This window comes from Novosphingobium sp. AAP1, assembly GCF_001295765.1.
Taxonomy (GTDB): Bacteria; Pseudomonadota; Alphaproteobacteria; order Sphingomonadales; family Sphingomonadaceae; genus Novosphingobium; species Novosphingobium capsulatum.
In genome coordinates this window covers 1-459,132 of record NZ_LJHO01000001.1, presented here as the reverse complement: position 1 = coordinate 459,132, position 459,132 = coordinate 1, and the positions used below count along the sequence as shown (strand labels likewise).

Below are 459,132 nucleotides of genomic sequence, written 5' to 3'. Positions count from 1 at the left end.
TGCGCGTGCGCCTCTGCTTCCGTGTTCTGCGACCCATAGGTCATCGTGCCCAGGCAGATCAGGCTGACATCAAGGCCGGTCGTGCCAAGTTTGCGGGTTTGCAAGGGATTGCTCCATTCGTTGCGGCTTGCGCCTTCTTGCCGATGAATTGCGCAAATGCACATGAGGATTTTTCATCGGCCGAATGGCCAATGGGCAAGGGCCAAAATGCCTTGCAAATGGAAGCAATGGAGCCAGATAAAACCGCCGCACGAGGAGCCATGCCGCACAAACGCCGGCGCCGGCCCGCGTCTGCAGCAGGCGCACCACGATGCGGCGCCACAGCCGATGGAGAGGCACAGGCCATGGCCGTTTTGCAACCCAGTCTCGATCCCGATCCCGATCACGCCGCACGGGTGTTGAATGCGGTGCAATCCTCGCGCGCGGCGGTTTCGGCGGTGGCGGCATCGTGGTGCCGATCGGCGCTGCACCATGGGCTTGATCCGGCTGCGCCGCGCAGCGTGGCAGAGCGGTTGGGCGGGGCCGAACTCAAGGCCCTGCGCGCCGGCAATGGCGAATTGCTGGCGGTAGCGGCGCCGGTGCTCGATCGGCTGTTTGGCAGCGTGGGCCTGGCGGGCGCCTGTGTGCTGATTGCCGATACCGGCGGCGTGGTGCTGGATTGGCGGGCGGGTGATGCTGACGCCAGCCGGTTCGAGGAACTGGGCCTGGCGCCCGGGGCATCGTGGGCCGAGGCCGCCCAGGGCACCAATGGCATCGGCACCTGCCTGGTGGAAGGCCGCGCCGTGACGATCCACCGTGACGAGCATTTTGCCAGCCGCAACGTGGGCGTAAGCTGCATGGATGCGCCGATTTTCGATGCCGAGGGGCGGCTTATCGCCGCGCTAGACATCTCATCGGCGCGCGGCGACCATGATCGCGCGATGGCCGCGCTGATCGCCGCGCTGGTGCAGGACGCCGCCCGGCATATCGAGCGTGACCTGTTCTGTCGCCGCTATGCCGCTGCCCGCATCGTGCTGGCCGGCACCGATCCGGCCGCCCGCGGGCATGCCCTGCTGGCGGTGGACCGCGACGATCTGGTGATCGGTGCCACGCGCGCGGCGCGGCAGCATTTCCGCCTGGGCTCGGGCACGGCGATCTGCCCGCGTCCCCTGGGTGAGTTCCTCGGCGATGGCCAGCCCGCCAGCTTTGACGATGGCGATCGCGCGGTGCTGCGCCAGGCGCTGGCACGGGCCGGCGGCAACGTGAGCAGCGCCGCGCGCCTGCTCGGCATCGGCCGCGCCACGTTCTATCGCCGAATGGAGCGAGTCGGCCTGTCGCTGCGCCACTGACGAATCACGTCTCGCGTCGCTGTCGAACGCAGTTCCGCCGCGTTGCGCTGGCCATTTTGTGTGCGGTGGACGCTGCCTTGTGCAATTTTTTTGCGGCGTCGCCGCGCGCAATGCAATTTGTGCAACTGCCCGACGCGGGACAAATTGCCATATCGTGCCGTGCACCTGGGCCGATTAGACGATCGCCATGATCCGCACCCGCCTTGTTGCCGTCGCGCTTGCTGCGCTTGCCGTTTCTGCCTGCGGCGGGGACAAGACCCACGATGCACGCCTGGCCAAGGCAGGCCCCAACCCATCGCTGGCCGCGCTGATGAACGTGGCCGATCCGCAGATCGGGGATCGCAAGGCCGCTGCGTGCAAGGCCTGCCATACATTTGATGCCGGCGCGCCGGACATGGCCGGGCCCAACCTGCATGGCGTCTATGGCCAGCAAATGGGCCGAAACCGCCCCAGCTTTGGCTATTCCGCCGCGTTGCGCGATGCCGGCGGCAAGTGGGACGATGCCACGCTCGATGCCTGGCTGAAGAACCCGCAGGCGGTGGTGCCGCACACCGCGATGATGTTCGGTGGCATTTCCGACCCGCTCAACCGGGCAGACGTGATTGCCTATCTGCGGTCTCAGGCGCGCTGACCCATTTTACTCGTCACCCTGAACTTCAGGGTGACGAGGATGGCATGCTGCTCATGATGGCGGGAAGGTAATCGCATACGAAGCCACGAACGCACGAAGGAGTTTTTGTCATACCTTCTTCGTGCCTTCGTGGCTTCGTGTGGAAAAATGCACAGCATCCTCGGCACCCAACCCTCTCCCCCGAAAGGGAGAGGGCTTTTTGTGCGGCGTTTACTTGCCGGGATGCAGGCGGATGGCGGCGCCGCCGCCCGGCGCCAGCCACAGGTCGAGGGTGTCGCCCTTTTTCACGGTCTTGGTGTCATAGGCGATCTTGTGGCGCGCGTCGGTTTCATAGGTCGCGCCTTCGCCGTCCTTGTAGATCGTGGCGGTGTAGGTCTTGCCCGGATCGAGCATGTCGAAATGCAGCGTCACGGTGCGCGCGGTGGCATCGTTGACGCCGCCGGCGTACCAGTCGTCGCTCTTGCGGTCCTTGCGCGCAAAGATCGCGTATTCGCCCACTTCGCCTGCGATCAGGTGGCTTTCCGACCAATCGGCCGGCACCTGGCGGATGAAGGCCAGTTCCTTGGGATGGGCGGCCAGCGTTTCGATGAAATCGGCCGCCATCTGGATCGGCGAATAGATCGCCAGGTACAGGCCAAGCTGCTTGGCCAGGGTGGACGCCAGCGGCGCATGCTTGGCGCCTTCCAGGCTCAGTACGCCCGGCGTGAAGTCCATCGGGCCTGAGAGCATGCGGGTATAGACCAGCGTCGGCTCATGGCTCGGCCCGTTGGCGAACTGGCCCCAGGCGTTGTATTCCATGCCGCGCGCGCCTTCGCGGTCGATCCAGTTGGGATAGGTGCGGCGCAGGCCGGTATCCTTGACCGGTTCGTGGGCATCGATCGCGATGTGATACTTGGCCGCGGTTTCCACCACTTTGAGATGGTGTTCCACCTGCCGCTGGCCATCGTGATAGGCCATGGCATAAGTATCGGGGGTGGCGCCCGGGGCGCGGATACCGCCGGCGTCGGCCACATAGCCGGTCTTGACCGAATGCACGCCGAGCGCGGCATACATCTTCATCGCATCGTCAAGCTGGGCTTCGTAATTGGCGATGTTGCCGCCGGTTTCGTGATGGCCGATCAGTTCCACGCCCTTCTTGCGGGCATAGTCGGTAACCGCCTTGATATCGAAATCGGGCGTCGCCTGGGTATAGCTGAAATCCTTGCCATTGCCGAACCAGTTGCCGTTCCAACCCTTGTCCCAGCCTTCGACCAGCACGCCGCCAAAGCCGTTCTTGGCGGCGAAATCGATGTATTGCTTGGTGCGGGCCGTGGTGGCGCCATGGTTGGGCCCTTCCGCCCAGGTCCAGTCGCCGCGGATCATGCCCCACCAGATGCCGATGTACTTCATCGGCTTGACCCAGCTGACATCGCCCAGCTTGTTGGGTTCGTTGAGGTTCAGCTCCAGATCGTTTTCGACCAGGCCAGCGGCGTTGTCGGCAATGCGGATCGTGCGCCAGGGGGTGTTGAACGGCAGGTCACGCGTCACCTTGGGGCCGCCCGGATTGGGCGAAAGGGTGGAGCGGAAGCTGGTGCCGTCGATCCGCTTGAACCACATCGCCGAATAATCGACCAGCGCGGCTTCGTGGAACGCCAGGTGCGTGCCATCGGCCAGCTTCATGGTGATCGGCGTGTGCGCAGTCGAAACGCCATCGATCGGGGTCTTTTGATAGACCTGCTCATAGCGATTCCACTCGCCACCGGGAATCCACCAGGCCGCGCCGTTCTGCGCCAGGTTGAACTCGGTCAGCTCGTCGGCGATCTTCATCGTCGTCATCGCGGCCTGGCTGGGCAGTTCATAGCGCAGGCCGAAGCCATCGTTGAACAGGCGGAAGCGCACGTTCATTTCGCGGCCGCCCCATTCGGGCACCTGCTTGAACTTGACCAGCAGCTCGGTGTGGTTGTCGGTCACGTAGCGGCGCTCGCCCCAGGGCTGTTCCCAGGTGCTGGGCGCGGGCTTGCTGGCTTCGCTGCCGATGATGTGGTTGCCGCGCACCATGGTGGGGCCGTCGGTCAGGATGAAGCCGAGCGAGGACGCGCCGATCAGGAGCTTGCCCTTGCGCGACAGGCTGTAGGTGGGGCGGCCATCGCCATCGATCGCCACGGTCAGCACCAGGCTGCCATCGGGCGAGGCGGCGGTGATCGGGCCATCGTTGACCGCGCCGGGGACAGTGGCGATCTGGGCCAGCGCCGGAAGCGGGGCGCACGCGAGGGTCAGCGCCAGCGGCGCTGCGAGACGGGTGAGAACGGACATTGGGGGGTCAGATCCTCTCTTCGATAATCAGGGCGGCAAAGCCGGGCAGATAGCCCAGGCTCGCATCGTTTTCGGCGACCAGCACCATGCCATCCTGGGCCACATCCTGCGGCCAGGCGACGGGCTGGTTGCCCATGTTGATCACCACCAGCAGCGACTGGCTGGCAAACTGGCGCCGCGCCACAAGCAGGCTGGCATCGGCGTGCAGCACGGCAAAGCTGCCGTGGCGCAGCGCCGGGGTATCGCGCCGCAGGTGCAGCAGGCGGGTGGTAAGCGCCAGCAGCGATGCCGGATCAGCTTCTTGCCGATCGACTGCGCGCGCGAGGTTCTCCTCGCCCAGAGGCAGCCAGGGGGCAGGGCCGGCGGTAAACCCGCCCATCGCGCTTTGCGCCTGCCAGGGCAGCGGGGTGCGGGCGCCATCGCGCGACAGCGTCAGCGGCCAGTTGGCGATCGCTTCGGGGTCTTGCAACTGCTCGAACGGGATATCCACTTGCGTGAGGCCCAGTTCCTCGCCCTGATAGACGATGATGTTGCCGCGCAGGGCGGCAAACAGCACGGCCTTCATCCGGGCATAGGCATCGCGCGCCTCGGGCGTGGCCCAGCGCGACAGCGCGCGCGGCGCATCGTGGTTTTCAAAGGCCCAGCTCGGCCAGCCGATGCCCGGTTCGTCCGGCCACTTGGCCAGCACATCGCGCACCATCACCGGCGTGATCTGCGGGGCATAGAGGAAATCAAAGCCATAGGCGCTGTTGAGACGCGCCGCGCCGGCGGTATATTCCTTCATCTCGGTTTCGGCGAGATCGCCGCCCACTTCTGCCACGGTGAACACCGCGCCATAGCTGTCGCACAGGCTGCGCAGCCGCTCGATGAACGTGATGATGCCGGGGTGCGACTGGTTGTAGATCTTGAGCTGGTAATCGAACGGGCGGGTGCGGCGGCGGCCATCCTCGGGCGCGGGCGGATTGTCGCGCAGCGTGGGGTCGTGCATCAGGAAGTTGAGCGCATCGATGCGGAAGCCATCAACCCCGCGATCGAGCCAGAACTTCATCACCCCCAGCAGCGCTTCCTGCACGGCAGGATTGTGCGCGTTGATCTGCGGCTGCTCGGCCAGGAAATTGTGCAGGTAATACTGGCAACGCCGTGCGTCCCAGCGCCAGGCCGGGCCGCCGAACACCGACTGCCAGTTCGACGGCGGCGAGCCATCGGGCTTGGGATCGGCCCAGACATACCAATCGGCGTGCGGATTGTCGCGGCTCTGGCGGCTTTCCACAAACCACGGGTGCAGGTCAGACGTGTGGGCATAGACCTGGTCGATCGTGACCTTGAGGCCCAGTTCGTGCGCGCGTGCCACCAGGGCATCGAAATCGTCGAGCGTGCCGAACACCGGATCGACATCGCAATAGTCCGACACGTCATAGCCGAAATCGCGCATCGGTGACTTGAAGAACGGCGAGATCCAGATGGCATCGGCGCCCAGCCGCGCGACGTGCTCGAGCCGGGCGGTGATGCCGGCCAGATCGCCCACCCCATCGCCATTGGAATCGGCAAAGCTGCGCGGATAGATCTGGTAGATCGCCGCGCCGTGCCACCAGGGCAGGTCTTGGGCGGAAGACGGGGGCGTATGCTGGGTCATTGGCCTTGCTTGGGAGAAGAAGAGGAAAGGACGCGGCAGACAGCGCTGCCGTATGCGGGCAAGTCAAGCACGATCGAGCCGGGCGCGGCCACCATGGCCGGGCATTGGCCAAGCAGGCTTTCCAGCCGCCGGGCACTGGTGCCGATCGTGCTGGCCGCCTTGATCGGCTGGCCAGAGGTGTTGAATGCGATGAGATATTCGGCGCCCGTTACAGGATCGAACCGTGATACGCTGAACAGGCCGGGCTTTTCGCCATAGCTGCGCGTCAGCTGCGCCCCCCGCGCCAGCGCCGGGTGCGCGGCGCGCAGCGCGTTGAGCCGGGCGATCAGCGTGTAGAGCGGATGTGCGGGGTTGAAATTGTCCTGCGCCGTGGTGCGCGTGGTGCCCAGCAATGGCTGGTCGTTGTAGCTGGCCACCTTGCTGGCGAACATATCCTGGCGGGCGGCCTGGTCGTTGCCGTGGCCGATCATGCCCTGTTCGTCGCCATAATAGACCACCGGGCTGCCGCGCAGGGTCAGAAGCATGGTATGGGCCAGCGCGGTGCGGGCCAGCAGTTCGTCCTGGCCGATGCCGGGGCGATCATGCTCGACCAGCCAGGCAAAGCGGCCGATATCGTGGTTGTCGATGAAGGTCGGCTGGGCCAGTGCCGCCTTGTCACCGCCTTGATAGAGCACGTCGCCGTCGAACAGGTCGGCCAGGACATCGGTGCCCTTGTCCTGCGCCAGCACCGCACGCACGGCAGCGTGGAAGGCAAAGTCGAGCACGTGGGGATAGCCGTCGCGCCGGGTGAAACGGGCGATATAGCCGTTGTCAGGGTTTTCCCGCGCCACTTCGCCAAAAATGGTAAAGTTGGGAATGCCTTCGCCCCGTGCGACCGCTTCCATTGCCGGAATGAACACCTGCCAGAAGCCGGGATCGACATGGCGCGCGGTATCGATGCGATAGCCGTCGACGTGGAACTTGCGGATCCAATCACCATAGATGGCGATCATCCCGGCGCGCACGCGCGGATTTTCGGTGAACACATCGTCAAGCCCCCCGAAATCGCCGAACCGGCTATTTTCGCCGCTGAACGTGCTGTCACCGCGATTGTGGTAATAGATCGGATCGTTGAGCCAGTCGGGCACCTTCACATGTTCTTCCCCCTTGGGAATGAACGGGGTGTAGGCATAGGATGGATCGGTCAACGCCTTGAAATTGGCGGGGCTGGAATCGCTGTCACCGGCAAAGCCGGGATTGATCGCCGGGCCAGCCAAACCGCCCTTGCGGCTGTAGGGATAGTTGGCCTTGTCGCGATAGGGGGCGGCCGCGCCAGCCGGCACTTCGCGATACTGGATCACGTCGGCGGTGTGGTTGACGACGATATCCATATAGACCTTGAGGCCGCGCGCGTGCGCCGCATTCACCAGCGCGGCAAATTCGGCATTGGTGCCGAAGTGCGGATCAACCTGGGTGAAATCGGTGATCCAATAGCCGTGATAGCCTGCGCTTTCCTGCCCCGGCGCGCCCTGGACGGCCTTGTTCTTGAAGATCGGGCCAACCCACAGCGCGGTAAAGCCCATGCCCTTGATATAGTCGAGCTTGGCGATCAGGCCCTTGATGTCGCCACCATGGTAGAAGCCCTTGTCCGCCGGATCGAAGCCCGACTGCAGGCGCCCGCCGGCAATGCCGCCGGCGTCGTTGGCGGTGTCGCCATTGGCAAAGCGATCGGGCAGCACGAAATAGATCGATTCCCCTGCTGCGGGCCGTGCCGCCACGGCCGACGCCGTCGGAACAGCGGCTGGAACGGGGGCTGGGGCGGCCATGGCCGGGGCGAGTGCGGTGGTGACCAGGGCCGCGGCAAGGGCACTGGCAAGGCGGGCTTTCATGCGACAAGTCCTTTGGGGGAAGGCGCCGCGCAATGGCGGGCGATATAGTCGGCGTGGGTGGGATAGGCCGCCACCTCGCGGGAAAACAGCGCGTGCAGCGTATCGAGCCAGCCGGCCAGGTCGGCTTCGGAAACCGCCTCGGCCAGGGCGTGGCTGGTGGCCGGGACGATCCCCTGGCCAACCAAGACCTGGAGCCAGCCCACTTCGCTGAACAGGTCAGACTGATCGCGGAACAGGTGGCCCGCGCTTTGGAACAGGGCGATCTTTTCTGCCAGGCTGGCGGGCAGGGGCAGGTTGCGACAGGCCTGCCAGAACAGCTCTTCGCGTTCGTTGGCCCAGTAATGCAGCACGATGAAGTCGCGGATGCGCGCCATCTCGTCGGCAAACTGGCGGTTGAACGTGTCGCGCACGGCGGCAGCGGGGCGGCAGGTCGGGCCGAACGTCATGATCCGGGCGATCATCGACTGGATCAGATGGATCGAGGTGGATTCCAGTGGTTCGAGAAAGCCGCTCGCCAGCCCCATGGCAATGACATTGTGCGACCAGGCTTGCTGGCGGCAGCCGGTGGTGAAGCGGATCACGCGCGGATCAGCGAGCGGCATACCATCGAGATTGGCGAGCAGGCCAGCCGTCGCTTCATCGTCTGACAGGAACGCATCGCAATAGACGCGGCCATTGCCCGTGCGGTGCTGCAGCGGAATACGCCATTGCCAGCCTACGGCGTGGGCGGTGGAACGGGTATAGGGGGTGAGCGGCGCCGCGCTGGCGCAGGGCACGGCCACGGCGCGGTTGGCCGGCAACAGGTGCGACCAATCATCGAACCCGACGCCCAGCGTGTCGCCAATCAGCAAGGCGCGCAGGCCCGAGCAATCGATGAACAATTCACCGTCGATCACGCGGCCATCATCGAGGCGGACGGCCGTGACATCGCCGCTGGCGCCGTCGCGATCGACCGCCACGATCAGGCCTTCCTCGCGGATCACGCCCTTGGCCTGGGCATAGCGGCGCAGATAGGCGGCATAGAGGCCGGCATCGAAATGGAAGGCGTGCGGCATCTGCGGCACGTTGCGGTTGGTCAGCGGCGCGCCATCGTGCATCTTGCCGGCGCGGGCGGCCAGATCGTTGACGCTGTAATCGCCCAGCGGCCGGGCAAGGCCAAGCCGGTGCGCGCGCGACCAGAAATGGCGGAAGGCGCCCAGGCCGATATCGCGGCCGACATCGCCAAAGGCGTGAAGATAGCTGTGCCCGGGGCGCAGCCAGCCGGCAAATTCGATGCCCAGCTTGAACGTGGCGCCGGTGGCGCGAATGAACTCGGTCTCGTCGATGCCCAACGCCTGGTTGAACATGCGGATCTGGGGAATGGTGGCCTCGCCCACGCCGATCGTACCGATCGCGTCGCTTTCCACCAGAGTAATGCGGGTGTTCTCGCCCAGGAAATGGCCCAATGCGGCCGCGCACATCCAGCCTGCCGTGCCACCGCCAACAATGGTGATCGAACGTGCTACTTGGCTGTCCATGGCCCTGTGCCCCCCGCAGGAAAGGATCGGGCGCGCAAACAACGCCCTGCAATCCAATGCAATCGTGTCATGGCGGCGGCGGACGGTCCAGCCTGGACCGCCCGCCGCCTGAGGGAACTTACAGCTTGTAGCTGACCGTCAGGTAGAAATCGCGACCATATCGCTGGTAGTCGATCACCTGGCGCGGATCGTTGTTCTGGTAGGTGATGAACGGACGATCGGTGAGGTTCTTGGCCTGGAACATGACCGCGAGACCTGCCAGCGACGAACCGGGCTGGAATTCATACCCGATCTGCGCGTCGAGAATGCCTTCCGACTTGGCCGTGCGATAGGTCGGGTTGGCCGACAGACCGGCCACTTCAGCCAGGAAGCTGGAGCGGAAGCGATAGTTGGCGCGCGCCTGGAAACCGGCCTTTTCATAATAGACCGAACCGTTGGCCACCCAATCCGACAGGCCGGGCAGGGTGATCGGGTCGTTGGGGTTGTTGGCAAAGACGATGCGGCTGTCGGTGTAGCTGACCGAGCCGAACACGCCGAACCCGTCGAGGGCCGGGGTGAACAAGGCGAAGGGCAGCGATACGGTGGCTTCGGCGCCCTTGACGTTGCCCTTGCCGGTGTTGCCGGGCGCGGTGACCGGACCCACCGTGGTGGCGATCTGGTCACGGATGCTGGCCGGCAGGCTCGCAACCACAGACTTGAAGTCATAGGCATACGAGTTGTTGGGATCGACGAAGTCGGTCAGGCGCTTGTAGTAGAGCGCTGCCGAGACATAGCCGCCCTTGGCAAAGTAATGCTCGGCCGAAAGATCGAGGTTGGCCGACTTGTAGGGACGCAGCAGGGCGTTGCCGCCGTTCGAACTGAAGAACGGACGGGTCGGATCGGTCGACCCGATGTTGGTCGGGTTGATCGAGAATTCCTGGTTCACGCGCTCCTGATCCAGGCGCGGACGCACCATGGTGAGCGAGCCGGCGAGCTTCAGGTAGGTGGCCGGAGCGAGTTCCAGCGCAAAGTTGGCGCTGGGCAGCACGTTCCAGTACTTGGCGCCGCCGTGGGCAGGCGTGACGATCACGTTGCCGGTGGTGGCATCGAAGTTCGACAGCGAACCGTTGCTGCTCTGGTCGGTGTAGATGCCCTGGACGCCGACGGTGCCCGACAGGCGCTTGCCGCCCACGTCACCATCCAGCTTGATCATGGCATAACCGGTCCAGACCTTTTCGGTCACCGAGTTGTCGCGCACCAGCGAGACCGGACGGTTGTCGTAAACCGAATTGTACGCATTGTTGTACAGGTACATCGGATCGAGCGCGAGCATGCGCGGCACGCCGAGGTAGGCGAGTGGAACCGTGCCGATGATCGCGGCCTGCGGGATCGGGGCAAAGGTGGTAGTGCCGCTGCCCGGGGTGCAGCCGGTGCCGCCGCCCTTGGGGCACAGGAAGTACGACGTGAACGCCGAGGTCTTCTTGCGGTAGCTGTAGTTGGCGCCAACTTCCCAGCCCTTGAGCAGGCCGCCCTGGGCGAATTCGCCATCCAGGCTGGCGCGCAGCGAAGCGAGATCGTCCTTGAAGCTGGGCTTGTTGAGGAAGCCGGCCTGGACCACGGCCGTGGTGCCGTTATAGCCCCAGCCGCGCGGATCGGTGATGCCGAAGTTGGCGGCGTTGCCATAGTCAAGCGTGGGCACGATATCGAACGTGCCGTTGCCGTTCTGCGAGATGTGCAGCGTGTCGCGCGCGCCGGCGTTGATGTAGCCGGTGCCCGAATAGTTTTCGAGCAGGAAGTCGGTGCGCTTGGCGTGGCTGTAGCTGGCATCCACCGTCAGGTGCATCGTGTCGCCCAGGCCGATCACGTTGTTCCAGCCGATCGACAGGTTGTCTGCCTTGCGCTGGTTGTAATCGTTGCGCATCACGGCCTTGACGTTGCCGATCGTCGCGTCGGTGACGAAGCCGTTGTTCACCTTGTAGCCCGGCTGGATCACCGTGGTGTCACCACCGCCCAGGCCAGACCAATCGGGGAAGATCGGGAATTCGATGCCGCGCAGGTGCTGCGTTTCCTTGAAGTGCGAATAGAGCACGTCGAGCGTCGAATGCCAGTTGTCGTTCGGCTGGTATTCCAGCGTGGCAACGGCGCCATAGCGGTCCAGCATGTTGGACTGCACATAGGGCTTGGCACCGCCCAGCATCAGGGTCTTGCCATCGGCCAGGGTGGGGAAGCCCCAGGCGTTGTAGCGTTCGTCCTGCGACGGGGCCGAGGTGGCCGAAACGCCGATGGCGATGCCAAAGGTGTCATCGGCAAACTTGTCGACATAGGTGGCCGAGGCGCGATAGCCGTAGCGCTTGCCGTCCGGGTTGAGCTTCTGCATGCCGTTCATCTGGCCGCGCAGCTGCACGGCGATGACGCGGTTGGCCTGGGCCAGCGGGCGCAGCATGCGCAGGTCGACCGTGCCGGAAATGCCCGCCGCGATCAGCGAGGGATCGGCGGCCTTGTGAACCACCACGTTCTTGAAGAATTCCGAGGGATACTGGTCGTATTCGACGCCGCGGTTGTCACCCACGGTGACCTGTTCGCGGCCGTTGAGCAGCGTGGTCGAAAAATCCGGGCCAAGGCCACGGATCGACAGGCGCTGGTCGCGCCCTTCTAGGCGTTGCGCGGTCACGCCGGGCAGGCGGGCCAGCGAGTCCGCGATCGACACGTCGGGCAGCTTGCCGATGTCTTCGGCCGAAACCGCTTCGACGATGGCGATGGAGTTGCGCTTGATCGAGGCCGAGGCATTGAGCGAGGCGCGAATGCCCGAAACCACGATGGCGCCCTGTTCGGGCGTGGCATCGGCAGCGGCCTGAGGAGCCTGCGGTGCCGGGGTTTCCTGGGCGAGGGCCGGGCTGCTGCCGGCCAGAACGGTCGCCAGCGCGACCAGCGAGCAGCGCAAGCCGCCCGCAGAAACTGCGTGATGTGCCATGATACCTTCCACTCCCCCAGCCGGCCTGCAGCCGGCTACGAACCTTGTTGGCGTGCCCATCGCCAAGGCGGCGATCGGCTGAATGCGCGACACCCGCCAGGTGCGTCATCCCGTCATGCGGGGATGTGACACCTGGTTCCACCGGATCTCGCTTGGTTTCAAATTACGCCGAAGCGGGCCGCGAGCGAATATGGCATACGTATACCATGCATTGTGTATGTCTTCGCGAATGCGAAAAAATCCATTGTATTACATGCGTATAGATCGATGCATCATGCATTTGGATAGGCATTTTATCCGGGATTGTTGCATAATTTTGTTCTTATGCATAAGAATGGTAGCGATAATGCAGTCGCGAATCTCGGCTGAAGGGAGAGTCGGCCATGGGGCGCAAGCCATCCAACAAGCCCACCAGCTTTGAAATTGCCTATCTTGCCGGGGTGTCGCAGCCCACGGTCAGCCGTGCCCTGCGTGGCAGCAAGTCCGTCAGCAAGGCCACGCGCGAAAAGATCGAGGCGATCGCCCGGCAGTTGAACTACACGGTCGACAAGAACGCATCCTCCCTGCGCACGCAGCGCTCCAACACGCTGGCGCTGCTGTTCTTCGAAGACCCGACGCCCGATGAATCCAACATCAACCCGTTCTTCCTGTCGATGCTGGGATCGATCACGCGGCATTGCGCGGCCAAGGGGCTGGATCTGCTGGTATCGTTCCAGAAGCTGGAGGATGACTGGCACCGCCGCTATCAGGAAAGCCACAGGGCCGATGGGCTGATCCTGCTCGGCTATGGCGACTATACCCTGTATGAAAGCCGCCTGCGCCAGCTGGTCAAGGCGGGCACGCATTTCGTGCGCTGGGGATCGGTCGATCAAGGCACGATCGGTGCCACGGTGGGATCGGACAATTTCGGCGCTGGGCGCCTGGCGGGCGAGCATCTGATTGCGCGCGGCCGGCGGCGCATTGCCTTCCTGGGCCAGGCAGACAGCCATTATCCCGAATTCGAGCAGCGCCACGCCGGCCTGCTGCGCGCGCTGGCCGCTGCCGGGCTGTCGCAAGATCCGGAATTGGTGGTCGATGCCATCAGTTCCGAGGAATCCGGCCATGGCGCGGCACGCGTGCTGCTCTCGCGCGGGGTGCCGTTCGATGCGATCTTTGCCGCAAGCGACCTGATCGCGATCGGCGCGCAGCGCGTGCTGGCCGATGCCGGGCTCGCCGTGCCTGGCGACGTGGCGCTGGTCGGCTTTGACGACATTCCCGCCGCCGGCTTTGCCAATCCGCCGCTCACCACCGTGGTCCAGGATATCCGCCTGGCGGGCGAGGCGCTGGTGGAATCGGTGCTGGCCCAGATCGAAGAGCGCATTCCCCCGCCCGCCATCCTGCCCACCCGGCTGGTGGTGCGGGCGAGCACGGGGGGATAGGGTGGGGCAAGGTCCAGCACCACCCCCGGCCCCCTCCTCTGAACAGGAGGGGAAGAACGCGTCGAAAAGCTCCATCCTCGTTAGAGGAGGGGGTTGGGGGTGGTGGAAGCCTTGAGCAAAGCCATCAACGCATAGCATTCGTATGCATCTCGCCCCGCCGCCAACTCTGGCGCATCGCGCCTGTCTAGAAAATAGAGAGAGGACGCCATGAACACGCCGCAAAAGCCCGCGCAGACGTTCCGGGGGCTGTGGAACACGAGCTTTGGCTTTTTCGGCATCCAGCTGGCCTTTGCGCTGCAGAATGCCAATGTCAGCCGCATTTTCCAGGCGCTGGGCAGCAAGGTGGACGACCTGGCGTTCCTGTGGATCGCCGGGCCGGTAACCGGCCTGGTGGTGCAGCCGCTGATCGGGCATTGGTCCGATCGCACCTGGGGCCGTTTTGGCCGGCGCCGGCCCTATTTCGTGGCCGGGGCGGTGCTGGCGGCGCTGGCGCTGCTGGGCCTGCCCAATACCCCGCTGCTGATCGCCGCGGCGCTGTTCCTCTGGCTGCTCGATGCCTCGCTCAACGTGGCGATGGAGCCATTCCGCGCCTTTGTGGGAGACATGACCCCGCCGCACCAGCGCGCGCAGGGGTTTGCCCTGCAAACCTGGTTCATCGGCGCTGGCGCGGTGCTGGGCAGCCTGGCCCCGGCGGCCTTCAACGCCCTGGGCATTGCCAATACCGCGCCCGAAGGGGTGATCCCCCCCTCGGTGCGCTACAGCTTCTACCTGGGCGCGTTCGCGATGGTGGCGGCCGTGGCCTGGACGGCGCTGCGCGTGCGTGAATACAGCCCTGCGGAAATGGCCGCCTTTGCCGACGAGCCGGAAGCGGCAGCCGGGCACGAGCCGCTGGTCTATCCGGCGCGCGGACCCTTGTGGATGCTGGGCGGCGCGGCGCTGCTGGGCGTGGTCCTGGCACTGGGGCTGGACAAGCAGTTGCTGGTGCTGGGCGGTGGCCTGGTGGCGTTCGGGCTGTTGCAAGTGGTCGTGCGGGCGCGGGCCAGCACCGGCACGCTCGCCCAAGTGATCAGCGATTTGGCGCAGATGCCGCGTGCCATGCGGCAACTGGCCCTGGCCCAGTTCTTTACCTGGGTGGCGCTGTTCATCCTGTGGATCTACACAACGCCGGTCGTCACGCGCGAGGTGTTCCACGCCACCGATACCAGCGGCGCCGCGTATAATGCCGGCGCAGACTGGGTGGGCGTGATGTTTGCGTTCTACAACGGCGTGGCCGCGCTGGCGGCGTTTGCCTTGCCAGTATTGGCGCGGCGGATCGGCAATGTGCGCACGCATATGGTCGGCCTGGGGGCAGGGGCGCTGGCATTCCTGCTGCTGCTGGTGATCCGCGATGCCCATCTGTTGCTGCTGCCGATGGCGCTGGTCGGCGTGGCCTGGGCATCGATCCTGGGCATGCCTTACGTGATCCTCACGCGGGTTTTGCCGCCGCGCAAATTTGGCATCTACATCGGCCTGTTCAATCTGTTCATCGTGATCCCGCAGCTGATTGTGGCCACGGCCATGGGCGGGGTGATGCGCAGCTTTTTCCCCGATCAGCCCAAGTGGACGATGCTGGTGGCGGCCGTGGTCATGGCCGGCGCGGTGATCGCCATGGCCCGCGTGGAAGAACAGGACTGATCAGGCGCGCAGCGCGGCTTCGAGCGGAGCCGCCAGACGCTGGTGATCGCCCCAGTTGGTCGCCAGCGCCCTGACGCCCTCGGGCCGCACCAGCACCTGGGCGGTCCACAGGTTGTTGCTGCCATCGTGCCACAGGCTGCCGTCTGCCCGCACGACCCAGCCCAGCGCATAGCTGCCACCGAACGGCGGGGTGTGCAGCCGCTGCCAGGTTTCGCTGCGCAGCAATGCCGTCCGGCTGCGGTGTGCATCGAGAAAAGCCAGCATGGCGGCGATCGGCGCATGCAGCCGCGCGGCGGGCCCGGCCACGGCGGGGTTGTCCGTCGGTGGCACGCCCGGCGGATGCGGCACGCCATGTTCTCCTGGCCACCAGGCATGGCCCACTGGCTGGTCGAGCAGGCCCGGCGTTCCCGGCGCGCCAAAGCCGGCGCCGGCCATGCCCAGTGGCCCGAGCAGGCGCTGCTGCAACAGCACTTCCCATGGCGCACCGCAGGCGGCCTCCAGCATGGCGGCGGCGGCCACATAGTTGCGGTTGGAATAGATGAACCGGGCGCCCGGCGCTGCCAGTGGTGCGCGTGCCATGGTAATGCGCGTCAGCGCGAGGCGGCTGGCGCGGGGATCGGCTTCTTCGGCCGGAAAGGCGTCCATCTCGGTATCAACGTCAAGCCGGGCAAAGCCGCTGGTGTGCGACAGCAGGTGCAGCAGAGTAACCCCGCGCCACGGCGCTGCGCCGGCATCGGCCAGGCCCAGCCGCTCCACGAGTTGCTCGTCCCAGGCCAGCTCCCCCGCTTCCACCGCCAGTGCGATCAGCGTGGCGGTGACGGATTTGGTGATCGAGCCCCAGTGCCAGCTGTCGCCTGGCGCTACCGGCACATCGCTGCCCAGCATGCGGCGCCCGGCACAGGCCTCTCCACTGTCAGCGAGCTTTTCCCGCCAGCCCGCCGCCAGGGCTGGCACATCCAGCCGGCGGCGCAGGCGCGCGGCGGCATTCATGCTGCGCGGAAACGAAGGCGCGGCGGCCAGCGCGCGGCCAGACCAGGCAAGCCCAGCCAAAAGCCCGATCACCCCGCGCCGCGCCACGATCATTGCGCCGGCAAGGCCGGGCCGAAACGCGCGCGGTTACCCCAGGGCATAGCCGTTCCAGGCCTTGATCGGGCGGATCACGAAGCTGGTGTGCATCGTGCTGACGCCGGGCAGGCGGGCCAGGCAATCGCGGTGCAGCCGGTCATAATCGGCCATGTCATGCGCGGCGATGCGCAGGCGGTAATCCGCCACGCCCGAGATCAGATAGCATTCGAGGATTTCGGTGGAATCGAGCGTGGCCCGTTCGAACCGCTCCATCGCTTCGCGGCTCTGGCTTTCCAGCGTGATATCGATCAGGGCGTGCAGGTTGAGGCCGATCTTGCCGGCATCGACCCGCGCGCCATAGCCGGTGATCGCACCGCTCTCTTCCAGCGCGCGCATGCGGCGGTGGCAGGCAGAGCTGGAAAGCCCCACCCGATCGGCCAGTTGTGCCAGCGAACTTTGCGAATCTGCCTGCAACGCGGCCAGCAGCTTGCGATCTATGCGGTCCATCAACGCCGTCTAGCGCAAAATCTTCGCGGATAAAGTCAGATTCGCGGGAAGCCTTGGCTCGTTTCGGATCAACGCGAATAATCCGCTGGCGGGGGGCCGTGCCGCTTGCTGCGCGATGCCATCAGGGTGATCGCTTGGTCGAGCGTTTCGCCATCGATCGCACCATCGACCATGATCGTCTCGCCGGTCAGGTTGTTGCGCACGGCCACGGCCGGCGTGCCCTGCACAGTGGCGCGTTCGGCCGCATCGCCTTCGGCCGTGACGCGGCCCAAGGTTTCATCGCTGCGCAGGCAGGCATCAAGTTTGGCGCCATCGGCCGCGCCATCCTGCTTGGCCAGGGCCACCACGGCCGGGCGCCCACCTTCCAGGCCGCGGCCATTGCCGCCGGTGCGGGCAAAGTAATCGTTGAGAAAGCGATAGAATGCGGCCGCGCCGCCCTGGTCGGCCACGCACAGCGCGGCCATGCTGCCCAGCACCGCCGGCGCGCCGTGGAAGGGCAGGGGCAGCATGCGGATCGCCAGGTTGGCCTTGCCCTTGGCACGTTCGATCGCGGCATCGGGCACGCCGGCAAACTGCTTGCAATAGGGGCATTCTGGATCGGACCAGACCACCACGCTGATCGGCGCCTGCGCCGGTCCGGCCAAGCGGTCCTGCGCCAGCAGCGCGCCCACATCGGGCACGGTGCGCCACGGCGCGGGGATGTCGGGCGTCTGCACGGCAGCCTGCGCCATGGCCGGCGCGGCCAGCAGGGGCGCAGAGGCCGTGATCGTTGCCGCCAGGGCGATCGCCCAGAACCGTGCGCGCATTGCTGTTCCTTGTCCTTTGCAAACCTTGGCCGTGCTGTTGCGCAATCCGGCGCGGGCGGCAAGCCTTGCCGTGCGGGCAGTGCACGCTTTGCATTTCGCCGCGCCTGGTTGTAGGGCAGCTGAATATATCCCGCCAAATACAGCCTGCGGGCTGCGGAGTTGCCATGGCCCGCCTTGTGCTTCGTCTTCTTGCCCTGTGTTGCCTGGTTGCGGCCGCCCTCCTGCCGGCTACGGCGCCGGCCGCGGAAAATCCCGCCGGCCGGAGGCCGCTGGTGCTGGCAGCGGCCAGCCTGCAGGAATCGATGAATGCGGCGGCCGACCGCTGGGCAGCGCTGGGCCATCCGCGCCCGGTGCTTTCGTTCGCGGCCTCTTCGGCCCTGGCCCGCCAGATCGAGGCGCATGCCCCGGCAGACCTGTTCGTGTCGGCTGATGAAGACTGGATGGATGATGTCGCCCGTGCCGGCCTTGTCGCGCCGCGCACGCGCGCCCGGCTGGTGACCAATGCCCTCGTCATCGTGGCGCCGACGGGCAGCACGCTGCGGCTTTATCCGGCGCCCGGCTTTGCGCTGATGCAGGCGCTGGCCGGTGGCAAACTGGCCATGGGCGATCCTGCTGCCGTGCCGGCTGGCCGCTATGGCAAGGCCGCGCTGGAGCGGTTGGGCGTGTGGAACCAGGTGCAGGGCCAGGTGGCGCGCGCGGAAAACGTGCGGGCGGCCTTGGCGCTGGTGGCCCATGGCGCCGCGCCGCTGGGCGTGGTCTATGCCACTGATGCGCGGGCGGAACCGGGGGTGAAAGTGGTCGGCGTGTTCCCGGCCGGCAGCCACGCGCCGATCACCTATCCGGTGGCGCGGCTGACAAGCTCCACCCATCCCGACGCCGAAGCGTTCCGCCGCTTCCTGCTCTCGGCCGAAGGCAAGGCGATCTTCCGCCGCTTCGGCTTTGTCGCGCACTGAGCCGCGCGTGCTGCTTTCCGCGCAAGAATGGGGCGTGGTCGCGCTATCGGCCAAGGTGAGCGGGGTGGCGATCCTGGGCGTGCTGCCGCTGGCGTTCGCGCTGGCCTGGGCGCTGGCACGGGGGCGGTTTCGCGGGCGGGTGCTGCTGGATGCGCTGGTGCATCTGCCGCTGGTGCTGCCACCTGTCGTCATTGGCTGGATGCTGTTGGTGGCCTTTGCCCCGGCTGGCCCGATCGGGGCCTGGCTGTGGCGCCTGTTTGGCGTGACGCTGCTGTTTCGCTGGACCGGCGCGGCGCTGGCTGCCGCGATCATGGCGTTGCCGCTGATGGTGCGAGCAATCCGCCTGTCGCTTGAGGCAGTCGATCCCCGCCTGGAACAGGCCGCGCGCACGCTCGGCGCCGGGCCATGGGCCACGTTCTGGCGCGTGACGCTGCCGCTGTGCGCGCCGGGCATCGTGGCCGGCGCGGTGCTGGGCTTTGCCCGCTCGCTGGGCGAATTCGGCGCGACCATCACCTTTGTGTCCAACATCCCCGGCGAAACCCAGACGCTGCCGCTGGCCATCTATGCCGCCCTGCAGGTGCCCGGCAGCGACGCCACGGTCTGGCGCTTGGCCGGGGTGGCGGTGCTGCTGTCGGTGCTGGCACTGGTTGCGTCGGAACTGCTGGCACGTCGGCAGGGTGGAAAGGGCGCGCATGTCCTTTGACCCGGCCCCATCCTTTGACATCGATGTGGTGCTGGCGCGGGGGCAGCGCGAATTTCCCGTGCGGGTGGCAGGTGGCGGTGGCATCACCGCGCTGGTCGGGCCATCGGGGCAGGGCAAGACCAGCACGCTCGATGCCGTGGCGGGCCTGCTGCGCCCGCTTTCGGGCCATATCGCGGTGGGCGGCACAGTGCTGTTCGACGCGGCGCGGGGGATAGACCTGCCGCCCGAACGACGCGCGGCTGGTTATGTGTTTCAGGATTTGCGCCTGTTTCCGCACCTGAGCGTGGCGGACAACCTGCTGTTCGGCTGGCGCCAGGCCGCGCCCGAACGGCGCACCCTGGCGCTGGACGAAGTGGCCGGTTTTCTCGACATCGCGCCTTTGCTCGCGCGCCGGCCGCACACGCTGTCGGGCGGAGAAGCGCAGCGCGTGGCGATCGGCCGCGCGCTGCTGTCGGGCCCGCGCTTTCTCTTGATGGACGAGCCGCTGACCGCGCTCGATCCGGCGCGGCGCGAGGGCGTGATCGCGCTGATCGCCCGCATCCGCGATGCCTTTGCCCTGCCGGTCCTGCTGGTATCGCACCAGCAGGACGAGGTGGCACGGCTGGCCGATGCGGTCGTGGAAATCTAGAGCATTTTCAAGGCAGGTGGAATCACCTGCCGACTCGGAAAATGCGGCAAATCAAAAGGCTAGATTTCCAGCTGGCTGCCCAGTTCGATCACGCGGTTGGTGGGCAGGCGGAAGAACTGCATCGGGCTTTCCGAATTGCGCACCATCCAGGCAAACAGCTTTTCCCGCCAGATCGCCATGCCCGGCCGCTTGGACGCGATCAGCGTCTGCCGCGCCAGGAAATAGCTGGTTTCCATCGGCTTGAATGGACCGGCCGCGCGCGTTTCGGCGGCGAGTTCGGCGGGAATGTCGGCCTCGTCCATAAAGCCGGTGCGGATGATCATGCGGTAGAAGCCATGGCCCATGTCTTCCACCTCGCGCCGCTTGTGATCGGGCACGTGTGGCACCCCGGCGGTCATCACGGTCAGAACCACGACGCGTTCGTGCAGGATGTGGTTGTGCTTGAGATTGTGCAGCAGCGCCGGCGGAATCCCTTCAACGGTAGAGGCCATGAACACCGCCGTGCCCTTGACCCGGCGCACGCGTTCGCACACCGAACCCAGGAACAGTTCGAACGGCATGGCATCTTCGGCGAGGCGTTCGCGCACGATGCGCCGGCCGGTGGCCCAGGTGGTGAGCGCGGTGAACGTGATTGCCGCGACCATCAGCGGGAACCAGCCACCATCGGGGATCTTGGTGGCGTTCGATGCGAAATAGGCGCCATCGATCACCAGGAACGTGCCGGTAACGATGCCGGCCACCAGCGGATGCCATTTCCACACGGCAAAGGTCAGCACGCCCAGCATGCAGGCGGTAATGAACATCGTCCCGGTCACCGCGATGCCATAGGCCGAAGCCAGGTTGCTCGACGTGCGGAACGCCAGCACCAGCAGGATGACCATGACCAGCAAGACCCAGTTGACGAACGGCACATAGACCTGGCCGGCCGCGCTGGCGCTCGTATGCAGAATGCGGATGCGCGGCAGGAAGCCCAGTTGCACCGCCTGCTGCGAGACCGAAAACGCGCCCGAGATCACCGCCTGGCTGGCGATCACCGTGGCCAGCGTCGCCAGGATGACCAGCGGCAGGCGCGCCCAATCCGGCGCCATCAGGAAGAACGGATTCTCCACCAGGGCCGGGTTGCGCAGCAACAGCGCCGATTGCCCGGCATAGTTGATGAGAAGGCACGGAAACGCCACCCACAGCCACGCCACCATGATCGCGCGGCGGCCGAAATGGCCCATATCGGCATAGAGCGCCTCTGCCCCGGTCACGGCCAGCACGACAGAGCCCAGCGCCAGGAATGCCAGCAGCGGATCGAGCGTGAAGAACTTGACGGCATACCAGGGATTGGCTGCCAGCAGGATTTCCGGCGCGCGAGCAATGCCGTTCAGGCCGAGCAGCGCGATGACCAGGAAATAGACCAGCATTACCGGGCCAAACAGCTTGCCCACCGCCGCCGTCCCGCGCGACTGGATGGCAAATAGGCCGATGAGGATCGCAATCGAGATCGGCAGCACCACCTCGGCAAAGGCCGGGTGCACCACGGTCAGCCCTTCGACTGCCGACAGCACCGACACCGCCGGCGTGATGATCGCGTCGCCATAGAACAGCGCCGTCGCCACGATGCCCAGCACCACGGTGAAGGCGGTCCATCGCCCCGGCTTGAGCTGGCGCCCGATCAGCGCGAGCAGCGCCAGGCTGCCGCCTTCGCCCTTGTTGTCGGCCCGCAGGATCACGAAGACGTACTTGACCGTGACGATCAGCGTCATTGTCCAGAACATCAGCGAGAGTACGCCGAAGATATGATCGGCATCCACCGCCAAACGGTGGTGGCCGATGAAGCTTTCCTTCAGCGAATAGAGCGGCGAGGTCCCGATATCGCCAAACACCACGCCGATCGCGCCCACGGCGAGGGGCACAAGGCCCTGCGCCTCGTGGCCCTCATGATGATCGACTCCGGCGGTGTCAGGGGCGGGGGAAGCGTCAGCAGCGGCAGCGGCAGGCGTGGATTCGGGCGCGCCCGGATAGGACATGGCGGTCATGCCGGCGCCGCTACGCCCGGCAATATCCCGATGCGACGAAATTTATGCATTCTTTACGCGACCGCCCGCCCATCTCGTCGCGCCGGCATGACACGGTGCGACAGCCTTGGCTCTCGACAGAGGGGGCCCTGCTGCGGCATCCCGGTGGCATGACACTGGCCCTTGCCCATCGTATCGCACCTGCGCCCGGCGCTGACGGGGACGGTGGGCTGGTTGCCGGCCTGCTGGCCACCGCGGCGCTGATCGGGCTGGCCAGCCTGGTTGGCATGACGCTGCTGGCGCGGGGGGATGTGGCTGATATCGGCCTGCTCTATCTGGTGCCGGTCATGTTTGCCGCGATCCGCCTCGGTCTGCGGCCGGGGCTCGCGGCGGGGCTGCTTTCGTCGCTGTGTTATAACTATTTCTTTATTCCGCCGCGTTTCACGCTGGCGGTGGCCGATCCCTCGCACCTCATCACGCTGGTCATCCTGCTGGGTGTAGCGCTGGTGGGCAGCCACATGGCCGCGCGCCTGCGCCACCAGGCTTCGCTGGCGCAGGCGCAGGCCGGGCGCGACGCGCTGTTGGCCGGGTTTGCCGGGCGCTTGATGGGGGTGACGCGGCGCGATGCGCTATGGGCCTTGCTGGCCGAGGAAGTGGCCCGCCAGTTTGGCCTGCGCGTGCTGGTGGCGGCAGCCGATGCCCAGGGCATCGCCACGCTGGTGGCGGCGCACCCCGCGCACGATCGCCTCGACCTGCTGGAGGCGGCCGCCGCGCAATGGTGCCTTGATAGCGGGCGCTCGGCCGGGCCGGGCGGACAAGTGCCCACCGCGTCGGAGTGGTTGTTCCTGCCGGTGCCGGGCGGCCAGGGCCCGCTGGCCGTCGTCGGGGTGGGCAATCCCGATGGCGAGTTGCCGCTGCACGGCGGGCAGACTCCGCTGCTGGAAAGCCTCTTGGCCCAGGCCGGCCTCGCCCTGGCGCGCATTGCCCTGGAAGAGGAAAAGCTGGCGCTGGGCCGGGTGCAAGAGCGCGAGCGGCTGCGCAGTGCCCTGCTGTCGTCGATCGGGCATGATCTGCGCACCCCGCTCACCACCGTGCTGGGCACGCTGCGCGCGCTGCGCCCACTGACCCCAGAGCAGGCGGCCGCCCTGGCCAGCGCCCGTGGCGAGGCCGAGCGGCTGGATCGCTTCGTCGCCAACCTGATCGAGATGGTGCGCCTGGAAATCGGCGCCTTGCAGCGCGATCCCGAGCCGGTTGACTTGGCCGAGGCCTGCGATGCCGCGCTCGATCATCTCGCGCCCGGCGGCCTGGTCGGCCCGCTGGAACTGGTCGTGCCCGAAGACCTGCCGCTGGTCTTGGCCGATCCACGCCTGCTGCACCATTGCCTGATCAATCTGATCGACAATGCCGTGCGCCATGGCGGCAACGGCGGCATTCGGATAGAGGCGCTGGCCGATCCGCAGGGCGGGGTGGAACTGGCGGTCTGCGATCGTGGGCCTGGCCTGCCGCCGGGCGAAGAGGAGCGCATTTTCGGCATGTTCACGCGGCTTGAAGGATCAGACCGGCAAGGCGGCACGGGGCTGGGCCTTGCCATCGTCAAGGGCTTTGCCGAGGCGATGGGCCTTGCCGTGACGGCCGCCAACCGCGCTGGCGGCGGTGCGCGTTTTGCCCTGCATGTACCGCCCGCGCTGGTCCGCCCCGTGGCCGTTCCGGCATGAGCGGCACGACAGAACCGGCTGGCCCCGGCGTGCTGGTGGTGGACGATGATCCGGCGATCCGCGCGCTCTTGCGCCACACCCTGGCCCAGGCCGGCTATGGCGTGAGCGAGGCCGGCACCGCGGCGCAGGCCTTGGCCCAGCGTGCCGCGCAGGCGCCCGATCTGGCCCTGCTCGATCTGGGGTTGCCCGATCGCGATGGCCTGGAAATCTTGCCGCAACTGGTGGCGGCGGGCCTTGCCGTGGTGGTGCTGTCCGCGCGCGATGCCACCGCGGAAAAGGTTGCTGCGCTCGATCTGGGCGCCAGCGATTATGTCACCAAGCCGTTCGATCCTGAAGAAATTCTGGCGCGCGTGCGCACTGCGCTGCGCCATCGCGCGCGGCTGGCTGGCGTACCGGGCGGGCAAGCGGTCTTGCGCTTTGCCGATGTGGAGATCGACCTCGCCGCGCGGCAGGTGCGCAAGGCCGGGGCAGAGGTGCACCTTGCCCCCAAGGAATATGCGTTCCTGGCCGAACTGGCGGGCAATGCCGGCCGCGTGGTGACCCATGCGCAATTGCTGCGCACGATCTGGGGGCCGGGGCACGAGACTGACGTGGAATATCTGCGCGTGGCGGCGCGCGGCATCCGGCGCAAATTGGAAAGCGATCGCCCGCCCGGCCACTCCGCGCTGCGCAACGAACCAGGCATCGGATATCGCCTCGATCTGGCGCGCGGCTAACCCGAACCTGCGCCACCCCCACGCAGGTTTACGTGGCCCCGGCTTAAACGCCATTTGAGCACGCCGATGATAGCGCCTGTCCCGGTCAATTCCGCTACCAGGACCGGGGAAAGATTGCATGTTCAAAAGGCGCGTTGTCGTTCCACTCGAAACCCGTTTCGCGCAGGCGGTGTTCGAGCAGGCGGCCGATGGCTTCCTGCTGATGCAGAATGGCCGGTTTACCCTGTGCAACGCTGCCGCGGAGCGCGTCTATCAGCGCCCCCGGCACGATATCATCGGCGCCTCGCCCGACATGCTGGCCGCGCCCTGCCAGATGGATGGCCGCCCCACGGCCGAGCACGTGGTGGAACGGATTGCCGAGGCGCAGCGCAACGGCTTTGCCCGCTTCGAATGGCTCAACCTCGACGGCAAGGGTCAGCCGTTGCGCATGCTGGTGACGCTGACGCCCATGGTGATCGACGGGGGCGATGCCCTGATGATCCAGGTGCAAAGCCAGGCCGAAACTTCTGCCGTGGTCGATGCCCTGCGTGAGGGGCTGGAGCGGCTGGCCGGTGGCGATCTCGATTGCCGGCTGACCCGCGCGTTCCGCCACGATTACGAATGCCTGCGCACCGCGTTCAATTCGGCGGTCGATGCGATGGCCGGGGCCATGCGCTCGGTCGGCGGGATTGCCGAACAGGTGGCCAATGGCTCGGCCGAGATACTCGCCGGCTCTGAAGACCTGTCCACCCGTACCGAACAGCAGGCCGCCGCCGTGGAAGAGGCTGCCGCCGCGCTGCGCCAGATCAACGAAAGCGTGCAGAAATCGGTGCACGAGGCGGGCAACGCCAGCACCATGGTGCAAACGACGCTGGATGAGGCCCGCCAATCGGGCGACGTGGTAGGCCGCGCGATCGAGGCGATGGCGACGATCGAGAAATCGTCCCAGGAAATTGCCGAGATCGTGGGCGTGATCGATGCGATTGCGTTCCAGACCAACCTGTTGGCGCTCAACGCCGGGGTCGAGGCGGCGCGTGCCGGCGACGCGGGCAAGGGCTTTGCCGTGGTGGCGAGCGAGGTGCGCGCCCTGGCGCAGCGGGCGGGCGATGCCGCGCGCGATATCCGCGCCCGCATCGGCAGTTCCACCGAACAGGTTTCCAACGGCGTCGCGCTCGTCACCGCCACGGGTGACGCGCTGGAGCGGATTGCGGCCAGCGTCGGCGAAATCAACGACGTGATGCAGCGGATCAACGGCACGTCGAGCAACCAGGCGACAACCCTGGGTCAGATCAATGCCACCGTGCGCGATGTCGATTCGATCACCCAGCAGAACGCCGCCATGGCCGAGGAGGCCACGGCCACAGCCCGCAATCTGGCCGACCAGGCCAACGTGATGGCACGCGAACTGGCCAAGTTCCGCTTTGCCGGTAACCAGGCCACGGCCCGCGCCACGCCCGCGCCGCGTCCGATCGCTCCATTGCGACCGGCGTCGGTGCAATCGGCGGCAGCGGAAGCAAAACCCCGGCTGGCGCCGGCTGTGGCGGCCGTCGCATCAACGCCATCCGCGCCGTCTGCGCCAGTCCCCGCGCCCCGGCCGCGGCCATCGGCTGCTCCGCGCAGTTCCGGCAATGCGGCTGTGGCCGAGGATGACTGGTCCGAATTTTGAGCCTGCCGCGTTGCGGATCGGTTCGGATGACCGCCCTAAAGCCAGCGGCATCCGTTAGTTTTCGCCACGTGACAGCTCTGCCGCGGGGATAAGCGTGCGCGCCGCCGGATCGCGCGCAGAGCGGGGAGGCGCGCTGCCTTCCACCAGGCCATCAAGCGCGCGCACGGCGTCGGTTACGAGCGGCACATCGGCCTTGCCGGCCACGCGCCAGGCATCGCCCTGCGCATCGCGACGGGGGCCATCGGGCAGGAGCCAGGCAGCATCGAGTGCGCCCAGCCCGGCCAGTACCTGCACCTTGGCAAGATAGGCGCCGGCCACCCCATCGTTGTAGGCGCTGCGCGCCTGGAGCAGTTCGCGCGCGAGTTGCAGCACGTCGAGCGTGGTGAACATGCCCGCCCGCTCTTGCAGCACGGCGCCATCATAGGCGTTTTGCGCAGAGGCCACCGCCTTGGCGAGGGTGTCGATCGCGGCGGTCTGGGCCTGCCAATCGTTCCATGCGCCGGCAAGGGCCGCACGATTTTCGCGCAAGGTGGCGTCCATCAGGCGCCAATCGGCATCATTGGCCGCTTGCGCGGCGTGTACGCGCGCGGCGCGCTCGCCACTGTCAAACAGGGGACCAGACAGCGTGACCACGCCCTTGATCTCGGTCTGGCGCAAGGTATCGGAATAGTTGGAAAAGCCGGCCGAGTAAGGCAGCAGGGCTGCCGACCCCTGGAAATCGACGCGCGGGCGGCGCTCTGCCCTGGCGGCTTCCACGCTGGCGCGCGAGGCGCGCTCACGCTCCTGCGCGGCGTGGATCAGCGGGTTATGCGTTTCGGCATAGGCATAGGCTTCTTCCAGATCGGCCACCGGCAATTGCAGCGGCGGTGGCGCGGCCAGGTCGCCCGGCCGCGTGCCGATCATGCGCAGGAATGCAGCCTCGGCCGTGCCGGCGTCGCGCTGCGCGGCAAGCAATTGCACGCGGCCCAGTTCCACCCTGGTTTCCACCTGCTGGATATCGGTGGCCGTCACCTCGTGCGCGGCGAGGCGCGCGCGGTTGTCGGTCAATTCGCGGGTGAGCGCGGCCAGGTTGTCTGCGGCGATGGCCACGGCCGTGCGGGTGCGGCGCAGGCCGACAAAGGCATCGGCCGCATCGAGCAGGGCCTGCTGTTCGGCCGATTGCAGCACGGCCTGCTGATAGGCGGCCTGGGCGCGTGCGCCGCGTTCGTTGGCAAACGACCGGCCAAAGCTGAACAAGGGTTGGGTCAACACGGCCGTGGCGGTAGATGTCCAACCGCTGCGGCCCAGAAACACGCCCTTGGCAATTTCGAACCGGTCGCGCGTCCAGCCATAGGTCAGGGCATAGTCCAGCTTGGGGCCATAGGCGGCGCGTGCCTGTGCCACGCCCCAGGCGCTGCTCTGCGTGGTGCTGCGCTGGGCCAGCAGGGCCGGCGATGTCCAATAGGCATAGCGCAGGGCATCGGTCAGCGTGGAAACCGGCCGGCCTGACAGCGCGCCTTCGGCGATGTCTGCCGGGGTTTCGGGCGGCAGGCCGGCGGTGCGATCGATATCGACCGCCTCCTGCGCCCGAGCGGTGGGCATAAGCAGGGCCAGCGCGGCCGTGGCGCAGGCCCAGTGCAGGTTTAGGTGCAGGTTTAGGCGCAGGCGTGACCGGCGCACGCAGACGGGGCGCATATGGCGCAGGGCAGGGCGCATGGCGGAAATCCCCCTCAATTGTCGCGGAAAGCGCGCATGAACTGGTCACGCAGCGGCTTGGTGACATAGGACAGCAGCGACCGGTTGCCGGTCTCGATATAGGTTTCGGCGGGCATCCCGCTGCGCAGCGCCAGCCCCTCGCGCGCCACGGCCGCCTGGTCGACCGCAATGCGCACGGTGTAATAGGCCTGGCGCGTTTCCTGGTTGTCTGTCCGATCGGTGGCGACATAGATCACCCGGCCGGGAATTTCCGGGGTCGCGGCGCGGTTGAACGCGGAAAACCGCACCCGCGCCGCCTGGCCCACGCGCACCTGGTCGATATCGGTGGGGCTGACCGAGGCTTCGACGACCATGACATCGTGATCGGGCACGATTTCCATGATCGGCTCGGCCGGCCGCACGACATCGCCGATCGCGGCAAAGGCAATCTTTTCGATCGTGCCGGAATAGGGCGCGCGGATTTCGCTGCGGTCCTTCTGGTCCGATGCGCTGACCTTGCGCAGCTGCTGCTGGTTGAGCGCGGTATTGACCTGGGCCAGATCGGTGCCGGCCTGGACGCGCCGGGTCTGCACGGTCTGGATCGACTGCTCCTGCGCTTCGGTAATGCGGGCGCGGGTCTGGGCGATCTGCGCCTGCAACTGCGCCACTTGCCCGTCGATATCCACGGCCGTGCGTTCCAGCTGGTTCAGGCGGTTGATCGTGACCAGCTGCTTGTCCCACAGGTCGCGCACGCCCTGGCGTTCGGGCTCGATCAGGTGGCGTTGCTGGCGCAGGGCATCGATCTGGGCTTGAAGCCCGGTGATCTGCTGGTTGTATTGTGCCACGCGCGCGGCGAGCTGGGCACGCAACTGGCCTTCCTCGGTCTGGCGCATGGCGAACAGGTGCTGTTCGTCGGCCATGGCCTTGGCCGCACTGGGGTTGCCCGCTCGCAAAAGGTCGGCCGGGAAGACCACCTGGCCCAGGCCCAGCCGCTCTGCCTCCAGCCTGGCTTTCTGCGCCAGCAGCTGTTCCACGGTGAGGTTGGAATAGGTGGCATCAGCGCCGGTCACGCGGTCATCCAGCCGCATCAGCAGCTCACCCTGGCGCACATGCTGGCCATTGATCACCGCGATCGTGGTGATGACGCCGCCGGTGGGATGGGCAATGCGCTTGACCCTGCTTTCCACACCCACCTGGCCACCGCCGATCACCGCGCCACCGATCGGCACGATCGCGGCCAAGGCAAACAGCAGGGCCATCAGCCCGGCCAAGGCGAAGACCAGCCGTACCAGCAGGCGCGGCGCGTGGGGGCGCGGCGTGGTGGGTTGGTCGATCCAAAGCGTTGGCAGCAGCTGCCTGACAGCGTCGGGAGAGATCGGGGCGCTCATCGCGCGTCCTCCTTCGCCAGGCGGCCGGCGGCGGGTGGCGCGGCGGTGGTTTCGTTGGCTGGCAAGGTGCGCTGCATCACAGCGTCGCGTTCGCCGAAATCGACAAGGCGGCCATTCTGCATCACGGCGACATGGCTGATCGGGCCGAGCGTGGCCGGGCGATGGGTGATCATGATCACGATGCCACCCCGCTGGCGCATGTCCATCACGGCGCGGTTGAGGGCGGCATCACCCACGGCATCAAGGTTGGAATTCGCCTCGTCCAGGATCAGCAGATGGGGATTGCCATAGAGCGCGCGGGCCAGGCCGACGCGTTGGCGCTGCCCGGCGGAAAGCTCGCTGCCCCCGGCGGAAACCTGGGTGTCATAGCCATCGGGAAGCGCCAGGATCGCCTCGTGCAGGCTGGCGGCGCGCGCCGCGGCCATCACCCCGTCGGACGTTGCGGCCGGATCGAACCGGGCGATGTTCTGGCCCACCGTGCCATCGATCAGATCGACCGTTTGCGGCACATAGCCAAAGGCACTGCCCAGCGCTTCGGCATCCCACTGGTCTGGCGTGGCGCCATCCAGCCGCACCTCACCACGCTGCGGTTTCCAGATGCCCAGGATGCCACGCACCAGCGTCGTCTTGCCCGCGGCGCTCGGGCCGATCACGGCCAGGGCCTGCCCCGGTTGCAGCGACAGCGACACGCCCTGGACGGTGAAGCGCTGCGTGCCCGGTGGCGCTATCCACAGATCGCGCAGGGCAAGTTCCCCGCGTGGGCGATCGAGTGTGACCTGGCGTTCGGGCGGGCGGCGGAAGGTGGTGATTGCCTGGACGATCCGGCTCCAACCGCTGCGTGCGGCCACCAGCCCTTTCCAGTTGGCAATCGCGGAGTCGACCGGCGCCAGGGCGCGGCCCGAGAGCACCGAGGATGCCAGGATTACGCCGCCGCTGGCCTTGTCATCGATCACCAGCAGTGCGCCCACGGTCAGGATGATCGATTGCAGCAGCATGCGGAACGTGCGGCTGGCCCCACCCAGGCGCGAGACGGTGCGCGCCAGCGCCGATTGCGCGGCGATGAACTGGCTTTCCCAGCCAGATGTGCGGGCGACCAGGCGATCCTGCATGCCCATGGCAAAGGCGGATTCGGCAAACCGGATTTCGGACAGCGTGGCGGCGCTGCGCTGCCCGGTGATCATCGCCAACTCGCGCGAGGCGGTTTGCGTGCGACGGTTGGACAGCAGCGCCAGCACCGCCATCACCATGACGCCGGCCAGCGCGGTCAGCCCCAGCCACCAGTGCAGTGCGGCCAGCACCACCAGGAACATCACCACCCAGGGCAGGTCGATCAGCGCAACCGGGCCGGCGCCAGCGAGAAACGTGTGCACCGCGTCTAGGTCGCGGGCAAACTGCAGGCCATCGCCCTTGTCCGGCCCCGCGCGCAGCGGGCGGGCGACCGTGGCATAGTGGACAGCACCGAACAGATCATCGTGCACGCCATTGGCAACGCCCAGCAGCGCCTCTGCCCGAATTGCCTCGAAAACCGCTTGAAATACGTAGATCAGCACCAGCATGACAAACAGCCCCACCAAGGTGGGAATGCTTCGGCTGGGCAGAACCGAATCGTAAACCAGCATCATGTAGCCCGACCCGGCAAAGACCAGGACGTTCAACAGCAGGCTGGCCACGGCGACCAATCCAAGATTTCCGCGATATCTGCGCAGGAACAGGCGCAGCATTTGCCGATCCACGTTGTAACACCCCCACAAGGCCCTTGTTGCCTTGCAGGTATAGCAGTGTGGCATCAGGCCATTCCGGCAGATGCTTCCGGCTCGGAACTATAACGCTGTGATCAGGCCCGTTACGTGGCGTTTCAGGCGGCTTCTGCCGCCGTGCAGGCGCGGGCGCCAACGATCAGCATCTCACACCAGACCCCGCGCGGATCGAACATGAGATCGACTGCTTCGAGCCCCGGCTGCGCGCGCAGCAGGTGCGATCCCGTGCCTTGGTGGGCCGGTGGGCTGACCAGCGGCCCACCCGATTCCTTCCACAGCAGGTAGAGCCGGTCACCATCGGGTGCCAGAAACCAGCGCAGATCGACCCAGCCGGCGGGATCGGACAGCGCGCCGTGCTTGATCGCATTGGTGCACAGCTCGTGCACCGCCATGATCAGCGGAATGCAGCTTGGCTCGGGCACTGTGCAGGGAGTGCCGCTCAGGCGGATGCGTGATCCCTGGCCGAAGGGGCCGATAGTGCGCTCGATCAGTTCGGGAAGATGCCCTTCGGCTTCGGTGCCGATGCGCAGCAGGTCGCTGGCCTTGGCCAGGCTGTCCAGACGGTGGGAAAACTCGCGGAAGAAATCGAGCGGGTTTTCGGCACGTGGCCCACGCGCCGACAGGGCCTGGATTATCGACAGCAGGTTGCGGCAACGGTGGCGCAATTCGCGGTTGAAGGTGTCCTGCTGGCGGTTGACGGCGTCAAGTTCGCGCACCGTGGTGCGCGCCACTATCGCCATGCCCATGACCAGGACCACGCAGGCGGCGCCCACCAGCAGCGACACGAGCGGCCGACCGTGCCAGGCGATGCCCATGATCGATCCGGCAAACAGCCACTGCGCCACGGCAAACGAGCCGAACACGGCCAGCATGGCAAAACCCTGTTCCAGCAGCAGCGCGGCGATCAGCACCGTGGGCCAGAACGCGAGGAACGGCATCACCGCAGGTTGCGGCTCTATCACCAGGCGCAGGAGCGACGGCACGAACACCAGAAGGGCGCACAGGATCGCCTGTTGCAGTGCGCTGCGCTGCCGGATCAGCGCGGCGCGCATCATGCCGGAAACCCCGGTCAGAACTTTCATCTGCGCCCCTTTGACCCTGGCCGCGCCGGGCGAATCCCTGCGGCGGATCTTTGTAAAACAGTGTTAACGCCATTGCCGGCGAACCGCAGCCCTTTTTCCGTTTGCGCCGGGCCAATTGGCCCAAATAACTAGGGCTGGCGGGGACGGGACAGCCTTAATGCGGCCTCGATCTCCAGCAGGCTGCAGAGCAAGGCGCGCTCTTCCAGGCCAAGCGCCTGGCTGCGTTGCAGCGTGGTGCGGCACAGTGCGAGCAGGCTGGCGGGATGCCGCGCTAGCGTGGCGCGGAATGCGTCCAGCGAGGGCGGGGTGGTGGGCAGATCTGCTGGCAGCCCGGCCGGAACGATCAAGGCGTCTTCGGGGGCGGCGGCGGCGCGCACGCGCCACAGGACGGCAACCGCCCGGTCCACCATCGCGCGCACCAGATCGCCTGCCGCCTCTCCCGATGCGCGGGCTTTGAGTTTCTGGCGATAGCGGCGTTGCCGTTCGGCATTGGTCAGGGCCATGACCCTGCCTAGACGGGGTTTGGCAAGGCTTGAAAAGCCCGGTCAGCCCCTTGCGTAACCATCCCTATCGATGGCTCCTGCACCCACTATCCCGCGCTTTTGCCGCTTTTGACATGCGTCAAGGAGGCGGCGCGCGGCTGGGCTATCTTGCACAGGTGGCCCGATCCGTCACCGGACCAGGGCGGATGGGCATGGAGGATGCAGCGATGACCAACCCTGAAAGTATGGCACTGCGGCGCGGGATCGCCGGCACGCTGCTGTTCGATGGTGAACTCGCCAGCCGCGGTTTCGAACTGAATGCCATGTGCTTTTCATTCAACGACACGGCCAATCGCGCCGCATTCCTGGCCGACGAAGACGCCTACTGCCGGCGCTATAACCTTACGCCCGAACAGCGCGATGCGGTGGCGCGGCGCGATGTGCTGGCGATGATCGAGGCAGGTGGCAATGTCTATTACCTGGCCAAGCTGGCGGGCATTTTTGGCCTCAACGTGCAAGATCTCGGCGCCTTGCAAACCGGCATGAGCGTGGCCGAATTCAAGCAATACCTGCTCGACCAGGGTGAGGCCGCGGGCTGCGCCCCGGCCAGCAATGACGTGGGAGTGGCGGCATGAGCGCGCAGATCATCGGTGGCTATTTCAGCAGCCACGTTCCCGGCATCGGCGGCGCGATTGCGCGCGGCGCCCAGGCAGAGCCCTATTGGAAGCCGTTCTTCGATGGCTATCCACCGGTGCGCACGTGGCTGGCGCAGGCGCGCCCGGACGTGGCCATTGTGTTCTACAACGATCATGGGCTCAACTTCTTCCTCGATGCCATGCCCACGTTCGCGGTGGGCGCAGCGGCGGCCTATCCCAACGAGGATGAAGGCTGGGGCCTGCCGGTTTACAAGACTTTCCAAGGCGATCCCGGGCTTTCCTGGCACATTATCGAGGAACTGGTCGGCAGCGGGTTCGACATCACGATGTGCCAGAAGATGAAGGTCGACCACGCCCTGTCGATCCCGTTCGAGCTCGCCTATCCCGACGTGGCGGCCTGGCCGGTGAAGATCGTGCCGATTGCGATAAACACCGTGCAATACCCGCTACCCTCGCCGCAGCGCTGCTATGATCTGGGCCGTGCCGTGCACCGCGCGTTGCAATCCTGGCAGGATGATACACGCGTGGTGGTGATCGGATCGGGCGGCCTGTCGCATCAGCTGGATGGCGCGCGCGCCGGGTTCATCAATGCCGACTATGACCGCTTCTGCCTCGATCACCTGGCCAACGATCCCGAGGCGCTGTTGCGCCATTCGACGGAAGAGGTTGCCGCGATCGCCGGCACGCAAGGGGTGGAGATCGTCAACTGGATCGCCGCGCGTGGCGCGCTGGGCCAGGGGCCGCATGCCGAAGTGACGCGGAATTATCACATCCCGATCAGCAATACGGCCGCAGCAACGCTGGTGTTGACCCCGACCTGACAGCTTGGCAGGTTTGGCCCGTGCCCGTGGCATACGGGCCGATAGGCCGGCGCGTCTTCCTGGGGGGGAGGGCGCGCCGGTTCTCTTTGGAAGCCCTCGCGGTGGTCTACGGCCTTAGTCTGCCATGTCGTTGACGGCCATCAGGGCCAGCTCGGTGCGGTTGTCGATGCCCAGCTTCTGGTACATGGCGTGAAGGTAAACCTTCACGGTGCCTTCGCCGATATTCAGTTCCGCGCCGATATCGCGATTGCGCATGCCGCGCGCCACCAGGCGGGCGATGCGCCGCTCGCGTGGGTTCAGGCGATCGAGCGGCCCGGTGGCCTCGGGATGAAGCGACAGGTCAAGCGCGCGCTGCAGAAGGTCTGCCGAAATGGCCCGTTCGCCTTCCTCCACCTTGGCCAGCACATCGATCAGTTCATCGCCGGCGCCATCCTTGGAGACGATGCCCTCGACGCCCGCGCGCATCACCGCCAGCAGATTGCGATCGGTCAGCTCGGCAGTCAGCAGCACGACCCGCCGCCGATCGCCCCGGGCCCGCAGCGTTTCGAGCACCTGGACCCCGTTCATGCCGGGCATGTTGATATCCAGCACGACGATTTCGGGATCGTGGGTGGCGATCGCGTCCAGCGTTTCCTCGCCGCTGGCCGTGGCGGCGACCACTTTGAAGCGGCTATCGCGCAGCACGGCGGCAACGCCAGCGCGGATAAAGCCGTGGTCGTCAGCAACAAGGATCGTGGTCATGCCTTCAGGCCTGTCATGCATTGATGCGGGTGGGCACTTCGATATCGAGGCGGGCGCCCGGGCGCAGATGGTTGTTGGAATGTTCGGCGATGCGCACACGGCCACCCAGTGCCGCCACGCGCTCGGTGATCGAGCGCGGCTGGCACAACTGGCCCGCCCCTGGAAAGCCAACCCCGTCGTCTGCAATCGTAACGGTCAGGGTGGACCCGTCGTGGTGGAGCGAAATCATCACTTCGCTGCACTGGCCATGTCGGGCGGCATTGGCAACAGCCTCGCGCACCATTTGTCGCAATTCATAGGCAAGATGGATCGGCACCGGCAGCGGGCCGGTCTGTCCGTCAAAGCGGATCTGGACGCGCCAGTGGGCCGACATTTCCTCGACCAGGCTGCGCAATTCCTCGGTCACGTCGGCAGCGCGATCACCGTCCTCGCCGCGGCGCAGTCGGTCGATCATTACGCGCAACTGCGCCTGCTCGCGGCGCAGCGCTTCCTTCATCGCCACGATTTCGCCCTCAGGGTCCTTGCCGTCGCGCAGGCGGCGACGCAGCGCCTCGAGCCGGAACATCGTGCCGGCCAGGAACTGTACGACGCTGTCGTGAAGGTCGCGCGCCAGGGCATTGCGCACTTCGGCCACGGCCGAGCTCTTGGCCAGGGTGGCCATTTCCTCGCGGTCGAGCGCCAGGCCGATCTCGCGCACCAGGGCGCTCATCCACGGCAGGTCGTCCACCGCCATGGCGGGAATGCCCCAGACCAGCAGTTGCCCCTGGCTGGAAACAGAACTGAACGTGGCAAGAATGCCTTCGTTGACGCCGCAGATCTCGGCCAGCGGAATGGCGGCAGTGCTGCGCTCGATCACCAACTGGTGCTCCGCCGGCAGGCCGATGCGGCGCGCGCGCTGGCGATCGAACAGAGTGGGCGGGGCAGGCATGGCCAGGGCCGTGGACAGGGCGCTCGGGCCCTGGCGCTCGCTCGTAACGCGGCCATCGTCTTCGATCAGCAGATCGATCCAGGGCTCGTCACCCCAAGCCACCGCAAGGGCCGCGCCGCGTGCCCCCATGGTGAGGCAGGCCTGGCGCAAGGCGCTGGCCAACACGCGGTTGCGGCGCGCGCCGGGAGGGCCGGCTGGTTCGGGCAGGGTCACCACGCGCCGCCCGCGCTGGCGGCTGGCCAGCCACAGCATCAGCATCGACACCACGACCATGCAGATCAGCCCACGCACGAAGCGCAGCGGATCGGGGGCGGCCCCGCCAAGCGTCAGCATCCCGGCCGGCACGATCGCGGCAAAGAACAGGCCCATGCCGGTCGTCGCCACGCCGATCGTGCCCCAGCGCACCAGGGCAACCAGCAGCAGAAACGTGCCGAACACCAGAAACGGCCCGGTCAGCACGCCTTGCGGGCGCTCGGTAAAATAGATCGCGCCGGCAAATGCCACGAAATCGATCACCTGCGCGGCCGGGGCCAGGCGGCAATCATACCACCAATCCGTCCAGGCCGCGCAGGCGAGGATGATGACCCAGAAGACATAGCCACCAGCCAGTATCCGGGTGATGCCGGGATTGCGCAGCGCCACATCGGGAGAGAACACGATGCCGGCCATGAACATCGCGGCCATCGTCAGCCGGCACAACGCCAATACCTTGCCGCTGCGCCGCGCGTACATGTGACGGATCTCCAAGCCTGCGGTCTCCCTATGGAAAAGGATATGTGGCGCCCATCGCGGATATGCAATCGGATTGCGCTCCCGGCGGGTGGGCTTTTACGTTAACCATTGTTACAGGGGGCTATGCCATCGACCATGCTTGCCGGTTCATGAATACCGATACGGGGCACCGACTTGACCCGGCGCTGATTCGCATCCTGTGGGTTGCGGGCTGGCATGCACCTGGCGCTGCGGATAGGATGGGAGGCAAGTCATGACCGGATCGCCTTCCTCTTCCTCGCCGCTTGATGCGTTGACGGCCAAGCAGCGCGAGGTGCTGAACCTTCTGATCCAGCACAAGACCTCGAAGGAGATATCCCGGATACTGGGTATCTCGCCCTATACGGTCGATCAGCGCATTCTGCTGGCACGGGGCAAGCTGGGCGTCACCTCGCGTAGCGAAGTGGCTCAGGCATATAGGCTTTTACTGGAAGAAACAGGGTCTGCCAGGGTATCCGTAAAACCCGTATATGGTTCGCAGGATGTCGCCAAGGTCATCATTCCGACGCACAAGGACAGCGAAGGACAAGACGAGCCCGAAGCCCCGGTAGACGAAGGTGGCGATGATGGGGATCATCCCACCACGCAAGCGTCCGCCACCATGGACCAAGGGTATCATCGTGTCCTTCCGGAGATGTTCGACGGACCTTACGGGACGCTGATGCGACTGGGGGCAACGGCCCTTATCGCGATGGTCCTGATCCTCACCGTCCTGGGTGGGCTGACGATGTTCTCGCAGTTGTCCAGGATCGTGGATCGTTAACCTGTCGGATCTCCTCCGCATCAACATGGGGACGGCACCGGTGGTGTCGTGTGGAGGCAGATGACGATGACCAATACCAAGCACAACAATACGGTTCGGGCCGCAGTGGCTGGCGCGATGACGCCGGCGGTGGCGCAACTGCGCGTAACCCGCGATCTGCACGAGGCGGAAGCGGCGCTGGACGAGGCGCTGATCCGCCAGGCCAACCTGCTTTCGTCGATGGTGTCTGCGCGGCGTGAGGCGGGGCTGCCGCCGTTCCTCGGGCAGGATGCGCTGATGCGCCTGCTCAAGAGCCAGCAGGCGATGGTCGATGCGGGTGGCGAATTGGCGCGCGTGCACGGCCGGCTCAGTGCCATTGCGGCCGAAACCATGGGCGGCAATGACGAATGCCCCAAGACCGCGACGCTGGTCGATCCGGCCGATGCGTCCGGTGGGGTGATGGCGCCCCTGGCGCACGCAGCCTGACCTTGTCTCCGGCATGGGTATGGAGGATGTGACGGCCGATGCTCTCGCTCTGGCTACCTCGCATTCTCCTGGCCTGCGCCGTTCTGTTCGCCGCCCGCAAGGGCGGCGAACCTGAACAGTCGGTGGCGGCGATCCTGCTCGCGACATTCGCGCTCGACGTTGCCAACCACGCAATCTTCGGAGATCCCGCATGGTTTGCGGTCAATCCCGGTCACCTGGTGATCGATCTTTGGGCGTTCATCGTCCTGCTGTGGGTGGCCTTGCGCGCCAACCGCGCCTGGCCATTGGCCGTCAGCGCGGCGCAGGCGCTGGTCGTGCTCGGCCACGCCGCCAAGTTGTGGGAGCTGGCCATGGTGCGCAAGGCGTACTGGGTGATGACGCAGGTTCCCTTCTCGTTGCAACTGCTGCTGCTGATCTTTGGCACGGCCGCGCACATGCACCGCGCGCGCCGGCTGGGCGACTATCATGGCTGGCGGCTGACCTGATCGCTGCAGCCATGCTGACTCCAGCGGGGAGGGCGGCATGACGGTGCGATCGATGCGAGCCGCCGCGCGCCGTAGTGATGGAGTGCAGAGCATGACCTTCCGAAACGAGCAGATCATGGCAGCAGCACCCACTGCCGGTGTGCCGCGCCCGGCCATCCCGGCGCCAGCGCTGGCGATGGCCCGCGAAGTCTATGCCGCGCGGCGGCGGCGCGAACGGTTCCTGGCGGCAGACCTTTTTGGCGAGCCAACCTGGGATATCCTGCTCGACCTGTTCATCGCCGCGGCAGAGGCGCGCCGCGTGCCCACGACCAGCGCCTGTATCGGCGCCAACGTTCCGCCCACCACGGCGCTGCGCTGGCTGCGCATCCTGGAAGCGCGCGGCCTGGTGGAGCGCGAGGACGATGGTCGCGATGGCCGGCGCACGTTCGTGTGCCTGACCACGCGCGGCCTGGCGGCGATGACCGATCTCATGCTCAACTGGCAGGCAGCGATGGGCGCGGTCGCGCAGTCCACGCTCGCAACCGACCAGCCACGCCCGGCGCCAGCCTTTTCCTTTGAAATGACCGCTGACTGAAGGCCAGGCTGATGTCTGGCAGGCGTGTAGCAAAGCCCGGCTGCTTGCAGCCGGGCTTTGCTGTCTCAGCGCTAGGCCCTATTCATCCAGCTCCCAGCGGATCGAGCCGAGGTAGATGCCCGTGGTGGCCGCACCACTAGCATCGGTAGCGACGGCGAACCGCGCACGGCTGGCGATGCGTGCGCAGGCCGTAGCGTCCAGCAGATCGTGCCCGCTGCTGGCGGTGATCGCGCAATCGGCGACGCGCCCGTCGCGGCCGATCGTTAGCCGAAACCGGGTTACGCCGGTCCAGCCCTCGCGCACCGCCTGGCCAGGATAATCGTTGCGCGTGACCCAGTCGCCGGGATTGCCCTTGGGTGTGGCGCGCTGTGGGGTGGCCTGGGGCTGCGGTTCGGGCGGCGGCGGGAAGAAGGGCTCGGTTGGCCGGATCACCACGGGTCCGTCGTCGATCTGCGGCAGCGTACTCGGGCCAGTTTGGGGCAGCGGATTGGCCGGGGCCAGCTTGTCGATGACCGGCGGCGTGGTGTCGATATGCGTGGGCGCGGTTGGCGGCGGCTTGCGCACGGGCGTCGTGGTTGGTTTGGGCGGCGGGGGTGGCACATAGGTCCAGTTGTTCCCCTGCAGGGTGTGGTGGATCACCGCCGTAATCGCGCCGCCCGCGAACGTGGTGAGGAGTGCGGCGCCCACCCCCAGATGGAGCAGGCCGACCGCAAGGCCGATGCGCAGCGAAGGACGACGGGCAGTCTGATCGACGTAAGCCATGCGTTTCTCCTCTCAGCCATGTACCGGCGGCCTGATTGTGCCTGCCGGGCAACGCCTGCGCGCTCCAAGCGCGTGGGGCGGGCGTTGCAAGGGTGATGGTATCACATGTCAGGACGTGACAAAGTGAAATCTCAACTGCGCTGGTAGTAATTGCACCGTGGCGCCTGCCTTGACCGGATCGGCCCTTTGGCGTAGGGGCGCACTCGTTCCGGTATGCATTTGCGTGCTGCCGGCCAGTTAAAGAGCTGAACATTGCCGGTGCGCATGGGGCTGCAAGTGGCGGTAATCCGCCATGGGTGGCCCTTTTCCCTTTGGGTTGGATCTTGCCGAATCGGCAAGGGCGCCTGCCGGGATGCCAGCCGTCAAAGTAACCCGGTGCCGTTGGCCTGGGTGGAGTGTTTTCGGCTCATTCGATGCGTCATGCGCTGCGGCCTCGTGCTGCGCAGTGCCGACCCATTGCATGAGGCGTCTTTCCTTCACCTGTTCCGGCGTTGCCATAACCAAGGTGAAGAGTACTTCATGCCTACGATCAACCAGCTGATCCGCAAGGGTCGCGTCCCGCAGAAGGCCAAGAGCAAGGTCCCTGCGATGGAGCAGAACCCGCAGAAGCGCGGCGTTTGCACCCGCGTCTACACGACCACCCCGAAGAAGCCGAACTCGGCTCTCCGCAAGGTCGCCAAGATCCGTCTGACCAACAGCCGCGAAGTCATTTCGTACATTCCCGGCGAAGGCCACAACCTGCAGGAACACTCCGTGGTGCTGATCCGCGGCGGCCGTGTGCGCGACCTTCCCGGCGTGCGCTACCACGTGCTGCGCGGCGTGCTTGACACGCAGGGCGTCAAGGACCGCAAGCAGAGCCGTTCGAAGTACGGCGCCAAGCGTCCGAAGTAATGGTGGCCGCAAGCGCGGCTGGTGGGGGCAGGTGATGCTCCGCCAGGCCGCCTTGCCGGAATGAGCGGCTGGCCTTGAAGCTGGCCCGATCAGAAGGAATTCAACATGTCACGTCGTCGTCGTCCGGAAAAGCGGGTCATCCTGCCCGATCCGAAGTTCGGTGATCAGGTTCTGTCGAAGTTCATGAACAACCTCATGCTCGATGGTAAGAAGTCGGTTGCCGAAAGCATCGTCTATGGCGCTCTCGACACCATGCAGACCCGTGCCAAGGCTGACCCGGTTCAGCTGTTCCACGATGCGCTGAACAACGTGAAGCCGCACATCGAAGTGCGTTCGCGCCGCGTTGGTGGTGCCACCTACCAGGTTCCCGTGGAAGTGCGCCCCGAGCGCGCCCAGGCCCTGGCGATTCGCTGGCTGATCACGGCCGCCCGCAACCGTTCGGAAACCACCATGTCGGCCCGCCTGTCGGCTGAACTGCTGGATGCCGCCAACAACCGTGGCAACGCCGTGAAGAAGCGCGAAGACACCCACCGCATGGCCGACGCCAACCGCGCGTTCAGCCACTACCGCTGGTAAGCTTCCGAAAAACTGGTCACGTGGCCGTCTTCAAACGGTCACAGCAGTAACCATATGGGGTGGGCTGGAGCAATCCGGCCCTTCCCGAACCCAAGGAACACACCATGGCCCGCAGCCATCCGCTCGAGCGTTACCGCAACATCGGTATCATGGCGCACATCGACGCCGGCAAGACGACGACGACCGAGCGCATCCTTTACTACACCGGCAAGTCCTACAAGATCGGCGAAGTGCACGACGGCGCTGCGACGATGGACTGGATGGAACAGGAACAGGAACGCGGCATCACGATCACGTCGGCCGCGACGACCTGCTTCTGGAACGACCACCGCATCAACATCATCGACACCCCCGGCCACGTCGACTTCACCATCGAAGTCGAACGTTCGCTGCGCGTGCTCGACGGTGCGGTTGCGTGCTTCGACGGCGTTGCCGGCGTTGAGCCGCAGTCGGAAACCGTGTGGCGCCAGGCCGACAAGTACGGCGTGCCGCGCATGTGCTTCATCAACAAGCTCGACCGCACCGGCGCCAACTTCAAGTACTGCGTGCAGTCGATCATCGACCGCCTCGGTGCCAAGCCTGCCGTGCTCTACATTCCGATCGGTCTCGAAGCCGATCTGAAGGGCCTGGTCGACCTGGTCAACAACCGCGCGATCATCTGGAAGGACGAATCGCTCGGCGCCGAATTCTTCTACGAAGAAATCCCGGCTGACCTGGCTGATGAAGCCGCGATCTACCGTTCGGAACTGATCGAACTCGCCGTCGAACAGGACGACGAGGCGATGGAAGCCTATCTCGAAGGCAACGAGCCCGACGCCGAAACGCTCAAGAAGCTGATCCGCAAGGGTACGCTGAACCACTCGTTCGTGCCGGTGTGCTGCGGCTCGGCGTTCAAGAACAAGGGCGTGCAGCCCCTGCTCGACGCCGTGGTCGACTACCTGCCTTCGCCGCTCGACATTGAAGACGTCCAGGGCGTCAAGGTCGACAGCGACGAGAAGGACAGCCGTCCGCCCAAGGACGACGCGCCGTTCTCGGCTCTGGCGTTCAAGGTCATGAACGACCCGTTCGTCGGCTCGCTCACCTTCATCCGCATCTATTCGGGTACGCTCACCAAGGGCACCTACCTGAACTCGGTGAAGCAGAAGAAGGAAAAGGTCGGCCGCATGCTCGAAATGCATGCCAACGACCGTAAGGACGTCGACGAAGCGTTCGCTGGCGACATCATCGCGCTGGCCGGCATGAAGGAAACCACCACGGGCGACACGCTCTGCGCCGAACGCGCGCCGATCGTGCTCGAACGCATGGAATTCCCCGAGCCGGTTATCGAACTGTCGGTGGAGCCCAAGACCAAGGCCGACCAGGAAAAGATGGGCATCGCGCTCAATCGCCTGTCTGCCGAAGATCCCTCGTTCCGCGTCTCGACCGATCACGAATCGGGTCAGACGATCATCAAGGGCATGGGCGAACTGCACCTCGACATCATCGTCGATCGCATGCGTCGCGAATTCAAGGTGGAAGCCAACGTGGGCGCGCCCCAGGTGGCCTACCGCGAATACCTCGCCAAGCCGGTGGACCTCGACTACACGCACAAGAAGCAGTCGGGTGGTACCGGTCAGTTCGGCCGCGTGAAGGTCAAGATCACGCCGGGCGAACGCGGCTCGGGCATCATCTTCAAGGATGAAATCAAGGGCGGTAATATTCCCAAGGAATATATCCCCGCGATTGAAAAGGGCATGCGCGAAACGGCAGCCACCGGTTCGCTGGTTGGCTTCCCGATCATCGACTTCGAAATCCTGCTCTACGACGGTGCTTACCACGACGTCGACTCGTCGGCCCTGGCCTTCGAAATCGCCGGTCGCGGTGCCATGCGTGAAGCGGCTCAGAAGTCGGGCATCAAGCTGCTCGAGCCGATCATGAGCGTCGAGGTCGTGACCCCTGAGGAATTCATGGGTGACGTGATCGGCGACTTGAACTCGCGTCGTGGCCAGATCCAGGGTACCGACAGCCGGGGCAATGCCCAGGTCGTCGACGCCATGGTGCCGCTCGCGAACATGTTCGGCTACGTGAACCAGCTGCGTTCTTTCACGCAGGGTCGCGCGCAGTACACCATGCAGTTCTCTCACTATGACGAAGTTCCGGCGAATGTCGCGGCTGAGGTCAAGGAGAAGCTTGCCTGATCACTCTGATCAGGCTAGGGGCGGCGCCTGATTCCGTCGGGTGCCGTACCCCGCAGAATTCACAGACAAGCGAATAGAAGGTTTGAACAATGGCCAAGGCTAAGTTTGAGCGGAACAAGCCGCACTGCAACATCGGCACCATCGGTCACGTTGACCATGGCAAGACCACGCTGACCGCAGCGATCACCAAGGTCCTCGCCGAAACCGGCGGCGCGACGTTCACGGACTACGCGAACATCGACAAGGCTCCTGAAGAGCGCGAACGCGGCATCACCATCTCGACCGCACACGTCGAGTATGAAACTGCCAACCGTCACTACGCGCACGTCGACTGCCCGGGTCACGCTGACTATGTGAAGAACATGATCACCGGTGCCGCCCAGATGGACGGCGCGATCCTGGTCGTGAACGCTGCTGACGGCCCGATGCCGCAGACCCGCGAGCACATCCTGCTCGCCCGCCAGGTCGGCGTGCCGGCTCTGGTCGTGTACATGAACAAGGTCGACCAGGTTGACGACGAGGAAATCCTCGAACTCGTCGAACTGGAAGTTCGTGAACTGCTCTCGTCGTACGACTTCCCGGGCGACGATATTCCGATCGTCAAGGGTTCGGCTCTGGCCGCTCTCGAAGGTCGCGACGACAACATCGGCAAGAACTCGATCACCGAGCTGATGGCCGCTGTCGACAGCTACATCCCGCAGCCGCCGCGTCCGACCGACAAGCCCTTCCTGATGCCCGTCGAAGACGTGTTCTCGATCTCGGGTCGCGGCACCGTGGTGACCGGCCGTATCGAAACCGGCATCGTCAAGGTGGGTGAAGAAGTCGAAATCATCGGCCTCAAGGACACCCAGAAGACCACCGTCACCGGCGTGGAAATGTTCCGCAAGCTGCTCGACCAGGGTGAAGCTGGCGACAACGTTGGCGCCCTGATCCGTGGCATCAAGCGTGAAGAAGTCGAGCGTGGCCAGGTTCTCGCCAAGCCCGGTTCGGTGACGCCGCACACCGAATTCGCCGCCGAAGTCTACGTGCTGTCGAAGGACGAAGGTGGCCGTCACACGCCGTTCTTCGCCAACTACCGCCCGCAGTTCTACTTCCGCACCACCGACGTCACCGGTGAAGTGGTTCTCCCCGAAGGCACCGAAATGGTGATGCCGGGCGACAACCTCACCCTGTCGGTCAAGCTGATCGCGCCGATCGCCATGGACGAAGGTCTTCGCTTCGCCATTCGCGAAGGCGGCCGGACCGTCGGTTCGGGGGTTGTCAGCAAGATCACGAAGTAATATAGGCGCCGGACCGGCGGGAGATTCGCTCTCCCGCCGGACGGTCTTTTTGATCAGTCGCCCCGCTTTCTCCCCATCCATCGGGAGGGGATCAGAGGGTAGGGCGGCTGGTTTTTGTTTTCGCTCTTTCGCATCGGTAAACGGACATGGAAGCCCAGAACATCCGCATTCGCCTTAAGGCCTTCGATCATCGCGTACTGGACCAGGCCACTGGTGAAATCGCGGACACCGCCCGCCGCACCGGCGCCCTGATTCGTGGTCCCATTCCGCTGCCGACCCGCATCGAGAAGTTCTGCGTCAACCGCGGTCCGCACATCGACAAGAAGTCGCGCGAACAGTTTGAAGTCCGCACCTACAAGCGCCTGCTTGACATCGTGCAGCCCAACGCTGCCACTGTCGACGCGCTGATGAAGCTGGACCTCGCTGCCGGCGTGAACGTCGAGATCAAGCTGGCCTGATGCCAGCGCCCTGGCCCCGCCCCCACATGTGTGGCGGGCAGGGCGGCTTGACCGAGCCTCATCGGTTTCCAGTTTTGGGTCACTTGTGATCCATCATCTCTTCCGGCCCTGAGGCTGGCTTGGCGGAAAATTCGTTCTGCCGCGACAAAAGGGATACCTCCGGCCTCCTGCCGCTGCCTTCGGGTGCGGCGCCAAGGGTCGGGAAAGCGTCCCCCGTTCGCTCCTGTTCAGGCAGGGGCACTCAGCCCGGACGGGGCATGCTTCTTATACGGGCTGAACACGCCTTTGGGGGATGGGCCCTCGAAGGCCTCTGTGAGGAGTATGAGATCATGCGCACCGGCGTGATCGCGAAGAAGGTGGGTATGACCCGCCTGTTCCAGGAAGATGGTCGGCACGTGCCGGTCACCGTCCTTTCGCTTGAAGATTGCCAGGTGGTTTCGGTCCGCACTGCCGAACGTGACGGTTACGTCGCGCTTCAGCTGGGTGCTGGCGAAGCCAAGCAGAAGAACGTTGCCAAGCCGCAGCGCGAGCACTTCGCCAAGGCAGAAGTGCCGCTGAAGATGCAGGTCGCCGAGTTCCGCGTCGCTGATGACGCGCTGCTCGATGTCGGTGCCAGCATCGCCGCTTCGCACTTCGTTGCTGGCCAGTACGTGGACATCACCGGCCACACCCAGGGCAAGGGCTTTGCCGGCGCCATGAAGCGTTGGGGCTTCGGCGGTATGCGCGCCACGCACGGCGTGTCGATCTCGCACCGTGCCCACGGTTCGACCGGTAACCGCCAGGATCCGGGTCGCGTCTTCAAGAACAAGAAGATGGCCGGCCACATGGGCGACCGTCAGCGCACCCAGCAGAACCTCGAAATCGTTCGCACCGACGATGCGCGCGGCCTGATCTTCGTCAAGGGCTCGGTCCCTGGCGCGAAGAACGGCTGGCTGCTCGTTCGTGACGCGGTCAAGGTCGATCGCCACGCGCAGGCGCCCTATCCCGCCGGTCTCAAGGCCGCCAACACCAACGAACAGGCCGCTCCCGAAGCCGCCGATGGCCAGGAGGGCTAAGTCGTGAAGGTTCAAGTCCTCAATCTGGACGGTTCGGCCGCCGGCGACGTGGAACTCGCAGATGACGTGTTCGGTCTCGAACCGCGCGCCGACATCCTGCACCGCGTTGTGACCTGGCAGCTGGAAAACCGTCGTGGCACGGCCCGTGGCGCTCGCGAGCGTTCGGACGTTGCCCGCACCGGCAAGAAGTTCGGCCGTCAGAAGGGTGGTGGTACCGCTCGTCACGGCGACCGCAAGGCCCCGATCTTCATCGGCGGTGGCAAGGCCCATGGTCCGCGCGTTCGTGACTTCAGCGTTTCGCTGAACAAGAAGGTGCGCGCTCTCGGTCTCAAGATGGCGCTCTCGTCCAAGGCCCAGAACGGCCTGGTCGTGATCGACAGCCTGGAACTGACCGACGCCAAGACCAAGGCGCTGGCCGGTACGCTGGCCAAGGCCGGCTTCGGCAAGAAGGTGCTCGTCGTGGATGGTGAGCAGGTCAACGAGGGCTTTGCCCGCGCGGCCCGCAACATCGTCGGCGTCAACGTGCTCCCCGCCATCGGCGCCAACGTCTACGACATCCTGAAGCATGATACGCTGGTGCTGACGCGCGCCGCGGTCGAGAAGCTGGAGGCGCGTTTCAATGGCTAAGGACGCAATCGACACGCGTCACTATGACGTGATCGTGGCTCCCCACATCACCGAAAAGGCGACGCTGCTGAGCGAAAACAATGCCGTGGTCTTCAAGGTTGCCGAAAAGGCGACCAAGCCGGAGATCAAGGCGGCGGTGGAAGCCCTCTTCAATGTCACGGTCACCAAGGTGAACACGCTGACCCAGAAGGGGAAGACCAAGCGCTGGAAGGGCAAGCCCTACAAGCGCACCGACGTCAAGAAGGCCGTCGTGACCCTGGCCGCGGGCCAGTCGATCGACGTCACCAGCGGTATCTGAGGCGAAGGCATAGACCATGGCACTCAAGAGCTATAACCCGACCAGCCCCGCACGCCGCGGCCTGGTCCTCGTCGACAAGTCGGCTCTGTGGAAGGGCAAGCCTGTCAAGACTTTGACCGAAGGCAAGAGCAAGACCGGCGGCCGCAACAACAAGGGCCACGTGACCAGCCGCGGTATCGCGGGCGGCCACAAGCAGAAGTACCGCTTCATCGACTTCAAGCGTCGTAAGTGGGACATGCCGGCCACTGTCGAGCGTCTCGAATACGATCCCAACCGCACCGCGTTCATCGCCCTCGTCACGTACGAAGACGGTGAGCAGGCCTACATCCTGGCGCCGCAGCGCCTGGCTGTTGGCGACGTGGTGGTTGCCGGTGAGAAGACCGACGTGAAGCCTGGCAATGCGATGCTCCTGTCGCAGATGCCGGTTGGTACCATCATCCACAACGTGGAAATGAAGCCGGGCAAGGGCGGTCAGATCGCCCGTTCGGCCGGTACCTACGTCCAGCTCGTCGGTCGTGACCGCGGCATGGTGATCGTTCGCCTGAATTCGGGCGAGCAGCGCTACCTGCGTGGCGACTGCATGGGCACCGTCGGCGCCGTGTCGAACCCCGACAACTCGAACCAGAATCTTGCCAAGGCCGGTCGTAACCGCTGGCTTGGCCGTCGTCCGTTGACGCGCGGTGTGGCAAAGAACCCGGTCGACCACCCGCACGGTGGTGGTGAAGGCCGCACCTCGGGTGGCCGTCATCCGGTCACTCCGTGGGGCAAGCCGACCAAGGGCGCCCGCACCCGTCACAACAAGAAGACGGACAAGTTCATCATTCGTTCGCGCCACGCGAAGAAGAAGAGGTAAGACCCCATGGCACGTTCCGTCTGGAAGGGCCCCTTCGTCGACCTGCACCTCCTGAAGAAGGCCGAAGTGGCCCAGGATGCTGGCAGCCGCGCTGGCCCCATCAAGACCTGGTCGCGTCGTTCGACCATCATCCCGCAGTTCGTTGGTCTGACGTTCAACGTCTACAACGGGCAGAAGTTCATCCCCGTCTCCGTGAGCGAAGAGATGGTCGGCCACAAGCTTGGTGAATTTGCGCCGACGCGCAACTTCCCCGGCCACGCCGCTGACAAGAAGGGTAAGCGCTGATGAGCAAGTCTGCTGCTCCCCGCCGGGTCGGTGACAAGGAAGCTCTGGCCGTCAACACGAACATTCGTGGTTCGGCCCAGAAGCTCAACCTGGTTGCTGCCCTGATCCGCGGCATGAAGGCTGAAGACGCCCTCAATGTCCTGTCCTTCTCGAAGAAGGCCATGGCGGTTGACGCCCGCAAGGTGCTCGCTTCGGCGATCGCCAACGCGGAAAACAACCACAACCTGGACGTCGACGCGCTCGTCGTGGCGGAAGCCTCGGTTGGCAAGTCGATCACGATGAAGCGCTTCCACACCCGTGGTCGTGGCAAGTCGACCCGCATCCTGAAGCCGTTCTCGCGCCTTCGGATCGTCGTCCGTGAAGTCGAGGAGGCCTGAGCCATGGGTCACAAGTCGAACCCCATCGGTCTGCGTCTGCAGATCAACCGCACCTGGGACAGCCGCTGGTACGCCGAAGGGCGCAACTACCAGCAGCTGCTGAAGGAAGACCTTCAGATCCGCAAGTTCATCGTCGAGAGCCTGCCGCAGGCAGCGATCTCGAAGGTGGTGATCGAGCGTCCGGCCAAGCTGTGCCGCATCTCGATCTACGCGGCCCGTCCGGGTGTGATCATCGGCAAGAAGGGTGCGGACATTGAAAAGCTCCGCGCCAAGCTTGCCAAGCTGACCAACAGCGACGTGAAGCTGAACATCGTTGAAATCCGCAAGCCGGAAATCGATGCCAAGCTCGTTGCCCAGGGCATTGCCGACCAGCTCGTCCGTCGCGTGGCGTTCCGCCGTGCGATGAAGCGCGCTGTTCAGTCCGCGCTGCGTCTTGGTGCCGAAGGCATCAAGATCACCTGCGGTGGCCGTCTCGGCGGGGCGGAAATCGCCCGCGTCGAATGGTACCGTGAAGGTCGCGTTCCGCTGCACACCCTGCGCGCGCACATCGACTACGCCGAAGCCGAAGCCCACACCGCCTACGGCGTGATCGGCATCAAGACCTGGATCTTCAAGGGCGAGATCCTGGGTCATGACCCGCTGGCGCAGGACCGCCTGATGCTTGAGGCACAGACCTCTGGCGTCCGTCCGGCGCGCTGAGGCTTGAGGATAGGCTAGCACCATGCTGCAACCCAAGAAGACCAAGTTCCGCAAGGCGTTCAAGGGCCGTCTCCACGGCAACGCCAAGGGCGGCACCGACCTCAACTTCGGCTCCTATGGCCTCAAGGCCATGGAACCGGAGCGGGTCACCGCTCGTCAGATCGAAGCGGCTCGCCGCGCGATCACCCGCCACATCAAGCGCCAGGGCCGTCTCTGGATCCGCATCTTCCCTGACCTTCCGGTGACCAAGAAGCCGGCAGAAGTCCGTCAGGGTAAGGGCAAGGGTTCGGTGGAATACTGGGCTGCCCGCGTGAAGCCCGGCAAGATCCTGTTCGAGCTCGACGGCGTCGCCGGCCCCCTGGCCGCCGAAGCTTTCAGCCGCGCTGCGATGAAGCTGCCGATCAAGACCAAGGTTGTGGCTCGCCTCGGCGATACCTCGCACCTTGGTGGCGAGTAAGGAGTAGGAATGATGGCTAAGTTCGAAGACCTCCGCGTCAAGAGCGACGACCAGCTTACTGCTGACCTCGCCGAGCTGAAGCGCGAACAGTTCAACCTGCGCTTCCAGGCGGCGACCAGCCAGCTGGAGCGTCCGGCGCGCATCAAGGAAGTGCGCCGCGACATCGCGCGGATCAAGACCTTGCAGGGCGAGCGTGCTCGCACTGCCAAGGCTTAAGGAGACACACGATGCCCAAGCGTATCCTGATCGGGACCGTGGTTTCCGACAAGACCGACAAGACCGTGGTCGTGAAGGTCGAGCGCAAGGTGAAGCACCCGCTGTACGGGAAGATCATCCGTCGCTCGAAGAAGTATCACGCCCACGATGAGGCGAATGCCTTCAAGACCGGCGAGACGGTGCGGATCGAAGAGACCTCGCCGTACTCCAAGCTCAAGACCTGGAAGGTTATCGACCGGGTTCTGGCTGGGAAGACCGCCGCGATCGAAGCGGACGTTTGACAAAACGTCCGTTCTCGGTCTTAGGGAGCGTCACGTTTTTGGAACTGCCGGACTGGTTCCGGCAAGCCAGTGAGAAGGAACCGGATCAATGATCCAGATGCAATCCAATCTCGACGTCGCGGACAACAGCGGCGCGAAGCGCGTCCAGTGCATCAAGGTGCTGGGCGGGTCTAAGCGTCGTACCGCAAGCGTCGGCGACATCATCGTGGTGTCGGTGAAGGAGGCGCAGCCCCGCGCCCGTGTCAAGAAGGGCGACGTCCATCGCGCGGTTATCGTGCGCACCAAGAAGGACGTTCGTCGTCCCGATGGCAGCGTGATTCGCTTCGACGGCAACGCTGCTGTGCTCGTCGGCAAGAACGAAGAGCCCATCGGCACCCGTATCTTCGGCCCCGTGGTGCGCGAACTGCGCGGCAAGGGCTTCATGAAGATCATCTCTCTTGCTCCGGAGGTGCTGTAATGGCTGCCGCCAAGATCAAGAAGGGCGATAACGTCGTCGTTCGCACGGGCAAGGACAAGGGCCGTACCGGCACCGTCCTCCAGGTTCTTCCCAAGGAAGACAAGGTCATCGTGGCCGGCGTGAACGTCGCTGCCCGTCACCGCAAGCCCAGCCAGCAGAACCCGCAGGGTGGCATCGATCGCTTTGAAGCGCCGATGCACATCTCGAAGGTTGCCGTGGCCGACAAGGATGGCAAGCCCACCCGCGTCCGCTTCGAAACCCGCGATGGCAAGAAGGTTCGCGTGGCCGTCAAGTCCGGGGAGGCCATCGATGGCTGACAAGTACACTCCGCGCCTCAAGGGCAAGTACGACGCTGAAATCGCAGCCGCGATGAAGGCGAAGTTCGGCTACAAGAACGACATGGAAATTCCGCGGATCGACAAGATCACGCTGAACATGGGCGTTGGCGAAGCGAGCCAGGACAAGAAGAAGGTCCAGACCGCTGCAGCCGAAATGGAACTGATCGCTGGCCAGAAGCCCGTGATCACCAAGGCCAAGAAGTCGATCGCGCAGTTCAAGCTGCGCGAAGGCATGCCGATCGGTTGCAAGGTTACCCTGCGCCGTGAACGCATGTACGAATTCCTTGACCGCCTGATCACCATCGCAATGCCCCGCATCCGCGACTTCCGGGGCCTGAACCCGAAGTCGTTCGACGGCCGTGGCAACTATGCGATGGGTCTCAAGGAACAGATCATTTTCCCTGAGATCAGCTACGATCAGATCGACAAGGTGCGCGGTCTCGACATCATCGTGACCACCACCGCCAAGACCGACGACGAGGCACGTGAACTGCTTCGCCTGTTCGGTTTCCCGTTCCCGCAGGAAGCCGCCGAACAGGCGCAGGCCGCCTGAAGCCAGTCATAGGAAAGAGCTTAAGTCCATGGCGAAACTGAGTTCGATCAACAAGAACGAGCGTCGTAAGAAGCTCGTTGAAAAGTTTGCGGCCAAGTACGCCGCGCTCAAGGCCCAGGCCGACGATGAATCGCTCGAAGAAACCGAGCGCCTCATTGCCCGTCTGAAGATGGCCGAGCTGCCGCGTAACGCGAATCCCACGCGTGTCCGCAACCGTTGCAACACCACCGGCCGCCCGCGTGGCTACTACCGCAAGTTCGGTCTCTGCCGCATCGAACTGCGCGATCTCGCCAACAAGGGGCTCATCCCCGGCGTGACGAAGTCGAGCTGGTAAGGAGCCTCTACGATGGCATTGACCGACCCCCTGGGTGACATGCTCACCCGCATCCGCAATGGCCAGCAGGCGAAGAAGGACTCGGTCCTCTCGCCCGCTTCCAAGCTGCGTGCACACGTTCTCGAAGTTCTTCAGCGCGAAGGCTATATCCGCGGCTTCAGCGAAGACGCCACTGGCGTTCACCCGCAGCTGCGCATCGAGCTGAAGTACTTCGAAGGCCAGCCTGCGATCAAGCATGTGGCCCGCGTCTCCAAGCCTGGCCGCCGCGTCTACTCGGGTTCCAAGGAACTCCCGGTTGTGCGCAATGGCCTGGGCATCACCATCGTCTCGACGCCGAAGGGCGTGCTTTCGGATGCCGAAGCACGTGCTGCCAACGTCGGTGGCGAAGTGCTGGCGGAGGTGTTCTGATGAGCCGCATCGGCAAAAGGCCGGTGGCGATCCCGAGTGGCGTCACCGCTGACATCGCGAACGGCGTGCTGACCGTGAAGGGCCCCAAGGGTACCCTCACGCTCTCGCTCGTCGACGAGATCAACTACGCCGTCGAAGACGGTGCGATCTCGGTGCAGCCTGCCAACGATACCAAGCGCGCTCGCGCGTTCTGGGGCATGCAGCGCACGCTCGTTTCCAACCTCGTTACCGGCGTGACCGAAGGCTATACCAAGGTCCTTCTGATCACCGGCGTCGGCTACCGTGCCAATTCTCAGGGCAAGAACCTGAAGTTGCAGCTCGGCTACAGCCACGACGTCGATTTCGCCGTGCCGGAAGGCATCGAGATCAAGACCCCGGATAACACCACGGTCGAAATCTCGGGTATCGACAAGCAGAAGGTCGGCCAGGTTGCGGCCGAAATTCGCCGCTGGCGCAAGCCCGAACCCTACAAGGGCAAGGGTATCAAGTACCGTGGCGAGTTCATCTTCCGCAAGGAAGGGAAGAAGAAGTAATGGCCAAGCTGTCTCTCTTCGATCGCCGCCGTCGCCGCGTCCGCACTGCCCTCAAGGCACGTGCTGGCGGTCGTCCGCGTCTCTCCGTGCATCGCACGGGCCGTCACATCTACGCGCAGATCATCGACGATGCTGCCGGCCGTACCCTGGCCGCCGCTTCCTCGCTGGTGAAGGGCGAGAAGTCGATCGGCGCCAATGTCGACGCTGCTGTCCTGGTGGGCAAGCAGATCGCCGAACGGGCCAAGGAAGCCGGTGTCACCACCGTCGTCTTCGACCGTGGCGGTTACCTGTTCCATGGCCGCGTCAAGGCGCTGGCTGATGCTGCCCGTGAAGGCGGCCTGGAGTTCTGATCATGGCTGACGAAACCAACCTGCAGGGCGATGCCGCTGCCCCCGTCGAACAGACCGGTGGCGAGCAGCGCGAAGGTCGCGGTCGCGGTCGTGGCCGTGGCGGTGAGCGTGGCGAACGCGGTGAACGTGGCGGCCGTGGCCGTCGCGACGACCGTCGTGGCCGCAACAACAATGACGAGGACCAGGGTGAAGAGCTGATCGAAAAGCTCGTTCACATCAACCGCGTCTCCAAGACCGTGAAGGGCGGCAAGCGCTTCGGCTTTGCGGCTCTGGTCGTGGTCGGCGATGGCAAGGGTCGCGTTGGCTTCGGTCACGGCAAGGCCCGCGAAGTGCCGGAAGCCATCACCAAGGCCACTGCTTCTGCCAAGAAGAAGATGGTTCGCGTTCCGCTCAAGGAAGGCCGCACCCTTCACCACGACGGCAAGGGCCGTTTCGGTGCGGGCAAGGTCAATGTTCGTTCGGCCCCGGCCGGTACGGGCATCATCGCGGGCGGCCCGATGCGCGCCGTCTTCGAAAGCTTGGGCGTGCACGACGTGGTGACCAAGTCGGTCGGCACTTCGAACCCGTACAACATGATCCGCGCCACCTTCGACGCGCTGCAGGACCAGACTTCGCCGAAGTCTGTTGCCCAGCGTCGCGGCAAGAAGGTCGCTGATCTGCTCGGTCGTGGTGGTGCTTCGCAGGTCGAAGCCGAAGCCGCTGCCGAAGCCATCGCGGAGTAATCGGTCATGGCTACGATCAAGATCAAGCAGATCGGTTCGCCGATTCGTCGCCCGGAACATCAGAAGAAGATTCTGATCGGCCTGGGCCTGGGCAAGATGAACCGCGTGGTTGAAGTGGAAGATACCGCTGAAACCCGTGGCGCCATTGCCAAGCTGCCGCACATGGTGGCCGTGGTCGACTGACCATAGCCCTCTGAGCAGAGCTTTCAGAAAAGCCCCGCGCATCGTCTGGTGCGCGGGGCTTTTCGTTTGGCGTTCCGGGGGAAGGGGCTTCGACAAGCTCAGCCCGAACGGCAATCGCACCAAATTCCCACCCCGTTCGCCCTGAGCCTGTCGAAGGGCGCTAGCGCTAGCGAGCTGCAATCCGATCAAGACTCGTCCTCAGGGGGTGACAAGCTGGCCCCGACCCACTAAGGGCGCCTCTTCCTATCAGCGCGACTCAAAGCGAAAGCGAGTGCATCTCATGAAGCTTAACCAGATTTCCGACAATGGCGGCGCCCGCAAGGGGCGCATGCGCGTGGGCCGTGGCATCGGCTCGGGCAAGGGCAAGACCGCTGGCCGTGGCCAGAAGGGTGCCAAGGCGCGCTCGGGCGTTTCGATCAACGGGTTCGAAGGCGGCCAGATGCCGCTGCACATGCGCATCCCGAAGCGCGGCTTCAACAACATCTTCGCCAAGGACTATGCCGAAGTGAACCTGGGCATGATCCAGAAGTTCATCGACGCTGGCAAGCTCGACGTGTCGGGCGTGGTCGATCACGCCGCGCTCAAGGCTGCTGGTCTTGCCCGTGGCGGCAAGCACGGCGTGCGCCTGCTCGCCAAGGGCGAACTGACCACCAAGGTCAGCTTCAAGGTTGCTGGCGCCTCCAAGGGTGCCGTGGCCGCGGTGGAAAAGCTGGGTGGCGCGGTTGAAGTGGCCGTGACCAAGGCTGCCGCCGAAGCCTGAGACCTTTTAATTATCGCGTAAAGCGGGCGCGGGGGTTATTGCATCCCTGCGCCCGTCCTATATGGCCCGTACAGTATTGAACGCACCATATTGACGCGCAGCCCGCCGGGCGAGGCCTGACATATCCGAAAGCGAATTTCGGGATCGGGCGTCGGCCAGAGCGGGCCACAGCAAGGCTTGATACCCGACCATGGCATCCCGCGCCGATAACATCGCCAGCAATCTCAACCTGTCGAACTTCTCGAAGGCGACCGAACTGAAGAACCGCATCTGGTTCACGGTCGGTGCGCTGATCGTGTTCCGCTTCTTGAGCTTCGTGCCGTTGCCCGGCGTGAACCCGCTGATCCTCGAAACGCTCTACAATCAGACGCGCGGCGGGATCCTGGATATCTTCAACGCCTTTTCGGGCGGTTCGCTCCAGCGCATGAGCCTCATCGCGCTGGGCGTGATGCCCTACATCACGGCCTCGATCGTGGTGCAGCTGGCCGCCTCGCTTCACCCCGCGCTCGCCGCCCTCAAGAAGGAAGGCGAAAGCGGCCGCAAGAAGCTCAATCAGTACACCCGCTATGGCGCCGTGTTCCTTACCGCGGTGCAGGGCTATGCGATCGCTACCGGGCTTGAAGCCTATGGCGCGTCGAGCGGTATCCAGGCGGTTGTGCTGCCCGGCTTCCTGTTCCGCGTTACCGCTGTGATCAGCCTGATCGGCGGCACCATGTTCCTGCTGTGGCTGGGTGAGCAAATCACCGCGCGCGGCATCGGCAACGGCACCTCGCTGATCATCATGGCCGGTATCGTCGCGCAGATGCCCAAGTTCGTGGGCAACCTGTTCGAACAGGGTCGCTCGGGTCAGCTCAATGGCTTCGTGATTGCGGGCGTGATCGCGCTGATCCTCGGCGTCGTCGTGCTGATCTGCTTCTTCGAACGCGCCACGCGCCGCTTGCTGATCCAGTATCCCAAGCGCGCCACGCAGCGCGGCATGATGGCCGCCGATCGCAGCCACCTGCCGCTCAAGCTCAACACCGCCGGCGTGATCCCACCGATCTTTGCCAGCTCGCTGCTGCTGCTGCCGCTGACCATTACCCAGTTCGCCGGCAAGTCGATCTCGCCTGATACGACCACGGGCAAGATCATCATCGGCCTCAACCAGTACCTGGGCCACGGCAAGCCGCTGTATATGCTCCTCTATGCCCTGGGCATCGTGTTCTTCAGCTTTTTCTACACCGCCGTGGTGTTCAACCCGGAAGAAACGGCCGAAAACCTCAAGCGCAATGGCGGCTTCATCCCCGGCATCCGCCCCGGCAAGAACACCGAGAAGTATCTCGATTATGTGCTGACGCGCATCACCGTGCTGGGCGCCGCCTATATCACGTTCGTGTGCGTCATCCCGGAATGGATCATGTCCGAGACAGGGATGGGCACGCTGTTCTTCGGTGGCACCAGCTTGCTGATTGTGGTCAACGTCACGGTTGATACGATCACCCAGATCCAGTCGCACCTGCTGGCGCACCAGTATGGCGACCTGATCAAAAAGGCCAAGCTGAAGGGCCGACTGCGCTGATCGCGCAGGTGTCGAAGAGGGGGACTGCCAAAGTGAATATCATTCTTCTCGGCCCGCCGGGCGCTGGCAAGGGCACCCAGGCCCAACGCCTGGTCGAACGTCATGGCCTCAAGCAGCTTTCCACCGGCGACATGCTGCGCGCCGCCGTCAAGGCCGGCACGCCAGTTGGCCTCAAGGCCAAGGCCGTGATGGAAGCGGGCCAGCTGGTCTCTGACGAGATCGTCTCGGCGCTGATCGGTGACGAACTCGATGCGATGGGCGCCGGTACCGGCGCGATCTTCGATGGCTACCCGCGCACCGCGGCGCAGGCCGAATCGCTCGATGCGATCCTGGCCAGCCGTGGCCGCAAGCTGGATCACGTGATAGAGCTGGACGTGAACGAAGACGCCCTGGTCGAGCGGATTACTGGCCGCTACACCTGCGCCACCTGTGGCAAGGGTTATCATGACACGTTCGAGCAGCCCAAGGTTGCCGGCACGTGCGACAAGTGCGGTGGCCACGAGTTCAAGCGCCGTCCTGACGATAACGAGGAAACCGTGCGCACGCGCATGGCCGAGTATCGCGCCAAGACTGCACCGATCCTGCCGATCTATGAAGCGCGCGGCATCGTGGCGCGCGTGGACGGCATGGCGGACATGGATGCCGTGACCGCCTCGATCGAGGCGATTCTGGCTTAAAGCACCCAGGCTTTCCGACTATCGTGGGAAGCCTGGAAACGTTGCGGCGAAAAGGAGTGTGCCTAGTGCGATCACGGCTTTCAAGCAGGGTCGCGGGGCTGCTTTTCGCCGCCGTGGCGGGCAACGCGGCTTTGGCCGTGCCCGCCCATGCCGAGATCGTTGCGCGCGACGACAACGGCTTTGTCATTCGCCAGACGGTTGACGTTGGCGCTTCTACACCCGAGGCCTGGCGCACACTGGTCAAGCCGGCGACTTGGTGGTCAAGCGAGCACACCTTTTCCGGGGAAGCGGCGAACCTGACGCTCGATCCGGTGCCGGGCGGCTGTTTCTGTGAAAAGCTGCCGGCGAGCAAGCAAGGCGGGGCAGGGGCCCTGGCCGGCGGCGTCCAGCACATGCGCGTGGTCTATGTCGAGCCAGGGCGCGCGCTGCGCATGACCGGCGCGCTCGGCCCGTTGCAAAGCGAGGCCGTGCTCGGCTCCATGACGATCACGTTGAAGGCGGGTGATCGCGGTACGCGCATTCTCATCGAATATGTCGTGGGCGGTTACATGCGCTATCGCATGGATCAGATCGCACCGGCAGTCGATCGCATGTTGGGGCAGCAGATCGCCGGCCTGGCCGACAAGCTGGGCGGCGCGCTGGCCGGCGATGGCGCCGTGCCGATCATTACCCCCAAAGCCCCGGCTGACCGTTCTGACAACGGCGACTCGGCGCCGGTCTCGCGCAACGCACCGCAGGGCCCTTCGCTTGATCCCGATGGCGCACCGCTCAGCGGCCGTCCGCTCGGCACCCTGCGTGGTCTGCCCAGCTTGCCGCCGGGCCCGGCGCGCAGCCGCACCACGGCGCCAGCCGTTGCCGACGATGACGGGCTGGTCGTTTCCGACGACACCCCTGCGCCAGCAGCGGCCAGGGCCCCTTCGGCCAAGCCGGCTGTGGCCAGAGCAGCACTAGGCAAGGCGGCAGCGGCCAAGTCCGCCAAAAAGCCGGCGCCGGCCAGGGCCACTCCGGCCAAGCCCGCACCCGCCAAGCCCAAGCCTGCGGCCCAGCCAACCGCGGCGGCGCCGCGTGATGAAGCGACCGCGCAAAAGGACGCGCAGGCCGCATTCGACGCTGCCATGGGGCCGGGCAGCGATCACTGACAAGACGTGCCGGCACGGTACGGGCGGATCACGCCCGCACGCGAATCGTGCTTTGCGACGCGGCGCTTGTGGCGTATAAGGATGGTGTCACCAAAGCTGGCCCCCGTGCTCATGGAGGGCCGCACGTTCACCCGTCTGCGTGGGGAACGTGCCCTTTGTGGTTGACCTTTCCCTGCAAAAAGCTTAAGCGCGCCTTTCACTCGAACGAGAAGGGTCATTTGAAGTCCGGGGCAAGTGCTTGCGCGGGCTGCAATTTGGCGTTTTTTGGCGGGTGTTGTCGCGATGAGATAGGGCGCCAATTTCGATTCGGCGCTCTGTGGAGCAAACGGAGAAACAAGTGGCTCGTATTGCCGGGGTCAATATCCCCACCAACAAGCGCGTGATCGTGGCGCTGACCTACATTCATGGCATTGGCTCGTTCAAGGCCCGCCAGATCGCCGACAAGCTCGGCATCGATCACGCCCGTCGCGTTCAGGATCTGTCGGACGCCGAAGTGCTCCAGATCCGTGAAGCGATCGACGCTGAACACACCGTGGAAGGCGATCTGCGTCGCGAAACCGCGATGAACATCAAGCGTCTGATGGACCTGGCCTGCTATCGTGGCCTGCGTCACCGCAAGGGCCTGCCGGTTCGTGGCCAGCGCACGCACACCAATGCGCGCACCCGCAAGGGCAAGGCCAAGCCGATCGCCGGCAAGAAGAAGTAAGATCAGGCCTTTCAGGCTTTAGATCTTCCCAACGGTTTCTCGACAGGAATTCAGCACATGGCACGCGAACCTCAGCGCATTAAGCGCCGCGAGCGCAAGAACATCACCAGCGGTGTTGCGCACGTTAACGCCAGCTTCAACAACACCATGATCACCATCACCGATGCCCAGGGCAACGCCATTTCGTGGTCGTCTGCCGGCATGATGGGCTTCAAGGGCAGCCGCAAGTCGACCCCGTACGCCGCTCAGGTGGCTGCGGATGACGCCGGCAAGAAGGCCGCCGAACACGGCGTGCGCACCCTTGAAGTGGAAGTGAAGGGTCCGGGTTCGGGCCGCGAAAGCGCCCTGCGCGCTCTGCAGGCGGTGGGTTTCACCATCACTGCGATCCGCGATGTGACCCCGATCCCGCACAACGGCGTGCGTCCTTCCAAGCGCCGTCGCGTCTGACCTGCCTTTTGGCGAGTGGCGCGCGAGGTACCACGCGCGCCACACCCGCCCAATATCTTGACCGGTTGCGGCTTCCTTCTGGCCGACTGCCGGCGCTCTCGAAAAACCCTAGGGGAATTCCATGACTGTCAACATCAAGAACTGGCAGGAACTGAAGAAGCCCAACAATCTCGACATCAAGCCCGGTCACGATCCGAAGCGTCGCGCGACTTTCGTTGCCGAACCGCTTGAGCGTGGCTTTGGTCTTACCCTCGGCAATGCGCTGCGCCGGGTGCTGCTCTCTTCGCTTCAGGGGGCTGCGGTTACGTCGATCAAGATCGAGAACGTGCTGCACGAATTCTCGTCGCTTGCCGGCGTGCGTGAAGACGTCACCGACATCGTGCTCAACGTCAAGCAGATCGCGCTCAAGATGCAGGGCGAAGGCCCCAAGCGTCTTCAGCTTTCCGCGATCGGGCCGGGCGAAGTCAAGGCCGGCGATATCGCCGTGACCGGCGACATTGAGGTGATGAACAAGGATCTGGTGATCTGCCATCTGGATGAAGGCGCGACCTTCAACATGGAACTCACCTGCGACACCGGCAAGGGCTATGTCCCGGCCGTGTCGAACCGCCCGGTGGATGCACCGATCGGCCTGATCCCGGTGGACTCGCTCTACTCGCCCGTGCGTCAGGTGTCCTACAAGGTGGACAACGCCCGCATCGGCCAGGAGCTTGACTACGACAAGCTCAGCCTTTCGGTCGAAACCGATGGCACCGTCACCCCGGAAGACGCCGTGGCTTATGCTGCGCGCATCCTTCAGGACCAGCTGGCGCTGTTCGTCCACTTCGACGACCAGGTGCCGACCGGCCACGTGCCGTCGCTGGCCGGCGTTGCCGCCCATGCGCCGGAAGAAAGCGACGCCAACCAGCTCAACCGCTACCTCCTCAAGAAGGTGGACGAGCTGGAACTGTCGGTGCGTTCGGCCAACTGCCTGAAGAACGACAACATCATCTACATCGGCGACCTGGTCCAGAAGACCGAGGCCGAGATGCTCCGCACGCCGAACTTCGGCCGCAAGTCGCTCAACGAGATCAAGGAAGTGCTCTCGTCGATGGGTCTGCGCCTCGGCATGGACATCCCTGGCTGGCCGCCGGAAAACATCGAGGAAATGGCCAAGAAGCTCGAGCAGGAACTGCTCGGCTGATTGGGTGGGCAGGGCCGGCGCGGAACGCTTTTCCGTACCGGCCTGGCCGCAGCATAGCGCTGCAACCTCGCACGAAAGGGAACGGGCTGCCCCTCAAGTCGGCCTGGATCGGGGTACCTCACACGGCCCCCCTACAAACGGAGAATGAGTTATGCGTCATAAGCTGGGCCAGCGTAAGCTGGGTCGTACCTCGTCGCACCGTATTGCGCTGCTGCGCAATCTGGCCGCCGCCCTGATCAAGCACGAGCAGATCACCACCACCACGCCCAAGGCGAAGGAACTGCGTCCCTACGTCGAAAAGCTGATCACGCTGGCCAAGCATGGTGGCCTGTCGAACCGCCGCCTTGCCCACGCCCGTCTGCTGGACGAAGCGCAGGAAAAGAAGCTGTTCGAAGTTCTGGCCGCGCGCTACGCCGACCGTGAAGGTGGCTACACCCGCATCATCAAGGCCGGCTACCGCGCCTCGGACGCCGCCCCGATCGCCGTGATCGAGCTGGTGGACCGTGACACGTCGGCCAAGGGCCTCGATTCGGGTCCGGTGCTGACTGCCGACGAAGACGAACTCGAAAACGCCTGATCGGGCGGGGCATCGCGCCCCACCATCGGACGAACCGGATCACGGGCGGGGCCGCAAGGCTCCGCCCGTTTTTCGTGCGTTGTGATAGGCTTGCCCGCCCGCTGGCTCCGGCATAGAACGGCCCCATGATCGTATGGCGTTTGGTCAAGGCCGGGGAACACGCGTTGGACGGGGCAGGGGCATTGCGCTTTGGCGGGCGCTATTGCTCGCCCGGCCATCGCATCGTGCATTTTGCCAGCGAGGCCGGCCTCGCCGTGCTGGTCCAGCAACGCTATCTGGCAGAGCCGGCAGAAACCTGCGAAACGCCGTTCGACCTGGGGTGGACGGAGATTGCCGCCATGGCCGAACGGGTGCCCGATGGGCTTGACCGCGCCGACACGATTGCGTCTGTCGATGCCTGCGCAGGCGCAGCGCGGTCGCTGCTGCTGGCTGTGCGGTCGGCCGTGCTGCCCGAGGCTGACGTCATCCTGATGAATGCCGATCATCCCGCAGCAGGCACAGTGCCACCTCTGACAGTGCGGCCGTTCCGCTTTGCTCAGTGCCTGCACCGCCCGCCGATGCTGGGCCGCTATTCCTGATCGTTGCAAAGTCTGTTGCACTGGGGCGATCCTGCGGTAGTTTCCTGCGAAACCACCCCCCGTCTTGTCAGGATATCGCGATGAAGAACCGCTTGTGGCTGGCCATGGCCGCCCCGCTTGCGCTTGCCACCCCGGTTGCGTTTGCCCAGACGCCGCCCACCCTTGCCAAGGACCAGGCCATGCCGTCACTGCCGCCCTATCCCGCCAGCCCGCAAGTGCCGCTGGTGGAAGACCATTTCGGTGAAAAGGTGTCTGATCCCTGGCGCTGGCTGGAAGCCGACGTGCGCACCGATGCCAAGGTGGCGGCCTGGGTCCAGGCGCAAAGCGCCTATACCGCAGCCTATCTCAAGCAGTTGCCCGAGCGTGCCGCGCTGGAAAAGCGGATGAAGGCGCTGATCGATTACGAACGGTTTGGCCTGCCGCAGCGCCGTGGCGCTTCGGTCTTCTACAGCTGGAACAGCGGCTTGATGAACCAGTCGCAGCTGCTGGTGCGCCCTGCCGATGCGCCGGTGGGCACCAAGGGACGGGTACTGCTCGATCCCAATACCTGGGCCAAGGATGGCGCCACTGCGCTCGATGCCTGGGCGGCATCGGATGACGGGCGCCTGCTGGCCTATTCGGTGCAGGATGGCGGTTCGGATTGGCGGACGGTGAAGTTTGTCGGCGTGGCCGACGGCAAGCCGCTGGCCGACGAACTCAAGTGGGTGAAGTTTTCCGGCCTGGCCTGGCTGGGCAACGATGCGCTGCTCTATTCCCGCTTTGCCGAGCCAAAGGAAGGCCAGGCCTTCCAGGCGCTGAACTATAACCAGACGGTGTGGCTCCACCGCCTGGGCACGCCGCAAAGCGCCGATCAGCCGGTGTTCGCGACGCCCGAGCTGCCCAAGCGCGGCCACGGCGCCAGCGTTTCGAGCGATGGGCGCTGGGTGGTGATCACCAGCAGCGAGGGCACCGATCCGGTCAACACCGTGCACGTTGCGCGCGTCACCAACGGCAAGATTGGGCCGGTTACCGCACTGATCCCCGATCTCAAGGCGCAATGGGATTTCGTCGATGGCGTGGGCGATCAGCTGTGGTTCGTGTCGGGCGATGGCGCCCCGCTCAAGAAGATCGTGCGGGTCGATCTGTCGGGCAGCACGCCGCGCTTCGATACCGTGGTGCCCGAAAGCAAGGACAACCTCGAATCCGTCGGCATTGCCGGCAACCGCCTGTTCGCCAGCTATATCCACGATGCCAAGAGCCAGGTCCTGGCGTTCGATCTTGATGGCAAGCCGGCCGGTGCGGTCAGCCTGCCCGGCATCGGCAGCGCCTCGGGCCTGAGCGGCCGGCCCGGCGATCGCCATGCCTATCTCTCGTTCAGCAGCTTTACCCAGCCTGCCACGGTGCTGGCGCTCGATCCCGCCACGGCGAAAACCACCCCGTGGGAGCCGGTGCACCTGACGTTCGATCCGGCCGATTTCCGGGTGGAGCAGGTGTTCTATCCCAGCAAGGACGGCACCAAGGTGCCGATGTTCATCGTCCGCCGCAAGGATGCCAAGGGCCCGCTGCCCACGCTGCTCTATGGCTATGGCGGCTTCAATGTGGCGCTTACCCCATGGTTTTCCGCCGGTTTCATGACCTGGATCGACAGCGGCGGCGCCTTTGCCCTGGCAAACCTACGCGGCGGCGGGGAATATGGCGATGCGTGGCACGATGCCGGCCGGCGCGACAAGAAGCAGAACGTGTTCGACGATTTCATTGCCGCGGGCGAATGGCTGATCGCCAATGGCGTGACGCCGCGCCACGGCCTGGCGATCGAGGGTGGCTCCAACGGTGGCCTGCTGATTGGCGCGGTGACCAACCAGCGGCCCGATCTGTTTGCGGCGGCCAGCCCTGCCGTGGGCGTGATGGACATGCTGCGCTTCGACCAGTTCACCGCCGGGCGCTATTGGGTGGATGACTATGGCTATCCCGAAAAGGAAGCCGATTGGCGCGTGCTGCGCCGCTATTCCCCCTATCACAACGTGCGCTCGGGCGTGGACTATCCCGCCATCCTCGTAACCACGGCCGACACCGACGATCGCGTCGTGCCGGGGCACAGCTTCAAATATACTGCGGCGCTGCAGACCGCCGCGATCGGGCCCAAGCCGCACCTGATCCGCATCGAGACGCGCGCCGGCCATGGTTCGGGCAAGCCGATCGACAAGCAGATCGAGGAAACTGCCGATGTGCAGGCGTTCCTGGCCCATTTCACCGGGCTGACGCCGCGCCCCTGAAGTCTATCTTTGACGGTGCAATCTCTGGCGCCCGCGCTGTGCCGGTGCTAGAGATTCTCGAACAATGACAAGGTTTGGGACAGGATGGCGGAAGGCGCTGCTGGCGGGAACGCTGGCCGGGCTGGTGGCGGGTGGTGGCCAAGCCACCGCCGCCGCTGCGCCTGCCCCTGCGCCCTTGGCCGATGGCGCCGTGGAAGGCGCGGTTGACGTTGTCCGTAGCGAGCATGCCGGCACCTCCAGCCAAACCCCGCTAACCCCCACCATGGCCCCGGGGGCCAGCCTGGTCCTGCCCCGTGAGCTCTATCCTCTGGCCCGGCGCGATGCGGTGGTCGACAAGCCGTTCGGCCAGGCCGTGGCCGATCCCTGGCGCTGGCTTGAAGCCGATCTGCGCACCAGCCCGGAGGTGGCCGATTGGGTGGCCCGCGAAAACCGCCTGAGCGGCGCATTCCTCAAGGCTCTGCCCGAGCGCGCCGATTTCGCCACGCGCATCCGCACGCTGCTGGATTACCCGCGCGTGTCCTTGCCGCGTAAGGCGGGGCACAGTTACTTCTATCTGCGCAACAGCGGCTTGCAGAATCAGCCCGTGCTCTATGTGCAAGAAGGCGATCGCAGCGCGCCGCGTCTGCTGATCGATCCCAATAGCTGGTCGGCCGATGGCGCGCAGGCGCTGGACCTGTGGGTTCCCTCGCGCAGCGGGCGCTTCCTGGCGTTCGGGCGCCAGCGCGATGGCAGTGATTGGCGCACGCTGGGCGTGGTCGACGCGCGCAATGGCCACATGCTCGATGATCGCCTGGAGTGGGCCAACGATACGCTGATCGGGTGGCTGGGCGACGAAGGCTTCCTCTATTCGCGCTATCCCGCGCCGGCCCAGGGGCAGGCCTATCGCGCGGTGCTGGCGGGCAAGGCCGTGTGGTTTCACCGCGTGGGCACGCCGCAATCGGCCGACGAACTGGTCTTTGCCACGCCCGATCATCCCGAATGGGGGCACAAGGCCTTTGTCACGTCGGATGGCCGCTGGGCGGTGATCACCACCGAGGCCAGCACCGACGCGCGCCGCATGGTCCACTTGGTCGATCTGCGCGGCGATGGCTGGCGCCGCGGCGATTGGCGCGTGCTTCCGCTCGTCACCGATTTCGCTCACGAATGGAAAGCGATCGAGGGGCTGGGCGATCGGCTGTGGTTCATCACCAATTCCGGTGCGCCCAATGGCATGGTCGCCGAACTTGATCTGGCCAATGCCGCGCCGCGCTGGCGGGTGATCGTGCCCGAACGTAGCCAGAGCCTGTCCGGCGGCAACGTGGTGGGGGATCGCCTCATTCTGTCGTATCAGCACGATGGCGCCACGACTGCCGTGGTCACCAATCTGCGCGGCAAGCCGGCGCGGGCGATCACGCTCAACGGCATCGGCGTGGCCTCAGGCTTTGCCGGGCGGCCGGGTGACAACGAAACGTTCTATCAGTTTTCCAGCTTCAACCTGCCGCCCACGATCTTTCGCCTGAATCTGAAAACCGGGCAGGCGACGCCCTTTGCCCAGCCGCGCCTGTCGTTCGATCCGGCAGACTATGTGGTGGAACAGCGCCGCTATCGCTCCAAGGATGGCACGATGGTGCCGCTCTATCTGGTGCGCAGCCGCCGTGCCGCGCTCGCCGGGCAGGCGCTGCCGACGCTGCTCTATGGCTACGGCGGGTTCGATGTGGCGCTCACGCCGGGGTGGTCGCCGGTGCGCATGGCGTGGATCGCCGCCGGTGGCGCTTTTGCCTTGGCCAACATTCGCGGTGGCGGCGAATTTGGCGAGGCGTGGCACGATGGCGGCCGGCTTGCCGCCAAGCAGAACAGCTTCGATGATTTCATCGCCGCGGGCGAATATCTCATCGCCCAGGGCATCACGCCTAAGGGTGGCCTGGCAATCCAGGGCAGTTCCAATGGCGGCTTGCTGGTGGGCGCGGTGGTCAATCAGCGGCCCGATCTGTTTGCCGCGGCCAACCCCGATGTCGGGGTGATGGACATGCTGCGCTTTGACCAGTTCACCGCCGGCCGGTTCTGGATGGATGACTATGGCAATCCTGCCCGTGCGGCCGATTGGCAAGTGCTGCGCGCCTATTCGCCTTATCACAACATCCGCGCTGGCGTGCGCTATCCCGCTATCCTGGTAACCACCGCCGATACCGACGATCGCGTTGTGCCCGCACACAGCTTCAAATATGCCGCCGCGCTGCAGGCGGCCGATATCGGCCCGCTGCCGCATCTCTTGCGGGTGGAGCAGGGCGCCGGCCATGGTGGCGGCAAGAGCGTCGACAAGGTGATTGCTGGCGGCGCGGATGTGCTGGCGTTCCTGGCGGCCTTTACCGGCCTGTCGCCCAATCTGGCGGCACCATCGCCATAGGTTCCCCTTGCAGGGCGGGCAGTGGCTGACTATCCGCAAAGGTGGGACCACAACGGGATCGACCACAATGACCATGTTCGATGATCGCGAGCGCGCGTTCGAAGCCAAGTTCGCCCACGACGAGGAAATGCTGTTCCGCGTGCATGCCCGTCGCAACCGTTTGCTGGGGCAGTGGGCGGCCGAGCGCATGAAGCTCACCCAGGCGGAGGCGGAAGCCTATGCCAAGTCGGTGGTTCACACCGATTTCGAGGAAGCCGGGGACGAAGACGTGGTGCGCAAGCTGCTGGGTGATCTGATCGCTGCTGGCGTCGATGTCAGCGAGGAAGAAATCCGCACCGCGCTCGATGCCAAGGCCGTTGACGCGCGCCGCCAGCTGATGGGCGAAGTCTGATGGCGATGGCCGCTGCCGAGATCGAGGCGATGATCCGCGCCGCTCTGCCCGATGCAGAGGTGACGATTACCGATCTCGCCGGGGATGGTGATCACTATGCCGCGCATGTCGTTTCGCCCGCCTTTGCCGGGATGAGCCGCGTGGCGCAGCACAAGGCGGTCTATGCCGCACTCGGTGGCCGCATGGGCGGCGTGCTTCATGCCTTGCAACTGACCACCGCTGCCCCCAAATAAGGGGCCGAAAGGAACTGATCCCACCATGTCTACCGAGCAGCGCATCGACGAAATCGTCAAGGGCAACGACGTTGTCCTGTTCATGAAGGGTACGCCGCTGTTCCCGCAATGCGGCTTTTCCAGCCGTGCCGTGGCGATCCTAGAACACCTCGGCGTGGAATATGCCAGCGTCGATGTCTTGCAGGACATGGAAATCCGTCAGGGCATCAAGTCCTATTCCGATTGGCCCACGATTCCCCAGCTCTATGTGAAGGGTGAGTTCGTTGGCGGTTCGGACATCATGATGGAAATGTACGAAGCGGGCGAACTGGCCCAGCTGATGGAAGAGGCCGAGGTAAAGCCGGCCTGACGGTGCCGCCCCCGGCACGCGATGGCCGGGGCGCAACCTGCTGAACAACGCGGTTTCCTGATCGGGACGCCGCGTTTTTTCGTTGTATCATACGGTGTTGGGAACCCCGGGGGAGGCGGAGCCGGGGAGACTTGGGGTGTCCGGCTCCGCCTCTCGAAGAAAGAAGTCTTCGGGGTATGCAAAACAAAGCACAGACCGTGCCAGTTTCCGGAAGGGCCATCTTTCAGGGGGATGCCCACAGCCCTCGCACGACGACGCGCCGGCCAATTGTAAAATATGCCGACGGTTCTTGCGGGCACTTGGCAAGGCTCGCCAGCAACCGCATGGTGGCGCGATGCCCGATCCGCACAATGCCTCTGAACCGACCGACACTGCCCTGGGAGAACCAGCCGCCACGCTGATCGTGTTTCGCAAGGGCGCGGCGGGCGCGCCGGCGCAGATCCTGCTGGTGGAGCGTTCGGCCCAGTTGCGTTTTGCCGGCGGTGCCACGGTGTTTCCGGGTGGCAAGGTGGATGCGGCCGATCATGCCTTGGTCGCGCAAGGGGCTGGCTGGGCATCCGGGCTGGACGCAGATGATGCCGCCGCGCGCGTGGCCGCCGTGCGCGAAACGCTGGAAGAAACCGGATTGCTCGTTGGCCTTGCGCCTGCCCGGCCGGATGCCACCGCGCTCGATGCGTCGGGCGCGCAGCAGGCCCGGGCGATCTTGGCGCAGGCTGGGAGCATGGCGCCGGTGCTGGCGCACTTTGGCTGGCAGCTGGATCCTGCCGCCCTGGTGCCATGGGCGCGCTGGTGGCCGCGGGGGAAGCCGGGGCGCGTGTTCGACACGCGGTTCTATCTGGCTGACCTTGGCAGTGGCATGGTCGACCTTGCAGTGGATCGTACCGAAAACTGCCATCTGTTCTGGGCCAGCGCGGCAGAGGCGCTGGCTGCCGCCGCGCGGGGTGACCTTCGCGTCATCTTTCCCACCCGGCGCAATCTTGAACGCCTGGCCCTGTTCGACGATTTCGCCACGGCCAGCCAGCATGCCGCAGCCCATCCCGTGGTGCCGATCGTGCCGCAAACCGTTATGCGCGATGGGGAGCCGTGGCTGGCCATTCCCGATGGCCATGGCTATCCCGTGCTGGGGGAACCCTTGGCCGAGGCGCACCGCGCCTGACTGGCGCCCGGCGCACTTGCATCCACATTCGAGAATATCCGGCGGCGTCAAATCGCCAAATCGGATAAGGGAATTTCCTGAGGGCAATACGTATACCCCCCGATGCCCGGGCGCAGGTGGCAGTAATCTGGTGGGCGTAAAACCCGGGTGGAGGTAATCCCCCATGCCCGTTTTACAGCCGCGTCACAGCATCCTGCCCGATCCGCCACCGGCCGATGATGCCCCGGTGCCACGGCTCGTGTCTGGCGAGGAAGATCCTGTTTTTTCACCCGTTCATGCGTTGCAGCAAGAACTGTTGCCGCTGGCGCAGGGCAGCGCGCAGACAGCGGACGCGCTTTATCCGCTGTGGCTGCGGGTGGCGATCATTGGTGGCTCTTCGGCGTTCGCCTGGGCACTGATTATCTGGGGCATGTTGCGCCTTCACTAGGTGATTCGCCGTCGCTGCGTCAGCTAACGAACCATCTCGGCTGTATCGCTCGCTGACGGCATCTGCGGGCTGTTCCTATCATCCCTGCCATGGACGCCGGATATGCGGCGTCGCCCGGTGTGGGGACCAGCTCAGGTGAATCATCAACACAATGTCGCTGCGCGACCCGAGGGTGTCCGCAATTCCGCCGGCACCTGGCATGGGCCGGCGCTTGCTTTCACCCCCGATCTTTCCGCGGCGCCGCGTGCAGCGCTGGCGCGCTGGCGCCACCCTGCGTCCGATCCGCGTATCGCGCGGGCAGAGGCGTGGACGCGCGCGATCGACGTGATCATGGCCTTTGGCGCACTTGTCGTGTTTCTTCCGCTCATGCTCGCCATCGCCGCGCTGGTGCGGTTTTCAGATGGTGGCCCGGTGCTGTTCCGCCATCGCCGGGTGGGAGCAGGGGGGCGTCACTTCGCCTGCCTCAAGTTTCGCTCGATGTGCGTGGATGCCGATGCGCGGCTGCGCCATGTCCTGGAAACCGATCCTGCCGCGCGTTCCGAATGGGAAGCGACGCACAAACTGCAAAACGATCCCCGGATCACGGCGGTTGGGCGGCTGCTGCGCAAGAGCAGCCTGGATGAACTGCCCCAGCTCATCAACGTTCTGCGTGGGGATATGAGCCTGGTGGGGCCGCGGCCGATCGTTGATGCCGAAGTCGTGCGCTATGGGCGCCATTTTGCCGCCTATTGCGCGGTGCGACCGGGGGTGACAGGCCTGTGGCAGGTGGCGCGCCGCCACGATACCACCTATCGCCGCCGCGTGGCCTGTGACCGGCTCTATCGCCGGGCCCGCTCGTTGCGGCTCTATTTCCGCATCCTGATCCTGACAGTGCCGAGCGTAATTCTGGCGCGCGGCGCGTATTGACGGATTGGGCAAGCTGATCGTTTAATCGAAAACGCAAACGGGAGAAGCGCCTGCTGGTGCTTCTCCCGTCACGCGTAAGTAAACGACAGCAACCAAGAACGCTTGGTGAATTATGTTCTGATCAAAAGATGATCAGCGCCAGCCCGATCCAGAAAACCTGGCTCAACGCCAAGCCGATCAGCAGTCCCTTGGCGGCGGCGGTGCCTTCGCCAGCAGGGGCATCATGGAACGAGACGAAACCATCTTCGCGGAAAGACTGAGTAGACATCCTGCAACCCTTTTAACCAGTGTTCTTGGCCTTGGCGGCAGCAACCGCTGTTACCAAATTCAAACGCGTTTCAGGGCCAGCTTGTTCCCGCTTCGCTCCTGTTGACACGGCCGTTGATAAGGGCGTTTTTCCCGTCCCGCCTGACCGTCCTGCATAGGCTTTTCATAGCAGCGATTGGTTGTAAACCCGTGAATACCACCGTTTTTACACACGATTGCAGCGCAACAGGTCCGCTGTTGCGTCGCACGGGGCGGCCGTAGGTATCATGGCTTTGGTTCTTGCTGCGCTGCACCCAGTCTGCGTTGCACTGCAACGTTGATGATGGTTTGACAGCGCAGCCAAGGCGGATGGCGTGCGCGCGTGCCGACACGTCGGCTTTGCTGTCGTTAAACTGAAACAAAAACAGCGGTCTGACGGGAGGCTCGGAGGGTTGTTGAGATCGCATCAGTTGCGCTGGGCCGAGGCACAGGTGCGACCGGCTGCAAAACTCCGCGCCGTAACGCCGGTGGTGTCGATTTTGCCGGTGCGAAGATGCCGAAATGGCACCATGGCGTTGCAAACCCGTAGCAGGCGGCAGGCCGATTTCTTGCACTGCAAAAATGCAATTTTTTCGATGAATTGCGCCGACGTGGCGATTTTGCCCGGCTCCCGCCCTACAATCCACGCGGCTTAGTCTCTCGGTAACGGAGCCAACGCGCGTGGACCGGCTGCATCGCGGTCTTACGACGTAGGGGAAATCCACCAGGGGGACCGCGTCAGAGCATGCTGCGAATCCATGTTGCCATCGCCACCGTTGGCCGCGCCAGCCTGGCGCGCCAGACGATCGATCTTCTTGCCGGGCAATCGCGGCGGCCCGACGGCGTAATCGTCGTCGGCGCGGCGCAAGCCGATCTTGCCGGTATCGCGGACAGCCCGCTGACGCCCGAACTGGCCTTGGCCGAACGTGGCCTGTGCCGCCAGCGCAACCGCGCGCTGGATTTGCTCGCTGGCCGGGCCGATGTCGTGATCTTCTTCGACGATGATTTCGTACCCGAGCCCGATTATCTCGCGGCGGTCGAGCGGCTGTTTCTTGCCCATGCCGATGTGGCCGGGATCACCGGCAATCTGGTGGGCGATGGTGTGCGTCATGGCGGCTATGGCATTGCCCAGGCCCAGGCGATGATCGCCGCGCAGACCCTGCTGCTCGATCCTGCGATCATTGCGCGCGAGGCACTATATGGCTGCAACATGGCGCTGCGGATGGCCCATGTTGGCCAGCTTCGCTTTGATGAAGCGCTGCCGCTCTATGGTTGGCAGGAGGATATCGACTTCACCATGCGCCTGTCGCGGCAGGGGCGGTTGATTTCCACCGGGTTGGTTTCGGGTGTGCACCTGGGGGTGAAGGGGGGGCGCACCTCAGGCCGGCGCCTGGGCTATTCGCAGGTGGCCAACATCGTCTACCTGCGCCGCAAGGGCACCATGCCCGGCCCGCTCGGGCGCAAGCTGCTGTGGCGCAATGTCCTGGCCAACCTGCTGCGTGCGCCGTTTCCCGAACCCCATGTCGATCGCTGGGGACGCCTGCGCGGCAATGCCCTGGCGCTGGCGGACCTGTGGCGCGGGCGGATCGATCCGCGCAAGATCGAAAGCATGTGATCCGGTGCGAACGATCGCATTCAATGGCAAGTTTCGCGCCGGCAAGCACAATGGGGTGTGGCGCGTTTCGGATCGCCTGATCCGCGAGGTGGACAGCCTGCTGGCCGCCATGTCCTCCGCTGCTCGCCCTGATGTGCGGCTGATCGTGCCCGCCGGGTGCCCGGCGGCCGATCCCTATGCGGCCATCCGGGTGGAGGAAGACGTGCATGGCCCCAGCCAAAGCTGGGAGCAGCGCCGCCTGCCCGCGCTGGCGCGGGGCAGCCTGCTGGTCAACCTCGCCAACCTGGCGCCGGTGCTGCATCGACCCAAAATTACCATGCTGCACGATGCGCAGTTCTGCCGGCCAGACTGTTCCTATCCCTGGCGCCAGCGCATGGGCTATCGCCTCCTGGCGCCGCTAATGGCCCGGTCCAGCAACCTGGTGCTCACCGTGTCTGACTATTCGCGCCGCGATCTGGCCGGATATGGCGTGATCGGCGCTGGGCGCGTGGAAATCGTCCACAACGGCGCTGATCATATCCTTGAAGTGGCGCCCGATCCTGCCGCCCTGCCGCGTCTGGGCCTGGCGCCGGGCGAATACCTGCTGATGTTTGGCAGCGTAAAGGCCTACAAGAACAATGCCGTGGTATTCGAAGCCCTCGAACTGGCCAATGCCGCACACTGTGCTGGGCAGGGTTGGCCACCGCGCCGGCTGGTCATCGTTGGGCCAGGGCGTGAGGCATTGCTGGCGGCGGGCCTGCGTCCCCCCGCTGATGCCGTATTCGCCGGGGGCTGCGACGATGCGGCGCTGCGCGCGCTGTATGAAGGCGCCCAGGCGCTGCTTTTTCCTTCGCGGACAGAGGGGTTTGGCCTGCCGCCGGTTGAGGCCATGCTGTGCCGCTGCCCGGTCATTGCCGCGCCCTGTGGCGCCGTGCCCGAAGTATGCGGCGCGGCGGCCTTGATGGCCGATCCCGATGATCCCACGGCCTGGCTGGATCAGATCGCCGCGCTGGAACAGGCCGATACGCGCGCCACGATGGTGGCGGCCGGGCTGGCCCGCGCTGGCCGCTACACCTGGGCAGGCGCAGGGCGCACGCTGCTCGATCTGTTGATCGCCTGCGCGGCATGAGGCCGGCGATGCACGAGGCTTTGCCACCGCCCATCCACCGCAGCCTGGCTGTGCGGATCGCGGCGTGGTGGCGCGGGGGCAGCTTCACGGCGGTGATTGCCATGGCCGCGCGGGCAAGCAGCCAACTGGCGCTGCTCGGCGTGACGCTGGTGGCCACGCGCACCCTGGCACCGGCCGATTTCGGCGTATTCGCGATTGCCGCCGCGTTCCTCACGCTCTCGCGTACCATGCTCTACACCGGGCCATTCGAATACGTGCTCAAGGCGCCCGAGGCGGACAGCGCCACCGTCGCCAGCGCGGGCCTTGTCGCCAACGTCATCGTCGCGCTGGGCTGGGTACTCCTGCTGTGCGGCTGCGGCTTGGGCGCGCCGTTCGTGTTTCGCGGTTCGCGCGTGGCCCTGCTGCTGTTCTGCCTTGCCCCGTCCAACCTGCTGGCGGCCCTGGCCGGCTGGGGGGAGGCTATGCTGCTGCGCGGCCAGCAGGTGCGCCGCTATTACGCGATTACCGTGATCACGGAAATTGCCGCTGGCCTGGGCGCTGCCGTCTTGCTGCTGATGGGTTGGGGCCTGTGGGCGCTGGTGGCGCAGGTCTATGCCCGGCTGGCGATCTTCATCGTCGCCTATCGTGCCGTTCTGGTGCTTCCCCGCCTGGCCAGGCCTTCCGTGCAGGAAACCTGGCGCGTGCTGGCGTGGTCGTGGAGCCGGTATGGTTCTGTCATGGTCGGTTTCCTGGCCAACTACAGCGGAGACCTGCTGCTGGGCGCGGTGTTTTCGCCGGCGGCCTCGGGCCTTTATCGCGCCGGAAATCGCGTGGTTTCCGCGCTCGCCGATATGTTCGTGCAGCCAGCCGGGCTGCTGGTCACCACTGGCCTTGCGGCAGAGCGGGCGCGGGGCGGGGCAGGCGATGGCAGCTGGTTGCGCCTGTCTGGCCTGTTTGGCGCGCTGTGCTGGCCGGCGCTGGCCGGGCTTGCCGTTGTCGCTGACGAGATTGCCCCGGTCATGCTGGGGCCGGCCTGGCGCGGGGCCGGGCCGATCATCGCGGTGTTTTGTGCAGCACGCATGGCTGCCTTGCCGATTGCGGTGGCCTCGGCCGTGCTGGTGATCGAGGATCGGCAGCATCGGGTGCTGTGGGTCCAGTCCGTGGCGGCGGTTGCCACGGCCATGCTCACGCTGGCGCTGGCCAGCCACGGTCCGATCGCGGCGGCCCTGGCCACCACGCTGGTCGCGCTGGGCTGGGCGCTAGCCCTGGGCGTGGCGGCCTGGCAGGCGCGAGCCGTGGCTGGTACGGCACTGGGCGATCTGGCGCGGCTGGTGCTGTGGCCCACGCTCGCCACGCTCGGCCTAGCCTGGGGCGCGCGCCTAGTGGCGCTGCACTGGCACCTCAACCCCGGGCAGACCCTGGCCGTGGTCATTCCCATTGGTCTTGCTGGCTGGGCGCTCTCGCTCCATGCGGTGCGGTGGCCCCTGCGCGCTGGCCTCGCCGCGCTTTCTGACCGCCAGGCCTAAGGCGAGGTGGGCAAAATTCAAATGCGTGGATCGCCCAGTTGCCGCCAATCTAGAATGGTGCGAACACTCCTAGCTAACTGCAACGGTTGCCAATTTCGGAGCGCAGGCTTGTGAATGCACCATTCCCAATTCTGAAGGACGACGAGCGGGAGCATCCTGTTCCGTTTTTATGGAGGAGTAAGCTTCGCGATATCGCGGAGGCGCTCAAAGATGGTAACTTCAACCTACTGGGCCTTGCGGATGTCGAACCGCAGGACGATGACGCTGCTGCTGCAGTTGCCCGAAATATCAAGGGCTATGGTTTCACGTTAACCTCGCTTCCTGACGAAAGTTGGGAAACTTCGGTCTGCCAGTGGCAAATAGAATACTGGGAGGTGATGGTTGACTTATTTACCGTCGAGGAGGGATATAGCGACTTGGTTTTGCACGTTCATGTTTTCGAGCGAGACGGCGGTTTCAATTTCAAAGTGCACTACGTTTATGTGCCATAGCGCGGGCTATAGTCGCTTGTGGCAATGACCGGTTTCCACCACTTGCAGCCTATTCCCTCGTCATTCCCGCGAAGGCGGGAATCCAGTGAATGCTGCGCGAGAACCACAGCCGCCATTTTTGCCGCCATCCCATAACTGGATTCCCGCCTGCGCGGGAATGATGGAGTTGGAGATGGTAAAGATAACTTCCCACCCGTTACGCTCGGCCCCAGACCGCCAATTTTGCCCACGCGCCTTCATTCACGCCGTGGCTATCCACGCGGCGGCGGCCTGCATCACGGGGTCAGTTCCGGCGGCGATCGTGGCGGCGGTTTGCGGTACCAGATGATCGGGCATGATGCCGGCGTCCGGCTGCGGCGTCGGCGGGAAATAGCCGATCAGCGGCAGGTCGAACTCGATGCCGCTGCCTGGCAGGCGCGTGAAGAAGAAGCCCCCGCCATTGATGCCACGGCGGTTGCCGCCGGTCGGCTCGCCAAACAGGGTGATCTTGCCGCTGGCGCGCGCCGCGCTGATAAATCCGAACGTGGCTGAACTGTTGGCCGGGCCGATCAGCGCGGCCACCGGCAAGGTCAACCGCTTGGCATCGGGCCGGACCGGTTGCGGCGCATGGGTTTGCGGCAAGCTGATCCAGCCGTGGCCCAGGTCGGCCCCGCCTTCGCCAATGTGGCGATAGCTGTCGTCCCACGTCGAAACATGATCGGCGAGGCTGGCGGGCACGGTGCGAAATCGCACGCGGCTGCTGAATGGCCAGTTCATGACATCGCGATCGACCAGGCGCGCCAGGATCTGATCGCCGCAATCATCCCCGCCTTCGTTGCGACGGATATCGATGATCAGGCCGCGGGCGTGCGCGGCATCGTCAAGCCGGTCTGCCAGCCAGCTGCGCCAATTCCATTTGCTGTTCCACATCCCCCAGTCGGGCATGGTCAGCACGGCAATGCCATCACTGCGCACCTGATAGCTCCAGCGCGGCTCGTCGCTGCTGGCGGGTAAGCGGATCATGGTGGCGCGCCGGGCAGCAAGGCCGATCGCGGGCACCTCGATCTGGGTGCGGCGCCCATCGGGCAGGATGGCGTCGAGCGCGTGGCGCCCGGTTGCGGGTGGCAGCAGCAGGCCCTGGAACACGTCGAAGGTTTCGATAGTGGCGTTGCCACGAACACCGAGCAAAGAGCGGCGCTTGGCGTCGTTGTGCCCATCGGCGCGGACATAGGGCATGAGCCGGGCCAGGATCTGCCCGCTCGGCACCCCGTTCACCGCGGTGATTTGCGTGCCACGCGGCAATACCCCGGTGCCGGTGTGATCGGCGGTGACGACCATGGCCGCGCCGATCCATTCGAAATGAAACGGCAGCCGCGTCGGCCGGTCGAACAGCGCCTTGGCCACGGCATCTGACTGGTTGAAGAAATTGGCATAGCTGTGCCCGCAGCGCAGCGTCGCCAGCAGTCGTGACAAGGCAAGATAGCACCGATCAAGATTGCCCGCGTCCAGCCCCGCGCCATAATCCTGCGCGAACCGGTCAAGGTTCCGGGCCAGTTCTGCGGGAGAAAGATAGCGGTCGCGGCCGGGATGGATCGCCAATGCCGCGCGCAACACGGCCATATCGGCTTCCAGGGGGGCTTGCGCCGCGTGTGCAGATGGTGCGGGGCACAGGGGCAGGGACGCCAAGCCCGCTAGCACGCTGCGGCGCTCCATCATATGCCTCCCCCTCAGCCAGTCATGCTCCTGCATCGGGTGTATCGGATTTTTACGGGGCTGTCTGTGGCGGTATTTGCCCTGGCGGCACGCCCATTTGGGCAGGCGCGATCAGGGCACCGCTGGTTTTGTGGGCGCAGGCGACTGCCCCACGATAAAGCGCGCGACAAGGCGGCGCGTGGTGGCGACCGGAACCCCTGCTTTATCGGTAACGACCGCCAATTTCCCGCTTCCGGCCAGGGTTTTGCAAGCGGCCCTGGCGAGCGGCGGAGAGAGGATTTCGGTTGCCAGCGGCTGTGTCCTGGGGGCGGCCACGCATGCGCCGGGCGTGCCGTCTGCCGCCACGAACTGGGCGACCGCCACACGCGCGCGATCCGCTATTCCGGCTGGCAAGCGGGCGACGTAAACGTCCAGATCGACCTGGTCTGGGCTCTTGGCGTTGGTCAAGTTGTCGATCGTATAGCTGATCCAGGTGCGATAGACCCCATAGACTGGCTGACCTTCGGCATCGCGCGCTGGTTCAAAGCGCGCGCGCCGCTTGATCAACGCGCATGTCAGGGCCGCGGGGGTCTTCTCGGCAAAGCCAGGCCCACGCACAAAGCCGATCATGCGGCAGGATTCGGTTAGCCCAGCGGGGTTGACCACCACCTCCATGTTGACCATCGCGCTTTGCAGGGCCTGTGTCATGCGGCTTGGATAATCGTCGGCCGTGACAACTCTTTCGCCGTGGATCAGATCTGGCGCGGCAAGGCCAAGCGCAAGTGTAGCAAGCAAAACGGGCATCCACGCTCTCCACTGGAACCAAGCCCAGTGTTATGCCGCTGCAGCGCCCTTGCCAACTGCGCCTATTCGCCCAGCAATTGCTTGCGCAGGCGGGTTTTCACCAGTTTCGCCTCAAGGATGCGGCCGATCACATAGAGCACGGCGAAGAAGCTGGCAAAGACATAGGCCGATGTCGGGGAGTAGCGATCGCCCTTGCGGTCGGGCTTCTTGCCGTCCTTGTCAGGCGCGGGGGCGCCCAGCGCCTTGTCGATGGGGTTCATCGGCAGGACGCGGTCCTTGCTGGCGTCTTTCTTCTTTTCGGCCTTGGCCTTTTCCGCCGCTTCGGCCGCCGGTTTCTGCCAATGACCAACCGCGATGGTCAGTTGGGCAAAGGCCAGAAACAGCAGGGGTGCCAGGAAGCACAGCAGGAGCGCGCGGCTGATCAGGTGATAGCGCAGCACCAGGCCGGCGCTGCCTTGTTCCACCTGCAGCACGCCGTTTTCGAACACGGCCAGTTTGTCTTGCGCGGCGGGATCAACCTTGTTGAAGCGCAGGGCATCGGCGGCGCGCTGCTGGCTGGTGCCGGGTTGGCGCAACAGCGGTTGCAGCTTGGCAAAGGCTTCGTCGCCGGTCTGGCCGGCGGGCAGGTCCAGGCTGCCGCGCACATGCCAGATCCAATCGATGAAGCGCAGGTTCACAGGCGTTTTCCGGTGGGCGTCATGGGGGGCGGTGCCGGCGAAGGCGGTGCTGCTGCTCATCCCCACGTTACTCGGCCGGAACGGCGCTGGTGGTGGCGGGGCGGGCGAACTTCGCCTTGATCGTGCGCCAGCCATCGGTGAACGGGTAGGTCATCTGCTCGCGAATGCTCATGCGGCGGCCGCCTTCCATGCCCAGCAGTTCGGCTTCGCCATCGACGCAGGTACCGAACATGCGATCGATGAAGATGTAAGTATTGGTGAAGTTGCTGCGGCTGGCCTCAAAGTCCTGAGAATGGTGCAGGCTGTGATGTTCGGTGGTGTGGAACAGGAAGCGCCACCAGCGCGGCGAATTGAACCGCACGTTGATGTGCTGATAGCTTCCCACCGCCATGCCGATGGCTCCGGCCAAAAGGAACGCGCGCGGCACGAAATCGAAGAAGCCACCCACGCCCAATCCGATCAGGAACAGCTCGACCGGATTGCCCACCGCGCCCTTGTTGATGTTGAGCTGGGTGATGTAGTGGTGCACCGAATGGGGCAGCCACAGCGGATACCAGTTGTGCATGCCACGGTGCATCCAGTATTGCCCGAAATCGAAAATGAACGAAATCAGGAAAGCCTGCACCAGTATCGGCAGCGTGATGAACCAGTTGAACTTGTCCCAGTGCAAGGAATCCTGGATCGCGCCGACCATCACGTCCGAACCAATGAAGCCATCGACCAGGCGCAATACAGTGTAACCCAGGCCAACATAGAACAAGTCGGTGGTGACTTCCTTCCACGTCAGCTGCCAGCTTTCGTGGCGGGGAAAGAAGAACTCCATCGCCATCAGCAAGACACGGAAGCCGATGCCGATGCCGATCGCGGTGGATGCCTTGGCGATCGAGTTCGGCGCATAGTACCAGAACAGGATCATCGCGAAGAGCACGGTAGGCTGAAACCAGGTGAAGAACAGGCGCTTGAACGGGCCGCCTTCCACCCGCGGGACGTTTTCCCAGCCCACCGTCACCGGTGCCTGGGTGCCTATCCGCCGCTTGCCGACCAGAACGCCTTCCATAAGCCTGACCTCGTAATACTTGGGTACCCGGTCTAGTAATACTAATTGAAGACATGGTAATACGGATCGAATGCTTCGTCTATACCATATTGCACCTGCTTATTGACTAAATCACCCGGTAAAACCGGCATTTCGGCCGATTTGCGGCCCAGGCGATGGTGCGATGCACCGCGAGGCGCGGGTGGCCGCAGCGGCGCTGGCGACAAGCCAGCCCGATTCGCGACAGGAAATGAACTTGCCTCCACGGCGTTTCCCGCCCAGACCGACGCCCCCCGGAGGGACAGAGAAAGGGCAAGGCGATCATGCCAAGGTTGCAGGACAAGACATGTGTGGTCACCGGCGCTGCCAGCGGCATTGGCCTGGCCATCGCCAGGCAGTTTCACGCCGAGGGGGCACAGGTGATCCTGACCGATTGCGACACCGCTGCCGGCAGTGCTGCGGTCGCTGCGATCGGCTGCCGGTTCGCCGCGCTCGATGTGCGAGACGAGGGCGATTGGGCCACGCTCGCCACGCAGGCGCCAGTGATCGATGTGTTGGTCAACAATGCCGGGGTCACCGGGTTCGAGCATGGCGCCGTGGCGCATGATCCCGAACACGCCAGCCTGGCCGACTGGCGGGACGTCCACGCCGTCAACCTTGATGGCACGTTCCTGGGCTGTCGCTATGCGATTGGCGCGATGAAGGGGCAGGGCAAGGGCTCGATCATCAATATCTCGTCGCGTTCGGGCCTGGTCGGCATCCCTTTTGCCGCCGCCTATGCCGCTTCAAAGGCGGCGGTGCGCAATCACACCAAGTCGGTGGCGCTCTATTGCGCGCAGGCCGGCTGGCAGATCCGCTGCAATTCGATCCACCCCGGCGCGATCCTGACCCCGCTGTGGGAGCCGATGCTGGGCACCGGCCCCGATCGCGACGCGCGCATGCGGGCGCTCGTCGCCGATACGCCGCTCAAGCGTTTTGGCACGCCCGAGGAAGTGGCAGCGCTCGCCGTGATGCTCGCCAGCGACGAGGCGACCTATGTCACCGGCGCGGAGTTCAACATCGATGGCGGCCTTCTCGCCGGATCGGCGGCGACGCCGGGGTGAGGCTGTAACTCGTATCAGCCCCGATCCGCGCGCATGGCTCACCCGTCGACCTGTTCGCTCCATGCCAGCCACTGCGCTTCCACGCGGGCGAGTTCGGCTTCCAGGTCTTCGCGCAGCTTGCCCATGGCGCCCAGGTTCATGCCCTTGAGCTGCCCGGTTGCCTTGGCCGGATCGGCGAGGGCGGCATCGATGTCGGCGATGCGGGCCTGCAGCTTGGCCATGTCCTTTTCGGCCTTGGCAATCTGCTTGCCCAGCTCGCGGCGCGCCTGCCATGCCGCCTGGGTGGCAGCCTTCTCCGCCTCGGTCTTGGGGCTCGCGGCTGGCTTGGCAGCGGCATCAGCCTTGGGCTGGTTCCGGCCCAGCACGAAGTCGATGTAATCCTCCATGCTGCCATCATAGGGCACGGCGGCCCCGTCATCGACCAGCACCAGGCGGTCTGCGGTCAATTCCACCATGTGGCGGTCGTGGCTGATCAGGATGACTGCACCCTGATAGGCGTTGAGCGCCTGGACCAGCGCCTCGCGCGCATCGACATCAAGGTGGTTGGTCGGTTCGTCGAGGATCAGCAGGTGCGGCGCATCGCGGGTGACGAGCGCCAGGGCGAGCCGCGCGCGTTCCCCGCCTGAAAGGCGCGAAACTTCGGTCGTCGCCTTGTTGCCGGAAAAGCCGAACCGACCCAGCTGGGCGCGCACGGCGGCCTGGGTCTTGCCCTCCATGGCGCGGGTCATGTGCAGCAGCGGGGTGTCGCTGCCGGCCAGTTCTTCCACCTGGTATTGCGTGAAATAGCCGATGGCGAGCTTGCCCGAGGTGGTCATGCCGCCTTCCATCGCCGGCAATTGCCCGGCGAGCAGGCGCGCCAGCGTGGTCTTGCCGTTGCCGTTGCGGCCCAACAGGGCAATGCGATCATCCGGATCGATGCGCAGATTCAGCCGCTTGAGGATCGGCTGGCAGGGGGCATAGCCCACCGCCGCCATGTCCAGCGTAATGAGCGGCGGGCGCAGTTCATCGGGGCTGGGGAAATCGAACGTCAGGCTGGGGTCTTCCAGCATGGCCACCACCGGCTGCATCTTGGCCAGCATCTTGGCGCGCGATTGCGCCTGCTTGGCGGTAGAGGCGCGGGCGCTGTTGCGGCGGACATAGTCTTCCAGCTTGGCGCGCTGGCTGGCCTGGGCGGCCTGGGCCGCGGCGGCCTGCGCCGCGCGTTCGGCGCGCTGCCGCTCGAAACTGTCATAGCCGCCGGGATAGAGCGTGACCTTGCCGCCCTGCAGATGCAGGATATTGTCCACCACGTTGTTGAGCAGGTCGCGCTCGTGGCTGATCACGATTAGCGTGCCAGGATAGCTGCGCAGGAAATTCTCCAGCCACAGCGTTGCTTCCAGGTCGAGGTGGTTGGACGGTTCGTCGAGCAGCAGCACGTCGGGCTGCGAAAACAGCAACGAGGCCAGCGCCACGCGCATTTTCCAGCCGCCCGAAAAGCTGTCGAGCGGGCTGGCCTGCATCGCTTCGTCAAAGCCAAGGCCGATGAGGATGCGCGCCGCCCGCGCCGGGGCGGTGTAGGCGTCGATGGCGATCAGCCGCTCGTGCACGTCGGCCAGGCGGTCGGGGTCGGTGCAGGTGTCTGCCTCGATCAGCAGCGCGGCGCGCTCGGTATCGGCGGCCAGGACGGATTCAAACGGTGTGGCCGTACCGGTGGGCGCTTCCTGCGCGATATAGCCCAGGCGTGCGCGGCGCGGCATGTCCACGCTGCCTTCGTCAGGCTCGATCTCGCCGATCAGCACTTTCATCAGCGTGGATTTGCCCGCGCCGTTGCGCCCGATCAGGCCGACGCGTGCGCCGGTGGGAACGGTGGCCGAGGCGCGATCGATGATGGTGCGGCCGCCCAGGCGCACGGTGATGCCGGAAATGGTGAGCATGCCCGTGCGCCTAGCCGGCTGCGCCCGTCAGAACAAGCCGCGATAGGCGCCGCCATCCAGCGTCAGGCACTGGCCCGAGATATAGCCGGCCTGCGCCGCGCACAGAAAGGCGCAGGCATCGCCGAATTCGTGCGGCTGGCCCACCCGGCCCGAGGGACCACGCGCACCGATGCGGGCATAGGCCTGTTCCAGCGTGATGCCCTCCTGCGCCACCTGCTGCTGCGCCAGCGAGGCCAGGCGATCGGTGTCGAACGGGCCGGGCAACAGGTTGTTGACCGTCACGTTGTCGGCCACGCAATCGAACTGCAAGACCTTGGCCATGGCCATCAACCCGGCGCGCGCCGAAACCGACAGGCCCATCTCGGGCGCCGGCATCAGCACCTGGGCCGAGGTGATGTTGACGATGCGGCCAAACTTGCGCGCCCGCATGCCGCCCACCACCGCCTTGATCAGCGCCAGCGGGCTCAGCATGTTGGCATGCAGCGCTGCCAGGAAGTCGGCCTCTTCCAGCATGTCGAGCTTGCCGGGGCGCGGGCCGTGGTTGTTGTTGACCAGGATATCGGGATCGGGGCAGGCCGCGAGCAGCGCGGCGCGCCCTTCTGCCGTGTCGAGATCGCCCACCACCGCCATAACGCTGGCGCCGATTTCGCGGGCGATCCGCGCTTGCGCCGCCTCAAGCCGGGCGGCGTCACGCCCGTTGATCCACACTTGCGCCCCTTCGCGGGCCAGGGCCGTGGCGCAGGCCAGGCCCAACCCCTTGGATGACGCGCAAACCATTGCCTTGCGCCCGTTGATGCCCAGATCCATCGCTGTTTCCTTGTGCCGGGCAGGGGTTTAGCCACGCCTGCCGATAGGAGGTTTGCTCTATCGCAATCGCGGTGGGGAACAAGCCGGGGCGATGATGCGTTCGCACAGCAGCCCAACCGCCCCATCCTTGCGCCGAAATGCGGGATACGGCTGTGGCCATCCGCCCTTTGCCCGTCATTCGATTGCCACACGGTGATATTTTGCTAATCGCCAGCCGGTGTTCTGCGTGAAACCATCCCATCCTGGCCGCGGGGTAGCAGCCCTGGCCCTTGCGCTGGCCTGTGCGGCCTGCGCCGTGCCCGCGCCGCGCGTGGTTGATCCCGGCCTGGCCCCGGCAGACGACGTGCGCGCCGATGCCACCCCATGGTGGACCCAGGCGGGTGACCCGGTGCTGGCCCAGGTCATTGCCCAGGGCCTGGCGCATGATGCGCGCCTCGCCTGCGATGCCTGGCAGTTGCAGGCGCAGGCCGATCGCCTCGCGGCCCGGCGCCGTCACCTTGGCGGACGGCTTACCGGCTTGATGGCCGCAGAGCGCGTGGCCGATGGCGTGGCACCCGGCGCCTATGCCCATGCCGCACTGGTCAATCGCCGCGCTGCCGCCATGGCCGAGGCCTATCTTGCCGTGCGCCTGGCCCAGGCGCGCTTGGCCGCACGGCGCAGCGCTGCCGCGCCTTGGCAGGACAACACCGAAATTGCCCGCTTTCGCCGCGAGGCCGGGCTGGTTTCGGCGATCGACGGTGCGCTGGGTGGCGTGATGGTCGATCTCGATACCGATGCCGTGACCCAGGCCGAAACCGATGTGTCGCAGGCCATGGCGCACCTGGCAGAGGAAACCGGCCTTGCGGGCGATGCGCTGGTTGCGCTGATGGGGCAGGGCGGCGCCGTGCCCACGCTGAACGATATGGCCGCGCCCGATACCCGCCGCGCTGGCGTGATGCTGGTGCGCCAGGAGCAGGGCCAGGCGGTGGTTGCCGGCACGACCTCGGTCGATCAGGCGCGCGCCGCCCTGGCCAGCGCTACGGCGGCCAATGCCGAAGACATGGATAGCGCGGCCAAGGCGTTGGAGGCGGCGCGCCAACTTGCCCAGGCGAGTGCACGCACCCTGGCGCAGGCCGATCGCACCGTGCGCGATGCCCGCGCCGGCTATCGCGCCGGCGCTGAACCCTTTGCCACGCTCTATGTGGCCGAAGCCTCTGCGCTGGCTGCTGGTGAGGCCGATGCCACGGCGCGGGCCGGGCTGGCGCGCGCGCAGGTGCGGCTGTGGACAGCCCATGGCCTGGGCTGGACCGCCGCCGATCTTGCCCCGGCGGCTCCGGCCCAGGCGCCGTCGCAATGCTCGGCAACGCCATGACCGACGGCGATCTCGATGCCTTTCTCGGCGCCCGCCCGCGCGCCGGGCTGGCGCGCTGGGGTATGGTCCTGGCGCTGCTGGTGGCCGGTGTGGCGGCGTTCTGGCTGCTGCTGCGCTTTGTCGATGGGCCGGACATGCCCTATTACAGTGTGCCACTGGAACGCGGCAGCCTGACTCCGGTGATGAGTGCGAGCGGAACCCTGCACGCGGAGGACGAAGTGATCCTGCGCGCCCCCGAAGGCGGCGTGGTGCACAGCCTGCTCGGGCCGGGCGATGGCGTGGTCCGCACCGGCCAGCCCATCGCCGTGCTCGATACCGCGCCGCTTCAGGCCGCGCTTGCCAGTGCCGAGGCCACCAGCGCGGCGGCCGAAGGCACGCTGCTGGCGGCCCAGTCTGATCTCGATGGCGCCCGTGCCCGGCTGGATCGTTATGAGGGCGTGTGGCGCAAGTCTGGCGGCCGGGTGCCTTCGGTCAACGAAATGGACGGCGCCCGCGCCGAACTTTCGCGCACGGCAGCGGCTCTTGCCAGCGCCACGGCGGCCCTGGCCAAGGCGCGCAACGATGAAGTCCTGGCGCGCCGGCAACTGGCCGATGGCACGATCCGCGCGCCGTTCGATGGCGTGGTGGTCTCGCGCGCAGTGGCGCCGGGGCAACTGGTGGCGCCGGGCACGCCACTTCTGTCGCTCGCCACCGGGCTCGATCGCCTGGTGGTGACGGTGCCGCTGCCGACGGCCGACGCCCAGCGGCTGGCCACCAATGCCCGCGCCCATGTTTTGCTGGCCGGCATGGCCGACAAGGTGCGCACCGCGCGGCTTGTGCGGATCGATCCCACCGACGATACGCGCGGCCTCGATCGCTTGGCGGTCTTCGCGCTCGATCCGCCGGCCGCTGGCGATGGTGCCATGGTGCAGTTGCGCCCGGGCATGGCGGCCACGGTGGAAATCGACCTGCCTGCGCGCGAAAAGGTGCTGCTCGTGCCCAATGCCGCGCTGGGCTTTACGCCCGATGGCGTGCCGCCGCGCCGTAGCACGGTCTACATCCTGTCAGACGACAACGAACCGCGCCAGGTGGCGGTGGCCACGGGCGCCAGTGACGGCAAGCGAACCGAAATCCTGGCGAGCGGGCTGGAGCCCGGCGTTCAGGTGATCATCGGGCGGCGCGCTGGCCCGTCCAAGCCGTGACAGGACGAAACCCAGGCGGGGCAGGCCGTGGAACGCGCTGGCTTTCCGCCGAAACCGAACGACGGGGGCTGCGTTAGGCAGGCATGATCGATCCTTCGAACCCTTCCGATGCCACCGCCGGCGCGGCTGTGTCGCGCCGCGGTTTTGCCACGATGGCGCTTACCCTGGCAGGCCTGGCGGCGCTGCCGGCGCGGCTTTTGGCCCAGGGCGCGGCGGGCAATTTCGGCCCGGCCAAGCCGTTTTCTTGGGATATCCTGGTGGCCGCCGCCCAGGCTTCCGCGCGCCGCCCCTATGCCGCCCGCACCGCCTCGCGCCGGGCCGCGCCGACATTTGATGATGCCGCGCGGCTGACCTATGGCGAGGCGCAGAGCCTGCCGGGCCACGTGCGGCTCTTTCCCACCCGGCTGGAAACCGCCCCATTCGCCGTGGGCATCAACGTGGTTTCCGCCGGCCAGGCGCGTCCATTGATCAACACGCAGGGGTTATTCGGCGCGGCGCAGAACGTCGATCCCGCCGGTTTTCGCGTGATGCACGCCGATGGCCATGGCGATTGGCTGGCGTTCCTTGGCGCATCCTATTTCCGCGCGGCGGGCGAGAAAGACCAGTATGGCCTGTCGGCGCGGGGCATTGCCGTCGATACCGGCACGATGCCTGGAGCGGAGGAATTTCCCGAATTTACCGCGTTCTGGATCGAGGATCTGGGCGGGCCGGAAGGGCGCCAGCGCCTGGTGATCCATGCCCTGCTTGAGGGGCCGTCGCTGACTGGGGCCTATGCCTTCGATACCCGCCAGACCGAGGCGGGCGTGGTGCAAGAGGTGAAATCGGCGCTGTTCCTGCGTAAGGACGTGGCGCGGCTGGGTATCGCGCCGATGACCAGCATGTTCTGCTTTGACGAGGCGACCAAGATGGACCGCCGCGACTGGCGGCCCGAAGTGCACGATTCCGACGGCTTGGCCATCTGGATGGCCGATGGCGAGCGCATCTGGCGCCCGCTGGAAAACCCGCCAGAGCCGCGCACCAACACCTTTCGCGCCAACTCCCTGCGTGGCTTTGCCCTGGTCCAGCGGGATCAGGCGTTCGATCACTATCAGGATGACCTGGCCTTCTACGATCGCCGGCCATCTTTGTGGGTAGAGCCGCAGGGTGATTGGGGCGCGGGTGCGGTTGTGCTCTATGCCTTTTCGACGATCTCGGAAAACGTCGACAATGTGGCGGCTTTCTGGCTCAGCGATCGGCCGGCCAAGGCCGGCCAGCGCCAGGATTTTGCCTATCGGCTGACCTGGACCAACCGCGATCTGGCCGCCAATGCCAATGCCCGCTGCATCAAGGTGTTTGCCGGGCCGGGCGGCGTGCCGGGCGGTGATCCGATCCCCGGTGCCACGCGCTATGTCCTCGATTTCCAGGGCGATTCTCTTGAAGGCCTTAACCGCAGCAGCGGTGTCACGGCCGAACTGGACTTGCCGCCAGAGGCCGTGCTGCACAAGGCGGTCGGCCCGGTCGCCGGGCGGGAAAAGCAATGGCGCGTGACGCTCGATATCAAGACGCAGGGGCTCGCCGCGCGTGAATTTCGCTTGTTCTTGAAGCGCGGCGGCGGCGCGCTCAGCGAAACCGTGATCAAGGCGATCCAGCCATGACGGACCGCGCTGCGCCAGGTGGCCAGCCGCCGCTGCTCCCGGCCGAAGCGCCGCTCGACATGCCGGTGCAGCGCCTGTTCGGCAATGCCCCGGCACGGCGCGAAGTGGAAACGCGCCCTCACGGCCTGCTGGTCAAGCGCTGGCTGCTCATCGCGCTGACGGCGGTGTTGGGCCTTGCTGCGTCGAGCGAGGTGCGCGTCGCCTTTTCGCGCGATGGCCTCAATGCCATCGAGGTGGCGCTGCTCGTGTTCTTCGTGCCGCTGTTCAGCTGGGTGGCGTTCGGCTTTGTCAGTTCGACGATCGGCTTCATCCAGCTGATCAGCGGCGCGCATCCCGGCTTTGTGCCGGTGCCATCGCCCGCTGCCAGCCTGGCCCATCGCACTGCCGTGCTGATGCCGGTCTATAACGAGGATGTCGACGCGGTGTTCGCCCGCGTAGAGGCGATGGCCTTCGCCATCGATCGGTCGGGCGGGGCGCCATGGATCGATTTCTTCGTGCTCAGCGATTCCAGCGCATTGCATGGCAAACGCGAAGAGGCGGCGTGGGCCGAACTGGCCGCGCGTGCGCCGATCGCGGTCTATTATCGCCGCCGCGAGGAAAACACCGCCCGCAAGCCCGGCAACATTGCCGAATGGGTCCGCCGCTTTGGCGGGGCCTATGAAAACATGCTGGTGCTTGACGCCGATAGCGTGATGACCGGCGACGCCATCATCGGCTTGGCCTCGCTCATGGAGGCACGGCCGTCGATCGGCCTGCTCCAGACCGTGCCGATGATCACCAATGCGCGCACCCTGTTCCAGCGCTGGATGCAGTTTGCCAGCGAGGCCTATGGCCCGATCGCATCGGCCGGGCTGCTGTGGTGGAGCGGGGCAGAGGCCAATTTCTGGGGCCACAACGCCATCGTGCGCACCCGCGCCTTTGCCGAAAGCTGTGGCCTACCCGATCTGCCGGGCAAGCCGCCGTTCGGCGGTCATATCCTTAGCCACGATATGGTCGAATCCGCGCTGCTGCGGCGGCGCGGCTGGGCCGTGCACATGGTGATGATCGGTGGCAGCTATGAAGAATATCCCCCCACCATCGTCGATCATGCGCTGCGCGACCGCCGCTGGATGCAGGGCAATCTGCAGCATTTGCGCCTGATCGGTGCCTCGGGCCTCGCGAGCACCAGCCGCTTGCACCTGCTGATCGGCGCCTCTGCTTATCTTACTTCGCCAGGCTGGCTGCTGCTGCTGCTCGCCACGATCGCCCAGGTCGCCATGGCGCGCATCGGCGGCGGGATTGAAGGCAGTGTCCTGATGACCGTGCCGCCGGGCGTGCTGGCGCTTACCGTGCTGCTGCTGTTCGGGCCAAAGGTGATGGGCCTGGTGTGGATCCTCGCCGACGCACGGCGCTGCGGAGCCTTTGGCGGGCCGTGGCGCGCGCTCCGCTCCGTCCTGGTCGAGCTGGTGCTCTCCACCCTGTTCGCGCCGGTGTCGATGCTCTTGCAGATCAAGGCATTGCTCGGCCTGCTGCTCGGCATTCCTTCGCAGTGGAACGCGCAGAACCGCGATGCCCAGGCCATTGCCGTGCGCGCGATCCTGCCGGCGATGCGCGACCACATCCTGCTCGGCCTGGCGTTTGCCGCCACGGTCTGGCTCGACCCGGTCACTGCGCTGTGGCTCTCGCCGATCACGCTGGGCCTGTTGACTGCCCCCTGGCTGGTCAGCCTGACCTCGCGCGAGGATCTGGGCGAAGCCGCCGCCCGTCGCGGCCTGTTCCGCGTCCCCGCCCGCACCATGCGCGTCGGTCGCGCCGAAGTGCCTGATCCCGCCGCGGAGGCCGCGCCCGGCGGCATGGGATCGGCGCAAGCGCAGCCGGTTTCCGCAAAGGCGCTGGGTGCGTGAGGTGCGGGTAGGCTGTGCGGCTTGGGAAATCGCAGCATATAGCTGAAGTTGATCGACCGATTATCCACACATCGCGCAAGAAAGGAAGCTGGACCCCGGATCAAGTCCGGGGTGACAATAAATTTTCACTTAATTTATGTTTCCTCGTCACCCCGGACTCGATACGGGGTCCATCTTGAAAATGCGCAATTACAAATCGGACATAGAATAAAGTAAAATTTTTCTGATTTTTCTCTGCGGCATTTTATATCTATTTCAATAGATCTTGCATAATATGCGTGAGGCCATCATGCTAACTTCATTATTACTGGTGGCCTGAGGATTTCGTTACTACCAACCGGCTTATCCCATCAACGCTGCTGATACTGAACGCAAGCGATGCACCGCTTGCTCAGCCGGCTTGTGGTTTTCTCGGCTTTGGAAATGATTTCACACGAAGCCACGAAGCCACGAAGCCACGAAGAACCCTCTTGTGATCTGCCTTTGTGGCTTCGTGGCTTCGTGTGAACGTCAGGGACGTTGAGCAGCCCCACCTATCATGTGCAAATCGCTCAACCGCAATCGTGCCCGGATCAGCCGAGATTGGCGGGGAACGGACAGGCAGCTTTGAGGAGGCTGGTGGCGATAACTACTGTTCCCGAAAAGGATCGAATATCGAGAAAAGCGGCTAGATCGCAAGCGACAGGATCGGGCGGCTCCACGTTGCCTTGGCAGTCGGTGGTTTCGTACCGACGACGACCGCGCCCATCGCCTCATAGAAGCCCACCGAGGGCGGATGGGAAACGATCTTGATCGAGGCGATGCCCTGCCGCCTCGCTTCCGTCATCATGTGCCGGAACAGCATAGACCCTAACCCGCTACCCTGAACGCCATCTGCTACGAACATCAGGTCCAGTTCGGGTTCACCATCAAGGGTTAGACTGTAAAATCCGCACAACGTGCGATCACGCTCGGCGATATAGAAAACATCTCGCTCGATCTGCGAGGGTTGGACCGCATACCCGTCGAGAATACTTGCATACTTACCGCTATAAGCGGCCGACCCATGCATCAGGTCGGTAAGTGCTTCCGCATCATCGGGCACGGCAGGGCGGATCGTAATCACTGCTGTTCCCTATCACCGGCTAGCTGTTCCCGCAATCGAGCGCGATGCGGGCACCGTCACCTTCCTGATTGGGAGGATTCAGCGGGAAAGCCGTGGCGCCGCAGGGGTGTCATCGCCCCGAATGAGCCGCTTTCCCAAAATCTGTTCCCTATTGAGCTTTCCCGAAATTGCCTGCTGGACATCGGAAAACAGGAATCTGATGACAGTTCGAACGGCGGTCAGGCTCTTATGCATACAGATCGAACGACCGGGGTTGGGCGTAAACTGTCGCGTGGATTTATCCGCCAACCCAGCGCGCGCTGGTGCGGCGCGACCTGTGTTGGCCAAGCGGTCATTCGATCGCGCCGCCTTCTTCTCCTTGCATGGCGATTGCCGGGCACAGCGCTCCTCCGGCTGCGCCGTTATTCCGCCCGCTAAGCCGATACCCTCACTCTGCCGGCTGCGTCGAAAACGCCGGCTCGGGCATCGCGCTGCCCAGTGCCATCGCCGGGGAAAGCTGCAAGGGCGGCAGGCGGCGCACGGGGCCGCGCCATGGGGTCAGGCGGGGCACGATCGGGCGCAGGGCCAAGGCGGCGCCGGTCAGGATGGCAAAGTCCGTTCCCGGGTCGCAGGTGGGAGAGGACAGCGAGGCGACCACGGCATCGACCACTGCCGCCCAGGCGCAGGCCGCGCCGGTCGACAGCGCCATGTCGGGCGAGGGGACATAGGTGGACAGCCGCGTGGGTTTGAACGCGCTGATCATGTGCACGATCATCGCCGTCGCGCCGATCAGGCCGGTGCAGCCCAGCACGGCGGTTGCCAGGCTAGACGAGCGGAAGCTGCCCGGCCCAATGCCGATGCCATGCGTGGCGACAAAGGCATGCCAGCCCTGCCAGGCCCAGAAGCCGCGCTGTTCGCCAGACAGCGATTGGCCCTTGTCCACCGTCATGTGGCGCAGTAGTTCCGTGGCATCGTTGACCAGAACCGGGTGGGCGATCATCAGTCCGGTGATCAACACGATCATGGCCAGGCCCGCGCCGGCAATGATCAGGGCCCGATCGGCCGGCATCGCGCCTGGCAATAGCAAGCTGCGCCCCAGCACCAGCGCGCCATAGATGCCCAGGCCGACATAGGCCGTGGTTGCCGTACTGCACAGCAGCGCCGCTGCCAGCACGAAGGCCGCTGGTCCGGTGTAGCGGCTGTCTACCCGACGCAGCCAGCATTCGAACAGGAACACGAACCAGTTGATCCCAAACCAGGCAAAGCCCGATGCCTCTGGCCACAGCCCGGCCATGCGCACGAACCCGCGATAGCTGTGATCGAGCTGGGCATAGGATCCGTTGCGGAACAGGGCGAGCACGGTTTCCACCGGCGTGCCCTTGGCCGCCACGCTGAGAAAGCCGATCAGGCCGTGCACCAGCCCGGCGATCGCCATGGTGCGTACGAACACGCGGCGCCCGCGCTCCTTGCTGCACACCACGTGCGCGGCAATCGCGGTCAGCAGGGTGCCGAACAGATAGACCGTGGTGGTGATGTTCTGCGCCGAAAAGCTCAATGGGCGGGTGGAATAGATATAGGCGCGCATGGAGATATAGCGCGCTTCCACCTTGCCGCGCATCGGGGTCACGTCAATCTGCCCGGCGAACAGGCGCGGGCCGATAAATGCCAGCACCGCGCCATAGAGGATGAACGTCGCCAGCCAGATATTGGCCCGCGCCGCCTGGCCCACCGCCATGCCATTGCCCACGCCGGGCACCAGTAGGCGCAGCGCCATGAACACCAGGGCAAACTGCACCGGCGGGATCGACGACCCGCCCAGCATCGGCAGCACGATCGCCGCCGAGCCGCCAAACAGCGTCGAGACCAAGAGGAATGCGAACATCGCCTCGATCGATCCGGCAAGGAACAGGCTGAGGCCCAACAGCACCTGGATCGCGCCGATGAAGGTCAATTGCATCGCAGGCTCCGCACAAGCAGGACGATAGAAACGGAAGGGAACGGCGCCATCATGGCCGGATGAAATCGGGCGCGCAGCGCACCGCCTTGGCAAAGCTGGCAGGGTTGCCGCGCCACACCTGCGCGGCGGGAATATCCTGGGTCACCACTGCGCCGGCGGCGACCACGGCATGATCGCCGATAGTCACGCCCGGCAGCACGATCACCCCGCGCCCCAGCCACACATTGCTGCCCAGCCGGATCGGCGCCACGCGCACGCCGTCGCCTTGGTGCACCGGGTGGTGGTTGGTATCGCACAGCACGCAATCGGGGCCGATGCGGCAATGCGGGCCGATCTCGATCGCGCTGTGGCAGATCAATTGCACCCCGGCGTTAAGAAAGACGCGATCCGCCAGCGTGACCAGCGCGCCGCGCGCCACCTCGATGCGCACCGGCGCAACGTCACCACGCAGGTTGACCCGCGCGCCGATGCGGATATCGCCCGTTCCGCTGATGCGCGGGCGATGGCCGTGCACGAAAAGCCGGCGCCCAGGCACCGTCCCGCGCCGCCGCAATGCCAGTCGCGTGGCCAGCGTGACCAGCCGGTTGCGCGGCTGGAGCGCGGCGAGCCAGCGGGCCAGTCGGCCGCTGGGGCCAGCCACGGGCGGCGCATCGACCGCAACGCGCGGCGTAGTTTGCCAGTCTTGCGGGCCTGCCGCAGGGGGGAGTGGCAAGGCCGGGGCGTGACGATCGGTCGAAGCGGGGGCGAGATGCGTGGCCATGGGTATCCCCTGGTCAGAAAGTGGCAGACGATTTCACAAGCACGATGACAGTGGGGCGCCGCGCCCTATTCCAGCGCATGCAACAGCCCCTGGTCGAACCGGTCGGGCGCAAAGCGGCGGGCATCGGCCATGGCGGCGGCTGGATCGAAATGCGGCAACCAGGCTTCCATCGCCTTCACCCCGGCGATCAGCGAGTCCACGCTTTGGCTGGCAAAGAACTGGCCAGTCAGGTCTTGCGTCACGCTGTCGAGCGCGCCGCCTCCGGCATAGGCGAGCACGGGCCGGCCCGAGGCGATCACCTCCACCGGGACGATACCGAAATCCTCTTCGGCTGGAAACACCAGGGCGCGGCACTGCGCATAGGCGCGGCGCAGCGCGGGGAAGGGCAGCCGTGGCAGGATCGTGATGTTGGGCCCGGCACGGCGGCGCATGGCGGCGGCCAGCGGCCCATCGCCCACCATCACCAGCGGCAGGCCCAGCGCGTTGAACGCATCGATCGCCAGGTCGGGCCGCTTGTAGGGCACCATCTGCCCTACCCAGAGATAGGCCGGCCCCACCGCATCGGCGCGATCGAACAGGTCGATCTCTACCGGCGGATGCACCACATCGGCCTCGCGCCGCCAAGCCTTGGCAATGCGCCGCTGGATAAAGCGCGAATTGGCCACGATGCGATCCACCCGCGCGGCCGAGCTGGCATCCCAGGCGCGCAGGCGATGGCACAGCAGCGGCATCATCGTGCGGCTGACCATCCCGGCGGCATCGCGATAATCGTGATAGTGGTCCCACAGATAGCGCATGGGCGAATGCACGTAGCTGAGATGCAGGGCATCAGGCGCGGTGATCACGCCCTTGGCCGGGCCGCTTTCGCTGCTGATCACCAGATCATAGCCGCGCAGGTCAAGCTGCTCGAGCGCCATGGGCATGAGCGGCAGATAGCTTTGATAATGGCGCCGTGCACCGGGCAGGTGCTGGATAAAGCTGGTCGTTACCTTGTGGCGGCGGATCGTGTCGGAAACAGCTGTCGGGTCGTACACGTGGGTGAAGATATCGGCTTGCGGAAACAGGTGCAGCAAGCGCTCCAGCACCCGCTCCCCGCCGCGCATCGTCACCAGCCAGTAATGCACGATGGCCACGCGGGCAAAGCGGCGGCGTGGGTCTGCGCTTGGATGGACCGCTGGGATCGCCGTGCGCTCTGGCTTGGCGGGCAGTACCAGCTGCGCACTATGGTCTTCGGGCCGCCGCGCCGTTTCCGGCACATGCAGTGGCAAAGCCGGCACGTCGGCCGTGCCTGCTGCGCCCGGCGCGGTAACAGCCACCGCCGTGTCCGCAGGCGCAGTGGATCGGCCCGCCGAGCGCCGCCGCTCAGGCATAATAGCTCTCGTAACTGCGGTAGAATGCGGTCTCGCCATAGTCGAAGCGGGGCTGCTTGCGCATGTCCACGCGGGTGAGGGCGACGCCGGCCAATTGCACGCGGTCGATCGGCAACAGGCGCAGCGCGGCGCGCAGGGCCTGCTCCGGTGTCTTGCGCCAGCGCACCACAAAGACCGAGGCATCGGCCTTGCCCAGCAAGAGGCGGGCGTCAGCGATGGGCAGCACCGGCGCGGTATCGATGATCACCGCATCGAACCGTTCGCGCGCCGTGGCGAGCAGGCGATCCATTTCGACCCCGGTCATCAGTTCCGCGCGATCACCCGCCTCGGCGCAGAGCGGCAGGATCGAGAGACCCGTGCCAGGATCGACAACCAGCGCATCGTCGAGGCTGGCCGTGCCGTGCAGCACTTCCATCAGGCCAGGGCGCCCTTCGCCCCCGCGCAGGAACCGGCTGACGCCCTGGTGGCGCAGATCCCCGTCGATCAGCAGGATGCGGTCACCTGCCGCCGCCATGGAGCGCGCCAGGCAGATCGACGTGGTGGTCTTGCCTTCCTCGGGCAGGGCAGAGGTGATCGCAATGATCCGCGCCTCGGTGGTGTTCATCGCGATCGAGGCGCGCAGCGAGCGGAAGCTTTCGGCAAAGACCGAACGCGGATCTTCCAGCAGGGCGCTGGCCGGCACCCGCTCCCCGCGCCGTGCCACCGATTGCAGTGTGGGAATGGCGCAAAGATAGCGCACGCCCATGCGCTCTTCGATATCCTCGCCCGTGGTCAGGCCGGTGAAGGTCATTTCCGCCAGAAAGGCTGCGGCGATGCCAAGCCCGGTGCCCAGCGCCAGGGCCAGCACGGCGTTGATCATGATATGCGGGCTATTGGGGTTGCGCGGAACATCGGCGCGGTGCAGCAAGTCGGCATCGGCCTGTTCGGTGCCCTCGCGCGCGGTCAACTCCTTGAAGCGGTTGAGGTAGCTTTCATAGAGCGCGTTAGACGTTTCGGCACGCTTCTGCAGATCGTCGAGCCCCACTTGCGCCGCGTTGTTCTGCGCCAGTGCGCCGCGCGAGGCATCGAGCGAACCGGCCAGCGAAGCCAGGCGTTGCTGCGATACCCGTGCCTTGGCCTCAAGGCTGGCCATCACGCGTTGGGTTTCGGCGGCGATTTGCCGGTTCACGGCATCAAGCTGCGCCTTGGAGCGCAGCACTTCGGGATGCTGTGGGCCATAGCGTGATGACATGGCGGCAAATTCGGCGGCAAGGCTGGCTTGCTGTGCGCGCATCTGGCCGATCACCGGTGAGAGCGAGGCTTCGCCCACGCCGCCGCTGCCACCGGCCTGCAACTGGCGCTGCGCCGCTTCCAGGCGGGCGGCATCCTCGCTCGCCTGTGCCCGGGCAGCGGTCACTTCCTGGTTATACGACGAGATTTCCTGCTCGGTCAGCGTGCCCTGCGTGGTGCTGAGCAGGTTATGCGCGATGCGATAGCGTTGCACCGTCGCACTATCAGCCAGGGCCTGTTGGCGCAGTTGTTCCAGGCGGTTGGCGATCACCCCGGTGGTTTCGCGCGCGCCGCTGCGCTTGTTCTCCAGCGCGCCCAGCGTGTATTGCTCGGCAAAAGCGTTAGCGATGCGCGCGGCTTCCTGCGGGTCGCTGCTTTCAAACGTGATGGCAATGCCATACGTCGTGCCGATGCGCTGGGCCGCCACGTTCTTGGCCAGGTAGGCAATGGCTGCCTCGCGCGCGCTTTGGTGGGCGCCGGCAGATTTGGTGTTGGCGGCTTTCCCTTCGTCTGGCGATGGGGCAAAACGCGGATCGCGCGCCAGGCCCAAGGCATCGGCGACCGCGGCCGTGTTGGTTTCCGAGGTGATTACCGAAACCTGCGTATCGACAAAGCTTTCGCTGGGAATGGCGGGCTGGTCGGTGCGGTCGTTCGTGCTGGTCGGCGCGACCGGCTGCAACTTGCTGTTGAGCGTGACTTCGGCGCGGGCCTGATAGGTGCGCGGTTGCAACGCCGTGATGACCATGCCGATCGCCAGCACGCCCAGCAACACGCCCAGGAATACGCCGATGCGCCTGCGGAACATGGCCATCAGCCGCCGCAGATCGATGCGGTCGGTTGCCGCTGCGCTGTTGGCCCGCGGCTCGGCCGGCGTGGCCGGCACGATGCCGGCTGGCGCGCGATAAAAGTCGATTGCGGTGTTCACCATTGCCCCCTTCGGCCAAGTCAAGCTCTGCACCCGGCGCGCATGGCGGCGGCGCGATTGGCGCCCCAGGCCTTGCCCGCTCCCGGTATGACCTCAGCCTGTGGCGGTTCGCCCGCGCAAGGAAGGCCAAGCATATCCGCAGCGGAGCAATAGCGAGGCACCGCTTGGCACCCCTTGCAGCCGGCTGATCCGGGCCCAGGAGAGGGGTGCGGCGGGTGGCGCAGGCCGGGTGGCAATCGCGCCGTCGGCTATCGGTAAATCCGCGTATGGCACCGGAAAAATGCGTAGGATTTGCCCGCATATACGGCGCGCTGGCCGGTTCCGCCCGACGGCCATCGATTAGGCATGGCCAAGCCCGCCGCCCGGCCTAACCGGCGATTCCGATCGTTCCGGAAAGCCTCCAAGTCGGAGTTTTCATCCCGGGCCGCTGCATTGTCTTCGCAAGGGCGCGGCATAGAACAACCGGGAAACGAACGCACACGGAGGGTGTAACGTGATTCCCCATATCGATCATGGTCTCTCGCGCCATGCTGCCATGGCCCGGGCGGCCCGGCCCGCCATGCTGGCGGCCGTGCTGGGCTTCGCCCTGTTGTTGCCGGGGTGCGCGGGCACCACGGCGCAGCCATTATCGGCAGTGGACCGCGCCACCGGCCTGGCGGGCTATCGGGTGGGCGCAGGTGACAAGCTGCGCATCACCGTGTTCAACGAGCCGACGCTGACCGGCGAATACAACGTCACCTCCACCGGCGCCGTGGCCTTTCCCCTCATCGGCGTGGTCCAGGCGGGAAACCACACCATCGACGACGTAACGCACGAGATCACCGGTCGGCTGTCGGGCGCTTATGTCAACGATCCGCGCGTTAGTGTGGAAGTGCTCAACTACCGCCCGTTCTATATTCTGGGAGAGGTGAACAAGCCGGGAGAATATCCCTATGCCTCGGGCATGACGGTGGAGCAGGCGATCGCCAAGGCTGGCGGATTTACCTATCGCGCCAACGAAAAGACGGCATTCCTGCGGCGGCAGACGACTTCGGCCGAACACAGCGTATCGCTGCGCAGCGGCGCGCCAGTGGCGGTTTTGCCCGGCGACACGATCCGCGTCGGTGAGCGCTATTTCTGAAGCGGACCATCTGACCACAACGCCGTGCCACCCCGGCCGGCCGGATCGTCGCGCCGGCGCTTGGGCCAGAGCAGACGATCCGGGGCGGCCTCGCGCTGGAGGACGGCTGTGGAGTGCAGCGTGGGGGAGGGGCTACTTCTTCGCGCCGACCACTGCCCCGACGATGGAAATGTCGCCGGGTGATACGCTGGCGCCGGCATAAGGATCAGGATTGTGGCCCTTGATCGCGAACGTATAACCCATCTCTGCCGCTGATGGCCCGAAGAAGGCACCGTTGAATGCGCCGCTGGCAAAGTAGTTGGTGCCGCTGGTGAACGTACCGGCAAACTGGTCTTTCGCGATCGTGCCGCTGCCGCTGTAGACGCCTGCGCTGCCTTCGGTGGGATTCCCGACCGCGCGGAGGGACAGGCCGGTGCTGACCGTGCCCTGGGCGAAATCGGCCGTGAACGTTGCCGTCCCGGTGAGGTCGCTCAGTGTGGCCGGGGCATAGTTGTATGCCAGCATCGTGCCCGAAACGGTGGTGGCATAGGTGGCCGAACCGCTGGTGGGCATACCCTTGCTGCCCGACATTTCGCCAAATACGTAATAGCGGATGTCGGTCTGGTCGGCGCTCGCGTCGACGTGGGTCCATTTGCCAAAGCTGGTGTAGCTCAGGCTGACAGGGGCGGTTGCCGTATTGCCCGGCTGCGCATTGCCATACAGCGTCAGGGTGTCGCCACCTTTGTTGAAACTGGTAGTATAGTCGCTCGACGGCATCTTGTCGGCGGCGGTGAAGCTGGCCGAGGTGCTGCCCGCCTGCACGGTATAGGTTCCCGTCGCGGCGTCATAGGCGATTGTCGTGGCCGCGTTGACGCTTGCCGTGGTGGCGGGCGTCACTGCCAGTGGCTTGCTGAACTGGCTGCCGAATTGGCCGCTGCTCAGGCTGCCGGTGTAGGTTTGCGTGGCCGTCGCGGCGGAAAAGGTGCCCGAGGTGCTCTGCGGAAAAGGCTTGCTGGCCGATACGGAATTGACCGGGCCATCACCGCCGCAGGCTGCGAGCAATCCGCATGCCAGTGGAACAGCCATGCGAATGGTGCGAATTGTATATGCCATCGTTTCGATCGGTCCCGCAAAAGTTGTCTTGCGTGCCGCTGTTACAATAGATTTCCTGACGCGTATCCAAATATTTAGGATCATATCGGGGGAATAGTCTGCCCCCGCCGGATCGGCCGTCACGCGGTCAGCGCGCCGGTTCCGGCGGGGATCGACCAGCGGCTGGATCAGCCCAGAATGCCGGGCAGGTCCAACCCCTTTTCGCGGGCGCAATCCTGGGCGATGGCATAGCCGGCATCGGCATGGCGCATCACGCCGGTGGCCGGGTCGTTCCACAGCACGCGTTCCAGGCGGCGCGCCGCTTCGGGCGTGCCATCGGCCACGATCACCATGCCGGAATGCTGGGAATAGCCCATGCCCACGCCGCCGCCGTGGTGCAGCGACACCCAGGTGGCGCCGCTGGCGGTGTTGAGCAGGGCATTGAGCAGCGGCCAATCCGACACGGCATCCGATCCATCCTGCATGGCCTCGGTCTCGCGGTTGGGGCTGGCGACCGATCCGCTGTCGAGGTGATCGCGCCCGATCACCACCGGCGCCTTGAGTTCGCCGTTGGCGACCATCTCGTTGAACGCCAGGCCCAGGCGGTGGCGGTCACCCAGGCCCACCCAGCAAATCCGCGCCGGCAGGCCCTGGAAGTGAATACGCTCGCGCGCCATGTCCAGCCAGTTGTGCAGATGGGCGTTGTCGGGCAGCAGTTCCTTCACCTTCTGGTCGGTCTTGTAGATGTCTTCCGGGTCGCCCGACAGCGCCGCCCAGCGGAACGGGCCGATCCCCCGGCAGAACAGCGGGCGGATGTAGGCCGGCACAAACCCGGGGAAATCGAAGGCGTTTTCAACGCCTTCATCAAAGGCGACCTGGCGGATGTTGTTGCCGTAGTCGGTGGTGGGCACGCCGCGCGCCTGAAAATCGAGCAGGGCACGCACGTGGGTGGCCATGCTGGCGCGGGCCGCCTTGGCAACGCTTTCCGGCTCGCGCTCGCGCTTGTCGATCCATTCCGCCACGGTCCATCCGGCGGGCAGATAGCCATTGATCGGATCGTGCGCGCTGGTCTGGTCGGTCAACAGGTCGGGCAGGATGCCGGCCTCCAGCATCTGCGGCAGGATTTCGGCGGCGTTGCCGATCAGGCCCACCGAGACCGGCTTCCTGTCGGCGCAGGACTGGCGGATGATGGCCATCGCTTCGTCGAGGGTTTCGGCGGCGTGATCGAGGTATCCGGTGCGCAGGCGCATCTCGATCCGGCTGCGCTGGCATTCGATCGCCAGGCACGATGCGCCGGCCATGACCGCAGCCAGCGGCTGCGCGCCGCCCATGCCGCCCAGGCCCGCGGTCAGCAGCCACTTGCCGGAAAGATCGCCACCATGGTGTTGACGGCCCATTTCGACGAAGGTTTCATAGGTGCCCTGCACAATGCCCTGGGTGCCGATATAGATCCACGAGCCGGCGGTCATCTGGCCGTACATGGCCAGGCCCTTGCGATCGAGCTCGTTGAAATGCTCCCAATTGGCCCATTCCGGCACCAGGTTGGAATTGGCGATCAGCACGCGCGGCGCATCGGCATGGGTGCGGAACACGCCCACCGGCTTGCCCGATTGCACCAGCAGGGTCTGATCATCGTCCAGGCGGCGCAGGGTTTCGACGATCTTGTCATAGCTTTCCCAATCGCGCGCGGCGCGGCCGATCCCGCCATAGACGACCAGTTCCTCGGGCCGTTCGGCCACATCGGGATGCAGGTTGTTCATCAGCATGCGCAGCGGCGCTTCGGTCAGCCAGGATTTGGCGGTCAGGTCCGTGCCCGTGGCGGGGCGGATCACGCGGCTGTTGTCCAAACGGGTCATCGTCATTCTCCAGCAAAGGCAAGGCAGGCGCTGAGCACGCGCTTCAGGATGGGTTGCAGGTGGGCAAGGCGCCGTGGATCGGGGCGGGGCGGCCAGTTTTCCGCCGTGGGCTCCGCCGGTTCCGCCAAATAGCCGCGCATCGCCAGTTCCATCTGCACGGCGTGGATGCCGCGCGCGGGATCGCCATGGTGGCGCGTGGTCCAGCCGCCTTTGAAGCGGCCGTTGACCACGTGGCTTTCGCCGCTGGCGGCGCAGACGGTGGCAACGGCTGCCTCCAGCTCTGGCGCGCAAGAGCGGCCATCGTTGGTGCCGATATTGAACAGCGGCAGTTCGCCGGGGAACAGGCGAGGCACGCGGCTGCGGATCGAATGTGCATCATAGAGCACCACGCGCGGGTAAATCGAACGAAGCCGTTCCATTTCCGCCGCCAACGCTGCGTGATAGGGTGCGTGCCAGGTTTCGCGGCGGTGGGCGATTTCGCCCTCCGCCAGCGGGGCGGGGATCAGCGGTTCGCCATCGAACGTCGTTTCCGGGCACAGGCCGGTGGTGGCCATGCCGGGATAGAGCGAGGCGCCCGAAGGATCGCGGTTGGCATCGATCACGCTGCGCGAAATGTCCGTCGCCACCAGCGTGGCACCCATATCGCGGGCAAAGTCATAGACTTCGTCGATCCACCAATCGGTATCACGCCGGGCCAGCCATTCCGATCCGAAGCCGCATCCGGCCAGATCGGTGCCGCCGTGGGGAAAGGCCACGATGAGTGGCGCGGTGCCGCGCTGGATGGTGAGCCAGTCCATCAGCCCAGCACCGGCAGTTGCAGCGGGCACGCCGCCAGCACGGCGCCGCGTTCGATCATGCCACGCGCGACAGCAATGTCTGGCGCGAAATGGCGGTCTTCGACCAGGGCGGGGACCACGCCGCGCAACATCGCGCGCACGGCCTCCAACGCGTCGCTCGATCGCAGGGGGGCGTGAAACTCGATGCCCTGCACGGCCGCGAGCAGTTCGAGGCCGAGGATCGCATCGAGGTTGCCGGCCATGTCGAGCAGGCGCCGCGCGCCGTGGGCGGCCATCGACACGTGGTCTTCCTGGTTGGCCGACGTGGGAATGGAATCGACGCTGCACGGCGCGGCGCGCTGCTTGTTTTCCGAAACCAGGGCTGCGGCCGTGACCTGCGGGATCATGAAGCCGGAATGCAGTCCCGGCAGCGGGGTGAGAAACGCGGGCAGGCCCGACAGCGCGGGATCGACCAGCATGGCCAGGCGGCGTTCCGACAGCGAGCCGATTTCGGCCAGCGCCAGGGCGATCATGTCGGCGGCAAAGGCCACTGGCTCGGCATGGAAATTGCCGCCCGACAGCGCTTCGTCGGTATCGGGGAAAATCAACGGATTGTCGGTGACGCCGTTCGCCTCGATTTCCAGCGTGCGCGCGGCCTGGCGCAGCACGTCGAGCGCGGCGCCCATCACTTGCGGCTGGCAACGCAGGCAATAGGGATCCTGCACGCGCGGATCATCCACCGCGTGGCTGGCGCGGATGGCGCTGCCGGCCATCAGCGCGCGCAGCGTGGCGGCGGTTTCGATCTGCCCGCCATGGCCGCGCAGGGCATGGATGCGATGGTCGAACGGGGTATCCGTGCCGCGCGCCGCCTCAGTCGACAGGGCGCCGGTGACCAGGCCGGTGGCGAGCAGGCGTTCAGCCGCAAATAGCCCGGCCAGCGCATTGGCCGTGGAAAACTGCGTGCCGTTGAGCAGCGCCAGGCCTTCCTTGGGCCCCAGCGCGACCGGCGTCAGGCCATGATCGGCCAGGGCCTGGGCCGCGGGCACGGCAATGCCATCCACGAAAATCTCGCCAACGCCCAGCATTGTGGCGGTCATGTGCGAAAGCGGGGCAAGATCGCCGCTGGCACCCACCGAACCCTGGCACGGCACCACCGGTACCAGGCCGCGCGCCAGCATGTCTGCCAGCAAGCGCACGGTGGCCACCTGCACGCCCGAGGCGCCCTGCGCCAGGCTGGCGAGCTTGAGTGCCATCATCAGCCGCACTACAGGCACGGGCGAGGGGGCGCCGGTGCCGGCGGCATGGCTGAGCACGATATTGCGTTGCAGGGCCGCCAAGTCTTCATCGGCGATGCGCACGCTGGCAAGTTTGCCAAAGCCGGTGTTGATGCCATAGACGGCATCGCCCTTGGCCAGGATGCGCGCGACGGCCGCGGCGCTGGCCGCGATCGCGCCCCAGGCATCATCATGCAGCACGACATCGGCGCCACCGTGGATCGCGCGCCAATCGGCCAGCGTGGCGGCGCCAGGGGTGAGGACGATTTGGGTCATTTTCCACTCCAGATGCGGGCATGGAGCGGCGCTGCGCCCATCCCGTGAACAAGATCGGCCGGGCGCGCGATATTCCAGATTGCGAGGTCTGCGCGTTGGCCAGGCACAAGCTGGCCCAGCGTGCCGGCCAGGCCCAGCGCGCGGGCGGCATGAACCGTGGCGCCGGCCAGGCATTCGTCCACTGTCAGGCCGAACAGCGTGGCGCCCATGTTCATGGCCAGCAGCAGCGCGGTGAGCGGCGAAGTGCCTGGGTTGCAATCCGTGGCGATGGCCATGGGCACGCCGGCGGCGCGCAGCGCGGAGATCGGCGGCTTGATGGTTTCGCGCATGAAATAGAACGCGCCGGGCAGCAGCATCGCTACAGTGCCGGCCCGGGCCATCGCGGCAATGCCATCTGCGTCAAGGTGTTCGAGATGATCGGCGCAGAGCGCGCCGTGGCTGGCGGCCAGTGCCGCGCCGCCCAAGTTGGAAAGCTGTTCGGCATGCAGGCGCACCGGCCGGCCGAGCGCGCGGGCCGCGCGGAACAGGCGATCGACCTGTGCCGGCGAAAAGGCAATGCCTTCGCAAAAGGCATCGACCGCATCGACCAGCCCCTCTGCCGCCAGCGTGGGCAGCCAATCGTCGGCCAGTTGCGCGATATAGCCATCGGCATTGCCGGCCCATTCGGGCGGCAGCGCGTGGGCACCCAGGAACGTGGTGACGATGCGCACCGGCCGCACCTGGCCCAGTTGCCGCGCAGCCAGTAGCATCGCGCGTTCGGCCTCGAGCGTCAGGCCATAGCCCGATTTGATTTCGACGCAGGTGACGCCTTGCGCCAGCAGCGCATCTAGGCGCGGCAGCGCGGCCCGAACCAGATCATCGACACTGGCGCCGCGCGTGGCACGCACAGTGGCCATGATCCCGCCGCCGGCGCGGGCGATATCCTGATAGGTGGCGCCAGCCAGGCGCGCCTCCCACTCATCGGAACGGTTGCCGGCAAAGACCAGGTGAGTGTGCGCATCGATCAGGCCTGGGGTGATCCAGCGGCCCTGGCAATCGACCGTTGCGTCTGCCTCCAGCGCCGGCGCTGCCGCGGCCGGCCCGGCATAGACGATAACCCCGTCGCGCGCGGCGATCATGCCGTTTTCGATGCGGCCCAGCGCGTCTGCGTCGGGGCCTTTCCCCGCCATCGTGACAAGGTGCGCATTGGTCCAGATCGTGTCGCAGCGCATGCTGGGTTGGTCCTTGCCGGAGGTGCGATAATGTATATACATAATCACGCAAGGAGCGTGACGATGCAAGCGGATTCTCAAACCCTGTTCTTCGATGCGGCCTGGCTGGCCGGGGGCTGGGCACGCCATGTGCGGATGACCGTGGCCGACGGGCAGATTGCCGCGATCGTGGCGGATCAGGCCCCGCGCGCCGGAGAGACGCGGCACGGCTGGGCCATGCCCGGCATGCCCAATTTGCACAGCCATGCCTTTCAGCGCGCCATGGCGGGCCTGGCTGAACGTGCCGGGCCGGGCGCAGACAGTTTCTGGACCTGGCGCGAGGCGATGTATCGCTTCGTCGGGCAGGTAACGCCCGAAGACCTGCTGGCCATTGCCGCGCAGGCGCAGGTGGAAATGCTGGAAACCGGCTTTACCCGCGTGGGTGAGTTTCACTATCTGCACCACGATGTGGCGGGGCAGCCCTATGCCGATCGGGCGCAGATGGCCGCCGCCGTGGTTGCCGCCGCGCAGGAGACCGGCATAGGCCTGACGCTGCTGCCCGTGCTCTATAGCCATTCCGGGTTTGGCGGGCAGCCGCCCAGCGCCGGGCAGGCGCGGTTCATCACCGACCTTGATGGCTTTGCCCGCCTGGTGGAGGCAGCGCGCGGCCATGCTGCGGCCTTGCCCGATGCGGTGGTGGGCGTGGCGCCGCACAGCCTGCGCGCGGTCACGCTCGACCAGTTGGCGCAGGTGAGCGCGCTGGCCCAGGGTGGGCCGATCCACATCCACATTGCCGAACAGGTAAAGGAAGTGGACGATTGCCTGGTGTGGAGCGGGCAGCGCCCGGTGGAACTGCTGCTCGACCGCGCCGGCGTCGACGCGCAGTGGTGCTTGGTCCACGCCACGCACATGACGCCGGCTGAAACGCTGGCCTTGGCGCGCAGCGGCGCAGTGGCGGGGCTATGCCCGATTACCGAGGCAAACCTGGGCGATGGGCTATTTCCGGCTGGCGCCTTTCTGGCCGCTGGTGGTCGCATCGGCGTGGGTAGCGATTCCAACGTGCGGATCGATGCGGCCGAGGAACTGCGCCTGCTGGAATATGGCCAGCGCCTGGACCAGCGCGGCCGGGCCGTGCTGGCGCAAGGGCCGGGCGCCTCGACCGGGGAAACGCTGCTGCGCGCCTGCCTTGCCGGCGGGGCGCAAGCGCTGGGACAGACATATACCGGCCTGGCGGTGGGCTCGCCTGCCGATTTCGTTACGCTTGATTCCGCCCATCCCGCTCTGGCTGGCCACAGGCCGGAAAGTGCAATTGACGCCTGGATTTTTGCCGGCGGCAGCAGCTTGGTCGATGGCGTGTGGCGCAGGGGCCGGCAGGTGGTGCAAGGTGGGCGCCACATCGCCCGTGATGCCATCGCCGCGCGCTATCGCGCCACCATGGCGGCGCTGCTCCACGCGTAAGCCGGCTCAGCGCGGCGCGCGGGCGGCGATGCGCGCCAGGCGGATAACCGGGCGCGCGACGTTGTCGTTTTGATCGAGAAATAGCACGTCGCGCTTGCCGGTGCGGCGCACCAGCCGCGTTTGCTGTGCAGCCGGGCCTTGCCAATCGAGCACGTAGAGCGTGGCGTCAGGATCGCTTTTCCAGCCGCGTTCGGTGTTGAGATCGCCCTCGCGCACATGGCCGTGCAGGCGCAGCCGATAGCGCGTGCCATGATCTTCAAAGCGGATCGGCCGGCCATCGGGGCCGAGGCCGGCGAACACCGCGTAGGCCGGCTGCGCAGGGCCGCTTGGATGGGCGTGCGCGGCGTGCGCGGCGAGGGGCGTTGCGACAAGCACGGCAAACGCGATGGCGGCGGGGCGAAGGAACATGGCGGCGATAGTGTCCGGCAATGGAAATGACCGCCGCAGCATGATGCGATCCTTCGCCGGCCGCAATATCCAGTGCTGGAAGGGTGGCTCCCTGAGTAGGATTCGAACCTACGGCCGCTCGATTAACAGTCGAGAGCTCTACCGCTGAGCTATCAGGGAACAGGCCCGGCGTGGCCGGGACAAGGCGGTGTTCTGCCATATGGCAGAAGAAGATGGCTCCCTGAGTAGGATTCGAACCTACGGCCGCTCGATTAACAGTCGAGAGCTCTACCGCTGAGCTATCAGGGAGCAGTCCCGGTTGCCCAGGACAGGTGCGCGCTAATAGCACTCATTTCGTGCATGGCAACCCGCCGCCGGCCAAATTTTTCCACAGCGCGCGCTGTGCGATCAACTCATGAACTGTTCGGCAAAGATGCGTTCGTCCAGGCTGCGGCCGCGATCGAACAGCAGGGTGAGCTGATGCTCGCGCCAGGCGCTGACGCGCACTTCGCTGATATCGCGCACCTCTTTCTGGTCGGCCACGACAAGCACCGGCCGCTTGACCGATTCGAGCACGCGAAACACGATTTCGGCAGTATCGGGCAGAATCGCCCCGCGCCAGCGACGGGGGCGGAACGGGCTGATCGGGGTGAGCGCCAGGATATTGGCGCCCAGCGGCAGGATCGGGCCATTGGCGGACAGGTTATAGGCGGTGGAGCCGGCCGGCGTTGCCACCAGCACGCCATCGCATGACAGTTCGGGAATGCGGGTCTTGCCGTTGACCACCACTTCCAGCTTGGCGGTCTGGCGGGTTTCACGCAGCAGCGACACTTCATTGATGGCATAGCAGCTTTGCGTTTCGCCGCTGGCAGTGGTCGCGTCCATGCGCAGCGGGCTGATCGCCACGGGACGGGCGCGGGCGATGCGCTCTTCCAGCGTGCGGCTGCTCTTGTGCTTGTTCATCAGAAAGCCAACGGTGCCCAGGTTCAGGCCATAGGCGGGCAGCACGCGATCGAAATCGAGCATGTAGTGCAGCACCTGCAGCATGTAGCCATCGCCGCCCAGCACGACGACCGCCTCTGCCTCGGCGAACGGCACCCAATCGCGGCTTTTCTTGAGCACGGCTGCTTCTGCCTGGGCCCGATCGGTGGGAGACGCCAGCAGCGCGAGCTTTTCATATGTGGCACTGTTTGCCGAACCGATCGCAGCCATTGTCACCCGTTCCCGGCCGCAGGAATCGCGGCGCATGTCGCTTTCGCCGCCGTGGCGCGGCAAAGCTGGGGGCGTGATATGGGGCGCCCCATAATGGCGCAACGCGAAAATGTCCCAGGTGTGCCCGGGGGCAGACAGCCGGCGCGTGGCTCTGCTAGGGCGAGGGGAAGATGACCATGCCTGCCAGCCCTGATTTGCCGCCCGTTGTCCCTGCCATCGCCCCTCCCCCTGGGCAGGACGGCTTGACGCAGGACGGCTTAACCGGGCTGGCCACGGCCGCGCAGGCGCGCGACTGGCTCGATCGGGCGGGCGCGCAGGGAACCGTGCAGGCCATGCTGATCGGCCTCAACCGGTTCCAGGCGGTGAACCTGGCCTTCGGCCATGGCGGCGGCGATCGCGTGCTGGCCGAAGTGGCGCGGCGCATTGCCCATTTCGCCGCCGAGGAACTGGCGCCGGGCGAGGGCGGCGATGGGCCGCCGCTGGTGGCGCGGGTTTCGGGCGGGGAATTTCTCGTCGCTTCGGCCAGCCGCCTCAGCCGCGAACGCTGGCAGGTTCTGGCCCAGGGGCTGGGGCGCAGCATTGCCCGGCCCTTGGCGCTGGGTGGCGATGCCGTGCGGCTGCTGCCGCGCATCGCGTTGCTGCGCGGCCAGGCATTGGAGGGCGGCAGCGCGTTGCTCGATCGGCTGGACCAGGCCCTGGCGCAACTCATGGTCGGTGGCGCGCGCCGTCTGGCCTGGGCCGATGGCCGCCACCGCGCGCGCGGGCGCAGTGTCGCCCGGCTTGAGGCAGACCTGATCGGCGCGCTGCATCGGCAAGAGATCGCCGTGCTCTATCAGCCGCAGTTTCGCGTGGACGATGGCATGCTGGCCGGGGCCGAGGCGCTGGCGCGGTGGGAGCATCCTGGCCTGGGGCGGATCGGCGCGGAAACGCTGTTTGCCGTAGCCGAGCGGGCTGATCAGATGGCGCCTCTGTCACACGCGATTGCCGGGGCCGCCTTGGCCGGGGCCCATGCCTGGCCCGCGCCGCTGCGCCTGTCGCTGAACGTGACGGCTGAGGATTTTGCCTTGCCCGATTTCGCGCCGGCTCTTTTGGCGCGCGCCGATGCGGCCGGCTTTGCCCCCGATCGGTTGACGATCGAGATTACCGAACAGACCCTGATTGCCGATTTCGATGCGTGTGCGGCGGCGCTGCGCACGCTGGCGGCACGCGGCGTGGCGGTGGCGCTCGATGATTTTGGCACCGGCTTTTCCAACTTCCGCACGCTCAAGGCGCTGCCGCTCGATACGCTCAAGCTCGATCGCTCGTTGGTGCGCGATGTGGCGCACGATGGCCGCGATCGCGCGATCCTGGCCGCGATGGTGGCCATGGCCCGGGCGCTGTCACTCAGCGTCGTGGCCGAAGGAGTGGAAAACGATGCGCAGCTGGCCGTGCTGGCGCAAGAGGGTGTCGACCTGTTCCAGGGCTTCCTGCGGGCCGGGCCGCTGGATGGCGCGGCCATGGCGCGCCTGGCGTCCGGGGCGCCGTAACAGCGCCCCGGCACAACCGATCAGAAGCGCGTGACGAGCGCGGCAACGACCTGGTGGCGGCGCACCGAAATGCCGGTGTTCTGGCCTTCGATGTAGGTGTGGCCATAGTCGGAATAGCGATATTCAACGCGGGCCACGATCGGCTGGCTCACGGCCACTTCCACGCCGCCGCCCAGACGGAAACCGCCGTTGTTGAAGCCATAGCCGGTGTTGCCATAGTCAAGGTGCAGGCGGGCGTTGGTGTAGCCGCCCTTGGCATAGACCGAAACCTGCGGGTTGACGGCATAGGCCGCACGCACGCCGGCATAGAGGTCACGGCCGGCCTTGAGCGCCACGGTGCCATCGCTTTCCTTGACGGTCGAACCATCGGCTTCCAGTTCAACGCCCACGCTGCCCTGGCCCATGGCATAGTCATAGCCGGCGACGACGCCATAGACGAAGCCGTCCTTGCTGCCCTTGTCGCCCTGAACGGCCAGGGTCACGTGATCGTAACCACCAACAACGCCAACGGTGAAGCCGCTGTGATTGGCAACTTCCTGGGCCATCGCGGGAGCGGCGCAAGCAAAAGCAGCCGTGGCGGCGCCAAGGGCAAAGATCTTCTTCATTGTGGTATCGTCCTGCAATGTGATTTTTTGGTGCTGACAACATCACCGGGATGTGATCGCCCCGTGCCGATAGTTTTTGTCTGGCAGGATGGTCAACGCATGGTCATGATATGCAGGGATTTGTAACACTATGTGTGGCATAAAAGCCGCATGAACACGATTGCCGCCGGGTTTGCTGGCTCGGTGGTTGGAAAATCTGCATTTTCTGCCTGCGGCCTCAACCATGACAGCCGGCGTGGTTGTCACGGCGGTCAGGCGGCCTTTTTCGCCGCCCGCCGCGCGATGGTGGAAAGCCCCTTGGTCAGTTGCACCAGGCCGTTCAACCGCCCTTGCGCATCGCCCCAGGCGCGCTGGATCACCAGCTTGTTGTCAGGGCGCAGCTTGGCCGTGCCCTTGAGCCGCTCGACATAGGCGATCAGGCCCATGGGATCGGGGAAATCGTCGTTGTGGAACGAGACGAGCACACCCTTTGGCCCCACGTCGATCTTGGCGATGCGCGCCTCGATCGCCTGGCGCTTGACCTCGATCAGCTGCAGCAGGTTCTGTGTGGGCGGGGGCAGCGGGCCGAAACGGTCGATCATTTCGGCCGCCAGCGCTTCCACCGCATCGGCGCCTTCGGCGTCGTTCATGCGGCGATAGAGCGCCATGCGCACGGCCAGGTCGGGCACGTATTCTTCCGGGATCATGATCGGCGCATCCAGCGTGATCTGCGGGCTGAGCGCGTCGCGTTCGCGCGCCATGCCGATATCGCCAGCCTTGGCCGCCAGGATCGCATCTTCCAGCATCGACTGGTAAAGCTCGAAGCCCACTTCCTTGATATGGCCGGATTGTTCGTCACCCAGCAGGTTGCCGGCGCCACGCAGATCGAGATCGTGGCTGGCCAGCTGGAACCCGGCGCCCAGCGAATCCAGATCGCCCAGCACTTTCAGGCGCTTTTCTGCCACTTCCGACAGGGCCTGGTCTTCGGGATAGGTGAGATAAGCATAGGCGCGCAGCTTGCCCCGGCCAACACGGCCACGCAGCTGGTAGAGCTGCGCCAGGCCAAAGCGATCGGCGCGGTGCAGCACGATGGTATTGGCGCTGGGGATGTCTATGCCGCTTTCGATGATCGTGGTCGAGAGCAGCACTTCGTACTTCTTTTCGTAGAAGGCGCTCATGCGGTCTTCCACCTCGGTCGGGCTCATCTGCCCGTGCGCGGTGACAAAGCGGATTTCCGGCACGTTGAGGCGCAGCCAGTCTTCCACTTCGGCCATGTCGGCAATGCGCGGAACGACGATGAAGCTCTGCCCGCCGCGCTGGTGTTCGCGCATCAACGCCTCGCGCATGGTCACGTCGTCCCACGGCATGACATAAGTGCGCACCGCCAGGCGATCGACCGGCGGGGTCTGGATGGTGGACAGCTCGCGCAGGCCTGACATGGCCATCTGCAAGGTGCGCGGGATCGGTGTGGCAGTGAGCGTGAGGACGTGGACGTCGGTCTTGAGCTCCTTGAGCTTTTCCTTGTGCGTCACGCCAAAGCGCTGTTCCTCGTCGACGATGACCAGGCCAAGGCGCTTGAATTCCACCGACTTGGACAAAAGCGCGTGGGTGCCCACGACGATATCGACCGTGCCGGCGGTGAGCCCGGCGCGGGTTTCGGCGGCTTCCTTGGCCGGCACCAGGCGCGAGAGGCGGCCAATCTGGATGGGAAAGCCCGAAAAGCGCTCGACGAAATTGGCATAGTGCTGGCGCGCCAGCAGCGTGGTGGGGGCGATCACCGCCACCTGGTGCCCGGCCATGGCGGCCACGAACGCGGCACGCAGTGCCACCTCGGTCTTGCCAAAGCCCACGTCGCCGCAGACCAGGCGGTCCATCGGCTTGCCTTCGGCCATGTCGCCAAGCACGTCGTCGATGGCGCGGTCCTGGTCTTCGGTTTCTTCCCAGGGGAAGCGATCGACGAACGGGCCATAGCTGGCGGGATCGACCGCCAGGACATCGGCCTGGCGCAGCGCGCGCAGTGCGGCCGTGGCCATAAGCTGCCCGGCCATTTCCAGGATGCGCTCGCGCATGCGCGCCTTGCGCCGCTGCCAGCCTTCACCCCCCAGCTTGTCGAGCGCAACGTTCTCGCTTTCGGCGCCATAGCGCGACAGCACATCGAGGTTTTCGACCGGGATATAGAGCTTGTCACCGCCGGCATAAGTCAGCTGCACGCAATCGTGCGGGCTCTTGCCCACGGTGATCGCTTCGAGCCCCTCGTACCGGCCGATGCCATGGTCCATGTGAACGACAAGGTCGCCCGGGATCAGCGCGGAAAGCTCTGCCAGGAAAGCGTCGGCGTCCTTGCGCTTCTTTTTGCGGCGCACCAGGCGGTCGCCCAGGATGTCCTGCTCGGTCAGCAGTTCCAGGGTATCGTTGGCAAAGCCCTGTTCCAGCGGCAGGACCACGGCCACCGGGCGGCCGCTGGCAGCCAGGCCCAGCGCTTCCTGCCAGGTGTCGGCCAGGGCCGGGGCCTGCTTACCCGCTTCGGCCAGCAGCGAGGCCAGCCGCGCGCGCGAGCCGGTGGTATAGGCCGCGACGATCGGCTTGCGCCCGCGCGTGCCTAGTGCGGCGAGATGCTTGGCCGTCGCTTCATAGATATTGACGCCCTGCGCGCGATCGGGGGTGAAATCGCGCGCGCTGGCAAAGCCGAAATCGATGACGCTGGCGCTTTCCGGCTCGGCAAAGATCGTGGCGCGGTGCACCGGCCAGCCGGCCAGCGCGCGATCGAGCTCCTCGCGCGTCAGATAGAGCGCGTCGGGCTTCAACGGGCGATAGGTGCCCGATTGACGCGCCGCTGCCTCTGTCCGGGCGGCATAGTAATCGGCAATGTCGTCCAGCCGGCTTTCGGCGGCCTTGGCCGCGCCAGCATCGAGCACGACGAGATCGCCCTCGGTCAGGTGATCGAACAGCGTGACCATGCGCTCTTCGAACAGCGGCAGCCAATGCTCCATGCCGGCCAGGCGCCGGCCTTCGCTGACCGCCTGGTACAGCGCATCGCTGGTGGCATTGGCGCCAAAGATTTCGCGATAGCGGCTGCGGAACCGCTTGATCGACGTTTCATCGAGCAGCGCCTCGCTTGCCGGAAGCAGCAGATGGGTTTCCACCGGCTGCACCGAACGCTGCGTGCTGGGGTCGAACAGGCGCAGCGTTTCGAGCTCGTCGCCAAAGAAATCGAGGCGCAGCCCGTGATCGAGCCCGGTGGGATAGATATCGAAGACCGAACCACGCACCGCATATTCGCCGGCATCGACCACGGTATCGGTGCGCGAATAGCCCTGGCGTTGCAGCAGGGCGATCAGGCTTTCACGGCCTATTTCCACGCCCGGCGTCAACAGGCGGGTGGATTCGCGGATGCGGAACGGGGAAAGCGTGCGCTGGAGCACGGCATTGATCGTGGTGACCAGCAGCTGCGGCCGCGCGTCGCGCTTGTGCTGCAGCTTTTGCAGCGCCGCCAGCCGCCGCGCGCTGATCGACAGGGCGGGAGAGGCACGATCGAACGGCAGGCAATCCCACGCCGGGAAATCGATCACGTCCAGCTCGGGTGCAAAGAAACCCGCGCTTTCCACCACCGCGCGCAGGGCGGCATCGTCAGGCGTGATGAACACGCAGCGGCCCTGGGCTTTCGCAGCCGCTGCGGCGCGGGCGAGGTCGGCCATGACCAGCGGCTGGGCACCGCGCGCCACGCTGGCAAGCGTCAGCGGGCTGCGGGCGGAAAGAATGCGGGTCAGGTCTGGCATGGGCGGTTCTTTAAAGCGTGCGTTGCGTGCGCGCCCTTCGACAGGCTCAGGGCGAACGGAGATTGGTATACGGGGCGGGGACAAGCTCAGCCCGAACGGACAAAACACGAAGCATTGCAATAACGTTCCGTTCGCCCTGAGCCTGTCGAAGGGCGGGAAACGCAACCCCTCAGCGCGGAATCTCGACGTAATCAAGTTGGCGCATGCGGTCCATCAACGGCCCGGCATATTCTTCCGGCACCGACAGCGTGCCCAGCGCCCAGCCCAGGATATCGACGTCTTCCTCGTCCATCAGGGTTTCGAACCACACGGCCTCGGCCTCTCCCCAGGTGGAGTGGAAACGGTCGAAGAAGCAGCCGATCATGTAATCGGCCTCGCGCGTGCCGCGGTGCCAGGCACGGAATTTCATGCGGCGCAGGCGCGCGTCGTCCAGCTGCGGGGAGTCGGGAGTCGCGGTCGTTTCGGTCATGACGGCTGCGGGTAAGCCAGCTTGCCCCATGGCGCAACGGCCCGATGGTGATTATGGAGCCGCCATGCGCCCTGATCTGCTCAATCCCCTGTTTGCCGAGGCCACCAGCCTGAAGGGCGTGGGTGCCGGCCTTGCCCGCCCGCTCGACAAGCTGGGGCTGACGCGGGTGCGCGACTTTCTCTATCACCTGCCCGATCGTTTCGTGCAGCGGCGCGCCGTGGCCACGCTGGACGAGGCTGCGCTGGGCGAGCAGATCATCGTGGCGCTGACCGTGCGCGAGCATCGCCAGCCAGCCGGGCGCGGGCCGTTTCGCGTGGTTGCCGAAGACAGCGTGGGCAACCATGTGTCGGTCACCTATTTCGGGCGCGCGGCCTATACCGCGAAAAAGGCGCTGCCGGTGGGCGAGAAACGCTGGGTGGCCGGGCGGCTCGACCAGTATGGCCAGACCTGGCAGATCGTGCACCCCGACCACGTCAGCGAAGACAGCGCCGGCTTGCAGGGCCACCTGACCGAAGCGGTCTATCCCCTGTCGGAAGGGCTGACGCAGGGGCGTATCGCCAGCCTGGTGCACCAGGCGCTGGGCCAGGCGCCGCGCCTGCCCGAATGGATCGAGCCGGGCCTGCTGGCGCGCGAGGAATGGCCGGCATGGCACGAAGCACTGGCCCGCACGCACCAGGCGCCGGACAAGCGCGCCAAGGACCGGCTTGCCTATGACGAACTGTTTGCCAATGCCCTGGCGCTGATGCTGGTGCGCGCGGCCAACCGCAACCGGGTTGGCCAGCCGCTGCACGGCGATGGGCACTTGCGTGCCAAGCTCAACCTGCCGTTCACGCTGACTGGCGCGCAAAGCCGGGCCATTGCCGAAATCGAAAGCGACATGGCCCAAGGCAGCCCGATGCTGCGACTGCTGCAGGGCGATGTCGGCTCGGGCAAGACGGCCGTGGCGCTGCACGCCATGCTGGTGGCAGTGGAGGCGGGCGGGCAGGCGGCCTTGCTGGCGCCGACCGAAATCCTGGCGCGACAGCATGCCGACACGCTGGCCAAGATGGCGCGCGGCACCGGGGTGAACATCGCGCTGCTCACCGGCCGCGACAAGGGCCGCGCGCGCGAAGCGCTGTTGATGAACCTGCTCGATGGCGGGATCGACATTCTGGTGGGCACCCACGCGATCTTTCAGGACAGCGTCGCCTATCGCAACCTGGCGCTGGTGGTGATCGACGAGCAGCACCGCTTTGGCGTGGGGCAGCGCCTGATGCTCACGCAAAAGGCACGGCGCACGCCGCACTGCCTGGCGATGACCGCCACCCCGATCCCGCGCACGCTGACCCTGGCGCAATACGGCGAGATGGAAGTGTCGCGGCTGGATGAAATGCCGCCCGGCCGCCAGGCGATCGACACGCGCGTGGTGGCGCAGGAACGCCTGGCCGATGTGATCGACGGGATCGGCCGCCACATTGCCGCCGGGCACCAGGCCTATTGGGTGTGCCCCATGGTGCGCGAGGCAGAGAACGAGGATCTCGCCGCCGCCGAGGCGCGCCACGCCATGCTGGCCGAGCGTTTTGGCGAGCGCGTGGTCATGGTTCATGGCCAGATGCGGCCCGAGGCCAAGGACGCGGCGATGGAGCGGTTTGCCAGCGGAGAGGCGAGCCTCTTGGTCGCGACAACCGTGATCGAGGTGGGGGTGGACGTGCCCAATGCCACGCTGATGGTGATCGAGCAGGCCGAACGCTTTGGCCTGGCGCAGCTGCATCAGCTGCGCGGGCGCGTGGGGCGGGGCAGCCAGAAATCCACCTGCCTGCTGCTGCGCGGCGACATGGTGAGCAAGGTGGGCCGCGAGCGGCTGGCGCTGATGCGCGAAACCCAGGACGGGTTCCTGCTGGCCGAGGAAGACCTGCGCCTGCGCGGTGGCGGCGAACTTTTGGGCACGCGGCAATCTGGCGACACCCCGTTTCGCGTCGCCGATTTCGAGCAGATCGCCAACCTGCTGCCCATCGCGCACGATGATGCGCGGCTGTTGATGGAGCGCGATGGCGGGCTGTCTTCCCCGCGCGGAGAAGCGGCGCGGGTGCTGCTCTATCTGTTCGAGCGCGATTGGGGCGTCCAGCTGCTGCGCGGCGGCTGAACCGCGGCGGATCGCGGCTTTCGCCAAGATTCCAGAGCATTCCAAGCTGTTGCCAGCCGGCAACACTCTGCGGCCATTGCCCGCTTGGCCCAGCGCCCAGCGCAACATGCCTTGACAGCCTGCGCATACGAATCCTATTTATCGTATAAATAAGACTTCACTGTTTTCCGGGAGGGGCTTTCATGCATCTCGATTTCCGTCGTGTTCTGTGTGCAACCAGCGTGCTGGCGCTGGCCGTGGGTTCCAACGCCGCATTTGCGCAATCGGCTGACAGCGTTGCCGCGCCGCAGGCCGCTGCCGAGGCCGCGTCCGATCAGGCCATCGTCGTCACCGGTCTGCGCGCCTCGTTGCGCGATGCGCTCAATGCCAAGCGCAACACCGCCGTGGTGGCCGAAACCATCAGTTCCAAGGACATCGGCGTTCTGCCCGATGTGACCATCGCCGATTCGCTGGGCCGCCTGCCGGGCGTGACCGCCACGCGCGATCGCGGCAATGCCAGCCAGGCCGCAGTGCGCGGCCTTGGCCCGCGCCTGGTGCTGGGCCTGATCAACGGCCGCGAAGTGGCCTCGTCAGAGCCCGACCGCAACGTGCGCTGGGAAATCTACCCGTCCGAAATCGTCTCGTCGGTGGCGGTGTACAAGGGCCAGAGCGCCAACTTCATCGCAGGTGGCGTGGCCGCGACGATCGACATCCAGACGATCAAGCCGCTGGACTATCACGGCCCGGCGCTGACCGTGCGCGGCGGCGCGATCTATAACGATGGCGGCAAGGACATTCCCGGCTATTCCGGCCTCGGCGCGCGTGGCAGCGCACAATATGTCGGCAAGCTGACCGACAATCTCGGCCTGGTGCTGGGCGGCACCTACCAGCGGCAGAAGAACGGCTTCGAAAGCTTCCAGGGCTGGGGCTATAACACGCCCGACACCGGCACGCCGCCGACCGATGCCAGCGGCAACAAGATCAACGCCCCCTGGGGTGCCCAGTCCGAAGTCAAGGGCCTGACCGAAACCCGCTGGAGCACCACCGCCGCGTTGCAGTGGAAGCCGGGTTCCTATTGGGACATCACGCTCGACGGCCTCTATTCCAACATCAAGATCAACGAAAACCAGGCGCAACAGTGGTACGGCCGGTCCAACGGCTGGGGCGACTGGGGCGGCAATTTCGGGCAGCCGGGCGATATCTATCAGCCGGGCAACTATACGCTGGCTGGCAACACGGTGACGGGCGCCACGCTCAACAACTATTCCTCGGTCACCAACGTGTTCGGCAAATACACCGAAGACAAGACGCTGTTCGTCTCGGGCCTCAACGCCAAGTATGACGACGGCACGTGGTCGGTGAAGACCGACGTCTCCTATTCCAGCGCCAAGCGCAACAACCTCTATCGCTCGGTCGCGACGGAATTCTATCCGTCGAGCACGACCTTTGCCACCGGCGCAGGCCAGGTGCCGTCGCTCTCGGTCAGCGGTGCCAATGTCGGCGACACGTCTGCCCAGACGGTGCAGAGCTATTACCCCGGTCTCTATGACGGGCCGCAGCGCCTGCATGATGACCTGGGCGCCGGGCAGATCGACATTCGCCGCGCCGTCAACAGTGGCTGGCTGGCGGGCGTGGGCGTGGGCCTGCGCTATTCCAACCGGGTCAAGAGCCTGGCCTATGGCAGCGGCAGCGTGGGCACGATCGGCGGTGGCAACGTCACGCTCAACGCCGCTGACCTGACCGCGTTCAATGTGCGCAATTTCAGCGTGCCGACCATGGTCTATGGCAATTTCGACACGATTGCCGCGCAGTCGGTGGTCTATACCCCCGGTGCCGATGATCCCACCAAGGGCTGGCGTGTGCGCGAGGACGACATGGAAGGCTATGTCATGGCCGACCTTGGCGGGAATGGCTTTTCGGGCAACGTTGGCGTGCGTTTCGTCGATGTGGTCACGCACAGCACCGCGGCCGGTTCGAGCACGTCGTGGGATCCGACCGCCAACAACGGCAGCGGCGCCAATGTCACCACGATTTTCCCGATCCAGGGCAACAGCCACTATTTCCGCGCGCTGCCCAGCATCAACCTGAACTTCGAGTTGACCGATACGCTCAAGCTGCGCGTTGCCGCCGCGCGCGTCATCTCGCGTCCGCCGCTCGATGAACTGCGCGCCAACCGCATCCTGTCGGTCTATCCGCCGCAGTTGACCGGCAGTGCCGGCAATCCCACATTGCGGCCATTCATGGCGACGCAGGGTGACATCTCGGCGGAATGGTACTTCCACAAGGATGCGCTGCTGGCCGTGGCCGGCTATTACAAGGATGTCGATACCAACATCGGCTATACCCAGACCACCCAGAACATCGGTGGCGCCGATTACCTGATCACCGGCCCGGCCAACGGCAAGGGCGGCTATATCGCCGGCGTGGAAACCACGTTGCAGATGCCGTTCTACTTCATTCCCGGCCTCGACAAGTTCGGTATCTATGCCAACGCCGCCTTCGTGAAGTCCGACCTCAAGGAACTGGCGCCCAAGGCCAATCCGTTCCCGGCGGTGGGGCTGGCCGATTTCACCGGCGAGTTCGACCTGTGGTATTCGGATCATGGCATCGATGCGCGCCTGGCGCTCAAGCATCATAGCCCGTTCACGGTGATCTATGGCTGGGATGCCTCGCAGCTGACGCGCCTGGACAGCGAAACCACGCTGGGTGCCAGCATCGGCTACAGCATCACCAAGAACATCTCGGTGCGGGTCCAGGCCAACAACCTGACCAACCAGGTGGCGCGCTTCTACTGGAACAACGATCCCAACCAGATCGCCCGCTATGAAAAGTATGGCCGCAGCTATCTGGCCGATGTGACCGTGCGCTATTGATCGTTTCAGGGCGGTTCGATCCTCTCCCCGAACCGCCCTCAACCTGCCAGGGCGCCGCAGCGATGCGGCGCCCTTTTTCTTGGCACTGCGCCGGTGCCATGCAACAAGCGGGCATGACCCGTCGCATCGTGCGTATCCTGCTTGGCCTGCTCTATTTTGCTGCAGGCGTGCTGCACCTGGCGCTGCCCGCGCCATTCCTCAAGATCACGCCTGCCTGGGTGCCACTGGCGCCGCTGGTGATCACGCTGACCGGGCTGGCCGAACTGGCCGGCAGCGTGGCGCTGGTGCAGGGCCATAGCCCCGCCTTGCGCCGCGCCGCGGGCTGGGGCCTGGCGGCCTATGCGCTGTGCGTGTGGCCGGCCAATGTGAACCATATGCTGATGGACCTGGCGCGGCCCGATCATGGCCTGGGCCTGGCGTATCACATCCCGCGCATGCTGGCGCAGCCGCTGCTGATCTGGGCCGCGCTGTGGGCTGGCGGGGTGGTGGGCCGCCACCACATTCCCGTAAAACGCTGAAAAAAGCCCCCTCCTCTTCAGAGGAGGGGGTTGGGGGTGGTGCGAAACCTGGCGCAACTGCCCAAAACAAGCGGGACCCCGGATCACGTCCGGGGTGACGATCACGGCTTGGCTTGCGGCCGGTACGTTTTCCCCAGCCAGTCGAACGCGGGCAGCGCTTCGTGGCGCTTGATGTCGAACATCGCGGCGTTTTCCCAGCTCGATCCCGTGCCCCAGCGCGTCTTGCAGCGGGTGGAAACCCAGTCCGGCGCCCAATAGACAACGCCGTTGCCGCCATTGTCCACCACGGTCTGCGTCAGGTCTTGCAGGTACTTGAGCTGGCCCTTGGGGCTGACCGGGTAGCCCGGGATGGCGCTGTCCGAGCCGAGCAGGTTGGTCGTGTCGTCGGCGTGATCGTCGGAAAAGGCATAGGCGGTTTCCACCACCCACACTTGCGCGCCATAGCGACGGTGGGCGGCGTCGATCACCTTGCCCAGGCCGGAAAGGTTGTAGGTCGACCACTTGGAGTAATAGCTGATGCCGATGATGTCATAGTCGAGCACGCCAGCTGCGGTGGCGGCGTCGAACCAGGGGATGACGTTCTCGGGCTGGGCGATGTGCAGCATCACCTGGATCGGCTTGCCGTGGGCCTTGGCGCTTTCGCGCACGGCGCTGATCCCGGCGTTGAGCAGGCGGGCGTTGCGCGTCCAGTCGATCGGCTGGTCCTTGACGCCGCCTTGCACGGCCGCGTTGGTTTCGTTGCCAACCTGGACCATTTCCGGCAGCTGCCCGGCCGCCGCCAGCTTGTCCAGCACCTCGCGCGTATAGTCGTGCAGCGCCTTGACCTGGGCATCGGTAGGCAGGTTTGCCCAGGCGGCTGGGGCGGGCTGCTTGTCGCCATCGGCCCAATCGTCGGAATAGTGGAAGTCGAGCAGCACGTTGAGGCCAGCGGCATGGGCGCGCGTGATCGTCTTGAGCACATCGTCATAGGTGCTGTACTGCGTCCATGTCGGCGTGTGCCACAGCCGCACCCGCATGACATTGCCGCCATGCTGCTTGAGCACCACGAAGGGATCGGCCGGCTTGCCGTGCTCAAGGAAGCGGGCGCCGCAGGCTTCCATCTCGTTGGTAAAAGACAGGTCTGCCCCGAGATAGAGCGGCGGGGTGGGCGCGGCCAGCGCCGGGGTGGACAGCGTAAGGGCAAGGGCGGTCATCGCGGCGCTGCGGGCGTGGCGCAGAAGGGTCATGGAAAGAGGGGCCTTTCGCATCAGGCGTGAAAGAACAGGTCGAGGCTGGCGGGCGCAAGGCCAGCGGCCGTGACGGTCAGCCGTGCCGCGCCAGCGGTGCCGGCGCTTTGCACCAGGGCCTGCGCCAGGCCATTGAACGCGCGCCGCGCATGGCCCTTGTCGGGTTCGGTCGAAGTGGGATTGCCATTGCCCAGCCCGATGATCCGCGCCGCGCCGCTCAGGGAAAAGTCGATCGCGGTATCGGCCATGGGCACCAGGTTTCCGGCAGCATCGATCACCTCGACCCGCACGGCGGCAGTATCCCCGCCATCAGCGGCCAGGCGGGTGCGATCGGCCGAAAGGCGCAGCGCGGCGGGCTTGCCGGCCGTCACCCGGCTGTCGCGGGCGGCAAGCCGGCCGTGGTTATAGCCGCGCGCCTCGATCCGGCCGGGGGCATAGGGCACCATCCAGGCGAGGTGGCCGTTCTGCGGCATCGCCTTGCGGCCCAGCGAGCGGCCATTGAGCAGCAGTTCCACCTCGGCGCAGTTGCCGTGGACCCACACCTCGATCGGCTGTCCTTCGCGGCCGGCCCAGTTCCAGTGCGGCAAGAGGTGCACCAGCGGCGCGTCCCGGCGCCACCAGGCGCGGTAGTAGTAATAGTTGTCCTTGGGGAAACCGCACAGGTCCATCGCCCCGAAATAGCTCGAAACGCTGGGGAACTGGGCATAGGGCGTGGGCTCGCCGCGATAGTCGAAGCCGGTCCAGATAAAGCCGCCGGCAATGCCGGGTTCGGCCGCTACGATCTGCCACCATTCCTCGGCCGTGCTGGCCCACCACGGATGCTCGGTATCATAGGCACGCACCACGTGGGCGGCGGCATCGTTGGCATAGGCGCCGCGCGTGGCCACGGTGCTGGCGGTCTCGGTGCCGATCACCGGCTTGCCGGGGTGGCGCTGGCGCCACGCCGGGATCTTGTCGGTGCGATAGTTGAAACCCACCACATCGACGGCATCGGCCGCGCCGCCGTCCCAGCCCTTGTCCATCGCCTGGGTGGTCAGCCGCGTGGGATCGAGCTGCTTGCAGCGTGCCACCAACTGCGCCGAAATGCGGCGGCCCCGCTCGGTGCCCTGGTGGCCTTCCTCGTTGCCCACCGACCACAGGATGATCGCCGGGTGGTTGCGCGAGGACAGGATCATGCGATCGAGTTCGTCCATCGCCTCGGGATTGGTGGTGTTGAGGCGGGTTTCGGCGACCATCATCATGCCGGTCGCATCGCAGATATCGAGCAATGCCTGTGCCGGCGGATTGTGCGCACTGCGCCAGGCGTTGGCGCCCATGCTTTGCGTCTGCGCCACGCGCCAGGCATGCAGCGCATCGGGAATGGCGGTGCCCACGCCGGCGTGATCCTGGTGGTTGCACACGCCCAGCAGCTTGACCGGCTTGCCATTGACCGCAAAGCCGCGCGTGCCATCGAAGGACAGCGTGCGAATGCCAAAGCGCGTCTGGGTGCGGTCAATCTCCTGGCCATCGACCAGCACGCTGGTTTCCAGGGTATAGAGCCGCGGCGTTTCGGGTGACCACAATTGCGGCGCGGGCAGGGCCAGCGCTTGGTCCAGCGTGGTCTGCGCGCCTGGCGCCAGCGTGGCGGCCGGTTGCGCGGCGATGGCTGCCACTTCGCGGCCATCGGGGGCCAGCACGCGGTGGCGCAGTTGCGCCGTGCCCGCCACCTCGGCCGCATTGGCAAGCGTAGTGGCGATGGCGATCTGTGCGCCCGTGCAGTCTACCGCGCTGCGCACGCAGGTGCCCCACTGCGGCACGTGGATCGGCGCGGCGCTGACCAGGTCGACATGGCGATAGATGCCCGCGCCTTCATAGAACCAGCCTTCACCCAGGCTGGCATCGACGCGCAGCGTCAACTGGTTGGGGCCGCCATCGTAATCGAGGAAATCGGCGATATCGACGCGGAACGGGGCATAGCCCGAGGCGCTGCCGCCCGCTTCATAGCCGTTGACGAAGACCTTGCAGTCACGAAACACGCCGTCGAATTCCAGCCATATGGCGCGGCCCCGCTCCACTAGACCGCCGCCTGCGCCCACCGGCAGCTTGCAGCGGTACCAGCCCACGCTGTTCTGCGGGAAATCGCGGCCGATGGCACGAAAGCCATGGGCGGCGGCCATGTCTTCCTTGTCCTTGGGCACCGGCGCCTTGGGCGGGGCATAGGGTAGTTCCACCGCCCAATCGTGCGGCACGCGCACGCTGGCCCAGGCGCTGTCATCGAAATCGGGCAGGGTGGCGGGGGAGACATCGAAGCCGGGCTTGGCATAGGTGCGCTGATAGCGGCCGAAATCGAAATCGCGGTCCATGTCAGCGGCATGGCCCAGGGCAAAGCGCCAGCCATCGGCCAGGCGCACGCGCCGCCGGGGCGACGCAGCCGCGTCAGCGGCCGGCGTGGTGAGAGCCGTCTTGGCCGTTGCAGCCAGTGCAGGCGCGGCGCTGGTGGCAAGGCCGGCGAGGCCCAGGGCAAGGGCCGTGCGGCGGTCGGTCGAAGGTGAGATGGTCATGGCTTAGAACTCGAAATCAGGGCCGGTGGTCACGGTGCCGAGCAGCAGGGCATCGGCCACCAGCGAGAGCGGCCGGGCATCGGCATCGCTTTCCCGCCGCGTGATCAGATCGGCAAAGCGCCGATAGATCCGGGCATATTCGTCGTTGCCGGATTCCTGGCGCAGCGTGCCGTCGATTTCCAGGCGATGCCCGCCATCGCGCAGCACCAGTTCGCCATCAGGCGTGTTGACCACGATATCCCATTGCTGGTGGCCGGGGTGCAGGATCGACAGATCGGCAATGATCGGTGCGCCGGTGCTGCAGCGCATGTCCACGTGCGCATCGGTGGGCGCGCCGCGATTGGCCGGTACGTCCATCCGCGCGCCTTCCACGCAAATGCCCGAGGGTAGGATTTCGGTCAGGATCGAAAAGGCGTTGATCGCCGGATCGAACACGCCAAAGCCGCCTTTCGACAGCAGCCAGTCCTGCCCGGGGTGCCATTTGCGCACGTCTTCGCGCCAGGTGATGTGCACCGCACTGATGCTGCGGGTGGCGAGCCAGGCGCGTGCGGACTCGACCACTTCGCTCTCGCGCGAATGCCACGCGGCATAGAGCGTGACGCCGGCGCGCGCGGCCAGTTGCTCCAGCGCCTGGGCCTGGGTCGGGGCGGCGGCCGGCGGCTTTTCCAGCAGCACGTCGAGCCCGGCGGCAATGGCCGCGCGCGCCAGCGGCACGCGCACAGCGGGCGGCGTGCACAGTGCCACGGCATCGAGCTTGCCCGCTTCGCCGGCCAGCATTTCCGCCAGGCCAGCATAGCCGCGCACCCCGTCAAGCCGGTGAACCGGATCGGCCACCGCGACCAGATCGAACCGGGAATTGCCCGCAATCGCGGGGAGGTGCTGGTCGCAGGCGATCTTGCCCAGGCCCACCAGGCCAAGGCGGATCGGAGGGTATGACATTCCAGGTTCCTCGCAAGCTTATGGGGTGGCTCTTTACATTTATCATATATATATGGTTAGAGAGGTCAATGGGCGGGGACGGCAGAACAAAAGCCTGCATCCTGCCCCGGCCGAAGGCACGAAAAGGAGCGGCTTCAAGTGGGCAATGAGCAGACGGAACAGGGCAACGCCGCAGGCAGCGACGCCGGGAAGAGCGGCTTTCGCGCCTTGCGTTCGCGGGCGTGGTTCAACAATCCCGAATCGGCCGACATGACCGCGCTCTACCTGGAACGCTACCTCAACTACGGCCTGACCATCGAGGAACTGCAATCCGATCGGCCGATCATCGGCATTGCCCAGACCGGCAGCGATCTTTCCCCGTGCAACCGCCACCACCTCGTGCTCGCCAGCCGCGTGCGCGACGGCATTCGCGAGGCGGGCGGCATTCCCATTGAATTTCCGCTGCACCCGATCCAGGAAACCGGCAAGCGGCCCACCGCCGGCCTCGATCGCAACCTGGCCTATCTGGGTCTGGTAGAAGTGCTGTTCGGCTATCCGCTCGATGGCGTGGTGCTGACGATCGGCTGCGACAAGACCACGCCGGCGGCCTTGATGGCGGCGGCCACCGTCAACATTCCCGCCATTGCCCTGTCGGTCGGGCCGATGCTCAATGGCTGGCACGAGGGCAAGCGGACGGGCAGCGGCACGATCGTGTGGAAAGCGCGCGAAATGCTGTCCAAGGGCGAGATCGATTTCAAGGGCTTCATCGAACTGGTGGCCAGTTCTGCGCCTTCGACCGGCTATTGCAACACCATGGGCACTGCCACCACGATGAATTCGCTGGCCGAGGCGCTGGGCATGAGCCTGCCCGGCTCGGCCGCGATCCCCGCGCCGCACCGCGATCGCCAGGAATGCGCCTATTACACCGGCAAGCAGATCGTGGAGATGGTTGCAGCTGATCGCAAGCCGTCGGACATTCTCACCCGCAGTGCCTTTCTCAACGCCATTCGCGTCAATTCCGCGATCGGCGGATCGACCAATGCGCCGATCCATCTCAACGCCATTGCCCGCCACGTGGGCGTGGAACTGACGCTGGAAGACTGGGAAAACCATGGCGCCGACATTCCCCTGCTGGTGAACCTGCAACCCTCGGGCGAATATCTGGGCGAAGACTATTTCCGCGCCGGCGGCGTGCCGGCGGTAATGGGTGAACTGGCCCGCGCCGGCTTGCTCGACGGCGCCGCGCTGACTGCCAATGGCAAGAGCGTGGCCGACAACGTGGCCCACGTGAAGATTGCCGACGAGGATGTGATCCGCCCGTTCGATCGCCCGCTCAAGCCGGCGGCGGGTCTCACCGTGCTGGGCGGCAACCTGTTCGATGCTGCTGTCATGAAGAAAAGCGTGATCAGCGACCAGTTCCGCGCACGCTATCTGTCGAACCCCGATGATCCCGAGGCATTCGAAGGCCAGGTCTTTGTATTCGACGGGCCGGAAGACTATCACGCGCGGATCGATGATCCCGCGCTCGGCATCGATGAACGCGCGATCCTGGTGATCCGTGGTGCCGGGCCGATCGGCTATCCGGGCGGGGCAGAGGTGGTCAACATGCGCCCGCCCGCCGCGCTGATCCGCGCCGGGATCGATGCGCTGCCATGCCTGGGTGACGGGCGCCAATCGGGCACCAGCGGCAGCCCCTCGATCCTCAACGCCAGCCCCGAGGCGGCGGTGGGCGGAGGCCTGGCGCTGCTGCGCGATGGCGATCGCATCCGCGTCGATCTGAAAACCCGCAGCGTCAACCTGCTGGTCAGCGATGCCGAACTGGCCACGCGCCGCGCCGCGCTGGCGGCAGAGCCGTTCCGCTTCCCCGAAGACCAGACGCCGTGGCAGGCGATCAGCCGGAAGATCACTGGCCAGTTTGCCGGCGGCGCGGTGATCGAGGATGCCGTGCGGTTCCAGAAGGTAGCCCAGGTCTATGGAGTGCCGCGTGACAGCCACTGATCAAGGCCCTGATCAAGCCACCGATCAAACCACCATCCAGGTTGTGCCGGTGGACCGCCCTGGTGCGTTTCACGGGCACGACCTGCTGGGCGAGGGGCTGATCTGGTCCGATCGGCAGCAGGCGCTGTTCTGGGTCGATATCATCGGCCAGCGCATCAACCGGCTGGACCTGGACAGCGGCATCGTGGCCGAATGGGACGTGCCCGACATGATCGGCTGGGTGCTGGAACGCGAAGGCGGCCCCGGTTTCATTGCCGGGCTGCGCAGCGGCTTTGCCACGATTACGCTCGATCCGTTTTCCTGCGTGCCGATCGGCGCGCCCGAGCCCGATCTGCCGCGCAACCGCATGAACGATGCCATGGTCTGCCCGCAGGGCTGCATCTGGGCCGGCACGATGAACATGGACGGGGAAACCCCGACCGGCAATTTCTACCGGCTCGATCACGATCTGTCATGGACGCGGGTGGACAGCGGCTATCGCATCGCCAACGGACCGGTGCTGTCGGCCGATGGGCAGTGGCTCTATCACACCGACAGCGCGCTCGGGCGCGTCTATCGCTTTGCCTTCCACGGCAACGGCACGCTGGGCCCGCGCGAGGTGTTCCTCGATTTTCCCGAAAGCTGGGGTTCGCCCGACGGCATGACGATCGACAGCGACGGGGGTCTGTGGATCGCGCAGTGGGGAGCAGGCAGCGTCAGCCGCTTCCTGGCTGACGGCACCCGCACCCATTGTGTTGCGCTGCCCGCCAGCCAGATCACCAACCTGGCCTTTGCCGGGCCAAGCCGCGATCGCCTGTTCGTCAGCTCTGCCGCCGATGGGGTGGACGAGCCAGCCGGCGGCGCCCTGTTCGAGATCGTCGGCAGCGGCTTTCGCGGCTGCCCCACGCCCCGGTTCGGGGGCTGAGCGGCGGCGATGTGGGTGTCAGGCCAGCGCTTCCTCGTTCAGGCGAATGGCATCGAGCGCGTCCTCGATGATCACGCGCATGCGGGCTTGCGCGGTCTGCCCATCGCGCGCCAGGATCGCCTCCATCACCGCCTCGTGCGCGGCAAGATCGGCGCTGCGCCCGACAATGCGGTTGGTATAGCGGATCGAGGTCTTGAGCGCGGTGGACACCACATCGCGGAACTGGCCGAAGAAGGGATTGCCCGACGCCTTGAGAATGGCGACGTGGAAGGCAACGTCGGCTTCCAGCACATCGTCCTGCCCGGCATCGGCGGCGCGCATGCGGGCAAAGCCGGCACGGATCAGCGCCAGGCCATCCTCGGTCGCCTCGCGCGCGGCGAGCGCCGCCGCAGCCGGCTCGATCGCTACGCGCAGCTGGCCGAAATGGGTGAGCAGGTCGATCGAAAAGCGGCGTTCCAGCATCCAGCGCAGCACATCGGGATCGAACAGGTTCCACTGGCTGTCGGGCTGGATGATCGTGCCCTGGCGCGGGCGCGCGCTGACCAGGCCCTTGGCCGTCAGCATCTTGACCGCCTCACGCGTGACAGAGCGGCTGACGCCGTGCGCGTCGGACAGTTCCGCCTCGGTCGGAAACGGCCGATCGGCATAGGCGCCGCCCACGATCAGCAGGCCCAGCCGATCGAGCAGACCGTAGGTGAGATTGCGGCCGAGCGCGTCGCGTGCTTCGAGCGGTTGGAATGCCACGGATATCCCTTCACGATGGGGTGCTTTTTTAATCATATAAATAGACGCGGATCAGGATTGGCAAGGCCAAATCCCGCGCAAACGACCAGAGAGGGCGGGAAATGAGCCTATCGACACTCGATGCGACCGTGGTGGCGGCCTATGCCGTGTTCATCTTCGCGCTGGCCCAATGGGTCAGCCGCAAGAAGGCTGGGCACGAAACCGACACGACCGACTACTTCCTCGCGTCCAAATCGCTGCCGTGGTGGGCGATCGGCGCCTCGCTGATCGCGGCCAATATCTCGGCCGAACAGATCGTCGGCATGGCCGGGTCGGGCTATGCGATCGGCCTTGCCATCGCCTCGTACGAATGGATGGCTGCGGCCACGCTGCTGCTGGTCGCCAAGTATTTCCTGCCGATCTTCCTCGCGAACGGCATCTATACCATGCCGCAGTTCCTGGAGCAGCGCTTTGGCCCGACGATCCGCACGGTCATGGCGGTGTTCTGGCTGGTGCTCTATGTCTTCGTGAACCTCACCTCGATCATCTGGCTCGGCTCGGTGGCGGTAATGCAGGTGGCCGGCGTCAACCAGGACGTGGCGCTGGCGGGGCTGGGCATCTTCGCTTTGCTCTATCAACTGCGTGGCGGGCTCAAGGCCGTGGCGCTGACCGATATCGTGCAGGTGACGCTGCTGGTGCTGGGCGGGCTGGTGATCGCCTGGCTCACCCTGGGGCAGATCGGCCAGCTCTATGGCGATGGGCCGGGTATCCTCTCGGGCTTCAAGGCGCTGGTGCAGCAGGCGCCCGAGCATTTCCACATGATCCTCTCGGCCAATGATCCGCACTACAAGGATCTGCCGGGCCTGTCGGTGATCATCGGCGGGATGTGGATCGCCAACCTGTCATACTGGGGATGCAACCAGTACATCATCCAGCGCGCGCTGGCCGCCAAGAGCCTGCCCGAAGCGCAGCGCGGCATGGTCTTTGCCGGTTTCCTCAAGCTGATCATGCCGATCATCATCGTGCTGCCCGGGATTGCTGCCGTGCTGCTGGCGCCCAACCTCGCCAAGCCCGACGAAGCCTATCCGGCGATGATGCGCATGTTGCCGCCGGGCCTGCTCGGCCTGGTCTTCGCCGCGCTGGTCGCCGCGATCATCGCCTCGACCGCCAGCAAGATCAACTCGATCGCCACGATCTTCACGCTCGATATCTATGCCCGCTTTGCCAAGGGGCAGCAGAGCGAGAAGAAGCTGGTGACGGTGGGCCGCGTGGCGGCGGCCCTGGCGGTGGTGATCGCCATCCTCACCGCGCGGCCGCTGCTCGGCGGGCTCGACCAGGCGTTCCAGTATATCCAGGAGTTCTCGGGCTTCGTCACGCCGGGGATCACGGTGATCTTCCTGCTCGGCCTGTTCTGGCCGCGCGCGACAGAGGCGGGCGCCCTGACCGGCGCGGTGGCCTCGGTGCTGCTCAGCCTGGTGTTCCGCTTTGGCGGGATCGCCGCGCTTGAGGCAGTGCCGTTCATGAACCGCATGGCGATCATCTTCGTGATTTCGCTGCTGCTGGCCATGGGGGTTTCGCTCGCGCGCCCGCAGGTGCAACAAGGCGAGGGCATCCACAAGGAAGCGCACCTGTTCCGCACCAGCGCCGGCTTCAACGCCGCCGCCGTGGCGATCCTGGCGATCCTGGTGGCCCTCTATGCCTATTGGTGGTGATTTGACCGTGAACGACCGTTTCCTTGCTATCGATTGGGGCACCACCAATCGCCGTGTCTATCTGTTCGATCGCGCGGGTAGCGTGTTGGAGACCTTTCGCGACGATCGCGGCGTGCTGGCGGTTGGGCCGGGCGGCTTTGCCGATGAAGTGGCCGCGATCCGCGCGCGGATGGGCGATTGGCCGGTGGTTGCCGCCGGCATGGTCGGCTCGCAGCGCGGCTGGGCGCTGGTGCCCTATCTGCCATGCCCGGCGGGCGCGGATCAGATTGCCGGCGCGCTGCATGAAGTGGCGCCGCGCACGTGGATCGTCCCGGGCCTGTCTGACCCGCGCGGCGATGTGATGCGCGGCGAGGAAGTGCAACTGCTCGGCGCCGTACACGCCGGGCTCGCGCCCGCCGACGCGCTGCTGTGCCAGCCCGGCACGCACTGCAAGTGGGCGCGCATGGTTGATGGCGCGGTGGCCAGCTTTTCCACCAGCATGACCGGCGAAATGTTTGCCCTGCTCAAGCAGCACAGCCTCTTGGCCGAGTTTCTCGGCGGGCCGGTGGCCGACGGCCCGGCGTTCCGCGCCGGGGTAGCAGCCAGCGCCGACCCGGCCTTGCTAACGGCGCTGTTCGGCGTGCGGGCAGCGGCCCTGCTGGGCCTGCGCGTGGTGGAAGACAGCGCCGCGCACGCCTCGGGCCTGCTCATCGGCAGCGATGTGCGCGGGGCAGGCGTGACCGCGGGCAGCGATGTCTATCTCCTTGCCGATCCGATGCTCGGCGCGCTTTACACTGCAGCCATTGCCCAATGCGGCGGCCGCGCCCACCTTGTTGACAGCCATGCCGCGTTCGTTGCCGGCATCGCCCAGATCTGGAGCCTTGTTCGTGACCGCTGACCACACCGCCGCCGATCGTTTCGCCCAGGCCATGCGCCACTGCCCGCTCGTGGCGATCCTGCGCGGGGTGCGCCCGGACGAGATCGAGGCCATGGCCGACGTTCTGGTCGAGGCCGGCTTTGCCATGATTGAAGTGCCGCTCAATTCGCCCGATCCGCTGGTGTCGATCGAAAAGATCGCCCACCGCTATGGCAGCAACGTGCTGGTTGGGGCGGGCACTGTGCTCAATGTGGACCAGGTGGATGCGGTGCGTGATGCCGGCGGCACACTGGTGGTTTCGCCCAACGTGAACCCGGCGGTGATCGCGCGCAGCGTGGCGCACGACATGGTGTCGCTGCCCGGCTATGCCACGCCGACCGAGGCTTTTGCCGCGCTCGACGCCGGCGCCCACGGTCTCAAGCTGTTTCCCGCTGAGGCCGCGAGCCCCGCCGTGCTCAAGGCGCAACTGGCAGTGATCCCGCGCCATGTGCCGGTGCTGGCCGTAGGCGGCGTCACGCCGGAAAACCTGTCAGACTGGATGGCGGCGGGCGCGGCCGGTGGCGGCCTGGGCTCGGCGCTCTACAAGGCCGGGCGCAGCGCGGAAGACGTGGCCAAGGCAGCCAAGGCCTTTGTGCGCGAAGTGCACCGCCTGATCGACTGAGCGATCCTCGGTCTTATCTGAACCAACTCGTCACCCCGGACTTGATCCGGGGTCCCGCTTTCTTTTGTTCCTTGCGCTTGGATCAAGAACAGCGGGACCCCGGGGCAAACCCGGGGTGACGATGGTTTGTGGATTGGGGTTGCTTGCCACCCGCACAAAAAAACGGCAGCGCGGTGTGTGAACCGCGCTGCCGGCAAGGTGGAAACGACGCGTCTTAGAACTTGTAGCCGACCGTGGCAAACACTTGGCGCGGCGGAATGTATTCCACGCTGGTGGTGCCCGAACCATAAGGATCGGCGAACTTGTTGCTGACCCCGGCCTTGTCGGTGATGTTGGTGCCCGTGACCGAGAAGGTGAAGGGCGAGGCATCGGGCTGATACTGGATCATCAGGTTGCCGATGGTGTAGGACGGCACCGTGTCGAACTGCGGCACATTGAAGATGCGCGAGTTGAACTTGCCGCGATAGATCACTTCGCCGCGCAGCATCAGCTCGCCCGGGCCAACCGGCGCGGTATAGGTCGCGGCAAAGCTGCCCTGCACACCCGGCAGCTTGGGGATCTTCTTGCCGTTGGTATTGGTGGACGCGGCGATCACCGCGGCAATCACGCGCGGATCGTAATACCACCCGGCGGGATAACCCAGCGCAGCATAGGTCGTGGCGCGGATATCCTGCGCGGTCTGCTTGTCGATCGTGTAATAGTCGCCGTGGAACTTGCCTTCGGCCAGCGCCAGGGTACCGTCAAAGCGCAGTTGCTTGGTCGGCGCCCAGGTGGTTTCAAACTCCACGCCATAGGTCTGCGCACGCGGAATGTTGGCCGTGCCGCCGGCAAAGGGCACCGGGTCTTCGGCAGTGAACTGGAAATCCTTGTACCAGTAGTAATAGCCCGCCACGTTGAGGCGCAGGGTCTTGTCGAAGAACTCGTTCTTCGAACCCACTTCGGCCGCCCAGACGGTTTCCTTGGCGTAGGTGCTCTTCACGAAGATCGAATTGCCCGCGAACGTGACGCCGCTGGGCTTGTAGCCCTTTGACCCGGTCACATAGAGCATGTTGGTGGGCGTGACCTGGTATTGCACGCTGACCTTGCCGGTCAGCGCATCGCTGGTGGCGATGCGTTCGGGCACGGTGGCGAAATACTGCACCGGCTGGGCCGAGATCTTGTCCCAGCTGTAGCGCGCGCCGGCGATCAGATCGAGTGTGTCGGTAGCATGGAAGATCGCCTGGCCATATCCCGCCCAAGAGGTGTGCTGGTAGGGGCTGTCGGTCTGGAATGACACGGCCTGGCCGGTGGCCGGATCGGTGGAAAAGCCGCCGGTGGTGTATTCCATGATGTTCTGCAGCGCATGCTGGCGCAGGTAGAACCCGCCGACGACCCATTCGAGCGATTTGTTGGGCGTGGACGAGGCGGAGACTTCCTGCGTCCAGGTGCTGCTCATGTCCTGCCACCGGACGATGTTGTCGTGATAGTTGGCATAGATGAAGCGGTCGTTGTCACCCGACTGGTTCTTGTTGAGATACTGGTAGGCGGTGACCGACTTGAGCACGACCTTGTCATCGATCGTCTGCGCGATCGAGAGGTAGGCCATGCGCGTTTTCGTGACGTACTTGCCGCCAAAATCCTGGCTGACCACGCGGGGATCGGCATTGGGATCGGCGATGTAGGTGGTGCTGCCGGCGGCCGGATCGGTGCTGCACAGCAGGCACTTTTGCAGCGCCGCATTGTGGCTGGCATCGAACGACTGGGCCGAAAGCGTCACGCTGGTATCGGGACTGGGCTGCCACAGCAGCGAGACGTGGCCGCCGATATTGTTGGCATCGTCGAGCGGATACTTGGCATAGCCGGGCACGCCCACGGCATAGCCATAGCCATCATGGCGCAGGTATTGCACCGTGCCCCGCAGGGCCAGCGTTTCGGCAATCGGCACGTTCAAGGTGCCCATGGCGCGCACATAGTTGTAGTTGCCATAGCTGAGCTGCGCTTCGCCGGTATATTCGCCGAGCACGGGCTTGCGCGTGATCACGTTGACCGCGCCGCCGGTGGACGTCTGGCCGAACACCGTCCCCTGCGGGCCGCGCAGCACTTCCACGTGATCCACATCGAGCAGATCCTGGTTCAGCGCTACGACGTGGGCGATATAGACGCCGTCGATATGAAACGCGACGCCCGGCTGCGAATTGGGGTTCTGCGCGGTTTCATAGCCAACGCCGCGAATGGCGATGACGCGTTCGTTGCCCTCGCTCTTGGTCACGGTGAGGCCGGGAACGAAGCCGTTGAGATCGGCCAGCTCGGTTGCGTTGCGCTGGCGCAGCGCGTCGGCCGAAACGGTGCTGATCGCGATCGGTGCGGTTTGCAGGTTCACTTCCCGCTTTTCACCGTTGACCACGATGGTGCCGAGCGGGCTGCCATCGGCGTCGACCATCGGATCGGCAGCCGGAGCAGGCGCCGTTTCGGCGGCGGTTGCGCTGGCCGCATCGGCGGCGCGGGCAGAGGTGGCGGCAAGCGCCAGGAGCGATGCAGTGGCAGTGAGCAGGACGGATGACGGGCGCATGGGTTTCCCCCCTCGAGAAATGCTTTTCATCGCTTTCAGACAGCCTCCCGGCTGTATGTTCTCCCTGAACCTGGCCTTCGTTATGGCCGGCCTTTTTGTCGTGCCCCAGCATCGGTGTTCAACCGCCCTGCGGTCTTGCGTGGCAACGCACGAATAGTTGACCGATCCGCGATGCAGCAAGCCCCATGTTGCGATGCAAGGTGCCCAAAGGACCGATGATGTCGGATGACGCGGGCGGTGCCGGTCCAAATCTCTTGCGCGCCAGGTCAAGACATGGCGCAGTGCATGATGGCACATGCGTTTTTGTCAGATGCTTTCGCGCCGCTGCAAAGGAACCAAGCCTTGTCCGTGATCACGCCTTCCGCCCCCGTGCTATCCCCCATCACCAGCCGCGCCGCCTGGCGTGGCGACCGGCTGAGCCAGGGGCAGGACTGGGTCTTTGAACTGTCGGCCGCGCAGATTGCCGAACTGGAAACGCTGGGCGCGCGCTTCATGGCCGACGATCCCGATCTGCGCACTGTGCAGGCGCAGGACTATCCGCTGGTGGAAACTGCCCAGGCTTGCGAGGAATGGCGTCAGGAAGTGGATTTCGGGCGCGGCTTCGTGCTGGTGCGGGGCCTGCGTGCAGAAATCTATTCCGATGCGCTGTCCTGTGCGATCTATTACATTCTTGGCCTGCACATGGGCGATCCCATCCGTCAGAACGAGATGGGCGACCTGATCGACCATGTCTATGCCACGTCTGACAAGACGATGGACGATCCCACCGCGCTCTCGTCCAAGGTACGCGACAAGTTGGTCTATCATTCTGACAGCTCGGATATCGTGGCCTTGATGTGCCTGCGCGGGGCGCGGGAAGGGGGGCTTTCGTGCCTGGTTTCGGGCGCGGAAATCTACAATGAGATCCTGCGCCGCCGCCCCGATCTCGCGCCCCTTTTGTTCGAGCCGTTCCACTGGGACTGGCGCCGCCAGGATCATGAAGCCCCTGCCGATACCTATACCTCGCCGATCGTCAGCCTGGAGGATGGCGTGTTCAGCATGTATGCCGGCTCGCTCTATATCCTTACCGCGCAGGAATATCCCGGCGTGCCGCAGTTGACCGAGGACCAGATCGAGGTGCTGCGCCTGTTCGACGAGATCACCTATGAAGACGGCATGGCGATCGAGATGGATTTCCGCCCCGGCGATATCCAGTGGCTGTCGAACTACGCCGCGCTGCATGCGCGCACCACATTCTGGGATTGGCCCGAACCGCAGCGCAAGCGCCACCTGCTGCGCCTGTGGCTGTCGAGCAAGGGCGCGCGCCCGGTGGTCGAAGGCTTTGGCAAGAACGGCGTGGTGCAGCACCGTGCCGCCCCGCGCGATGGCGCGGCCGAACATCCCGATGCGCATTTCGATGTGCGCGGCATGGCAGTGCCGCGGCTGATTTCCTGATCCAATTTTTGGCGCACAAAAACAGCCCGGTGGAGCGATCCGCCGGGCAGTTTTGTTGGCAGGTCAGAGATCGAAAACCAGCCAAACAGGCATTGCCTAACCGTCACCCCGGACTTGATCCGGGGTCCCGCTTCTTTTCTCGGCCTAAGACAGAAAAGCGGGATCCCGGGTCAAGCCCGGGATGACGGGGTCTCTATAGGTTTGGCACGGTGCAAGACCCCCGCCGCCACTGCCACTGGCACGCATGACGCGCCCAGCAGCCATATCGCGCCGGCATAGCTGCCGGTCCACTGCGCCAGTACCCCGGCCAGGCCAGGCCCTAACGCGGCAAGGCCGGCGAGCGTCCAGCACAGGGCGAGGCCGGCGGTGCCGGTTTCGTGCCCGAACCATTCCATGAGCAGTACCGTGACCGCCATGGCGACAAGGGCCGAGCCCACGCCGAACAGCGGCACAAAGCCCCAGTTGACCATCAGCGCACCGCCTTGAGCCAGCGCGCCCATGCCCAGCGCCGTCGCCAACAGCGACAGCGCCAGCAGCCGCGCCGCGCGGACATGGCGCAGGGCAAAGCCGGCAAGGCCGGTGCCCAGCGCGCCAAGCAGGCCTTGCAGCGCGAGCACCCGCGCCACGGCGCCCGCGGTCCACCCCAGCGCCGGGGAAAGATGCGCCGGCGCAACGCTGAGCGCGGTCATGATCACGGCTTGCGAAAGGACCATGGCACTGGCGAGCACGGCAAAGCGCAGGCCCAGCAACGGTCGCCACCAGCCAGCCGCGCGCGGGGCATCGGGCAAGGCAGGCACCGGCGGATCGCGCAGCACAGCAAGCAGCAGCAGCGCCAGGCCCAACGCCAGGCCGCAAGTGCCGCGCCAATAGCCCAGGCCATCGGCGATCAGTTCCTGGCCCAGGGCCGGCCCGGCAGCATTGCCGAGCGCACCGATCATCAGATAGAGGCCCAGCACGTGATTGGTGCGCGGCCCCGACCAGCCCGCGATCATCGCATAGGCCGGGGTATTGGCGAGCAGGGAAAAGCCCGCGCCCACCAGCGCCATGGCCGGCAGCAGCAGGGCAAGGCCGCTGGCAAGGCCCGCCAGCGCCAGGCCAGCCGCCATGACCAGCGCGCCGCCGGTCATCGTCAGGCGCCCGCCAATCCGCGTGATCAGCCAGACGGGCAGGGTGGCCCCGGCGCTGGCCCCCACGATCACCGTGGTAAAGGCTGCGCCCAGCGCGGCGGGCCCCAGGTGCAGGGCCTGGCCCGTGGCAAACAGCGCCAGCCCCATGCCGGCAAAGACGATGCCCTGGCCCAGGAACAGCGCCAGCGACACGGCCAGCGCCACCATGCCTTCACGCGTGGTGAAGGCGTGGTGGCCGGCGCTCATTCCGGCTTTTCGCCCAGGATTTGCACGCGATAGCCCGAGCGCACCTGCGGGAAATAGTCCCAGATCGCCGAATGCTGCGCACAGCGGTTGTCCCAGAACGCGATCGAATGCGGCTGCCAGCGAAACCGGCACTGGAACATCGGATGCTGCACGTGTTCATAAAGATAGGTCAGGATCGCGCGGCTCTCGATCGCGGGCACGCCCTCGATATGGGTGGTGAAGCCACGGTTCACATAGATGCACTTCTTGCCCGTCACCGGGTGGGTGCGGATCACCGGATGGCTGTGGCGCGGCAGCTTCATGCCTTCGGGCGTGATCCCGCCAAAGCCGACCACGGCATCGTGCACGGCGGTTAGCCCCGAAAGATAGGCCTTCATGCGGTCAGACAGCGCGTCATAGGCGGCATACATGTTGGAAAACACCGTATCGCCGCCGACGGGTGGCATGGTGTGGAGATAGAGGATCGAGCCCATTGGCGGGGCTTCATCGCAGCTCATGTCGGAATGCCAGTCTTCGCCGGCCACGAACGTGCTGTTTTCATCGGCGTGGATGATGGTCACTTCCGGGTGGCCGGGCACCTGCCAGGGCGCGGTGCTGGGCGCGATGTGCACGCCGCCGAAATAGTTGGCCAGGCGGATATGGTCTTCGTGGGCGATCGGCTGATCGCGGAAGAACAACACCAGCCGATCGGCCATGGCGGCTTTCAGCTCGGCCACCTGCGCGTCGGGCAGGGGCCGGGTCAGATCGAGGCCAGAGACTTCCCCGCCGATCGCCGGGGTCACATTACGTACCGTTATCGTTTCATAGGCCATGGGAATGCTTGCCTTTGTCAAAGGATCGGCCAGGCCATGCGCAGCGGCAGGCCCGACCTGGAAACCAGCGCTTGCGCGGCGTCTTGCGCCTGCGCCAGCAGTTGTTCTTCATCGATAGTGGTGCAGCGCCCAGCGTCGACCACGCGGCGGCCATCGACCCACACGCTGTGCACGCCGCGCCCATCGGCAGACCACACCAGTTGTTGCACCGGGTTGTGCAGCGGCATCCATTCCGGGCGGCGGGTATCGTGCAGCACCAGGTCTGCCCGTGCGCCCACGGCCAGCGTGCCCACCTGCCCTTCCAGGCCCATGGCGCGCGCGCCGTTGACGGTGAGCATTTCCAGCGCGCTTTCGGCCGGGAACAGCGCAGTGTCGCCGCGCGCATCCTTCCACAGGCCGGCCATCAGGCGGGCAGAGGGCATCAGATCGTGTCGGTCGCCGCCATCGGTGCCGATCGCGATGGTGACACCGGCCGCAGCCATTTCGGGAAACAGCCCGCGCGTGGTGGCCTGATAGCCGCCTTTGAGCGAGGCTTCCGGGCAGTGGACCACATGCGTGCCGCTTTGCGCCAGCAGGGCCACTTCGCGTTCATCGACATGCACCATGTGGACCAGCGACAGGTGATCGCCCAGCACGCCAAGGTCTGCCAGCCATTCCACCGGGCGCTTGCCGGTGTTGGCCAGATACCATTCCGGGTCACCGGCGGCGGGTGCCATATGGGCAGAAATGCGCAAGCCGCGCGCCCGCGCGATGGCGGTGGCCGCCTGCCACAGCTCGGCAGTATTGGTCATGTGCCCGACCAGCAGCGGCCAGGCGGCGATCAGGCGCCCGTCATCGGGCCAGGCGGCCAGATCGGCGCCAAACGCGTCGAGCGCGGCCTGGGTCAGCGCGGCCTGGTCCTCGCCAGGAGCAAACGCGCGGTCCATGCACCAGCGGCCGATGCGTCCGCGAATGCCTGTGCCCTCCAGCGCCTCGGCCACGGCCTCGAACGCGATCAGTGTGCCGGCTTCGAGAAAGGTGGTCGTGCCGGTCTTGAGCATGGCCAGCACCGCCAGCCGCGCGGCAATGGCCTGCTCTTGCGCACTATGCCCCTGATACAGCGGGATCACCCATTGGTTCAGCCCTTCGTCAAAGGGCAGCGCCTCGGGCAGGAAATTGCGGATCAGGGTTTCGGTCAGATGCACGTGCGCATTGACGAAGCCGGGCGTGGCGACAAAGCCGCGCGCATCGATCACCTCGCGCGGCGCAACCATGGCGGCCACCTCTGCGCTGGGCCCCACGGCCACGATGCGGCCCTGTGCCATGGCCACCGCGCCATCGCGGATCACGCGGCGTTGCGCATCCATCGTCACCAGCATGGCGCCGGTGACCAGGGTATCGACCGCCTGCATCCTAGCCGAACCGGAAGGCAGAGATATCGGCCATCATCACGTTGTCGGTAAAGTCGCGCTGGCCCGGCGCATCGGCGGCGGCACCTGCTGCCACCATCAGCGGGATGAGATGCTCTTCGCGCGGGTGGCTTTGCCGACCGGCCGGTGCGCTGGCCCACTGGCGCAGGGACTGCCAGCGCTGTTCGGGCGGGCTTTCGATCGCCTGGGTAAGCCAGGCATCGAACGTGGCCGAAGGCTGCGTGGCGGCGGGCGAAAAGAACGCGCGCATGTTGTGGAAGCTCATGCCCGAACCCACGATCAGCACGCCCTCGTCGCGCAGCGCAGCAAGGGCGCGGCCACAGCGCAGGTGCTCCTCGGGATCAAGATCGCGCTTGAGCGACAGCGGCACCACGGGAATATCCGCCTCGGGCGTGACCAGCAGGAACGGGATGAACACGCCATGGTCGAACCCGCGCGCGGCATCGGTGCGTGCCGGCAGCCCTTCGGCCTGGATCAGCGCGACAATCCGCTCGGCAAGCGCAGGTGCGCCCGGCGCGGGAAACTTCAATTCATAGGTGTGTGACGGAAAGCCATAGTAATCATAGATCATGCCCGGTGCAGGCGCGGTAGAGACGGTGAAGGCATCTTCTTCCCAATGCCCGGATATGACCACGATGCCCTTTGGTTTTTCCGGCAGGCTCGCGATCAGACCCTTGAGATAGCCGGCGGTCTTGTCCCAGGCGTCGGCCGGCCCACCCATTGCGCGCCAGTCCATGAAAAAGCAGGGGCCGCCGCCATGGGGAATGAACAGGCTGGGCATCCGGGTGGCGGAATCGGGCATGAGGTCGCTTGGCTCCTTGCGCATCGGCACTATCGTGGCATCGTCGTTCCGGGCTTTGCCCCGAAAGGTCCGCTCGATGATGGCACGCTGATCGGCCTCGACCTAGCGGGGCAGGGGTTCCCCGTCTTGACGGCCCGCGCAAGCAATTTTGCAAGGCGCGCGTGTTGCCAAGGCCAAGTGCATGATAAACAGGTCTTGGTGGCGCTGCCAAATTGATGCCGGGCGCCCTCGTTGTTGCGAGCGGGCCTCTATGCTTGGCAAGCGCGCCGGCGTGGGGTCTGATAGCCGCGCCATTCACTATCCGGGACTCGCCGCGCACCATGCCTTCTGCGCCCAGCTATCAGGCGGCCAAGGTCGCCATCGCCGCCACCATCGCCAACACCTTGTGCATGACCGCGGCGATTTCCGCCACGATCGGCGTGTTTCTGGTGCCGATCGCACAGGATTTCGGCTGGCCGCGCGCCGGTGTTTCGGGCGTGCTCGGGCTGATTTCGGTGATCAGCGCGATCAGCTATCCGCTGATCGGCCGCGCGATGGACCGGTTTGGCGCGCGCTGGCTGCTGCTGGCGGGCAATCTCGGCCTGGCGGTGGGCATCCTGCTGGTGTCGCGCGCCGATGGCACGATGCTCGATTTCTACTGGCGCTTCGCCGTGGTCGGGCTGTTCGGCACCATGGCGGCCACAGGCATGGTCAGCAAGGTGGTGTCGAACTGGTTCGATGCACGGCGCGGGCTGATGCTGGGGATTACGGCGGGCGTGGGCAATGGCCTGGGCGCCACGATCATGCCAATCGTGGCCGGCGTGGTCCTGTCCAGCCATGGCTGGCGCATGGGCTATGTGGTGATCGGGCTGATCGTGGCGCTGGCCGCGCCGTTCATCGCGCTATGGATGCGCGATGCGCCACCCGCTGCGGCCAGTGATAGCCATGCCATATCCCCGCTCGCCAGCGGCATGAGCCTGGGCCAGGCCGCGCGCACCGGTACATTCTGGCTGATGCTGGTGGCGGTGGCGGCCGGCGCCGGCGGGATGACCGCGATGTTCACCCATGTCGTGCCGATCCTCATGGGCCATGGTGTGTCGCTGGCGCAGGCCACCGGCGTGGTGGTGGTCTTTGCCCTGGTCACGGCGGGCTGGCAGGTGGTGACCGGCGGGCTGCTCGATCGATTTCGCACCCCGCGCCTGATCCTGCCGATGTATGCCAGTGCCATGGCCGGCATGCTGATCCTGCAGTTTTCCACCGGCAGCCTGGCGATCATCACCGCCGGCGCGTTGCTCGGCATCGGCATGGGGGCGGAATATGCCGCGCTGTCGTATTTCGTGTCGCGCTATTTCGGGCTGCGCCACTTCGGCACGATCGTCGGTGCATTCTATGCTGTCGTTGCGTTCATCCAGGGCGTGGCGCCGATGCTGATGGACATGAGCTTTGACCGCAGCGGCACTTATGTCGTGGCGACGCTCGCCATCGTCGGTGCATTGGCACTGGGCATGGTTCTGCTGGCGCTCTTGCCGCACCCCGACCGCTTTGCTGCCAGCGCGCCAGACGCGCGCCCGGCCGCAGACAGCGCCACGGGCGATCTGGTGCTCGCCTGATGGCAGTCGTCGTTTTCGGATCGATCAACCGCGATCTGGTCATGCGCGTGCCGCACCTGCCGCTTGCCGGGGAAACGGTTGCGGCCACCAGCTATGACCTGCTGCCCGGTGGCAAGGGTGCCAACCAGGCAGTCGCCGCCGCACGCCAGGGCGTTCCCACGGTGATGCTGGGCGCGGTGGGTGATGATGCCCATGGCGTGGCGATGCTCGATGCCCTGGCTCAGGCCGGCGTGGGCACCGGCGCGGTGGCGCGGCTGCCTGGCCCAACCGGGCTTGCGCATGTCTTCGTGTCTGACGCGGGCGAGAACCAGATCGTGATCGTGGCGGGCGCCAATGCCGCGCTTCCCGCACCGACAAACTTTCCCGTTGGTGCCGCCCTGGCCGTGGCCCAGGCCGAAGTGCCGGCTGAGGCCGTGGCCCGCTTTCTGACCCTGGCGCGCGAGGCTGGCGCACGCACGCTCTACAATGCCGCGCCAGCCACGGCCGAAGGGCGTGCAATCCTGCCGCTGGCCGATATCCTGGTGGTCAACGAAACCGAGCTGGCGTTCTTCCTGGGCGAAGGCGTGCCGGAGGGAGACATCGCCCTGGCGGGGGCCGCGCGCCGGCTGATGGCGCGCGCGGGGCAGTGGGTGATCGTCACGCTGGGCGGGGCCGGCGTGCTGGCCGAAGGGCCGAACGGCACGATCCGCCTGCCTGCGCGGGCCGTGCCGGTGGTGGATACGACCGGCGCGGGTGATACCTTCTGTGGCGTGCTGGCCGCGCGGCTGGCGGAAGGTGAAACCATGGCCCACGCGCTGACTGTGGCGGTGGTTGCGGCCGGAATCTCGGTGCAGCGCCTGGGTGCTGCCGCCTCGATGCCCACGCGGGCAGAGGTGGACGAGGGCCTGGCCGGATAGGGCGCGCAAGGGCGGGGCTTCGACAAGCTCAGCCCGAACGGTATTCATAAACCTGCTTCCCCGTTCGCCCTGAGCCTGTCGAAGGGCGTTGGCACGTCACCCAAATCCACGCGCGAAAAGCGCCGGAAAGCCAAGGCTCTCCGGCGCTTCCTGTGCGACCCTTGGCAGGGCTTACTGTGGGTCTTTGGCCACGCCCTTGGCGGGGAACATGTCGCGGTTGATCCGCGCGTGCACGCCCAGCGTGCCGTCCACCACCTGGGTCACGCCGAAATCGGCGGCCACGCTCATCAGCGAATAGGCATCGTTCTTCGACAGGCCGACTTGTTCGCTCAGCAGGTGGAGCATGTCGAGCGAGGCGTTCTTCATCGCCGCATCGAGATCTTCGCCAAATCCGTGGACGATCCAGTGCTTGGGCGTTTCCAGCAGCGGCGAGGGGAAATCGAAATCCTTGCGCAGGATGATCTGGAACAGGCAGTTGAGCGAGCTTTCGATCGCAGTGCCGGAAATCTCGCCATCGCCTTGGCTGACATGCGGATCGCCGATGGAAAAGAGGCCGCCCTTGACCTGGCACTTGTAATACATCGTTGCGCCGGCGCCGATGCGCCAGTTGTCGATATTGCCGCCATGCAGGCCTGGGGGAATCGTGCTGACCGGCTCGTTCACCGCCGGGGCCACGCCGGCCGTGCCCAGGTGCGGGCGGGCCGGGATGGTCACACCCGGCAGGGCGGGCTGGCGATCGCACACCGGGCAGTTGGTGATCGTGCCAGGCACCAGGTACTTCCCCGGAAAATCATAGGCATAGAGCGCGCTGGCGGTTTGCGTGGTGGGATCGAGTTGGTAGATCGTCACCCGCTCCTTTTCGTCGAACTCCTGATAGAGGTGGCCCCAGTTGGCCGCGAGGTTGGAGCCATAGTTGTTGCGTGGCACCATCTGGAGATAGCGCACCTCCAGCATGTCTCCCGGCTCGGCGCCTTCGACAAAGATCGGCCCGGTCATGATGTGCACGCCCGGCGCGCGGGTGGTGGGATCGATCTGGGTGAAGATCTGCTCCACGCCATCATCGAACATCAGTTCGGGCGCATCGCCGGCATGGTGGGTGATCGCTTCGGCATGCACCAGATCGCCGCTCTTGATCGTCAGGGCCGGCTTGATCGTGGGCGAGAAATAGCCCCAGTGCACGGTCTCGGGCGTGGCTTTCAGATAGTGCAGGGCGCCGGGCGCCGTAGCCGTCCGCTGCTGACCGTGGGTGCAGACCAAACTCATGCGTGTGCCTCGTTTCGATGGGTATCAGGACGCCTTGGTTGTCGGGCCAATGCTGCGCTGCGGTCTTGTTTGCGCGCGCCCTATGACTTGGCCGCGCCGCGCACGGATCAACAATCGGTGCGCCCAGGTCCAAGCCGGGCGGGGGCGCGCCTTGCCACAAGGTGGCGATTGACCCTGCTGGCCAAGGAAAGGCGCTGCCAATGCCCAACACCCTGATTTTCGTCGATATGCCTGCCGATGACCCGGCCGCCGCAGCCCGATTCTATGCCGAGGTGTTCGGCTGGCAGAACGATGAAAAGCCGGCCGGGGTCTATCACCGCATGGTGCCGGGCGGGCAGTTCAAGAACCCCGATGGCAGCGACAGCGCGATCGGCAACCTGCACCTGGGCATCTTTGCCGCAGCCAATGCCCGGCCGCACCCAGAACCGGCCGGTGTTGCCCCGCGCGATCTGGCGAGCGACGGGCGCAAGCCGCGCATCTGGATCCTGATCAGCGACGATGACAGTGCCGATCGCATCCTGGCCGCGGCGGAGGAACGCGGCGCCACGATCCTGTGGCGCAATCACTATTGGTCCACTTTCAACGGCTATAACCATGCCTTCCAGGACCCGTGGGGCAACGAAATCCTGCTGTGGGGCAAGGCCGGGGCCGATCCGCAGGTGCCGGCAGACTTTACCCGCGAATGAAGGCGGCGGCGGGGGACGCAAATCCCCCGCCAATTGTGTTCTTCATTATTGTTGCGGCGCAGCATGGCTTGGCGCAGACTGCGCAGCACCCCACGCTCAACAATTCGTGCTGCCCGGCTCAAGACCAGCGGCCTGCGACACCGCTAAACAGAGCTTCGATCCAGCCCGTTTCAGGAGTTTGCGCCCGTGACCCTCGTTACCGACAGCTTCATCCGCTCGCTTGAGAGTTCGGCGACCGACCTCGCCGAGGCGGAGACCCTGCCGCCCGAGTGCTATACCAGCGCGGAATTCTATGCGTTCGAGAAAGAGGCGCTCTACAACCACGAATGGCTGTGCGTGGGCCGCGCCGATTGGGTGGCCAAGCCGGGCGACTATTTCTCCACCCGCGTGATTGGCGAGCCGATCCTGGTATCGCGCACGCTGGATGGGGAAATCCGCGCGATGTCGGCCGTGTGCCAGCACCGCGCGATGCTGGTGGCCGAAGGGCACGGCAATGCACGCGGTTTCCTGTGCCCCTATCACCACTGGAGCTACAACCTGGATGGCAAGCTGGTCGCCGCCCCGGCGATGAGCAAGACCTGCAATTTCGACAAGGCGCAATACAGCCTGCCCACGTTCAAGGTGGAACTGTGGAACGGCTTCATCTTCATCAACTTTGATGCCGATGCCGCCCCGCTGGCGCCGCGCCTGACGGCCGTGGCCGAGGCCATCGCCGGCTATGACCTGGCAGGGACCGAAGGGCCGCGCCCCGATCCGGCGCCGACCTTGCCGTGGAACTGGAAGGTCATGTTCGAAAACAACAACGATGGCTATCATGCCAGCCGGCTGCACCACGGCCCGCTGCACGATTTCGTGCCATCGGGCCTGGCGGTGTTTCCCGATAGCGACCCGGCCGATGGCGGCTTCCTGCGCTTCAACGGCACGCTGCACGCCGATGCCAGCTTCAACGCCACGCAAAAGGCCGTGCTGCCGGTGTTCCCCGGCCTGTCTGACGAAGCGCGCATGCGCATGACCTTTGCCAACATCCCGCCCACGCTCAGCCTGGTGATGATGAGCGACATGGTGATCTATCTGATCCTGCGGCCCAATGGCCCGGAATCGCTGGAGATGGACACCGGCTTCCTGTTTGCGCCGGGCGCGATGGCCGACCCCGCCTTCGATCACAAGCTCGACATGAACATCCGCGCCTCGGGCCATATCATCGCGCAGGATCTGCATGTCGATGAACTGGTGCAGCAGGGCCTGCGCTCGCGCTTTGCCCCGCGCGGGCGCTATTCCTGGCAGGAAGGCGCGCAAGGCCAGTTCAACAAGTGGCTGGTGCACCGCTATCGCGCCACGCACCAGCGCCTGGCAGCCCGGGAAATGACCCAGGCCTGACCCGATCCGGGGCACGCTTTGTTTGCGGTGCAGCATTGCGTGTCATCACAGATGGCGTAAGGTGGTTGCCAGGCCGGCAACCATAAGCCGCGCCGCCATCAGGGTCGATCAACCTAGGGGGCAAGCCGTTGCGCTTTACCACCAATGCCTACCCGCGCGAGCAGCGCCACGACGCGTGGCGTTTTGCGCTGCAGCGTGTCAGCCTCGAAGTGCTTGGCACCGCTGAGGAACTCTATGGCGAGCTGGTAAGCTTCACCAGCGGCCAGGGCATCCAGTTCGTGCGCGTGACCGGCAATGGACAGCGCCTGGCGATCGACATGGCCCAGGATGCCCCCAGTTTCTGGCTGGTGCTGCTGTTGGAAGGGCGGCTGAGCGCGACCCAGGGCACCACCGCGATCGAACTGTCCGAAGGGGACATTCTCTATGGCGGTGGCTCTGCTCGCACGCAGATCGATCTGAACGGCGAACACCGCTTTCTGCTGGTCAAGGTGCCGCACGCGCTGCCGGCGCTGCGCTCGCGCTCGGCCCTGCCATCGCAGATCAGCAACCTGATTGCCGACGAGGCGATCGGCCGCATGCTCTCGGCGCTGCTGCGCTCGGTCGCCGATACCATCGTCGACGTGTCGGACGACCAGATCCGCCCGGTTGAGCTGGCGCTGCCCGAATTCATCGCCGCCACGCTGCTCGACAAGGCGCCGGTCAAGGAACTGGGCGGCGCGGCCGGCGCACGCGCGGCGATCCTCGAACGAGTGTTCCAGTCGATCGAAATGCGCCTGTCCGATCCCAATCTGTCGATCCACCAGATTGCGGCAGAGCACCGCATTTCCCCGCGCTATCTGCAGAAACTGTTCGAAAGCGCGGGCGAAAGCTTTAGCCAGTTCGTGAAATTCCGCCGGCTGGAACGCTGCCGGCTTGACCTGGGCAGCCCGCTGCACGCGCAGCGCTCCATTTCCGAAATCCTCTTTCAGTGGGGGTTCAACGACAGCGCCAGCTTCAGCCGCGCGTTCCGCGAACGCTATGGCATGAGCCCACGCGAATACCGCAAGGTCGGCGCCCTGCCGGACGAGTCGATCGAGGCGCCCCGGCGCGGGCGGCCCAGCGCGCAAAAGGATGCCCGGCCCGAAGAGCGCGAGGAAGCGCCTGCTGCCACCACGCTCGATCCTGCGGTAGAGGCCGATGGCCTGGTCGAGGACGTGCAGGTCGATGCCGCGCCGGGCGTGCGCCACCATGTGCTGCCGGTGCGCCCCGATACGATCCACTGGGGCTATTTCAGCAAGCATCTGAAACCCGCGCTGGAAGTCTGCTCGGGCGATTATGTCACGGTGGAAACCCTGACCCACCACGCCAACGATGACGCCGAACGCATGATCCATGGCGATCCGGCGGCAGAGGCGGTCTATCGCTGGACAGCCGAGGGCAAGGTGGTGGATCGGCGCGGGGCAGGGCCGCTCGATGCCTCGGTGCTGGGGCGTGGGCCGGGCGAGGGCTTTGGCGTGCATATCTGCACCGGCCCGATCGCCATTTCGGGGGCAGAGCCGGGCGACGTGGTGCAGGTGCGCATCCTCGATATCGATCCGCGCCCCAGCCGCAACCCGCGCTTTGCCGGGCGCGCCTTTGGCAGCAACGTGGCCGCCTATTGGGGATTTCACTATGCCGAACTGATCACGGAGCCGAAGCCGCGCGAAGTGATCACCATTTACGAGATCGAAAAGGGCGCCGGGCTGCCGCTGGCGCACGCGGTCTACAACTATCGCTGGACGCCGCAGAAAGACCCCTCGGGCGTGATCCACCCGATGTACGATTACCCCGGCGTGCCGGTGGACCCGGAAACGATCGAAAAGAACTTCAACGTGCTGCGCGATATCGAGATACCGGTGCGGCCGCATTTCGGCGTGGTGGCGCTCGCGCCGGCCCATGCCGATCTGGTCGATTCGGTGCCGCCGGCCAATTTCGGCGGCAATATCGACAACTGGCGCCTGGGGCCGGGGGCGAGTGTGTTCCTGCCGGTGGCAGTGCCTGGCGGCCTCTTGTCGCTGGGCGATCCCCACGCCAGCCAGGGCGATGGCGAACTGTGCGGCACGGCGATCGAATGCTCGATGACCGCCGTGATCCAGGTGATCCTGCACAAGGCCAAGGGCGCGCCGGCCCACGTGCGCGAGCTGGATTATCCGATGATCGAGACGCCCAGCGAATATGTGATCCTGGGCTTTTCCAACCCCGATTACCTGCGCGACCTGGGCGGCAAGGCGCAGAGCGAGGTTTACAAGCGATCATCGATCGATGCCGCAATGCGCGACGCTTTCCGCAAGGCGCGGCGCTTCCTGATGACCATCCGCGACCTGACCGAGGACGAGGCGATCTCGCTGCTCTCGGTTGGCGTCGATTTCGGGATCAGCCAGGTCGCCAACGGCAACTGGGGTGTGCATGCGGTGATCCGCAAGGCGCTGTTCACCAGCTGATCGAGGCGTTGCGGTGCGCTTCAAGGAAGCGGGACCCCGGATCAAGTCCGGGGTGACGTGGAAAGACATTCTTTCAGGCATCGTCACCCCGGACTTGATCCGGGGTCCCGCTATTTGCCGTCACAACGTTGCGATACCCGCTCGATCAGGGGGTCAGCACCGGCTCCGCCGCAATCGCCAGCGTATAGCCCTGCCAGCGATCGAATTGCCCAGCCAGTTCGCCCAATTCGTGTTCGGCATAGTGCAGCGCGTCGTCACCCAGCAGCAGCACCAGCGGTGGCTCGGGCTCATCCAGCGCGGCCAGGATTGCTTGCGCGGCCAGCGTGGGGCATCCTGGCTCGTTGCCGTGCTTGTCCTGCAGGATCTGGCGCGCAAGGTGGGCCGTGCCGGCATAATCGGCGATGACTGGATCGGCGCCGGGCAGGCGTTCGGCGGAAAAGGCGGTGCGCAATCCGCCGGGCGCCACATTGGTCACCTTGATGCCGAGCGGCGCCACTTCCTGCGCCAGGGTGCGGCCGATGCATTCCAGCGCAAACTTGGTGGCGCCATAGATCGCCGTGCCATGCCAGGCCGCCAGGCCCGAAACCGAGGTGATGTTGACGATGTGCCCGGCGCGGCGGGCGCGCATGGCGGGAAGCGCGGCCTTGATCACCGCCATCGGGCCGAACACGTTGACATCGAACAGCGCGCGCGCATCGGCCAGGCTGGTTTCCTCCACCGCGCCGGTAAAGCCGCGCCCAGCGTTGTTGACCACGTAATCAAGCGGGCCAACCAGTCCTTGCGCGGTGCGGATCACCACCTGCACGGCGGCTTCGTCGGTCACGTCCAGCTTCATCGCATGGGCGCGGCCGGGGGCAAGGGCAGTGAACATTTCCGCGTCGGCCTGCGCGCGCACTGTGCCTACCACGGCATCGCCACGCCCCAGCGCGGCGCGGGCCAGGGCCAGACCCAGGCCCGAACTGACGCCGGTGATGAACCAGTTTGCCATGCGCATTCCTTCTGTTGGTTTGCGCCAAGGCTAGTTGGATGTGGCGGGCGCGTCTTGCCGTGGCGCGCATGGATTTGTGCACCAGCGCCGGAGTTCATGCGCTGCACAAACCTTCGTGCGCGTGGTGACAAGATACGCGGGCCAAGCCGCCCTAGCTTGCCCGTGATCCCAACCCGCGCCACACATCCTGTTCATCACTGCAAAATCACGGACCAGCCATGACCGAACCCACTACCACGGTTGCGCATTTCGGCCTTCCTTCCGACAGCGGCGGGCGCGACATTGGCATTTTCATGCCGATGGCCAACGGCGGCTGGATCATTTCGAAGAATTCGCCGCGGCTCGACGGCTCCTATGGCTATAATCTGGAAGTGGCCAAGCTGGCCGATGCCATGGGGCTGGACTTCATCATGGCGATGGCCAAGTTCAAGGGCTATGGCGGCGAGATTCAGCACTGGGAATCCTCGCTCGACAGCCCGCTGATGATGGCCGGCCTGGCCCAGGCGACCAGCCGGGTAAAGGTCTGGGCGACGATCCACACCCTGCTGCAAAACCCGGCGGTGGCGGCCAAGATGATTGCCACGCTCGATCAGATCAGCGGGGGCCGCGCCGGGCTCAACGTGGTGACCGGCGCCTACAAGGGCGAATTTGCCCAGATGGGTGCCTGGCCCGAAGGCGTCGACCATGACGAGCGCTATGTTCTGGCCACCGAGTGGATCGAGAATATCAAGCGGCTGTGGAGCGAAGACCGGGTCACCGCCCATGGCAAGTATTTCACGCTGGACGATTGCACGTCGTGGCCCAAGCCGCAGCAGCGGCCGTTCCTGGTCTGCGCCGGCACGTCCAAGGCCGGCGTGCGCTTTACTGCCGAGCACATGGACGCGCTGTTCCTGGCGGGCAACAACCTGGACGAGCTGATTGCCAACACGCACAAGGCCAAGGCCGGCGCGCTGGAACTGGGCCACGCCATCCGCACCTATTCGATGATGATCCTGGTCATTGGCGAAACCGATGCCGAGGCCGAGGCGATGGTGCAATCCTATCGCGACGGGCTGGATGAAGAGACGCTGTGGGGCATGATGCGCGCCTATGGCATGCTCGATGCTGAAATCGGCAAGGAGAACGATTTCACCCGTAAGGCGCGATCGGCGCTGATGGCCCCGCATGTGGCTGGCTCGCCCGAGACGGTGCTGGCGCAGCTGACCGAAATCTTTGAAAAGACCGCGCTGGACGGGCTGATGCTGATCTTCCCCGATTATCTGACGATGCTGCCGGTGTTCGCCGAAAAGATCCTGCCCGTCCTGCGCGCGCGCTTTCCCGGCACGATCAAGGAGGCGATCGATGCCTGAGGCGGCGGCCCAGACCGTGATCGATCCGGCCACCGCCTTGCCGCACGTGGCCCAGCCCGGCGCGATGATCGCGCCGGCGCGCACCGCGCTGGTGGTGGTCGATGTGCAGGTCGATTTCGCCGCGCCGCATGGCGTGGTCGCCGGCTATGGCGCAGACATGACCGAATCCGACAAGGCGGTCGACCGCATTGAGGAACTGGTCGCCGCTGCCCGCGCGGCTGGCGTCACCGTGGCCTTCATGCGGGTGATGACCCGGCCGGAAAGCGACAGCCAGGCGCTGAAAACCTGGATGGCCAGGCGCGGCTCTTCTGGCGGCGAGGCGATCTGCCGGATCGGCAGCGGCGGCGAGGATTACTGGCGCGTGGCGCCCCGGCCAGGCGATATCGAGATTGCCAAGCTGGCCTATTCCAGCTTCCACGGCACCGACCTTGATATGCAGCTGCGTGCGCGCGGCATCGATACCCTGGTGATGACCGGGCTGACCACCGATTGCTGCGTCGATTCCACCACGCGCGATGCGTTTCATCACAACTACCACACCTTCGTGGTGTCCGATGCCTGCGCTGCGGCCGAGCCTGATCTGCATGTGCACGCGCTCAAGGCCATGGCGCAGCATTGCTCGCTGCTGACGACCAGCGCCGCCGTGGTGGGGGCTTGGCGCGCATGAGCCCTGACGGGGACGGCCCTATCGCCGCCGATTTCGTGATCCGCAATGCCTGGATTGTGACGATGGACGCCGCGCGGCAGATCTGGCGCGATGGCGCGTTGGCGGTGGCGGGCGATCGCATCGTGGCGGTTGGCCCGACCGCGCAGGTCATGGCCCAGGTTGCCGCGCGCGACGTGATCGATGGCAGCCGCTTCGTGCTGACGCCGGGGCTGGTCAATTGCCATGTGCACATCACTGGGGAGCCGATCACGCGCGGCTATGTGCCCGATGACACCGATTGGCGCACCAACGTGTTCGATTGGCTGATCCCCACCTATCTGGCGCAGACCCCGGCCGAGGAACAGCTTGCCGCCACGCTGGCCTCGGTGGAAATGCTCAAGAACGGGGTGACCACGTTCATCGAGGCCGGCACGATCCTGGATCTGCCCGCCGTGATGGAGGCGGTCGATGCCGTGGGCATTCGCGGCCGGCTGGGGCAATGGATTCAGGATCGCGCCTTTGCGCCCACGGACGATCAGCCCACGCTGACACGCGATGCGATTGCCCGGCTCGAGGCGCAACTCGATCGCTGGCCGGTGGCCGATGACAAGCGCCTGGCGGCCTGGGGCTGCCTGGTAGGGCACAACACCGCCACCGACGACCTGTGGCGCGCGGCAACGGCCATGGTGCGCGAACGCGGTCTGGGCATCACCGCGCACATGAGCGCCGACCCGGCCGATCCCGACTATTACCTCGCCACCACCGGCAAGCGCGCCTTGCTCCATCTGGAAGAGCTGGGCGCATTGGGCGATCACCTGTCGCTCACGCACATGATCCACCTCGATCACGCGGAAGTGGCCGCCGTGGCGCGCAGCGGCATGCGGGTGACGCATTGCCCGCTCACCGCGATGAAGGGCGGCTATGGCGCCACCAGCCACGGCCTGTTTCCCGAAATGCAGGCGGCGGGCGTGCCGATCCAGCTGGGCACCGATGGCAACAACAATGGCAATATCGCCGATCTGATGCGCGCGATGTATCTGCTCGCCGGCCTGTTCAAGGATGCGCGGCGCGATGGCGATCTGTTCCCCGCGCATGCCGTGCTGGAATGCGCCACGCTGCATGGTGCGGCGGCGGCGGGCCTGGCGGGATCGGTCGGCGCCCTGGTGCCGGGCATGAAGGCCGATTTCGTGGCGCACGATCGCAACCGCCCGGAATGGACGCCGCTGCTCAACGTGATCAACCAGCTCGTCTGGTCGGCCGATGGACGCGGCGTGCACAGCGTGTGGGTGGATGGGCAGCGCCTGGTGGACAATTATCGGATGACCAACGTGGACGAGGAAGCGCTTTATGCCAGCGTGCAGGCGGCAGCGCCGGGGGTGATCGCGCGGGCCGGTCTTTCGGTCCCTTGCGCCTGGCCGGTGGCTTGACCATGTCGGCGCGGGCAACCCAGCCAGGCACGGGTATCACCAAGGGCACCAAGCCGATGCGTATCGTCATTCTGGGCGCGTTCGCCGCGCTCTATTTTCTGTTGATGGCCTCCACATTCAATTCGTTGGGCCAGGTTCTGCCGATGATCGTGGCTGATCTGCACTTTACCTGGGCCCAGGCGGGCATGGGCTTTACCGTGCTGGGGATTGCCTGCGGGGCGGCCTCGATGCTGCCGGCGGCTGTCATCCGCCGCCATGGCGTGGCGGTTACGCTGCTGATCGGCATGGTGCAGCTTATCGCTGGATTTGCCGCGCTGGCCTGGATGCAGGGCGTGTGGATGTATCTGCTCGCCACGCTGCTTTTGGGGCTGGGCTTCTGCTTTTGCGGGTCGATCGCGGCGGTCGATGCCATTGGCAATGCCTTTGACCGCAAGCGCTCCACGGCCATCGGCCTCTATTTTACCGCTGGCAACCTGGGGGCGGTGGCCGGGCCGATCACCTTCTTCGCGATCCATTCGGCCACCGGCAGCTGGCGCCTCTATTGGCTGGCCTGTGCGGCCGGCGCACTGGTGCTGGGGCTGTTCGCGGCGGCGGTGTGCGGCCGTTATGAACGCCGCGTCGGCGTGGTCCACGGCCCGGCCGATGAAGCGCCGCCTCCGCCCGAAGGCTGGACGGCGCGCGCCGCGCTGGCTTCATGGCAGTTCTGGATCGTGGTGCTGGCCTATACTGCGTGCCTGTTGATCAACACCACCGTGCACAGCTTTGCCTATCAGCACATGCTGGAACACCGCGTGGCGCCGGGCGTGGCCACGGGGTTTATTTCGGCGGCGGCCTTCGTGGCGGCCGTGGCAGCGGCGCTCGCCGGTTTTGCCGGCCAGCGGGTCGATGCCCGTGCGCTTACCGTGGTGGCGCTGGTGGGATCGGCATTTTCCTCGCTCGCGCTGATCCTGCCGCTGGGCACCGCCGCGCTGGGCTTTTTTGCAGTGACCTTTGGCATCGGCATCGGGGTTTCCACCGTGGGCACGGCCCTGCTGCTGCGCGGCTGGTTCGGCGGGCGCGCCGCGCTGGAGCTTTATTCGGTGATGACCGTGGTTTCCACCTCGGCCGCGATCGGGCCCAGCATTGGTGGGCACCTGCACGATACCATGGGCAGCTTCGTGCCCAATTTCGCGGGGCAGGCGCTGATCGGCCTGGCCGTCGCGCTGGTGGTGGGGCTGGCCCGCCGCCCGGTGCCGCGCGCGGTGGCTGGGGATGCAGCGCTGGCGTGATGATGCAAAAGCGGGGCCCCGGGGTGACGAAAAGTCCAATAGGTCAAGAATATACGTCACCCCGGGCTCGACCCGGGGTCCCGCTTTTTCCTAAGCGCCGTGCTCGATGATCGTTTCCATCGCCACATAGGTCGATGTGCTGGCCACGTTGGGCAGGCTCGAAATCCGCTCTCCCAGCACGCGGCGATAGGCCAGGATATCGGCCGTGCGGATTTTCAGCAGATAATCGAAATGGCTGGCAATCATGTGGCATTCCTCCACCTCCTCCACCTGGAGGACGGCGCGGCGGAACGCGTCGAGCGCCTTTTCGCGGGTGTCTGACAGCTTGACCTGGGTAAACGCGATATGCGCCAGGCCCAGCTTGTGCGGATCGACCACGGCGCGAAAGCCGCGGATCACGCCATCGGCCATCAGCCGCTTGAGCCGCGCCTGGCACGGAGTCTTGCTCAAGCCCACGCGGCGGGCCAGTTCGTTGATGCTCAGCCGCCCGTCGACACGCAGCTCTTCCACGATCTTGAGGTCGATACGGTCAAGCGGCGGCTGTTCCATGGCCAGGCCGTTCAGGGCCGGGTTGAGCCGCGCACGACCAGGCGCACCGGCACGCGCCGCGCCGTCGCCGTCTCGCCCGAAATCATCGCCAGCAGCCGATCGACCAGCAGCGAGCCGGCCACCTCGAAATCGGATTCCACGGTGGTGAGCGGCGGCGTGGACCAGGCACCGGCACGCACGCCATCGAAGCCGACGATACCGATCTGATCGGGCACGACCAGCCCGCGCCCGGCCAGTTCCTTAAGCGCGCCGAGCGCGATCTCGTCGCTGACGCCAAAGATCGCATCGAACGGGCGGCCACTTTCGATCAGGGCCACGGCGGCACGGCGGCCTTGCTCTTCGCGCGGCAGGCCACGCTCGATACGCTGAAGCACCGGCTCCAGCCCGGCGCTTTCCATCGCTGCGGCATAGCCGTCATAGCGTTCCTTGAACTGCCGCTGTGGCGAGGTTTCGGAGCCCAGGCACACGATATGGCGATAGCCGCGCACCAGCATGTGGCGCGTGGCGAGCGTTGCCCCGGCGTGGTTGTCACTGCGCACCCAGGGAAAATCGTCCTGCGTCGCGCCCCAGCACACCCAGTGGCTGCCCTGGGGCAGCGCGCCGAAATAGTCCCACGCTGCGGTGTTTTCGCTGGTGCCGATCACGATCATGCCGTCGGCCTTGCGGCGTTCCTGGTAATGGCCCCAGAAATTTTCGGGGCTGTCCTGAAACGCCACCAGCACCTCGAACCCGCGCGCGGCGGCCGCCGCGCAGGTGCTGCCCAGCAGGGCATAGTAGAACGGATTGAGATCCTTGCGATCCTGCCCCGGCCGGCAGACCATGACGACAGCCAGCGTTCCGGTCTTGCCCCGGCGCAGCCGCGCGGCGTTTTCGTCCACCTGATAGTTGAGCTTGCGCGCTGCCTCCATCACCCGCTGGCGGGTCGGCGCGCTGATCGACGGGTCACCCGCCAGCGCGCGGCTGACGGTGGACTGGCTGACGCCGGCCGCTTCGGCCACGTCGAAACTGGTTACACGGGTGAGGCGCTTTTCGGCCATGGATCAAGGTCTCTTTCGCGTGCAACGGTCAGCGGAAGCTGTCCTTGGCCGCGCGCAAGGCGGCAAAGGTGGCAACGGCGTCGCCGCCGCCCCAGCGGGATTGCAGGACGGGATCGTCTGCGCGCAGGAAGGGGTTGGTGGCCAGCTCGCGCGCCAGCGGGGTGGGCACGGTGGGCAGGCCCTGCGCGCGCCGCGCCGTGATGTCCTGCGCATATTCGGCCAGCGCGGCATTGTCGGGATCGGCGTGCACGGCAAAGCGGGCGTTGCTGGCGGTGTATTCGTGCGCGCAGTAAACGAGCGTTTCGGCGGGCAGCGCCTTGAGGCGCGTGAGGCTCGCCCAGAACTGGGGCGCGGTACCTTCAAACATGCGCCCGCAGCCCAGCGCAAACAGCGCGTCGCCGACAAACGCCAGGCCGGCATCGGGCAGGTGATAGGCGACATGGCCCAGCGTGTGCCCACCCACGGCCAGCACCTGCACCACGTGATCGCCCAGGCGCACGGTGTCGCCGCCATCCACAGCGCGGTCGACGCCCGCGATCTTGGCGGTTTCCTGGGCCGGCGCGCTGATCGTGCAGCCAGTGGCGGCCTTGATCGCCGCGTTGCCGCCGGCATGATCGGCATGCCAGTGGGTGTTCCAGATCTGCGTGATCTGCCACCCGCGCGCGGCCGCCTCGGCCAGATAGCGATCGGCATCGGGAGTATCGATGCACACGGTTTCGCCGCTCGCGCTGTCATGCACGAGGTAGCCATAGTTGTCAGACAGGCAGGGAAACTGGTGAACTTCGATCATCGCCCTCGCTCCTCGCGTTCCCTCATAGCGGAAATGCTGCAAAGCAAAAGACGGCAAACGGCGGTTAACCGGCGCAGCGGCACTGCTCAGTCGATGCGGGCCAGGCGCGCGACATGGGCAAAGGCCTGGCGCGCCCCGGCGATCGCCTCGGCTTCCTGCCCGGCATCGAGCGGCACGGCATCGAGTGCGTCGGTAAAATCGCGCCAATGCGCCGCCGGGCCGGCGCCCCACGGCGCCAGGTGCCGCGCGCCGAAGGCGTCTGACAGGCCGATGCGCATAACCAGCTTGCGCAGCACTGCGGCGCCCAGGTTCGATCCTTCCGCCACATAGAGCCAGCCGAGCGCGGCGCCGAGCGTGGGCTGCAGCGGGGCGGGCGGCGGGGCAGACGCATCAAGGCCCAGATCGGCCATGTCCTGGATGACCAGCGGCAGCCGGCAGCGGTCTGCCAGGCCGGGCAAGGCGGCCTGCAGCGCGGCGTCGTCATAGAGCGGCGCGACCGTGCGGTGAAAGCCCAGCTGCATGGCCAGGAAGCTGGCATAACCTTCGCGGCTGGCAAAGCTTTCCCGCGCCATCAGCGCTGCATCCAGCGCCGCATGCACATCGCGCGTCGCCTCGCGCAGGCGCTGGGCGCGGCCGGGATCGGGCTGGGTGGGTGAGGGCATGCGCGTGGCCAATTCTCGAGATCTAGGTGGGATGTTTTTGCGCCATGCTCCGCTCGTCCTGAGCTTGTCGAAGGACGCGAGGCGCAGCGCTGACGTGTAAACAGCCCTTCGACATGCTCAGGGCGAACGGAATGCGGGGTGGCCATGGGATGACGCATCGAATGTAGGCCGAGCGCCTGGAAAACGCCACCGCATGAAAAAACCCGCCCGGCGTGGTGCCAGGCGGGCCTTTTCGGTTTCTCGGTTGGCAGGGGCCGCATGGCCCCCGCCAGGCCGGGATCAGCCGCGAGCCTTGAGGGCTTCGCCGAGGATGTCGCCGAGCGAAGCGCCCGAGTCCGACGAACCGTACTGTTCCACCGCTTCCTTTTCTTCGGCCAGCTGACGGGCCTTGATCGAGAAGTTGGGCTTCTTGGAACGGTCGAAGCCGGTGACCATGGCATCGATCTTCTGGCCAACCTGGAAGCGGTCGGGACGCTGTTCGTCACGATCGCGGCCCAGGTCCGAACGCTTGATGAAGCCGGTCGCGCCGTCTTCGCCAGCCTGCACTTCGAGGCCGCCATCGCGGACTTCGAGGACAGTGACGGTGACGACTTCGCCGCGACGCAGCGAGCCCGAGGTGGCAACGCCGCCAGCAGCCGGAGCGCCCTTTTCGAGCTGCTTCATGCCGAGCGAGATGCGCTCCTTGTCGACATCGACGTCGAGGACCACGGCCTTGACCTGCTCACCCTTGCGGTGGAGGGCCAGGGCGTCTTCACCCGAGATGCCCCAGGCGATGTCGGACATGTGAACCATGCCGTCCACGTCGCCATCCAGGCCGATGAACAGACCGAATTCGGTGGCGTTCTTGACTTCGCCTTCGACGATCGAACCGACCGGGTGCTTTTCGGCAAAGCCTTCCCAGGGGTTCTGCTGCGCCTGCTTGAGGCCCAGGCTGATGCGGCGCTTGTCGCTGTCGACTTCCAGAACCATGACGTCGACTTCCTGGCTCGTCGAAACGATCTTGCCGGGGTGGACGTTCTTCTTGGTCCAGGACATTTCCGAAACGTGGACCAGGCCTTCGATGCCCGGTTCCAGCTCCACGAAGGCGCCGTATTCGGTGATGTTGGTGACGGTGCCGCGCAGCTTGGCGCCAACCGGGTACTTGGCGGCAACGCCATCCCACGGATCGCTTTCCAGCTGCTTCATGCCCAGCGAGATACGCTGCGTGTCCTGGTTGATGCGGATGATCTGGACGCGCACGGTGTCGCCGATGGCGATCACTTCGCTCGGGTGGTTGACGCGCTTGTAGCTCATGTCGGTGACATGGAGCAGGCCGTCGATGCCGCCGAGGTCAACGAACGCACCGTAGTCGGTGATGTTCTTGACGACGCCGTCGATGATCTGGCCTTCCTTGAGGTTCTGGATCAGGCCCGAGCGCTGTTCAGCGCGGGTTTCTTCCAGAACGGCGCGGCGCGACACGACGATGTTGCCACGGCGGCGATCCATCTTGAGGATCTGGAACGGCTGCGGCATGTCCATCAGCGGGGTCACGTCGCGCACGGGGCGGATGTCAACCTGCGAGCCGGGCAGGAAGGCCACGGCGCCGTCGAGGTCGACGGTGAAGCCACCCTTCACGCGGCCGAAGATCACGCCTTCAACGCGCTTGCCTTCGCCGAATTCGGATTCGAGCTTGTCCCAGGCGGCTTCGCGGCGGGCGCGGTCGCGGCTGAGCATGGCTTCGCCTTCGGCGTTCTCGACGCGGTCGACGAACACTTCGACTTCGTCGCCGACCTTGAGGCCGTGCGGCTGGCCGGGGGCGGCGAATTCGCGCAGGGCCACGCGGCCTTCGCTCTTCAGGCCCACGTCGATGACGGCCTTGTCGTTTTCGATGGCGGTAACGGTGCCCTTGACGACGCGGCCTTCAAAGCCACCGGTGGCGCCAGCGCCAAGCGATTCGTCAAGCAGCGCGGCGAAATCGTCGCGCGTCGGGTTGGTCGACATGAAAAAGTCTTCCTGATATCGATGTTTCCGGCCAGGCGGTTGGTTCCGCCGGTCTTTTCTCCATCACCTGCCCCATGCAGGATGATGGGCCAAAAGGGCCGATCCGCCCATGCGGGCCGGATGCCCGCGCAGGCATTCTTGTCCCTGTCGGGAAAGAACCTGGCGCGCTTAGGCCTGCCCCCAGTGAAATGCAAGCAAAACCGCGTGTTTTGCAAATGCCCGCTTTGCGCAAGGTCAAGGTGATCGGCGCGCGGGCAGACTAGGGATTGTGCATCCAATCCGCACGACGGGAGTTGCCGCAATGACTGCCACCCAAACACCGCCCCCCATGGCTGCCCTGGCCCGCGCCGCCACCGTTGTCACCCGCCACGGCGTGACCTTGAGCGTGCGGCAGGCCTTTGCCGAAGACGAAGATGCGCTGGCCGCGTTTTTCGATGCCGTGCTGCCCGAAGACCGCCGCTTTCGCTTTCTCGCGGCGGCCGGCCATCTCGATCACCAGCGCCTGTTGCCGCTGACCCGGGTGGACCATTGGCGCACCGAAAGCTTCCTGGCGTTCGACCAGGCAAGCGGTGATCTGGTGGCGTCGGGCATGCTGGCCTGCGATGCGGCGATGGAAACCGGTGAAGTGGCGGTTTCGGTGCGCGGCGATTTTCGCGGGCAGGGCGTGGGCTGGGCCATGCTCGACCTTCTGGCCCACGAAGGCGAACGGCGCGGGCTGGACCGCGTGATCGCGATCGAGGACCGGGCCAACCAGGCCGCGATCGACCTGGAAAAGGACTATGGCTTCATCGCCCATGGCGTCGAGGGCGATCCGCACCTGGTCATGCTGGAAAAGCGGCTGGGGTAATATGTAGCGCGTGCCCCCGGCCTGGCTGGGGGGCACGCACCGGTCCATGCGATCAGGTAAGGCTGCCAAGCACGTCGCGGGCAAAGGCGGACAGCGTATCGTCGCGCGCGCCCATGATCACGATCCGGTCTCCCGGACGGGCGAGGGCGGCCAGCCGCTGGCCGGCCTCGGCGCGCTCCGCCACGTGTTCGGCCTGGCCGCCATGCGCGTTGACCAGGCCGACGATGCGCTCTGAACCTTGCGTGCGATCCACCGTGCCGCCGAAATAGACCGGGTCGGTCAGGATCACTTGATCCCCGGCGCTCAAGCGCGTGGCCAGCACTTCGGCCAGTTCCGCGCCCATCTGGCGCAGCGGGCCATAGCCGTGCGGCTGGAACAGCGCGAGCACGCGGCCGGGATGGGCCTTGAGCGTTGCGAGGGTGGCGGCAACCTTTTCCGGGTTGTGGCCAAAATCATCAATCACCGTCACGCCGCTGGCGCTGGTGCCGACGATGTCGAACCGGCGGGCGAGCCCGGCGTAACCGCTCAGGGCCGCCACCGCCTCGCCCAGCGGCAGGCCCGCCGCATCGGCTGCGGCCAGAGCGGCCAAGGCATTGGCCAGGTTGTGCCGGCCCGGAACGGCCAGCGTGATATCGTGCTGCGCGCCACTGCGCCGGTCGATCACCGTGGCGGCAATGCTGGTCGGGCTTTCCACCACGCTGGCGGGCACGACCCCGATCATCGCGGTATCGGCAAAGCCGAAGGTGACCGTGGCCCGCGCGCGGTGGGCCAGGGCCATGCTTTCCGCGTCATCGGCATTGATCACCGCCGTGCTTGCCGTGGCCAGGAAATTGCCAAACAAATCGCGCAGTTCTTCCAGACTCTTGTGATCGAGACTGACGTTGTTGAGCACGGCGATCTGCGGCCGATAGAGCGCGATCGAGCCGTCGCTTTCATCGACTTCCGAAACGAACAGCCCGCCCTGGCCCACGCGGGCCGAGGCAAAGGGCGCGTCAGGCGTGGCAAAGTTCTTCATGACCGCGCCATTCATGATCGTGGGATCGCGGCCCAAGGCCGTGAGCATCCAGCCGATCATGCCGGTGACGGTGGACTTGCCGCTGGTGCCGCCCACGGCAATGCCGATCGGCGCGGCGTTGAACAGGCGGGCGAGCAATTGCGCGCGGGTGAAGCGCGGGCAACCGAGGTCGCGGGCGCGCACCACTTCGGGCACGGTGTCTTCCACCGCAGCTGAGGCAACGAGCGCCTGATCGGCCGAGGTGATGCCGCTGCCGTCTTGCGGGAACAAGGCAAAGCCCAGGCTTTCCAGCCAGGCGAACTTTTCGGGCGTGCGGCCCTGGTCGCGGCTGCGATCAGACCCGGCCACTTGCGCGCCTGCGCCCTTGAGGATCAGCGCCAGGGGCAGCATGCCCGATCCGCCAATGCCGCAAAAGAACCAGGGATGGGCAGTTAGCGCGCCATCTGGCGCAAGTGCAGTGTGGGCCATGGGCACAGGGCACTACAGCAATCAGGGGGCGTGGCAAGATCGCTGCGACAGGTTTGCCCCGCTGCCGCGTCTGGCCGCAGCAGCGCAGGGATGAAAAGGCTGGCCGGAGCCGGGCGCACGGGGCGCAGGGTTCGGCCAGGCTCTTTTCCGGGCCAGGCTTGCGGGCGCGAGGGCAAGGTCGGAGCCAGTGCCACGGCAAGCGTCGGCATCGGTTCGGCCAAGCCCATTTCGCCCGACGCCTGGTCCGCGATGCGGTCAAAGGCGCAAGGTGTGACAGCACCGGAGCGGCCCACGCCCGGCAAGCCATGATCGCTTGCCAAGGTGCCCGTTCGGCCCTGTCATGCCCTCTAACGCGGTTGGCGCGGAAACCTTTCCCGAAAATCGCGTCCTAAGTATTTGGGCAAGGTTTCGCTAACCATGTGTGATGGACGAACCCCCGCGCAGGCGATAACACCGCGCCCATGTTGCGCATTGCTGTCTGTGCCCCGTCTGCCCCATTCGATCGCGCCGATGCCGGGCGGGTTGCCGCTCTGGTGGCAGACTATGCCGGCCTTGATATCCACTTTCACGAGCAATGTTTCGCCCAAAGCGGCCATTTTGCTGGCACGGACCAGCAGCGCCGCGACGCCTTCGTGGAATGTGCCAACGATCCCGGGTTTGACGCGGTGTGGTTTGCGCGCGGCGGCTATGGCGCGGGGCGGATTGCGCAGGATGCCATCGGCCGGCTGACGCCGGCGGCGCAGAACAAGGCCTATCTCGGCTATTCGGATGGCGGGGTGATGCTCGCCGCGCTCTATCGCGCCAAAGTGGGCCGCCCGGTCCATGCGCCGATGCCGGCCGATGTGCGGCGCGATGGCGGCGAGGCGGCGGTGCGCCGCACGCTCGCCTGGCTGGCGGGGGACGCCATCGGGCTGGAGCCGACGATCCCGGCGGCAGAGCCCGTGGTGGCGTTCAACCTCATGACCCTGTCGATGATCATGGGCACGCCGGTGATGCCTGATCTGGCCGGGCATGTGGTGATGGTGGAAGAAGTGAGCGAATACGATTATGCCGTCGATCGCCTGCTGTTTCATGTCAGCGCCGGGCTGGCGGCCATGAAGGTGGCCGGCCTGCGGCTCGGTCGTGTGACGCAGGTGCCTGAAAACGATAGACCTTTTGGCATCGGGGTGGAGGATATGGCGCGGCATTGGTGCGCGCGTACAGGCCTGCCTTACCTCGGTCGCGCGGATATCGGGCATGATGGCGATAATCGCATCGTGCCGTTCGGGCTTGCAGGAACCCCGCCGGGCCAATAGGGCGCGCGCCAGTTTTCAGGAGGCATCGATCAATGCGGGCATTCGTTTTTCCGGGGCAGGGCAGCCAGAAGGTGGGCATGGGCGCCGAGCTTGCCGCCGCCAGCACCGCCGCGCGCGAAGTGTTCGAGGAAGTGGACGACGCGCTCGGCCAGAAGCTGTTCCAGATCATGACCCAGGGCCCCGATGATGCGCTGACCCTGACGGAAAATGCCCAGCCCGCGATCATGGCCCATGCCATCGCCGTGCTGCGCGTGCTGGAAAAGGAAGGCGGCATCCAGCTGGCCGACAAGGCCGATTTCGTGGCAGGGCACAGCCTGGGCGAATATACCGCGTTGTGCGCTGCCGGTGCGTTTTCGCTGGCCGATACCGCCCGCCTGCTCAAGCTGCGCGGGCAATCGATGCAGGCCGCCGTGCCGGTGGGCGAAGGCGCGATGTGCGCACTGCTTGGCGCCGATATCGACAAGGCCACCGCGCTGGCCGAAGCCGCTGCGCAGGGTGAAGTCTGCACCGTGGCCAACGACAACGATCCCACCCAGGTGGTTCTTTCCGGGCACAAGGGCGCGATCGAGCGCGCGGTGGCGCTGGTCAAGGAGCATGGCATCAAGCGCGGCGTGCTGCTGCCGGTGTCTGCCCCGTTCCACTGCCCGCTGATGCAGCCGGCCGCCGATGCCATGGCCCAGGCGCTGGCCGCCACGCCGCCCCAGGCCTTTCGCGTGCCGCTGTTCGCCAACGTGACCGCCTCCATCGTCACTGATCCGGCGCAGGTGCAGCAACTGCTGGTAGAGCAAGTCACTGGCCGCGTGCGCTGGCGCGAAAGCGCGATCGCGATGAAGGACGCCGGCGTCGAGGCGTTCGTCGAACTGGGCGGCAAGGTGCTGGCACCGATGATCACCCGCTCGGCCGGGGCCGATCTCTCCGTCACCAGCGTGATCACCATGGCCGACATCGAAGCCCTGGCCAAGGATCTCTGAGAGCGCCGACCGTCTTCTCGCCAACCCTCTTCCCATCGTCACCCCGGACTTGATCCGGGGTCCCGCTTGGGTCCACCGTGCTGCCGATGCAGTGTAGGACCCCGGATCAAGTCCGGGGTGACGGTGAAGCAGAGCCGGCGGCCAATATTTCGTGGAGCCAAGATTATGGAAAACCGTCTTTTTGACCTGACCGGCATGACTGCCCTGGTTACCGGCGCTGCTGGTGGCATCGGTTCGGCGATCAGTCATGCGCTGGCCCGCCAGGGGGCGCGGCTGGCGCTTTCGGGGGCCAACCCGGCCAAGCTGCGCGCGTTTCGGGAAGAGCTGAACGAGACCTATGGTCACGATCACGTCGAAGTGACCTGCGACCTGTCGAACGCCGAACAGGTGGAAAAGCTGGTGCCTGCCGCGCTCGACACGCTGGGCAAGATCGACATCCTGGTCAACAACGCCGGCATCACGCGCGACAACCTGGCGATGCGAATGAAGGACGAGGAATGGGACGCGGTGATCCGCGTGAACCTGGAAGCGGCGTTCCGCCTGATGCGCAGCGCCACCAAGCCGATGATGAAGGCGCGTTTTGGCCGCATCATCTCGGTTACCAGCGTGGTCGGCGCTACCGGCAATCCCGGCCAGGTGAACTATGCCGCAGCCAAGGCGGGCCTTGTCGGCATGTCGAAGAGCCTGGCGCAGGAACTGGCCAGCCGCAACGTCACGGTCAACTGCGTCGCGCCCGGTTTCATCCGCACCGCGATGACCGATGTGCTGCCCGATGCGCAGAAGGATGCGCTCAACGGCCGCATCCCGATGGGCCGCATGGGCGAAGGCCAGGATATCGGCGCGGCGGTGGCCTATCTTGCCAGCAAGGAAGCCGGCTACGTCACCGGGCAGACGCTGCACGTGAACGGCGGCATGGCGATGTTCGCCTGATGCGCGGCGGGTGGGTGCTGGCCGTGGTGGCGGCTGGGCTGGCGGTGCCGGCCGCAGCCTTTGCGCGCCCGCCCGAAACGCTGGCCTGCGCCATCAAGGCTGCGCCCGAGGGGCTGGACCAGAAGGTGGCCGATGCCATCCTGACGCCCGGCACCCCTGCGGCCAATGCCACGCAGGCCGATCTGCGCGCAATCACCGATGCCTGCGCGGCCGACCAGTTGCTGAACGACAAACAGCGCGATGCCTATTTCAGCTATACCTGGGGGCGCATGGGGCGCGATGCGCTCGATGGGCGGATGGCGGCGCTGGGCATCGCCTCGGCGCTGATCGACCGGGCGCTGGATATCGGGCCGGGGAATACCAACAACCCGGCCGACAAGGTGACGCCAGGCGATCTGCGCATCGTGAGCGAGGCGCTGGACAAGGCGGGCAAGCCCCCGGCCAGCGTGACATCCCAAGGCTGGCAATTGATCACCGGCTGGATCGTTGCCACCGCCTTGATGTTCGATGGACAGCGCGATCTGGACTGAAACGACATTTTTTCGAGTTTTCGGGTCATTTATGCACAGTTTCACTTGGGCCATGCAAGGGGAGCCTTGCCCAAGGGGCACTCCACGCTAAGAAAGGTGGTCCGAAACGCAACGCTGCTGGCTGTGATTCCATGGCCTTCTGGTGTGCAGCCAACCCGGACGGCGCCTGTCCGTCCAGTCCGGCCTGTTTCAGATCGGTTCTGAAGCAGCCGGGTTACGAGACTGGGGATCGAGACGAGAATGAAGGCGACCATTGAACGCGCGACTCTTCTGCGCTGCCTGTCCCACGTCCAGTCGGTTGTCGAACGCCGCAACACCATTCCCATCCTGTCGAACGTGCTGATCGAGGCTTCGGCCGACAATTCGGTGCGCCTGATGGCCACGGACCTTGATCTGCAGATCGTGGAATCGATGCCGGCGGTTTCGGTGGAGGGGCCGGGCGCGATCACGGTTTCGGCGCACCTGCTGTTCGACATCGCGCGCAAGCTGCCCGATGGCTCGCAAGTGAGCCTGGAAACCACCGACAACCGCATGGTGGTCAAGGCCGGGCGCAGCCGGTTCCAGCTGCCCACGCTGCCGCGCGACGATTTCCCGGTGATCGTGGAAGGCGATCTGCCGACCAGCTTTGAAATTCCCGCGCGCGTGCTGGCCGAACTGATCGACCGTACCCGCTTTGCCATCTCCACCGAGGAAACCCGTTACTACCTCAACGGGATTTTCTTCCACGTGGCCGATGAAGTGCTCAAGGCCGCAGCCACCGATGGCCACCGCCTGGCCCGCTACACCCTGACGCGCCCCGAAGGCGCCGAGGGCATGCCCGACGTGATCGTGCCGCGCAAATGCGTGGGCGAGCTGCGCAAGCTGCTGGAAGAAGTGCTCGATACCAATGTGCTGCTCGATCTTTCGGCTAGCAAGGTGCGCTTTACCCTGGGCGGCGAACACGGCGTGGTGCTGACCAGCAAGCTGATCGACGGCACGTTCCCCGATTACAGCCGCGTGATCCCCACCGCCAACGACAAGCTGCTCAAGCTTGATCCGCGCAGCTTCTATGAAGGCGTGGACCGTGTGGCGACGATCGCCACCGAAAAGACCCGCGCGGTGAAGATGGCGCTGGAAACCGACCGCGTGACGCTGTCGGTCACCAGCCCGGACAACGGCACCGCGGCTGAAGAACTGCCGGCAGACTACACCGCGCAAGGCTTCGAGATCGGCTTCAACGCCAACTATCTCAAGGACATCCTCAGCCAGATCGACGGCGACACGGTGGAGCTGCACCTGGCCGATGCCGGCGCGCCGACGCTGATCCGCAAGGATGACAAGTCGCCCGCGCTCTACGTGCTGATGCCGATGCGCGTCTGACGCGGGGCAGACCAGCCCGGCAACATACCAAAGGGGCGCGATCGGCCAGGCTGATCGCGCCCCTTTCGCGTTTCGGCAACGCGGGCGGCTGCCGGCACCTCGGGCAAATCCCTATATGCCTTTTCAGCGGTCTTGATCGCCCTGCGCCTATGCCTGTCGCATCGGAGTTAGACAGGTAGATCCCATGGCGCTTACCCAGCAGGACGTTGACCGCAAGCTGACGTTCTTCAACATCAGCAGTGATGACGTGGCCCGGTTTGGCCAGATTGCCGGCGCCATGGACGGCCTGGCTCCGCCGGCGCTGGAACGGCTGTATGATCGCATTGCCTTGACGCCGGAAACGGCGCGCTTCTTCCCTTCGCGCGCCGCCATGTCCCATGCCCGGGACAAGCAGATCGAGCATTGGGGCAGCATGTTCAGCGGCACGCCCGGCATGGCCTATGCCGAACGCGCCCAGCGCATCGGGGATGTTCACGCGCGAATCGGGCTGGAGCCGGGCTGGTATATCGGTGCCTATGCCTCGGTGCTGGACGAGGTGATCGTGCGGTTTCTGGGGCGCGGCCTGGGCAAGCTGGGCAGCCGCCGCGCCAAGGCCGTGGCCACGCTGGTGAAGATGGCGCTGCTCGATATGGAAGTGGCGCTGTCTGCCTATTTCCAGGCGGAAGATGCCAAGCGCCAGGCGGTGGTTACCCAGGTGGGCCATACTGTGCGCAAGATGACCGAGGGCGATTTTACCGTGGCGTTGACCGGCCTGCCCGAAGCCTACGCCGCGCTGGAAGCGGACCTGGAAACCATGCGCAAGAAGGTGAGCGGCGCGCTGGGCGCGGTCTCGCAGACGTCGCGCGCAGTCGACACCGGCGCCAAGGAAATTCGCGAGGCTTCGGACGATCTTGCCCGGCGGACGGAGCAGCAGGCAGCCTCGCTCGAAGAAGCCTCGGCCTCGATCACCACGCTGGCGGGCACGGTGGGCAAGACGGCCGAAGAAGCGACCCAGCTGCATTCGGCGGTGCAGGACGCCCATGGTGACGCGCGTCAGGGCGGCGGCGTGCTGGAAGAAGCGGTGCAGGCGATGAACGACATTCACCGCTCTGCCGCCGAGATCGGCAAGATCATCGCGGTGATCGATGGCATCGCTTTTCAGACCAACCTCCTGGCGCTCAACGCCGGGGTGGAAGCGGCGCGCGCGGGTGATGCCGGGCGCGGCTTTGCCGTGGTGGCCAACGAAGTGCGCGCGCTGGCGCAGCGATCGGCCGAGGCGGCGCTCGATATCAAGAAGCTGATCGGCGAAAGCTCTGTCCAGGTGGAGCGCGGCGTGACGCTGGTGGACCAGACTGGCGAGACGTTCGAGCGGATCGTCAGCCGGGTGGGCGCGATTGCCGACGTGGCCAGCAACATTGCCGAGGGCGCCAGGGCACAGGCCGCGAATATCCGGCAGATTCAGGCCACGGTCAACGAACTGGACCTGATGACCCAACAGAATGCGGCCATGGTGGAAGAAGCGACGGCGGCATCACGCAGCCTGGCTGGAGAGGCCGATCGCATGGCCGATCTGGTGGGCCATTTCCGCGTGGAAGGCCTGGTGCCACACCAGGCCAAGGCGACGCGGCGCGCGGCCTGACGCGGCGCAGAGGCCCGTCACGCCGCGTCGAGAAATCCGCGCAGCGTGGCGGCAAAGCCTTCGGGATCGGCGAGCATGAACAAGTGCCCGCCGCCCTTGAACATTTCCAGCCGGCTGCCTGGGATGGCGCCGTGCAGGAACTGGGCATTGGCCGGCGGGATCAGCTGGTCTTCCTCGTCATGCATGACCAGAGTGGGCAGGGCCAGCAGCGGCAGGAACGGTGCGCTGCTCCAGGTGGAAAAAGCGGCCAACTGGCAAGCCCAGCCGACCGGCGAGGGCGGCATGGCCGCATTGAGCGATACTGCCTGGTGGCCACCGCCATTGTACAGCGAGGCAAGGTTGCGCTGCAGGGTGCGCGCGACGGTATATTCGCGCGGATCGGCCATGTGGCTCATGATCGCGGGATTGCCGGGCACCATCGCCGCCCCGGCGGCGGTGGCGGCCAGCGCCAGCCGGCCGATGCGGGCGCGATGCTGGAACGCGAACTGCTGCGCCACGGCGCCGCCCCAGCTGATGCCCAGCACGTCTACCGCATCGAGATGCAGGCGATCGAGCAGCGCGGCCAGCGTGAGCGCGATACACGGCATGGTATAGGGAATGATCGGATCGGGTGACTTGCCGATGCCCGGCATATCGAAACTGATGATCCGGCGGCAGGGCAGGGCGCGAACCACCGGTTCGAGCAACTCCATGTTCATGCCGATGCCGCCCAGCAGCACCAGCGGACGCGCACCTTGGGCGCCGACATGCCACTGGCCAAGGCGCAGGCGCCGGCCAGCAACGCCAACCATCGAAAAATCAGCGGTAAAACTCGCCACGATCCCGTCATCTCCTGCCGGGTGCATGGCGCCTGTGCGCCGGCAATCCCGCCAACGTTCGCCCTGATAAAGTCCCACCCACGTCCGGCATGCCGCCTAGCAGGTTCATTACGGAGGTAAAAGTGGGCAGATTTCGTGTCGCTTCGTCAGGCCTGCTTAACGGTTTTTCAAAGCCGTTCGGGCATGCGGGTAACCATGGCAGACGTATCCGGGGCAGAGCAGATCGAAATCGAAGCGCGGGGCGAGGAGCGCCGTGACTTTGCACGCACGCAGCGGCGGCGCGAACGCGTGCCGGCCAGCCACGCGCCAAACCCGCGGATGGCCAACCGTTTGATCGCGCGCGAATGGCCGCAGATCGCAGCGCCGATGGCGGTGGGCCTTGCCGGGCTGGCGCTGCTTAACGGGGTGATTCCCGATGGCATCGTGGTGTCGGTGGGAATCACCGCGGTCATGCTGGCGTTGCTCGGCGCGCTGGCGGTGCGGGTGGAAAACGCTGGAATCGTCGGCACCGCGCCGCGCATGCTGCTGATGGCGCTGGCCGTGGGCATGCCGATGTTTCTGTTTGGCGCGGCGGTGGGCCACTGGGCGGAGATCGGCGCCGTGCCATGGTTGCAGGGGCTGGCCCTGCTGGTAACCGTGTCGCTGCTCGCCACCGTGTTCGAAAGCGGGCAACTGGCCAGCGTGCTGGTGGCGCAAGTGGCGATCTGGGCCGGGGTGGCCTGTGCGGCCAACCGCCTGGGCGGGCTGGTCACGCTGGGTATTGGCCTGGCCGTGGCGGTGGCAGCCTATTTCCGCCAGCGTGAAATCGAAGCGCGCGCGCGTGAGCAGATGGAAATCGAAACGCGCATCCAGACCCGCGCGCAGGAGATTCTGGCCGATTACGAGGAAACCGGCCAAGGCTGGTTCTGGGAAACCGATCGGCGTGGCCAGATCACCTATCTTTCGCGCCCGGTCGCCCAGATCCTGGGGCGCGGCGTGGAAGAACTGATCGGCCGGCCGTTTCCCGAACTGTTCAACCTGGCCGACCAGGCCGGCGAGGGTGAGCGCACGCTGGCGTTTCATCTTTCGGCGCGGTCGAGTTTTTCCGAACTGGCCGTGCGCGCGGCAACCGACATGGAAGAGCGCTGGTGGCAGATCAATGGCCGCCCGACCTATGACACGTTCAACAATTTCCAGGGCTTTCGCGGCTCGGGCACCGATCTGACCGAAAAGCGCCGCTCGGCCGAGCATGCCTCGCGCCTGGCGCAATTCGATTCGCTGACGGGCCTGTCGAATCGCCTGCGCATGTCGCAGACGCTGGAAAAGATCCTGGTAGCGCCGCAGGTGCAGCACCGTGCCTGCGCGGTGTTTCTGCTCGATCTCGACCGGTTCAAGCAGGTGAACGATACGCTGGGCCATCCCGCCGGCGATGCGCTGCTCAAGCAGGTGGCGCAGCGGCTGGAAGGCGTGATCGGCAATGTCGGCCGCGTCGGGCGCCTGGGCGGCGACGAGTTCCAGGTGATCATGCCCGGCAAGATCGAGCGCGACCATCTGGCCTACCTCGCCAACCAGGTGATCGAACAGCTTTCCGCGCCCTATGCCATCGACGGCAACCGCGTGATGATCGGCGCATCGGTGGGCATTGCTATTGCCCCCGATGATGGCGTGACCAGCGAGGCGCTGATTCGCAACGCCGATCTGGCGCTCTATGCCGCCAAGGACGGCGGGCGCGGGCGCTATCACTTCTATGCCGCAGACCTGCACAGCGATGCCGAGGAGCGGCGCCAGCTGGAAGAGGAATTGCGCGATGCAGTGGCCCATGGCGGGCTGGAGCTGTATTACCAGCCGGTGGTGCAGACCGCGACCGAGCGGATCACCGGGTTTGAAGCTCTGCTGCGCTGGCACCATCCCCAGCACGGCTTCATTTCGCCGGCCAAGTTCATTCCCATTGCCGAAGATACCGGGCTGATCGCCGCCATCGGCGAATGGGCGCTGCGCACCGCCTGCCAGGATCTGGCGCAGTGGCCGCAGGACGTGCGCGTGGCGGTCAACGTCTCGCCCCTGCAGTTTGCCAATCCGGCGCTGCCCACGATCGTTACTTCCGCCCTGGCCCACGCCGGAGTGGAGCCCGAGCGGCTGGAGCTGGAAATCACCGAAAGCGTGTTCCTCAACAACGACGAGGGCACCGACCAGATGTTCAAGCAGTTGAAATCGATCGGTGTGCGCCTGGCACTCGACGATTTCGGCACTGGCTATTCCTCGCTCGGCTATCTGCGCTCTGCCCCGTTCGACAAGATCAAGATCGACCAGTCGTTCGTGCGCGGGGCAACCCAGCCGGGCAGCCGCAATGGCGCGATCATCGCCTCGATCGTCAGCCTGGCCGAGGCGCTGGGCATGGAAACCACGGCAGAGGGCGTGGAAACGCTGGATGAGTTGGACCTGGTGCGCATGCTTGGGTGCAGCCATGTGCAGGGCTATATCTATGAACGGCCGCTCTCGGCGGCCAACGCCGCGGCGCGGCTTTCGACTGGGCTGGTGGCCGTGGCCCAGGGGCCGCGCTCGGCGCGGGCCAGCCGCCAGTCGATGCTGCGCAAGGTCGTGCTGGAAAACGCAGGGCACAAATACAACGGCATGGTGCGCAACATCTCGATGACCGGCGCCCTGATCGAGGGGCTGTGGAATGTGCCGGAAGGCACCGTGTTCCGCATCCAGCTCGCTGATGGCCACGTGGTGACGGGTACGTGCCGGTGGAGCAACGACGATCGCATGGGCGTGGAATTTGCCGCCCCGCTCAAGGCCGATGACGATGGCCGCATTGCCGTGGTCCAGGTGCGCACGCCCGCGTTGGCGCCGGTGCTGGAGCGGCCCTTGCAGCGCAAGGTGGGGTGAGGGCTTCGGGCCCTGACATGCCCTCCCCCAGCCCCTCCCGCGTGCGGGAGGGGCTGGGGGAGGGCATGTTGGCCAACCTTAAAACCCCCGCCGAAACTGCCCATCGCGCCTGATGACAGCGCGCAGCGGGCCTGCTAACGGCGGCGCATGACCGACCTCGCGCTGATCCGCAATTTTTCCATCATTGCCCACATCGACCATGGCAAGTCCACCCTGGCCGACCGCCTGATCCAATATACGGGCGGCCTGGCCGAGCGCGAGATGACCGCGCAGGTGCTGGACAACATGGATATCGAGCGCGAGCGCGGGATCACTATCAAGGCACAGACCGTGCGCCTGGATTACAAGGGCAAGGATGGGCAGACCTATCAGCTTAACCTGATGGACACCCCCGGCCACGTCGACTTCGCCTATGAAGTCAGCCGCAGCCTGGCGGCGTGCGAAGGCGCGCTGCTGGTGGTGGACGCGGCGCAGGGCGTGGAAGCGCAGACGCTGGCCAACGTCTATCAGTCGATCGAGCACGACCACGAGATCGTGCCGGTGATCAACAAGATCGACCTGCCCGCTGCCGAGCCGGAAAAGGTGAAGAACGAGATCGAGGAAGTGATCGGGATCGACGCCAGCCAGGCCGTGCTGGCGAGCGCCAAGGCCGGCATCGGCATCGAGGAAGTGCTCGACGCCGTGGTGGCGCGCATTCCCCCGCCGGGCGGCGATCGCAATGCGCCGTTGAAGGCCATGCTGGTCGATTCCTGGTATGACCCCTATCTGGGCGTGGTCATCCTGGTGCGCGTGATCGACGGGGTGATCAAGAAGGGCTTGCAGGTCAAGTTCATGGCCGGTGGCACCGAACACCTGATCGATCGCGTGGGTTGCATGCGGCCCAAGATCGAGCAACTGGCCGAACTGGGGCCGGGCGAGATCGGTTTTATCACCGCGCAGATCAAGGAAGTGGCGCAGGCCCGCGTCGGTGACACGATCACCACGGTCAAGGGCGGCGCCAGCGAAGCGCTGCCGGGCTTCAAGGAAGTGCAGCCGGTGGTGTTCTGCGGGCTGTTCCCGGTCGATGCCGCCGATTTTGAAAAGCTGCGCGATTCGATCGGCAAGCTGCGGCTGAACGATGCCTCGTTCAGCTTTGAAATGGAAACCAGCGCGGCGCTGGGCTTTGGTTTCCGCTGCGGGTTCCTGGGCCTGTTGCACCTGGAAATCATCCAGGAGCGCCTGAGCCGCGAATACGATCTCGACCTTATCACCACGGCGCCGTCGGTGGTCTATCGTCTGACCATGACCGATGGCTCGCACATGGAACTGCACAACCCGGCCGACATGCCCGATGTTGTGAAGATCGACACCATGGAAGAGCCTTGGATCAAGGCGACGATCTATACGCCCGACGAATACCTCGGTTCGATCCTCAAGCTGTGCCAGGATCGCCGTGGTATCCAGACCGGGCTGACCTATGTCGGCGGGCGCGCGCAGGTGAACTATGAACTGCCGCTCAACGAAGTGGTGTTCGATTTCTACGATCGCCTCAAGTCGATCAGCCGCGGCTATGCCAGCTTTGACTATGAGCAGATCGGCCTGCGCGAGGGCGACCTCGTCAAGATGAACATCCTGGTCAACAACGAGCCGGTCGACGCCTTGAGCATGATCGTGCACCGCAGCCAGGCCGATGCGCGCGGGCGCGGACTGTGCGAGCGGTTGAAGGACCTGATCCCGCGCCATCTGTTCAAGATTCCGATCCAGGCGGCGATCGGCGCCAAGGTGATTGCGCGCGAAACCATTGCCGCGATGCGCAAGGACGTGACTGCCAAGTGCTATGGCGGTGATATCAGCCGCAAGAAGAAGCTTCTGGAAAAGCAGAAGGAAGGCAAGAAGCGCATGCGCGAATACGGCAACGTGCAGATTCCGCAGGAAGCCTTCATCGCCGCGCTGCGCATGGGCGAGGAATAGGGGCGTATCTGCTGCGGGCCGGGGAACCGAACCGCGCGCTGTCCGGTTACGTTGGGTGGGAGCGTTCGCTCCTGCAGCAATACCGGAGGCCCTTTGCTCATCGTTCGCCTGTTCCGATTTGCCCTGATGGCGCTGCTGCTGGGCGTGGCGCCGCTGGCCCACGCGCAGTTGACGCCGGCGGCAGCGTCTAGCCCGGCCGCACCCAGTGACCCGTATGGGCGCGAAACCCCGCGATCAGCGGTGGCTGGCCTGATCCAGGCGCTGGCTGGCCGCGATTACGAACGTGCGGCGCATTTCATGTCGGTGCGGCTCGATAATCCGCGCCTGGCCAATGGCGCCGAGGAACTGGCGCGGCGGTTGCAGGTGCTGCTCGACAAGGGTGGTGCGCTGCGCGCGTTTGGCGCCCTGTCGAACGATGCCGTGGGCGATCTGAACGACGATCTGCCGTTCAACCGCGAGCAGGTTGGCACAATGCGGGTGGGCGATCAAAAGGTGCCGGTCTTGCTGGCCAGCAGCCAGCAGGGCCAGGTGGTGGTCTGGCGTGTTGCCCCTGAAACCCTGCAGATTTTGGCCAAAGCCGACGTGCCGCGCGACGCGCCGGTGGCGAGCACCAATCCGGATAGCTGGATGGTCGGCGGTGCGCCGATCGGCGATTGGGCGCTGCTGCTGGGCCTGGCGGCGGCCAGCTTTGCCGCGTTTCGTTTGCTGGCCGCGCTGATCCTGCTGGTGGTGCGGCGGTTGATCCCGCAGTTCCAGGATAGCGCGGTCTATCGCTTCCTGGCAGCGGCCTTGCCACCGCTCAGCCTGTTCCTGTCGATCATGATCTTCTTCATGTGGGCCAACCGCCTGCCCGTGGCCATCGTCGCCCGGCAGACGCTGCTGCGCTATGGCGGCACGGTGGGCCTGGTGGCGCTGGTGTGGTTTGCGCTGCGCCTGATCGATGCCATTGCCGAGTTGGCCACACGGCGCCTGCGCCATCACCAGCGGCGCCAGGTGATCTCGGTGGTCAACCTGCTGCGGCGCGGGGCCAAGCTGCTGCTGCTGGCCTTCACCGTGGTAGGTGTTCTTGATACGTTTGGTATCAATGTTACTACCGGTATTGCGGCGCTGGGCATTGGCGGCATCGCCTTGGCGCTGGGCGCGCAAAAGACCGTGGAGAACCTGGTCGGCAGCGTGACGGTCATTGCCGATCAGCCGGTGCAGGTGGGCGATTTCTGCAAGGTGGGCGATGTTTCGGGCACGGTGGAGGACGTGGGCATCCGTTCCACCCGCATCCGCACCAACGATCGCACCTTGGTGACCATTCCCAACGGTGATTTTGCCGCGCGGCAGATCGAGAACTTTGCCACGCGCGACCGCTTCCTGTTCAACCCCACGATCGGTATCGCCTATGGCCTGCCGGTCGCCAAGGTGCGCGAGGCGGTGGACATCGTGCGGCAAACCCTGCTCGATCACGACGGCGTACTCAACGATGGCGTGCGCGCCACGTTCACCAACTTTGCCGACACGGCGCTGACCATCGACGTGTGGTCTTACCTGGCGGGGCCGGATTACAACGCGGCGATGGCGGTGCGGCAGGACGTGCTGCTGACGATCATGGAGCAGTTCGAGGCGGCCGGCATCGTGCTGGCGCAGCCGACACGCTCGGTCATGGTCCAGGGCGGCATGCCGTTGCCTGCTGCCGAAGTGCCGCCGAGCGCGGCGTGATCACCCGATCAGGCGGGATGCCACCACAGCCACGGCGACCAGCACCCCCGCACCCCAGATCGCGCGCGTAAGCGGACGGACCAGGGCGGCCCATTGCGGGGCCGGTTCGATCGGCGCCGGCGGCTCGGTCAAGCGCTGCACCCCGGCGCGCAACAGGCGCGGTGCGTCATTGCCGAGATGGGCCAGTTCCAGCCCCAGCGCGCGCAGGATCGGTTGCCAGTGATCGGGCGACAGCCGCGCGGCAACCAGGCGAAGGGTAGATCGGCGCAGCGCGGCGGACAGTTCGAACCCGGGTTCGATGCGGCTGAGCACGCCGTCGATCGTGACCAGCGCCTTGAAGATCAGCAGCAGGTCTGATGGCATGACGATGCCGGTTTCGCGCAGCAAGGGCAGGAAATCGGCAACCATTGGCGCCAGGCGCAGGCTCTCGCCGCCGTGGGTTTCGACCAGGCGGCGCGCCGCGGCGGCCACGGCTGATGCCGACGCGCTGCCGCTTTCATCCCAGGTGGTGAGAACGTCGGCCATGGCGGCATCGTCGCGCGCGACGAGCGCCTGGGTAAAGCGGATGAACTCCTCGCGCCGGCGGGGCGATACCTGGCCAACCAGGCCAAGGTCGAGCAGCGCAATGGCATTGCCGCGCAGGCAGCGCAGGTTGCCGGGGTGCGGATCGCCGTGGAAGCGGCCATTGATCAGGACCATGTCCAGCACCACGTCGGCACCCAGCGCGGCAATGCTCGCCGGATCGATACCGGCGTCGCGCAAGGCCTGTCCGCTGGTGGGGGCAACGCCAGCAACGAAATCCATCACCAGCACGCTTTCGCTGCTGACCGGCCAATGGATCGTGGGCACGACCACGCGCGGATTGCGTGCAAAATCGGCGCGCAGCCTGTCGGCATTGCGGCCTTCCACCGTGAAATCGAGTTCCTGGCGCAAGGCATCGGCGAGTTCCGCCGCCATCGCTCCGGCGCGCAACTGCCGCGCCTGGGCATTGGTGCGCTCGGCCAGGGCAGCGGCACCCGCGATCAGGCGCAGGTCCGCCAGCATAGGGCCAGTGATGCCGGGCCGGCGGATCTTGACGGCGACCGGGGTGCCATCGGGCAGCGTCGCCCGGTGCACCTGCGCCATCGAGGCGGCGGCCAACGGGGTTTGATCAAACGTGGCAAAGCACGTTTCCAGTGGCGCACCCAGCGCCTGCTCAAGATCGGGGCGCAGCGCGGCAAAGGGCAGCGTGGGCGCCTGGCTTTGCAGCTGCTCCAGTTCTGCGATCCATGGCGCGGGCAGAAGATCGGCGCGCGTCGCCAGGATTTGCCCCAGCTTGATCCAGGCCGGGCCTAGTTCCTCCAGCGCCAGGCGTACCCGGCGCGGCGTGGTGGCGGGATCGCCGTCGGGCGTCTCTGCCGCGCCGCTGCCGGGCATGAAGCGGGCCGCCAGCCAGCCAAGCCCGTGGCGGGCAAGAATGCGGGTGATATCGGCAAGGCGGGCACTGTCGGCTGCGCGGCCAGGGAAGGGCAGGGTCATGCCAGCCAAGGTAGGGTGGCGATTGCCGCGCGCAACCTTGGGCTGCGGCATGGCTGGACTCACTCGCTAACAATTGTTAGGTTGACGAACAAGTAGGGTGCGCCAGATCGCCCTGCGGTGCGAGAGGATCTGCCATGGATGCCGCGTTGCATGCCCGCCCCGATGTGTTCGACCCGATCGAGGAAACCGCGCGCCAGGCGCCGGCGATGATCCGCTATCTAGGGGAGGGGGATTTCGTCACCCGCCGCTATGTCAGCCAGGGGGCCGAGATCAACACTGGCACCTATACCGATCACGCCGTGGTGGTGCGCGATGGCATGCCGCTGCGCGATCACTTCACGCTCGATACCCATGGTTTCATGATGGGCCAGCACCGTTCGGCGGTGGACGACTTTCACGATGCCGCGATGGTTGACGCGCTGTACCTGGCAGAGGTGGAAGCCCTAGTAGCGCAGTTGTGCGGGGCCAATCGCGTGGCGGCGCAAGGCTGGATGATCCGCACCTCGGCCGATCTTTCTGCCCGCGCGCGGGAAAAGGTGGCGAATTATCAGCACAATGGCGGCGTCCAGCCGCCAGCGGGCGAAGCCCACGTGGACTACAATCGCCCCACGGCGCGGCGCGCGGCACGGCGCATGCACGACCAGCGCTTTGCCGATCATGGCGGCTATTCCCGCGCGATCTGCTTTTCGCTGTGGCGCACCTTTTCGCCGGGGCCGCAGGACTGGCCCTTGGCGGTGTGCGACGGGCGCAGCGTGAGCGAGGCGGAAACCGCATCCAACACCCTGTTCGTGGTAGATGAATTTCCCGAAGGCGACGCGCTGACCGCGCCGGTGGCGGGAGAGGAAAACATGATCGCGGCGACCATCTTCCGCTATTCGCCCGCGCATCGCTGGTGGTATTTTGCCAATATGGCGGCCGATGACGTGCTGCTGTTCAAGTTCAACGACACCGACGAGAGCGTGACCTGGCGCTGCCCGCACACTGCCTTCCACGATACCAGCCTGCCCGATCCGCGCGTTCGCAGCAGTATCGAGGTGCGTTGCATCGCCTATTTCGACTGACGTTTGGATAGGGTGTGTGTGCCAACGTGCCCCCCCCAGGCCCCTCCCGCTTGCGGGAGGGGAGGCATTCGGTTCTGCGCAATGCGTTTGTGACCAAAGTTTGGCTTGGGGGCGCTTAACCAATTCGCCCTGTCATTCCAGGCGCGGCCTGTGCCAAAGGCGGCGCCATGACCAGCCCATCGCTCACCCATCTCCAGCGCCTTGAAGCCGAGGCGATCCACATCATGCGCGAAGTCGTGGCCGAGGCGCAGGCGCCGGTCATGCTCTATTCGGTGGGCAAGGACAGCGCGGTGATGCTGCATCTGGCGCGCAAGGCGTTCTATCCCGCGCCGCCGCCGTTTCCGCTGTTGCACGTCGATACCACCTGGAAATTCCAGGACATGTATGCTCTGCGCGATCGCATGGCGCGCGAAAGCGGGATGGACCTGCTGGTCTATCAGAACCCCGAAGCCCAGGCGCGCGGCATCAATCCGTTCGATCACGGCGCGCTCCACACCGATATGTGGAAGACCGAGGGCCTCAAGCAGGCGCTCGACCTCTATGGCTTTGACGCGGCGTTTGGCGGCGCCCGGCGCGACGAGGAAAAGAGCCGGGCCAAGGAGCGCATCTTTTCGTTCCGCACCGCCAGCCATGGCTGGGACCCCAAGAACCAGCGGCCCGAGCTTTGGAACCTCTATAACGCCCGCAAGAACAAGGGCGAGAGCATCCGCGTCTTTCCGATCAGCAACTGGACCGAGCTGGACATCTGGCAATACATCCACTTGAACGACGTGCCGATCGTGCCACTCTATTTTGCCGCGGTGCGCCCGACCTATGAATGGGACGGGCAGCTGTTCATGGCCGATGATATCCCGCGCCTGGAAAAGGTCTTGGGCTATCGGCCCGAGATCGTCGAGCGCTCCATCCGCTTCCGCACGCTGGGTTGTTTCCCGCTGACCGGCGCGGTGGAAAGCAGCGCGGCGACGCTGCCCGAAGTGATCCAGGAAACCCTGCTGACCACCACCAGCGAACGCCAGGGCCGCGTGATCGACAAGGATGCTGGCGGCGCCGGCATGGAAGTGAAGAAGCAGCAGGGGTATTTCTGATGACCGATCCGGTTTACGTCACCGATGCCCTGATCGCGCAGGATATCGACGCCTATCTCGATACCCATCAGCACAAGACCATGCTGCGCTTCATCACCTGCGGGTCGGTGGACGATGGCAAGTCCACGCTGATCGGGCGGCTGCTGTATGATTCCAAGATGATCTTTGAAGATCAGCTGGCTGCGCTGGAAAACGACAGCAAGAAGGTGGGCACGCAAGGCCAGGCGATCGATTTCGCGCTGCTGGTCGATGGGCTTGCGGCAGAGCGGGAGCAGGGCATCACGATCGACGTGGCCTATCGCTTCTTCAACACCGAAAAGCGCAAGTTCATCGTCGCCGATTGCCCCGGGCACGAACAATACACCCGCAACATGGTGACCGGCGCCTCTACCGCCGACCTGGCGGTGATCCTGATCGATGCGCGCAAGGGCGTGCTGGTACAGACCCGGCGCCATTCCTACCTCTGCCATCTCCTGGGCATCCGCAACATCGTGCTCGCGGTCAACAAGATGGACCTGGTCGATTACAGCCAGGCGCGCTTTGACGAGATAGTGGCCGAGTATCGCGCTTTTGCCAGCAGCATCGGCATCGAGGCGTTCACCGCGCTGCCGATCTCGGGCTTTGCCGGCGACAACGTGACGGCGCCTTCGGCCAATACGCCCTGGTACACCGGCCCTTCGCTGATCGCTCATCTGGAAACCGTTCCGGTGCGCGGGGCCGACGATCTGGCCCGCCCGTTCCGCATGCCGGTGCAATGGGTCAACCGCCCGAATCTGGATTTCCGGGGCTTTTCCGGCCTGATTTCCAGCGGCAGCGTCAAGCCGGGCGATACCGTGCGCGTGCTGCCTTCGGGCAAGACCAGCACCGTGGCGCGGATCGTCACGCTGGAAGGCGATCTGGACCAGGCCCAGGCCGGGCAGGCGATCACCCTGACGCTGGCCGATGAAATCGACTGCTCGCGCGGGGACGTGATCGCCCTGGCCGACAATCCGCCCGAGGCGGCCGACCAGTTCGAAGCGACGCTGGTGTGGATGGCTGATGAAGCCTTGACGCCCGGCCGTGCCTATTGGCTCAAGCTGGGGACGCAGACCGTTTCGGCCACGGTGCGGGCGCCCGAATATGTCGTGAACGTCAACACGATGGAGCGCCTGGCGGCCAAGACGCTGGAACTCAACGCGATCGGCGTTGCCGAGGTGGTGACTGACAAGGCGCTGGTGTTCGAACCCTATGCGCAAAGCCGCACGCTGGGTGGGTTCATCCTGATCGACAAGATCACCAACGCCACGGTCGGCGCCGGCATGCTCAATTTCAGCCTGCGCCGCGCCCAGAACGTGCACTGGCAGGCGCTGGACGTGACGCGCAAGGCGCATGCCGCGCTCAAGATGCAGGAACCGGCGGTGCTGTGGTTCACCGGGCTGTCCGGCTCGGGCAAATCGACCATCGCCAACCTGGTGGAAAAGAAGCTGCATGCCCTGGGCAAGCACACGTTCCTGCTGGACGGGGACAATGTCCGCCATGGCCTGAACAAGGACCTGGGCTTTACCGACGCCGATCGCATCGAGAATATCCGCCGCGTGGGCGAAGTGGCCAAGCTGATGACCGATGCTGGCCTGATCGTGCTGACCGCGTTCATCAGCCCGTTCCGCGCCGAGCGCGAACTGGTGCGCAGCCTGCTGCCGGCGGGTGAGTTCGTCGAGGTGTTCATCGATACTCCGCTGGAAGAGGCGGAAAAGCGCGACGTGAAGGGCCTGTATAAAAAGGCGCGCAGCGGACAGCTCAAGAACTTCACCGGGATCGACAGCCCTTATGAACGGCCCGAAAATCCCGAAATCCGGGTGGACACCACGCGCGAAAGCCCCGAAGACGCCGCCGAGCGGATCGTGGAGCGGGTGATCGGCGCGTGGATGCCGGTGATCTGACCGGATCGCAGGGGGGAAGGCGAATGGACGATCTGGCGCTGGCGCGGCATCTGGCCGCTGAGGCGGGGCGCATCCTCATGGATTTGCGCGCTGCCCGCACGCACGAGGGCAAGGCGCTGGGCTGTGAAGGCGATGCGCGGGCCAATGCCTTTCTCATGGCGCAGATCGCGCAGCACCGTCCCGACGATGGCGTGCTGAGCGAAGAAACGGCTGACACGCCGGCGCGGCTTGGCAAAAGCCGCGTGTGGATCATCGATCCGCTGGACGGCACGCGCGAATATGGCGAAGGCCGCGCCGATTGGGCGGTGCACGTGGGCCTGGCGATCGATGGCAAGGCCGTGCTGGGCGCGGTGGCGTTGCCGGGAGAGGACCTCGTGCTCGACAGCGGCGGGGTGGGCGTGATGCCTGCCATGGCCGCCGTGCCGCGGCTGCTGGTCAGCCGGTCGCGCCCCGCGCATGAAGCGGTGGAAGTGGCCCGCGCGATTGGCGGCGAACTGCTGCCGATGGGCAGCGCCGGGGCCAAAGCCATGGCCGTGGTGCGCGGCCAGGCGGAAATCTATCTGCATTCGGGCGGTCAGTATGAATGGGACAACTGCGCGCCCGTGGCCGTGGCGGCCGGCGCCGGCCTGCATGTGTCGCGCATCGACGGCGCGCCGCTGGTCTACAACAACGCCGATACCTGGCTGCCCGATGTTTTGATCTGTCGGCCTGAATGGGCCGACAGGGTGCTTGAGGAAGTTGCCCGGATCGGCGATTGACGCAGCGCAGCGATAACTTTGACCCAGGCGAGGACCCCATGATCGTTCCCAAGCATTTCCGCACCGTTCTGGGCGCCTACCCCACCGGCGTTTGCGTGATCACCTCGGTCGACGAGGCGGGCGTGCGCACGGGCCTGGTGGTCGGTTCGTTCACGTCGATTTCGCTAGATCCGCCGCTGGTGGGCTTTTTCCCTGACAAGCGATCGAGTTCCTGGCCGCGGATTGCCGCCACCGGACGGTTTTGCGTCAATGTGCTGGGCGCCGACCAGCTGGACCTGTGCCGCCGCTTTGCCGCCCGCGCCGACGACAAGTTTGCCGAACTGGCCCATGGCCATACGCCGTCCGGGCAGCCGCTGCTCGACAATGCGCTCGCCTGGATCGACTGCCGCATCGAGCGGGTGGACGATATCGGCGATCACTGGCTGGTGGTCGGCGCGGTTGAGGCGCTGGATGCGCGGGCCGGGGGAACGCCGCTGCTGTTTTTCCGTGGCCAGTATCACGATGCGGTAGAGATCGCCCAGGGCGTGTGATTGCCCACGCACGGCCACCAATTTGCGCCATTTCAGCGCTAATTGTGGCGTGGTTGACGCGGATCAAAGCGGACCCCACGCGATCGGCCTAGACCGGAAATCGCCGAAGGGAACAGGTCTTTCCAACCCGGACAGCCTGTTCGTTTCGCGTGATTTCTCCCCAACTCGGGCGGCATGCCTTGCTTGCCGCCCCCCTTTTCGTTGGGGTGGCCTTATCACACTTTGGTCTAATAAGGCCGTGTCTTGTCATTGTCTTGGCGCGCGCAAGATGGTAATTGCACGGCCATGTCTTCTTGCGAAACCTGCGTCGTCCGCAACCGGGCCATCTGTGCCGGACTCGACAATCAGGAGATTGTCGCGCTCAATGCCATTGGGCGCCGCCGCAGCGTGTCTGCTGGGGAGCCGTTGATCTGGGAAGACGACGATTCGCTGCTGGTCGCCAATGTCATCGATGGCGTGCTCAAGCTGACGACGAGCACCGAGGATGGTCGCGAGCAGATCGTGGGCGTGGCCTATCCGTCCGACTTCATCGGGCGCCCGTTCGGTCAGACGAGCAAGGCCAGTGTCGTGGCGCTGACCGATGCGCGGGTCTGCGTGTTCTCGCGCAATGATTTCGATCGCTTTGCCCGCAGCCATCCCGAGCTGGAGCACAAGCTGCTGGAGCGCACCCTGGCCGAGCTTGATCGCACGCGGTCGTGGATGATGCTGCTGGGCCGCAAGACCGCGCCGGAAAAGATCGCGACGTTCCTGCTGGAAATGTCGGATCGCTTGGCCGAAACCGGCTGTACCCCGATCACGCGCGGCCCGGCCAAGCGCTTTACCCTGCCGTTCTCGCGCCAGCAGGTGGCCGACGTGCTGGGCCTGACGATCGAGACCGTCAGCCGCCAGTTCACCAAGCTCAAGAACGAGGGCGTGATCGACCTGCCGGCGCGCCGCGACGTGGAAATTCTCAATCGCGCCTCGCTGGTGGCGCTCGCCGGCTGATCCAGCCGGCGCGCCGATCACACGATCAGCGGGCGATGTGGTAAACCGGACAGCGCCTCGCGCCGATCCGGCCACCACATGCCAGTGATTTGCGTGGCCGATCAGCTTTCCGGCATGGCCGCAGCGCGCAGCGCATAGGCGCCGGTCTCGCCATTGTTCGCGCTGGTCACGCGGACGATATAATCGCCTTCCGTATCCGGCGTGAATGCAATGAACGCGTTCTTGCCGCCGCCGCTGTCATCATCCTGGGTGATCGGCTGGTCGGTCGTCTTGCCTTGCGCATCGAAGATCTGCAGCACCGGGTCGATCGCGTCGCTCTTCAGGAAGAACAGCATGGTCTGGCCGCTGTTGACGTGGAAGATGAACTCGTCCTCGTACTTGCCGCGGATTTCGCCATCAGACGCTTCCAGCGTGCCGCCATAGGTTTCCAGGCGCAGCGCGGTGCTGCTTTGCGGCTTGGCCTTGGTCGGGGCGGGCAGGGGGCGCACTTCGCGCAAGGTCAGCTTGTAGTCCGCGCCGGGCTTCGCGCCGTCCACGGCCTTGACGCGGACGCGATAGGTGCCGCTGCGCGTCGGGGAAAAATCGAGCAGCGCGTTGTTGCCTTCGCCGCCGTCATCATCGTCGGCGATCACTTCGGCATCGGGATCGGTCAGCGTCATGGCCGGATCGAACGCCTCGGAATCCACGCCGATTTCGTAGCGCTTGCCCGCAGTCAACTGGATCGGATAGCTGGCATAGATTTCGCCATCGCGGGCATTGCGGCGATCAAGCTTGCCGGCATAGGTAATCGCCTGTGCGCGCTGCGCCAAAGCCTGTTCCACGCCACCGCTCTCACCGGCCAGCATGAGCCCGAGGGCGATGAGGATTTTCCGTTTAGCCTTGGCAGCCATGTATGTCGTCTCCTGCTTGCGATGGGGGCGGGCCGTTGCATTGGGCCAGAGGCGCCGGCAGCCGGACCACCCGCCTGATTTAGCATATTCTATTTATTGAAATTTTTTGTGACGGAGACGATCGTCTGTCAAGGCTGCGGTGCGCCCACGGACGTGGCTGGCGCACATGAAAACGGGCGGGCCGATGCCAGGGGATCCCAGACCCTGGACCGACCCGCCCGCTGGCCCTGCATACGACGGATATGCAGGGCTGTCGGTGCAAAGGCTTAGAAGCGGTAGGCGACGCCGGCGCTGAGCACCCACGGGTCCATGCGGTGGCGGGTGGTGAGCGCTTCGGTGCCGTTGGCGGTGTAGAAGTGCGCGGTGGTGCTGATCCAGTACTTCTTGGCATCGAGCGTGAGGCCAAGACCGGTCTTGGTGATCGGAATATCGATGCCACCCTGGACCACGACACCAGCATCGTTGTCGAGCTTTACCCGCGTGGCACCCAGGGTCTGGGCGGTCGCGCCGGCGCGTTCGTCGATATAGAAGAACCAGGCCCCACCGGCGCCGACATAGGGCTTGATGCCGCCCGGCAGGGTGAGGTGATACTTGGCCGTGACAGTGGCCGGCAGGATCAGCGCGTGATCGACCAGCGCAGCCCCGGCGAGCGAGCCCGCCCCGGTGACGTGGTGCGCGGTAAAGCAGCAGATCGTTTCGACCGAGACATTGGGCAGGGCGAAGTATTCGATCGCCAGCGTGGGGGTGAAGCTGTTGTTGCTGGCATCGGTCTGCGCGCCGGCGGGCAGGCCGATCAGATCCTTGCGCACCGCGGTGATCTTGCCATCGGCCAGAACCGAGGTGGCCAGCACCTTGACCTGCCACTTGCCGGCCGGTGCCTCGTCGGCCGCCAGCGCGGGAGAAGCGAACGCCAGCGCCAGGGCGGCGGCACCAAGAGCTTTGCCAAGAACCTTTTTCATCACGCGTTTCCTAGTCAGATGCAGCATGCACCGCTGCAGGCTGCGCCACTGCAGGCGGCCTGCCCCTCGCAGGCTCCGTTCCCTCTGGCGTGGCACCGTCAATGGCGGGCGGCGCGATTCGCTACATTGACGCAACGCAAAAAAGCGCAAGTTCCCAACAATTCGTTCACCGCACAGGTTATTTGACTCGTATCAATGTGAAAGACCGGCAATCGGCGCAGGGGCACAATCTGTAGTTTGGCATGGAAGGGAAGGGTCCATGGAACAGGTTCTGTTGCGCGCCGGCCTATGGTTTGGCGCGCTTGTCCTGGCGGTGGTTGCCTGTGCTCTGGCAGTTGACCAGGGTTTTGCGATTCATATGGCGCTCTTCGGGATCGCCGCCGCCATCGCGCTGTGGGTTACCATCAGCGGCAAGAGCGTCGACAATGCAGTGCGCGGTATCCTGCGCATGCCCGATCAGGGCCGCTATGACGACGATGTAATTCGCTGGGGCGTCATCGCCACGGTTTTCTGGGGGGTTGCCGGATTTACCGCCGGCCTGTGGATCGCGCTGGAGCTGACCTGGCCCCAGCTCAACTTCGGGCTGGAATGGATCAACTTCGGCCGCCTGCGCCCGCTGCATACCTCGGCGGTCATTTTCGCTTTCGGAGGCAATGCGCTGATCGCCACGTCGTTCTACGTCGTGCAGCGCACCTGCCGGGCGAGGCTGGCCTTCCCCGGCCTCGCCCGTTTCGTGTTCTGGGGTTATCAGCTGTTCATCGTCATCGCGGCGACCGGTTATCTGCTGGGCATTACCCAGGGCAAGGAATATGCCGAACCGGAATGGTACACCGACCTGTGGCTGACCATCGTCTGGGTGGCCTATCTGGCGGTCTTCGTCGGCACGATCATCAAGCGCCATGAGCCGCACATCTATGTGGCCAATTGGTTCTACCTCTCGTTCATCCTGACCGTGGCGATGCTGCACATCGTCAACAACCTCAACATTCCCGTCAGCCTGTTCGGATCACGGTCCTACCCGGTCTTTGCCGGGGTGCAGGGGGCGCTGGTGCAGTGGTGGTATGGCCACAACGCGGTGGGCTTTTTCCTGACCGCCGGGTTCCTGGGCATGATGTATTACTTCGTGCCCAAGCAGGCCGAACGCCCGGTCTATTCCTATCGCCTGTCGATCATCCACTTCTGGGCGCTGATCTTCCTCTATATCTGGGCCGGGCCGCACCACCTGCATTACACCGCGCTGCCCGATTGGGCGCAGACGCTGGGCATGGTCTTCTCGGTCATGCTGTGGATGCCGAGCTGGGGCGGCATGATCAACGGGCTGATGACGCTCAACGGCGCGTGGGACAAGATCCGCACCGATCCGATCATGCGCATGCTGGTGATGAGCCTGGCGTTCTATGGCATGAGCACGTTCGAAGGCCCGATGATGAGCGTGAAGAGCGTCAACTCGCTCTCGCACTATACCGACTGGACCATCGGCCACGTGCATTCCGGCGCACTCGGCTGGAACGGTATGGTGACATTCGGCGCGCTCTATTACCTCGTGCCGCGCCTGTGGAACCGCGAGCGGCTCTATTCGCTGCGCATGGTCAACTGGCACTTCTGGTGCGCGACGCTGGGCATCGTGTTCTATGCCGCCTCGATGTGGGTGGCGGGGATCACCCAAGGCCTGATGTGGCGCGAATACGGGCCTGACGGCTATCTGGTGAACAGCTTTGCCGAAACCGTGGCCGCGCTGCACCCGATGTATGCCCTGCGTGCCTTTGGTGGCCTGCTCTACCTGAGCGGCGGGGTGATCATGGTGATCAACATCACCAAGACGATCCTGGGCCAGTATCGCACCGAAGCCCCCATGCACGATGCCGCGTTCGATCCCGCCAAGGATCGCCCCATCGTGGCCCAGCCGGCCTGACCGCCCGCGAGATAAGGAAACTCGAACAATGTCCAGCATTGTTGAGCGTCACAAGACGCTGGAGCGCAATGTCACCCTGCTGGCAGTCCTTGCCTTTGCCGCGGTGACGATCGGCGGGATCGTGGAAATCGCCCCGCTGTTCTGGATCGACAACACCATCGAGAAGGTGGAGGGGATGCGCCCCTACACCCCGCTGGAGCAGGCCGGCCGCGACATCTACGTGCGCGAGGGCTGCTATGTCTGCCATAGCCAGATGATCCGCCCGTTCCGCGATGAGACCGAACGCTATGGCCATTACAGCCTGGCGGCGGAATCGATGTACGATCACCCGTTCCAGTGGGGATCGAAGCGCACCGGGCCGGACCTGGCCCGTGTGGGCGGCAAGTATTCGGATGAATGGCACGTCCAGCATCTGAAAGACCCGCGCTCGGTCGTGCCGGAATCGATCATGCCCACCTATCAGTTCCTGGCCGGGCGCCCGCTCAACCAAGGCGACATGACGGCAGAGCTGCAAACGCTCTACACCACCGGCGTTCCCTATACGAAGGACCAGATCGCCAAGGCCAACGACGATCTCAAGGCCCAGGCCGACCCGGAAAACGCCACCGAGTTCAAGAAGCGCTGGCCCAAGGCCCAGGTGCGCGACTTCGATGGCGATCCCACCAAGCTGACCGAGATGGATGCGCTGGTCGCCTATCTCCAGATGCTGGGCACGTTGGTGGATGTGAATGCGCCTGCTGCCCAGGAAGACCTGGCAAAGGAGAAGGGGCGATGAGCACGTATGACGCGCTGCGCCATTTTGCCGACAGCTGGGCGCTGGTGGTGATGGGCGCGATTTTCCTGGCCCTGTGCATCTGGCCGTTCCGCCGCGGGGGCAAGTCCTCCGGCAGGGAAGCGGCCAACTCGATCTTCACGGAGGATCACGATGGCTGACAAGCGCATCGACGAGCCCACCGGCGTTGAAACCGTCGGACACGAATGGGACGGCATCGAAGAACTCAACACGCCCTTGCCGCGCTGGTGGCTGTGGACGTTTTACGCCACGATCGTTTTCGCGATCGGCTATGTGGTGGTCTATCCGGCTATCCCCGGCCGCCATGCGGCAACCGCGGGCACGCTGGGCTGGACCAGCCGTGGCGCGCTGGACAAGGACCTGAAGGCGGCCGACGCCGCCCGGGCCCAGACCCGCGCGGCGATTGCGGCGACGCCGGTGGAAAAGCTGGCGGACAATCCGCAACTGCTGCGCGCCGCGATCGAGGGCGGGGCTGCCGCGTTCAAGCAGAACTGCGTGCAGTGCCATGGCGCGGGCGCGGCCGGCTCCAAGGGCTATCCCAACCTCAACGATGACGACTGGCTGTGGGGCGGCGATATCGCCACGATCCACCAGACGCTGGAACACGGCATCCGCTATCCCGGTGACGAGCAGACCCGCGTGAGCCAGATGCCCGCATTTGGCAAGGATGGCATCCTGACCGCCGCCCAGGTGCAGGACGTGGTCAGCCACGTGCGCGTGATCAGCGGGCAGGACAAGCCCAATGCTTCGTCCACGCGCGGTGCCCAGATCTTTGCCGACAACTGCAGCGTGTGCCACGGCGCCAATGGCGAGGGTAACCGCACGGTGGGCGCGCCGCGCCTCAATGACAAGATCTGGCTCTATGGTGGCGATCGCGCCACGCTGACGCAGACCGTCACCTATGCCCGCCAGGGCGTGATGCCGGCCTGGGGGCAGCGGCTGGACCCGGTCACCATCAAGATGCTGGCCGCCTATGTCCACTCGCGCGGGGGCGGGGAAGCCCTTCCACCTGCGCCACCTGCAGCGCCTGAGGCGCCGGCAACGGCCGCCGTTGCCCAAGCAAGGTAACCCAGACCATGCCCGCTGATCCCAAGCTCAAGCTGGTAGCCTCCACCCCCGCGCCGCAAGGCGGGGGTGGGGCACCCCACGAACCATCGCTCTATGCCCGGCGCGAACCTGTTTGCCCGAGCAAGATCGATGGGCGGTTCCGGCGCTTCAAATGGGCCGTCATGGCGTTTTGCCTGGCAGTCTATTGGGGCACGCCGTGGCTGCGCTGGGATCGCGGGCCCTGGGCGCCCCACCAGGCGGTGCTGATCGACCTGGCGCATCGCCGGTTCTATATGTTCGGCATCGAAATCTGGCCGCACGAGTTCTATTTCGTGGCCGGACTGCTGATCATGGCGGGCATCGGCCTGTTCCTGGTCACATCGGCCGTGGGCCGGGCGTGGTGCGGCTATGCCTGCCCGCAGACGGTGTGGACCGATCTGTTCCAGCATGTCGACCGCCTGATCGATGGCGATCGCAACGCGCAACTGGCGCTGGACCGCGCCCCGTGGACGGCGCGCAAGGTGACCAAGCGTGTGGCCAAGTGGGCCATATTCTTGGGCCTGAGCTTTGCCACCGGCGGGGCGTGGATTTTCTATTTCGCCGACGCCCCCACGCTCCAGCGCGAATTCTGGACCGGCACGGCGCCGGGCGTCGCCTATGGCTGCGTCGCCGTGCTCACGTTCACCACGTTCTGGCTGGGCGGATTCATGCGCGAGCAGGTGTGCGTCTATATGTGCCCCTGGCCGCGCATCCAGTCGGCCATGCTCGACGAAAAGTCGCTGATCGTCACTTACAAGGATTGGCGGGGCGAGCCGCGCGGATCGCTCAAGCAGGCCAAGCGCCTGCCTGGCGCAGTGGGCGACTGCATCGACTGCAAGCAGTGCGTGGCGGTGTGCCCCACCGGGATCGACATTCGCGAAGGCGCGCAGATTGGCTGCATCACCTGCGGCCTGTGCATCGATGCCTGCGACCGGGTGATGGGCCAGGTCGGCCGCGCGCGCGGCCTGATTGACTATTGCACGCTCGATGATGCCGAACACGAACGGCAAGGCGGGGCAGCCAAGCCGTTGATCCGCGCGATCTTCCGCCCGCGCACGCTGGTCTATCTCGGCCTGTGGGGTGGGATCGGTCTGGCGCTGCTGTTCATGCTGGGCCAGCGCACCCGGCTCGACCTGTCGGTCGCGCGCGATCGCAACCCTGAATTCGTCCAGCTTTCCAACGGTTCGGTGCGCAATGGCTTCACCGTCAAGCTGCGCAACATGGAAGACCGGCCGCGCCAGGTCGTGCTGTCGCTCGATGGCTTGCCGCAAGGCGCGATCTATAGCGACGAGATGGACGCAGCCGCGGCGCGGCCCGCGCTGGGCTTCACCGTGCCGGCCGATACCACGCAGCGCCTGCGCATCTATGCCGTGGTGCCCAGCGGTGCCGCGCAAGAGCGGCATTTCACCTTCCGCCTGACTGCCCAGGCCCGGCCCGGCGAACAGCCGGCGCAGGATGCCGTGAAGACCGAATTTTCCGCCCCCGGCGACACCGACTAGCAAGGAGCACAGCCGATGACCCAGCATCGTCTTCCGCAGGATGCCATGCCCGCCACGCGCGTGGCCCGCCCGTTTACTGGCCGCCATATGGCAGCGATCCTGATCACGTTCTTTGGCGTGGTGATCATCGTCAACGTGGTCATGGCGCGGCTTGCCCTGTCAACGTTCGGCGGGGTGGTGGTGGAAAATTCCTATGTCGCCAGCCAGAACTTCAACCGCTGGCTGGGCGAGGCACGCAGCGAAAAGGCGCTGGGCTTTGCCGGCAGTATCGCGCGCGACGAGACTGGCGCGCTCGCCGTGGTGCTGAACGATGCGCAGGGCCATGCGATTGCCGGGGCGGCGGTGACCGCGCTGGCCGAACATCCGCTGGGCCTGCGTGATGACCTGGCGCTCAGCCTGAATGAAACGGCGCCGGGCCATTATCGCGCCGCACTGCCTGGCGGGCGCTGGCGCATCAAGCTCAATGTCGTGCAGCACGGCGCCACATGGCGCATGATGGGCGACGTGGGATGACCCGAGCCGCCCAGACCCTGGCGCCGACCGATACGGCGGCACCGGCACCGCTGCACACCGCGCTGTCGGTGCCGGGCATGCATTGCGGCGGCTGCATGGGCAAGGTGGAGCGGGCGCTGGCTGCCGTGCCCGGCGTGGTCGCCGCGCGCGCCAATCTCACTGCGCGCAGCGTCGGCGTCGATCACGTGGCGGGGGTGGCCGTGCCCGATCTGGTGGCGGCGCTGGCGGCCACCGGCTTTGCCGCGCAGCCGCGCGCCACCGTGCTGGAACAGGCGCCTTCTGCCGTGCGGCCGTTGCTGGCACCGCTGGCCGTGGCGGCGTTTGCCTGCATGAACGTGATGCTGCTGTCGGTCAGCGTGTGGTCGGGGGCCGATGGCGCCACGCGCGATCTGTTCCACTGGCTTTCGGCGCTGATCGGGGTGCCGGCGATTGCCTATGCCGGGCGGCCGTTCTTTGCCTCGGCATGGGGCGCCTTGAAGCACGGGCGCACCAACATGGATGTGCCGATCTCCATCGGCGTGACGCTGGCCACTGCGCTGTCGTTCTATGAAACCGTGACTCACGGCGCCGAGGCATGGTTCGATGGCACGCTGATGCTGCTGCTGTTCCTGCTGGCCGGGCGCGCGCTGGATGCGATGATGCGCGATCGCGCGCGGGCCGGGGTGGATGCCCTGCTGCGTCAGGCCGCGCCGGGGGCCATGGTGGTGGCCGCCGATGGCACGCCCGCTTGGCTGGCGGCAACAGACCTGGCGCCGGGCATGATCATGCGCGTGGCCGCCGGAGAGCGGCTGGCTGCCGATGGCGTAATCCTGCGCGGGGCGAGCCGGCTCGACCGTTCGCTGCTGACCGGTGAAAGCGCTGCCGTTGCCGCCAAGGTGGGTGACCTGGTGCTGGCCGGCACGCTGAATGAAGAGGCGCCGCTCGACGTGGAAGTGCGCGCGATCGGCGAGGATACCGCCCTGGCCGAGATCGCCCGCCTGATGGAGACGGCCGGTCAATCACGCTCGCGCTATGTGCGGATCGCCGATCGGGCTTCGCGCCTCTATGCCCCGGCGGTGCACAGCCTTGCGGCGCTGACCTTTGTCGGCTGGATGCTGGCCGGAGCCGGGCTGTACAAGGCGCTGGTGATTGCCATCGCCGTGCTGATCATCACCTGCCCCTGCGCGCTGGGGCTGGCGGTGCCGGTGGCGCAGGTGGTCGCGGCGGGCGCGCTGATGAAGCGTGGCGTGCTGATCAAGGACGGCTCGGCGCTGGAGCGGCTGGCCGAAGTGGACCGCATGCTGATCGACAAGACCGGCACGCTGACCCTGGGGCGCCCGGTGCCCGACGCCAGCGCACTCGATGCCTTGACGCCACAGGAAGCCGGCGTCGCGCTGGCGCTGGCCAGCCACAGCCGCCATCCGCTGTCGCTGGGTCTGGCCGAGGCTTTGGCCGCGCGCGGGGTAAAGGCAGCGCCGCTCAGCGAGGTGGAGGAAGTGCCCGGACGCGGGGTGACCGCGCTGTGGCAGGGCATTGCCGTGTCGCTGGGCCGGCCATCCTCGGCCGCCGGCGGCATGGCGGCGGCGCTGGCCCTGGGGGCTGATCCCGTGCGCCTGATCGGCTTTGCCGACTGCCTGCGGCCCGATGCCCAGGCCGCGCTGGCGGCCCTGCGGCGTCAGGGGCTGGAAGCCTCGATCCTGTCGGGCGACAATGCCCAGGCGGTGGCCCATGTGGCGCGGGAAACCGGATTGACCGCGCAGGCCAGTGCCTCTCCGCAAGACAAGCATGACGCGATCGCGCGGCTGACGGCCGGCGGGCGCCGGGTGCTGATGGTGGGCGATGGGCTCAACGATGGCCCGGCGCTGGCGGCGGCCCATGCCTCGATCGCGCCGGGCACGGCCAGCGACGTGGGGCGCCAGGCCGCAGACGTGGTCTTTACCGGGACGTCGCTCATGGCACTGCCGCGCTGCGTTTCCATGGCCCGCGCCACGATGCGGGTGGTGCGCCAGAACTTTGCCCTGGCGATTGCCTACAACCTCCTTGCCGTGCCGCTGGCGATGGCGGGGCTGGTTACGCCACTGATCGCGGCGGTCGCGATGTCGACCTCTTCGCTGATCGTCGTGGCCAATTCCCTGCGGTTGTCGTGGGTGGGGGGAGATGTGGCATGACCTCTATGGCCGTTCTCATTCCGATCGCGCTGGGCATGGGCCTGATCGGGCTTTGCGCGTTTTTCTGGGCCCTGCGGCGCGGGCAGTTCGTCGATCTCGATGGCGCGGCGGCGCGCATCCTGATCGACGAGGCGGACGAAGCGGACCGGCAGCCATGACCTGGCGCGGCCGCCTGTGGCTGGTCACGCCGGCCTGCACGCTGGCGGTGCTGCGGCTGGTGCTGCCGGCGCCCGCGCTGGCGCAGGTGGGCGGTGGCAGTGCCTTTGCCGTGCCGATCTGCGGCGAGGCGGGCCATGTCCTGGTGATCCGCATTCCCGGCCAGGGCCAGCAGCGCAAGCCGCAGGGCGATGGCACCGCGCCGTGTTGCGCGATTTGCCATAGCGCAATGCGCAAGCGCGCCACGGGCGATAGCTGCTGTGGCGAGGAGGACGATGACGATGTCGCTTGAAGCAGGCCCAGCTGCCCAGATGAACACCGCCGTTGCCGCGATTGCCGGGGCGATGCCGCCGCAATCGGGCGAGCGATTCGATGATTGGACCTGGTATCCCGAACTCTTGGCGCGGCCGGTGCCGCGCTATACCAGCTATCCCACAGCGGCCGAATTTGCCGACGCCGATCTGGCCGATGCGCAAGCGCGGGCGCTGGGCCTGCTGCGCGGGCCGGTCTCGCTCTATCTGCATATCCCCTATTGCCAGGAAATCTGCTGGTATTGCGGCTGCAACACTGGTGCAGCCAACCGCAGCCAGCGCCTTGCCGCGTATCTCGGCGCGCTTCACCGCGAGATCGAGATGGTGGCCCAACTGATCGGGCCGCAGGCGCGGATCACGCGGATCGCCTTTGGCGGGGGCAGCCCCAACGCGATTTCACCCACCGATTTCGTGCGGCTGATCGATACGCTCACGCTCAATTTCCGCCTGGCGCGCCCGGTCATCTCGCTTGAACTCGATCCGCGCAGCCTGGTGCCGCAATGGTTCACCGCGATCGCCGGGATCGGTGTGATCAAGGCGAGCCTGGGCGTGCAGACTTTCGATCCGCGCGTGCAGGCGGCGATCGGCCGGGTGCAGCCGCAGGACGACATTGCCCGCGCGATGGATGGCCTGCGTGGGGCCGGGGTGGATTCGATCAATTTCGACCTGATGTATGGTCTGCCCCATCAAGACGAGGCCGTGCTCGACCAGACGCTGGATACCGCCATTGCCATGGCGCCCGATCGCGTTGCGCTGTTCGGCTATGCCCATGTGCCGCACGTGGTGCCACGCCAGCGGCGGATCGACGTGGCCGCGCTGCCGGGCCAGCGCACCCGCTTTGCCATGGCCGCGCAAGGATCGGCGCGGCTGCGCGCGGCGGGCTATGACGCGATCGGGTTCGATCACTTTGCCCTGCCGGATGATGACCTGGCCAAGGCGCGGCGCAATGGCACGCTGCGCCGCAACTTCCAGGGCTTTACCGACGACAGCGCCGGCGCGCTGATCGGCCTTGGCGCCTCGTCGGTCGGGGTCTTTCCCGGCCTGCTGGTGCAAAACGAAAAGAATGCCGGGCGCTATCGCCAGCAACTGGAAAGCGGGCGCCTTGCTGGCACGCGCGGCGTGGTCCAGACGGTGCAGGACCAGCGCCGCGCGGCGGTGATCGAGACGCTGCTGTGCCAGGAGGCGGTAGACCTGCCGGCCGACCTGCTGGATGAAGCCCGAGACGGCCTGGCGCCGTTCGTGGCCCGCGGCCTGGCACGTATCGAGGGGCAGCGCCTGGTCCTGGCACCACACAGCGCGCCCTATCACCGCTCCATCGCCGTGCTGTTCGATGCCTATCGCGGCGGTGGGCACCAGTTCAGTTCTGCGGTGTGACTGAAACACGGGGCAGCCAAGCCGCTGGCGCGGTTTTTGCCACACTTTGAGGAAATAGCTATGCGCCCGGTCTGTTAGCGGGTGCACAACTGCGCGTTGAGGGGCTAGGCTTTTCTCCTGCCAAATGCGGGGAGAGTTCATGAAGCCGATCGAAGCCATCATGCGCACGGCGCCTGTCATTCCGGTGCTGGTGATCGATGATGTGGCCCATGCCCTGCCGGTCGCCCGCGCCCTGGTGGCCGGCGGCTTGCGCGTTCTTGAAGTCACGCTGCGCACGCCTGCCGCGCTCGAGGCGATTACCGCGATGAAGAGCGTTGAAGGCGCCATCGTCGGCGCCGGCACGGTGACCAATCCCGATGAACTCAAGGCCGCGATCGACGCCGGGGCCGAGTTCATCGTGTCGCCCGGCCTTACCGATCGCCTGGGCCAGGCGGCGGTGGATGCGGGCATTCCGTTCCTGCCCGGCACGGCCTGCGCCGCCGATATCATGCGCGGCCTTGACCTGGGGCTGACGCATTTCAAGTTCTTCCCGGCGTCCACCTCGGGCGGGTTGCCTGCGCTCAAGGCGCTGGCCGCGCCGTTCTATCAGGCGCGCTTCTGCCCCACCGGCGGGATCAGTGCGGCCACGGCACCCGAATGGCTGGCGTTCGATCGCGTGCTGTGCGTGGGCGGCAGCTGGGTCGTGCCCAAGGGCGCGCCGGACGAGGCCGAGATCGAGCGCCTGGCGCACGAGGCCTCGGCCCTCGCCAAGGGCTGAGGGGCCCAGGCGCGGGTGGCGGGCAGGAAAGTTCGCTCGACAGGAAAGCCGCATGGCGCAGCAAGGCCAGCAGGGGGGAAACGGCAGATGAAGACCGTCGCAAAGCTTAGGGACCGTTTGCGCAAGCTGCATGAACGGACGTCTGAAACGCCGCTGTTCAATCCGGTTTTTCAGCTGAGCCACGATCTGTCGCGCGATCTGGAAACCGGCGCCCTGTCACTCGACGACATGGAAGGCCTGGTGGCCGAGCTGGAATGCGAGGCTTTGCAGAGCCGCGCTGGACGCCTGCGCCGCCTGGTCGCGCCAACCGATCCGCAGGAAAACCTGTCGCGCATCGCGGCCCTGCTGGACGAGGAAGATGGCTTCAGCCAGTTCCGCGCCCGCTGGGAAAAGCCGCTGCTGCACGGCGTGTTCACCGCCCATCCCACGTTCCTGCTCAACCCGTCGCAGGCCGATGCCGTGGCCACCGCCGCCCTGGCCGACGATCCGCTGGCCTCCACGGTCTGCGCGCTGCCGGCCCACGGCCCCAAGATCACGTTGGAATTCGAACACCTTGAGGTGTGCAACGCGATCGAGCGGGCCGGCCGCGCACGCGACCGCATCAACGCCACGCTGCTCTCGCACGCCCGCCAGCGCTGGCCGGGCCGCTGGCTCGATTTCCGCCCGCTGCCGTTCCGCTTTGCCACCTGGGTCGGCTATGACATGGATGGCCGCACCGACATCGGCTGGCACACCTCGATCGCGTTCCGCCTGCGCGAAAAGGCGCGGCGCCTGGGCACCTATCGTGCCAGCCTGGCTGGCCTGGCGCCCGATCACGCGCTGATCGCCACGCTTGATGCGGCGCAGATCCATGCCTCTGACATGGCGGAGCTGTTTTCCCGCCCGCTCGATACGCCCGAAGCGCTGGCCGCTGCCGCCAACCGCATGACGGCCGACGATCCGGCCAAACTGCTCAGCCTGACGCCGCTGATCGAGGCGCTCGAAGCCGATGCGGCCGGGGCCGAAGATGGCGATCTGGCGGTGGGCCTGGCCACGCTGGCCGGCGCGATGCGCGCCGATGGCCTGGGCATGGGGTGGATCCACTTCCGCGTCAATTCCTCGCAACTTCACAATGCCTTGCGCCGCCGGATCGACCCGGAAGGCACGCTCGACATCGCCAGCAAGAGCGCGATCTCGCGGCTGCGCGAGCTGCTGGCCGAGGTCAAGCCGCTGCGCGTCAACTTTGCCGCGCTGGCGATCGAGACCAGCACCGCGATCCGCCAGTTCCTGGCGATGGCGCAGATCCTGCACCATATCGATGCCGATGCGCCGATCCGCATGCTGATCGCCGAATGCGAACAGCCGCAGACCGTGCTGGCCGCGCTCTATTTCGCCAAGCTGTTCGGCATCGATGACAAGGTCGACGTTTCTCCCTTGTTCGAAACCGAAACCGCGCTGGAACATGGCGGCCGCTTCCTCGAAGCGCTGCTGGCCGAAGAAGCCTATCGCGATTACGTGCGCCGCCGCGGCCGCGTGTCGATCCAGACCGGCTTTTCCGACGCAGGGCGCTTTATCGGCCAGCTGCCGGCCGCGCTCGCGATCGAGCGCCTGCAAGGCCGCCTGGCTGAAGCGATGACCAACAACGGGCTGGCCGATGTGGCCGCCCTGGTGTTTGACACCCACGGCGAATCCATGGGGCGCGGCGCGCATCCCGCCGGCTTTGCCGATCGCCTGACCTGGCCGCTCAGCCGCTGGGCGCGCCGCCGCTTTGCCAAGGCGGGCATCGCGCTGGAAGCCGAAGCCAGTTTCCAAGGCGGCGATGGCTATCTGTTCTTCCGCAACGACGAACTGGCGCTGGCCACGCTTGCCCGCATCGCCGAGGCGGAAGTGGCGTTCACGGCGCCGGCATCGCGCGATCCGTTCTATGATCGCACCGATCTCAGCCTCGATTTCTATCGTGCGATCCGCCGCGTGCAGCGCGATCACCTCAAGAGCGCGACCTATGCCCGCGCGGTCACCGCGTTTGGTCTGGGCATGCTGACGCCCACGGGCAGCCGCGTCTCGCGCCGCCAGTCGGATATTTCGGCGGATCGCTCGATGAGCCTGCGCCAGATCCGCGCGATCCCGCATAACGCCATCCTGCAGCAGATCGGCTATCCGGTGAACGTGATCGCCGGGGCGGGCACCGCGGCCGGTGACGAGATGGAGGCGATTGCCGAACTCTTGGGCCAGTCTGACCGTGGCAACCAGCTGGTGCGCCTGCTGCGCGCGGCCAATGGCCTGGCCTCGATCAAGACGGTGGCCGCCTATGGCGAGCTGTTCAATTCCGCCTATTGGGCCAGCCGGCCCTATCGCGGCACTGAAACCGCGCTGGAAGCAGCGTGCATGGCCCTGGCCGAATACCTGACCAAGGACGATCGTTCGGGCGTGTTCCGCCGCCTGACCTCGCGCCTGCGGGTGGACTGGATGAAGCTGCACCGCCTGCTGGCGCTGGTGCCGGGCATGCCGTCCGGGCGCGATCCGGTGGTCGATGCCGAACGGCGCAACATCGGCCTGCTGCAGGCCGTGCGCCTGTCGCTGCTGATGCACATGTTCCTGCGCGCGGTGCAGGTGCCGCCGTTCTCCCGCTCCAACGACGTGAGCCGCGACGACGTGCTGGAAATGGTGCTGTCGCTGCGTGTGGACGATGCGCTGGCGCAGCTGCGCCGGGCCTATCCGGTGGCGATGCCGCACGTCGCTGATTTCAGCGTGGACGAGCCGAGCGACTTTCCCGATCATGAGGGCGAAGATTATGGCGCGATCCGCGCCCGCTTCATCGACCCGATCGAGCGGGCCCACGCGCTCAACCTGCGCGTGGCGGTGGCCGTGGCCAACTACTTCGGCGCCCACGGCTAAGCCGTCCGGCTTAAATGCCGCGGTTTTCGCCCAGGCGGCGGTGCCATGCCATCGCCGCCGCGCCCGCCAGCATGCGCAAGGTGCCCAGTCCCTGGGCATGGGCCATCGCGCCGCTGGTGCGGTTGATCAGGCCACCCAGATCGTGCAGCGCGGTTTCGGCCTCGATGCTGGCGAGGCCAGCGGCGCGGCGCACCGTTTCGATCTCGGCAAAGGGGCGGGCGGCGCTGACCGCGTCGAAATAGGCGCGGTTGGCGGCAATGCCTTCGGCGATGCGCCCGGGCAAGGACGCGCCGAAATCGGGCCACAGCAGGAAGACCGCGAGCAGGGCCGCCAGGCTGCCGATGACATTGTCGATCATCCGCGCTGCGGCAATGCCTTCGCCGGGATGGAGCATGGCCGTGACAATCACGAACAGCATCGTCAGGAACACCACGAACACGGTGTAATTCACCGCGCGCAGGGCAATCGCCACGCCGGCCAGCAGCGTGGCGAGGCACGCCAGCGGCACGGTTTCCGCCCCGCCAAGCAGCAGCAGGGCCGAGGCGAAGAGGCCGCCCAGCACGCTGCCCAAAATGCGTTCGAGGCAGCGCGCCCAGGTGACGCGCACCCCGCCTTGCAGGACGACAACGACTGCCATCGCCGCCCAATAGGGATAGCCCAGCCCAAAGGTGAGCGCGGCGGCATAGACCGCCACCAGCCCGGCGGTCTGCCGCAGGGCCTGTTGCACCGCCGCGCGCGACAGGGGGCGGGCGCGCAGCACACCGCCCGCGGCCGGCAGCGGTGCGGCGGGTGGGAAGGGGGCGGCAAAGGCCTGGGCCATGGCCAGGGTGCAGCCAGCGCACAGGTCATCGCGTAGCCCGCGGGCGAGGGCGTGCAGGCGGCGCAGTGCCCAGGGCAGGGCGGCAGGTTCCGCGATGCCGGGCGGCATGGCGCGGTCGTGCATCCAGGCGAGCAGCGCGGTGCGGCAGGCCCGCGCCACGGCCAGCCGCTCGCGCGCCGAACCGACCTGCTCGATAAAACCCTGGTCCAGTGCGATCAGCGCGCCAAACAGGGTTTCGGCCGTGGCCAGCGCCTGGTGATGCGGGGCAAGGCCGGTGGTCTGTACGGCATAGCGATCGAGCAGGCTGCGCAGCCGCTCTACCGCCAGGCGCACGGTGCGGCGATGCTCGGCATGTTCGCTGTGCCAGGCGCCATCGCGGTGCGGGCCTTCACCCAGGCTGACGAGGCTTTCGGCCATGTCGAGCAGGCGCACGATCACGGCATCGCTGGCGCGCACCAGCGGGCGCAGCGCATCGATCGGCCAGAGCAGCGTGATCAGCAGAAAGGCCCATGTCGCCCCGGCGAGAAAGGCCAAGGCCTGCGCGCCGGCAAGGTGCAGCCCCTGCGGAAAGCCCACGGCAACCACTGCCACCACGCCGAGCAGCGTGCCGAGCAACCCGCCATAGGCAATGCGCCCGCACGCCAGCAGCACGGCAAACACCAGGATGGGCCCCAATAGCAGCCCCGCCATGGGCCAGAGCGCGGCGAGCGCACTGCCGGCAAAGGCCATGGCCGTGCCCGCGCCCAGGAACGTGCCCAGCATGCGCCGCCGCACCGCATCGGGTGCCGGGGCATCGCACAGGCAGGTCCAGAATGCCGCGAATACCGACCAGCCCAGCACGGGCAGCCCGCTGGCCAGGGCCAGCGTCAGCGGCGCGCCCACCGCCAGCGCGGCGCGCAGCCCCTCGGCCAGGTCGAAATGCTCCGGCACCAGCCCGAACGAGCGCAGTTCGAGCCGCCGCGCCACCCAGCGCAGCATGCTGTCGGGGCGGCGCCTCATGACGGGCCGCGTGGCAAGAGGGGCGGGGGCGGGATCGGGCATGGCAGAGCCGCGCTCCTGCCCAGCGCCACGGGGCGCAGCAATTGCCATTCTTGCATTCGCAGTTGCGCCGCGTTCATCGCACCAGGGCGCGGCCGTGCTTCACCGGCCGGGCCGGAGCGTGGAACACGGCGCCGGCCGAAAGGCGGCTGCCGCGCACGACCAGCAGGATGCGGTCACCGGCCTCGATCCGCACGTCTTCGCCGGGATGCTGGATCTGCTGGCCACCGGCGCGATCGATCTGGACGATGAAGTAGGCGCCGTTGCCGCGCCGCTCTGCCTCGCCCACGCTGGCGCCGGTCAGCGCGCCCTTGGCCGGGCAGGTCACCACTTCCAGGTCCAGCCCGAAATCGTGCAGCTTGCGCTTTACATCGCCCATCGGGCTGTTTTCCCCCATCGCCGCACCGGTGGCGGGATAGAGGATCAACTCGGTGATGCGCTCGGCTCCGATGTGGGTGGGCAGCACGACCTTGTCTGCCCCGGCGTGGAACAGCTTGCTTTCGGTGGACGGCGCCTCGCCCCGGGCGATGATCTGCACGCCGGGATTGAGATTGCGGGCCGAGAGCGTGATGAACACGTTGGCGGCGTCATCGGGCAAAACCGTGGCCAATACCTTGGCGCGGGTGATGCCCGCCTCCTTGAGCGTTTCTTCCAGCGTTGCCTCTCCCACCAGGGTCAGGAAGCCATGGCTGCGCGCTTCTTCGGCCTTGGCAGGCGAGCGTTCCAGCACCAGGAATGGGTGGCCCGCCTCGGCCAGGGCCTTGGCCAGTTGCACGCCGATGCGGCCATAGCCGCAGATGATGGTGTGCCCGCTCAGACGTTCGATTTCGGTGTGCATGCGATCAAGCCCCAGAAGGCGGCGGAACTGGAACAGAGTGAAGACCTGGACGAGCGCGCCGGTCAGCACGATCATCCCGGTGCAGCCCAGCACGATCGTCATAGTCGTCCACAGCCGCAGGAACATGCCATCGATCGGCCGCACTTCGCCATAGCCGACCGAAAAGATCGTCAGCAGCACCATGTAGGCCGCATCGCCCAGCGGCCAGCCGGCGCGGACATAGCCCATCGTCGACACCGCAAACAGCGCCACGACATAAAGCAGCGTGCCCGCCAGCAGCCGCAAAGGTGAACCCAGCACGCTGTTGGCGCCATGCGAGAATGCCGATTCGCTGCTCTGCCTGATGTCTGCCATTGCCCCCGTCCGGCCGGGAGTGTGGCGGGCGATCATGGCGCTGTCCAGCGCGCGGGCGCCACTCAGTGCGCGCTGATGGCGTCTTCCACGCGGGCGAGGGCGGCAGCAAGCGGATCGGTTTCACCCAGCAGGCGGAACGTGCCGTTGAGCGCGAAGAAGCAGTGACCGTGCACCGTTGCCAAGAGCGAGCGCGCCAAGGGCTGGGCCTGCGCCTGGCGGGCGGGGGGGAGGGCGGCGGCCACTTCGCGCACCACGACATCGGTGATCGCGGTGACGCGGGCGGTGTAATCGGGTGGCGGCACCTCGTTTTCCGGCAGGCGGAAATCGTAGAGCGCGGTCCAGGCGTGGCGATGGTGGCTGGCAAAATCGAAATAGGCGGCGATCGCCTGGGCCAGGCGGTTTTCGCTTTGCCCCGCCAGCCGATCTTCCAGCGCGGCGCGCCACAGATCGAGCGTGTGGCCATTGATGGCCAGCATCAGCGCATCCAGGCTGCCCATGACGTTGTAGATCGTACCAATCGAATAGCCGATGCGCTTGGCCACCTCGCGCGCGGAAAAGCGGGCAAAGCCCACTTCGGAAAGCTGGCGATGCCCCTCGCGCACGATCATGGCGTGCAGCTCTTCGCGGGTATGGTCTGATCGGCGGCCCATGACGACTGCTTTAACCGAGAAAATGAACGCCGTCTAATTATTTAATTGAACGATGTATAATTCTGTGGGAGATACTGGCCCACCGCCGGTGAGTCGCGGCGTGAACGGGTAACATTCGGCAATCCTTAAGCTGTTGCCGGCCAAGCACGGGCCGGGGCAGCGCAGACGGGGTAAAGGCGCATGGCGAAATCTGATATCGGGCTGTTGGGCACACGCAGGTTCGGGCCGATTTTCGTGGTGCAGTTCCTGGGCGCGTTCAACGACAACCTGTTGAAATTCGCGCTGCTGTTCCTGGCCAACTTCGGCCTCTACGCCGCCGCGCCCGACAAGGCCAAGATGCTGGCCGCAGTGGCCACCGGCCTGTTTATCCTGCCCTATTTCCTGTTTTCTGCGCTGGCCGGGCAACTGGCCGATGGCATGGACAAGGCGCGCCTGGTGCGCTGGATCAAGGGGGCCGAACTGGCGATCATGGCGGTGGCCATGGCCGGTTTCTGGCTGCTCTCGGTGCCGCTGCTGCTGGCCGCGCTGTTCCTGATGGGGCTGCATTCCACGCTGTTTGGCCCGGTCAAGTATTCGATCCTGCCCCAGCATTTGCGCGGGGACGAGATCATGGGCGGCACCGGCCTGATCGAGGGCGGCACATTCCTGGCCATTCTTGGCGGGCAATTGCTGGCCGGGGTGATGCCCTCGCATCTGGCGGGCTTGGCGCTGACCGCGCTGGCGCTGGTGGGCTTCCTGGCGAGCCTGGCCGTGCCGGCGGCGCCCGCAGGCCGCTCGGTCGAGCGGCTGGACTGGAACCTGTGGCGCGGCACCATGGCCATTCTGGACGATGCCCGCGCCATTCGCCCGGTGTGGGGCGCGATCCTGGGCACCAGCTGGTTCTTTGCCGCCGGCGCGGTGCTGGTTTCAGAATTTGCCCCGCTGGTGAGCGGTACGCTGGCCGCGCGGCAAGACGTCGCTACGCTGTTCCTGATCGTGTTCTCGCTGGCGATTGCGGCCGGTTCGGTCTGCGTCAACCTGCTGCTCAAGGGCGAAGTATCGGCGCGGTGGGTGCCGCTTTCCGCGCTGGGCCTGGCGGCCGGACTGATCGACCTGTGGATTGCCGCCAGCGGCTTTTCGGTGGAAGTGGCCGGTGCCTCGATCGGGCAGTTCCTGGCGACCGACGGGGCCTGGCACATTCTGATTGACCTGGGCGTGATCGCCTTTTCCGGCGGCATGTTCATCGTGCCGCTGTACGCCATCATCCAGGTGAAAAGCCCGGTGGAGCAGTGCTCGCGCCTGATCGCGGCCAACAACGTGGTCAATGCCGCGCTCACCGTGGCGGTGGTGCTGGTCGTGGCTGGCCTGCTGGCGCTGGGCGTGGACGTGCCCGATCTGATCGGCGTGCTGGGCTTTGCCACGCTCGCCGTGGCGCTGGCCAGCGTGTGGCTGCTGCCCGAAACGCTGTTCAAGGACGTGATCCGCCTGACGCTCAAGGTGCTCTATGGCGTAGAGGTGCAGGGCCTTGAACACATGCCGCGCGCGGGCGAGGGGGCGGTGGTGGTGGTCAACCACCTGTCGTTCCTGGATGGCGTGCTGCTCGGCGCGTTCCTGCCGGGCAAGCCAACCTTTGCCGTCCACACCGCGATCGCCAAGTCTTGGTGGATCCAGCCGTTCCTCAAGCTGTTCAAGGCCTTTCCGGTCGATCCCACCAATCCCATGGCGGCCAAGGCGATGGTGCGCACGGTGCGCGATGGCGCGTGCCTGGTGATCTTTCCCGAAGGCCGCATCACGGTGACCGGCGCCTTGATGAAAGTGTTCGACGGGCCGGGGATGGTGGCCGACAAGGCCAATGCGCCGATCATCCCGGTGCGCCTAGATGGCCCGCAGTTCTCGCCGTTTTCCTATCTCAAGGGCAAAGTAAAGCTGCGCTGGTTCCCCAAGGTTTCGCTCACCGTGCTGCCGCCGCGCCGCTTTGCCATCGACGGTGAGATGACGGCGCGCGCCCGCCGGGCCGAGGCAGGCCGCCGCCTCTACGACGAGATGAGCGGCATGATCTTTGCCACGTCAGACACGCAGACCACGCTGTTTGCCGCCCTGGCCGAGGCGCGCCGCCTGCATGGCGGCAAGACCCGCGTGCTCGAAGACATCAAGCGCGTGGCGCTCAGCTATGACAAGCTGCTGGTGGGCGCTGACCTCCTCGGCAAGCGGTTGGACCAGGGCACGGCCGTGGGCGAGGCGGTGGGCCTTCTGATGCCCAACGTCAACGGCGCGATGGCGGCGTTCTTTGCCCTGCAGGCGATCGGCCGCGTGCCGGCAATGCTCAATTTCACCGTGGGCGCGGCGGCCATGCGCTCGGCCTGTGCCACGGCGGCGGTGCGCACGGTGGTGACAGCGCGCGCGTTCGTGGCCCAGGCCAAGCTGGAAGAGGTGATTGCCGCGCTGGAAAGCGATGGCATCACCGTGCGCTATCTCGAGGATATCGGGGCCACCATCGGCGCGGGCGAAAAGCTCTGGGCGCTGTTGCGGGTTGGCCGGCTGGCCCGCGCCCATGCGCGGCGGCGGATCGATGCGGACGCGGCGGCGGTGATTCTGTTCACCAGCGGGTCGGAAGGGCTGCCCAAGGGCGTCGTGCTGTCGCACCGCAACCTGCTGGCCAACTGTGCCCAGCTTTCGGCGCGGATCGATTTCAACAGTGCCGATGTGGTGCTCAACGCGCTGCCGGTGTTCCACTCGTTCGGGCTGACCGGCGGCACGCTGCTGCCGCTGCTTAACGGCATTCGCGTGGTGATGTATCCCAGCCCGCTGCACTATCGCATCGTGCCGGCGCTCGCCTATGACGCCAATGCCACGATCATGTTCGGCACCGATACTTTCCTCGCCGGCTATGCCCGCATGGCCCATACCTATGATTTCTATGCGCTGCGCTATGTCTTTGCCGGGGCGGAAAAGGTGAAGGACGAAACCCGGCGCACTTGGGCTGACAAGTTCGGCCTGCGCATCCTCGAAGGCTATGGCGCCACCGAGTGTGCGCCGGTGATCGCGGTCAACACGCCGATGCACTTCCGCGCCGGCACCGTCGGCCGCCTGCTGCCCGGGATCGAGACGCGACTGGAGCCGGTGCCCGGCATTGCCGAGGGGGCGCGCCTCTATGTGCGCGGGCCCAATGTCATGGCTGGCTATTTCCTGCCCGCGCAGCCTGCCGCGTTGCAACCGCCGGCGGATGGTTGGCACGATACCGGCGATATCGTCACTATCGATGCCGAAGGATTCGTCACCATTCGCGGCCGGGCCAAGCGGTTTGCCAAGATCGGCGGCGAGATGGTGTCCTTGCCAGCGGTAGAGGCGCTGGCGGGCGGGCTGTGGCCGCAGGGCGCCCATGCCGTGGTCACTCGCCCCGATGCCCGCAAGGGAGAGCAACTGGTGCTGTTCACCACCCAGGCCGATGCCACCTTGCGCGCCTTGCAGCAGTGGGGGCGGCAACAAGGCGCGGCAGAGCTGGCCATTCCGCGCGAAATCCGTGTGCTGGAGGCTTTGCCGGTGCTGGGAACGGGCAAGGTGGATTACGTAACGCTGGGCGACTGGGCGGCGCAGGCGCCCGCCACCGTGATGGCAGATGAAGAGGAGAGCGCCTGAGCTGCAGCGGGCATACATCAGGCAGTCAGGATGGCTTTGGCACAGCCACGGGCCATCCACCCCCGCTGGGAGAAGCATGTGCCATGACGTGCCGCAATCGCATTGCCCTTGTCCTGGCCCTTGCCAGTTCCGCCGCAGTGTTGCCCGGCAGCCTGGCACTGGCCCAAGCACCTGCCGCCGCCGTGGCTGCCCCGGCCTTGCCGGCCATGCTGCAAGGCCTGCCAGCCGGGCGCTATGTCGTCGACCCGGCGCAGACGGTGGCGCGGTTCAAAGTGCGCTATCTGGGCGTCAACCATGTGGAGGGCACCGTGCCCGGCGCCAGTGGCACGATCATGCTCGATCCGGCCAACCTCGAAACCATGGCGCTCGACGTGGTGATGCCCGCCACGGCCATCGCCACGCAAGACGGCACGTTTGACGATGAACTCAAAGGCCCCGGCCTGTTCGACGTGGCGCATTATCCCACGATCCGCTTTTCGGGGCGCCGGCTGGTGCCGACCGGCCCGAATGCCGCGCGGATCGAGGGGGAAGTGACGATGCACGGCGTCACCCGCCCCTTGCTGCTCGATGCGACCTTTGCCGATCCGGCAGGTGCCGCGCCCGGTGCGGGCCTCGCGGTCAATGCCTCGGGCGTGGTGCACCGCTCCGAATTCGGGATGACCAAATTTGCCCCGTTCGTGAGTGACGACGTGCGCATCACGATCACCGCCGTGCTCAACCGCGCCGGCTAGACCCTGCTAGCCCTGCGCGCAGCGCCGGTGGGCGGCTGCGGCAGGGCAAGCAAGGGGGTCAACCCGGGTGGCCGCCCTCGTGGTGGGCGTGGGCGGCCATGGCGCGTTCCTGTTCGGCCTGATGCTGCGCTGCCATTTGCGCCTGGTGCTGGGCCTGTGCCTGGGCACGCTGTACCTGCATCTGCTGGGCCCGGGCCATGGCTTCCTCGCGATGCTGCGCCGCTTGGGCCTGCGCCTGTTCGCGCGCCTGGGCTTGGGCCTGGCGTTGCTGGGCCATTTCCTGCGCGCGCTGCTGCTGCATCTGGCGCTGCTGTGCCTGCTGCTGCATGGCGCGTTGCTGCGCCTGGGCGCGTTCGGCCTGCATGGCCTGCGCGCGCTGGGCTTGCTCTTGCGCCCGTTGCGCCTGGGCTTGGGCACGCTGGGCCTGCGCCGCAGCCTGATGCTGTGCGGCCATTTGCTGTTCCTGCGTGCGGCGGGCCTGCTGCTGTTGCATCATCTGCGCGCGCTGGTTGGCCGCGCGGGCTTGGGCCTGTTGCTGGGCCTGCTGCATCGCCATGCGCTGCATCTGGGCATGTTGCATCGCAGCCTGCTGCATCGAGGCATGTTGCATGGCCGCTTGCTGCGCGCGCTGTTGTGCAAAGAACTGCTGCTGCTGGCGCTGCTGCATGAACTGCTGTTGCTGTTGCTGCATCGCTGCCTGCTGGCGTGCGCGCTGGAACGCGGCCTGCTGGGCCATCGCCTGTTGCTGCTGGGTAAAAGCCGCCTGCTGGCGCTGCTGCTCTTGCCGCTGGCGATCGTTGCCGAACCAGTTGGAGAACCAGCCAGACGGGCGCTGCTGCGGAGGAGGTGGGGGCGGACTATAGACCACCGGGCGCGGCGGGGGAGACATGAAGCCCACCTGCTGCCACGCGGCAAACTGCTGTGCTTCCATCGCGCGGCGCTGCGCTTCCTCTTGCCACTGCGCGCGCTCCTGCGCCTCGTGTTCCTGGTGATAGGCCTGCCATTCGGCCTGCTGCGCCATGTCTTGCGACCACTGCGCCTGCTGCGCGGCGATTTCGGCGCGGCGCGCGGCCCAGTTGGCGGCAATCACGCCGCGATGCTCGCGCTCTTGCGACAGCTGCGCCAGATAGGCAGCGCGATCATAATAGCGCGAGGCATAATCGACGCGGGTTTCATAGTCGTCTGGCGGCAGCAGATCGCCACGATCGTCATAGACGGCAACCAGCTGCGGCCCCGAATAGGCATAGCTGTATTGCGGATCGCGCACGAGATAGGGCGTGTCGGAATCCGCCTGATAGTAATAATAGCGGTAGCCGCCATCGACCGGCTCGGCATAGCGGCGATCGCCCAGGCTGGTCTGCCACACCCAGGGATTTACCCCGCCATCGTCATAGGAATAATCCGGCGGGGCATCGCCGATCGCGCGGGTCACCCCTTCGGCGCGATCGAGATAGGCATAGGCATCGCGCTGGTTGGCGACGCGCGCCACGCGCACCCGGTTCTGAATCGGCAGCGCCTGTACCGCTGGGGCCGGGGCCATGGCCGTGGCCGCGCCGGCCTGCAGCGGCACCGCCGCGGGCAGCGCGGGCAGGCCATTGCTGGCCTGGGCCGATGGATCAGCGTCGGGTGTGGAGGCGGAATGGTTGCAGGCAGCAACGCCCATGGCCAACGCGCTGGCCGCGGCGATGCTCATCGTCTTGCGAAATGTCAGCATGGCGTGTCACTTTCGTTGCGCGTCCCGGCATGACCATGGGCGGGTATGCCTGAACCGGCGGTGGCGGCTCCGTTCATCGCGGCCTAACGCACGCCTGCCTGTCATGATCCGCAACAAAACCCGTATCGCGCCCACGAAAAAGGGCGCGCCCGGCGGGCGCGCCCTTTTTCATCAAGCCAAAGCTGGAACGGTTCAGCCCTTGGGGGCGAGGACCATCAGCATCTGGCGGCCTTCCATGCGGGGGAAGGCTTCGATCTTGGCGATTTCGGCCACATCTTCCTGCACGCGCTTGAGCAGGTTCATGCCCAGCTGCTGGTGCGAAAGCTCGCGGCCACGGAAACGCAGCGTCACCTTCACCTTGTCGCCATCTTCGATGAAGCGATGCACGTTGCGCATCTTCACGTCATAGTCGTGATCATCGATATTCGGACGCATCTTGATCTCCTTGATCTCCTGCGTCTTCTGGCTCTTGCGGGCAAGGTTGGCCTTTTTCTGTGCCTCGTAGCGGAACTTGCCCACGTCGAGGAACTTGCACACCGGCGGATCGGCGTTGGGCGAGACTTCAACCAGGTCCAAGCCGACTTCGGCTGCCTGGTCGATCGCTTCACGCGTGTACATCACGCCAAGATTCTCGCCGTTTTCATCGATCACGCGCACCTTGGGCACGTTGATCATCTGGTTGAAGCGAGGGCCGCTCTTGACGGGGGGCGCCAACATGCGCCGGGGTGGGGGAGCTATAGTGCTATCTCCTGATGTTGATCCGGGTGCGAGTCATGGAAAGGACTCAAGGCGCGCTCATATCACAACAGCGCCGCAGATAAAGAGCCTTCGGGCATATCTGGGCGGCCGGGCGCCTGCTTTCAAGCCGCAGCGGCCTGCCATAGTGGGAAATGGGCCACACGCGCCGCCGTGGGCACCAGCGCGGTAATGCTGCGTGCCGGTTGCATCGCCTTGAGCAGCGCGGGATGCGCGGCATCCAGGCCCCCGGTCAGCGCGCCGAACGCGGGCAGGATCAGCTTGCGCTCGCTCATCACCGCGCAGGGCCGGCTCACCGTGCGGCCACGCGCCGCCACGCGCAGGCGCGGGTGAAAGTGGCCCGACAGTTCCGGCCCGGCTTCCTGCCCCTGCGCCTCGTGCCGCAGCATTACGCCGCGCACCATCACCTCGCGCAGCATCGTGCCGCCGATCAGGTCATCGGCCGGGGCACCGTCTTTCTCGTCATGGTTTCCGGTGATCCACACCCAGTCCACTACGCGCACCAGCGCGGCCAGCCGCTCTGCCGCGCCAGGGTCAAGCCGCGTCGGGCCATGGGCATCGTGGAAATTATCGCCCAGGCAGAACACCCGCCGCGCCCCGGTATGCCGCACCAGTGCGGCCAGCCGATCGAGCGTTTCGCGGCTGTCATAGGGGGGCAGCATCTGCCCGGTGCGGGCAAACCAGCTGGCCTTTTCCAGGTGAAGATCGGCCACCAGCAGGGCCTGCTCCTCTGGCCAGGCCAGCGCTCGCGCCGGGCCGAGCAGCCATTCCTGGCCGGCAAACTGAAAGGGGGCGAACGAAAGGGGAACCATGCCTTCCCCTTGCCGCAGCCCCGCCGATTTGGCAAGCGGTTGGCTTGGGCGCTGGCTGGCCCATGGGAGATGGCATGACCGACTGGACACCCCACACCGCACGCGCCCGCGCCTGGTTCGAATCGCTGCGCGACCAGATCTGTGCCGCATTCGAAAGCATTGAGCGCGAGGCCGGCAGCGACGCCCGCTTTACCTACACCCCGTGGAACCGCGAGCACGAGGGCGAGCCGGTGGAAAACGGCGGCGGCGGCGTGCAGGGCCTGATGAAAGGCAAGGTGTTCGAAAAGGTCGGCGTCAACGTCTCGACCGTGCAGGGCGCGTTCAGCCCGGAATTTGCCCGCACCATCAACGGCGCCGATCCCGATAATCCGGGCTTTACCGCCACCGGCATCAGCCTGGTGGCGCACATGGCCAATCCGCATGTGCCGGCCGTGCACATGAACACCCGCTTCCTCACCACGCGCAAGGCCTGGTTCGGCGGTGGCGGCGATCTCAATCCGCCGCTGCCCTATGAACAGGATACCGCCGATTTTCACGCCCGCTTCCAGGCCGCCTGCGACGCGCACGATCCGGCCTATTACCCGCGCTTCAAGGCCTGGGCCGACGACTATTTCTATATCCCCCACCGCAAGGTGCATCGCGGTGTGGGTGGCATCTTCTATGATCACCTCGAATGCGCCGATGACGCCGGGTTCGACGCCAACCTGGCCTTTACCCAGGCGGTGGGCGAGGCATTCCTTGATGTCTATCCGCGCCTGGTACGGCGGCGGATGAACCAGGATTTCACTGCGGCCGACGAATTGCAGATGCTGGAATGGCGTGGCCGCTACGCCGAATTCAACCTGGTGCACGATCGTGGCACGCTGTTCGGCCTCAAGACCGGCGGCAATATCGATGCCATCCTGATGAGCCTGCCGCCCCGCGCGGTGTGGGGCTGACACCATGGCCATTGCCGAAACAGGCGCCCCGCTCAGCAGCGGGTTTCACGCCCTGGCGCCGGGCGACCTTGCGGCCGTGGTCACCGCGCTCGAGGTGCGCAGCCCGCCGCCCAGCCTCCAGCGCCTGGTGCCCGAGGCCGACGTGCCGTTGCAACTGGTGCGCTGGAAAGCGCCAGACCCCGCCAAATACCGCCTGCTCTATCGCCGCGTTGGCGCCAAGTGGCTGTGGTGGTCGCGCCTGGCGATGGGCGACGATGCGCTCACCGCAATCGTCCACGATCCGCAGGTGGAAGTCTATGCCGTGGCCGACCGCGCCGGGGTGGAAGTGGGCATGCTGGAGCTGGATTTCCGCCAGGCCGGCGAAGCGGAAATCGCCTTCTTCGGCCTGATCCCTGGCGCCACCGGCAAAGGCTTCGGCAAATGGCTGATGCGCCGCGCCCTGCAAAAGGCCTGGAGCCACGACGGCGTGGCGCGCGTGTGGGTGCATACCTGCACGCTGGACGGCCACCAGGCGCTGCCGTTCTACATGGCGCAGGGGTTCGTGCCTTACGCGCGCTTCGTCGAAGTCTTCCCCGACCCGCGCGGGCGGGGGCTGTTGGGGGATGAGGCGCCGCAGGTTCCGGTTTTGGGGTGAGAGTCAGGGGGGGGGGAGCGTCGGGCTATCGGCGCCGTAGGCGACCGACCGGCTAGGCTGCCTACGGATGGACTACATGTGGTCACCAGGCGAGGCTATGCCAGCCAAAAGCACAGCAAGTGTGCGAGGATTATGTCACGACGGTCTGCGATTGAGTATACTTCTCTTTGAATTCCTTCCCTCACGTTATGACAGAAGCTGGTCTTGTGATTCGGGCTCAGACCAAACTTAGATCGACATTCGCTGCCGCGTGGCTCGGTCGCAAAGGGATTTCAGTTCTGTCAACGAAAACTTTTTCGTTCTATCTGATTTTTGCCTCGTCTCGTCGCATATTCGCTGATTTTTCCGCAGGACGGCCTTGCGTCTGCGATCAATCTGCATATATATTTCATAGAATATGTGATGAAAAATTTATCATCGATTTGAGTGTGTCAGTCAAAGTGATTGGTTGGCGCTTTTTTTGTGTCCGAAAGGTTTTTATAGAGTGAGTAGCATATTGAGCGAAGCAGTGCCCCCCATAGAACGGCTTTCGCCCGTCTCGGGCGTGAGCGCGCTTGCCAGCGTGCCTCACGCTTAACTTAATCATATTCTGCTCACCCTCAAGTGAGCCGCAAAACATATTATGGAGCATGCCATGAGTGAACTAGCCCTCCTGCAAGACGAGCTGTTCGGCGACGCTGCCAATGCAATTTCTGATATCAAGTTCTATCCCGGCGAAACGCAGGAATGGATGATCGACGAGATTGCGGAAACCATTCGCAAAGGAATTGAAGACATCCGCAATGGTGGCGGCCGAGACATTGACCTAAGTCTCTAAACTCGCTAACTCGCGCCCTTCATTTTGGCGCGCGGACTTAGCTCGACTTTGACCCCGCGCTGCTTTTCAGCGCGGGGTTTTTAGTGTATCCTACTCTTTATAAGTCGCGACAGGCTGAGCCAAAGTATCTACCGCGTTCTTGGTACTACAATGATGCACTTCGCCTGCCTTGGGTAAGGACAATCGCGATTAAAAAAACAGCTGCGCTCGATAAAGAGCGTGTGCGAGGCCTCATTTATGCGTCGAATAAAGAAACTCATGGCGGCCTCGAAAGTCTTGACTATACAATCATCATTGCCGACGGCATGACTCCTGAGTACGAACGCTTCGTGACGATCAAGGAGCTGATGCATTGCTATTTTGCGCCAAATAACGAGAAAAACGTACGATATTTGACAGGAACGCAAATAGCTCTCGAGAATCACATGAATGCTTTTTTTGGTGGCGCAACATCTAAACCGCCACAGGACGAAGCTGAAAAGATGGCACTGTGGATGGCAATAGGCGTCCTCACGCCTGAGCATGACAGAACCGCCCTTATTGCTCGCATCAAGGCTAAGACGACTTCAGTCGAACAAGAAGGCGTGACCCTGAAGGTGCCAGCTAAGCAAGTTAAGGCCATGATTTCAAATTTTTATCAGGCGGAGATATCTAAGCTAATTTCGTGTTGATTTAATTGCTTCTTGAGTTGTTACGATTTTAGACGCGCTACATAAGAGTTTCAAGAATGCTGAGTTCCGGGAAGCATGCCTCATGAGTTCCAGGGATTGAGGGGATTTGCGCGGTAGTATACCTCATTCTCTTCCCCCGATCACACTCATCGCCAAAATTCCCCAGCCTTTCCCCTTGCCCTAGGCCGCATTTTTCCCCCATTTAGGGCGGGTAATGCTCCGCCAATATGAACTTGTCGAACGTGTGCTGGCCTATGCTCCCCAGGCGGACGAGGCCATGCTCAACCGTGCCTATGTCTATACCGTGCAGAAGCACGGGACGCAGAAGCGTGCCAGCGGGGATCCCTATTTCTCCCACCCGGTGGAGGTGGCGGGCCTGATGACCGAGCTCAAGCTCGACCAGGAAACCATCGTTACCGCGCTGCTCCACGATACGGTGGAGGATACGCTCGCCACGGTGGACGAGATCGAGCGCCTGTTCGGGCCCGATGTGGCGCGGCTGGTCGATGGGGTGACCAAGCTTTCCAAGATCGAGACGATGACGGAAAGCGAGCGCGCGGCCGAAAACCTGCGCAAGTTCCTTCTCGCCATGAGCGAGGATTTGCGCGTGCTGCTGGTCAAGCTGGCCGACCGGCTGCACAATATGCGCACCTTGCATTTCATCAAGAGCGAGGACAAGCGCCGCCGCATCGCGCGCGAGACGATGGAGATCTATGCCCCGCTCGCCCAGCGCGTGGGCATGTATGAATATATGCGGGAAATGCAGCTGCTGGCGTTCGAGCAGCTGGAGCCCGAGGCCTATGCCACGATCACCGGCCGCCTCGCTGCCATCCGCAGCGAGGGCGGGGGCGAGGTGGGGGACATTGCCCTGTCGATCAAGCAGGCCCTGGCCGAGGCGGGCCTGCGCGTGGAAGTGGCCGGCCGCGAAAAGCATCCCTATTCGATCTGGAAGAAGATGGCCGAACGGCACGTGTCGTTCGAGCAGATTTCCGACATCATGGCGTTTCGCGTGCTGGTTGATGATGTGGGCGATTGCTACAAGGCGCTGGGCGTGCTGCACCAGACCTGGCAAATGATCCCCGGGCGGTTCAAGGATTATATCTCCACGCCCAAGATCAACGGCTATAAAAGCCTGCATACCTCGCTGATCTACAACAACGCGCGCCGGGTGGAGGTGCAGCTCAAGACGCGCGAGATGCACCACCGCAACGAATATGGCCTGGCCGCGCACTGGGCCTACAAGCAGGGTGGGGAGCCCGATGGCCAGGTCGGCTGGCTGCGCGACCTTGTCGAAATCCTCGACGCCAGCCACGATCCTGACGAGTTGCTGGAAAACACCAAGATGGCGATCTACCAGGATCGCATCTTTGCCTTCACCCCCAAGGGCGCGCTGTTTCAGTTGCCCAAGGGCGCCACGCCGATCGACTTTGCCTTTGCCGTGCACACCAACCTGGGCGGGGCGGCGGTAGGGGCCAAGATCAACGGCCGCCATGTGCCGCTGCGCACGCCGCTGGGCAATGGCGACGTGGTGGAAATCATCAAGAGCCGCAATTCCGAGCCGCAACTGTCGTGGCTGGGCTTTGCCGTGACGGGCAAGGCGCGCGCCGCCATCCGCCGCGCCGTGCGGCAAAAGGAACGCGCCGAAGTGGCCCTGATCGGCCGCAAGCTCTATGAGGAAATCACCGAGCGGCTGCCCACGCAAGTTGGCAAGAAAGCCCTGGCCGATGCGATCAAACGCCTGAAATTCAACAGTGAAGAAGACCTCATGGTGGCGATCGGTTCGGCCAAGCTGGACGATCGCCAGGTGATGGAGGCGCTGGTGCCCGGCAGCACCGCCAACCTGCCCAACCCGGAGGATTGGCCGCGCCAGCAGCGCGCCATCGCCGTGCGCGGTCTGACGCCGGGCATGGCCTTCAAGCTGGCCGAATGCTGCCACCCGGTGCCTGGCGATCGCATTGTCGGCCTGCGCCGCCCGGGCAAGGGTGTGGAAGTGCACGCGATCGATTGCGAGAAGCTGGCCGATGGTGTGGACGCCGACTGGATCGACCTGTCGTGGGACAAGCGCACCGATGGTGCGGTAGGCCGCTTGCGCGCCGAGCTGTATAACCGCCCTGGTACACTGGCCGAAATGGCGGGGATATTTGCCAAAAACCACGCCAACGTGGTCAACCTGGAAATGACCCAGCGCGAAAACCCGTTCCACACCTATCTGGTCGATCTGGAAGTGCGCGATCTGGCGCACCTCACCCGCATCGTCAGCGCCTTGCGCGCCAGCGATGCGGTGGCCCAGGCCGACCGAATTTAGTGGCGCGTCACGGCTTCTGGCGGATGGGCACCGGCACGTTGCAGATGTCCACCCCGCCGGCCGGGCGCACGTAGAACGGATCGCGCCGGTTGGCACGGGCATCGGCATAGCGGGCAAAGCTGGCGCTGGCGGTGGACAGATACTGCCACGTCGGCAGGCCCGGCACCGCATCGCCCAATCGCACGCGCTGGATCGGCGTGCGCTCGGCGGCCTGGCGATAGAAGCCCATCTCACCTTTGCCTCGCGGCAGGCTGGATAGCCATTCCATCCCGGCAATCACCCGGCCGACCACCGCGATGTTGCGATCAAGCTGGCGTGGCGCATCGCCGATCACGGCATAAAGCTCCGCACCGCTGCCGGCGTCGGGCGGCATGTCGCGCCCCACGCCCACCGTGCCATAGCAGTGCACTGGCCAGGTTTCGGGCGCCTCGCCCGGGCCCGTGGCGATCGGCCAGCCGTGATAGAACCGTGCCTGAGCGGCATAGATGCCATCGGCAATGCGCGGCCCCTCCAGCGCCGGCGCGGCCCCGGCGGTGAGCGTATAGGCGCCCTGCGACACGCTCAGCAGCGACGGGGGCAGGGGCCGCGCCTTGGCCTTGTCCTCCGCATCGGGATCGCCCCATTGCACGACGTAGCCATCCTGCACGCGGGTGATCGCCGTGCCATCCCACCAGTGCGCCGTGGCCAGCTTGCGGATATTGCCCACCCAGCCTTGCGACCAGGGCGCGGGCAGCAACTGGATCACCACCTGCCGCGCGGCGCCGTCGGCGGCCGGCGCCAGGTCCATCACCAGCAGATCCGCAGGCGCGATCGCCACCCAATCGGCCGCCGGCGCCGCGCCGACGATCTCGGTCGGGCTGGGGGGAACCGGGGGCGCAGGCGGCTGCGCCTGTGCATAACTTGCAGCCGTAATGGCCAGGATCAGCGAAGCGGCGGGGCGGATCAACATTTTGCCGTTGTGATCACCAAACCGCCCTTGCGCAACCCCACACGGGCGGCTAGGGGGCGCCTTCCAGTGCATGCGGAGCGGTGGCCGAGTGGTCGAAGGCGCTCGCCTGGAAAGTGAGTATACGTCAAAAGCGTATCGAGGGTTCGAATCCCTCCCGCTCCGCCATATGCCCCCTCCGGCAGCACGCTGGGCTACCCTAAAATACGATCCAAAGTGCGGAAAAATAGGCGTTTTTTCTGAAGTCCTCATTTTTGCTGGGCGAGCCGTTAAGCGCGAAGTGTGGGCTAGAGTGTGGGCTAGCGCAGGGACGGTCGGTTTGAAACCGGGCCCTCCGGTGATAGATTCCGGGCATGGGAAAGCTCACCAACTCCATGGTCAACGCGTTGACCGAACCTGGTCGCTATGCTGATGGCGAAGGGTTGTATCTGCGCATCTCGCCTGCCGGTGGCAGGAGATGGGTGCTGCGGATTCAGATCCATCACACACGCAACGACATTACCATCGGCGACGCTTGGCACATTTCACTGAAGAACGCGCGCCTCGAAGCGGCCGCTCTGCGTGCACAAGTTGCAAAGGGCGGCGATCCCGCTGAGGAGCGGCGCAAGGCCAAGAAAAAGGTCCCTCGGTTCGAGGAGGCAGCCCGGCGGGCCCATGCCGAGATGTGCAAGGGCTGGAAAAACGGCAAGCACCAGCAACAGTGGATCGGGACCTTGGAACTCTATGCCTTTCCCAAGCTGGGCAAGCGCACAGTCGACAAGATCGATGGGCCGATGATCCGCGATGTCCTGGCTGAAATCTGGCTGGATATTCCGGAAACCGCGCGCCGCGTGCGGCAGCGGATCGGTGCTGGACTGGTGCTATGCCAAGGGTCTGCGCGACAGCGAAGCGCCGATGCGCTCGCTCGCGCGCGGCTTGCCCCGCCAACCCAAGCGCATGGGGCATTTTGCCGCGCTCCCCCATTTCGAGGTCCCGGCCTTTCAGGATACCCTGCGCGCCAAGCCGATGAGTGCCGGCACGCTGGCACTGGAACTGTTGATCATCACTGCGGTCCGTTCGGGCGAGGTCCGGCATGCGCTGTGGTCGGAAGTGGATGATGACCTGACGATCTGGACCATACCGGCCGAGCGCATGAAGATGGGGGTCGAGCATATCGTCCCGCTGTCCCGCCAGGCAGCCGATGTGCTGCGGCGTGCCAGGCAATTGTCGATCGATGACAATCCATACATCTTTCCCGGCCCGATTTCGGGTGCGGCTCTGACGGACATGGCGTTGCTCGAACTGGTGCGCGGCATGGACGTGCCTGTGACGGTCCATGGCTTTCGCTCGAGCTTTCGCGACTGGGTCGCCGACGAAACCGACACGGCCGATGAAGTGGCTGAAGCTTGCCTTGCGCATTCCATCGGCAACAAGACCAAGGCAGCCTACCTGCGCACGGACTTCTTCCGCAAGCGGCGTGCGCTGATGCAACTCTGGGCGGACCACTGCCTGCCGCCGGCCCGCATCGTGGCCCTGCCGGCGCAGCCTGTCGCGACGATCCAGCAGACGCCCGTGTCTGCGGTGGTGAATTGCTGGGAGAGGGAAGGGGGATTTGGGGGGCTGAAGCCCCCCGGGAGCCAGGGCATGGCGGTCCGCCCTGTTTGCCTGGATGGCCGTGGCGCCCGTGTCGTCGGCAAGCTTGGCGGCGGCATCGCGTGATCCGGCATAAGGTGAAAGCCACTGAGGCCGCACCCTCGCTGAACCGGCGGACGATGGCGGCACCGATGCCACGGCTGCCGCCAAGCACGAGAACATTCTTTCCGATAACGTCGTTCATGTCAGCCTCCTCTGGATGGGAGCAGCGGGACCGGCACTGAAGAGGCAGGCCGTCGCGCTGTCTGGACGGGAAGATGCCGATCGGGCAGCGTTCGCACCAGCTATCCAATTCTGGTTTTGAACGACGGGAAAACCGAACAATGATGAAGCTCGACGGCGTTACAGCCTTCGTCGCCACGGTTGACCAAACCTCGATCAGTGCCGCAGCGCGACGCCTTGGACTGGCAAAATCGGTGGTCAGCGAGAGGCTGGCAGAGTTGGAGAGGGCGCTGGGGGCAACGTTGCTCCAGCGTTCCACCCGGCGCCTGACCTTGACCAGCGCGGGCGAAGCGTTCTTGCCGCGTGCGCAACGCATCCTGCGCGAAATGGAGGAAGCCGCAGCAGAGATCGACGCGAGGAGCGGCAAGCTGGCCGGGCCGCTGCGCATATCGGCGCCCGTGGGCTTTGGCATTCTTCACCTGGGGCCGGCGATTGCCCGCTTCCTGCAGGAGCACCCGGGGATCGAGATGTCTCTCGACCTGGACGATCGCTTTGTCGACGCGGCGACCGGCGGGTTCGATGCCGTCCTGCGACACGGCGCCATCGGCGATGGCCGCCTGATCGCGCGACGGCTGGCGACCAGTCGACGCCTTCTGGTGGCTGCGCCTTCCTATCTTGCGGAGCATGGCAAGCCCACTTCGCTGACGGAGCTGGAAGGTCACACGGCCATTCTTTACGCTAACAGGTCAGGTGACTGGCGCTTCGCTGCGGGGGCTGGCTGGACTGTCGTGCGGCCGCGAGCGGCGCTGCGGGTCAACAACGGGATCGTGATGCGCGATGCCGTCTTGGCCGGCCTTGGGCTTGCCATGTTGCCGACATTCTTCCTGCACCAGGAAATCAAGACCGGGGCCCTGATCGAAGTGGACATAGGCTGGCCTGCGGAAGGCGCGGAACTTTTCCTGACATATCCGCGCGATCATGGTGCCGCGAGCAAGATACGCGCGTTCGGGGACAGTCTGCGCCGTAGCTTTGGCGATCCGCCCTACTGGGAGCAGCCCTGATTGCGCATCGGTTATTCCGTTTGCGTGAGGCCCATCGGCAAGATCCGGCGTGGCGGGGTCGTCCCTTCAGGCTTTCCTCATGTAAACGCTTACTCCGGAATTTGCCGAGTGCGACGTCATTCAATCTACCGACGGTGTCGGCTGGGGCTGATGTTGGTTACGTTGGCAATTTGGCTGGCGTGATACGCTGGTTACCCCATTTCGAGCGGACATGCTGATCTTGATGGGGTCGGTTCCGAACGGTCTCTCGTGAATGAAAGCGCTTGCATAAAGGGCGGGAACGAGGCTATGCGGTGCTTCAGGGCGCGCAAGGCCTGTGCGGACCCAGATACAAAATCAGAACGCGGGCCAGCTTCATGCGCCGGGCAGTGTCCGATATCGGGAGAGGGGTATCCAATATGAGGTATAAGCACTGGATCGCAGGCGTGTTGCTTGCTGGAACGTCGGCTCCTGCATTTGCGCAGGCCGAAGGCAGTGGTGCGGCCGCCGACGAAGGCGCGGCGGCCCCCGGCATCGTGGTGACCGCCGAGCGCCGCAGCCAGAGCGCGCTTTCCACGCCGATTTCCGTCGTGGCGCTCAATGCCGACATGCTGAAGGCCCGTGGCGTGAGCGATATCAACAGCTTGCAATCGCAGGTTCCGTCGCTGAGCTTTGCTGACTACGGCAACGTCAAGTTCGTCAACATTCGGGGTGTCGGCATTTCCGAAGGGGCGCCGAACCAGTCGGTTGGCGTGGCGATCCATTGGGATGGCACCTATGTCGCCCGCGAATTCGTCTACGGGGACTCGTTCTTCGATGTTGCCAGCGTGGAAGTGTTGCGCGGCCCGCAGGGCACTTACACGGGCCAGAATGCCAGCGGCGGCGCGATCTACATCAGTTCGGTGCGGCCCGATTTCAACGGAACCAGCGGCTTTGGTAGCGTCACGTTGGGCAATATCGGCCGCAAGCAGGTCGAGGCAGGCGTCACCACGCAGTTGAGCGACAAGCTGGCCGTCCGCCTGTCGGGCCAGGTCGAGCGGCGCGGTTCGGCGTTCACCAACCTGGGGCCGACCGGGGCGGCGCAGCCCGTGCGCTATGGCAACCAGCCGGGCAACCTCAGCCGTTTCCTGGGCCGCGCCCAACTGCTCTACAAGCCGATCGATGACCTGGACCTGCTGCTGATCCACCAATACAGCGACCGGCGGACCGATGGCCTGCCCACGCAGAGCTTTGCCCAGGCCCCGGTGGGCAATCGCACGATCGCCTATGACACCGACCAGGCGCTCAACACCATGTACAACCGCACCACGGCGGTGCTCAACTACAGCGGCATCGATGCGTTCAAGGTGCGCGTGCTGGGCACCTATCAAACGACCGACCAGCTCTCGGTGCGCGACAACGATTATTCCACCGCTGCCACCGGAACGTCGAGCAAGATCACCATTCACGATCGCTATTACACGGGCGAAATCGATCTGATCTCTCCTGACAATCGCCCGTTCACCTGGACGGCCGGCGCGACCATGCTCAATTATCGCCAGCCGGCCTTTACCGTGCCGAACATCGCCAAGGGCGCGCCATACGAGCAGAGCCTGACTATCTTCACCGATGCACGGCGGCGCAACGAGGCCGTCTTTGCCGAAGTCGGCTACAAGCTGGGCAATGGCTTGGAAATCAAGGCCGGCGGCCGCTACAGCTGGGACCACGTGGGCTTCATCGACAGCTACATTGCCCCGGCCGGCCCTTCGGGCTTCCGCATCCCCCTCAATCCCGGCATTCGCGACTTTTCCGAGTTCACCGGCCGCGTCGCGCTCAACTGGCAGATCGATCCCAGGCTGTTCATCTATGGCACGATCAGCAAGGGCTACAAGCCGGGAGGGACGACGCCGTTTGGCATCAACTACGATGCCGAGCGCGTCATCAACTATGAAACCGGCGTCAAGGGACGCCTGTTCGATGATCACCTGACCGCTTCGGTCAGCGGCTTCTACATGACATACCAGAATTTCCAGGCGACCTACGCGGCCGACATCAACAATCCCGCGACCGCGATCACCCGCAACGTCAACGGCACCAGGATCAAGGGTGTGGAAGGGCAGTTCGACCTGAAGGTGGGGGGCTTTGCGGCCGATGCGTCCTTCTCGGTGCTGGATGCAAAATATGGCCAGTTCGAGATTGTCCAGCCTGCGGGCCTGTTCGGCAATGGGCTGCCGGCACAGCCCGAACTGATCAACCTTGCCGGGCGCACCATTCCCTTTGCTGCCAAGTTTTCGGGCGCGGCGGGCGTGTCCTACGTCTTCGCCCTGGGCAAGGGCTCGCTGACCCCGTCGGCCCGCATCAGCTACCAGGGCGCACAATGGGTCAACTTCTTCCAGGCGCCCTATAACCGTCTCCCCGCCCGGACGCTGGTTGGCGCGCGCCTCACCTACAAGGCGTCCGACAACTGGTCGCTGGCAGCCTATGTCGATAACCTGCTGGACAACAATTACATTGCCAGTGTCGACCAGGTTACCGACGGCATCGGGTCCTATATCCTGGGGCAACCGCGCGAGTTTGGCGCAACACTGTCGTTCCGGTTCTGATCGTGAAAGTCCCCTCCATGAACAGCGTTTTGCGCAAACCCGGTCTGCTTCGTCTCCTCGCGGCGGGCCTGCTGCTTGCGGGAGCGAACGACGCGGTGCTGGCGCAGTCGGCGGTGCCGGGTGCGGCTGCGGCCGCCAATTCAACCGCGGTCGTGCGGCGCCTGCCGCTGTTCGTGGGGGGCACCACGCTGCAAAGTTGGATGCGGATCGATCCCGCGCTGTTCGACTTCCCCGGCCTTGGCACGGTCCTGACCGGAAAGGGCGGTCTTGCCGCAGGGGAAGCCGCCGCGCGCGCGCAGATCGAAAGCGGCCGGTACCAGGTCTTGCACCTTCAACCGGATCACCTAGTGGACGGCAAGGGCCAACTGGAAGCCACGCGCAACGCCGCGGATCGGCTGGCCCGGGCGGCGCAGGGGGCGGGGCTGAAGGTGGTCCTTGCACGGCCGCTCGGCCTTGCGGCCGGCGCGTCGCGCGATGACGAGGCGTTGGCGCAGTGGATGCAGGATGCCGCCCTGGCACGCGGGTATCGCTATGCGGATTACAACCACATCGATTTCCATCCCGAGATCAAGGTGGATTCGCCGGCACGGCTCGCGCTGGTCAGCAACACCGTACGCGGCGCGCTCGACGCGGCGTTTCGCGCGGTGCCCGGGTTGAGCGACGAGGCCGTCCTTCAGCGTGAACGCGAACACCTCAACGGCCTGCCCGACGAGCCAGGCAGCGGCCCTTATCCCGCGATCCGCGCGATCGAGCCCGCCTTGCCCGGCGCCGTGCTCTACCGCCCGGCAAATCTGGCTCTTTTCGAGCAGGCCAGGCTGCCGGTGCTGATCTTCGGCAACGGCGGCTGCATGGCCGATGCCAGCAACGCGCGCCGGCTGCTGACCGAAATTGCCTCGCACGGCTATGTCGTGATCGTGCCCGGTGCCATGCTGGAGGGCCCGGGCGGCTTGCGCAACTATCCGCAAGGCGCCGTCCTGGCGCCCGATCGCCCCGGCCAAGGCGTAAGCCCGGCAGACATGACCCGCGCCCTCGATTGGGCCAGCGCCGATGCCGCCGGCAATGGCGGCTGGGCCCGCTATGTCGACAAGGCACGGATCGGGGTTGCCGGTTGGTCGTGCGGCGGCTTGCTTGCGCTGAGCCTCTCGACCGATCCGCGCATCCGCGCCACGATCGTGTTCGATTCCGGGCTTTTCCCGGCGGGTGGTGCCGGCATGCCGGGCGTGGCGGTGGACAAGAGCCTGCTGGACCGGTTGCATGCGCCGATATTGTACATGTTGGGTGGCATGACCGACGTGGCCTATACCAATGGCACCGATGATTTCGCCCGGATCCGTTCGGTTCCCGCGGTGCTGGTGAGCCGCGACGTCGGGCATTCGGGCACGTTCTTCGAACCGCGCGGCGGGCTTTGGTCCATCGTTGCCCGGCACTGGCTCGATTGGCAGCTCAAGGGCGAGCGTGCCGCCAGCGCGGCGTTTGTCGGCGCGGATTGTCGGCTGTGCCGCGATCCCGACTGGACCGTTCGCCGAAACCTCCGGGTGGTGGCGCCATGAAAGCCATGGCCACCCTTGCCATGGCCATGGTCATGGCGCCGACCTCCGGTGTCGCCCCGGCCCAACCGGTACCGTCCACCGACCCGGTTCCTGCCGACGTGCAGGTGCTTTCGGGCACGCTGCCTGGCGGCGGGCGGTGGCACGCGATGGTTTCCGGGCATTGGAATGGTACGTTGCTCGTCTGGGGGCGGGGGTACGAACCGCAGGCGGCGTTGCCGGATCCGGCGCCCGCCGGGTTGCGTGACACGCTGCTGGCGCGGGGATACGCGCTTTTGGCATCGGATTATGCGTCGGGCGGATGGTCGCTGGCGCAGGCCGTACCGGCGCAGCGCGCTGCCATTGCTGCCTTTGCCGCCCAGCATGGGGCCCCGCGTCGCACCATCGCCTGGGGGGCTTCGATGGGCAGCCTCGTCACCATTGCCTTGGCCGAGCAGACCCGCGGCGGACCCGATCGTATCGATGGCGCAATGGCGCTGTGCCCGTCCATCGGCGGCGCTGTCGGCATGATGAACATGGCTCTGGATGGCGCCTTTGCCTTTCGCACCTTGCAGGCGCCGGGCGACGGCATCGTGTTGACGGGCGTTGCCGACGATGCGGCCAACAGCATGCGGGTGCGCGATGCGGTCAAGGCCGCCATGGCGACACCGCAGGGGCGGGCGCGGCTGGCGCTGGCCGGTGTGCTGGGCGGCATGCCCGGATGGACCGCGCCCGATCAGCCGGAACCGCGCGCCGACGATGCCGATGCCCAGGCTGCCAACATCGCGGCGACCTTTGCGATGGCGGTGTTCCCGCCGCGCCACGACCAGGAAACCCGCGCCGGTGGGGCGTTTTCCTGGAACACGCAGGTGTCCTATCCCCGTCAACTGGCGCTTTCGGGGCGCCGTGCATTCGTGGCCAAGCTCTACGCGCAGGCCGGCTTGAACCTCGATGCGGATCTGGCCCGCCTCGATGCGGCGCCGCGCATCCCGGCCAAGCCGGCAGCGGTGGCTTACATGATGCAGCACTACACACCCGACGCGCGCCCACGCGTGCCGGTCGTCTCGCTCCAGGCCGAGGGGGACGGCATCACATCGCCGTCCTTGCAGCAGGCCTATGTCGACGCGGCCAGGCCTGCGATGGTCAAGGGCCTGTGGTATCGCGGTGCCGGCCATTGCCGGTTCCCGCCCGAGGCGCTGCTGGGCGCGCTGTCGACCTTGGAGGCGCGGCTCGACCGCGCGCGCTGGGTTGTGCCGAAAGGCCCGTTCGTTGCCCATCGCCCGGCACCGATGCTCCGCCCGTGCCTGCGAGGAAAACCCTGCCGATGACCAGGCCTGCTCAATCCACGCCCACCTCCGCGACCGGCGGCATGGCGATGGAACTGCTGCTGCTGGGCTATCTCCTGTCCTATCTGCCCAGCATCATGCTGACGCGGTATCTCGCGACAACGTCGATCGTGGCCCTGGGACGTCCGCTCACCGGCCTCGAACTCCTGCCCGGCTCGCTGATTCTCAACCTGGTGATGACTTATGCCTTCATCTGGCTGTCTGGCTGGCATCGGCAGGCCAACCGCCTGGCAATCGGTCGTTGGAGCGTGCCGTTTCCCCGCCGTGCGACGTTCCTTTCGGGGCTGGCGACCTCGCTGGTGCTGTTTACCGTGCCGTTGTCGCTGACGTTCAAGGGCGTCAGCATCCCGTTCATCCAGCTGATCATGCGCGGTGACATTCTGATCCTGGCCCCGCTGGTCGACGTGCTGTTCGGGCGCCGCGTGCGGTGGTGGAGCTGGCTGGCCCTGGCCATGGTTGCATTCGCCCTGGTGATCACCCTGACCGATCGGGGTGGGCTGCGGCTGCCTCCTCTCGCGGTGCTGACCGTGGTGCTTTACACGCTTGGCTATTTCCTGCGCCTGGTGGTGATGACGCGGGTGGGCAAGACCGGCGATCCACAAACGGTCAGGGCCTATTTCGTCGAAGAAAAGATCATCGCGCTGCCCATGTCACTGGTGGCCCTGGCGGCCATTTCCACGCTCGGCCTGGGTGGACAGGCCGATGAACTGGCGCGTGGGTTCATCGGCATCTGGCGCCTGGGCGTGATCTGGCCGCTGGTGGGCATGGGCGTGACGCTCACCGCCGTGTCCATCCTATCTATTCTCATCCTGCTGGACCCGCGCGAGAATTCCTACTGCGTCCCGCTTGAGCGGGCGGCCAGCCTGATCGCGGGTGTCGTGGCGGCGCTGCTGCTCGCCTGGATCTGGGGCATGCCGGTGCCACGCCCTGCAGAATTGGCCGGTGCGGCGATCCTGATTGCCGCGATCGCCCTGCTTTCGCTCGCCCCCCGCCTTTCCGTCCGTGCCGCGCACGGCGTCATGCCTGCGCGCGCCATGGCCAGCCCTGACAAGGACCACTGAGATGACCGCAATCCCGCCGGACTTCGATCCCGAGGCGCCCGAGGATTTCGACAGCGCCCATCGCGAATATGCCCGGCTGCGCCGGGAATGTCCGGTGGCCCATACGGACGGGCTTGGAGGTTTCTGGGCGCTCAGCCGCTATGAGGATGTGCGCCGCGTTGCCAGTGATTGGGCTTCGTTCTCCACCGAAACGCAGAACGTGATCCCGAAGGTGGCGTTCACCGGCCGGCGCCCGCCATTGCACCTCGATCCGCCCGAACACACGCCTTTCCGCCAGGCGCTCAATCCCTTGCTGTCGCAGGACAAGGTGCGTCGCCTCGAAGCCGATACCCGGCGCTTTGCACGCGAAATGCTGGCGCCGATGGTGGAGCGCGGTGGTGGCGACATCTGCACCGATTTTTCCTCGTTCTTGCCGGTGCGGGTGTTCGGCCTGTGGATGCGCATGCCGCCCCAATGGCTCGATACGCTGCATGATGACGGGCGTGCTTTCGTTCTGGCCGTACATCGCAACGAGCCGGAACTGATGAAGGCCACCAGCCTGCGCCTTTACGACATGGCGCGTGATCTGGTGCGGCTGCGGCGCGAGGCGCCCGAAGACCCTGCGATCGACCCGACGAGCGCCCTGCTTGCCGCTGTCCACGGCGGGCAATCCTTGCCAGAAGACCTGCTGATCGGGGCCGTGCGCCAGGTCTTGGTGGTCGGCATCGTAGCCCCGATGGTGCTGGTCGGAAGCATGGCGGTGCACCTGGCACGCGACCAGGAATTGCAGGCGCAGTTGCGCGCAGACCCGGCGCTGGTCCCCGCCGCCGTCGAGGAATTTCTGCGGCTCTACACACCCTATCGCGGGTTTGCCCGTACCGCCGTCAACGACACGGTGGTGGGTGCGCGCGCGATCAAGGCCAACGATGCCATCGCGCTGCTCTACTGCTCCGCCAATCGCGACGAGGCGATCTTCCCCGATGGCGACCGCTTCGTGCTTGATCGCCCCAACATTGCCGAGCATCTTGCGTTTGGCCGTGGACCTCACAACTGTCCGGGGCTGCACCTGGGGCGCATGGAACTGTGCGTGGCGCTGGGCGAACTGCTGGCTGCCACGCCGGGTGGTTTTACGCTCGACGGGCCGATCACGTTGAGCCGCTGGCCAGAAATCGGGCCACTGACTGTGCCGTTGCGGTTTGGATGAGAACGCTTGCATCTTTCCGGCAAATTCGGAAAGGGTGGCAACCATGGTCCGTCCTTCCACGCGCAATCCCAAACTCGATGATGTCGCCGCGCGGGCCGGAGTATCAACGGCCACGGTCAGTCGCTTCCTCAACAACCCGGACATCGTGGCTGCCGGCACTGCGGTGCGAATCCGTGCCGCGATCGAGGAAATGCAATACGTACCCAATCTTCTGGCGGGAGGATTGGCGTCGTCGCGCTCCAAGATGGTTGCGGTGCTGATCCCCCATTTGGTGGACTCGTTGTTCGACCGCACGATTGAGACCATGGTGGAGGAATTGAACGCCGGCGGCACCATGGTCATGCTAGCCTTGACCGGGACAGCGGCGGGCCGCACCGAAGCGATGATCCGGGCCGCCATGGGCCGCCAGGTGGACGCGATCGTCTCGACTGCGCCCCTCAGCGCCGAAACCACGGCGCTCATACAGCATTTTCCGGGCCTCTTTGTCCAGATCTGGGATCTTCCGGCGGAACCACCGGGCATCGCGGTCGGTTTTTCCCACGTCGAGATCGGGCATGACCTTGCGCGCTTCATCTATGAACGCGGCTATCGCCGGCCGGCGCTGGTCTCGGCAGAACTGGGCCGGGCCCGCCTGCGCCGCGATGGCTTCGTACAAGGATGGGAAGCGCACAGCGACACGCCGGTCAAGGAAATCGCGGTCGACAGTCCTTCCCGCTTTGGCCACGCCAGACGTGTCTTTGCAGAATTGCGCCGGCAGCCGGAACGCCCCGATGTGGTCGTCTGTGGCTCGGACTCGCTGGCCCAGGGCATCATCGTGGAAGCCAATGCCGCAGGCCTGAAGGTTCCTGATCAGCTTGCTGTCGTCGGTTTCGGCAATGCCAGCGTTGCCAGTGACATGCGCCCGACAATCACGAGCGTCGAAATCGACGGGGCGCAGATTGCGCGCGAGGTCAATGCCGCGGTGCGGAGCCATGTCTCGGGCGTGGCGCCGAAACAGCGTTCGGTGAACGTAGGATTTCGCATCATTGCCCGCGAGAGCGCTTGATTGGATACCCGTTCTGAGGGGGCAAAAGGCGGCAGGTCCCTGGTTGCGACGCCAGCGCCTAAGCCCAACCGGCCGCGGTGCCGGCCTGCCGCCGGGCACGCGCCTTGCGTTTGGCGCGTTGGCGTGCCTACCAGAACCACACGCCGGTGATCGCGAAGAAGGGCAGGCCAAGGCTGGTGACGAACAGCACGATCTGTCCCGCCCTGCCAAAAAAGGCGCCCCGATGAATCTCGAACATGCTCGCCAGGATCTGCCGGCCCGGCTTGCCACCCGGCTCGCCTTGCCGGGCGATCTCGCCACCACGCCACCGGCGGCGCAGGAGACGCTTGCTGCGGTGCCGGATTGGCGGGCCGCCTCGCTGTTTGCCTCACCCCGACACACCGGCAGAGCGGATCAGCCAACGCCAGGCGTCACAGCGGATGCGCTTCCGGCGGGCCTGCGCAACAGCCTCTATCCAAACGCAACAGGCAGCCAGCCATGATCGCGCTGCCCAACGCCAGCGCTATGTCGGCATGGCCAAAGGGCTGCGATGCTGCGCATCGAGCCGCAATCGATCCCCGCGATAGAGCAGCAGCGCCAGCGCCGCGACGATCAGCGTGCTCAGCCCGAGCAGGGCACCGGTGAGCGCCAGGGTGGCGTGGAATGGCAAGGCCCACACGCCCAGGCGGTTGTGCCAGTCGGCCTCGGCCAGGCGCCGCGATCCGCCCAGGCGCAAGTGGAACGCATCGCGCACCACGCGCGGATGGGCGAGCACCCCGGAGACGAGCGAAGACAGCAGGGCCACGCCGGTCAGCCCGACCAGGAACCCGCCCCAGCTTCGCGGCAGATGCAGGTTCACAGGCAGGTGCAGCAGGAAATCGCTCCAGCGCGCACTGAGCGGTGCAAGCGTGCCGTCGCCGGCCACGGCCCAGGTCTGGTCGGCGCGATTGCCGCGATAGGCCAGCAGCACCGCGCCGTGAGCGACAAGGTGGCGCCGGGCGGCGCGACTTGTGCAGCCTGGGCGAGGGCGTGGCAGGCGGCGGCGTCGGCCAGCGTGGCAACCACCGGCGCGCGCGGCACTTCCCAGTGTTGCCAATCGGGCGTGAAGACGGTCAGCGTGCCGGTCAGGCAGACGAGATAGATCACCCCGGCAAAGGCGAGGCCCAGCGCGCCATGGCCGCTCAAAGCGGCGCGCACGGTTTCGGGCGAGAGCGGCCAGCGCCACGCCTTGCCGTTCCTGGTGTTCCGGTCGCTGCTCATGCCGCATCGCCCAGCGCCGCGATGCCGAGGCCGAGCAGGCTGGTGCCGACCAGCATCGCCAGCGCGCGCAGCAGGCGGCGGTCGGCCAGCGTCCAGGTCATGGCGAGGCCCCACAGCACGGGCGTGGCGAGGCCGCTCAGGACAATGCGGGTGCGCGGATTGCCGGGCGGGTAGACTGCCAGGCACAGGGCCAGGGCCAGTGCCGCGACCATGCCGAGCGGCCCGGCGAGCAGCACGCGCAAGACCCCGCGCCATAGCCGGGCGCGCTGCTCCAGCGGTTCGGGGGCGGCATCGCCCATGCCCATGCTGGCCTCGCCACGCGGCGCGCGCGCCGGCTGGCGTTGCACGCGGCCTTGCCAGACCACGGCGAGCGCGCCGGCTGCCTGCATCGTTGCCGCCAGTGCCAGCCCCTTGACCGGGCCGATCGCCAGCATGGCCAGCACGGTGGCACCGCTCATCACCAGCCACCCGCCCGCCACCAGCGGCGCGATCATGCCCTGGCGATGGCGCCATGAACGCCGCAGCAGCGCCGCGCCGAACGCACCGGTGAGCGCCAGGGCCAGTCCCGCCAGCGCGATCACCAGTGCAGCCCCGCGCCGACGCCGAAGGTCTGCGGGTCACCCAGCACCGCGATATGCGCGGCGGCATAGTTGTATTGCTGATACTTGGCATTCAGCAGGTTGCGCGCGAACACGAACAGGTTCCAGTGGTCGGCCTGGTAACCCACCTGCCCGTTGACCACAGTGCGCACGCCGACGCGGTTGGCGGCCTGGTTCTGGCTCGATCCGCCGGAGCGATAGGCGCGCTGCACGGTGAATGCGGTGGTCAGGTCCGGCGTCCAGTCCATGCTGACCCCGGCCTTGGGCAGGAAGGCATGGAACGTGCGGGTGTTGGCGGCCATCGGCGCATTGGCATCGTCGACCAAGCCGAGCACCCTGGCGTTGACGGCGGAGACCAGCGGGGCATAGCGGGTGCCCAGGAAATCGGTGGCGGGCAGCGTGTCGGTGAAGGTCGTTTGCGTTTCCGCGGCATAGCGATTGCGCTCGCGATCGAGGCCGAAGCCGCCGATCAGGGTCAGGCGGTCGGCCACGCGCCAGCGCGCGTCGCCAAACAGCGCCATGGTCTCGACCCGCTCCGGCTGCGAAGCGGCATAGGCAACCGGGATGACCGGCAGCACCTGGGCATAGGCAGTGGCGATCATGGCGGCGCTCGTCGCCCTCACGTAGGGCGTGAGCAGGTTGGTGATCGTGCCGGTGGGCGTGGTCACGTTGATCTGGCTGCGCGCGGTCAGCCCGCCGGTGCGGCGATAGTCATGCGCCGAGCAGGGCGCTGAGCCGGTCGCCTTCGTAATTGACGCGAAGTTCCTGCGTCAGGGTCTTGAAGCGATAGAGATTGTTGATCGTCGAGAGATTGGCCGCCGTGTTGTCGGAGTCGGCCACCGATTGCACGCGGGAGCGGTTCCACGACGTCGCGCTTGACAGCTTGAGGCCGTCGGCCAGCGGTACGCTCAGCCGGAACAGGGCGATGTCGCTGGCCACCCAGCCGCGATTGGGCTGGTCAGCGGTGGAGGTGCGGTTGTCATAGTAATCGGGCACGTCGGTGAGGGCATAGACATCCTGGATCGACAGCAGGGTTTCGCGGGTGATCTTTTCCGGCGACGTCACGGCGATGCTGGTGGGCGTGTGCTGAAGCGTGCGCGCGGCCTTTTCGCCGGTCACGACGATCTCGCCCGGCGCAATCGTCCGCGGCGCCTCGGCATCTTCGGCGTGCAGGCCAGTAGAAGCGAGGAGCGCGGCGAGGGCACTTCCGGCGAGCAAGGCGTGAAATCGGGTCAAATGCGGAGCCTCCCTGTTACGGGACGGCAACTGGCTTAAACAGTAATGAGAGGAAATCGCATTAGCAGGAGGAATGGCAATTTCGTCTGTTGGGTGTGGTTTGGCATAAAACCATATAATAATATAAAATGACTATTCATGTTTGCGCGTTCCGCGTAAAACTATCGCCATGGCGATTCCCGGTTTCCTGTCTGCCTCGGCCCCATCCAGCCCGCTTCTGTCCGCTCATGGCCGATCCGCCATGGCCGGTGGCGCGCGGCATCCGGGCTTGCGCAGCAGCCATGATCGCGTGGTCCATGGCATCGGCAGCGCGATCGTCGCCGGCGCGTTTGCGCAAGGAGGCACGCTGCCGAGCGAAGAATTGCTGCTGGAGCGCTTCGCGGTGTCTCGCACGGTGCTGCGCGAAGCGTTCAAGACGCTGGCGGCCAAGGGCCTGGTCGTGGCGCGCACGCGCGTGGGCATGCGGGTCTGTCCGCGTCAGCAGTGGAACCTGTTCGATGCCGACGTGCTGGCCTGGCACGTGGGCGAAGGCGTCGAAAGCCGCCTGCGCGAGGAACTGGCCGATTTCCGCCTGGCGATGGAGCCGGCCGCCGCCGCCCTGGCAGCGCGCCATGCCACGCCCGCGCAGATCGCGCAGATGCGCGGGCTGATCGCCGCGATGGGTGAGCCGGGCCTGTCTCGGCTGGATTTCGCAAGGGCGGACCTCGCCCTGCATAAGCTGATCGGCCAGGCTTCGGGCAATCGCCTGATGGCCGGGACCGAAGCGGTGATCGAAACGGCGCTGTTCGCCGCGTTCACCCTGAGTTCGCCGGTAGACGATGCGGCAGAGCACCAGGCCAGCCTGCGCGGCCATGCGGCCATCGTCGAAGCGATTGCCGCGCGCGACGGCGTTGCCGCCGCAGAGGCGGTGTGTGGCGTGATCCGCCACGGCCAACAGAGAATCGACGCTGTCGAACAGCGCGAAGGGGAGATCAGGAACCATGAAGGATAGTCTTTCCCGCCGGGCCATGCTGGCGGGTTCGTCGGCTGCGGCCGGCACTTTGCTGTTGCCGGGCAACGCCCTGGCCAATGGGCATGGCGCGAGCGATCCGGTCGCGCCGTTCCGCACGCCCTACAAGCTCGGTCGGCTGATCCTCGGCGGCTCGAAGGTGGCGGGCAGTTTTGACGAAAAGGCCGTCGATTGCCCGTTCGTGTTCCGCCACGAGGGCCGCTTCTACCTGACGTACGTGGGCTTTGACGGCACCGGCTACCAGACGGGCATCGCCGTGTCCGACGATCTGGTGAACTGGCAGCGGCACGGCGTGATACTGGCGCGCGATCCCAGCGATCCGGTCACCCGCTTCAACGTCGCCTCGGCCTCGATCCTGCGGGAAACCGAGATGCATGCGCCCGGCGAACTGATCCGGGTGAACGGCGAATATGTCTGCGCCTGGCACGCTTATCCCAGTCCGGGATACGAGGAAGGACCGGCGGTGATCGGCCTGGCGTTCAGCCGCGATCTGCGCACCTGGCGGCGCGGGCCGCCGATCCTGCGCGCGGAAGATGGCGCGGCGTGGGAGCGGGGCGGGCTGTACAAGCCCTACCTCGTCAAGCACGGCAACCAGTTCCTGCTCTATTACAACGCCAAGACCGCCGAGAAGGACTGGCACGAGCAGACCGGCGTGGCGGTGTCCACCGATCTCAAGACCTGGCGCCGCCATCCGGGCAACCCGATCCTGCGCAACGGCGCACCGCCCGCGCCGGACTCCCGCTTTGCCAGCGATCCGGTGGTGATGACGCATCAGGGGCGCTGGGCGATGTTCTACTTCGGCCTGTCGGGCACCGACTACAAGGCGCGCGACCTGCTCGCGCTGGGCCGCGATCCGTTCACGTTCCACAAGGTGGACGAAGTGATGATCGATGTCGGCAAGCCCGGCTCGGTCGACGATGGATATGCCCACAAGCCCTCGGTGATTTTCTGGAAGGGGGATCTCTACCACTTCTACACGGCGGTCAGCGGCCCCTATCCCAATGATGTGCGGGGGATTTCGGTCTGCCGGTCGCGCCCCTGGAACTGATCGAACGGGGTGGCGGCGCAGCCCTCAAGGCAACTCCGCCACCAGCACGCCATGCCCGCCGATCTGTCCGCCCGGTGCCGCGCCGATCAGCGGCCGGGCGCCGGCCGGCAGGGCCAGGGCGCGCGCTTCATTGCCATGGTTGATCGCGATCAGCAGGGTGCGGCCCTGGCCGCGTCGCAGCCCGATTTCCACGTCCGCCGCTGTGCCCGGCAACAGCGGGGTAACCCCGGCCTGGGGCACCAGGCGCGCAGCGAGGCGTGACAGCGCCTCCGGCTCCAGCCAGGCGCCGACATAGACGATCCGCCCGCGCCCGACCTGGCGGGAGACGACCGCCGCCTTGCCATCGAGCCAGCCGTCGGGCTGGCGATAGCGCGCCAGGATCTCGGTTTCCGGTGCATCGGGCACCAGCGCCTCGGCCCAGATGGCGGCCTTGCCCTCGCCCAGCGGGCCGGTGATCGCCACGGTGCCGTCCTGCACATAGAATTGCTCGACATGCGCGCCCAGCAGCGTGCGCAGCGGCCCAGGCTGGCGCGCGGCCCACAGCGCGTTGGCATCGTCCTTCTGCCCGGTGCGCGGGCCGAGTACGAGCGTGCCGCCGTTCTGCACATAGGCGGTCAGGTGCTGCGCCTGGGCAGCGGTCAAGACGTTGAGACTGGGGGCAACCACCAGCTTGTAGCGCGCCAGGTCCGCTTCGGGCGCGACCACGGCGGCGCCTTGCGCGGCGAGGCGGAACGGGCGGTAGAAGTCGGTGAACTGGCGCACCGGGTCGAAATCCTTGTGCATCCGTTGCAGGTCGATCGCCCAGCGACTGTCGTAGGAAAACAGGAAGGCCATGTCTGCCACCGGCTCCGTGCCGGCCAGCGCGGCCGAGGCCTTGGCCAGTTCGCCGCCCAGTCCGGCAATTTCGGCAAAGATCGGCGCGGGCGTACCGTCTGCGGCCAGCAGCGTGCCATAGTTGGTTTCCTGGCCATTGGGCGCGGGGCGGAATTCCCAATAGAGAATGGCATCGGCGCCGTGCTGCACGGCCTGCCAGCCCATTTCGCGCACTTGGCCCGGGCGCATCGCGCGGTTGACCGGCGCCCAGTCGATCCGCCCGGCCTGGGTTTCCATCAGCCAGAAATTCTTCTGCTTGTAGCCGCGCACGAGATCGTGATCGGCACCATTGGCGATCCAGTCCGGCTCGGCATCCTGGATATAATTGTCCCAGGCGGCGATATCGAGCCCCTGGTGCAGCGCGAAATGATCGAACCCGTCGTTCCAGAACATCGTGTTGGTGGTGATGAACTGGTGCGGATTGGCCAACGCGCGGATCGCGTCGGCCTGGTTCATCACATAGCTGGTCCAGGTGCTGGTGAGGAAATGGCGGTAATCGAGCAGCAGGCCGGGATTCTGCTGCCCACCCAGGTGCATCGGCACCTGGTCGAAACGCTGGTAGGTCTGGCTCCAATAGGCGGTGGCCCAGCGATGGTTGAGCGTGTCGATCGTGCCATAGCGCTGCGCGAGGAACGCATGCCACAGCCGCGCGGCTTCGGCATCGAACGAGGGCAGGCCGATCTCGTTGTCGATCTGCCAGCCGATCACGGCGGGGTTGTGGCCATAGCGGCGGGCCATTTCCGTGGCGATGCGCCGGGCAAACTGGCGGTAGCGGGCGCTGGCGAACGAGAAGTGGCGGCGCCCGCCATGGCCGGCGCGGCTGCCGTCTTCGTCCACGCGCAGGATTTCGGGATAGCGCTCGCTCATCCAGATCGGCGGGCCGGCGGTGGGCGTGCCCAGCACCACGCGCATGCCGTGCCGTGCGGCAGCGGCGATCGCGCGATCGAGCCAGGCGAAATCGAACCGGCCTTCCTCCGGCTCCATCCGGCTCCAGGCGAATTCGGCGATGCGCACGGTGTTGATATGGGCCTGCTGCATCAGCGCCAGGTCGGTGTCCCAGCGCGCTTCGGGCCATTGTTCGGGATACCAGGCGGTGCCAAAGGCAATGCCCGGCGCGGCCGTCGCCTGCATCGGTATCGGTGCCGAAGCGGCCAGGGCCGGCAGGGCCGTGGCGCTGGCCGAAAGGCAGAGGCAAAGCGCCAGGGCGCGGCTGGAAAAGCGCATCATGGAAAGTCCCCTTGCAGGCGGAAGCCGCCGATCAGTCTTGCGGGATGGGAAAGGCGCGCGCGCGCGCGGCGGCATAGCAGGCCTCGACCAGCGCCATGGTCTGCCAGGCATCGTCCACGTGCGTGGCGAGATGGGTGTCCTCGCCGCTGGCGAAGCGCTGGAGATTGCACATCGGGCCGAGGAACGCGTCGGGAAACCAGTGCCCTTGCAGCGGCACCTGCTGCCACTCGCTGCCGCGCCGCACGATCCACAGCTCGTCCGGCTCACCCACCGGATAGTCGAGCAACAGGCCAAGCTTGACGAGCGCGGCGCCTTCGGTGCCTTCCACGCGAAAGCTGGCATCCTGGAACTGGCGCGCGAAATCGTGGTGGTGGTTGATCGACAGCGTGACGCGCAAGGGCGCCGGGTAATCGAGCAGGATCGTGGTGCGGGTATCGGCCAGCGGGCTGCCGGGATAGCCGAAGCTGCGTGCAAAGACGCCGCTCGGGTTGCCGGCCAGGGCGCGGATCGTGTCGAGATAATGGATCGAGTGGGACACGATCTCCACGCGCGGATTGGGGATCAGGTGCGGAAAGAGGTGCCAAGGCGTGGCCAGGTTGAGATGCACCTCGATCTCCAGCAGCGTGCCGAGATCGCCGCGCGCCAGGCAATCGGCCAGCGCCAGCATCATCGGCGAATAGCGCAACTGGAAATTGACCGCTGCGGTCTGTCCGCGCGCATGCACCGCGTTGCGGATGGCGCGCGCGGCATCGAGATCAAGGCCCATCGGCTTTTGCAGCAGCACGCTGGCGCCGCGTGGCAATGCTTCCAGGATGGCAAGATGCGCCACCGGCGGCGCGGCCACGTCGAACACCGCATCGGCTTTTGCCGCATCGGCCAGCGTGGGGAAGACGGTGCCAATGCCGAACGCATCGGCCAGGGCGCGGGCGCGGTCCTGATCGGGATCGTAGACGCCGTAGACCGGCAGGTCGGCCTTGCGATAGGCGGGCAGATGCGCGTCGTGGGCAATGCCGCCGGTGCCGATCAGCACGATCGGACGGGGCTGGGCGGGGTGGTCCCAGGCCTGGCGCAGCGGGGCGGTCATGCCAGTGCCTCCGCCTGGCGCTGGGCTTGCGCCAGCAGGTCCGCCGTGGTCTGCTCGCCGGTCACCGCCTGGCCCAGCACATCGTCGATGATGTGCGAAAAATCGGCCAGGCGCGTGGTGTGCGGCAGCGCGCGCGCGGACTGGTGCAGCCAGTCGAGGCGGTGGTAATAGGGGATGGCGGCATTGACCGCCGGATCCGCCCAAGTCGAGCGGCGCGTGCCGATGGCACCATGGGTGGTGGTCAGGCGGTCCATCTCGGGCCGGGTGCAATGGCGCAGGAAGTCCCAGGCGAGATCGCGGTGCCTGCTGCCACTGCCGATGCCCAGCACCCAGAACACGTTGAGCGATACCGTGCCACCGCCCTCGCCAGCGGGCAGCGGCGCCACGTCCACCAATCCGCGCACGGCGCTGTCGGGCGCGGTATCGGCATAGGCGGCAAAGCCGAACCAGTTGGCCATCATGGCCACACGTCCGGCGGCGAACAGCATGCCCGATTGCACGCTGTCGGTCTCGCGCGCGCCCGGCGCGATGGCCTGTGTGTCGCGCGCCAGCGTGCGCAGGAAATCGAGCGCCGCATGGGCCTGCGGCGAGGCGAAATCGGGCCGGCCGGCGGGCGTGAAAGGCTCTCCGCCGCGCGACCAGATGTGGATGCAGAAATCGTAGAACCCGTTGTGGCCATCGGGAAACAGCGCCAGCACCGTGCCGCTGACGCCGCTGGCCGGATCGTGCAGGCGGCGGGCGGCGGCGTGGTATTCCTCCCAGGTGCCGGGCACGGCCAGGTCGGCAGCGGCCAGCAGATCCTTGCGATAGACCAGGCATTCCGGGCCATCGTGATAGGGCAGGCCCCAGACGCCGCCGGCGAAGGCCTGCATGGTGGTCAGCGAAGGGCTCCAGCCGTGGGGATAGTCGCTGGCCGGCCGCTGCGCGAGCAGAGGCGCCAGATCGGCCAGTTGCGCCATGGCCTGGGCCTGCGCCAGCCAGTCGGTGCACAGGAACGCGATGTCATAGTCGCCGCGCGCCAGGCCGCCTTGCGCAATCGCCTTGTGGTGCAGCGTGTTGAGATCGAGCACGTCCAGCTCGATCCGGGCAGAAACGCCGGTGTGCCGCACGAAATCGGCGAACTGGGCGGCAATGGCGCTTTCGAATGGTGCGAATTCGCGCACCGCGATGCGCAGGACGGTTTCGGTCATCGTGTTTCCCCGCGCTTGCGGTTGCCCAGGGTGTAGATCGCGGCGGCAACGATGATCACCGCGCCTTCGATGATGCCCTGGTAGTTGGCTCCCAGGTTCAGGATGTTGAACCCGTTGGTCAGCGTAAACAGGATCAGCGCCCCGGCAACGGTCTTGATCACGCTGCCTGCTCCGCCATAGAGCGACGTGCCGCCCAGGATCGCCGCGGCGATCACGGTCAGTTCCGCGCCCTGCATGGCCGTGGGGTTGATCGCGCCCAGGCGCGAGCCGAACAGCGCCCCGGCAAAGCCCGCCGCCAGGCTGGAGAGGATGAACACGCCGAGCCGATAGGCGCGCACGTTGATGCCCGAAAGGCGCGCCGCCTCGGCATTGCCGCCTACCGCCTGGATACGCCGGCCGAGCACGGTCCGCTCCATCACGAACCAGGCGGCGGTCGTGAACAGCAGCAGATAGATGACGGGTGCCGCCACAGTGAAGCGCGGGCCGACCAGGCCGGCCAGCGCCAGCAGCCCCAGGCCGCCCAGCGCCGGAGCAGGCGCCAGGCGTAGCGTCGCGATCGCCAGCGCCACGGCACCGAGTGCGAGGAGCGGCCAGAACAGCGGCACCCGCGCGCTTTCGAACGCCAGCATTTGCGCCAGCACCTGCGGGTCTTCGACCATCAGCGAGCGCCCGTCGGTGACCACCAGGACCAGCCCGCGCACCGCCGTAAGCGTGCCGAGCGTGACGATGAAAGCGTTGATCCCGACGAATTCGACGATCACGCCATTGAGAATGCCGATCATCGCCGCCGTGCACAGCGCGCAGAGCAGCGCGGGAACGAAGCCGATCTGCCCAGCCAGCCCGACCAGCACTGCCGCCGCCAGGGCCGCAACCGATGCCACGCTGAGATCAAACGCGCCGGTGATCAGCATGATCGTCATCGCCACGGCCATGATCCCGACGAGCGAGGCTTGATAGGCGATGTTACCCAGGTTCGCCGGCGCCAGATAGGGCGGCAGGCCGCGGCTGGCAGCGAGCGCCGCCAGAATGCCGAGCAGCGCCAGCAGCGCATAGAATACGCCGGCCTGGCGCAGGCCCAGGCTTTGCCGCCAGGGGATTGAGGCGATCATGCAGGAACTCCATCGCAAGCCGGTGCGCTGCCGCTGGCCAAAAGGGTAAGGTCGATCTCGCTGCTGGTGGCCGGGTCCACGTCGGCCACCACGGCGCCTTCGCGCAGCACCAGGATGCGGTCGCTCAGCGCCAGCAGTTCGGCGAAATCCGAAGAGACCAGCACGATCGCCTGCCCTTCGTCGGCCAGGCGCCGCACCTGTTCGAGAATGTCGACCCGCGCGCCGATGTCGATGCCGGCGGTCGGTTCGTCCAGCAGCAGGACGCGGGTCTGGTCGGTGAGCCACTTGGCCAGCACCACTTTCTGCGCATTGCCGCCCGAAAGGGTGCCGACCGGGCGCTGCGCGTCTTCGGTCTTGATCGCCAGGGCGGCAATCGCGGCCTCGGCCTGTTGCCGTTCGGTGGCGTGATCGATCAGCCAGCCCCGGCGGGGCAGGGCGATGTTTTCGGCCACGCTGAATCCGGCCACAAAGCCCTGGCGCTTGCGATCTTCGGGCACCAGCGCCAGCCCGGCGGCGACGGCGCTGCCGGTATTGGTCACCACGCCCGGCCCCAGCACCGGCATGCCATCGACCAGCACCGCGCCGCGCGCGCAGGGATCGGCGCCGAACAGGGCGTGCAGCAGCTCGCTGCGCCCGGCGCCGAGCATGCCCGCCAGGCCCAGGATTTCGCCGGCGCGCAGATCGAACGAGATTGGCGCCAGGCCAGCCGGGGATGCCAGATCGCGCACCGCCAGGCGGACGGTTTCGCCGATGCGGCGCGCCCGGCGGGTCAGCCGCGCCACCGCGCGTCCGCTGATCGCGGCGGCCAGAGCGGCTTCGTCGAGGTCTTCGGTGCGGCGGTGAAGCACGTCACGCCCGTCGCGCAGGATCGTCACGCGGTCGGTCAGTGTCAGGATCTCGTCGAGAAAGTGAGAGACGAACACGATCGCCTTGCCTTCCTGGTGGGCCAGGCGGCGCACCACGTCATAGACCGCCTGGCGGTCCTGCGCGGCGAGCGAGGCGGTCGGCTCGTCCATCACCAGCACTTGTGCGCCATCGAGCAGCGCCTGTGCCAAACTGACCATCTGCCGCGCGCCGATCGGCAGGTCGGCCACCAGGGCATCGAGCGGGAAGGGATTGCCCAGTTGCGCCACGACCGCTTCGGCGCGTGCGCGCTGTTGGCCATCGCGGCGCTGCCAGCCCGGCGCGCCGAGCAGGAGGTTGTCCAGCGCCGACAGCGTCGGCACCAGCGGGATGTGCTGGTACAGCGTGGAAACCCCGCCGCGCCGTGCGTCTGCCGGCCGCCGCCAGCGCACCGGGGCGCCGCGCCACAGGATCGCGCCTTCGGTGGCCGTGGTCGCGCCCGAGAGAATGCCGATCAGGGTGGACTTGCCCGCGCCGTTGGCGCCGAGCAGGCCATGCACTTCACCGGCGCGGATTTCCAGCGAGGCGTCTACCAGCGCCTGCGTGCCGTTGGGATAGCGCTTGGCGATGTGCCGCAGCGCGAGCAGGGGCGGGACGGTCACCATTGGCCAGTGCACCGTTGCGCGCTGGCGCGCGTCACTGCCGGGATCGGGTAGGTGAGGAAGCGCGGCGTGCCTGGTGCGGGCGGATGGGCCAGCGCGCGGAAAGCCAGCGCGCCGAGCGCTTCGGGCTGGAAGCAGACGGTGCCGTCGATCGCCCCGGCCTTGAGCGAGGCCATGGCCAGGCGCGAACCGCCCACGCCGATCAGCCGGGCATGCGATCCGGCCGCGCGCACGGCGCGGGCGCAGCCGATCACCATGTCGTCCGCCTGGTTGAAGAACAGGTCGATGCGCGGGTCGGCTGCCAGCATGTTCTGGCAGGCGGCCTCGCCCCCGTCCGGTGTCCAGTTGCCGGGCTGTGCGGCCACGATGGTGTCGCGCCGGCCGCTGGCGGCAAGGCCGGCGATAAAGCCACGCGTGCGCTGTTCCACTTCGGGAAATCCGGCGGCCCCTTCGACAATTGCGATCCGCGCGGGACGGTCGGCGGGCAGCAGTTGCGCGGCGAGTGTGCCGGCGGCGCGGCCGGCGGCGACTTCGTCTTGCGAAACCAGCGCGGCCAGGCCGGGATAGACATCCTGCACCGCGCGCGTGCGCGGGTCGCCCACCAGCGCGGCCACCGCCACCACCGGCACGCCGGCGGCCTGGGCGCGCTTGACCCAGCCTTGTGCCACGATCGAATCCAGCGGCATGATCGCCACGCCGCGCGGGTGCTGCGCGATCAGGTCATCGATGTCGTTGGCCTGCTTCTGGATATTGGCCTTGCCGTCCACCACCAGGCCTTCGGCACCGGCTTCGTGCGCGGCCTGGCGAAAGCCCTTGGCGATCGCGGCGGCAAAGGGAAAGCTCAGGCCCACGGTCGATAGCGCATAGCGCGGCGCGCCGGGTGGCAGCGGGGCGCCGGCGGCGGCGGCAGCCCCATCGCTGCCGTGGCGCGCCAGCGCAACGAGCGAGAGGCTGCCCACGGCCACGACCAGGGTGGCGGCCAGCAGGGGAAGGGGGCGGATCGGGCGCATTGCGTCAGGCCGCCGCCGAACGGCGATCGACCAGGTAGAGATGCTCGCAGGCGAGCACGGTTTCCTCGCGCTGGTTGCGGATGTCCACCGTCTCGGTCACCACGCCCTGGGCGGTCCGCTTGGGATGGTCGCGCTTGTCGGCAATGCGGGTGATCGTGGTGATCGTGTCGCCGATGTGCACCGGGCGGATGAAGCGCAGGCGATCATAGCCATAGGACATGGCGCGCGGGTTGATCACCGTTGCGGTGAGGCCGATGCCGATGCTGAACACCAGAGTGCCGTGGGCGATGCGCTGGCCAATCTCCTGCGTGGCGCACCAATCCGCATCCATGTGATGCGGAAAAAAGTCTCCGGTGTGGCCAGCATGCACGACGAAATCGGTCTCGGTGATGGTTCGGCCAAAACTTCGCCGTTCCGATCCAAGAACATAGTCTTCGAAAAACTGTTCGATGATCATCGCAGATACCTCTCCGAAAAATCTGCAATAGTATTTTTATATGATTTATATTATTGCTAAGCTGTGATGATCCCGGAGTCAACCGGTGTTGTTCGCCGTGCAGGCAAGAAGGAGGATGGGATGAGCGAGACGACCTTGAAGGGCATGACGTGGGATCACCCGCGCGGTCACGAGCCGCTGGTGGCCGCTTCGCGCGAGTGGGCGCGGCTCACCGGAACGGCGATCGAGTGGGAGCGGCGCTCGCTCCAGGCGTTCGAAACCCATCCGGTGGAAGACCTTGCCCGCGCCTATGACCTGGTGGTGATCGATCATCCCCACGTTGGCATTGCCGCGCAGTCGGGTGCGCTGCTGCCGTTCGCGGGCGGCGATGCCGATGCTGCGGCCGGCAGCGTTGGCGGATCGTATGAAAGCTATGCCTGGGATGGCCGGCAATGGGCGCTGCCGATCGACGCGGCGGCACAGGTCCAGGCCTGGGTGCCTGGTCGCCTGCCCACGCCGCTGCGCGATTGGGGCAGCGTGCTGCGCCACGCGGAGGCTGGCGGCATCGGCCTGCCGCTGCGCGCGCCGCACAGCCTGATGAGCCTGATGACCTTGTGCGGCCTGATGGGCCTGGAGCTGTGCCCGGCGCCGCGCGTGCTGTTTCCCGATGCGGCGGCCGTCGCGGTGGAGCGGCTTTACGCCTTGGCCGAACGCGCTGCCCCAGGCGCGGCCGAAAGCGATCCGATCGCCGTGCTCGAAGCGATGGCCCGCGCGGATTCGCCGCTGGTCGCCGCGCCTTTGATCTATGGCTATGTCAGTTATGCGCAGGACGGGTTTCGGCCAGTGCGGCTGGCGTTCGCCGACCTGGCTCCATGGCAGGGCAGCGCGCCGCGCGGTTCGGTGCTGGGCGGCACCGGCATTGCCGTCTCGCGCCTCGGCCGCGATCCGGAGGGCGCCATGGCCTTTGCCCGCTGGCTCGCCAGTGGCCCAGTGCAGACTGGTATCGTTGCGGCAAATGGCGGGCAACCGGCCCACGCCCAGGCCTGGGCCGACATACCGACCAATGCCGCCACCGGCGACTTCTACCGCGCGACTCGTGCCACGCTGGACCATGCGTGGATTCGCCCGCGCCACGCCGGCTACATGCCGTTCCAGGACGAGGCCTCGGGCCTGATCCTGGCCGCCATTGCGCGCCAAATGCCTGCGGAATCGCTGGTTTCCACGCTCAACCGGGCCTTTGCCGCGAGCGTTCCGTAACGATTGGCAACGCACCAAAGTGTGTTTGTTAAAAAACATCTTGTTCATATACGAACAATCTGCCACATAGTCTACAGCCCTCGCAGAGGGGCGACGAAAGGATTGAGGATATGGCTGCGGCCATGAAAAGCCTGTCTTGCATCATGCTGGCCTGCGCTCTTGCCGGAGGGACAGCCCTGGCCGCACCCGCCGGTGCGCAGCCCGGCATCTCGTCCGATCCCAAGGCTGCCGCCGCGCAGATCGCCCGGATGGATCGTGAGGTCGCCGGGGGGCGGTTCAAGGCGGACTGGTCCTCTCTGGCCAACTATCGCGTGCCGGAATGGTACCGCGACGCCAAGTTCGGGATATTCGTCCATTGGGGCGTCTATGCGGTGCCGGCCTCGGGCAGCGAATGGTACTCGCGCAACATGTATGTGCCGGGCCACGCCGATTTCGTGCACCAGCGCGCGACCTATGGCGATCAATCCGTCGCCGGTTACAAGGACTTCATTCCCCAGTTCCGCGGCCAGCGCTTCGATCCGGCGGCGTGGATGGCCTTGTTCAAGCATGCCGGCGCGCGCTACGTCGTGCCGGTGGCCGAGCATTGCGACGGCTTCTCGATGTATGGCTCGGCGATCAACCGCTGGAATGCCGTGGCGATGGGGCCGCAGCGCGACGTGGTGGGCGAGATTGCCAAGGCCGCCCGCGCCGCCAATCTGCACTTTGGCCTGTCTTCACACCGCGCCGAACACTGGTGGTGGTATGGCCAGGCGCCTGCCGGCAGCGACGTGTGGAACCCGGCCTATGCCGATCTCTATGGTCCGGCCGCGCCGCGCACCCTGCCGGGCAGCGATGCCAGCGCGGAGCCCGATCCCAACCATCTCGAACAGTGGAACCCGCCGTCCAAGGCCTTTCTTGACGATTGGCTCGCGCGCACGGGCGAAGTGATCGAGAAGTACAATCCTGAATTCGTCTATCTCGACTGGTGGATCAACCAGCCCGCCTTCGCGCCTTACTTGCAGCGTCTTGCCGCCTATTACTATGACAGCGCGGCACGGCGCGGGGTTGGCCCGGTGCTGGCCTATAAGGAAGAGGCGTTTCCCGCTGGTTCGGCGCTGTTCGATATCGAGCGCGGCCGGCTCGATGCGCTGCGCCTGCTGCCCTGGCAGACCGATACCTCGGTCAGCATCAACAGTTGGGGCTATGTCGAGAACGACAAGTATCGCACCGCTGCCAGCCTGGTGGCGACGCTGGCCGATGTCGTTTCGAAGAACGGCAACCTGCTGCTCAACGTCGGGCCCAAGGCCGATGGCACGATCCCGGCCGAAGCGGCCAGGGTGCTCGACGAAATCGGCGGCTGGCTGTCGGTCAATGGCGAGGCGATCTACGGCACGCGGCCGTGGGTGATGTTCGGCGAAGGACCCACGCGCAACGCGGTCGGCTCGCTCAAGGAAGGGGGCGATCCCACCTATACCCCGGCCGACATCCGCTTCACCACGCGCGACGGGCGGCTCTACGCGCTGGGTCTGGCCCATCCGGCCGACGGCGCGGTGCGCATCGGCGTGCTCTATGCCGGCAATCCCTATGCGCCGCCGGTCAAGGCCGTGCATCTTCTCGGCAGCACTGCGCCGCTCGCCTGGCGCCAGGAGAAGGATGGCCTGCATGTCACGCTGCCGACCACCGGCGCCAAGGCCGACATGCCCTATGCGCTGCGCATCGAGTTTTCGCCCCCGAACAAGACGTGACGGGGCACTTGCACACCACAAGCTGACACAAGTTTGGGATAATGGGGAGGTTTAGCAATGAAGAACGTGGGAGCCTATCTCTGCACCGCCGCGCTCGGTGCCCTGGTCATGCCGGCGGGCTCCGCCCTGGCGCAGACCGCGCCGGCAGCGGCCAAGGCGACGACTGACGCCAAGGATGAAACCGTTGCCGACGCCATCGTCGTCAGCGGGGTCCGCGCCAGCTTGCGCAGCGCGCAGGATCGCAAGGCCAATGCCAGCCAGATCGTGGATTCGATCGTGGCCGAGGATATCGGCAAGCTGCCCGACCAGAACACCACCGATGCGCTGCAGCGCGTGACAGGCGTGCAGATCGAGCGCGACTATGGCGAAGGGTCGACCGTCTACGTGCGCGGCCTGGCCCAAGTGAACACCACGCTCAACGGCCGCGAGATCTTCACCGCGCAAGGCGCTCGTGGCCTCAACCTCCAGGATATTCCGGCCGAACTGCTCGCCGGGCTGGATGTCTACAAGTCGCCCTCGGCCAACCAGATCGAAGGTGGCCTGGGTGGCCTGATCGACTTGCGCACGCGCCGGCCGCTCGATTTCAAGGGCCTGACCGTGGCCGGCAACATCCGCGGCATCTATTCCGACCTGGCCAAGGAACTGACCCCGGCCGTCTCGGGCCTGATCGCCGATCGCTGGGACACCGGCGCGGGTGAGATCGGCGCGCTGGTCAGCGTGTCGTACCAGGAGCGCAAGTTCCGCTCAGACCTGATTTCCACCGGCACCCCGGCCAGCAGCACCACGATCGTGCCCGGCCAGACCGTGGTCGCTCCCAACGGCGCCTATGACGTGACGCCCTATGGCGATCGCCGCCGCCTGGGCATCAGCGGCACCTTGCAGTGGAAGCCCACGCCCAACCTCGAAATCTATTTCGAAGGCCAGTACGCGCGCTTCAACAACCTCAACGACAACTACGGCGCTTCAGTTGGCCTGGGTGGCTTGACCGCAGAGCCGGGCGCGACGGTGGCTGCCAATGGCGACGTGACCAAGGCGACCTATCTCAACGCCCCGCTCACCGTACTGTCTTATGCCTATGACACGCGCGACCGGATGACCCAGTTCGCCGGAGGCGGCAAGTGGACCAACGACAAGCTGACCGTGTCCACCGACATCAGCTATACCAAGGCCACCGGCAGCGTGGTGTTCAACAGCGGCTTCACCGGCGCCACGATCCCGCGCTTCTCGGTGGACAACACCGCGTTCGTGCCGGGTTCGAGCGCCAATGGCTATGACCTGCTGAGCCAGTCGAACACCAACTTCCAGTTCCTGCTCTACCAGGGCACGCAGAACAAGGCGGACCAGTTCGCCGGCACGCTGGATGCGTCCTATGCGGTGGACAGCGGCTTCCTCAAGTCGATCGACGTCGGCTTCCGCTACGGCAACCGCACGGCGCAATCCAACCAGACCAGCTTCTTCCTGTTCAGCGGCGCGCCCGGAACCGCTGCGCCCTCGATCCTGGCTGCCAACCCGGCCAGCGATTTCTTCAGCAAGTCTTCGCGCGGTACGCCGCTGCTGTCTAACTACCTGGTCATTCCCGTGCCGCTGCTGCGCGATCATCTGAGCGAAGTGCAGACCGCGCTGGGCTTTGACGCCACCGATCCGGTGAACGGGCCGCTGGCGTTCTATCGCGTCAGCGAAAAGACCACCGCGCTCTATGCCATGGCGCGCTTCGGCTCGCCCAGCGGGCTGGTCGATGGCAATGTCGGGTTGCGCTATGTCCATACCCAGACCGCGCTCAACGGCAACCGCACGCTGTCGGGCGGCGGCGTCGGGCCGATCCAGGTCAATTCCAGCTATGACGACTTCCTGCCTTCGGCCAACATCCGCTTCAACCTGACCGACAAGCTCAAGCTGCGTCTGGCCGCGTCCAAGGTCGTCACCCGCCCGAACTTCAGCGATCTTTCGCCGTCGCTGACGCTCAATTCGGTGCAGCAGAACGGGTCGGCCGGCAATCCCTACCTCAAGCCGCTCAAGGCCGACCAGCTCGACGCGTCGCTGGAATACTACTTCGCGCGCGGCAGCTCGATCTATGGTGCGCTGTTCTACAAGAAGGTGCGCAACTTCATCTCGGTCAATCCCTCGGTCGAGGTCTACGACGGCATCACCTATACGATCAGCCGCCCGGACAACAACCAGGGCGGGGAGATCAAGGGCGCCGAAGTGGGGTATCAGCAGTTCTTCGATTTCCTGCCCGGCGCGCTGTCGGGCCTGGGGATCCAGGCGAACTATACCTACGTGGACAGCAAGACGACCTCTTCGATCGTCGGCCAGACCACCCCGCTCCAGGGCTTGTCGAAGCACACCTACAACCTGGTGGGGATGTACGAGAAGTACGGCGTTTCGGCCCGCGTCGCCTACAACTGGCGCAGCACCTACTTCGACAGCACCTATCTGTTCAACGGGGTGGGGCAGCCGAGCTTCCGCCGCGGCTATGGCTGGCTGGCCGCTTCGCTCAGCTATGACGTGACGCCCAACGTCACGATCAGCCTGGAAGGCAACAACCTGACGCGCGTGATCCGCCGGTCCTATTACAACAACATGGATACCCGGCCGCACGAAACCCAAATCGACGATCGCCAGATCATCTTCGGGGTTCGCTTCAAGTTGTGATGCCTCCGCGCATCGGGCAGGCTGGCATCCGGCCGGCCCGATGCGCGGCCCAGACAAAGGCCTGCCATGCCGTCCAAGCGTGACTTCGATGCTGTATTTCCGGGCCTGATGGTGGATCGCCGCTCGGCCCTGCTGGGCGGATCGGCGGCACTGTTGTGCACGGGCACCGCGCCTGGCACCGGCCACGCCGCGACGGTCGATCCGCAAGCGAGCGCCTGGGGCGAGGCATTCGACCGCCCTCCGCCCGAGGCCGGACCGGGTGTCTACTGGTACTGGCTCGATGGCGCAGTCAGCGCGGCCGGGATCACGGCCGATCTTGAAGGCATGCACGCCAACGGCATCACCACGGCGATGGTCTTTGCCATTGGCGCCTCGGCCAAGCCGCCGCTGGTCGATCCGCCGGCCGATGCACTCACGCCGCAATGGTGGGGCCTGATCGATCACGCCGTGGCCGAGGCGGAGCGGCTGGGGATTACGCTGTCGCTCAACATCTGCGATGGCTGGGCTACGGCGAGCGGCCCCTGGGTCACGCCCGACCTGTCGATGCAGGTGCTGACCTGGTCCGACACGCGCGCCACGGCCGGGCAGGGCGCGATCCGCCTGGCCACCCCGCCGATGCGGCGCAACTGGTATCGCGACGTGGCGGTGCTGGCATTTCCCTGGCCGGAAGCGCTGGACGAGACGAGCGCACGGCGCCATCCGCGCGTTTCCACCACCTTGCCGCTGGCCGGGCCACCGCTCGCGCGCCTGCTCGATCCCGGCAACGACGAGGACGTGTTCGACACCACCCAGGCCGGCCAGATCGACGTGGCTTTCGACCAGCCGTTCACGCTGCGCTCGGTCACCGTGCGCACGCCGTCGCCCTGGGGCTATTCCCCCGGCGTCTATCGCGCGGCCAATGCGCTGCGCGTGGAAGCAAGCGAGGATGGCGTCACGTTCCGTCCCGTTGGCCGGCTGGAATATCCCCAGCATGGCTGGCAGACCGACCTGACCACGCTGACCCACGCCTTGCCCGAAACCACCGCGCGCGTGTTCCGCTTCGTGCACGAGCCGCAGGCGCCCGGCCCCTATTTCGAGAATTACGATTTCGGGCAGGACGTGCGCCTGCGCCTGTTCAGCCTGGAGCTTTCGTCCCGGCCGGAAATCCACCAGATCGTGGGCAAGACGGCGGCGCAATGGTCGATCAGCCGCCGCACCGATGCGCGCGACGTGCCCGATGCGGTCTGCGTCGATCCGGCCAAGGTGCTCGACCTGACCGACAGGCTGGCGGCCGATGGCACGCTCGACTGGACTCCACCGCCCGGCCGCTGGCGCATCCTGCGCCTGGGCCACACCAGCAATGGCCGCGAGAACTCCGCCGCCGGGGGTGCGCAGGGGCTGGAAGTCGATCGCTTCAACGCGGCGGCAGTGACCATGCAGTTCGATCGCTGGTTCGGCGCCGCGCTCGATCGCATCGGCCCGGCGCGCGCGGGCAAAGTGTTGAACACGGTGCATGTCGATAGCTGGGAAGCCAGCGGGCAAAACTGGACGGCGGATTTTCCTGCCCGGTTCCAGGCCTTGCGCGGCTATGCCCTGCGCGTCTGGCTGCCGGTGCTGGCCGGCGTGCCGGTCGGCAGCGCAGAGCAGAGCGAGGCGGTACTGCACGATTTCCGGCAGACCGTGGCCGATCTTACGCAAAGCGCGTTCTTCGAAACCATCGCGCGCCTGGCCCATGCACGCGGCTGCCGCTTCAGCGGGGAGCCGGCCAGCCCGACCTATGCCGTGGACGGCTTGCGCTGGGCAGAGGCGACCGATGTGCCGATGGGCGAATTCTGGCTGCGCACGCCGCGCAACGACAAGCCGACCGATGTGGCCGATGCGGTTTCGGGCGGGCGCATCTATGGCAAGCGGATCATTGCCACGGAAAGCTTCACCGAGAACGACATTCTCTGGGACGAGCACCCCGCGATGCTCAAGCCCTTGGGCGATCGGCACTATTGCCGGGGCATCAACCGCTTCATGCTGCACGTCTATACCGCGCAGCCGTTTCTCGATCGCGCGCCGGGGCTGACGCTCAACGGTATCGGCACGATGTTCAGCCGCACCCAGACCTGGTGGAGCCAGGCGCGCGGCTGGTTCGATTACCTGCGCCGCTGCCAGGCAGTGTTGCAACGCGGCCTGCCGGTAAGCGACGTGGCCGTGTTCACCGGGGAAGACATTCCCAACCGCGCGCTCTTGCCGCACCAGTTGGACGCGCCATTGCCGGCCGGCGTGGCCTATGACTCGATCAACCGCGATGCGCTGGTGCGCCTGGCGCGGGTGGAGCAGGGCGCGATCGTACTGCCCGGCGGCATGCGCTATCGCCTGCTCGTGCTGCGCGCGGGAGCGCGCTATTCCAGCGGCTTCCTCGCCGCACTCGAACGCCTGGTGCGGGCGGGCGCCACGGTGCTGGCACCGCCGCCGCTTGGTGCCGTCGGGCGAGAAGCCGATCCCGCGGCGTTCGTTGCACAGTGCCGCCCGCTCTGGCCGGAAGCCGGACGTCAGGGCGAAACCCGGCTGGGCGCCGGGCGCGTGGTCTGGGGGCAAAGCCCTGCGCATGTGCTGGCCAGCCTGGGGATCGCGGGCGATCTTCTGGCGAACGATGCGGCGGGGCTCGAATGGACTCATCGCCGCGAGGCGGGGGTCGATGTCTATTTCCTGGCCAACACCGGCGGTGCCGCGCTCGATACCGAAGTATCCTTGCGCGTGACCGCGCGCGCCGTGGCGCTGTGGGATGCGCTGGAAGGGCAGCGCCTGCCGGCACCCGCCTGGCGGAATGTCGCCGGGCGCACGGTCCTGCCGCTGCGCCTGGCGCCGGGGGAAAGCCGGTTCATCGTTCTGAGCGACGGCGGCGTGGCACCGCATCTCGCACAGGCCCATCTCGCGGCCGGGCAAAGCCTGGAATGGCGCGGTGAGCGGCTGGTCATGGCCGGGGCTGGAGAAGCTCGGCTGCTGCGCAGCGACGGGCGCCGCCTGGCACCGGTGGCGCCGGCCATGCCCCCGGCAATCGAACTCGACCAGCCCTGGACGCTTAGCTTTGCCGGCTGGCGCGCCCCGCCCGAGCGGCTGACGCTGAAGCAGCCCGCGCTGTGGAGCGACCTTGCCCCCGATCGCGTGCGCTTCCATGCCGGATCGGGCACCTATGCCACGCAGATCGACCTGCCGCGCCACCTGCTGGTGCGCGATATCCGCCTGATGCTCGATCTGGGCGCAGTGCATGCCATGGCCGAAGTCGCGGTCAACGGGCGCTTGGCCGGCCGGCGCTGGATTGCACCCTTCCGGCTGGACATCACCGCATTCTTGCGGCCGGGACGCAACACGATCGCCATCACCGTCACCAACACCTGGCACAACCGCCTGGTGGGCGATCGCGTCTTGCCCGAAGCGGAGCGGGTTGCCTGGGTCTATCCCAAGCTGCGCGGCACCAAGGACTGGCTGCCGGCCCGCGATGCGCCGCTGCTGCCGGCGGGCCTGGCCGGTCCGGTCCGGATCGTGGCTGAGCCACTTGTGGACATTCCGGTCTAATGAGGCTGGACCGTCGCACCGCGCTGGCCGCGATCGGCGCGACGCCGCTGGTGGCCGGCGCCGGCAGGGCGCATTCTCTGCCACCGGGTGATCTGCTGGCGCAAGACTTGCGCGTGGAAGGGGTGGCCGAGCCCGCGGGGCTCGACCTGCTGCGTCCGCGCTTTTCCTGGGGCCTTGCCGCGCGCGATCCAAGCGCGCGCGGCCTGGTGCAGCGCGGGTTCGAACTGATCGGCGGCACCGATCGCGCCCGCGTGGCTGCTGGCCAGGGCGCCCGCTGGGCCGGATCGTCCGCCGCCGGCGGGCAGACTCTGGTGGTGCCGACAGCGGACTTGGCGCTCGACAGCCACCGCCGCTATTGGTGGGCGGTCCGGATATTCGATGCGGCGGGGCGGCCGGGCGCCTGGAGCGCGCCCGCCGCGTTCCTCACCGGGGTGCTCGAGCTGGCGCGCTGGCCCGACCGCTGGATCGCGGCGGAGCCCGACCCGGTTCTACCGCCGCACCGTCAGGGGCAGGCGAGCCCAGCCATGGTGCCCGCCCGGCCGCTGTCGATCCTGCGTCGGCCATTGCGCCTGGCGTCGCCGCCGCGCCGGGCCGTGCTGTCGGTCTGCGGCTTGGGCCAATATCGCCTGGCGATCAACGGGCAGGCCGTGGGGTATGCGGCGCTGACGCCGGGGTGGACCAACTACCGCCGCCGCGCGCTTTATGACACGCACGATGTCACGGCCCTGCTGCACGCTGGCGACAATGTCCTGGCGCTGATGCTGGGCAACGGCATGTACAATGTAGAGGCCAAGGAGGGCCGCTACACCAAGTTCCTCGACAGCTTCGGCCGGCCCAAGGCGATTCTGGCGATGACCATCGAGCATGCCGATGGCCGGATCGAGCACATTGCCAGCGATGGGCAATGGCGTTGGCGGGAAGGGCCGATCCGCTTTTCCTCGATCTATGGCGGCGAGGACTGGGACGCGCGCCTGGTGCCGCCCGCTTGGATGGAACCTGGCTACGACGATCGCGACTGGCAGCCGGTAGTGGCCGTGCCGGGGCCGGGCGGGATGCTCCGCGCCGGGCTGGTGCCGCCGGTGGTCGCCGCGCGCACTCTGGAGCCGGTGGCGATCACGGCCGTGGCGCCCGATGTGCTGCTGGTCGATTTCGGCGTCAACTTCGCCGGTCGGCCCCGCCTGATGATCGAGGCGCCGGCCGGTGCCACGCTGACCATCCTGCCGGGCGAGACGCTGGACGAACAGGGCCGGGTCAGCCAGCGCAGCTTCAACGCCGGGCCGGGCAACCGCGTGGCGTTTACCCACGTCAGCACCGGGAGCGGGGTCGAAGCGTTCGAGCCGCTGTTCAGCTATCACGGCTTTCGCTGGCTGGAATTGCGCGGCCTGCTGCGCGCCGCGATCCATGCGGTCGAAGGCGTGGTGCTCCACGCCGATCTTGCGCGCGTCGGCCGGTTCCAGGCCGATGATCCCTTGCTCAACGCCATCCATGGGCTGATCGACCAGGCCGTGACCAGCAACATGGTTTCGGTCCTCACCGATTGCCCGCACCGCGAAAAGCTGGGCTGGCTGGAACAGACCTATCTCAACGCGCCCACGGTGCTCTACAACCGCGATGCCGCGCCGCTTTATGACAAGCTGGTGCACGACATCGCCGAGGCGCAGCAGGCCGATGGCATGGTGCCGGGCATCGCGCCGGAATATGTCGCCTTCCAGGACGAGCAGGGGCAGGACCAGGTCTGGCGCAATTCCCCCGAATGGGGCGCGGCGGCGGTGCTGGCACCCTGGGCGGCCTATCGCTTTTGCGGCGACGCCACCGTGCTGGTGGCGGCCTGGCCGGCGGCGCAACGCTATTGCGCCTATCTCGCGCAGCGGGCGCGGGATGGCATCGTCGATTTCGGCATGGGCGATTGGTACGATGTCGGCCCCAACGATCCGGGCGAGGCGCAACTGACCTCGCGCGCGCTGGTCGGCACGGCCACTTATATTGCCTGCTTGCAGACGATGGCCAAGATCGCCGCGCGGATCGGGGCGGTTGCGGATTACGCCGCACTGGCGGTGCAGGTTACGCAGCATTTCAACGCGCGCTTTCTCGATCCGGCCACCGGCCGCTACGAACGGGGCAGCCAGACAGCGCAAGCCATGCCGCTGGCGCTCGGCCTGGTGCCCCAGGCGCAGCGTGCCGCGGCGCTCGACCGGCTGATCGCGGCGATTCGGCGCGAAGGCAATGGCGTTACCGCCGGGGACATCGGCTATCGCTACGTGCTGGAGGCGCTGGCTGCGGCCGGGCGTGACGATGTGATCCTGGCCATGCTGCGGGTGCGCGATCGCCCCGGCTATGCCCTGCAACTGGCGCGCGGGGCCACCGCGCTGACCGAGGCGTGGGACGCCAATCCCACCAAGTCGCTCAACCATTTCATGCTCGGCCATGCCGAGGACTGGTTCTATCGGCGCCTGGGCGGGCTGGACATCGATCACGCGCGAGGCGGGGACGCGGCCTTGCGCCTCGCGCCGCAGATGCCGGCCGATATCCCGGCGGCCGAGGCCAGCTATCGCCTGCGCGAGGGCGTTCTGTCCTGCGCCTGGCGACGCGAGGCAGGCCACCTCGCCGTGACCGTCTCCGTGCCGCCGGGGCGCCAGGCGCGGCTGGTCTTGCCGGGGCTGCCCGCCAGCGACTGGCGCGAACAGGGCCTGGCCCCGGCGCGCGTGCCGGGCGTGCTCGGTTTCGCGAGCGAGGAGGCCGGCCAGGCCATCACGCTCGGCTCCGGCCACTATCGCTGGACCGCCCGCGACGCTGGTTGAGTACGCGGGCGGTTCGCGGCATCAGCGACGGGGCGCTTCGAACAGGCTGGGCGAAACGGCGGCCGCCAGGGCGGCATAGCCGGCATCGTTGGGGTGGAGATGGTCGCCCGGCTCCAGACGGGGATTGATCCGCGCCGGGTCGGCGGGATCGGCCGCCGCCTTCTCGAAATCGATCACTCCGTCGAACAGCCCGCCGGTGCGGATGAAGGCGTTCACCGCCTGGCGCATCGCCTCGCCCTCCGGCGTGAAATAGACCGCGCCCTTGTAGGGCAGGATCGTCGCGCCGATCACTTTCACCCCGCGCGCATGGGCGCGGGTCACGATCTGGCGATAGGCCTCGATCACCTGCGCGGCGGTCACGTCGCTGTCGGGCTTGTTCCACCACCCGATGTCGTTGATGCCTTCCAGCAGCACGATATGCGTGACCCCGCTGACCGCCAGGGCGTCGCGGTCCAGCCGCGCCAGGGCGGGCAGGCCAAAGCCTTCGTGCAACAGGCGGTTGCCACTCATCCCCGCATTGACTACGCTCCATCCGCGATAGCGCGTATCGGCGGCAAGCCGCTTGGCGAACTGTTGGGGCCAGCTCATGTCCTTGCCGGGGGTGGAGGCGGCGCCTTCGGTGATCGAATCCCCGAACGCCACGATCACCGGGCCGCGCTGGGGCCGCGCCACTTCCACTTGCGACACCACCGCCGGGCCGCGCAGCGGGCGAGCGCCGGCCATGGACGCAGCCGCCAGTTGCTCGCCGGGCGCCACCACCAGATCGCCATGATGCGCGGCGGGCATCGCGCTGTCCTTGTAATAGACCGAGATCGCCAGGTGTTGCAGCGCCTCGATTGGCAGCGGCACGGCATCGCTGAGCAGCGGCGCGCCGGTTGGAATCCAGGCTTCCGCGCCGCCGGCAAAGGTTACCGCGCGGTCGCTGCCCGGCACCAGGCGTCCGTCTGCATCGACCAGCGCCACGTGCACCCCGGCGATCCGCACCGGGGCGATGCCCAGCTCGTTGGTCAGCTTGAGGCGGATGGCATTGCCAGCGGTGTCCACGCGCAGGATCTGGCGCACCGTCTGGTTGGCAAAGATCGCCGGGGTGCCGCCCGGCTGGCCGGCAATCGGCGCGAACGGCGCGCTGAACCAGCCGGCCGCCCAGTTGCCATTCCCGTCGCCAGCCGCAGGCGGACTGGCCGCCATCAGCAGGGGTGCCCCAAGCAGGGCGAGCGCGGCGATGGGCCTGGCAATCATGATCTCTCCTATTTTGTGGTCTTGCGGGTTCTTGCCGGCTTGGCCGGGGCAGGGGTGTCCACCGCGCTACCCAGCGGCCCACTGTCCAGCCCCAGGCCGGCGGCCTGGCTGATGGCGGCGGCCGTGCGTTGCAGCGGTTCGAGCAGCGGATCGAGCCGCGCGTCGCCATTGGCGTCAATCAGCGTGGCGATGGTCAGCGCGGCGTTGAGCGGCGCGCCCGGCGTGCCCACCAGCACGCCGATATCCGCCCCGCCCAGGAAGCGTTCGCCCAGCGAGCGGGCATGGCCGCGCGCGCGCACGTCGTCGATGCGGGCGAGCAGATCCTGCCGTGCGGCCGGCGCCATCGCCTGCCATTCGCGCGAATGCCCCAGCCAGGCATCAAACGCGGCGGGCGCCAGGCCCGCGAGCAGCAGGCGCCCCGAATTGGTGCGCAGCGGCGAATGGGTGGAGCCGACTTCCACCGACAGGCGGAACGGGTTGGGGCTCTCTTCCTGGGTGAGCACGAGCACCTGGTTGCCTTGCAACACGGTCAGGTGGCAGCTTTCGCGCACGTCGTCGGACAGCGCGCGCATCAGCGGGCGCGCCGCCGCGATCAGCGTTTCATAGGGCGAGTGAATGCGCGCGAGCTGGAACAGCTTGAGCGTCAGCGCATAGCCGCCGTTGGTCGGGTCGCGCCGCACATAGCCGCGCCCTTCCAGGCAGGCGAGCATGCGGAACAGCTCGCCCGGCTGGCGGTTGAGCGCGCGCGCCAGTTGCGATTGCGTCATCGGCACGGCCTGGTCGGCCAGGTACTCGACGATATCGAGGCCCTTTTCCAGCGCCGGCACGGCATACTTCCGGCGGCGCTCGTCGCTCGACAGGATGCTGTCCGCCAGCATGCCCTCTGACCGCCCGTCGAGCGGGCCGTCGCCCAGGTCCGGCATGTCCGGCGCAGGGCTGTCTGCCTGGGTGGCTGATTCGGGGCGCGCATCCATGTTCTGTCCTTCCGCGGCTGGTCTGGCGATCGGGCGGCTTGCGTAACCCATGGCGGCGCGAAGTGCCATCATCGCCTGCCGCTTTGCCCGCCAGCACGGGCGCGCGCCGCGCTGGCCGGGGTGATAGCGGAAGAGGCGCGTGGAATTTGCATTGATTGTTTATATAGAGAATGTATGTTAGCCTGTAAACAATGAGTGATGTGGAGGACGGGATTGGAACAGCGGCTTATCCGCACGGATTCGGCAACGGACACAGCGTCGTCTGCGGCCAGTCCCGGCCCCCTGTCCGATCTGCTGGTGCTCGACATGGCCCAGTTCCTCGCCGGCCCTTCGGCCGCGCTGCAACTGGCCGATCTGGGTGCGCGCGTGATCAAGATCGAGCGGCCGCAGAGCGGTGACCTGTGCCGCGATCTTTATCTGAGCGATACCGACATCGCCGGCGATTCCACGCTGTTCCACGCGATCAACCGCAACAAGGAAAGCCTGGCGGTCGATCTCAAGGACGCGGGCCAGCTTGCTGAACTGCGCCGCCTGGTCGCGCGGGCCGACGTGATCATCCAGAACTTCCGCCCCGGCGTGATCGAGCGGCTGGGGCTGGGCTATGAAGACGTCAAGGCGATCAATCCCGGCCTGGTCTATGCCAGCGTCTCGGGCTTTGGCAGTGCCGGCCCCTGGGCGAAGCTGCCGGGCCAGGATCTGCTCGCCCAGGCGCGCTCGGGCGTGATGTGGCTGACCGGCAGTGCCGACCACGGGCCGATGCCGATCGGGCTTTCGGTGGCAGACATGCTGGCTGGCCATGTTCTGGCCAAGGGCATCCTGGCCTTGCTGGTCCGCCGCGCGCGCACCGGGCTGGGGGGGCGGGTGGAAACCAGCCTGCTCGAAGTGCTGGTCGATTTCCAGTTCGAGCTGCTGACCACTTATCTCAACGATGGCCGCCGCCCCCCGACGCGCGCCGCCGCCCATGGCGCCAATGCCTATCTTGCTGCGCCCTATGGCGTCTATCGCACGGCAGATGGGCATCTTGCCCTGGCGATGACGCCGCTGGCCCGGATCGGCGAATTGCTTGATCTGCCGGGCTTGGGCGAGAGCGGCAACGGCTTTGACGGGCGCGACGCGCTGCTTGACCGCATCGCGCAGCGCCTGGCCACGCGCACCACGCAGGAATGGCTGGCCGTGCTGGAGCCGGCCGGCATCTGGACCGCGGCCGTGCTCGATTGGGAGCAATTGTTGGAGGCCGAAAGCTTCCGCGCGCTCGACATGCTGCAATCGATCGGCGGCCGGGGCCGCAGCATTCTCACCACCGCCAGCCCGATGCGAATCGATGGGCAAAGGCCGGCTTCGGCGCGCGGTGCCCCGCGCGTGGGCGAGCACAGCGCCGCCATCGCCGCCGAATTCGGCCTGGCACTGGCCTGAGGCGATGCGCGCCCGCACTTGCCTTAGCGCCTTGGCGCTGCTGCTCACCACAGCGGCTAGTGCCCAGACGATCAGGGCCCAGCCGCCCGGCCGGCAAGCGCCCGCCTTGCCACGGATCGCGGCGCCGCATGGCCGCCCGGCGCTGTTCGTCGACGGCGCGCCGTTCCTTGTGCTGGGGGCGCAGGCCAACAATTCCTCCAACCATGCCAGCGTCTTGCCGCAAGTGTGGCAGACGGTGGAGCAATTGGGCGCCAACACCCTGGAAATGCCGGTGGCCTGAGCCCGGGCCGAGCCGCGCGAGGGGCAGTTCGATTTCGCCTTTGTCGATACGCTGCTGGCCCAGGCGCGCCAGCACCGCGTGCGCCTGGTGCTGCTGTGGTTCGGCGCGTTCAAGAACGGCGGGCCGGGTTATACGCCGGTCTGGGTCAGGGCCGATCTCGCGCGGTTTCCGCGCAAGCTCGATGCGCAGGGGCGTCCGCTCGCCGCTCCGCCAGCGTTCCCTGATTTTGCTTGATACGATTCAAGCGAGGTCTTCGCCTCCCATAACTGGTGCCCGATAGCGCGCTTGCGGGAAGCCGAACGCGACGGGACAATTCGCTCGAAAGCGCTGGCCTGGTGTCGTCAGCCTTTTTCCAGTAGGTCATTGAGGACCGCGTTGTGCAACATGGTATCAGCCAGAAGCCACTTCAGCTTTCCGTTCTCGTCCTGCAATTGCCGCAACTAACGGACATCGGAAATCTCCGTGGCGCCGCACTTTGCCTTGCGCACGAGGGACCTTTGGCGGGGCAGGTCACGGCCTTCACCCAATGGCTCCCTCGACGCAATTGCGAAACGATGATCGCTCAATGCCCTGGCGGTCCGAGAAGGTGGTGCCGCACTGAACTCCATGCGCTGGCGGAAACGCACATACGCCAGATCAGGCCGCTTTGTCCGCTGTCGCTCGGCTTGCGATAGAGCACTGTCTTCCTCGCGGCCGCCGATCGGCGCGGTGATCAGATCGCAGTCGCCAGCCCCAACATCGGCGCGGCGGCGCCCTCTTCCTGATCGGCCATCTCTGCGCGCACGAAATCGACGAAAGCCCGCACCTTGGACAACGCGTAGTTGCCGCGTGGGAATACCACATGCAGTGGAATTCGCTCGTTCACGAGGTCGGGCAGCAAGACCTCAAGGCGGCGGGCGGCGATGTCGTCCTCGACGAGGAAGCGCGGCAGGTAGCTGATGCCCAGGCCCTCGAGCGTGGCCTCGCGCGCCATTCGTACCGAGTTGCTGGTGAGCGGCCCGCGGTTGACGGCAACGGTAGTGTCTTCCGACAGGCGCCACTCGCCAACCTTGGAGATATGCGTTTCGACGATGCAGGTGTGCACCTTGAGGTCGTTGGCGGCCGAGGGGCGCCCGGCGCGGTCGAGGTACGAGCGCGCGGCGACGAGTGCCATGGGGTAGCTGCGCAACTGCACCGATTCCAGGCTGGAATCAAAGGTGTCACCCATCCAGAACACCACGTCGAAGCGGCCCTTGAGCAGGTCCACCTTGCTGTCCGACAGGTTCACGAACAGCCGCACGTCAGGATAGGTCTGGAGGAAGCGCGGCAGGATCGTGGTGAGATCGAACAGCGAGGATACCACCGGTGCGTTGACCTTGAGCTCGCCACGCGGCTTGGAGAGCATCCCGGTCATCACCTGGTTGGCTTCGTTGACTTCCTCGACGATGCGGGCGCAGCGCGCATACATCTCGCGTCCCGCCGGTGTCAGTGTCACCGAGCGTGTGGTGCGGTCGAGCAGGCGCACGCCGATGCTCTGCTCAAGCTTGGCAATCTGGCGGCTGACTGCGGCCTTGGAATACCCCAGCATCGTGGCAGCGCTGGAAAAGCCCCCCGTGCTGACCACCGCAGCGAACGACATCATCGCCATCACGTTTCCAAGATCGGGTCTGTCGTCCATGCCTGCTCCCTCTGCCACACGCGTGCCCGGGTCAATGTATCCCGTCACCGCCACGGGCACGTTGGCCCACCATAGCGATCCCGGCGCGGCCTGTCTGCACCTGCTGCGTGCAATTGTTGTTTAAACGAAAAAGATATCTCGAATTCAGTATTACTGTTGCGTTTATGGAGCCTTTCGGCGAGGACGTGCTACGCCACATGGGCGCTTGATTCGCGGCGCGGACCGCGCAAGACGCAGACAAGGGAGAAATTCGATGGTCAGCCAGCTTTCCCAAGCGGCCCTGCGCGACCAGCGCAGCCAATTCCACCCGTTCACCGCGATCACCGATCTTATGGCCGAAGGGCCCACGGTCATGGAAAGTGGTTCCGGCATCCACGTGCGTGACGTTGACGGACGCGAATACATCGACGGGATGGCCGGCCTGTGGTGCGTCAACCTGGGCTATGGGCGCCGCGAGATCACCGAGGCGATCGCCCGGCAGAGCGAGCGCCTGTCATTCTTCCACACGTTCAACGGCATGAGCAGCGACGTCGTCGCCGAATGCGCCGAGGCCCTGCTGCAACGCGCGCCGGTGCCGATGTCGCGGGTGTTCTTCGGTGCCTCGGGCAGCGATGCCAACGAAACCCAGCTCAAGCTCGTGTGGTATTACAACAACCTGCGCGGCAAGCCCGAGAAGAAGAAGATCATCGCGCGCTGGAACGCCTACCACGGTTCCGGTGTGGCCACGGCCAGTCTGACCGGGCTGCCGGGCATGCACACGCTGTTTGACCTGCCCAAGGGCCCGATCCTGCACGTCAGCGCGCCCTACTACTATCGCAAGGCGCCCGAGGGCATGACCGAGCGCGCGTTCTCGCAGCAGCTTGCCCAGGAACTCGAGGATCTGATCGAGCGTGAAGGCGCCGACACCATTGCCGCGTTCTTTGCCGAGGCAGTGATGGGCGCTGGTGGGTTGATCCCGCCGCCCGAGGGCTATTTCGAGGCGATCTGTCCTATCCTCAAGAAGCACGACATCCTGCTCGTCGCCGACGAGGTGGTATCTGGCTTTGGTCGTCTCGGCACCTACTGGGGCAGCCAGACCTATGGCTACGAGCCCGACCTCATCACCTCGGCCAAGGGTGTGACCTCGGGCTACTTTCCGATGTCAGTCTGCTACATCTCGCCAAAGGTCTGGGACGTGATCGAGAGCGAGGCAGGCAAGGCCGGGCTTTTCGGCCACGGCTATACCTATTCGGCGCACCCGGTCGGCGCGGCCGCCGCGCTCGCCGCGCTCAAGCTGATCGATGAGCTCAAGGTCGTGGACAACGTCGCCGACGTCGGGCCCTACATGCTCCAGGCGTTGCGCGACCGGCTTGGTCAGCACGCCCATGTTGGCGATATTCGCGGCAAGGGACTGATGCTGGGAATCGAACTGGTGCACGATCGCGGCACCAAGGAAGCGCTGCCCATGGCCAACCGCACCGGTCGCCAGGTGCTCAAGGCTGCAGCCAATCGCGGGCTGATCACCCGCGCGCTGGGTGATACCCTGGTCTTTGCCCCGCCATTGGTGATCACCCGCGCCGATGCCGATGCTATCGTCGATCGCTTCGGTGCTGCGGTGGAGGACGTGTTGCCTGGCTGAACCCAAAGACCAACCCGGCGCGGGCGGTGGTGCATGGTTTGATGCATAGCCGCTCGCGGCGCGGTTCCACGTCGTCCAGGGAGGGGCAGATGGAATTCAACACCGCAATCGAGGGCATGGCGCAGGCCGAACGCGGCACGCGCCGGCTGACCCCGGCGGGGCAGATCAGCGCGGTGCTGGTCGGGCTGATCGGCGCCTTCGTGATTTTCGTGACGCCCGGCTTTCTGGCGGTAATCGCGCAAAAAACCGGGTTCGACAACGACCAGCTCGGCTATCTCGCTGCGTTCGACATCAACGCGATGGGCGTGACCATCGGCCTCAGCACGTTCCTTTTGGCGCGGGTGCCCTGGCGCCTTGCCGTGAGCATCGGCCTGGCGCTGGTGATCGCCGGCAATATCCTGACCGCGCTGGCCACGGGCTTTGCCGCGATGGCCGCAGCGCGTGTGGTGGCGGGAGCGGGCGAGGGGATTGCGGTGGGCTTTGCCTTTGCCGCGCTTGGCCGCGCCGCCAACCCGGACCGCGCATTCTCGATCTATCTCGTGGTTGGCGCGCTGTGCAGCTCGGCGCTGCTCTACAGCCTGCCCGCCCTGCAGGCGGCGGTCTCACCCGCGACGTTGTTCCTCGCCAATGCGCTGGTCGTGGTGCCAGTGGCGTTGGGCGTACGCTGGTTCCCCGAAGGCAGCATCGACGAAACCGACATCTTTGCCGGGGCCGGCCGGCTCGACATGCGGCTGGCGAGCGGGGCCCTGCTTGGAGTCTTTCTGTTCTTCTTCGCGCTGGGGGCGATGTGGAGCTATTCCGAGCGGATCGGCATGGCCCACGCCATTGCGCCTGGAGTGATCGCCACTGGTCTTTCGATCGGCACGATGGCAGGCGTTGCCGGCGCTGCACTTGCCGGCATGCTGCCGCGCCGGTGGGGCCGGGTGTGGCCGTTGCTGCTGAGTGGCGCGGCGGGTGTCATCAGCTTCCTGATGTTTGACGGGCGGGTCGAAGCGACCGGCTTCGTGGTGGCAGTCGTACTGTTGCAGTTCTGCTGGAACTTTGCGCAGCCATTGCTGTCGGGCATCTGTGCCGAGGCGTGCCTGCGCGGGCGGGTAGTATGCGCAATGGGCTCCATCCAGACATTCGGCACTGGCCTTGGCCCTGCAGCGGCCGCCACCACGCTGGCCAGCGGCTCGTTCGCACCGATGATCTATGCCAACTGCGCGATTCTGGCGGCGAGCATCGCCGTTACCGTGCTGACCATTCGCGCTGAGCGGCGGCGGCGCCCTGCTTGATGAGCTATGGGCCTGCTGGGCAATCGGTGGCTAGGCTGCGCGGCTTTATTTCGACGGCATAATCGGGTGAAACTGGGGTGCGGCGACAGGCCGCACCCCGCATCCTTATCGCTGCTGCATCAGAGGAACACCGCGCGCGATAGGCCGCCGTCCACCGCGATCGATTCGCCGGTGATGCCGCTGCCCAACTGCGAGCACAGGAACACGATCGGGTCGGCCACTTCGGCTACTTCGAGCATACGCTTTACCGCTGCGGGGCCGGCGGCCTCGCGCTCGACGATGGCCTCGAACGTGGTGCCTTCCTCGGCTGCCATCTCGGCAAACCATTCCTCGATATGTTCGGTGCGGGTAACGCCCGGATGGATGATGTTGACGGTGATGCCGTCGCGTCCCACCTCGTCAGAGAGCGTCTTGGTGAAGTGGACCAGCGCCGTGTTGCGCATGCCCGACAGCGCCTCGGTGCAGCGCGCCGTCAGACCGCCGACGTTGACGATGCGGCCCCACCCGGCCTTGCGCATATGTGGCACGCAGGCTTTTGCCGCACGGAAATAGCCGAACAGCTTGGTGTTGAGATCGAGCATCAGCGCATCCTCGTCGGCCAGCTCGATCGCGTTGCGCACCAAGCCGCCTGGTGCTGCGGCGCAGTTGACGAGGATATGCACACCGCCAAAGCGCGCCACGGCGGCCGCGACGAGTGCCTGGACCGACTCCCACGAGGTTGTGTCGGTGGGCACGGCAATGATCTCGCCGCCGGTCGATTCGCGCAGTTCGGCTGCGGCCGCTTCGAGCTTGGCAGCAGTACGCGCCGCGATCACCACTTTGGCGCCAGCCAGCGCCAGCTTACGCGCGGTTTCCTTGCCGATACCCACGCCGCCGCCGGTGATGACGGCGACCTTGCCCGCAAGGCCCAGTTCCAGGTTCATGTTCGATCTCCTCGTGAAATGCATGATGATGGGATCAGGCGGACAAGACCACCCTGGCGATCCCGGCTTGGTCGAATGCGGCGACGATCGTGTCGCCGCGATGGATTTCCGTGACCCCGGTACAGCTACCGGCCGCCACGAGTTGCTCGGCGCGCAGCCCGCCCTCGCCATGGACACAGAGCCAGTTGGCGAGCCAAACCAGCGCATCGAGCGGATCGCCCATGACGCGATCGGTCGATCCCGCCACCGGTGCATCCGCGTCGATCGTGAGCGTAACCGGCATGGCGGCAAAGCGCGCTTCCCAGCCCGTCGCGAGACGATCGCCCAGTACCAGGCCATAGCCCATGACGTTGTCTGCGATCAGCAGGCCGAGCGGCAGCTCACTGTGTTCGAAGCGGGTGCGCACGATCTCGATGCCGGCCCACACGCCCTTGAGCGCGGCGGCAACCTCGGCGCGCGTGTAGGCCTTTGTGCGCGGGGGCAAATCCTCGCCCAGTTCGAATACCAGCTCGGCCTCGGCGAACATCTCGTCGCCGCAAAAATCGATGGTGCCGTGGTTGCAGAAGATGTCGCTGGCGCGCAGCCGGCCCACTGCCGGTTCGTGTGCGCCGTGGGCCATGCGGGCACCCTCGCTGGTCAGCCCCAGCTTCCACACCATCACCGGCAGCGTCAGCGCCACATGGACGGCGCGCTGCGCGGCATAGGCCTGGGCCACCGGCACGTCATCGGCAGGCACTGCGGCAGGGCTGGTGGAGCGGCGCGCGGCAAGCAGGGCCTGCGCCAGCGAAAGGTCGCCTATCGGCATGGAGTTCTCCCGGGGCGGTCGGACTCGTTTTGCCGCCGCCACTTCATTGTCGCGCATATGCAACAACAAACTTTGAAAATCTAGTATTGTTTACGCAATGAAGTTGGGTTAGCTCACGTCCAAGCCGGAGTCGCCTGGTTGGTCACCACGCCGCCGCGGGTCTGCTGCATCACACTATCGCCGCGAGAGGCGAGACCGAGGGGAGTATCATGTCCAGCCAGCCCACCGCCCCCATCGCCGAGACTGCACGCCAGACGGCAGACCGCCTGGCCGCCGCCCTCGCGCCCGCTCCGCGCGGCCTCATCATCGATGGGCGCGCAGTGCCTGCGCTTTCCGGCAAGACCTTTGCCACCGAGAATCCGGCGACAGGCCAGACGATCTGCCAGGTTGCCGAGGGCGGGGCGGCCGACGTCGATGTCGCTGTCGCGGCTGCGCGCCGCGCGCTGGTCAATCCTGCGTGGGCGGCGATGAGCGCCTACGATCGCGGGCAGTTGCTCTATCGCCTGGCCGACCTGATCGAGCGCGAGGCCGACGAACTGGCGGTGCTGGAATGCATCGACAACGGCAAGCCCGCCTCGCTGACACGCTGGGTCGAGATCGAGGGGTCGATCAAGACGTTCCGCTATTTTGCGGGTTGGACCACCAAGTTCGGCGGAGAGACGCTGCCGGTTTCGCCGCGTAGCGGGGCGCGCATCCTCAATTACACCACGCGCGAGCCGGTCGGCGTGTGCGGTCTGATCGTGCCGTGGAACTATCCGATGTCGATGGCGGCATGGAAGGTGGCGCCCGCGCTTGCGGCGGGCTGCACCGTCATCCTCAAGCCCGCCGAGCAGACGCCACTGACCGCATTGCGCCTGGCCGAGCTGGCGCTCGAAGCAGGCATTCCGGCGGGCGTGTTCAACGTCATCACCGGCTTTGGCGAAGCCGGTGCGGCGCTGGTCGCGCATCCCGGCGTGGACAAGGTGGCCTTCACCGGATCGACTGAGGTGGGCAAGGCGATCGTGCGCGGCGCCACCGGCAACCTCAAGAAGGTCAGCCTTGAACTGGGCGGCAAGTCGCCGCAGATCGTGTTGCCCGATGCCGATCTCGGCGCCGCCGCAGCCTCAATCGCGGCGGGCATCTTCTTCAACCAGGGTCAGACCTGTACTGCCGGCTCGCGCCTCTATGCCCACGCCGCGATCCACGACGAACTGCTCGATCGCGTCGCCGCCGAGGCCGCCAAGCTGACGATCGGCAACGGCCTTGATGCGGGCGTGAACTTCGGGCCGCTGGTCTCGCAGGAGCAGTGGGATCGCGTGGCCTCCTATGTCGAAATCGGCCAGGCAGAGGGCGCCGAGGTGATGATCGGCGGCGGCCGGCCTGCGGCCCATGGCGAGGGCTTCTTCTTCGAACCGACAATCCTGCGCGGCGCCGGGCGCGACATGCGCGTGGTGCGCGAAGAAATCTTCGGCCCGGTGCTGAGCGCGCTGTCATGGAGCGATGCCGACGACCTGGTGGCACAGGCCAACGATTCCGACTTCGGCCTTTCGGCGGGCATCTGGACCAACGACATCCGCCAGGGCCACCGCCTTGCCGCGGCCGTCAAGGCCGGCACTGTCTGGGTCAACTGCTTCAACATGGTCGATAACGCCACCCCGTTCGGCGGCTTCAAGCAGTCGGGCTGGGGCCGCGAGCACGGGCGCCAGGCCATGGAGCTCTACAGCGAGACCAAGAGCGTGTGGGTCAACCTCAGCTGAGCAGAGGTTCAGCTCCACCCGCACGCTGCGTCAATTTCACGTCTTCAATCAGGGAACCGACCATGGGCAAGACTCTCATCGTGAGCACCGACGGCCAGGCCGTCATGCGCAGCCACGACAACGGCAAGTCGTGGTATCGCATCAACATTGGCCAGGATCTGGAATACGACGATCGCGTACGCTGCCTCTTGGTCGACGCGCGCAATCCCGACGGTATTTTTGCCGGAGCGGAAAAGGGGCTGTTCTACAGCGCCGACTGCGGCGTGCACTGGAGCCGCATCGACTGCGCGCTGAACGGTCTTGCCGTGTGGAAGCTGGTGGTCAGCGAGAGCAATCCACTGGTGATGTATGCCGGCACCGGCGCCCCGTCGCTGGCGATCTTCTTCCGTTCGCGCGATGGCGGGCAGACCTGGGAGCGCACCAGCCTGGAAATGCCCGAGTTCTGCGCCGGGGTTAACCGCCCACGCATGCTGGCGCTGGCGGTCGATCCGCGCGATGCCGACGACGTCTGGGCGGGTATCGAGGAAGGTGGCCTCTATCGCAGTCGCGACGGCGGCGACAGCTGGACGCGCATCGATAGCACATGGTCCGAATTCGGCGGCAACTCAGACCTGCACGACATCATGATCCTGCCGCAGGACGACGGAAGCACCGTCCACCTCGCGCTAACCGTCATCGCCCTCTACCGCTCGACCGACGGTGGCCAGACCTGGACGCGTCAGCCGGCCAAGGAGACCTGGGGCCTGCGCTATTCGCGTGTGCTGTTGCGCCGTCCAGGCAGCAACCGCCAACTGGCCGTGGGAATCGGCGATGGCACCCCGGGCACGACGGCGGCGATCCTGCTCTCTGACGATGCCGGCGAAACCTGGACCAGGGCCGCGCTCGATCATCCGTCGAACTCGTGCATGTGGGCGTTTGGCTCGCATCCCAGCGATCCCGATTTCCAACTCGCCGCGAGCAAGTTCGGCTATCTCTACCGCAGCGTTGACGGCGGCCGCACCTGGGCCAAGGAATGGCGCGAGTTCAACGAGATTACCGGCCTCGCCTGGCTGCCGTCCGTTCCCTCCGACCTGGGGTTGCCGCATGTCACCCATTAACGTCGCGCGGATCGCGCATATCGTTTTGTTCGTAAAGGATCCCGAGGCCTCTGCCCGCTGGTATGCCGAGATCCTCAACATGAAGATCACGGCGCGCGCCGGCGATGGGCCGTACAAGGGTGGGGTGTTCCTCAGCTTTGGCCTGAGCGATCACGACATCGCGCTGTTCCCGGCGGCGGCCGATACCGCCATCGGCAAGGAGGCCAAGGGCCGCGAGTTCGAGCACATCGGCCTGGCCATGGCCGGGTGCAACATGGAAGACCTGCGCGCCAACTACGCCTTCTTCCGCGAGCGCGGCGTCGAGATTGCCGAAATCCTCGATCATGGCGTTTCGGTGGGCATCTATTTCTACGATCCCGATGGCCACATGCTCGAGGTGTTTTGCCAGAACGTCCCGCTCGAGGGCGGCGCGTCGCAGGCCGAGCTCAACCGTAACGAAGGCCAGGCGAACCCGATCACACTGTGACCGCACCGGCCGAAACCTGAACCGGGCGATGCCCGCAGACACAAAAATCCAGGGGAGTTGTCATGACCAGATACGCCGCCAACTTTGGCGCCTTCCACATTCGCAAGTGGTTCACCCAGGTCGAGGAAATCCTTGCAGGTGAGACTGGTGCCGCCGCCGACGGTGCGCCGCTGATCAAGTACATGATCGGCGCATGCATCAAGAACCCCTATGCCGGCAACTATGTCGAGGATCTCTCGGCGTGGATCGAGGCTTCCCCGGTGCTCGGCGTGGAATTCGGGCGGCGTATCAATGCGCTGACCGGCGGGGCGCCGATCGAAAGCTATGGCAAGGCGATCCTCGTGGGTATCGATGGCGAATACGAGCACGGCAACGCGCTGCTCACCAATCCGGCGGCGAACCCGATCCGCGATGCGCTGGGCGGCGGGGCCTCGTGGGTGCCCTCTACCGGCAAGCGTGGGGTGCCCGGAACCATTCTTGACGTACCGTTCGGCCACAAGGACGCGCTCTATGTGCGTTCGCACTACGACACGATGAGCGTCTCGTTCGACGATGCGCCCAACCGTGACGAAGTGATCGTGTGCTGGGTCTTCGCCACGCGCGGCCGCCTCAACGCGCGGCTCGGCGGGCTGCGTGCCGAAGACGCCGAAGGCAACGGGCTGACCTGACCATGACGGCGGATCTCATCCTGGACGATGCGCCGCCCGCGCCGGTGGCGCTGCTGCCTGGCGAGCGCATCCGGCGCGTCGCGCGCGGTGGCGTGTCGCTGTGCGTGCGCGAATGGGGCGATGCGCAGGCCCCCGCGATCGTGCTGCTGCACGGTCTGCGCGGCTATTCGGGGACCTGGCGCCCGCTCGCCGCGGCTCTGGCTGACCGCTATCGCCTGATCGCTTTCGACGCGCGCGGGCGTGGTGAAAGCGACTGGGACGAGGGCCGCAACTACTACACCGATGCCTACCTCGCCGATCTCGAGGCGGTCGTGGCCGAAGCCGGTCTCGATCGTTTCGTGCTGGTCGGGCATTCGATGGGCGGCACCACCGCCTATGCCTATGCCGCGCGGCATCCGGCACGCCTTCACGCGCTGGTGGTCGAAGACATTACCGCCGGCTCGTCTGTCGGTGGTGCCGGATTCGAGCGCATCGTCGCGGAAATGAAGGCACTGCCCGTGCGCTTTGCCGACTGGGCCGAGGCGCGCGCCTATTGGCGCCGGCTACGGCCCAACGTGGGCGAGGCGGCGATCGAGGAACGGTTGTGGGAAAGCATGACTGCCGACCCGGCAGGTGGGGTGCGCTGGCGTTATGATGCCGAAGGCATCGCCGCCACGCGCATTGCGCCCGATCCCGCACGCGTGATCGACCTTTGGCCGGTGATCGCCGCGATCCGCGTGCCCACGCTGGTGATTCGCGGCGGACGTTCAGACTTTTGCAGCCTTGAGGCGGTGCGCCGGCTCGAAGCGCAAAACTCGCATCTGGCCCATGCCAGCGTGGACGGTGCCTCGCACTACGTCCACGACGATGCCCCTGAGGCGTTCCGTCGCCTGGTCGAGGGTTTCCTCGCCGGCGTTACGGTGCGCGCGCACGAGGACCACGATGATGGCCAATGACATGCCTGCCGCACCTGCACCATCCGACGATGCGGTGATCCGCACGGGGGCGGATACGCTGTTCGACGCGCTCTACGCTGGCGGTGCGCGTATCTGCTTTGCCAATCCCGGCACCACCGAGATGACCATGGTCACCGCGCTGGCCCGCCATGGTGGCATCCGCCCGGTACTCAGCCTGTTCGAGGGCGTGTGCACCGGTGCGGCAGACGGTTATGCGCGCGTATCGGGCCAGGTGCCGCTGACGCTGCTGCATCTTGGCCCCGGATTTGCCAACGGCATCGCCAACCTGCACAACGCCCGGCGTGCCGGTTCGCGCATTGTCAACATCATCGGTGATCATGCCACCTGGCACCTGCCTTATGACGCGCCGCTGACCTCGGATATCACATCGCTGGCATCGCCGGTCTCGCGCCAGGTGATCCGCATGGCCGAGCCTGGTGCCATCGCGCACGATGTCGCCACTGCCTTTGCCGCGACGCGGGTGGCCGAGGGCGGTGCGGCGACGCTGATCGTGCCGACCGACGTGATCGACGCGCGCGAGGAATACCAGGATGCGCTGTCTGGCAGCGCCACGGTTGCCCCATGGCAGGGCGCGCGGGTAGATGACGCGGCGCTTGCCGCCGCCGCTGCCGCACTGGAGAGCGATCAGGGCGCCATCGTGCTGCTGGGCGGCAATGCCCTGACCGAGGCGGGCGTGCGCGCGGGTGCCGCACTCGCCGCGCGGCTTGGCGGCCGCCTGCTGATGGAACCCTATCCGGGCATCGTGACCCTGGGCGGTGATCTGCCTGCGGTCGAGCGGCAGGCCTATTTCCCCGACGACGTGATCGCGCAAATGGGCACGGCCCGCGTCGTGCTGGCCGGCGCGCGCATGCCGATCAGCTATTTCGGCTATGAGGGCTGGCCCAGTCAGCTGGTTGCAGAGGCCAGTCTGGTGCGCCTGGCCGGGCCGGAGCACGATGCGATCGACGCGCTGGTGCGCCTGGGTGCGGCGCTGGGCGTAACGGGTCCGGTTGGCGCCCAGCCGTTCACGCCGGCCACTGCCAGTGCCAATGATCCCACTGCTGCGCTGACGCCGGCGGGCGTGGTCGAGGAATTGCTGGTGCAACTGCCCGAACATGCGATCATCTCGCTCGAGGGCTCGACCTTGGGTGGGCCCTGGCTGCGCAACGCGCATCGCGCGCGCCGGCATCGTGTGATGACCAACACGGGCGGCGCGATCGGCCAGGGGATGCCCTGTGCAGTGGGGGCGGCGCTCGCTGCGCCAGAAGCGCGCGTGGTTTCGCTCCAGTCGGACGGCAGCGCGCAATATACGCTCCAGGCCCTGTGGACGATGGCGCGCGAGAAGCTGCCGGTGACGGTGATCCTCGCGGCCAACCACCGCTACGCCATTCTCCAGACCGAACTGGTGCGCGCCAACGCGCCGCTGGGCGATGCCATGATCGAGGCGCTGACGCTGCTGGACAAGCCGAAGGTGGATTGGGTTTCGCTGGCGCGTGGCTATGGCGTGGAGGCGGTGCGCGTCACCACCTGCGGCGAACTGGCCGAGGCACTGGCGCAGGGGCTCGCGCTCGACGGGCCGATGCTGATCCAGGCTGAGTTGCCATGAGCGCTGCGGCAGTGGGTTCCGGGCCGCCCGTGGCGATTGTCACCGGCGGCAGCGGCGGAATGGCACCGGGGATCGTGCGCGGCCTGCAGGGCGCCGGGTTTGCCGTGGTCATTACGGCGCGCGATGCGGGGCGGCTTGCGGCTGCGGCCGAAGCGATCGGTGGCGATTGCCTCGCACTTGCGTCGGACGCGCGCGATCCGGCCTCCATCGAAGGCCTCGTCGCCGCCGTCCTTGCGCGGCGTGGTCGGATCGATGTGCTGGTTAATGCCGCTGCCAGTTCCACCCCGATCGGTGGGGCGATCGAGACCGTCGATGTGGCCGCACTGATTGCCGATCTTGACGTCAAGGTGGGTGGCTATCTCCGCTATGCCCAAGCGGTCGTGCCAGCCATGAAGCGACAGGGGCGGGGCCATATCGTCAATATCGGCGGGCTGACCGGCCGGTCGAGCGACACCTTGAGCGGCCTGCGCAACGCGGCGGTCTCGCACCTGACCAAGGTCTTGTCCGACGAGCTTGGCCCGGCCGGTATCACCGTCAATGCGGTGCACCCCGGCATTGTCCGCACCCCGCACCTGGCCGAGCTGTTTGCCGAAATGGCCCACACCGAAAACACCACGCCCGCCGCGATCGAGGCGCGCTTCGTTGCCGAGATACCCACGCGCACGATCCTGACGCCCGATGATGTCGGCGCGCTGGTGGCGATGCTGGCGGTTGCCGCGCGGCCGACCATTACCGGCCAGTCGCTGACCATCGATGGCGGCTATTCGCGCGGTATCTTCCTGTGAGCGCGCGTGCGGGCAAGGAGAGGGCGATGCGCGATGAAACCGGCGGGGCGCGTACCCGCTATCCGCTGTCGATGCGCCTGCTGCACTGGCTGCGCGCCATATTGATCATCGGCATGATCTGGTCGGGCTGGTTCATGACCGGCCTGCCTGACGAGGCGACGGCCAAGTTCGCGGTGTTCTATCCCAATCACAAGCAGTTCGGCGTCCTGGTCTGGCTGCTCGCGCTGGTCCACCTGGGCCTGCGCTACCAGCACCGCCGCCACCTGCCGCACCCGCCGGTGGGGCTCAGGCCCTGGGAGCGGGTGCTTTCGCATCTGGTCCACCGTGCGATCATGGTGCTGACGTTGCTGACCCCGCTGCTGGGCTACGCGATGTCGGCCAGCTTTACCCAGAGTGATGGCGTGCCCTTCTTCGGGCTGGGTCAGGTACCTGAACTGTTGCCCAAGAACGACAAGGCCTTCGCGCTGTTCGACACGCTGCACGGGTGGAGTGCCTATACGCTCGCCGTGCTCGTGGTGCTTCACGTGGCTGGCGCGCTCAAGCACCGGCTGCACGATCGCGGCGGCGATACCGACGTGCTCGCACGGATGGTGTGATCGCCCCTTCAACGAAAGATCCTGCCATGACCAACCCTGTCCACCACCTGCTGCATCCCGACGCCTTCGATGCGGCGGGCCTGGCCGTGACCAATCCGGCCGATGGCAGCATCGTCGCCACGGTGCGCCGCTATGACGTGGCTGCACTCACCGCGATCGTCGAGGCCGCTGACGCCGCGCGCCATGCCTGGGCGGCGCGCACCGCCAAGGAACGCAGCGACGTGCTGCGCGCCTGGTTCAACGCGATGGTGGAAAACGCCGAGGCGCTGGCGCTGTTGATGACGCTTGAAAGCGGCAAGCCGCTCGAGGAGTCGCGTGGCGAGGTGCGCTATGGTGCGGGTTACATCGAATGGTTCTCCGAAGAGGCGCGTCGCGCCTATGGCGAGGTGATCCCCAGTTTTGCGCCGGGCAAACGCGTGCTGACGCTGCGCCAGCCGGTGGGGACGTGCGCGGCGATCACCCCGTGGAACTTCCCGCTGGCGATGATCACCCGCAAGGTCGCGCCGGCACTGGCAGCAGGCTGCTCGATCGTGGTCAAGCCGGCTGAGGCTACACCGCTGTCCGCGCTCGCGCTGGAGGCGCTGGCCCACCGCGCCGGGGTGCCGCGCGACCTGTTTCGCGTGGCCCCGGCCGTGCGTTCGTCAGAGGCGGGGGACCTGTTCTGCAGCCATCCGCTGGTGCGCAAGATCAGCTTCACCGGCTCGACCGAGGTGGGCAAGGTCATCATGGCCAAGGCTGCTGCCCAGGTGAAGCGGCTCAGCCTTGAGTTGGGCGGCAATGCGCCCTTCGTGGTGTTCGACGATGCCGACATTGGGCGCGCGGTTGACGGTGCCATGGCCTCGCGCTTCCGCAACGCCGGGCAGACCTGCGTCTGTGCCAACCGCTTCCTGGTGCAGGATGGCGTGCACGATGCCTTTGTCGCTGCGCTCACCGCGCGGGTCGATGCCTTGCGCGTGGCCGATGGGCAGGCTGTGCCGGGTGCGATGGGTTCCCTGATCGATGGCAAGGCGGTCACCCGCGTAGCCGGGTTGGTCGAGGCCGCAGTGGGCGAGGGCGCGCGCGAGGTCAGCCACGGGCACGATGGCCCCGCGCGCGGTGCCTTTCATCGTCCGGTGGTGCTGGCGGGGGTGACCCCGGCCATGGCCATCGCGCACGAGGAAATATTCGGCCCGGTAGCGCCGGTCATCCGCTTTACCGACGAGGCTGACGCGCTGCGCATCGCCAACGATACGCCGTTCGGCCTTGCCGCCTATGTCTATACCGCCGATGTTGCACGCCAGTGGCGCATGATGGAGGGCCTCGAATACGGCATGGTCGGGGTGAACGACGGATTGATCTCGAGCGAGGTGGCACCGTTCGGCGGGGTGAAGGAATCAGGCTTCGGCCGCGAAGGATCGAGCCACGGCCTCGCTGATTACATGTCCATCAAGTACTGCCTCGTCGGTGGTTTGTAATATGGGGAAGGACTCCCCGGACCCTCTGGCCGACGGCACCGACGATCCGGCCTTCGTGCGCGGTCTGGCGCTGCGCAAGGAAGTGCTCGGTGCGGCCTATGTCGAGCAGGCTATGGCCGATGCGGACGATTTCTCGCGCCCGATGCAGGCATTGTCGACGCGCTGGTGCTGGGGGGAGACCTGGTCGCGCCCAGGACTTACCCGCCGCGAGCGCAGCCTGCTCAACCTCGGCATGATCAGCGCACTCAATCGCCCGCACGAGCTGCGGCTCCACGTCAAGGCGGCACTGCGCAACGGCCTGACGCGCGAGGAGATTCGCGAGGCCCTGCTCCAGGTGGCTGTCTATTGCGGCGTGCCCGCTGGCATCGATGCCACCCGTATCGCGCGCGAAGCCATCGCCGAATATGACGCCGAGGCCACCACCGCTGCCGCGCAATAGGGTCGGCTTTTGACCCCGGGTAACGGCACCTTGGGTAACCGTTGCGCGCAGCCGTTGCGGGGCGCTGCACCAACCGTCGCGTAACTTGTGCGGGCCGGGCCGCTGCGCTTCCTCCTTTGTCGAAGAACAGACGAGCGAGGAAGCGCCATGCGCCGCACATCGATCATGCTTGCCGCCATCAGCGCACTGGCGCTTGCCACTGGCACGGTCCGCGCCGCCGAACCTGCCGCCGCTTCGCCCGATGCACCGCCGCAAATCGTGGTCACCGCCTCGACGCAGGATGTGCTTGGCACCGCCACCACATCGAGTGAAGGCGCGATCACCCGCCAGGAAATCCAACGCCGGCCGGCCTACCGCGTCGGGCAGTACCTGGAGGCGATCCCCGGCTTGTCTGTCACCTCGCACAGCGGCGAGGGCAAGGCCAACCAGTACCTCCTGCGCGGGTTCAACCTCGACCATGGCACTGACTTTGCCACCTTCGTCGATGGCATGCCGGTCAACCAGCGCACCCACGCGCACGGCCAGGGTTATACCGATCTCAACTTCCTCATGCCCGAACTGTTTGGCGGCATCGCCTTTACCAAGGGCCCCTATTTCGCCGCTGCCGGGGACTTTGCCGCCGTGGGATCAGCGCGGCTGAGCCTGGTGGACAGCTTGCCGCCCACGCTCTCGCTCTCCGCCGGCACGGTCGGCGATCGCCGCGTATTCGCAGGCGGATCGGTGGCCCTGCGCGGGGGCACCACACTGCTTGGGGCGGGGGAATACTTCCACCTCGATGGCCCATGGGACAACCCTGATAACCTGCGCCGCTTCAACGGGGTGGTGCGCCTCTCGCATGGCACTGCCGAGGATGGGTGGTCAGCCACGGCAATGGCTTATTCGGGGCGCTGGAATGCCACCACCGACCAGCCCCTGCGCGCGGTGGAGCAGGGGTTGATTGGGCGCTTTGGTTCGCTCGATCCCAGCGATGGGGGGATATCGCAGCGCATGTCGCTGTCGCTGCGCTACGCCCGGCCCTTGTCCAGCGCCGACCAGCTCACCACCGAGATCTATGGCGTGCGCCAGCATCTGACGCTGTGGAGCAACTTCACCCATTACCTCGATGACCCGGTCAACGGCGACCAGCACGCGCAGAACGATCGTCGCTGGATCGCGGGCGGCAGCCTGGCACTGACGCACCGCTTTGCCACCGTCGGGATCGAGCAGACCCTGACCCTCGGGATCGACGGACGCTTTGATGCGATCCGCGTCGATCTGGCGCATACCCGCCGCCGCGCGGTGCTGAGCACCGATCGCGACGACCAAGTCGAGGAGGCAAGCCTTGGCGCTTATGCCGAACACAAGGCGCAATGGCTTTCTTGGCTGCGCACCGTGCTTGGCCTGCGCGTCGATCGCTTCCACGTGGCCGACCACGACCTGGTGCGTGCTGAGCGCGGGCATGAGCATGCCGCGCTGTGGCAGCCCAAGGGCAGCATAATCCTCGGCCCTTGGGCGCGGACCGAGTTCTACGTCTCGGCGGGGCGCGGCTTTCATTCCAACGATGGCCGCGCCGGCCTCGTCACCGCGGACGATGGCAGTACGAGCCTGGTGCGCCCACCACTGCTGGTCGGCGCCACCAGCATGGAGGCGGGGTTGCGCAGCAATCTCATGCGCCAGCTGACGCTTGCGGCCACCGTGTTCCAGATCGATTTCGCCTCCGAACTGACCTATTCGGCCGATGCCGGGCAAACCGAGGCGGGGCGGCCCAGCCGGCGTCGCGGCCTGGAACTGAGCGCCCAGTACCGCCCGCTGCCCTGGCTCGAACTCAATTCCAACCTCGCATTCAGCCATGCGCGCTATCGCGATGGTGCCCCGGCCACCCGCTTTATCGAGGATGCGCCCGGATTCATCGGTGCCGCTGGCGTGCTGGTCGACAATCTCGGGCCTTGGTCGGGCGCGCTCACCTGGCGGCGGCTCGGCCCGCATCCGCTGACCGAGGACAACAGCCAACGCTCGCCTGGCTATGGCGAGATCAACCTTTCGGCGGGCTATCAACTGACGCCGCGCGTCAACCTGCGTGCCGATATCTATAACCTGCTCGGCAGCCGCGACGATGCGGCAGACTACTACTACGTCAGCCGGCTGCCCGGCGAGCCTGCCGCCGGCGTGGCCGGAATCAACGCCCATCCGCTGGAACCGCGTTCGCTGCGCGTGACGCTTTCGGCCACGCTGTGACGGCGTTGCGCGCGCTCTGTTCCGGTATTGCAACGGTTTCGAACGTCCCGGCGCCCAGCCTGACGGCTAGGGCGGGGGAATAAACAGACCTGAACGTCCACGCATCGAGGGGAGACCTTGCGCCATGTCCATCCAAACCTTCGGCGATTGGCTCTATGCCACGCCGATCTCGACCACGTTCCGTGACACGACGTGGATCATCCCCACGGTGCAGAGCGTGCATATCCTGGCGATCGCGGTGGTCGTGGGCTCGGCCCTGGTCTCGGAACTGCGCCTCGCCGGCGTGCTCGCTACTGACGAGAGCCCCGCGCGCGTGGTTCGGCGCTATCTGCCGTGGATATGGTCGGCGCTGGTCGTGCTGCTGGCCAGTGGCACGCTGCTGATCGTGGCCGAGCCGGCGCGTACCCTGGGCAATACGGTGTTCTGGGCCAAGATGGCGCTGGTGCTGCTGGCCTTCCTGGCCACGCTGCTGCTGCGCCGCCCGCTGTTGCGCGACGATGCGCGGCCTGCGGCCAAGACGGTGGCATGGCTGCTGCTGGTGGTGTGGAGCGCGGTCATCTTCTGTGGCCGTTTCATCGCCTACACCTGAACGGCGCCCCGTCACCGTCACGACCAAACAGCACAACCGGGGGAGCCCAACCCATGACCCTGCAAACCACGCTGCAAAGCATCTATGACCTGCCGCTTTCTAACGCCATTCGCGAGAACGCCAACGCCTTCCCGGTGCTCGAATCGCTGCATGTGCTGGCGATCACGCTCGTCTTCGGCACGATCCTGATCGTTGACCTGCGGCTCGTCGGCTATGCCGCGCACCGGCGCAGCGCCAATCGCCTGATCACTGAACTGCTGCCTTTCACATGGGGCGCGTTCGTCGTCGCGATCATCACCGGCAGCCTGCTCTTTGCCTCCAACGCGGTGGCCTATGCCGCCAATACCGAGTTCCGGCTCAAGCTGCTGGCGATCGTGGCGGCCGGCATCAACATGGCGATTTTCCACGCCACCACCCAGCGCACGATCGCGCAGTGGGACGAGACCGCCGCGCCGCCCTTTGCCGCGCGTGCCGCCGGCGTTTTGTCGCTGGTGCTGTGGACGCTGGTGATCTTCCTTGGCCGCTGGATTGGCTTCACCCTTGATGTGCTGTTCTGAAACCCACTCCCAGGAGCGTCTGCCCGTGACCCCAACTCTTCGTACGATCATGCTTGCCGCCTCGGCCGCTGTGACAGCGCTGGCTCCGGCCGGATCGGCCCTGGCCCACCATTCGTTCGCGATGTTCGACCAGACCAAGCAGGTTGAACTGCGCGGTGTCATGGTGAGCAAGTTCACCTGGACCAACCCCCATGCTTTCGTCGTCGCGCAGTCGAGCGGGACGACCTATGCACTCGAGTGCAGCAGCCCCAACCTGATGACGCATGCTGGCTGGAGCTTTTCGACGCTCAAGGCGGGTGACCAGGTTGATATCGTGTTCTACCCGCTGCGCAACGGCAAGCCGGGGGGCATGCTCAAGACCGTCAAGCTGCCGGGCGGCAAAGTGTTGAGCGGTTGGTAAGCGCAGCCCGCAACCCAGCCTGCCCTCAGGGTGGCGGGGTTGCGGGCGGGCGATTTTAGAATCCCGCCCTGGCTCGATCCAGCCGAAGGCATACCGCGCGCGGTTCGGTGAAGGCCTGCAGCGCCTCGCTGCCGAACTCGCGCCCTACGCCTGACAGCTTGCTGCCGCCGAACGGCATCGCCAGGTCGAGAACGTTGTGCGTGTTGATCCACACCGTTCCCGCGTCGATCCGCTCAGCCAGGAGGTGGGCCGTATCGATGTCCTGCGTCCACACGCTGGCGGCCAGACCATAGGGCGTGTCGTTGGCAATACGGACGATGTCGGCGCGATCGGTGATTTTCATCGCGCACACCACTGGCCCGAAGATTTCCTCGCGCATCACGCTCATCCCGGCCTCCACCCCGGCGAGCACGGTCGGCCGATAGAACCAGCCCGGACCGCTGGGTATGGCAGCGCCTTCCAGCGGATGCGCGCCTTCGGCAAGCCCCGCTTCGACCAGCGCGGCCACGCGATCACGCTGGCGGGCGGAAATCAGCGGTCCCATCTGCGTCTCGGCAGAAAATGGCGAGCCCAGGCGTAGGTCGCGTGCGATGCGGCAGACCCCGTCGATCACCGCGTCATGGACTGGCGCCTCGACCAGCAGACGCGAGCCAGCGGTGCAGATCTGCCCCGAATTGGCGAAGATTGCGGCTGCCGCGCCCGGGATCGCGCGATCGAGATCGGCATCGGCCAGCACGATCGTGGGAGACTTGCCCCCCATTTCGAGCGTGACGCGCTTCATCGTGCGGGCCGCCTGGGTCAGGATCGCCTGCCCGGTGGCGTTTGAGCCGGTGAACGCGATCTTGCGCACCAGGGGATGCGCCACCAGCGGGACGCCGACGGCCGCGCCGGTGCCGGTGACGATGTTCACCGCCCCGGCTGGAAAGCCCGCCTCGAGAATCAGCTCACCCAGCCGCATTGCGGTGAGCGAGGTTTCCTCTGACGGCTTGAGCACCACCGTGCAGCCGAACGCGATGGCCGGCGCGATCTTCTGGATCGCCTGGCCGATCGGGAAGTTCCACGGCGTGATGCCCGCTACCACGCCGACGGGGCGGCGCTGGGTGAACGCGCGGTAGAGCGCCGCTTCCTCGACCAAGGGCGAATGCGTGACGGTCTCCCCCGCGATCTTCGAAGCCCAACCGGCGAAATAGCGCAGTCCGTCGATGGTGAACTGTAGGTCGATTGCCTGCGTCACCGTGAGCAGCTTGCCGCTATCGAGCGATTCAAGCGCGGCGAGATCGTCCCGCTCGCGCTCGACCAGCAGGGCCAGCCGCTCGAGCAGGCGGCCGCGGTCGAGCGGGCGCATCGACTGCCAGGCTGCGCTTTCGAAGCAGCGATGCGCGGCGCCGACCGCACGATCCACGTCGGCGATGTCGCAGGCCGGTACCTGCATGATCACCCGTCCGGTGGCCGGATCGATCGCATCGAATGGGGCGACAGTGCCGAGCGGCTCGACCAGTGCTCCGTCGATCAGCAGTCGACCGGTCGGGAGAGTGGGGGAGAAGGGTGCGGTCATCGGTGGCTCCGGACGGAGAGGAGGGGCACGGTCATTCGCAGACCGGGCCTTCGACGTGGGTGGACCCGACGCCGGCATAAATCACCGGGCGGCAGCGCCGTAGGTAAGTGCCATGGGCGAGGCCTGCGGCGGCGATGGCGATGAACAGCAGCGGCAGGCGGTTGATTACCGGCAACGTGGTGCCGGTCAGCGTGGCGTAGTTGGCCAGCGACAGCCACGTCGCCACCGCAATAATCACCCCGCTCAGCAGCGGCGCCAGGGTCTTGCCCGCTGAATATTCGCCGCGCCGCGCGAAGAACAGCGGGATCGCCAGCGAGGTGGCGGTGAGCAGGATCTCGAGACCCACTGCACCCATCGACGACAGGCTGGTGGCGAGCGAGAGCAGCGGATCGAGCCCGGCCAGGGCGAACAGCGCGATCACCAGCGCGAGTATCCCGGCGAGCGCGAGGCAGGCCATGTAGGGTGAGCCGTGGCGCGGGTGGACGCGGCCGAGCACGGCGGGGATCAGCCCATCGCGCGAGAGAGCGAAAAAATAGCGTGCGATGTTGTTGAAGAAGCCCAGCGCGGCGGCGAACAGGCTGGTGATCGTCAAGAGGCTGAGCGCGTCACGCCCGAATTGGCCGAGCGTGCGAAACGCGATGCCCGAGACGAGGTGGCCGGGATCGGCAGCTGCCACTGCTTTGATCTGTGCCGGGCCTACCGCCAGCACCAGGCACCACGACGACAGCACGTAGAAGGTGCCCAGTACCAGCACTGCGCCATAGGTAGCGCGCGGGATGGTCACGGCGCGGTTGCGCGCTTCTTCCTGATAGATCGCCGTTGCTTCAAAACCGATGCAGCCGTTGATGGCATAGATGACGGCGATGCCAAGGCCGGGCGCAAAGATCGTAGCGGGGGCAAAGCTGCCGAAATCGAGCCCGGCCCAGCCGCGTTGCCACAGGATCAGCGCGTCGATCACGGCGATGAGCCCTACCTCGAGCAGCAGTGCCGCGGTCAGCACCTTGGCCGCCATCGTGATCCTGTGATACCCGAGCCAGGCGATCGCTGCGATGCTGGCGGCCGCCCATAGCACCCACGAGGTGGCGATGCCGGTCAGCGTGGCGAACACGTCAGTTGCGAAATAGCTCATCGCTCCCAGCACCGAGGCAGCGGCACAGGTATAGGCAACCACGGCCGTATAGGCCGCAGCGATGCCGGCCTCCTTGTTGAGGCTCGCGGCAATATAGGCATAGAACGCGCCGGCATTGCGCACGTGCGGGATGATCCGCACATACCCCACCGCGAACAGCAGCATGACCGCACACATCGCGAGTTGCGCGCCGGGCATCCCGGCGCCGTTGCCAAAGGCGAAGGCGAGGGGGATAATTCCGGCCAGCACACCCATCGGTGCGGCGCAGGCGAGGATCATGAAAATGATGTCGCCGGTCCCCAACATGCCGGAGAACAGGCCGGGCTCGGCGGCGGCGTCTTGGTCGGATCTGTGCATGAATGCTCGATTGTGGGGGGCGGGGTGCATCGCCAGCACCCGATGATGCAACACTGGCAGGTTTGCCACCACACGGTATTGCACTTGCGCCGGGATACCTTGTATTTTCGGCCAGGCCCCCGGTGCACAGGGCCTGCCTGCTTGCCAGCAAGGCAGCATTGGGCAAGCCTGTGCCGATCACGACCATGATCAGGGAAGCCCCGCCGATGACGACCATGACGCCGACGTTCACGCGCCGGAAATCAGCCCGGGCCGCCGCGCTTGCAGCACTCGCGCTCGTGCTGGCCACCGTGCCCGCGCAGGCAGCAGATGCCACCGTTGCGGCATCAACCCCTGCCGCGGAAACGGCGCCTGATCCGGCTGTCGCCGCCGCCGTGATGCAGACCGTGCACCACTATGTTGACAGCCTTAACCGAGGCGACAACGCCGGCGTCATCGCCAGCTGCGCACGCGAAGCCGCTATTGTCGACGAGTTTGCACCGTACGAATGGCACGGAGCCGATACCTGCGCCCACTGGCTGGCTGCGCTCACCGCGCATAACGCCGCTATCGGGCTGACCAAGGGCGTCAACACGCTGCGCAAGCCCCGCCGTGTCGATGTGACGGGGGATCGCGCCTACGTCGTCGTCCCGGCCGACTTCCGGTATACCCTCGGCGGCCAGCAAGGTGCCGAGGTCGACGCCACGTTCACCGTGGCGCTGCACAAGGAAGCCGCTGGCTGGCGCATCATCGGCTGGGCCTGGTCTCGCCCCGAGTTCGACTTCGACTATTGAAGGCAGCGGGCGGGTTCGCCTCCCGCTCATGCCTCCGGCATCAGCGCGATGACGCGCAGCGGGCTGCCCGAGCCGCCCTTGATCTTGAGCGGGGCGGCCACGATCACGCTGCCGAAGGTCGGCAACTGGTCGAGGTTGGTCAGGCACTGTAGCCCGAAACGGCCATTGCCGTGGAGGATCGAATGGGCGGGCAGCGGTTCGGCAAAGTGGCTGGCCTGCCCGGCATCGGTGCCGACCGTCTCCACGCCCAGGCCCACGCAGTCGCGCGCGTGGACGAGGAAGCGCATCGCATCGGCATGGGGGCCAGGCGAATGCGCGCCATCATCCTGCAGGTTGAGATAGGCAAGGGTGCCCACACGCTTGGACCAGTCGCTGCGCAGCAGGATCCAATGGCGCGGCGGGATAGCGCCGTGTCGGGCCTCCCAATGATCGAGGAAGGCGCGTGTCACCACGAAGTCGGCGTCGGCGGCGGCCTCCGCGCTGATATCGATCACCACGGCGGGATAGACGAAATCGCGCGGCGCGACTGCGTCGACCGTGCCATGCGGCACGTCGCGCCCGGTGATCCAGTGCGCCGGCGCATCGAAATGCGTGCCAGTGTGCTCGTTCATGGTGATCCGGTTCCAGTACCATGCCGGCCCATCGGCATCGTAGCGGGAGACCGTCTCCATTCGGAACGGCTCGCATTGCCCGAACTCGGACGGCAAAACGATCACCGGGAAATCGGACGACAGGGTATTGGCCAGATCGACCACGCGGATCGCCCCGCTGGCAAGCTGTGCGACAAGATCGGTAAGCAGCGACGTCATGGTTGGGTCTCCCTGGCAAAGAGGGCCGGATCGTCGAGCCAGCGGCGCATTGCCTCGCGCGCCACCTCGCCCACGCAGGTTTGCTCGCGTCCCTGCGCCAGCGCGTCGAGCACGGCGGCGGCAAGGCGCGCGGGCGCAACCTTGGGCGGGGGCAGCGCTTGGTGGTCGGCATCGTCGGTCGGCCCGGTGAACACTTCCAGGACGCGCACGCCGGTGCTGCGCATCTCGTGGCGAAAACTTTGCAGCAGCGAGAGGCGCGCAGCCTCGGCGGCGGCAAATCCAGCATGGCCGGCATCGCCCGCCAGCGCCTTGACCGACAGCACATCGAGAAACGCGCCGCTGGGCCGGCCGGCAAGAATTGGCGCCGTCGCTTGCGCCAGGCGCGCGAGCCCCATTGCCGAAACCTCGAGCGCGCGGTGGTGGGCCAGGAGATTGCCGTCGTGGCTCACCCCCCCGGCGCGCACATGGCGCGCGGTGTTGATGACGATGTCGAGCGGACCGCCGATCCGGCTTATCGTCTCGGCAACCGAGACAGGATCGGTCACATCGAGTGGGCGCGGCTGGACCCCGGGCAGGCCCAGGACGGGATCGTGCGCATCACGCATCGGCGCGGGGCCGGACAGGCCGGCAACCACCAAGCGCGCGCCAGCGGCGGCAAGTGCGCTGACCAGCGCGCGGCCAACCGGCTGGCGGGCATCGCTGACAAGGACAGTTGCCCCTGCCACCGGCACCACGAAGGTGCGTCCCTGGGGATCGGCGGACATGCTGGTGGCTCCTTGTTCCGGCTGTGGCGGGTGTGCGGCATCGCTGGGAAGGGCGAACAGCGCAGCATTGCCGCCACGATCGAGCATCAGTCGCATCGTGACGCGCGCGCCGGGCTCCAGCCCCCGTGCAAGGTGCGCGAACACGACTGGGCCGGCATCGAGCAGGATCGAGCCCATGTGCCAAGGCAGGCGATCGCGGAAATAGGGATCGGTCGAAACGCGGATCACGGTGTTGGCAAGCACGCGTCCGCCGGTCGGCTGGTCATGCCAGGCCAGTGTGCCCCAGCACCGTGGGCAGGCGTCGCGTGGGGGATAGGTCGCTGTACCGCATACGGTGCAGGCCTGAAGTACGAAGCGGCCCTGCGCGGCCCGTGCGGCCATCGCCTGCATCGCGCGGCTGCGCGCGCCCGGCGGTACGGGATGCAATTGCGGCCGCGCCAGCGGATCGCGCGGTGCGGGCGGCGGCAGCGGATTGCGCGGCGTCGTCATAGCGCCTCGATCACGGCAGCGGCGGTGCACACGCCGCGATCATAATTGACCAGCCCAAAGCCCGATATTGCCGCACGCCGGGCGCCGGGCACCTGCGCGCCGAGCGGGCAGTGCAGAATCTGGCGCAGGCCCTCGGTCAGGTTCTGGTACCCGCCCGCAGCGCCCGCCTGCCCTGCGGAAAGCTGCCCGCCGTTGGTGTTGAGTGGCAGCGTGCCGTCGATGCCGAAGTGCGTCTCGCGCAGGAAGCGCGCAATCGTGCCCGGCGGGCAGAAACCGAGGTCCTCCAGTTGCATCGCCACGATCACCGGATAGTCGTCATAAGCCTGAAGGCAGTCGATATCCCCGGGCCCGATCCCGGCCATCGCCCATAACTCGTCGACATCCATCGCCCAGCCACCACGCCGCTGCACCGGATCATCGGGATAGGCATTGTGGCGCTCGATCGTGGCCATGATCCGAGCCGCCGGCCAGCCGCGCGCGGCAGCGATCTCCGGGGTGGTGACGACGAAGGCTTCGGCGCCGGCGCAGGGCATCACGCAATCGAACAGGTGCACCGGATCGGCGATCGGGCGTGCGGCGAGGTAGGTGTCGAGGTCGAGCGGGATGCGTTGCAACGCCAGTGGGTTCGAGCCGGCATTGGCGCGCTGGGCGAGGCAGATGCGGCCGAAATCGGCGCGCGTTACGCCGTGTTCGTGCATGTAGGCCTGCGTGATCAGCGCAAACGTCGCGTTCGGGCCGCCAAAGCCATAGGGGTACACAGCATCCTGCGAAAAGCGCGAAAACGTGGCGAGGGTGTGGCGGAAGCTGTCGATCTGGTTGGTATCGGCCGCGACGCAGGCGACGATGGCGGCATCGCCGCACTGCACAGCGCGCGCGGCGCGGCGCAGTGCCATGACCCCGCTCGCCCCGCCTGTGGGCACATGGTCGAGCCAGCGCGGCATGAGGCCGAGATGCTGGACGAGGCCGACGGCGGTATCCGGGCCGGCCGAGAAACTCGAGAAACTGAAACCGTCGAGATCACGCGGGCCGAGCGCTGTTTCCCGCGCCAGCGCGCGCAGTGCCGCGCCGGCCCAGCCGTGAGCCGGCTCGCTCGAAAAGCGCTGATAGGGCACGGTGATGGGGGCGGCCACCACCACGCCGTCGTAGGCCATGCGCGAGCGTTTGGTGGAGCTGCTCATCCCTGCCGCCTCTTGAGCGCGCGGGTATCGAAGAACGCGCCACGCGCCATGTGCGCCCCCACTTCCTCCTTGAGGGCGGCACGCAGGATCTTTTCGGTCGGCGTGCGCGGCAGCGCATCGACGAAGCCGATCCAGCCCGGCACCTTGTAGTAGGCCATCTGGCCCAGTGCCCAGGTGGCGATATCGCGTGCAAGGTGCTCAGTGGGTAGCTGCTCGGTCTTGTCTGTCCCGGCGCGGGCAGGGGCATCGAGCACGATCAGCGCGGCCACCTCGTCGCCGCGCACCGGGTCGGGCGTGGCCGCCACCGCCACCTGGCGCACGTGAGGATGGCGCGCAAGGATCGTCTCGACCTCCACCGCCGCGATGTTCTCCCCCGAGCGGCGGATCACGTTTTTCTTGCGATCGACGAAATGCAGGTCACCGTCGGCGTCGCGCGCGACGATATCGCCGGTGTGGAACCACCCCCCGGCCCAGGCCTCGGCAGTGGCCGCAGGGTTGGCGAGGTATTCGCGGAAGAACCCATAAGCGGGATCGGGCCCGGCGCGGCGCACCAACAGTTCGCCTGGTGCATCGATATCGACATCGTCGCCGGCGTCGTCGACGATGCGGATCTCGACGCCGGAATCGGGCCGGCCGAAGCACGCGGTGCCTACCTTGCGCGGCTCGCGGTGCGCGCTGATCACGCCGCCGCTGCCCGTCTCGGTCATCGCCCAGGCCTCGATCAGCGGGAAGCCGAAGCGCCGCTCGAACGCGCCATGCAGGGCAACTGGCGCCCCGGCACCGAAGCCGAAGCGCACACTATGTTCGCGGTCGGCCGGGCTATCGGGTGCCTTCATCAGCATTGCCGGCATCACGCCCAGGTAGTGCAGGCAGGTAGCGCGGCTGCGCTGCACCGAATCCCACCAGGTCGAGGGATGGAAGCGGTCGAGCACGGTGAGGCAGCCGCCCAGCGTAATCATCGCCATCAGCGAGACGGCCAATGCGTTCATGTGGAACATGGGCAGCGGTGTAAGCATCCGCTCTGCGCCGGCGTGCAGCGCGATGAGGCCGCCAGTGTCCCGATACCAGTCTCCCGAATGCAGGAAGTAGCTGTTGGGCAGAACGCAGCCCTTGGGTTGCCCGGTCGTGCCAGAAGTATAGAGCAGCGCCGCCTCGCGCGCGGAATCGGGATCGGCCGGCAGTTGCGCCAGTGGCAGCAATGGACGGACGGGCGCGTCGGGGGTGACGGGGACCATCGCGCTTCCCACCGCCAGCGCGGCGCGCGCAACGTCGGCATGGCGGCCGGGGACGACGAACGCGGCGCTAATGCCCGAGTGTGCGATGAGATATTCGAGCTCAGCCTGGCGCAAGTCGGGGTTGATCGGCACGATCGACGCGCCAAGGCTGTTGGCTGCGAGGAACAGCTCGATAAAGTCGGGCCGGTTGTCGAGCAGCAACCCCACGCGCGTGCCCGTGCCGAAGCCGGCGGCGGCCAGCGCGACCTGGCGGCGCAGCACGCGATCGAGCATCGTCGCGTAGGTGATCTCGCCAGCCGCGATGCCGTAGATATGCGCCGTTTCGGGCAGCACGTTGAGAAAGGGCTTGTCGAACCAGCGCGTCGCCGCGGCGGAAAAGCGCGAAAAGACGGTCTCTTTGCTCACGGCGTTGTCCTGTGCGGAGTGCGGGGTTGCGGGCTGGCCATCAGAATCGCTCGAGACGGTAGGGGGTGGGATCGAGGAACGGCGTCTCGCCCATGGCGAGGTCTGCGGCGAGGCGGCCCGCCGCTGGGCCGGTGCCGAAGCCGTGCCCCGAAAAGCCGGTGGCCAGTGTCAGGCCGGGCAGTTGCGCGACATTGTCGATCACCGGCAGCGAGTCCGGCGTCACATCGATCATCCCGCCCCACGCCTGCGCCACGCGTGCGTTGGCAAAGACAGGCCATGCCGCAACAAGGTTGCGCATGGCTTCTGCGTTGAGCGCCTGGTTGACCGGCGGATCGATCGTGCGCAGCCGCTCGAACGGCGAGACAGCGTCGGCGCGCCAGCGCCGGGGCAGGGCGAGATCGGCGAAGAAGTCTCGTCCGAACGATAGGCGCAGGTTTTTCCACTGCGCGATCAGCGTGGGCAGGTACTTCATGCCGATCAGCAGGTGGTCGAGCGTCAGCGGTGCGAACAGCGCGCCGCGCTGCGTGATGGTATAGCCCCCGTCGAGCCGCTTGCGGAACGAGAAGTCAGCCGCGCCGACCGCGCTGTCGGTCGGCCCGTCCATCGGCGCGGTGCGCAACACCGACGCCACCAGCGGCAAGGTCAGCAGGCGCACACCATGATTGGCGAGGAAACGGCGCGACCACACGCCGCCTGCCAGCACGACATGGTCGCAGGCAATCGCGCCACGCTCGGTCACCACGCCGCGCACCGCGCCGGCACTGGTCTCCAGCGTGCGCACGGCGCAGTTTTCCACGATCACGGCCCCGTGCGCCAGGGCTGCGCGCGCGATCGCGCTGGATGCGAGCGTCGGTTCGGCGCGGGCGTCGGACGGGGTCGCGATGCCGCCGGCCCAGCGCCCGGTACTGCCGGGGATCGCCTGCGCTACTTCGGCCCCGGTCAGCATCCGGCTGTCCAGACCCGCGCCGCGCACGGCTTTGAGCCAGCCCTCGTAGGCGGCCAATTCCGCATCGGTCCGCGCGACATAAGTGATCCCGGCCTGCCGAAAGCCACAATCCTCGCCGATGCGCGCGGGCATCTGCTGCCACATCCGCTCGGCGGCGATGGCCATCGGCAGATCGGGCACCGCGCGCATGACCTTGCGCACCCAGCCAAGGTTGCGCGACGATTGCTCGCCGGCGATGCTGCCCTTCTCCAGCACCACCACCGGCACGCCGCGCTCGGCCAGCGTCAGCGCGGTGGACAGGCCGACGATACCGCCGCCGATCACCACGACCGATGTGCTGCCGGGAAAGCGCTCCGATGTCGTCACGGGGGTTATCGGGGGGCCCATCGCTGTTGGTCCGCTCAGAGACTGATCTGCAGTTCGCGCACCGCGCCCTTTGACGCGCCACGCCAGGCGGTGACCTCGATCTCCACCTTGTATTCAGCCGCGCCAAGCGGCGGGCAGGTCATCGTCAGCGTAGGGTTGATGCCGCGCATGCGCGCGCCATAGGCGGTCATCACCGCCAGCACGTCCTTGGGAAACTGCACGAAGACCCGCGCGGCGACTACGTCCTCGAGGCAGGCATCGACCGCAGCGAGCGCGGCGGCGATGTTGTCGAGCACCTGGTTGGTCTGATCGGCCAGGTTCGCGGGGATTTCCTTGGTCTGCGGGTTGCGTCCGGCGGTGTTGGACACGAAAATCAGATCGCCTACGGCCACGAGGCGGGAATAGCTGCCATGCTCCTCGAACTTGTTGCCGGTCTTGAGCTTGATGACGTCGGGCATGGAATGTCTTTCGCGGGAGGAGGATTTCGGAGGGGGGCGGCGGTTTTCAGCGCTGCCTGGTCTCAGCGCAGGACGGGTTCGTCCCACAGGGTGAGGCGCGTGCCGATTCCCTGGGCCAGCGCGCGGCGATAGACGTGCGTTCCCCAGGCCACGTCCTCCACCGCCATGCCGCCGATGGAGAGCATGATGATTTCGTCGGCATCGCGCCGGCCGGGCGCTGCGCCTGCTACGATCGCGCTGAGATCTTCGAGCGACGTGGCCGCGACCCGGCCTTCATCGACGAGGTCAAACCAGCGCACGCCTACCGCCGGGATGATGCGGTGCATCGGGCGCGGCAACTCCTCGCGGTAAGCCTCGTAAAGCCCGGTGAAATCGAGCACCTTGCGGATCTCGGGCGCTTCCATGCCGGCATCGATGCTGCACGGCGCAGGCATCGACAGGAACGTGCCCGGGCTGACCCATTCGCGCCGCACTGTGGGATAGCGGGCGGGATCGCCGGTCGGCACCGAGGCGCAGAACGTCGCGATGTCGGACTCGCGCACGACTTCTTCATCGGTGGCGACCACACGCACCGAAAGCTGCGGGAAGCGCGCCTCGGCCCAGGTGCGGAATGCCGCCAGGTTGGCCTCGCCGCGCCCCTTGATCTTGACCGTGTCGATTGCTGGGCACGTGGCCATGAACGCCTCGAGCGAGGTGCGTGCCATCACGCCGGGCCCGACGATGCCGACCACGCGCGAATCCGGCCGGGCGAGGTGGCGCGCGCCAACGCCGGGGATCGCACCGGTGCGGTAGGCCGAGAGCAGGTTGGCCGACATGTAGGCCAGCGGGGCGCCGGTATCGGCATCGTTGAGCACGAACGTGAGGATCGAGCGCGGCAGGCCCTTGTCGCGGTTGGCGACGTTGGAGCCATACCATTTCATTCCGGCCGTGCCGAAGCGGCCGCCAAGATAGGCCGGCATCGCCATGAAGCGGCGGTCGGTGGTGGGCTTGGGCATCGCGGGAAAGGGCGAATCCTCGGGAAAGACGATCACCGCGCCGTGTTGGTTGTTGTTGCCACCGGCCATGCGATAGTCGCCATGGTGCAGCAGGTGGAACATCTCCTCCATCGCATCGACGCAGGCCGGCATGTCGGTCACCCCGGCGCGGATCATGTCGGGTTCGGACAGATAGAGGAAATCGACACGCGGCAGAGCTGGCGTGGCGGATGGGGCGGCCACCGCCGTGAGGGTGTCGGTGAACAGGTCAGGCACGCAGATTTCCCATCGTTTGCTTGGGTGCCGGCGTGGTGCGCCAGGATGCTGACGGTCTGGTCGAGCGCGGGCCTTGCGACAATTGCAGGCGGGGATTGACGCATTGCAGAATCGGCCACACACATGCGCCCCGTGATGGCAGACCCCGATCTTCCCCCGTCCGGCCTTGCGGCCGATCATGCCGCTGCAGGCCTTCCGCCTGACATCGCCGGCCGCGCTGGCCAGGCCACCATCCGCCTGCTGTTCCTGACGGCGCTGTTCGCCGCGCTGGAGGATGTGGGCAAGCGCATCGACCCGCTGCTGCGCGAACACGGCATGTTCCGCGCCCAGCTTGAGACACCCTACGAAACCGTGCCTTTGCACCGCTATGTTGCCCTGCTCGAGGCGGCGGCCGCGCGCTTCGATCGGCCGGCGCTGGGGCTGGCGATGGGCGCGGCCTTTGGGCTTGCCGACCTTGGCCCGTTCTACGCGCTGCTGCGCGCGGCCGGCTCGTTGCGCGGCGCGCTCGATTACCTCGTGTTGTTCCAGTCGCGCCTGCAGACGCGCACGCTGTTCGATAGCCGCCGCGACGCCGAGACCACCACCTATAGCTACCGCATCGAGGACTCGGCGATCTGGCCGCGCGTGCAGGATGCCGAGTTTGCCCTGGCAAGCTACGTGACTCTCATCCGCCAGCTCACCCACGCGCGGTGGACACCCGTTGCGGTGCACCTGGAGCACGCGGTGACAGGACGCGAGGCCGCGCTGGCGCAGGCCTTTCGCGTACCGGTGAGTGGCAACCAGGTGACCAATGCGCTGGTGCTGCGCAACGAAGACCTTGATCGCCCGCTGCCGAGCGCCGTGCCCGCCGAGGACCGCAAGCTGCGCACCATCCTCGAATGGCACTTGCTGGCTTTGATGGGCCCCGAGGCGACCCCGGCAGAAAGTTTCGTTGAGTTGACGCGCGACATCATTGGGCGCTGGCTGGGCCGAACCCACGTCGATTGCGCGTCGGTTGCGGCGGAGATGAAGCTGTCGGAACGCTCGCTGCGTCGCCGCCTGGCCGAGGAAGGCACCTCGTTCCGCGACCTGCTGCAACAAGCCCGCCAGGCCCGCGCGCAGACGATGCTGGGCAAGTCGGGTATCTCGTTGACCGTAGCGGCCGAACAGCTCGGCTACGCCGATACCGCCGCTTTCTCGCGCGCGTTCAAGGAATGGACGGGGGTTTCACCGGGTCGCTTCCTGCGCCGGGATTAAGAGGCGTAGGGACAGGCGCGGGCGGTTGCTGGCCGCTCAGTCCTCGCTGCGCAGGTTGGCGGTCATCGCAGCGAGCACGCGGCGGCATGTTTCGAGGTCGGCCGCGGGGATGTTTCGCGCCAGGGTTGCGGTATGCTCTTCCATGCGCGGCCAAGCCGCCACGAGTGCGGCGCGGCCGGCGGCGGTAAGCACGATCTCGCGCCGGCGCTGGTCGCCCGGCGGGGTGCGCCGCTCGACCAGGCCCGCCGCGACCATCGCCTCTACTGTGCGGCTGGCGGTGGACTGGTCGGCAAAGGTGCGCGCGGCGATTTCGTTGATGGTGAGGCCGTCCTCGATGTGCAGCACCGAGAGCGTACGCACCAGCACAAGGCTAAGCCCGCTGGCAGCCAGACGCCGGGCCTGTGCGGCCTGGCCCAGGTTGGCGAGCCGGTTGATCGCATAGCCAAGATTGGCCTCGAGGTCTTCGGGGCGGGTGGGAAGGCTCATGTCAGCGCCACAGCGATCCGGCCGAGCGCTACAGATCGGGCAGGGGTTGAATGGGCGGGCGCTTTGGTCATGGTCGCCGGTTATTATCGCGACCCGGGCGGCGCAGGCAAGCCGGCTCATGCCGCTACGGCAGCTCCCATGAACGAGGCGATCGTGCGGATCAGCCCGTCGAGATCCTTGTCCTCGCCATCGCGCACCGCGGTCTCACGCAGGCGGCGGGCCCAGTCGGCTGCATCATCGCGCCCGGCGAGGGTCTCGATCGTGGCGATCACGCGGTCAAACTTGGACAGTCCGCGCGCGTGGGTGTCGGAATAGCCTTTTACCAGGCGGCGGCAGCGCAGCACCTCGACCCCCAGTGCGTAGTCGATTGTCACCAGCCGCGTGGCCAGCGCCAGCCACGCGTCGCGGTGCGCCACTTCCTGACGGTGGCGCAGCGAGCTGCGTCGCAGCCGCCTGAGGCCGGCGACCGCATAGAGCGTAAGGAACCACCCGACCGAATAGGTGCGCACGCGCCGGCCCTTGCTGATGCGCCGGTCGATCGCGCGGAAGAGCCGGGGGCGGCGCGTCAGCCAGTCGGCCAGCGGGGCTGGCAGGATGCCGGCGACCTCTTCCAGCCGCGGGTGCATGTATTCGGTGGTGTGGAGCAGCGTGCCTGGCGCGGCATTCGCTTCGGCGGCGATGCGGGCATGGCGGCCACTGCGTGTCTTGAGATCGGCGACGCGCACGATGTCATCATAGGCCATGGCCTGGGCGAGATATTTGGCCGCTTCGCGGGTGAAGGCATGGTCGCGCTCTGCTCCTCCGGCGGCAAGGTCCACCGTGTGGATCTGCTCGAGCAGCCCGCAATATTCGCGTCCATAGGCGGGGTCCTGGAAGTCCACCACCTTGGCGAGGCCGGCGCGCGCCATCGCGTGAACGCCGGGAGGCAGCCGCTCGATCAGCCGTGACGCAAGCGGGCCGCGGTGCGCGTCAACGGGCGCGGGTTCGGGGCTGGCGACCGCCAAAGGTGGGGACGGTGTCTCTTCCCCGGCCGCGCGCGCAAACGCTGCATCGAACGTGCGGATCGAGGCGGCCACGCCCTTGCCATCGGCGGCAATCACCGCGTGATAGGCCTCGCGCGCGAAGGGCAGTACGCCGCTGCCCGCCAGCGCACCGAACAGCGCGGAGGAAATGACGCTGCCGTTGGCGAGGGCGAGCGCGTTCATGTCGAAGACGATGCGCGCACGCGTGGTGGCACCGATCGCCTCGTGGACCACGCCGCTGTCGGCGATGCCGTCGCCCGGCGCGCTTTTCTCGCCGATCGACAGCGCGCGGTGGTCCGAGGCGATCAGCGTGGTGCGCCCCGGCGTGACGATGCCGCGCAGGATCGAGCGGCCCGCCTCCATGAATTCCGACGCCAGCACCACGTCGACATCGCCCGGCGTGGGCATCTGCGCCAGCACCGGCTTGCGACCGCCACGCATAGGCATCATCTCGACATAATAGATCGTGGCGCCGGTGCGCTGCGCCACACCGGGCACCGAGGTGGATTGCGCCACCCAGGCCGCCGCCTCGGCCAGCGCGACAATCCAGCCCGTCAGCACGCCACCGCCCTGGCCGCCCATGGCAACGATGGCGATGGAGATGGGGCGTTCGGTGGCCTCACCGGCGGGGGCAAGCGGCAGGCGCAGAATTTCGGTCGGCATCATGCGGCTCCGGCAAGGGGACGCGCACGGTCGCGGCGCGCCTGGAGGTAGGTGATAAGGCCCATGGCGACACGCGCGCGGGCGCGGTCCCACCAGGTTGGGTTGTGGATCACGTCGGCGCGATAGAACGAGGGGCACAGCACCGCCGCCTCGGACACTTCGCCGCAGTTGCCACAGCCCACACACGTGTTGTCGATCGTCACCACCGGATCATCGCGCAGCGGGTCGTCCAGCTGTTTGACCGACAGCGATGGGCAGCCAGACAGGCGTATGCAGGCGTGGTCGCCGGTGCATATGTCCTCATCGACGCCGAAGCGCTCCTTGACCACGCGCGTGCCACTTTTGATCGCCTTGGCCACCTGCGGCTTCACCCGGCGCTGCTTGTTGAGCATGCATTCGGAACTGGCGATGATGACCTTGGGGCCTTCCTCCGGGGTGGTCAGCGCCTCGGTGAGTACCGCCTTCATCCGGCCGACGTCGTAGGTGCGATCGACCTCGCGTATCCACGTGGCGCCAATGCCCGCGACGGCTTTGGCGATCGGGTTGTTGGTCTTGCGGCTGGCGTTGCTGGCGCGCGACGAGAGGATGTCCTGCCCCCCGGTGGCCGAGGAATAGAAGTTGTCGACGATCAGGAACACGCCGTCGTGCTTGTTGAACACCGCGTTGCCGATCCCGCTTGTCAAGCCGTTGTGCCAGAAGCCGCCGTCTCCCATCACCGCGATCGAACGCTTGCCCGTGGTCTTGCGTCCGAACGCTGCGGCCGAGGCGCCGCCGAGGCCGAACCCCATCGTGGTGTTGCCGATGTTGAATGGCGGCAGGATCGAGAAAAGGTGGCAGCCGATATCGGCCGAAACGTGGTGCGCGCCGCGTTCCTGGTCGACCAGCTTCATCGCGGCGAAGATGGGTCGCTCCGGGCAGCCGGTGCACAATCCTGGCGGACGCGCCGGCACCGTCTCGCGCAAGCGGGCCACGACCGGCAGGTCGAGGGCAGGACGTGCATCGGGCAACGGCGGGCGATTGCCCAGCAGGCGTGGCGCCTCGGTTGCAAGGAATGCGTCAATGCCCGCAAGGATCGCCTGCACCGAATAGTCCCCTGCCATCGGCAGCACGTCCTTGCCGCGCACGCGGGTGGTCAGGCCTTGGCGATTGGCGATGGTGTTGACCGCCTGCTCGAGATAGTCGGGCTGCCCCTCCTCGACCATCAGGATCGCCTTCTTGCCATTGGCAAAGGCAACGATTTCGCTGTCTATCAGTGGATAGGTGACGTTGAGTACGTAGAGCGGCACCCGCGTGTTGCCATAGGCATCGGAAAGCCCGAGGTACTGCAGTGCGCGGATCACGTTGTTGTACATGCCACCTTGCAGCACGATCCCCACCGTCGGCGCCCCGTCTGAATCGTCCTCAGGGCCGAACCACTCGTTGAGGCGGTTGTTGCGCACAAACGCGATCGCGGCTGGCAGGCGCTGCGCGATCTTCTCGTGTTCGTGGGCATAGGCCGCCGGAGGCAGCACGATCCGGTCGAGATCGCGCTGGGGATGGGCGAGCGCATCCTCGAGCGTGAAGGCGGGGGCCACGTTGTCCTTGCACACAAAGGCACCATGCATGTGGCACGTGCGCACGCGTACCTCGAGCATGACCGGGGTGTTCGATGCCTCGGACAGTTGGAAGCCCTTCTCGATCAGGTCGACGATGCAGGCATGGTCGGGGCGCGGGTCGAGCAGCCACATTTGCGATTTCATCGCGAATGCGTGGGTGCGTTCCTGCATGATCGAGGAACCTTCGCCGTAGTCCTCACCGATGATGACCATGGCTCCGCCAGTGACGCCGCCTGAGGCCAGGTTGGCGAGCGCGTCGGACGCGACGTTGGTGCCGACGGTCGATTTCCACGCCACCGCGCCGCGCAAGGGGTACATCACCGAGGCCGAGAGCATGGCCGCAGCGGTGGATTCGTTGGCCGAGCTTTGGAAGTTCACGCCCAACTCGCCAAGGATGTCCTGCGCATCGGCGAGGACGTCCATGAGGTGAGAGATCGGCGAGCCCTGATAGCCGCCAACATAGGCTACGCCCGCCTGGAGCAGGCCCTTGGTAATCGCGAGGATCGCTTCCCCACGAAATTCCTCGCCCGCCCCCAGCCGCAGATGCTCCACTTCACGTGCAAACGAACGCTCGGCCATTCCTGCTCTCCATATATATGCATGTGCATACATTTATATGGAGAGCAGGTCAATCGGTGCGATGTGCACGACCGCCGCCGTCAGGCTGGGGCGAGGCGCAGATCGACGCGTTGGGCGTTGAACGAGAAGCCTGGCATGTACTGTTGCAGGAAGCGGGTCTCGATCGTGGCGCGCTCGGCAGGTGTACTGGCCTTGGCAAGGGCGGCATCGAGCAACGCCTCGTCATGCCCAAAGGCGCGGATGCCGCGAAGGTCTGACCAAACCAGCCAGAAAGAGCGCCCATCGGCTGCGATCCATCCCGGCGCGATCTGCGGGGCATAGGCGCGTGCGTGCTGGTCTCCGCCTGGGCACCAGGCTGCTTCCTCGTGGATCTGGCGCCATGGTCCCCAGGGTGAGGGGGATACCCACAGCCCGAAATAGCTGGACCTGCCGAATTCTGTTCCGTCGGCCCCCACGCCAATGCCCGCGCTCGCCATCATGTAGACCCCGAGTGGGGCGTTGTAGACTACGCTGGGCAGCCAGCTTTCGACCACGAGGTCGCCGGGGAAGAGGTTGGCATGGTTGACCCAGCCGGGCGGAAAGCGGTGCACCGGGCGGCGTGCGGCAATGTCGGCCGACCAGATCGGCTGGCCCATGGCGTCCCGACCCGCAAAGAAGCGGTAGGCCGCGCGATCGGTCACGGCATCGACTGGCACGCGCAGCAATAGCAGATGGTTCATCCGCCCATCGGTGTTGCCATCGAGCCCATAGAGCATGAGCCAACCACCGGGAGCGGGGGGCTGCCCGCGCATCTGCTGGAGGAAGGTCAGCAGCGAAAGCGCTCCGTCGGGCTCGTCGAAAAAAGTGAAGGGCCCGCGTCGCTGCTCGGCCCAGTCCTCCCACACCACGGGGGTAGTGCCGTCGCGGTTCCGCCAGGTTGTGCCGCCGTCGTCCGAAAGGATCAGCTTGGCCCCGCGCCAGCGCTGCGGGCGATCCCGGGCGGCATCGTGCGTGGCGACGAACTGATAGATTCGCTGCCCGACCTGGATCACGCCGTGGCCATAATAGCGTGGCGCGTCGGGCCGGGCGTCGCGATCGAGATCGGGATAGCCCGGCATCATGGCGAAGCGCGGCGCGGGCGGGTTGCCCGTAACGGTCCACAGCCGGGTGTTGTAGAAGGTGGTGGGCGGGTTGTTCCAGCCCGGCCCATCATTGACCACAACAAGCTGCGTGCCGTCAGGACACAGCGTCATCTTGTAGCCGTCGCCCAGGCCACCGAGGCGCACGATCGTGTCCTCGCGCCGTACCGCGCCGATGACCTGGCGGTGCGCCGGGTTCGCACTGGCCGGCGTGGGCAGGCCGGCCATGCCGGTGGCCAGGCTAGCCAGCGATCCTTGCAGGAACGTGCGCCGGTCACTCATCGTTTTGGGCTCCTCCGCCATGGAAATCCGGGCCAGCCGCGCGCGACCGGCCCGGCGGTGCAGACCCGCGACGGCCTACTTGATTTCGTCGGTGTCTTTCATCTCGACCGTGCCGTCGCTGGTCACCTTGAACAGCGGGTCCTCGCGGTCGCAGAAGTATTCCTGCATTTCGTAGGTGGGGTTGCGCTTGTACCCATAGGTGAAGCGATAGGGCTCGATCAGCATCTTGGGATCATCGATGGTGATCTGGTCTTCCATGAGATTCGGACCAGTGCGACGGATGCGCTCGGTGATCGTCATCTCGGCACTGTGCGGGATCTCGAAGAACCGCACGTCCTCCTTCACCCCACGCGTGGTCACGACAAGTGTGTCACCCTCCCAGCGGCCGGTGGCAAGACCGTAGAACGAGGGATTGATGTCATCGAGCGCGGGCTGTTGGCGGCCAAGGTAGATGCGCCGGGTCTGGGTGAGAAATTCGGCGAGCACGGTGACCCGGCCCGGCGTCTGGAGAATTTCGAGCGGAAAGATCGCGCCCATGATTGCCGGCATGCCTTCGGGCAGGCACTGGGTGCTGGGATCGACCAGCGGCTTGCCCGCCTTGAGTGCGGCATCGCGCTTGGCGCGCTGGGCCTTCCATTGGCTGGCATAGGGTTCGCGCAGTTTCGGCCCGTCGCCGGGCACCGGCAATTCACGGAACGTGTTCTCGTCGCCGGCGAAGGGATCGGGATAGAGCTCCCACACGCCGCTGATGTCGGGCTGCGCGTTGGCGGCGGCAGGTTTTGCCGGAGCAGGGCGGCTTGCATGGGCCGGTGCCGCAGTGGCACTGCCGGCGATCAGCGCGGCGGCGCAGGCGGCCAATAGGATGGAGGGGCGCAGGTGCATAGTGATCTCCCTGCGCGGCGCATCACATGCGCCGCGTCGTTGGCATTTTTGGTGTGGGCGCTGTGGTCGTCTCGACAGCCGCGCCGGCCTTACCAGCCGCTCAGCGTGCGCCCGTCGGCGACCTTGATGGTCTTGAGCATGCCGCCGGGCTTGCCATTGCGAAGCGGGTAGAAGGCGATATCCACCTTGTCGCCAGTCTTGAGCGTGTTGAACTTCCAGCCGACCTTGCTCATCATATTCACACTGCTGCATTCGAGAGCATAGCGCGTGACGGCGCCGCCCTCGTTGACATTGACCACCACGAAGGAATGCGGGTTGGTAAAGCGAAACTCGGCAACGGTGGCGCCGCGCTTGGTATCGATCCGGGTCTGGTCGAACATCGCGAAGGAATGGTGGGCAACAGCCGGGGTGGCGAGGGCCAGAATGACGATGCCGACGAGAGCGGCGGCCGTCTTGCTGATCCGGATCATGGGTAAGCTCCTCTTGTGTGGCGTCTGGGCGCTGGGCGGGGCGGCCGGGCGGCGGCGGTGTGCATTCGGCTGGTTCAGCCCTTGTCCGCCCGCGTTTCGGCAACCGTGCAACCGGTAATGCAACGCTGGCGGACAGTGACGGCTCGCGCGACGGGATTACTGTTGTGAAACCGTTACAAGCACTGCATTCTGGGGCTGGCGGATCGGTATGACCGGCGCGCAATGGACTCCAGAATTCGCGCGAAGTTATTTCCAAATCGAAACAACATGCGTATTTAAGCATGCATTGTTGCATTTTTTGAGAGGCCTGTGCCAGCGATTCCGCCCCCAGATATGCCATCCGATTCGCCAGCAGCGCCGCCCAACGGTGGGCGCGAAGATGCCGTCGATGGCGGCAGCGATACCGGCTTCGGCGTGGCGGTGGCACGGATGCGCGATGCACTCGAACGCAGCCGATCGGACAAGCTGCTTGCGCTGTTCGACCATCTGGCGGCGCGGGCACGCGATGCCGCCGCCCCGTCCGAGGCGCAGATCGCTGCGGAGGTTTTTGCCGATGGACGCAGTGCAGCGCATCGCCCCGACGCCAACGTGCGGGTCTACGTCCACCGTCTGCGTCGCCTGATCGAGGCCGAGTTTGCCCACGAGCCGGGCCCTAGGCTGCACCTGCCGGTAGGCACTTATCGCCTGATGTTGGTCGATGCCGCAACGCCTGCACAGCATCAAGGCGCGATCACCGCGCAGCCGCCGGTTGTACCGCCCGGCCCCGGCCCGACGCGACCCTGGGTGATAGCCCTCGTCGCCGTCCTGGCCGTGGTCGCTCTCGTGCTGGGCAGCGCGCTGGTGGTGCGCTGGCAGCGCGGGGCGGGTGACAGGCTCGAAGGCACCGCGCCATGGTCGGCGTTGGTCGGGGCATCGCGACCGATCATCGTGGTGATGGGGGACTATTACTTCTTCGCCGAAACCCCCGCTTCGGGCATGCTGGCGCGCTTGGTTTGGGATCGCGCCGTCCCCACGCGCGAGGATCTGATTATTTTCCAGATGCTCAACCCCCAGACTGCCAGCGCCGTGACAGACCGCGATCAACACTATGTTACCAGCGCGACGATGACCGCGGCGGCCACGATCCGTGCGGCGTTGCTGCGCGACCCGGCCTTCGCCCAGCGCCCGATCCGCCTGATCGCTGCCTCGCAGCTGACGCCCGACGTGCTCAAGGTTTCCGACGTGGTCTATGTCGGGCAGTTGAGCGGCATTGGCGCGCTGCTGCGCGATCCGCTGACGCAGGCCTCGGGCTTTCGCCTTGATGCCGGGCTCGACAGCTTGGTCGATGCGCAGGGCGGCAAGCCCTATCACAGCGACGGATTGGAACTGCGCGACCAACGCATCGCGCGGCGCGATTATGGCTACCTTGCCTGCCTGCCCGGCCCGGCGGGTAATACCGTGCTGGTGATCGCCGCGCTGCGCGATCCAGGCCTGCGCGAGATGGCGGATCTTGCCACCGATACAGGGCGGCTACGCGGCCTGCGGCGGGGACGGATCGGGTGTGGCGGCGGGTTCGAGGCGCTGTTCCAGGTGCGCACGCTGGGCAATGCTAACCTGGGCGCGAGTCTGGTGGTCGATCGCCCCACCCGATCGCAGGGCATCTGGGACAACGCCGCCCCTGCGCCCGAGTATCACCCGATCGCGGCCACTGCGGCCCAGGTACACTGAAACGACACGGCATGGCCACCAGATCGGGCGCGGCCGCATTCGCCGCGTTCGAGGCCGATTGCGCCATTGGGCCCGCCGTGGCCCGCGGGCATCGTGGGCAGCATGAACCGGACCCTGTTTCGCGGGCAAAGGCCCGTTCGTTTCAAGACGCACTCTCCCACCGTCCCGGCGCTGCTGGTGCTGGCCGCGGCGGTTGCAGCGTTGGCGATCGTCCGGCCAAGCCGTGCCGAGACGTTCGCCACCCCTCTGGCCGCCGACGACCCCGTGGCGCGCGCGGTGGAGGCTGAACGCGCGCGTGGCGACGTGCCCGGCATCGCCATCGCCATCGTCAAGGACGGAGTGCCGCTGCGCGTCGAGGGCTTCGGTATCGCCAACCTTGAACATGGCGTGCCAGTGCATGCCGATACGCTGTTCAAGACCGGGGCGCTGGGCATGCAGTTCACCGCGGCCGGCGTGCTGCGGCTCGCCGAACAGGGCCGCCTCGATCTTGACCGATCGATCCGGGCAATCCTGCCCGAACTGCCCGCGCGCTGGCAGCCTGTCACAATGCGGCAGATGCTGTCCCACACCTCCGGGTTGCCGGCGACGCCCAACGGTGATTTCCGCGTCGAATATACCGATGCGCAGATGCTCGACATCATCGCGCACGAAGATCTCAACTTCGCCGCTGGCACGCGCTGGCGGTTTGGCTATGTCGATTACGTGGTGCTGGGTCAGGCGATCCGGCGGATCACCGGGCGGCCCTATGCCGCCTACCTTGCCCAAGAAGTCTTTGCCCCTGCGGGCATGACGCGTGCGCGTGGGATCGACGAACTGGCGATCATCCCTGGCCGCGCCGCCGGCTACGAGCGCCGCGACGGACAGTTGCGCAACGCCGAATGGATCTCTGCCGCAGCCAATTCCACCGCCGATGGCTCGCTTTACCTGTCGGCGTTGGACTATGCCGCCTGGGCCGGGGCGATGAGTCGGGGCGCCGTGCTGTCGCCGCGGTCGTGGGCGCAAATGGGCGAGGCCGCACGCCTGCCCGGTGGCGCAACCTGTGGCTATGGCCTGGGCTGGTATGTCGATGGGCGCACCTGGTGGCATGGCGGCAGCTGGCAGGGTTTCCAGACATTTGCCATCCGCTATGCTGCGCAAGGTCTGACCGTGGCGGTACTCGCCAACGGCGAGGGCGCCGACGCCGAGACGCTGGCACGCCAGATCGCCGCGCTGACCGTGCCGGCGCTGGCCCGGCCAAAGGCAGAGCCGCTGCCCGACCGGGCGACCGCGCCGGTGGCGGCGATGAACGCGCGGGTGCGCAAAGTGCTGGGCGCCATTGCGGAAAACCGCGTGGAGCCGGCTGCCTTCGCCCACTATGCCGCGCTCGATCTCAAGGAGATGGTGGGGCAATATGCCGGGGCGGTAGCGCCGCTTGGCCGGCTGGAGGCGCTCGCGCCCTTCGCGCACACCAGTGCCTGCGGCGGTCCGGTCTGGCGCTATCGCGCGCGCTTTGCCGGCGGAATTGTCGATGTGACGCTGGCGACAACGGCGGATGATCGCATCACGGACCTGGCGATTAGGCCCGTCGCGGCGTGGGATGCGCCGCTCTGACCAATCCCGGCTCAGCCATCCGCGTGTAGTGCTCCATGCCATTCCGCCCAGGTCGGGCGTTCGAGCTGCAGCAGGTCGGTTGATCGGGCATACCAGCCGCCGCCATGCATGCGCGCGATAAGGTTCATCGCCAGTGTATCGACATGGAGCCGCGTGGGGTCAACGAGGTCGTCGCGAACGTGAAAGCGCACCACTTCGCCCAGCACGATCGTCGATGTACCCGCCTCGATCGCCTGGAACAGCCGGCATTCCATCGATACTGGTGCGCTGGCGATCCGCGGTGGGGCAATCGCGGTGCTGGCGGCGACGGCAACGCCTGCCGCGGCCAACTCGTCACAGTCGGGCGGGGCGTCGATGCAGGTGAAGTTCATTGCTGCGGCATCGTGTTCGGCCACCAGATTGACCACGAATTCGCGCGTGGTGAGGATGTTGTGTGCGCTGTCCTTGTGCGTGCCATCGGGGCGGCGCATCAGGCCGATCGCGACCAGAGGCGGTGCCGCACCCATCATGTTGAAGAAACTGTAGGGGGCGGCGTTGCGCACGCCTTGCGGAGATTGCGTGGTGAGCCAGGCGATCGGGCGCGGGGTGATCGTGGCGGCCATCAGCTTGTAGCGGGAGGGCGCGTCGAGATTGGTGAAATCGAACTGCATCGGCGTCATGCCCCAGGCAAAGCGGTTGAATCGGCGCGCTCGTTGGCGGGCCCGGTATCGAAGCGGACCGGCTGCTGCGCGGTTGCATCGACATGCAGCGAGAACACGTCGGGGCGGGCGTAATGCCCGGCCACGTCGAAATCGAACTTGCCGCGGATCACCTCGTCGGGATCGATGTCGGCATAGAGGATGGTATCGGGCGTATAGTCGGGCCCGGCGAGCACGCGGCCCAGCGGCGAGACGATCATCGAACCGCCGCGCAACAGCACGGTTTCGGGGTCGTTGCCCAGCGTACAGTCGAAATCGGCCGGGTAGGCACCGCGCGTAATGTGCTGGCAGGCCGAGAGCACGTAAGCGCGGCCCTCCAGCGCGATGTGCTGCATCGAGGCTGGCCAGGTATCGCGGTCATCGGCCGTGGGGGCGCAGTAGAGCGTTACGCCCTGGCCGTACATCGCCATGCGCAGCATCGGCATGTAGTTTTCCCAGCAGATGACTGCGCCGATCCGGCCGAGCGGCGTGTCGATCACCGGCAGCGTCGAGCCGTCGCCAAAGCCCCAGATCAGGCGTTCGGCGCCCGTCGGCATGAGCTTGCGGTGCTTGCCCACCAACCCGCGTTCGCCGTCGAGGAACAGCGCGGTGCAATAGACGGTGCCGCCGTCGCGCTCGATCACGCCGATCACCACGAAGGCACCCGTCTCGCGCACTGCCTCGGCGAGAAGTGCGACCTCGGGGCCATCGAGCGCAATCGCGTTGGCGTGATAGCGGCGGTAATCCTCGCGTCCCTCGGGCCGGCGCAGGCCCACGGGCGCGCCGAAAGTGGCCCCTTTGGGATAGCCGCCAATGAATGCCTCGGGAAAGACGACCAGCCGCGCGCCTTGGGCGGCTGCTTGCCGCACCCGCGCGGCCGCGCGTTCGGCCGAGGCCAGCGAATCATCGGGAACGGCGGCGGCTTGGACCACGGCGGCGCGAAACGGCTTTGTCATGCGGGGCTCCTCGGCAGGTGGCATTGCGCTGCAACTGATGGCTTGCCAGCGCCGCCGAAGCAAGATATTTTAAGCCTATAATAAATTTGTGGGCGAGGCCTGGGCCTCGTTGGCGCGATGGAGAGTGCGGTGACTACCAAGGCATACGACAGCTATCGCGAGGATCGGATCGGCCGCGCTAACGTGGCAGACACCCCCGAGCTGGTGGCCTACTACCGCCGGCTCGCGACGCTGGGTACAGGCGCGCTGTGGACGGTGGCCAACAAGATCGAGCCGTGGGAGCCTGCCTCGACCTCGCAACCCATGCTGTGGCGTTACCAAGATCTGCGCGCCGACGTGCTGCGAGCGCTCGATCTCGTTACTCCTGAGCAGGCGGGGCGTCGGGTGATCTATCTGGAAAATCCCGGGCGTCAGGATGTGGTCGCCGCCGTCGGTTGGCTCTATTCGGGGTTGCAGGTCATGAAGCCGGGCGAATGCGCGTCGTCGCACCGCCACAGCGCCTCGGCGCTGCGCTTCATCATGGAAGGCACTGGCGCGTTCACCAACGTCGACGGGCAGAAGATGACGCTGGGCGCAAACGACTTCGTGCTGACGCCCAACGGGACCTGGCACGAACATGGCGTGGCCGAGGATGGCAGCGTGTGCATCTGGCAGGATGGGCTCGACATCCCGCTGATGAACGCGCTCGAGGCAAACTTCTACGAGGTGCACCCCGACTTGTCCCAGGCGATGCGCTACCCGGTCGATGCCTCGGTCCATACCTGGGGCAACCCCGGGCTCAGGCCCTGGGGATCTACCTGGGAAAAACGCTATTCGCCGCTGCTCAAGTACGAATGGGCGCCCACCTACGAGGCGTTGCAGCGCTATGCCGCGGTGACCGAAGGTTCTCCTTTTGACGGTGTGCTGATGGAATACGTCAATCCCGACACCGGTGGTCCGGTGATGATGACCATTGGTGCGCACATGCAGATGCTTCGTCCCGGCGAGCGCACGCGCGCGCATCGCCAGACGGGCAGCTTCGTCTACCAGTGCTGCAAAGGCAGCGGCTGGTCGATCATCAACGGCCGACGGTTCGACTGGAAGGAGCGCGACATTTTCGTGGTGCCCGCCTGGATGTACCACGAACATGCCAACGCCTCTGATCGTGAGGACGCCTGCCTCTTCGCATTCCACGACCTGCCGGTGATGCGTGCTCTGGGCCTCTATCGCGAAGAGGCCTTCGGAGACAACGGCGGCCACCAACCCCTCATCGCCTGATACGAACCGAACCCTGGAAGGAATTGCAATGCGACTGGTTACCTACCGCGCTACGGCGGAAGCCGAAGCACGCCTTGGCGCCCTGGTGGGCGCCGAAGCGCCATTGGTGCTCGATCTGGCCCGCTTTGGCGCGGCGCGCGGAGTGGATCTACCCTCGCGCATGCTTGATCTGATCGACCTCGGCCCTGGCGCGATCACTACGATCACGGCGCTGATTGCCGAGCAAGGCGACCTCTTCCCGCTAGGCACTGCGCTGCCACTGGCCAATGTGCGTCTACTCGCGCCGATCCCCCGCCCGCGCAAGAACGTGTTCGGCATCGGCCTCAACTATACCGAGCACGTCGCCGAAAGCGCGCGCTCGCTTGATACCTCCGCTGACCTGCCGCGCCAGCCAGTGATCTTCTCCAAGCCGCCTACCAGCGTGATCGGGCCGGACGAGCCGATCCGCCATGACGCTGCGATCACCCGCCAACTCGACTGGGAAGTGGAACTGGCCGCGATCATCGGCACCACCGCCCGCCGCGTGCGGCGCGAGGACGCGCTGGCCCACGTGTTCGGCTATACCGTGTGCATCGACATGAGCGCGCGCGACTGCCGCCGTGCCGGGCAGTGGATCTATTCCAAGGGGCAGGATACCTACTGCCCGATGGGTCCGGTGGTCGTGACCGCCGACGAGATTCCCGATCCGCAGACGCTCGACCTGTGGCTGACTGTCAACGGTGTGGAAAAGCAGCGCAGCAACACTGCCTACATGCTGTTCAAGGTAGACGAACTGGTGGCGGATATCAGCCAGGGCATCACGCTCGAGCCCGGCGATATCATCGCCACCGGAACGCCTGCGGGTGTGGGGGCGGGCCGTGATCCACAGGAATGGGTCTGGCCGGGCGACACCATCGTTGCCTGCGTCGAAGGGATCGGCACGTTGCGCCACCCGGTGGTAGCAGCCTGACATGGCCGCATCAGTCCGCGCCCCGCCTGTACAAAGCGGGGCGCGGCCAGATCAGGCAGCAACCGGAGCTGTCCCGGTCATGCGCGCGCGGATATCGTCAGGCCACGGCGTGCTGCGCATCGCGGCAAGGTCGGTGCACACCAGCGTGACGCGGGCAATGAGGCGCGTTTCGCCGCCGCACGAGAACGTCAGCTCAAGCCGGCAGCTGCTGCGCCCGACATGGAGCGGGACCAGCGCGATATCGAGCATGTCGCCGAGCCGACTGGGGCTGTGGAATTCGGCCTCGAGACCGACGGTGGGCACGCCGATCCCGCGGATGTCGTGCAGTGCACGAAAATCGGCCCCGAGGCCCTGGGCGCACCAGTCCTCCACCGCGCCGTTGAGCATCTCGAAATAGCGCGGATAGAAGACGATCCCGGCCGCATCGACATGTGCGAAGCGGACGAGGGCAGTGGTGGTGAAACGGGTCATGTCCGCTCTTCCAGGATGGCGCGCAATTCGCCAAGGCTGCGCACGAGCTGGTCTACCCGCTCGGCCGGGACATCGCGCAGCATCGCGGCGATCCAGGCGTGGTGCGCGGTGGCGAGGGTATCGAACTGGCGCTGGCCTGCGGGCGTGAGTGAGACGATCGCCGAACGTGCGTCGTGCGGGTCTGTGCGCGAGGCGACCAAGCCCTGGGCCTGCAACTGGCGCACGATTGCGGTCACGTTGCCGTTGGAGACTAGCAGCGCGCGCGACAACGCACTCATGCTCAGGCCCTCGGGCACGCGATCGAGGGCGGCGAGCACGTCGAAGCGGGGCAGGGTGGTATCGAACTGCTCATCGAACTTGCGGCGCAACTGCTTCTCGCCAATCTTGGCGCAGGCGAGCAGGCGCACCCACATGCGAAGCGTGGCTGATCCGGCGCCGGGCAATGGGGCGCGTGTCGCGGGGCCGCCGGCGGCGGTCAGATTGTCGGTGGCGGTGACTGCGGGCGGCTCGTTGCCCGGGGCAGGGGTTGGCATCAGATCTCCTCTTTCTTTAGGCTTAAAACATAAAAGCCAAGCCGCCAAGTGGATCATGTGTGCCAACCGGCTGGGTGCATATTGCCTGCCTGCTCAGCGCAGTGCGCGCGCCAATAGCAGGCGGCGCGAAACGGCGATGCCGTCGCGTGTGTCGATGGCAAAGACCGCCTCGAAATGGGGGCGGTTGCCGGTATGCACCGCGATCTGGCCGAGCGCCTGCGCGCTGGTGGCCAGCCCGGCCAACTGGGCCGTGGCAACATCGCCCAAACCTGCAATCACCAACAGCGCTCGCCCGCCGGGGGCGGTCAGGCTGGCAAGATAACCATAGTCGGTGGTCACGGCATCGCGCACGTGCGGGGTGTTGTCGGGCGCGGGTAGCGAGGCTTGCCAGACGCGTGCCGCAGCGGGATCGACGATCGCGCCGGGTCGGTCGAAACGCAGGCTGCTGGCGGCCGCGAGCGGCGCAGAGAGCGTGCCCATGTCGGCAAGGTGGCCAACGTAGACGATGTCAGCGCCTTGCTGGAGCGCAGGCGTCAGCGCGGAGGCAGGCACGATCGAGGCAATTCGGCGCGTTCCGGTGGACTCGTGGGGGAGCGTCGCCTCGACGTTCCAGGCGGCGAGGGCGGTCGGCACCGGCGTGAAATGCAGGTCGAAGTCATAGAGCCGGTAGAACTGGTCGGGATGGCTGCGGATGTGCTGTCCCAGTTCCTCCCGCGAGGCGATGCGCGGGTCGAGGATCATGCGCTGCACGTTGCGCTGGTCGCCGGTTTCGGCGGCGGCATAGGCGTCGCCGGCCACGACCAGCACAGGGACGCCTGCGCCGAGATTGCGCCACAGTGCGGTGTTGCGCAGCCGTTCATCGTCGGGCTCGCCACCTGCCCCGTGCGACCATGGCCAGGCGTAAACCGCTAAACCGGCCGCGATGGTAAGGCAGCATAACGCCAGCCCCAGCAGGGCCGGAACTGCGCCGGGCGGCATCCTTCGAAACCGCACCGGCGGCGGGGCGATGGCGGGCGCGCGGAGCGATGCTGTCTTGGGCAGGTCGGGTGCTGTAAAGCCTGCATTGGCCTGCGCGGCCTCGACCTCGGCAAGCACGAGGCGATATTCGCCCTTGGGAATGACGAGACGCGCACCGGGCTGCCCGCGATAGTGGTCTTCAAGGCGCTTGCGCAGGCGGTGGACATAAACGCGCACACCGGAGTCGGCGGCTGCGTCGGTCGATTCGTCGCCGCCGAACACGGCATGCGCGATCTCGATTTCCTTGGGCGCGCGTGCATCGCCCGATCGCGCGGCAAGGTAGTCGAACAGGCGCAACTGCACGGCTGAGCGGCTGGCGGCGAGAACCGCGCGTACGCGGGCAATCTCTTCGGCAAGGCGTGCTGACGCATGGTCGCCCGTGTCACCGGCTTTTGGCGGGGGATTTGCGGGGTTCTCCACGATCCGGTCTCTCCCTCATGGCCGGGTTCATCCGCGGCGACCGACGCGACATCGCTGTTGCTTTACCTGCATCGTGATGAAAACGCCAAATTTTGATTTACTTTAAGGTTAAAACAAAGTCTATGATGCGCCCAGCCTCGCTCCTCAAGGCGATGGCGCCAGCCTCTCGCCTGGCTAGCTCGGCGGGCGGCGCGAATCAATCGCCCTCGCCGTATCCAATGCTAGGCAAACTGGTGATCATAACAAAACAAAATATCTGAAAAACTGATATTTGTATAAATTATGCAACAATTGGGTTGATTTGTTGGCGCTACCTCGGTTTTGGGCTGCGCCTGGAAACTGCAAAAAAGGGCAGTTGCCCTCATAAATCAGCAAGATCGAGCTAAACCCCTTTTGTTGCAAATAATCAACAAAACAAGCATATTGCCATATAATGTAAACTAGGTAACACTATCGGCCACTCATAAGAGCCTCACTCGCGATACTCCAACAAGGAGGCGCGTTCCGCTATCGGGGAGTAGCATTATCATGACAGATCGTTCCGTTGCCGCGCGTCGCGCGGCCCTCCTTCTTGCGTCTTCAACAATCATCGCCCCGCTGGCCGCGCTGGCACAGCAGGTCGGCGATGTCGCCACGCCGCCGGGCGCGACCGTGCCGCCCACCGACACGCCGAGCAGCGGCCAGGTGGGAGAAATCATCGTTACTGCCACGCGCAAGGCACAGTCGCTGAGCCGGGTGCCTGCCAGCGTGGTCGCCAAGACCAGCGCCGAACTCGACGCGCAGGGCGTACGTTCGATTGCCGATATCGCCCAGATCACCCCGGGGGTCTCGTTCGGCCAGACCGCGGTGCTCTATGGCACGGGCCAGACCACGATTGCGATCCGCGGCGTGGATTCCTCGTCGGGCATTCCCACCACCGGCGTCTATATCGACGATACCCCGGTGCAAACCCGCGTTGGCGTGAGCCCCTCGCTAAGCAATCCCTATCCGCAGGTCTTCGATCTCGAGCGCGTGGAAGTGCTGCGTGGGCCGCAGGGCACGCTGTTCGGCAGCGGGTCGGTGGGCGGCGCGCTGCGCTTCATCATGCCCAAGCCCAGCTATGATACGGTCTCGATGTACGACCGTGCCGAAGTGGCCACGACCAAGAACGGCGCTGAAAGCTATGAAGGCGGCTTGGCAGTGGGCGCGCCGATCATCACCGACAAGATCGGCTTCCGCGCCAGCGGCTGGATGCGTCACGACGGCGGTTACATCGATCGTCTCGATCGCACCACCAAGCAGGTGACGCAGAAGGACATCAACAGTTCGAATACGGTCTCGGCACGGCTGGCGGTGGGGGCGAAACCCACCGAGACGCTGACGATCACGCCTTCGATCTTCTACCAGTACCAGGACATCGCCGACGGGTCGCGGTTCGAGGTTGCGCAGTCCGACCTCTCGCGCGGGGACCAGCGGCTGAGCCTCAACACCAAGCCCGAGAGCCATTCCGACCGTTTCTATCTGCCTGCGCTCAAGGTCGAGCTGTCGCTGGGCGGGGCGACACTGGTGTCTGATACCTCGTATTTCCACCGTACCACGCGCACCCAGAGCGACGACGCCACGCTCAGCCTCTCGCTGTTCGGCAATATCGTCGGCACTATACCGGCCGAATTTGCCAACTACGCCCCGGGTACGGCCAGCAACACCAAGCAGACCGCGTTCACCCAGGAACTGCGTCTGCAGAATGACAACGCCAACGCGCGGTTCAACTGGATCATCGGCGCCTTCTACCAGCGCTCGTTCGTGCGCGACCAGTATGCTGGCAGCGATCCGCAGCTGCTCGACGTGGTCAACTATAGTCAGCGGCAGGCTGGTGACCCGGAATATGCATCGCTCGCCGATGCTTATGGTGTCGATCTCTATCAGGGGCGCTACAGCGTGTTTCAGCGCAACACGCACCGCGATCGCCAGGCAGCGGTCTATGCCCAGGCGGACTACGAGATCGTGCCGCGGGTGAAGCTCACGCTGGGCGGTCGCTACACCATCGCCAACTACAAGTTCGAGGGCTTCACCGCAGGCCCGCTCTATACCACCGCCGGCCACACCGACAGCCTCGGCGTGACCAGCCGCACTTTCACGCCGCGCGCGGGGGTGTCGTTCCAGGCCGATCGCAACAACCTGTTCTATGTCAGTGCGGCCAAGGGCGTGCGCGGACCAGGGATCTCGCCGCCGGTCGGGTTGACCTGCGCTGCCGACGCCGCAGCGATCGGGTTTGATCCGCTGGCGTCGCAGACGCTCAAGCCCGACTCGATCTGGAGCTATGAAGCGGGGGCCAAGAACCGGCTGTTCGGCGGCAAGCTGGCGGTCGATGCCTCGGCCTATCACATCGACTGGAACAACGTGCAGACGCTGTTCTCGCTGCCGACCTGCTCGATCTATGCCGCGCTCAACCTGGGCAAGGCTAAGATCGACGGCTTCGATCTGTCGCTGGCCGCCAAGCCCATCCCGGCTCTGACGCTGGGGGCCTCGGTGGCCTATACCAATGCGCGCTATACCACCGCGATCCCGGGCCCCGGCGGCACCACGATCCGTCGCGCGGGCGAGCCTTTCGCGGTGGCCCCGTGGTCGCTGCAGCTCAATGCCGAGCTGGTCGAGCCGGTGGGATCGGTCGATGGCTACGCCCGTGCCGACTATTCCTATAGCAGCCACAACAACACGCCGATCGATACGAACTCCCCGCTGGTCGATCCCGCACTGCCGCGTCCGCCCGCCACGTCGCAGATCGACCTGCGCGCTGGCGGCCGGTTCAAGGCGGGCAAGGCTGATATCGACCTCAGCGTCTTCGTCAACAATGTAACCGACAGCCAGCCGATCTTGGGGCTCTACCACGATTCGCCGATATCGACCTGGTACCGTGCCGGCAGCTTCCGCCCGCGCACCATCGGCCTGACGCTGACGGCACGGCAGTGATGGCCTTCACTGCGGCACAGCGGCGCATCATCGCCACACTGGCAATCGCCGGGGCGCTCGTCGCCGCCCCGGCGATTGCATCTGCACCTGCGCAAGAGCCCGATATTTCGGGGGTGTGGAACCGCTATCCGCCCTATCCCGGCACGTTCTCGGGCCAGCCTGACCCGGCCGAGTTGCAGGTCGTGCCGCCGCCGCTGCGCGCACCATACCTCGCGCAGTGGCAGGCGATGGAGCAGCGCCGCGCCGCTGCAGATGCTGCCGGCAAGCCTTTGCCCACGCCGAGTTCGCAGTGCCTGCCCGAGGGCGTGCCTGGGATCATGGGCGCGCATTATGCGCTGCAGATTCTGCAGAACCCGGCATTGCGGCAGGTGACCGTGCTGGCCGAGTTCATGTCGCAGGTCCGGCGCATCTACCTTGACGAAGCGTTGCCGCCGGTGGAGGCGATCAACCCCGGCTATTTCGGTCGGTCGGTTGGACGCTGGGAAGGCGGAGTGCTCGTGGTTGAAACCGCCGGCGTGCGTGAGGATGTCCGCTATGAGGACATCCCGCATTCGCCCGCGATGCATGTGGAGGAACGTCTGCACCTGCGGGCTGATGGCATCCTCGCCGACGATGTGACCATTACCGACCCACAGTACCTCACCGCACCCTATCGTTTCACCTTCCTCTACAAGCGCGAGCCGGCGAGCTACCGCATCGAAGAATACGTCTGTGATGGCGAGCGCACGGTGGTGGGGACTGACGGCAGCCTTGAGATGAAAACCGAGCCCACGCCATGAGGGGCTACCCTGTCCACGCCGCCTAGCCTGCGCGCGCAGGCATAGCGACGCGCACGGCGAAGTTTCGTGCGCGTCGCCTCTCTTCAGATTCTTCCCATCGGACCGCGCGGCTCCCTGCGGCCGCGTGGCCAAGAGCGCTTCGCAACCTCAGGTCTTGGGGCGCGGTGAGTTCGGATACCAATAGGTCACGTGGCAGGACTCGCAGCGATCATCGAGCGTGCCGCCCAGCTTCATCACGGCATCGACGTCGTGCCGGTCGATCGCCCGGACCATGTCGATCGCAACGTCGCGCGTGGCCGTCGCGAACTGGTCGAACTGCGCCGGGTTGGCGCGAATTGCCGCCTCGATTTGTGCCGGGGCCTGCTCGCCCAGTCCGGGGCGGGTGCCGGTGGGTGCGGCATGGCGCCCATCGAGCATGACCAGGTTCATTGCCTCTGCAAGAGTCACTGCGTGGCGGCGCACCGCCTGCCATTCCTCATCGCTGCGCGGCTGGTGGTGATCGACGCCGCTGGCCGTGGTGATCGTGCCTACCGCGTCCCACACCCCGTCAGCAGCGGGATCGACGGTGGAATCCATCAGTTCCTTGATCGAAACCACCGGCTGGATCGCGGCCGTACCCGATGTCGCCGCGCCCTTTGCCGTCCCGTTCGCAGTCTGGCTTGCAGCTTGGTCTTCCCGCTGCCCGCTGCAGGCACAGGCGAGCAGCGCCAGCGCTGCCACTGACAGCATTCCCTGGCCCAACCGTCCGGCCCGTTTCACCCCGTCCATCACTTTCAATTCCTTCCTGCAGCGTATTGCCTGTCACCGCGATAGGGCAGGAGTGCAGCACGGCCGCGCGTGAAACGGTTGGGTTACGGTCACAGCAACGGGGGCAGGGCGCTGTCGGCCGCGACTATCAGGCGCGATCACCGCGCAAATGGCGCGCGGCGCCCCGCTGCGCGGGCCACCTGGTTACAGGTCCATGCAATCGTTGTCGTAACCGAAGGCCATCGCGCCAACGTTGCGGGCATAGGGATACGGATTGTTGGCAACATGTGCGCGCGCGCAATGGATGTCGAGGAACGCGCGCTGTACCTGATTGCCAGCGTAGATGGCCTTGCCGCCCGAAAACAGCATGAGCTGGTCGATCGCGGTAACGCAGCGGCTGACCATGGCGGTGGTGTGGTGGCCCAGTTCGGCACGGCGTTCGATCGGCCAGTCGCCGCTGAGCGATCGCGCGTCAAGCTCGGCCAGGTCGCTGGCGAGGCGCAGTTCCAGGTCGTTGAGGATCAACTTCACCTCGGCCACGGCTTGCTGGATGGTGGTATCGGCCGCCAGGCGCGCACCCGAATAGGTGGCGCGCTTCTCGCGCGTGGCCCGCACGAAGATTTCGAGCGCGCGGCGCAGCGAACCGATCGACGTGGTCGAGACGGTGCGGTTGAACACCTGCGCGAAGGGAATGCGATAGAGCGGGCCGGGGTTGGCGGCATGGCCTGGGCAGTTCATCGCAAACATGTCTCGCTCACGGATCACGCGGTGCGCGGGCACGAATGCATCTTCGATCACGATGTCGTTGCTGCCTGTGGGGCACAGGCCCATCGTGTGCCAGGTATCGACGATCTGATAATCGGTGCGCGGCACCAGAAAGTTGTAGGGCTCGGGCGTGCCGTCTCCGTCGGGGGCGACCATGTTGGCGCCCAGGATCACCCAATCGCAGTGTTGCGATCCGCTGGAGAACTGCCAGCGCCCGCTGAAGCGGTAGCCGCCTTCCACCGGCACGGCCTTGCCGGTTGGCATATAGGATGAGCTGATCAGCACCGAGGGATCCTTGCCCCAGACGTCTTCTGCTGCCTGCGGATCGAACAGCGCCATCTGCCAGTTGTGCACGGCCACCACGCCATAGACCCACGCACTGCCCATGCAGCCTTCGGCCAGCGTCTTGGCAATCGTGCAATAGACTGCTGGCGAGAGTTCGAAGCCGCCGTACTTGCGCGGTTGCAGCACCTTGAAGAACCCGGCATCCTTGAAATCGCGGATCGTTTCGGCCGAAACTTGGCGGGCCGCAATCGCCTCCACCTCGCGCTCGCGCAACACCGGCACCATGTCGCGTGCGCGCTGGACCAGCATGGCGGCAAGGTCATGCGCTTCGCGGGCGGCATCCATATGGGGGGCAACTGTAACGCTCATGACCGCTCTCTCCATTGGGGCTGTCGTGGGCCAGAACCGGCCTGATTCGACTTATGAGTTACAATAATTGTCGATTCGAGGTTATTTTCTCGATTGCGCAACAATGTCGCATATCTGCGATGAAGGTCAACCTTCCCGTTCGGTCAGGGCCATAGCAGGGGCTAAATTCCCGACGCTGCGGGGATTCCCATGCGTGGAGGGGGCATTCTCGACTGTTCCGTGAACGCAACAATAATAGGCTATTGCCATATACTGTAAACCGTGAGACACAAAGTCGCAGCAGGAACAACATTTGCGCGCGCACTCTAAAAGGAGGCGTGGATCGCTATGGGGAGTAGCAGTACCATGATCCGCCGTGACCATGCCGCGCGTCGCGTGGCCTATCTTCTTGCGTCGACGATGGCCGCCGCACCTGCACTGGCCATTGGCCAGCAGGCCGCCGATCCAGCCGCAGTGTCCGCCGCTGCGCCGGCAGCGCAAGCCAACGCCGGGGGGCTTGCTTCTGAAATTCTCGTGACCGCCAACAAGCGCAGCGAAAGTGTGCAGAAGGTGGCGATCTCGGTCAGCGCGTTTTCCGGCGAACAGGTCAAGCGCCTGGGTATCACCGACACCACCCAGATCACCCAGCAGATCCCCGCGCTGCGTGTCAACGCCTGGTCGCCCAACCTGACGATCTTCAGTCTGCGCGGCATCTCGCAGAATAATTTCACCGACAACCTCGAGGCTCCGGTCGCGGTCTACCAGGACAACGCCTACATCGCCTCGATGAACGCCGTGGCAGGGCAACTGTTCGACATCAAACGCGTCGAAGTGCTGCGCGGCCCCCAGGGGACGCTGTTCGGGCGCAACGCCACCGGCGGACTGATCCATTACCTCAGCGAGGATGCCAGCCAGGACGCGCTCAACGGCTACGTCCAGGGCGAATATGGCAAGTTCAACGATCGCTCGCTCGAAGGCGCCATCGGGGCGCAGATCGTGCCGGGCGTACGTTTCCGCGCGGCGGGTCGGGTCGAAAAGGCCGATGGCTACATCAAGTCGCGCAGCACGGATGCTACCGCGTTGGGTCTCGGCGTGTTGCCGGGCAGCGGGCAGGACCTCGGCGGCAAGAACGGCTGGGCCGCACGCCTCAACCTGCAGGTCGATCTTGCCCCCAAGGCCACGCTCAGCCTGTGGTACAAACATTCCGAAGACAATCATGTCGCCACGGGCGGTTATGTCTTCGAAAACTGCGTCTATCTTGCCAACGGCTATTGCGATACCAACGCCGCTGGCCTTAGCGACAGCCGCAATGGGGTCATCAACGGCGTCACCTCGGCCCCGGCCTCGCCGTGGGAACACTTCGGCAACCGCAAGGGCGATCTCAACCGTGTAACCAACAGCTACCAGGGCCAGCTCGACTGGGACCTGGGCGGCGTCAGTCTCACCGCGATCACCAACTACCTGACGATGAACAAGGTCTATGCCGAAGACGGCGATGCCACGCCGCTCGATGTCGTCAACGTCGATACGCGCGTGCGCTTCCACCAGTTCTCGCAGGAATTGCGCTTCTCAGGCCATACCGGGCTGCTCAAGTGGCAGGCGGGCGGTTATTACCTCGACATGAAATACGACGGCGTCCACGGCGTTACAGGGGTGCCGATGATTTCACTGGCCGAGCAAGCCAACGGCGGCTTTTCGTTCCCGACGGTCGACCAGTTCTATGTGCTGCGCTCCAAGAACTGGTCGCTGTTCGCGCAGGGTGACCTGCAACTGACCGACAAGTTTTCGGTCACGATCGGCGGGCGCTATTCCAAGGACCACAAGGCGATCGACTATACCGCGGTTCTGATCGACCCGACATACGCCCCGCAGCCCGACCCGCGCGTGTTGTTCACCGATCGTGACCTGGCGGCCGTGGTGCCGGGCGTCAACCGCATCAACTATGGTGACTGGGCTGCCCGCGTCTCGCTCAATTACCAGGCCACGCCCGACACGCTGTTGTTCGCGTCGTGGAATCGCGGCATCAAGGGTGGCAACTGGTCGCTGTCCTCGACGATCACCCCGCAAGATTTCCAGCATCGTCCCGAGACGCTCAACAGCCTCGAAGCCGGCTTCAAGACCAGCCTGCTCGGCCGCACGCTGCGCGTCAACGGCACGGTCTACCACTACTTCTACGAAGACTATCAGGCCTTCTCGCTGGCTGGCGGCGTGCCCCATGTTTACAACAGCAATGCCCATGCGACCGGGGCCGAACTGGAGTCGTTCTGGTCACCCTCGCGCCATGTCGATGGCGTGTTCGGCGCTACGTGGGAAACCTCGTCGGTCGACAGCATTCCCGGTACCGGTACCCAGTTTGGCCCGGTGCTGTTCCCCGGTGCGCCGGATTCGCAGTATTGCAAGAACCTGGGCAATGTGTTCCGCTGCGATTTCCCGCAGGCCGATATCAAGAATGCCAAGCTGCCCAATGCGCCGCGCTTCAGCTTCAATTACCTGCTGCGCTACAACCACGACATCGGCAGCGGCAACCTCGCCGTGCAGATCGACGGGGTGTGGTACGACAAGCAGTTCCTCGAGGTGACCAACGGCCTTGGCTCTTTGCAGCCTTCGTACAATATCACCAATGCGTCGCTGACCTGGCGCGACACGAGCACCGGCATCTCACTGACTGCCTGGGGGCGCAACGTGTTCAACAAGGCCTATCGTGCCTATGCGCTCAACCTTGGCATTTTGGGCGTGACATCGATCTATGGCCCGCCGGTGACTTATGGCGCCACGCTGCGGGTGCCGTTCGGCAAATGAGGCGGCGCGGCAGCGACATGCGCGGGGCTATCCTGGCACTTGGCCTGATGTGTAGCCTGGCATGCGGCGCGCTTGCAGCCCTTGCTCCCACGGCAAGGGCCGCCCCCGCCGTTGCGCCGCTGCCCACCCCCGCATCGGCCGCTGCGCCAGAGGCGGCGGCGATTACTCTGCCCGAGGCCATCCCGGTGCCCGACAGCGGCGCCCTGCCACTGTCCTCGGCGCGGCGACCTGGCCCCGAGCATGCCGATCTTGCTGCAGCAGGGTATGAAGAGGCGGAATACTACCTCGTAGGCAAGGCCCCGGCGATCGACGCCGATGGCCATGTGCGCGTGGCGGCGGCGCCCTATATTACGCGCATCCTGGTGCGCCGCCCGGCTGACCCTGCGCGCTTCAACGGCACGGTGGTGATTGAGCCTTTCAGCTGGTTCGGCGCGCGTGCAGCCGGATGGATACTGACCCGCGCCTATCTCATGCGGCGCGGCTATGCCTTCGTCGCCTACACCCTCGACATCAATGCCCCGCCTGCCGATCCCAAGTTCCCGCCGGTGCCGGGCGAGGTGGGCAATTCCGATCAGGCGCAGTACGGCGGCATCGTGAACCTCGAGTTCATGCGACGCTTCGACTATGCACGCTATGCGCCGCTCGGCAGCTATTATGATCCGCAGCGGTTTTTGCGTGGTGGTGCGCCCGATCCGTTCCTGCCCCAGGCGCAGGGTATCGGTGCCGAACTGGCCCTTCTGCTGCGCACGCCGTCTGCTGCCGGGCCCATGGCGGGATTGGCGGTCCGCCGTGTCTACGTCGACAGTTGGGCAGTGCAGGCGCAGGTCTGGTTCGACTATCTCGACCAGGGGCGCCACCAGCAGTGGCGCCGACCCGACGGCGGGCCGCTGATCGATGCCTACATGACCGGGCGATTCTCCTATGGCGAAGTGGCCGGTGCGCCGCGCCGCATCCCGCGCGGATTACCCGACGACGTTCCTTTCGTGACTGTCTACAGCCAGTCCGAGACCGTACACGATGCGATCGAGCACATTGCACTGCCGCCGGACAGCGACCGGCCGATGTTGCGCTATGTCGAGGTGATGGGGACGCCGCACCTGCGTGCCGCCGATCTCGGCACTGGCGAGGTGGAGCCGCTGCCCAACCAGCGCGGTCATGGCAACGACCCGCGCTGCCAGGCGATCTATGACGAGCCGGCCGAGTTGCCGTTCTCGGCGCTGCTCGATGCGATGGACCGCTGGGTGCGTACCGGCGCGCCGATGCCGCGCTATCCCCGCGTGGTGCGTACCAGTAACGGCGTGCGACGTGATCCGCGCACCCAGGCAATCGTGGGCGGCATGCGGCCGCCGTGGATCACCGTGCCGGCATTCGAATACTGGACCGACTTTGAGACTGGCTGCGGCACGGTGTATGATAGCAAGCGGGCCTTTTCTCCCGCGCTGATGCGCAAGCTCTACGGCTCCTACGCGCGCTATGCCCGCCGTTTTGCCGCCGCCACCCGCGCCGCAGTGGCCGCGGGCATCATCTTGCCGGAAGATGCCGCAGGTCTCGTTCCCCCCGCCGGGCCGGAAGCCTTCGGGCCCTCTGGCCCGGCGCCCCGTTGAGGCTCTTTCTCCTGGGCCAACGCAATGGCCAGCGTGCGCCACGGGACGCGATCGCGGATATTGCAGCGTAGGAGCACGCGCATCCGCGTGGCTTAGCCGTGTGAATAGCGCGGGCCGTAGCTGGGGTGTGGCGGCGGCCACAGGGGAGAATGCCGCCGCCACAATGGCCATGCGCGCAACCGTGATGGCTTTGCGCATGGTCATCTGCATCACTTGGTGTTGTTTATGATGTCGCGATGCATCGGGGCGAGCGCCGCGATCAGCCGGTTCTGGGCGTTGAAGGGAATGTGGCGCTTGTTCATCGCCACCTGCAATTCCTCTACCAGCGCATAGAAGCTGCCTTCGGAAACATTCATGCCGCGGTGGGCCTCGGCCATGGTCCGCCCGTCGTAGGTGCAGGGTCCGTGCATGATCACGCAGAACTGCTTGACCAGCAGATCCTTGATCCGCGCCTGATCGGCGTTGGCAAAGAACGGCCGCGTGCGCGGATTGGCCAGCCAACGGTTCATGGCATCATCCATCAGCGCGGTCAGGCCTTCCTTTCCGCCAAACGTTTCATAGAGATGCTCGTTCTGGGTGATGACCGGCAGGGTCGGATAGTGCGGCTTGACCGCCGGGTCAGCCACGGGCGGTTCGGCAGCAGCAGGTTGGGCGGCCATCAGGCCAGCGGCGAGAAGCATGGTGATCATCGGGAATGTCTCCGGAAGAATGGCAGCGTCAGAAGCCGACTTGCAGCGAGAGATAGGCGGCGTGCTGGTTCTTGAGCGCGATATGGCCAAGATCGACGTACGCCGCCGTCAGCGACAGGTTGCGGCCCAGGGCATAGGCGCCAAAGATGTCGTAGGCGGCGTCCTCGCGGAAGGAATCCCCGCCTAGCGCGCCTTGCAGGCGGTTTGATTTGGTGCGCACTTCGGCGCCGAAGGCCAGCTTGCGGGTAAGCAGATAAGCCGCTGAGGCTTCGAAGGTCGGCTTGTAGGCCTGGTCCTTGCCGCCAAGCCCGCCGAAGCCGAGAATGCCGTACTGGTTGGCCTTGGTCAGCCGCACGGTGGTGTTGACGAGCAGGTTCTTGTCCAGGAACAGCTTGGTGGCGGCGATGTAGAAATCGGTGCTCGATCGGCGCAGGCCAAGCGCGCCGCCCACCACGGTCTTGTCGTCATTGATCTTGTGCTGCACGCCCACCGAGATTTGCGGCACCAGCGTGTTCTGATCGAGCACCGCATCGCCGATCAGGCGGACCTTGGCGCCGATGATGGTCTGACTGATGATGAAATCGTTGCCCAACCCGAGCGCCTTGCCGACATCGCGCAAATGGAAATTCTGCCGGCCGAGCGAAATCTCCAACCGGTTCTTGATGTTGGCCGAGGCGCCGAAGGCGACCAGCGCGAAATCCTCGGATTTTACGCCGGTGACGTAAGACTGGATGCCGAACTCGTCGCGCGTGCCATAGCCGCCGATCAGCGCCCAGGGCACCAGGCCGCCGCCGCCGGCCCCCTCGATCGTGGAGACGCCGCCGGTCAGCAGCAGGCGCCCGCCATTGCGAAATGGCACCAGCTCGTGCGACGCGTCGCCAGGCGATTGGGTATCGCCGCCACCGCTATCGGCTGGTGCGGCGGTCTCGGCATCGCCGGGTGTTGTCTCGGCAAACGCGGGGGCGCTGAGCGCGCAGAGAGCCGCTCCCGCCAGAGCCGCCATCGCGGCCCGCGGAATATCGTTCAACCTCATGTTGTTCTACTCCACTGAAAATGCAGGATCATCCGTCCCGCGTTGCATCAGATACGGCGTGTGTGTGTTTGTGTTCGGTACGATGGGTGCGCGCGTTCGTGCCCCCCGGTGTGCTGTCGGGTTTGGGGGAAACGCGCACGTTTCCCCCGCCCCGTGATGCCCGCCTGGTGTGCGACCCTCAGGGCAACAGAACGGCGTCAATGACGTGGATCACGCCATTGCTTTGGTTGACGTCGGGAATGGTGACGGTGGCCATGCCGCCCTTGCTGTCGGTGATCATCAGCTTGCGGCCCATGGCGGTCACGGTCAGATCCTCGCCCTGTACGGTCTTGAGCATCGCCTTGCCGTGGCCTTGCATCACCTTCCGGCGCAGCGCCATCGCGCTGAGCTTGCCGGGCACGACATGGTAGGTCAGCACCGCGGTCAGCTGGTTCTTGTTTTCCGGCTTGAGCAACGTGGGCACGGTGTCTGCCGGCAGCTTGGCAAAGGCCGCATCGGTGGGCGCAAACACGGTGAACGGCCCAGGCCCTTGCAGCGTATCGACCAACCCGGCGGCCTTCACAGCCGCGACCAGGGTGGTGTGGTCCTTGGAATTGACCGCGTTCTGGATGATGTTCTTGGTGGGATACATCGGCGCGCCACCGACGGTGACCGGCGCGGCTGCGGCATAGAGAGCGGTCGCGCCGATGGGCAGCGTGCTGGCAGCAATAAGGGTGGTGAGGATCTTGAAAAGCTTCATGATCTTGTTCCTTTTGGGTTTCCGCACAACCACAGGCAATGCGGACGAATGCTGCATTCATTTCGACGGGCGCAGGGATAGTGGATGGCTTCCTGCCCCCGCCGATGCCGCAGCTACGCAAGGGGCCCGGCGCTTGGATGCACGCCCGGTGAAAAATTTTTTCGGGCAGGGCGGATTTTGCGCTGATGGCGCGCGCAGCGACGCTGCGAACCGGATCGCGCCCGTTTCGCTCCTGTCAGGCTAGCGGGCGCGCAACTGTCGGTGCGCTCCCGCCTCTGTCATGCGCTCAGATTGTCTCGATCGTGCCGGTGGCGACGACAGGCCCGGTCGGCAGTGGACCAGGCGCGCCGCCCATCGGCTCGATGCTGATCGCCAGCGTCTGCCCCGGCGCGAGCGCGCGTTGTGGCACGGTTTCGAGTGCCTGGCCGCCCGTTCGCTGCAACACGCCGAGCGAACGCGGCGTGCCCGAAGCATCGATCACCCACGCCTGCGCGTCATGCTGGTCGGGAATGGGCAGCGCGCCGGTGACATGCAGCCGTCCGGGCTTGATCCGCGCCAGCAGCGTGGCATGCGCCGCAGGGACATCGAGCGCAGCCACCAGGACCCTATCGCCGGTTGTATTGTCGACGGTGGCGGGACGGAGCAATACCAGGGCCAGCGCAGCCGCCGCGCCAAGGCCCAGCGCGCCAAACCCGACGGCAGCAGCGCGCCAGCGCGCCACTGCCCGCTGCGACAGGCTTGCCAGAGTGCCGCCGCCCTGCGCGCGAAGGGCCTGCTGCACGCGGCCGGCCAAGGCGGCTGGAGGCTCCACAGCAGGTCCGCGCACGGAAACCGCGGCAAAGTGATCGCGCCACAGTTCCACTTCGCGGGCAAACGCCGGTTCGGCAATCAGCCTGCGCCGGGCGGCGGCCAAGGCATCGCCTTCCAGCACGCCAAGCGCCAGCTCGCCAGCCAGCACCACATCCTCTTCGGACAGCACGGGATCAGTCCTCGGCATGGAGGCACTCCTTCAGCCGGGCAAGACTCCGCCGGATCCAGCTTTTCATCGTGCCCAGCGGCACGGCCATGGTGGTTGCCAGTTGCGCATAGGTCAGCCCGTGGAAAAAGGCCGCGCGGATGGCGCCAGACTGCGGCTCGCCCAACTGCTCGACGCACAGGTGCAGGCGGGCATCGCCTTCCGCTTCGATCAGGGCGGCTTCTGCCAGCGTGGCACAGTCGGCCATCTCGGGGACCACGTCGATCGCGACTGGCGCAACACGCGGCTGGCGGCGCATGGCGTCGATCGCCCGGTTGCGCGCAATCGTCGCCATCCAGGTGATCGGGCTGGCCCGGCCCGGATCGAACGCGCCGGCACGGCGCCAGATGGTCAGGTAGACATCAACCAATACGTCCTCCGCGATCCCCCGATCAGGGCAGATACGCAGGACCACGCCGAATAGTTTCGCGCTGGTGCGGCGATAGAGTTCCGAGAAGCTCGGCTCGTCGCCTTCCGCCGCAGCCAGCAGAAGGGCGACCAATTCGGAACGCGGCAGAGCATCTGGTGCGGGGGAGGGCGGCATAGGACCGCTGGTCTAGCCGTTGAATGGCAGTGGACGCAACCGTGGCAAACAGGGAGGGGGCGGCGATCGCATTCGCGCGCCAAGTTCCCGCCCGCATTTGCCCGGTGGCCGATCGGATCGCGCCTATTGATCCATTCGCGGCGCCAGAATTTCCACCTCGCGGGTGAACAGGAAATAGCTGTAATCGCGGTGGAACAGCCCGCTGGCTAGCACGCTGCGTTCGTAGCGGCGGAAATTGGCCAGCGCGTCTTCCGGCGCCCAGATCGATACGAGCAGGGCCAGCGGTGGCTGATCTCCCCCGCCAAAATGGGCCGCCATCGCCGCGCCTGGCCCGCTGTCCTGCGGGTCGGAACGCGTCAGCCCACAGATCGCCGTGGCAAAGGCGGGGGCAGCAGCCAGCCCGGCTTCGTGCGCGGCCTGCCATCCTGCTTGGGCTTCGGCCGCGACCACGCCTTCGGCGCAAGTCAGCAGCATCATGATCTTCACCATGTTCGCGGCCGGGGCAGCCGGCGGCGGGACCAGTACGGTTTCGATGGTCAGCAAGGCCTGGTTGGTCGGCAATTCGGCAAAGTGTGCACCGTCCGGCGCAATCACGGTTCGGTTGTATTCGGCCGAAAAGGTTTCCGCCATGGCCTGGGGGCTGGTGAAGTAGAGTTCGGTCACGCTGTCGCGATGGAAAACGCCGACATGATCGGGCCGATCGCCTGACCCATAGGCCCCGTCGAACGCATGGTTCTGGACATAGCGGTGGAGTTGCAAGGGGTTGTCCGTTGCCAGCTTGCCGTGGACCTGCTCGATATAGGCGAGGTATTCGGCATGCGTCATGCCCGGCTTGCGCCGGACGGCGGCAACGATCTTGAGCATCCTACTCTCCCTTGAACTGGCATTCGCCGCTTGGCGCCGGGCCCGAACTTGCCACGCCGGCCTCGGGAGTAAAGCCGCTAGCGGCGATAGGTCCATATTTATTCCATCAATGCGAAGATTGGTTCGTGTTTATACACACATTGATGGCATCGATAATGCGCTATGCGTATCTTTCGTTTTTCGCCGCCTGCGATGCTGACTAGGTTTGCCGGCACAATGTCAGGAAAAACGCGGGTGAGCAGGAAGCCGGTCGGGCCGCTCTGGCGCAGCGGGCGCGGCGCGCCGCGTGCGACAGCATAAACGACAGGCGTTTGCAAATGGCGGAACAATGACATGCGCATCGGGGGCAGCCCGAGCACGATAAAAGCCAAAAAACAGTCACGGAGAGGGAGGAAAACATGAAGCAGGGCATTCGTTCGGGCGCTTCAGCGCTGGCGATGATGGCCATGGCCGCGATGCCGCAGGTCTCGCATGCCGATGAGGCGGGCCAGCAATCTGGCACTGTCGGGCTCGAGGAAATCGTCGTGACCGCGCAGCGCAAGGCGGAGAGCGCGCAAAAGGCCGCGATCGCGATCAGCGTGGTTACGGCAGAAGCGTTGACGAAGGCGGGCGTCAACAGCGCGGCCACGCTCAATTCCGTGGCGCCTTCGCTGACCGTTGCCCAGGGTGGTGGCGCGACCACCAGCTATTTCGTGCGCGGTGTCGGCAATTTCACCAACAATGCCTACAGCGATCCGGCTGTCGCCTTCAACTATGACGGTGTCTACATCGGCCGCCCGACGTCGACCGGCAGCGCATTTTTCGACCTTGAGCGGATCGAAGTGCTCAAGGGCCCGCAAGGCACGCTGTACGGCCGCAATGCGACTGGCGGCGCGGTCAATGTGCTTCCCGCCAAGCCGGTGATCGGCAAGCTGATGGGCGCGGCCTCGCTGGGCTATGGCAACTTCAATGCCATCGACGGCGATGCCATGATCAACGTGCCGGTGGGCGACAACACGGCGGTCCGGCTGGCGGGCAAGGTCGTTAACAGCAAAGGCTATTATTCCGATGGCACGGGAAATACCAAGTCGCAGGCCCTGCGCGCGCAGATCCTGACGCAGCCCAGCGCGGCAGTGTCGCTCCGGTTGGCGGCGGACTGGGCGCACAACGGCGGCATGGGCGTGGGCGCCACGTATGATGGCCTGCTGAATTTCACGCCGGGTGCACCGGCTTCGGCCAATGCGCCGGCCAATTACACGTATGTTCCTGCAAATCTGGGGGCGTGGTCGGGCCTGCTGTCTCCCAAGGCCAGCGCATTTTTTGCAAACACCGTGATCGGCGGGTCGTTCATCTCTCCTGCACCGCTCGACAAGCCGTTCATCAACGATACCAACTGGGGCGTTGAAGGCGAAGCCAACCTCGACACCAGCATTGGCAAGGTGACAACACTGCTGGCCTATCGCAAATCGACCCTGGACGACCTGTTCAACGGGGCGCCCAGTTTCCGCGGGGCACGAACCAAGGAAAACAGCCATCAGTTCAGTGCCGAAGTGCGGCTTGCGGGCAAGCCGATCGGCCCGGTCGAATGGCTGATCGGCGGATTTTTCTACGACGAAAACGTCCAGGGCAACAGCACCTACAACCAGTATCTGGTAAGTTCCATCCAGAGCTACACGATCGGCACCAAGTCCTATGCCGGGTTTGGGCGGCTGGTGTTCCACGCCACCGACCATTTCCGCCTGGTTGCCGGTGGACGCTATACGCGTGACGAAAAGCGCATCGATGGCCTGGCCAATACCCTGCTGGACCTGTGCACCAACGCGCCGCCGCCCGCCGGGAATGGCTGCTTTGGCGGCCCATCGGTGCCGACCGGCCTGACGTTGGCAGATATCGCCGCCCAGATCCCTGCGTCGCAATTGCCGGCGGGCTTCCCCACTGCGCCGGGTGATGTGCGTCCGTTCGGCAATGCCGGCAACATCCTGACTTATGCCCCGGTTGCGGTGAACAAGCCGCTCAACAACAACCGCTTCACCTATCGCCTGGCCGCAGAATACGATGTCGGGCCGCAATCGCTGGCCTATCTCAGCTACGAGACCGGCTATCGTTCTGGCGGCTTTGCCCTGGCCACGGGGCGTGAAACCTATGCGCCGGAATTCATCGATGCCTATACCGCTGGCATCAAGAACCGGCTCATGGGCAATCGCCTGCAAATCAACGTCGAGGCGTTCCTGTGGAAGTACCGCAACCAGCAGGTTTCACACTTCGGCTTCGGCAGCGATGGCCTGACGACCTATTTCACCACCAACGTCGGCAAGTCGACGATCAAGGGAGTGGACATCGATTTCCAGTTCAAGGCGACGCCGACCACGCTGCTTTTGGGTGACGTTCAATATGTCGACAACACACTGGACCAGTTCACCTACAACGTGCCGCGTGGCGGCACCTCGCTGCCGCCGGCGGTAGGGTGCCCCTACGCCCCCGGCACCGAGGGTGGCCTGCCGGTCTACACGATTGACTGCAGCGGCAAGCCGGGGCTCAACTCCCCGCGCTGGTCGCTGAATGGCGGCATTCGCCAGGACATCCCGCTGGGTGATTACACCCTGCAACTGTCGCTCGATGGCCGCTATCGCTCCAACCGGGTGATCGGCTTTGAATATCTCGCCCAGCACAACTCCGGCGACGATTTCACCGCTGATGCCTCGATCGCGTTCGGCCCGCAGGACCAGCGCTGGCAACTGACGGCGTGGGTCCGCAATCTGACCGACAACAACGTCCGCATCCTGACGCAATACAACAACAACGTCGGCGGTGTGATCGCCACGTCCTATGCGCCGCCCCGCACCTATGGCGCGCGCGCATCGGTGAAGTTCTAAAGCTCAAAGCCGGGGAAGGGCGATCCTTTCCCGGCGCCCGGATGGCAAACCACGCATGGCCAAACCACGCTTGGCAACGCCGGGCATCAAGAAACTCTGATCAGACTGCAGCCTCCCGACAAGGAACGTACTATGCCCAAGCAATTGAAAACCCTTGTCGTCGGTGGCGGCGTTGGCGGCATGGCCACCGCGATTGCCTTTGCCCAGCACGGCATCGTGGTCGATCTGGTGGATATCGATCCGCAGTGGAAGGTGCTGGGCGCTGGCATCACCATCACCGGGCCCACGCTGCGCGCGTTCAAGGCGCTCGACCTGCTGGACGAAGTGAGCACGGCTGCGGCCTTTTCCAAGAAGGTCGGGCTCTATACCCAGGCCGGGGATTTGATTGCCGAGCACGCGATGCCGCCGCTGGCCGCCGACCTTCCCGCCGCCGGTGGCATCTTGCGTCCGGTGCTGCACAACATCATGTCGAGCCGCACCCGCGCGGTGAATACCGATGTGCGGCTGGGGGTGACGGTGGCATCGTTCACGCAGGATGCCGATGGCGTGGACGTGGTGTTCACCGATGGGTCGAACGGGCGCTATGACCTGGTGGTTGGGGCCGACGGCGCGTTTTCTGCCATGCGCGGGCTGCTGTTTCCCGATGCACCGCGCCCGCAATTCACCGGGCAGGGGTGCTGGCGCGTGCTGGCCGATCGGCCGGCGTGGCTGGACAGTGGCCGCATGTATTACGGTCCAGACCGCAAGGCCGGCGTGACGCCATGCTCGGCCGACAAGATGTACATGTTCTGCAATACCCCGATGCCCGGCAACCCTCGGGTGGGTGCCGAGGAAGGGATCGCGATGCTGCGCGAGATTCTGGCCGGCTTTGGCGGCGTGATCGCCACCGTGCGCGACGACCTGGGGCCCGACAGCGCGTTCAACTATCGCCCGCTCGAGGCGATGCTGCTGCCGCGCCCCTGGGCCGTGGGCCGGGTCGGCCTGATCGGCGATGCCGCGCACGCGACCACGCCCCATCTTGCATCGGGCGCCGGTCTGGCGGTGGAAGACGGGTTGGTTCTGGCGCACGAAATGCTTGCGGCGGACAGCGTTGCGGCCGGGTGGCACGCTTTTGCAGAGCGCCGCTGGGAACGCAGCCGGCTGGTGGTGCAAACCAGCGTGCGGCTGGGCCAGATGGAGATCGACCGCGCCCCGTCTGCAGAGCAGACGCAGGTGTTTGGGGTCGCTGTTGCCGCGCTGGCGGAGCCGATCTGAACAGGGGAGGTGGTTCGGCAAGGCGCGACGCGTTAGGAGGCTTGGCGCAAAATGATGAAAAACGACCGGGAGATGTTCTATGCGGTTCGAGCGGCTCGATCTTAACTTGCTCGTGGCGCTCGATGCCCTGCTCACCGAACGCAGCGTGACGCTGGCGGCAGAGCGCCTGTGCCTGTCCCAGTCTGCCGCCTCCAGTTCCCTGGCGCGGCTGCGCGACTATTTCGGCGACGAGCTCATGGTGGTGCGTGGCCGCCAGATGACCCTGACCGTGCGTGGCGAGGAACTGCGCGAGCCGGTCCGCGCCGTGCTTGAGCAGATCCGCAACACGATCACGGTCGCTCCTGAATTCAACCCGCTGACCTGCGATCGCCAGATCAAGGTCGTGGGCTCGGACTATGTCACGCAGGTCCTGCTGGCCGACGTGCTGTGCGATCTCGAAACATCGGCACCCAACATGCGGGTGGACATTCTCCCCCTGCATGATGCCCCGCACGAGGTGATCGAGCGGCAGCAGGCCGATCTCCTCGTCTCGCTCGACTATGCGCTGAGCCCTGATCATCCCAGTTGCCTGCTGTTCGAGGACGATCACGTGATGATCGGCTGGGACGAAAATCCCTTCATGCACAGCGAGATAACGCGCCAGTCCTACTTTGATGTGGGCCACGCCGTTGCCCGCTTTGGGCGCATGCGGGTGCCGGCTTTCGAGGACAGTTTCATGTCGCGGATGAAGCTGGCGCGCCGGGTGGAGGTAGTTGCGCCGACGTTTCTGGTGCTTCCCAAACTGGTGGTCGGCACCAGGCGGGTGGCGACAGTGATGCGCCGGCTGGCCGAGCAGATGGCGCAGAGCGAGGCGATCGTGCTGCGTGAGTTGCCCTTCGTGATGCCGCCCATTCGCGAGATGCTGCAATGGCATGTCGCCAGCGGCAACGACTTGGCATTGAACTGGCTGGTGGAACGCATCCGGCTGATGGCGTCGCGCGATCCTGCCAAGGCGCACCTTGCCGCAAGCAGCGCCGGACGCACCGCGTCGGGCTGATTTCGCGAAAATTACCACATGCGGAAGGTGTGCGGCGGCGCATGACCTCGGCTGATTTCTTTCGAATCAATTTATAAATTGACACGTTTCATTGACATAATTAGCGCACCCAAAATGGCAATTCAGCCCGGTGCATCTTCGCAGGAGTCGTGTGTGAGCCTCAAAACCTTGATCCTGACCGATGCGGACGTGGGGGCCGCCTTTGACTGGGCTGCGGCCATTGCGGCGCTGCGTGACGCTTATGGTGTGGATGTAACCGATGCGCAGTTTCCCCCACGCTCGATGGCCCGTGGACAGGGCCTGTGGCTGCGCACGCTGTCTGGGGTGATGCCGGGGCAGAAGTACCTGGGGGCCAAGATGATCGCCGCGTCACCGCGCAATGCCTGTGCCTCTTACCTGATCCCGCTGTTCGACGGCGCGACGATGGCGCTTGAGGCGCTGATGGACGCTGCCTCGATCACGGGCCTGCGAACGGCGGCGACATCGGCGCTGGCCGCGCGCGAGCTACTCGATAAGCCGCAGCCCCGGGTTGCCGTGATCGGATCTGGCTTCGAAGCACGCACCCATCTTGAAGCACTGGCGCACTCCGGCCCGATCGGGGCGGTGGAGGTTTTCAGTCCGCGCGAAAGCAGCCGCGCTGCCTTTTGCGCGGCCCTGGCAGACAAGGGCGTTGCCGTAACAGCGGCCCACAGCGCGCAGGAGGCGGTGCAATCGGCCGACCTGGTGATCTGCGCTGCGCGTTCGCGCGATGAAAGCCCGACCTTGCGCGGCGCTTGGCTGCGTCCGGGGATGACCGTGGTGTCGATCGGATCGACCCTGCCGGAACAGCGCGAACTCGATCCCGAAGCCATCGAACGGGCCGATCTGATCGTGGCCGACATGGTCGAGGAAGTGGCGCACGACACGGGCGACATGATCGCGGCGAGCGCCGCCGGCGTTGCCTTTGCCGACAAGCTCGCCAGCCTGTCGGCCGTCGTGTCGGGCGCCCGCCCCGGGCGCACGTCACCCGATCAGATCATGCTCTACAAGTCGGTCGGCGCGGCGATCCAGGACCTGACCGTTGCCGCCATGTGCGTCGAACGCGCGCGGGCACTGGGCCTTGGCACCGAAATTCCGGCTCCTATTCAACCCGTTAACAAGGGGAAGTGAGATCATGCCCAGCTACACCAAGAGCGAAGCCCGCGCCTGGGCGCGCGAAAAGATGCTTGGCGTTGCCAACGTCACCATCCCGACGATGACCAACGACTTTGCCGGCCTGAATGAAAAGGCCGCCCGCCACGATATCGAGACGACCATTGCGCATGGCTTTGTCGGCACGCTGGCCTGTTCGGAAGTGGCCGTGACCATGGCCGAATACCAGCGCTTTGTCGAAGTGATGGTAGAGCAGTCCGCCGGGCGGATCTTCGTGGTCCACCACGCCGTGTTCAACACGCTGGAGGACAACATTGCGGCGGCAAAGCTGGCCCAGGCCGCGGGGGCAGAGCTGATCCTGCTGGGCTATCCGCCCTATTTCTTCCCCAAATCGCTCGACGATATCTATGCCTATACCAAGGCGTTCTGCGATGCGACCGATCTGGCGGTCATGCTCTTCCCGATCCCGACCTGGGGTTTTTCGCGCCTGAGCCCGACCGACATGCCGATCGAACTGCTGCGCCGCCTGGTGGACGATTGCCCCAACGTGGTATCGATCAAGGCCGAGGGTGGGGCGCCGTTCATCATGGGCGCGATCGAGGCGCAGCGCGCGTTCGGCGACGAAGTGGTGATCTCCTATCCGCTTGAGCATGAGTTCGTGCCGCTGGCCCAACTGATCGACGTGCCGTTCTGCGGCACCAATTTCTCGGCCTATTTCGGGCCTTGGCTGCCCAAGGTGTTCCAGCTTATCCGCGAAAAGCGCTTTGCCGAGGCGACGGCTGAATTTCACCGTGTCGATCCTGCGCGCCGTGCCTTCGCCGGGGTTCCCCAGGCTGGCAATGGCCTGATCAACCGCATGATGTGGAAGTATGAAGCCTGGTTGCAGGGCTATAACGGTGGCCCGCTGCGCCATCCCACGGCGCGGGTTTACCAGCGCGACATGACTGCGCTGCGCCGTGGGCAGGAAGCCGCTGGCCTCAATCCGACTACCGATGCCGACGAGCTGTTCTTCATCGGCCGCAACCCCTGCTGAAAGGCGTAACCATGGAACAACCGACCCCGCTTGCGCTGAACGACCCGTCGCTGCTTCGGCAGGCGATGCTGATCGATGGCGAATGGGTGCAGGCAGACGATGGCGCAACGTTCGATGTGCGCAATCCGGCGACCGACGCGCTCATCGCCCGCGTGCCCAAGGCTGGCGCGCAGGAAACGCGCCGTGCCATCGCGGCCGCTGCATCGGCCCTGCCGGCCTGGCGGGGTCTGCTGGCCAAGGAACGCGCCGCCATCCTGCGCAACCTTTTCGACCTGATGATCGAGAATATCGATGATCTTGCTCTGCTGATTACGTCCGAGCAAGGCAAACCGCTGAGCGAGGGGCGCGGCGAGGTGCTCTATGCGGCCAGCTTTATCGAGTGGTTTTCCGAAGAGGCGAAGCGCATCAACGGCGCGATCATCCCGCAGAACATGCAGGGCCGGCGCATTCTGGTGCAAAAGGCACCGGTGGGCGTGTTTGCCGCCATCACGCCGTGGAATTTCCCCGCGGCGATGTTGACGCGCAAGGCCGGGCCAGGCTGGGCCGCAGGCTGCACCGGGGTGATCAAGCCCGCCAGCCAGACCCCGTTGACCACGCTGGCGCTGGCCGTGCTGGCCGAGCGCGCGGGACTGCCCAAGGGTGTGTGCAACGTGGTGACCGGGTCTGCCGGGGCAATCGGGGGCGAGATCACTGCCAACCCCACCGTGCGCAAGCTGTCGTTCACCGGATCGACCGAGATCGGCGCGTTGCTGCTGGAACAATGCGCGCCGACCATCAAGCGCACCAGCATGGAACTGGGCGGGAATGCGCCGTTCATCGTGTTCGACGATGCCGACCTGGACGTGGCGGTCAAGGCGGCGCTGGTCGCCAAGTATCGCAACAGTGGCCAATCGTGCATCGGTGCGAACCGCTTTCTGGTCCAGGCCGGCGTCCACGATGCGTTCGCCCGGCGTCTGGCGGAGGAGACCGCCAAGCTCAAGGTGGCGGAAGGCACCCAGCCCGATGCGGCGATCGGCCCACTGATCGACGCGGCCGCGCTCGCCAAGGTGGAGGAGCATATCGCCGACGCGGTGGCCAAGGGCGCCAGCGTGGCGGCGGGTGGCCGGCGCCACGCGCTGGGCGGCAATTTCTTCGAGCCGACGGTCCTGGTCAATGTGCCGTACGATGCGCAGATCTTTGGCGAGGAAACCTTTGGCCCGGTGGCGCCAGTGTTCCGCTTTGAAACCGAGGAACAGGCGATTGCCCTCGCCAACGATACCCCGTTCGGTCTTGCCGCCTATGTCTGTGCGCGCGATGCCGGGCGGATCTTCCGCGTGGTCGAAGGGCTGGAATTCGGGATGGTCGGTGTCAACGAAGGCCTGATCTCTACCGAGGTGGCCCCGTTCGGCGGGGTCAAGGCATCGGGGCTCGGCCGCGAGGGCTCCCAGGTCGGTATCGAGGAATACCTCGAAACCAAGTACGTGGCCCTGGGCGGGATTTGACAGCTGCCGCCTGCGCCTTTCCCGCGCCCGTGCTATTGATCGGCACGGGCGCATACCGCATGGGAGAGGCGTGGCGAATGCAGCGACAGCGATGGGGAGTGCAGGGTGATCAAGGACGATCTGGTCCGTCTCAGGGCCCTTCTCGACCAGACGGTGGAGCGCGGCGAAGATCGCTTGCCGCCCGAGCCGAAGCTTAGCGACGAACTCGGCATCTCGCGCGGGCGGTTGCGTACCTTGCTCAAGCGGTTGGAAAGTGAAGGCGAGATCTGGCGCCATGTTGGCAAGGGCACCTTTGTTGGCCCGCGCAAGCTGATCGACAGCAATCCCGTTGCCGTCTCGTTCAGCGTCGACGATATCCTTCAGGCACGAACCGCGCTCGAGCCGCAACTCGCCGCGCTGGCCGCCATTCACAGCACGTCGGAGGACGTGGCGGAGATGGACGCCTGCCTTGCGGAGATGAAGCTCGCCCCATCCATGCTCCACTGGAAGCGACTGGACGAGCGGTTGCACCGCGCCATCGCGCAGGCGACCCGCAACAATCTGCTGCTCACGCTGTATGACACGCTGCGCACGCAAATGAAGTTTACGCTCGATAGCCGCATCGACCAGGTGTTTGGCGCCGAGCCAGGACCCAAGGCGGATACCGACAGCGAGCACGCCCAAGTGGTCGACGCCATCCGCCGGCACGACCCCGCTGGCGCCGAGACCTTGATGCGCGAGCACCTGTTCCAGATGCGTGGCAAGCTGTTCGGTTTGCGCTGAGGGGCGATACGCCCCCCAGCGCAACGATCGATGTATTCAGAGATGGATGCCTGACTTCCCCGGGGCGATGATGCCGTTGGGATCGAGCGCGCGCTTCAGCGTGCGGTTGACGTTCATCCGCACCGGACCCTGCAGGGCTGCGGCCGCGTCCATGAAGGCAATGTTGGTGCGATAGATGCCGTAGCCGCGCTTGCCGAACTCGCTCATCAGGCGGGCAAAGCAATCGTGGGCGCGCTTCCGTTCATCGGGCGAAGACCTGTCGAACAGCAGGTCCATCACCGCGATCATGTTGCGCTGCTGCACCATGAAGCCGCCGAGATAATCGAAGCCGAACTCGGCAAGGATCTGTTTGCCCAGCGTGATGATCGCGGTTGCGTCGGCACCGGTGGCGCGGGCAACCGGCGCGAACCAGGCCGATCCGCCGCCGCCACGCCAGTTGTAGAGCCCGAATTCGTCGAGATCGAGTTCGCCGGCCATCAGCCGCTTGGCATGCTGCCAGGTGGGCTCGTCGCCCAATTCGCGGTCTGTCAGCAGCATCGCGCCGCTCTTGGCATAGGCCTGCTCTATCAGCGCCCAGTCTGCAGCGACCTGCGCCGCCGAGCCATAAAGCGCGGCCTGCATCACCCAGATGCCGAGATGATGATCCCGCGTGAATTGCGTGATCCATTCGTCGGTGACAGAGCCTTCGCCGGGAAAGACGTCGGCGCGCCGGGCTTTCATCGCGATCATGTAGAGCACGTGACCCACGACTGGTGTGTTGCGGATCACCCCGCGCAAGCTCAGGTCACGGGCAATCTCTACCGCGCGGGGCAGATCGCCGTGGTTGGGGAACGAGACCAGGAACGGCTTGTAAACCTCGGGCCGCGGCATCAGGCCCAGGCCCATCTTGGTAACCACGCCAAAGTTCGATTGGCTGAAAATCCCGTCGAGATAGGGACCATAGCCATAGCGGTTGGTCTGCCAGCTTTTGGCGCCCGCGATCGAGCCCATGCCGGTCCGCAGGATATCACCATTGGCAAGGACGACTTCCATGCCACAGGCGTGGGCGAAATGATCGCCATAGGGGGTATAGCCGATGCCGCGTTCCAGGATCTGGCCCACAGGGCCAACGATCGGGCCGGGGGCGGGCACGTCGATCCAATAGGGCAGGTCTTGCGCCTTGAGATGATCGAGCAGCGCGCGATAGGTCACGCCCGGTTCGACCAAGGCGGTGCCCAGTTCGCCATCGACCTCGATGATGTGGTTCAACCGCCTGAGATCGAGCACAACCGTGCCGCGCATGGCCGGCGCGGCTGTGCCATAGCCGAAGTTCTTGCCGGTGGAGACCGGCCAGACCGGAATCCGGTGCCGGTTGCAGATCGCCAGAATGGCCTGGATTTCGGGAACCGATGCCGGGGCGATCGCTGCCGAGGGCGCATGGTCTGCATCCTCGCCAGGGATCATGATCTTGGTGTAGGGCGCCAGGCGTTCTTCTTCGACGAACACATTGTCCTCGCCGATCGCCTTTCGGAACTCGGCGATGCCGGCCATGAAGCTGCGGCGATCGTGCCCGGGAGGAAGGACCGGCCTGGGGGAATCGACGGTCATCGCGAAATCTCCATTGCGCCTGCCAACAACGAGCGGCCGGCGAGCGTTGCAGGTGTGGGCAGTTGCGGCGCGAAACCCAACGCCCTGTGCAGGGAAAGTGCAGCCTGGGGCGCCTGGAAGATATCGGCCGCCCGTTCCAGTTCCAGGCACTGGTGCGCCCCGGCATCGCGCAGGGCCACTTGCACCAGCAGGTGCGAGGAACCGGCGAGCAGGCTGAGAAACGCACCGCGTGGCCGCGCCAGTCGATCGGCGATCAGCGTCATCATGGTCTCGGGCTGCGTTGCCACCACGATTTCGGCCGGGCTGCCGGCTTGCTGGGCAAAGGCGCTGGCAAGCGATTGCAGCCAGGCCTGCGCCGCAGGTGCGTCGGTAAGGAGCAACAAGCCTGGCGTGGGCGGGGCGGCCTTGGCCAGTGCGCTAGTGCTGGCTGCTGCCATGGCCGCGCCGGTGGTAGCGAGAAAGGCGCGGCGGCCAAGCGGAAGGGTCACTTGCTTTGCTCCAGCATGGCTGAGACGGCGGCAAGCTCTGCATCGCTGATTTCGGTGGGGCGGAATGCCGGCATGGCAAGCCCGCCATGCCGCACCATCAGGCGCACCACGGCGGGATCCAACCCACGGTGCGTGATGGCCGGGCCAACCCCATGGTCGTGGCAATAGGCGCAGGTGCGCGCATAGACCTGCACGCCCACCGGATCGCCTGTGCGGACCAGGGCGGAGACCACCGGAACGCCGCGATCAGCGGGTGCGGGAACCTGGCTGTTGCCGGGCGCACCGAACAAGACCAGGCCAGCGGCAGCCCAGGCCGGTGTCCCGATCAGCGCCAGCGTGCGCGCCATGGGCAGCCGCCGCCGCGCAGGGCGAAGGCGGGTGCGGGTCTCTTTCATGCTTGGCCTCCCCCATCGGATGGTATTTCGGCCAGCGCTCCGGTGATGCAGGCGCGGCGCGATCTCGTTGTTGCGGCGTCATAACGCTGCGCCACATGCGAGGTCGAATGACTATGCGTGAGGTCGCGCTATCGACCGCGTCGATGGTCGGCGCGCTTCAGCCTGCGCGTTCGGCGTTGACCATGGCCTGCACCAGCCGGCGCCCCTGGATGGCGGCCTGATCGGCCGATACGCTGAACTCCACCGCCTGATCATGATCGATGGCACAGCGCGCCATCTGCTGGGTCGCCTCGACCATGGCGATGTCTTCGCCAAAGACGATATCGGCCATGCCCCGCGTCGCTTCCACGTCGAACGGCTCGCCATGATCGCGGGCCATCGCCCAGTAATAGTGCGAACGGGCGATCGACACCGGGGTGGTAAGGTGAACCATGCGGAGCGAGAAATGCGCCAGCCCGCCGTCTTCGGGTGCGGGATCGTGGATCGCGACCTCGGCATGGTGCGCACCGGGTGAAAGCTGGGTGCCAAGCGTGGTGCGATTGGCCAGTTTGCCGATCGGCTTGCCTGCCGGAACGGCATAGACCGGAGCGAGCGGCTCCATGTCGTGCACCTGAACATAGCCGACGCGGCCGTCGCCCATCTCCACCTCTGGCGCGCGATCCCACCCGCTGACCTGCAGCGAGTTTTTGTGCAGGAACGCGAAATGGGTGAGATCGAGGACGTTTTCCTTGAGCTGCATATAGTTGCCGTTAACCGACTTGTAGCCCCAGACGGTGTGCCAGGCAGGATCGGAAAGGTAGGCAAGGTCTGCCGGGATAAGGTTGGGATCGGCCTTTTCCACCTCTCCGGTCCAGATCCACACAAAGCCATAGCGCTCCACCGCAGGGAACGCGCGCACGCGAATGGCCGGTGGGGTGGTGGCCTGGCTGGGCACGCGGACGCACTGCCCGGATGGCGCGAACTGAAAGCCATGGTAGGGGCAGACAAGATCCGCGCCTTCGACATGGCCAAGATGCAGCGGTGCCCAGCGATGGGGGCAGCGGTTGTGCAGCGCCGAGACCACGCCCGCCTCGCTGCGATAGAGCGCAACCGGCATTTCGAGGATCCAGCGCAGGATCGGCTTGTCCGTCACCTCGCTGCCGTGCGCAGCGACCCACCAGTTGTTGTTCGGCCAATTGCGCTCTGGTCCGGTGGTGCTGATGCCGTCACGCACGGGTTCGGGTGCGGTGGCGCTCGCATCGTCCATGATCTTCTCCCGTTTTGCTGTTGCAGACATCTTGGGTGTGCGTCATGTCTCAAGCAAATCGAAAGGTTTGAGGATAAATCCTCACCAAATCAGAGGATGGCATGCGCTTCAAAGGCCTGGATCTCAACCTGCTGGTGGCCCTCGAAGTGCTGCTGACCACACGCAGCATCACCGAGACGGCAAGGCGGATGAACTTGTCGCAACCCGCTGTCAGTGCAGCGCTTGGCCGTCTGCGCGATCATTTCGGCGATCCGTTGCTGGTGTTGAATGGCAAGCGCTTCCTGCCCACCACAACCGCCGAGACACTGCTGCCCCTGGTGCGGCAATTGCTGCGCGATGCCGAGACGATGCTGCAGGCTGGCCAGCGGTTCGAACCTGCCAGCAGCCAGCGCACCTTTCGCATCATCGCGTCCGACTACATGGCCGTGGTACTGCTCACCCGCGTGGCGGCGCGATTGGGCGAGGTGGCGCTGCATGTCTGCCTTGATATCATTCCTCCCTCGCAACAATCCGGGCTGGCGCTCGACAACGGGCAGGTGGACTTGCTGATCGGGCCCGATGCCTTTGTGCTGGCGCGGTTTCCGTCAGAACTGCTGTTCGAAGAGCGGCACGTGATTGTCGGCTGCGCGAATAACCCGCTGTTCTCTGGAGCGATTGCCATGGCCGACTATGCCGCTGCCGGGCATGTCGTCGCCACGTTCGGGCCCAACCGCGAGGCTTCGTTTGCCGATCAGGTGGTCGAGAAACTGGGAATCGAGCGTCGCATCGCGGTGACGACAAGTTCGTTCGCGTCGCTGCCGTGGTTCCTGGTTGGCACGCCGCGGCTTGCGCTCATGCATGGGCGCCTGGCCGCCTTCTTTGCGCGGATCGCCCCGCTTGCCGTGGCGGAGCCACCCTTTGCCATGCCCCTGCAGCAAGTGGTGATGCAGCACCATCCGGCGCGGAGGGGCGACATGGGCCTGCAATGGTTGACGGGCTTGATCCGGGACGGGGCGGCAGTCTGGACGGAGGATGGCACGCCGGCAGGATAGCCCACCCGGTCGGGCTCGCCCCACATCACGGCCTGGCGATCGCATCATCCTTGGCCCGCTGTGCCTTGCGAAAGGCGAGCGGGCGCATGCTGTGTGCCTGGACGAACGCGTCCCGAAATGCCCGTTCCGAACGATAGCCACAGCGATCGGCCACGTCGGTTATGGGCAGATCGGTGTTGCGCAACAAATCAGCCGCAGCATTCATGCGACAACCGGTGAGATAGCGAAAAGGTGTCGTGCCCGTCGCGCGTGCAAACACTTCGGCAAAGGCGGTACGAGACATGCCGGCCGCCTTGGCCATGTCGGCCAGGGTCCAGGCGTTTTCGGGGTGGCGTTGCAGCCGGCGCATCAGGCTGGCGAGCGCGCGGGAGCGGCCCTTGTCGAGGATGTCGCTCAACGCCGGGGCATTGGCGGCAAGGTGGGTGCGCAGGATCTGCGCCATGAGGAACTGCGAGGTCATCGTGCTGATCGCGGCAAATCCGTCTGACGGCTTGGCACTTTCCGCGTCGAGCATCTGCACAAGCGCCGCGGTCCAAAAACGCAGCCGCGTCTCGCTGTCGCGCGCGAGCAGCACTGCGGGGAGCGTTTTCTGCACGGGCGGCGTTCCCGCGCGGTGCGACAGGGTCATCGCGCTGCCGATGAGGACGCAGCCGACGGGGCCATCGCCCCAGGCAATATCGACCGGGCGTTCATAGCCCTCAAGCGAGGTCGGCGGTCCGGCATTGGCGTCCCAGACTTCGCCCATGTCCGCGTAGCTGGACACTCTGCCGCCAACAGCCAACTGGGTGGGGGCGCCACCCAGTGCCATCACGGCATCGCCTGGCTCCAGCTTGATGGTTCGCCCATCGGGAAGACCGACACGGCAATGCCCTTCTGCCACGATGAACATGTAGGGCATGCCGCTCATGGCAAACCCCTTTCGCGCACGCAGCGTGAACCGGGTAAGCGAGGCGCCCACCAGCCGGAAATCTGCTAGCAGGCTGCTGGTGATCGAGGGTGCTGCAAAATCCGGACGGAGCAGCCGTTTTTCCGTACGCGTAACCATCACGGCCAGCATCCGAAGGATTTAGGTTCCACGCAACGAAAATCGTCTGGCGCGCGATCACGCCGTGCCCGTACAACAAGGGAGTGGGATAATGCCGTTCATCCGCGAGAGTTGGTATCCGGCAAGCTGGTCGTCGTCGCTTGGGGCAGAGCCGGTTGCCCGCACGTTTCTGGGCGAGGAGGTGGTGCTCTATCGCGATAGCCAGGGCACGGCGGTCGCCTTGTCCAATATCTGCCCCCACCGGTTTGCCGCCCTGGCCAAGGGCAAGCTGCATGGTGATGCCATTGCCTGCCCTTACCATGGATTGCGGTTTGGCCCCGACGGGCGCTGCGTGCACAATCCACATGGACCGGCGACGGGCGCAATCCGCGTACGGTCATACAGCCTGGTCGAACGCCATGGCATGGTGTGGATCTGGATGGGGCAGGCGGACAATGCCGACGCTGCGAAAATCCCCGTGCTGTCGGCGCGCGAGGACGCGCAGTTTGACTGGGTGGAGGGCTACCTTCATGTCGAAGGCAATTACCAACTCGTCATCGACAACCTGCTGGACCTGACCCATGTCGAGTTCCTGCATCCATTCCTTGCAGACCCTTCGGACACGTTCCCCACGGAAGTGACCTGTCATGAAGAGGGGGAGCAGGTGGTTTCGCAGTACAACCGCCCCCAGTGCAAGCGCACGCCGCTGGTTGCAGGCCTGTGGAACGACGCGCCCGAGGTGATTAGCCTGCTGTCCGTCATGCGCTGGCAGGCACCTGCCAATCTCGTGCAACGCAATTGCTTTGACGTTGCCCGGCACGCCGACATGGCCAATGCCCATGTGCAGGTTCCGTTCTGCCACCTGCTGACGCCAGAGACGGAATCCACGACGCACTATTTCTGGGCGGGTGGCCGCAACCAGCTGCAGGGCGTGCCGGCCGTTTCCGAAGGATTCCGGCTGGGCGTCGAGGGCGCGTTCAAGAACGAGGACGAACCGATGATCGCGGATATCCAGGGGCGCATGAAGGGACGCGAACTGTTCGACATGAAGCCCCTGCTGCTGCCGATCGACAAGTCAGCCGTGCTGGCGCGCCGGCGGGTGAGCGCCCTGTTGAAGGCAGAACTGGCATAGCCCCGCGCCTGCGCGCAGCAGCGGTCTTACCGCTTGTTGCGCGCAGGTGTTGCCGGCGAAGGGTCGCGATTGAGGAACAATTCGCAGATCAGCCCTCTCAGCCACCGGTTCGACGGCTCGTCGTGGACGCGGCGGTGCCAGAATTGCTGAATGTTGATACGCGGCAGCGCGAGCGGCGGCGCGACCACCCGCAGCCGGGCCATGGTGGCGAATATCCCTGCCACTGCCGCTGGAACGGTGCTGATCAGTTCGGATTCGGCAACCAGCAGGGGCACGCTCATGAAGTGTGGCGACTGGAGCTGCACGCGCCGCTCCAGCCCCTTGCGGCGCATCTCCTGCTCCACCAGTTCCTGGCTTCGCCCCGACTGCGCCACCACGATATGGCCCAGTCTCAGGAACGTATCGAGCGTCCAGCCGGGTCTGGCATGCGGGTGGTCAGCCGCCGCGATGCAGGCAAAGTCGTGATCGAACAGCTTCTGCGTCATGAAGTTGCTGCCGTTCAGATCGGGAAAATAGCCGAGCGCGAGATCGACCTTGCCCTCGGCCATCGCGGTCTCGAGTTCGATCGGCGTCATGGAACGGGACTGGAGCGTTGCCTGCGGCGCAAGCCGCGACAGCGCCGCCATCAGCCGCGGCAGAAAGATCAATTCACCGATATCCGACGTGCTGATGACGAAGCGGCGCTGGCAACTGGCCGGCTCGAATTTCCGTTCCGCCAGGACGTCGGTTTGCACACCGTCAAGCACGCGCCGGAGCGGCTCTTGCAGCCGTTCGGCCAGCGGCGTCAACTGCATCGTATTGCCGCAGCGGAGTAGCAGTTGATCCTTGAACTGCACCCGCAATTTGTTGAGCGAAAAGCTCACGTTGGGCTGGCTGACGCCCAGCCGCCTTGCCGCGGCGCTGACGCTGCGCTCTTCGATCAGCGCATCGAGAACCACGAGCAGATTGAGGTCAAAATCGCGCACGCTCATGGGTTATAAGATATCTGGATATCGGAAATAACGCCATACAGTGATGTGGATTTCCTCTGCCCTTGCTAGAACCGCGCGCATGATCCGGGAGAGCGTGCTGTGAGCCAATCCACATTCCTGAAGAACGTTTGGTATGCTGCGGGATGGAGTGCCGATCTGGCGCCCGGCGCCCGGATCGCGCGCACCATCCTGAACCGGCCGGTCGTGCTGTGGCGATCGGAGGAAGGCACGGCCAGCGCGCTTGAAGATCGCTGTGTCCACCGCGCCATGGCCCTGTCGGCCGGTGTCGTCACCGGCTCGCATCTGCGCTGTGCCTACCATGGCCTGGAATTTGCGGCGGACGGGCGCTGCGTGCGGATTCCGACGCAGGATCGCATTCCCGAGACGGCGCGCGTGCGGCACTATCCGCTGGTCGAACGACAGGCTTTGATGTGGATTTGGATGGGCGATGCCGAACAGGCAGACCCCAGCCTGATCCCCGATTACCCTATTCACGAGGACGCCAGCTACGCCTGGCGTGGCGCGCACTTGCAGGTCAATGGCAACTGGCAGTTGCTGGTCGACAACCTGATGGACCTGTCACACTTGCCATACATTCACGCCCGCACGATCGGCGGCGATCCGGATCTCCACTTCCGCACGAAGACCAAGTCCGAGAAGCGTGGCCAGACAGTGCGGGTCACCCGGCTCATGCCCGATTCAGAGCCGCCGCCGACCTATGTCGACGCTGCCAATTTCCAGGGCAAGGTCGACCGTTGGCAGGAAGTCATCTTTGAACCCGTGTTCATTCGCATCCACACCGGCGCGTGCGACGCGGGCACGGGGGCATATGACGGGCCGGATTATGGCGCGTTGGGCACGACGCGGTTTTCCATGCGCGGCTGCCACGCGATCACGCCTGAAACGGAAACGACCACGCATTACTTCTGGTCGATGGCGACCAACATTCTCGACAATGGCGTGCCGGACGAAGTGTTTGAACAGACCGCGCGCACGTTTCGCGAAGACCAGGAGGTCCTGGAACTGCAGCAGCGCCGGATGCTCGAGTGTCCCGACGAACCGCTGATTGACATCGCCAGCGACGTGGGTGGGCGCCATACGCGCCAGCTTATCGCGAACTTGCGGCGGGAAAACAGCGGCATGGGGTGATAGCGCCGAAGCAGAACAGCCTGCACCAGGCGGGAGCGTCCCCCCCGGTGCAGGCATCCTGTGGAAAGCCTGTCAGAGCCTCGAATTGCCGGGCCATGACCCGGCGAGCAGCAGCGCCCCGGTAATCGCCAGATCCTTGTAGAAAAAGAACATGTCCGGTCCGTGCCCATAGATCGGGTTGTGCATCAACCACGATACGGCAATGCTGTAGACCGCCAGGACCAGGGCGGGCCAGCGGCCGCCCATTCGGAACACCAGGGCAAGAGAGGCGATGACGGACACGGCCATGCCGATGGCCAGGCCAAGGGCAGGGGCGGGCACGCCCCTGGCAGTCATGTCGCTCAAGGTATCGGCATAGTGGGCGCTGGAAAGGTGATAGCGCGCCGCACCGATGAAAAACCATGCGATGATCGCCCGGCCGGCCAGGGAAATGCCATTTTCAAACCATGTTCCCTGCGGGTCGAGCACCCGCGGCATCAGGGGGTGTCCGGTCGCCGGACGTGCGGTGTCAGCGTGTTGCATCAGATGTGTACTCCGAAGCGCAGACCAAAGGTGCGAGGCGGCTCGATAATGCCGGTGGTTGGCGTGGCATCGCTGGAAGGCTGCGAAATCGCGTTGTAGCGGGCAGTATTCTCGATGTTTTTGACCCATGCAGCGACGGTCCAGCGCTTGTCGGCGGTGGTATAGGTCAGCGTGGCGTTCGACCGCGTATAGGCAGGCGAAAGCGTCTGCGGGTTGTGCGTATAGACTTCCCAATAGCTGCTTGAGAAATACAGATCACCCGCCAGCGCCAGGGTCGCGCCATTGCTGAAGTCCCAGATGTGGGTGTAATCGGCGTTGAGCGTGGTGGTGGGCGCCTGGGGCAAAGCCAGGCCACTGCAGGCGCAGGCATTGCCGGCGCCAACCGCCGAGGCCGGAACATCGAAGTCCAGTCCGCGCGCGGATTCGAGGCCGAGGCCCAGGCCGAGCGTGTCGTGCACGGTCGCCTTGAAGCGCACGGTCAGGTCGTTGCCCACCATCTGTGCCGACTTGGCATTGACGATGATCAGGCCGCCGATCGCCTGGTTGAACGCGCTGACCTGGTAATCGGAAAAGGCGTAGTAATAGAGTTCGTCATTGATCTCGAGGCGGCCGCCCCAGAAGCGGTTTTTCGTGCCGACCGTGACCGCCTTGAGCGTTTGCGGCCGGAACGTCAGCGCCTTGCCGTTCGCGTCCACCGTGGGGACGAACCCGCCCTCGTTATAGCCGGTGGCAAAGTTGGCATAGACCATGTTGTCGCGCGAAATGTCATACTGCACGCCGACCCGGTAATCGACGTTGCTGGAGCTCAACGCGGTGGTAAACGTGGTGGGGAAACTCACGCCTGGCGCAGGCCCGAACCCGTTGACCCCGCCGCCGCTGCGCTTGTCGTGTGAATAGCGGATGCCGCCGGTCAACTTCAGGCCGTCGTGCAGCGTGTACGTCGCCTGTCCGAACCCGGCATAGCTGACCGAATGCACGTTGAAATTCTGGGTGACCTGCGGATACCGGGCGGGGATGGGCGCCAGCGTGAGGATGCTGGTGGTTAAACCATCGTTGAGATAGGCATAGCCACCGGCAACCCAGTTCAGGTGCTCACCCTGGTGCGACAGCCGCAATTCATGGGTATATTGCGTGGCCGAGGGATCGAGTTCCAGCGTGCCCGGCCCGTTGTAGAAGTTCGAGCGGCTGCTGTAATGCAGGTAGGCCGGGATGTAGATCAGGCTGGTTCCACCGCCCAGGTCATATTCGAACTTGGCATGGACAAGATCATACCATGACTTGTTGAAGAAATTGGCCGCCGTGGGGTCGACATTGAATTGCCAGGGGCTGGCATCAGACGGAAACTGCGCGCTGGGGGTGACCGGCTTGGGCGTCAAGCCCAGCCCGCCGCTGTGATAGTATTCACCCGAAAGGGTGACGGTCAAACGCTCCGTTGGCGTCATCTTGACCTTGAGCCGGCCGGCAATGCTCTTCTGATCGTTCAAGCCATTGCTCAGGTAGCCGTCGTGATCCTGGTAATCAAAGGCGGCACGCACTGCGACATCGTCGCCGACCGGGACATTGACGGCGCCGGTGGTGTGGATGAAATTGTAATTGCCGCCTTCGGCCATCATGTTGATGCCGAAGTTATGGGTTGGGTCTTTTGTCGAGATGTTGACCGCGCCGCCCGCGGCGTTGCGACCATAGAGCGTGCCCTGTGGGCCGGAGATCACTTCAACGTCGTTGAGATCGAACAGTGCGCCACCGGTGATTTCGCGCGGTGCGTAGACTTCATCGATGTTCATCGCCACGGCCGGATCGGTGCTGTCGACGTCAAGGAAGGTGCCAACGCCGCGCAGATACACCTTGGTTGCGCCGCGTTCGGCCTGGAACTGTGCCGAAGGAACCAGGCTGGCGACGCCGCGGATATCGGTGATCCCGGCGGTGGTGAGGGCATCTTGGGAAAGCGCGGTCACGGCCGCGGGCGTGCCATGAAGCGGTTGGCTCTGCTTTTGCGCCGTCACGATGATTTCCGGCGTTGCCTGGGCAATCGGGGCGGCGCTGGTGGTGGCCTGTGGCGCCGCTTGCGCGTCATCCGCCAGGGCGGGGGTCGCCAACATGCACGCCGCATGCAAGGCCGTGGTGGTCAAAAGCAGTCGCTTCATAATGCCTCCTCTCAGATCCCCTTCTTTCGGTCGGTGCACGTCACACGGGGCACCTAGGGGGGTACGGGGCGGTTGATGACGGAGGTGGTGCATTCTCGTCAAATCAATAGATGCCGCATTAGCTATCGTTAAAAATTATACCTTGGGGTCGTGCAACGATGTGTGTCGGTGGTGCCGGTTCGCAGCATCCGCGCGCATTCTTGACGGTCGCTGGCGCTGCGCTGCCACCGACGAGCGGCGCCAGCCCAAGGCGAACACGCCGGTGGCATATCCATCATTTTGGCTGATAGAACGCCAATATATTATCGATTATATTTCCCAAACGCCTGCCTGTAACGTCCCGCGCAAAGAATGCTGATGGGAGCGATCGAGGATGTATCCGTTTGGAAGTGATCGGCCTTTTGTGAAGAATCGCTGGTATATCGCCGCGTTCTCGGACGAGGTGAGCAGCCAGCCGCTCGCGCGCACGATCCTGGATATACCGCTCGCTCTTTATCGCACCACGCAGGGCAAGGTAGTGGCTATGTATGGCCTATGCCCGCATCGCTATTTCCCGCTGGCGAAAGGCAAGGTCGAAGGCGATGCACTGGTGTGCGGTTATCATGGCTTCGTGTTCGAGGCGGACGGCAATTGCAGCGCCATCCCCTCGCAGGGCACCGGCGCCGGCTTTTGCCAACCGACCTACCGCATCGAGGAGCGCGGCCCGCTGTGCTGGATCTGGATGGGCGACGCCGCCGCGTGCGATCTGTCGCTGATCCCGCCTTACGCAGATTTCGGCCTTGGTGAGCCGAGGTGGCGCTACAGCTCGCAGAACCATTTCATCGTGAAGGCGCGCGCGCAGCTGATCATCGATAACCTGATGGATCTGACACATCTTCCCTACCTGCATTACCACGTCGCCGGTGGCGAGGCGATGAAGTCCATGCCCATGCGCGAGGAGCAGCGGGAGGAAAGCTATCGCCTGATCCGAACCGGCAAGCTGCCGTGGGGCGGCTTCCACGATCTGCTCTGGGGCGCGGAAAATCGCTATGAGGGCCTGGCCGACTGGGAATCGATCACCGATTTCTATGGGCCCGAGTTCATCCGCACCAACATGCCGCTATTCACCCGAATTCCGGGGCACGAAGAGGTGCCGGCGGCGCTTGGGCATTTGCACATCTTGCACGGAATCACCCCGGAAACAGCGAACAGCACGCACTATTTCGGCTTCGCCAACCGCAATTTCCGGCTCGATGATCCGGCGCTGGACGCGTTCCAGTTGGAGTCTGACAAAAAGATCCGGCAACAGGATATCGATGCGGTGGAAGCGATCGAGCCGCATGTCGATGCCGCCGCGCGGGTGCAGCAGGAATTGCTGGCCAAGTCCGATGCGCCGGCGGTGAAAGTGCGCCGCCAGATTGCCCTCATGATGGAGGCCGAAGCATGAGCAGCGGCACAACCCTGACGGCGTGTGGGCCGGAACGTGCCCCTATTCCTGTAGCGCAGCGCGGCCAGCATCTCGTGGTCGATCTGCATTGCCATTTGAACGTGGCGTCGGCCGAAGCGCTTGTGCGCCGCGAGGTTCCGGACCTGCCCAACCCGTTCGCCTTCATGTCGGACGCGTCGAAGGCAACCAATGCAAAGCTGTTTGGTGCGATCGGGCGCAAGCTCAACGGGATCGACGAGCGCCTTGAGGACATGGATCGTCTGGGCGTCGACGTGCAGGCAATCAGTCCATCGCCAGGGCAATATTACTATGCCGTACCGCCGGAAGTCGGCCGCGAGGCCGCGCGGCTGATCAACGACGGCATGGCGGACGCGGCGGCCAAGCATCCCGACCGGCTGGTCGGCATGGGCACGGTACCGCTGCAGAACGTTGGCATGGCGGTGGAGGAATTGCGGCGCTGCGTGGGTGAACTGGGCCTGCGCGGCGTGGAAATCGGCTCCAACGTGGCGGGCAAGGAACTGGCTGACGCAGAATTCCGGCCGTTCTTTGCCGCGGCCGAGGAACTGGACGTGCTGGTGTTCCTGCATCCGCTGGGCTTTACCCACGGTTCCCGGCTGGCCGAGCATTACCTCGACAACATCATCGGCAATCCCCTGGAATCGACGATAGCGTTAAGCCACTTGATCTTTGGCGGCGTACTGGAAGCGCATGCCGGCCTGAAGCTGTGCGTCGCGCATGGTGGTGGGTATCTTCCTGCCTATTGGGGGCGCATGGATCACGCCTTCCGCGCCAGGGAAGACTGCCGCCAGTTCATTTCGCGAGAGCCATCGTCCTATCTGCGCAACGTCTGGCTCGACACCCTGGTGTTTGATCGCGACCAGCTCGACAGCCTGGTGCGCACCCATGGTGCCAGTCGCCTGTGCCTGGGCACCGATTATCCGTTCGATATGGGCGAGCCGGACCCGCTGGGTTTTCACGACCATTTGCCGGACGACATCAAGGCGCGCTTGCTCGGGCTGAATGCAGCAGACCTGCTCGGCTTGTCGGCGTGCCCCCACGGCTGCGCCCATCACACCTAGCACAGTTCAATAAATTTCAGTGATATTAAACCGGCTAATTATTGATTGGACGGCGTTCTGCTGACGTGAAATTCCAGATGAAATAATCCGCCCTTGCACAAAAGGGCAGTAACATCGGAGGGGAGAAGATGAAGTCGGGATATCTCATCGCGGCCAGTTGCCTTGCGCTTGCGCTTCCAAACGTGGCACTGGCTGACGAAGCGCGCAGCGATGGCGCACAAACTGCTGCGCCCAGCGTCGAAGAGATCATTGTGACCGCCCAGCGGCGCAACGAAAACCTGCAGAAAGCGGCCATCGCGGTGTCGGCAGTGACGGGGGATGCACTGCGCGCGTCTGGGATCACCCAGCCAACCGGGCTGACCAGCGTGGTGCCGTCTCTGCAGGTTGCTCCCGCGGCTGGGCCTTATAACCTGTTTTACTTGCGCGGGGTTGGTAATTTCAACGGCAACGCGTTTTCCGATTCCGCCATCGCGTTCAATTTCGCCGGTGTCTACATCGGGCGCCCGTCTGCCACGACCGGCTTTTTCTATGACCTTGACCGGATCGAGGTGGTCAAGGGGCCGCAAGGCACGCTCTATGGCCGCAATGCCACCGGTGGCGCGATCAACGTTTTGCCCAAGAAGCCTGAACTGGGCGTCTGGAGCGGATTTGGCGCGGTCGATGTGGGCAATTATTCGGCCGTGCGGCTCGATGCCGCGCTGAATATCCCGCTGGGCGACAAGGCCGCCGCACGCTTTGCCGTCGTGCGCGTCAAGCACGATGGCTACATGAACGACGGCACTGACGATCAGGATGACGTCGGCGTGCGTGGTTCTTTGCGGTTCGAGCCGACCAGCAATCTGCATATCGGCGTGGTGGCAGACTATTTCGACCAGGGCGGGCGCGGCGTTGGCATGACCCCGCTGTTGGCGCCGCAGGGAACCCCTGCCGCCACGATGATCTCGCCCGACAGCCGCATCGGCATCTATTCACCGCAAGGCCAGGCGTTTTACTCCAGCCAGTGGGCCGGCACGCTCGGGCGGCCGTTCCAGGCTTTCGCCGCGAATTTCCAGCCTTTCCTGCGCAACCACTTCGTCGGCGTGTCAGCGACGGCGGAATGGCAAAGCGATCTGGGCACGCTGACGATTGTTCCTTCCTATCGAGAGGGGCATCTCAACTTCAACAGCTTCGTGCCCGGCTTCCAGGTCTATTCGGTGGAGCGCAACGCGCAGACGAGCGTCGAAGCACGCTTTGCCACGCCCGATGCCCTGCCGCTTCGGGCGCTGTTCGGCGCGTTTTACTACCATGATCACACCGACAGCCCCTATGGCGATTATGCGTCCAACTGGAACGCCCAGTATGACAAGAACACCTTGCTCAATACCACCAGCAAGGCGCTGTTCGGCCGGCTGACGTATGCGGTCACGCCTGCGCTGCGCCTGACCGTGGGCGGGCGGCAAACCTGGGAAGACAAGGATTTCAGCGGCTCGCGCATATCGCTGACCCGCATTTGCACCGCCGCCTCGTGCCCGACGGCGCCTTCGCTGCCCTATGGCCCCACGGCGCCGGCGCTGGGCGCGTTCCCCTCGGTCGTGGTGCCAGCACTGGGCGCTGCCCCTTATGGTGGCCTGCCCGATGTTGTCGGCAACCCCAACGTCATCCAGGCCGCCACGGTCTTTTCCAACAGCGAGAACAAATCGTTCAGCAAATTCACCTGGCGGGTCGGCGCTGACTGGGATTTGACGCCGCACAACCTGCTGTATGTCTCGTACGAAACCGGGTTCAAGGCCGGCGGCTTTTTCTACAGCCCGAACGGGGCCGGGGGGCAGTTCGCACCCGAGACGCTGGGCGCGCTGACGTTCGGATCGAAGAACCGTTTCTGGAACAACCGGATTCAGCTCAACCTGGAAGTGTTCCGCTGGAAATACAAAGACCAGCAGATCAGCCATCTGCTGACGATCGGCACCGTGCCCACTTTCGTGACCGAAAACGTCGGGCGGGCCACGTTCCAGGGCTTTGAAGTCGAGGGGCAATTCGCCGCGACCGCGTTCACCACGCTGCATGTCGACGCGCAATACCTTGATGCGAAATACGACCAGTTCACGTATCAGAGCCCGAACAGCAATGGCGGAGTCTTCAACGGCACATCCTGCCCGACGGCCGGATTTGCCAACAATGCCTACATCATCAACTGCAGCGGCATGCGGCCGGTCAATGCCCCGAAATGGACGCTTAACCTGGGTGTCGACCAGCGCGTTCCCGTCTCGGTCGGCGAATTCACGCTGAACGCCAAAGCGCATTACCAGACCGCGACGATGACCGGCATGGAATTCGCCCCGGTCGAACAGCAGGCGGCGTATTGGCTGGCCGATGCCCAGGTCAGCTTCAGCCCCAATATCCATGGGCTGACGTTTGGCGTCTACGTCAACAATATTTTCGACAAGACCCTGAAATCGCAATCATATCCAACGCCTGGCACGGCCTTTTACGCCACCACGCTGCGCCCGCCGCGCACCTATGGTGGGCGCGTGTCCTACAGCTTCTAGAAATTCGCGACCGTCATGGCGCAAGGGTGGGGGGAGCATCGCGCTTCCCCCATCATTGCGTTTTTTCCGAGCATCCGTTCTCGAGCATTTCCAGCATCCATTGCACGCCCGGATCGCTGTCGCGCACCTTGTGCCATTGCGCGATCTGGATCACGTCGGGAAACGGTGTCCAGGTCTCATGAATGGCAATGGGATAGAGCTTGGCGAAATGCTCGGCATAGCGCCGGTGCATGGTGGCCAGCCGGCGCGTTCCCACGATGCCGCGGCATAGATCGCCAAAGCTGGGCAGCAGCACTTCGACGCGGCGATCATGCGCCATTTTCGCGATATGCTGATCGGTGACGGAAGGGCGCCGGTCGGGGCCAAAAGTGGCAACCGCATGGCCCGCGGCAAAGAACACCTCTTCACTGATCGTGCCATAATTTGCGTCGCGCCAACTGATGATGACGTCGGTGTCTCGCCACAACTCGCGGGTTGGATAGCGCGAGTTGGCATAGGGCTGCACGGTGATCACGAGATCGACCTCTGCACGCTCGAGCCGTTCGGTTGCGATGCCGCTGGGCGGAATGACTTCAAAAGTCACCAGGGGCGCAATGTGCGAGGCATGGGCGATGATATCGGCCAGGCTGATCGCATAGGCATAGTCCGAGGCCACGAGCAGGAAATGGCGGTTTGATGTCGCAGGATCAAAGTTACCTGCCCTGGTAATTTCGCCGCGAATTTGCAGCAACGCCCGTTTCACCGGGCCGGCAAGCGCCTCTGCCTTGGGCGTGGGGTGCATCTTGCGCCCGTGGAGCACCAGGAGATCATCCTGGAAATAGTCCCTTAGGCGGTTGAGTGCCCCGGTCACCGCAGGCTGGGTCAAATTCAGGCGCCGGGCTGCCGCCGAGACGTTCCTTTCCTCTGACAAGGCTTCAAACGCCACGAGCAGGTTGAGATCGAGACCATCAAATCGCATCCGCGAAACCTATCAGCGCAACCTATAGCTGACAACCGCGATATTCGATTGGACGGTAATTTCCCGATCGACGAAGATGCCCTGGTAAATTTCGTCACGTCTATAGCACGCCGCGAGCGTCAGAAGAAAATCCAGGGAGAACCCTAATGATGCTGCGAAAGCTGCACCATGTTACGTTTCATGTCAGTGATCTTGACGCGACAGAGCGGTTTGCAAACGACTTTGGCCTGCTGACGGTAGAAAAAGCTGGCCAACGACTTGTTATGGCCACGCAGGGCGGCGATTCCTATTCTTATGTCGCCTACCAATCTGACGAACCCAAGTTCATCGGACTTGCGTTCGAGGTTGCCGACGAGGCCGATCTTGCCCAGGCCATTGCCGATCATGGCGCCAGCGATGTGGTCGAGATGGACCTGCCCGGTGGCGGTCGGTCCGTGTCGCTGTTTGACCCCAATGGCTTCCGGGTGGAACTGGTCCACGGAATTGCCAGCAAGCCCGCGCTGCAGTCCTATCCCGAGTGGCAGATGAACTCGCCCTTGGGCTATCCGCGCGCCGGGCGTTTCGAGCCCAAGCGCCCGCTGGCCCCGGCCAAGCTGTTTCGTCTGGGTCATATTGGCCTGTTCGTGCCGAGCTACCTGGCTACCCAGGCCTGGTACAAGGACGTGCTCGGGCTGATCCCCAGCGATGTCTATCACGTTCCGGGCCAGCCCCATGTCCAGATCGTCGGGTTCCTGCGCCTTGACCATGGCGAAGACCTGGTGGATCACCACAGCGTTGCCCTGATGCAGAGCATGGATGGGCGGGTCGACTGCCATCATATCAGCTTCGAAGCACAAGACTTCGAGGCGCAGTTCATGGCGCACCGCTACCTCGAAACCCAGGGGTACGAACTGGTCTGGGGCGTGGGGCGCCACCCCCACGGCAGCCATGTGTTCGACGTGTGGCGCGACCCTGACCGCAACCGCTTCGAGACGTTCAGCGACACCGATCGGTTGAAGAAGTCTGACGGCACGCGAATTCACAATATTCACGATGTCGAGATGGACGTGTGGCGCTCGGACCCGCCCGACCGTTATTTTGCCTGATCCCCAAAATATTCAAACGAAACGTTAGCGAGAAATCCATGTCTGATCATTCCTTCTTGAAGCCGCTGCCCGCCGCACCCCAGCCCGAGGGCATCGATGATGTTACCGGCCTCGTTTCCGGTTCTTTCGGAATTGGCACGTTCCGTGATGGTGATGGCGCCGCGTTTCCCGGTGTCGTCGTGCCGGGCGGCGGCGTGTTCAGCCTTGCCGGCGAATATGCCGATACCCATGCCGTGTTCGAGGATTGGGCGCGCGCTTCCAACCTGGCCAACGATGTTGCGGCCAAGCAGGACCGCAAGGCGCACGATTATCGCGCGCTGACCATCCTGCCCGTTCTGGCCCATCCCAACATGCTGTGTGGCGGATCAAACTATCGCCAGCACGTGGCCGAGATGATGACCTTCAACAAGTTCAACCAGGACAAGCGTGGCGAAGGCGAAAGCGACGAGCAGTTCTTCCAGCGAAATCTGGCCGAAATCGATCGCCGCAGCCGCGAAGGCATGCCGTTCTTCTGGACCGGCCTGCATTCCTCGCTGTGCGGCCCGAATGACGACGTGCCGCTGCCGCTGATCGGCGAAAATCCCGACTGGGAACTGGAGTTCGGCGCGATCGTCGGCAAGACTGGCCGCTATGTCCGCCCGGAAGACGCCCACGAACTGATCGCTGCCTATGTCATGGTCAACGACCTGGGTACGGTCGACGAATTCCGCCGCGTCGATGTGCGCTTCATGTACGATTGGGTCAGCAAGCATCAGCCCAACTTCAAGCCGTTCGGCCCGTTTGCCGTCCCCAAGGAGTTTGTCGATCGCTCGAAGGTGCAGATCCGCCTGAAGGTGAATGGCGAAATCCGGCAGGATTGGCCGATTTCCGACATGATTTTCCAGCCGGAACAGATCCTGTCCTATGCCTCGGAACGCATTCGTCTGGTGCCGGGCGATCTGCTCATCACCGGTTCGCCGCCGGGGAACGGCGCGATGTGGGGCAATGCCTGGCTCAAGCCCGGCGATGTGATGGAAAGCGAGATCACCTACCTGGGCCGCCAGACCAACCACATCGTCGCCGAAGAGGTGGGCGACCGCACGCCAACCTACGGTCCCTTCATCACGGCCTGGTGATACGGGGCGCTGGTGCCACCCTGGATTGCGTGGCTGGCTTTCATGCAGCGCGGGCCGCAAGGCGGCTTGGCTGGCCAGCCCGCAGTCCATCCCCGAACCGGTCGCGATCATCAGGACGCGCGGCCGGAAAGGGGGAGGGGGCCTTCCAGGTAATAGCCCAAAATCTCAAAAATGCGGCAGCATCTTGCCGTTCAGGTCTATTTTTGAAACATCCATGCTCAATCATGGGCTGAGCATGGAATGACAATCATGGACCAGATCGATCGCCGCATTCTGAACGCCCTGCAAAGCGACGGGCGGATGACCAACCAGGATCTTTCCGAACAGGTTGGCCTCTCGCCCTCTCCGTGCCTGCGCCGGCTGCGCGCCCTGGAAAGCGACGGCGTGATCTTCCGCTATGTCGCGCTGGTCGATCCGATCTCGGTTGGCCTGCCGGTCACCGCTTTCATTCGCGTGCGGCTGGACCGGCAGGACGATCGCCATCTGGCCCAGTTCGAAGCGGCGGTGGCCTCTTTTCCCGAAGTCATGGAATGCTACCTGATGTCGGGCGATTGCGACTACCAGTTGCGCGCCTTGTTCGATTCACTGGGCGCTTTCGAAGATTTCCTGCGGCAGAAGCTGACGCGCATCGAGGGGGTCTCGCAGGTCACCACCAGCTTTGCGCTGCGGCCGGTGGTCTACAACACCGCGCTGCCAATCTAGACCCTGTGGCCAAACGGCATCCTCGCTTGCCACGTCATTGCCCCAGCAACAGTTCTGCCGCGGCATCGATGACGGCTTCGCTGTCCAGCCGGTATTCGCGGTAAAGATCGGGCAGATCGCCGGTCTGGCCAAACCGGTCGGTGCCGAGCGGGCTGACGCGCATGCCCTTCACGCCGCCAAGCCACGACAACGCGCCGGGCGATCCGTCGATCAGCGTCACCAGGCCGGCGCCCGGCGCAAGCGGCGCCAGCAGGGTTTCGGCATGGCAGGGCGCTGGCGATCCGGTGGTCCAGCGTGTCGCGTGGCGTTCCGACCAGCCGCGATGCAACAGGTCGGGCGAAGTCACGTTGAGCAGGCCCAGGCCCGGGATATCATCGACCAGCTGTTCCCAGGCCGCGAGCGCTTCGGTGGCCACCACGCCGGTAAACACGATCGCCGCATCCGCGCCGTCGGCGGGGCGGCGCAGCCAGTAGCCGCCCTTCAAGGCGTCTTCCCGCCAGCTGTCATCTGTGCGCGTGATCTGCGGGATCGCGCGCGTGGTCAGGCGCAGATAGACCGAGCTGCCATCGACCTGCTGCATGTGATCGAACGCGAACGCCATCATCGCCGCCAGTTCATCGGCATAGGCTGGCTCGAAATAGGTGAGGTTGGGTTGCCCCATGCCGATCAGCGGGGTGTTGATCGATTGGTGCGCGCCGCCCTCTGCGGCCAGCGTCAGGCCCGATGGCGTTCCCACCAGCAGAAAGCGCGAGTCTGAATAGCAACCATAGTTGAGCGCATCGAGGCCGCGCGCAATGAACGGATCATAGACCGTGCCGACCGGCAGCAGGCGGGTGCCGAAATGCGGCGCGGCCAGGCCCAGCGACGCGAGCATGAGGAAGAAGTTGTTTTCGGCAATGCCCAGCTCGATGTGCTGGCCAGCAGCATGCTGCGCCCACTTCTGCGCCGAAGGAATCTTGGCCTTGTGGAACACGTCCGCCAGTTCCTGACGCCGGAACAGCCCACGCTGGTTGACGAAGGCGCCCAAGTTGGTCGTTTGGGTAACATCGGGTGCCGTGGTCACGATGCGATCGGCCAGTTCCTCGCCCGATTTCGCCAATTCGAGCAGGATGCGCCCGAACGCGGCCTGCGTCGATTGGTCGGCGCCCTCGGGCGCGGGGATTGCCGGAACGGGAACGGCAGGCGCAACCGGTTCAGCCTTGGTCCGGGCGATTGGCGAATTGGCCACGAAGGCCTTGAGATCGGTGGCGACATTGTCGCCGAGCGCGCCCCACGGCTCCCACTCGTTGCCCTCGGCAATGCCCAGGCTCAGGCGGAATTGCTCCATCTGCGCCGGGTTCATCATCCCCGAATGGTTGTCCTTGTGGCCGGCGAGCGGCAGCCCGTGGCCCTTGACCGTATAGGCGATGAACAGCGTGGGGCGATCGTCCTGCGCGGCATCGAAGGCATCCATCAGGGTTTCGACACAATGGCCGCCCAGGTTGGTCATCAGCCGCGCCAGCTCGACATCGTCATAGCTGTCGAGCAGCGTCTTCACGTTGGGCTTGTGGCCAATGTCGGCCAGCAGCCGCTCGCGCCAGGCCGTGCCGCCCTGATAGGTCAGCGCCGCGAATTCGGCGTTGGGGCAGCTGTCGATCCACTCTTCCAGCGCCTTGCCGCCCGGCCGCGCGAAGGCGGCCAGTTGCATCTTGCCATACTTGAGCGTGATGACGCGCCAGCCGCAGGTTTCGAAGATATCGTCGAAGCGGCGGAACATGCGATCGGCCGTGGTGGCGTCAAGCGACTGGCGATTGTAGTCCACGATCCACCAGCAGTTGCGCAGGTCGTGCTTGTAGCCCTCGATCAGGCATTCGTAGATATTGCCTTCATCGAGTTCAGCATCGCCCATCAGCGCGATCATGCGCCCGGCGTCTTCCTCGCGCAGTTGCCCATGCGCGATGAGATAATCCTGCACCAGGCTGCTGAAGGCCGTCACTGCCACGCCCAGGCCGACCGAGCCGGTGGAGAAATCGACCGGAATCTTGTCCTTGGTGCGGCTGGGATAGCTCTGCACGCCGCCCAGGCCGCGAAACCGCTCCATCCGCTCGCGCGTCTGGTTGCCCAGCAGATAGTGGATGGCGTGCAGCACCGGTCCGGCGTGCGGCTTTACCGCCACTTTATCCTGCGGACGCAGCGCATGGAAATAGAGCGCCGCCATGATTGCGGTGATCGACGAACAACTGGCCTGATGGCCACCCACTTTCAGGCCATCGCGCTTGGGGCGCAGATGGTTGGCATTGTGGATCATCCACGACGAAAGCCACAACAGGCGCGTGTCGAGATGCTCCAGCGCGCTGATCGTGTCCTGCCGGGAAGGGGAAATCGTCGTGTCCATGAGCGTGTCCTGATGTGGAGCGACAGGTTCTAGCGCTGCATGGCGGGGCATGTCCTTGCGAAAGGATTGCCCTCAAATCGTCTGAAATGGCATATCCTGCCAATATGCATTGTGATTGATAGGAAATATTGCCGGAATTTCGCCAATGCCATCGGAATGCTTCCGTATCGCGAGCGAGTTTGAGGGTATGGCGATTCCGCTCGGAAGCAGCACCTGGTCCGTCCAGCACGAAGGCCGCCAGCCTTCGCATGTTTGCAGGTGGAGCAGTAAAATCCAGTGCCCATGTCACAAAGCGTGGAGCGGGTTCGTCATGATGGCATCCCTATCGAAAGGATGCTGACGATGACCCCGCGCCTCAATCTCTACACCGCCGCGCCCGACATTTTTAAAGCCTGGTTTGCCTATTCGCAGAAAGTGGCGGAATGCGGCCTGGAAAAGCCACTGCTCGAACTGGTGAAAATCCGCGCCTCGCAGATCAATGGCTGTGCCAATTGCCTGAATATTCACACGTCTGATGCGCGCAAGGCTGGCGAAACCGAGCAGCGCATCCATCTGGTGGCTGCATGGCGTGATGCGCCGTGCTACACCGATCGCGAACGCGCGGCGCTGAATTGGACCGAACACATGACGCAGATCGCGACCAGCCGCGCGCCCGATGCCGTCCATGCCGCTTTGGCTGCGCAGTTCACCCCGGCCGAGCAAGTGCAACTGACGCTGGCGATCGATGTGATCAACGGATGGAACCGCCTGGCGGTCGGCTTCAATTTCTATGCGCCGGAACTGGGCTGGAAATGAGCCAGACGGCGGGCGAGATTTTTGACGCGCAGCGATCCACCCTGCTGCGTGTTGCCTATCGCATGCTGGGCACGATTGCCGATGCCGAAGACGTGGTGCAGGATGCCTACGTGCGCTGGCAGGCAGTGGATCATGCAGAGGTGGCAGTGCCGGCCGCGTTTCTGCGCCGCATCGTCACGCGGCTGTGCCTCGATCACCTTAAATCGGCGCGGGTCCAGCGCGAAATCTATGTCGGGCCGTGGCTGCCCGAACCGGCCGTGGATGACGCGCTCGATGACGATGTGACCCTGCCGCTGCTGTTGGCGCTCGAGCGGCTTTCCCCGCTCGAGCGGGCAGCCTTTCTGCTGCATGACGTGTTTGGCGAGCGGTTCGAGGATATCGCGCTGGTGCTGGATCGCGATGTGCCCGCCTGCCGCCAGCTTGCCAGCCGCGCGCGGGGGCATGTCCGCGATGCCCGGCGAAGGTTCCCGATCGATCACCAGCAGGGCAAGGCCATCGCCGCTGCCTTTTTCGAGGCATCGCAGAAGGGAGACATGGCGCAACTGAACATGTTGCTGGCCCAGGACGTGCAGTTCCATGCAGATGGCGGTGGCAAGCGCCCCGCAGTGGCGCGTATCCTGCAAGGCGCCAGCGAATATCTGCGCGCCCAGGCGGCGCTGATACGGCTGCGCCGCGCCCCTTCAGAACTGGTGCGGTTCACCACGATCAACGGCCTGCCGGGTTTTATCACGAGAGAGCCCGATGGCTTGCTGCAGACCACGGCCCTGTTGGTGGAGGGCCGGCACATCCAGGCCATCTACGTCATCCGCAATCCCGACAAGCTGACGCGCGTGCATTGAGCCTTTGCCCTTTGCCTAAGCCGCGCGGGGCGCACCGCCAATTGCAGCGCGCCCCGCATTTGCGGTTCAGATCTGGGCCATGCCGCCATCGACGAACAGTTCGATGCCGTTGATGAAGCTTGCCTGGTCCGAAGCGAGGAACAAGACAGCCTTGGCGATTTCATCGGGTTGGCCAACCCGGCCGAGCGGAACTTGTCCTGCCATGAAATCGAGCAGGCCCTGCTGCGATGCCGCGTCTGGTCCTGCCAGTTCGACCAGTCCCGTCGTTTCGACCGGCCCTGGGCTGACGGCGTTGACGCGGATCTTGCGGTCCTTCAGGTCGAGCATCCAGTTTCGTGCGAAACTGCGCACCGCCGCCTTGGTCGCGGAATAGACACTGAACGCTGCGGTGCCGGTGATCGCCGCGGTCGAACTGGTAAGAACGACAGAAGCGCCATCGCGCAGCAAGGGTAGCGCTTTTTGTACGGTAAACAGCACGCCCTTCACATTGGTGTCGAAGGTCTGCTGATAATGTTCCTCGCTGATTGCGCCAAGCGGGGCGAAGCTGCCGCCGCCAGCATTGGCGAAGAGCACGTCGATCTGGGCGTGCTGCTGTTGAACGGCATCGTAAAGGCGATCGATATCGGCAAGTTGCGACATATCGCCGCGAACGCCGGTAACCCGCCCGCCGATTGCCTTGACTGCCGCATCCAGCGCTTCCTGGCGGCGTCCGGTGATGAACACCGCTGCGCCAGCTGCTGCGAACGCCTGCGCCGTGGCCAATCCGATACCCGATGTGCCGCCGGTGACCACCACCACCTTGTTGTTGAAATCCTGTGCCATCTTTCATCTCCTGTTGGTTGGAGCGGCGCCATGCTGCGCCGGTGAAAAAGCACATAAGTGTGCAACGATATTGGCTGTAGTCAGCAAAATTGATACGTATCGTTGCATCAAAGGAACGCTGATGCGCGAAGACCTCAACGACTATGCCTACTTTGCCGAGGTGGTGGCGCATGGCGGCTTTGCCGCGGCGGGCCGTGCCCTGCGCGAACCCAAGTCAAAGTTGAGCCGCCGTGTCGCTGCTCTCGAAGCGCGGCTGGGCGTAAGGCTGATCGAGCGATCGAGCCGCCGCTTTCGCGTGACCGACGTCGGCCATGCATTTTACGAACGCTGCCGTGCCATGATGACAGAGGCGCAGCAGGCCGTCGCCCTGGTGGCCGAGGCGCAGGCCGAACCGCATGGCCGCGTGCGCTTCAGTTGCCCGACCGGCCTGGTCGAGATCCTGTCGGATATTCTGCCCGGCTTTCTCGCCCGCTATCCCCGCGTGCGCCTGCAGGTGATCGCCAGCGACCGCGCCGTCGACCTGATCGAAGAACGTATCGACCTTGCCTTGCGCGTCCGCGTGGCCTTGACCAGCGATGCGGCGCTGACGATGCGTTCGTTGGGCACCTCGGCACGTATCCTCGTGGCCGGCCGACAGCTGGCAGAAAGCATGGGCGCGGATCCAGCTGGGCTGGCCACGATGCCGACACTGGGCACTTCTGACGAAATTGGCGAGGTGGAATGGCAGCTGGAGCACATTGATGGCGCAACCCACCGCCTGCGGCACGAGCCACGCATGACCTGCAGCGACTTTACCGCCGTGCGCGCCGCGGCGATCCACAACCTGGGCGTGGCGCTGCTGCCCGATCACGTATGTTCAGAGGCGCTGCGCCAGGGGCAACTGGTGCATGTCCTGCCGCAGTGGCGCGCGCAGATCGGCATCGTGCACCTGGTCTTCACCACGAGGCGGGGGCTGCCGCCGGCGGTGCGCGCGTTGATCGATCACCTCGCGGCGACCTTTCCCAAATGATCGACCAAGGCGTTCGTCGAGCGGGGTTTGCCAAGTGGCGGTGCCCTGCCTAGCCTGCCGCGGTTCGATCACGGCAGCAGGGCACATCAGATCATGCTTGAACTTCAGGGGGTTTCCCACGTCTATGGCAATGGCACGCGCGCGCTCGATGCCGTCAGCCTGACCATTCCCAAGGGCATGTTCGGGCTGCTCGGGCCCAATGGCGCGGGCAAGTCCACCCTGATGCGCACCATCGCCACGCTGCAGATCCCCACCAGCGGGCGGATCATGTTCGACGGCATCGACGTGGTCGGCGATCCCCAGGCGATCCGTGGCCAGCTTGGCTATCTGCCGCAGGATTTCGGCGTCTATCCCCGCGTCAGTGCCTATGACCTGCTCGATCACATGGCCGTGCTCAAGGGTATCGCCGGGCGGGGCGAGCGGCGCGACACGGTCGAGACGCTGCTCGCCCAGGTCAACCTGTGGGATGTGCGGCGCAAGGCGGTGGCCGGTTATTCGGGCGGGATGCGGCAGCGCTTTGGCATTGCCCAGGCCCTGATCGGCAATCCCCGCCTGGTCATCGTCGATGAACCGACCGCCGGGCTCGATCCTGAAGAGCGCAACCGCTTCCTCAATCTGCTGGCAGAAATCGGCGAGAACGTGGTGGTGATCCTGTCGACCCACATTGTGGACGACGTGACCGACCTGTGCCCGCGCATGGCGATCCTGGGGCAGGGGCAGATCCTGCTGGAAGGCGCGCCCACCGCCCTGATCGGCGCCCTGGCTGGCCAAGTGTGGGAGCGCGCGATCGACCGCGCCGATCTGCCCGCGATCAGCGCGGCGCACCGCGTCATCTCCACCCGCCTGCGTGGTGGTCGCACCGTGGTCCACGTGATTGCCGACACGGCGCCAGGAGAGGGCTTCACCGCCGTTCCCGGCGGGCTTGAAGATGTCTATTTCTCGACGCTGCTTGCCGCGCGCGCATCCGCGCCGGCGGCCGTCGTCGCCTGAGCGGGCAAGGGGGCACAGACATGCTTGGCCGCATCGCCGCGTTCGAAATCCGCTATCAGTTGCGCAGCCCGGTGTTCTGGGTGGTGTTCGCGCTGTTCTTCCTCCTCTCGTTTGGCGCCATGGCTTCGAGCCAGATCTCGATCGGTGGCACGCCCGACAACGCCTGGCAAAACGGCACGCTGTCCCTGGCGATGACCCAGGGTGTGATGACGATCTTTGCGCTGTTTTCCACCACGGCATTCGTCGCCAACGTGATCGTGCGCGATGATGACAGCGGCTTTGGCCCGCTTGTGCGGGCAACCTCGGTGCGCAAGGGCGATTACCTGTTCGGCCGCTTTGCCGGGGCCTATCTCGTGTCGCTGCTGGTCTTTGCCGCGGTGCCGCTGGGCAGCGTCGTCGGGTCGCTGATGCCCTGGCTCGATCCCGAAACGATCGGGCCCAACCGGCTCGACGCCTATCTGCGCCCGTTCGTGCTGGTGGCGATGCCCACGCTGTTGTGGAGTGCGGCGTTTTTCTTTGCCGTGGCCACGCTCACTCGCTCGATGATGGCAACCTATGTGGCGGTGGTGGCCAGCCTGCTGATCTGGGGCGTAACGCGCGGCATCCTCGCCAGCCATCCCGATCTGCGCACGCTGGCGGCGCTCACCGATCCGTTCGGCGTTGTCGGCATCGCGCTCGAAACCCGCTATTGGACGCTGGCGGAAATCAACGCGCAGCCTTTTCCGTTTTCCGCGCTCATGCTGGAAAACCGCGCCATCTGGCTCGCTGTCACGGTTGCAGCGCTGGCGCTGGCATGGTGGCGTTTCAGCTTTGCTACCCCGGCGGCGAGCAAGCGCCAGTTGCGGCGCGAAGCACGGCGCGCGCGCAAGCTTGCCGCTGCCACGCCCAACCGGGTAAGCCGGCTGCCCGATCCTGACCAGGCCCGCGCGCAATGGCCGCGCCTGATCGCGCGCATCACGTTCGAGGCGCGGATGATCCTGCGCAGCCCGGCGTTCCTGGTGCTGGTGGCCGTGGGCGCGATCAACGCGCTGGCGGCCTTGAGCTTCAGCGACAGCATGTATGGCAGCAAGAGCTATCCTGCCACGTTCCTGCAGATCATGGCGCTGCGCAGCGCGTTCACGCTGGGGCCGATCGTGATCGCCGGGTTCTATGCCGGCGAACTGGTCTGGCGCGATCGTGAGCGGCGGATCAGCGCGATCATCGATGCCAGCGCCTTGCCCAGCTGGGCCTTGCTGCTGCCCAAGGTGCTGGCGCTGGTGCTGGTGCTGTTCATCACGGTGGCGCTGGGCACGCTGGTAGGCATCGGCGTGCAACTGGCCAATGGCTTTACCGCGATCGCGCTGGGGCAATATCTGTGGTGGTACCTGGTGCCGACCACGGCCGACATGGTGTTGCTGGCCGGTCTGGCCGTGTTCCTTCAGGTGGTTTCGCCCAGCAAGTATGTCGGTTGGGGCTTGCTGCTGGTGTGGTTCGTGTTCGGCATCGTTGCCTCGGCGATGCATTGGGACCACCCGCTGTACCAATATGCCTCGAGCGTGCCCAATCCGCTGACCGACATCAACGGCGCGCGGGTGGGCTGGGCCACCAACTGGTGGCTGCGGCTCTATTCAGGGCTGCTGCTGGTGGCGCTGATGGCGGCAGCGCATCTGCTGTGGCCGCGTGGTGCCAACGATGGCGTCGGCGCACGCAGCCGCCAGGCGCTGCGCCGGCTGCGCAGCCCGGCCGGCGGCCTGATCCTGGCCGCGCTGGCCGGCATGGCGGCAACCGGCGCCTGGCTCTATTATCAGATGGATGTGCGCAACCATTACGAAAACGGCGCGCAGCAAGAGATCGACGCGGCCAACCTCGAAAAGCTCTATGCCCGCTATGAATATGCGCCCGAGCCGAGCGTCACGCATATCGCGCTCAAGGTCCGCATCGATCCGGCCACGCCGCGGATGGATGCAGAGGGCACCTATGACCTGGTCAACAGCACCGGCGCGCCGCTGTCCACCGTGCACCTGATGCTGCCGCAGCACGATCGCGATGTCCTGGCGCTGACGATCGATGGCGCGCGGGTGAGCCATGACGATGATCGGCGCCAGGTGCGCTTCTTTACGTTCGACCGCCCGCTGGCGCCGGGCGCCACCACCCGGCTGCATTTCCGCGTGCGGCGCTGGCAGCAGGGTATCAACCCGCTGGGCGATGACACGCGCCTGCTGGCCAATGGCACGTTCCTCGATTCCAGCGAGATCGCGCCCACGATCGGCATCCAGCGCGCGGCCATGTTGAGCGATCCGGTCAAGCGCCGCGAACACGGGCTGCCGGCAGAGCACCGCATGCCCAAGCTGGAAGACCAAGGCGCGCGGCGGTTCAACTATATCGCCAACGCCAGCTGGGTGACGAGCGACATCACCGTCACCACCGCCGCCGACCAGGTGCCGCTGGCGCCGGGCGACAAGGTGGCCGATGCGGTGGCGAGCGGGCAGCGCACCGCGCGCTTTGTCTCGCGTGTGCCCATCCTCAACTTCTGGTCGATCCAGTCGGCCCGCTATGCGATCGACACCCGCGATGCCGATGGCGTACAGGTCTCGATCTATTACGATCCCCAGCATGCCTACAACGTCGCCCGCCTGCAGCGCGCCGCGCGCGTGGCGCTGGGCTATTATCGCAGCAATTTCGGGCCTTATCAGTTCGATTATGCCCGCATTGTTGAATTTCCCGGCTATGCCAGCTTTGCCCAGGCCTTTGCCGGCACGATGCCGTTTTCGGAATCGATCGGGTTCCTGGGTGATTTCAGCGATCCCGACAAGATCGACTACGCCACCTATGTCGCCGCGCACGAGTTGTCGCACCAGTACTGGGCCCACCAGGAAATCAGCGCGGAAATGCAGGGCGGGACGATGATGGTCGAAACGCTGGCGCAATATTCAGCGCTGATGGTGATGAAGCAGCTTTACGGGCCGGACAAGATCCGCCGCTTCCTGCGCTATGAACTCGATCGCTACCTTTCTTCGCGCGGGCGTGAAGCGGTGGAGGAAGTGCCGCTGGCCCGCGTGGAAGACCAGCCCTATATCCACTATCGCAAGGGCGCGGTCGCGCTCTACCTGCTGCAGGACCGCCTGGGCGAAGCGCGGGTCAATGCCATGCTGCGCCAGATATTGGCGCGCTATCGCTTTCAGGGGCCGCCTTATTCCACCTCGATGGATCTGGTGCGCGGCTTCCACGCGCTGGCGCGGACGCCGCAGGAACATGCGCTGGTGCGTGATCTTTTGGAAACCATCACGGTGTGGGATTTCAAGGCGGACAGCGCGAAAACCCAGCGCCGTGCCGATGGCACCTGGCAGACCACGCTGACGCTCAGCGCCAGCATGGCGCGCGACGATGGCAAGGGCGCCAGCACCCCCGTGCCGCTCGATCAGTATGTCGACATTGGCCTGTTCACCGCGCAGCCGGGCGAGGGCGCCTTTGGCAAGGCCGATGTCATCACCATGGAGCGCCACCGCCTGCACGACGGCACCAGCACGATCGTGCTGACCAGCCGCCGCAAGCCGGCCTATGCCGGGGTCGATCCCTACAACACGTTCATCGACCGCAAGAGCGATGACAATGTCATCGCCGTCACGGGCGGCTGATGATCCCCTGTCGCCCCATGCCGCGCTTGCTGGCGTGGCGTGGGGCGCCACTGCTTCACAGCCCGTCGCATCGCCTTTGCTGCTTCATCGCGCGTTCAGCCCGATTGCGGAGATTTCCCGCGCAAACAAGCACAAGGAGCGATATCCATGCCAGGATTTCCCAAGTTTGTGATCGGTGCCGCAGCCTTGAGCGTAGCTGGCGCCTGCGCGGCCCAGGCGGCAACCAATGATCTGCACACGATGCTGGTCAATCTGCCCGATGGCACGGTGGCGCAGGTACAGTACCACGGCGCTGTCGCGCCGCGCATTGCGATCCAGCCGGTGGCCGCGAGGGACGCTGGCGTTGATCCCGCGGCCGACGAGCAGGCCTTGATGGCGGCTGATCCCTTTGCCCACATGGCGCTGGTTTCGGCGATGCTCGATCAGCAGGCCGCCGCGATGATGCAGCAAGCCGCGCTGATGCAGCGCGCTGCCATGGCCCAGGGCACTGCCGCGCCGGCAGACGGCATGCCGGGCATGACGGTGGCGGGGATGACCAACCTGCCCAAGGGCGTGCACATGACCTATGTGTCGAGCACGACCGACGCTTCGGGCTGCACCCGCACGGTATCGTACAGCTCTGAAGGCGGCGCGCATGCGGCCCCGCGCGTAACCCAGGCGGCGTCCGACAGTTGCAGCACGGTCAAGCCCAATAGCCAGGCAATCCCCGCCAAGGCAGAGGCACCGGCCGTTCCCGCGCCCGGTGTCGGCCAGAAGGTCTGATCTGCCGCCAACCGGCGCACGGCGTGGAACGATGGCCGCACGCAGGCGTTAAAGTCCTTGAATTTCCCCAGATCGAAAGGGCGCCCCGTGATTGGCAAGATCGTTTCCGCCGTGGTCGGCAAGAAGATTGCAGAGCGCACCGCCGGGATGAGCGAAGGCAGCGGTGCTCTGCTGGGCGTGGCCGCTGCCACCGTGCTGCGCCGCCTGGGCCCTGTGGGCTTTGTGGCGGCAGCGGCCGGTGGTCTGCTGGCCAAGCGCTACATGGACAAGCGCCAGGCTCGCCGCGCTCCCGCCGTTTAATGTGATACCCAAACAAGCCCCCGTTCCGGCATCGGAACGGGGTTTCGCTTTAACTGAACGCACCCGTTTCATTTTTGGCGTCTGCTGCCGGGCGAAGCCTTTTGCCGCTTTGTCCGGGTGAACGCTCGCGCCTGCCGCCGGTAAAAGGACTATGACCATGACCAAGCCCCCCAAGTCTTCGCCCGCGCAGGACAACGCGCTGCATGACCATCAACCCGGCGCCGGAAACGCAGGATACGAAACTCGCGCCGGCACCGGCGGGGAAACGCATCAGGATGCAGCGGCGGGTGCCCCGGCCGATGGTTATCTGACCGACAACTTTGGCCACCGCCTGGCCGACAACCAGAACAGCCTCAAGGCCGGCGCACGCGGCCCGGCGCTGCTGGAAGACTTCATCCTGCGCGAAAAGATCTTCCACTTCGATCACGAGCGTATCCCTGAGCGCATCGTTCACGCGCGCGGCTCGGGCGCACACGGCGTGTTCGAAGTGACCCGCGCGATCCCCGAATTGACCAAGGCGGGGCTGTTCCAGGAAACGGGCAAGACCTGCCCGGTGTTTGTGCGGTTTTCAACCGTCGCGGGCGGGGCTGGCTCGGTCGATACCCCGCGCGACGTGCGCGGCTTTGCCGTCAAGTTCTACACCGACGAGGGCAACTGGGACCTGGTTGGCAACAACATCCCGGTGTTCTTCATCCAGGATGCGATCAAGTTTCCCGACCTGATCCACTCGGTGAAGATGGAGGCGGATCGCGGCTATCCCCAGGCGGCGAGCGCGCATGACACGTTCTGGGATTTCGTCGGCCTGATGCCGGAATCCATGCACATGATCATGTGGGCGATGAGCGATCGCGCCATTCCGCGCACGCTGCGCACGATGGAAGGGTTCGGCGTCCACACCTTCCGCCTGGTTGATGCCAAGGGCAAGGGCCGCTTCGTCAAGTTCCACTGGAAGCCGGTGCAGGGCCTGGAGTCGCTGATCTGGGACGAAGCCGTGAAGATCGCCGGTGCCGACCCCGATTTCCACCGCCGTGACCTCTATGAAGCGATCGACAGCGGCGCCTATCCCGCTTGGGATCTGGGCGTGCAGGTGTTCGACGAGGAATGGGCGGCCAAGCAGCCCTATGACGTGCTAGACGCGACCAAGCTGGTGCCCGAGGAAGACGTGCCGGTGGAAATCGTCGGGCGCATGACCCTGAACCGCAATGTCGACAATTTCTTTGCCGAGACTGAGCAGGTGGCCTTCCTGCCCACCAACGTTTTGCCCGGCATCGATTTTTCCAACGATCCGCTGCTTCAGGGCCGCCTGTTTTCCTACCTCGACACCCAAAAATCGCGCCTGGGCACGACCAATTTCCACCAGATCCCGATCAACGCGCCCAAATGCCCGTTCCACAACATGCAGCGCGATGGCCTGATGCAGACGCTGGTGCCCACCGGCCGCGCCAATTACGAGCCGAACTCGCTGAATGAAGCGGGCGAAGCCAGCGGGCCACGCGCCGATCCCGATAGCGGGTTCACCTCGTTCCGGGAAAACGGCGAGCGCAACGATCCCACCGAAAAGCTGCGCGTGCGGCCCGAGCTTTTCGCCGATCACTATAGCCAGGCTGCGCTGTTCTTCCATTCGCAGACCGAAAGCGAGCAGGCGCATATCGCCTCTGCCCTGGTGTTCGAACTGTCGAAGGTAAGCCTGGAGCATATCCGCACGCGTGTGCTGTCGCGCCTGCGCAATGTGGACGAGGAACTGGCCAGCCGCGTGGCCGAGGGCCTGGCGATGGACCTGCCGGAAAAGGCACCCGCCGCGCGTGCGCCGACGGCGATGAAGCCGTCAGACGCGCTGTCGATCCAAAAGCAGGCGCGCAAGACCTTTGAAGGCCGCAAGGTGGGCATCCTGTTTGCGGAAGGATCGGACAAGGCGGCGATCGACACGCTCAAGAAAGACATCGAGGGTGCCGGCGGATCGGTATTCCTGGTGGCGCCGAAGGTGGGTGGCATTGCCGTCAAGGGCGGCACGCTCAAGGCCGATGGGCAGCTTGATGGTTCGCCCTCGGTCATGTTCGATGCGGTCGCCTCGGTCCTGATGCCCGAAGCGGCAGCCGAACTGGCCCGCCAAGGCGCAGCGGTGCAATGGTTCATGGACGCCTATGGCCATTGCAAGACGATTGCCCATTGCTCCGGCACCCAGGTGATCCTGGACAAGGCCGGCGTTGAAAAGGACGATGGCGTGGTGCCCAATGCCGACCTGATGTCGGTTGGCCCGGTGCGGCATTTTGCCCGCGAGCCAAAGGTCCGTGCCCTGGCGTGATCCCGTAAGCGGTAAAAGAGTGAAACGTTACCATCACCCCGGATCAAATCCGGGGTGATGGCCGTTGTGATCCATTGAATTTTCTTTGTGCCGCCGACCCTTGAGACAGGATGAGCCTATCATGACCGAGCCCCAGACCCCGGAAGCCAAGGCACAAGCGATCGAGGTGCCCGAAGCGGCCGGGGGATGGGGATCGCTGGAAGGGATTGCCGCCACCGAACTGTCGCAGCGAGCGGGCCCCGGCGCGCTGGAAACACTGGCGCATCTCAACAAGCCGGATGGCACGGCCTGCACCTCGTGCGCGTGGATCAAGCCGCCGACGCCGGCCAAGTTCGAGTTCTGCGAAAACGGCGCGAAGGCAACGCTGTGGGACCTGACCAGCGCGCGCTGCACGCCCGAATTCTTTGAACAGCACACCGTCAGTTCGCTGTGGGGCCTAAGCGCCAATGAGCTTGAGCGCGAAGGCCGCCTGACCGAGCCGCTGCGCTATGACCCTGCCAGCGACCGCTACCTGCGCGCCAGTTGGGCAGAAGCCTTTGCCGCGATCGGCGCGCGGCTGCGCCAGATCGATCCTGCGGCGATGACATTCTACGCCAGCGGCAAGGCGGCGCTTGAGCCGAGCTATCTCTATGCCGCATTCGCGCGCATGCTGGGGCACAACAACCTGCCCGACAGTTCCAACATGTGCCACGAGACCACCTCGGTCGGCCTCAAGAAGGTGATCGGTTCGCCGGTGGGCACCTGCCAGCTGGAAGACCTGGAGCAGTGCGACGCGATCTTTTACTTAGGCCAGAATCCGGGCACCAATTCGCCGCGCATCCTGCATCCGCTGCAACAGGCGGTGAAGCGCGGCTGCAAGATCGTGACGTTCAACCCGCTCAAGGAAGCGGGGCTGGTCGAATTCGTCAATCCGCAAAGCCCGCTGGAAATGCTGACGGGCAAGGCGACGCGGCTGAGCCATCTTTACCTGCAGGTGCGTCCTGGCGGCGATATCGCCGCGCTGATGGGCGTGTGCAAGCATGTGCTGGCGCGTGCCGAGCGAGAAGCGGGCCTGCTCGATCAACAGTTTATCAACGCACATTGCCATGGTTTCGAGGCTTTCCGGGCCAAGCTGGATGCTACCGGCTGGGACGCGCTGGAGGTGGCGAGCGGCGTGACCCGCGCCGAGATGGAAGCAGCCGGCGATGTCTATGCCGATGCCAAGGCGGTGTTCGGCATCTATGGCATGGGGCTGACCCAGCAGGTGCACGGCAGCGAAGCGATCGGCATGCTGGTCAACCTGCTCCTGCTGCGCGGCAACATCGGGCGGCCGGGCGCAGGCTGCTCGCCCATTCGCGGCCATTCCAACGTGCAGGGCCAGCGCACCGTGGGCATCACCGAAAAGGTGGCGCTGGCGCCGGTGGAAACCTATCGCACCGTGCTGGGGCTGGAGACACCGCCAGAGGATGGGCACAACACGGCCAAGTTCCTGGAAGCGCTGCAGGCCGGCAAGAACCGGGTCTATGTGGGGCTGGGCGGCAATCTGGCGATGGCCGTGCCGGACCACGGCCAGATCCACGCCGCCTGGCGCGAGATGGACCTGACAGTGCACATCGCCACCCGCCTCAATCACACCCATCTGTTGCCGGGCAAGGAAAGCTGGATCCTGCCCTGCCTGGTCCGCTCGGAAGAGGATATCCAGGACAGCGGCAACCAGTTCGTCAGCATCGAGGACAGTTTCAGCCACATCTATAGCTCGATGGGCAAGCGCAAGCCGGCGAGCGAGCACCTGCTGAGCGAGACGGCGATCATCTGCGAACTGGCCAAGGCCAGCCTGCCGGAAAACCCGCGCTGGCAGTGGGATGCCTGGCGCGGAAATTATGCGCGCATTCGCGATCTGATCGCGCGGACCTATCCCAAGGAGTTCTTCGACATGGACCGGCGCATGCATCAGCCCGGCGGGTTTTTCCGCGGCAACGATGCCCGCCGCCGGGTCTGGCATACGCAAAGCGGGCGGGCCGAGTTTACCGACCCCAGCGTGCTCAACGCCGGCCCGCAGGATGAGGCAGACGATACGCTGCGCCTGGTCACCTTGCGGTCAAACGACCAGTTCAACACCACGGTCTATGGCATGAACGACCGGCTGCGCGGGCTTTCGGGAGAGCGCACGATCGCGTTGATGGCGCCGCAGGAAATCGCCCGGCTGGGCCTCGCCGAAGGGCAGCGCATCACCCTGGTGACGGCCGCCGATCCGGCCACGCGCCGTGCGGTGGGCGGGCTCAAGGTCGTGCCCTATGACCTGCCGGCGGGCACGGTGGCGGGCTATTTCCCCGAACTCAATGCCCTGGTGCCGCTGTCGCTGCGCGAAAAGCTGTCGGACACGCCGGCATCGAAGGGCGTGCCGGTCAGGATCGAGGCCTGACCGGCCGCATTACGGCCGCCGTCAGGCGGCCGGTTCGGATGCCGGCGCCTCGCCATGCGCCACGGGGCAGCCTTGCTGTGCTGCCACCCGGAAATCAGCCGAATGGCGATAGGCGCGCCGGCGCGCGCGGTTGATACCGCCGAGCGGACGGTGCGCTTCCAGCCCGTTCCAAGGCGAAAAGTGCAGGGTTTCATCGATCCGCTGCACCTTGTCGGCGCTCCAGCTGTCTTGCGGCTCCACGCGCAGTGTCGCCACCTGCACGAAAGGCGAGACCTCCTCGGGCCATTCCACGCTGGCATCTTCCACTGGCTGGCGATCGAGATCGCGCAGCAGCTGCACTTCGAACGCCCATTCGCCGGTCAGGTTCGCGGCATCCTCGCGGATGGTTTCGCGCAGGCCATCGGGGCGGCCGCTGGTGTCGATTACTTTGCCTGACAGCGCGGTGAGCGCGGGGGAAAGCGGGCGCAGGCGGAACTTGGCAACGTGCGCGCCATAGCGGAACGGGGTGGTGGAGAAATAGGTTTCGCCCAGCGGGTGAACCTGCGGCGCGCCACCCATGGCGGCAAGGGCGCTTGATTCCAGGCCAACCTTGCCCAGCGCACTGTTGATGAAGCCCAGCACCGTTGACAGCGCCACCTTGGCACCAGGCGCGCGATCAGTTGTGGCGGCCAGCAGTTTGAGCTTGCCGGCAAACTGATCGGCCCGCGCCGTCGCGAACACCGGGCCGTTGACGAACAGGAAGTCCTGCGCGTCCCCTTCCGCGGTTGGCAGGTAGGCCCCCGGCACCCCTTCCACTTTCAGTGCTAGGCCACGGGGCAGCACGACATTGTCATCCAGGATATCACCCGGATTGGTGGAGATGCGCAGCGCCGCGTCATAACGGCCCGCCTGGGCAAACAGCCCCTGGGCAAGCTCGGGCGGCAGGTTGGCATCGACGGTGAACGTGCCTTCAAACAGGCCGTGCGCCTTGGCATGAACCGCGCGCACCGGCCGGCCATAGTCCTGCGCCGTGGTTTCGAGGATATGATCGAACGACTTTTCCAACGAGGCGTCGGTTTCCGCTTCGTTGTCTTCGATCTGTTCGAGGTCGGCAGAGTAGGCGATGGGGGGATTGGTCATCGACGGAATTCCTTTCAAAGCGCAGCGTCTGCACGGCGAGCGAAGGGATCGGGCAGGGCCGGCAGGATCTTGTCGAGCGTGAGCGGGAAGCTGCGCACGCGCACGCCGCAGGCATTATAGACCGCGTTGGCAATCGCGCCGGCTGCGCCGCAAATGCCGAGTTCGCCCACGCCCTTGGCTTGAAGCGGGCTGGCCGCGGCATCGCGTTCTTCCAGCAGGATCACCTCGATCGCCGGCACGTCGGCATGCACCGGCACGTGATATTCGGCCAGGTCATGGTTGACGAGGTGCCCGTCGCGGGTATCGAACGCCAGCTCCTCTGTCAGCGCGCTGCCGATGCCCCAGACCATGCCACCCAGGCATTGCGAGCGCGCGGTCTTGGCATTGAGCACGCGGCCAAAGCCAAACGCGCCGGTCATCCGCCGCACGCGTACCTCGCCGGTGAAGGCATGGACCGCCACCTCGGCAAAGAACGCGCCGTAGCTGGCCTGGGAAAAGGCCTTGGCCGTCTTGCCGGGCTTGATCGTGCCGGTTTCCGCGATGTCTTCACCGTTCAGCAGATCGCGCAGCGCGCGAGGTGATGCGTTGCCGCCGCTGGCCATGCCGTCTTTCAAGGCGAGGTCTTCAGTTTCGCAACCCAGCGCCTTGGCCAGCTTGGCGCGGATCGCCTCGCAGGCATACATCACGGCCGAACCGGTGGAGATGGCGCCGAAGCTGCCGCCCGAACCGGCCCCGGCCGGGTGGACGGTGTCGCCCAACTTCACGTCAACCCGCGCCATTGGCAGGCCCAGCATTTCGCCGGCGATCTGGCCAAGGATGGCATAGGAACCGGTGCCGATATCGGTCTGGTCTGATTCCACCACCGCGCTGCCATCTGCCTTGAGTGTGACCTGGGCCTTGGCCGGAACCATCATGTTGACGCGCGCGGCGCTCGCCACGCCCATGCCGATCCACCAATCGCCGTCCCGCGTCTGGCAGGGACGGTCCTGGCGCGCGCGCCACCCGAACGCTTCAGCCCCCTGTTCCAGCGCCTGTGTCAACATGCGCGACGAATAGGGCGTGCCGGCCACCGGAACTTCGGCCGGCAGATTGCGCTTGCGCAGTTCGATCGGATCAATGCCGATCTTCTCGGCCAGTTCGTCCATCGCCGCTTCGAGCACTTGCATGCCCACCGCTTCACCCGGCGCGCGCACCGATCCGGCGGTCATGCGACTGATCCGCGCCACTTCCACCTTTAGCAGGCGGTTTTCGCCGCCATAAAGGAACTCGGTTGCCTGGGTGACCGGCTCGGCAAACTTTTCCCCGGGCAGGTTGGATACCAGTGCTTCATGCCCCAGGCCGATCAACCGGCCGGCGGGATCGGCCGCCAGGCGCACACGCTGCCGCGTTTCGGAGCGGCGCATCACGGTCTGGAACACCTGTTGCCGGCTCATCACCACGCGCACCGGGCGGCCCAATTCACGCGCGGCGATTGCAGCCGCGACCGCTTCATGGGTGATGCCCAGCTTGGAGCCGAAACCGCCACCAACATAGGGTGCGATGATCCGCACCTTGTCGGCCGAGAGGCCCAGGCAGTCGGCAATTTCCTTCACGTTGTAGGACAGCATCTGATAGCTGCCGTGCAGGATCAGGCTGTCGCCCTGCCATTGCGCGATCGTGGCGTGGGGCTCCATCGCGGCGCTGGCGTGGCCGGGGGTGTCGTATTCCACGTCGACGGAAAAGGCCGCGTCCTGCATTGCCTGGTCAAGGTCACCGCCCTCAACCGGCTTGCTGCTGGATGGCGCTTCCACCTTCACACCCGGCGCGGCCGGATCGAACGGCACGGGATCGCCGTCGGCGTCGGTATAGTCGATCGGCAGGGCCAGGGCAGCGTCGCGCGCCTGCTCAAAGGTTTGGGCCACCACCAGCGCCACGGGCTGGCCAAAGTATTCGACCTTCGCCGCATCCTGTTGCGGCGCCTTCGCCGCCATGCCCTGCGCCGGGCGCCGCGTCATCGCCGGATCGGCGATTACCGCAATCACGCCCTCGCGCGCGAGCACGGCGTCGCGGTCGATCCTGCTGACCTGGCCCTGGGAAATGCTGGCCAAGACCAGCACGCCTTCGACGCAGCCATCGATGCGCCATTCGGCGGCATAGGTCGCCGTGCCGCTGACCTTGAGCGGCCCTTCGGGACGATCGAGCGGCTGGCCGATCACGCCTTGACGCATATGGTCGAGCAGGTTGCGTTCGTCGGGCTGGTTATACATGTCTGACAGGGGGAGGTGCATGGTGTTCAACCCTTCGTCGCTTGGGCCAGCGTCGCGGCCAGGGCCCGCGCGGCAAGGGGGATCTTGAAATCGTTGGCGCCAAACCCGCGCGCCTGGCGCAGCAGGATTTCGGCCGCCTGGTCGAACAGCGCGGGCGAGGGCTTCTCCCCGATCAGCGCCGCTTCCACGGCGCTGTCACGCCACGGCACGGTGCCCAGGCTGCCAAAAGCCAGCGCGCAGCGCGCAATGCGGCCTTCGTCCATGGTCACGTCTGCCGCCACGGACAAGAGGGCAAAGGCATAGGACGCGCGGTCGCGCACCTTGCGATAGACTTGGATTCCGCCGGTCGGCGCGGGCAGGCGCACTGCCGTGATCAGCTCGCCGGGCTGCAGCACGTTGTCGCGCGTCGGGTCATCGCCCGGCTCGCGGTGGAACATCGCCAGCGGAATCTGGCGGGGGCCGAACGGGCCTTCGGTCAGGACCACGGCATCAAGCGCGAGCAAGGCCACGGCCATGTCGCCGGGATAGGTGGCGATGCATGCATCGCTGGTGCCGAGCACGGCATGGATGCGGTTGAAACCGTCGCGCGCGGCGCAGCCGCTGCCGGGCGCGCGCTTGTTGCAGGCCTGCGTGGTATCATAGAAATAGCCGCAACGGGTACGCTGGCACAGGTTGCCGCCGGTGGTCGCGCGGTTGCGCAGCTGCGGGCTGGCGCCGGCCAGGATCGCCTGGGCCAGCAGTGGCCAATCCTGGCGCACGCGCATGTCTGCCGCACAATCGGCGTTGGTGACCAGCGCGCCGATGCGCAGGCCCGTGCCATCGGGCACAATGCTGTCGAGCCCGGTGCGGCGGATCGAGACGAGGCGCTCGGGCGTCGCCACCTGCAGCTTCATCAGATCAACCAGGTTGGTGCCGCCGGCAATCGCCGTCGCGCCCTGGCCCATGGCGCTGAGCGCGGCCGCTGCGTTTGCGGCATGATCGAGAGTGAAGGGCTTCATGCCAGCGCCTCCGCCCCGATGACTTCTTCCAGCGCGGCGATGATGTTGGAATAGGCGCCGCAGCGGCAGAGGTTGCCGCTCATCCGCTCGCGCAGTTCTTCGGCGGTGGGGATGGGTCGGGCGGCCACATCGGCGCTGACCGCGCTGGGCCAGCCCTGGGCCAGTTCGGCCATCAGCGCTTTGGCCGAACAGATCTGGCCGGGCGTGCAATAGCCGCACTGATAGCCATCATGCGATACGAACGCCTTCTGCAGCGGGGCAAGCGCGTCGGGCGTGCCGATGCCCTCGATCGTTTCGATGCTGTCGCCGTCATGCAGCGCGGCCAGCGAAAGACAGGAATTGATGCGCTTGCCATCGACCAGCACGGTGCAAGCGCCGCACTGGCCATGATCACAGCCCTTCTTGGTGCCGGTCAGGCCCAGGTCGTGGCGCAGCCAATCGAGGAGAGTGCGGCGGGGGTCTTGGGGCAGCGTCTGCGGCTGGCCGTTGACGTGCGCGGTTGGCAAAGTGGGGGCCATGGCCGGAAGCGGTCCTCGTCTTGGGGGAGAATGTGCGGTTCGAACGCGCAACAGGCGGCAACGATCCTGCACCGGGCAGAAAGGGCAGCGGCAGCCGCGCGCGCAGGGCTTGCCGCGCGCGGCGTGGCGTGTGAGGGAAATTCCCATCATGACCAACCCGATCCTGGCCACCGACAGCTACAAGCACAGCCACTTTCGCCAATATCCACCCGAAGCGCGGGTGATCAGCGCCTATGTGGAGGCGCGGGCCGGTGGGGCGAGCGACGTGGTTCTGTTCCTGGGGCTGCAACCCTATCTGATCGATTACCTGGGCCGCGCGGTGACCGGGGCGGATATCGACGAGGCCGAGGCCGTATGCGCCGCGCACGGCGTGCCGTTCAACCGCGCTGGCTGGCAGGCGATCGTGGATGACCACGGCGGCCACCTGCCGCTGGAAATCCGCGCCTTGCCCGAAGGCAGCGTGGTGCCGGCGGGCGTGCCGCTGGTGCAGGTGGAAAATACCGATCCGCGCATGCCCTGGCTCACCACCTTTGTCGAAACCGCGCTGCTGCGGGCGGTTTGGTATCCCAGCACCGTCGCCACGATGAGCTGGCAATGCCGCCAGGTGATCCGCGCCGGGCTGGAGCGAACGAGCGAGGACGTTGACGGGCAATTGCCGTTCAAGCTCCACGATTTTGGCGCGCGCGGGGTGAGCAGCGGGGAAAGCGCCGGGCTGGGCGGCCTGGCGCACCTCGTCAACTTCCAGGGCACCGACACGATGGAAGGGCTGCTCGCCGCGCGCCGCTATTACGGGGCAGACATGGCCGGCTTTTCCATTCCGGCGGCTGAACACAGCACGATGACCAGCTGGGGCGAAGCGCGCGAGGCAGATGCCTATCGCACCATGCTGGACGCATTCGATGGCCCTGGGCGGCTGGTTGCCGTGGTATCCGACAGCTATGACCTGGACGCGGCAGTGCAAGACATCTGGGGCAGCACGCTGCGCGACCATGTTCTGGCCCGCCAGGGTACGCTGGTAGTGCGCCCCGACAGCGGCGATCCGATCGAAACCCCGCTGCGCACGATTGCCAAGCTATGGGATGCCTTTGGCGGCACGACCAACGCCAAGGGCTTTCGCGTGCTCGACCCCCATGTGCGGGTGATCCAGGGCGACGGCATGACCGCCGAAACCATCGGCCGGTTGATCGAGCGGCTGATCGCGGCAGGCTTTGCCATCGACAATATCGCCTTTGGCATGGGCGCCGGCCTGTTGCAGAAGGTCAACCGCGATACGCTGCGCTTTGCCATGAAAGCCAATGCCATGCTTGATGCGCACGGCGTGTGGCATGACGTGTTCAAGCATCCTGCCACCGATCCCGCCAAGGCCAGCAAGGCCGGGCGCCAGGCGGTGGTGCTGCGCGATGGCGCGATGGTCGCCGCGCGGCGCGATGCGGTGGCGCCCGGTGATGACCTGTTGGTGCCGGTGTGGCGCAATGGCGAAATGCTGGTGCGGCATACATTCGACGCCGTGCGCGCGCGGGCCAAGGCAGGATTGGGTGGGTAGCCGCTCATGCAAAAGATCAAGCGGGACCCCGGACTTGATCCGGGGACCAGCTATTCCGTTTGAAATAAGCAAGCGCATGCGGGCGCGTGGAACTCGCTCGTACGGTTTTGGAGCTTAGCGGTCAATTTCCGGTGCTGAAGCGCGACGACGGGCTCGCACTGGATGAATTACATAAAGGATTATGACAAGCAAGTTGGCTAGTCGCAGGGTCATTTCGAGCGGCTTTCCTACCGCGGATCGAACGACAAAGTGCATTGGGAAAAGAAATTGCCCGATGAACACGGCGCAGAGTGAAATGCCAATCGCAAATCTTGTGCTGCGCTTCCAAGAAAACCTGACAGAAAAATACAGAATCGCGAATAAAATGAATTGCGACATTGCGCCGAAGATATCGGTCATAACGTTTTTCCTGCGGCTGGAGAACCTATCCTAGCGCAGTTTGCAATCCACGCAACTGGCCGCATCCCAGCGCTCAAACGCCGCTCCATCGCTCACACGCTGATCGGCGCCGGCGCGAAGCCTTCGGTGCCGAAGACGCGCAGATAGCGGGCGATTTCGGCTGGATCGCCGGTGGCCTTGGCGGGGTTGTCCGATAGTTTGACTGCGGGGCGGCCATTGGCGCTGGTGACCTTGCAGACCAGCGAGATCGGTTCGAGCGCGGTATCGCCATCGGGGGCGCAGCCGCGGAAATCGTTGGTGAGATTGGTGCCCCAGCCAAAGCTCATCCGCACGCGGCCGTGGAAGTGGCGATAGGTCTGCTCGATCGTGTCCACGTCCATCCCGTCGGAAAAGATCAGCAGGCGCTGGCGCGGATCGACGCCGTGCGCCTGCCACCAGGCGATGATCTGCTCGCCAGCGGGAATGGGCGGCGCGCTGTCGGGGCGAAAGCCGGTCCAGCCGGCCAGCCAATCGGGCGCGTGGCGCAGGAACGCGGTGGTGCCAAAGGCATCGGGCAGGGCGATCAGCAGGTTACCGTTGTAATGCTGGCGCCATTCTTCCAGCACGCGATAGGGCGCGCGGGCGAGATCGGCATCGCTTTGCGCCAATGCCGCAGCAACCATCGGGAGTTCATGGGCATTGGTGCCGATCGCCTCGAGATCGGCGTCCATCGCCAGGAGCACGTTGGACGTGCCGATGAAGCGCTCGCCCAGGCCTTCTTTCAGCGCCTCGACGCACCAGCGTTGCCACAGGAAACCATGGCGCCGCCGCGTGCCGAAATCGGAAAGGACCAGATCGGGCAGGGTGCGCAGCCGCTCCACCTTGTTCCACAGCTTGGCCTTGGCGCGGGCATAGGTCACATCGAGCGCGAACTTGCCCTTGTCGCGCAGTGCCGCGCGCGAGCGCAGTTCGTTGATGATCGTCAGGGCGGGGATTTCCCACATCGTGGTGTGGGTCCACGGGCCGGCGAAATGCAGTTCGAACTGCCCATCGTGCCGGCGCAATTCGTATTCGGGCAGATGGAAATCAGCCAGCCATGCCAGAAAATCGGGGCCGAACATCTGCTGGCGGCCATAGAAGCTGTTGCCGGCCAGCCAGATCAGCTCTTTCTTGGTAAACCGCACGGTGCGCGCGTGATCGAGCTGCGCGCGCAGTTCCGCCTCGTCGATCACATCGGCCAGGCGCACGCTGGTGGTGCGGTTGATCAGCGAAAAGGTGGTGGCCACATCCGGGTGCACATGCCGGATCATCTGCAGCATCAGCAGCTTGTAGAAATCGGTATCGAGCAGGCTGCGCACGATCGGATCGAGCCGGAAATTGTGATCGTAAGTGCGCCGGGCAATGTCGGTAAACGTCATGCCCTGTCCATACGCCATTGTTCGCGCATGGGAAGATGCGCCTGCCCACCATGCTGTGCGGGCAGGCGCGGAACGTGGTCAGCTAAAGGTCTGGCGCGGCAGGCCCAGCGGGTTGGTGGCCTGCAGCGCGGCGGGCAGCAGCGCATCGGGCAGCGCCTGGTAGCAGACCGGGCGCAGGAAGCGGTGGATCGCCATGGCGCCAACCGAGGTGGTGCGCCCGTCGCTGGTGGCGGGGAACGGACCACCATGGACCATGGTGCGGCTCACTTCCACGCCGGTGGGCCAGCCGTTGGCCAGGATGCGGCCTACCTTGCGTTCCAGCACCGGGATGAGCGGGGCGGCCAGGGCATGGTCCGCCTCATCCAGGTGCAGCGTGGCGGTCAGCTGACCTTCCAGCGCTTCGAGCAGTTGGGCGGTCTGCTCGGTGCTTTGCGCACGGACCACCAGCGAGGAGGGGCCGAACACTTCCTCGGTCAACACGGGATTGGCGAGCAGGTGGGCGGCATCGACAGTGAGCAGGCGCGCGGCGCCCTGTTGCGCGTCGCCATCGCTGCCGGCGGCCACCACAGTCACGCCCTCGCTGCCGGAAAGCGTGGCGATCCCCTTGGCATAGGCCGCCGCGATCGCGCCGGTCAGCATGACCTGCGGTGCAACGCCGGCCAGCGCCTGCGCGGCCGAGGCGAGGAAGCGATCCAGATCGGGGCTGTCGAGCGCGATGACCAGGCCCGGATTGGTGCAGAACTGCCCGGCAAACAGGCTGAGCGAGCCGACATAGGCCTTGCCCAGGTCTTCGGCGCGGGCGGCCAGCGCGGCGGGGAACAGCAGGACCGGATTGATCGACGACATTTCGGCATAGACCGGGATCGGCTCGGGCCGCGCGGCCGCCACGGCCATCAGCGCCAGGCCACCCCGGCGCGAACCGGTAAAGCCCACCGCCTTGATGGCCGGATCGGCCACCAACGCGGTGCCGATGTCGTTGCCCGGCCCCTGGACCAGGCTGAACACACCGCCGGGCAGGCCGCACTGGGCCACGGCCTCGGCAATGGCTTCGCCGGCCAGACGCGAGGTGCCGGGGTGGGCCGGGTGTGCCTTGACCACCACCGGGCAGCCGGCGGCGAGGGCAGAGGCGGTGTCGCCACCGGCAACGCTGAACGCCAGCGGGAAGTTGGATGCGCCGAACACCGCCACGGGGCCAAGCGCAATGGCGCGCGAGGCCAGCGCCGGGCGGGGAAGGGGCTGGCGATCGGGCAGGGCCGGCTCGATCATCGCGCCAGCCCAGGTGCCTTCGCGCACGACCGTGGCAAACAGCCGCAGCTGGCCGGTGGTGCGGCCCAGTTCGCCGGCCAGGCGGCCCTGCGGCAGGCCGGATTCCAGCATGGCGCGGGCGATGATTGCCTCGGCGCGGGCTTCCAGCGCGGTGGCAATCGCTTCCAGGAATGCAGCGCGCGCGGCCGGCGTGGTTTCGCGATAGGTATCGAATGCCGCGCCCGCCAGGGCACAGGCCTGCGCGATATCGGCCAGCGGCGTCACGGCAAAATCGCCGTCCAGCGCCTGGCCGGTGGCGGCGGCCACGCCAGTGAAGGTTTCGCTGCTGGTGCGGTTTTCCCCGCCGATCAGATAGGCACCGTTCATGGGCGCAAGTTCCTTTGCCGTTGTGCGCGGCAGCCCGCGCGGTCTGGTCACGGCAGATAGGGTGTTCAGTTTGGTTGCGCTACCATCAATATTGCCCGTGCGCGAGAAAGGCCGTGATCCGTGCCTCTTCATCGGCGATATCCAGGCCGCGCTGTGCCAGCCAGGTATCGTTGAAGCAGGTGGAGGCATAGCGTTCACCGGAATCGCACAGCAGCGTGACGATCGAGCCATGCTGGCCGGCACGGGCCATGTCGCTCGCCAGCCGCGCGCAGGCGATCAGGTTGGTGCCGGTCGATCCACCCACGCGGCGGCCAAGATGGCGCGACAGCGCACGCGCCGCCGCGATCGAGGCGGCGTCTTCGACCACTTCCATCCGGTCGATCACATTGGGCACGAACGAGGGTTCCACGCGCGGGCGACCAATCCCCTCGATCACGCTGCAGGCGCCATCCTTGCGCACGATCGCGCGATCGTGCCAGTGGCGGTGAAATACCGAATGGGCAGGATCGGCCACGCAGATGCGCGTAGCGTGGCGGTGATAGCGCACGAAGCGACCCAACGTGGCGGAGGTGCCGCCCGTGCCGGCACCACACACGATCCAGGTGGGGATCGGCGCCGGCTCGCGGGCCATCTGGGCAAAGATGCTTTCGGCGATGTTGTTGTTGCCGCGCCAGTCCGTCGCGCGTTCGGCAAAGGTGAACTGGTCCATGTAGTGGCCGCCGCGCTCATCGGCGAGGCGCTGCGCCTCGCCATAGACGGCGGTGGGATCGGCCACCTTGTGGCATTGCCCGCCCAGTGCCTCGATCGCGGCGATCTTTTCGGCCGCGGTGGTAGCGGGGATCACTGCAACGAACGGCAGGCCCAGCATGCGCGCGAAATAGGCTTCCGATACGGCGGTGGAGCCTGACGAGGCCTCGACCACGGTGGTGCCTTCGCCGATCCAGCCGCTGCATAGCGCGTGCAGGAACAGCGAGCGCGCCAGCCGGTGCTTGAGGCTGCCGGTCGGGTGGCTGCTTTCATCCTTGAGGTAGATGGCAACGCCGGGCAGCGCGGGCAGATCAAGCGGGATCAGGTGGGTATCGGCGCTGCGGGCATAGTCCGCCTCGATCCGCGCGATTGCCCAATCGGCCCAGCGGCGCGGCGGTGTGTCCATTCCGACCGTTGCCATCTGCCGTGCGTGCATTGCAAAAATCCCCTGCTCAAGATCCGCGTGCAGCATAGCAGCGGGAACAGGGCAGGAGGTTGCAAAGATTGCGGTGCATTGGCGTGCGTGTGCAATCCAGATGCGCGATCGTGAAATTTAGCGCACCTCCCTTGCAAGGGAGGTGCTGCCCGATCATTTCGGTTCGACGTGGCCGCCAAAACCATAACGCATGGCCGACAGCACCTTGTCGCCAAACGTGGTTTCCATGCGGCTGCGATAGCGGGCAAACAGCGCAGCCGAGAGCACGTAGGCCGGCACCGCTTCTTCCATCGCGGCTTCGACCGTCCAGCGGCCTTCGCCCGAATCCGCCACGTTGCCCGAGAACTGGTCGAGCGCATGGTCGCGCGCCAAGGCATCTGCCGTCAGATCGAGCAGCCAGGACGCGACCACGCTGCCGCGGCGCCAGGTTTCGGCGATATCGGGCAGATTGAGGTCAAAGCGTTCGTCTTCGGGCAGTTTGTCCGATGCCTTGGCCTTGAGGATATCGAACCCTTCGGCAAAGGCGGCCATCATGCCGTATTCGATGCCGTTGTGGACCATCTTGACGAAATGGCCCGCGCCCGCCGGCCCGGCGTGGAGGTAGCCCTTTTCCGGGCGCGGATCGGCATCGTCACCACGGCCGGCAGTGCGCTCGATCGCACCCATGCCCGGGGCCAGCGATTCCAGGATCGGGTCGATCACGGCGACGGCCTCTGCCGGCCCGCCAACCATCATGCTGAAGCCGCGGTCAAAGCCCCAGACGCCGCCAGACGTGCCCACGTCAACATAGGCGATGCCCTTGTCGGCCAAGGCCTTGGCGCGGCGGATATCGTCCTTGTAGAACGAATTGCCGCCGTCGATCAGGATGTCGCCAGGGGCGGCAAGATCGGCCAGTTGGGCGATGGTGGTTTCGGTGATCTCGCCAGCGGGCAGCATGACCCAGAACACCTTCTGGCCCTCGAACTTGGTGGCGGCATCCTCCAGCGAGGTAGCGGCAATCGCGCCATGCTCGGCGAGGGCAGCAACGGCCTCCTTGGCCACGTCGAACGCAACGATTTCATGGCCGGCACGCATCAGGCGGCGGGCAATCCCGGCGCCCATGCGGCCCAAGCCGATGATGGCAACACGCATGCAAGCAATCTCCTGTCGAACTTTTCAATCCGGCCGCGAGCCAGCGCCGGTTCCTGGACGGCTCAGCGGCTTTTCGCGATGGCCTCGTGCGCCAGCTTGACGACGTTGTCACGCGTGAAGCCGAACTTTTCCTGAAGTTTGGCAAGCGGGGCCGAGGCGCCGAAGGTGGACATGGTAACCATCGCCCCATCCATGCCGACATAGCGATCCCACCCCAGCGAGCCGGCTTGTTCCACCACCACGCGGGCGCGAACCGCGCGCGGCAGCACGCTTTCGCGCCAGGCGGCATCCTGTTTTTCAAAGCGATACCAGCTGGGCATGGATACCACGCGGGCCCGCACGCCCTGTTCGCACAGGGCACGCCAGGCCTCTACCACCAGCGGCAGTTCGGAGCCGGTGCCGATCAGGATGACCTCGGGATCGGCATCACCGGCGCCGGGGCAATCGGCCAGGACATAGGCGCCGCGCGCCACGCCGTCGGCACTGGCCATCTCGCTGCGGTCGAGCGTGGGAATGGCTTGGCGTGAGAGAATCAGTGCGGTGGGGGTGTGCGTGCTTTCCAGTGCCAGGCGCCAGGCCACGGCCACTTCATTGGCATCACCGGGGCGGATGGTGTCGAGGCCGGGAATGGCGCGCAGCGTGGCCAGGTGCTCGATCGGCTGATGCGTCGGGCCATCCTCGCCCACGCCGATGGAATCGTGGGTGAAGACAAACACCGTGGGCACTTCCATGATCGCGGCCAGGCGAATGGGTGCGCGCATATAGTCGGCAAAGACCAGGAACGTGGCGGTGTAGGGCCGCAGGTATGACAGCGCCATGCCGTTGGCGATCGCGCCCATGGCATGTTCGCGCACGCCGAAATGCAGGTTGCGGCCGGCGCGATCGTCTGGCGAGAACGAGGGCGCGCCGGTGATCTCGGTCTTGGTCGAGGGAGAGAGATCCGCCGCGCCGCCGATCAGCGCGGGCACATGCGGCGCCAGCGCATTGAGCACTTTGCCACCCGCCTCGCGCGAGGCGATGCCCTTGGCATCTGCGGGGAAGCTGGGCAGCGCATCCTGCCAGCCTTCGGGCAGGCGTCCGCCGCGCAGCAGGTCCAGTTCCTTGGCCAAGGCAGGATAGACCGCGCGATAGCGTTCGACCATCGCCTCCCACGCCTCGCGCAAGGGGCGGCCGCGCGCGTCGATCGCGCCGGAAAACGCCTCCTTCACGCCAACGGGCACGTAAAACGCCTTGTCCTGAGGCCAGCCATAAGCGGCCTTGGTGGCGCGCACGCCGTCTTCGCCCAGCGGCTCGCCATGGGCCTTGGCGCTGCCGGCGCGGGGGCTGCCCCAGCCGATGACCGAGCGGACGATGATCAGCGTGGGCCGGTCGGTGGTTTCGCGAAAGCGCGCGAATGCGGCGTGCAGGGCCGGCAGATCGTTGGCATCATCGACATGCAGCACCTGCCACCCGTAGGCGGCAAAGCGGGCGCCGACATCCTCGGTAAAGGCGATCTGGGTCGACCCTTCGATCGAGATGGTGTTGCTGTCATAGATCCAGCACAGGTTTGAGAGGCGCAGATGCCCGGCGAGCGATGCCGCTTCGCCCGAAACCCCCTCCATCATGTCGCCATCGCCGCACAGGGCATAGACGTTGTGATCGAACAGCGGGAATTCATCGCGGTTGAAATGCGCGGCCAGGCTCTGTTCGGCCATCGCCATGCCAACAGAATTGGCCACGCCCTGGCCCAGCGGGCCGGTGGTGGTCTCCACCCCGGTGGTCATGCGGTATTCGGGGTGGCCAGGGGTCTTGCTGTCCAACTGGCGGAACTGCTCGATATCGGCCAGGCTGACGGCGGGCTTGCCGGTCTTGGCGCCATGGGCGTCGATTTCTTCCACGCCGGCCAGATGCAGTACGGCATAGAGCAGCATCGAGGCGTGGCCAACCGACAGCACGAAGCGATCGCGGTTGGGCCAATCGGGGCAGGCCGGATCGGTGCGCAGCACATCGCGCCACAGGGCATAGGCCACCGGCGCTAGCGCCATCGGCGTGCCGGGATGGCCCGAATTGGCCTTTTGCACGGCGTCCATCGCCAGGGTGCGGATCGTGTCGATCGCCAGGCGATCGTCGTGCGACTGCATGTCGGCCGCCGGGGGGTGAAAGGTTGGGGCGCTGTCTGTCATCAAGGGATGTCCCGATAGGGCGGCCTGCGGCGCGCGGGGTATGAGGCAAGCAACGACCAAGGGCGTGCCCGGTTTCGCGGGCGTGGTGGGCCAACTGTGTTTTTTGCCTTTTTGTGCAGGAGCCTGTGCCGCGCTGCGGCGTTTGTTGCGGCATGGCGCTTGCCGACAAGAAGGATGCCGTGATGCCCCCTGCCGATCGACCCAACGACAGCCTGAGCGATGAAGATGCCTTGCGCGCGCGGGTTGATGCGGCGGTGCTGCCGCCGCCGATCGTTGGGTTCTGGCAGCGTGCGCATGTCCAGCTAAAACCCGATGCCACGCGCACCGTGCTGCGCCCGTTTGATCTGGCCTATCCCGAAGGCTTTGGCAAAGAGCCGGGTGACCGCGTGCGCGCCATCGTCGATCGCGTTGCCGGGCTTGACGAGGATGCGGTGACCCAGGCGCTGGCCTATATGAAGGAACTGCTCGACGCGCGGCATCGCGATGTACTTGCCACGCTGGAGCGGCGGGTGAGCGAGATCACCGCCATCGCCCCGCAGACCGCGCAACTGGGCATCGGCCAGCGCCTGCTGGTGGGCGGCATGTTCCTGCAGGAATACGCGTTCGAGGCGGCGGCCCTGTTCAATCCCACGATCGTGCCGGCGCCTGATCAAAGCGACGCGCCGCCCGGCGGCATGCGCTTTATCTGCGCGCTGCGTGGCATTGGGGAGGGGCACGTATCCTCGATCACCTTCCGCACCGGCTGCTGGGACGGCGCTGCCGGGGTGACGATCGATCCGCCCGCGCCACTGGCCGCCTCGCCGCGCATCGATGCGCAGGACGAGGATGGCACCGCACTGCGCCTGCATTTCGATAGCGCGCAAGACGTGTCGGAAGCCGTGCTCTTTCCGATGACGGCGGCGCAGGCACGCGGGTTGGAAGACCTGCGCCTGGTGCAGTTCACGCAGGACGATGGCACGGCCTGCTATCACGGCACGTTTACCGCGTTCGACGGGGTGGCCGGGCGCACGCAGATGCTCTCGACCAGCGATTTCCGCCGGTTCGACATTCGCACCCTGACCGGGCGCGTGGCGGTGAACAAGGGCATGGCGCTGTTCCCGCGCAAGGTGGGCGGGCGCTATGCCATGATCGGGCGGCAGGACAACGAGAACATCTGGCTGATGCGATCGGACAGCCTGTGGCACTGGGACGAGGCGGAGCGGATCGTCTGCCCGCGCCATGTCTGGGAATTCGTGCAGATGGGCAATTGCGGCCCGCCGATCGAGATCGATGAGGGCTGGCTGCTGATGACCCACGGCGTGGGCCCGGTGCGCAACTACACCATCGGCGCGGTGCTGCTCGATCGTGATGACCCATCGCGTGTGATGGGCCGGGCGCGCCTACCACTGCTGCGCCCCGGCCCGGAGCAGCGCGACGGCTATGTGCCCAACGTCGTCTATAGCTGCGGCAGCCTGGTGCTCGGCCGCCGCCTGCTGGTGCCCTATGGCATTGCCGACAACTTCGCGAGCTTTGTCAGTTGCGATCTCGATCCACTGCTGGCGGAGATGGATTGACCTATATCGTATTGCGATATAACTGCCGGCGCCGAGGAGAACGCCATGGCAGATCACACATCATCCCGCGAATGGGCCGCGCCGCGCTGGCGCAAGGCCGATCACAGCGCCGATATGCGCATGGTGGTGCTGGCGGCGATGGCCATGGTGGTGGGCACCGGCGGCGCGCTGGGTGCCTGGGCGCTGATGCGGTTGATTGCCATCGCCACCAACCTGTTCTGGTTTGGCCGGCTGTTTACGGCGCCGGTCGTTCCCGGTGACGCGCATCTGGGCGTGTTGATCGTGGCAGTGCCGGTGGTGGGCAGCCTGATCGTGGGCGTGATGGCGCGCTATGGCTCTGACAAGATCAGGGGCCACGGCATTCCCGAGGCGATCGAGACGATCCTCTATGGCGAAAGCCGGCTCTCGCTCAAAGTCGCGCTGCTCAAACCGCTGTCGTCGGCCATTTCGATCGGCAGCGGCGGCCCGTTTGGCGCGGAGGGGCCGATCATCATGACCGGCGGGGCGATCGGTTCGCTGTTTGCGCAGTGCTTTCATCTCAGCGCGGCCGAGCGCAAGACACTGCTGGTGGCGGGCGCCGCAGCCGGGATGACCGCGATCTTTGCCACTCCGCTCGCTGCCGTGCTGCTGGCGGTGGAAGTGCTGCTGTTCGAATGGAAGCCACGCAGCTTCGTGCCGGTGGTGATGGCGGTGCTGGTGGCCCATGCCTGGCGGCCGCTGCTGCTGGGCGCTGGGCCGATGTTTGCCCTGGCGCCTGGCGTGGCCCCGGTGCCGGGAATCTTGGGCCTGGCCGGTGCCCTGGCGCTGGGCTTGGTCGTCGGGCTGGAAGCGGCGGCGCTGTCGTGGCTGCTCTATCGCGTGGAAGACCTGTTCCACCGCCTGCCGCTGCACTGGATGTGGTGGCCGGCGCTGGGCGCGGTGGCCGTGGGCCTGGGTGGCCTCGCCGATGCGCGCGTGCTGGGTGCGGGCTATGGCACGATCCAGGCGCTGCTGGATGGCGCCCTGCCGGTGCGGGTGGTGATGACGCTGCTGTTGCTCAAAGCCACGGTGTGGCTGGTGGCGCTGGGATCGGGCACGTCGGGCGGCGTTCTGGCGCCATTGCTGATCCTGGGCGGCGCGGCCGGGTTCCTCGCGGGCCAGGTGCTGCCCGGCGGAGCGCCGGCCTGGGCTCTGCTGGGCATGGCCGCGATCATGAGCGGGGCGATGCGCGCACCGCTAACCGGCGCGCTGTTCGCCGCAGAGCTTACCGGGCGGTTTGACCTGCTGCCCGCCGCGCTGCTGGCTGCAGGGGCTGCCTATGGCGCCAGCGTGCTGATCATGCGGCGTTCCATCCTGACGGAGAAGATCGCGCGGCGCGGACGGCATATCCTGCAGGAATACACGGTCGACCCGCTCGATCTGGTGCAGGCCGGGCAGATCATGGCCCAAGGCGTCGATACCCTGCCCGGCACGATGACGATCGCACAGGCGACGCAATTCCTGTCGGGCCCGGCGCGCTATCGCAGCTATCCGGTGGTCGATGCTGCCGGGGTGCTGCTCGGCATGGTGTCGCGCGCCGATGCGCTGCGCTGGCAGGGTGACGTGGCTCTGGCCGAGGTGCGCCTGGCCGATGCCGTGTCTGACGCCGGGCAGATGGTGGTGCATGCCGATACGCCGGCGGGGGCCGTCGCTGACCTCATCCTGGAAAGCGGCGAGGGCCGCCTGCCGGTGGTGGAACCGGGCAGCGGCCGCGTAATCGGGCTTGTCACGCGGCACGATCTGCTCAAGGCACGGCACCGCGCGCAGCAGGCCGAAACCGCCCGCAGCCGCTTTGCCGCCATGCCTGCCTGAAGAGACGCGCCGCCGATGACCGAGCCTGATCCTATGCCAGCGCCGCTGGGCGATGAAGACTATGCCGCGCTGGCCGATTTCCGCTTTGCGCTGCGCCAGTTCCACGCCTTTAGCGAGGCGCACGCGCAGGCCGCCGGCCTCACCCCGCAACAGCACCAGGCGCTGCTGGCCATTCGCGCCGGGCAGGCCGGCACGGTAACCGTGGGCCATGTTGCCGAGCGGCTGATCCTCAAGCCCCACAGCGCCACGGGCCTGATCGATCGCCTGGTCGCCCTGGGCCTGGTGGAGCGGCGGCCGGCTCCAAACGATCGCCGCCAGGCGCTGCTGGCATTGACGCCGCAGGCCGATGCGGCGCTGGCCGCGCTTTCGGCGGTGCACCGTGAAGAGATCAGGCGCTTGCGCCCCATGCTGACGGCGCTGTTGGCGCGCGTTGACCGCATCGGCGGCGCGGCGCAGGAGGGGTAAGGGACAATGCACGGGGGAGACTACGGGGCGTGAGCACAAGCGCGCGTTGGCATGGCGCCTTTGGCTGGGCGGGGGTGCAGCCGCGCCCGGCGGCCTGGCGCCTGGTTCATGCCTTTATCGGTGCCGTGTTCGGCATTTTCATCACGGGCTTTGTCATGCATCGCTGGGCAGCGGGGCAGGCCGTCTCGGTGCCGCTGCTGGTGGCGCCGATGGGTGCCTCGGCCGTGCTGCTGTTCGGCGTGCCGGCCAGCCCGCTGGCGCAGCCCTGGGCGATCATCGGCGGCAACACGGTTTCGGCGCTGTGCGGCATCTTCTGGGCGCGATCTTTAGGCGATCCGACGCTGGCAGCCGGCCTGGCGGTGGCGAGCGCGATCGTGATGATGAGCCTGCTGCGCTGCCTGCATCCGCCCGGCGGCGCCGTGGCGCTGACGGCGGTGATCGGTGGCCCGGCGATCGCGGCGGCAGGCTGGCATTTCGCGCTGATGCCAGTGGCCATCAACTGCCTGCTGCTGGTGGCGGCCGGCTGGCTCTATAACCTCGCCACGAGGGGCAATTATCCCCACCATGTTCGCGCCGTGGCAGACCCCGCCACTGCGCCGGCCGCCGGCTATACCATGGCGGACGTGGAAGCGGTGCTGGCGCAATACGATGAACTGCTCGACGTCAGCAGCGAAGACCTCGACGCGCTGTTCCGCCAGGTGGAGGGGCGCGCCTATCGCCGCCTGCACGGGGTGATCCGCTGCGAACAGATCATGCGTGCTGACGCCACCACGATCGCCCCTGACGCGCTGTTGGATGTGGCGGCGCGCACGCTGGCTGCCCATGGCGAAAGCCTGCCGGTGGTGCGGGCCGACGGCCATGTTGCCGGCCTGTTGCGCGCCGACCAACTGGCTGTGGCCGCCGCCAGCGCTGGGCAGGATGCAACGGTTGCGTCTGTGATGGACGCAGCCCCGTGCCTGGCCAGCCCGGACCGTGCGATCGATGAACTGCTGCCGATCCTGTCGGGAGGCCTGCACCGCGAAGCCGTGGTGGTGGACGGGCAAGGCCGCTTCCTCGGCCTGATTGCCCAAACCGACCTACTCGCCGCCCTGTGGCGCGGGCACATTGCCGAGGAAATCGCGCGGCATGCGGGATGAGGCGTTGCAGCTATGATCCAAAGGTTCAAGCGGGACCCCGGATCAAGTCCGGGGTGACGGTAAGTTCATAGATTATCTATATTTCCTCGTGACCCCGGACTTGATCCGGGGGCCCGCTGTTTTGTCGGCGCATCCCGTCAGGCGAACCCCTAGCGCGCGGCGGCCTGGCGTAGCCACGCGTTGACTCGCGCCACGTCGGCGGGAAGGGGGCGGGACAGCGGCTCTACCAGATGGTAGCCACGCGGGCTTGATAGCGGTCGCTCGGTCAGGCGCACCAGGTTGCCGGCGCGCACCAGATCGTCGATCAGCGGGGACCAGCCCAGCGCCACGCCCTGGCCGAGCATCACGGCCTGCAACACGATCTGATAGTTGTTGAACGCCAGTTCCTGCTTGGTGGCGGGCGGTGGCACGCCCATGCCGGCAAACCAGTCTGCCCAGTCGAACCAGCGGGTTGGCCCCGCGCCGCGCAGATGCAGCAGGCGCATGCCGGCCAGTTCTGCCGGGGGCAGCGGGGCTGTGCGCGTGCCGAGATAGCTCGGCGCGCAGACCGGAAAGACCTCTTCGGCAAACAGGCGATGGGCGCGGCAACCGGGCCATTGGCCATTGCCGAACAGCACGGCAAGGTCGAACTCGGTGCCCAGCGCGTCGCTTGTGCCCTGCCAGGTGATCAGGCGGATTTCCACTTCGGGCATCAGGTCGCTCAACTCGCCGATGCGCGGCATCAGCCACCATGCGGCAAAGCCGAAATCGGTGAGGATCGTGACAGTGCGGGTGCCCTTGTGCCGCCGCGCGCTGGCCACGCCGCTGGCCAGGGACTGCAGCCCTTCTTCCACGCGCGGCAGCAGCCGCTCTCCCGCCTGCGTCAGTTCCACGCCGCGATGGTGGCGGGCAAACAGCGTCACGCCCAGTTCTGCCTCAAGATGGCCGATATGCTGGCTGATCGCGGCCTGGGTCATCGCCAGTTCGCGTGCCGCGCCCGAAAAGGTGCCGCGCCGGGCCGCGGCCTCGAACACCAAAAGGCCGCGCAGAGGCAGGCGTGCATAGGTTCCAGGCGCAAGCTCCACTTATGCCCCCTTAAGCAGGCAACGGCTTCACCGCTGCTCTGCCTTGGTTCTAGCTTATGCCTTGCGATTTGCCAGAAGGGATTGATGGGGATGACCGAGGCGCCGAATTTTCTGTTCCTCATGGCCGACCAGATGATGGCCGATGCCTTGCCGTTCATGGGGCAATGGCCGGTCCATGCGCCACGGCTGGCGGCGCTGGCAGAACGTGGCGTGGTCTTTGCCAATGCCTATTGCCCCAGCCCGCTGTGCGCGCCCTCGCGCTTTTCGCTGATGGCCAGCCAGTTGCCCTCGCGCATCGGTGCCTATGACAATGCCGCCGAATTTGCCGCCGATACGCCCACGATGGCGCATTATCTGCGCGCTGGCGGGTGGCACACGATCCTGGCGGGCAAGATGCATTTCGTTGGCCCCGACCAGTTGCACGGGTTTGAAGAGCGGCTGACCACCGACATCTATCCTGCCGATTTCGGCTGGACGCCCGACTGGTCGCGCCCCGATCATCGGCCAACCTGGTATCACTCGATGGATTCGGTCGTCACTGCCGGGCCGACGGTGCGCACCAACCAGATCGATTTCGACGAGGAAGTGGTTTTCACCGCGCGGCGCAAGCTGTTCGACATTGCGCGCGATCCGGCGAAGCGGCCGTTTTTCCTGGTCGCCTCGCTCACCCATCCGCACGATCCCTTTGCCATCCAGCGCCGCTATTGGGACCTCTATGACGGCGTCGAAATCCCCATGCCGCGCATCGGGCGCGGTGACGTGGTTGATGATCCCCATGCCCAGCGGCTGCGCCATGTGTGCGGCACCGATCTGATGCCGGTGACCGAGGAACAAGTGCGAGCCGCGCGGCGCGCCTATTTCGGCGCGATCAGCTTTGTCGACGAACAGTTCGGCCTGATCCTCGACACGCTGGAAGAAACCGGCCTGGCTGAAAACACCGTGGTGGTGGTGAGCGGCGACCATGGCGAGATGCTGGGCGAGCGTGGGCTGTGGTACAAGATGAACTTCTTCGAAAACGCCGCGCGGGTGCCGCTGCTGGTCCATGCCCCGGCCCGCTTTGCCACGCGGCGGGTAGAGGCGGCGGTGTCGACCCTCGATATTCTGCCCACGCTGCTCGATCTGGCGGGATTGCCGCCTGCCGATGCGGCCCCGATCGACGGGCACAGCCTGGTGCCGCATCTGCGCGGCGAAGACGGCCACGACCTGGCGCTGGGTGAATACCTGGGCGAAGGGGCGATCGCGCCAGTGGTAATGATCCGGCGCGGCGACTGGAAGTTCGTGCATTGCCCGACCGATCCTGACCAGCTTTACAACCTGGCCGACGATCCTGGCGAGACCTGCAACCTGGCAGCAGAGCCGGCCCAGGCCGATCGCGTGGCGGCCTTGCGGGCCGAAGTGGCCAAGCGCTGGAACCTGCCGCTGATCGAAACACAGGTGCTGGCCAGCCAGAAACGCCGCCATCTGGTGGCGCGGGCCAATGCGGCCGGCGCCTTGACCCATTGGGACCACCAGGTGCCGCGCGATGCCTCGCGCGAGTATATCCGCGCGCATATGGATCTGGAATTGCTGGAAGCGGTTGCGCGCTTCCCGCGCGTGCGCTTCGATTGATCGCCTGGCAGGCCAGCGCATCGCGCACATACGGGGGGACGCGGCAATGGGGGTAGCGATGGCAGGATCGGCCGATGCGGCCCCCGGCACTGTGGCGGCGGGATCGGGCGGCCCGCGCCCGGCGCTCTCGCTCGCGGCGATCGGTGCGGGTACGGCCGCGGCGCATATCGGCAACAATTTCACCACCTTCCTGGTGGGCGGGTTGATTGATGCCTATGGCTTTACCGCCGGGGCGATGGGCCTGTTCGCGATGCTGGAAACGCTGGCCTATGGCGCGGCGATGTTGGGCGTGGCGCGCTGGGGCAGCCGGCTGGCGCCGCGTTGGTTGGCGCTGGGCAGCACGGTGCTGGTGGTGGCGGCCCAGGCGCTTTCCGGGCTTGGCGGGGTCTTGCCGCTGCTGCTGGCCGGGCGGCTGGCCACCGGCTTTGGCTTTGGCGTGATGAACGGGGCGGTCAACCTTGCCGCCGGGCGCACCGCGCATCCGGCGCGGGCCATTTCGGTGGGGATCGCCTGCCAGACCGTGCTGTTTGCCCTGGTCAACATTGCCTTGCCGCAGGTGGCGGCGCGCCATGGCCTGATGGCGATGTTTGGCGCGCTGGCTGGTCTGTCCTTGCTGCTCGGCCTGGGCACGCTGGCGCTGCCGGCCACGGCCTTGCCCAAGCCTGCCGGCGCGAGGGCGCAGCGGCCGATCAGCCCGGCGGGATGGCGCCTGTTGCTGGCCATGGGCCTGTTTGCCGGGGGCAGCCTGTCGATCTGGCCGTTCATGGAACGCGCCGCCCACGCCATTGGCCTGCCCGCCACCACGTTTGGCTGGTTTCAATCGCTGGCCACGATCACCAGCGCCCTGGGCAATGCCGCGCTGGCCGTGGCGATCACCCGCCTGCCGCGCCGCGCGCTATTGGGCGGTGGGTTGGTTGCTTGTGCGCTGTCGTGCGCGCTGCTGACCACGGCGGGCATTGCCTGGGTCTTTGCCGTGGCGCTGGTGGTGTTCAATGCCAGCTGGTTCATCGCCTATCCGATGCTGCTGGGCCTGGCCTATGACCAGGAACCTGATGGCCGGCTGGCGGTGATGATGACGGCCACCTGGCTGCTGGCGCAATCGGTGGGCGCGCTGGGGGCGGGCCTGCTGGCCGATGCCACGGGATCGTTTGCCGGGGTCGGGCTGGTGGGGTTTGCCGGTTGCGCGCTGGCGCTGGGCCTGGCCATGCCGCTGGCGCGCGCCCGGCCGCACTGTCCCTGAGATGGTCTGCGCCCTTGACAGTGTGGCTGGGGCGCTCTCTGTGCTGGGGGAATGACCGCCGCCGCCGATCCTTCGCCGCCCGCCCTGCCGATGCACGAGCGCATCCGCCAGGAAATCGAGGGCCGCATCCTGGCCGGTGACTTGCGCCCGGGCGAACGCATTCCGTCGGAACTCGAGCTGATGGCGCACTATGGCTGCGCGCGGATGACGGTGAACAAGGCGCTGTCACGTCTGGCGGAAAGCGGGTTGCTCGATCGGCGCAAGCGTGCCGGCACATTCGTGGCGCGGCCGCGCACGGTTTCCATGGTGCTGGATATTCCCGATCTGGCGCAGGAAGTGCAGGGGCGCGGGCAGGCCTATGGCTTTCGCCTGCTGTCGCGCAGCCTGGGTGATACCGCCAGCGATGCAGAGGCGGCGGCCGAACTCGGCCCGGTCGGCCCGATCCTGCGGCTGTCGGGCCTGCACCTTGCCGATGGCGCGCCGCTGGCCTTGGAAGAGCGCGTGATCAACCTGGCGCTGGTTCCCGGCATGGCCGAGGTGGATTTCACCACCGATCCCCCTGGCGGCTGGCTGTTGCGGCACATTCCCTGGACCGAGGCGGAAAACCGCATCGGTGCGGTGTCGGCCAGCCGCGACCAGGCCCGCGCGCTGGGCGTGGCGCCGGGCGCCGCCTGCCTGGTGGTGGCGCGGCACACCTGGCGCGGGGCCGATAGCGTCACGTTCGTGCGTCAGACATTCGTGGCGGGCGCCTATGAACTCGTGGCGCGGTTCGGTCCGACGCGATAGGCCGTGATCTTGCGTTGATTGCGCCAATACTGCACGATTGGCGCATGGACAGGATCGATCACCGCATTCTTGCGCATCTTCAGGCCGATGCCTCGGCCAGCCATGCTGACCTGGCAGAGGCTGTGCACCTTTCGCCCTCGCAGTGTTCACGTCGCATCGCCCGCCTGCGCGAAACCGGGGTGATCCGGGGGCAGGTGGCCCTGCTCGACGAAGCGGCGCTGGGCCTGGGGGTCGAGGCCTATGTCACTGTCACCATGGCGTCCTATGCGCGCGAGGTGGTGGGCGGCTTTCACGAGCGGATCGCCGGCCTGCCCGCCGTGGTCGATTGCTGCGCGCTGACCGGGGACGCGGACTATCTGCTGCGCATCGTGGCGCACGATTTGGCCGCCTTCACGACCCTGCTCAACGAAGAGATCCTGGGCCATGGCGATGTGGCTAACTTGCGCTCGTCCATCGTGCTCGACCGGATCAAGCGGACCACCGCGCTGCCATTGCCTGCGCCGCATGGTTGACGCGTTCAAGGGCTCCGTTATGCGCTGATCACGCAGGCATAGGCGGTTTTACGTCCAACTTCGCGCGGACCGTGCATCGCCTTTGGGCTAGAATGTCTCCAAACACGGTGGCTGCCGCGCCGGCACGCCCCTGCTGGTGGAGAGACACGCGCCATGGCCGCATCGACCGATCTGTTTGAAAACCCCCTGGGCCTCGACGGGTTCGAATTCATCGAATTTGCCAGCGCCGATCGCGGCAGCCTGGGCCCGGTGTTCACCGCCATGGGCTTTACCCACATCGCTAACCACCGCAGCAAGGATGTGGAACTGTGGCGGCAGGGCGGGATCAACCTGATCGCCAACTATGAAAAGCGCAGCCCGGCTGCCTATTTTGCGGCCGAGCATGGCCCCTCGGCCTGCGGCATGGGCTGGCGTGTGCGCGATGCGGCCAAGGCCTATGCCGCCGCGCTGGAACGCGGGGCAGAGCCGGTCGACGTGAAGACCGGCCCGATGGAACTGCGCATTCCCGCCATTCGCGGCATCGGCGGATCGATCATCTACCTGGTCGATCGCTATCACGGCGGGCAGTTCGGTGACCTGTCGATCTATGACATCGATTTCGTCTATCTGCCGGGGGTGGATCGCCAGCCGGTGGGCGCGGGTTTCCACACGATCGATCACCTCACGCACAATGTCTATGGCGGGCGCATGGCGCACTGGGCCAGCTTCTACGAGCGCGTGTTCGGCTTCCGCGAGATCCGCTATTTCGACATCAAGGGCGAATACACCGGCCTCACCAGCCGGGCGATGACCGCGCCCGATGGCAAGATCCGCATCCCTCTCAATGAGGAATCGCAAAAGGGCGGCGGCCAGATCGAAGAGTTCTTGCGCGCCTACAATGGCGAAGGCATCCAGCACATCGCCTTTGCCTGCGACGACTTGATCGCCGGCTGGGACACGCTCAAGGCCAGCGGCACCCCTTTCATGACGCCGCCCCCCGCCACCTATTACGAGATGCTGGAAGAGCGCCTGCCCGGCCACGGCGAGCCGGTGGACGAACTGCAGAAGCGTGGCATCCTGCTCGATGGTTCCACCGTGCAGGGCGATCCGCGCCTGCTGCTGCAGATCTTTTCGGAAACGCAGATCGGCCCGGTGTTCTTTGAATTCATCCAGCGCAAGAAGGACGAGGGCTTTGGTGAGGGCAATTTCACCGCCCTGTTCGAAAGCATGGAGCGCGACCAGCTGCGCCGCGGTGTGCTCAAGGTGGGGGAGGATGCCTGATGGACGCGATGTCAACCGCTGCGCCTGACAGCACGGCGCTGAATACGCAGCCCCCACTGCTCGGCGGGGTGCATCACGTTGCCTATCGTTGCCGCGATGCCAAGGAAACGGTGGAGTGGTACGGCCGCGTGCTCGGCATGGCCTATACCACGGCCTTTGCCGAGGATCATGTGCCATCCACCGGTGCGTTCGATCCCTACATGCACGTGTTCCTCGATGCCGGCGCGGGCAATGTGCTGGCGTTTTTCGAGTTGCCCAACCAGCCCGAGATGGGCCGCGATCCGGCCACGCCGGCCTGGGTGCAGCACCTGGCCTTCAAGGTGGCTGACGAAGCCACGCTGCTGCGCGCCAAGGCCCATATCGAGGCGCAGGGCATCGACGTGCTTGGCCCCACCTGGCACGGCCTGTTCAAGTCGATCTATTTCTTCGACCCCAATGGCCACCGCCTGGAACTGGCCTGCGATATCGGCACGGCCGAACAGGTGGACATGGCCCGCGCCGTGGCGCCGGCCATGCTGGAGGAATGGGCGCAGACCCGCCGCGCCCCGCGCCACGCCGCCTGGCTGCACGCGCAGCCGGACGAGGGCAACCAGGCATGATCGACCACACCCACGATCCCCGCACGCAAAGCTGGGTAGACGGCGCCGCCGGCCATCCCGATTTCCCGGTACAGAACCTGCCGCTGGGCGTGTTCTCGCACAAGAATGGCGACACGGGCCCGCGCATCGCCACCGCGATCGGTGATCATGTGGTCGATCTCGCCGGCCTTGCCGCCGATGGCGCGCTGCCGGCCGGGCTGGCTGCGGCGCTGGCGCAACCCACGCTCAACGCCCTGTTCCGTCTGGCCGAGGCAGACCGCGTGGCGCTGCGCCATGCGCTGTTCGCGCTGCTGTCGAGCGAGCGTTGCCGCCTGAAAGTGACGCCGCATCTCTATCCGGCGGCCGATGTCGTGCTGCATCTGCCGTTTGCGATCGGCGATTACACCGATTTCTATGTCGGCATCCATCACGCCACCGCCATCGGCAAGCTGTTCCGCCCCGATAATCCCTTGCTGCCCAACTACAAGCATGTGCCGATCGGCTATCACGGCCGGGCGTCTTCGGTGCGGGTTTCGGGCACGCCGGTGGTGCGGCCATGGGGCCAGCTTAAGGCGCCCGATGCCGATGCGTCCGTCCATGCTCCGTGCCGGCGCCTGGACCACGAGCTGGAACTGGGCCTGTGGATCGCCGGCGACAATGATCTGGGCGCGCCGGTGCCGATCGGCACGGCGTGGGAGCGGATCGGCGGCCTCTGCCTGCTCAACGATTGGTCGGCGCGCGATATCCAGGCCTGGGAATACCAGCCGCTGGGGCCGTTTTTGGCCAAGAACTTTGCCACCACGGTCTCGCCCTGGGTGATCACTGCCCAGGCACTGGCCCCGTTCCGCACCGCGCCACAGCCGCGGCCGGCAGGCGATCCGCAGCCATTGCCCTATCTGCGCGAGGAGGGCGAAGGCGCCCTGGCGATTACCCTGGAAACCACGCTGCGCACCGCCGCCATGCGCGCGGCCGGGCTGCCGCCGCACCGGCTCAGCCACGGCAACAGCCACGCGGCGATGTATTGGACGCCGGCGCAGATCGTGGCGCACCATGCCTCGAACGGTTGCGATCTGCATGCCGGCGATCTGCTCGGCACGGGCACGCTGTCTGGCCCCACGCCCGAAAGCGCGGGCAGCCTGATGGAACTGAGCCAGGGCGGCAAGGCGCCGCTGCCCCTGCCGGGCGGGGAAAGTCGCACTTTCCTGGAAGACGGCGACGAACTGGCGCTCCATGCCCGGGCAGAGCGGGATGGCTTTGCCACGATCGGGTTTGGCCGATGCGAGGGGCAGATCATGCCGGCGCGCCAGCCGTGGGCCTGACGCTTCACGGCTATTGGCGTTCCGGCGCGGCCTGGCGGGTGCGCCTTGCGCTGGCGCTCAAGGGGCTGGAGCATGCCACCTGCGCGCACGACTTGCGCACCGGTGCGCAGCGGGCCGATGCCTATCGGCAGTTCAATCCGCAGGGCCTGGTGCCCGCGCTCGATCTGGGCGAGGCCGGCGTGCCGCCGCTGACGCAGTCGCTGGCGATCATCGAATGGCTGGAGGAAACCCACCCGGCACCCGCGCTGCTGCCGGCCGATGCGCTGGGCCGCGCGCGGGTGCGGGCGATGGCCCAGATCATTGCATGCGACGTGCACCCGCTGGGCAACTTGCGCGTGTTGCAGGCTCTCAAGGGAGGTATCGGCGCCAGCGAAGACCAGGTGCAGGCCTGGCTGGCGCGCTGGATAGGGGATGGCCTCGCCGCGCTGGAGGCCATGGTCACGCGCTGGGGCGGCGGCTTTGCCTATGGCGATGCGCCGGGTCTGGTCGAATGTTGCCTGGTGCCGCAGCTTTATTCCGCCCGCCGCTTTGGCGTGTCGCTCGATGCCTTTCCCCGCCTGGTGGCGATCGATGCGCGCTGTGCCGCGCTGCCCGCCTTTGCCGTCGCCCACCCCGCTGTCCAGGCAGACGCCGATCAGGCGTGATCGGCGGCTGATGCGCCTGGTGCCTCGGCCACGGCCGGCGGAAACGGAAAGCGTCCGTCCTGCACCACCTGTTCCAGCGCGCTGGCGTTGAGGATCAGGCCGCTATCGGTAACGATGCGGAAGCTTTTGCGCGTGTCGATGTTCCAGCGCAGCATCAGGCGGACGATCTTGGCCAGCGGTTCGGGCCGCACACTTTCCACTTTAATGAAGGGCTTGGGCTCGGCCTCACTGTGTGTGGCAGACCATTCAAGCCAGGCACGCTGCGTCCAGTCGATGGTCATGACCGCCCCCCATTATTGCGGTGCAAATGAAACTAAATGCACAGCAAAAGTTGTGGTCCCGTGTCAAACCTTAGACATTTCGGCAGATATTGCAATCGGCCGTCCCGCAAACCCGGCTTGAATTGTAATATTGCGCTGCGCTGCAACAATAATGGCGGCGGTGCGCAAGGGCTTGAACACCTGGTCTTTCCGTGAAAAGAATAAGTTCGATGCCCTAACGATTGTGATGATCACGACGCAGGCGGGAGAGGACGATGATGGTCAAGCAGAGCAAGCGCCGCCGCGTGGTGCAGGCAGCCATTCCCGGAGCAGTGCTGGTTGGCTTGCTCGCCGTGCCCGGCCTGGCGCAGGCGCGCGGGGCGACATCGGTTCCACCGGCATCCGGATCGGGCCTGGCGCAGCGTTGCCCGCTGCTGGCGGGCATGCGCTTTGCTCCGACCGATGGCGGGCGCCCGGTACAGATCATGGCCGCGCAGGTCGTGCCGCAAAGCGCGGCAGGGCAGGGTGCACAGGGAGAGGCGCAGCCGGCGTTGCCTGCCTATTGCAAGGTAAGCGGGGTCATCGATCCGCGCAAAGGGGCCGATGGCCGCGCCTATGGCATCCGCTTTGAAGTGAACCTGCCGCTGGCGTGGAACGGCCGCTTTCTGTTGCAGGGCGGCGGCGGCCTCAATGGCTCGGTCCGCCCGGCGGTGGGGGGCGCTGCGGCAGGCGCGGTTCCGGCCCTGGCGCGGGGCTTTGCCGTTGCCAGCCACGATAGCGGGCACCAGGGCGCGGTGTTCGACGCCTCGTTTCGCACCGACCAGCGCGCGACGCTCGATTTTGCCCAGGCGGCGGTTCCGGCGGTGGCGCAATTGGGCAAGGCGATCGCCACGCGGTTCTATGGCCGCGCGCCGGCGCACAGCTATATGGCGGGCTGCTCCACCGGCGGGCGCGAGACGATGTTGGCGATGGAGCGCTATCCCGCGCTGTTCGATGGGCTGGTGATCGGCGCGCCGGCAATGCGCACCGGCTTTTCCAACCTGGGCACCACCTACGCCAAGGTCATGTTCAACCAGGCCGCGCCGCGCGATGGCCAAGGGCTGCCGCTGCCGGACAAGGCCTTTTCCGCCGCCGACCGCCAGACCATCCGCGCCGGTCTGCTGGCGCAGTGCGATGGCCTGGATGGCCGGGCGGATGGCATGATCATGGCCGTGGCGCAGTGCCATTTTCGCCCTGCCGCGTTGCAGTGCCACGCCGGCAAGCAGGATGGCTGCCTCAGCGCGCCGCAGGTGGAGGCGCTGGACCGCGCCTTTGCCGGCCCGCGCGATGCGGCCGGCCGCGCGCTCTATGCGCCGGTGCCCTACGATACCGGCATGGTCGATACGTCAGGGCCGGTATCGGGCTATATCGCCGATGGCCGCACCGATATCCTCGGCCCGCCCAACCGCGATTTGTCCATAGACCTGGATGCCCGTGCCGCCGCGATCCGTGCCGATTGGATGCAGGCGCTGACCGACACCGACGGCTGGACCGATCTCAGCTCGTTCCTGGGCCACCAGGGCAAAGTGCTGTTCTATCACGGGGTCAGCGATCCGTGGTTTTCGGCGCTCGACACGCTGGATTACTGGAAGCGCGCGGGCAAGACCAATGGCGCGGCCTGGGCGCAGTCCAGCCGGTTCTACATGGTGCCGGGCATGGCCCATTGCCAAGGCGGCGATGCGTTTGATCGCTTCGATCTGCTTGGCGCCGTGGTCGATTGGGTGGAGCGCGGCGAGGCGCCCGCAGCCGTCGTCGCCACGCGCAGCCAGGGCATCGCGGCACGGCCGCTATGCCCTTGGCCTGGGTATGCCCGCTACAACGGCGGCGATCCCGATCGCGCCGAAAGCTATTCCTGCGCCGAAGCGCCCGTGGCAGGAGCAGCGGCGGCAGCGGGAGGCTGATCGCTCCACCGCCCGCCCACGGCCTGGGCCAGGGCGATGGCGGCGGTCTGGCGATCGATCACCGACTGGATTTCGGTCTGCCGCGCCGACAGCGCCGCGGTTTGCGCGGTGATGACCGAGGTGTAATCGACGATGCCGTTGCGATACTGGTTGTTGGCAATGGTTTCGGCCTGGCTCGCCGAAACGGTCGCCTCTGCCCGGCGCTGCGCCACTTGCGCCAGCACGCGTGTTCCGGCCAGGTTGTCTTCCACCTGCTGGAACGCGGCCAGCACCGTCTGGCGATAGGTTGCCACCGTCTGATCATACTGCGCGCGGGCCTGGACCACGGCGCCATGCCGCGCCCCGAAATCGAGCAGCGTCATTGCCCCGCTCAAGCCCAGCGACCACAGGCTGGTGGCGGCCTGGAACAACTGGCCGATCACGCTGCTGTTGGTGCCCACGCTGCTCGACAGCGTGACTTGCGGGAAATAGGCCGCCTTCTGGATGCCGACATTGGCATTGGCGGCCGCCACGCGGCGTTCGGCGGCGGCAATGTCGGGCCGGCGCTGCAGCAGGGCGGCGGGCACCTGGGCTGGGATTTCCGGCACGACCGGCTGCCAGTCGACTGCCGGAAGGGCAAAGGTTGACGGGTTTTCGCCCACCAGCACGGCAATCGCGTGTTCCAGCACGGCGCGCTGACGATCGAGATCGGCGCGGGTGGCCTGCGCGTTGCTCAGCGTGGTCTGCGCCTCGAACACGTCGGCGTGGGAAACGGTACCGGCCTTGTACTTGTTGGTGGTGATGGCCAGGGCGCGGGTATAATCGGCCACGGTGCGATCGAGCAGCACGCGCTGCGCATCGATGCCGCGCAGCTGGACATAGTTGGTGGCGAGTTCCCCTTGCGCTGAAAGCGTGGCATTGGCCAGATCGCCTTCGCTCGCCTGGGCGCTGGCCTTGGCCTGGTTCACCGTATTGCCCAGCCGGCCCCACAAATCGGGCTCCCAACTCGCACCGATCGAGAGGGAATAGCGCGAGACGGTGGCGCCGGTGGTGGTGGTCGAAACTCCAGTGCCACCGGTCACGTTCTGGCCAGCGAAATCCTGCGAGCGGGTGCCGCTGGCCGACGCGGTGAGCGAGGGGAACAGCGCCGAACGCTGCACCTGCACAAGCGCCCGCGCCGCCTGGTAGGCAGCGCGATAGCTGGCTACGTTCTGGTTGGTGACCGCTACCTTCTGTTCCAGGCTATCGAGCACGGGATCGCGGAACAGATCCCACCACGCCCCGCGCGCCACCGCATCAGAGGGTGTGGCTACGGCCCAGCCGGGCTCTTCCTTGAACTGTGGCGGGATCGCCACCGTCGCGGGCGGGCGATAGGCTGGCGCCATCGAGCAGCCGGCCAGGACCAGCGGCAGCGCCATGCCGGGAATGACGAGCGCGGAAAAGCGGGAGAGGGGCGCGCGCATCAGGCGGGTACTCCTTGGATCGGGGCCGGCGGGGCCGCGCGGCGGGGCCGGCGGCGGCGGAAGCGGTCGAGCGCGAGATAGACCACCGGCGTGGTCATCAAGGTCAGCACCTGGCTGGCGACCAGGCCGCCGAAAATGGCGATGCCGAGCGGGCGGCGCAGTTCGGCGCCATCACCAAAGCCGATGGCCAGCGGCAACGCGCCCAGCGCGGCGGCCATCGTGGTCATCAGGATCGGGCGGAAGCGCTTGAGGCAGGCCTCGCGCACGGCCTCTACCGGGGAAAGACCTTCGTTCCGCTCTGCCTCCAGCGCGAAATCGATGATCATGATCGCGTTCTTCTTCACGATACCGATCAGCAGGATGATGCCGATCAGGGCAATGATGTCGAACTGCCCGCCGCTGGCGATCAGGGCGATCATCGCGCCAACCCCGGCCGAGGGGATGGTGGACAGCGCGGTAAGCGGGTGGATCGCGCTTTCATAGAGGATGCCGAGCACGATATAGATCGCCACCAGCGCCGCCAGGATCAGCAGTGGCATGCTGGCGGTGGACTGGGCAAAGACCTTGGCCGTGCCACCGAATTCGCCGTGGACGGTGGCTGGCAGGGCCAGGCTCGCCTGAACCTGCGCGATGAGTTGCGAGGCCTGGCCCAGCGACACGCCCTGCGGCAGGTTGAACGAGATCGTAGCCGATGGCTCGCCATCAGAGTGGCTGACCTGCGCGTCGGTCGATCCCGTGCTCCACCGCGCGATCGCCGAAAGCGGCGTCATCGTGCGGGCCGTGGTGCTGACCGCGCTGCCGCTGGCAACCAATGCGCCACCGGCCGCCGCGCCGCCCGATCCGGTGAGATTGGCCGCAGAACTGGCTGAGCTGATCGCGCCGGCTACCGGCAGATAGATGTTGTTGAGCGCCTCGGGCGAGCCGTTGAACTGGCGGTCGGCCTCCATCACCACGTGATACTGGTTGAGGCCGGAGTAGATGTTGGCCACCTGGCGCTGGCCAAAGGCATCGTAGAGCGTGGCATCGACCGTCTGCATCGGGATGCCCAGCCGCGCGGCGGCATCGCGGTCCACCTCGACAAAGGCGTCGGCACCGGCATCCTGCTGGTCGATATCGACGTCGGTGATGAGGTCGGGATGCGTCTTGAGCGCATCGACCAGCTTTTGTCCGGCGGCCTGCAGCACGGCGGCGTGATCGGCCTTGAGCACGTATTGATAGGTGCTGTTGGTCTGCCGCCCGCCGGCCTGGAGATCCTGCACCGGGTTGAGGAACAGGCTGACCCCGCGCACGCGCGCCAGCTTGGGTCGGAGGCGCCCGATCACCTCGTTGACCGGCGGGCGTTGCGAGCGGTCTTTGAGCGTGGCGAACAGGAAGCCACCACCCGCGCGCGAACCGCCGGCAAACGAGACCACGGTATCGACCGCGGGATCGGATTTGACGATCCGGGTAATGCGCGTGAGCTTGTCCTGCAGGTCTGAGAACGAGATCGACTGGTCGGCGCGCACGCCGCCCATCAGGCCGCCGGTATCCTGCTGCGGGAAGAAGCCCTTGGGCGCGATGGCGATCAGCCAGACATTCAGCGCCACGGTCAGCACCAGGACCAGCATGACCAGCCCGCGATGCGCCAGCGCCCAATCGAGGTTGCGGGCATAGCGCGCTTCTGACCATTCGACCCAGCGCTTGGCCGTGCGCATCACCCGGCTGTCGCTTTCGCGGCCATCGAGCAGGCGCGCGGCCAGCATCGGCGTGGTGGTGAGCGACACGACCAGGCTGATCGCCACGGCAACCGACATGGTCAGCGCAAATTCGCGGAACAGGCGGCCGACCAGGCCACCCATGAAAATCAGCGGCACGAACACCGCCACCAGGCTGACCGAGATGGACAGCACGGTAAAGCCCACCTCGCGCGCGCCCTTGAGCGCGGCGGACAGCGGCGACATGCCGTGTTCCACATGGCGGCTGATGTTCTCCACCACCACGATGGCATCGTCGACCACGAAGCCTGTCGCCACGGTCAAGGCCATGAGCGAGAGATTGTCGAGCGAGAAGCCCGCCAGGTACATGACGCCCAGCGTGCCGAGCAGCGAGGCAATCACCGCCGCGGCCGGGATCAGCGTGGCGCGCCACGATTGCAGGAACAGGCCGACCACCAGCACCACCAGCAGCGTGGCGATCAGCAGCGTCACTTCCACCTCGTGCAGCGAGGCGCGGATCGTGCGGGTGCGATCCGATCCGATCGACAGGTGGATATCGGGCGGCAGTGCGGCCTGCAGCGCCGGCAGTTGAGCCTTGAGCGCATCGACCGTTTCCACGATGTTGGCGCCGGGCTGGCGGCTGATCAGGATCGGCACGGCGCGCTTGCCGTTGAACAGGCCGATGGTGCGAATGTCTTCCGGCCCATCGGTGACAGTGGCGATGTCCGACAGGCGCACGGCGGCGCCATTGCGCCAGGCGATCACGGTATCGCGGTAATCGGCGGCGTGGCGGCCGGCCTGGTTGGAATAGACCTGGAAACTGCCGTTGCCGGTATCGAGCACGCCGCGCGGACGGTTGGCGCTTTCCGATTGCAGCGCGGTGCGCACGTCTTCGAGCGCGATACCGGCGCGCGACAGGGCCAGCGGGTTTACCTCGATCCGCACCGAGGGCAGCGCCGCGCCGCCCAGTTCGACATTGCCGACGCCCTGCACCTGGAGCAGCTTTTGCTGCACCACGTTGGATACCGCATCATAGATTTCAGACGGGCTGCGGGTATCGGAAGTGAGCGCGAGGATCAGCACGGGCGCTTCGGCCGGGTTGGCCTTGCGATAGCTGGGATTGCTTTTGAGCGTGGCCGGCAGATCGGCGCGCGAGGCGTTGATCGCGGCCTGCACATCGCGCGCGGCGCCGTCGATATTGCGCGACAGATCAAACTGCAGGGTGATCTGGGTTGACCCCACGCCCGATCGCGAGGTCATTTCGCTGACCCCGGCAATGGTCCCCAGATGCCGCTCCAACGGGGCGGCGACGCTTGCCGCCATCGTCGAAGGGCTGGCGCCAGGCAGGTTGGCCTGGACCATGATCGTGGGGAAATCGACCGCCGGCAGCGGCGCCACCGGCAGGTTGAAGAACGCCGCCACGCCCGCCAGCATCAACCCGATGGTGAGCAGGAGGGTGCCGACCGGGCGCCGGATGAAAGGCGCGGAAACGTTCATGCGCGGCCCGGTTCCTGGGTGCTCGGTTCCTGGGACGGCGTTGCGGCCCCGCGCGCGGTTTCGCGCCGCTCGCGCCAGCGTTCAAGGCCCAGGAAAATCACCGGCGTGGTGAACAGCGTCAGCACCTGGCTGAAGATCAGGCCGCCGGCGATGGCGATGCCCAGCGGCTGGCGCAATTCGTGCCCCATGCCGCCGCCAAAGATCAGCGGCAATGCGGCAAACAGCGCGGCGAACGTGGTCATCATGATCGGGCGGAAGCGCAGCAGCGCGGCCTGGCGGATGGCGTGCGACGGATCGGCGCCTTCCTCGCGCATCGCCTCGAGCGCGAAGTCGATCATCATGATCGCGTTCTTCTTGACGATGCCGATCAGCAGCACGATGCCGATGATGCCGATCACGCCCAGCCCCGATCCAGTCAGCCACAGGCCGAGCAGCGCGCCGATCCCGGCCGATGGCAGCGTCGAAAGGATCGTGATCGGGTGGACGAAGCTTTCATAGAGCACGCCCAGCACGATGTAGACCACCACGATCGCGGCCAGGATCAGCCACAACTCGTTCGAGAGCGACGATTTGAAGGCCGAGGCAGCGCCGGCAAAATTGGTCGATACCGCGGCGGGCATGCCAATGGTCTGCTCGGCATGTTCGATCACCGAGACCGCCTTGCCCAGCGACACGCCCGGCGCCAGATCGAACCCGATCGTGGCCGAGGGGAACTGCGCCTCGCGCGAGACGACGAGCGCGGTGGGCCCGGTCGTGATCGTGGCGATGGTCGAAAGCGGCACGGTGGTGCCGCCCGGCAGCGGAATGCGCAGGTCACCCAGCGCCTGCGGGCTGGTGACCGAGCCAGGCTGCGCTTCCAGGATCACGCGGTTCTGGCTCGACTGGGTGTAGATGGTCGAAACGATGCGCTGGCCAAAGGCATCGTAGAGCGCGTTGTCGATCGTCAGCACCGAGAGGCCCAGACGCCCGGCGATATCGCGGTTGATATTCACCGTCACTGCCTGGCCGCCGCCCATCACGTTGGACGTGACGTTTTGCAGATGCGCGTCGTCCCTGAGCGCCGCCGCCAGCTTTTCGCCCCACTGGTTGACCACTGCTTCGTCCGCGCCTTGCAGCGAGAAGCGATAGGCATTGACCCCGGTGGAGGTGTCGATGGTGAGATCCTGCACCGGGCGGAAGTAGGTCTTGATCCCCACGATCCCACTGGTCGCCTGGGTCAGGCTGTCGATCACATGGGCAAGATTGCCGCGATCGCCCTCGCTCTTGAGGTTGACGACCATGCGCCCCTGCGAAAGCGTGGGGTTCTGCCCATCGACCCCGACCGAGGAACTGAGGCTGTCGACCGCCGGATCGGCCAGCAGCGCCTGCGCCACCTGGCTTTGCAACTGGGTCATGCGGGTATAGCCGATGTCCTGCCCGGCCACGGTCGTCACTGCGATCTGGCCGGTATCCTGTTCGGGAAAGAGGTCCTTGGGGATGATCCAGAACAGCAGCGCCGTCACCGCAAGCGTGCCGGCAAACACCGCCATGGTCAGCCCGCTGCGCGCCATGACCCAATCGAGCGCGGTCATGTAGCGGGCGGCGAGGCGGTCGAACCAGTTGCGGGTGGCCTGCGTCACGCGATACTGGCGCTCTTCATGCTCGGGCTTGAGCCAGCGCGCCGACAGCATCGGCACGAGCGTGAGCGCCACGAGTGCCGAGATCAGGATCGTCACCGCCAGCGTCACGGCAAATTCGCGGAACAGGCGACCAACCACGTCGCCCATGAACAGCAGCGGGATCAACACGGCGATCAGCGAGACGGTCAGCGAGATGATCGTAAAGCCGATCTCGCTGGCGCCTTTGAGCGCGGCCTCGAATGGGCGCATCCCATCTTCGATATGGCGTGCGATATTTTCCAGCACGACGATGGCATCGTCGACCACGAACCCCGAGGCGATGGTCAGCGACATCAGCGTGAGGTTGTTGATCGAGAAATCGAGGAAATACATCGCCGCAAACGAGCCGACCAGCGAAAGCGGCACGGCAATGCTGGCCACCACCGTGGCGCGCAGCGACCCCAGAAACAGGAAGATCACCAGCGTGACGAGCACCACGGCCAGGACAAGTTCCGTGCGCACATCGGACACCGAGGCGCGGATGCCAGCGGTGCGGTCGGTCAGCACGGTCACGTGCACGTCGGCCGGCAACTGGGCCTCAAGCTCGGGCAGGGATGCCTTGATCGCGTCGACCGTGCCGATCACGTTGGCGCCGGGCTGGCGCTGCACATCGAGCACGACCGCCGGCTGGCCATTCATCCACGAAGCGATGCGCGTGTTTTCCGTGGCCTGGACCACTTGCGCCACATCCGACAGCCGCACCGGCGCGCCATTGGCAAAGGCGACGACCAGGTTGCGATAGCTGGCGGCATCGCCCAACTGGTCGTTGGCGTCGATCGTCCAGCTTTTGGTCGGGCCGTCAAAGCTGCCCTTGGCGGCGTTGGCATTGGCATTGGCAATCGCGCTGCGGATCGATTCCAGCGACAGGCCGCGCGCGGCGAGCGCGGGCACATTGGCCTGGATGCGCACGGCGGGGCGCTGCCCGCCCGACATGGAGACCAGGCCCACACCCGAAACCTGAGCGATCTTGTTGCTGAACTGGCGCTCGACAATGCCTTGCACTTCGCCCAGCGGCCGGCTTTTCGAGGTGATGCCCAGCGTCAGGATCGGCGCATCGGCCGGGTTGACCTTGGCATAGATCGGCGGCGCGGGAAGATCGGTGGGCAGCAGCGTATTGGCGGCGTTGATCGCCGCCTGAACTTCCTGCTCGGCGATATCGAGCGACAGATCGAGGCGGAACTGCATGGTGATCACCGATGCCCCGGCCGAGGAGGCCGAAGTCATCCGCGTCAACCCCGGCATCTGCCCGAACTGGCGCTCCAGCGGTGACGTCACGGTCAGCGCCATGACATCGGGGCTGGCGCCGGGATAGAGCGTGGTGACCTGGATCGTCGGGTAGTCTACCTCGGGCAGGGCCGAGAGCGGCAGCATGCGATAGGCCACCAGGCCCGCCAGCAGGATTGCTACCATCAACAGCGTGGTCGCCACCGGGCGCAGGATGAACAGCCGGGATGGCCCGCCGGGTTGGGCAGGGGCCTGCTCAGGCAGATCGGACGTGCTCATCCCGCGTTTCCGGCATTGGCGCCGCGGCGGTGATGGCCATTGCCACCTTGGCCGCCTGCGCCGCCATTACCTTGGCCACCGCCGCGTTTGCCACCCTTGTTGATGCTGGCGCCGTCTTCCAGGCCATCGGCGCCCTCGATCACCACCTGGGTGCCGGCCGTCAGGCCCGAAAGGATCGCCAGCTTGTCACCCGAAGAGGGGCCGGTCTTGACCACGGTCAGCTTCACCGTGTTGTCGGGCTTTACCACGAAGACGAAATCGCCCTGGCTGCCGTGGCGCACCGCGCTGACCGGCACGGTCACCACGTCATGCAGCGTCTGTACCAGCATCGACACGTTGACGAACGCGCCGGGGAACAAAACATTGCCGGCATTGGCAAAGCGCGCCTTGGCCTTGACCGTGCCGGTGGTGGCATCGACCTGGTTGTCGAACGTCAGGAAGCGGCCGGTCGCCAGGCGATTGCCGTTGTTCTGGTCGTTGGCGTCAACGGGCAGGCCGCTGCCTGCGCCGGCGGTCTGCCCGATGGCGGAAAGCTGCGCCTGGGGCAGGGCAAAGCTCACGTCGATCGGATCGACCTGGGTGATGATCACCACACCGTTGGTGTCCGACGGCGTCAGGTAGTTGCCGATATCGACCTGGCGAATGCCGACGCGGCCCGAAATCGGCGCCTTGATCGCGGTATAGTCCAGGTTGAGCGCGGCCGTGCCGATGGCGGCGCGATCGGCTGCCACGGTGCCGACCAGCTGCCCCACCGTGGCGCGCTGGGTATCGACCTGCTGGCTGGCGATCGAATCCTGCTTGAGCAGGGTTTGATAGCGATTGAGATCGAGCCGTGCCGAGGTCAGCTGTGCCTCGTCACGCGCCAGATTGGCGCGGGCCTGTTCCAGCGCCAGGCGATAGGGGCGGGGATCAATCTGGGCGAGCACCTGGCCCTGGCGGACCATCTGCCCTTCCTGGAACATGATCTTGAACAGCACGCCTGACAGCTGCGTGCGCACCGTGGCGGTAACCAGCGGCTGCACCGTTCCCAGCGCGGCCACCGTCACCGGCATGTCGGCCTTGGTCGCCGGCGCGATGTTCACCGCTGCCGGCGGACGCCCGCCGCGCTTGTCTCCGCCGCTCTTGGCCACCCATCGAGCACCCAGGGCAACCACCACGAACACGGCAATGATCGCCAGGGCGATCAGAAGCGTGCGCTTGCGGCTGCTGCGGGGGGGATGTTCGGACGTTACGTGATCCGGAGAAACAGGTGTACTCGCTTCGTCAGCGTTCATCTAGCAAACCCTTGCATGCCCTGCGACTCGATAGTCCCGGATCGAGTTCTCGCGTTCTTCCGCCATGGCCCCGCGCGGTGCAAGCTGTCTTGTTTCCCAAGTTGTATCAGATTGCCCCGGCGATCTTACTTTCGGTTCTGGGCGGAACGCGCGGCGATTTCGCAGCCAAGTCGGGATCGCCCGCAAAGGTTCCCGGCGCAAAGCGATTCATGTGCAAATAACGCGGAGAAAAGCCGGAGAGCTGGGCCAGCCGATCCGGATCGGGCAGGGTGATATGGCGCCCGTGCCAATGCAGCAGGCCGCGCCCGCGCAGATCCTGCACCACGCGGTTGACGTGAACCGATGTCATGCCGGTGGCTTCGGCCAGGGTCACCTGGGTGAGCGGGGTGGCAAAGCGCCCGTCTGCTGCCAGGCCCAGGGCTGCCAGCCGATAGTGCAACTCGCATAGCAAGGCGCCGATCCGTGCCAGGGCCGGGCGCGCGGCAAGGTTGAGTGTCCATTCGCGCTGCATGCCCAGCATGGCGCAGGCATCAAACGCCATGGCCTGGCGCAGGCAGTGCGAGCGCAGGCAAGCGCGATCGAACACTTCGGGCGCAATCAGCGCGCAGTGCATGTCATTGAGCGCGCCGATCGAATGGTCCATCGCCTCGGCCGCCAAGGCATCGGGATTGCACAAGTCTCCCGGCAGCAGGAACGCCACGACCTGGCGCCGGCCATCCTCCAGCAGTTTGTAGCGACAGCCCCAGCCATCGATGACCAGCTTGACGAAATGGATCGGCTCGCCTTCGCGGATCAGGTCGGCTCCAGCCGGAACCAGCCGCCCTTCGCTGCGCAACAGGCCGTCGATCTGCGTCCGGGCCTGAAGGTCCAGTTCGACGTAGCGCGCAAATTTGGCCTGAAGGGGATTCATGCTGGCCTGTTCTGCAATCGGCCGGGGAACACCTTCCCCGATGCCTATCGCAACACCCCATCGCCCCAGTGGTTCCCCATCTCATCACAGGTTGTGATGCGTGCCCTATGGGCGTGCTGCGGGGTTTTAATGGCCTGCCCGCAAAAGGATATCTACCCATGGCCGATCGTTCTGCACCCCAGCCCGCCATCCCCCCGCGCACGGTGCGCGGCGCGCCCATTGCCCATTCCGATCAGCGTTCCGGCCAACAATCCTCGCATGAGGAAGAACGCGACAACCCCGGCCAGCTTACCGGCGGCACCGGCGGGGTAGGCGCGCCGCCGCCGACCGAGGTGCCGATCGATGAACCGGTGCCCGATCCCATCCCGCTGCCGCCGGGCAGCCATGGCAAGGAGGGAATCGACGGGCCGGAAAGCGCGGCATAGGCGTCTCTGCATCCGAAGCCGACGCGGCGGAAACGGCCCGGGGATAGGTTTCCCCAGGCCGCGTTCAACCGACGCTGATCGTTCGCGCTCAGCGCCCGCGTGAGGTGTCTGGCGCCTGGGCTTCCTGCCCGCCGATCTGGGCCAGCATGTCGGCATGGCGGCCTACCACTGGCGCGATGGCGTTGGCGGCCGCTCGCAAGGCCGGTTTGTCGCCCTTGTCGGCATAGGCGCGATGCAGCGCCAGTGCCGCCGTGTGGGCATCGCGCTGCGCAGCCAGGTAAACGTTCTGCGCCGTCTCCCCCTGCGCCTGGCGCAACCCGTCGAGCGCGGCCGCCTGCGTGGAATCCAGCGCCGGTGCCGGCATGGCCAAGCCATCCTGGCGCGCTGCCTGGGAGAGCCGCGCGGTGGAGTGCGTATGGTCGGCAATCATCATCCGGGCAAAGCTTGCCACCTTGGCGCTGGGGGACTTGGCCAGGATCAGGCGGGAGGATTCGATCTCGAACCGGTCGCCCGCGGCGGCCTTGGCCAGGTAAGTCGGCGCATCAAGCGGCGCCATGGTGTCGGCAGGCGATGGGGGTGCCGTCGGCTGGGTTGGGGCCAGGCCCTGCGCCGTAGCAAGCGAGGGCAGCAGCATGGCACAGGCAGCCACCGGCGCGAATGGAAATCTGGGCATGATACTCTCTCCTTTTGGGCAGTCTCGCTGATCCGGCCGTCAATGCCGGCTGGGCGAGGGCGGCACGCGAATGGCTTGCGGGCGGACGCTGCCGGGCAAAAGGCGCGGCCGCAGATCCGGGTCGGGCAGCCGTTCATGCCAGGGATGCAGCGGCACGGGCGTGGTCGGGCGGTGCTTAGTCGGGCGGGGCGTCGTCGGGCGGGGCAGGGCGGGCATGGCAACCGCGCAGGCGGGCTGGGGCTGGGTCATCTTGGAACTCCAGGGAGGATGTACCAACAAGCGCCGACCGGAATGGTATGTTGCTTGCCCCCAACATGGGTAAGTGCAATCGCGCCGCCGCCGGCGTCTCCGATCAGCGCCGCACTGTGGCGGGGGCGCGCAGCGCGATGCGGCACGTCAGGCCGCTGGGCGCGAAATCGCGCTCCAGTGTCCAGTGCTGCTGGCGCGCGAACATCCGCGTGCCCAGGCCCTGGCGACTGGGCGGCAGCACCGGCGGCCCGCCATTCTCGCGCCACAGCAGCACGCCATCGGCGCTCCAGCCGATGCTCACCCGCCCACGCGGATCAGACAGCGCGCCGTGCTTGAGCGCATTGGTGCACAATTCATGCAGCACCAGCAGCAGATGATAAGCGGGCTCGCGCGCGATCAGGAAGGGCGGGCCTGCGATGTGGAACGCATCGTCCTTGTGAAACGGGGCGATTGCGGTGCGCACCAGTTGCGCCGGGCTCAGCCCCGCGCCATCGGCAGGTTGCCGCGCCTCGGTCACGCTACGACGCGGCGCGCCGTTGGTGTTTCCCGGTGGGCTGTCGAGCAGGCGGTTGGCATTGGCTAGCGCCTGCACCCGGGCCAAAAGATCTTGGCGGAACCGTTCGGTATCATCGCCGGCGTGCGATACGCGGATCAGCGCCTGGACCACGCCAAGCGCGTTCTGCACGCGATGATACATCTCGCGTGCGACGATATCCTGTTCGCGCGCCAGGGCATCGAGCTGGCGCACCGTGCGGCGGAGCGTGTCGCCCACGGCAATCAGCGCCAGGTTGGCCAGCGCGATCAGCAGCGCCAGCGTCAGGCGGTGGGGATCGAGCAGGGATGGGCTGCCGCCATGGAACATCCATTCTACCAGCAGCGTGGTGGTGATCGCCACGACCAGCGCGGCGCGCCAGCCCATGAACACCGCCGCCAGCAGCACGAACGGGAAGAACGGCGCAAACGGCACTGCCTCGCCTGCCTGCCCCAATGCCCAGCGCAAGGTAGCAGGCACGGCGATCGCCACGGCAATGCCTGACAGCCTTTGCCATGGGGTTAGATCGAGCAAAATGGTGCGGCGAACCGCTTCGATCCGCGTCACCGGCGCGCCTTGTCAGGAAAGCCGCGGCGCTTGTTAGACAGGCACAAGACCGGCCCCGTGAAGGGGCCGGTCCGTCTGGAAGCAAGTGGCATCAGTGGCGGCCTTCCCACCCCCTGCGCGATGCTTCCGAATGGCCGCGGGAATCGCCGAACCAGCCGCCGTGGCCGCGATCGCGGTCATCATCATCGTGGCTCATGCGGCGCGAGCGGCCCCGATCGTCGTCATGGTCGTCGCGGCCCCGGCTGCTGCGGCGCCCGTCGTCATCGTCGTGGCGGCCGCCGCGCGACGCGCTGCCGCGATCGTCCCAGCCCTTGCGCGAGGCTTCGGAATGACCACGCGGATCGCCATACCAGCCGCTGCCTTCGTGGTCGGAATTTTCCCAGCCCCGGCGCGAGGCTTCGGAATGGCCACGGGAATCGCCATACCAGCCGCTGCCGTCATGTTCAGACCGTTCCCAGCCCCGGCGCGAAGCCTCCGAATGGCCCTGGGAGTCGCCGAACCAGCCGCCGTGTCCGCGCCCGCCGCGATCATTGGCCCGGTCATCGTCGCGGTCATCGCGGCCCCGGCTGCTGGCGCCCCGGCTGCGATAGTCGCGATCGTCATCGTCATGGCCCCGGCTCGAGCGGCCGCGATCATCGCTCATAAAGCGGCCTTCGTCGTCACGTGGGCGATCCTGGCTGCCGCGTCCGCCGCGACGGTCATCTTCTTCGCTGCGGCGGCCGCCCTGACCTGCGAACCGGCCACGCTCGTCTCGGCCACTCCGACCATAATCGCCGTTGTCGCGTCCTTGATAACTTGCCATGGTTCTCTCCTGGGTATTGTGGGCATTTGCCCTGGGAAAGGCGCCGAATGAAACCGGTGCCTGGGGCGGAAGCCGATCCTCGGCCTCCAGTTCGCTGCGCAGTTCTTTCAGCTGCGCTGCAAGTTCGGGAGTATCGACGCCGGATTCGCGCGCCTGGGCGAAAATGCCGTCGTCGCCTTCCTCTTCCTTGACATGATGCCGGATCTGCTCAGCCAGCACCGTGAACTTGGCGTCGCGGAACGGATCGCCGCGGGCGCTGCGTGCCAGGTCGGCGATCAGCACCTTGGCGCTGTCGTGTTCCACCTGTGCTTCGTCGAGATCGTCGTCTTCATCGGCTGCGGCGCGGCAGGCGGGATAGAAGACTTCCTCTTCCAGCATGGTGTGCAGGGTAAGCGCCTGGCACACCTCGGTAACGATCGCGTCCTTGCGGCTGCCGCTGGCGCTCTCGAACTCCTTGAACAGCTTTTCGACCTGGCGATGGTCTTTCTGGAGCATGCGGATCGCCTCGCCATCGGCCCTGCTCGAATTGGAGCCCTTGTTGGCGCTCTTGTCGGCATGGGCGGTCTTGCTGGTGGTCGCGGCGCTGCCCTGCGATGCGGCGCGCTGTCCGCGTCGTCCGCTTACCGCCTTGCCCCCTGCCTTTGCCGTATCGGTCTTGGCGGCGTGGGTCTTGTCTGCTTCGGACGATGATGCGGCAGCCTGGCCAGAGGTGGCCTGCCCGGTCTGCGCCGGCTGCGTTGCAGGGGAAGGGGTGCTGTTGCTGGCCATCGGGCCGATCTCCTTCGCGTGGGGTTGGGGCACTGCCGAAGGGCAAGCCCGGCAGGGCGGCTGGCGCCCGTTGCGGAAGGAGAAGCGTGCGAGCGGGGCACAATGTCCGCGCGGCTATCCCATGTGTGCAATTTGCAATCTGTCTCTTGGGGCAAGATGCGGTTGGTCTGCCCGGTGCCACGGCTGGTCGATGGGAACGGCCAAAGCAAACCTATGTGAATTGTCCGGAATGGATGGAACCTAGATTTTCCGCTGATTCGCCAAAGGCATCACGCCGCAAATCAGGGGAAAGGATATGACGCAGGATATGACCCGCGCGCCAAGCCAGGTGTGCACATACCGTCGCCACGAATTTCTGGCCCGCGCGGACGAACGCAAGGATTACGTGCTGCGCATCGAGGAAGGCTGGGCGGCGCAATACCGCCTGTTGCCCGATGGCCGGCGCCAGATCATCACGCTGTTTCTTCCCGGCGACTATTGCGAGCCGCAATGGCTGTTGCAAGGCCGCGCCACCTTGCCGATCGTGGCGTTGACGCGGGTGCGTGCGCGCATGCTACCGCACAGCCGCATCCAGGCCCGCGCGCCGCACGAGGAAGACAGCATGATCCGCGTGCTCGACGCCATGCTGGCCTTGCTGCGCAACCGCGAAAAGTGGATTTTCAACCTGGGCCGGATGACCGCGACCGAGCGGCTGTGCAACCTGCTGTGCGAGCTGCACAGCCGGCTGGCCGCACGCAACCGCGTGGTGCAGGATCGCTGCGCCATGCCGCTGACCCAGTATGACTTTGCCGATATCGTCGGTATTTCCCCGGTCCACGTTAACCGCGTGTTGCAGACCCTGCGCGGCGAGGGGTTGGTCGATCTCAAGGGGCGGTGGATGCAGGTGCGCGATCTGGTTGCGCTCAAGCGACTGGGTGAAGTGCCGCTCGACCCTGAACCGCGCGTGCCCCGCGCGGCCTGAGGCCGGACGGCCTGGCTGGAACGGGGGCGCCGTTCCAGCCAGGCCACGCACATTGCCACGCTGGCTGGTCAGCCGTTGACCACGGTGCCGCCATTGGGGTGAAGCACCTGCCCGCTCATATAGCTGCCATCGGCACAGGCCAGGAACAGGAACGCCGGCGCCACTTCGTTGGGTTCGCCCGGCCGGCCCATCGGCGTATCCTCGCCAAAGTGGCGCACCTTGTCCGGATCATCGCCGCCCTGGGGGTTGAGCGGGGTCCAGATCGGGCCGGGTGCCACGGCATTCACGCGAATGCCCTTGTCCACCAGGTTCTGGCTGAGCGAGCGGGTAAACGCCGTGATCGCACCCTTGGTCGCGCTATAGTCCAGCAGTTGCGGCGCGCCCTTGTACATCGTCACGCTGGTGCAATTGATGATCGCACTGCCGGCGCCAAGGTGGCCCACTGCGGCCTGGACCATGTGGAACATGCCAAAGATATTGGTGCGGAACGTGGCATCGAGCTGTTCCGGGGTAATATCGCGAATGTCCGTTGCCGGGTGCTGCTCACCGGCATTGTTGACCAGCACGTCCAGCCGGCCAAAGCGATCGATGACCGCGTCCACCGCCTGCTGGCAGAATGCGGGATCGCCCACGTCTCCTTGCAGGGTGATCGCCCTTGCGCCTTCCTGGGCGACGATGGCGGCGGTGTCCTGCGCGTCCTTGCTGTCCTGGCGATAGACGATCGCCACGTTGGCCCCCTCGCGGGCAAACAGCGCGGCCACCGCTCGGCCAATGCCGCTGTCGCCACCGGTAACGATCGCCACCTTGCCAGCCAGGCGTCCCGAGCCGGGATAGACCGGCTGCCATTTCGGTTCGCGGTTCAGCGCCTGCTCCTGCCCCTGGCGATCGGGCGCGGCGGCGGTGCCGGCCTGGGCATCGGCGGCCTTGGCTTCGTGTTCGGGCGGGGTCTCGCCCAGCTTGCCCAGGCTGGCGGGGTGCGACGTGGTCATGAAAGATGGTCCTTGCAGGGGGATAAGGCGCACGCGAGGCGCACGCGGGATGCCTTAAAAACCCCGAAAACAAGAAAAGGTGGCAAGGCTTTACATATGTGAAGAAGGGCATGTGACAGTCATTTCATAAGGCTGCCGACGGCGCGGAAGGCGCGCCCCAGGTTTGAGGATGCGATGTTGCCGCGCCACTGCGATGCCCGTTCTGGCGTGTACCCCTGCTTCGCTTGCGCCATGTCTCTCGTGACTGCCGCCGTGACTGCTGCCGGAACGCGCATCACCGCCTTTGATCTGCCTTGAGCCTGCCTTCGATGCTGTTCAATGCCCTGGCCCGGCGCCTGTCATGCTGCTTTCCGCTGGACGAGAACGACGTGCGCGCGGTGGAACGGCTCTGCGCCGTCCCGCGTCGCCGCGTGGCGGCGCGCCGCGAGTTCCTGCGCGAAGGCGACCGGCCCGGCCACGTGCACGTGCTGCTGGAAGGGTGGGCGTGCCACCAGGTGATGCTGCCCGATGGCCGCCGCCAGATCACCGCATTCCATCTGCCCGGCGATATCCTGTGGCAACCGCTGGGTGAGGCGCGCATGGACTTTTCGATCCTGGCACTGACCCCGGCGATCATCGCACCAATCCCGACCAGCGCGTTGGAGGCGGTGGCCAAGGCCCACCCCGCCATTGCCACGGCGCTGGCCTTGCAAAACCGCGTGGCAGAGGCGGTTTTGCGGCGGTGGCTGGTCAACGTGGGGCAGCGCGCCGCGTTCGAGCGGATCGGCCACCTGTTCTGCGAATTGCATCACCGCCTGCATGCTATCGGTTTGGCCCAGGGCAACGGTTTTGCCTTTCCGGTCACGCAAGTGGAACTGGCCGAGGCGACCGGGTTGACCCCGGTGCACGTCAATCGCGTGTTGCGCGACATGCGGCGGCAAGGCCTGATCGATCTGGAAAACCGCGTGCTGCGCATCCTGCAATTGCGGGCCTTGGCACAGCATGCGCTGTTCGACCCTGCCTATCTTGAGCCGCACGGCCACCACAGCGCCGCGCCGAGCCCATGAAAAAGGCCGGCCTTGCCAAAGGGCAGGGCCGGCCTTCCCGCGCGAACCTGGGCGGTATGACGCGATCAGTAGGGGTAGGACACGCCGTAGTGCGAATGGACCCGGCGGCCATAGTCAATGTCATGGACCGGTTCTTCGGTGGCCTGGTAGTGCGGGGCGGATTCCAGGGTTTCGCGGCTCAGGTTGACGACATAGCCGCCCTGGCCGCTGTCATAGTTCAGCGTGTTCCAGGGCAGCGGGTAATAATCGCTGCCAAAGCCAAGAATGCCGCCGAATTGTAGCACGGCATACTCGACGGTGCCAATGCGCTTGTTGACCATGAAGTTGTGGATCGAGCCGAGACGCTCGCCATCGGGGTTATAGACGGCCGTGCCGTCCACCTTGTTTGAGGCGATCAGGCGGGTGGTTTCATCGGTGGCAATGCTGCCAGACATGGCGCTCTCCTGCATAGAGGTTTACGCCATCAACTGCTCGGCCGATACGATGGGGCCGGTGCCAGGGGCAGGCCGTGCCCCCCTTGCGCCGGGCAGAGCGGCATGCTGATCCATGCAAGGATTGCGTGTCGTGCACCGCCCAGCAGCGCAAAAAGAAAGGGCGGCCATCACTAAGGATGCCCGCCCGTCATGGTTGGAAAAGGCAAGAAGGCGCTCAGACCGCGATGGCGGCCAGCAGCTTTTCGCCGTAGCGTTCGTCGGCCGGATCGAAACCGGCAAAGACCTTGGCCGGCTCGGACGTCAGGATCACATCGCGCAGGCCCGAGAGGCGGAACGTGCCGAGCTTTTCCTCGACCGGGGCCACGCCATCGCGATCATGCACGACAGCATCGATGTGCGGCGCGCCGTGGCGTTCGAACAGGGCATGCGGTGCCAGTGTCACGTTGCCGCGATTATAGACCGCGCGCACGCACAGCTTGTTGGCGATGGCAAAGCCCAGCATGTGCACCGACTGCTCGATATCGGGCGCGCTATCCGCCGTTTCGGGAGTTCCCGAGGAATTCTGATTCTGCTGCATCGCAACACACTAGGATAATCGCGGGTTCAGGGCAATCGTGTGAACGGTTGCGCAGGGCGCGCCACAAATTCCAAAACGAAACAGGCGCAGGGCAACCCGCATATTTTGCTATTGCAATTGATATTCATTATCAATAAACCGATCGGGCAACGGGCATGACCCTCTGCCCGCTTGCGGATGGCTGGCTGCCGTCCTGATCTCCCTGAACTTTTGGCGGGGCGCCGCACTTCGCCCCGCCAACTTTTCAGATATCGCTCAGCTTGCGGCGGGGAGGGAGGCTTGCACCACCTGCTGGTCAATCGCGCCAAACGGCGTGCTGCCATCGGCGCCGCGCGCCTCCATCCGCACATGATCCCCGATCGCCATGAATGCGGTGGCCGGCTTGCCAGCGGCGATGATCTCGATCGCGCGGCGTTCTGAAATGCAGCTTGAGCCCACGCTGGCATATTCCGGGTTCGATACCGTGCCCGATCCGATCACGGTGCCGGCGACCAGATCGCGTGTCCGGGCGGCATGGGCCACGAGTTCGGCAAAACTGAAATCCATGGCGCGGCCATTGGCGTGACCGAACGGCGCTCCGTTCCAATCGACCACAAGGTCCAGCGCGACGCGATTGTCATGCCAGCCTTGACCCAGCGCGGCGGGCGGCACGGCAAAGGGGGCCATGCTGCACGCGGGCTTGGCCTGAACCCAGCCGAACCCGGTCTTCATCTCGATCGGGGCCAGCGTGCGCAACGACCAGTCATTGATCTGCACCACCAGCTTGATGTGTGCGGCGGCGTCGCGCGCGCTGGTGCCCATCGGCACCGCGTCCACGATCACGCCAAATTCGCCTTCGAAATCGATGCCATGGGCAGGATCGGCAAAGGGCACCGGATCAGTCGGGCCATAGAAACGGTCCGACAGGCCCTGGTACATCAGGGGCAGATCGGTTTCGATCGGCGGCATGTTGAAGGCCACCTGCATCAGGTCACCATGCGTGCCAAAGGCCGAACCATCGAGCCATTGCCAGCTGCGCGGCAGCGGCGCGGCGAGTTGCGCGGGATCGAGCGGCAGACCGGCGCCATCGGCCAGCTCGCTGGCGAGCGCGGCCAGCGTGGCTTCCGCGCTGCCCCAGTTCTCGATCGCGGTCAGCAGGTTGGGCAGGGCAGGGCCGGCAGGCAGATAGCGGGCGGCAGCGGCGCAGACGACCACCAGCTGCCCATCGGGCGTGCCATTGCGCAAGGTTGCCAGGCGCATCGCGGTCATTCCTCGATGATCGCGACGGCGCGGGTCCACCCGGCCGATGCGCCCTGGATCTTGTGCGGGAAGCAGCTGACAATGAATCCGTGCGGCGGCAGGCTTTCCAGGTTGTGCAGCTTTTCCAGGTGGCAATAGCCGATGTCGCGGCCCGCCTTGTGGCCTTCCCAGATCAGCGAGGTATCGCCGGTTTCCTTGACCTTTTCCGCCGTATAGCTGAACGGCGCGTCCCAGCTCCAGGCGTCGGTGCCGGTCACCTTCACGCCGCGCGTGGTCAGGTACATAGTCGCCTCATAGCCCATGCCGCAGCCCACGTTGACGAAATCCGGGCGGCCCAAGGCGCCACCGGCGGCCGTGTTGACCAGCACGATGTCGAGCGGCTGCAGATCGTGGCCGATGCGCGCCAGTTCGTCTTCCACGTCTTGCGCGGTGACCACATAGCCATCGGGAAAGTGCCGGAAATCCAGCTTGACCCCGGGTTGGAAGCACCATTCGAGCGGCACTTCATCGATGGTGATGGCGCGCTTGCCGCCGTCCATGGTGGGGTGGAAATGCCAGGGCGCATCGAGATGCGTGCCGTTGTGCGTGGTGAGCTTGACCCACTCCGCCGCGGCAAAGCCGGCGCCATCGATGGTGTCTTCCTGTGTCACGCCGGGAAAGAAATGGCCGAGTTCGCCCACGGTGTCGGGGTGGGTCTGATAGGTGATCTCGGGGCGCATGAATGGTGGGTCGCTGACCACGTCGTTGCACAGGGTGATCGACAGGTCGATGAAGCGGCGGGCCATCGGGGGGATCCTCTCTTTGCGATGCCGGCGGAGCATGCTGGTGCATGCGCCGCCGGCATCCTGGTCTTGTCAGGCGTAGTGTATCAGGCGGTATGGCCGCCCAGGGTTTCGGCAAACCAATCGGCCAGCAGATCGCGGCCATACGACATGTTGTCGGCCCCGACATGCTCCACGCCACCTTCGCGCGGGGTGAAGATCACCTTTTCGCGGCGCGGCGAATTGACCAGCTGGTCATAGAGATCATCGGCATAGGCCACGCTGATCTGGCGATCGTTGGCCCCGTGGGTGACCAGGAACGGCACCTTGATGCGATCGATGTGGCCGTTGAGGTTCATCGCTTCGGACTTGGCGAGGAAATCGTCCTGGTCCTTGGCGCCGAATGCCCAGTGCACGTGTGCCCAATAGTGCGGCACGGGGTTTTCGCCCTCGCGTGCCATGCGCTTGTCCTGCACTTCGCGCCAGTTGTGGTTGGCACCCCACACCGCGCCCGAGGCAAAGCGCGGTTCATAGGCAACCGCGCGGGGGGCAAAGTGCCCGCCCAGCGAAATGCCGGTCATGCCGATCGCCTTGGGATCGACTTCGGGCTGCTGCTCCAGCCAGTCCACCGCTCGCGAAGCCCAGCTTTCCGAATGCGGATCGACCGGCAGGTCTTGCAGGCGCAGCGTTTCGCCCGAGCCGGGCTGGTCGACGCACAGCGTGGAAATGCCGCGGCGTGCCAGTTCGGTCGGCAGGTTGGTCCAGTAGAGCAGTTCCTTGCAGCTATCGAGGCCGTTGCAGAACACCACCACCGGCTTTGCCCCTTCGCCCGGCGCGCGGGTAAACAGGGCCGGCATCGTGCCGTTTTCCAGCGGGATTTCCACGCGCTGGCGGTTGATCTTGCCCAACTGGGTCGACTTGTCGAACGCCGCGCGCGCCTTGGCGTAGGTTTCCTTGCGCCCCGGCGCGCCATGGCCCTGCATGCGCTCTGCGGTGAACAGATAGAGCGAAGCGCGCTCCAGCTTGTTCGATGCCGAGAGCATGCGACCCTTGGCTTCGTCCTCGCCAGCCAGTTCCAGCAGCTTGTCGCCCATGGCGACCCAGGCCTTCATGAACTGCGGCGTGCCGGCGTCGGCACCGTTGGCCGCCGCGTCCTTGATCGGCTGGCACATGTCGACGATTTCGCCGATGCGGCCACCCGATTCCATCGCGATGGCAACCGACAGGTTCCAGATGTAGTTCGGAAAGTATTCAAACAGCGCCATGACGATCAAACCCCGGCCGGCTGGAACAGGCGCGCGTCGGGCGCCGGATGCGGCATGGTCTGCGGGCCGCCCACGCCAATGCCCCACTGGTCCATGATCGAGGGCGCCGGCACATGGACCTGGGCCTCGTGCGTTTCGAAATCGACCTGGTCCAGGTCTGCGGTGTATTCCACGGCAAAGCCGGCGGGCGTGGTGAAATAGCTGAAGGTGTTGTTGCCGGCGGTGTGGCGGCCCGGGCCCCAGCGCAGATCGGTGCCGCGCTTCTTGAGGCGGCTGGCGCCGCGCATCATGTCGTCCACCGAGAGCATGTCATAGGCCACATGGTTGAGGCAGGGCGGCCCAGGCAGGATGGCAACGCGGTGGTGGGCTTCGTTGCAGCGCAGGAAGCACATGAAATCGCCCAGCCAGTCAGAGACCTTGAAGCCCAGCACATCGGTAAAGAACTTGACCATTGCCTGGTGATCGGGCGAGTGCATGACGATATGGCTGATCTTGACCGGCACGCCTTCCCAATGCGCGAGCGTGCGCTTGTCGCCACGGGCGACATCGGCCGAAATCTCGAACGGCAGGCCATCGGGCGAGAAGAAGCGGAAGCCATAGCCGCCACCCGGCGCATCCATCGTGGCAGGGGCATGGATCACCTTGCAGCCGGCAGCGATGATCTTGTCGTGCAGCGCGTCCACATCGGCCGGGGTGTCGGCGGCAAAGGCGATCACTTCGACGTGGTTCACCTCGGCCTTGTGCAGGCGCACGACATGGTGTTCGTCATGGCCCTGGGCCTTGAACCACACCATGTCATCGGTGGCGGCCACTTCGTCCAGGCCCCAGTCATCGGCGTAAAAGGCGCGTTCGGCGTCATAGTTTTCGACGCCATATCCGACATAGCGGATTTCGGTTACTCGGCTCATCGCTTGGCAATCCTTGGCAAGAAGGCAAAAAAGATCAGATCGGTTGGGCGACCATGGCAAACATCTCGGCCGTGGCCTTGTGATTGTCGATCGGCGGGCCCTTGCCCAACTGGCCCATGCAGATGGCGAGCGAGCTTTCGACGATATAGCGGCAGCGTTCATAGCGCCGGGCGCGATAGGCGCTGAACGCCTCTTCCACGCTGTCGGCCGCGGTCAGTTCCTCGGCCAGCACCAGGGCATCCTCGATCGCCATGCCGGCACCCTGGCCCAGGTGCGGGGTCGTGGCGTGGACGGCATCGCCCAGCAGAACCACGTGGCCCTTGTGCCAGGGGCCATGGATCATCATGCCTTCCAGCGGACGATAGACCACGCCGTCATCATCGGTGATCTGGCTGGCGAGGGCCTGGATCTGCGGCGCGGCGCCAACCAGCTTGCCGCGCATCGCAGCGGCCAGCCCCTCGCGCGGATAGCGCGGGTTGTCCGGCTCGGGCGTGGTGACGTACATGTAGATCGTGTCGCGCGATACCGGCACCAGGCCAATGCCGATGCGGCCGTTGTAGACGTGCAGCGCATCGAGATCGGCCGGGCGGGGGAAGTTGTAGCGCCACACCGCCTGGCCCGTGAACTGCGGCTTTTCCGCATCGGGCAGGATCATCTGGCGGGTCTGCGAATAGACGCCGTCGGCGCCGATCACCACGGCATAGCGCGCGGTGCTGCCGTCGGACAGCGTCACGTCCACGCCATCATCGGCTTCGTCCAGCGCGGTGACCGTCAGGCCCAGGCGGATGTCGGCGCCCAGTTCGCGGGCGCTGTCGCCCAGCACCTTCTGCAGCGCGCGGCGGCCAATGCCCACGTTCGACGGGCGTCCTTCGACCAGCGACGGGGTGGGCACGCGCGCCACGCGGGTGCCATCGGGCACATAGATTTCCACCGCGTCAAATCCGCAGGCGGCATCGAGGAAGGCATCGAGCACGCCCAGCTGTTCCATCGCGCGTACCACGTTGGACTGCTGGATGATGCCCACGCCATAGACCGACCAGGTCGGGTCTTTTTCAATCACGGTGACACGGTGGCCGGCGCGGCGCAGCGCGATGGCGGCGGAAAGGCCGCCGATTCCGGCGCCCACCACAAGCACGGGCAAGTCTTGCACGTCAGGTCTCTCCCCAAGGGCTGGTTATGACCTGCATCCTAGGGGTGAATACGAATTTGGATACTAGATTGTTTTGATCATCATCCATCCATGGAATGGATCAACTGCGATAGGCCACTTCGCGCAGGCGGGCCATCAGCCAGCGCAGCCCCTCGTCGCTGCTGCGCGTGCGGTGATATTGCACCATTTCGCGCATCGGCTGAAACGCGAACGGCAGCGGCGCCATCGCCAGCGGAAAGGCCGCGACCAGGCGGCGGGCCAGCCGCTCCTGAATAACCGCCAGGCGCTGCGTGTCCATCAACACCCACGGGATCGTGCTGAACGAAGGCACCTCGATCTCGATCCTGCGTTCCAGTCCCATCTGGTTGAGCTGGCGATCGGCAAAGGCATGATCGCGCAAGGCGCCGATCCGCACCGAGACATGGCCGGCGGTCAGAAATGCCTCCAGGCTGGGGCCGCCATCGGCAAAGGCGGCGTTGTGGCTGGAGCCGATCACCACGTGGCGTTCCTCGCACAGCAATTCGCTGGGATGGTCCGACAGGATGAATTGCTCCGGTGCGATCAGCAGGTCGGCGCGTCCTTCGCGCAGTTCGGTATGGGCAGCGTCGCTGGGCAGCACCAGTTCGATGCGCAGGCCGGGCGCCAGGCGCGGCAAGGCCTGCAGCAGGGGGGCAAGCACGGCGGTCACGACATAGTCCGACGCCACAAGGCGGAACGTGCGCTGCGTGGTTGCCGGATCAAACCGGTTGGAGGCCGCCAGCATCGCCTCGACCGAGCGCAGGGTATCGCGCACCTGTGGCACCAGCGCCTCGGCAAAGGCGGTTGGGTACATGCGCTTGCCCTGAACCACCAGCAGCTCGTCGGCAAAGTATTCACGCAGGCGGGTCAGCGCCGCGCTCATCGCCGGCTGGCTCAGGTTCATCTGCCGTGCGGCGGCCGAAACGCTGCGGCTTTCCAGCAGCACGTCGAAGGCGGCCAGAAGGTTGAGATCGAGACCTTTGAAACGCATCTGCCATTCGTCGATAGTTTGAAGGAAGATCGATCCATAGCGTGGATCGATCGCCCTGTCTGCGTTGTGCGCGCTGTTTTCACCGCGTGAAACGCTGGCTGCCGCTGGCCGTGGCGCGCGGGCGGGTCGGGGGATACACCCTAAAGGGCAGGGCACGCGCAGGCACAAACGCGCGGCCCGGCAGACAAGAGGGGATGATGACAAGGTCCATGCTGATCATGCTGGCGGCTGCCCTGCCGCTGCCGGCGACGCCCGCGCTTGCCCAGCAGGGAGGCGCTCCGGCTGTGGCTCTACCCGTGCGCCAGGCACTGGGTAAAGTCTTGCCCCAGCGTAGCCCGGAACAGGTCTATGCCAAGGTTTGCGGCTATTGCCATGGCCGCAACGTGGGCCCGATCATCCTGGGGCGTGGCCTGCCGGCCGAGGCTGTCCGCTATATCGTGCGCCATGGGCAAAACGCGATGCCGGCGTTCCGCCCCACCGAAATTACCCCCGCCGAACTCGATGCCCTGTCGCAATGGGTTTCGCAAAGCCCGGCCCGCAAGGAGGAGCACGGACAATGAGCCTCGATCTCGATCGTCGTGGCCTGCTGGGCGCCGGCCTGGTCGGTGCTGCCAGCATCGGCCTGGGCACCGGGGCCAGCGCCGCCAGCCCGGCACCGCTCGCCCCGGGACGCAGCATGGCGGACTTTACCGGCGCGATGAAGGCCTTTCGCGGTGTCGTCGGGGCGGAATGGGTATTCGGCGATGAAGACGCCGTGGCCCCCTATGAAAAGGCCTATATCCCCGATCCGGCGCACCGTTACAAACCGGTGGGTGCGGTCTGCCCGCAATCGCTGGAAGAAGTGCAGGCGATCGTGCGCATCGCCAACCAGTATCGCCAGCCGCTGTGGACCGTCTCGACCGGCAAGAACATGGGCTATGGCATGACGTCTCCGGCCACGCCGGGGCAGGTCGTGCTCGATCTCAAGCGGATGAACCGCATTCTGGAGGTCGATGCCGAGCTTGGCACCTGCCTGCTGGAGCCCGGCGTCACCTATCAGCAGCTCAAGGACTATCTCGACGAGAACAAGATCCCGCTGTGGATCGATGTGCCCACGGTCGGCCCGATCGCCTCGCCGGTGGGCAATACGCTCGATCGCGGGGTGGGATACACGCCCTATGGCGAACACTTCATGTTCCAGTGCGGCATGGAAGTGGTGCTGCCCAGTGGCGAGGTGATGCGCACCGGCATGGGCAGCATCAAGGGCAGCACGGCCTGGCAGGCGTTCAAGTGGGGCTATGGCCCCTATCTCGACGGGCTGTTCACCCAATCCAACTTTGGCATCGTTACCAAGATGGGCATGTGGCTGATGCCCAGGCCGCCGGTCTACAAGCCGTTCATGGTGCGCCATGGCGACATGGCCGACGTGCCCCGCATCATCGAGGCGATGCGCCCGCTGCGCGTGTCGAACCTGGTGGCCAACTGCAACCTGATGATGAGCGCAAGCTACCAGCTCGCCATGTTCAAGCGGCGCAACGAGATCGTGCCCGATGGCGCCCCGCTCGACGATGACAGCGTCAAGAAAGCGGCCAAGGCCAATGGCCTGGGCATGTGGAACACCTATTTCGCGCTCTATGGCACCGACCAGACGATCGCGGGGGTAGAGCCGATCATCCGCGCCAGCCTCACCGCCAGCGGCGGCGAAGTGCTGACTGCGGCCGAAATGGGCGACAACCCGTGGTTCCACCACCACCAGACCCTGATGCAAGGTGGCCTCAACCTCGACGAGATCGGCCTGTTGCGCTGGCGCGGATCGGGTGGGGGTCTGGCCTGGTTTGCGCCAGTGGCCGCAGCGCGCGGGGTGGAGGCACAGCGGCAGACGGCGCTGGCGCGCGAAATCGTATCGCGCCACGGCTTCGACTATACCGCCGCCTACGCGATCGGCTGGCGCGACCTGCACCACATCATCGCCCTGCTGTTCGACAAGGCCGATGCGGCCGAGCACCAGCGCGCCGATGACTGCTACAAGGAACTGGTGGTGCGCTTTGGCGCACAGGGCTGGGCCAGTTATCGCACCGGGGTCAATTCGATGGACCTGGTGGCGCAGCAATATGGCGAGGTGAACCGCCGCTTCAACGCAACGCTCAAGCACGCGATCGATCCCAACGGGATTCTCGCGCCTGGCAAATCGGGGATCATCTGATGCGTTTTACCGGAAAGACCGTGGTGATCACCGGCGGCGCCACTGGCATCGGCGCGGCCACCGCCGCCGCCTTTGCCCGCGAAGGGGCCGCCGTGGTGATCGGCGACTGGAACGAGGATGCGGCCCGGATCGCGCAAGCCATCGTCGATGCCGGTGGCCGCGCCACCTTCCGCAAGGCTGACGTGCGCGATGCGCGTGTCCATGCCGATCTCGTGGCCTTGGCGCTCGATACCTATGGTTCGCTCGACATGGCGTTCAACAACGCCGGCGTGCTGCCGCCGCCGCTGCCCTTCCATGAAGTGCCGCCCGAAAACCTCGACCTGATCTTTGATGTCGATATCAAGGGCGTATTCTATGCCATGCAGGCGCAGATCCGCCATTTCCTCAGCATCGGCGGCGGGGCGATCGTCAATACCGCCTCGGTCGCCGGGCTCGTCGCCGATCCCAACATGGCGCACTATGTTGCCGCCAAGCATGCCGTCGTGGGCCTGACCAAGGCGGCAGCCGTGGAATATTCGGCGCGCAATATCCGCATCAACGCCATCGCGCCGGGCTTCATCGCCACGCCGATGACGCAGGCCTGGCTCGATAGCGACGATTTCAGGCAGGCGTTCTTTGCCCACAACGTATCGGGCCGGGCCGGCGCGCCCGAGGAAGTGGCCGGCACCGTGCTGCACCTGTGTTCCGATGCCGCCAGCTTCTGCAACGGCGCGCTGTTCGTGATCGATGGCGGGCAGACGGCGCATTGAAAAACGTCCGCGCGTGGAAGGAGACCTCTATCATGAAGATGCCTATGTTCATGTTGGCCGCAGCGCTGCTGGGCGCGACACCGGCCCTGGCCCAATCGGCGGAAAAACCGCTGCAATACGAGGTCATTCCCACCGGCCCGATCAGCATGTTTGCCAATGTCACCCTGATCAAGGGAGACAAGAACGCGGTGTTGGTCGACGTGCCGTTTGCCCGATCCGATGCCTATCGCGTCGCTGCTGCCGTGCTTGATAGCGGCAAGCATCTGCAGACCATCGTGATCACGCACGATCATCCCGATCACTTCTTCGGGCTGGATGTGCTGGCCGATGCCTTTCCCGATGCGCAGATCGTGGCCAATCCGGTGGCGGCGCGCGATATGGCCCGGTCCATCCCGATCAAGTTCAAGCGCTGGAGCGGGCAATTGGGCACCAACGCGCCCCGCCGCCCGGTGCAACCGGTGGCGATGACCGGCGACAGCATCGACCTGGACGGGCATCGCCTGCAGGTACTGGGGCCGATGCAGGGCGATCATGTCGATTCGACCGTGGTGTGGGATGCCCAGGCGCGCACCCTGGTGGCGGGTGACGTGCTCTACAATGGCGTGCACGTGTGGCTGGGTGAACATACGCCGGCGCGCTATGCGGCCTGGCTCGCCACGCTCGACCGCCTCGATGCGCTGCATCCGGTGACGGTGATCGCTGGGCATCGCCACCCCGGCGCGGCCAACGACAATGGCGCGATCGGCTGGACGCGGGACTATATCAAGACGTTCGTGGCCGCGCGTGCCGCCAGCCATTCGTCGGCAGAGATCGCTGCGGCAATGAACAAGGCCTATCCCGACGCGACCGAGGTCTATGGCGGGTTCCTGCTCGGCACCTCGAGCAAGGTGGGCGCAGGGGAAATTCCGCCGTGGGATGAGTGACGGGGGCGGCGGAGCGTAGGGCCCCGGATCATGTCCGGGGCCCTATTTATCCCGATCTGCCCAGCCTGATCAGGCCAGCGCCGCGGCGATATAGCCGTCGATGCACTGGTCCAGCACTGGCAGCGGCATTGCGCCGGGCAGCAGGCCGGCATCGTGGAATGTGCGGATATCGAACTTGCTGCCCAGCGCCGCGCGCGCCTTGGCACGCAGGCGCAGCCAGTCGAGCTTGCCCAGCATGTAGCTGCACGCCTGGCCCGGCCACACGCAATAGCGCTCCACTTCGGTGATCGCCATGGTTTCGGGATCGCCGATCGTGTCGGTATAGAACTTCACCGCCTGTTCGCGGCTCCAGCCCTTGGCGTGCATGCCGCTGTCCACCACCAGGCGCACGGCACGGAAGATGCTGTCGTGCAACTGCCCGACATGGCCGAGCGGGTCGTTTTCATAGACGCCCATTTCCACCGCGAGCTGTTCGGCATAGAGCGCCCAGCCTTCGCCATAGCCGGAAAAGAACTGGATCTTGCGCAGCGTCGGCAGTCCGGCTTCCTGCGCCAGCGAGAGCTGCAGATGGTGGCCCGGCACGCCTTCGTGATAGGTCAGCGTGGGCAGCGTCCAGCTCGGCACTTCGGCAGTATCGCGCAGGTTGATGTAATAGGCGCCCGGGCGCGTGCCGTCGAGCGAGCCATTCTGGTAATAGCCGCCCGGCGCGCCAGCCTCGGTGGCCTTGGGCACGCGGCGGATGTCCAGCTTGGTCTTGGGCAGAGTGCCGAAATACTGCGGCAGGCGCGCTTCCATCGCCTCGACCTGGCGGTTGAGGTCGGCCAGCAGCTTGTCCTTGCCTTCGTCGGTATTGGGATAGCGGAACTTGGGATCGTCATAGAGCGCGCGCAGGCGTTGGCCCACGGTGCCCTGGGTATAGCCCTGGCTCTTGAGGATGGCATCGGCCTGCGCGCTTTGCTGCGCGATCAGTTCCAGGCCGGTGCGGTGGATTTCCTCCGGCGCCATGTCGCTGGTGGTATAGCTCTGCAGCGACAGGCGATAGAGTTCCTCGCCCTTGGGCAGGCGGGCGACCCCGGCGGTGTGCACCGCCTTGGGCTGCAGGCTTTCCATCAGCGCGATCTGGCGATCGAGCGCGGGCTGCACGCGCTTGGCCACGATCGCTTCGGCGCGGGCCTGCCACTGGCCGGGGATGTGCTGCTCCGCCGTGCGGTGGACGATCGATGACACCATGTTGGACTGCGCCGCCGGCACGTCGCGCAGCGCCTTGAGCTGGGTGAGGGCCTTGGCCAGGATGAAATCGGGCGGCACCACGCCGGCGGCCACGTCGTGGCGCACGGCGGCACTGTCCTGGTCGATCGCGGTGGCAAAGGCGTCCAGCCGCGAAAGATAGGCATCGGCATCGGCGGTATTGGCGATCGTGTGCTGGCTATCCAGGAAATCGGGGATCTGCTGATAGCAGCCGGTCAGCTGCGTGACGACATAGGGCGAACCGACCGTGGCAAAGGTGCGGTTCATCGTGTCGTTGAGCTGGGTGGAATAGAGGATGCTGGCATAGTTCCAGCGGTTGTTGCCGGTCAGCTTGGCGGCATCGATCTTGCGCAGCGCAGCCAGATCGCGCGCGGTGCGGGCCTTGGCATCTTCCCACGCGTGGAGCGAGCGATCATCGAGGCGCGCCTTGGCGCCGGCATGCGCGCCGCTGTCCACGCCCAGCCCGGTGGCCATTTCGGGCGAATGCGCCAGCTGATCGGCCAGCATGCTGTCGAACAGGGCATTGAGCCGCCGGTCTTCGCCGGAACTGGAAGCCGCATCGTCGGCAGGCATGGTGGAAGCGGTGGTTGCGGCGCGGGCAGTGCCCAGGCTCGACAGGGCGGCCAGCCCGGCGCTGGCGGCGCCGGCCTTGAGGATGTGGCGGCGGTTCATCGGCAAGTCCGTTACAAAGTGGCTGCCGCGCCCGTATTGAGGGGGGCGCCGGGCGCGGCAGCGGGGGGGAAGGGCTGCCACAGCAATGGCAACCACCTTCGCGCGATAGCGGATGGTTGCGGTTGAAAGCAAAGACGCTGGTCGATCCCAGCATGTCGTTGGCCGATCGCGAACGGGATATCGCCCTGGTTGCGATCGGCCACGATGGGTCTCGCGATCAGGCGACCTGGGCGTTGCGGGCGCGCTGCCGCCGCAGGAAATGGGCGCTGACACAGGCGGCAAAGACCGCCAGGCTCAGCGCCACCTGCAGGCGTTGATCGGGCATCATCGCCATCATCACCAGCACGGCGATGATCCCGCCCACCGCCGTCCACGAAATCACGGGAAACGCCCAGACCTTGACCGTCAACTGCTCACCGGCCGCATCAAGCCGGCGGCGCAGGGCGATCTGGCCCAGGGAAATCAGCAGATAGACGCACAGGATCGTCGCGCCCGACGATTGCAGCAGGAAGGTGAACAGCGCATCGGGCGAAAATACCGAAGACAGCACCACGGCAAAGCCGGCCACGCCCGAAACGATGATGCCCAGCGCCGGCACACGCCGCGGCGAAACGCGGCCGAACGCTGCCGGGGCATCGCCGCGCTGCGCCATTTCAAACAGCATGCGCGAGGTTACGTAGATCGCCGAATTGAGGCACGAGACGATCGCGGTAAAGATCACCGCACCGATCACCGCTTCCGCGCCGGGCACCTTGATGATCGACAGTGCCGCCACGAACGGTGACTTGCCCGAAATCACGCTATCCCATGGCAGGATCGCCAGAATCACCGCGATCGAGCCGATGTAGAAGAACATGATGCGCAAGGTGACGGTGCGCGCCGCGCGCACGATGTTGCGCGCCGGGTCTTCGGTTTCCACGGCAGCGATGGTCGCCACTTCCGAACCCATCATCGAAAAGATCACCACCGGAATGGCGGTGAACGCCGCGCCCAGCCCCATGGGAAACGCGCCGCCATGGCTGGCAAAACCAGCCGTCAGCCGCGCCAGGCCCGGCCCGAAGCCAAAGATGTAAGCCAATCCCAGCGCCATGAAGCCGATGATCGTGATCACCTTGAGCGAGGCGAACCAGAACTCGAACTCGCCATAGGTCTTGACCGAGAACAGGTTCACCAGCGTCATCGCGGCGATCAGCAGCGCGGCCAGCGCCCACATCGGCAGGGGAATGAACGGCATCAGCATGTTGGCGCCGGCGATTGCCTCCACCGCGATGGTGATCACCCAGAAATAGTAATAGAGCCAGGCCGTGGTGAACCCGGCCCAGGGGCCGAGGCCCAGCGCGGCATAGCCGGTGAACGAGCCTACGCCCGGGCGCGCCATGGCCATCTCGCCCAGCATGCGCATGATCACGAAGACCAGCATGCCACATAGCGCATAGGTCAGCAGCACGGCCGGCCCAGCAATGTGGATCGCCGCGCTCGATCCCACGAAGATCCCCGCGCCGATGATGCCCCCGATTGAAATCATGGCGACATGGCGCGGCTTCAACGAATGGGCCAGCGCTTCGCCGGGGGGAGATGCAGACATGATCAGTGGCTCGCTTTCTTGGCAGACTGTTGCGCCTGGTAACCCTGGCGCTGCTGGTCGATCAGATAGGCATGGATGGCCTCGACATCGGCCTTTGTCACCACATCATCGAACCGGGCCATGCCCATCGGTGCCAGCGCGCCTTTCAGCACGATATCGTTGAAGCTGGCATGCACTTCGGGCGGCAGGCGCGATAGATCGGGCGTGACACCGGGCGTGCCCAGCACGTGGCAGCGCGAACAGTTCTCGGTGAACTTGTCCTCGCCCCGGGCGATCAGCGCCGGGCTGGCCTTGCCCGGCGGCGGCGGCAGGTAGGGCGGAACCTCGCGCTTGTCGGGCATCGGCACCGCGCCACCGCCCAGCTTGAACACCAGGATGCGGTTGGCGTTGCGGTTGGCATAGGCCGCGCTCGATGGCGGGATCGGGAACGTGATGCCCGATCCGCCATAGCCGGCCTGGACCGCCACATATTGCACGCCGCCTATCTTGTAGGTCATCGGCGCGGCCATGATGTGGCTGCCGGTCTGGATGGTCTTGATCGGCGCGCCGGTGCGCGCGTTGTAGATCCACAAGCTGCCATCGCCGCGCCCCTGGAACACCAGGTTGCCCGCCGTGCTCAGCACCCCGCCGTCATAGCCGCGCACCCCTTGCGAGGTAACGCGTTCCCACACCACTTTCCTGGCCACCGGATCCCATGCGCGCAGCACCTCGCGCACCAGTTTCACGCCAGGGCGCTCTTTCTGCAGATCGTCTTTGGCGGGCAACGGCCCGAACACGCGCTTGAGCGCGGCGGGATCATAGAGATCGTCGGGGAAGATCCCGTCCGACGAGAAGAAGCCTTCGAGATGGGTGAGGGAGCCGCCGTTGGCCTTCATGTTGAGCAGCACGTTGCCGGCATCGATCGCGGGGATATAGACCAGGCCGGTCTGCGGGCTGAACGACATCGGGTTCCAGGTGTGCCCGCCGGCCCACGAAGGATAGACGTTCTTCGGGCTTTTCGAATAGTCGGCATGCTCGGTAACCAGCGGCCGGCCGGTGGCAAGGTCCACGCCCTTGGCCCAGTTCACATAGGTGAACGGATCAGCTGACAGAAGTTTGCCCGTTTTCAGGTCCAGCGTGTAGAAAAAGCCGTTCTTGCAGGCCTGCATCACCACGCGGCGGGGCTGGCCAGCGATGGTCAGGTTGGCAAAGACGAACTTCTGGACCGCATCATAGTCCCATTCGTCACCCGGCGTCGTCTGGTAGTACCAGTTCATCCGCCCATTTTGCGCGCTGACCGCAATGATCGAGGCGTTGAACAGGTCATCATGCCGCACCCCGTCGGCCGAACGCAGATAGGGCGAGGCGTTGCCGGTGCCGAACACGATCTGGTCGGTTTCCGGATCGTAGGACAGCCCGTCCCACACCGTGCCGCCGTTCTGGGTGCGGCCATCGCGGTTGGGCCCCCACGATTTGGCCGCCATGGCCAGTTCGGGATGCTCGAACGGCTGCCCGGGTGCGGGCGGCACGGTGAAGAAGCGCCATTTGAACGCACCGGTCTTGATATCCCAGGCCGAGATATAGCCGCGCAGGTCGCCATCGCCGATATCGGCCCCGGCATTGCCGATCACCACGGCATCCTTGGTCAGGATCACCGCGCCGGTAGAGGCATAGGGCTGCTTGTGGTTGATGATGGTATCGGCAATCCAGCGGGCCTTGCCAGTCTTGGCATCGATCGCGTGCAGCCGCCCGTCTTCCGACGCAACGAACACCGTGCCATCGCGATAGGCGATGCCCCGGTTGACCACGTCGCAGCAGGCATTGCGGCCCCACTGCCCATCCACTTCGGGATCATATTGCCAGAGCAGTACGCCGGTGGCGGCGTCGAGGGCATAGACATTGCCCCAGATGCCAGAGGTGTACATCACCCCGCCCACCACCAGCGGCGTGGCCTCCTGCCCGCGTTCGGTGCCCATGTCGTAAGACCAGGCATAGCCCAGCGTGGCGGCGTTGGTTTCGTTGATATCGGTAAGCGCGGAATACCAGGTGCCCGCCGTGTCACCCCCGGTCAGCGGCCATTCGGCGCCGGCAGTGGGCGCCGCCGCGCGATCAGCCTCCGTATTTGGCGTATCAGCCCGGGCGCTGGTGCAGGCGTTGAGCATCAGGGTGCCGCCGCCCATGGCGGCAGAGGCAAGCAGGATCAGGACAGCCTGGCGCAGGGTCTTCATGGGCCTCACTTTCCGGTGGGGCAGGGAACTTGGCAAGATAGATCACAGTCTATCCACAGCTGCAATCGCCTCGCCGCCCCACGTGGCCCGGATGCGCCATGGCCGTCATCATGTCTTGTCGAAACCCGGGCCGAACCCGTCACAGGTTCGGCCCGGGCATGGGTCAGTTGCCGAAGTTGATGCGGGCGGTCAGGCCCCAGGTGCGCGGCTTGCCATAGACGCTCAGCGCATCGCCCCAATAGAGCGAGCCGTCGAAGGCGTAGGAGCGATAGACCCGGTTGAACAGGTTGTTGACGAAGAACGCCAGTTCCAGCTTGCCGCCCGCCGGGATCACGCCGATGCGGGCATTTTCCACGTGATAGGCGCCTTCGCGCTCGTCTGGCGCGCAGAGCACCGAGAAGCAGAACTTGCCGGTGTAGAGCGCGTCACCCTGCAGCGAGACGCGCGCGCCGCCCATGCCGAATTCATAGCGGATCAGGGCGTTGCCGGAAAAGCCCGGCGCTTGGGGCAGATCGTGGTTCACGACTGTCACGCCATCAGGCAGCAGCACGTTCTTGACCTTGCTGTCTTGCACCGCGGCCGAAGCCTGGAGCGTGAACCCTTCGATCGGGTGGGCGGTCAGTTCGGCTTCCACGCCCTTGATGGTGGCAGGCAGGTTGCGCACCAGTTGCGTATAACCGACCTGAACATAGGCCTGGTAGTTCTTGTAATCATAGTAGAATGCCGCAAGGTTGAACTGGATATTGCGGCCGATCTTGGTCTTGAGGCCCACTTCATAGTCGTTGAGCGTCTCGGGCCGGTAGGGAATGTTGTTGAGCGTATCGATCAGGGCCTGACCGGGGAACGGCGTGCCGGTGGAGAACGTGAACCCGCCCGACTTGGAGCCGCGGTTGTAGCTGGCATAGAGCAGGGTATCGGGGCCGGGCTTGTAATCCAGCTCGGCGCGGGCAGTGACGCCGTCATAGGTGGGTGAGGCGGCCGCTGGCGTGACCGTGATGCCGCTGGCTTGGGCTGCGCCGGTGGGATCGAAGAAGTTGATACCGCTGGGGCCCCAGTTGACGGTGAGGCCCGAAATTGCCTCTGCCGCGCGGTACCAGGCCAGCTTGCTGTCGCGCCAGTAGCGGGCGCCCAGGATCAGCTTCCAGTGATCGTCGAACTTGTATTCGTCCTGCGCAAAGACCGCGAAGGACTTGGTGCGCTGGTAGAACTGCACGGTGGGATCGTACTGGTCGAACGGCGTGGCATACTTGGCGCCATAGTTGCCGGTCAGCAGCATGCCGAACGCGCCCATGGTCAGGTAGTTGTTGCCGAAATGGGTGGCGGCGCGCAGTTCCTGCGTGATCTGCTGGGTGCGGGCGCGCTGATAGAAGATCGTGCCCGAGGCATAGCAGGTGACGCTGGGCGCGCTGGCGCAGGGGCCAGTGGTGAAGGGCGGCAGTGCGGCCCCTTCCACATAGGGCAGGCCGGGCACGCCATCATCGCTTTCGATATAGAACTTGGCGAGGTTCTGGTAATCGGTGATCGACGTGACGTCGAACGCGCCAAGCTTGGCTTCCAGGCGCAGCGTGGCGGCAAACTGCTTGCGGTTCACATAGTTTTCGCCCGCGCTATAGGTCTGCCACGGGTTGCCGCCCTGGGTGGCGGTGATCGCCGGGTTGGCATAGCCATTGGCGACCGAGCCGGGCACGCCGCCGTTGTACGACGTGCCGCCATAGTTGTTCCAATAGTCGCAAACCTGGTTGGCCGCCAGGAATTCGCCCTGGAACTGGGCATTGGGGCAAGCCGGGGTCAGGGTATAGACGCCAGCCTGGCGCTCGTGATCTGCCTGGGTATAGCGCACCGTCAGGCGGGCGCGGAAATCGCTGGTGGGATCCCACTGCAGGATGCCGCGCGTGGCCCAATGGTTGTTGGCGCCCAGATTGGCCCCGCCGGGCAGCAGGTTCTTGATATAGCCGGAATCGCGATCATACACGCCCGAAACACGGGCCGAGAGCGTCTGGGTCAGCCCGCCGGTGACCGCGCCTTCGAAGATCGACTGGTTGAAGCTGCCGGTGGTGGCAGAGAGATAGCCGCCGAACTCGTGGCTGGGCTGGTTGGAAATGAACTGCACCGCGCCGCCGGTGGCATTGCGGCCAAACAGGGTGCCCTGCGGCCCGCGCAGCGCCTCGGTGCGGGCCAGGTCAAAGATCGGGAAGCCGGCCGTGGTGATCGAGGCCGCGTAGCTGTCGTCCTGATAGACGGCAACCGGCGGTTCCTGCTGGTCGCCATAGTCGTTCTGCGACACGCCGCGAATGTTGAACACCACCTGGCTCGAGCCATAGGCGTTGTATTTCAGGTTGGGGATCGCGCGCACGATATCGGTGGCGTTGTTAATGTTGAGCGCGCGCAAGTCCTTGGCGGAAATGACCGAGACGGCGATGCCCACGTCGTTGAGCTTCTGCTCGCGGCGCTGTGCCGTCACCACGATGTCGCCCGTGCCGTTGTCGGTCTGTGGGGCGGCGGCGGTTTCGGCCGGGGCCGGGGCGGGCGCCTGGGCCTGGGCCAGGCCGGGGATCAGCGCCGTGGCGGCCAGCGCCATGATGCGGATGCCCGATCGGCCATGGCGCGCACGCGCACCAAAGTGTTGGAGAACAGATTTTTGATTCAGGACAGTGCCCGAGAATACCAGGTGACGCATGACAGCTTCCCTCCAAGCCGGCCCCTCGTTCGGGGGCACAATACCTGCACCGGGATCGTGCATCAGGAACGCAGGCGCAGCAAGCCTTCAGCAACAGTGGAAAAGCTTTCTTCCGGCCTTGTGGGATTACGGTATCATAAAGATCAAGTATATGATTTTAGGATATAAAATTAACTGCACCAGTTTTGCTTGGTAATAACACCTACTTACTACTCTCATTAACTTGCCTAATGCCCTACCGTGCCGGGCGCCGTGGCGGCAGGGCCGGGTGCGCGGGTTCGAAATGGCGCGGTGGCGGGACTCGAAACGCCGCGCACCCCGACCTTGGGGCAAGCATTATTTCTAATCCCTCGCATTAGTTTCCAAAATGGTGTGGCACCGTGATTGCGCCGGTTCCCGCGCTGGAATAGCCCTTCTGCAAATAGGCAGCCAAGCAAAGCCGAGGCATGACATGAAGACTAGTGCGCGCGTTGTGGTGATTGGTGGCGGCGTCGTCGGCGTCAGCACGTTGTATCACCTGGCCAAGATGGGCTGGTCCGATGTCGTGCTGATCGAGCGCAAGGAACTGACCTCGGGCTCTACCTGGCATGCCGCCGGCCTGCTGCCGCTGTTCAACCTGTCCTACTCGGTCGGCAAGCTGCACCAGTATTCGGTTGATCTCTATCCCAGCCTGGAAGCGGAAACCGACCTCAACGTCGGCTTCTCGCGCGTGTCGAACATTCGCCTCGCCAACAGCCCCGATCGCATGGACGAATACCGCTATTATGCGGGCGTGGCCAAGACCATCGGGGTGGACGTAAACTTTCTCACCCCTGAGCAAGTGCATGAAATCTGGCCACTGGCACAGATGGACGGGGTGCTCGGCGCGATCCAGCATCCCGCCGATGGCTATATCCAGCCGGCCGACTTGACCCAGGCCCTGGCCAAGGGGGCGCGCCAGCGGGGCGCCACGATCATGCGCAATACCACGGTCACGGGCATCACCCAGAAGGCCAACGGCGAATGGGTGGTGGCCACCGACCAGGGCGAGATCACCTGCGAGCATGTGGTTTCGGCCACCGGCAGCTTTGCCCGCCAGACGGGCGCGATGGTCGGCCTGGATGTGCCGGTGATCCCGGTCGAGCATCAGTACATCGTCACCGAACAGCACCCCGCGATCATGGAGCGCCGCGCCAAGGGCCTGCCCGAAATGGGCGTGCTGCGCGAAAGCGACTCGAGCTGGTACATGCGCGAGGAAGCCGGCGGCCTGCTGCTTGGCCCGTATGAAGTCGGCGCACCGGCCTGCTATGTGAAGGGGCCGGCCGCCAACAGCGAATATGAACTGTTTCCCGATGCTCTCGAACGCCTGGAGCCCTATATCCTCTCGGCGATCGAGCGCGTGCCCGCCTTTGGTGAGCTGGGGATCAAGAAGGTTTACAACGGCGCCATTGCCTACACGCCCGACGGGTCGCCCATCGTCGGTCCTGCGCCGGGGCTGAAGAACTTCTGGCTCAATGAAGGTCACAGCTTCGGCATCACGGCAGCCGGCGGCGCGGGTTGGCAGCTGGCCCACTGGATTGTGGACGGCGAACCCACCATCGACATGATGGGGGTCGATCCGCGCCGCTTCGGCACCTATGCCGACGAAGGCTATCTCATCGAAAAGAATGAGGAAGCCTATGCCAAGGTGTTCACCGTTCACTATCCCGATGAAGAGCGCGAGGCTGCCCGCCCGCTGCGCCAGACGCCGTGCTATGACCGCATGAAGAAGCTGGGCGCGGTGTTCGGCAGCGTATTCGGCTGGGAGCGCCCCAACTGGTTCGCGCCCGAAGGCTATGAACTGAGCGACGCCGATCTCGATCGGCCCGAAACCCTCCTCAACCACAACCATCCCGATGTGCCGGGCGCGCCGATCCGCGAAAAGTGGTCGTTCCGCCGCTCTAACTACTTCGAGCATGTTGGCAATGAATGCCGCCATGTGACGGAAAAGGTTGGCATTCAGGACATGAGCGCGTTTGCCAAGTGCCTGATTTCCGGCCCTGGTGCGGAAGAATGGCTGGGCAAGCTGTTGTCCAACGCGGTGCCCAAGAAGATCGGCCGCGTATCGCTGTCGTATCTGCTGACACCGGCTGGCGGCGTGCGCAGCGAGTTCACCGTCTATAAGCGCGGGCCGCAAAGCTATTACCTGGTCTCGGCCGGCGCGCTGGAGCAGCACGATCATGACTATCTGATCAAGGCGCTGCCCGCCGACGGTTCGGTCAAGTTCGAGCGACTGACCACGGCAATGGGCGTGCTGGTTCTGGCCGGGCCGCGTGCCCGCGACGTGCTGGCCAAGGTGACCCGCACCGATCTGTCGAACGAGGCGTTCCCGTGGCTGACGGGCAAGCGCATCTCGATCGGCGCGGCGCCGTGCGATGCGCTGCGCGTGAATTTCATCGGCGAGCTGGGTTGGGAGTTCCACCACCCGATCGAGATGCAGAACTACATCTTCGACAAGCTGATGGAAGCCGGCGCCGAATTCGACATCAAGCCCTTTGGCATCCGGGCGATGACGTCGATGGCGCTGGAAAAGAGCTACAAGCTGATCCCGCGCGAACTTTCCGTGGAATACAACGCGCTGGAAAGTGGGCTTGAACGCTTCATATCCATGAAGAAGCCGGACTTCGTTGGCCGTGACGGGCTGCTGGCGAAGAAGGAAGCCGGTCTTTCTTCTACTCTGGTTACCCTGGAGGTGCTGGGCGTCACCGATGCCGATGCCCGCGGCTCCGAAGCGATCTATCGCGATGGACAACTGGTTGGCCGCGCCACGTCGGGCGGCTATGGTTGGCGCACGGCCAAGTCGCTGGCGCTTGCGATGATCGCACCCGAACACGCAAACCTTGGCACCGAACTCGAGATTTCCATTCTCGGAACGATGCACAAGGCCGTGGTGATCCCAGACTCGCCCTTCGACCCCGAAAACCTTGCATTGCGGAGCTAGTTCCCATGCGCAATTTCGCTTCGATTGCCGAACTGCTGAACCAGGATCGCCCCGGCTACACCTTGCCGCAGGCGCTTTACACCAGCGAGGAAGCCTTTCGCTTCGATACCGAGGTGATGCTCAAGTCGGTGTGGCTCTATGCCTGTACCGTGGCCCACGTGAAGAACCCTGGCGATTTCTACGTCTTTGAAATGGCCAACAACTCGGTGTTCATCGTGCGCGGCCGCGATGGCGAGGTGCGCGCGTTCTATAACACCTGCACCCATCGCGGATCGCGCATTTGCCAGGTTCAGGCCGGTACGATGCCGCGCATCATGTGCCCTTATCACTTCTGGACATTCGGCCTGGATGGCAAGCTGATCGCCGCGCGCGGCATGCCCGACGATTTTGACAAGGGCGCACACAACCTGCGCCAGGTGGCGCTGGAAAACTGCGGCGGCCTGCTGTTCATCTGCCTGGCGGACAATCCGCCGCCGATCGAACCGGCCAAGCAGGACATCGCGGCCGCCATCGGCATCTACAACATGGACAAGCTCAAGGTGGCCGCGGTCGAAGACCTGCATGACACGGCCAACTGGAAGCTAGTCATGGAAAACAACCGCGAGTGCTATCACTGCGAGGCCAACCACCCCGAACTGCTCAATTCGCTGAGTGGATCGGGCTTTGGCCGGGGCAACCCGGAAGACGGCGACGCGGCTGATGAAGACGATATCACTGCCCAGGTGGAGCGCTGGAAAGCCATGGGCGTGTGGCGCGACCTGGTCGAATTTCCCGATGGCGGCTGGCATCGCGTGGGTCGCCTCAGCCTGGCGCACGGGGCGCTGTCGCAGACCATGGACGGGCAGCCGGCTTCCAGGAAGCTGATCTGGCCGGTTGAGCACGCCGAACCGACCAGCGTTTCGGTATGGACCCAGCCCAATTCCTGGCACCACTTCTGCTGCGATCACGTGGTGACGTTCAGCGTGATGCCGCAGGGGCCGGATCGTTCGATCCTGCGCACCTCGTGGCTGGTGCACGAAGATGCGGTGGAAGGCGAAGACTACACCGTGGAGAACCTGACCCACGTGTGGAAGGCGACCAACCGCCAGGACCGCCACCTGGCGGAAATGAACCACGCCGGCATCGTCACCGATGGCTATCGCCCCGGGCCCTACGCGCTCGAGGAAAACCTCGTCGATGCCTTCAAGACCTTCTACGTCGAGCGCGCCAAGGCCGCGCTGGAAGCGGCAGGACAGCCATAAGATGATGCGCTTTTCCGGGCTCAATCTCATCGCGCAGGCTTTTTCGGGGCACCAGTCGTGGCCGGAACAATGGCCCGACAAGGCACCCAAGGCGGCCTATGACGTGATCATCGTGGGCGCGGGCGGGCATGGCCTGGGCGCGGCCTATTACCTGGCGGCCAAGTATGGGATCACCAATGTTGCGGTGATCGAAAAAGGCTGGCTGGGCGGTGGCAACACCGGGCGCAACACCACGATCATCCGCTCGAACTACCTCTACGATGAAAGCGCCCACCTCTATGACCATGCGGTCAAGCTGTGGGACGGGTTGAGCCAGGAGCTCAACTACAACGTGATGTATTCGAAGCGCGGCGTGCTGATGCTCGCGCACAACGTGCACGACATCCAGAGCTTCAAGCGCCACATCCATGCCAACCGCCTGAACGGCGTGGACAACGAATGGTTGAGCCCGGAAGAATGCCAGGCCTATTGCCCGCCGCTCGATATCTCGCCCAATGCGCGCCACCCGGTGCTGGGCGGGGCGTTGCAGCGGCGCGGCGGCACCGCGCGGCACGATAGCGTTGCCTGGGGCTATGCCCGCAAAGCGACGGCGCTCGGCGTCGATATCATCCAGAACTGCGCCGTCACCGGCATCCGGCGCGGGCCCGATGGCGCGGTGCTGGGGGTGGAGACCGAGCGCGGCTTCATCGGCGCGAAGAAGATCGGCGTATCGGCGGCCGGCAATACCTCGGTCGTCATGAACATGGCCGGCCTGCAATTCCCGCTGGAAAGCTATCCGCTGCAGGCCCTGGTGTCAGAGCCGGTCAAGCCGATCTTCCCCTGCGTGGTCATGTCCAACACGGTGCATGCCTATATCAGCCAGTCCGACAAGGGCGAACTGGTGATCGGCGCGGGGACCGACCAATATACCTCGTATTCGCAGCGCGGCGCGTTCCACATTATCGAGCATACTCTGGCGGCGATCTGCGAAATCTTCCCGATCTTTACCCGCATGCGCATGCTGCGCACCTGGGGCGGGATCGTCGACGTGACGCCCGATCGCTCGCCGATCCTGGGCAAGACTCCGGTTCAGGGCCTCTATGTCAACTGTGGCTGGGGCACCGGCGGGTTCAAGGCGACGCCGGGCGCGGCGGATCTGTTGGCGCACACCATCGCCCACGATGCCCCGCACGCGATCAACGCGCCGTTCACGCTCGATCGGTTCCGCAACGGGCGGATGATCGACGAGGCGGCCGCAGCCGCCGTGGCCCACTGAGCAAGGCGCAGGGAACCAAGCCATGCTGTTGATTCATTGCCCCTATTGCGAAGAAGACCGCCCCGAGGTGGAATTCGTCTATGGTGGCGAGGCGCATATCGCACGCCCGCTCGATCCCGCAACGCTGAGCGACGAGGAATGGGAGCACTATCTCTACATCCGCCGCAACCCGCGCGGGTGGCACCATGAACGCTGGCGGCATACCCACGGTTGCGGGCGTTTCTTCAATGCCGTGCGCGATACCGTGAGCGATCGTTTCGAACAGACCTACAAGGCCGGGGAACCGCGTAAATGAGCGGCTATCGTCTTCCTGCCGGCGGCCGCGTCAACCGCGCCGCGCCGCTGGATTTCACCTTTGACGGGCGCGCCCATCGCGGCTTTGCCGGCGACAGCCTGGCTTCGGCGCTGGTGGCATCGGGGCAGATGCTGTTCGGCCGCTCGTTCAAGTATCACCGCCCGCGCGGCATTCTGGGCATGGGGACGGAAGAGCCCAATGCCTTGGTGACAGTGGACCGCGGTGGGGCCGGGCCGGGTTGGGGCCGGCGCACGCCCAATCTGCGCGCGCCATCGGTGCCGCTGTATCAGGGCCTTACCGCGCAAAGCCAGAACCGCTATCCCTCGCTCAAGTTCGACCTGGGCGCGGTCAACGATCGCCTTGGTGCGTTCTTTCCGGCCGGTTTCTACAACAAGACATTCATGTGGCCGCGTTCGGCCTGGGAAAAGCTCTATGAGCCGGCGATCCGGCGCATGGCCGGGCTGGGCGCCAGCCCGACGGAGCGCGATCCCGATCATTACGACGCCACTTATGCCCATTGCGAAGTGTTGGTGGTGGGCGGCGGCCTGGCCGGGATCGATGCCGCGCTGGCGGCGGCGGCCGACGGCGGCCGGGTGATCCTGATCGACGAGCAGGACGAACTGGGCGGCGGTGCCCTGTCGGACCAGGCGCTGTGGGGCGAAGTGGCCGACAAGGCCATGGCGCTGCGCCGGCTCGGCAACGTGACGGTGCTGACCCGCACCACCGCGTTCGGCTATTACCACCAGAACTTCGTGGGCGCGGTCGAGCAGCTGACCGATCATCTGGCCCCGGCGCAGGCGAGCGGCGCGCGCGAGCGGCTGTGGCGCATCCGCGCCGGCGAGGTCATCCTGGCCCAGGGTGCGATCGAGCGCCCGCTGGTGTTCGATGGCAACGACGTGCCGGGGGTGATGCTGTCGAGCGCCGGGCGCACGCTGGCGGTGCGCTACGGCGTGGCGGTGGGCCGCGCCGTGGCCGTGATGGCGGTGCACGACAGCGGCTGGCGCGATGCGCTGGCGCTCAAGGCGGCTGGCGTCAACGTGGTGGCGGTGATCGACTTGCGGGGCGAAGTGGCGGCCGATCTGGTTGCTGCCGTGCGCGGCGCGGGGATTGCCGTGCATCTTGGCCATGCCGTCACGCAGGTAGCGGGCCGCCATGGGGTTAGCGGCATTACCTTTGCCGCCGGTGGCACCGGGCAGGGCCAGCAACTGGCGGTCGATGCGCTGCTGATGGCCGGTGGCTGGACGCCGACCGTGCATTTGTGGAGCCACGCCAAGGGCAGCTTGCGCTGGGACGATGCCTGGGGCGCCTATCTGCCCGACGTGGCGCAGGAAAACTGCCGCGCCGTGGGTGCCGGGGCAGGCGCTTGGGATATGGGTGCGGGCTTGGCGCTGGGCACGCTGCCTGGCCCCAAGCCGATCTGGCAGACCAAGGCTTTCGTCGATTTCCAGAACGACGTGAAGGCGCGCGATATCGATCTGGCGGTGCGCGAGGGCATGCGCTCGATCGAGCATATCAAGCGCTATACTACCAACGGCATGGCCACCGACCAGGGCAAGACCAGCAACCTCAACGGCTTGCAGATTGCCTCGGGCAGCCTGTCCAAGCCGGTGACCGATATCGGCCTCACCACGTTCCGCCCGCCCTATACGCCGCAGACGTTCGGCGCGCTGATGGGGCATCACAAGGATGCGCTGTTCCAGCCGATCCGCAAGACGGTGATCGATGGTTGGGCCGATGCGCGCGGGGCCGTGTTCGAGAACGTGGCGCAATGGCGCCGTGCGCGCTATTTCCCCCAAGGCGGAGAAGACATGCACGCCGCCGTCGCGCGCGAGTGCGTGGCGGTGCGCCAGCAGGTGGGCATGTTCGATGCATCGACCCTGGGCAAGATCGAGGTGGTCGGGCCCGATGCCGCCGAGTTCCTCAACCGCATGTATACCAACCCGTGGAAGGCGCTGGCACCCGGCCGCTGCCGCTATGGGCTGCTGCTGCGCGAGGATGGCTTCATCACCGACGATGGCGTTTCGGCACGCCTGGCGCCCGATCGTTTCCACCTGACCACCACCACCGGCGGCGCGGCGCGCGTGCTGGCGATGATGGAAGACTATCTCCAGACCGAATGGAGCGATCTCGACGTCTGGCTGACCAGCACGACCGAGCATTGGGCGGTGATCGCGGTGCAGGGCCCGCTCGCCCGCACCGTGATCGCGCCGCTGGTCGAAGGCATCGATCTGGCGCCCGGCGCCTTTCCGCATATGGCCATTCGCGAGGGCAGTATCTGCGGCGTGCCGACGCGCCTGTTCCGCGTGAGCTTTACCGGCGAGCTTGGCTATGAAGTCAATGTGCCGGCCGAGCATGGGCGCATGGTGTGGGAGGCGATCCACGCCTCTGGCCAGGCCCACGGCATCACCCCCTATGGCACCGAGACGATGCACGTGCTCCGCGCCGAAAAGGGCTATGTCATCGTCGGGCAGGATACCGACGGCACGCTAACCCCGGATGACGCCGGCATGGCCTGGGCAGTAGGCACCAAGAAGCCCGATTTCGTCGGCAAGCGCTCGCTCGCCCGGCCCGACATGAGCGCGCCGGGGCGCAAGCAACTGGTCGGCCTGCTGACCGAAGACCCGCAGGAAGTGCTGGAAGAAGGCGCGCAGATCGTCGCCGATCCCGATCAGCCGGTGCCGATGACCATGCTCGGCCACGTCACCTCGTCCTATCACAGCGCCACGCTGGGCCGCTCCATCGCCATGGCGGTGATTGCCGACGGCCGCGCGCGCGATGGCCAGGTGATCCATGTGCCGATGCCGGGCCGCACGATCCGCGCGCGGGTGAGCGCCAGCACCGTGTTCTATGATCCGCAAGGGAGCCGCCTCGATGTCTGATGTCCTTGCGATCCCCGCCCTGGCCGTGGCCGGCACCGATCTGGCGCTGGAGGCCCAGGCAGTTACCGCCTCGGGCGTGGCGCTGACGCTGGAAGCGCCGGCCAGCCGCTGGTCGCTGCGCGCCCGCACGGCGCAGGCGCTTTCAGGCGTGATCGGCCGCGCTGTACCGGCGCGCATTGGCGAGACGCTGGATGGCATCGCCTGCCTCGGGCCAGACGAATGGCTGGCCGATCTGCCTGCCGGCACCGCGCTGCCCGATGGCGCCGGGCAACCGGTGAGCGTGGTGGACATTTCCGCGCGCGGCGTGGTTATCCGGGTGGAGGGGGCAGGGTCGGCCACCGTCCTGTCATCGGGATGTCCGCTTGATCTCGACCGGTTTGCCGTGGGCCGCGCCACGCGCACCGTTTTCGAAACGGTGGAAGTGATCGTGTGGCGCGAAAGCGCAACCGTGTTCCGCGTGTTCGTGTGGCGCAGCTTTGCCCCGTGGCTGTGGCACGCACTCAAGGCGGCGGAACGCGGCTAAGCAGAATTGGCCTGAAAATTAGGCCGCCGCACCGCCCTTGAAGCGCAGGCGCGCGGTCAGGCCATCGGGCTGCCAATCCAGATCGATCGCGCCCTCGCGCAGCCGCACGATGCGGTTGATGAGGTTCAGCCCCTGGCCGCCATCGCGCGAGGTTGCCTGCACGGGGCGGTTCGAAATCTCGTGCCAGGTGATCACGATGTCGCCGTCCTGATCCTCGCTCGACAGCGTGATCGCGCCGCCATGCGCGATCGCGCCATGCTTCGAGGAATTGACCGCGAGTTCACCCACGACCAGGGCGATCGTGTCAGCCAGGGCGCGCGCAATCGGCATGTCGCGCACTTGGTCGGTCGCCACCGGGCAGAACGCACTGCCAAAGGGCAGGACCAGCGCATCGATCAGTTCGACCAGGCTGCACGGCACTTCCAGGCTGGTGAACAGGGCCTGGGCGCGGCCCATCGCGATCAGGCGTTCGGCCATCTGCCCGGCAAAGGCATCGTTGTGCGCGTCGCCACGGGCAAAGCCGCGGATCAGGCTGGAAATCATCGTATAGGTGTTGCGGAGCCGATGGTGCAACTCGCGCGTGGCGGTTTCCAGCACCTGGCGGGAGAGTTCGGCATCAGTCACGTCGCGCGACACGGCCAGATAGCTGATCAGCTTGCCGGTATCGTCGCGCAGCGCCGAAACACTCACGTCCCACCAGCGGCTGTTGCCCTTGGCCGTGGGGCAATGGGCACGAAACCGCGATACACCGCCGGCCTGGGCCGTGGCAAAGCCGCTGGCGATATGCGGCCGGCCCGCTTCGGGCCATAGCGTTTCCCATTGCTTGCCCAGCACGTCGGACGGCGCATCGATCTCCATCGCGCACAAACCGTTCGGATTGACGTAAGCCACCGTGCCATCCAGCCCGATCACCTTGACGCAATCCACACTCTGGTCGAGCGCAGCTGCCAGCGAGAGTTGCGAGATGCCGGCAACCTGCCGTGAAAGTTCGTTGTTAGTCATGTTTACTGCCGGAGTTCCCCAAAACACCCGGTCAGGCGTGCCCCACGCGCACCTTCGCGACAGCACCATAATCGTTAGTTAATGTAAAAGTTCCAGCAAAAATTGGCGGAAAAGCGCACTTTTCGGGCTTGCGGCGATTCCGCTGCCGGCGGCATCACCCCAGCAGTGGCCCGGCCCAGGGCAGATTGGTCATCAGTGGCGGCAGCACCTGATCCAGCAGGGTCTCGCGCGCCAGGGCGGCCGTCTGGCCGGGCAGGTCGCCCAACTCGCCCATGCGTGCTACCACCTGGATGCGGCGGGCAAAGCGGCCGCGCGGCAGGGGTTCGACGCGCAGCTGCGGCATCAGCTGGGGCAGGGCCGCGAGGCACAGCAGCGAGGTTATGCTCCAGCCGATGCCCATGCCCACCGTGGTCAATTGCTGGTGGATGATCTCCACCTCGATCACATTGGGCAGGCGCAGCTTCATGCGGGTCAGCTGGCTTTCGATGCGCTGGCCCATGCCGGTATCGAGCGAATAGCGCACGAACGGCATGCGTTCGGCCACGTCGGCCGGATCGATGCTGCCGCTATGGTCGGCCGGAAAGATCATCACGAAGGGATCATCGATCACGTCGTGGTGTTCGATGCCCGGGTGTTTTTCCAGGGTGTTGCTGCCGGTCACCAGCATGTCGCAGCGCCGCGCGAGGAATTCCTGCTGCTGGCGCAGCGAAATGCCCGATCGCACCCGCCATGATCCCACGCGCATGCCGTGCCGGCGCAGCAGCGGCGCGGTGAGCAGGTTGGCGAGGCTCTCGCTCATGCCCACGGTCAACTGGTCAATCGGCTGCTGCGCGCCTTCGCGCACCTCGTCATAGGCAGTGCGCGCGCTGGCCAGCAGCTTGCGCGCGCGCTCGTGCAGGGCGCGGCCCGATGGCGTCAGGCCCAGTGGCCGCAGCGAGCGATCGAACAGTGGCGCGCCGATGCCCTGTTCCAGCCGGGTGATGGTTTGCGACACTGCCGACTGGGTGATCCGCAACTGTTGGGCGCAGGCGGTCATCCCGCCCAGTTCCACCGTCAGGACAAACACTTCCAAGCCGTGCAGATCGAATTCGGCGGGCAGGCGCATGGGCATGATCCTTTGGGTGCGCGCCCTCTCGCGCCCCCGTGCTGCACTCTTGTGCCATCATGATGCCTGAACTACCAGATTATATCTGCTTATTGTCTGCGCTGCCCCGTTCCTGTTGCGGGCAAGCCGTCCTACAGATGCAGGCAACCAGCGAAAGGGAGCTGACGTGGCGCTTTTGAAACCCGATTTCGTCCTGCTTGTTTCGTGTGTGGATCGCAAAGGCCTGGTGGCCGCGATCGCCACGTCGATCTCGGCGCAGGATTGCAACATCGTTGAAAGCGCGCAGTTCGATGATGCCGTCACCGGCCGCTTCTTCATGCGCGTGGCCTTCACCGCGCCCGAAGGTATGACGGTGGACCGCTTCAACGCCGCGTTCCTTTCGGTCGGCAGTGCCTATGGCATCGATTGGAAGGTGTTCGACCTGTCGGTCAAGGTACGTGCGCTGGTCATGGTGTCAAAGGGCGGCCACTGCCTCAATGACCTGCTCTATCGAACCGCCACGCGCTATCTGCCGATGGAAGTGACCAGCGTGGTTTCCAACCATACCACCTGGCAGCGCCGGGTGGAGCACGAGGGCATCCCCTTCCACCACTTGCCGATCACGCCGGAAAACAAGGTGGATCAGGAGGCAAAGCTGCTGGACATGATCGCGCAGCAGAACGTCGATCTGGTGATCCTGGCGCGGTATATGCAGGTGCTGTCCGACACCACCTGCCGCGCCCTGGAAGGCCGCGTGATCAACATCCACCATTCCTCGCTGCCGGCGTTCAAGGGCGCGATGCCCTATCACCGTGCCTATGAGCGCGGGGTGAAGATGGTGGGCGCCACCGCCCACTACGTTACGCCCGATCTGGATGAAGGGCCGATCATCGCACAGGATGTCTCGATGGTGGACCATGCCGATACCGTCGATGACCTGATCGCCCAGGGCCAGGAAACCGAAAGCCGCGTGCTGACCCGCGCGGTCAAGGCCCATTGCGAGCACCGCGTGATGCTCAATGGCCACCGCACCGTGGTATTCAAGTGAGCGAGGCGCGGCTCTATGCCGATCTGGCCGCGCTGGGCGTGGCATGGTCCAGCCTGGAACACGAGGCAGTGTTCACCGTGGAGGAAAGCGAAGCGATCCACGCCGCGCTGCCTGGGGCGCATACCAAGAACCTGTTCCTCAAGAACGCCGATGGCAGTTTCTGGCTGGTAACGGTCGACCATGCCAAGCGGGTGGACCTCAAGGGGCTGGCTGGCGCGGTCGGCGCCAAGAAGTTCAGCTTTGGCAAGCCGGAAGACATGGAGCGTCTGTTGGGCGTGACGCCCGGCGCGGTGACGCCGCTCGCGGTGATCAACGATGCCGATGGCGCGGTTCGCGTGGTGATCGACGCGGATCTGGTTGACGCAGAACGGGTTCACGTTCATCCCTTGCGCAACACAGCAACGATCGGTCTTTCCGGTGGCGATTTGTTGCGCGCCCTGGAAGGGTGGAATCACTCCGCGATCGTGTCTGGCATTCCGGAGCGGCCATGACCGTCAGCACGTTTGACCTGTTCAAGATCGGCATCGGGCCATCGAGTTCCCACACCGTCGGGCCGATGGTGGCCGCGCGCCGCTTTACCGAGGCGCTGGAGGCCGCGGGCCTGCTGGCGCGAACGGCGCGGGTATCGGTCGATCTCTATGGGTCTTTGGCGTTGACCGGCAAGGGCCACGCCACCGACGTGGCGATTATCCTGGGCCTGGCTGGCGAAGTTCCGGCGACGGTCGATCCTGATGCGGTGGCCGGCATCGTTGCCGCGGTGGAGCAATCGGGCCGCGTCGCGCTGCTCGGGCAGCACGAGGTTGCGTTTGCCCCGGCGCAGGACATGCGCTTTCTCCAGCGCGAGCGGCAGCCCTATCACAGCAATGCCATGGCCCTGGCAGCGTGGGACGACGCTGGCGAGATGCTGACGCGGCGGCTGTTCTATTCGGTGGGCGGCGGCTTCGTGCTCGACGAGGACGAGGTGATCCGCAACGCGCCCGCGCTCGATGTGCCGGAATTGCCCTATCCCTTTGCCTCCGCCGCGCAGCTGATCGAGATTGGCGAGGCCACCGGCCTCAGCTTTGCCCAGATCATGCTGGCCAACGAACTGGCGTGGCGCAGCCCGTCGGACGTGGACGCCGGGCTCGATCTGCTGGCCGATACCATGGCCGCCTGCATCGATCGCGGCTGCGCGCAGGGCGGTATCCTGCCTGGTGGACTGAAAGTGCGCCGCCGCGCCGCCGCGCTGGCGCAGGAATTGCAGCATCGTCAGCAGATGTCGCTGTCAGAGCCGCTGGCCGTGCTCGACTGGATCAACCTGTGGGCCATGGCGGTGAATGAGGAAAACGCCGCTGGTGGCCGCGTGGTGACCGCGCCCACCAATGGCGCGGCCGGGATCATTCCGGCAGTTCTACGCTATTACGAGCGCTGCTATCGCGGCGATCGCGCCGGGCGGCGCACGTTCCTGCTGACGGCGGCGGCGATCGGCGCGCTCTACAAGCGCAACGCGTCCATTTCCGGTGCCGAAGTGGGCTGCCAGGGCGAAGTGGGCGTGGCCTGTTCGATGGCGGCGGCGGGCCTCACGGCGGCGCTGGGTGGCAACAACGCCCAGATCGAAAACGCCGCCGAAATCGGCATGGAGCACAATCTTGGCCTGACCTGCGATCCGGTGGGCGGTCTGGTGCAGATCCCGTGCATCGAGCGCAACGCCATGGGCGCGGTCAAGGCGATCGACGCCTCGCGCCTCGCCATGCTGGGCGATGGCCAGCACATGGTGAGTCTTGACAAGGTGATCGAAACCATGCGCCAAACCGGCGCAGACATGCGTGACAAGTACAAGGAAACCTCGCAAGGCGGCCTGGCGGTGAACGTCGTGGCGGTCAACGTGGTGGAATGCTGAGCGAGTTCGAGGAGATGTATCGATGAAAGCCCTGGTCTGCGTGAAGCGGGTGATCGACTACAACGTGAAGCCGCGGGTGAAGGCGGATGGCACGGGTGTCGAGCTGGCGAACGTGAAGATGAGCATGAACCCGTTCGACGAGATCGCGGTCGAGGAAGCCATTCGCCTGAAGGAAAAGGGCGTGGTGAGCGAGATCGTGGCGGTGTCGGTGGGGCCGGCAAAGGCGAGCGATACGCTGCGCACGGCGCTGGCGATGGGCGCGGACCGCGCGATCCTGGTGCAGAGCGACGACGAGGTCGAGCCCTTGGCGGTGGCCAAGATCGTGACGGCGATTGCCGGCGAGGAACAGCCAGGCCTGATCATCACCGGCAAGCAGGCGATCGACGACGATTCGAACCAGGTTGGCCAGATGGTCGCCGCGCTGCTCGGCCGGCCGCAGGGCACCTTTGCCAATGAAGTCAGCGTCGAAGGCGATCATCTGATCGTCAAGCGCGAGATCGATGGTGGCCTGGAAACGGTCAAGCTGGCGCTGCCGGCGGTGGTGACCACCGACCTGCGCCTCAACGAGCCGCGCTATGCCTCGCTGCCCAACATCATGAAGGCCAAGTCCAAGCCGCTCGCCACCAAGACCCCGGCGGATCTGGGTGTCGATGTGGCGCCGCGCCTCAAGACGCTGAAAGTGGCCGAGCCGCCGGTGCGCGCGGCCGGCGTCAAGGTGGCCGATGTCGATGCGCTGGTGGCCAAGCTCAAGGAACTGGGAGTCGCGTGATGGGTAAGGTTCTTCTCTGGGTCGAGCATGACGGCGCGGCCATCAAGGACGCGACGCTGAGCGCGGTGACGGCAGCGGGCCAGCTTGGCGACGTGGTCGCGCTGGTCGCGGGCGAAGGCATCGATGGCGTGGCCCAGGCCGCTGCGCAGATCGCCGGCGTGGCCGCCGTGCTCAAGGCCGATGACGCGGCCTATGCCCATGCGCTGGCGGAAAACGTCGCGCCGCTGGTGGCCGGGCTGATGGCCGATCACGACGCGTTCGTGGCGCCGGCCACCACCACCGGCAAGAACGTTGCGCCGCGCGTGGCTGCGCTGCTCGACGTGGCGCAGGTATCCGACATTCTCTCGGTCGAAGGGCCCAAGACTTTCACCCGACCGATCTATGCCGGCAATGCCATCGCCACGGTCGAATCGAGCGATGCCAAGCTGGTGGTGACGGTGCGCGCGACGGCCTTCGCCAAGGCCGAGGCGAGCGGCGGCAGCGCCAGCGTGGACGCAGTGAGCGGCGCAGGCGATGCTGGCCTCTCCAGCTTCGTCGGCGCGGAAATCGCCAAGAGCGAGCGTCCCGAACTGACCAGCGCCAAGATCATCGTCTCGGGCGGCCGCGCCCTGAAGGACGCGGAAACCTTTGCCGCGACGATCACCCCGCTGGCCGACAAGCTGGGCGCCGCGATTGGCGCGAGCCGCGCGGCGGTGGACGCCGGCTATGTGCCCAACGATTACCAGGTCGGCCAGACCGGCAAGATCGTGGCGCCGCAGGTCTATGTCGCGGTGGGCATTTCCGGGGCGATCCAGCACCTTGCCGGCATGAAGGACTCAAAGACCATCATCGCCATCAACAAGGACGAAGACGCGCCGATCTTCCAGGTGGCCGACGTGGGCCTGGTGGCCGACCTGTTTACCGCCGTGCCGGAGCTGGTGGGCAAGCTTTGAGGGAATAAAACATGCCCTCCCCCAGCCCCTCCCGCACGCGGGAGGGGAGTCTAAGGGGCACTACTGAAAGTCCCCCTCCCGCTGGCGGGAGGGGTTAGGGGAGGGCATGTTTCGGGCCCCAAGCCCGTAAACAATCAATCGCAGGGATCGCCCGCTTCCACGGTCACGCTCGCCTGCGTCTGGCGCACGCGGCTGCCCGGGGGAACGGAGCGCGTCAGCCAGACATTGCCGCCGATCACCGAGCAGCGGCCGATGGTGACGCGGCCCAGGATCGTGGCGCCGGCGTAGATTGTCACGTCATCCTCGATGATCGGATGGCGCGCCTCGTCCTTGACCAGGCGGCCTTCCTCGTCGGTGCTGAAACTCCGCGCGCCGAGCGTTACGGCCTGGTAGATTCGCACCCGCTTGCCGATGATCGCGGTCTGCCCGATCACCACGCCGGTGCCGTGATCGATGAAGAAACGCTCACCAATCGTGGCGCCGGGATGAATATCGATGCCGGTGCGCGAATGGGCGATTTCAGCCAGGATGCGCGCCACCAGCGGGGCGCCCAGCTTGTAAAGCTCGTGCGCCACGCGGTGATGCAGCACGGCGGTGACGAACGGATAGCACAGCAGCACTTCATCGACGCAGCGCGCGGCGGGATCGCCGTCGAACGCGGCTTCGACGTCGCTGTCGAGCAGGCGGCGGATTTCCGGGAGGCGCGCGGCGAGCGCGGTGACGATGCGGTTGACCTCGGCATCGACAGTGGCGTTGCAATCCTGGGGATGGCTGTAGTGCAATTCCATCCGCACTTGCGCGGCTAGCAGGGGCAGGGCCGATTGCAGGCTGGCGGCAACGAAGATGTCTTCGTTGGCGGCGGTCACTTCGGCCGGGCCCAGGCGCAGCGGGAACAATGCGGCGGCCAGTACATCGATGATCCGGCCCAGCGCGTGGCGCGAGGGGAAGCCGACCGCGCCGTAATCGCCGCGCTTGCTGCGTGCATCGCGCCAGCCCTCGCGCACCCGGCGCAGGTGTGCGACAACATCGTCGATGGCAAACGGCGGCTCGGGAAATTCGACCTCGGCCTTGCCCATATCCCTCATGTCCTTCCTGCGCCTTGCCGGCGGCCGATCAGGGGCCGTCGTGGCTGTGGCGCATCATATAGGATGTGCCACAGCCACGGAAAGGGGGCCTTGCGGGAATGTTGCCAGTTGTTTGCGCGGCGTTATGCCGGCGCGGCGCCTAGAGGCCGGTCGCTGCCAGGCGCGCGGCCGTGGCGTCGCCGTGGGCAAAGCGTGCGGCCTCGATCACGAGGTCGGCCGACGGACGCACCCCGGTATAGAGCACGAACTGCTCCACTGCCTGAAGGACGATGACCTCGGCCCCCGAAACGACCGGCTTTCCGGCCGCCAGCGCGGCAAGGATGAACGGCGTTTGCGCCGGTTGGGCCACCACGTCGAACGCCACGTCTGCGGCGGCGATCATTTCGGCCGGGAAGGCCAGCGCCTGGGCATCGGGCCCTTCCATGCCCAGCGGCGTCACGTTGACCAGCAGCGGCGCGCCGGCGGCGGGCACGTCGCTGGCCCAGGCAAAGCCATAGCGTTCGGCAAGCGCCGGGCCAGCCTCGGCATTGCGCGCCACGATCGTGCCCTGGGTAAAGCCCGCGTCGCGCAGCGCCGCGACCACGGCCTTGGCCATCCCGCCACTGCCGCGCAGGATGAACGGCTTGGCCGGATCGGCGGGGCTGGTCTCGATCAACTGGCGGCAGGCGGTGTAATCGGTGTTGTAGCCGGTAAGGTGGCCATCGTCGTTGACGATGGTGTTGACGCTGTCGATCGCGAGCGCGGACGGTTCGAGCGTATCGAGCAGCGGGATCACCGCTTCTTTGAACGGCATCGAGATCGCGCTGCCGCGAATGTCGAGCGCGCGGATGCCGGCAACGGCCGCCGGCAGATCACGCGTGGAGAAAGACTTGTAGATAAAGTCGAGGCCCAGTGCCTCGTACAGATAGTTGTGCAGCCGCGATCCGGCATTGCCGGGGCGGCCCGACAGCGACATGCACAGGCGGGTATCGCGGCCGATGGGGGGCTTGTTGGGCATTGAGGCTCCTTGGGGGGGGGAAGGGGCTGACGGTCGGCCCAGCCATGGCATGAATTGTCGGGGCAAGGCCAGCCTGTTGAGGCAGCTTGACAGGAGGCGGGGGTTGCCGCCAGCGCTGGCGAAACCGCAACCTCTGCCACCATGGTTTCCCGCATGATGCCACCGCTTGCGATCGTTCTGGCCGGGCGAAGCAACACCGCCAAGCGATCCGATATCCTGACCCGCGTTGCCCGCAAGTTTGGTGAGCGCGGGCAACCGGTTTTCGTGTTTGAATCCCCGCGCCATGCCGCATCGGAGGGGATCAACCGCCGCCTGGAACAGGCCCTGCCAAGCATTGCGCGCAGCACGGGCCAGGCGCTGTCGTGGCCGCGCCTGGCCGCCTGGTACGCGGTCAAGACCGCGCTGGCCTGCGCCAGCCCGCACCGCCTCGACTTTCTCATGGCGGCACTGCTGCCGCCGTGGCTGATCGCCAGCTGGGAATTGCAGCGGTTCATCGAAAGCCTGCCGCACGCACGAGTCGTGGTCGTGACCCATTCGGCCGGGGGCGTGGCTGCCACGCGGATTGCCGCGCACCCCCACGTGCAGGCGATCGCCAGCTTTGGCTATCCGTTTCGCCACCCGGAACGGCGGCGCGAAGCCTATCGCACGCGGCACCTGCGCGCGGTGGCCAAGCCGATGGTGGTGATCCAGGGCCGCGGCGATGCCTATGGCGGCGATCCCGCGCAGTTCGGCCGCTTCCTTGGCCCGACATGCGCGATCGTTTCGCTCGAGTGCGACCACGAATACCATGGCCTGGACGATGGCGCGTTCGCGCGCGCCTGGGAGGCCATTGATCACGTGCATGATCTGGCCTGTCAGAAGGAATCCCAAGCGCCACGGCTGGATTGCGCCACGAGCGTGTCAGGACAGACGTGTTGAAGATCGACACTGCGCGATGACGGTCTCGCGCAGCCAGCGATGCGCAGGATCGGCGTCCATGCGCGGATGCCACAGCGCGGCAACGGCGATGTCGGGTGTTTCAACCGGCAGCGTGAAGCGCACCAGCCCATCCGAGAACCATGGGTCGGACAGACAGGATTGCGGCACCAGCGCGACCAGATCGGACTGGCGGGCAATCCGCAAGGCATCCGGGAAGCCGGGCACGACGGCGACGATCTCGCGCTGCAGCCCGAGCGCTGCCAGCATGTCATCGACGGGTCCGGTCGATTGTCCGCGCCGCGACACGACGACATGCTTGGCGGCCGCATAGCGATCTGCGGTCACCGCAGCTGACAACAGGGGATGCCCCTCTCTTGCCGCGCCGATGAAGCGGTCACGAAAAAGCAGCTGTGTTCGCACCTCGGGCGCAAAATCGCCAAGCACTCCGATTTCAAGGTCGATCGTTCCGTCCCGCAGCGGCCCAGCCTCCTTGATGGGCTTTGGGGCAAAGCGCAGGCGCGCATGCGGCGCGGCGGCGACCACGGTCTTGACCAGGGAAGCGGAGAACAGCGCGATGAAGCCTTCGTTGGCGCGGATGATGAAAGTCCGCTTGAGCGTAGCGAGATCGAGCGGCCCTTCGTGTGGCGTGAGAACATCGCGAACATCTCGCACCAACGCATGAACACGCTCGCGCAGCATGATGGCGCGGGGAGTTGGCACCAGCCCACGGCCTGCCCGCACCAGCAGGGGATCGCCGGTCGCCGCCCGCAACCGTGCGAGCGTGCGGCTCATGGCCGATGGGCTGAGGCTCAAGCGACGCGCCGCAGCCGTCACGCTGCCTTCCGCCAGAAGCGCGTCCAGCGCCGACAACAGGTTAAGGTCAATGGTGTCCATCGCCACATGATAGGCGGCCTGGCAAGCGTGGGATAGCGCATGATGCAGCAATAGTTTGCATCCTGTGCGTCTGGTGCAGCTATTGAAAGTGGAAGATGATGGTCTTCAGCGGCAAAACCGAAAGGAATCACCATGCTCTCCCAGCCCATCAGTGACACCGCCGGCACGATTCTCATTGTCGGCGCATCGCGTGGCCTTGGCCATGCGATGGCGGCAGAATGTATCGCGCGGGGCTGGCATGTCGTCGGAACGGTGCGCGGCCTTGACCGCACTGCGTTGCACGATCTGGCTGATGCCCACCCAAGCCGCGTCGACATCGCGCAGCTCGACATGACGCAGCCAGCCCAGATTATGGCATTGCGCGAACGGCTGATGGGCAAGCAGTTCGACATCCTGTTCGTCAACGCGGGCACGGCCAACCACAACCAGGACGAAACCATCGCGGAGGTTTCGACCGAAGAGTTCGTTCGCGTGATGGTCACCAACGCGCTCAGCCCGCTACGGGTGGTGGAAGGCTTGCAGGATTGCGTCGCGCCAGCGGGCCTGATCGGTGTCATGTCTTCGGGCCAGGGCAGTATCGCCAACAATGTGAACGGCGGGCACGAGGTCTACAGGGGCACGAAGGCTGCGCTGAACCAGTACATGCGCAGCTATGCGGCGCGTCATGCCGATGATGGTCGGGCCAAGGTGCTTATGGCGCCGGGCTGGATCCGCACCAGACTTGGCGGAGCCGAGGCGCCGTTCGGCATCGAGGAAACCGTGCCACAGATCGTCACCACGCTGCTCGCGCAGCGGGGAAAGCCCGGCCTGCATTATCTCGATCGGGAAGGGCGTACCGTTCCCTGGTGAGAATCGCTGGAATGGCGCGCCCTGCAGGATTCGAACCTGCGGCCACCGGCTTAGAAGGCTGGTGCTCTATCCAGCTGAGCTAAGGGCGCGCACAGCCGTGCCCATAAGACGGCTTTGCCTTTGGTGCAAATGGCGATAGCAGTTCATCCCCATGAACGATCCCGCATCCGCATCGGCGCCGCTTGAAAAGATCGGCGGCAAACTCGGCGCACGCCGCCATTTCCGCTTTTTCGACTACATGATGGCCGCGTTCGTGGCGATCCTGCTGCTGTCGAACCTGATCGGCGCGTCAAAGCTGTCGAGCGTGGGCGGCTTCACCTTTGGCGCGGGCATCCTGTTCTTCCCGATTTCCTACATCCTGGGGGACGTGCTCACCGAGGTCTATGGCTATGCCAACGCGCGGCGCTGTGTGTGGGTGGGCTTTTTCGCGCTGCTGTTCATGGCGGTGATGAGCTTTGTGGTGGTGGCGATGCCGCCGGCGGCCGACTGGGGCTGCGCATCGAGCGGCGATCCGCAGTTTGCCGGGCTCGTGGCCAGAAGTTCCGCTGGGGCGGTTTGCCAGACCACCTATGTCTCGGTGTTCGGCAGCACCTGGCGCATCGTGCTGGCCTCGGTCACGGCATTCTGGGCCGGGGAATTCGTCAATTCCTTCGTGATGGCGCGAATGAAGGTGTGGACGGGCGGCAAGTATCTGTTCACCCGCACCTGGGGCTCGACCATCGCCGGGCAGGCGATCGACAGCCTGATCTTCTATCCCGTGGCGTTCCTGGGCACCTGGACCAATGCCGATGTGGTGCATGTGATGATCACCAACTGGGCGATGAAGGTGTTGTGGGAAGTGGTGCTCACGCCCGTTACCTATGCCGTGGTCAATTTCCTCAAGCGGCGCGAAGGTGTGGACGTCTATGACACCGACACCGATTTCTCGCCGTTTGCCCGCACCGCTTCGGTGTGAAGGGGTGCGGGTCGGCGCCGGTGGTGGTGTCGGTGGCCCGCATCAATCGGCGATCAGCGCGATGGCCAGGTAGATCAGCAGCAGCGAGCCAAAGCCCAGCAGGGTGCCGGCGATCCAGGCCACGCGCACCAGCGTGACATCGAGATCGAGCGCGTCGGCCATGCCGGCGCAAACGCCGAAGATCTTGCCGTTGGCGCGGTCGCGGCGGAAGATGCTGCCACGGCGGCGGGCGGGGCGGACGGGGCTGTCGTCAAAGCGCAGGTCGGTCATCATGCGATCTCCACGGCGGAAGTGGTGCCCTGGGCAGTGGCGGCCGGCGTCTGCACGGTCTGGCCGATGAGGGCGAGCGAGAGGGCGAGGGCGGCGACGGCGGCCGAGGTGCGGCCGGCGATGGAAAGCAAGGTCTGCATGGTGATTACTCCCTGAATGTGGCGCCGGATGATCGCATCCGGCCGATGCCCCTTGCTTTGCATGGGGCGTGCCAAATTCAGAAAATGGCGGTTTTCTGCGCTTTCTCTTCGCCTGTCTTGCCCGTGAACGCAGAATGAATGCCAAGGATTGGGATTATTCACCGATAATTTGGATGATGGATTTCCTGGCTGACGCGATTCGCATGCCGCGCAGCTTTGTCAGGGCGGGGACCGGCCTTCTTCCCCCTTTGGAAGGCTGGCGCCGATGCAGGCCGGGCGGGCCATGCATCAGGCGTTGCCGGAGCAATCCGGCGGTTCCCGCCTCCCTTGCGATCAAAGGCTGAGTGGCGTGGCTTTGTTCTTGCAATTTTCCGCCGCCTCCCTTATCTGCACATTTATCCCGACATTGTGAAGGCAAGAGCGGGCTGGCGCCAGACGGGGCCGGCGCGAAACTTCGTTGCTGAAACGGTGTGGCCTGAAGTGGTTTGACGCGCCGAGGGCGTGCTCGGGAGTATTGGAGACGGCATGACGGATATCGCGCGGATCATCGAGATTGTGGAGCCCGAGGTGAAAGCCATGGGATTCGATCTCGTGCGCGTGCGCCTGTACGGCAAGAGCGAAGTTGGCGACGAGGAGCACACGCTCCAGATCATGGCGGAGCGCCCCGAAACCGGGCAGCTGGTCATCGAGGATTGCGCCGGCCTCTCGCATCGCATCTCCGACAAGATCGACGCGCTGGAAGAAGCCGGCGAAATGCTGATCGAAGAGGCCTATCGCCTTGAAGTCAGCTCGCCGGGGATCGACCGCCCGCTGACCCGCCCCAAGGACTTTGCCGCCTGGATCGGCCACGAGGCGCGGATCGAGCTGTCCGAGCTGCTCGACAATCGCAAGCGCTTTCGTGGCGATCTCAAGGGTTTCGATGCCGATACCGGCACGATCTCGATTGAGGATGACGGCCAGGTGTTTGCCGTACCGTTCGCCCTTGTCACCAATGCCAAGCTGATCCTGACCGATCGGCTGATTGCCGCCTCGCGCCCGGTGGATACCGCCGGCGTGGACGAGGAAGATTTCGAAGACGAAGACGCTTTGGCGCAAACCGACGCATTTCTTGAGGAACAGGAAGACTAAGCCATGGCCAGTGCGATTTCCGCCAACCGTGCCGAGCTGCTGGCGATTGCCAACGCGGTCGCTGCCGAAAAGATGATCGACAAGTCCATCGTGATCGAAGCGATGGAAGAAGCGATCCAGAAGTCGGCGCGCAACCGCTATGGCGCCGAGAACGACATTCGCGCCAAGCTCGATCCGCGCACCGGCGATCTGCGCCTGTGGCGCGTGGTCGAAGTGGTCGAGCACGTCGAAGACTACTTCAAGCAGGTTGACCTCAAGCAGGCCGAAAAGCTCCAGGCCGGCGCCAAGGTGGGTGACTTCATCGTCGATCCGCTGCCGCCGGTGGACCTCGGCCGCATCGATGCGCAGTCGGCCAAGCAGGTCATCTTCCAGAAGGTGCGCGATGCCGAGCGCGATCGCCAGTATGACGAGTTCAAGGACCGCGCGGGCGAAATCATCACCGGCGTGATCAAGTCGGTCGAATTCGGCCACGTGATCGTCAACCTGGGCCGCGCCGAAGGCGTGATCCGCCGCGACCAGCAGATCCCGCGCGAAGTACCGCGCGTGGGTGAGCGCGTGCGCGCGCTGATCCTCAAGGTGGAGCGCCAGAACCGCGGTCCGCAGATCTTCCTGAGCCGTGCGCACCCCGACTTCATGAAGAAGCTGTTCGCCCAGGAAGTGCCCGAAATCTATGACGGCATCATCGAGATCAAGGCCGCAGCCCGCGATCCGGGCAGCCGCGCCAAGATCGGCGTGATCAGCCGTGACAGCTCGATCGACCCGGTCGGCGCCTGCGTCGGCATGAAGGGCAGCCGCGTTCAGGCGGTGGTCCAGGAAATGCAGGGCGAAAAGATCGACATCATCCCCTGGAGCGAAGACACCGCGACGTTCGTGGTCAACGCGCTGCAGCCCGCGACGGTCAGCCGCGTGGTGATCGACGAGGAAGAAAGCCGCATCGAAGTGGTCGTGCCCGACGACCAGCTGAGCCTGGCGATCGGTCGCCGTGGCCAGAACGTGCGCCTGGCATCCTCGCTCACCGGCTCTGCCATCGACATCATGACCGAGGCCGAGGCGAGCGAAAAGCGCCAGAAGGAATTCTCCGAACGGTCCAAGACCTTCGAGGAAGAACTCGACGTCGATGAAACCCTGTCGCAGCTGCTGGTGGCCGAAGGCTTCAGCGAGCTGGAAGAAGTGGCCTATATCGACATCAGCGAACTCGCCGGAATCGAAGGTTTCGACGAGGAACTGGCGGCCGAACTGCAGAACCGCGCGCTTGAAGCGCTGGAACGCCGCGAGGAAGGCCAGCGTGAAGAACGCCGCGCCCTGGGCGTGGACGATGCCCTGGCCGAGCTGCCGCACCTGAACGAAGCCATGCTCGTTACGCTGGGCAAGGCGGGGATCAAGACGCTGGACGACCTGGCGGACCTCGCCACCGACGAACTGATCGCCAAGAAGCGCAACAACGACCAGCGCCGCCGCAATGACCGCCGCGAGCGCGATCGTTCGGAGCGCAGCGAAGACAAGGGTGGCGTGCTGGGCGAATATGGCCTGACCGACGAGCAGGGTAACGAAATCATCATGGCGGCACGCGCCCACTGGTTCGACGACGAACCGATGGCCGACGAAGCCCCCGCAACCGAGGAGGCCGCCGATGCGGAATCCTCACAATGACACGCTAAGCGCCCCAGGGCCGCAAGACCGCCCGGCAAGGCCTGACAAGGCTTTGCCGGAGCGGAAATGTATCCTCACCGCCCGCCACGATGGCCGGGGCGCCTTGGTGCGCCTGGCGATTTCGCCCGATGGTCTGGTTCTGCCCGATCCGTTGGCGCGTGCCCCTGGGCGCGGCGCCTGGATCGGTGTTTCTCGCGCAGACCTTGAAATCGCGCTTGCCAATGGCAAACTTAAGGGAGCGTTGGCACGCGCATTCAAAGGCGCCCCGCTGACCATTCCCGCCGACCTGCCCGATCTGATCGAACAAGGCCTGAAACGCGCCACACTGGACCGACTCGGTATTGAGTTGCGTGCCGGTAGCTTGGTGCTGGGAACCGAAAAAATCGCCCAGGCCGCGCGTTCCGGCGCGGTCGTGCTGCTGGCCCATGCCAGCGATGCAAAGGCCGATGGCGTGGGCAAGCTGGCCCAGGCCTGGCGCGTGGGCGAAGAGGCCGAGGGATCGGGAATGATGGGCCGCATCTTGCCGCTGGACCGGGCGGCGTTGTCTGTGGCATTGGGCCGCGACAACGTCGTTCACCTGGGCGTCACCGATGCGGGCGCGGCCGAACGGATTGACGGGCCATTGGCCCGCTTGATGCACTTTATCGGGGCTGCGGCACCGGAAGGTCCACCTGGTGGCATGCCACCGGGCGAACCTGCCCCTGCTGCTGCACCGGCCGCGCATGCGGCGAATGACGATTTGGATACGAAGGGCGAATGAGTTCGATGAGCGATAGCGACAAGAAGCCGACACTGGGCCGCAGGCCACTGGGCCTGAAGACCGCAGTGGAGGCCGGAGAGGTCAAGCAGACCTTCAGCCATGGTCGC

Annotated in this window: 399 protein-coding genes and 4 tRNA genes (1 of these 403 only partly in view); 232 read left to right on the top strand and 171 right to left on the bottom strand. The window is 65.8% G+C overall.

Annotated features, from left to right (window positions below; all coding sequences use genetic code 11):
* Window positions 1-104: the beginning of an aldo/keto reductase gene (locus IP65_RS01960; RefSeq protein ID WP_054130877.1), read on the bottom strand. It extends 946 nt beyond the left edge of the window; the window shows 104 of its 1,050 coding nt (coding positions 1-104); it begins with the start codon at window positions 102-104; its stop codon lies off the left edge, out of view.
* A gap of 240 nt (window positions 105-344) precedes the next feature.
* Here IP65_RS01960 and IP65_RS01955 point away from each other — a divergent pair, with 240 nt between their 5' ends.
* Window positions 345-1,328: a GAF domain-containing protein gene (locus IP65_RS01955; RefSeq protein WP_054130564.1), complete on the top strand. Its 984-nt coding sequence runs from the start codon at window positions 345-347 to the stop codon at window positions 1,326-1,328.
* Between the two features lie 187 nt (window positions 1,329-1,515).
* A complete protein-coding gene (locus tag IP65_RS01950) occupies window positions 1,516-1,959 on the top strand; it encodes a cytochrome c family protein (RefSeq protein WP_054130563.1) in 444 nt (147 codons plus the stop codon).
* Between the two features lie 210 nt (window positions 1,960-2,169).
* On the opposite strand, the gene IP65_RS01945 is transcribed toward IP65_RS01950, so the two are convergent.
* From IP65_RS01945 to IP65_RS01925, 5 genes are all read right to left on the bottom strand, one after another.
* A complete protein-coding gene (locus IP65_RS01945; protein ID WP_054130562.1) occupies window positions 2,170-4,251 on the bottom strand; it encodes a glycoside hydrolase family 97 protein in 2,082 nt (693 codons plus the stop codon).
* A gap of 7 nt (window positions 4,252-4,258) precedes the next feature.
* Complete coding sequence (locus IP65_RS01940) at window positions 4,259-5,884, bottom strand: alpha-amylase family glycosyl hydrolase (RefSeq protein WP_054130561.1); 1,626 nt, start codon at window positions 5,882-5,884, stop codon at window positions 4,259-4,261.
* On the bottom strand, window positions 5,881-7,752 hold the full coding sequence (locus IP65_RS01935) for an alpha-amylase family glycosyl hydrolase (protein WP_054130560.1): 1,872 nt from the start codon (window positions 7,750-7,752) through the stop codon (window positions 5,881-5,883). Before IP65_RS01935 ends, IP65_RS01940 begins: the two co-directional genes overlap by 4 nt.
* Window positions 7,749-9,269: a tryptophan halogenase family protein gene (locus IP65_RS01930; protein ID WP_054130559.1), complete on the bottom strand. Its 1,521-nt coding sequence runs from the start codon at window positions 9,267-9,269 to the stop codon at window positions 7,749-7,751. The genes IP65_RS01935 and IP65_RS01930 overlap by 4 nt, the downstream gene beginning before the upstream one ends.
* 118 nt (window positions 9,270-9,387) lie before the next feature.
* A complete protein-coding gene (locus IP65_RS01925) occupies window positions 9,388-12,219 on the bottom strand; it encodes a TonB-dependent receptor (protein ID WP_054130558.1) in 2,832 nt (943 codons plus the stop codon).
* A 383-nt stretch (window positions 12,220-12,602) separates the two neighbouring features.
* Here IP65_RS01925 and IP65_RS01920 point away from each other — a divergent pair, with 383 nt between their 5' ends.
* The gene (locus tag IP65_RS01920) at window positions 12,603-13,637 is read left to right on the top strand and encodes a LacI family DNA-binding transcriptional regulator (RefSeq protein ID WP_022678614.1); all 1,035 of its coding nucleotides are present in this window, start codon (window positions 12,603-12,605) and stop codon (window positions 13,635-13,637) included.
* Between the two features lie 207 nt (window positions 13,638-13,844).
* Complete coding sequence (locus IP65_RS01915) at window positions 13,845-15,311, top strand: MFS transporter (protein ID WP_054130557.1); 1,467 nt, start codon at window positions 13,845-13,847, stop codon at window positions 15,309-15,311.
* Here IP65_RS01915 and IP65_RS01910 read toward each other — a convergent pair whose 3' ends face one another.
* From IP65_RS01910 to IP65_RS01900, 3 genes are all read right to left on the bottom strand, one after another.
* Window positions 15,312-16,394 carry a serine hydrolase gene (locus IP65_RS01910; protein WP_054130556.1) on the bottom strand — a complete coding sequence of 361 codons (1,083 nt, stop codon included), beginning with the start codon at window positions 16,392-16,394 and terminating at the stop codon, window positions 15,312-15,314.
* A 33-nt stretch (window positions 16,395-16,427) separates the two neighbouring features.
* Window positions 16,428-16,883 (bottom strand): Lrp/AsnC family transcriptional regulator, encoded by a 456-nt coding sequence (locus IP65_RS01905; RefSeq protein WP_022678610.1) that lies wholly within the window; start codon window positions 16,881-16,883, stop codon window positions 16,428-16,430.
* Between the two features lie 68 nt (window positions 16,884-16,951).
* Entirely contained in the window at window positions 16,952-17,689 is a 738-nt protein-coding gene (locus IP65_RS01900) for a thioredoxin domain-containing protein (protein WP_054130555.1), read from the bottom strand.
* Window positions 17,690-17,853: 164 nt separating this feature from the next.
* Here IP65_RS01900 and modA point away from each other — a divergent pair, with 164 nt between their 5' ends.
* The 3 genes from modA to IP65_RS01885 are packed head-to-tail and all read left to right on the top strand — an operon-like array spanning window position 17,854 to window position 19,973.
* The gene (gene modA / locus IP65_RS01895) at window positions 17,854-18,642 is read left to right on the top strand and encodes a molybdate ABC transporter substrate-binding protein (protein ID WP_054130554.1); all 789 of its coding nucleotides are present in this window, start codon (window positions 17,854-17,856) and stop codon (window positions 18,640-18,642) included.
* 10 nt (window positions 18,643-18,652) lie between these two features.
* The gene (gene modB / locus IP65_RS01890) at window positions 18,653-19,345 is read left to right on the top strand and encodes a molybdate ABC transporter permease subunit (protein ID WP_054130876.1); all 693 of its coding nucleotides are present in this window, start codon (window positions 18,653-18,655) and stop codon (window positions 19,343-19,345) included.
* The gene (locus IP65_RS01885; RefSeq protein ID WP_054130553.1) at window positions 19,335-19,973 is read left to right on the top strand and encodes an ATP-binding cassette domain-containing protein; all 639 of its coding nucleotides are present in this window, start codon (window positions 19,335-19,337) and stop codon (window positions 19,971-19,973) included. The genes modB and IP65_RS01885 overlap by 11 nt, the downstream gene beginning before the upstream one ends.
* A gap of 59 nt (window positions 19,974-20,032) precedes the next feature.
* Here the strand turns inward: IP65_RS01885 and IP65_RS01880 are convergent, their stop codons facing one another.
* Window positions 20,033-21,997, bottom strand: a complete 1,965-nt coding sequence (locus IP65_RS01880) for a potassium transporter Kup (RefSeq protein WP_022678605.1) — start codon at window positions 21,995-21,997, stop codon at window positions 20,033-20,035.
* A 149-nt stretch (window positions 21,998-22,146) separates the two neighbouring features.
* Here IP65_RS01880 and IP65_RS01875 point away from each other — a divergent pair, with 149 nt between their 5' ends.
* The 3 genes from IP65_RS01875 to IP65_RS01865 all read left to right on the top strand — a co-directional run bounded on the left by IP65_RS01875 (window position 22,147) and on the right by IP65_RS01865 (window position 26,052).
* On the top strand, window positions 22,147-23,691 hold the full coding sequence (locus tag IP65_RS01875; protein WP_082349704.1) for a DUF4118 domain-containing protein: 1,545 nt from the start codon (window positions 22,147-22,149) through the stop codon (window positions 23,689-23,691).
* Window positions 23,688-24,407 carry a response regulator gene (locus IP65_RS01870; protein WP_054130552.1) on the top strand — a complete coding sequence of 240 codons (720 nt, stop codon included), beginning with the start codon at window positions 23,688-23,690 and terminating at the stop codon, window positions 24,405-24,407. The genes IP65_RS01875 and IP65_RS01870 overlap by 4 nt, the downstream gene beginning before the upstream one ends.
* 118 nt (window positions 24,408-24,525) lie before the next feature.
* Entirely contained in the window at window positions 24,526-26,052 is a 1,527-nt protein-coding gene (locus tag IP65_RS01865) for a methyl-accepting chemotaxis protein (protein ID WP_054130551.1), read from the top strand.
* A gap of 54 nt (window positions 26,053-26,106) precedes the next feature.
* On the opposite strand, the gene IP65_RS01860 is transcribed toward IP65_RS01865, so the two are convergent.
* The 5 genes from IP65_RS01860 to IP65_RS01840 form a co-directional block, all read right to left on the bottom strand.
* Complete coding sequence (locus IP65_RS01860) at window positions 26,107-27,747, bottom strand: TolC family protein (protein ID WP_054130550.1); 1,641 nt, start codon at window positions 27,745-27,747, stop codon at window positions 26,107-26,109.
* A 14-nt stretch (window positions 27,748-27,761) separates the two neighbouring features.
* The gene (locus IP65_RS01855; protein WP_054130549.1) at window positions 27,762-29,114 is read right to left on the bottom strand and encodes an HlyD family type I secretion periplasmic adaptor subunit; all 1,353 of its coding nucleotides are present in this window, start codon (window positions 29,112-29,114) and stop codon (window positions 27,762-27,764) included.
* Entirely contained in the window at window positions 29,111-30,835 is a 1,725-nt protein-coding gene (locus tag IP65_RS01850) for a type I secretion system permease/ATPase (RefSeq protein WP_255352171.1), read from the bottom strand. The genes IP65_RS01855 and IP65_RS01850 overlap by 4 nt, the downstream gene beginning before the upstream one ends.
* A 134-nt stretch (window positions 30,836-30,969) precedes the next feature.
* Entirely contained in the window at window positions 30,970-31,953 is a 984-nt protein-coding gene (locus IP65_RS01845; RefSeq protein ID WP_022674795.1) for a sensor histidine kinase, read from the bottom strand.
* A 128-nt stretch (window positions 31,954-32,081) separates the two neighbouring features.
* A complete protein-coding gene (locus tag IP65_RS01840) occupies window positions 32,082-32,456 on the bottom strand; it encodes a hypothetical protein (protein WP_054130546.1) in 375 nt (124 codons plus the stop codon).
* A 113-nt stretch (window positions 32,457-32,569) separates the two neighbouring features.
* Here IP65_RS01840 and IP65_RS01835 point away from each other — a divergent pair, with 113 nt between their 5' ends.
* Both IP65_RS01835 and IP65_RS01830 read left to right on the top strand, forming a co-directional pair.
* Window positions 32,570-33,070, top strand: coding sequence for a protocatechuate 4,5-dioxygenase subunit alpha (locus tag IP65_RS01835; RefSeq protein WP_231627513.1), 501 nt, complete (start codon window positions 32,570-32,572; stop codon window positions 33,068-33,070).
* The gene (locus IP65_RS01830) at window positions 33,067-33,912 is read left to right on the top strand and encodes a class III extradiol dioxygenase family protein (protein ID WP_022674798.1); all 846 of its coding nucleotides are present in this window, start codon (window positions 33,067-33,069) and stop codon (window positions 33,910-33,912) included. Before IP65_RS01835 ends, IP65_RS01830 begins: the two co-directional genes overlap by 4 nt.
* Window positions 33,913-34,026: 114 nt before the next feature.
* Here the strand turns inward: IP65_RS01830 and IP65_RS01825 are convergent, their stop codons facing one another.
* Window positions 34,027-34,653, bottom strand: coding sequence for a response regulator transcription factor (locus IP65_RS01825; RefSeq protein ID WP_054130545.1), 627 nt, complete (start codon window positions 34,651-34,653; stop codon window positions 34,027-34,029).
* Between the two features lie 13 nt (window positions 34,654-34,666).
* Window positions 34,667-36,313 (bottom strand): sensor histidine kinase, encoded by a 1,647-nt coding sequence (locus tag IP65_RS01820; protein ID WP_054130544.1) that lies wholly within the window; start codon window positions 36,311-36,313, stop codon window positions 34,667-34,669.
* A 253-nt stretch (window positions 36,314-36,566) separates the two neighbouring features.
* Between IP65_RS01820 and IP65_RS01815 the strand changes: the two genes are divergently transcribed.
* From IP65_RS01815 to IP65_RS20740, 4 genes are all read left to right on the top strand, one after another.
* Window positions 36,567-37,115: a helix-turn-helix transcriptional regulator gene (locus tag IP65_RS01815; protein WP_054130543.1), complete on the top strand. Its 549-nt coding sequence runs from the start codon at window positions 36,567-36,569 to the stop codon at window positions 37,113-37,115.
* Between the two features lie 66 nt (window positions 37,116-37,181).
* Window positions 37,182-37,580, top strand: a complete 399-nt coding sequence (locus IP65_RS01810) for a hypothetical protein (RefSeq protein WP_231627512.1) — start codon at window positions 37,182-37,184, stop codon at window positions 37,578-37,580.
* Between the two features lie 38 nt (window positions 37,581-37,618).
* Window positions 37,619-38,065 (top strand): hypothetical protein, encoded by a 447-nt coding sequence (locus IP65_RS01805; RefSeq protein ID WP_022675070.1) that lies wholly within the window; start codon window positions 37,619-37,621, stop codon window positions 38,063-38,065.
* 91 nt (window positions 38,066-38,156) lie between these two features.
* On the top strand, window positions 38,157-38,639 hold the full coding sequence (locus tag IP65_RS20740) for a MarR family winged helix-turn-helix transcriptional regulator (RefSeq protein ID WP_082349703.1): 483 nt from the start codon (window positions 38,157-38,159) through the stop codon (window positions 38,637-38,639).
* Between the two features lie 78 nt (window positions 38,640-38,717).
* Here IP65_RS20740 and IP65_RS01795 read toward each other — a convergent pair whose 3' ends face one another.
* Window positions 38,718-39,401: an energy transducer TonB gene (locus IP65_RS01795; RefSeq protein ID WP_054130542.1), complete on the bottom strand. Its 684-nt coding sequence runs from the start codon at window positions 39,399-39,401 to the stop codon at window positions 38,718-38,720.
* Window positions 39,402-39,920: 519 nt separating this feature from the next.
* On the opposite strand from IP65_RS01795, the gene rpsL reads away from it, so the two are divergent.
* The 41 genes from rpsL to IP65_RS01590 all read left to right on the top strand — a co-directional run bounded on the left by rpsL (window position 39,921) and on the right by IP65_RS01590 (window position 69,531).
* Window positions 39,921-40,292: a 30S ribosomal protein S12 gene (gene rpsL / locus IP65_RS01790; protein WP_022675067.1), complete on the top strand. Its 372-nt coding sequence runs from the start codon at window positions 39,921-39,923 to the stop codon at window positions 40,290-40,292.
* A gap of 105 nt (window positions 40,293-40,397) precedes the next feature.
* Window positions 40,398-40,868, top strand: a complete 471-nt coding sequence (rpsG, locus tag IP65_RS01785; protein WP_022675066.1) for a 30S ribosomal protein S7 — start codon at window positions 40,398-40,400, stop codon at window positions 40,866-40,868.
* A 104-nt stretch (window positions 40,869-40,972) separates the two neighbouring features.
* A complete protein-coding gene (fusA, locus tag IP65_RS01780; protein WP_028657518.1) occupies window positions 40,973-43,045 on the top strand; it encodes an elongation factor G in 2,073 nt (690 codons plus the stop codon).
* Between the two features lie 89 nt (window positions 43,046-43,134).
* Window positions 43,135-44,325, top strand: a complete 1,191-nt coding sequence (gene tuf, locus IP65_RS01775; protein ID WP_022675064.1) for an elongation factor Tu — start codon at window positions 43,135-43,137, stop codon at window positions 44,323-44,325.
* Between the two features lie 146 nt (window positions 44,326-44,471).
* Window positions 44,472-44,783, top strand: coding sequence for a 30S ribosomal protein S10 (rpsJ, locus tag IP65_RS01770; RefSeq protein WP_011444906.1), 312 nt, complete (start codon window positions 44,472-44,474; stop codon window positions 44,781-44,783).
* Between the two features lie 329 nt (window positions 44,784-45,112).
* The gene (rplC, locus tag IP65_RS01765; protein WP_022675063.1) at window positions 45,113-45,838 is read left to right on the top strand and encodes a 50S ribosomal protein L3; all 726 of its coding nucleotides are present in this window, start codon (window positions 45,113-45,115) and stop codon (window positions 45,836-45,838) included.
* A 3-nt stretch (window positions 45,839-45,841) separates the two neighbouring features.
* On the top strand, window positions 45,842-46,465 hold the full coding sequence (gene rplD, locus IP65_RS01760) for a 50S ribosomal protein L4 (protein WP_022675062.1): 624 nt from the start codon (window positions 45,842-45,844) through the stop codon (window positions 46,463-46,465).
* On the top strand, window positions 46,458-46,763 hold the full coding sequence (locus IP65_RS01755) for a 50S ribosomal protein L23 (protein ID WP_022675061.1): 306 nt from the start codon (window positions 46,458-46,460) through the stop codon (window positions 46,761-46,763). Before rplD ends, IP65_RS01755 begins: the two co-directional genes overlap by 8 nt.
* 16 nt (window positions 46,764-46,779) lie before the next feature.
* A complete protein-coding gene (gene rplB, locus IP65_RS01750) occupies window positions 46,780-47,616 on the top strand; it encodes a 50S ribosomal protein L2 (RefSeq protein WP_054130541.1) in 837 nt (278 codons plus the stop codon).
* A 6-nt stretch (window positions 47,617-47,622) separates the two neighbouring features.
* A complete protein-coding gene (gene rpsS, locus IP65_RS01745; RefSeq protein WP_022675059.1) occupies window positions 47,623-47,901 on the top strand; it encodes a 30S ribosomal protein S19 in 279 nt (92 codons plus the stop codon).
* Complete coding sequence (gene rplV / locus IP65_RS01740) at window positions 47,901-48,278, top strand: 50S ribosomal protein L22 (protein ID WP_022675058.1); 378 nt, start codon at window positions 47,901-47,903, stop codon at window positions 48,276-48,278. The genes rpsS and rplV overlap by 1 nt, the downstream gene beginning before the upstream one ends.
* 3 nt (window positions 48,279-48,281) lie before the next feature.
* The gene (gene rpsC / locus IP65_RS01735; protein ID WP_022675057.1) at window positions 48,282-48,977 is read left to right on the top strand and encodes a 30S ribosomal protein S3; all 696 of its coding nucleotides are present in this window, start codon (window positions 48,282-48,284) and stop codon (window positions 48,975-48,977) included.
* A 22-nt stretch (window positions 48,978-48,999) separates the two neighbouring features.
* On the top strand, window positions 49,000-49,434 hold the full coding sequence (rplP, locus tag IP65_RS01730; protein ID WP_022675056.1) for a 50S ribosomal protein L16: 435 nt from the start codon (window positions 49,000-49,002) through the stop codon (window positions 49,432-49,434).
* 9 nt (window positions 49,435-49,443) lie between these two features.
* Window positions 49,444-49,650: a 50S ribosomal protein L29 gene (gene rpmC, locus IP65_RS01725; RefSeq protein WP_022675055.1), complete on the top strand. Its 207-nt coding sequence runs from the start codon at window positions 49,444-49,446 to the stop codon at window positions 49,648-49,650.
* Window positions 49,651-49,661: 11 nt separating this feature from the next.
* The gene (gene rpsQ, locus IP65_RS01720) at window positions 49,662-49,931 is read left to right on the top strand and encodes a 30S ribosomal protein S17 (protein ID WP_022675054.1); all 270 of its coding nucleotides are present in this window, start codon (window positions 49,662-49,664) and stop codon (window positions 49,929-49,931) included.
* An 88-nt stretch (window positions 49,932-50,019) separates the two neighbouring features.
* Entirely contained in the window at window positions 50,020-50,388 is a 369-nt protein-coding gene (rplN, locus tag IP65_RS01715; protein ID WP_022675053.1) for a 50S ribosomal protein L14, read from the top strand.
* A complete protein-coding gene (gene rplX / locus IP65_RS01710; RefSeq protein WP_022675052.1) occupies window positions 50,388-50,705 on the top strand; it encodes a 50S ribosomal protein L24 in 318 nt (105 codons plus the stop codon). The genes rplN and rplX overlap by 1 nt, the downstream gene beginning before the upstream one ends.
* Entirely contained in the window at window positions 50,698-51,279 is a 582-nt protein-coding gene (gene rplE, locus IP65_RS01705) for a 50S ribosomal protein L5 (RefSeq protein WP_022675051.1), read from the top strand. Before rplX ends, rplE begins: the two co-directional genes overlap by 8 nt.
* A gap of 28 nt (window positions 51,280-51,307) precedes the next feature.
* On the top strand, window positions 51,308-51,613 hold the full coding sequence (gene rpsN / locus IP65_RS01700; RefSeq protein ID WP_022675050.1) for a 30S ribosomal protein S14: 306 nt from the start codon (window positions 51,308-51,310) through the stop codon (window positions 51,611-51,613).
* 12 nt (window positions 51,614-51,625) lie between these two features.
* On the top strand, window positions 51,626-52,021 hold the full coding sequence (gene rpsH / locus IP65_RS01695) for a 30S ribosomal protein S8 (RefSeq protein ID WP_022675049.1): 396 nt from the start codon (window positions 51,626-51,628) through the stop codon (window positions 52,019-52,021).
* Window positions 52,021-52,554 (top strand): 50S ribosomal protein L6, encoded by a 534-nt coding sequence (gene rplF, locus IP65_RS01690; RefSeq protein WP_054130540.1) that lies wholly within the window; start codon window positions 52,021-52,023, stop codon window positions 52,552-52,554. Before rpsH ends, rplF begins: the two co-directional genes overlap by 1 nt.
* Window positions 52,554-52,904, top strand: coding sequence for a 50S ribosomal protein L18 (rplR, locus tag IP65_RS01685; RefSeq protein WP_022675047.1), 351 nt, complete (start codon window positions 52,554-52,556; stop codon window positions 52,902-52,904). The genes rplF and rplR overlap by 1 nt, the downstream gene beginning before the upstream one ends.
* Before the next feature lie 2 nt (window positions 52,905-52,906).
* Complete coding sequence (gene rpsE, locus IP65_RS01680) at window positions 52,907-53,626, top strand: 30S ribosomal protein S5 (protein ID WP_022675046.1); 720 nt, start codon at window positions 52,907-52,909, stop codon at window positions 53,624-53,626.
* A gap of 6 nt (window positions 53,627-53,632) precedes the next feature.
* A complete protein-coding gene (rpmD, locus tag IP65_RS01675; RefSeq protein WP_022675045.1) occupies window positions 53,633-53,809 on the top strand; it encodes a 50S ribosomal protein L30 in 177 nt (58 codons plus the stop codon).
* Between the two features lie 280 nt (window positions 53,810-54,089).
* Window positions 54,090-54,569, top strand: a complete 480-nt coding sequence (gene rplO / locus IP65_RS01670; protein WP_054130539.1) for a 50S ribosomal protein L15 — start codon at window positions 54,090-54,092, stop codon at window positions 54,567-54,569.
* Window positions 54,570-54,759: 190 nt separating this feature from the next.
* A complete protein-coding gene (gene secY / locus IP65_RS01665) occupies window positions 54,760-56,127 on the top strand; it encodes a preprotein translocase subunit SecY (RefSeq protein WP_054130538.1) in 1,368 nt (455 codons plus the stop codon).
* Between the two features lie 32 nt (window positions 56,128-56,159).
* Window positions 56,160-56,804, top strand: a complete 645-nt coding sequence (locus IP65_RS01660) for an adenylate kinase (protein ID WP_022675042.1) — start codon at window positions 56,160-56,162, stop codon at window positions 56,802-56,804.
* A 113-nt stretch (window positions 56,805-56,917) separates the two neighbouring features.
* Window positions 56,918-57,943, top strand: coding sequence for a hypothetical protein (locus IP65_RS21640; RefSeq protein WP_054130537.1), 1,026 nt, complete (start codon window positions 56,918-56,920; stop codon window positions 57,941-57,943).
* Window positions 57,944-58,280: 337 nt separating this feature from the next.
* Window positions 58,281-58,649, top strand: coding sequence for a 30S ribosomal protein S13 (rpsM, locus tag IP65_RS01650; RefSeq protein WP_022675075.1), 369 nt, complete (start codon window positions 58,281-58,283; stop codon window positions 58,647-58,649).
* 57 nt (window positions 58,650-58,706) lie between these two features.
* Complete coding sequence (rpsK, locus tag IP65_RS01645; protein WP_008065643.1) at window positions 58,707-59,096, top strand: 30S ribosomal protein S11; 390 nt, start codon at window positions 58,707-58,709, stop codon at window positions 59,094-59,096.
* A 121-nt stretch (window positions 59,097-59,217) separates the two neighbouring features.
* On the top strand, window positions 59,218-60,279 hold the full coding sequence (locus IP65_RS01640; protein WP_022675076.1) for a DNA-directed RNA polymerase subunit alpha: 1,062 nt from the start codon (window positions 59,218-59,220) through the stop codon (window positions 60,277-60,279).
* Between the two features lie 151 nt (window positions 60,280-60,430).
* Window positions 60,431-60,856: a 50S ribosomal protein L17 gene (gene rplQ, locus IP65_RS01635; protein ID WP_022675077.1), complete on the top strand. Its 426-nt coding sequence runs from the start codon at window positions 60,431-60,433 to the stop codon at window positions 60,854-60,856.
* 125 nt (window positions 60,857-60,981) lie between these two features.
* Window positions 60,982-61,434 carry an RES family NAD+ phosphorylase gene (locus IP65_RS01630; RefSeq protein ID WP_054130536.1) on the top strand — a complete coding sequence of 151 codons (453 nt, stop codon included), beginning with the start codon at window positions 60,982-60,984 and terminating at the stop codon, window positions 61,432-61,434.
* Window positions 61,435-61,514: 80 nt separating this feature from the next.
* On the top strand, window positions 61,515-63,686 hold the full coding sequence (locus IP65_RS01625) for a prolyl oligopeptidase family protein (protein WP_054130535.1): 2,172 nt from the start codon (window positions 61,515-61,517) through the stop codon (window positions 63,684-63,686).
* Window positions 63,687-63,750: 64 nt separating this feature from the next.
* Window positions 63,751-66,069, top strand: a complete 2,319-nt coding sequence (locus IP65_RS01620) for a prolyl oligopeptidase family protein (RefSeq protein WP_369801210.1) — start codon at window positions 63,751-63,753, stop codon at window positions 66,067-66,069.
* 67 nt (window positions 66,070-66,136) lie between these two features.
* On the top strand, window positions 66,137-66,460 hold the full coding sequence (locus IP65_RS01615) for a DUF1476 domain-containing protein (protein WP_022675081.1): 324 nt from the start codon (window positions 66,137-66,139) through the stop codon (window positions 66,458-66,460).
* Entirely contained in the window at window positions 66,460-66,693 is a 234-nt protein-coding gene (locus tag IP65_RS01610; RefSeq protein WP_054130534.1) for a BolA/IbaG family iron-sulfur metabolism protein, read from the top strand. Before IP65_RS01615 ends, IP65_RS01610 begins: the two co-directional genes overlap by 1 nt.
* 25 nt (window positions 66,694-66,718) lie before the next feature.
* A complete protein-coding gene (gene grxD, locus IP65_RS01605) occupies window positions 66,719-67,042 on the top strand; it encodes a Grx4 family monothiol glutaredoxin (RefSeq protein ID WP_022675083.1) in 324 nt (107 codons plus the stop codon).
* Between the two features lie 334 nt (window positions 67,043-67,376).
* On the top strand, window positions 67,377-68,198 hold the full coding sequence (locus IP65_RS01600; RefSeq protein WP_171794682.1) for an NUDIX domain-containing protein: 822 nt from the start codon (window positions 67,377-67,379) through the stop codon (window positions 68,196-68,198).
* Window positions 68,199-68,436: 238 nt separating this feature from the next.
* Window positions 68,437-68,625 (top strand): hypothetical protein, encoded by a 189-nt coding sequence (locus IP65_RS01595; protein ID WP_169041114.1) that lies wholly within the window; start codon window positions 68,437-68,439, stop codon window positions 68,623-68,625.
* Window positions 68,626-68,760: 135 nt separating this feature from the next.
* Window positions 68,761-69,531 carry a sugar transferase gene (locus IP65_RS01590; protein ID WP_231627511.1) on the top strand — a complete coding sequence of 257 codons (771 nt, stop codon included), beginning with the start codon at window positions 68,761-68,763 and terminating at the stop codon, window positions 69,529-69,531.
* A gap of 121 nt (window positions 69,532-69,652) precedes the next feature.
* On the opposite strand, the gene IP65_RS21210 is transcribed toward IP65_RS01590, so the two are convergent.
* On the bottom strand, window positions 69,653-69,799 hold the full coding sequence (locus tag IP65_RS21210) for a hypothetical protein (protein WP_022675087.1): 147 nt from the start codon (window positions 69,797-69,799) through the stop codon (window positions 69,653-69,655).
* Between the two features lie 762 nt (window positions 69,800-70,561).
* On the opposite strand from IP65_RS21210, the gene IP65_RS01585 reads away from it, so the two are divergent.
* The 4 genes from IP65_RS01585 to IP65_RS01570 all read left to right on the top strand — a co-directional run bounded on the left by IP65_RS01585 (window position 70,562) and on the right by IP65_RS01570 (window position 74,535).
* Window positions 70,562-71,431: a glycosyltransferase family 2 protein gene (locus IP65_RS01585; protein ID WP_054130532.1), complete on the top strand. Its 870-nt coding sequence runs from the start codon at window positions 70,562-70,564 to the stop codon at window positions 71,429-71,431.
* A 4-nt stretch (window positions 71,432-71,435) separates the two neighbouring features.
* Window positions 71,436-72,539 carry a glycosyltransferase family 1 protein gene (locus IP65_RS01580; protein ID WP_054130531.1) on the top strand — a complete coding sequence of 368 codons (1,104 nt, stop codon included), beginning with the start codon at window positions 71,436-71,438 and terminating at the stop codon, window positions 72,537-72,539.
* 8 nt (window positions 72,540-72,547) lie between these two features.
* Window positions 72,548-74,044, top strand: coding sequence for an oligosaccharide flippase family protein (locus IP65_RS01575; RefSeq protein ID WP_169041116.1), 1,497 nt, complete (start codon window positions 72,548-72,550; stop codon window positions 74,042-74,044).
* A gap of 110 nt (window positions 74,045-74,154) precedes the next feature.
* Window positions 74,155-74,535, top strand: a complete 381-nt coding sequence (locus tag IP65_RS01570; RefSeq protein ID WP_197279192.1) for a hypothetical protein — start codon at window positions 74,155-74,157, stop codon at window positions 74,533-74,535.
* 240 nt (window positions 74,536-74,775) lie between these two features.
* On the opposite strand, the gene IP65_RS01565 is transcribed toward IP65_RS01570, so the two are convergent.
* From IP65_RS01565 to IP65_RS01550, 4 genes are all read right to left on the bottom strand, one after another.
* Complete coding sequence (locus tag IP65_RS01565) at window positions 74,776-76,134, bottom strand: S41 family peptidase (protein ID WP_197279191.1); 1,359 nt, start codon at window positions 76,132-76,134, stop codon at window positions 74,776-74,778.
* Window positions 76,135-76,338: 204 nt separating this feature from the next.
* A complete protein-coding gene (locus IP65_RS01560) occupies window positions 76,339-77,010 on the bottom strand; it encodes a hypothetical protein (RefSeq protein WP_054130529.1) in 672 nt (223 codons plus the stop codon).
* Window positions 77,011-77,072: 62 nt separating this feature from the next.
* Window positions 77,073-77,687: a hypothetical protein gene (locus IP65_RS01555; RefSeq protein WP_054130869.1), complete on the bottom strand. Its 615-nt coding sequence runs from the start codon at window positions 77,685-77,687 to the stop codon at window positions 77,073-77,075.
* 67 nt (window positions 77,688-77,754) lie between these two features.
* The gene (locus tag IP65_RS01550) at window positions 77,755-78,744 is read right to left on the bottom strand and encodes a sterol desaturase family protein (RefSeq protein WP_054130528.1); all 990 of its coding nucleotides are present in this window, start codon (window positions 78,742-78,744) and stop codon (window positions 77,755-77,757) included.
* Between the two features lie 302 nt (window positions 78,745-79,046).
* Here IP65_RS01550 and IP65_RS01545 point away from each other — a divergent pair, with 302 nt between their 5' ends.
* On the top strand, window positions 79,047-79,826 hold the full coding sequence (locus IP65_RS01545) for an SDR family oxidoreductase (protein WP_054130527.1): 780 nt from the start codon (window positions 79,047-79,049) through the stop codon (window positions 79,824-79,826).
* A 38-nt stretch (window positions 79,827-79,864) separates the two neighbouring features.
* Here IP65_RS01545 and IP65_RS01540 read toward each other — a convergent pair whose 3' ends face one another.
* Window positions 79,865-81,739: an ABC-F family ATP-binding cassette domain-containing protein gene (locus IP65_RS01540; RefSeq protein WP_054130526.1), complete on the bottom strand. Its 1,875-nt coding sequence runs from the start codon at window positions 81,737-81,739 to the stop codon at window positions 79,865-79,867.
* Between the two features lie 27 nt (window positions 81,740-81,766).
* Window positions 81,767-82,546 (bottom strand): SDR family oxidoreductase, encoded by a 780-nt coding sequence (locus IP65_RS01535; protein WP_054130525.1) that lies wholly within the window; start codon window positions 82,544-82,546, stop codon window positions 81,767-81,769.
* A 226-nt stretch (window positions 82,547-82,772) separates the two neighbouring features.
* On the opposite strand from IP65_RS01535, the gene IP65_RS01530 reads away from it, so the two are divergent.
* From IP65_RS01530 to mdoH, 4 genes are all read left to right on the top strand, one after another.
* Window positions 82,773-83,897, top strand: a complete 1,125-nt coding sequence (locus IP65_RS01530) for a hypothetical protein (protein ID WP_156306350.1) — start codon at window positions 82,773-82,775, stop codon at window positions 83,895-83,897.
* The gene (locus IP65_RS01525) at window positions 83,879-85,078 is read left to right on the top strand and encodes an efflux RND transporter periplasmic adaptor subunit (protein ID WP_054130523.1); all 1,200 of its coding nucleotides are present in this window, start codon (window positions 83,879-83,881) and stop codon (window positions 85,076-85,078) included. Before IP65_RS01530 ends, IP65_RS01525 begins: the two co-directional genes overlap by 19 nt.
* An 83-nt stretch (window positions 85,079-85,161) precedes the next feature.
* The gene (locus IP65_RS01520; RefSeq protein WP_231627510.1) at window positions 85,162-86,712 is read left to right on the top strand and encodes a glucan biosynthesis protein; all 1,551 of its coding nucleotides are present in this window, start codon (window positions 85,162-85,164) and stop codon (window positions 86,710-86,712) included.
* Window positions 86,709-88,595: a glucans biosynthesis glucosyltransferase MdoH gene (mdoH, locus tag IP65_RS01515; RefSeq protein WP_054130522.1), complete on the top strand. Its 1,887-nt coding sequence runs from the start codon at window positions 86,709-86,711 to the stop codon at window positions 88,593-88,595. Before IP65_RS01520 ends, mdoH begins: the two co-directional genes overlap by 4 nt.
* Window positions 88,596-89,262: 667 nt before the next feature.
* Here mdoH and IP65_RS01510 read toward each other — a convergent pair.
* The 5 genes from IP65_RS01510 to IP65_RS01490 form a co-directional block, all read right to left on the bottom strand.
* Complete coding sequence (locus tag IP65_RS01510; protein WP_156306348.1) at window positions 89,263-89,700, bottom strand: GNAT family N-acetyltransferase; 438 nt, start codon at window positions 89,698-89,700, stop codon at window positions 89,263-89,265.
* A gap of 427 nt (window positions 89,701-90,127) precedes the next feature.
* The gene (locus tag IP65_RS01505; protein ID WP_054130521.1) at window positions 90,128-91,636 is read right to left on the bottom strand and encodes a hypothetical protein; all 1,509 of its coding nucleotides are present in this window, start codon (window positions 91,634-91,636) and stop codon (window positions 90,128-90,130) included.
* 49 nt (window positions 91,637-91,685) lie between these two features.
* Window positions 91,686-92,396: a DapH/DapD/GlmU-related protein gene (locus tag IP65_RS22150; protein ID WP_082349699.1), complete on the bottom strand. Its 711-nt coding sequence runs from the start codon at window positions 92,394-92,396 to the stop codon at window positions 91,686-91,688.
* A 65-nt stretch (window positions 92,397-92,461) separates the two neighbouring features.
* Window positions 92,462-93,499 carry a glycosyltransferase gene (locus tag IP65_RS01495; RefSeq protein ID WP_082349756.1) on the bottom strand — a complete coding sequence of 346 codons (1,038 nt, stop codon included), beginning with the start codon at window positions 93,497-93,499 and terminating at the stop codon, window positions 92,462-92,464.
* Between the two features lie 259 nt (window positions 93,500-93,758).
* Entirely contained in the window at window positions 93,759-95,963 is a 2,205-nt protein-coding gene (locus tag IP65_RS01490) for a polysaccharide biosynthesis tyrosine autokinase (RefSeq protein ID WP_054130520.1), read from the bottom strand.
* 490 nt (window positions 95,964-96,453) lie between these two features.
* On the opposite strand from IP65_RS01490, the gene IP65_RS01485 reads away from it, so the two are divergent.
* Complete coding sequence (locus tag IP65_RS01485) at window positions 96,454-97,080, top strand: polysaccharide biosynthesis/export family protein (protein ID WP_231627509.1); 627 nt, start codon at window positions 96,454-96,456, stop codon at window positions 97,078-97,080.
* 132 nt (window positions 97,081-97,212) lie between these two features.
* Here IP65_RS01485 and IP65_RS01480 read toward each other — a convergent pair whose 3' ends face one another.
* From IP65_RS01480 to hutI, 5 genes are all read right to left on the bottom strand, one after another.
* Window positions 97,213-98,172 (bottom strand): transferrin-binding protein-like solute binding protein, encoded by a 960-nt coding sequence (locus IP65_RS01480; RefSeq protein ID WP_171797963.1) that lies wholly within the window; start codon window positions 98,170-98,172, stop codon window positions 97,213-97,215.
* Between the two features lie 167 nt (window positions 98,173-98,339).
* Window positions 98,340-100,007 carry a urocanate hydratase gene (hutU, locus tag IP65_RS01475; RefSeq protein WP_054130518.1) on the bottom strand — a complete coding sequence of 556 codons (1,668 nt, stop codon included), beginning with the start codon at window positions 100,005-100,007 and terminating at the stop codon, window positions 98,340-98,342.
* A gap of 2 nt (window positions 100,008-100,009) precedes the next feature.
* Window positions 100,010-100,804 (bottom strand): N-formylglutamate deformylase, encoded by a 795-nt coding sequence (gene hutG, locus IP65_RS01470; RefSeq protein ID WP_054130517.1) that lies wholly within the window; start codon window positions 100,802-100,804, stop codon window positions 100,010-100,012.
* The gene (gene hutH, locus IP65_RS01465) at window positions 100,804-102,333 is read right to left on the bottom strand and encodes a histidine ammonia-lyase (protein WP_054130516.1); all 1,530 of its coding nucleotides are present in this window, start codon (window positions 102,331-102,333) and stop codon (window positions 100,804-100,806) included. Before hutH ends, hutG begins: the two co-directional genes overlap by 1 nt.
* A complete protein-coding gene (hutI, locus tag IP65_RS01460) occupies window positions 102,330-103,544 on the bottom strand; it encodes an imidazolonepropionase (RefSeq protein WP_054130863.1) in 1,215 nt (404 codons plus the stop codon). Before hutI ends, hutH begins: the two co-directional genes overlap by 4 nt.
* A gap of 63 nt (window positions 103,545-103,607) precedes the next feature.
* Between hutI and IP65_RS01455 the strand changes: the two genes are divergently transcribed.
* Window positions 103,608-104,981: a formimidoylglutamate deiminase gene (locus tag IP65_RS01455; protein WP_054130515.1), complete on the top strand. Its 1,374-nt coding sequence runs from the start codon at window positions 103,608-103,610 to the stop codon at window positions 104,979-104,981.
* 6 nt (window positions 104,982-104,987) lie between these two features.
* Here IP65_RS01455 and IP65_RS01450 read toward each other — a convergent pair whose 3' ends face one another.
* The 4 genes from IP65_RS01450 to IP65_RS01435 all read right to left on the bottom strand — a co-directional run bounded on the left by IP65_RS01450 (window position 104,988) and on the right by IP65_RS01435 (window position 106,580).
* Window positions 104,988-105,389 (bottom strand): hypothetical protein, encoded by a 402-nt coding sequence (locus IP65_RS01450; protein WP_054130514.1) that lies wholly within the window; start codon window positions 105,387-105,389, stop codon window positions 104,988-104,990.
* An 84-nt stretch (window positions 105,390-105,473) separates the two neighbouring features.
* Window positions 105,474-105,548: transfer RNA gene (locus IP65_RS01445), tRNA-Asn, on the bottom strand.
* Between the two features lie 54 nt (window positions 105,549-105,602).
* Window positions 105,603-105,677 (bottom strand) — tRNA-Asn (locus tag IP65_RS01440).
* 99 nt (window positions 105,678-105,776) lie between these two features.
* Window positions 105,777-106,580, bottom strand: coding sequence for an NAD kinase (locus tag IP65_RS01435; protein ID WP_043609077.1), 804 nt, complete (start codon window positions 106,578-106,580; stop codon window positions 105,777-105,779).
* 170 nt (window positions 106,581-106,750) lie between these two features.
* On the opposite strand from IP65_RS01435, the gene IP65_RS01430 reads away from it, so the two are divergent.
* A complete protein-coding gene (locus IP65_RS01430) occupies window positions 106,751-108,106 on the top strand; it encodes a bifunctional diguanylate cyclase/phosphodiesterase (protein WP_231627508.1) in 1,356 nt (451 codons plus the stop codon).
* A 20-nt stretch (window positions 108,107-108,126) separates the two neighbouring features.
* Here IP65_RS01430 and IP65_RS01425 read toward each other — a convergent pair whose 3' ends face one another.
* A complete protein-coding gene (locus IP65_RS01425; protein ID WP_231627546.1) occupies window positions 108,127-108,651 on the bottom strand; it encodes an outer membrane protein in 525 nt (174 codons plus the stop codon).
* Between IP65_RS01425 and IP65_RS21910 the strand changes: the two genes are divergently transcribed.
* Window positions 108,589-108,837 carry a hypothetical protein gene (locus IP65_RS21910; RefSeq protein WP_231627552.1) on the top strand — a complete coding sequence of 83 codons (249 nt, stop codon included), beginning with the start codon at window positions 108,589-108,591 and terminating at the stop codon, window positions 108,835-108,837. The two genes, IP65_RS01425 and IP65_RS21910, sit on opposite strands and share 63 nt — an antisense overlap.
* Window positions 108,838-108,962: 125 nt before the next feature.
* Here the strand turns inward: IP65_RS21910 and mfd are convergent, their stop codons facing one another.
* Together mfd and IP65_RS01415 are read right to left on the bottom strand one after the other, a co-directional pair.
* Window positions 108,963-112,466 carry a transcription-repair coupling factor gene (gene mfd / locus IP65_RS01420; RefSeq protein WP_054130513.1) on the bottom strand — a complete coding sequence of 1,168 codons (3,504 nt, stop codon included), beginning with the start codon at window positions 112,464-112,466 and terminating at the stop codon, window positions 108,963-108,965.
* A 169-nt stretch (window positions 112,467-112,635) separates the two neighbouring features.
* Window positions 112,636-112,935 (bottom strand): succinate dehydrogenase assembly factor 2, encoded by a 300-nt coding sequence (locus tag IP65_RS01415; protein WP_054130512.1) that lies wholly within the window; start codon window positions 112,933-112,935, stop codon window positions 112,636-112,638.
* A 64-nt stretch (window positions 112,936-112,999) separates the two neighbouring features.
* Between IP65_RS01415 and recG the strand changes: the two genes are divergently transcribed.
* The 3 genes from recG to IP65_RS01400 all read left to right on the top strand — a co-directional run bounded on the left by recG (window position 113,000) and on the right by IP65_RS01400 (window position 118,427).
* Complete coding sequence (recG, locus tag IP65_RS01410; protein WP_054130861.1) at window positions 113,000-115,057, top strand: ATP-dependent DNA helicase RecG; 2,058 nt, start codon at window positions 113,000-113,002, stop codon at window positions 115,055-115,057.
* Between the two features lie 182 nt (window positions 115,058-115,239).
* Window positions 115,240-117,909 carry a TonB-dependent receptor gene (locus IP65_RS01405; protein WP_054130511.1) on the top strand — a complete coding sequence of 890 codons (2,670 nt, stop codon included), beginning with the start codon at window positions 115,240-115,242 and terminating at the stop codon, window positions 117,907-117,909.
* Between the two features lie 113 nt (window positions 117,910-118,022).
* Window positions 118,023-118,427, top strand: a complete 405-nt coding sequence (locus IP65_RS01400; protein ID WP_054130510.1) for a hypothetical protein — start codon at window positions 118,023-118,025, stop codon at window positions 118,425-118,427.
* 101 nt (window positions 118,428-118,528) lie between these two features.
* Here IP65_RS01400 and IP65_RS01395 read toward each other — a convergent pair whose 3' ends face one another.
* The 3 genes from IP65_RS01395 to IP65_RS01385 are packed head-to-tail and all read right to left on the bottom strand — an operon-like array spanning window position 118,529 to window position 123,132.
* Entirely contained in the window at window positions 118,529-119,653 is a 1,125-nt protein-coding gene (locus tag IP65_RS01395; RefSeq protein ID WP_231627507.1) for a glycosyl hydrolase 53 family protein, read from the bottom strand.
* A 20-nt stretch (window positions 119,654-119,673) separates the two neighbouring features.
* On the bottom strand, window positions 119,674-122,193 hold the full coding sequence (gene galA, locus IP65_RS01390; RefSeq protein ID WP_054130509.1) for a beta-galactosidase GalA: 2,520 nt from the start codon (window positions 122,191-122,193) through the stop codon (window positions 119,674-119,676).
* 3 nt (window positions 122,194-122,196) lie between these two features.
* Window positions 122,197-123,132 carry a Gfo/Idh/MocA family protein gene (locus IP65_RS01385; RefSeq protein WP_054130508.1) on the bottom strand — a complete coding sequence of 312 codons (936 nt, stop codon included), beginning with the start codon at window positions 123,130-123,132 and terminating at the stop codon, window positions 122,197-122,199.
* Window positions 123,133-123,381: 249 nt separating this feature from the next.
* On the opposite strand from IP65_RS01385, the gene IP65_RS01380 reads away from it, so the two are divergent.
* Complete coding sequence (locus IP65_RS01380; protein ID WP_231627545.1) at window positions 123,382-125,109, top strand: IlvD/Edd family dehydratase; 1,728 nt, start codon at window positions 123,382-123,384, stop codon at window positions 125,107-125,109.
* Window positions 125,096-126,013, top strand: a complete 918-nt coding sequence (locus tag IP65_RS01375) for an SMP-30/gluconolactonase/LRE family protein (protein WP_231627505.1) — start codon at window positions 125,096-125,098, stop codon at window positions 126,011-126,013. Before IP65_RS01380 ends, IP65_RS01375 begins: the two co-directional genes overlap by 14 nt.
* An 18-nt stretch (window positions 126,014-126,031) precedes the next feature.
* Here the strand turns inward: IP65_RS01375 and IP65_RS01370 are convergent, their stop codons facing one another.
* A complete protein-coding gene (locus IP65_RS01370) occupies window positions 126,032-126,793 on the bottom strand; it encodes an FCD domain-containing protein (protein ID WP_171794658.1) in 762 nt (253 codons plus the stop codon).
* Window positions 126,794-126,858: 65 nt separating this feature from the next.
* On the opposite strand from IP65_RS01370, the gene IP65_RS01365 reads away from it, so the two are divergent.
* From IP65_RS01365 to IP65_RS01355, 3 genes are read left to right on the top strand one after another with little or no spacing between them, the layout of a single operon-like run.
* Window positions 126,859-128,448, top strand: coding sequence for a sodium/sugar symporter (locus IP65_RS01365; protein WP_054130506.1), 1,590 nt, complete (start codon window positions 126,859-126,861; stop codon window positions 128,446-128,448).
* Complete coding sequence (locus tag IP65_RS01360; protein WP_156306342.1) at window positions 128,432-129,325, top strand: 2-dehydro-3-deoxygalactonokinase; 894 nt, start codon at window positions 128,432-128,434, stop codon at window positions 129,323-129,325. The genes IP65_RS01365 and IP65_RS01360 overlap by 17 nt, the downstream gene beginning before the upstream one ends.
* A 31-nt stretch (window positions 129,326-129,356) precedes the next feature.
* Window positions 129,357-129,965 (top strand): 2-dehydro-3-deoxy-6-phosphogalactonate aldolase, encoded by a 609-nt coding sequence (locus tag IP65_RS01355; RefSeq protein WP_028657614.1) that lies wholly within the window; start codon window positions 129,357-129,359, stop codon window positions 129,963-129,965.
* 214 nt (window positions 129,966-130,179) lie between these two features.
* Here the strand turns inward: IP65_RS01355 and IP65_RS01350 are convergent, their stop codons facing one another.
* Entirely contained in the window at window positions 130,180-132,513 is a 2,334-nt protein-coding gene (locus tag IP65_RS01350) for a TonB-dependent receptor (protein ID WP_054130504.1), read from the bottom strand.
* Window positions 132,514-132,861: 348 nt separating this feature from the next.
* Here IP65_RS01350 and IP65_RS01345 point away from each other — a divergent pair, with 348 nt between their 5' ends.
* Entirely contained in the window at window positions 132,862-133,947 is a 1,086-nt protein-coding gene (locus tag IP65_RS01345) for a TauD/TfdA family dioxygenase (protein ID WP_231627502.1), read from the top strand.
* Between the two features lie 170 nt (window positions 133,948-134,117).
* Here the strand turns inward: IP65_RS01345 and IP65_RS01340 are convergent, their stop codons facing one another.
* The 4 genes from IP65_RS01340 to IP65_RS01325 are packed head-to-tail and all read right to left on the bottom strand — an operon-like array spanning window position 134,118 to window position 138,343.
* Window positions 134,118-135,320, bottom strand: a complete 1,203-nt coding sequence (locus tag IP65_RS01340) for an MFS transporter (RefSeq protein ID WP_054130503.1) — start codon at window positions 135,318-135,320, stop codon at window positions 134,118-134,120.
* Window positions 135,317-136,132 carry a TauD/TfdA family dioxygenase gene (locus tag IP65_RS01335; RefSeq protein WP_054130502.1) on the bottom strand — a complete coding sequence of 272 codons (816 nt, stop codon included), beginning with the start codon at window positions 136,130-136,132 and terminating at the stop codon, window positions 135,317-135,319. The genes IP65_RS01340 and IP65_RS01335 overlap by 4 nt, the downstream gene beginning before the upstream one ends.
* 17 nt (window positions 136,133-136,149) lie before the next feature.
* On the bottom strand, window positions 136,150-137,523 hold the full coding sequence (locus IP65_RS01330) for an amidohydrolase family protein (protein WP_054130501.1): 1,374 nt from the start codon (window positions 137,521-137,523) through the stop codon (window positions 136,150-136,152).
* 1 nt (window position 137,524) lies between these two features.
* Window positions 137,525-138,343, bottom strand: coding sequence for a class III extradiol ring-cleavage dioxygenase (locus tag IP65_RS01325; protein WP_054130857.1), 819 nt, complete (start codon window positions 138,341-138,343; stop codon window positions 137,525-137,527).
* A 320-nt stretch (window positions 138,344-138,663) separates the two neighbouring features.
* On the opposite strand from IP65_RS01325, the gene IP65_RS01320 reads away from it, so the two are divergent.
* Together IP65_RS01320 and IP65_RS01315 are read left to right on the top strand one after the other, a co-directional pair.
* On the top strand, window positions 138,664-139,932 hold the full coding sequence (locus IP65_RS01320; protein ID WP_054130500.1) for an MFS transporter: 1,269 nt from the start codon (window positions 138,664-138,666) through the stop codon (window positions 139,930-139,932).
* Window positions 139,932-140,828, top strand: coding sequence for a ribokinase (locus tag IP65_RS01315; RefSeq protein ID WP_054130499.1), 897 nt, complete (start codon window positions 139,932-139,934; stop codon window positions 140,826-140,828). The genes IP65_RS01320 and IP65_RS01315 overlap by 1 nt, the downstream gene beginning before the upstream one ends.
* Window positions 140,829-140,999: 171 nt before the next feature.
* On the opposite strand, the gene IP65_RS01310 is transcribed toward IP65_RS01315, so the two are convergent.
* Window positions 141,000-142,091 (bottom strand): acetamidase/formamidase family protein, encoded by a 1,092-nt coding sequence (locus tag IP65_RS01310; protein ID WP_054130498.1) that lies wholly within the window; start codon window positions 142,089-142,091, stop codon window positions 141,000-141,002.
* Window positions 142,092-142,291: 200 nt separating this feature from the next.
* On the opposite strand from IP65_RS01310, the gene IP65_RS01305 reads away from it, so the two are divergent.
* The 3 genes from IP65_RS01305 to IP65_RS01295 all read left to right on the top strand — a co-directional run bounded on the left by IP65_RS01305 (window position 142,292) and on the right by IP65_RS01295 (window position 146,613).
* Window positions 142,292-142,777: a VOC family protein gene (locus IP65_RS01305; protein WP_022676434.1), complete on the top strand. Its 486-nt coding sequence runs from the start codon at window positions 142,292-142,294 to the stop codon at window positions 142,775-142,777.
* Window positions 142,778-142,963: 186 nt separating this feature from the next.
* Window positions 142,964-144,154, top strand: a complete 1,191-nt coding sequence (locus IP65_RS01300; RefSeq protein ID WP_054130497.1) for an aromatic ring-hydroxylating dioxygenase subunit alpha — start codon at window positions 142,964-142,966, stop codon at window positions 144,152-144,154.
* Window positions 144,155-144,282: 128 nt separating this feature from the next.
* The gene (locus IP65_RS01295) at window positions 144,283-146,613 is read left to right on the top strand and encodes an acetamidase/formamidase family protein (RefSeq protein WP_054130496.1); all 2,331 of its coding nucleotides are present in this window, start codon (window positions 144,283-144,285) and stop codon (window positions 146,611-146,613) included.
* A gap of 145 nt (window positions 146,614-146,758) precedes the next feature.
* Here the strand turns inward: IP65_RS01295 and IP65_RS01290 are convergent, their stop codons facing one another.
* On the bottom strand, window positions 146,759-147,601 hold the full coding sequence (locus tag IP65_RS01290; protein ID WP_054130856.1) for an oxidoreductase: 843 nt from the start codon (window positions 147,599-147,601) through the stop codon (window positions 146,759-146,761).
* Between the two features lie 218 nt (window positions 147,602-147,819).
* Here IP65_RS01290 and IP65_RS01285 point away from each other — a divergent pair, with 218 nt between their 5' ends.
* Genes IP65_RS01285 through IP65_RS01270 form a run of 4 tightly spaced genes read left to right on the top strand, consistent with a single transcriptional unit; the run spans window position 147,820 to window position 152,291 of the window.
* Window positions 147,820-148,950, top strand: coding sequence for an LLM class flavin-dependent oxidoreductase (locus IP65_RS01285; protein WP_054130495.1), 1,131 nt, complete (start codon window positions 147,820-147,822; stop codon window positions 148,948-148,950).
* The gene (locus IP65_RS01280) at window positions 148,943-149,617 is read left to right on the top strand and encodes a cysteine hydrolase family protein (protein ID WP_054130494.1); all 675 of its coding nucleotides are present in this window, start codon (window positions 148,943-148,945) and stop codon (window positions 149,615-149,617) included. Before IP65_RS01285 ends, IP65_RS01280 begins: the two co-directional genes overlap by 8 nt.
* Window positions 149,614-151,023 (top strand): amidohydrolase family protein, encoded by a 1,410-nt coding sequence (locus IP65_RS01275; protein WP_054130493.1) that lies wholly within the window; start codon window positions 149,614-149,616, stop codon window positions 151,021-151,023. Before IP65_RS01280 ends, IP65_RS01275 begins: the two co-directional genes overlap by 4 nt.
* A 2-nt stretch (window positions 151,024-151,025) precedes the next feature.
* Window positions 151,026-152,291 (top strand): CynX/NimT family MFS transporter, encoded by a 1,266-nt coding sequence (locus tag IP65_RS01270; RefSeq protein ID WP_156306338.1) that lies wholly within the window; start codon window positions 151,026-151,028, stop codon window positions 152,289-152,291.
* A gap of 90 nt (window positions 152,292-152,381) precedes the next feature.
* On the opposite strand, the gene IP65_RS01265 is transcribed toward IP65_RS01270, so the two are convergent.
* From IP65_RS01265 to rpsA, 5 genes are all read right to left on the bottom strand, one after another.
* Window positions 152,382-152,840 carry an Lrp/AsnC family transcriptional regulator gene (locus tag IP65_RS01265; protein ID WP_054130491.1) on the bottom strand — a complete coding sequence of 153 codons (459 nt, stop codon included), beginning with the start codon at window positions 152,838-152,840 and terminating at the stop codon, window positions 152,382-152,384.
* 11 nt (window positions 152,841-152,851) lie between these two features.
* Window positions 152,852-153,877 (bottom strand): LacI family DNA-binding transcriptional regulator, encoded by a 1,026-nt coding sequence (locus tag IP65_RS01260; protein ID WP_022676426.1) that lies wholly within the window; start codon window positions 153,875-153,877, stop codon window positions 152,852-152,854.
* A 28-nt stretch (window positions 153,878-153,905) separates the two neighbouring features.
* Window positions 153,906-154,667 (bottom strand): hydroxyacylglutathione hydrolase, encoded by a 762-nt coding sequence (gloB, locus tag IP65_RS01255; RefSeq protein ID WP_054130490.1) that lies wholly within the window; start codon window positions 154,665-154,667, stop codon window positions 153,906-153,908.
* An 86-nt stretch (window positions 154,668-154,753) separates the two neighbouring features.
* Entirely contained in the window at window positions 154,754-155,329 is a 576-nt protein-coding gene (locus IP65_RS01250; protein WP_054130854.1) for a biliverdin-producing heme oxygenase, read from the bottom strand.
* 279 nt (window positions 155,330-155,608) lie between these two features.
* Window positions 155,609-157,309, bottom strand: a complete 1,701-nt coding sequence (gene rpsA, locus IP65_RS01245; RefSeq protein ID WP_054130489.1) for a 30S ribosomal protein S1 — start codon at window positions 157,307-157,309, stop codon at window positions 155,609-155,611.
* Window positions 157,310-157,637: 328 nt separating this feature from the next.
* Here rpsA and IP65_RS01240 point away from each other — a divergent pair, with 328 nt between their 5' ends.
* Window positions 157,638-158,156: a GNAT family N-acetyltransferase gene (locus IP65_RS01240; protein WP_022676422.1), complete on the top strand. Its 519-nt coding sequence runs from the start codon at window positions 157,638-157,640 to the stop codon at window positions 158,154-158,156.
* A gap of 52 nt (window positions 158,157-158,208) precedes the next feature.
* On the opposite strand, the gene IP65_RS01235 is transcribed toward IP65_RS01240, so the two are convergent.
* Window positions 158,209-159,639: a Mur ligase family protein gene (locus IP65_RS01235; RefSeq protein WP_054130488.1), complete on the bottom strand. Its 1,431-nt coding sequence runs from the start codon at window positions 159,637-159,639 to the stop codon at window positions 158,209-158,211.
* Window positions 159,640-160,100: 461 nt separating this feature from the next.
* Between IP65_RS01235 and IP65_RS01230 the strand changes: the two genes are divergently transcribed.
* From IP65_RS01230 to IP65_RS01205, 6 genes are all read left to right on the top strand, one after another.
* The gene (locus IP65_RS01230; RefSeq protein WP_054130487.1) at window positions 160,101-160,934 is read left to right on the top strand and encodes an LD-carboxypeptidase; all 834 of its coding nucleotides are present in this window, start codon (window positions 160,101-160,103) and stop codon (window positions 160,932-160,934) included.
* A 32-nt stretch (window positions 160,935-160,966) separates the two neighbouring features.
* Window positions 160,967-161,905: an ACP S-malonyltransferase gene (gene fabD, locus IP65_RS01225; RefSeq protein ID WP_054130486.1), complete on the top strand. Its 939-nt coding sequence runs from the start codon at window positions 160,967-160,969 to the stop codon at window positions 161,903-161,905.
* 165 nt (window positions 161,906-162,070) lie between these two features.
* On the top strand, window positions 162,071-162,835 hold the full coding sequence (gene fabG / locus IP65_RS01220) for a 3-oxoacyl-[acyl-carrier-protein] reductase (RefSeq protein WP_054130485.1): 765 nt from the start codon (window positions 162,071-162,073) through the stop codon (window positions 162,833-162,835).
* Window positions 162,835-163,365 carry a hypothetical protein gene (locus IP65_RS01215; RefSeq protein ID WP_082349694.1) on the top strand — a complete coding sequence of 177 codons (531 nt, stop codon included), beginning with the start codon at window positions 162,835-162,837 and terminating at the stop codon, window positions 163,363-163,365. The genes fabG and IP65_RS01215 overlap by 1 nt, the downstream gene beginning before the upstream one ends.
* 240 nt (window positions 163,366-163,605) lie before the next feature.
* A complete protein-coding gene (dnaN, locus tag IP65_RS01210; protein ID WP_054130484.1) occupies window positions 163,606-164,724 on the top strand; it encodes a DNA polymerase III subunit beta in 1,119 nt (372 codons plus the stop codon).
* A 184-nt stretch (window positions 164,725-164,908) separates the two neighbouring features.
* On the top strand, window positions 164,909-166,342 hold the full coding sequence (locus IP65_RS01205) for a globin-coupled sensor protein (protein WP_022676414.1): 1,434 nt from the start codon (window positions 164,909-164,911) through the stop codon (window positions 166,340-166,342).
* Between the two features lie 17 nt (window positions 166,343-166,359).
* Here the strand turns inward: IP65_RS01205 and IP65_RS01200 are convergent, their stop codons facing one another.
* Window positions 166,360-167,160, bottom strand: a complete 801-nt coding sequence (locus IP65_RS01200; RefSeq protein ID WP_231627500.1) for an alpha/beta fold hydrolase — start codon at window positions 167,158-167,160, stop codon at window positions 166,360-166,362.
* Between the two features lie 195 nt (window positions 167,161-167,355).
* On the opposite strand from IP65_RS01200, the gene IP65_RS01195 reads away from it, so the two are divergent.
* The 3 genes from IP65_RS01195 (at window position 167,356) to IP65_RS01185 (ending at window position 173,685) form a co-directional block, all read left to right on the top strand.
* The gene (locus tag IP65_RS01195; protein ID WP_054130482.1) at window positions 167,356-170,028 is read left to right on the top strand and encodes an EAL domain-containing protein; all 2,673 of its coding nucleotides are present in this window, start codon (window positions 167,356-167,358) and stop codon (window positions 170,026-170,028) included.
* A gap of 147 nt (window positions 170,029-170,175) precedes the next feature.
* A complete protein-coding gene (gene lepA / locus IP65_RS01190; RefSeq protein ID WP_054130481.1) occupies window positions 170,176-171,978 on the top strand; it encodes a translation elongation factor 4 in 1,803 nt (600 codons plus the stop codon).
* Window positions 171,979-172,071: 93 nt separating this feature from the next.
* Complete coding sequence (locus IP65_RS01185; RefSeq protein WP_231627498.1) at window positions 172,072-173,685, top strand: mechanosensitive ion channel family protein; 1,614 nt, start codon at window positions 172,072-172,074, stop codon at window positions 173,683-173,685.
* On the opposite strand, the gene IP65_RS01180 is transcribed toward IP65_RS01185, so the two are convergent.
* On the bottom strand, window positions 173,686-175,203 hold the full coding sequence (locus IP65_RS01180; protein ID WP_054130852.1) for an AarF/ABC1/UbiB kinase family protein: 1,518 nt from the start codon (window positions 175,201-175,203) through the stop codon (window positions 173,686-173,688).
* A 134-nt stretch (window positions 175,204-175,337) separates the two neighbouring features.
* Here IP65_RS01180 and IP65_RS01175 point away from each other — a divergent pair, with 134 nt between their 5' ends.
* From IP65_RS01175 to IP65_RS01150, 6 genes are all read left to right on the top strand, one after another.
* On the top strand, window positions 175,338-176,264 hold the full coding sequence (locus tag IP65_RS01175) for a CmcJ/NvfI family oxidoreductase (protein ID WP_054130480.1): 927 nt from the start codon (window positions 175,338-175,340) through the stop codon (window positions 176,262-176,264).
* A 167-nt stretch (window positions 176,265-176,431) separates the two neighbouring features.
* The gene (gene cysD, locus IP65_RS01170) at window positions 176,432-177,349 is read left to right on the top strand and encodes a sulfate adenylyltransferase subunit CysD (RefSeq protein ID WP_022676407.1); all 918 of its coding nucleotides are present in this window, start codon (window positions 176,432-176,434) and stop codon (window positions 177,347-177,349) included.
* Window positions 177,349-179,268 (top strand): sulfate adenylyltransferase subunit CysN, encoded by a 1,920-nt coding sequence (gene cysN / locus IP65_RS01165; RefSeq protein WP_054130479.1) that lies wholly within the window; start codon window positions 177,349-177,351, stop codon window positions 179,266-179,268. Before cysD ends, cysN begins: the two co-directional genes overlap by 1 nt.
* Before the next feature lie 23 nt (window positions 179,269-179,291).
* Window positions 179,292-180,026 (top strand): 3'(2'),5'-bisphosphate nucleotidase CysQ, encoded by a 735-nt coding sequence (locus tag IP65_RS01160; protein WP_054130478.1) that lies wholly within the window; start codon window positions 179,292-179,294, stop codon window positions 180,024-180,026.
* A 38-nt stretch (window positions 180,027-180,064) separates the two neighbouring features.
* Entirely contained in the window at window positions 180,065-180,556 is a 492-nt protein-coding gene (locus IP65_RS01155) for a flavin reductase family protein (protein WP_054130477.1), read from the top strand.
* Between the two features lie 285 nt (window positions 180,557-180,841).
* Window positions 180,842-181,540: a Crp/Fnr family transcriptional regulator gene (locus IP65_RS01150; protein ID WP_022676403.1), complete on the top strand. Its 699-nt coding sequence runs from the start codon at window positions 180,842-180,844 to the stop codon at window positions 181,538-181,540.
* A 101-nt stretch (window positions 181,541-181,641) separates the two neighbouring features.
* On the opposite strand, the gene IP65_RS01145 is transcribed toward IP65_RS01150, so the two are convergent.
* Complete coding sequence (locus IP65_RS01145) at window positions 181,642-182,430, bottom strand: PPC domain-containing protein (RefSeq protein WP_082349693.1); 789 nt, start codon at window positions 182,428-182,430, stop codon at window positions 181,642-181,644.
* 266 nt (window positions 182,431-182,696) lie between these two features.
* A complete protein-coding gene (locus tag IP65_RS01140; RefSeq protein ID WP_054130475.1) occupies window positions 182,697-183,389 on the bottom strand; it encodes an OmpW family protein in 693 nt (230 codons plus the stop codon).
* A 259-nt stretch (window positions 183,390-183,648) separates the two neighbouring features.
* On the opposite strand from IP65_RS01140, the gene ccoN reads away from it, so the two are divergent.
* The 12 genes from ccoN to IP65_RS01080 all read left to right on the top strand — a co-directional run bounded on the left by ccoN (window position 183,649) and on the right by IP65_RS01080 (window position 196,811).
* The gene (gene ccoN / locus IP65_RS01135) at window positions 183,649-185,301 is read left to right on the top strand and encodes a cytochrome-c oxidase, cbb3-type subunit I (protein ID WP_054130474.1); all 1,653 of its coding nucleotides are present in this window, start codon (window positions 183,649-183,651) and stop codon (window positions 185,299-185,301) included.
* 28 nt (window positions 185,302-185,329) lie between these two features.
* Complete coding sequence (gene ccoO / locus IP65_RS01130; protein ID WP_022676399.1) at window positions 185,330-186,076, top strand: cytochrome-c oxidase, cbb3-type subunit II; 747 nt, start codon at window positions 185,330-185,332, stop codon at window positions 186,074-186,076.
* On the top strand, window positions 186,073-186,234 hold the full coding sequence (locus tag IP65_RS01125; RefSeq protein WP_022676398.1) for a CcoQ/FixQ family Cbb3-type cytochrome c oxidase assembly chaperone: 162 nt from the start codon (window positions 186,073-186,075) through the stop codon (window positions 186,232-186,234). The genes ccoO and IP65_RS01125 overlap by 4 nt, the downstream gene beginning before the upstream one ends.
* Window positions 186,227-187,162 (top strand): cytochrome-c oxidase, cbb3-type subunit III, encoded by a 936-nt coding sequence (gene ccoP / locus IP65_RS01120; RefSeq protein ID WP_022676397.1) that lies wholly within the window; start codon window positions 186,227-186,229, stop codon window positions 187,160-187,162. Before IP65_RS01125 ends, ccoP begins: the two co-directional genes overlap by 8 nt.
* An 8-nt stretch (window positions 187,163-187,170) precedes the next feature.
* Window positions 187,171-188,679: a cytochrome c oxidase accessory protein CcoG gene (gene ccoG, locus IP65_RS01115; RefSeq protein ID WP_022676396.1), complete on the top strand. Its 1,509-nt coding sequence runs from the start codon at window positions 187,171-187,173 to the stop codon at window positions 188,677-188,679.
* 15 nt (window positions 188,680-188,694) lie between these two features.
* Window positions 188,695-189,192, top strand: a complete 498-nt coding sequence (locus IP65_RS01110; RefSeq protein ID WP_082349692.1) for a FixH family protein — start codon at window positions 188,695-188,697, stop codon at window positions 189,190-189,192.
* Window positions 189,189-191,339: a heavy metal translocating P-type ATPase gene (locus IP65_RS01105; RefSeq protein WP_054130472.1), complete on the top strand. Its 2,151-nt coding sequence runs from the start codon at window positions 189,189-189,191 to the stop codon at window positions 191,337-191,339. The genes IP65_RS01110 and IP65_RS01105 overlap by 4 nt, the downstream gene beginning before the upstream one ends.
* Window positions 191,336-191,497 carry a cbb3-type cytochrome oxidase assembly protein CcoS gene (gene ccoS, locus IP65_RS01100; RefSeq protein WP_054130471.1) on the top strand — a complete coding sequence of 54 codons (162 nt, stop codon included), beginning with the start codon at window positions 191,336-191,338 and terminating at the stop codon, window positions 191,495-191,497. Before IP65_RS01105 ends, ccoS begins: the two co-directional genes overlap by 4 nt.
* Window positions 191,494-191,787 carry a hypothetical protein gene (locus IP65_RS01095; RefSeq protein ID WP_054130470.1) on the top strand — a complete coding sequence of 98 codons (294 nt, stop codon included), beginning with the start codon at window positions 191,494-191,496 and terminating at the stop codon, window positions 191,785-191,787. The genes ccoS and IP65_RS01095 overlap by 4 nt, the downstream gene beginning before the upstream one ends.
* A gap of 52 nt (window positions 191,788-191,839) precedes the next feature.
* On the top strand, window positions 191,840-193,180 hold the full coding sequence (gene hemN, locus IP65_RS01090) for an oxygen-independent coproporphyrinogen III oxidase (RefSeq protein ID WP_054130851.1): 1,341 nt from the start codon (window positions 191,840-191,842) through the stop codon (window positions 193,178-193,180).
* A gap of 139 nt (window positions 193,181-193,319) precedes the next feature.
* Window positions 193,320-193,937 carry a bifunctional 4-hydroxy-2-oxoglutarate aldolase/2-dehydro-3-deoxy-phosphogluconate aldolase gene (gene eda / locus IP65_RS01085; RefSeq protein ID WP_022674609.1) on the top strand — a complete coding sequence of 206 codons (618 nt, stop codon included), beginning with the start codon at window positions 193,320-193,322 and terminating at the stop codon, window positions 193,935-193,937.
* An 87-nt stretch (window positions 193,938-194,024) separates the two neighbouring features.
* On the top strand, window positions 194,025-196,811 hold the full coding sequence (locus IP65_RS01080; RefSeq protein ID WP_054130469.1) for a phosphoenolpyruvate carboxylase: 2,787 nt from the start codon (window positions 194,025-194,027) through the stop codon (window positions 196,809-196,811).
* Window positions 196,812-196,821: 10 nt separating this feature from the next.
* On the opposite strand, the gene IP65_RS01075 is transcribed toward IP65_RS01080, so the two are convergent.
* The 3 genes from IP65_RS01075 to IP65_RS01065 form a co-directional block, all read right to left on the bottom strand.
* Window positions 196,822-198,630, bottom strand: a complete 1,809-nt coding sequence (locus tag IP65_RS01075; protein ID WP_156306336.1) for an FUSC family protein — start codon at window positions 198,628-198,630, stop codon at window positions 196,822-196,824.
* A gap of 115 nt (window positions 198,631-198,745) precedes the next feature.
* Complete coding sequence (locus IP65_RS01070) at window positions 198,746-199,861, bottom strand: TrkA family potassium uptake protein (protein WP_054130467.1); 1,116 nt, start codon at window positions 199,859-199,861, stop codon at window positions 198,746-198,748.
* A 62-nt stretch (window positions 199,862-199,923) separates the two neighbouring features.
* Complete coding sequence (locus IP65_RS01065) at window positions 199,924-200,511, bottom strand: TetR/AcrR family transcriptional regulator (protein ID WP_054130466.1); 588 nt, start codon at window positions 200,509-200,511, stop codon at window positions 199,924-199,926.
* Window positions 200,512-200,691: 180 nt separating this feature from the next.
* On the opposite strand from IP65_RS01065, the gene IP65_RS01060 reads away from it, so the two are divergent.
* Together IP65_RS01060 and IP65_RS01055 are read left to right on the top strand one after the other, a co-directional pair.
* Window positions 200,692-204,126 carry an acyl-[ACP]--phospholipid O-acyltransferase gene (locus IP65_RS01060; RefSeq protein WP_231627495.1) on the top strand — a complete coding sequence of 1,145 codons (3,435 nt, stop codon included), beginning with the start codon at window positions 200,692-200,694 and terminating at the stop codon, window positions 204,124-204,126.
* Between the two features lie 83 nt (window positions 204,127-204,209).
* Window positions 204,210-204,857, top strand: a complete 648-nt coding sequence (locus tag IP65_RS01055) for a YceI family protein (RefSeq protein WP_054130465.1) — start codon at window positions 204,210-204,212, stop codon at window positions 204,855-204,857.
* Window positions 204,858-204,915: 58 nt separating this feature from the next.
* On the opposite strand, the gene IP65_RS01050 is transcribed toward IP65_RS01055, so the two are convergent.
* From IP65_RS01050 to pdeM, 3 genes are all read right to left on the bottom strand, one after another.
* Window positions 204,916-206,571 (bottom strand): hypothetical protein, encoded by a 1,656-nt coding sequence (locus tag IP65_RS01050; protein ID WP_054130464.1) that lies wholly within the window; start codon window positions 206,569-206,571, stop codon window positions 204,916-204,918.
* A gap of 192 nt (window positions 206,572-206,763) precedes the next feature.
* Complete coding sequence (infC, locus tag IP65_RS01045) at window positions 206,764-207,288, bottom strand: translation initiation factor IF-3 (RefSeq protein ID WP_022677304.1); 525 nt, start codon at window positions 207,286-207,288, stop codon at window positions 206,764-206,766.
* Window positions 207,289-207,431: 143 nt separating this feature from the next.
* Window positions 207,432-208,139, bottom strand: coding sequence for a ligase-associated DNA damage response endonuclease PdeM (gene pdeM / locus IP65_RS01040; RefSeq protein ID WP_054130463.1), 708 nt, complete (start codon window positions 208,137-208,139; stop codon window positions 207,432-207,434).
* 74 nt (window positions 208,140-208,213) lie between these two features.
* Here pdeM and hemF point away from each other — a divergent pair, with 74 nt between their 5' ends.
* The 5 genes from hemF (at window position 208,214) to IP65_RS01020 (ending at window position 213,504) form a co-directional block, all read left to right on the top strand.
* A complete protein-coding gene (hemF, locus tag IP65_RS01035) occupies window positions 208,214-209,077 on the top strand; it encodes an oxygen-dependent coproporphyrinogen oxidase (protein WP_054130462.1) in 864 nt (287 codons plus the stop codon).
* A gap of 4 nt (window positions 209,078-209,081) precedes the next feature.
* A complete protein-coding gene (locus tag IP65_RS01030; protein WP_054130461.1) occupies window positions 209,082-209,711 on the top strand; it encodes a GNAT family N-acetyltransferase in 630 nt (209 codons plus the stop codon).
* A gap of 634 nt (window positions 209,712-210,345) precedes the next feature.
* The gene (locus tag IP65_RS01025) at window positions 210,346-210,528 is read left to right on the top strand and encodes a hypothetical protein (RefSeq protein ID WP_156306333.1); all 183 of its coding nucleotides are present in this window, start codon (window positions 210,346-210,348) and stop codon (window positions 210,526-210,528) included.
* Window positions 210,529-210,611: 83 nt separating this feature from the next.
* Entirely contained in the window at window positions 210,612-211,199 is a 588-nt protein-coding gene (locus IP65_RS21205; RefSeq protein WP_156306331.1) for a hypothetical protein, read from the top strand.
* 214 nt (window positions 211,200-211,413) lie between these two features.
* On the top strand, window positions 211,414-213,504 hold the full coding sequence (locus IP65_RS01020) for a bifunctional (p)ppGpp synthetase/guanosine-3',5'-bis(diphosphate) 3'-pyrophosphohydrolase (RefSeq protein ID WP_054130459.1): 2,091 nt from the start codon (window positions 211,414-211,416) through the stop codon (window positions 213,502-213,504).
* Window positions 213,505-213,511: 7 nt separating this feature from the next.
* On the opposite strand, the gene IP65_RS01015 is transcribed toward IP65_RS01020, so the two are convergent.
* Window positions 213,512-214,453 carry a peptidylprolyl isomerase gene (locus tag IP65_RS01015; protein ID WP_054130458.1) on the bottom strand — a complete coding sequence of 314 codons (942 nt, stop codon included), beginning with the start codon at window positions 214,451-214,453 and terminating at the stop codon, window positions 213,512-213,514.
* Window positions 214,454-214,527: 74 nt separating this feature from the next.
* Between IP65_RS01015 and IP65_RS01010 the strand changes: the two genes are divergently transcribed.
* From IP65_RS01010 to IP65_RS00970, 10 genes are all read left to right on the top strand, one after another.
* Window positions 214,528-214,618, top strand: a tRNA-Ser gene (locus tag IP65_RS01010).
* 185 nt (window positions 214,619-214,803) lie between these two features.
* On the top strand, window positions 214,804-215,547 hold the full coding sequence (locus tag IP65_RS21905; RefSeq protein WP_231627493.1) for an Arm DNA-binding domain-containing protein: 744 nt from the start codon (window positions 214,804-214,806) through the stop codon (window positions 215,545-215,547).
* On the top strand, window positions 215,456-216,148 hold the full coding sequence (locus IP65_RS21900; protein ID WP_231627544.1) for a site-specific integrase: 693 nt from the start codon (window positions 215,456-215,458) through the stop codon (window positions 216,146-216,148). Before IP65_RS21905 ends, IP65_RS21900 begins: the two co-directional genes overlap by 92 nt.
* A gap of 257 nt (window positions 216,149-216,405) precedes the next feature.
* Window positions 216,406-217,305 (top strand): LysR family transcriptional regulator, encoded by a 900-nt coding sequence (locus IP65_RS01000; protein ID WP_054130457.1) that lies wholly within the window; start codon window positions 216,406-216,408, stop codon window positions 217,303-217,305.
* Between the two features lie 425 nt (window positions 217,306-217,730).
* Window positions 217,731-219,866 (top strand): TonB-dependent receptor, encoded by a 2,136-nt coding sequence (locus tag IP65_RS00995; RefSeq protein WP_158271894.1) that lies wholly within the window; start codon window positions 217,731-217,733, stop codon window positions 219,864-219,866.
* Window positions 219,867-219,883: 17 nt separating this feature from the next.
* On the top strand, window positions 219,884-221,416 hold the full coding sequence (locus IP65_RS00990) for a dienelactone hydrolase family protein (RefSeq protein WP_231627492.1): 1,533 nt from the start codon (window positions 219,884-219,886) through the stop codon (window positions 221,414-221,416).
* Window positions 221,413-222,720: an alpha/beta hydrolase gene (locus IP65_RS00985; RefSeq protein WP_054130455.1), complete on the top strand. Its 1,308-nt coding sequence runs from the start codon at window positions 221,413-221,415 to the stop codon at window positions 222,718-222,720. The genes IP65_RS00990 and IP65_RS00985 overlap by 4 nt, the downstream gene beginning before the upstream one ends.
* Complete coding sequence (locus IP65_RS00980) at window positions 222,717-223,799, top strand: hypothetical protein (protein ID WP_231627490.1); 1,083 nt, start codon at window positions 222,717-222,719, stop codon at window positions 223,797-223,799. The genes IP65_RS00985 and IP65_RS00980 overlap by 4 nt, the downstream gene beginning before the upstream one ends.
* Before the next feature lies 1 nt (window position 223,800).
* Complete coding sequence (locus tag IP65_RS00975; RefSeq protein ID WP_054130453.1) at window positions 223,801-224,982, top strand: cytochrome P450; 1,182 nt, start codon at window positions 223,801-223,803, stop codon at window positions 224,980-224,982.
* A 43-nt stretch (window positions 224,983-225,025) separates the two neighbouring features.
* Complete coding sequence (locus tag IP65_RS00970) at window positions 225,026-226,027, top strand: LacI family DNA-binding transcriptional regulator (protein WP_054130452.1); 1,002 nt, start codon at window positions 225,026-225,028, stop codon at window positions 226,025-226,027.
* A 127-nt stretch (window positions 226,028-226,154) separates the two neighbouring features.
* On the opposite strand, the gene IP65_RS21895 is transcribed toward IP65_RS00970, so the two are convergent.
* From IP65_RS21895 to IP65_RS21875, 6 genes are all read right to left on the bottom strand, one after another.
* On the bottom strand, window positions 226,155-226,319 hold the full coding sequence (locus IP65_RS21895; RefSeq protein WP_255352170.1) for a PepSY domain-containing protein: 165 nt from the start codon (window positions 226,317-226,319) through the stop codon (window positions 226,155-226,157).
* A 210-nt stretch (window positions 226,320-226,529) separates the two neighbouring features.
* Window positions 226,530-226,976, bottom strand: a complete 447-nt coding sequence (locus IP65_RS21890; RefSeq protein WP_054130451.1) for a PepSY-associated TM helix domain-containing protein — start codon at window positions 226,974-226,976, stop codon at window positions 226,530-226,532.
* Complete coding sequence (locus IP65_RS21885) at window positions 226,862-227,266, bottom strand: PepSY domain-containing protein (protein WP_231627489.1); 405 nt, start codon at window positions 227,264-227,266, stop codon at window positions 226,862-226,864. Before IP65_RS21885 ends, IP65_RS21890 begins: the two co-directional genes overlap by 115 nt.
* Window positions 227,263-227,847, bottom strand: coding sequence for a hypothetical protein (locus IP65_RS00960; protein WP_231627488.1), 585 nt, complete (start codon window positions 227,845-227,847; stop codon window positions 227,263-227,265). Before IP65_RS00960 ends, IP65_RS21885 begins: the two co-directional genes overlap by 4 nt.
* Window positions 227,844-228,533: a TonB-dependent receptor domain-containing protein gene (locus IP65_RS21880; protein WP_054130449.1), complete on the bottom strand. Its 690-nt coding sequence runs from the start codon at window positions 228,531-228,533 to the stop codon at window positions 227,844-227,846. Before IP65_RS21880 ends, IP65_RS00960 begins: the two co-directional genes overlap by 4 nt.
* A gap of 43 nt (window positions 228,534-228,576) precedes the next feature.
* The gene (locus IP65_RS21875; protein ID WP_231627487.1) at window positions 228,577-229,101 is read right to left on the bottom strand and encodes a hypothetical protein; all 525 of its coding nucleotides are present in this window, start codon (window positions 229,099-229,101) and stop codon (window positions 228,577-228,579) included.
* Between the two features lie 169 nt (window positions 229,102-229,270).
* Here IP65_RS21875 and IP65_RS00945 point away from each other — a divergent pair, with 169 nt between their 5' ends.
* Window positions 229,271-230,092, top strand: a complete 822-nt coding sequence (locus IP65_RS00945; protein ID WP_231627486.1) for a FadR/GntR family transcriptional regulator — start codon at window positions 229,271-229,273, stop codon at window positions 230,090-230,092.
* Window positions 230,082-231,158, top strand: a complete 1,077-nt coding sequence (locus tag IP65_RS00940) for a beta-galactosidase (RefSeq protein WP_054130446.1) — start codon at window positions 230,082-230,084, stop codon at window positions 231,156-231,158. Before IP65_RS00945 ends, IP65_RS00940 begins: the two co-directional genes overlap by 11 nt.
* A gap of 24 nt (window positions 231,159-231,182) precedes the next feature.
* Here IP65_RS00940 and IP65_RS00935 read toward each other — a convergent pair whose 3' ends face one another.
* From IP65_RS00935 to IP65_RS00905, 7 genes are read right to left on the bottom strand one after another with little or no spacing between them, the layout of a single operon-like run.
* Complete coding sequence (locus IP65_RS00935) at window positions 231,183-233,258, bottom strand: beta-galactosidase (protein WP_054130445.1); 2,076 nt, start codon at window positions 233,256-233,258, stop codon at window positions 231,183-231,185.
* Window positions 233,259-233,289: 31 nt separating this feature from the next.
* Window positions 233,290-234,342 (bottom strand): Gfo/Idh/MocA family protein, encoded by a 1,053-nt coding sequence (locus IP65_RS00930; protein ID WP_054130444.1) that lies wholly within the window; start codon window positions 234,340-234,342, stop codon window positions 233,290-233,292.
* Entirely contained in the window at window positions 234,339-235,532 is a 1,194-nt protein-coding gene (locus IP65_RS00925; protein ID WP_054130443.1) for an extracellular solute-binding protein, read from the bottom strand. Before IP65_RS00925 ends, IP65_RS00930 begins: the two co-directional genes overlap by 4 nt.
* The gene (locus IP65_RS00920) at window positions 235,529-236,641 is read right to left on the bottom strand and encodes an ABC transporter permease (protein ID WP_054130442.1); all 1,113 of its coding nucleotides are present in this window, start codon (window positions 236,639-236,641) and stop codon (window positions 235,529-235,531) included. The genes IP65_RS00925 and IP65_RS00920 overlap by 4 nt, the downstream gene beginning before the upstream one ends.
* A complete protein-coding gene (locus IP65_RS00915) occupies window positions 236,638-238,149 on the bottom strand; it encodes a sugar ABC transporter ATP-binding protein (protein WP_054130441.1) in 1,512 nt (503 codons plus the stop codon). Before IP65_RS00915 ends, IP65_RS00920 begins: the two co-directional genes overlap by 4 nt.
* Window positions 238,143-239,156, bottom strand: a complete 1,014-nt coding sequence (locus tag IP65_RS00910) for a sugar ABC transporter substrate-binding protein (protein ID WP_054130440.1) — start codon at window positions 239,154-239,156, stop codon at window positions 238,143-238,145. The genes IP65_RS00915 and IP65_RS00910 overlap by 7 nt, the downstream gene beginning before the upstream one ends.
* Window positions 239,157-239,160: 4 nt before the next feature.
* The gene (locus IP65_RS00905) at window positions 239,161-239,613 is read right to left on the bottom strand and encodes a MaoC/PaaZ C-terminal domain-containing protein (RefSeq protein ID WP_022674682.1); all 453 of its coding nucleotides are present in this window, start codon (window positions 239,611-239,613) and stop codon (window positions 239,161-239,163) included.
* Window positions 239,614-239,733: 120 nt separating this feature from the next.
* On the opposite strand from IP65_RS00905, the gene IP65_RS00900 reads away from it, so the two are divergent.
* The 5 genes from IP65_RS00900 to IP65_RS00880 all read left to right on the top strand — a co-directional run bounded on the left by IP65_RS00900 (window position 239,734) and on the right by IP65_RS00880 (window position 251,566).
* Window positions 239,734-240,849, top strand: a complete 1,116-nt coding sequence (locus IP65_RS00900; protein ID WP_054130439.1) for an ABC transporter substrate-binding protein — start codon at window positions 239,734-239,736, stop codon at window positions 240,847-240,849.
* 122 nt (window positions 240,850-240,971) lie between these two features.
* Complete coding sequence (locus tag IP65_RS00895) at window positions 240,972-242,573, top strand: alpha-L-fucosidase (RefSeq protein ID WP_054130848.1); 1,602 nt, start codon at window positions 240,972-240,974, stop codon at window positions 242,571-242,573.
* A gap of 57 nt (window positions 242,574-242,630) precedes the next feature.
* On the top strand, window positions 242,631-245,225 hold the full coding sequence (locus IP65_RS00890; protein ID WP_054130438.1) for a TonB-dependent receptor: 2,595 nt from the start codon (window positions 242,631-242,633) through the stop codon (window positions 245,223-245,225).
* 66 nt (window positions 245,226-245,291) lie between these two features.
* On the top strand, window positions 245,292-248,768 hold the full coding sequence (locus IP65_RS00885; RefSeq protein WP_054130437.1) for a glycosyl hydrolase: 3,477 nt from the start codon (window positions 245,292-245,294) through the stop codon (window positions 248,766-248,768).
* A complete protein-coding gene (locus IP65_RS00880; protein ID WP_054130436.1) occupies window positions 248,768-251,566 on the top strand; it encodes an alpha-L-rhamnosidase in 2,799 nt (932 codons plus the stop codon). Before IP65_RS00885 ends, IP65_RS00880 begins: the two co-directional genes overlap by 1 nt.
* A 21-nt stretch (window positions 251,567-251,587) precedes the next feature.
* Here IP65_RS00880 and IP65_RS00875 read toward each other — a convergent pair whose 3' ends face one another.
* Both IP65_RS00875 and IP65_RS00870 read right to left on the bottom strand, forming a co-directional pair.
* A complete protein-coding gene (locus IP65_RS00875) occupies window positions 251,588-252,805 on the bottom strand; it encodes an SGNH/GDSL hydrolase family protein (RefSeq protein ID WP_054130435.1) in 1,218 nt (405 codons plus the stop codon).
* A gap of 8 nt (window positions 252,806-252,813) precedes the next feature.
* The gene (locus IP65_RS00870) at window positions 252,814-253,779 is read right to left on the bottom strand and encodes an IclR family transcriptional regulator (protein ID WP_054130434.1); all 966 of its coding nucleotides are present in this window, start codon (window positions 253,777-253,779) and stop codon (window positions 252,814-252,816) included.
* A gap of 213 nt (window positions 253,780-253,992) precedes the next feature.
* Between IP65_RS00870 and IP65_RS00865 the strand changes: the two genes are divergently transcribed.
* From IP65_RS00865 to IP65_RS21200, 3 genes are all read left to right on the top strand, one after another.
* A complete protein-coding gene (locus IP65_RS00865) occupies window positions 253,993-255,192 on the top strand; it encodes a CaiB/BaiF CoA-transferase family protein (protein WP_231627484.1) in 1,200 nt (399 codons plus the stop codon).
* A 4-nt stretch (window positions 255,193-255,196) separates the two neighbouring features.
* Window positions 255,197-255,472, top strand: a complete 276-nt coding sequence (locus IP65_RS00860; RefSeq protein ID WP_022678519.1) for a hypothetical protein — start codon at window positions 255,197-255,199, stop codon at window positions 255,470-255,472.
* A gap of 78 nt (window positions 255,473-255,550) precedes the next feature.
* Window positions 255,551-255,706 carry a hypothetical protein gene (locus IP65_RS21200; protein WP_156306329.1) on the top strand — a complete coding sequence of 52 codons (156 nt, stop codon included), beginning with the start codon at window positions 255,551-255,553 and terminating at the stop codon, window positions 255,704-255,706.
* A gap of 478 nt (window positions 255,707-256,184) precedes the next feature.
* Here IP65_RS21200 and IP65_RS00855 read toward each other — a convergent pair whose 3' ends face one another.
* The gene (locus IP65_RS00855) at window positions 256,185-257,129 is read right to left on the bottom strand and encodes a LysR family transcriptional regulator (RefSeq protein ID WP_231627483.1); all 945 of its coding nucleotides are present in this window, start codon (window positions 257,127-257,129) and stop codon (window positions 256,185-256,187) included.
* A gap of 253 nt (window positions 257,130-257,382) precedes the next feature.
* On the opposite strand from IP65_RS00855, the gene IP65_RS00850 reads away from it, so the two are divergent.
* Window positions 257,383-258,747 carry an aminotransferase gene (locus tag IP65_RS00850; protein ID WP_022678521.1) on the top strand — a complete coding sequence of 455 codons (1,365 nt, stop codon included), beginning with the start codon at window positions 257,383-257,385 and terminating at the stop codon, window positions 258,745-258,747.
* 89 nt (window positions 258,748-258,836) lie between these two features.
* Window positions 258,837-260,024 (top strand): MFS transporter, encoded by a 1,188-nt coding sequence (locus tag IP65_RS00845; protein WP_054130433.1) that lies wholly within the window; start codon window positions 258,837-258,839, stop codon window positions 260,022-260,024.
* Between the two features lie 119 nt (window positions 260,025-260,143).
* Here the strand turns inward: IP65_RS00845 and IP65_RS00840 are convergent, their stop codons facing one another.
* Both IP65_RS00840 and IP65_RS00835 read right to left on the bottom strand, forming a co-directional pair.
* Window positions 260,144-260,947: an SDR family NAD(P)-dependent oxidoreductase gene (locus IP65_RS00840; protein ID WP_054130432.1), complete on the bottom strand. Its 804-nt coding sequence runs from the start codon at window positions 260,945-260,947 to the stop codon at window positions 260,144-260,146.
* A 34-nt stretch (window positions 260,948-260,981) separates the two neighbouring features.
* Window positions 260,982-261,752 carry a 2-keto-4-pentenoate hydratase gene (locus tag IP65_RS00835; RefSeq protein ID WP_156306327.1) on the bottom strand — a complete coding sequence of 257 codons (771 nt, stop codon included), beginning with the start codon at window positions 261,750-261,752 and terminating at the stop codon, window positions 260,982-260,984.
* Window positions 261,753-261,961: 209 nt separating this feature from the next.
* Between IP65_RS00835 and IP65_RS00830 the strand changes: the two genes are divergently transcribed.
* The 14 genes from IP65_RS00830 (at window position 261,962) to IP65_RS00765 (ending at window position 275,294) form a co-directional block, all read left to right on the top strand.
* Window positions 261,962-263,488 (top strand): aldehyde dehydrogenase, encoded by a 1,527-nt coding sequence (locus IP65_RS00830; RefSeq protein WP_054130430.1) that lies wholly within the window; start codon window positions 261,962-261,964, stop codon window positions 263,486-263,488.
* Window positions 263,489-263,550: 62 nt separating this feature from the next.
* Complete coding sequence (locus tag IP65_RS00825; RefSeq protein WP_054130429.1) at window positions 263,551-264,585, top strand: glycosyl hydrolase; 1,035 nt, start codon at window positions 263,551-263,553, stop codon at window positions 264,583-264,585.
* The gene (locus tag IP65_RS00820; protein ID WP_022678527.1) at window positions 264,572-265,051 is read left to right on the top strand and encodes a VOC family protein; all 480 of its coding nucleotides are present in this window, start codon (window positions 264,572-264,574) and stop codon (window positions 265,049-265,051) included. The genes IP65_RS00825 and IP65_RS00820 overlap by 14 nt, the downstream gene beginning before the upstream one ends.
* Window positions 265,052-265,113: 62 nt before the next feature.
* On the top strand, window positions 265,114-265,719 hold the full coding sequence (locus IP65_RS00815) for an amino acid synthesis family protein (RefSeq protein WP_022678528.1): 606 nt from the start codon (window positions 265,114-265,116) through the stop codon (window positions 265,717-265,719).
* Window positions 265,720-265,721: 2 nt separating this feature from the next.
* Window positions 265,722-266,654 carry an alpha/beta fold hydrolase gene (locus IP65_RS00810; protein WP_054130428.1) on the top strand — a complete coding sequence of 311 codons (933 nt, stop codon included), beginning with the start codon at window positions 265,722-265,724 and terminating at the stop codon, window positions 266,652-266,654.
* Between the two features lies 1 nt (window position 266,655).
* Window positions 266,656-268,260 (top strand): acetolactate synthase large subunit, encoded by a 1,605-nt coding sequence (locus IP65_RS00805; RefSeq protein ID WP_054130427.1) that lies wholly within the window; start codon window positions 266,656-266,658, stop codon window positions 268,258-268,260.
* The gene (locus IP65_RS00800; protein WP_054130426.1) at window positions 268,257-269,045 is read left to right on the top strand and encodes an SDR family NAD(P)-dependent oxidoreductase; all 789 of its coding nucleotides are present in this window, start codon (window positions 268,257-268,259) and stop codon (window positions 269,043-269,045) included. Before IP65_RS00805 ends, IP65_RS00800 begins: the two co-directional genes overlap by 4 nt.
* A gap of 26 nt (window positions 269,046-269,071) precedes the next feature.
* A complete protein-coding gene (locus IP65_RS00795) occupies window positions 269,072-269,641 on the top strand; it encodes a cytochrome b (RefSeq protein ID WP_054130425.1) in 570 nt (189 codons plus the stop codon).
* A 26-nt stretch (window positions 269,642-269,667) separates the two neighbouring features.
* Window positions 269,668-271,095 carry an NAD-dependent succinate-semialdehyde dehydrogenase gene (locus IP65_RS00790; protein WP_054130424.1) on the top strand — a complete coding sequence of 476 codons (1,428 nt, stop codon included), beginning with the start codon at window positions 269,668-269,670 and terminating at the stop codon, window positions 271,093-271,095.
* Between the two features lies 1 nt (window position 271,096).
* Window positions 271,097-271,534: a carboxymuconolactone decarboxylase family protein gene (locus IP65_RS00785; RefSeq protein WP_054130423.1), complete on the top strand. Its 438-nt coding sequence runs from the start codon at window positions 271,097-271,099 to the stop codon at window positions 271,532-271,534.
* 147 nt (window positions 271,535-271,681) lie between these two features.
* Complete coding sequence (locus tag IP65_RS00780) at window positions 271,682-273,748, top strand: TonB-dependent receptor (protein ID WP_054130422.1); 2,067 nt, start codon at window positions 271,682-271,684, stop codon at window positions 273,746-273,748.
* 124 nt (window positions 273,749-273,872) lie between these two features.
* Entirely contained in the window at window positions 273,873-274,337 is a 465-nt protein-coding gene (locus IP65_RS00775) for a DUF6644 family protein (protein WP_054130421.1), read from the top strand.
* A gap of 53 nt (window positions 274,338-274,390) precedes the next feature.
* Window positions 274,391-274,894, top strand: coding sequence for a DUF6644 family protein (locus tag IP65_RS00770; RefSeq protein ID WP_054130420.1), 504 nt, complete (start codon window positions 274,391-274,393; stop codon window positions 274,892-274,894).
* 25 nt (window positions 274,895-274,919) lie between these two features.
* The gene (locus IP65_RS00765; RefSeq protein ID WP_156306325.1) at window positions 274,920-275,294 is read left to right on the top strand and encodes a DUF6152 family protein; all 375 of its coding nucleotides are present in this window, start codon (window positions 274,920-274,922) and stop codon (window positions 275,292-275,294) included.
* A gap of 55 nt (window positions 275,295-275,349) precedes the next feature.
* Here IP65_RS00765 and IP65_RS00760 read toward each other — a convergent pair whose 3' ends face one another.
* Both IP65_RS00760 and IP65_RS00755 read right to left on the bottom strand, forming a co-directional pair.
* Window positions 275,350-276,849, bottom strand: a complete 1,500-nt coding sequence (locus tag IP65_RS00760) for an aldehyde dehydrogenase (protein WP_054130418.1) — start codon at window positions 276,847-276,849, stop codon at window positions 275,350-275,352.
* A gap of 31 nt (window positions 276,850-276,880) precedes the next feature.
* Window positions 276,881-278,335, bottom strand: a complete 1,455-nt coding sequence (locus IP65_RS00755) for an APC family permease (RefSeq protein WP_054130417.1) — start codon at window positions 278,333-278,335, stop codon at window positions 276,881-276,883.
* Window positions 278,336-278,541: 206 nt separating this feature from the next.
* Here IP65_RS00755 and IP65_RS00750 point away from each other — a divergent pair, with 206 nt between their 5' ends.
* A complete protein-coding gene (locus IP65_RS00750) occupies window positions 278,542-279,108 on the top strand; it encodes a hypothetical protein (RefSeq protein WP_156306323.1) in 567 nt (188 codons plus the stop codon).
* Window positions 279,109-279,134: 26 nt separating this feature from the next.
* Here the strand turns inward: IP65_RS00750 and IP65_RS00745 are convergent, their stop codons facing one another.
* From IP65_RS00745 to IP65_RS00715, 7 genes are all read right to left on the bottom strand, one after another.
* The gene (locus tag IP65_RS00745) at window positions 279,135-279,917 is read right to left on the bottom strand and encodes a cyclase family protein (protein WP_054130415.1); all 783 of its coding nucleotides are present in this window, start codon (window positions 279,915-279,917) and stop codon (window positions 279,135-279,137) included.
* Window positions 279,914-281,170, bottom strand: a complete 1,257-nt coding sequence (locus IP65_RS00740) for an SDR family NAD(P)-dependent oxidoreductase (protein WP_054130414.1) — start codon at window positions 281,168-281,170, stop codon at window positions 279,914-279,916. The genes IP65_RS00745 and IP65_RS00740 overlap by 4 nt, the downstream gene beginning before the upstream one ends.
* Window positions 281,167-282,348: a thiolase family protein gene (locus IP65_RS00735; protein WP_054130413.1), complete on the bottom strand. Its 1,182-nt coding sequence runs from the start codon at window positions 282,346-282,348 to the stop codon at window positions 281,167-281,169. Before IP65_RS00735 ends, IP65_RS00740 begins: the two co-directional genes overlap by 4 nt.
* Window positions 282,345-283,988, bottom strand: a complete 1,644-nt coding sequence (locus tag IP65_RS00730; RefSeq protein WP_054130412.1) for an AMP-binding protein — start codon at window positions 283,986-283,988, stop codon at window positions 282,345-282,347. Before IP65_RS00730 ends, IP65_RS00735 begins: the two co-directional genes overlap by 4 nt.
* Window positions 283,989-284,028: 40 nt before the next feature.
* A complete protein-coding gene (locus IP65_RS00725; protein WP_231627479.1) occupies window positions 284,029-285,300 on the bottom strand; it encodes an FAD-binding oxidoreductase in 1,272 nt (423 codons plus the stop codon).
* 35 nt (window positions 285,301-285,335) lie between these two features.
* On the bottom strand, window positions 285,336-285,758 hold the full coding sequence (locus IP65_RS00720) for a Rid family hydrolase (RefSeq protein WP_022678547.1): 423 nt from the start codon (window positions 285,756-285,758) through the stop codon (window positions 285,336-285,338).
* 62 nt (window positions 285,759-285,820) lie between these two features.
* The gene (locus IP65_RS00715; protein ID WP_231627477.1) at window positions 285,821-287,008 is read right to left on the bottom strand and encodes a tyramine oxidase subunit B; all 1,188 of its coding nucleotides are present in this window, start codon (window positions 287,006-287,008) and stop codon (window positions 285,821-285,823) included.
* A 123-nt stretch (window positions 287,009-287,131) separates the two neighbouring features.
* Here IP65_RS00715 and IP65_RS00710 point away from each other — a divergent pair, with 123 nt between their 5' ends.
* Window positions 287,132-288,244 carry an AraC family transcriptional regulator gene (locus IP65_RS00710; protein WP_022678549.1) on the top strand — a complete coding sequence of 371 codons (1,113 nt, stop codon included), beginning with the start codon at window positions 287,132-287,134 and terminating at the stop codon, window positions 288,242-288,244.
* 36 nt (window positions 288,245-288,280) lie between these two features.
* Here IP65_RS00710 and IP65_RS00705 read toward each other — a convergent pair whose 3' ends face one another.
* From IP65_RS00705 to IP65_RS00680, 6 genes are all read right to left on the bottom strand, one after another.
* Window positions 288,281-288,730, bottom strand: coding sequence for a MarR family winged helix-turn-helix transcriptional regulator (locus tag IP65_RS00705; RefSeq protein WP_022678550.1), 450 nt, complete (start codon window positions 288,728-288,730; stop codon window positions 288,281-288,283).
* Between the two features lie 116 nt (window positions 288,731-288,846).
* Window positions 288,847-290,418 carry an indolepyruvate oxidoreductase subunit beta family protein gene (locus IP65_RS00700; protein WP_022678551.1) on the bottom strand — a complete coding sequence of 524 codons (1,572 nt, stop codon included), beginning with the start codon at window positions 290,416-290,418 and terminating at the stop codon, window positions 288,847-288,849.
* On the bottom strand, window positions 290,415-292,589 hold the full coding sequence (locus IP65_RS00695; RefSeq protein ID WP_022678552.1) for an indolepyruvate ferredoxin oxidoreductase subunit alpha: 2,175 nt from the start codon (window positions 292,587-292,589) through the stop codon (window positions 290,415-290,417). Before IP65_RS00695 ends, IP65_RS00700 begins: the two co-directional genes overlap by 4 nt.
* 80 nt (window positions 292,590-292,669) lie before the next feature.
* Complete coding sequence (locus tag IP65_RS00690) at window positions 292,670-293,989, bottom strand: DUF4185 domain-containing protein (protein ID WP_022678553.1); 1,320 nt, start codon at window positions 293,987-293,989, stop codon at window positions 292,670-292,672.
* Window positions 293,990-294,064: 75 nt separating this feature from the next.
* Window positions 294,065-294,871, bottom strand: coding sequence for a hypothetical protein (locus IP65_RS00685; RefSeq protein ID WP_022678554.1), 807 nt, complete (start codon window positions 294,869-294,871; stop codon window positions 294,065-294,067).
* A gap of 89 nt (window positions 294,872-294,960) precedes the next feature.
* Window positions 294,961-295,341: a DUF6152 family protein gene (locus tag IP65_RS00680; RefSeq protein WP_054130410.1), complete on the bottom strand. Its 381-nt coding sequence runs from the start codon at window positions 295,339-295,341 to the stop codon at window positions 294,961-294,963.
* Between the two features lie 333 nt (window positions 295,342-295,674).
* Between IP65_RS00680 and IP65_RS00675 the strand changes: the two genes are divergently transcribed.
* Both IP65_RS00675 and IP65_RS00670 read left to right on the top strand, forming a co-directional pair.
* On the top strand, window positions 295,675-297,048 hold the full coding sequence (locus IP65_RS00675) for a hypothetical protein (protein ID WP_054130409.1): 1,374 nt from the start codon (window positions 295,675-295,677) through the stop codon (window positions 297,046-297,048).
* A gap of 102 nt (window positions 297,049-297,150) precedes the next feature.
* Window positions 297,151-298,638, top strand: a complete 1,488-nt coding sequence (locus tag IP65_RS00670; RefSeq protein ID WP_082349751.1) for a serine hydrolase — start codon at window positions 297,151-297,153, stop codon at window positions 298,636-298,638.
* A gap of 11 nt (window positions 298,639-298,649) precedes the next feature.
* Here IP65_RS00670 and IP65_RS00665 read toward each other — a convergent pair whose 3' ends face one another.
* Both IP65_RS00665 and IP65_RS00660 read right to left on the bottom strand, forming a co-directional pair.
* Entirely contained in the window at window positions 298,650-299,297 is a 648-nt protein-coding gene (locus IP65_RS00665; RefSeq protein ID WP_369801205.1) for a flavin reductase family protein, read from the bottom strand.
* Window positions 299,294-300,271: a carbon-nitrogen hydrolase family protein gene (locus IP65_RS00660; protein WP_054130407.1), complete on the bottom strand. Its 978-nt coding sequence runs from the start codon at window positions 300,269-300,271 to the stop codon at window positions 299,294-299,296. Before IP65_RS00660 ends, IP65_RS00665 begins: the two co-directional genes overlap by 4 nt.
* 129 nt (window positions 300,272-300,400) lie before the next feature.
* On the opposite strand from IP65_RS00660, the gene IP65_RS00655 reads away from it, so the two are divergent.
* Window positions 300,401-301,528 (top strand): cupin domain-containing protein, encoded by a 1,128-nt coding sequence (locus IP65_RS00655; RefSeq protein ID WP_054130844.1) that lies wholly within the window; start codon window positions 300,401-300,403, stop codon window positions 301,526-301,528.
* 28 nt (window positions 301,529-301,556) lie between these two features.
* Window positions 301,557-302,477, top strand: coding sequence for a fumarylacetoacetate hydrolase family protein (locus tag IP65_RS00650; protein ID WP_022678562.1), 921 nt, complete (start codon window positions 301,557-301,559; stop codon window positions 302,475-302,477).
* 51 nt (window positions 302,478-302,528) lie between these two features.
* Here IP65_RS00650 and IP65_RS00645 read toward each other — a convergent pair whose 3' ends face one another.
* The 3 genes from IP65_RS00645 to IP65_RS00635 all read right to left on the bottom strand — a co-directional run bounded on the left by IP65_RS00645 (window position 302,529) and on the right by IP65_RS00635 (window position 304,918).
* Window positions 302,529-302,948, bottom strand: coding sequence for a thioesterase family protein (locus tag IP65_RS00645; RefSeq protein ID WP_022678563.1), 420 nt, complete (start codon window positions 302,946-302,948; stop codon window positions 302,529-302,531).
* Complete coding sequence (locus IP65_RS00640; RefSeq protein ID WP_022678564.1) at window positions 302,945-303,481, bottom strand: MarR family winged helix-turn-helix transcriptional regulator; 537 nt, start codon at window positions 303,479-303,481, stop codon at window positions 302,945-302,947. Before IP65_RS00640 ends, IP65_RS00645 begins: the two co-directional genes overlap by 4 nt.
* 93 nt (window positions 303,482-303,574) lie before the next feature.
* Window positions 303,575-304,918 carry a helix-turn-helix domain-containing protein gene (locus tag IP65_RS00635; protein ID WP_156306321.1) on the bottom strand — a complete coding sequence of 448 codons (1,344 nt, stop codon included), beginning with the start codon at window positions 304,916-304,918 and terminating at the stop codon, window positions 303,575-303,577.
* Between the two features lie 528 nt (window positions 304,919-305,446).
* On the opposite strand from IP65_RS00635, the gene IP65_RS00630 reads away from it, so the two are divergent.
* Window positions 305,447-307,867, top strand: coding sequence for a TonB-dependent receptor (locus IP65_RS00630; RefSeq protein ID WP_054130405.1), 2,421 nt, complete (start codon window positions 305,447-305,449; stop codon window positions 307,865-307,867).
* Window positions 307,867-308,646, top strand: a complete 780-nt coding sequence (locus IP65_RS00625) for a hypothetical protein (RefSeq protein ID WP_022678567.1) — start codon at window positions 307,867-307,869, stop codon at window positions 308,644-308,646. The genes IP65_RS00630 and IP65_RS00625 overlap by 1 nt, the downstream gene beginning before the upstream one ends.
* Before the next feature lie 147 nt (window positions 308,647-308,793).
* On the opposite strand, the gene IP65_RS00620 is transcribed toward IP65_RS00625, so the two are convergent.
* Both IP65_RS00620 and IP65_RS00615 read right to left on the bottom strand, forming a co-directional pair.
* Window positions 308,794-309,414 (bottom strand): cytochrome c, encoded by a 621-nt coding sequence (locus tag IP65_RS00620; protein WP_082209073.1) that lies wholly within the window; start codon window positions 309,412-309,414, stop codon window positions 308,794-308,796.
* 183 nt (window positions 309,415-309,597) lie between these two features.
* Complete coding sequence (locus IP65_RS00615; protein WP_231627475.1) at window positions 309,598-310,812, bottom strand: acyl-CoA dehydrogenase family protein; 1,215 nt, start codon at window positions 310,810-310,812, stop codon at window positions 309,598-309,600.
* Between the two features lie 345 nt (window positions 310,813-311,157).
* Here IP65_RS00615 and IP65_RS00610 point away from each other — a divergent pair, with 345 nt between their 5' ends.
* Together IP65_RS00610 and IP65_RS00605 are read left to right on the top strand one after the other, a co-directional pair.
* Window positions 311,158-313,590: a TonB-dependent receptor gene (locus IP65_RS00610; protein ID WP_231627473.1), complete on the top strand. Its 2,433-nt coding sequence runs from the start codon at window positions 311,158-311,160 to the stop codon at window positions 313,588-313,590.
* Window positions 313,587-315,194 (top strand): alpha/beta hydrolase domain-containing protein, encoded by a 1,608-nt coding sequence (locus IP65_RS00605; protein ID WP_231627471.1) that lies wholly within the window; start codon window positions 313,587-313,589, stop codon window positions 315,192-315,194. Before IP65_RS00610 ends, IP65_RS00605 begins: the two co-directional genes overlap by 4 nt.
* 209 nt (window positions 315,195-315,403) lie before the next feature.
* Here the strand turns inward: IP65_RS00605 and IP65_RS00600 are convergent, their stop codons facing one another.
* The 7 genes from IP65_RS00600 to IP65_RS21195 form a co-directional block, all read right to left on the bottom strand.
* Window positions 315,404-315,883 carry a group 1 truncated hemoglobin gene (locus IP65_RS00600; RefSeq protein WP_054130404.1) on the bottom strand — a complete coding sequence of 160 codons (480 nt, stop codon included), beginning with the start codon at window positions 315,881-315,883 and terminating at the stop codon, window positions 315,404-315,406.
* Between the two features lie 28 nt (window positions 315,884-315,911).
* Window positions 315,912-316,916: a DUF3034 family protein gene (locus IP65_RS00595; protein WP_156306319.1), complete on the bottom strand. Its 1,005-nt coding sequence runs from the start codon at window positions 316,914-316,916 to the stop codon at window positions 315,912-315,914.
* Window positions 316,917-317,094: 178 nt separating this feature from the next.
* On the bottom strand, window positions 317,095-317,655 hold the full coding sequence (locus IP65_RS00590; protein ID WP_022675877.1) for a fasciclin domain-containing protein: 561 nt from the start codon (window positions 317,653-317,655) through the stop codon (window positions 317,095-317,097).
* A gap of 286 nt (window positions 317,656-317,941) precedes the next feature.
* The gene (locus IP65_RS00585; RefSeq protein ID WP_082349685.1) at window positions 317,942-318,652 is read right to left on the bottom strand and encodes an anti-sigma factor domain-containing protein; all 711 of its coding nucleotides are present in this window, start codon (window positions 318,650-318,652) and stop codon (window positions 317,942-317,944) included.
* Window positions 318,639-319,172 carry a sigma-70 family RNA polymerase sigma factor gene (locus IP65_RS00580; protein ID WP_231627470.1) on the bottom strand — a complete coding sequence of 178 codons (534 nt, stop codon included), beginning with the start codon at window positions 319,170-319,172 and terminating at the stop codon, window positions 318,639-318,641. Before IP65_RS00580 ends, IP65_RS00585 begins: the two co-directional genes overlap by 14 nt.
* A gap of 165 nt (window positions 319,173-319,337) precedes the next feature.
* Window positions 319,338-320,078 (bottom strand): EthD domain-containing protein, encoded by a 741-nt coding sequence (locus IP65_RS00575; RefSeq protein WP_054130400.1) that lies wholly within the window; start codon window positions 320,076-320,078, stop codon window positions 319,338-319,340.
* Between the two features lie 98 nt (window positions 320,079-320,176).
* The gene (locus IP65_RS21195) at window positions 320,177-320,437 is read right to left on the bottom strand and encodes a hypothetical protein (RefSeq protein WP_156306317.1); all 261 of its coding nucleotides are present in this window, start codon (window positions 320,435-320,437) and stop codon (window positions 320,177-320,179) included.
* Between the two features lie 39 nt (window positions 320,438-320,476).
* On the opposite strand from IP65_RS21195, the gene IP65_RS00570 reads away from it, so the two are divergent.
* The 7 genes from IP65_RS00570 to IP65_RS00540 all read left to right on the top strand — a co-directional run bounded on the left by IP65_RS00570 (window position 320,477) and on the right by IP65_RS00540 (window position 329,627).
* Window positions 320,477-322,930 (top strand): TonB-dependent receptor, encoded by a 2,454-nt coding sequence (locus tag IP65_RS00570; RefSeq protein WP_054130399.1) that lies wholly within the window; start codon window positions 320,477-320,479, stop codon window positions 322,928-322,930.
* Between the two features lie 132 nt (window positions 322,931-323,062).
* A complete protein-coding gene (locus IP65_RS00565) occupies window positions 323,063-324,184 on the top strand; it encodes an FAD-dependent monooxygenase (protein WP_054130398.1) in 1,122 nt (373 codons plus the stop codon).
* A gap of 79 nt (window positions 324,185-324,263) precedes the next feature.
* Entirely contained in the window at window positions 324,264-325,220 is a 957-nt protein-coding gene (locus IP65_RS00560) for a LysR family transcriptional regulator (RefSeq protein ID WP_054130397.1), read from the top strand.
* A gap of 153 nt (window positions 325,221-325,373) precedes the next feature.
* Window positions 325,374-326,369, top strand: coding sequence for an ornithine cyclodeaminase family protein (locus tag IP65_RS00555; RefSeq protein WP_169049070.1), 996 nt, complete (start codon window positions 325,374-325,376; stop codon window positions 326,367-326,369).
* 4 nt (window positions 326,370-326,373) lie between these two features.
* The gene (locus tag IP65_RS00550; protein WP_054130395.1) at window positions 326,374-327,384 is read left to right on the top strand and encodes a dihydrodipicolinate synthase family protein; all 1,011 of its coding nucleotides are present in this window, start codon (window positions 326,374-326,376) and stop codon (window positions 327,382-327,384) included.
* A gap of 11 nt (window positions 327,385-327,395) precedes the next feature.
* Entirely contained in the window at window positions 327,396-328,865 is a 1,470-nt protein-coding gene (locus IP65_RS00545; RefSeq protein ID WP_054130394.1) for an NAD-dependent succinate-semialdehyde dehydrogenase, read from the top strand.
* A gap of 105 nt (window positions 328,866-328,970) precedes the next feature.
* The gene (locus IP65_RS00540) at window positions 328,971-329,627 is read left to right on the top strand and encodes a FadR/GntR family transcriptional regulator (RefSeq protein WP_054130393.1); all 657 of its coding nucleotides are present in this window, start codon (window positions 328,971-328,973) and stop codon (window positions 329,625-329,627) included.
* Between the two features lie 36 nt (window positions 329,628-329,663).
* Here the strand turns inward: IP65_RS00540 and IP65_RS00535 are convergent, their stop codons facing one another.
* The 4 genes from IP65_RS00535 to IP65_RS00520 form a co-directional block, all read right to left on the bottom strand.
* The gene (locus IP65_RS00535) at window positions 329,664-331,214 is read right to left on the bottom strand and encodes an FAD-binding oxidoreductase (protein WP_054130392.1); all 1,551 of its coding nucleotides are present in this window, start codon (window positions 331,212-331,214) and stop codon (window positions 329,664-329,666) included.
* The gene (locus IP65_RS00530) at window positions 331,211-331,702 is read right to left on the bottom strand and encodes a hypothetical protein (protein WP_054130391.1); all 492 of its coding nucleotides are present in this window, start codon (window positions 331,700-331,702) and stop codon (window positions 331,211-331,213) included. The genes IP65_RS00535 and IP65_RS00530 overlap by 4 nt, the downstream gene beginning before the upstream one ends.
* The gene (locus IP65_RS00525) at window positions 331,699-332,097 is read right to left on the bottom strand and encodes a cytochrome c (protein ID WP_197279190.1); all 399 of its coding nucleotides are present in this window, start codon (window positions 332,095-332,097) and stop codon (window positions 331,699-331,701) included. The genes IP65_RS00530 and IP65_RS00525 overlap by 4 nt, the downstream gene beginning before the upstream one ends.
* A 157-nt stretch (window positions 332,098-332,254) precedes the next feature.
* Window positions 332,255-333,343 carry an aromatic ring-hydroxylating dioxygenase subunit alpha gene (locus tag IP65_RS00520; RefSeq protein WP_054130390.1) on the bottom strand — a complete coding sequence of 363 codons (1,089 nt, stop codon included), beginning with the start codon at window positions 333,341-333,343 and terminating at the stop codon, window positions 332,255-332,257.
* A 101-nt stretch (window positions 333,344-333,444) separates the two neighbouring features.
* Here IP65_RS00520 and IP65_RS00515 point away from each other — a divergent pair, with 101 nt between their 5' ends.
* Window positions 333,445-334,374 carry a LysR family transcriptional regulator gene (locus tag IP65_RS00515; RefSeq protein ID WP_054130389.1) on the top strand — a complete coding sequence of 310 codons (930 nt, stop codon included), beginning with the start codon at window positions 333,445-333,447 and terminating at the stop codon, window positions 334,372-334,374.
* A 25-nt stretch (window positions 334,375-334,399) separates the two neighbouring features.
* Here IP65_RS00515 and IP65_RS00510 read toward each other — a convergent pair whose 3' ends face one another.
* Complete coding sequence (locus tag IP65_RS00510; protein WP_169049077.1) at window positions 334,400-335,419, bottom strand: AraC family transcriptional regulator; 1,020 nt, start codon at window positions 335,417-335,419, stop codon at window positions 334,400-334,402.
* A 91-nt stretch (window positions 335,420-335,510) separates the two neighbouring features.
* Between IP65_RS00510 and IP65_RS00505 the strand changes: the two genes are divergently transcribed.
* The gene (locus IP65_RS00505) at window positions 335,511-336,530 is read left to right on the top strand and encodes an aromatic ring-hydroxylating dioxygenase subunit alpha (protein ID WP_082349682.1); all 1,020 of its coding nucleotides are present in this window, start codon (window positions 335,511-335,513) and stop codon (window positions 336,528-336,530) included.
* A gap of 26 nt (window positions 336,531-336,556) precedes the next feature.
* Here the strand turns inward: IP65_RS00505 and IP65_RS00500 are convergent, their stop codons facing one another.
* Window positions 336,557-337,501, bottom strand: a complete 945-nt coding sequence (locus IP65_RS00500; RefSeq protein ID WP_022677568.1) for a LysR family transcriptional regulator — start codon at window positions 337,499-337,501, stop codon at window positions 336,557-336,559.
* 99 nt (window positions 337,502-337,600) lie between these two features.
* On the opposite strand from IP65_RS00500, the gene IP65_RS00495 reads away from it, so the two are divergent.
* A complete protein-coding gene (locus IP65_RS00495; RefSeq protein ID WP_022677569.1) occupies window positions 337,601-338,650 on the top strand; it encodes an aromatic ring-hydroxylating dioxygenase subunit alpha in 1,050 nt (349 codons plus the stop codon).
* 72 nt (window positions 338,651-338,722) lie between these two features.
* Here the strand turns inward: IP65_RS00495 and IP65_RS00490 are convergent, their stop codons facing one another.
* On the bottom strand, window positions 338,723-339,172 hold the full coding sequence (locus IP65_RS00490) for a DoxX family membrane protein (RefSeq protein WP_022677570.1): 450 nt from the start codon (window positions 339,170-339,172) through the stop codon (window positions 338,723-338,725).
* Window positions 339,172-341,271: a TonB-dependent receptor gene (locus IP65_RS00485; protein WP_054130387.1), complete on the bottom strand. Its 2,100-nt coding sequence runs from the start codon at window positions 341,269-341,271 to the stop codon at window positions 339,172-339,174. The genes IP65_RS00490 and IP65_RS00485 overlap by 1 nt, the downstream gene beginning before the upstream one ends.
* Window positions 341,272-341,719: 448 nt before the next feature.
* Here IP65_RS00485 and IP65_RS00480 point away from each other — a divergent pair, with 448 nt between their 5' ends.
* The 3 genes from IP65_RS00480 (at window position 341,720) to IP65_RS00470 (ending at window position 346,346) form a co-directional block, all read left to right on the top strand.
* Window positions 341,720-342,742: an aromatic ring-hydroxylating dioxygenase subunit alpha gene (locus IP65_RS00480; protein ID WP_231627468.1), complete on the top strand. Its 1,023-nt coding sequence runs from the start codon at window positions 341,720-341,722 to the stop codon at window positions 342,740-342,742.
* Between the two features lie 74 nt (window positions 342,743-342,816).
* Window positions 342,817-343,821 carry an amidohydrolase family protein gene (locus IP65_RS00475; RefSeq protein ID WP_082349680.1) on the top strand — a complete coding sequence of 335 codons (1,005 nt, stop codon included), beginning with the start codon at window positions 342,817-342,819 and terminating at the stop codon, window positions 343,819-343,821.
* A gap of 128 nt (window positions 343,822-343,949) precedes the next feature.
* Window positions 343,950-346,346: a TonB-dependent receptor gene (locus tag IP65_RS00470; protein ID WP_022677574.1), complete on the top strand. Its 2,397-nt coding sequence runs from the start codon at window positions 343,950-343,952 to the stop codon at window positions 346,344-346,346.
* Window positions 346,347-346,398: 52 nt separating this feature from the next.
* Here the strand turns inward: IP65_RS00470 and IP65_RS00465 are convergent, their stop codons facing one another.
* Window positions 346,399-347,304 (bottom strand): LysR family transcriptional regulator, encoded by a 906-nt coding sequence (locus tag IP65_RS00465; RefSeq protein WP_022677575.1) that lies wholly within the window; start codon window positions 347,302-347,304, stop codon window positions 346,399-346,401.
* 146 nt (window positions 347,305-347,450) lie between these two features.
* Here IP65_RS00465 and IP65_RS00460 point away from each other — a divergent pair, with 146 nt between their 5' ends.
* The 3 genes from IP65_RS00460 to IP65_RS00450 all read left to right on the top strand — a co-directional run bounded on the left by IP65_RS00460 (window position 347,451) and on the right by IP65_RS00450 (window position 350,206).
* Window positions 347,451-348,389: a VOC family protein gene (locus IP65_RS00460; protein ID WP_082209229.1), complete on the top strand. Its 939-nt coding sequence runs from the start codon at window positions 347,451-347,453 to the stop codon at window positions 348,387-348,389.
* Between the two features lie 38 nt (window positions 348,390-348,427).
* The gene (locus IP65_RS00455; RefSeq protein WP_054130384.1) at window positions 348,428-349,504 is read left to right on the top strand and encodes a fumarylacetoacetate hydrolase family protein; all 1,077 of its coding nucleotides are present in this window, start codon (window positions 348,428-348,430) and stop codon (window positions 349,502-349,504) included.
* A 240-nt stretch (window positions 349,505-349,744) separates the two neighbouring features.
* Window positions 349,745-350,206 (top strand): Lrp/AsnC family transcriptional regulator, encoded by a 462-nt coding sequence (locus tag IP65_RS00450; RefSeq protein ID WP_054130383.1) that lies wholly within the window; start codon window positions 349,745-349,747, stop codon window positions 350,204-350,206.
* A 34-nt stretch (window positions 350,207-350,240) separates the two neighbouring features.
* Here IP65_RS00450 and IP65_RS00445 read toward each other — a convergent pair whose 3' ends face one another.
* Window positions 350,241-352,580: a transketolase gene (locus IP65_RS00445; RefSeq protein WP_054130382.1), complete on the bottom strand. Its 2,340-nt coding sequence runs from the start codon at window positions 352,578-352,580 to the stop codon at window positions 350,241-350,243.
* Between the two features lie 342 nt (window positions 352,581-352,922).
* Between IP65_RS00445 and IP65_RS00440 the strand changes: the two genes are divergently transcribed.
* Both IP65_RS00440 and sigJ read left to right on the top strand, forming a co-directional pair.
* Window positions 352,923-353,375, top strand: coding sequence for a carboxymuconolactone decarboxylase family protein (locus IP65_RS00440; RefSeq protein ID WP_054130841.1), 453 nt, complete (start codon window positions 352,923-352,925; stop codon window positions 353,373-353,375).
* Window positions 353,372-354,214, top strand: a complete 843-nt coding sequence (sigJ, locus tag IP65_RS00435) for an RNA polymerase sigma factor SigJ (protein ID WP_082349679.1) — start codon at window positions 353,372-353,374, stop codon at window positions 354,212-354,214. The genes IP65_RS00440 and sigJ overlap by 4 nt, the downstream gene beginning before the upstream one ends.
* A gap of 66 nt (window positions 354,215-354,280) precedes the next feature.
* On the opposite strand, the gene IP65_RS00430 is transcribed toward sigJ, so the two are convergent.
* Window positions 354,281-355,036 (bottom strand): SDR family NAD(P)-dependent oxidoreductase, encoded by a 756-nt coding sequence (locus IP65_RS00430; RefSeq protein ID WP_022677582.1) that lies wholly within the window; start codon window positions 355,034-355,036, stop codon window positions 354,281-354,283.
* Window positions 355,037-355,157: 121 nt separating this feature from the next.
* On the opposite strand from IP65_RS00430, the gene IP65_RS00425 reads away from it, so the two are divergent.
* The 7 genes from IP65_RS00425 to IP65_RS00395 all read left to right on the top strand — a co-directional run bounded on the left by IP65_RS00425 (window position 355,158) and on the right by IP65_RS00395 (window position 366,414).
* Window positions 355,158-356,045 carry a LysR substrate-binding domain-containing protein gene (locus IP65_RS00425; RefSeq protein WP_054130380.1) on the top strand — a complete coding sequence of 296 codons (888 nt, stop codon included), beginning with the start codon at window positions 355,158-355,160 and terminating at the stop codon, window positions 356,043-356,045.
* A 93-nt stretch (window positions 356,046-356,138) separates the two neighbouring features.
* Complete coding sequence (locus IP65_RS00420) at window positions 356,139-357,035, top strand: ABC transporter ATP-binding protein (RefSeq protein ID WP_054130379.1); 897 nt, start codon at window positions 356,139-356,141, stop codon at window positions 357,033-357,035.
* Between the two features lie 20 nt (window positions 357,036-357,055).
* Window positions 357,056-360,649: an aminopeptidase gene (locus IP65_RS00415; protein ID WP_054130378.1), complete on the top strand. Its 3,594-nt coding sequence runs from the start codon at window positions 357,056-357,058 to the stop codon at window positions 360,647-360,649.
* A gap of 147 nt (window positions 360,650-360,796) precedes the next feature.
* Window positions 360,797-361,411 carry a hypothetical protein gene (locus IP65_RS00410; protein WP_022677586.1) on the top strand — a complete coding sequence of 205 codons (615 nt, stop codon included), beginning with the start codon at window positions 360,797-360,799 and terminating at the stop codon, window positions 361,409-361,411.
* An 87-nt stretch (window positions 361,412-361,498) separates the two neighbouring features.
* Complete coding sequence (locus tag IP65_RS00405) at window positions 361,499-361,711, top strand: hypothetical protein (protein WP_022677587.1); 213 nt, start codon at window positions 361,499-361,501, stop codon at window positions 361,709-361,711.
* A 157-nt stretch (window positions 361,712-361,868) separates the two neighbouring features.
* Window positions 361,869-364,013, top strand: a complete 2,145-nt coding sequence (locus IP65_RS00400) for a catalase (protein WP_054130840.1) — start codon at window positions 361,869-361,871, stop codon at window positions 364,011-364,013.
* A gap of 121 nt (window positions 364,014-364,134) precedes the next feature.
* Window positions 364,135-366,414, top strand: a complete 2,280-nt coding sequence (locus tag IP65_RS00395) for an FdhF/YdeP family oxidoreductase (protein ID WP_054130377.1) — start codon at window positions 364,135-364,137, stop codon at window positions 366,412-366,414.
* 21 nt (window positions 366,415-366,435) lie between these two features.
* Here IP65_RS00395 and IP65_RS00390 read toward each other — a convergent pair whose 3' ends face one another.
* The 4 genes from IP65_RS00390 to IP65_RS00375 are packed head-to-tail and all read right to left on the bottom strand — an operon-like array spanning window position 366,436 to window position 371,295.
* Entirely contained in the window at window positions 366,436-367,533 is a 1,098-nt protein-coding gene (locus IP65_RS00390; RefSeq protein WP_022677590.1) for a catalase family protein, read from the bottom strand.
* 14 nt (window positions 367,534-367,547) lie between these two features.
* On the bottom strand, window positions 367,548-369,800 hold the full coding sequence (locus IP65_RS00385) for a xanthine dehydrogenase family protein molybdopterin-binding subunit (protein WP_054130839.1): 2,253 nt from the start codon (window positions 369,798-369,800) through the stop codon (window positions 367,548-367,550).
* Between the two features lie 5 nt (window positions 369,801-369,805).
* On the bottom strand, window positions 369,806-370,777 hold the full coding sequence (locus tag IP65_RS00380; protein ID WP_054130376.1) for a xanthine dehydrogenase family protein subunit M: 972 nt from the start codon (window positions 370,775-370,777) through the stop codon (window positions 369,806-369,808).
* Window positions 370,774-371,295: a 2Fe-2S iron-sulfur cluster-binding protein gene (locus tag IP65_RS00375; RefSeq protein ID WP_054130375.1), complete on the bottom strand. Its 522-nt coding sequence runs from the start codon at window positions 371,293-371,295 to the stop codon at window positions 370,774-370,776. The genes IP65_RS00380 and IP65_RS00375 overlap by 4 nt, the downstream gene beginning before the upstream one ends.
* 148 nt (window positions 371,296-371,443) lie before the next feature.
* On the opposite strand from IP65_RS00375, the gene IP65_RS00370 reads away from it, so the two are divergent.
* The gene (locus IP65_RS00370) at window positions 371,444-372,838 is read left to right on the top strand and encodes a nicotinate phosphoribosyltransferase (protein ID WP_054130374.1); all 1,395 of its coding nucleotides are present in this window, start codon (window positions 371,444-371,446) and stop codon (window positions 372,836-372,838) included.
* Between the two features lie 114 nt (window positions 372,839-372,952).
* Here the strand turns inward: IP65_RS00370 and IP65_RS21190 are convergent, their stop codons facing one another.
* The 6 genes from IP65_RS21190 to tkt all read right to left on the bottom strand — a co-directional run bounded on the left by IP65_RS21190 (window position 372,953) and on the right by tkt (window position 380,742).
* Window positions 372,953-373,237 (bottom strand): hypothetical protein, encoded by a 285-nt coding sequence (locus IP65_RS21190; RefSeq protein ID WP_133726790.1) that lies wholly within the window; start codon window positions 373,235-373,237, stop codon window positions 372,953-372,955.
* A gap of 92 nt (window positions 373,238-373,329) precedes the next feature.
* On the bottom strand, window positions 373,330-374,634 hold the full coding sequence (gene pncB, locus IP65_RS00365; RefSeq protein ID WP_054130373.1) for a nicotinate phosphoribosyltransferase: 1,305 nt from the start codon (window positions 374,632-374,634) through the stop codon (window positions 373,330-373,332).
* Between the two features lie 78 nt (window positions 374,635-374,712).
* Window positions 374,713-376,266 carry an aldehyde dehydrogenase (NADP(+)) gene (locus tag IP65_RS00360; RefSeq protein ID WP_054130372.1) on the bottom strand — a complete coding sequence of 518 codons (1,554 nt, stop codon included), beginning with the start codon at window positions 376,264-376,266 and terminating at the stop codon, window positions 374,713-374,715.
* Between the two features lie 85 nt (window positions 376,267-376,351).
* Window positions 376,352-377,419 (bottom strand): PLP-dependent cysteine synthase family protein, encoded by a 1,068-nt coding sequence (locus IP65_RS00355; RefSeq protein ID WP_054130838.1) that lies wholly within the window; start codon window positions 377,417-377,419, stop codon window positions 376,352-376,354.
* Between the two features lie 183 nt (window positions 377,420-377,602).
* Window positions 377,603-378,589 (bottom strand): phosphogluconate dehydrogenase (NAD(+)-dependent, decarboxylating), encoded by a 987-nt coding sequence (gene gnd, locus IP65_RS00350; protein WP_327195994.1) that lies wholly within the window; start codon window positions 378,587-378,589, stop codon window positions 377,603-377,605.
* A gap of 53 nt (window positions 378,590-378,642) precedes the next feature.
* A complete protein-coding gene (gene tkt / locus IP65_RS00345; RefSeq protein WP_028657384.1) occupies window positions 378,643-380,742 on the bottom strand; it encodes a transketolase in 2,100 nt (699 codons plus the stop codon).
* A gap of 152 nt (window positions 380,743-380,894) precedes the next feature.
* Between tkt and IP65_RS00340 the strand changes: the two genes are divergently transcribed.
* Genes IP65_RS00340 through IP65_RS00325 form a run of 4 tightly spaced genes read left to right on the top strand, consistent with a single transcriptional unit; the run spans window position 380,895 to window position 385,726 of the window.
* Window positions 380,895-382,295, top strand: a complete 1,401-nt coding sequence (locus IP65_RS00340) for a glycoside hydrolase family 130 protein (RefSeq protein ID WP_022674534.1) — start codon at window positions 380,895-380,897, stop codon at window positions 382,293-382,295.
* A 45-nt stretch (window positions 382,296-382,340) separates the two neighbouring features.
* Window positions 382,341-384,125 carry a chloride channel protein gene (locus IP65_RS00335; protein WP_054130370.1) on the top strand — a complete coding sequence of 595 codons (1,785 nt, stop codon included), beginning with the start codon at window positions 382,341-382,343 and terminating at the stop codon, window positions 384,123-384,125.
* A 15-nt stretch (window positions 384,126-384,140) separates the two neighbouring features.
* Complete coding sequence (locus IP65_RS00330) at window positions 384,141-384,590, top strand: MarR family winged helix-turn-helix transcriptional regulator (protein WP_231627466.1); 450 nt, start codon at window positions 384,141-384,143, stop codon at window positions 384,588-384,590.
* A 29-nt stretch (window positions 384,591-384,619) separates the two neighbouring features.
* Complete coding sequence (locus IP65_RS00325; RefSeq protein ID WP_231627465.1) at window positions 384,620-385,726, top strand: HPP family protein; 1,107 nt, start codon at window positions 384,620-384,622, stop codon at window positions 385,724-385,726.
* A 149-nt stretch (window positions 385,727-385,875) separates the two neighbouring features.
* Here the strand turns inward: IP65_RS00325 and IP65_RS00320 are convergent, their stop codons facing one another.
* Window positions 385,876-386,790, bottom strand: coding sequence for a LysR substrate-binding domain-containing protein (locus IP65_RS00320; RefSeq protein ID WP_022678150.1), 915 nt, complete (start codon window positions 386,788-386,790; stop codon window positions 385,876-385,878).
* A gap of 90 nt (window positions 386,791-386,880) precedes the next feature.
* On the opposite strand from IP65_RS00320, the gene betC reads away from it, so the two are divergent.
* From betC to maiA, 8 genes are all read left to right on the top strand, one after another.
* Entirely contained in the window at window positions 386,881-388,398 is a 1,518-nt protein-coding gene (gene betC, locus IP65_RS00315; RefSeq protein WP_054130368.1) for a choline-sulfatase, read from the top strand.
* Between the two features lie 58 nt (window positions 388,399-388,456).
* Window positions 388,457-389,638, top strand: coding sequence for an MFS transporter (locus IP65_RS00310; RefSeq protein WP_054130367.1), 1,182 nt, complete (start codon window positions 388,457-388,459; stop codon window positions 389,636-389,638).
* A 51-nt stretch (window positions 389,639-389,689) separates the two neighbouring features.
* Window positions 389,690-390,424: a histidine utilization repressor gene (gene hutC, locus IP65_RS00305; RefSeq protein WP_054130366.1), complete on the top strand. Its 735-nt coding sequence runs from the start codon at window positions 389,690-389,692 to the stop codon at window positions 390,422-390,424.
* Window positions 390,425-390,468: 44 nt separating this feature from the next.
* Entirely contained in the window at window positions 390,469-390,936 is a 468-nt protein-coding gene (locus tag IP65_RS00300; protein WP_054130365.1) for an Lrp/AsnC family transcriptional regulator, read from the top strand.
* A 153-nt stretch (window positions 390,937-391,089) separates the two neighbouring features.
* Complete coding sequence (hppD, locus tag IP65_RS00295; protein ID WP_054130364.1) at window positions 391,090-392,196, top strand: 4-hydroxyphenylpyruvate dioxygenase; 1,107 nt, start codon at window positions 391,090-391,092, stop codon at window positions 392,194-392,196.
* On the top strand, window positions 392,196-392,795 hold the full coding sequence (locus IP65_RS00290; protein WP_369801204.1) for a VOC family protein: 600 nt from the start codon (window positions 392,196-392,198) through the stop codon (window positions 392,793-392,795). The genes hppD and IP65_RS00290 overlap by 1 nt, the downstream gene beginning before the upstream one ends.
* Window positions 392,792-394,093 (top strand): fumarylacetoacetase, encoded by a 1,302-nt coding sequence (fahA, locus tag IP65_RS00285; protein ID WP_054130363.1) that lies wholly within the window; start codon window positions 392,792-392,794, stop codon window positions 394,091-394,093. The genes IP65_RS00290 and fahA overlap by 4 nt, the downstream gene beginning before the upstream one ends.
* Window positions 394,051-394,737: a maleylacetoacetate isomerase gene (maiA, locus tag IP65_RS00280; protein WP_197279189.1), complete on the top strand. Its 687-nt coding sequence runs from the start codon at window positions 394,051-394,053 to the stop codon at window positions 394,735-394,737. The genes fahA and maiA overlap by 43 nt, the downstream gene beginning before the upstream one ends.
* On the opposite strand, the gene IP65_RS00275 is transcribed toward maiA, so the two are convergent.
* Together IP65_RS00275 and IP65_RS21630 are read right to left on the bottom strand one after the other, a co-directional pair.
* A complete protein-coding gene (locus IP65_RS00275; protein ID WP_054130362.1) occupies window positions 394,728-395,018 on the bottom strand; it encodes a hypothetical protein in 291 nt (96 codons plus the stop codon). The genes maiA and IP65_RS00275 overlap by 10 nt on opposite strands.
* 63 nt (window positions 395,019-395,081) lie before the next feature.
* Complete coding sequence (locus tag IP65_RS21630; RefSeq protein ID WP_158442017.1) at window positions 395,082-395,252, bottom strand: hypothetical protein; 171 nt, start codon at window positions 395,250-395,252, stop codon at window positions 395,082-395,084.
* Window positions 395,253-395,272: 20 nt separating this feature from the next.
* On the opposite strand from IP65_RS21630, the gene IP65_RS00270 reads away from it, so the two are divergent.
* Window positions 395,273-396,937 carry a tannase/feruloyl esterase family alpha/beta hydrolase gene (locus IP65_RS00270; protein WP_197279188.1) on the top strand — a complete coding sequence of 555 codons (1,665 nt, stop codon included), beginning with the start codon at window positions 395,273-395,275 and terminating at the stop codon, window positions 396,935-396,937.
* Here IP65_RS00270 and IP65_RS00265 read toward each other — a convergent pair.
* The 5 genes from IP65_RS00265 to IP65_RS00245 all read right to left on the bottom strand — a co-directional run bounded on the left by IP65_RS00265 (window position 396,883) and on the right by IP65_RS00245 (window position 406,915).
* On the bottom strand, window positions 396,883-398,379 hold the full coding sequence (locus IP65_RS00265) for an efflux transporter outer membrane subunit (RefSeq protein WP_054130361.1): 1,497 nt from the start codon (window positions 398,377-398,379) through the stop codon (window positions 396,883-396,885). The genes IP65_RS00270 and IP65_RS00265 overlap by 55 nt on opposite strands.
* A complete protein-coding gene (locus tag IP65_RS00260; protein ID WP_054130360.1) occupies window positions 398,379-401,570 on the bottom strand; it encodes an efflux RND transporter permease subunit in 3,192 nt (1,063 codons plus the stop codon). Before IP65_RS00260 ends, IP65_RS00265 begins: the two co-directional genes overlap by 1 nt.
* The gene (locus tag IP65_RS00255; RefSeq protein ID WP_022675191.1) at window positions 401,567-404,731 is read right to left on the bottom strand and encodes an efflux RND transporter permease subunit; all 3,165 of its coding nucleotides are present in this window, start codon (window positions 404,729-404,731) and stop codon (window positions 401,567-401,569) included. Before IP65_RS00255 ends, IP65_RS00260 begins: the two co-directional genes overlap by 4 nt.
* Window positions 404,728-406,005, bottom strand: coding sequence for an efflux RND transporter periplasmic adaptor subunit (locus tag IP65_RS00250; RefSeq protein ID WP_022675192.1), 1,278 nt, complete (start codon window positions 406,003-406,005; stop codon window positions 404,728-404,730). Before IP65_RS00250 ends, IP65_RS00255 begins: the two co-directional genes overlap by 4 nt.
* 106 nt (window positions 406,006-406,111) lie before the next feature.
* Window positions 406,112-406,915, bottom strand: a complete 804-nt coding sequence (locus tag IP65_RS00245; RefSeq protein WP_022675193.1) for a Crp/Fnr family transcriptional regulator — start codon at window positions 406,913-406,915, stop codon at window positions 406,112-406,114.
* Window positions 406,916-407,073: 158 nt separating this feature from the next.
* Between IP65_RS00245 and IP65_RS00240 the strand changes: the two genes are divergently transcribed.
* The gene (locus IP65_RS00240; RefSeq protein ID WP_054130359.1) at window positions 407,074-407,340 is read left to right on the top strand and encodes a hypothetical protein; all 267 of its coding nucleotides are present in this window, start codon (window positions 407,074-407,076) and stop codon (window positions 407,338-407,340) included.
* Between the two features lie 88 nt (window positions 407,341-407,428).
* Here IP65_RS00240 and IP65_RS00235 read toward each other — a convergent pair whose 3' ends face one another.
* From IP65_RS00235 to IP65_RS20700, 4 genes are all read right to left on the bottom strand, one after another.
* Window positions 407,429-408,013 carry a DUF4142 domain-containing protein gene (locus tag IP65_RS00235; protein WP_082349677.1) on the bottom strand — a complete coding sequence of 195 codons (585 nt, stop codon included), beginning with the start codon at window positions 408,011-408,013 and terminating at the stop codon, window positions 407,429-407,431.
* A gap of 39 nt (window positions 408,014-408,052) precedes the next feature.
* On the bottom strand, window positions 408,053-408,262 hold the full coding sequence (locus tag IP65_RS21185) for a hypothetical protein (protein ID WP_156306315.1): 210 nt from the start codon (window positions 408,260-408,262) through the stop codon (window positions 408,053-408,055).
* A 103-nt stretch (window positions 408,263-408,365) separates the two neighbouring features.
* On the bottom strand, window positions 408,366-409,361 hold the full coding sequence (locus IP65_RS00230) for a sensor histidine kinase (protein WP_054130357.1): 996 nt from the start codon (window positions 409,359-409,361) through the stop codon (window positions 408,366-408,368).
* Between the two features lie 91 nt (window positions 409,362-409,452).
* Window positions 409,453-410,931 (bottom strand): hemerythrin domain-containing protein, encoded by a 1,479-nt coding sequence (locus tag IP65_RS20700; RefSeq protein ID WP_231627463.1) that lies wholly within the window; start codon window positions 410,929-410,931, stop codon window positions 409,453-409,455.
* A gap of 307 nt (window positions 410,932-411,238) precedes the next feature.
* On the opposite strand from IP65_RS20700, the gene IP65_RS00220 reads away from it, so the two are divergent.
* Complete coding sequence (locus tag IP65_RS00220; RefSeq protein ID WP_158441934.1) at window positions 411,239-411,892, top strand: Crp/Fnr family transcriptional regulator; 654 nt, start codon at window positions 411,239-411,241, stop codon at window positions 411,890-411,892.
* A gap of 68 nt (window positions 411,893-411,960) precedes the next feature.
* Here IP65_RS00220 and IP65_RS00215 read toward each other — a convergent pair whose 3' ends face one another.
* Entirely contained in the window at window positions 411,961-412,881 is a 921-nt protein-coding gene (locus tag IP65_RS00215; RefSeq protein WP_082349676.1) for an SDR family oxidoreductase, read from the bottom strand.
* A 293-nt stretch (window positions 412,882-413,174) separates the two neighbouring features.
* On the opposite strand from IP65_RS00215, the gene IP65_RS00210 reads away from it, so the two are divergent.
* Complete coding sequence (locus tag IP65_RS00210; RefSeq protein ID WP_133726787.1) at window positions 413,175-413,927, top strand: Crp/Fnr family transcriptional regulator; 753 nt, start codon at window positions 413,175-413,177, stop codon at window positions 413,925-413,927.
* A 65-nt stretch (window positions 413,928-413,992) separates the two neighbouring features.
* Here the strand turns inward: IP65_RS00210 and IP65_RS00205 are convergent, their stop codons facing one another.
* From IP65_RS00205 to IP65_RS00170, 8 genes are all read right to left on the bottom strand, one after another.
* On the bottom strand, window positions 413,993-414,361 hold the full coding sequence (locus IP65_RS00205) for a PRC-barrel domain-containing protein (RefSeq protein ID WP_054130355.1): 369 nt from the start codon (window positions 414,359-414,361) through the stop codon (window positions 413,993-413,995).
* 214 nt (window positions 414,362-414,575) lie between these two features.
* Window positions 414,576-414,938 carry a WYL domain-containing protein gene (locus IP65_RS00200; protein ID WP_231627456.1) on the bottom strand — a complete coding sequence of 121 codons (363 nt, stop codon included), beginning with the start codon at window positions 414,936-414,938 and terminating at the stop codon, window positions 414,576-414,578.
* 255 nt (window positions 414,939-415,193) lie between these two features.
* Window positions 415,194-416,177 carry a fumarylacetoacetate hydrolase family protein gene (locus IP65_RS00195; RefSeq protein ID WP_054130354.1) on the bottom strand — a complete coding sequence of 328 codons (984 nt, stop codon included), beginning with the start codon at window positions 416,175-416,177 and terminating at the stop codon, window positions 415,194-415,196.
* Between the two features lie 5 nt (window positions 416,178-416,182).
* Window positions 416,183-416,962 (bottom strand): cyclase family protein, encoded by a 780-nt coding sequence (locus IP65_RS00190; protein WP_054130353.1) that lies wholly within the window; start codon window positions 416,960-416,962, stop codon window positions 416,183-416,185.
* A gap of 83 nt (window positions 416,963-417,045) precedes the next feature.
* A complete protein-coding gene (locus IP65_RS00185; protein ID WP_054130352.1) occupies window positions 417,046-418,203 on the bottom strand; it encodes a S9 family peptidase in 1,158 nt (385 codons plus the stop codon).
* Window positions 418,204-418,208: 5 nt separating this feature from the next.
* Window positions 418,209-419,111, bottom strand: coding sequence for a VOC family protein (locus tag IP65_RS00180; protein WP_022675207.1), 903 nt, complete (start codon window positions 419,109-419,111; stop codon window positions 418,209-418,211).
* A gap of 34 nt (window positions 419,112-419,145) precedes the next feature.
* Window positions 419,146-420,261, bottom strand: coding sequence for an FAD-dependent oxidoreductase (locus tag IP65_RS00175; RefSeq protein WP_054130351.1), 1,116 nt, complete (start codon window positions 420,259-420,261; stop codon window positions 419,146-419,148).
* A 100-nt stretch (window positions 420,262-420,361) separates the two neighbouring features.
* Entirely contained in the window at window positions 420,362-421,270 is a 909-nt protein-coding gene (locus tag IP65_RS00170) for a LysR family transcriptional regulator (protein WP_022675209.1), read from the bottom strand.
* A 209-nt stretch (window positions 421,271-421,479) separates the two neighbouring features.
* On the opposite strand from IP65_RS00170, the gene IP65_RS00165 reads away from it, so the two are divergent.
* The 4 genes from IP65_RS00165 to IP65_RS00150 are packed head-to-tail and all read left to right on the top strand — an operon-like array spanning window position 421,480 to window position 425,124.
* On the top strand, window positions 421,480-421,830 hold the full coding sequence (locus tag IP65_RS00165; protein WP_054130350.1) for a cytochrome c: 351 nt from the start codon (window positions 421,480-421,482) through the stop codon (window positions 421,828-421,830).
* Window positions 421,827-423,452: an FAD-binding oxidoreductase gene (locus IP65_RS00160; RefSeq protein WP_022675211.1), complete on the top strand. Its 1,626-nt coding sequence runs from the start codon at window positions 421,827-421,829 to the stop codon at window positions 423,450-423,452. Before IP65_RS00165 ends, IP65_RS00160 begins: the two co-directional genes overlap by 4 nt.
* Window positions 423,452-424,201 carry an SDR family NAD(P)-dependent oxidoreductase gene (locus IP65_RS00155; RefSeq protein ID WP_054130349.1) on the top strand — a complete coding sequence of 250 codons (750 nt, stop codon included), beginning with the start codon at window positions 423,452-423,454 and terminating at the stop codon, window positions 424,199-424,201. The genes IP65_RS00160 and IP65_RS00155 overlap by 1 nt, the downstream gene beginning before the upstream one ends.
* 32 nt (window positions 424,202-424,233) lie before the next feature.
* A complete protein-coding gene (locus tag IP65_RS00150; RefSeq protein ID WP_022675213.1) occupies window positions 424,234-425,124 on the top strand; it encodes an MBL fold metallo-hydrolase in 891 nt (296 codons plus the stop codon).
* Between the two features lie 69 nt (window positions 425,125-425,193).
* Here the strand turns inward: IP65_RS00150 and IP65_RS00145 are convergent, their stop codons facing one another.
* The 4 genes from IP65_RS00145 to IP65_RS00130 all read right to left on the bottom strand — a co-directional run bounded on the left by IP65_RS00145 (window position 425,194) and on the right by IP65_RS00130 (window position 433,513).
* Window positions 425,194-427,044 (bottom strand): DUF885 family protein, encoded by a 1,851-nt coding sequence (locus IP65_RS00145; RefSeq protein WP_054130348.1) that lies wholly within the window; start codon window positions 427,042-427,044, stop codon window positions 425,194-425,196.
* 217 nt (window positions 427,045-427,261) lie between these two features.
* Window positions 427,262-428,629, bottom strand: coding sequence for an amino acid permease (locus IP65_RS00140; RefSeq protein ID WP_054130347.1), 1,368 nt, complete (start codon window positions 428,627-428,629; stop codon window positions 427,262-427,264).
* A gap of 2 nt (window positions 428,630-428,631) precedes the next feature.
* Window positions 428,632-430,836 (bottom strand): PQQ-dependent dehydrogenase, methanol/ethanol family, encoded by a 2,205-nt coding sequence (locus IP65_RS00135; protein ID WP_054130346.1) that lies wholly within the window; start codon window positions 430,834-430,836, stop codon window positions 428,632-428,634.
* Between the two features lie 163 nt (window positions 430,837-430,999).
* On the bottom strand, window positions 431,000-433,513 hold the full coding sequence (locus IP65_RS00130) for a TonB-dependent receptor (RefSeq protein WP_082209000.1): 2,514 nt from the start codon (window positions 433,511-433,513) through the stop codon (window positions 431,000-431,002).
* Between the two features lie 451 nt (window positions 433,514-433,964).
* Here IP65_RS00130 and IP65_RS00125 point away from each other — a divergent pair, with 451 nt between their 5' ends.
* From IP65_RS00125 to IP65_RS00100, 6 genes are read left to right on the top strand one after another with little or no spacing between them, the layout of a single operon-like run.
* On the top strand, window positions 433,965-436,472 hold the full coding sequence (locus tag IP65_RS00125; protein ID WP_022675218.1) for an FAD-dependent oxidoreductase: 2,508 nt from the start codon (window positions 433,965-433,967) through the stop codon (window positions 436,470-436,472).
* A gap of 5 nt (window positions 436,473-436,477) precedes the next feature.
* The gene (locus IP65_RS00120; RefSeq protein ID WP_022675219.1) at window positions 436,478-437,713 is read left to right on the top strand and encodes an SRPBCC family protein; all 1,236 of its coding nucleotides are present in this window, start codon (window positions 436,478-436,480) and stop codon (window positions 437,711-437,713) included.
* 1 nt (window position 437,714) lies between these two features.
* A complete protein-coding gene (locus IP65_RS00115; RefSeq protein WP_022675220.1) occupies window positions 437,715-438,968 on the top strand; it encodes a sarcosine oxidase subunit beta family protein in 1,254 nt (417 codons plus the stop codon).
* Between the two features lie 22 nt (window positions 438,969-438,990).
* Window positions 438,991-439,263 (top strand): sarcosine oxidase subunit delta, encoded by a 273-nt coding sequence (locus IP65_RS00110; RefSeq protein WP_022675221.1) that lies wholly within the window; start codon window positions 438,991-438,993, stop codon window positions 439,261-439,263.
* The gene (locus IP65_RS00105; RefSeq protein ID WP_054130345.1) at window positions 439,260-442,142 is read left to right on the top strand and encodes a 2Fe-2S iron-sulfur cluster-binding protein; all 2,883 of its coding nucleotides are present in this window, start codon (window positions 439,260-439,262) and stop codon (window positions 442,140-442,142) included. Before IP65_RS00110 ends, IP65_RS00105 begins: the two co-directional genes overlap by 4 nt.
* On the top strand, window positions 442,135-442,665 hold the full coding sequence (locus IP65_RS00100) for a sarcosine oxidase subunit gamma (RefSeq protein WP_022674618.1): 531 nt from the start codon (window positions 442,135-442,137) through the stop codon (window positions 442,663-442,665). The genes IP65_RS00105 and IP65_RS00100 overlap by 8 nt, the downstream gene beginning before the upstream one ends.
* Before the next feature lie 18 nt (window positions 442,666-442,683).
* On the opposite strand, the gene IP65_RS00095 is transcribed toward IP65_RS00100, so the two are convergent.
* Complete coding sequence (locus IP65_RS00095; protein ID WP_022674617.1) at window positions 442,684-443,667, bottom strand: PAS domain-containing protein; 984 nt, start codon at window positions 443,665-443,667, stop codon at window positions 442,684-442,686.
* 154 nt (window positions 443,668-443,821) lie between these two features.
* On the bottom strand, window positions 443,822-444,772 hold the full coding sequence (locus tag IP65_RS00090; protein WP_022674616.1) for a LysR family transcriptional regulator: 951 nt from the start codon (window positions 444,770-444,772) through the stop codon (window positions 443,822-443,824).
* 175 nt (window positions 444,773-444,947) lie between these two features.
* Here IP65_RS00090 and purU point away from each other — a divergent pair, with 175 nt between their 5' ends.
* From purU to IP65_RS00065, 5 genes are read left to right on the top strand one after another with little or no spacing between them, the layout of a single operon-like run.
* Window positions 444,948-445,799 carry a formyltetrahydrofolate deformylase gene (gene purU / locus IP65_RS00085; RefSeq protein ID WP_197279205.1) on the top strand — a complete coding sequence of 284 codons (852 nt, stop codon included), beginning with the start codon at window positions 444,948-444,950 and terminating at the stop codon, window positions 445,797-445,799.
* Window positions 445,796-446,290: a prolyl-tRNA synthetase associated domain-containing protein gene (locus IP65_RS00080; protein ID WP_022674614.1), complete on the top strand. Its 495-nt coding sequence runs from the start codon at window positions 445,796-445,798 to the stop codon at window positions 446,288-446,290. Before purU ends, IP65_RS00080 begins: the two co-directional genes overlap by 4 nt.
* Window positions 446,287-447,678 (top strand): L-serine ammonia-lyase, encoded by a 1,392-nt coding sequence (locus tag IP65_RS00075; RefSeq protein ID WP_022674613.1) that lies wholly within the window; start codon window positions 446,287-446,289, stop codon window positions 447,676-447,678. Before IP65_RS00080 ends, IP65_RS00075 begins: the two co-directional genes overlap by 4 nt.
* A 22-nt stretch (window positions 447,679-447,700) precedes the next feature.
* Window positions 447,701-448,447: an electron transfer flavoprotein subunit beta/FixA family protein gene (locus tag IP65_RS00070; protein ID WP_054130344.1), complete on the top strand. Its 747-nt coding sequence runs from the start codon at window positions 447,701-447,703 to the stop codon at window positions 448,445-448,447.
* Window positions 448,447-449,379, top strand: coding sequence for an electron transfer flavoprotein subunit alpha/FixB family protein (locus IP65_RS00065; RefSeq protein WP_054130831.1), 933 nt, complete (start codon window positions 448,447-448,449; stop codon window positions 449,377-449,379). Before IP65_RS00070 ends, IP65_RS00065 begins: the two co-directional genes overlap by 1 nt.
* 134 nt (window positions 449,380-449,513) lie before the next feature.
* Here the strand turns inward: IP65_RS00065 and epsC are convergent, their stop codons facing one another.
* Window positions 449,514-450,464, bottom strand: a complete 951-nt coding sequence (epsC, locus tag IP65_RS00060; RefSeq protein WP_051146401.1) for a serine O-acetyltransferase EpsC — start codon at window positions 450,462-450,464, stop codon at window positions 449,514-449,516.
* A 139-nt stretch (window positions 450,465-450,603) separates the two neighbouring features.
* Window positions 450,604-451,461 (bottom strand): shikimate 5-dehydrogenase, encoded by an 858-nt coding sequence (locus IP65_RS00055; RefSeq protein WP_082349675.1) that lies wholly within the window; start codon window positions 451,459-451,461, stop codon window positions 450,604-450,606.
* A 153-nt stretch (window positions 451,462-451,614) separates the two neighbouring features.
* On the opposite strand from IP65_RS00055, the gene IP65_RS00050 reads away from it, so the two are divergent.
* Complete coding sequence (locus IP65_RS00050; protein ID WP_133726896.1) at window positions 451,615-452,379, top strand: alpha/beta family hydrolase; 765 nt, start codon at window positions 451,615-451,617, stop codon at window positions 452,377-452,379.
* On the opposite strand, the gene IP65_RS00045 is transcribed toward IP65_RS00050, so the two are convergent.
* On the bottom strand, window positions 452,362-453,273 hold the full coding sequence (locus IP65_RS00045; RefSeq protein ID WP_054130829.1) for a LysR family transcriptional regulator: 912 nt from the start codon (window positions 453,271-453,273) through the stop codon (window positions 452,362-452,364). The two genes, IP65_RS00050 and IP65_RS00045, sit on opposite strands and share 18 nt — an antisense overlap.
* 132 nt (window positions 453,274-453,405) lie before the next feature.
* On the opposite strand from IP65_RS00045, the gene IP65_RS00040 reads away from it, so the two are divergent.
* Window positions 453,406-454,122, top strand: coding sequence for an SDR family NAD(P)-dependent oxidoreductase (locus IP65_RS00040; protein ID WP_022677253.1), 717 nt, complete (start codon window positions 453,406-453,408; stop codon window positions 454,120-454,122).
* A gap of 12 nt (window positions 454,123-454,134) precedes the next feature.
* On the opposite strand, the gene IP65_RS00035 is transcribed toward IP65_RS00040, so the two are convergent.
* A tRNA-Arg gene (locus IP65_RS00035) sits at window positions 454,135-454,211 on the bottom strand.
* A 62-nt stretch (window positions 454,212-454,273) separates the two neighbouring features.
* Between IP65_RS00035 and IP65_RS00030 the strand changes: the two genes are divergently transcribed.
* Entirely contained in the window at window positions 454,274-455,077 is an 804-nt protein-coding gene (locus IP65_RS00030) for a queuosine precursor transporter (RefSeq protein ID WP_022677252.1), read from the top strand.
* 42 nt (window positions 455,078-455,119) lie between these two features.
* Here the strand turns inward: IP65_RS00030 and IP65_RS00025 are convergent, their stop codons facing one another.
* On the bottom strand, window positions 455,120-455,350 hold the full coding sequence (locus tag IP65_RS00025) for a PspC domain-containing protein (protein WP_022677251.1): 231 nt from the start codon (window positions 455,348-455,350) through the stop codon (window positions 455,120-455,122).
* Window positions 455,347-455,487: a hypothetical protein gene (locus IP65_RS00020; RefSeq protein ID WP_156306313.1), complete on the bottom strand. Its 141-nt coding sequence runs from the start codon at window positions 455,485-455,487 to the stop codon at window positions 455,347-455,349. Before IP65_RS00020 ends, IP65_RS00025 begins: the two co-directional genes overlap by 4 nt.
* Window positions 455,488-456,012: 525 nt before the next feature.
* On the opposite strand from IP65_RS00020, the gene rimP reads away from it, so the two are divergent.
* Genes rimP through IP65_RS00005 form a run of 3 tightly spaced genes read left to right on the top strand, consistent with a single transcriptional unit; the run spans window position 456,013 to window position 459,025 of the window.
* A complete protein-coding gene (gene rimP / locus IP65_RS00015; protein WP_022677248.1) occupies window positions 456,013-456,615 on the top strand; it encodes a ribosome maturation protein RimP in 603 nt (200 codons plus the stop codon).
* Window positions 456,616-456,618: 3 nt separating this feature from the next.
* Window positions 456,619-458,265 carry a transcription termination factor NusA gene (nusA, locus tag IP65_RS00010; RefSeq protein WP_022677247.1) on the top strand — a complete coding sequence of 549 codons (1,647 nt, stop codon included), beginning with the start codon at window positions 456,619-456,621 and terminating at the stop codon, window positions 458,263-458,265.
* Window positions 458,246-459,025, top strand: a complete 780-nt coding sequence (locus tag IP65_RS00005) for a DUF448 domain-containing protein (protein ID WP_082209197.1) — start codon at window positions 458,246-458,248, stop codon at window positions 459,023-459,025. The genes nusA and IP65_RS00005 overlap by 20 nt, the downstream gene beginning before the upstream one ends.
* Window positions 459,026-459,132: the final 107 nt, after the last annotated feature.

Excerpts from the sequence above, each read along its gene's own strand:
- IP65_RS00990 (WP_231627492.1), top strand. The coding sequence starts at position 219,884 with ATGAACAGCGTTTTGCGCAAACCCGGTCTGCTTCGTCTCCTCGCGGCG.
- IP65_RS00020 (WP_156306313.1), bottom strand. The coding sequence starts at position 455,487 with ATGCAGACCTTGCTTTCCATCGCCGGCCGCACCTCGGCCGCCGTCGCC.
- IP65_RS01620 (WP_369801210.1), top strand. The coding sequence starts at position 63,751 with ATGACAAGGTTTGGGACAGGATGGCGGAAGGCGCTGCTGGCGGGAACG.
- IP65_RS00170 (WP_022675209.1), bottom strand. The coding sequence starts at position 421,270 with ATGCGTTTCAAAGGTCTCGATCTCAACCTTCTGGCCGCCTTCGACGTG.
- IP65_RS00705 (WP_022678550.1), bottom strand. The coding sequence starts at position 288,730 with ATGAGCCTTCCCACCCGCCCCGAAGACCTCGAGGCCAATCTTGGCTAT.
- IP65_RS00895 (WP_054130848.1), top strand. The coding sequence starts at position 240,972 with ATGAAAAGCCTGTCTTGCATCATGCTGGCCTGCGCTCTTGCCGGAGGG.
- IP65_RS01175 (WP_054130480.1), top strand. The coding sequence starts at position 175,338 with ATGGATGCCGCGTTGCATGCCCGCCCCGATGTGTTCGACCCGATCGAG.
- IP65_RS00985 (WP_054130455.1), top strand. The coding sequence starts at position 221,413 with ATGAAAGCCATGGCCACCCTTGCCATGGCCATGGTCATGGCGCCGACC.
- hutC (WP_054130366.1), top strand. The coding sequence starts at position 389,690 with ATGACCGCCGCCGCCGATCCTTCGCCGCCCGCCCTGCCGATGCACGAG.
- hemN (WP_054130851.1), top strand. The coding sequence starts at position 191,840 with ATGCCGCCGCAATCGGGCGAGCGATTCGATGATTGGACCTGGTATCCC.
- lepA (WP_054130481.1), top strand. The coding sequence starts at position 170,176 with ATGACCGACCTCGCGCTGATCCGCAATTTTTCCATCATTGCCCACATC.
- IP65_RS01575 (WP_169041116.1), top strand. The coding sequence starts at position 72,548 with ATGCACGAGGCTTTGCCACCGCCCATCCACCGCAGCCTGGCTGTGCGG.
- IP65_RS01160 (WP_054130478.1), top strand. The coding sequence starts at position 179,292 with ATGGACGATCTGGCGCTGGCGCGGCATCTGGCCGCTGAGGCGGGGCGC.
- IP65_RS01320 (WP_054130500.1), top strand. The coding sequence starts at position 138,664 with ATGCCTTCTGCGCCCAGCTATCAGGCGGCCAAGGTCGCCATCGCCGCC.
- IP65_RS00055 (WP_082349675.1), bottom strand. The coding sequence starts at position 451,461 with ATGCCCAACAAGCCCCCCATCGGCCGCGATACCCGCCTGTGCATGTCG.
- IP65_RS00585 (WP_082349685.1), bottom strand. The coding sequence starts at position 318,652 with ATGCCGAGGACTGATCCCGTGCTGTCCGAAGAGGATGTGGTGCTGGCT.
- IP65_RS00050 (WP_133726896.1), top strand. The coding sequence starts at position 451,615 with ATGATGCCACCGCTTGCGATCGTTCTGGCCGGGCGAAGCAACACCGCC.
- IP65_RS00740 (WP_054130414.1), bottom strand. The coding sequence starts at position 281,170 with ATGACGACGCCGCGCAATCCGCTGCCGCCGCCCGCACCGCGCGATCCG.
- IP65_RS01880 (WP_022678605.1), bottom strand. The coding sequence starts at position 21,997 with ATGACCGCCATGTCCTATCCGGGCGCGCCCGAATCCACGCCTGCCGCT.
- IP65_RS01815 (WP_054130543.1), top strand. The coding sequence starts at position 36,567 with ATGACCGGATCGCCTTCCTCTTCCTCGCCGCTTGATGCGTTGACGGCC.
- rpsG (WP_022675066.1), top strand. The coding sequence starts at position 40,398 with ATGTCACGTCGTCGTCGTCCGGAAAAGCGGGTCATCCTGCCCGATCCG.
- rpsN (WP_022675050.1), top strand. The coding sequence starts at position 51,308 with ATGGCGAAACTGAGTTCGATCAACAAGAACGAGCGTCGTAAGAAGCTC.
- IP65_RS01360 (WP_156306342.1), top strand. The coding sequence starts at position 128,432 with ATGCCTATTGGTGGTGATTTGACCGTGAACGACCGTTTCCTTGCTATC.
- ccoN (WP_054130474.1), top strand. The coding sequence starts at position 183,649 with ATGGAACAGGTTCTGTTGCGCGCCGGCCTATGGTTTGGCGCGCTTGTC.
- IP65_RS00030 (WP_022677252.1), top strand. The coding sequence starts at position 454,274 with ATGAACGATCCCGCATCCGCATCGGCGCCGCTTGAAAAGATCGGCGGC.
- tuf (WP_022675064.1), top strand. The coding sequence starts at position 43,135 with ATGGCCAAGGCTAAGTTTGAGCGGAACAAGCCGCACTGCAACATCGGC.
- IP65_RS01075 (WP_156306336.1), bottom strand. The coding sequence starts at position 198,630 with ATGAGGCGCCGCCCCGACAGCATGCTGCGCTGGGTGGCGCGGCGGCTC.
- IP65_RS00465 (WP_022677575.1), bottom strand. The coding sequence starts at position 347,304 with ATGCGATTTGATGGTCTCGATCTCAACCTGCTCGTGGCGTTTGAAGCC.
- IP65_RS00545 (WP_054130394.1), top strand. The coding sequence starts at position 327,396 with ATGGAACAACCGACCCCGCTTGCGCTGAACGACCCGTCGCTGCTTCGG.
- IP65_RS00805 (WP_054130427.1), top strand. The coding sequence starts at position 266,656 with ATGCCTGCCGCACCTGCACCATCCGACGATGCGGTGATCCGCACGGGG.
- IP65_RS01830 (WP_022674798.1), top strand. The coding sequence starts at position 33,067 with ATGAGCGCGCAGATCATCGGTGGCTATTTCAGCAGCCACGTTCCCGGC.
- IP65_RS00525 (WP_197279190.1), bottom strand. The coding sequence starts at position 332,097 with ATGAAAGAGACCCGCACCCGCCTTCGCCCTGCGCGGCGGCGGCTGCCC.
- ccoP (WP_022676397.1), top strand. The coding sequence starts at position 186,227 with ATGGCTGACAAGCGCATCGACGAGCCCACCGGCGTTGAAACCGTCGGA.
- IP65_RS00880 (WP_054130436.1), top strand. The coding sequence starts at position 248,768 with ATGAGGCTGGACCGTCGCACCGCGCTGGCCGCGATCGGCGCGACGCCG.
- rplB (WP_054130541.1), top strand. The coding sequence starts at position 46,780 with ATGGCACTCAAGAGCTATAACCCGACCAGCCCCGCACGCCGCGGCCTG.
- IP65_RS00115 (WP_022675220.1), top strand. The coding sequence starts at position 437,715 with ATGATGCGCTTTTCCGGGCTCAATCTCATCGCGCAGGCTTTTTCGGGG.
- hutI (WP_054130863.1), bottom strand. The coding sequence starts at position 103,544 with ATGCGCTGCGACACGATCTGGACCAATGCGCACCTTGTCACGATGGCG.
- IP65_RS01105 (WP_054130472.1), top strand. The coding sequence starts at position 189,189 with ATGACCCGAGCCGCCCAGACCCTGGCGCCGACCGATACGGCGGCACCG.
- IP65_RS01030 (WP_054130461.1), top strand. The coding sequence starts at position 209,082 with ATGGCCATTGCCGAAACAGGCGCCCCGCTCAGCAGCGGGTTTCACGCC.
- IP65_RS00105 (WP_054130345.1), top strand. The coding sequence starts at position 439,260 with ATGAGCGGCTATCGTCTTCCTGCCGGCGGCCGCGTCAACCGCGCCGCG.
- IP65_RS00590 (WP_022675877.1), bottom strand. The coding sequence starts at position 317,655 with ATGAAGCTTTTCAAGATCCTCACCACCCTTATTGCTGCCAGCACGCTG.
- ccoS (WP_054130471.1), top strand. The coding sequence starts at position 191,336 with ATGACCTCTATGGCCGTTCTCATTCCGATCGCGCTGGGCATGGGCCTG.
- IP65_RS21900 (WP_231627544.1), top strand. The coding sequence starts at position 215,456 with ATGAGTGCCGGCACGCTGGCACTGGAACTGTTGATCATCACTGCGGTC.
- IP65_RS00860 (WP_022678519.1), top strand. The coding sequence starts at position 255,197 with ATGCGCGCCCGCACTTGCCTTAGCGCCTTGGCGCTGCTGCTCACCACA.
- IP65_RS00840 (WP_054130432.1), bottom strand. The coding sequence starts at position 260,947 with ATGAACCTGGAACTGGGCCTTGCGGGCAAGGTCGCCGTCATCACCGGC.
- IP65_RS00980 (WP_231627490.1), top strand. The coding sequence starts at position 222,717 with ATGACCAGGCCTGCTCAATCCACGCCCACCTCCGCGACCGGCGGCATG.
- IP65_RS01495 (WP_082349756.1), bottom strand. The coding sequence starts at position 93,499 with ATGCGCGGCGGGGAGCGGGTGCTGGAGCGCTTGCTGCACCTGTTTCCG.
- IP65_RS00815 (WP_022678528.1), top strand. The coding sequence starts at position 265,114 with ATGACCAGATACGCCGCCAACTTTGGCGCCTTCCACATTCGCAAGTGG.
- IP65_RS01610 (WP_054130534.1), top strand. The coding sequence starts at position 66,460 with ATGGCGATGGCCGCTGCCGAGATCGAGGCGATGATCCGCGCCGCTCTG.
- rplN (WP_022675053.1), top strand. The coding sequence starts at position 50,020 with ATGATCCAGATGCAATCCAATCTCGACGTCGCGGACAACAGCGGCGCG.
- IP65_RS01840 (WP_054130546.1), bottom strand. The coding sequence starts at position 32,456 with ATGGCCCTGACCAATGCCGAACGGCAACGCCGCTATCGCCAGAAACTC.
- IP65_RS00145 (WP_054130348.1), bottom strand. The coding sequence starts at position 427,044 with ATGAACCGCCGCCACATCCTCAAGGCCGGCGCCGCCAGCGCCGGGCTG.
- IP65_RS01250 (WP_054130854.1), bottom strand. The coding sequence starts at position 155,329 with ATGCCCTCACCCACCCAGCCCGATCCCGGCCGCGCCCAGCGCCTGCGC.
- IP65_RS00710 (WP_022678549.1), top strand. The coding sequence starts at position 287,132 with ATGCGCCCCGTGATGGCAGACCCCGATCTTCCCCCGTCCGGCCTTGCG.
- IP65_RS00650 (WP_022678562.1), top strand. The coding sequence starts at position 301,557 with ATGCGACTGGTTACCTACCGCGCTACGGCGGAAGCCGAAGCACGCCTT.
- ccoG (WP_022676396.1), top strand. The coding sequence starts at position 187,171 with ATGCCCGCTGATCCCAAGCTCAAGCTGGTAGCCTCCACCCCCGCGCCG.
- IP65_RS01275 (WP_054130493.1), top strand. The coding sequence starts at position 149,614 with ATGAGCCCTGACGGGGACGGCCCTATCGCCGCCGATTTCGTGATCCGC.
- IP65_RS01625 (WP_054130535.1), top strand. The coding sequence starts at position 61,515 with ATGAAGAACCGCTTGTGGCTGGCCATGGCCGCCCCGCTTGCGCTTGCC.
- IP65_RS00180 (WP_022675207.1), bottom strand. The coding sequence starts at position 419,111 with ATGAGCCGAGTAACCGAAATCCGCTATGTCGGATATGGCGTCGAAAAC.
- IP65_RS00265 (WP_054130361.1), bottom strand. The coding sequence starts at position 398,379 with ATGCGCGCGCCCCTCTCCCGCTTTTCCGCGCTCGTCATTCCCGGCATG.
- IP65_RS01020 (WP_054130459.1), top strand. The coding sequence starts at position 211,414 with ATGCTCCGCCAATATGAACTTGTCGAACGTGTGCTGGCCTATGCTCCC.
- IP65_RS00670 (WP_082349751.1), top strand. The coding sequence starts at position 297,151 with ATGAACCGGACCCTGTTTCGCGGGCAAAGGCCCGTTCGTTTCAAGACG.
- IP65_RS00440 (WP_054130841.1), top strand. The coding sequence starts at position 352,923 with ATGACCCCGCGCCTCAATCTCTACACCGCCGCGCCCGACATTTTTAAA.
- IP65_RS00195 (WP_054130354.1), bottom strand. The coding sequence starts at position 416,177 with ATGCGCCTGGCAACCTTGCGCAATGGCACGCCCGATGGGCAGCTGGTG.
- IP65_RS01205 (WP_022676414.1), top strand. The coding sequence starts at position 164,909 with ATGGCGCTTACCCAGCAGGACGTTGACCGCAAGCTGACGTTCTTCAAC.
- IP65_RS01000 (WP_054130457.1), top strand. The coding sequence starts at position 216,406 with ATGATGAAGCTCGACGGCGTTACAGCCTTCGTCGCCACGGTTGACCAA.
- rpsA (WP_054130489.1), bottom strand. The coding sequence starts at position 157,309 with ATGTCGACCAACCCGACGCGCGACGATTTCGCCGCGCTGCTTGACGAA.
- IP65_RS01915 (WP_054130557.1), top strand. The coding sequence starts at position 13,845 with ATGAACACGCCGCAAAAGCCCGCGCAGACGTTCCGGGGGCTGTGGAAC.
- IP65_RS00460 (WP_082209229.1), top strand. The coding sequence starts at position 347,451 with ATGATGCTGCGAAAGCTGCACCATGTTACGTTTCATGTCAGTGATCTT.
- IP65_RS01370 (WP_171794658.1), bottom strand. The coding sequence starts at position 126,793 with ATGATTAAAAAAGCACCCCATCGTGAAGGGATATCCGTGGCATTCCAA.
- IP65_RS00290 (WP_369801204.1), top strand. The coding sequence starts at position 392,196 with ATGGACGCGATGTCAACCGCTGCGCCTGACAGCACGGCGCTGAATACG.
- IP65_RS00260 (WP_054130360.1), bottom strand. The coding sequence starts at position 401,570 with ATGAACGTTTCCGCGCCTTTCATCCGGCGCCCGGTCGGCACCCTCCTG.
- rplX (WP_022675052.1), top strand. The coding sequence starts at position 50,388 with ATGGCTGCCGCCAAGATCAAGAAGGGCGATAACGTCGTCGTTCGCACG.
- IP65_RS00900 (WP_054130439.1), top strand. The coding sequence starts at position 239,734 with ATGAGCGAGACGACCTTGAAGGGCATGACGTGGGATCACCCGCGCGGT.
- IP65_RS00610 (WP_231627473.1), top strand. The coding sequence starts at position 311,158 with ATGATCCGCCGTGACCATGCCGCGCGTCGCGTGGCCTATCTTCTTGCG.
- IP65_RS00935 (WP_054130445.1), bottom strand. The coding sequence starts at position 233,258 with ATGATGCGCTTTTCCAGCCGCGCCCTGGCGCTTTGCCTCTGCCTTTCG.
- IP65_RS00380 (WP_054130376.1), bottom strand. The coding sequence starts at position 370,777 with ATGAAGCCCTTCACTCTCGATCATGCCGCAAACGCAGCGGCCGCGCTC.
- rimP (WP_022677248.1), top strand. The coding sequence starts at position 456,013 with ATGACGGATATCGCGCGGATCATCGAGATTGTGGAGCCCGAGGTGAAA.
- IP65_RS01235 (WP_054130488.1), bottom strand. The coding sequence starts at position 159,639 with ATGGCCCACACTGCACTTGCGCCAGATGGCGCGCTAACTGCCCATCCC.
- IP65_RS00855 (WP_231627483.1), bottom strand. The coding sequence starts at position 257,129 with ATGGACGACAGACCCGATCTTGGAAACGTGATGGCGATGATGTCGTTC.
- IP65_RS00235 (WP_082349677.1), bottom strand. The coding sequence starts at position 408,013 with ATGCCCAGATTTCCATTCGCGCCGGTGGCTGCCTGTGCCATGCTGCTG.
- modA (WP_054130554.1), top strand. The coding sequence starts at position 17,854 with ATGGCCCGCCTTGTGCTTCGTCTTCTTGCCCTGTGTTGCCTGGTTGCG.
- IP65_RS01405 (WP_054130511.1), top strand. The coding sequence starts at position 115,240 with ATGCATCTCGATTTCCGTCGTGTTCTGTGTGCAACCAGCGTGCTGGCG.
- IP65_RS01110 (WP_082349692.1), top strand. The coding sequence starts at position 188,695 with ATGACCCAGCATCGTCTTCCGCAGGATGCCATGCCCGCCACGCGCGTG.
- IP65_RS00870 (WP_054130434.1), bottom strand. The coding sequence starts at position 253,779 with ATGGATGCGCGCCCCGAATCAGCCACCCAGGCAGACAGCCCTGCGCCG.
- maiA (WP_197279189.1), top strand. The coding sequence starts at position 394,051 with ATGCGAGGGGCAGATCATGCCGGCGCGCCAGCCGTGGGCCTGACGCTT.
- IP65_RS01260 (WP_022676426.1), bottom strand. The coding sequence starts at position 153,877 with ATGGCCGAAAAGCGCCTCACCCGTGTAACCAGTTTCGACGTGGCCGAA.
- IP65_RS00645 (WP_022678563.1), bottom strand. The coding sequence starts at position 302,948 with ATGACCCGTTTCACCACCACTGCCCTCGTCCGCTTCGCACATGTCGAT.
- IP65_RS01920 (WP_022678614.1), top strand. The coding sequence starts at position 12,603 with ATGGGGCGCAAGCCATCCAACAAGCCCACCAGCTTTGAAATTGCCTAT.
- secY (WP_054130538.1), top strand. The coding sequence starts at position 54,760 with ATGGCATCCCGCGCCGATAACATCGCCAGCAATCTCAACCTGTCGAAC.
- mfd (WP_054130513.1), bottom strand. The coding sequence starts at position 112,466 with ATGCCAGACCTGACCCGCATTCTTTCCGCCCGCAGCCCGCTGACGCTT.
- IP65_RS00240 (WP_054130359.1), top strand. The coding sequence starts at position 407,074 with ATGGCCGATCGTTCTGCACCCCAGCCCGCCATCCCCCCGCGCACGGTG.
- IP65_RS00915 (WP_054130441.1), bottom strand. The coding sequence starts at position 238,149 with ATGGTGACCGTCCCGCCCCTGCTCGCGCTGCGGCACATCGCCAAGCGC.
- IP65_RS01150 (WP_022676403.1), top strand. The coding sequence starts at position 180,842 with ATGTCTTCTTGCGAAACCTGCGTCGTCCGCAACCGGGCCATCTGTGCC.
- IP65_RS00625 (WP_022678567.1), top strand. The coding sequence starts at position 307,867 with ATGGCCTTCACTGCGGCACAGCGGCGCATCATCGCCACACTGGCAATC.
- IP65_RS01385 (WP_054130508.1), bottom strand. The coding sequence starts at position 123,132 with ATGTCATACCCTCCGATCCGCCTTGGCCTGGTGGGCCTGGGCAAGATC.
- pdeM (WP_054130463.1), bottom strand. The coding sequence starts at position 208,139 with ATGGTTCCCCTTTCGTTCGCCCCCTTTCAGTTTGCCGGCCAGGAATGG.
- IP65_RS00470 (WP_022677574.1), top strand. The coding sequence starts at position 343,950 with ATGAAGTCGGGATATCTCATCGCGGCCAGTTGCCTTGCGCTTGCGCTT.
- rpsH (WP_022675049.1), top strand. The coding sequence starts at position 51,626 with ATGGCATTGACCGACCCCCTGGGTGACATGCTCACCCGCATCCGCAAT.
- IP65_RS00300 (WP_054130365.1), top strand. The coding sequence starts at position 390,469 with ATGGACAGGATCGATCACCGCATTCTTGCGCATCTTCAGGCCGATGCC.
- IP65_RS01145 (WP_082349693.1), bottom strand. The coding sequence starts at position 182,430 with ATGGCTGCCAAGGCTAAACGGAAAATCCTCATCGCCCTCGGGCTCATG.
- IP65_RS00830 (WP_054130430.1), top strand. The coding sequence starts at position 261,962 with ATGTCCAGCCAGCCCACCGCCCCCATCGCCGAGACTGCACGCCAGACG.
- IP65_RS00505 (WP_082349682.1), top strand. The coding sequence starts at position 335,511 with ATGCCGTTCATCCGCGAGAGTTGGTATCCGGCAAGCTGGTCGTCGTCG.
- IP65_RS01910 (WP_054130556.1), bottom strand. The coding sequence starts at position 16,394 with ATGATCGTGGCGCGGCGCGGGGTGATCGGGCTTTTGGCTGGGCTTGCC.
- IP65_RS00040 (WP_022677253.1), top strand. The coding sequence starts at position 453,406 with ATGCTCTCCCAGCCCATCAGTGACACCGCCGGCACGATTCTCATTGTC.
- IP65_RS01550 (WP_054130528.1), bottom strand. The coding sequence starts at position 78,744 with ATGGAAGGCGTTCTGGTCGGCAAGCGGCGGATAGGCACCCAGGCACCG.
- IP65_RS00075 (WP_022674613.1), top strand. The coding sequence starts at position 446,287 with ATGACCGTCAGCACGTTTGACCTGTTCAAGATCGGCATCGGGCCATCG.
- hutH (WP_054130516.1), bottom strand. The coding sequence starts at position 102,333 with ATGACCCAAATCGTCCTCACCCCTGGCGCCGCCACGCTGGCCGATTGG.
- tkt (WP_028657384.1), bottom strand. The coding sequence starts at position 380,742 with ATGACAGACAGCGCCCCAACCTTTCACCCCCCGGCGGCCGACATGCAG.
- IP65_RS00120 (WP_022675219.1), top strand. The coding sequence starts at position 436,478 with ATGCGCAATTTCGCTTCGATTGCCGAACTGCTGAACCAGGATCGCCCC.
- rpmD (WP_022675045.1), top strand. The coding sequence starts at position 53,633 with ATGGCTACGATCAAGATCAAGCAGATCGGTTCGCCGATTCGTCGCCCG.
- IP65_RS00825 (WP_054130429.1), top strand. The coding sequence starts at position 263,551 with ATGGGCAAGACTCTCATCGTGAGCACCGACGGCCAGGCCGTCATGCGC.
- IP65_RS01270 (WP_156306338.1), top strand. The coding sequence starts at position 151,026 with ATGTCGGCGCGGGCAACCCAGCCAGGCACGGGTATCACCAAGGGCACC.
- hppD (WP_054130364.1), top strand. The coding sequence starts at position 391,090 with ATGGCCGCATCGACCGATCTGTTTGAAAACCCCCTGGGCCTCGACGGG.
- IP65_RS00100 (WP_022674618.1), top strand. The coding sequence starts at position 442,135 with ATGTCTGATGTCCTTGCGATCCCCGCCCTGGCCGTGGCCGGCACCGAT.
- fabG (WP_054130485.1), top strand. The coding sequence starts at position 162,071 with ATGGAAAACCGTCTTTTTGACCTGACCGGCATGACTGCCCTGGTTACC.
- IP65_RS00595 (WP_156306319.1), bottom strand. The coding sequence starts at position 316,916 with ATGAGGTTGAACGATATTCCGCGGGCCGCGATGGCGGCTCTGGCGGGA.
- rplQ (WP_022675077.1), top strand. The coding sequence starts at position 60,431 with ATGCGTCATAAGCTGGGCCAGCGTAAGCTGGGTCGTACCTCGTCGCAC.
- IP65_RS00910 (WP_054130440.1), bottom strand. The coding sequence starts at position 239,156 with ATGCGCCCGATCCGCCCCCTTCCCCTGCTGGCCGCCACCCTGGTCGTG.
- eda (WP_022674609.1), top strand. The coding sequence starts at position 193,320 with ATGAAGCCGATCGAAGCCATCATGCGCACGGCGCCTGTCATTCCGGTG.
- IP65_RS00340 (WP_022674534.1), top strand. The coding sequence starts at position 380,895 with ATGGCGCTTGCCGACAAGAAGGATGCCGTGATGCCCCCTGCCGATCGA.
- fahA (WP_054130363.1), top strand. The coding sequence starts at position 392,792 with ATGATCGACCACACCCACGATCCCCGCACGCAAAGCTGGGTAGACGGC.
- IP65_RS00535 (WP_054130392.1), bottom strand. The coding sequence starts at position 331,214 with ATGACCGTCGATTCCCCCAGGCCGGTCCTTCCTCCCGGGCACGATCGC.
- IP65_RS00215 (WP_082349676.1), bottom strand. The coding sequence starts at position 412,881 with ATGACCACGTCGCACCCCGCCAGCCTGGGCAAGCTGGGCGAGACCCCG.
- IP65_RS01930 (WP_054130559.1), bottom strand. The coding sequence starts at position 9,269 with ATGGACAGCCAAGTAGCACGTTCGATCACCATTGTTGGCGGTGGCACG.
- IP65_RS00515 (WP_054130389.1), top strand. The coding sequence starts at position 333,445 with ATGCGCTTCAAAGGCCTGGATCTCAACCTGCTGGTGGCCCTCGAAGTG.
- IP65_RS00450 (WP_054130383.1), top strand. The coding sequence starts at position 349,745 with ATGACAATCATGGACCAGATCGATCGCCGCATTCTGAACGCCCTGCAA.
- IP65_RS01280 (WP_054130494.1), top strand. The coding sequence starts at position 148,943 with ATGCCTGAGGCGGCGGCCCAGACCGTGATCGATCCGGCCACCGCCTTG.
- IP65_RS00375 (WP_054130375.1), bottom strand. The coding sequence starts at position 371,295 with ATGGCCCCCACTTTGCCAACCGCGCACGTCAACGGCCAGCCGCAGACG.
- rplE (WP_022675051.1), top strand. The coding sequence starts at position 50,698 with ATGGCTGACAAGTACACTCCGCGCCTCAAGGGCAAGTACGACGCTGAA.
- IP65_RS00385 (WP_054130839.1), bottom strand. The coding sequence starts at position 369,800 with ATGCACCTCCCCCTGTCAGACATGTATAACCAGCCCGACGAACGCAAC.
- IP65_RS00560 (WP_054130397.1), top strand. The coding sequence starts at position 324,264 with ATGCGGTTCGAGCGGCTCGATCTTAACTTGCTCGTGGCGCTCGATGCC.
- IP65_RS01365 (WP_054130506.1), top strand. The coding sequence starts at position 126,859 with ATGAGCCTATCGACACTCGATGCGACCGTGGTGGCGGCCTATGCCGTG.
- IP65_RS00355 (WP_054130838.1), bottom strand. The coding sequence starts at position 377,419 with ATGGACACACCGCCGCGCCGCTGGGCCGATTGGGCAATCGCGCGGATC.
- ccoO (WP_022676399.1), top strand. The coding sequence starts at position 185,330 with ATGTCCAGCATTGTTGAGCGTCACAAGACGCTGGAGCGCAATGTCACC.
- hutG (WP_054130517.1), bottom strand. The coding sequence starts at position 100,804 with ATGGACTGGCTCACCATCCAGCGCGGCACCGCGCCACTCATCGTGGCC.
- IP65_RS00275 (WP_054130362.1), bottom strand. The coding sequence starts at position 395,018 with ATGACCATCGACTGGACGCAGCGTGCCTGGCTTGAATGGTCTGCCACA.
- IP65_RS01900 (WP_054130555.1), bottom strand. The coding sequence starts at position 17,689 with ATGCGCGCACGGTTCTGGGCGATCGCCCTGGCGGCAACGATCACGGCC.
- IP65_RS00090 (WP_022674616.1), bottom strand. The coding sequence starts at position 444,772 with ATGCGCCTGCCCGCCGAATTCGATCTGCACGGCTTGGAAGTGTTTGTC.
- IP65_RS00390 (WP_022677590.1), bottom strand. The coding sequence starts at position 367,533 with ATGACCAATCCCCCCATCGCCTACTCTGCCGACCTCGAACAGATCGAA.
- IP65_RS00330 (WP_231627466.1), top strand. The coding sequence starts at position 384,141 with ATGACCGAGCCTGATCCTATGCCAGCGCCGCTGGGCGATGAAGACTAT.
- nusA (WP_022677247.1), top strand. The coding sequence starts at position 456,619 with ATGGCCAGTGCGATTTCCGCCAACCGTGCCGAGCTGCTGGCGATTGCC.
- IP65_RS01870 (WP_054130552.1), top strand. The coding sequence starts at position 23,688 with ATGAGCGGCACGACAGAACCGGCTGGCCCCGGCGTGCTGGTGGTGGAC.
- IP65_RS01545 (WP_054130527.1), top strand. The coding sequence starts at position 79,047 with ATGCCAAGGTTGCAGGACAAGACATGTGTGGTCACCGGCGCTGCCAGC.
- rpsK (WP_008065643.1), top strand. The coding sequence starts at position 58,707 with ATGGCACGCGAACCTCAGCGCATTAAGCGCCGCGAGCGCAAGAACATC.
- pncB (WP_054130373.1), bottom strand. The coding sequence starts at position 374,634 with ATGACGTTTACCGACATTGCCCGGCGCACTTACGATCACAATTTCCGG.
- IP65_RS00810 (WP_054130428.1), top strand. The coding sequence starts at position 265,722 with ATGACGGCGGATCTCATCCTGGACGATGCGCCGCCCGCGCCGGTGGCG.
- IP65_RS00025 (WP_022677251.1), bottom strand. The coding sequence starts at position 455,350 with ATGATGACCGACCTGCGCTTTGACGACAGCCCCGTCCGCCCCGCCCGC.
- rpmC (WP_022675055.1), top strand. The coding sequence starts at position 49,444 with ATGATGGCTAAGTTCGAAGACCTCCGCGTCAAGAGCGACGACCAGCTT.
- IP65_RS00850 (WP_022678521.1), top strand. The coding sequence starts at position 257,383 with ATGGTCAGCCAGCTTTCCCAAGCGGCCCTGCGCGACCAGCGCAGCCAA.
- IP65_RS01850 (WP_255352171.1), bottom strand. The coding sequence starts at position 30,835 with ATGCTGCGCCTGTTCCTGCGCAGATATCGCGGAAATCTTGGATTGGTC.
- IP65_RS00155 (WP_054130349.1), top strand. The coding sequence starts at position 423,452 with ATGCGTTTTACCGGAAAGACCGTGGTGATCACCGGCGGCGCCACTGGC.
- sigJ (WP_082349679.1), top strand. The coding sequence starts at position 353,372 with ATGAGCCAGACGGCGGGCGAGATTTTTGACGCGCAGCGATCCACCCTG.
- IP65_RS00310 (WP_054130367.1), top strand. The coding sequence starts at position 388,457 with ATGGCAGGATCGGCCGATGCGGCCCCCGGCACTGTGGCGGCGGGATCG.
- IP65_RS00885 (WP_054130437.1), top strand. The coding sequence starts at position 245,292 with ATGCCGTCCAAGCGTGACTTCGATGCTGTATTTCCGGGCCTGATGGTG.
- IP65_RS01585 (WP_054130532.1), top strand. The coding sequence starts at position 70,562 with ATGCTGCGAATCCATGTTGCCATCGCCACCGTTGGCCGCGCCAGCCTG.
- rpsS (WP_022675059.1), top strand. The coding sequence starts at position 47,623 with ATGGCACGTTCCGTCTGGAAGGGCCCCTTCGTCGACCTGCACCTCCTG.
- IP65_RS00835 (WP_156306327.1), bottom strand. The coding sequence starts at position 261,752 with ATGCCGATAGGCGACCTTTCGCTGGCGCAGGCCCTGCTTGCCGCGCGC.
- IP65_RS01140 (WP_054130475.1), bottom strand. The coding sequence starts at position 183,389 with ATGAAAAAGGTTCTTGGCAAAGCTCTTGGTGCCGCCGCCCTGGCGCTG.
- IP65_RS00200 (WP_231627456.1), bottom strand. The coding sequence starts at position 414,938 with ATGCAGCAGAATCAGAATTCCTCGGGAACTCCCGAAACGGCGGATAGC.
- IP65_RS01435 (WP_043609077.1), bottom strand. The coding sequence starts at position 106,580 with ATGGCTGCGATCGGTTCGGCAAACAGTGCCACATATGAAAAGCTCGCG.
- IP65_RS00630 (WP_054130405.1), top strand. The coding sequence starts at position 305,447 with ATGACAGATCGTTCCGTTGCCGCGCGTCGCGCGGCCCTCCTTCTTGCG.
- IP65_RS00790 (WP_054130424.1), top strand. The coding sequence starts at position 269,668 with ATGACCAACCCTGTCCACCACCTGCTGCATCCCGACGCCTTCGATGCG.
- IP65_RS00720 (WP_022678547.1), bottom strand. The coding sequence starts at position 285,758 with ATGCCCGACGTCATCAAGCTCAAGACCGGCAACAAGTTCGAGGAGCAT.
- IP65_RS01865 (WP_054130551.1), top strand. The coding sequence starts at position 24,526 with ATGTTCAAAAGGCGCGTTGTCGTTCCACTCGAAACCCGTTTCGCGCAG.
- IP65_RS00745 (WP_054130415.1), bottom strand. The coding sequence starts at position 279,917 with ATGACGTCGCTGCTTACCGATCTTGTCGCACAGCTTGCCAGCGGGGCG.
- IP65_RS00930 (WP_054130444.1), bottom strand. The coding sequence starts at position 234,342 with ATGACCGCCCCGCTGCGCCAGGCCTGGGACCACCCCGCCCAGCCCCGT.
- IP65_RS00605 (WP_231627471.1), top strand. The coding sequence starts at position 313,587 with ATGAGGCGGCGCGGCAGCGACATGCGCGGGGCTATCCTGGCACTTGGC.
- IP65_RS00485 (WP_054130387.1), bottom strand. The coding sequence starts at position 341,271 with ATGTTGGCGACCCCCGCCCTGGCGGATGACGCGCAAGCGGCGCCACAG.
- IP65_RS00245 (WP_022675193.1), bottom strand. The coding sequence starts at position 406,915 with ATGAATCCCCTTCAGGCCAAATTTGCGCGCTACGTCGAACTGGACCTT.
- IP65_RS00415 (WP_054130378.1), top strand. The coding sequence starts at position 357,056 with ATGCTTGGCCGCATCGCCGCGTTCGAAATCCGCTATCAGTTGCGCAGC.
- IP65_RS00395 (WP_054130377.1), top strand. The coding sequence starts at position 364,135 with ATGACCGAGCCCCAGACCCCGGAAGCCAAGGCACAAGCGATCGAGGTG.
- IP65_RS01195 (WP_054130482.1), top strand. The coding sequence starts at position 167,356 with ATGGCAGACGTATCCGGGGCAGAGCAGATCGAAATCGAAGCGCGGGGC.
- IP65_RS01290 (WP_054130856.1), bottom strand. The coding sequence starts at position 147,601 with ATGGCAAACTGGTTCATCACCGGCGTCAGTTCGGGCCTGGGTCTGGCC.
- fusA (WP_028657518.1), top strand. The coding sequence starts at position 40,973 with ATGGCCCGCAGCCATCCGCTCGAGCGTTACCGCAACATCGGTATCATG.
- IP65_RS01860 (WP_054130550.1), bottom strand. The coding sequence starts at position 27,747 with ATGCGCCCTGCCCTGCGCCATATGCGCCCCGTCTGCGTGCGCCGGTCA.
- IP65_RS00425 (WP_054130380.1), top strand. The coding sequence starts at position 355,158 with ATGCGCGAAGACCTCAACGACTATGCCTACTTTGCCGAGGTGGTGGCG.
- IP65_RS01565 (WP_197279191.1), bottom strand. The coding sequence starts at position 76,134 with ATGGCCGTGTTGCGCGCGGCATTGGCGATCCATCCCGGCCGCGACCGC.
- IP65_RS00165 (WP_054130350.1), top strand. The coding sequence starts at position 421,480 with ATGCTGATCATGCTGGCGGCTGCCCTGCCGCTGCCGGCGACGCCCGCG.
- IP65_RS00615 (WP_231627475.1), bottom strand. The coding sequence starts at position 310,812 with ATGAGCGTTACAGTTGCCCCCCATATGGATGCCGCCCGCGAAGCGCAT.
- rplC (WP_022675063.1), top strand. The coding sequence starts at position 45,113 with ATGCGCACCGGCGTGATCGCGAAGAAGGTGGGTATGACCCGCCTGTTC.
- IP65_RS00430 (WP_022677582.1), bottom strand. The coding sequence starts at position 355,036 with ATGGCACAGGATTTCAACAACAAGGTGGTGGTGGTCACCGGCGGCACA.
- IP65_RS01845 (WP_022674795.1), bottom strand. The coding sequence starts at position 31,953 with ATGAAAGTTCTGACCGGGGTTTCCGGCATGATGCGCGCCGCGCTGATC.
- IP65_RS01125 (WP_022676398.1), top strand. The coding sequence starts at position 186,073 with ATGAGCACGTATGACGCGCTGCGCCATTTTGCCGACAGCTGGGCGCTG.
- IP65_RS01455 (WP_054130515.1), top strand. The coding sequence starts at position 103,608 with ATGCAAGCGGATTCTCAAACCCTGTTCTTCGATGCGGCCTGGCTGGCC.
- IP65_RS00420 (WP_054130379.1), top strand. The coding sequence starts at position 356,139 with ATGCTTGAACTTCAGGGGGTTTCCCACGTCTATGGCAATGGCACGCGC.
- IP65_RS01380 (WP_231627545.1), top strand. The coding sequence starts at position 123,382 with ATGACCGCGCTCTACCTGGAACGCTACCTCAACTACGGCCTGACCATC.
- rpsE (WP_022675046.1), top strand. The coding sequence starts at position 52,907 with ATGGCTGACGAAACCAACCTGCAGGGCGATGCCGCTGCCCCCGTCGAA.
- IP65_RS00945 (WP_231627486.1), top strand. The coding sequence starts at position 229,271 with ATGGCGATTCCCGGTTTCCTGTCTGCCTCGGCCCCATCCAGCCCGCTT.
- IP65_RS00735 (WP_054130413.1), bottom strand. The coding sequence starts at position 282,348 with ATGAGCAGCTCCACCAAACGCTCGCGCATGGCCTACGACGGCGTGGTG.
- IP65_RS01875 (WP_082349704.1), top strand. The coding sequence starts at position 22,147 with ATGACACTGGCCCTTGCCCATCGTATCGCACCTGCGCCCGGCGCTGAC.
- fabD (WP_054130486.1), top strand. The coding sequence starts at position 160,967 with ATGCGGGCATTCGTTTTTCCGGGGCAGGGCAGCCAGAAGGTGGGCATG.
- IP65_RS00370 (WP_054130374.1), top strand. The coding sequence starts at position 371,444 with ATGACCAACCCGATCCTGGCCACCGACAGCTACAAGCACAGCCACTTT.
- rplF (WP_054130540.1), top strand. The coding sequence starts at position 52,021 with ATGAGCCGCATCGGCAAAAGGCCGGTGGCGATCCCGAGTGGCGTCACC.
- IP65_RS00775 (WP_054130421.1), top strand. The coding sequence starts at position 273,873 with ATGTCCATCCAAACCTTCGGCGATTGGCTCTATGCCACGCCGATCTCG.
- IP65_RS01060 (WP_231627495.1), top strand. The coding sequence starts at position 200,692 with ATGGCGAAATCTGATATCGGGCTGTTGGGCACACGCAGGTTCGGGCCG.
- IP65_RS00500 (WP_022677568.1), bottom strand. The coding sequence starts at position 337,501 with ATGAGCGTGCGCGATTTTGACCTCAATCTGCTCGTGGTTCTCGATGCG.
- IP65_RS00190 (WP_054130353.1), bottom strand. The coding sequence starts at position 416,962 with ATGGCCCGCCGCTTCATCGACCTGTCGATCACCCTGTGCAACGACGTG.
- IP65_RS00410 (WP_022677586.1), top strand. The coding sequence starts at position 360,797 with ATGCCAGGATTTCCCAAGTTTGTGATCGGTGCCGCAGCCTTGAGCGTA.
- IP65_RS01640 (WP_022675076.1), top strand. The coding sequence starts at position 59,218 with ATGACTGTCAACATCAAGAACTGGCAGGAACTGAAGAAGCCCAACAAT.
- IP65_RS01340 (WP_054130503.1), bottom strand. The coding sequence starts at position 135,320 with ATGAGCGCCGGCCACCACGCCTTCACCACGCGTGAAGGCATGGTGGCG.
- hutU (WP_054130518.1), bottom strand. The coding sequence starts at position 100,007 with ATGACCCGTTTGGACAACAGCCGCGTGATCCGCCCCGCCACGGGCACG.
- IP65_RS21185 (WP_156306315.1), bottom strand. The coding sequence starts at position 408,262 with ATGACCCAGCCCCAGCCCGCCTGCGCGGTTGCCATGCCCGCCCTGCCC.
- IP65_RS00940 (WP_054130446.1), top strand. The coding sequence starts at position 230,082 with ATGAAGGATAGTCTTTCCCGCCGGGCCATGCTGGCGGGTTCGTCGGCT.
- IP65_RS00970 (WP_054130452.1), top strand. The coding sequence starts at position 225,026 with ATGGTCCGTCCTTCCACGCGCAATCCCAAACTCGATGATGTCGCCGCG.
- IP65_RS01525 (WP_054130523.1), top strand. The coding sequence starts at position 83,879 with ATGCTCGGCAACGCCATGACCGACGGCGATCTCGATGCCTTTCTCGGC.
- IP65_RS01950 (WP_054130563.1), top strand. The coding sequence starts at position 1,516 with ATGATCCGCACCCGCCTTGTTGCCGTCGCGCTTGCTGCGCTTGCCGTT.
- IP65_RS00445 (WP_054130382.1), bottom strand. The coding sequence starts at position 352,580 with ATGGACACGACGATTTCCCCTTCCCGGCAGGACACGATCAGCGCGCTG.
- IP65_RS01820 (WP_054130544.1), bottom strand. The coding sequence starts at position 36,313 with ATGTACGCGCGGCGCAGCGGCAAGGTATTGGCGTTGTGCCGGCTGACG.
- IP65_RS01615 (WP_022675081.1), top strand. The coding sequence starts at position 66,137 with ATGACCATGTTCGATGATCGCGAGCGCGCGTTCGAAGCCAAGTTCGCC.
- IP65_RS00140 (WP_054130347.1), bottom strand. The coding sequence starts at position 428,629 with ATGTCTGCATCTCCCCCCGGCGAAGCGCTGGCCCATTCGTTGAAGCCG.
- IP65_RS01305 (WP_022676434.1), top strand. The coding sequence starts at position 142,292 with ATGCCCAACACCCTGATTTTCGTCGATATGCCTGCCGATGACCCGGCC.
- IP65_RS01070 (WP_054130467.1), bottom strand. The coding sequence starts at position 199,861 with ATGGCAGACATCAGGCAGAGCAGCGAATCGGCATTCTCGCATGGCGCC.
- IP65_RS00565 (WP_054130398.1), top strand. The coding sequence starts at position 323,063 with ATGCCCAAGCAATTGAAAACCCTTGTCGTCGGTGGCGGCGTTGGCGGC.
- IP65_RS01355 (WP_028657614.1), top strand. The coding sequence starts at position 129,357 with ATGCGCCACTGCCCGCTCGTGGCGATCCTGCGCGGGGTGCGCCCGGAC.
- IP65_RS21210 (WP_022675087.1), bottom strand. The coding sequence starts at position 69,799 with ATGTCTACTCAGTCTTTCCGCGAAGATGGTTTCGTCTCGTTCCATGAT.
- IP65_RS00360 (WP_054130372.1), bottom strand. The coding sequence starts at position 376,266 with ATGAACGGTGCCTATCTGATCGGCGGGGAAAACCGCACCAGCAGCGAA.
- IP65_RS00490 (WP_022677570.1), bottom strand. The coding sequence starts at position 339,172 with ATGCAACACGCTGACACCGCACGTCCGGCGACCGGACACCCCCTGATG.
- IP65_RS01925 (WP_054130558.1), bottom strand. The coding sequence starts at position 12,219 with ATGGCACATCACGCAGTTTCTGCGGGCGGCTTGCGCTGCTCGCTGGTC.
- IP65_RS00920 (WP_054130442.1), bottom strand. The coding sequence starts at position 236,641 with ATGATCGCCTCAATCCCCTGGCGGCAAAGCCTGGGCCTGCGCCAGGCC.
- IP65_RS00005 (WP_082209197.1), top strand. The coding sequence starts at position 458,246 with ATGCGGAATCCTCACAATGACACGCTAAGCGCCCCAGGGCCGCAAGAC.
- IP65_RS00675 (WP_054130409.1), top strand. The coding sequence starts at position 295,675 with ATGCCATCCGATTCGCCAGCAGCGCCGCCCAACGGTGGGCGCGAAGAT.
- rplV (WP_022675058.1), top strand. The coding sequence starts at position 47,901 with ATGAGCAAGTCTGCTGCTCCCCGCCGGGTCGGTGACAAGGAAGCTCTG.
- IP65_RS00205 (WP_054130355.1), bottom strand. The coding sequence starts at position 414,361 with ATGTCTGGCAGCATTGCCACCGATGAAACCACCCGCCTGATCGCCTCA.
- IP65_RS00800 (WP_054130426.1), top strand. The coding sequence starts at position 268,257 with ATGAGCGCTGCGGCAGTGGGTTCCGGGCCGCCCGTGGCGATTGTCACC.
- IP65_RS00045 (WP_054130829.1), bottom strand. The coding sequence starts at position 453,273 with ATGGACACCATTGACCTTAACCTGTTGTCGGCGCTGGACGCGCTTCTG.
- IP65_RS01795 (WP_054130542.1), bottom strand. The coding sequence starts at position 39,401 with ATGGCTTACGTCGATCAGACTGCCCGTCGTCCTTCGCTGCGCATCGGC.
- IP65_RS00620 (WP_082209073.1), bottom strand. The coding sequence starts at position 309,414 with ATGGACGGGGTGAAACGGGCCGGACGGTTGGGCCAGGGAATGCTGTCA.
- IP65_RS00400 (WP_054130840.1), top strand. The coding sequence starts at position 361,869 with ATGACCAAGCCCCCCAAGTCTTCGCCCGCGCAGGACAACGCGCTGCAT.
- IP65_RS00065 (WP_054130831.1), top strand. The coding sequence starts at position 448,447 with ATGGGTAAGGTTCTTCTCTGGGTCGAGCATGACGGCGCGGCCATCAAG.
- IP65_RS01330 (WP_054130501.1), bottom strand. The coding sequence starts at position 137,523 with ATGCAGGCGGTCGATACCCTGGTCACCGGCGCCATGCTGGTGACGATG.
- rplO (WP_054130539.1), top strand. The coding sequence starts at position 54,090 with ATGAAGCTTAACCAGATTTCCGACAATGGCGGCGCCCGCAAGGGGCGC.
- dnaN (WP_054130484.1), top strand. The coding sequence starts at position 163,606 with ATGAAGGCGACCATTGAACGCGCGACTCTTCTGCGCTGCCTGTCCCAC.
- galA (WP_054130509.1), bottom strand. The coding sequence starts at position 122,193 with ATGACCATCTCACCTTCGACCGACCGCCGCACGGCCCTTGCCCTGGGC.
- IP65_RS00700 (WP_022678551.1), bottom strand. The coding sequence starts at position 290,418 with ATGATGCCGACCGAAATTCTGCGCCTGCCGCTTGCCCCCGCCGGTGAG.
- IP65_RS00695 (WP_022678552.1), bottom strand. The coding sequence starts at position 292,589 with ATGGCCGAGCGTTCGTTTGCACGTGAAGTGGAGCATCTGCGGCTGGGG.
- IP65_RS00760 (WP_054130418.1), bottom strand. The coding sequence starts at position 276,849 with ATGACCGCACCCTTCTCCCCCACTCTCCCGACCGGTCGACTGCTGATC.
- IP65_RS01285 (WP_054130495.1), top strand. The coding sequence starts at position 147,820 with ATGACCGAACCCACTACCACGGTTGCGCATTTCGGCCTTCCTTCCGAC.
- IP65_RS00160 (WP_022675211.1), top strand. The coding sequence starts at position 421,827 with ATGAGCCTCGATCTCGATCGTCGTGGCCTGCTGGGCGCCGGCCTGGTC.
- gloB (WP_054130490.1), bottom strand. The coding sequence starts at position 154,667 with ATGATCGAAGTTCACCAGTTTCCCTGCCTGTCTGACAACTATGGCTAC.
- IP65_RS01350 (WP_054130504.1), bottom strand. The coding sequence starts at position 132,513 with ATGCGCCCGTCATCCGTCCTGCTCACTGCCACTGCATCGCTCCTGGCG.
- IP65_RS00095 (WP_022674617.1), bottom strand. The coding sequence starts at position 443,667 with ATGACTAACAACGAACTTTCACGGCAGGTTGCCGGCATCTCGCAACTC.
- IP65_RS01755 (WP_022675061.1), top strand. The coding sequence starts at position 46,458 with ATGGCTAAGGACGCAATCGACACGCGTCACTATGACGTGATCGTGGCT.
- IP65_RS01905 (WP_022678610.1), bottom strand. The coding sequence starts at position 16,883 with ATGGACCGCATAGATCGCAAGCTGCTGGCCGCGTTGCAGGCAGATTCG.
- IP65_RS01015 (WP_054130458.1), bottom strand. The coding sequence starts at position 214,453 with ATGTTGATCCGCCCCGCCGCTTCGCTGATCCTGGCCATTACGGCTGCA.
- IP65_RS00750 (WP_156306323.1), top strand. The coding sequence starts at position 278,542 with ATGACGACCATGACGCCGACGTTCACGCGCCGGAAATCAGCCCGGGCC.
- IP65_RS01180 (WP_054130852.1), bottom strand. The coding sequence starts at position 175,203 with ATGACCCTGCCCTTCCCTGGCCGCGCAGCCGACAGTGCCCGCCTTGCC.
- IP65_RS00125 (WP_022675218.1), top strand. The coding sequence starts at position 433,965 with ATGAAGACTAGTGCGCGCGTTGTGGTGATTGGTGGCGGCGTCGTCGGC.
- cysD (WP_022676407.1), top strand. The coding sequence starts at position 176,432 with ATGACCAGCCCATCGCTCACCCATCTCCAGCGCCTTGAAGCCGAGGCG.
- IP65_RS00130 (WP_082209000.1), bottom strand. The coding sequence starts at position 433,513 with ATGCGTCACCTGGTATTCTCGGGCACTGTCCTGAATCAAAAATCTGTT.
- IP65_RS00255 (WP_022675191.1), bottom strand. The coding sequence starts at position 404,731 with ATGAGCACGTCCGATCTGCCTGAGCAGGCCCCTGCCCAACCCGGCGGG.
- IP65_RS00070 (WP_054130344.1), top strand. The coding sequence starts at position 447,701 with ATGAAAGCCCTGGTCTGCGTGAAGCGGGTGATCGACTACAACGTGAAG.
- IP65_RS00600 (WP_054130404.1), bottom strand. The coding sequence starts at position 315,883 with ATGATCACCATGCTTCTCGCCGCTGGCCTGATGGCCGCCCAACCTGCT.
- IP65_RS01835 (WP_231627513.1), top strand. The coding sequence starts at position 32,570 with ATGCGTCAAGGAGGCGGCGCGCGGCTGGGCTATCTTGCACAGGTGGCC.
- IP65_RS00685 (WP_022678554.1), bottom strand. The coding sequence starts at position 294,871 with ATGCACCTGCGCCCCTCCATCCTATTGGCCGCCTGCGCCGCCGCGCTG.
- rpsQ (WP_022675054.1), top strand. The coding sequence starts at position 49,662 with ATGCCCAAGCGTATCCTGATCGGGACCGTGGTTTCCGACAAGACCGAC.
- IP65_RS00975 (WP_054130453.1), top strand. The coding sequence starts at position 223,801 with ATGACCGCAATCCCGCCGGACTTCGATCCCGAGGCGCCCGAGGATTTC.
- IP65_RS01955 (WP_054130564.1), top strand. The coding sequence starts at position 345 with ATGGCCGTTTTGCAACCCAGTCTCGATCCCGATCCCGATCACGCCGCA.
- IP65_RS00250 (WP_022675192.1), bottom strand. The coding sequence starts at position 406,005 with ATGAACGCTGACGAAGCGAGTACACCTGTTTCTCCGGATCACGTAACG.
- IP65_RS01885 (WP_054130553.1), top strand. The coding sequence starts at position 19,335 with ATGTCCTTTGACCCGGCCCCATCCTTTGACATCGATGTGGTGCTGGCG.
- IP65_RS01310 (WP_054130498.1), bottom strand. The coding sequence starts at position 142,091 with ATGAGTTTGGTCTGCACCCACGGTCAGCAGCGGACGGCTACGGCGCCC.
- IP65_RS01415 (WP_054130512.1), bottom strand. The coding sequence starts at position 112,935 with ATGACCGAAACGACCGCGACTCCCGACTCCCCGCAGCTGGACGACGCG.
- IP65_RS00845 (WP_054130433.1), top strand. The coding sequence starts at position 258,837 with ATGGAATTCAACACCGCAATCGAGGGCATGGCGCAGGCCGAACGCGGC.
- IP65_RS01505 (WP_054130521.1), bottom strand. The coding sequence starts at position 91,636 with ATGCAATTGACCTTCATCGGCGCGATCCAGGTGCTGTTGGGCCTCAGC.
- IP65_RS01230 (WP_054130487.1), top strand. The coding sequence starts at position 160,101 with ATGTTGCGCATTGCTGTCTGTGCCCCGTCTGCCCCATTCGATCGCGCC.
- IP65_RS01265 (WP_054130491.1), bottom strand. The coding sequence starts at position 152,840 with ATGGAACAGCCGCCGCTTGACCGTATCGACCTCAAGATCGTGGAAGAG.
- IP65_RS20700 (WP_231627463.1), bottom strand. The coding sequence starts at position 410,931 with ATGGCCAGCAACAGCACCCCTTCCCCTGCAACGCAGCCGGCGCAGACC.
- IP65_RS21190 (WP_133726790.1), bottom strand. The coding sequence starts at position 373,237 with ATGACCGATATCTTCGGCGCAATGTCGCAATTCATTTTATTCGCGATT.
- IP65_RS00690 (WP_022678553.1), bottom strand. The coding sequence starts at position 293,989 with ATGAGTGACCGGCGCACGTTCCTGCAAGGATCGCTGGCTAGCCTGGCC.
- IP65_RS01535 (WP_054130525.1), bottom strand. The coding sequence starts at position 82,546 with ATGGATCTGGGCATCAACGGGCGCAAGGCAATGGTTTGCGCGTCATCC.
- IP65_RS00770 (WP_054130420.1), top strand. The coding sequence starts at position 274,391 with ATGACCCTGCAAACCACGCTGCAAAGCATCTATGACCTGCCGCTTTCT.
- recG (WP_054130861.1), top strand. The coding sequence starts at position 113,000 with ATGCGCCCTGATCTGCTCAATCCCCTGTTTGCCGAGGCCACCAGCCTG.
- IP65_RS01095 (WP_054130470.1), top strand. The coding sequence starts at position 191,494 with ATGACCTGGCGCGGCCGCCTGTGGCTGGTCACGCCGGCCTGCACGCTG.
- IP65_RS01215 (WP_082349694.1), top strand. The coding sequence starts at position 162,835 with ATGCGCGGCGGGTGGGTGCTGGCCGTGGTGGCGGCTGGGCTGGCGGTG.
- rpsJ (WP_011444906.1), top strand. The coding sequence starts at position 44,472 with ATGGAAGCCCAGAACATCCGCATTCGCCTTAAGGCCTTCGATCATCGC.
- infC (WP_022677304.1), bottom strand. The coding sequence starts at position 207,288 with ATGTTGGCGCCCCCCGTCAAGAGCGGCCCTCGCTTCAACCAGATGATC.
- cysN (WP_054130479.1), top strand. The coding sequence starts at position 177,349 with ATGACCGATCCGGTTTACGTCACCGATGCCCTGATCGCGCAGGATATC.
- rpsC (WP_022675057.1), top strand. The coding sequence starts at position 48,282 with ATGGGTCACAAGTCGAACCCCATCGGTCTGCGTCTGCAGATCAACCGC.
- IP65_RS22150 (WP_082349699.1), bottom strand. The coding sequence starts at position 92,396 with ATGGCCACGCATCTCGCCCCCGCTTCGACCGATCGTCACGCCCCGGCC.
- IP65_RS01540 (WP_054130526.1), bottom strand. The coding sequence starts at position 81,739 with ATGCTCACCATTTCCGGCATCACCGTGCGCCTGGGCGGCCGCACCATC.
- IP65_RS00785 (WP_054130423.1), top strand. The coding sequence starts at position 271,097 with ATGGGGAAGGACTCCCCGGACCCTCTGGCCGACGGCACCGACGATCCG.
- rpsL (WP_022675067.1), top strand. The coding sequence starts at position 39,921 with ATGCCTACGATCAACCAGCTGATCCGCAAGGGTCGCGTCCCGCAGAAG.
- IP65_RS00270 (WP_197279188.1), top strand. The coding sequence starts at position 395,273 with ATGATGGTCAAGCAGAGCAAGCGCCGCCGCGTGGTGCAGGCAGCCATT.
- IP65_RS00510 (WP_169049077.1), bottom strand. The coding sequence starts at position 335,419 with ATGGTTACGCGTACGGAAAAACGGCTGCTCCGTCCGGATTTTGCAGCA.
- IP65_RS01240 (WP_022676422.1), top strand. The coding sequence starts at position 157,638 with ATGGCTGCCCTGGCCCGCGCCGCCACCGTTGTCACCCGCCACGGCGTG.
- grxD (WP_022675083.1), top strand. The coding sequence starts at position 66,719 with ATGTCTACCGAGCAGCGCATCGACGAAATCGTCAAGGGCAACGACGTT.
- IP65_RS00570 (WP_054130399.1), top strand. The coding sequence starts at position 320,477 with ATGAAGCAGGGCATTCGTTCGGGCGCTTCAGCGCTGGCGATGATGGCC.
- IP65_RS01065 (WP_054130466.1), bottom strand. The coding sequence starts at position 200,511 with ATGGGCCGCCGATCAGACCATACCCGCGAAGAGCTGCACGCCATGATC.
- IP65_RS00660 (WP_054130407.1), bottom strand. The coding sequence starts at position 300,271 with ATGACAAAGCCGTTTCGCGCCGCCGTGGTCCAAGCCGCCGCCGTTCCC.
- IP65_RS01025 (WP_156306333.1), top strand. The coding sequence starts at position 210,346 with ATGAGTGAACTAGCCCTCCTGCAAGACGAGCTGTTCGGCGACGCTGCC.
- IP65_RS00185 (WP_054130352.1), bottom strand. The coding sequence starts at position 418,203 with ATGGCGCTGTTTGAATACTTTCCGAACTACATCTGGAACCTGTCGGTT.
- IP65_RS01600 (WP_171794682.1), top strand. The coding sequence starts at position 67,377 with ATGCCCGATCCGCACAATGCCTCTGAACCGACCGACACTGCCCTGGGA.
- IP65_RS01480 (WP_171797963.1), bottom strand. The coding sequence starts at position 98,172 with ATGGCATATACAATTCGCACCATTCGCATGGCTGTTCCACTGGCATGC.
- IP65_RS01335 (WP_054130502.1), bottom strand. The coding sequence starts at position 136,132 with ATGGCCTATGAAACGATAACGGTACGTAATGTGACCCCGGCGATCGGC.
- IP65_RS01810 (WP_231627512.1), top strand. The coding sequence starts at position 37,182 with ATGACCAATACCAAGCACAACAATACGGTTCGGGCCGCAGTGGCTGGC.
- IP65_RS00795 (WP_054130425.1), top strand. The coding sequence starts at position 269,072 with ATGCGCGATGAAACCGGCGGGGCGCGTACCCGCTATCCGCTGTCGATG.
- IP65_RS00575 (WP_054130400.1), bottom strand. The coding sequence starts at position 320,078 with ATGCTCAAGATCGTTGCCGCCGTCCGGCGCAAGCCGGGCATGACGCAT.
- IP65_RS01080 (WP_054130469.1), top strand. The coding sequence starts at position 194,025 with ATGAAGACCGTCGCAAAGCTTAGGGACCGTTTGCGCAAGCTGCATGAA.
- IP65_RS01490 (WP_054130520.1), bottom strand. The coding sequence starts at position 95,963 with ATGGTGAACACCGCAATCGACTTTTATCGCGCGCCAGCCGGCATCGTG.
- IP65_RS01945 (WP_054130562.1), bottom strand. The coding sequence starts at position 4,251 with ATGTCCGTTCTCACCCGTCTCGCAGCGCCGCTGGCGCTGACCCTCGCG.
- IP65_RS00890 (WP_054130438.1), top strand. The coding sequence starts at position 242,631 with ATGAAGAACGTGGGAGCCTATCTCTGCACCGCCGCGCTCGGTGCCCTG.
- IP65_RS01055 (WP_054130465.1), top strand. The coding sequence starts at position 204,210 with ATGACGTGCCGCAATCGCATTGCCCTTGTCCTGGCCCTTGCCAGTTCC.
- IP65_RS01400 (WP_054130510.1), top strand. The coding sequence starts at position 118,023 with ATGACCCGTCGCATCGTGCGTATCCTGCTTGGCCTGCTCTATTTTGCT.
- IP65_RS01425 (WP_231627546.1), bottom strand. The coding sequence starts at position 108,651 with ATGGCCCAGGAAGTTGCCAATCACAGCGGCTTCACCGTTGGCGTTGTT.
- IP65_RS01855 (WP_054130549.1), bottom strand. The coding sequence starts at position 29,114 with ATGAGCGCCCCGATCTCTCCCGACGCTGTCAGGCAGCTGCTGCCAACG.
- IP65_RS00755 (WP_054130417.1), bottom strand. The coding sequence starts at position 278,335 with ATGCACAGATCCGACCAAGACGCCGCCGCCGAGCCCGGCCTGTTCTCC.
- epsC (WP_051146401.1), bottom strand. The coding sequence starts at position 450,464 with ATGAGGGATATGGGCAAGGCCGAGGTCGAATTTCCCGAGCCGCCGTTT.
- IP65_RS00780 (WP_054130422.1), top strand. The coding sequence starts at position 271,682 with ATGCGCCGCACATCGATCATGCTTGCCGCCATCAGCGCACTGGCGCTT.
- betC (WP_054130368.1), top strand. The coding sequence starts at position 386,881 with ATGACCGAGGCGCCGAATTTTCTGTTCCTCATGGCCGACCAGATGATG.
- IP65_RS01805 (WP_022675070.1), top strand. The coding sequence starts at position 37,619 with ATGCTCTCGCTCTGGCTACCTCGCATTCTCCTGGCCTGCGCCGTTCTG.
- IP65_RS01155 (WP_054130477.1), top strand. The coding sequence starts at position 180,065 with ATGATCGTTCCCAAGCATTTCCGCACCGTTCTGGGCGCCTACCCCACC.
- IP65_RS21905 (WP_231627493.1), top strand. The coding sequence starts at position 214,804 with ATGGGAAAGCTCACCAACTCCATGGTCAACGCGTTGACCGAACCTGGT.
- IP65_RS01050 (WP_054130464.1), bottom strand. The coding sequence starts at position 206,571 with ATGCTGACATTTCGCAAGACGATGAGCATCGCCGCGGCCAGCGCGTTG.
- rplP (WP_022675056.1), top strand. The coding sequence starts at position 49,000 with ATGCTGCAACCCAAGAAGACCAAGTTCCGCAAGGCGTTCAAGGGCCGT.
- IP65_RS00875 (WP_054130435.1), bottom strand. The coding sequence starts at position 252,805 with ATGATTGCCAGGCCCATCGCCGCGCTCGCCCTGCTTGGGGCACCCCTG.
- IP65_RS00925 (WP_054130443.1), bottom strand. The coding sequence starts at position 235,532 with ATGACCGAAACCGTCCTGCGCATCGCGGTGCGCGAATTCGCACCATTC.
- IP65_RS01560 (WP_054130529.1), bottom strand. The coding sequence starts at position 77,010 with ATGCCCGTTTTGCTTGCTACACTTGCGCTTGGCCTTGCCGCGCCAGAT.
- IP65_RS21885 (WP_231627489.1), bottom strand. The coding sequence starts at position 227,266 with ATGAGCAGCGACCGGAACACCAGGAACGGCAAGGCGTGGCGCTGGCCG.
- IP65_RS00335 (WP_054130370.1), top strand. The coding sequence starts at position 382,341 with ATGGCAGATCACACATCATCCCGCGAATGGGCCGCGCCGCGCTGGCGC.
- IP65_RS01450 (WP_054130514.1), bottom strand. The coding sequence starts at position 105,389 with ATGTTCCTTCGCCCCGCCGCCATCGCGTTTGCCGTGCTTGTCGCAACG.
- IP65_RS01430 (WP_231627508.1), top strand. The coding sequence starts at position 106,751 with ATGACCATGCCTGCCAGCCCTGATTTGCCGCCCGTTGTCCCTGCCATC.
- IP65_RS01825 (WP_054130545.1), bottom strand. The coding sequence starts at position 34,653 with ATGACCACGATCCTTGTTGCTGACGACCACGGCTTTATCCGCGCTGGC.
- IP65_RS00520 (WP_054130390.1), bottom strand. The coding sequence starts at position 333,343 with ATGGACGATGCGAGCGCCACCGCACCCGAACCCGTGCGTGACGGCATC.
- IP65_RS00550 (WP_054130395.1), top strand. The coding sequence starts at position 326,374 with ATGCCCAGCTACACCAAGAGCGAAGCCCGCGCCTGGGCGCGCGAAAAG.
- IP65_RS01520 (WP_231627510.1), top strand. The coding sequence starts at position 85,162 with ATGATCGATCCTTCGAACCCTTCCGATGCCACCGCCGGCGCGGCTGTG.
- IP65_RS00150 (WP_022675213.1), top strand. The coding sequence starts at position 424,234 with ATGAAGATGCCTATGTTCATGTTGGCCGCAGCGCTGCTGGGCGCGACA.
- mdoH (WP_054130522.1), top strand. The coding sequence starts at position 86,709 with ATGACGGACCGCGCTGCGCCAGGTGGCCAGCCGCCGCTGCTCCCGGCC.
- rplR (WP_022675047.1), top strand. The coding sequence starts at position 52,554 with ATGGCCAAGCTGTCTCTCTTCGATCGCCGCCGTCGCCGCGTCCGCACT.
- hemF (WP_054130462.1), top strand. The coding sequence starts at position 208,214 with ATGACCGACTGGACACCCCACACCGCACGCGCCCGCGCCTGGTTCGAA.
- IP65_RS01325 (WP_054130857.1), bottom strand. The coding sequence starts at position 138,343 with ATGCCCGATTCCGCCACCCGGATGCCCAGCCTGTTCATTCCCCATGGC.
- IP65_RS01935 (WP_054130560.1), bottom strand. The coding sequence starts at position 7,752 with ATGAAAGCCCGCCTTGCCAGTGCCCTTGCCGCGGCCCTGGTCACCACC.
- IP65_RS00455 (WP_054130384.1), top strand. The coding sequence starts at position 348,428 with ATGTCTGATCATTCCTTCTTGAAGCCGCTGCCCGCCGCACCCCAGCCC.
- IP65_RS20740 (WP_082349703.1), top strand. The coding sequence starts at position 38,157 with ATGACCTTCCGAAACGAGCAGATCATGGCAGCAGCACCCACTGCCGGT.
- IP65_RS00110 (WP_022675221.1), top strand. The coding sequence starts at position 438,991 with ATGCTGTTGATTCATTGCCCCTATTGCGAAGAAGACCGCCCCGAGGTG.
- IP65_RS01630 (WP_054130536.1), top strand. The coding sequence starts at position 60,982 with ATGATCGTATGGCGTTTGGTCAAGGCCGGGGAACACGCGTTGGACGGG.
- IP65_RS01315 (WP_054130499.1), top strand. The coding sequence starts at position 139,932 with ATGGCAGTCGTCGTTTTCGGATCGATCAACCGCGATCTGGTCATGCGC.
- IP65_RS01395 (WP_231627507.1), bottom strand. The coding sequence starts at position 119,653 with ATGACCCTTCTGCGCCACGCCCGCAGCGCCGCGATGACCGCCCTTGCC.
- IP65_RS01940 (WP_054130561.1), bottom strand. The coding sequence starts at position 5,884 with ATGACCCAGCATACGCCCCCGTCTTCCGCCCAAGACCTGCCCTGGTGG.
- IP65_RS00820 (WP_022678527.1), top strand. The coding sequence starts at position 264,572 with ATGTCACCCATTAACGTCGCGCGGATCGCGCATATCGTTTTGTTCGTA.
- IP65_RS00640 (WP_022678564.1), bottom strand. The coding sequence starts at position 303,481 with ATGCCAACCCCTGCCCCGGGCAACGAGCCGCCCGCAGTCACCGCCACC.
- IP65_RS00680 (WP_054130410.1), bottom strand. The coding sequence starts at position 295,341 with ATGATCCGGATCAGCAAGACGGCCGCCGCTCTCGTCGGCATCGTCATT.
- IP65_RS00135 (WP_054130346.1), bottom strand. The coding sequence starts at position 430,836 with ATGAAGACCCTGCGCCAGGCTGTCCTGATCCTGCTTGCCTCTGCCGCC.
- IP65_RS00905 (WP_022674682.1), bottom strand. The coding sequence starts at position 239,613 with ATGATCATCGAACAGTTTTTCGAAGACTATGTTCTTGGATCGGAACGG.
- IP65_RS00220 (WP_158441934.1), top strand. The coding sequence starts at position 411,239 with ATGACCCGCGCGCCAAGCCAGGTGTGCACATACCGTCGCCACGAATTT.
- IP65_RS00665 (WP_369801205.1), bottom strand. The coding sequence starts at position 299,297 with ATGACGCCGATGCAGTTCGATTTCACCAATCTCGACGCGCCCTCCCGC.